378 protein-coding genes, 17 tRNA genes, 7 rRNA genes, 2 other RNA genes, 4 pseudogenes, 1 riboswitch and 1 other annotated feature (2 of these 410 only partly in view) are annotated in these 461373 nt (G+C 51.5%); of the genes and pseudogenes, 154 read left to right on the plus strand and 254 right to left on the minus strand.

Going from position 1 to position 461373, the window contains the following annotated elements:
• From AACH44_RS14150 to yegS, 7 genes are all read left to right on the plus strand, one after another.
• Window positions 1-749, plus strand: the 3' portion of a protein-coding gene (locus AACH44_RS14150; RefSeq protein ID WP_261850096.1) for an MFS transporter. 652 nt of this gene lie to the left of the window's left edge; only the last 749 of its 1401 coding nucleotides appear in the window; its start codon lies beyond the left edge, outside the window; the stop codon is at window positions 747-749.
• A 7-nt stretch (window positions 750-756) separates the two neighbouring features.
• Complete coding sequence (gene baeS / locus AACH44_RS14155) at window positions 757-2124, plus strand: two-component system sensor histidine kinase BaeS (protein WP_261850097.1); 1368 nt, start codon at window positions 757-759, stop codon at window positions 2122-2124.
• Between the two features lie 41 nt (window positions 2125-2165).
• Complete coding sequence (baeR, locus tag AACH44_RS14160) at window positions 2166-2894, plus strand: two-component system response regulator BaeR (protein WP_261850098.1); 729 nt, start codon at window positions 2166-2168, stop codon at window positions 2892-2894.
• A gap of 203 nt (window positions 2895-3097) precedes the next feature.
• The gene (locus tag AACH44_RS14165) at window positions 3098-4057 is read left to right on the plus strand and encodes a glutathione S-transferase family protein (protein WP_261850099.1); all 960 of its coding nucleotides are present in this window, start codon (window positions 3098-3100) and stop codon (window positions 4055-4057) included.
• A 213-nt stretch (window positions 4058-4270) separates the two neighbouring features.
• On the plus strand, window positions 4271-5632 hold the full coding sequence (gene yegQ, locus AACH44_RS14170) for a tRNA 5-hydroxyuridine modification protein YegQ (RefSeq protein ID WP_261850100.1): 1362 nt from the start codon (window positions 4271-4273) through the stop codon (window positions 5630-5632).
• A 759-nt stretch (window positions 5633-6391) separates the two neighbouring features.
• Complete coding sequence (gene ltrA / locus AACH44_RS14175; protein ID WP_338659228.1) at window positions 6392-7780, plus strand: group II intron reverse transcriptase/maturase; 1389 nt, start codon at window positions 6392-6394, stop codon at window positions 7778-7780.
• A 206-nt stretch (window positions 7781-7986) separates the two neighbouring features.
• Complete coding sequence (gene yegS, locus AACH44_RS14180; RefSeq protein WP_261847648.1) at window positions 7987-8886, plus strand: lipid kinase YegS; 900 nt, start codon at window positions 7987-7989, stop codon at window positions 8884-8886.
• Between the two features lie 12 nt (window positions 8887-8898).
• Here yegS and psiE read toward each other — a convergent pair whose 3' ends face one another.
• The 3 genes from psiE to thiM form a co-directional block, all read right to left on the minus strand.
• The gene (gene psiE, locus AACH44_RS14185) at window positions 8899-9306 is read right to left on the minus strand and encodes a phosphate-starvation-inducible protein PsiE (RefSeq protein WP_261847649.1); all 408 of its coding nucleotides are present in this window, start codon (window positions 9304-9306) and stop codon (window positions 8899-8901) included.
• Window positions 9307-9481: 175 nt separating this feature from the next.
• Window positions 9482-10285 carry a bifunctional hydroxymethylpyrimidine kinase/phosphomethylpyrimidine kinase gene (thiD, locus tag AACH44_RS14190; protein WP_261847650.1) on the minus strand — a complete coding sequence of 268 codons (804 nt, stop codon included), beginning with the start codon at window positions 10283-10285 and terminating at the stop codon, window positions 9482-9484.
• Window positions 10282-11076, minus strand: coding sequence for a hydroxyethylthiazole kinase (thiM, locus tag AACH44_RS14195; RefSeq protein ID WP_261847651.1), 795 nt, complete (start codon window positions 11074-11076; stop codon window positions 10282-10284). Before thiM ends, thiD begins: the two co-directional genes overlap by 4 nt.
• A 36-nt stretch (window positions 11077-11112) precedes the next feature.
• Window positions 11113-11209: riboswitch (TPP riboswitch) on the minus strand.
• A gap of 595 nt (window positions 11210-11804) precedes the next feature.
• Between thiM and AACH44_RS14200 the strand changes: the two genes are divergently transcribed.
• From AACH44_RS14200 to AACH44_RS14215, 4 genes are all read left to right on the plus strand, one after another.
• On the plus strand, window positions 11805-12077 hold the full coding sequence (locus AACH44_RS14200; protein ID WP_261847652.1) for a hypothetical protein: 273 nt from the start codon (window positions 11805-11807) through the stop codon (window positions 12075-12077).
• A 47-nt stretch (window positions 12078-12124) separates the two neighbouring features.
• A complete protein-coding gene (locus tag AACH44_RS14205) occupies window positions 12125-13147 on the plus strand; it encodes a DUF4062 domain-containing protein (RefSeq protein ID WP_261847653.1) in 1023 nt (340 codons plus the stop codon).
• 310 nt (window positions 13148-13457) lie between these two features.
• Window positions 13458-14477, plus strand: coding sequence for an NADPH-dependent aldehyde reductase Ahr (gene ahr / locus AACH44_RS14210; RefSeq protein ID WP_338659301.1), 1020 nt, complete (start codon window positions 13458-13460; stop codon window positions 14475-14477).
• Between the two features lie 153 nt (window positions 14478-14630).
• Window positions 14631-15554, plus strand: a complete 924-nt coding sequence (locus AACH44_RS14215) for a GGDEF domain-containing protein (protein ID WP_261847655.1) — start codon at window positions 14631-14633, stop codon at window positions 15552-15554.
• A gap of 189 nt (window positions 15555-15743) precedes the next feature.
• On the opposite strand, the gene AACH44_RS14220 is transcribed toward AACH44_RS14215, so the two are convergent.
• The 3 genes from AACH44_RS14220 to AACH44_RS14230 all read right to left on the minus strand — a co-directional run bounded on the left by AACH44_RS14220 (window position 15744) and on the right by AACH44_RS14230 (window position 18632).
• Window positions 15744-16562: a hypothetical protein gene (locus tag AACH44_RS14220; protein WP_261847656.1), complete on the minus strand. Its 819-nt coding sequence runs from the start codon at window positions 16560-16562 to the stop codon at window positions 15744-15746.
• 205 nt (window positions 16563-16767) lie between these two features.
• Complete coding sequence (locus AACH44_RS14225) at window positions 16768-17826, minus strand: alpha/beta hydrolase family protein (protein WP_261847657.1); 1059 nt, start codon at window positions 17824-17826, stop codon at window positions 16768-16770.
• 38 nt (window positions 17827-17864) lie between these two features.
• Window positions 17865-18632, minus strand: a complete 768-nt coding sequence (locus tag AACH44_RS14230) for a sulfite exporter TauE/SafE family protein (RefSeq protein ID WP_261847658.1) — start codon at window positions 18630-18632, stop codon at window positions 17865-17867.
• 229 nt (window positions 18633-18861) lie between these two features.
• On the opposite strand from AACH44_RS14230, the gene AACH44_RS14235 reads away from it, so the two are divergent.
• Window positions 18862-19764, plus strand: coding sequence for a LysR family transcriptional regulator (locus tag AACH44_RS14235; RefSeq protein ID WP_261847659.1), 903 nt, complete (start codon window positions 18862-18864; stop codon window positions 19762-19764).
• A 14-nt stretch (window positions 19765-19778) separates the two neighbouring features.
• Here AACH44_RS14235 and AACH44_RS14240 read toward each other — a convergent pair whose 3' ends face one another.
• Entirely contained in the window at window positions 19779-20552 is a 774-nt protein-coding gene (locus tag AACH44_RS14240; RefSeq protein ID WP_261847660.1) for a DUF3750 domain-containing protein, read from the minus strand.
• Window positions 20553-20920: 368 nt separating this feature from the next.
• Here AACH44_RS14240 and AACH44_RS14245 point away from each other — a divergent pair, with 368 nt between their 5' ends.
• On the plus strand, window positions 20921-22378 hold the full coding sequence (locus tag AACH44_RS14245; protein WP_338659302.1) for a hypothetical protein: 1458 nt from the start codon (window positions 20921-20923) through the stop codon (window positions 22376-22378).
• A gap of 251 nt (window positions 22379-22629) precedes the next feature.
• On the opposite strand, the gene AACH44_RS14250 is transcribed toward AACH44_RS14245, so the two are convergent.
• Entirely contained in the window at window positions 22630-23484 is an 855-nt protein-coding gene (locus tag AACH44_RS14250; protein WP_261847662.1) for a PA4780 family RIO1-like protein kinase, read from the minus strand.
• A gap of 234 nt (window positions 23485-23718) precedes the next feature.
• On the opposite strand from AACH44_RS14250, the gene AACH44_RS14255 reads away from it, so the two are divergent.
• On the plus strand, window positions 23719-23844 hold the full coding sequence (locus tag AACH44_RS14255; protein WP_261847663.1) for a hypothetical protein: 126 nt from the start codon (window positions 23719-23721) through the stop codon (window positions 23842-23844).
• 67 nt (window positions 23845-23911) lie between these two features.
• Here the strand turns inward: AACH44_RS14255 and AACH44_RS14260 are convergent, their stop codons facing one another.
• Complete coding sequence (locus AACH44_RS14260; protein WP_261847664.1) at window positions 23912-24499, minus strand: TetR/AcrR family transcriptional regulator; 588 nt, start codon at window positions 24497-24499, stop codon at window positions 23912-23914.
• 101 nt (window positions 24500-24600) lie between these two features.
• Between AACH44_RS14260 and AACH44_RS14265 the strand changes: the two genes are divergently transcribed.
• The gene (locus AACH44_RS14265; protein ID WP_261847665.1) at window positions 24601-25002 is read left to right on the plus strand and encodes a nuclear transport factor 2 family protein; all 402 of its coding nucleotides are present in this window, start codon (window positions 24601-24603) and stop codon (window positions 25000-25002) included.
• A 249-nt stretch (window positions 25003-25251) separates the two neighbouring features.
• Here AACH44_RS14265 and guaA read toward each other — a convergent pair whose 3' ends face one another.
• On the minus strand, window positions 25252-26829 hold the full coding sequence (gene guaA / locus AACH44_RS14270; RefSeq protein WP_261847666.1) for a glutamine-hydrolyzing GMP synthase: 1578 nt from the start codon (window positions 26827-26829) through the stop codon (window positions 25252-25254).
• A gap of 107 nt (window positions 26830-26936) precedes the next feature.
• Window positions 26937-28403 carry an IMP dehydrogenase gene (guaB, locus tag AACH44_RS14275; protein ID WP_261847667.1) on the minus strand — a complete coding sequence of 489 codons (1467 nt, stop codon included), beginning with the start codon at window positions 28401-28403 and terminating at the stop codon, window positions 26937-26939.
• Window positions 28404-28574: 171 nt separating this feature from the next.
• Between guaB and xseA the strand changes: the two genes are divergently transcribed.
• The 3 genes from xseA to AACH44_RS14290 all read left to right on the plus strand — a co-directional run bounded on the left by xseA (window position 28575) and on the right by AACH44_RS14290 (window position 31582).
• Window positions 28575-29963 carry an exodeoxyribonuclease VII large subunit gene (gene xseA, locus AACH44_RS14280; RefSeq protein ID WP_261847668.1) on the plus strand — a complete coding sequence of 463 codons (1389 nt, stop codon included), beginning with the start codon at window positions 28575-28577 and terminating at the stop codon, window positions 29961-29963.
• 234 nt (window positions 29964-30197) lie between these two features.
• A complete protein-coding gene (locus tag AACH44_RS14285) occupies window positions 30198-31241 on the plus strand; it encodes a M4 family metallopeptidase (RefSeq protein WP_261847669.1) in 1044 nt (347 codons plus the stop codon).
• Window positions 31238-31582 carry a protealysin inhibitor emfourin gene (locus AACH44_RS14290; RefSeq protein ID WP_261847670.1) on the plus strand — a complete coding sequence of 115 codons (345 nt, stop codon included), beginning with the start codon at window positions 31238-31240 and terminating at the stop codon, window positions 31580-31582. The genes AACH44_RS14285 and AACH44_RS14290 overlap by 4 nt, the downstream gene beginning before the upstream one ends.
• 22 nt (window positions 31583-31604) lie before the next feature.
• Here the strand turns inward: AACH44_RS14290 and AACH44_RS14295 are convergent, their stop codons facing one another.
• The 11 genes from AACH44_RS14295 to ndk form a co-directional block, all read right to left on the minus strand.
• Window positions 31605-31829 carry a zinc ribbon domain-containing protein gene (locus AACH44_RS14295; RefSeq protein ID WP_261847671.1) on the minus strand — a complete coding sequence of 75 codons (225 nt, stop codon included), beginning with the start codon at window positions 31827-31829 and terminating at the stop codon, window positions 31605-31607.
• Window positions 31830-31869: 40 nt separating this feature from the next.
• Window positions 31870-32829 carry an AEC family transporter gene (locus AACH44_RS14300; RefSeq protein ID WP_261847672.1) on the minus strand — a complete coding sequence of 320 codons (960 nt, stop codon included), beginning with the start codon at window positions 32827-32829 and terminating at the stop codon, window positions 31870-31872.
• A gap of 73 nt (window positions 32830-32902) precedes the next feature.
• Entirely contained in the window at window positions 32903-34390 is a 1488-nt protein-coding gene (gene der, locus AACH44_RS14305; protein ID WP_261847673.1) for a ribosome biogenesis GTPase Der, read from the minus strand.
• 144 nt (window positions 34391-34534) lie between these two features.
• The gene (gene bamB / locus AACH44_RS14310) at window positions 34535-35716 is read right to left on the minus strand and encodes an outer membrane protein assembly factor BamB (protein ID WP_261847674.1); all 1182 of its coding nucleotides are present in this window, start codon (window positions 35714-35716) and stop codon (window positions 34535-34537) included.
• Window positions 35717-35726: 10 nt separating this feature from the next.
• Window positions 35727-36347 carry a YfgM family protein gene (locus tag AACH44_RS14315; RefSeq protein WP_261847675.1) on the minus strand — a complete coding sequence of 207 codons (621 nt, stop codon included), beginning with the start codon at window positions 36345-36347 and terminating at the stop codon, window positions 35727-35729.
• Between the two features lie 13 nt (window positions 36348-36360).
• On the minus strand, window positions 36361-37635 hold the full coding sequence (gene hisS, locus AACH44_RS14320) for a histidine--tRNA ligase (RefSeq protein WP_261847676.1): 1275 nt from the start codon (window positions 37633-37635) through the stop codon (window positions 36361-36363).
• Between the two features lie 139 nt (window positions 37636-37774).
• Window positions 37775-38896 carry a flavodoxin-dependent (E)-4-hydroxy-3-methylbut-2-enyl-diphosphate synthase gene (ispG, locus tag AACH44_RS14325; RefSeq protein WP_014698959.1) on the minus strand — a complete coding sequence of 374 codons (1122 nt, stop codon included), beginning with the start codon at window positions 38894-38896 and terminating at the stop codon, window positions 37775-37777.
• Window positions 38897-38936: 40 nt separating this feature from the next.
• Entirely contained in the window at window positions 38937-39935 is a 999-nt protein-coding gene (gene rodZ / locus AACH44_RS14330; RefSeq protein ID WP_261847677.1) for a cytoskeleton protein RodZ, read from the minus strand.
• Window positions 39925-40710 (minus strand): type IV pilus biogenesis/stability protein PilW, encoded by a 786-nt coding sequence (gene pilW / locus AACH44_RS14335; protein ID WP_338659303.1) that lies wholly within the window; start codon window positions 40708-40710, stop codon window positions 39925-39927. Before pilW ends, rodZ begins: the two co-directional genes overlap by 11 nt.
• 196 nt (window positions 40711-40906) lie before the next feature.
• Window positions 40907-42109, minus strand: coding sequence for a bifunctional tRNA (adenosine(37)-C2)-methyltransferase TrmG/ribosomal RNA large subunit methyltransferase RlmN (locus AACH44_RS14340; RefSeq protein WP_261847679.1), 1203 nt, complete (start codon window positions 42107-42109; stop codon window positions 40907-40909).
• 267 nt (window positions 42110-42376) lie between these two features.
• A complete protein-coding gene (gene ndk, locus AACH44_RS14345) occupies window positions 42377-42805 on the minus strand; it encodes a nucleoside-diphosphate kinase (RefSeq protein WP_014698955.1) in 429 nt (142 codons plus the stop codon).
• A gap of 359 nt (window positions 42806-43164) precedes the next feature.
• On the opposite strand from ndk, the gene AACH44_RS14350 reads away from it, so the two are divergent.
• From AACH44_RS14350 to AACH44_RS14365, 4 genes are all read left to right on the plus strand, one after another.
• Complete coding sequence (locus AACH44_RS14350) at window positions 43165-44745, plus strand: PTS transporter subunit EIIC (RefSeq protein WP_261847680.1); 1581 nt, start codon at window positions 43165-43167, stop codon at window positions 44743-44745.
• 13 nt (window positions 44746-44758) lie between these two features.
• Window positions 44759-46120, plus strand: a complete 1362-nt coding sequence (locus tag AACH44_RS14355; RefSeq protein ID WP_261847681.1) for a 6-phospho-alpha-glucosidase — start codon at window positions 44759-44761, stop codon at window positions 46118-46120.
• 103 nt (window positions 46121-46223) lie between these two features.
• Window positions 46224-47093, plus strand: a complete 870-nt coding sequence (gene sseA, locus AACH44_RS14360; RefSeq protein WP_261847682.1) for a 3-mercaptopyruvate sulfurtransferase — start codon at window positions 46224-46226, stop codon at window positions 47091-47093.
• Window positions 47094-47145: 52 nt separating this feature from the next.
• On the plus strand, window positions 47146-47934 hold the full coding sequence (locus AACH44_RS14365; protein ID WP_261847683.1) for a MurR/RpiR family transcriptional regulator: 789 nt from the start codon (window positions 47146-47148) through the stop codon (window positions 47932-47934).
• A 34-nt stretch (window positions 47935-47968) separates the two neighbouring features.
• Here AACH44_RS14365 and sseB read toward each other — a convergent pair whose 3' ends face one another.
• The 11 genes from sseB to trmJ all read right to left on the minus strand — a co-directional run bounded on the left by sseB (window position 47969) and on the right by trmJ (window position 57066).
• Complete coding sequence (gene sseB, locus AACH44_RS14370; RefSeq protein WP_261847684.1) at window positions 47969-48763, minus strand: enhanced serine sensitivity protein SseB; 795 nt, start codon at window positions 48761-48763, stop codon at window positions 47969-47971.
• Window positions 48764-48857: 94 nt separating this feature from the next.
• Entirely contained in the window at window positions 48858-50168 is a 1311-nt protein-coding gene (gene pepB / locus AACH44_RS14375; RefSeq protein ID WP_261847685.1) for an aminopeptidase PepB, read from the minus strand.
• Between the two features lie 154 nt (window positions 50169-50322).
• On the minus strand, window positions 50323-50523 hold the full coding sequence (iscX, locus tag AACH44_RS14380) for a Fe-S cluster assembly protein IscX (protein WP_005970169.1): 201 nt from the start codon (window positions 50521-50523) through the stop codon (window positions 50323-50325).
• 21 nt (window positions 50524-50544) lie between these two features.
• The gene (gene fdx / locus AACH44_RS14385; protein ID WP_011094753.1) at window positions 50545-50880 is read right to left on the minus strand and encodes an ISC system 2Fe-2S type ferredoxin; all 336 of its coding nucleotides are present in this window, start codon (window positions 50878-50880) and stop codon (window positions 50545-50547) included.
• Window position 50881: 1 nt separating this feature from the next.
• A complete protein-coding gene (gene hscA / locus AACH44_RS14390; RefSeq protein WP_338659304.1) occupies window positions 50882-52732 on the minus strand; it encodes a Fe-S protein assembly chaperone HscA in 1851 nt (616 codons plus the stop codon).
• A gap of 74 nt (window positions 52733-52806) precedes the next feature.
• Window positions 52807-53325 (minus strand): co-chaperone HscB, encoded by a 519-nt coding sequence (gene hscB / locus AACH44_RS14395; RefSeq protein WP_338659305.1) that lies wholly within the window; start codon window positions 53323-53325, stop codon window positions 52807-52809.
• 71 nt (window positions 53326-53396) lie between these two features.
• The gene (gene iscA, locus AACH44_RS14400; protein WP_010307854.1) at window positions 53397-53720 is read right to left on the minus strand and encodes an iron-sulfur cluster assembly protein IscA; all 324 of its coding nucleotides are present in this window, start codon (window positions 53718-53720) and stop codon (window positions 53397-53399) included.
• 80 nt (window positions 53721-53800) lie between these two features.
• The gene (gene iscU, locus AACH44_RS14405) at window positions 53801-54187 is read right to left on the minus strand and encodes a Fe-S cluster assembly scaffold IscU (RefSeq protein WP_261847688.1); all 387 of its coding nucleotides are present in this window, start codon (window positions 54185-54187) and stop codon (window positions 53801-53803) included.
• Window positions 54188-54211: 24 nt separating this feature from the next.
• Entirely contained in the window at window positions 54212-55426 is a 1215-nt protein-coding gene (locus tag AACH44_RS14410; RefSeq protein WP_261847689.1) for an IscS subfamily cysteine desulfurase, read from the minus strand.
• A gap of 300 nt (window positions 55427-55726) precedes the next feature.
• On the minus strand, window positions 55727-56221 hold the full coding sequence (gene iscR / locus AACH44_RS14415; protein WP_107170447.1) for a Fe-S cluster assembly transcriptional regulator IscR: 495 nt from the start codon (window positions 56219-56221) through the stop codon (window positions 55727-55729).
• 119 nt (window positions 56222-56340) lie between these two features.
• A complete protein-coding gene (gene trmJ / locus AACH44_RS14420; RefSeq protein ID WP_261847690.1) occupies window positions 56341-57066 on the minus strand; it encodes a tRNA (cytosine(32)/uridine(32)-2'-O)-methyltransferase TrmJ in 726 nt (241 codons plus the stop codon).
• Window positions 57067-57201: 135 nt separating this feature from the next.
• Between trmJ and suhB the strand changes: the two genes are divergently transcribed.
• From suhB to AACH44_RS14440, 4 genes are all read left to right on the plus strand, one after another.
• Entirely contained in the window at window positions 57202-58005 is an 804-nt protein-coding gene (suhB, locus tag AACH44_RS14425; RefSeq protein ID WP_261847691.1) for an inositol-1-monophosphatase, read from the plus strand.
• A gap of 156 nt (window positions 58006-58161) precedes the next feature.
• The gene (locus tag AACH44_RS14430) at window positions 58162-59280 is read left to right on the plus strand and encodes an ABC transporter substrate-binding protein (protein ID WP_261847692.1); all 1119 of its coding nucleotides are present in this window, start codon (window positions 58162-58164) and stop codon (window positions 59278-59280) included.
• Window positions 59281-59385: 105 nt separating this feature from the next.
• The gene (locus AACH44_RS14435; RefSeq protein WP_374213753.1) at window positions 59386-60369 is read left to right on the plus strand and encodes a FecCD family ABC transporter permease; all 984 of its coding nucleotides are present in this window, start codon (window positions 59386-59388) and stop codon (window positions 60367-60369) included.
• Window positions 60366-61166, plus strand: a complete 801-nt coding sequence (locus AACH44_RS14440) for an ABC transporter ATP-binding protein (protein ID WP_261847694.1) — start codon at window positions 60366-60368, stop codon at window positions 61164-61166. Before AACH44_RS14435 ends, AACH44_RS14440 begins: the two co-directional genes overlap by 4 nt.
• A gap of 56 nt (window positions 61167-61222) precedes the next feature.
• On the opposite strand, the gene AACH44_RS14445 is transcribed toward AACH44_RS14440, so the two are convergent.
• The 7 genes from AACH44_RS14445 to glyA form a co-directional block, all read right to left on the minus strand.
• A complete protein-coding gene (locus AACH44_RS14445; RefSeq protein ID WP_261847695.1) occupies window positions 61223-61546 on the minus strand; it encodes a hypothetical protein in 324 nt (107 codons plus the stop codon).
• Window positions 61547-61633: 87 nt separating this feature from the next.
• Entirely contained in the window at window positions 61634-63301 is a 1668-nt protein-coding gene (locus AACH44_RS14450; RefSeq protein ID WP_338659306.1) for a methyl-accepting chemotaxis protein, read from the minus strand.
• A gap of 441 nt (window positions 63302-63742) precedes the next feature.
• Entirely contained in the window at window positions 63743-64870 is a 1128-nt protein-coding gene (locus AACH44_RS14455) for an ABC transporter substrate-binding protein (RefSeq protein ID WP_261847697.1), read from the minus strand.
• A gap of 118 nt (window positions 64871-64988) precedes the next feature.
• A complete protein-coding gene (locus AACH44_RS14460) occupies window positions 64989-66044 on the minus strand; it encodes a nickel/cobalt transporter (RefSeq protein WP_338659307.1) in 1056 nt (351 codons plus the stop codon).
• The gene (locus AACH44_RS14465; RefSeq protein ID WP_425606585.1) at window positions 66035-66694 is read right to left on the minus strand and encodes a DUF1007 family protein; all 660 of its coding nucleotides are present in this window, start codon (window positions 66692-66694) and stop codon (window positions 66035-66037) included. The genes AACH44_RS14460 and AACH44_RS14465 overlap by 10 nt, the downstream gene beginning before the upstream one ends.
• A gap of 33 nt (window positions 66695-66727) precedes the next feature.
• A complete protein-coding gene (locus tag AACH44_RS14470; protein WP_261847700.1) occupies window positions 66728-67885 on the minus strand; it encodes a 3-phenylpropionate MFS transporter in 1158 nt (385 codons plus the stop codon).
• A gap of 382 nt (window positions 67886-68267) precedes the next feature.
• Window positions 68268-69521, minus strand: coding sequence for a serine hydroxymethyltransferase (gene glyA / locus AACH44_RS14475; protein ID WP_261847701.1), 1254 nt, complete (start codon window positions 69519-69521; stop codon window positions 68268-68270).
• Window positions 69522-69882: 361 nt separating this feature from the next.
• Here glyA and hmpA point away from each other — a divergent pair, with 361 nt between their 5' ends.
• From hmpA to pemA, 3 genes are all read left to right on the plus strand, one after another.
• Entirely contained in the window at window positions 69883-71073 is a 1191-nt protein-coding gene (gene hmpA / locus AACH44_RS14480) for an NO-inducible flavohemoprotein (RefSeq protein ID WP_261847702.1), read from the plus strand.
• A 372-nt stretch (window positions 71074-71445) separates the two neighbouring features.
• On the plus strand, window positions 71446-73104 hold the full coding sequence (gene paeY, locus AACH44_RS14485; protein ID WP_261847703.1) for a pectin acetylesterase PaeY: 1659 nt from the start codon (window positions 71446-71448) through the stop codon (window positions 73102-73104).
• 101 nt (window positions 73105-73205) lie between these two features.
• Window positions 73206-74312: a pectinesterase PemA gene (pemA, locus tag AACH44_RS14490; RefSeq protein WP_425606586.1), complete on the plus strand. Its 1107-nt coding sequence runs from the start codon at window positions 73206-73208 to the stop codon at window positions 74310-74312.
• 128 nt (window positions 74313-74440) lie between these two features.
• On the opposite strand, the gene glnB is transcribed toward pemA, so the two are convergent.
• The 5 genes from glnB to purL all read right to left on the minus strand — a co-directional run bounded on the left by glnB (window position 74441) and on the right by purL (window position 83184).
• Window positions 74441-74779 carry a nitrogen regulatory protein P-II gene (glnB, locus tag AACH44_RS14495; protein WP_005970202.1) on the minus strand — a complete coding sequence of 113 codons (339 nt, stop codon included), beginning with the start codon at window positions 74777-74779 and terminating at the stop codon, window positions 74441-74443.
• Between the two features lie 171 nt (window positions 74780-74950).
• Window positions 74951-76288, minus strand: coding sequence for a two-component system response regulator GlrR (gene glrR / locus AACH44_RS14500; protein WP_261847704.1), 1338 nt, complete (start codon window positions 76286-76288; stop codon window positions 74951-74953).
• Entirely contained in the window at window positions 76285-77118 is an 834-nt protein-coding gene (gene qseG / locus AACH44_RS14505; RefSeq protein WP_261847705.1) for a two-component system QseEF-associated lipoprotein QseG, read from the minus strand. Before qseG ends, glrR begins: the two co-directional genes overlap by 4 nt.
• A 35-nt stretch (window positions 77119-77153) precedes the next feature.
• Window positions 77154-78590, minus strand: a complete 1437-nt coding sequence (locus AACH44_RS14510) for a sensor histidine kinase (RefSeq protein WP_261847706.1) — start codon at window positions 78588-78590, stop codon at window positions 77154-77156.
• Between the two features lie 706 nt (window positions 78591-79296).
• Complete coding sequence (gene purL, locus AACH44_RS14515; protein WP_261847707.1) at window positions 79297-83184, minus strand: phosphoribosylformylglycinamidine synthase; 3888 nt, start codon at window positions 83182-83184, stop codon at window positions 79297-79299.
• Between the two features lie 216 nt (window positions 83185-83400).
• Here purL and mltF point away from each other — a divergent pair, with 216 nt between their 5' ends.
• The gene (gene mltF / locus AACH44_RS14520; RefSeq protein ID WP_261847708.1) at window positions 83401-84909 is read left to right on the plus strand and encodes a membrane-bound lytic murein transglycosylase MltF; all 1509 of its coding nucleotides are present in this window, start codon (window positions 83401-83403) and stop codon (window positions 84907-84909) included.
• Between the two features lie 144 nt (window positions 84910-85053).
• Here the strand turns inward: mltF and tadA are convergent, their stop codons facing one another.
• The 3 genes from tadA to murQ form a co-directional block, all read right to left on the minus strand.
• Window positions 85054-85530 (minus strand): tRNA adenosine(34) deaminase TadA, encoded by a 477-nt coding sequence (gene tadA / locus AACH44_RS14525; RefSeq protein WP_338659617.1) that lies wholly within the window; start codon window positions 85528-85530, stop codon window positions 85054-85056.
• 119 nt (window positions 85531-85649) lie between these two features.
• Complete coding sequence (gene yfhb / locus AACH44_RS14530; protein WP_261847710.1) at window positions 85650-86288, minus strand: phosphatidylglycerophosphatase C; 639 nt, start codon at window positions 86286-86288, stop codon at window positions 85650-85652.
• 31 nt (window positions 86289-86319) lie between these two features.
• On the minus strand, window positions 86320-87246 hold the full coding sequence (murQ, locus tag AACH44_RS14535) for an N-acetylmuramic acid 6-phosphate etherase (RefSeq protein WP_261847711.1): 927 nt from the start codon (window positions 87244-87246) through the stop codon (window positions 86320-86322).
• Between the two features lie 174 nt (window positions 87247-87420).
• Between murQ and lapG the strand changes: the two genes are divergently transcribed.
• On the plus strand, window positions 87421-88110 hold the full coding sequence (gene lapG / locus AACH44_RS14540; protein ID WP_261847712.1) for a cysteine protease LapG: 690 nt from the start codon (window positions 87421-87423) through the stop codon (window positions 88108-88110).
• Window positions 88111-88119: 9 nt separating this feature from the next.
• Window positions 88120-90072 (plus strand): cyclic di-GMP receptor LapD, encoded by a 1953-nt coding sequence (lapD, locus tag AACH44_RS14545; RefSeq protein WP_261847713.1) that lies wholly within the window; start codon window positions 88120-88122, stop codon window positions 90070-90072.
• Between the two features lie 93 nt (window positions 90073-90165).
• Here lapD and AACH44_RS14550 read toward each other — a convergent pair whose 3' ends face one another.
• Together AACH44_RS14550 and AACH44_RS14555 are read right to left on the minus strand one after the other, a co-directional pair.
• The gene (locus AACH44_RS14550; RefSeq protein WP_010301178.1) at window positions 90166-90510 is read right to left on the minus strand and encodes a hypothetical protein; all 345 of its coding nucleotides are present in this window, start codon (window positions 90508-90510) and stop codon (window positions 90166-90168) included.
• A gap of 65 nt (window positions 90511-90575) precedes the next feature.
• Complete coding sequence (locus tag AACH44_RS14555; protein ID WP_425606587.1) at window positions 90576-101804, minus strand: Ig-like domain-containing protein; 11229 nt, start codon at window positions 101802-101804, stop codon at window positions 90576-90578.
• A gap of 376 nt (window positions 101805-102180) precedes the next feature.
• On the opposite strand from AACH44_RS14555, the gene AACH44_RS14560 reads away from it, so the two are divergent.
• The 3 genes from AACH44_RS14560 to AACH44_RS14570 all read left to right on the plus strand — a co-directional run bounded on the left by AACH44_RS14560 (window position 102181) and on the right by AACH44_RS14570 (window position 107162).
• Window positions 102181-103533: a TolC family outer membrane protein gene (locus AACH44_RS14560; RefSeq protein WP_261847714.1), complete on the plus strand. Its 1353-nt coding sequence runs from the start codon at window positions 102181-102183 to the stop codon at window positions 103531-103533.
• 79 nt (window positions 103534-103612) lie between these two features.
• Window positions 103613-105814, plus strand: a complete 2202-nt coding sequence (locus AACH44_RS14565) for a type I secretion system permease/ATPase (RefSeq protein WP_261847715.1) — start codon at window positions 103613-103615, stop codon at window positions 105812-105814.
• Window positions 105801-107162 carry an HlyD family type I secretion periplasmic adaptor subunit gene (locus tag AACH44_RS14570; protein ID WP_261847716.1) on the plus strand — a complete coding sequence of 454 codons (1362 nt, stop codon included), beginning with the start codon at window positions 105801-105803 and terminating at the stop codon, window positions 107160-107162. Before AACH44_RS14565 ends, AACH44_RS14570 begins: the two co-directional genes overlap by 14 nt.
• A 49-nt stretch (window positions 107163-107211) precedes the next feature.
• On the opposite strand, the gene AACH44_RS14575 is transcribed toward AACH44_RS14570, so the two are convergent.
• Both AACH44_RS14575 and pdeH read right to left on the minus strand, forming a co-directional pair.
• Window positions 107212-108726, minus strand: coding sequence for a sensor domain-containing protein (locus tag AACH44_RS14575; RefSeq protein WP_261847717.1), 1515 nt, complete (start codon window positions 108724-108726; stop codon window positions 107212-107214).
• Between the two features lie 786 nt (window positions 108727-109512).
• On the minus strand, window positions 109513-110304 hold the full coding sequence (gene pdeH, locus AACH44_RS14580; protein ID WP_261847718.1) for a cyclic-guanylate-specific phosphodiesterase: 792 nt from the start codon (window positions 110302-110304) through the stop codon (window positions 109513-109515).
• A gap of 469 nt (window positions 110305-110773) precedes the next feature.
• On the opposite strand from pdeH, the gene AACH44_RS14585 reads away from it, so the two are divergent.
• Window positions 110774-111034, plus strand: coding sequence for a YfhL family 4Fe-4S dicluster ferredoxin (locus AACH44_RS14585; RefSeq protein WP_005973589.1), 261 nt, complete (start codon window positions 110774-110776; stop codon window positions 111032-111034).
• An 18-nt stretch (window positions 111035-111052) separates the two neighbouring features.
• Here AACH44_RS14585 and acpS read toward each other — a convergent pair whose 3' ends face one another.
• The 7 genes from acpS to lepA all read right to left on the minus strand — a co-directional run bounded on the left by acpS (window position 111053) and on the right by lepA (window position 117664).
• Window positions 111053-111433: a holo-ACP synthase gene (gene acpS / locus AACH44_RS14590; RefSeq protein WP_261847719.1), complete on the minus strand. Its 381-nt coding sequence runs from the start codon at window positions 111431-111433 to the stop codon at window positions 111053-111055.
• On the minus strand, window positions 111433-112164 hold the full coding sequence (gene pdxJ / locus AACH44_RS14595; protein WP_261847720.1) for a pyridoxine 5'-phosphate synthase: 732 nt from the start codon (window positions 112162-112164) through the stop codon (window positions 111433-111435). Before pdxJ ends, acpS begins: the two co-directional genes overlap by 1 nt.
• An 80-nt stretch (window positions 112165-112244) precedes the next feature.
• Window positions 112245-112982, minus strand: a complete 738-nt coding sequence (recO, locus tag AACH44_RS14600) for a DNA repair protein RecO (protein WP_261847721.1) — start codon at window positions 112980-112982, stop codon at window positions 112245-112247.
• A gap of 11 nt (window positions 112983-112993) precedes the next feature.
• The gene (gene era, locus AACH44_RS14605) at window positions 112994-113899 is read right to left on the minus strand and encodes a GTPase Era (RefSeq protein WP_012822898.1); all 906 of its coding nucleotides are present in this window, start codon (window positions 113897-113899) and stop codon (window positions 112994-112996) included.
• Entirely contained in the window at window positions 113896-114576 is a 681-nt protein-coding gene (gene rnc, locus AACH44_RS14610) for a ribonuclease III (RefSeq protein ID WP_012822897.1), read from the minus strand. The genes era and rnc overlap by 4 nt, the downstream gene beginning before the upstream one ends.
• 306 nt (window positions 114577-114882) lie before the next feature.
• On the minus strand, window positions 114883-115848 hold the full coding sequence (gene lepB, locus AACH44_RS14615) for a signal peptidase I (protein WP_261847722.1): 966 nt from the start codon (window positions 115846-115848) through the stop codon (window positions 114883-114885).
• Between the two features lie 16 nt (window positions 115849-115864).
• Window positions 115865-117664 carry a translation elongation factor 4 gene (gene lepA, locus AACH44_RS14620; RefSeq protein WP_261847723.1) on the minus strand — a complete coding sequence of 600 codons (1800 nt, stop codon included), beginning with the start codon at window positions 117662-117664 and terminating at the stop codon, window positions 115865-115867.
• On the opposite strand from lepA, the gene AACH44_RS14625 reads away from it, so the two are divergent.
• Window positions 117656-117868 (plus strand): hypothetical protein, encoded by a 213-nt coding sequence (locus tag AACH44_RS14625; protein ID WP_133169879.1) that lies wholly within the window; start codon window positions 117656-117658, stop codon window positions 117866-117868. The genes lepA and AACH44_RS14625 overlap by 9 nt on opposite strands.
• 92 nt (window positions 117869-117960) lie before the next feature.
• On the opposite strand, the gene rseC is transcribed toward AACH44_RS14625, so the two are convergent.
• The 4 genes from rseC to rpoE are packed head-to-tail and all read right to left on the minus strand — an operon-like array spanning window position 117961 to window position 120654.
• Complete coding sequence (rseC, locus tag AACH44_RS14630; protein ID WP_261847724.1) at window positions 117961-118413, minus strand: SoxR-reducing system protein RseC; 453 nt, start codon at window positions 118411-118413, stop codon at window positions 117961-117963.
• Window positions 118410-119372, minus strand: a complete 963-nt coding sequence (gene rseB / locus AACH44_RS14635; RefSeq protein WP_261847725.1) for a sigma-E factor regulatory protein RseB — start codon at window positions 119370-119372, stop codon at window positions 118410-118412. Before rseB ends, rseC begins: the two co-directional genes overlap by 4 nt.
• Entirely contained in the window at window positions 119372-120019 is a 648-nt protein-coding gene (gene rseA / locus AACH44_RS14640; protein WP_261847726.1) for an anti-sigma-E factor RseA, read from the minus strand. The genes rseB and rseA overlap by 1 nt, the downstream gene beginning before the upstream one ends.
• Before the next feature lie 59 nt (window positions 120020-120078).
• The gene (gene rpoE / locus AACH44_RS14645) at window positions 120079-120654 is read right to left on the minus strand and encodes an RNA polymerase sigma factor RpoE (RefSeq protein WP_005973561.1); all 576 of its coding nucleotides are present in this window, start codon (window positions 120652-120654) and stop codon (window positions 120079-120081) included.
• A gap of 400 nt (window positions 120655-121054) precedes the next feature.
• Between rpoE and nadB the strand changes: the two genes are divergently transcribed.
• Window positions 121055-122656: an L-aspartate oxidase gene (gene nadB, locus AACH44_RS14650; RefSeq protein WP_261847727.1), complete on the plus strand. Its 1602-nt coding sequence runs from the start codon at window positions 121055-121057 to the stop codon at window positions 122654-122656.
• Between the two features lie 71 nt (window positions 122657-122727).
• Here the strand turns inward: nadB and trmN are convergent, their stop codons facing one another.
• Window positions 122728-123474, minus strand: coding sequence for a tRNA(1)(Val) (adenine(37)-N(6))-methyltransferase TrmN (gene trmN, locus AACH44_RS14655; RefSeq protein WP_261847728.1), 747 nt, complete (start codon window positions 123472-123474; stop codon window positions 122728-122730).
• A 134-nt stretch (window positions 123475-123608) separates the two neighbouring features.
• On the opposite strand from trmN, the gene srmB reads away from it, so the two are divergent.
• The gene (gene srmB, locus AACH44_RS14660; RefSeq protein ID WP_261847729.1) at window positions 123609-124934 is read left to right on the plus strand and encodes an ATP-dependent RNA helicase SrmB; all 1326 of its coding nucleotides are present in this window, start codon (window positions 123609-123611) and stop codon (window positions 124932-124934) included.
• A gap of 82 nt (window positions 124935-125016) precedes the next feature.
• Here srmB and grcA read toward each other — a convergent pair whose 3' ends face one another.
• A complete protein-coding gene (grcA, locus tag AACH44_RS14665) occupies window positions 125017-125400 on the minus strand; it encodes an autonomous glycyl radical cofactor GrcA (protein ID WP_011094805.1) in 384 nt (127 codons plus the stop codon).
• Window positions 125401-125775: 375 nt separating this feature from the next.
• Here grcA and ung point away from each other — a divergent pair, with 375 nt between their 5' ends.
• Complete coding sequence (ung, locus tag AACH44_RS14670; protein WP_012822888.1) at window positions 125776-126462, plus strand: uracil-DNA glycosylase; 687 nt, start codon at window positions 125776-125778, stop codon at window positions 126460-126462.
• 148 nt (window positions 126463-126610) lie between these two features.
• Here the strand turns inward: ung and AACH44_RS14675 are convergent.
• Window positions 126611-126686: transfer RNA gene (locus AACH44_RS14675), tRNA-Ala, on the minus strand.
• A 47-nt stretch (window positions 126687-126733) separates the two neighbouring features.
• A tRNA-Ala gene (locus AACH44_RS14680) sits at window positions 126734-126809 on the minus strand.
• Window positions 126810-127075: 266 nt separating this feature from the next.
• Here AACH44_RS14680 and AACH44_RS14685 point away from each other — a divergent pair.
• Entirely contained in the window at window positions 127076-127945 is an 870-nt protein-coding gene (locus AACH44_RS14685) for an alpha/beta hydrolase (protein ID WP_261847730.1), read from the plus strand.
• An 81-nt stretch (window positions 127946-128026) separates the two neighbouring features.
• Here AACH44_RS14685 and gltX read toward each other — a convergent pair whose 3' ends face one another.
• A complete protein-coding gene (gene gltX / locus AACH44_RS14690; RefSeq protein ID WP_261847731.1) occupies window positions 128027-129442 on the minus strand; it encodes a glutamate--tRNA ligase in 1416 nt (471 codons plus the stop codon).
• A gap of 290 nt (window positions 129443-129732) precedes the next feature.
• Here gltX and AACH44_RS14695 point away from each other — a divergent pair.
• From AACH44_RS14695 to AACH44_RS14720, 6 genes are all read left to right on the plus strand, one after another.
• A tRNA-Val gene (locus AACH44_RS14695) sits at window positions 129733-129808 on the plus strand.
• Between the two features lie 58 nt (window positions 129809-129866).
• Window positions 129867-129942, plus strand: a tRNA-Val gene (locus AACH44_RS14700).
• A 54-nt stretch (window positions 129943-129996) separates the two neighbouring features.
• A tRNA-Val gene (locus AACH44_RS14705) sits at window positions 129997-130072 on the plus strand.
• Between the two features lie 7 nt (window positions 130073-130079).
• Window positions 130080-130155 (plus strand) — tRNA-Lys (locus AACH44_RS14710).
• A 45-nt stretch (window positions 130156-130200) separates the two neighbouring features.
• Window positions 130201-130328: non-coding RNA, RtT sRNA (locus tag AACH44_RS14715), on the plus strand.
• 45 nt (window positions 130329-130373) lie between these two features.
• Window positions 130374-130501: non-coding RNA, RtT sRNA (locus AACH44_RS14720), on the plus strand.
• Between the two features lie 152 nt (window positions 130502-130653).
• Here the strand turns inward: AACH44_RS14720 and AACH44_RS14725 are convergent.
• A complete protein-coding gene (locus tag AACH44_RS14725; RefSeq protein WP_261847732.1) occupies window positions 130654-131760 on the minus strand; it encodes an NADH:flavin oxidoreductase in 1107 nt (368 codons plus the stop codon).
• A gap of 356 nt (window positions 131761-132116) precedes the next feature.
• On the opposite strand from AACH44_RS14725, the gene AACH44_RS14730 reads away from it, so the two are divergent.
• Window positions 132117-132551, plus strand: coding sequence for a DoxX family protein (locus AACH44_RS14730; RefSeq protein ID WP_261847733.1), 435 nt, complete (start codon window positions 132117-132119; stop codon window positions 132549-132551).
• A 73-nt stretch (window positions 132552-132624) separates the two neighbouring features.
• Here AACH44_RS14730 and AACH44_RS14735 read toward each other — a convergent pair whose 3' ends face one another.
• The 7 genes from AACH44_RS14735 to dgt all read right to left on the minus strand — a co-directional run bounded on the left by AACH44_RS14735 (window position 132625) and on the right by dgt (window position 141348).
• The gene (locus AACH44_RS14735) at window positions 132625-133617 is read right to left on the minus strand and encodes a sulfate/molybdate ABC transporter ATP-binding protein (protein ID WP_261847734.1); all 993 of its coding nucleotides are present in this window, start codon (window positions 133615-133617) and stop codon (window positions 132625-132627) included.
• Window positions 133607-134488 carry a sulfate ABC transporter permease subunit CysW gene (cysW, locus tag AACH44_RS14740; RefSeq protein ID WP_261847735.1) on the minus strand — a complete coding sequence of 294 codons (882 nt, stop codon included), beginning with the start codon at window positions 134486-134488 and terminating at the stop codon, window positions 133607-133609. The genes AACH44_RS14735 and cysW overlap by 11 nt, the downstream gene beginning before the upstream one ends.
• A 12-nt stretch (window positions 134489-134500) precedes the next feature.
• Window positions 134501-135313, minus strand: coding sequence for a sulfate ABC transporter permease subunit CysT (cysT, locus tag AACH44_RS14745; protein ID WP_107168728.1), 813 nt, complete (start codon window positions 135311-135313; stop codon window positions 134501-134503).
• A gap of 154 nt (window positions 135314-135467) precedes the next feature.
• On the minus strand, window positions 135468-136472 hold the full coding sequence (locus AACH44_RS14750; RefSeq protein WP_425606655.1) for a sulfate ABC transporter substrate-binding protein: 1005 nt from the start codon (window positions 136470-136472) through the stop codon (window positions 135468-135470).
• Window positions 136473-136793: 321 nt separating this feature from the next.
• The gene (locus AACH44_RS14755; RefSeq protein ID WP_015841264.1) at window positions 136794-137951 is read right to left on the minus strand and encodes a CdaR family transcriptional regulator; all 1158 of its coding nucleotides are present in this window, start codon (window positions 137949-137951) and stop codon (window positions 136794-136796) included.
• A gap of 232 nt (window positions 137952-138183) precedes the next feature.
• Window positions 138184-139647, minus strand: a complete 1464-nt coding sequence (gene degP, locus AACH44_RS14760) for a serine endoprotease DegP (protein ID WP_261847737.1) — start codon at window positions 139645-139647, stop codon at window positions 138184-138186.
• 189 nt (window positions 139648-139836) lie between these two features.
• On the minus strand, window positions 139837-141348 hold the full coding sequence (gene dgt, locus AACH44_RS14765; RefSeq protein ID WP_261847738.1) for a dGTPase: 1512 nt from the start codon (window positions 141346-141348) through the stop codon (window positions 139837-139839).
• A 123-nt stretch (window positions 141349-141471) separates the two neighbouring features.
• On the opposite strand from dgt, the gene mtnN reads away from it, so the two are divergent.
• The 3 genes from mtnN to AACH44_RS14780 all read left to right on the plus strand — a co-directional run bounded on the left by mtnN (window position 141472) and on the right by AACH44_RS14780 (window position 143508).
• Entirely contained in the window at window positions 141472-142170 is a 699-nt protein-coding gene (mtnN, locus tag AACH44_RS14770; RefSeq protein WP_261847739.1) for a 5'-methylthioadenosine/S-adenosylhomocysteine nucleosidase, read from the plus strand.
• Between the two features lie 3 nt (window positions 142171-142173).
• Window positions 142174-143013 (plus strand): vitamin B12 ABC transporter substrate-binding protein BtuF, encoded by an 840-nt coding sequence (btuF, locus tag AACH44_RS14775; protein WP_261847740.1) that lies wholly within the window; start codon window positions 142174-142176, stop codon window positions 143011-143013.
• 216 nt (window positions 143014-143229) lie between these two features.
• Window positions 143230-143508 carry a hypothetical protein gene (locus tag AACH44_RS14780; RefSeq protein WP_261847741.1) on the plus strand — a complete coding sequence of 93 codons (279 nt, stop codon included), beginning with the start codon at window positions 143230-143232 and terminating at the stop codon, window positions 143506-143508.
• A gap of 77 nt (window positions 143509-143585) precedes the next feature.
• Here AACH44_RS14780 and erpA read toward each other — a convergent pair whose 3' ends face one another.
• Window positions 143586-143933, minus strand: a complete 348-nt coding sequence (gene erpA, locus AACH44_RS14785) for an iron-sulfur cluster insertion protein ErpA (protein ID WP_005969047.1) — start codon at window positions 143931-143933, stop codon at window positions 143586-143588.
• Between the two features lie 267 nt (window positions 143934-144200).
• Here erpA and hemL point away from each other — a divergent pair, with 267 nt between their 5' ends.
• Window positions 144201-145481 carry a glutamate-1-semialdehyde 2,1-aminomutase gene (gene hemL / locus AACH44_RS14790; protein WP_261847742.1) on the plus strand — a complete coding sequence of 427 codons (1281 nt, stop codon included), beginning with the start codon at window positions 144201-144203 and terminating at the stop codon, window positions 145479-145481.
• 52 nt (window positions 145482-145533) lie between these two features.
• Here hemL and AACH44_RS14795 read toward each other — a convergent pair whose 3' ends face one another.
• Entirely contained in the window at window positions 145534-146994 is a 1461-nt protein-coding gene (locus AACH44_RS14795) for a PLP-dependent aminotransferase family protein (RefSeq protein WP_261847743.1), read from the minus strand.
• Window positions 146995-147130: 136 nt separating this feature from the next.
• On the opposite strand from AACH44_RS14795, the gene AACH44_RS14800 reads away from it, so the two are divergent.
• Window positions 147131-147721: a LysE family translocator gene (locus AACH44_RS14800; protein WP_261847744.1), complete on the plus strand. Its 591-nt coding sequence runs from the start codon at window positions 147131-147133 to the stop codon at window positions 147719-147721.
• 42 nt (window positions 147722-147763) lie between these two features.
• Here the strand turns inward: AACH44_RS14800 and fhuB are convergent, their stop codons facing one another.
• The 5 genes from fhuB to hrpB form a co-directional block, all read right to left on the minus strand.
• A complete protein-coding gene (gene fhuB, locus AACH44_RS14805; protein WP_261847745.1) occupies window positions 147764-149782 on the minus strand; it encodes a Fe(3+)-hydroxamate ABC transporter permease FhuB in 2019 nt (672 codons plus the stop codon).
• On the minus strand, window positions 149775-150701 hold the full coding sequence (gene fhuD, locus AACH44_RS14810) for a Fe(3+)-hydroxamate ABC transporter substrate-binding protein FhuD (protein ID WP_261847746.1): 927 nt from the start codon (window positions 150699-150701) through the stop codon (window positions 149775-149777). The genes fhuB and fhuD overlap by 8 nt, the downstream gene beginning before the upstream one ends.
• A gap of 16 nt (window positions 150702-150717) precedes the next feature.
• The gene (fhuC, locus tag AACH44_RS14815; RefSeq protein WP_261847747.1) at window positions 150718-151515 is read right to left on the minus strand and encodes a Fe3+-hydroxamate ABC transporter ATP-binding protein FhuC; all 798 of its coding nucleotides are present in this window, start codon (window positions 151513-151515) and stop codon (window positions 150718-150720) included.
• A gap of 474 nt (window positions 151516-151989) precedes the next feature.
• The gene (gene mrcB / locus AACH44_RS14820; RefSeq protein WP_261847748.1) at window positions 151990-154464 is read right to left on the minus strand and encodes a bifunctional glycosyl transferase/transpeptidase; all 2475 of its coding nucleotides are present in this window, start codon (window positions 154462-154464) and stop codon (window positions 151990-151992) included.
• 103 nt (window positions 154465-154567) lie between these two features.
• Entirely contained in the window at window positions 154568-157030 is a 2463-nt protein-coding gene (gene hrpB / locus AACH44_RS14825; RefSeq protein ID WP_261847749.1) for an ATP-dependent helicase HrpB, read from the minus strand.
• 93 nt (window positions 157031-157123) lie between these two features.
• Here hrpB and thpR point away from each other — a divergent pair, with 93 nt between their 5' ends.
• The 9 genes from thpR (at window position 157124) to panD (ending at window position 164423) form a co-directional block, all read left to right on the plus strand.
• On the plus strand, window positions 157124-157639 hold the full coding sequence (thpR, locus tag AACH44_RS14830; RefSeq protein WP_261847750.1) for an RNA 2',3'-cyclic phosphodiesterase: 516 nt from the start codon (window positions 157124-157126) through the stop codon (window positions 157637-157639).
• A 49-nt stretch (window positions 157640-157688) separates the two neighbouring features.
• On the plus strand, window positions 157689-158393 hold the full coding sequence (gene sfsA / locus AACH44_RS14835) for a DNA/RNA nuclease SfsA (RefSeq protein WP_261847751.1): 705 nt from the start codon (window positions 157689-157691) through the stop codon (window positions 158391-158393).
• A gap of 269 nt (window positions 158394-158662) precedes the next feature.
• The gene (gene dksA, locus AACH44_RS14840; RefSeq protein WP_005969032.1) at window positions 158663-159118 is read left to right on the plus strand and encodes an RNA polymerase-binding protein DksA; all 456 of its coding nucleotides are present in this window, start codon (window positions 158663-158665) and stop codon (window positions 159116-159118) included.
• A gap of 128 nt (window positions 159119-159246) precedes the next feature.
• Entirely contained in the window at window positions 159247-160179 is a 933-nt protein-coding gene (gene gluQRS, locus AACH44_RS14845; RefSeq protein ID WP_261847752.1) for a tRNA glutamyl-Q(34) synthetase GluQRS, read from the plus strand.
• A 106-nt stretch (window positions 160180-160285) separates the two neighbouring features.
• Window positions 160286-161698 carry a polynucleotide adenylyltransferase PcnB gene (gene pcnB / locus AACH44_RS14850; RefSeq protein ID WP_261847779.1) on the plus strand — a complete coding sequence of 471 codons (1413 nt, stop codon included), beginning with the start codon at window positions 160286-160288 and terminating at the stop codon, window positions 161696-161698.
• On the plus strand, window positions 161698-162195 hold the full coding sequence (folK, locus tag AACH44_RS14855) for a 2-amino-4-hydroxy-6-hydroxymethyldihydropteridine diphosphokinase (protein ID WP_261847753.1): 498 nt from the start codon (window positions 161698-161700) through the stop codon (window positions 162193-162195). The genes pcnB and folK overlap by 1 nt, the downstream gene beginning before the upstream one ends.
• Before the next feature lie 116 nt (window positions 162196-162311).
• Complete coding sequence (gene panB / locus AACH44_RS14860; protein ID WP_261847754.1) at window positions 162312-163106, plus strand: 3-methyl-2-oxobutanoate hydroxymethyltransferase; 795 nt, start codon at window positions 162312-162314, stop codon at window positions 163104-163106.
• A gap of 64 nt (window positions 163107-163170) precedes the next feature.
• The gene (gene panC / locus AACH44_RS14865; protein WP_261847755.1) at window positions 163171-164025 is read left to right on the plus strand and encodes a pantoate--beta-alanine ligase; all 855 of its coding nucleotides are present in this window, start codon (window positions 163171-163173) and stop codon (window positions 164023-164025) included.
• Between the two features lie 17 nt (window positions 164026-164042).
• Entirely contained in the window at window positions 164043-164423 is a 381-nt protein-coding gene (gene panD, locus AACH44_RS14870; RefSeq protein ID WP_014916285.1) for an aspartate 1-decarboxylase, read from the plus strand.
• 54 nt (window positions 164424-164477) lie between these two features.
• Here panD and AACH44_RS14875 read toward each other — a convergent pair whose 3' ends face one another.
• Both AACH44_RS14875 and AACH44_RS14880 read right to left on the minus strand, forming a co-directional pair.
• Window positions 164478-165248 carry an ABC transporter permease gene (locus tag AACH44_RS14875; protein WP_261847756.1) on the minus strand — a complete coding sequence of 257 codons (771 nt, stop codon included), beginning with the start codon at window positions 165246-165248 and terminating at the stop codon, window positions 164478-164480.
• Window positions 165245-166183, minus strand: coding sequence for an ABC transporter ATP-binding protein (locus AACH44_RS14880; RefSeq protein WP_261847757.1), 939 nt, complete (start codon window positions 166181-166183; stop codon window positions 165245-165247). Before AACH44_RS14880 ends, AACH44_RS14875 begins: the two co-directional genes overlap by 4 nt.
• A gap of 333 nt (window positions 166184-166516) precedes the next feature.
• On the opposite strand from AACH44_RS14880, the gene can reads away from it, so the two are divergent.
• Window positions 166517-167158, plus strand: coding sequence for a carbonate dehydratase (gene can / locus AACH44_RS14885; RefSeq protein ID WP_005969011.1), 642 nt, complete (start codon window positions 166517-166519; stop codon window positions 167156-167158).
• Window positions 167159-167217: 59 nt separating this feature from the next.
• On the opposite strand, the gene hpt is transcribed toward can, so the two are convergent.
• A complete protein-coding gene (hpt, locus tag AACH44_RS14890; protein ID WP_261847780.1) occupies window positions 167218-167751 on the minus strand; it encodes a hypoxanthine phosphoribosyltransferase in 534 nt (177 codons plus the stop codon).
• A 150-nt stretch (window positions 167752-167901) separates the two neighbouring features.
• Here hpt and AACH44_RS14895 point away from each other — a divergent pair, with 150 nt between their 5' ends.
• Window positions 167902-168030, plus strand: coding sequence for a hypothetical protein (locus AACH44_RS14895; RefSeq protein ID WP_261847758.1), 129 nt, complete (start codon window positions 167902-167904; stop codon window positions 168028-168030).
• Window positions 168031-168092: 62 nt separating this feature from the next.
• On the opposite strand, the gene AACH44_RS14900 is transcribed toward AACH44_RS14895, so the two are convergent.
• Both AACH44_RS14900 and AACH44_RS14905 read right to left on the minus strand, forming a co-directional pair.
• Window positions 168093-169178 carry an ABC transporter ATP-binding protein gene (locus tag AACH44_RS14900; RefSeq protein WP_261847759.1) on the minus strand — a complete coding sequence of 362 codons (1086 nt, stop codon included), beginning with the start codon at window positions 169176-169178 and terminating at the stop codon, window positions 168093-168095.
• Between the two features lie 4 nt (window positions 169179-169182).
• On the minus strand, window positions 169183-170805 hold the full coding sequence (locus AACH44_RS14905) for an ABC transporter permease (protein ID WP_261847760.1): 1623 nt from the start codon (window positions 170803-170805) through the stop codon (window positions 169183-169185).
• Between the two features lie 418 nt (window positions 170806-171223).
• Here AACH44_RS14905 and AACH44_RS14910 point away from each other — a divergent pair, with 418 nt between their 5' ends.
• The 6 genes from AACH44_RS14910 (at window position 171224) to fepB (ending at window position 176881) form a co-directional block, all read left to right on the plus strand.
• Window positions 171224-171571, plus strand: coding sequence for a YacC family pilotin-like protein (locus AACH44_RS14910; protein WP_005968999.1), 348 nt, complete (start codon window positions 171224-171226; stop codon window positions 171569-171571).
• A gap of 406 nt (window positions 171572-171977) precedes the next feature.
• Entirely contained in the window at window positions 171978-172214 is a 237-nt protein-coding gene (gene nrdH / locus AACH44_RS14915) for a glutaredoxin-like protein NrdH (protein WP_205552894.1), read from the plus strand.
• A gap of 12 nt (window positions 172215-172226) precedes the next feature.
• Entirely contained in the window at window positions 172227-172634 is a 408-nt protein-coding gene (nrdI, locus tag AACH44_RS14920; protein WP_010280810.1) for a class Ib ribonucleoside-diphosphate reductase assembly flavoprotein NrdI, read from the plus strand.
• Between the two features lie 62 nt (window positions 172635-172696).
• A complete protein-coding gene (nrdE, locus tag AACH44_RS14925; RefSeq protein ID WP_338659618.1) occupies window positions 172697-174778 on the plus strand; it encodes a class 1b ribonucleoside-diphosphate reductase subunit alpha in 2082 nt (693 codons plus the stop codon).
• 24 nt (window positions 174779-174802) lie between these two features.
• Window positions 174803-175765, plus strand: a complete 963-nt coding sequence (gene nrdF / locus AACH44_RS14930; protein ID WP_261847762.1) for a class 1b ribonucleoside-diphosphate reductase subunit beta — start codon at window positions 174803-174805, stop codon at window positions 175763-175765.
• 90 nt (window positions 175766-175855) lie between these two features.
• Window positions 175856-176881 carry a Fe2+-enterobactin ABC transporter substrate-binding protein gene (gene fepB / locus AACH44_RS14935; protein ID WP_261847763.1) on the plus strand — a complete coding sequence of 342 codons (1026 nt, stop codon included), beginning with the start codon at window positions 175856-175858 and terminating at the stop codon, window positions 176879-176881.
• 6 nt (window positions 176882-176887) lie between these two features.
• Here the strand turns inward: fepB and entS are convergent, their stop codons facing one another.
• Entirely contained in the window at window positions 176888-178162 is a 1275-nt protein-coding gene (gene entS / locus AACH44_RS14940) for an enterobactin transporter EntS (protein WP_261847764.1), read from the minus strand.
• 193 nt (window positions 178163-178355) lie between these two features.
• Between entS and fepD the strand changes: the two genes are divergently transcribed.
• Genes fepD through AACH44_RS14955 form a run of 3 tightly spaced genes read left to right on the plus strand, consistent with a single transcriptional unit; the run spans window position 178356 to window position 181224 of the window.
• Entirely contained in the window at window positions 178356-179354 is a 999-nt protein-coding gene (gene fepD / locus AACH44_RS14945) for a Fe(3+)-siderophore ABC transporter permease (RefSeq protein ID WP_425606656.1), read from the plus strand.
• Window positions 179351-180385 carry an iron-enterobactin ABC transporter permease gene (fepG, locus tag AACH44_RS14950; RefSeq protein ID WP_261847766.1) on the plus strand — a complete coding sequence of 345 codons (1035 nt, stop codon included), beginning with the start codon at window positions 179351-179353 and terminating at the stop codon, window positions 180383-180385. Before fepD ends, fepG begins: the two co-directional genes overlap by 4 nt.
• Before the next feature lie 41 nt (window positions 180386-180426).
• Window positions 180427-181224, plus strand: a complete 798-nt coding sequence (locus AACH44_RS14955) for an ABC transporter ATP-binding protein (protein WP_261847767.1) — start codon at window positions 180427-180429, stop codon at window positions 181222-181224.
• A 42-nt stretch (window positions 181225-181266) separates the two neighbouring features.
• On the opposite strand, the gene AACH44_RS14960 is transcribed toward AACH44_RS14955, so the two are convergent.
• From AACH44_RS14960 to fes, 3 genes are all read right to left on the minus strand, one after another.
• Entirely contained in the window at window positions 181267-189750 is an 8484-nt protein-coding gene (locus tag AACH44_RS14960; protein ID WP_338659308.1) for an amino acid adenylation domain-containing protein, read from the minus strand.
• Between the two features lie 72 nt (window positions 189751-189822).
• The gene (locus AACH44_RS14965; protein ID WP_338659309.1) at window positions 189823-190044 is read right to left on the minus strand and encodes an MbtH family protein; all 222 of its coding nucleotides are present in this window, start codon (window positions 190042-190044) and stop codon (window positions 189823-189825) included.
• Window positions 190016-191407 (minus strand): enterochelin esterase, encoded by a 1392-nt coding sequence (gene fes / locus AACH44_RS14970; RefSeq protein WP_338659310.1) that lies wholly within the window; start codon window positions 191405-191407, stop codon window positions 190016-190018. The genes AACH44_RS14965 and fes overlap by 29 nt, the downstream gene beginning before the upstream one ends.
• Window positions 191408-191710: 303 nt before the next feature.
• Between fes and AACH44_RS14975 the strand changes: the two genes are divergently transcribed.
• Window positions 191711-193933, plus strand: a complete 2223-nt coding sequence (locus tag AACH44_RS14975) for a TonB-dependent siderophore receptor (protein WP_425606588.1) — start codon at window positions 191711-191713, stop codon at window positions 193931-193933.
• A 171-nt stretch (window positions 193934-194104) separates the two neighbouring features.
• Here AACH44_RS14975 and AACH44_RS14980 read toward each other — a convergent pair.
• A tRNA-Asp gene (locus AACH44_RS14980) sits at window positions 194105-194181 on the minus strand.
• Window positions 194182-194352: 171 nt separating this feature from the next.
• Complete coding sequence (dnaQ, locus tag AACH44_RS14985; RefSeq protein WP_261847771.1) at window positions 194353-195090, minus strand: DNA polymerase III subunit epsilon; 738 nt, start codon at window positions 195088-195090, stop codon at window positions 194353-194355.
• Between dnaQ and rnhA the strand changes: the two genes are divergently transcribed.
• Window positions 195044-195610, plus strand: a complete 567-nt coding sequence (rnhA, locus tag AACH44_RS14990) for a ribonuclease HI (protein WP_261847772.1) — start codon at window positions 195044-195046, stop codon at window positions 195608-195610. The two genes, dnaQ and rnhA, sit on opposite strands and share 47 nt — an antisense overlap.
• 19 nt (window positions 195611-195629) lie before the next feature.
• Here rnhA and AACH44_RS14995 read toward each other — a convergent pair whose 3' ends face one another.
• Window positions 195630-196340: a class I SAM-dependent methyltransferase gene (locus AACH44_RS14995; protein ID WP_261847773.1), complete on the minus strand. Its 711-nt coding sequence runs from the start codon at window positions 196338-196340 to the stop codon at window positions 195630-195632.
• A gap of 43 nt (window positions 196341-196383) precedes the next feature.
• On the opposite strand from AACH44_RS14995, the gene gloB reads away from it, so the two are divergent.
• The gene (gene gloB / locus AACH44_RS15000) at window positions 196384-197139 is read left to right on the plus strand and encodes a hydroxyacylglutathione hydrolase (RefSeq protein WP_261847774.1); all 756 of its coding nucleotides are present in this window, start codon (window positions 196384-196386) and stop codon (window positions 197137-197139) included.
• 70 nt (window positions 197140-197209) lie between these two features.
• The gene (gene mltD, locus AACH44_RS15005) at window positions 197210-198583 is read left to right on the plus strand and encodes a murein transglycosylase D (RefSeq protein ID WP_261847775.1); all 1374 of its coding nucleotides are present in this window, start codon (window positions 197210-197212) and stop codon (window positions 198581-198583) included.
• A 71-nt stretch (window positions 198584-198654) separates the two neighbouring features.
• Here the strand turns inward: mltD and AACH44_RS15010 are convergent, their stop codons facing one another.
• From AACH44_RS15010 to rluD, 10 genes are all read right to left on the minus strand, one after another.
• Window positions 198655-199443: an endonuclease/exonuclease/phosphatase family protein gene (locus AACH44_RS15010; RefSeq protein ID WP_261847776.1), complete on the minus strand. Its 789-nt coding sequence runs from the start codon at window positions 199441-199443 to the stop codon at window positions 198655-198657.
• A 218-nt stretch (window positions 199444-199661) separates the two neighbouring features.
• Window positions 199662-199738: transfer RNA gene (locus AACH44_RS15015), tRNA-Asp, on the minus strand.
• 52 nt (window positions 199739-199790) lie between these two features.
• Window positions 199791-199906 (minus strand): 5S ribosomal RNA (gene rrf, locus AACH44_RS15020).
• A gap of 133 nt (window positions 199907-200039) precedes the next feature.
• Window positions 200040-202947: ribosomal RNA gene (locus AACH44_RS15025) — 23S ribosomal RNA — on the minus strand.
• 210 nt (window positions 202948-203157) lie between these two features.
• Window positions 203158-203233 (minus strand) — tRNA-Ala (locus AACH44_RS15030).
• 42 nt (window positions 203234-203275) lie between these two features.
• Window positions 203276-203352: transfer RNA gene (locus AACH44_RS15035), tRNA-Ile, on the minus strand.
• Between the two features lie 73 nt (window positions 203353-203425).
• Window positions 203426-204967: ribosomal RNA gene (locus tag AACH44_RS15040) — 16S ribosomal RNA — on the minus strand.
• The 16S, 23S and 5S rRNA genes sit together here with 3 tRNA genes alongside, the layout of an rRNA operon.
• Window positions 204968-205452: 485 nt before the next feature.
• Window positions 205453-208029, minus strand: a complete 2577-nt coding sequence (gene clpB / locus AACH44_RS15045; RefSeq protein WP_261850079.1) for an ATP-dependent chaperone ClpB — start codon at window positions 208027-208029, stop codon at window positions 205453-205455.
• 133 nt (window positions 208030-208162) lie between these two features.
• Window positions 208163-208888, minus strand: coding sequence for a purine nucleoside phosphorylase YfiH (yfiH, locus tag AACH44_RS15050; RefSeq protein WP_261850078.1), 726 nt, complete (start codon window positions 208886-208888; stop codon window positions 208163-208165).
• Window positions 208889-208934: 46 nt separating this feature from the next.
• A complete protein-coding gene (gene rluD / locus AACH44_RS15055; protein ID WP_261850077.1) occupies window positions 208935-209912 on the minus strand; it encodes a 23S rRNA pseudouridine(1911/1915/1917) synthase RluD in 978 nt (325 codons plus the stop codon).
• A 134-nt stretch (window positions 209913-210046) separates the two neighbouring features.
• Between rluD and bamD the strand changes: the two genes are divergently transcribed.
• From bamD to pheA, 3 genes are all read left to right on the plus strand, one after another.
• Window positions 210047-210781 (plus strand): outer membrane protein assembly factor BamD, encoded by a 735-nt coding sequence (gene bamD / locus AACH44_RS15060; protein WP_261850076.1) that lies wholly within the window; start codon window positions 210047-210049, stop codon window positions 210779-210781.
• 321 nt (window positions 210782-211102) lie between these two features.
• On the plus strand, window positions 211103-211441 hold the full coding sequence (raiA, locus tag AACH44_RS15065) for a ribosome-associated translation inhibitor RaiA (protein ID WP_005970349.1): 339 nt from the start codon (window positions 211103-211105) through the stop codon (window positions 211439-211441).
• Between the two features lie 198 nt (window positions 211442-211639).
• Window positions 211640-211765 (plus strand) — a sequence feature (Phe leader region).
• 29 nt (window positions 211766-211794) lie between these two features.
• Window positions 211795-212955 (plus strand): bifunctional chorismate mutase/prephenate dehydratase, encoded by a 1161-nt coding sequence (pheA, locus tag AACH44_RS15070; RefSeq protein WP_261850075.1) that lies wholly within the window; start codon window positions 211795-211797, stop codon window positions 212953-212955.
• A 75-nt stretch (window positions 212956-213030) separates the two neighbouring features.
• On the opposite strand, the gene tyrA is transcribed toward pheA, so the two are convergent.
• Both tyrA and AACH44_RS15080 read right to left on the minus strand, forming a co-directional pair.
• Window positions 213031-214152, minus strand: coding sequence for a bifunctional chorismate mutase/prephenate dehydrogenase (tyrA, locus tag AACH44_RS15075; protein ID WP_261850074.1), 1122 nt, complete (start codon window positions 214150-214152; stop codon window positions 213031-213033).
• Window positions 214153-214158: 6 nt separating this feature from the next.
• Window positions 214159-215232: a 3-deoxy-7-phosphoheptulonate synthase gene (locus AACH44_RS15080; RefSeq protein WP_261850073.1), complete on the minus strand. Its 1074-nt coding sequence runs from the start codon at window positions 215230-215232 to the stop codon at window positions 214159-214161.
• Window positions 215233-215461: 229 nt separating this feature from the next.
• On the opposite strand from AACH44_RS15080, the gene btsR reads away from it, so the two are divergent.
• The 3 genes from btsR to AACH44_RS15095 all read left to right on the plus strand — a co-directional run bounded on the left by btsR (window position 215462) and on the right by AACH44_RS15095 (window position 217773).
• The gene (gene btsR / locus AACH44_RS15085; RefSeq protein WP_261850072.1) at window positions 215462-216178 is read left to right on the plus strand and encodes a two-component system response regulator BtsR; all 717 of its coding nucleotides are present in this window, start codon (window positions 215462-215464) and stop codon (window positions 216176-216178) included.
• Between the two features lie 83 nt (window positions 216179-216261).
• Window positions 216262-216573, plus strand: coding sequence for a DUF2799 domain-containing protein (locus AACH44_RS15090; RefSeq protein ID WP_425606589.1), 312 nt, complete (start codon window positions 216262-216264; stop codon window positions 216571-216573).
• A 261-nt stretch (window positions 216574-216834) separates the two neighbouring features.
• A complete protein-coding gene (locus AACH44_RS15095; protein WP_261850071.1) occupies window positions 216835-217773 on the plus strand; it encodes a class I SAM-dependent methyltransferase in 939 nt (312 codons plus the stop codon).
• Window positions 217774-218125: 352 nt separating this feature from the next.
• On the opposite strand, the gene rplS is transcribed toward AACH44_RS15095, so the two are convergent.
• The 5 genes from rplS to ffh form a co-directional block, all read right to left on the minus strand.
• On the minus strand, window positions 218126-218473 hold the full coding sequence (gene rplS / locus AACH44_RS15100) for a 50S ribosomal protein L19 (RefSeq protein WP_010285987.1): 348 nt from the start codon (window positions 218471-218473) through the stop codon (window positions 218126-218128).
• A 63-nt stretch (window positions 218474-218536) separates the two neighbouring features.
• Window positions 218537-219292, minus strand: coding sequence for a tRNA (guanosine(37)-N1)-methyltransferase TrmD (gene trmD, locus AACH44_RS15105; RefSeq protein ID WP_261850070.1), 756 nt, complete (start codon window positions 219290-219292; stop codon window positions 218537-218539).
• Between the two features lie 38 nt (window positions 219293-219330).
• Window positions 219331-219879, minus strand: coding sequence for a ribosome maturation factor RimM (gene rimM, locus AACH44_RS15110; RefSeq protein WP_261850069.1), 549 nt, complete (start codon window positions 219877-219879; stop codon window positions 219331-219333).
• 18 nt (window positions 219880-219897) lie between these two features.
• Window positions 219898-220146, minus strand: coding sequence for a 30S ribosomal protein S16 (rpsP, locus tag AACH44_RS15115; protein WP_010285998.1), 249 nt, complete (start codon window positions 220144-220146; stop codon window positions 219898-219900).
• A gap of 157 nt (window positions 220147-220303) precedes the next feature.
• The gene (ffh, locus tag AACH44_RS15120) at window positions 220304-221665 is read right to left on the minus strand and encodes a signal recognition particle protein (RefSeq protein WP_261850068.1); all 1362 of its coding nucleotides are present in this window, start codon (window positions 221663-221665) and stop codon (window positions 220304-220306) included.
• 167 nt (window positions 221666-221832) lie between these two features.
• Here ffh and AACH44_RS15125 point away from each other — a divergent pair, with 167 nt between their 5' ends.
• Window positions 221833-222627 (plus strand): cytochrome C assembly family protein, encoded by a 795-nt coding sequence (locus tag AACH44_RS15125; RefSeq protein ID WP_261850067.1) that lies wholly within the window; start codon window positions 221833-221835, stop codon window positions 222625-222627.
• Window positions 222628-222696: 69 nt separating this feature from the next.
• Here AACH44_RS15125 and luxS read toward each other — a convergent pair whose 3' ends face one another.
• From luxS to AACH44_RS15200, 15 genes are all read right to left on the minus strand, one after another.
• Entirely contained in the window at window positions 222697-223212 is a 516-nt protein-coding gene (gene luxS, locus AACH44_RS15130) for an S-ribosylhomocysteine lyase (protein WP_129709879.1), read from the minus strand.
• Window positions 223213-223364: 152 nt separating this feature from the next.
• Window positions 223365-224918 carry a glutamate--cysteine ligase gene (gshA, locus tag AACH44_RS15135; RefSeq protein WP_338659311.1) on the minus strand — a complete coding sequence of 518 codons (1554 nt, stop codon included), beginning with the start codon at window positions 224916-224918 and terminating at the stop codon, window positions 223365-223367.
• Window positions 224919-225000: 82 nt separating this feature from the next.
• Window positions 225001-225429, minus strand: a complete 429-nt coding sequence (locus tag AACH44_RS15140; RefSeq protein WP_261850065.1) for a YqaA family protein — start codon at window positions 225427-225429, stop codon at window positions 225001-225003.
• Window positions 225426-225992: a fructose-1-phosphate/6-phosphogluconate phosphatase gene (gene yqaB, locus AACH44_RS15145; protein WP_261850080.1), complete on the minus strand. Its 567-nt coding sequence runs from the start codon at window positions 225990-225992 to the stop codon at window positions 225426-225428. Before yqaB ends, AACH44_RS15140 begins: the two co-directional genes overlap by 4 nt.
• A gap of 389 nt (window positions 225993-226381) precedes the next feature.
• A tRNA-Arg gene (locus AACH44_RS15150) sits at window positions 226382-226458 on the minus strand.
• Window positions 226459-226638: 180 nt separating this feature from the next.
• Window positions 226639-226715: transfer RNA gene (locus AACH44_RS15155), tRNA-Arg, on the minus strand.
• Window positions 226716-226786: 71 nt separating this feature from the next.
• A tRNA-Arg gene (locus AACH44_RS15160) sits at window positions 226787-226863 on the minus strand.
• Between the two features lie 8 nt (window positions 226864-226871).
• Window positions 226872-226964 (minus strand) — tRNA-Ser (locus AACH44_RS15165).
• A gap of 293 nt (window positions 226965-227257) precedes the next feature.
• The gene (gene csrA / locus AACH44_RS15170; protein WP_005972168.1) at window positions 227258-227443 is read right to left on the minus strand and encodes a carbon storage regulator CsrA; all 186 of its coding nucleotides are present in this window, start codon (window positions 227441-227443) and stop codon (window positions 227258-227260) included.
• Between the two features lie 322 nt (window positions 227444-227765).
• Window positions 227766-230393, minus strand: coding sequence for an alanine--tRNA ligase (alaS, locus tag AACH44_RS15175; protein ID WP_261850064.1), 2628 nt, complete (start codon window positions 230391-230393; stop codon window positions 227766-227768).
• Between the two features lie 138 nt (window positions 230394-230531).
• The gene (gene recX, locus AACH44_RS15180) at window positions 230532-231032 is read right to left on the minus strand and encodes a recombination regulator RecX (RefSeq protein WP_261850063.1); all 501 of its coding nucleotides are present in this window, start codon (window positions 231030-231032) and stop codon (window positions 230532-230534) included.
• A 45-nt stretch (window positions 231033-231077) separates the two neighbouring features.
• Entirely contained in the window at window positions 231078-232151 is a 1074-nt protein-coding gene (recA, locus tag AACH44_RS15185) for a recombinase RecA (protein WP_048257822.1), read from the minus strand.
• 107 nt (window positions 232152-232258) lie between these two features.
• The gene (gene pncC, locus AACH44_RS15190) at window positions 232259-232753 is read right to left on the minus strand and encodes a nicotinamide-nucleotide amidase (protein WP_261850062.1); all 495 of its coding nucleotides are present in this window, start codon (window positions 232751-232753) and stop codon (window positions 232259-232261) included.
• Between the two features lie 238 nt (window positions 232754-232991).
• Entirely contained in the window at window positions 232992-233327 is a 336-nt protein-coding gene (locus tag AACH44_RS15195; RefSeq protein ID WP_261850061.1) for a hypothetical protein, read from the minus strand.
• A 239-nt stretch (window positions 233328-233566) separates the two neighbouring features.
• On the minus strand, window positions 233567-234604 hold the full coding sequence (locus tag AACH44_RS15200; RefSeq protein WP_338659257.1) for an IS630 family transposase: 1038 nt from the start codon (window positions 234602-234604) through the stop codon (window positions 233567-233569).
• 153 nt (window positions 234605-234757) lie between these two features.
• On the opposite strand from AACH44_RS15200, the gene AACH44_RS15205 reads away from it, so the two are divergent.
• The 6 genes from AACH44_RS15205 (at window position 234758) to grxB (ending at window position 240485) form a co-directional block, all read left to right on the plus strand.
• Entirely contained in the window at window positions 234758-235792 is a 1035-nt protein-coding gene (locus AACH44_RS15205) for an IS110 family transposase (RefSeq protein WP_261850241.1), read from the plus strand.
• A 518-nt stretch (window positions 235793-236310) separates the two neighbouring features.
• A complete protein-coding gene (locus AACH44_RS15210) occupies window positions 236311-236799 on the plus strand; it encodes an SRPBCC family protein (RefSeq protein ID WP_261850182.1) in 489 nt (162 codons plus the stop codon).
• A 74-nt stretch (window positions 236800-236873) separates the two neighbouring features.
• Entirely contained in the window at window positions 236874-237548 is a 675-nt protein-coding gene (locus AACH44_RS15215; protein WP_261850183.1) for a MarC family NAAT transporter, read from the plus strand.
• A 182-nt stretch (window positions 237549-237730) separates the two neighbouring features.
• Window positions 237731-238165: a hypothetical protein gene (locus AACH44_RS15220; protein ID WP_261850184.1), complete on the plus strand. Its 435-nt coding sequence runs from the start codon at window positions 237731-237733 to the stop codon at window positions 238163-238165.
• Between the two features lie 38 nt (window positions 238166-238203).
• On the plus strand, window positions 238204-239328 hold the full coding sequence (locus AACH44_RS15225) for a sensor domain-containing diguanylate cyclase (protein ID WP_261850185.1): 1125 nt from the start codon (window positions 238204-238206) through the stop codon (window positions 239326-239328).
• Window positions 239329-239849: 521 nt separating this feature from the next.
• Complete coding sequence (gene grxB / locus AACH44_RS15230; protein ID WP_261850186.1) at window positions 239850-240485, plus strand: glutaredoxin 2; 636 nt, start codon at window positions 239850-239852, stop codon at window positions 240483-240485.
• A 134-nt stretch (window positions 240486-240619) separates the two neighbouring features.
• Here the strand turns inward: grxB and AACH44_RS15235 are convergent.
• The 3 genes and pseudogenes from AACH44_RS15235 to pvcA all read right to left on the minus strand — a co-directional run bounded on the left by AACH44_RS15235 (window position 240620) and on the right by pvcA (window position 243544).
• Window positions 240620-241647, minus strand: a pseudogene (locus tag AACH44_RS15235) (glycosyltransferase).
• 11 nt (window positions 241648-241658) lie between these two features.
• Window positions 241659-242510: a TauD/TfdA dioxygenase family protein gene (locus AACH44_RS15240; RefSeq protein ID WP_261850188.1), complete on the minus strand. Its 852-nt coding sequence runs from the start codon at window positions 242508-242510 to the stop codon at window positions 241659-241661.
• 68 nt (window positions 242511-242578) lie between these two features.
• Window positions 242579-243544: an L-tyrosine isonitrile synthase gene (gene pvcA / locus AACH44_RS15245; protein ID WP_261850187.1), complete on the minus strand. Its 966-nt coding sequence runs from the start codon at window positions 243542-243544 to the stop codon at window positions 242579-242581.
• Window positions 243545-243746: 202 nt separating this feature from the next.
• Here pvcA and AACH44_RS15250 point away from each other — a divergent pair, with 202 nt between their 5' ends.
• Entirely contained in the window at window positions 243747-243998 is a 252-nt protein-coding gene (locus AACH44_RS15250) for a type I toxin-antitoxin system SymE family toxin (RefSeq protein ID WP_261850230.1), read from the plus strand.
• A gap of 58 nt (window positions 243999-244056) precedes the next feature.
• Here AACH44_RS15250 and AACH44_RS15255 read toward each other — a convergent pair whose 3' ends face one another.
• The 5 genes from AACH44_RS15255 to AACH44_RS15275 form a co-directional block, all read right to left on the minus strand.
• Window positions 244057-244425, minus strand: a complete 369-nt coding sequence (locus AACH44_RS15255) for a barstar family protein (RefSeq protein WP_261850229.1) — start codon at window positions 244423-244425, stop codon at window positions 244057-244059.
• 12 nt (window positions 244426-244437) lie between these two features.
• Entirely contained in the window at window positions 244438-244740 is a 303-nt protein-coding gene (locus AACH44_RS15260) for a ribonuclease domain-containing protein (RefSeq protein ID WP_261850228.1), read from the minus strand.
• 415 nt (window positions 244741-245155) lie between these two features.
• Window positions 245156-245506, minus strand: a complete 351-nt coding sequence (locus tag AACH44_RS15265) for a hypothetical protein (RefSeq protein ID WP_261850227.1) — start codon at window positions 245504-245506, stop codon at window positions 245156-245158.
• A 368-nt stretch (window positions 245507-245874) separates the two neighbouring features.
• The gene (gene xerC / locus AACH44_RS15270; protein ID WP_338659312.1) at window positions 245875-246918 is read right to left on the minus strand and encodes a site-specific tyrosine recombinase XerC; all 1044 of its coding nucleotides are present in this window, start codon (window positions 246916-246918) and stop codon (window positions 245875-245877) included.
• A gap of 44 nt (window positions 246919-246962) precedes the next feature.
• Window positions 246963-249857: a DNA primase gene (locus AACH44_RS15275; protein WP_338659313.1), complete on the minus strand. Its 2895-nt coding sequence runs from the start codon at window positions 249855-249857 to the stop codon at window positions 246963-246965.
• 152 nt (window positions 249858-250009) lie between these two features.
• On the opposite strand from AACH44_RS15275, the gene AACH44_RS15280 reads away from it, so the two are divergent.
• Entirely contained in the window at window positions 250010-250381 is a 372-nt protein-coding gene (locus AACH44_RS15280) for a helix-turn-helix domain-containing protein (RefSeq protein WP_261850223.1), read from the plus strand.
• Between the two features lie 78 nt (window positions 250382-250459).
• Entirely contained in the window at window positions 250460-250684 is a 225-nt protein-coding gene (locus AACH44_RS15285) for a SymE family type I addiction module toxin (RefSeq protein ID WP_129709937.1), read from the plus strand.
• A gap of 60 nt (window positions 250685-250744) precedes the next feature.
• Here AACH44_RS15285 and AACH44_RS15290 read toward each other — a convergent pair whose 3' ends face one another.
• The 4 genes from AACH44_RS15290 to AACH44_RS15305 all read right to left on the minus strand — a co-directional run bounded on the left by AACH44_RS15290 (window position 250745) and on the right by AACH44_RS15305 (window position 256448).
• A complete protein-coding gene (locus tag AACH44_RS15290) occupies window positions 250745-251116 on the minus strand; it encodes a hypothetical protein (protein ID WP_338659314.1) in 372 nt (123 codons plus the stop codon).
• A 630-nt stretch (window positions 251117-251746) separates the two neighbouring features.
• Window positions 251747-252097 (minus strand): hypothetical protein, encoded by a 351-nt coding sequence (locus tag AACH44_RS15295; protein WP_261850227.1) that lies wholly within the window; start codon window positions 252095-252097, stop codon window positions 251747-251749.
• Between the two features lie 368 nt (window positions 252098-252465).
• Window positions 252466-253509 (minus strand): site-specific tyrosine recombinase XerC, encoded by a 1044-nt coding sequence (gene xerC, locus AACH44_RS15300; RefSeq protein WP_338659312.1) that lies wholly within the window; start codon window positions 253507-253509, stop codon window positions 252466-252468.
• A gap of 44 nt (window positions 253510-253553) precedes the next feature.
• Entirely contained in the window at window positions 253554-256448 is a 2895-nt protein-coding gene (locus tag AACH44_RS15305) for a DNA primase (protein WP_338659313.1), read from the minus strand.
• 152 nt (window positions 256449-256600) lie between these two features.
• On the opposite strand from AACH44_RS15305, the gene AACH44_RS15310 reads away from it, so the two are divergent.
• Entirely contained in the window at window positions 256601-256972 is a 372-nt protein-coding gene (locus AACH44_RS15310) for a helix-turn-helix domain-containing protein (protein WP_261850223.1), read from the plus strand.
• 78 nt (window positions 256973-257050) lie between these two features.
• Window positions 257051-257275: a SymE family type I addiction module toxin gene (locus tag AACH44_RS15315; protein ID WP_129709937.1), complete on the plus strand. Its 225-nt coding sequence runs from the start codon at window positions 257051-257053 to the stop codon at window positions 257273-257275.
• Window positions 257276-257335: 60 nt separating this feature from the next.
• Here AACH44_RS15315 and AACH44_RS15320 read toward each other — a convergent pair whose 3' ends face one another.
• The 26 genes and pseudogenes from AACH44_RS15320 to AACH44_RS15445 all read right to left on the minus strand — a co-directional run.
• Window positions 257336-257707 carry a hypothetical protein gene (locus AACH44_RS15320; RefSeq protein ID WP_338659314.1) on the minus strand — a complete coding sequence of 124 codons (372 nt, stop codon included), beginning with the start codon at window positions 257705-257707 and terminating at the stop codon, window positions 257336-257338.
• On the minus strand, window positions 257704-262773 hold the full coding sequence (locus AACH44_RS15325) for an RHS repeat-associated core domain-containing protein (protein WP_338659315.1): 5070 nt from the start codon (window positions 262771-262773) through the stop codon (window positions 257704-257706). Before AACH44_RS15325 ends, AACH44_RS15320 begins: the two co-directional genes overlap by 4 nt.
• Window positions 262774-262793: 20 nt before the next feature.
• Window positions 262794-263711, minus strand: a complete 918-nt coding sequence (locus AACH44_RS15330) for a DUF4123 domain-containing protein (protein WP_261848821.1) — start codon at window positions 263709-263711, stop codon at window positions 262794-262796.
• Window positions 263708-264664, minus strand: coding sequence for a DUF4123 domain-containing protein (locus AACH44_RS15335; protein WP_261848820.1), 957 nt, complete (start codon window positions 264662-264664; stop codon window positions 263708-263710). The genes AACH44_RS15330 and AACH44_RS15335 overlap by 4 nt, the downstream gene beginning before the upstream one ends.
• Window positions 264665-264820: 156 nt before the next feature.
• The gene (locus AACH44_RS15340) at window positions 264821-265519 is read right to left on the minus strand and encodes an ankyrin repeat domain-containing protein (RefSeq protein WP_261848828.1); all 699 of its coding nucleotides are present in this window, start codon (window positions 265517-265519) and stop codon (window positions 264821-264823) included.
• Window positions 265520-265599: 80 nt separating this feature from the next.
• Complete coding sequence (locus AACH44_RS15345) at window positions 265600-266973, minus strand: PAAR domain-containing protein (RefSeq protein WP_261848819.1); 1374 nt, start codon at window positions 266971-266973, stop codon at window positions 265600-265602.
• A 161-nt stretch (window positions 266974-267134) separates the two neighbouring features.
• Window positions 267135-267482: a hypothetical protein gene (locus AACH44_RS15350; protein ID WP_261848818.1), complete on the minus strand. Its 348-nt coding sequence runs from the start codon at window positions 267480-267482 to the stop codon at window positions 267135-267137.
• A gap of 169 nt (window positions 267483-267651) precedes the next feature.
• Complete coding sequence (locus AACH44_RS15355) at window positions 267652-269688, minus strand: type VI secretion system tip protein VgrG (protein WP_261848817.1); 2037 nt, start codon at window positions 269686-269688, stop codon at window positions 267652-267654.
• A gap of 228 nt (window positions 269689-269916) precedes the next feature.
• Window positions 269917-270435 (minus strand): Hcp family type VI secretion system effector, encoded by a 519-nt coding sequence (locus AACH44_RS15360; protein ID WP_338659316.1) that lies wholly within the window; start codon window positions 270433-270435, stop codon window positions 269917-269919.
• Window positions 270436-271039: 604 nt separating this feature from the next.
• Window positions 271040-272395: a tetratricopeptide repeat protein gene (locus AACH44_RS15365; protein ID WP_261848815.1), complete on the minus strand. Its 1356-nt coding sequence runs from the start codon at window positions 272393-272395 to the stop codon at window positions 271040-271042.
• 28 nt (window positions 272396-272423) lie between these two features.
• The gene (locus AACH44_RS15370) at window positions 272424-273860 is read right to left on the minus strand and encodes a VasL domain-containing protein (protein WP_261848814.1); all 1437 of its coding nucleotides are present in this window, start codon (window positions 273858-273860) and stop codon (window positions 272424-272426) included.
• Between the two features lie 48 nt (window positions 273861-273908).
• Window positions 273909-277406: a type VI secretion system membrane subunit TssM gene (gene tssM, locus AACH44_RS15375; RefSeq protein ID WP_261848813.1), complete on the minus strand. Its 3498-nt coding sequence runs from the start codon at window positions 277404-277406 to the stop codon at window positions 273909-273911.
• Window positions 277407-277430: 24 nt separating this feature from the next.
• Window positions 277431-278849 (minus strand): type VI secretion system protein TssA, encoded by a 1419-nt coding sequence (gene tssA, locus AACH44_RS15380; protein WP_261848812.1) that lies wholly within the window; start codon window positions 278847-278849, stop codon window positions 277431-277433.
• Between the two features lie 11 nt (window positions 278850-278860).
• Complete coding sequence (vasI, locus tag AACH44_RS15385) at window positions 278861-279421, minus strand: type VI secretion system-associated protein VasI (RefSeq protein ID WP_261848811.1); 561 nt, start codon at window positions 279419-279421, stop codon at window positions 278861-278863.
• Window positions 279421-280959, minus strand: coding sequence for a sigma-54 interaction domain-containing protein (locus AACH44_RS15390; protein ID WP_261848810.1), 1539 nt, complete (start codon window positions 280957-280959; stop codon window positions 279421-279423). The genes vasI and AACH44_RS15390 overlap by 1 nt, the downstream gene beginning before the upstream one ends.
• Window positions 280960-280961: 2 nt before the next feature.
• Window positions 280962-283559 (minus strand): type VI secretion system ATPase TssH, encoded by a 2598-nt coding sequence (gene tssH / locus AACH44_RS15395; RefSeq protein WP_261848809.1) that lies wholly within the window; start codon window positions 283557-283559, stop codon window positions 280962-280964.
• 13 nt (window positions 283560-283572) lie between these two features.
• Window positions 283573-284349, minus strand: coding sequence for a type IVB secretion system protein IcmH/DotU (icmH, locus tag AACH44_RS15400; protein WP_261848808.1), 777 nt, complete (start codon window positions 284347-284349; stop codon window positions 283573-283575).
• Window positions 284350-284364: 15 nt separating this feature from the next.
• Window positions 284365-285702, minus strand: coding sequence for a type VI secretion system baseplate subunit TssK (gene tssK / locus AACH44_RS15405; RefSeq protein WP_261848807.1), 1338 nt, complete (start codon window positions 285700-285702; stop codon window positions 284365-284367).
• Between the two features lie 2 nt (window positions 285703-285704).
• Complete coding sequence (gene tssJ, locus AACH44_RS15410; RefSeq protein WP_261848806.1) at window positions 285705-286226, minus strand: type VI secretion system lipoprotein TssJ; 522 nt, start codon at window positions 286224-286226, stop codon at window positions 285705-285707.
• Entirely contained in the window at window positions 286226-287446 is a 1221-nt protein-coding gene (gene tagH / locus AACH44_RS15415; protein ID WP_261848805.1) for a type VI secretion system-associated FHA domain protein TagH, read from the minus strand. Before tagH ends, tssJ begins: the two co-directional genes overlap by 1 nt.
• Before the next feature lie 2 nt (window positions 287447-287448).
• A complete protein-coding gene (gene tssG, locus AACH44_RS15420) occupies window positions 287449-288447 on the minus strand; it encodes a type VI secretion system baseplate subunit TssG (RefSeq protein WP_261848804.1) in 999 nt (332 codons plus the stop codon).
• The gene (tssF, locus tag AACH44_RS15425) at window positions 288411-290177 is read right to left on the minus strand and encodes a type VI secretion system baseplate subunit TssF (RefSeq protein WP_261848803.1); all 1767 of its coding nucleotides are present in this window, start codon (window positions 290175-290177) and stop codon (window positions 288411-288413) included. Before tssF ends, tssG begins: the two co-directional genes overlap by 37 nt.
• Before the next feature lie 2 nt (window positions 290178-290179).
• Complete coding sequence (tssE, locus tag AACH44_RS15430) at window positions 290180-290611, minus strand: type VI secretion system baseplate subunit TssE (protein WP_261848802.1); 432 nt, start codon at window positions 290609-290611, stop codon at window positions 290180-290182.
• Window positions 290612-290616: 5 nt separating this feature from the next.
• Complete coding sequence (gene tssC / locus AACH44_RS15435; RefSeq protein WP_039361061.1) at window positions 290617-292095, minus strand: type VI secretion system contractile sheath large subunit; 1479 nt, start codon at window positions 292093-292095, stop codon at window positions 290617-290619.
• Window positions 292096-292117: 22 nt separating this feature from the next.
• Window positions 292118-292621, minus strand: a complete 504-nt coding sequence (gene tssB, locus AACH44_RS15440; RefSeq protein WP_261848801.1) for a type VI secretion system contractile sheath small subunit — start codon at window positions 292619-292621, stop codon at window positions 292118-292120.
• Window positions 292622-293495: 874 nt separating this feature from the next.
• Window positions 293496-294545 (minus strand): annotated as a pseudogene (locus AACH44_RS15445) (tyrosine-type recombinase/integrase); the annotation flags it as partial.
• Here AACH44_RS15445 and AACH44_RS15450 point away from each other — a divergent pair.
• Window positions 294545-294982 (plus strand): annotated as a pseudogene (locus AACH44_RS15450) (site-specific integrase); the annotation flags it as partial. The pseudogenes AACH44_RS15445 and AACH44_RS15450 sit on opposite strands and share 1 nt — an antisense overlap.
• 112 nt (window positions 294983-295094) lie before the next feature.
• Here AACH44_RS15450 and AACH44_RS15455 read toward each other — a convergent pair.
• Both AACH44_RS15455 and yafN read right to left on the minus strand, forming a co-directional pair.
• Window positions 295095-295499, minus strand: coding sequence for a type II toxin-antitoxin system YafO family toxin (locus AACH44_RS15455; protein WP_338659317.1), 405 nt, complete (start codon window positions 295497-295499; stop codon window positions 295095-295097).
• A complete protein-coding gene (gene yafN, locus AACH44_RS15460) occupies window positions 295496-295789 on the minus strand; it encodes a type I toxin-antitoxin system antitoxin YafN (protein ID WP_201963827.1) in 294 nt (97 codons plus the stop codon). Before yafN ends, AACH44_RS15455 begins: the two co-directional genes overlap by 4 nt.
• Window positions 295790-296278: 489 nt before the next feature.
• Between yafN and AACH44_RS15465 the strand changes: the two genes are divergently transcribed.
• Window positions 296279-298045 (plus strand): AIPR family protein, encoded by a 1767-nt coding sequence (locus tag AACH44_RS15465; protein WP_201963826.1) that lies wholly within the window; start codon window positions 296279-296281, stop codon window positions 298043-298045.
• Window positions 298046-298442: 397 nt separating this feature from the next.
• Here AACH44_RS15465 and AACH44_RS15470 read toward each other — a convergent pair whose 3' ends face one another.
• Entirely contained in the window at window positions 298443-299003 is a 561-nt protein-coding gene (locus AACH44_RS15470; RefSeq protein ID WP_201963825.1) for a type 4 pilus major pilin, read from the minus strand.
• A 151-nt stretch (window positions 299004-299154) separates the two neighbouring features.
• Window positions 299155-300729, minus strand: a complete 1575-nt coding sequence (locus AACH44_RS15475) for a shufflon system plasmid conjugative transfer pilus tip adhesin PilV (RefSeq protein WP_228287774.1) — start codon at window positions 300727-300729, stop codon at window positions 299155-299157.
• Between the two features lie 205 nt (window positions 300730-300934).
• Between AACH44_RS15475 and AACH44_RS15480 the strand changes: the two genes are divergently transcribed.
• Complete coding sequence (locus AACH44_RS15480) at window positions 300935-301384, plus strand: acetyltransferase (RefSeq protein ID WP_338659318.1); 450 nt, start codon at window positions 300935-300937, stop codon at window positions 301382-301384.
• A gap of 88 nt (window positions 301385-301472) precedes the next feature.
• Here the strand turns inward: AACH44_RS15480 and AACH44_RS15485 are convergent, their stop codons facing one another.
• The 3 genes from AACH44_RS15485 to AACH44_RS15495 form a co-directional block, all read right to left on the minus strand.
• The gene (locus AACH44_RS15485; protein ID WP_201963823.1) at window positions 301473-301757 is read right to left on the minus strand and encodes a conjugal transfer protein TraD; all 285 of its coding nucleotides are present in this window, start codon (window positions 301755-301757) and stop codon (window positions 301473-301475) included.
• The gene (locus tag AACH44_RS15490; protein WP_201963822.1) at window positions 301754-302011 is read right to left on the minus strand and encodes a hypothetical protein; all 258 of its coding nucleotides are present in this window, start codon (window positions 302009-302011) and stop codon (window positions 301754-301756) included. Before AACH44_RS15490 ends, AACH44_RS15485 begins: the two co-directional genes overlap by 4 nt.
• 365 nt (window positions 302012-302376) lie before the next feature.
• Complete coding sequence (locus AACH44_RS15495) at window positions 302377-303102, minus strand: hypothetical protein (RefSeq protein WP_338659319.1); 726 nt, start codon at window positions 303100-303102, stop codon at window positions 302377-302379.
• Between the two features lie 611 nt (window positions 303103-303713).
• On the opposite strand from AACH44_RS15495, the gene mobQ reads away from it, so the two are divergent.
• Window positions 303714-305111, plus strand: a complete 1398-nt coding sequence (gene mobQ / locus AACH44_RS15500) for a MobQ family relaxase (RefSeq protein ID WP_201963820.1) — start codon at window positions 303714-303716, stop codon at window positions 305109-305111.
• Between the two features lie 89 nt (window positions 305112-305200).
• Window positions 305201-306079 carry a toll/interleukin-1 receptor domain-containing protein gene (locus AACH44_RS15505; RefSeq protein WP_201963819.1) on the plus strand — a complete coding sequence of 293 codons (879 nt, stop codon included), beginning with the start codon at window positions 305201-305203 and terminating at the stop codon, window positions 306077-306079.
• Between the two features lie 58 nt (window positions 306080-306137).
• On the opposite strand, the gene AACH44_RS15510 is transcribed toward AACH44_RS15505, so the two are convergent.
• Together AACH44_RS15510 and AACH44_RS15515 are read right to left on the minus strand one after the other, a co-directional pair.
• Window positions 306138-306785: a hypothetical protein gene (locus AACH44_RS15510; RefSeq protein WP_201963818.1), complete on the minus strand. Its 648-nt coding sequence runs from the start codon at window positions 306783-306785 to the stop codon at window positions 306138-306140.
• Between the two features lie 15 nt (window positions 306786-306800).
• A complete protein-coding gene (locus AACH44_RS15515; protein WP_338659320.1) occupies window positions 306801-307355 on the minus strand; it encodes a membrane lipoprotein lipid attachment site-containing protein in 555 nt (184 codons plus the stop codon).
• Window positions 307356-307988: 633 nt separating this feature from the next.
• Here AACH44_RS15515 and AACH44_RS15520 point away from each other — a divergent pair.
• Window positions 307989-308366 carry a hypothetical protein gene (locus AACH44_RS15520; RefSeq protein WP_073395568.1) on the plus strand — a complete coding sequence of 126 codons (378 nt, stop codon included), beginning with the start codon at window positions 307989-307991 and terminating at the stop codon, window positions 308364-308366.
• Window positions 308367-309347: 981 nt separating this feature from the next.
• Here AACH44_RS15520 and AACH44_RS15525 read toward each other — a convergent pair.
• From AACH44_RS15525 to AACH44_RS15550, 6 genes are all read right to left on the minus strand, one after another.
• The gene (locus AACH44_RS15525) at window positions 309348-309713 is read right to left on the minus strand and encodes a hypothetical protein (protein WP_338659321.1); all 366 of its coding nucleotides are present in this window, start codon (window positions 309711-309713) and stop codon (window positions 309348-309350) included.
• A 54-nt stretch (window positions 309714-309767) separates the two neighbouring features.
• Complete coding sequence (locus AACH44_RS15530; RefSeq protein WP_338659322.1) at window positions 309768-310058, minus strand: hypothetical protein; 291 nt, start codon at window positions 310056-310058, stop codon at window positions 309768-309770.
• A gap of 74 nt (window positions 310059-310132) precedes the next feature.
• On the minus strand, window positions 310133-310369 hold the full coding sequence (locus AACH44_RS15535) for a hypothetical protein (RefSeq protein ID WP_338659323.1): 237 nt from the start codon (window positions 310367-310369) through the stop codon (window positions 310133-310135).
• 139 nt (window positions 310370-310508) lie between these two features.
• Window positions 310509-310709: a helix-turn-helix transcriptional regulator gene (locus AACH44_RS15540; RefSeq protein ID WP_049594956.1), complete on the minus strand. Its 201-nt coding sequence runs from the start codon at window positions 310707-310709 to the stop codon at window positions 310509-310511.
• A 326-nt stretch (window positions 310710-311035) separates the two neighbouring features.
• Complete coding sequence (locus tag AACH44_RS15545; protein WP_338659324.1) at window positions 311036-312250, minus strand: tyrosine-type recombinase/integrase; 1215 nt, start codon at window positions 312248-312250, stop codon at window positions 311036-311038.
• Between the two features lie 175 nt (window positions 312251-312425).
• Window positions 312426-312501, minus strand: a tRNA-Thr gene (locus AACH44_RS15550).
• Between the two features lie 533 nt (window positions 312502-313034).
• Here AACH44_RS15550 and AACH44_RS15555 point away from each other — a divergent pair.
• Window positions 313035-313346, plus strand: coding sequence for a hypothetical protein (locus AACH44_RS15555; RefSeq protein WP_261848766.1), 312 nt, complete (start codon window positions 313035-313037; stop codon window positions 313344-313346).
• A 292-nt stretch (window positions 313347-313638) separates the two neighbouring features.
• On the opposite strand, the gene proA is transcribed toward AACH44_RS15555, so the two are convergent.
• The 5 genes from proA to gpt all read right to left on the minus strand — a co-directional run bounded on the left by proA (window position 313639) and on the right by gpt (window position 318703).
• Window positions 313639-314892, minus strand: coding sequence for a glutamate-5-semialdehyde dehydrogenase (gene proA, locus AACH44_RS15560; RefSeq protein WP_261848765.1), 1254 nt, complete (start codon window positions 314890-314892; stop codon window positions 313639-313641).
• Between the two features lie 10 nt (window positions 314893-314902).
• Window positions 314903-316006 (minus strand): glutamate 5-kinase, encoded by a 1104-nt coding sequence (gene proB, locus AACH44_RS15565; protein WP_261848764.1) that lies wholly within the window; start codon window positions 316004-316006, stop codon window positions 314903-314905.
• A gap of 123 nt (window positions 316007-316129) precedes the next feature.
• Window positions 316130-316504: a sigma factor-binding protein Crl gene (gene crl, locus AACH44_RS15570; RefSeq protein WP_261848763.1), complete on the minus strand. Its 375-nt coding sequence runs from the start codon at window positions 316502-316504 to the stop codon at window positions 316130-316132.
• Between the two features lie 229 nt (window positions 316505-316733).
• Window positions 316734-317984, minus strand: coding sequence for an esterase FrsA (gene frsA / locus AACH44_RS15575; RefSeq protein WP_261848762.1), 1251 nt, complete (start codon window positions 317982-317984; stop codon window positions 316734-316736).
• Window positions 317985-318244: 260 nt separating this feature from the next.
• The gene (gene gpt / locus AACH44_RS15580; protein WP_005975741.1) at window positions 318245-318703 is read right to left on the minus strand and encodes a xanthine phosphoribosyltransferase; all 459 of its coding nucleotides are present in this window, start codon (window positions 318701-318703) and stop codon (window positions 318245-318247) included.
• 333 nt (window positions 318704-319036) lie between these two features.
• On the opposite strand from gpt, the gene pepD reads away from it, so the two are divergent.
• On the plus strand, window positions 319037-320497 hold the full coding sequence (gene pepD / locus AACH44_RS15585; RefSeq protein WP_261848761.1) for a beta-Ala-His dipeptidase: 1461 nt from the start codon (window positions 319037-319039) through the stop codon (window positions 320495-320497).
• A gap of 81 nt (window positions 320498-320578) precedes the next feature.
• On the opposite strand, the gene dinB is transcribed toward pepD, so the two are convergent.
• Window positions 320579-321637, minus strand: coding sequence for a DNA polymerase IV (gene dinB / locus AACH44_RS15590; RefSeq protein ID WP_261848760.1), 1059 nt, complete (start codon window positions 321635-321637; stop codon window positions 320579-320581).
• A 75-nt stretch (window positions 321638-321712) separates the two neighbouring features.
• Complete coding sequence (locus AACH44_RS15595; protein ID WP_261848759.1) at window positions 321713-322513, minus strand: helix-turn-helix transcriptional regulator; 801 nt, start codon at window positions 322511-322513, stop codon at window positions 321713-321715.
• A 231-nt stretch (window positions 322514-322744) separates the two neighbouring features.
• Between AACH44_RS15595 and AACH44_RS15600 the strand changes: the two genes are divergently transcribed.
• Together AACH44_RS15600 and dpaA are read left to right on the plus strand one after the other, a co-directional pair.
• Window positions 322745-323515: a class I SAM-dependent methyltransferase gene (locus AACH44_RS15600; protein ID WP_338659620.1), complete on the plus strand. Its 771-nt coding sequence runs from the start codon at window positions 322745-322747 to the stop codon at window positions 323513-323515.
• 253 nt (window positions 323516-323768) lie between these two features.
• Window positions 323769-324503: a peptidoglycan meso-diaminopimelic acid protein amidase gene (gene dpaA / locus AACH44_RS15605; protein WP_261848758.1), complete on the plus strand. Its 735-nt coding sequence runs from the start codon at window positions 323769-323771 to the stop codon at window positions 324501-324503.
• Here the strand turns inward: dpaA and AACH44_RS15610 are convergent.
• Both AACH44_RS15610 and lpcA read right to left on the minus strand, forming a co-directional pair.
• Entirely contained in the window at window positions 324474-325241 is a 768-nt protein-coding gene (locus tag AACH44_RS15610) for a class II glutamine amidotransferase (RefSeq protein ID WP_261848757.1), read from the minus strand. The genes dpaA and AACH44_RS15610 overlap by 30 nt on opposite strands.
• Window positions 325242-325335: 94 nt before the next feature.
• Window positions 325336-325917, minus strand: coding sequence for a D-sedoheptulose 7-phosphate isomerase (lpcA, locus tag AACH44_RS15615; RefSeq protein WP_005975726.1), 582 nt, complete (start codon window positions 325915-325917; stop codon window positions 325336-325338).
• A 353-nt stretch (window positions 325918-326270) separates the two neighbouring features.
• Here lpcA and fadE point away from each other — a divergent pair, with 353 nt between their 5' ends.
• Both fadE and yajD read left to right on the plus strand, forming a co-directional pair.
• Entirely contained in the window at window positions 326271-328718 is a 2448-nt protein-coding gene (fadE, locus tag AACH44_RS15620; protein WP_261848756.1) for an acyl-CoA dehydrogenase FadE, read from the plus strand.
• A 281-nt stretch (window positions 328719-328999) separates the two neighbouring features.
• Window positions 329000-329350, plus strand: a complete 351-nt coding sequence (gene yajD / locus AACH44_RS15625; protein WP_010282592.1) for an HNH nuclease YajD — start codon at window positions 329000-329002, stop codon at window positions 329348-329350.
• 86 nt (window positions 329351-329436) lie between these two features.
• On the opposite strand, the gene mtnK is transcribed toward yajD, so the two are convergent.
• Window positions 329437-330639, minus strand: a complete 1203-nt coding sequence (gene mtnK / locus AACH44_RS15630) for an S-methyl-5-thioribose kinase (RefSeq protein WP_261848755.1) — start codon at window positions 330637-330639, stop codon at window positions 329437-329439.
• 135 nt (window positions 330640-330774) lie between these two features.
• Here mtnK and mtnA point away from each other — a divergent pair, with 135 nt between their 5' ends.
• Complete coding sequence (mtnA, locus tag AACH44_RS15635) at window positions 330775-331803, plus strand: S-methyl-5-thioribose-1-phosphate isomerase (RefSeq protein ID WP_261848754.1); 1029 nt, start codon at window positions 330775-330777, stop codon at window positions 331801-331803.
• 57 nt (window positions 331804-331860) lie between these two features.
• Here the strand turns inward: mtnA and AACH44_RS15640 are convergent, their stop codons facing one another.
• From AACH44_RS15640 to AACH44_RS15680, 9 genes are all read right to left on the minus strand, one after another.
• The gene (locus AACH44_RS15640; protein ID WP_039536023.1) at window positions 331861-332127 is read right to left on the minus strand and encodes a type VI secretion system PAAR protein; all 267 of its coding nucleotides are present in this window, start codon (window positions 332125-332127) and stop codon (window positions 331861-331863) included.
• A 59-nt stretch (window positions 332128-332186) separates the two neighbouring features.
• Entirely contained in the window at window positions 332187-333902 is a 1716-nt protein-coding gene (locus AACH44_RS15645) for a DUF2235 domain-containing protein (RefSeq protein ID WP_261848753.1), read from the minus strand.
• Window positions 333902-334420 carry a hypothetical protein gene (locus tag AACH44_RS15650; protein WP_261848752.1) on the minus strand — a complete coding sequence of 173 codons (519 nt, stop codon included), beginning with the start codon at window positions 334418-334420 and terminating at the stop codon, window positions 333902-333904. Before AACH44_RS15650 ends, AACH44_RS15645 begins: the two co-directional genes overlap by 1 nt.
• Before the next feature lie 124 nt (window positions 334421-334544).
• The gene (locus tag AACH44_RS15655; RefSeq protein ID WP_261848751.1) at window positions 334545-335060 is read right to left on the minus strand and encodes a hypothetical protein; all 516 of its coding nucleotides are present in this window, start codon (window positions 335058-335060) and stop codon (window positions 334545-334547) included.
• A complete protein-coding gene (locus AACH44_RS15660; protein WP_261848750.1) occupies window positions 335057-335782 on the minus strand; it encodes a DUF4123 domain-containing protein in 726 nt (241 codons plus the stop codon). The genes AACH44_RS15655 and AACH44_RS15660 overlap by 4 nt, the downstream gene beginning before the upstream one ends.
• 1 nt (window position 335783) lies before the next feature.
• The gene (locus AACH44_RS15665) at window positions 335784-337811 is read right to left on the minus strand and encodes a type VI secretion system tip protein VgrG (protein WP_261848749.1); all 2028 of its coding nucleotides are present in this window, start codon (window positions 337809-337811) and stop codon (window positions 335784-335786) included.
• Between the two features lie 422 nt (window positions 337812-338233).
• Window positions 338234-338779, minus strand: coding sequence for a 1,2-dihydroxy-3-keto-5-methylthiopentene dioxygenase (locus tag AACH44_RS15670; RefSeq protein ID WP_261848748.1), 546 nt, complete (start codon window positions 338777-338779; stop codon window positions 338234-338236).
• The gene (gene mtnC / locus AACH44_RS15675) at window positions 338776-339465 is read right to left on the minus strand and encodes an acireductone synthase (protein WP_261848747.1); all 690 of its coding nucleotides are present in this window, start codon (window positions 339463-339465) and stop codon (window positions 338776-338778) included. Before mtnC ends, AACH44_RS15670 begins: the two co-directional genes overlap by 4 nt.
• Window positions 339462-340079: a methylthioribulose 1-phosphate dehydratase gene (locus AACH44_RS15680; protein ID WP_261848746.1), complete on the minus strand. Its 618-nt coding sequence runs from the start codon at window positions 340077-340079 to the stop codon at window positions 339462-339464. The genes mtnC and AACH44_RS15680 overlap by 4 nt, the downstream gene beginning before the upstream one ends.
• Before the next feature lie 190 nt (window positions 340080-340269).
• Between AACH44_RS15680 and AACH44_RS15685 the strand changes: the two genes are divergently transcribed.
• On the plus strand, window positions 340270-341427 hold the full coding sequence (locus AACH44_RS15685) for a pyridoxal phosphate-dependent aminotransferase (RefSeq protein WP_261848745.1): 1158 nt from the start codon (window positions 340270-340272) through the stop codon (window positions 341425-341427).
• The gene (locus AACH44_RS15690; protein ID WP_261848744.1) at window positions 341415-342182 is read left to right on the plus strand and encodes an amidohydrolase; all 768 of its coding nucleotides are present in this window, start codon (window positions 341415-341417) and stop codon (window positions 342180-342182) included. Before AACH44_RS15685 ends, AACH44_RS15690 begins: the two co-directional genes overlap by 13 nt.
• Window positions 342183-342234: 52 nt before the next feature.
• Here AACH44_RS15690 and AACH44_RS15695 read toward each other — a convergent pair whose 3' ends face one another.
• From AACH44_RS15695 to AACH44_RS15705, 3 genes are all read right to left on the minus strand, one after another.
• On the minus strand, window positions 342235-343188 hold the full coding sequence (locus tag AACH44_RS15695) for a glycyl-radical enzyme activating protein (RefSeq protein ID WP_261848743.1): 954 nt from the start codon (window positions 343186-343188) through the stop codon (window positions 342235-342237).
• 39 nt (window positions 343189-343227) lie between these two features.
• Window positions 343228-345708 (minus strand): (2S)-3-sulfopropanediol dehydratase, encoded by a 2481-nt coding sequence (hpsG, locus tag AACH44_RS15700; RefSeq protein ID WP_261848742.1) that lies wholly within the window; start codon window positions 345706-345708, stop codon window positions 343228-343230.
• 106 nt (window positions 345709-345814) lie between these two features.
• Complete coding sequence (locus AACH44_RS15705; RefSeq protein WP_261848741.1) at window positions 345815-346756, minus strand: sulfonate ABC transporter substrate-binding protein; 942 nt, start codon at window positions 346754-346756, stop codon at window positions 345815-345817.
• Window positions 346757-347438: 682 nt separating this feature from the next.
• Here AACH44_RS15705 and AACH44_RS15710 point away from each other — a divergent pair.
• Window positions 347439-348767, plus strand: coding sequence for an aminotransferase class III-fold pyridoxal phosphate-dependent enzyme (locus tag AACH44_RS15710; protein WP_261848740.1), 1329 nt, complete (start codon window positions 347439-347441; stop codon window positions 348765-348767).
• 190 nt (window positions 348768-348957) lie between these two features.
• Here the strand turns inward: AACH44_RS15710 and hpxK are convergent, their stop codons facing one another.
• The 7 genes from hpxK to AACH44_RS15745 all read right to left on the minus strand — a co-directional run bounded on the left by hpxK (window position 348958) and on the right by AACH44_RS15745 (window position 355785).
• Window positions 348958-350217 carry an allantoate amidohydrolase gene (hpxK, locus tag AACH44_RS15715; protein WP_261848739.1) on the minus strand — a complete coding sequence of 420 codons (1260 nt, stop codon included), beginning with the start codon at window positions 350215-350217 and terminating at the stop codon, window positions 348958-348960.
• Window positions 350214-351461 carry a pyridoxal-phosphate-dependent aminotransferase family protein gene (locus AACH44_RS15720; protein WP_261848738.1) on the minus strand — a complete coding sequence of 416 codons (1248 nt, stop codon included), beginning with the start codon at window positions 351459-351461 and terminating at the stop codon, window positions 350214-350216. Before AACH44_RS15720 ends, hpxK begins: the two co-directional genes overlap by 4 nt.
• A gap of 50 nt (window positions 351462-351511) precedes the next feature.
• On the minus strand, window positions 351512-352255 hold the full coding sequence (locus AACH44_RS15725) for an amino acid ABC transporter ATP-binding protein (RefSeq protein ID WP_258882929.1): 744 nt from the start codon (window positions 352253-352255) through the stop codon (window positions 351512-351514).
• Entirely contained in the window at window positions 352236-352889 is a 654-nt protein-coding gene (locus AACH44_RS15730) for an amino acid ABC transporter permease (RefSeq protein WP_011094998.1), read from the minus strand. The genes AACH44_RS15725 and AACH44_RS15730 overlap by 20 nt, the downstream gene beginning before the upstream one ends.
• Window positions 352889-353554, minus strand: coding sequence for an amino acid ABC transporter permease (locus AACH44_RS15735; RefSeq protein ID WP_261848737.1), 666 nt, complete (start codon window positions 353552-353554; stop codon window positions 352889-352891). The genes AACH44_RS15730 and AACH44_RS15735 overlap by 1 nt, the downstream gene beginning before the upstream one ends.
• A gap of 12 nt (window positions 353555-353566) precedes the next feature.
• Entirely contained in the window at window positions 353567-354352 is a 786-nt protein-coding gene (locus AACH44_RS15740; protein WP_131535224.1) for a transporter substrate-binding domain-containing protein, read from the minus strand.
• 593 nt (window positions 354353-354945) lie between these two features.
• Window positions 354946-355785, minus strand: coding sequence for a MurR/RpiR family transcriptional regulator (locus tag AACH44_RS15745; RefSeq protein WP_261848736.1), 840 nt, complete (start codon window positions 355783-355785; stop codon window positions 354946-354948).
• A 185-nt stretch (window positions 355786-355970) separates the two neighbouring features.
• On the opposite strand from AACH44_RS15745, the gene AACH44_RS15750 reads away from it, so the two are divergent.
• The 7 genes from AACH44_RS15750 to proX all read left to right on the plus strand — a co-directional run bounded on the left by AACH44_RS15750 (window position 355971) and on the right by proX (window position 364058).
• Window positions 355971-357557, plus strand: a complete 1587-nt coding sequence (locus AACH44_RS15750; protein ID WP_261848735.1) for a gamma-glutamyltransferase family protein — start codon at window positions 355971-355973, stop codon at window positions 357555-357557.
• 25 nt (window positions 357558-357582) lie between these two features.
• On the plus strand, window positions 357583-357774 hold the full coding sequence (gene hpxX / locus AACH44_RS15755; protein ID WP_261848734.1) for an oxalurate catabolism protein HpxX: 192 nt from the start codon (window positions 357583-357585) through the stop codon (window positions 357772-357774).
• A complete protein-coding gene (locus AACH44_RS15760) occupies window positions 357771-359189 on the plus strand; it encodes an AtzE family amidohydrolase (RefSeq protein WP_261848733.1) in 1419 nt (472 codons plus the stop codon). Before hpxX ends, AACH44_RS15760 begins: the two co-directional genes overlap by 4 nt.
• On the plus strand, window positions 359179-359565 hold the full coding sequence (hpxZ, locus tag AACH44_RS15765; protein ID WP_261848732.1) for an oxalurate catabolism protein HpxZ: 387 nt from the start codon (window positions 359179-359181) through the stop codon (window positions 359563-359565). The genes AACH44_RS15760 and hpxZ overlap by 11 nt, the downstream gene beginning before the upstream one ends.
• 901 nt (window positions 359566-360466) lie before the next feature.
• Complete coding sequence (gene proV / locus AACH44_RS15770; RefSeq protein ID WP_102119444.1) at window positions 360467-361669, plus strand: glycine betaine/L-proline ABC transporter ATP-binding protein ProV; 1203 nt, start codon at window positions 360467-360469, stop codon at window positions 361667-361669.
• Entirely contained in the window at window positions 361662-362945 is a 1284-nt protein-coding gene (gene proW, locus AACH44_RS15775; protein WP_261848730.1) for a glycine betaine/L-proline ABC transporter permease ProW, read from the plus strand. The genes proV and proW overlap by 8 nt, the downstream gene beginning before the upstream one ends.
• 108 nt (window positions 362946-363053) lie before the next feature.
• Entirely contained in the window at window positions 363054-364058 is a 1005-nt protein-coding gene (proX, locus tag AACH44_RS15780; RefSeq protein WP_261848824.1) for a glycine betaine/L-proline ABC transporter substrate-binding protein ProX, read from the plus strand.
• Window positions 364059-364163: 105 nt separating this feature from the next.
• Here the strand turns inward: proX and AACH44_RS15785 are convergent, their stop codons facing one another.
• Window positions 364164-365054 carry an alpha/beta fold hydrolase gene (locus AACH44_RS15785; RefSeq protein ID WP_261848729.1) on the minus strand — a complete coding sequence of 297 codons (891 nt, stop codon included), beginning with the start codon at window positions 365052-365054 and terminating at the stop codon, window positions 364164-364166.
• A gap of 91 nt (window positions 365055-365145) precedes the next feature.
• Here AACH44_RS15785 and AACH44_RS15790 point away from each other — a divergent pair, with 91 nt between their 5' ends.
• Window positions 365146-365727, plus strand: coding sequence for a CGNR zinc finger domain-containing protein (locus tag AACH44_RS15790; protein WP_261848728.1), 582 nt, complete (start codon window positions 365146-365148; stop codon window positions 365725-365727).
• A 134-nt stretch (window positions 365728-365861) separates the two neighbouring features.
• Here AACH44_RS15790 and AACH44_RS15795 read toward each other — a convergent pair whose 3' ends face one another.
• The gene (locus AACH44_RS15795; RefSeq protein ID WP_261848727.1) at window positions 365862-367022 is read right to left on the minus strand and encodes a lactonase family protein; all 1161 of its coding nucleotides are present in this window, start codon (window positions 367020-367022) and stop codon (window positions 365862-365864) included.
• Between the two features lie 167 nt (window positions 367023-367189).
• Between AACH44_RS15795 and AACH44_RS15800 the strand changes: the two genes are divergently transcribed.
• The 7 genes from AACH44_RS15800 to AACH44_RS15830 all read left to right on the plus strand — a co-directional run bounded on the left by AACH44_RS15800 (window position 367190) and on the right by AACH44_RS15830 (window position 374726).
• The gene (locus AACH44_RS15800) at window positions 367190-368404 is read left to right on the plus strand and encodes an MFS transporter (RefSeq protein WP_261848726.1); all 1215 of its coding nucleotides are present in this window, start codon (window positions 367190-367192) and stop codon (window positions 368402-368404) included.
• Between the two features lie 168 nt (window positions 368405-368572).
• Entirely contained in the window at window positions 368573-369304 is a 732-nt protein-coding gene (locus AACH44_RS15805) for an AzlC family ABC transporter permease (protein ID WP_261848725.1), read from the plus strand.
• Window positions 369301-369630: an L-valine transporter subunit YgaH gene (ygaH, locus tag AACH44_RS15810; RefSeq protein WP_225085582.1), complete on the plus strand. Its 330-nt coding sequence runs from the start codon at window positions 369301-369303 to the stop codon at window positions 369628-369630. The genes AACH44_RS15805 and ygaH overlap by 4 nt, the downstream gene beginning before the upstream one ends.
• A 189-nt stretch (window positions 369631-369819) precedes the next feature.
• Window positions 369820-370335 (plus strand): transcriptional repressor MprA, encoded by a 516-nt coding sequence (gene mprA, locus AACH44_RS15815; RefSeq protein ID WP_261848724.1) that lies wholly within the window; start codon window positions 369820-369822, stop codon window positions 370333-370335.
• Between the two features lie 273 nt (window positions 370336-370608).
• Entirely contained in the window at window positions 370609-371784 is a 1176-nt protein-coding gene (gene emrA, locus AACH44_RS15820) for a multidrug efflux MFS transporter periplasmic adaptor subunit EmrA (protein ID WP_261848723.1), read from the plus strand.
• A gap of 17 nt (window positions 371785-371801) precedes the next feature.
• Window positions 371802-373337, plus strand: coding sequence for a multidrug efflux MFS transporter permease subunit EmrB (emrB, locus tag AACH44_RS15825; protein ID WP_261848722.1), 1536 nt, complete (start codon window positions 371802-371804; stop codon window positions 373335-373337).
• Window positions 373338-373541: 204 nt separating this feature from the next.
• Window positions 373542-374726: a NupC/NupG family nucleoside CNT transporter gene (locus AACH44_RS15830; RefSeq protein ID WP_261848721.1), complete on the plus strand. Its 1185-nt coding sequence runs from the start codon at window positions 373542-373544 to the stop codon at window positions 374724-374726.
• Between the two features lie 161 nt (window positions 374727-374887).
• Here AACH44_RS15830 and AACH44_RS15835 read toward each other — a convergent pair whose 3' ends face one another.
• On the minus strand, window positions 374888-375337 hold the full coding sequence (locus tag AACH44_RS15835) for a DUF3574 domain-containing protein (protein ID WP_261848720.1): 450 nt from the start codon (window positions 375335-375337) through the stop codon (window positions 374888-374890).
• A 69-nt stretch (window positions 375338-375406) separates the two neighbouring features.
• Window positions 375407-376558 carry a tRNA/rRNA methyltransferase gene (locus tag AACH44_RS15840; protein ID WP_261848719.1) on the minus strand — a complete coding sequence of 384 codons (1152 nt, stop codon included), beginning with the start codon at window positions 376556-376558 and terminating at the stop codon, window positions 375407-375409.
• Window positions 376559-376807: 249 nt separating this feature from the next.
• Between AACH44_RS15840 and trxC the strand changes: the two genes are divergently transcribed.
• From trxC to pssA, 4 genes are all read left to right on the plus strand, one after another.
• A complete protein-coding gene (trxC, locus tag AACH44_RS15845) occupies window positions 376808-377227 on the plus strand; it encodes a thioredoxin TrxC (protein WP_261848718.1) in 420 nt (139 codons plus the stop codon).
• A gap of 172 nt (window positions 377228-377399) precedes the next feature.
• The gene (locus tag AACH44_RS15850) at window positions 377400-378116 is read left to right on the plus strand and encodes a tRNA-uridine aminocarboxypropyltransferase (RefSeq protein WP_261848717.1); all 717 of its coding nucleotides are present in this window, start codon (window positions 377400-377402) and stop codon (window positions 378114-378116) included.
• Between the two features lie 32 nt (window positions 378117-378148).
• Window positions 378149-380797, plus strand: a complete 2649-nt coding sequence (locus AACH44_RS15855; protein WP_261848716.1) for a bifunctional acetate--CoA ligase family protein/GNAT family N-acetyltransferase — start codon at window positions 378149-378151, stop codon at window positions 380795-380797.
• 198 nt (window positions 380798-380995) lie between these two features.
• Window positions 380996-382351, plus strand: coding sequence for a CDP-diacylglycerol--serine O-phosphatidyltransferase (gene pssA, locus AACH44_RS15860; RefSeq protein WP_261848823.1), 1356 nt, complete (start codon window positions 380996-380998; stop codon window positions 382349-382351).
• Window positions 382352-382458: 107 nt separating this feature from the next.
• On the opposite strand, the gene AACH44_RS15865 is transcribed toward pssA, so the two are convergent.
• The 8 genes from AACH44_RS15865 to gmhB all read right to left on the minus strand — a co-directional run bounded on the left by AACH44_RS15865 (window position 382459) and on the right by gmhB (window position 390563).
• Entirely contained in the window at window positions 382459-383739 is a 1281-nt protein-coding gene (locus AACH44_RS15865; protein ID WP_261848715.1) for an MFS transporter, read from the minus strand.
• 485 nt (window positions 383740-384224) lie between these two features.
• Window positions 384225-384340: ribosomal RNA gene (gene rrf, locus AACH44_RS15870) — 5S ribosomal RNA — on the minus strand.
• A 37-nt stretch (window positions 384341-384377) separates the two neighbouring features.
• Window positions 384378-384453: transfer RNA gene (locus tag AACH44_RS15875), tRNA-Thr, on the minus strand.
• Window positions 384454-384471: 18 nt separating this feature from the next.
• Window positions 384472-384587, minus strand: a 5S ribosomal RNA gene (gene rrf / locus AACH44_RS15880).
• Between the two features lie 133 nt (window positions 384588-384720).
• Window positions 384721-387628, minus strand: a 23S ribosomal RNA gene (locus AACH44_RS15885).
• Between the two features lie 233 nt (window positions 387629-387861).
• Window positions 387862-387937, minus strand: a tRNA-Glu gene (locus AACH44_RS15890).
• A gap of 140 nt (window positions 387938-388077) precedes the next feature.
• Window positions 388078-389619 (minus strand): 16S ribosomal RNA (locus AACH44_RS15895).
• 380 nt (window positions 389620-389999) lie between these two features.
• Window positions 390000-390563 carry a D-glycero-beta-D-manno-heptose 1,7-bisphosphate 7-phosphatase gene (gmhB, locus tag AACH44_RS15900; RefSeq protein ID WP_261846888.1) on the minus strand — a complete coding sequence of 188 codons (564 nt, stop codon included), beginning with the start codon at window positions 390561-390563 and terminating at the stop codon, window positions 390000-390002.
• 179 nt (window positions 390564-390742) lie between these two features.
• Between gmhB and metN the strand changes: the two genes are divergently transcribed.
• The 6 genes from metN to proS all read left to right on the plus strand — a co-directional run bounded on the left by metN (window position 390743) and on the right by proS (window position 396405).
• Window positions 390743-391774, plus strand: a complete 1032-nt coding sequence (gene metN, locus AACH44_RS15905; RefSeq protein WP_261846889.1) for a methionine ABC transporter ATP-binding protein MetN — start codon at window positions 390743-390745, stop codon at window positions 391772-391774.
• Window positions 391767-392420: a methionine ABC transporter permease MetI gene (locus AACH44_RS15910; protein ID WP_261846890.1), complete on the plus strand. Its 654-nt coding sequence runs from the start codon at window positions 391767-391769 to the stop codon at window positions 392418-392420. The genes metN and AACH44_RS15910 overlap by 8 nt, the downstream gene beginning before the upstream one ends.
• Before the next feature lie 63 nt (window positions 392421-392483).
• Window positions 392484-393299, plus strand: a complete 816-nt coding sequence (locus AACH44_RS15915; RefSeq protein ID WP_261846891.1) for a MetQ/NlpA family lipoprotein — start codon at window positions 392484-392486, stop codon at window positions 393297-393299.
• A gap of 119 nt (window positions 393300-393418) precedes the next feature.
• Window positions 393419-393829, plus strand: coding sequence for an Rcs stress response system protein RcsF (gene rcsF / locus AACH44_RS15920; RefSeq protein WP_261846892.1), 411 nt, complete (start codon window positions 393419-393421; stop codon window positions 393827-393829).
• Entirely contained in the window at window positions 393826-394542 is a 717-nt protein-coding gene (gene tsaA, locus AACH44_RS15925) for a tRNA (N6-threonylcarbamoyladenosine(37)-N6)-methyltransferase TrmO (RefSeq protein WP_261846893.1), read from the plus strand. The genes rcsF and tsaA overlap by 4 nt, the downstream gene beginning before the upstream one ends.
• A 144-nt stretch (window positions 394543-394686) precedes the next feature.
• Window positions 394687-396405: a proline--tRNA ligase gene (gene proS / locus AACH44_RS15930; protein WP_261846894.1), complete on the plus strand. Its 1719-nt coding sequence runs from the start codon at window positions 394687-394689 to the stop codon at window positions 396403-396405.
• A 103-nt stretch (window positions 396406-396508) separates the two neighbouring features.
• Here the strand turns inward: proS and rpoS are convergent, their stop codons facing one another.
• The 16 genes from rpoS to AACH44_RS16010 form a co-directional block, all read right to left on the minus strand.
• Window positions 396509-397501 carry an RNA polymerase sigma factor RpoS gene (gene rpoS / locus AACH44_RS15935; RefSeq protein WP_261846895.1) on the minus strand — a complete coding sequence of 331 codons (993 nt, stop codon included), beginning with the start codon at window positions 397499-397501 and terminating at the stop codon, window positions 396509-396511.
• A 53-nt stretch (window positions 397502-397554) separates the two neighbouring features.
• Window positions 397555-398580: a murein hydrolase activator NlpD gene (gene nlpD, locus AACH44_RS15940; protein ID WP_338659325.1), complete on the minus strand. Its 1026-nt coding sequence runs from the start codon at window positions 398578-398580 to the stop codon at window positions 397555-397557.
• Window positions 398581-398917: 337 nt separating this feature from the next.
• Window positions 398918-399544, minus strand: a complete 627-nt coding sequence (locus AACH44_RS15945; protein ID WP_261846897.1) for a protein-L-isoaspartate(D-aspartate) O-methyltransferase — start codon at window positions 399542-399544, stop codon at window positions 398918-398920.
• A gap of 139 nt (window positions 399545-399683) precedes the next feature.
• Entirely contained in the window at window positions 399684-400730 is a 1047-nt protein-coding gene (gene truD / locus AACH44_RS15950; protein ID WP_261846898.1) for a tRNA pseudouridine(13) synthase TruD, read from the minus strand.
• A gap of 131 nt (window positions 400731-400861) precedes the next feature.
• Window positions 400862-401359: a 2-C-methyl-D-erythritol 2,4-cyclodiphosphate synthase gene (gene ispF / locus AACH44_RS15955; protein WP_137741310.1), complete on the minus strand. Its 498-nt coding sequence runs from the start codon at window positions 401357-401359 to the stop codon at window positions 400862-400864.
• Between the two features lie 52 nt (window positions 401360-401411).
• Window positions 401412-402125, minus strand: a complete 714-nt coding sequence (ispD, locus tag AACH44_RS15960) for a 2-C-methyl-D-erythritol 4-phosphate cytidylyltransferase (RefSeq protein ID WP_261846899.1) — start codon at window positions 402123-402125, stop codon at window positions 401412-401414.
• Window positions 402126-402128: 3 nt separating this feature from the next.
• Window positions 402129-402449: a cell division protein FtsB gene (gene ftsB, locus AACH44_RS15965; RefSeq protein ID WP_261846900.1), complete on the minus strand. Its 321-nt coding sequence runs from the start codon at window positions 402447-402449 to the stop codon at window positions 402129-402131.
• 143 nt (window positions 402450-402592) lie between these two features.
• Entirely contained in the window at window positions 402593-402925 is a 333-nt protein-coding gene (locus tag AACH44_RS15970) for a DUF3561 family protein (protein ID WP_261847104.1), read from the minus strand.
• Between the two features lie 57 nt (window positions 402926-402982).
• On the minus strand, window positions 402983-403600 hold the full coding sequence (gene cysC / locus AACH44_RS15975; RefSeq protein ID WP_425606591.1) for an adenylyl-sulfate kinase: 618 nt from the start codon (window positions 403598-403600) through the stop codon (window positions 402983-402985).
• Window position 403601: 1 nt separating this feature from the next.
• Window positions 403602-405029, minus strand: coding sequence for a sulfate adenylyltransferase subunit CysN (cysN, locus tag AACH44_RS15980; RefSeq protein WP_425606657.1), 1428 nt, complete (start codon window positions 405027-405029; stop codon window positions 403602-403604).
• A 74-nt stretch (window positions 405030-405103) separates the two neighbouring features.
• Window positions 405104-406012: a sulfate adenylyltransferase subunit CysD gene (cysD, locus tag AACH44_RS15985; protein WP_010299862.1), complete on the minus strand. Its 909-nt coding sequence runs from the start codon at window positions 406010-406012 to the stop codon at window positions 405104-405106.
• A gap of 9 nt (window positions 406013-406021) precedes the next feature.
• Window positions 406022-407464 (minus strand): siroheme synthase CysG, encoded by a 1443-nt coding sequence (cysG, locus tag AACH44_RS15990; protein WP_261846903.1) that lies wholly within the window; start codon window positions 407462-407464, stop codon window positions 406022-406024.
• A gap of 161 nt (window positions 407465-407625) precedes the next feature.
• A complete protein-coding gene (locus AACH44_RS15995; RefSeq protein ID WP_261846904.1) occupies window positions 407626-408360 on the minus strand; it encodes a phosphoadenylyl-sulfate reductase in 735 nt (244 codons plus the stop codon).
• A 12-nt stretch (window positions 408361-408372) separates the two neighbouring features.
• Window positions 408373-410106: an assimilatory sulfite reductase (NADPH) hemoprotein subunit gene (gene cysI, locus AACH44_RS16000; protein WP_261846905.1), complete on the minus strand. Its 1734-nt coding sequence runs from the start codon at window positions 410104-410106 to the stop codon at window positions 408373-408375.
• Window positions 410106-411935, minus strand: coding sequence for an NADPH-dependent assimilatory sulfite reductase flavoprotein subunit (gene cysJ, locus AACH44_RS16005; protein WP_261846906.1), 1830 nt, complete (start codon window positions 411933-411935; stop codon window positions 410106-410108). The genes cysI and cysJ overlap by 1 nt, the downstream gene beginning before the upstream one ends.
• A gap of 278 nt (window positions 411936-412213) precedes the next feature.
• Window positions 412214-413938 carry a PilZ domain-containing protein gene (locus tag AACH44_RS16010; protein WP_261846907.1) on the minus strand — a complete coding sequence of 575 codons (1725 nt, stop codon included), beginning with the start codon at window positions 413936-413938 and terminating at the stop codon, window positions 412214-412216.
• Between the two features lie 526 nt (window positions 413939-414464).
• Between AACH44_RS16010 and AACH44_RS16015 the strand changes: the two genes are divergently transcribed.
• Both AACH44_RS16015 and AACH44_RS16020 read left to right on the plus strand, forming a co-directional pair.
• Window positions 414465-415205 carry an EAL domain-containing protein gene (locus AACH44_RS16015; protein WP_261846908.1) on the plus strand — a complete coding sequence of 247 codons (741 nt, stop codon included), beginning with the start codon at window positions 414465-414467 and terminating at the stop codon, window positions 415203-415205.
• Between the two features lie 204 nt (window positions 415206-415409).
• A complete protein-coding gene (locus tag AACH44_RS16020) occupies window positions 415410-417089 on the plus strand; it encodes a hypothetical protein (RefSeq protein ID WP_261847105.1) in 1680 nt (559 codons plus the stop codon).
• Between the two features lie 21 nt (window positions 417090-417110).
• On the opposite strand, the gene AACH44_RS16025 is transcribed toward AACH44_RS16020, so the two are convergent.
• Entirely contained in the window at window positions 417111-418403 is a 1293-nt protein-coding gene (locus AACH44_RS16025) for an ABC transporter substrate-binding protein (RefSeq protein ID WP_261846909.1), read from the minus strand.
• A gap of 547 nt (window positions 418404-418950) precedes the next feature.
• Between AACH44_RS16025 and AACH44_RS16030 the strand changes: the two genes are divergently transcribed.
• Together AACH44_RS16030 and queD are read left to right on the plus strand one after the other, a co-directional pair.
• A complete protein-coding gene (locus tag AACH44_RS16030; protein WP_261846910.1) occupies window positions 418951-420285 on the plus strand; it encodes a glycoside hydrolase family 28 protein in 1335 nt (444 codons plus the stop codon).
• Between the two features lie 82 nt (window positions 420286-420367).
• Window positions 420368-420730, plus strand: coding sequence for a 6-carboxytetrahydropterin synthase QueD (gene queD / locus AACH44_RS16035; protein ID WP_261846911.1), 363 nt, complete (start codon window positions 420368-420370; stop codon window positions 420728-420730).
• 70 nt (window positions 420731-420800) lie between these two features.
• Here the strand turns inward: queD and queE are convergent, their stop codons facing one another.
• Entirely contained in the window at window positions 420801-421472 is a 672-nt protein-coding gene (gene queE / locus AACH44_RS16040; RefSeq protein ID WP_261846912.1) for a 7-carboxy-7-deazaguanine synthase QueE, read from the minus strand.
• Window positions 421473-421655: 183 nt separating this feature from the next.
• On the opposite strand from queE, the gene AACH44_RS16045 reads away from it, so the two are divergent.
• A complete protein-coding gene (locus AACH44_RS16045; protein WP_261846913.1) occupies window positions 421656-422639 on the plus strand; it encodes an MBL fold metallo-hydrolase in 984 nt (327 codons plus the stop codon).
• Between the two features lie 15 nt (window positions 422640-422654).
• Here the strand turns inward: AACH44_RS16045 and AACH44_RS16050 are convergent, their stop codons facing one another.
• Window positions 422655-423587 carry a LysR substrate-binding domain-containing protein gene (locus AACH44_RS16050; RefSeq protein WP_261846914.1) on the minus strand — a complete coding sequence of 311 codons (933 nt, stop codon included), beginning with the start codon at window positions 423585-423587 and terminating at the stop codon, window positions 422655-422657.
• Window positions 423588-423685: 98 nt separating this feature from the next.
• Between AACH44_RS16050 and AACH44_RS16055 the strand changes: the two genes are divergently transcribed.
• From AACH44_RS16055 to AACH44_RS16110, 12 genes and pseudogenes are all read left to right on the plus strand, one after another.
• Complete coding sequence (locus tag AACH44_RS16055; protein WP_261846915.1) at window positions 423686-424675, plus strand: MBL fold metallo-hydrolase; 990 nt, start codon at window positions 423686-423688, stop codon at window positions 424673-424675.
• 8 nt (window positions 424676-424683) lie between these two features.
• A pseudogene (locus tag AACH44_RS16060) lies at window positions 424684-424764 on the plus strand (NAD(P)-dependent oxidoreductase); the annotation flags it as partial.
• A 321-nt stretch (window positions 424765-425085) separates the two neighbouring features.
• Entirely contained in the window at window positions 425086-427251 is a 2166-nt protein-coding gene (locus AACH44_RS16065; protein WP_261846916.1) for a type VI secretion system Vgr family protein, read from the plus strand.
• Window positions 427252-427255: 4 nt separating this feature from the next.
• On the plus strand, window positions 427256-428602 hold the full coding sequence (locus AACH44_RS16070) for a VRR-NUC domain-containing protein (protein WP_261846917.1): 1347 nt from the start codon (window positions 427256-427258) through the stop codon (window positions 428600-428602).
• A gap of 27 nt (window positions 428603-428629) precedes the next feature.
• A complete protein-coding gene (locus tag AACH44_RS16075; RefSeq protein WP_261846918.1) occupies window positions 428630-429781 on the plus strand; it encodes a DUF3396 domain-containing protein in 1152 nt (383 codons plus the stop codon).
• A gap of 100 nt (window positions 429782-429881) precedes the next feature.
• Window positions 429882-431228 (plus strand): VRR-NUC domain-containing protein, encoded by a 1347-nt coding sequence (locus AACH44_RS16080; protein ID WP_261846919.1) that lies wholly within the window; start codon window positions 429882-429884, stop codon window positions 431226-431228.
• A gap of 27 nt (window positions 431229-431255) precedes the next feature.
• A complete protein-coding gene (locus AACH44_RS16085; protein ID WP_261846920.1) occupies window positions 431256-432413 on the plus strand; it encodes a DUF3396 domain-containing protein in 1158 nt (385 codons plus the stop codon).
• Between the two features lie 8 nt (window positions 432414-432421).
• Window positions 432422-433579 (plus strand): DUF3396 domain-containing protein, encoded by a 1158-nt coding sequence (locus tag AACH44_RS16090; RefSeq protein ID WP_261847106.1) that lies wholly within the window; start codon window positions 432422-432424, stop codon window positions 433577-433579.
• Window positions 433580-433676: 97 nt separating this feature from the next.
• Window positions 433677-435023: a VRR-NUC domain-containing protein gene (locus AACH44_RS16095; protein WP_261846921.1), complete on the plus strand. Its 1347-nt coding sequence runs from the start codon at window positions 433677-433679 to the stop codon at window positions 435021-435023.
• A 27-nt stretch (window positions 435024-435050) separates the two neighbouring features.
• Entirely contained in the window at window positions 435051-436208 is a 1158-nt protein-coding gene (locus tag AACH44_RS16100) for a DUF3396 domain-containing protein (protein WP_261846922.1), read from the plus strand.
• A gap of 8 nt (window positions 436209-436216) precedes the next feature.
• Window positions 436217-437374: a DUF3396 domain-containing protein gene (locus tag AACH44_RS16105; RefSeq protein ID WP_261847107.1), complete on the plus strand. Its 1158-nt coding sequence runs from the start codon at window positions 436217-436219 to the stop codon at window positions 437372-437374.
• A complete protein-coding gene (locus tag AACH44_RS16110; RefSeq protein ID WP_261846923.1) occupies window positions 437371-437640 on the plus strand; it encodes a PAAR domain-containing protein in 270 nt (89 codons plus the stop codon). Before AACH44_RS16105 ends, AACH44_RS16110 begins: the two co-directional genes overlap by 4 nt.
• A gap of 66 nt (window positions 437641-437706) precedes the next feature.
• Here the strand turns inward: AACH44_RS16110 and AACH44_RS16115 are convergent, their stop codons facing one another.
• From AACH44_RS16115 to rlmD, 9 genes are all read right to left on the minus strand, one after another.
• Window positions 437707-438846: a glycoside hydrolase family 88/105 protein gene (locus AACH44_RS16115; protein WP_261846924.1), complete on the minus strand. Its 1140-nt coding sequence runs from the start codon at window positions 438844-438846 to the stop codon at window positions 437707-437709.
• A 43-nt stretch (window positions 438847-438889) separates the two neighbouring features.
• Window positions 438890-440449 carry an MFS transporter gene (locus AACH44_RS16120; protein WP_261846925.1) on the minus strand — a complete coding sequence of 520 codons (1560 nt, stop codon included), beginning with the start codon at window positions 440447-440449 and terminating at the stop codon, window positions 438890-438892.
• 409 nt (window positions 440450-440858) lie between these two features.
• The gene (locus AACH44_RS16125; RefSeq protein ID WP_261846926.1) at window positions 440859-441938 is read right to left on the minus strand and encodes an ABC transporter substrate-binding protein; all 1080 of its coding nucleotides are present in this window, start codon (window positions 441936-441938) and stop codon (window positions 440859-440861) included.
• A 5-nt stretch (window positions 441939-441943) separates the two neighbouring features.
• The gene (locus AACH44_RS16130; RefSeq protein ID WP_338659326.1) at window positions 441944-444079 is read right to left on the minus strand and encodes a TonB-dependent siderophore receptor; all 2136 of its coding nucleotides are present in this window, start codon (window positions 444077-444079) and stop codon (window positions 441944-441946) included.
• Between the two features lie 418 nt (window positions 444080-444497).
• Complete coding sequence (eno, locus tag AACH44_RS16135; protein ID WP_261846928.1) at window positions 444498-445793, minus strand: phosphopyruvate hydratase; 1296 nt, start codon at window positions 445791-445793, stop codon at window positions 444498-444500.
• 98 nt (window positions 445794-445891) lie between these two features.
• Entirely contained in the window at window positions 445892-447529 is a 1638-nt protein-coding gene (gene pyrG, locus AACH44_RS16140; protein ID WP_205551570.1) for a glutamine hydrolyzing CTP synthase, read from the minus strand.
• Window positions 447530-447755: 226 nt separating this feature from the next.
• Window positions 447756-448553 (minus strand): nucleoside triphosphate pyrophosphohydrolase, encoded by a 798-nt coding sequence (mazG, locus tag AACH44_RS16145; protein WP_261846929.1) that lies wholly within the window; start codon window positions 448551-448553, stop codon window positions 447756-447758.
• Between the two features lie 425 nt (window positions 448554-448978).
• Complete coding sequence (gene relA, locus AACH44_RS16150; RefSeq protein WP_261846930.1) at window positions 448979-451216, minus strand: GTP diphosphokinase; 2238 nt, start codon at window positions 451214-451216, stop codon at window positions 448979-448981.
• Window positions 451217-451269: 53 nt separating this feature from the next.
• Complete coding sequence (gene rlmD, locus AACH44_RS16155; RefSeq protein ID WP_261846931.1) at window positions 451270-452619, minus strand: 23S rRNA (uracil(1939)-C(5))-methyltransferase RlmD; 1350 nt, start codon at window positions 452617-452619, stop codon at window positions 451270-451272.
• 102 nt (window positions 452620-452721) lie between these two features.
• Here rlmD and barA point away from each other — a divergent pair, with 102 nt between their 5' ends.
• Window positions 452722-455517 carry a two-component sensor histidine kinase BarA gene (gene barA, locus AACH44_RS16160; protein WP_261846932.1) on the plus strand — a complete coding sequence of 932 codons (2796 nt, stop codon included), beginning with the start codon at window positions 452722-452724 and terminating at the stop codon, window positions 455515-455517.
• A gap of 65 nt (window positions 455518-455582) precedes the next feature.
• On the opposite strand, the gene AACH44_RS16165 is transcribed toward barA, so the two are convergent.
• The 5 genes from AACH44_RS16165 to AACH44_RS16185 all read right to left on the minus strand — a co-directional run.
• Window positions 455583-456728 (minus strand): glycerate kinase, encoded by a 1146-nt coding sequence (locus AACH44_RS16165; RefSeq protein ID WP_261846933.1) that lies wholly within the window; start codon window positions 456726-456728, stop codon window positions 455583-455585.
• A 176-nt stretch (window positions 456729-456904) separates the two neighbouring features.
• Window positions 456905-457789, minus strand: a complete 885-nt coding sequence (garR, locus tag AACH44_RS16170) for a 2-hydroxy-3-oxopropionate reductase (RefSeq protein WP_338659327.1) — start codon at window positions 457787-457789, stop codon at window positions 456905-456907.
• A gap of 90 nt (window positions 457790-457879) precedes the next feature.
• Window positions 457880-458650: a 2-dehydro-3-deoxyglucarate aldolase gene (gene garL, locus AACH44_RS16175; RefSeq protein WP_261846934.1), complete on the minus strand. Its 771-nt coding sequence runs from the start codon at window positions 458648-458650 to the stop codon at window positions 457880-457882.
• A 70-nt stretch (window positions 458651-458720) separates the two neighbouring features.
• Window positions 458721-460061, minus strand: coding sequence for a glucarate dehydratase (gudD, locus tag AACH44_RS16180; protein WP_261846935.1), 1341 nt, complete (start codon window positions 460059-460061; stop codon window positions 458721-458723).
• A 36-nt stretch (window positions 460062-460097) separates the two neighbouring features.
• Window positions 460098-461373, minus strand: the 3' portion of a protein-coding gene (locus tag AACH44_RS16185) for a glucarate dehydratase family protein (protein WP_261846936.1). It continues 77 nt past the right edge of the window; the window shows 1276 of its 1353 coding nt (coding positions 78-1353); its start codon lies beyond the right edge, outside the window; the stop codon is at window positions 460098-460100.

Below are 461373 nucleotides of genomic sequence, written 5' to 3' on the forward strand. Positions count from 1 at the left end.
GTCTCGGTATTCCACCGATTGCCATTTTCGCGTTGATTGCCATCGGACTCATCGCGCTATTGAGCTACTGGCTGCACGCTCGTCATAACGAACAGGCGCTGTTCAATCTGCGTCTGTTCGACACCCATACCTTTTCTATCGGCCTGACAGGCGGACTTCTGGCGCGCATCGGCAGCGGCATGTTACCGTTTATGACACCGCTATTTTTACAATTAGGAATGGGGTTTTCCCCGTTTCATGCCGGGCTGATGATGGTGCCGATGGTGCTAGGTAGCATGGGAATGAAACGGATCGTGGTACAGATCGTCAACCGACTCGGTTATCGCCGTGTGCTGATTATCTCCACGCTGCTGCTGGCAGTGATCACGGCGCTGTTTGCGCTGGTCGCCCTGATGCAATGGATCTGGATGATCCCGATTGTGCTGTTCTTTCTCGGCACGGTGAATGCCATTCGCTTCTCCACCATGAACACGCTGACGCTGAAAGATCTGCCAGACTCCCTCGCCAGCGGCGGTAATAGCCTGCTGTCGATGACCATGCAGTTATCCACCAGCCTGGGAGTGAGCATCGCGGGTATTCTCTTGGGCATGTTTTCTCAACCGCATATCGCAGCAGAAAGTGGGGCAACCCACACGGTATTTCTCTACACCTATCTCAGCATGGTCGTCATCATCGCTCTGCCAGCGTTGATTTTTAATCGTGTCCCACCTGACACCGTAAAACAGTCAACGCTACCGCGTAAATCGTGAGGTCATTATGAAATTCGGAATCACCGCCAAACTGTTTCTCGCGATTTTCGCCACCTGCATGCTGGTGCTGGTAACCATGCACTGGGGGGTACGCGTCAGCTTCGAACGCGGTTTTATCGACTACATTAAGCGCGGCAATGAACAGCGGGTTATACAGCTACGCGATGCGCTGGCAGAGCAATATCAGTTGCATGGCGATTGGTCATTCCTACGCAATAATGACCGGCTGGTGTTCAAGATGCTGCATGCTGTGGATCAGAACAGCGACACCGACAACAACATGCAGGGATGGCGAGTGCGTCTTTGGGTACTGGATACCGGTAAACGCAAACTGTTTGGCTCTCCCGCCCCCATCCCCAATGAAGGCACCTGGCAGCCCATTCAGGTACAGAACCAAACCGTCGGCTGGATTGTCGCCTCGCCCGTTGCACGCCTGACTCGCAACGCCGATATCAGTTTCGATCAACAGCAGCAGCGCACCAGTTGGCTGATTGTGGCGCTATCAATGTTGCTGGCTATCATCGCCGCCTGGCTGACTGCACGTGGCCTTCTCTCCCCCGTCAAGCGGCTGGTCAACGGCATGCACAGCCTAGCGTCAGGAGATTTCAGCACCCGAGTAACGGCAAGCTCGCACGATGAACTGGGCAGGCTGGCGCAGGATTTCAATCAGCTTGCCAACACGCTGGAAAAAAATGAACAGTCTCGCCGCGCGTTTATGGCCGATGTGTCCCACGAGTTGCGCACACCGCTGGCAGTGCTACGCGGTGAGTTGGAAGCCTTACAAGATGGTGTGCGCAAGCCCGACGCGCATTCTCTGCATTCACTTCAGTCTGAAGTCGCGACGCTGACCAAACTGGTGGACGATCTGCATCAGCTTACGCTGTCCGATCGCGGGGCACTGGCCTACCGCAAAACGGCAGTGGACGTGGTGCAAATTCTGAATATTGCTATCGCCGCGTTTCATGAGCGTTTCCAGAAAAAACAGATTACGCTCACCACCGATTTACCGGCTCAGGCTGGTGTTTTTGGTGACCCGGACCGGCTGAGTCAACTATTTAATAACCTGCTGGAAAACAGCCTGCGCTACACGGATGAGCAGGGTCAGTTGACCATTACGGTGGTTCAGCAGCATAAACGCTGGGCGATTATCTGGCAGGACAGCGCCCCTGGCGTAACCGATGAGCAGCTCACACTGATTTTCGAGCGCTTCTATCGTGCGGAAAGCTCGCGCAACCGCGCCAGCGGTGGAGCAGGACTGGGGCTGGCTATCTGCAATAATATCGTTGAGGCGCATAGCGGACGGCTGTATGCTGAACATTCGCCATTAGGGGGAGTGATGATTACCATCGAGTTTCCATCGCACCTCCCTGATTAAACACCACGCCACGCCAAGCGAAACTGAAGATAAACAGAGCTATGACAACCGCACCCGATTTCGCGATGACGTCACCCATTTTGATCGTCGAAGATGAACCCAAGCTGGGGCAACTGCTGGTGGATTACCTTCAGGCTGCAGACTATGCCACGCACTGGCTGACAAATGGTAATGACGTCGTTGAGTGGGTGCGACAGCATTCTCCTTCACTCATTCTGCTGGATTTAATGCTGCCGGGCTGTGACGGCCTGACCCTCTGTCGCACCATCCGCCAGTTTTCCAACGTGCCGATTATCATGGTCACCGCCCGTAGCGAAGAAATCGATCGCTTGCTGGGGCTGGAAATTGGTGCCGATGACTATATTTGTAAGCCTTTCAGCCCGCGTGAAGTGGTTGTACGCGTCAGAACGCTGCTGCGCCGTTGCGGCTGGCAGAACGACGGTCTGAAAGCCACAGAGAAAAGCGAAACAGCGCTGTTGATTGATAAAAGCGGCTTTCAGGCCAGCTATCTGGGGCAGAATCTCGATCTCACGCCTGCGGAGTTTCGTCTGCTCAAGACGCTCTCCACTGAACCGGGCAAAGTGTTTTCACGCGAGGCGCTGTTGGATAAGCTTTACGACGATTATCGTGTCGTGACCGATCGCACCATCGATAGCCACATCAAAAACCTGCGTCGCAAGCTGGAACAGCTGGATGAAGAGACCTCATTTATCCGCACGGTGTACGGCATCGGCTATCGCTGGGAAGCCGCGCCCTGCAATGAGATATAACACGCCGTGCTATCGTTCGGCGGCTGAAGGCTAACCCCCCCTTCCCGTGCTGGTCAAAAATACTGTCCGACTTAATGAAAATTTTGTCATTTTTTCTTTTCCCACGGCTGCTACCATTTCAAGCCTACAATAATGACAGGTATCCGCCCGCACTCGATGCGGAACATCGGTCACCTGCAACAGTACGGATAAGGGGAAAATGTATGTCAGGCTTAGTGAATGGCAAATGGGTTAACGGCGATGTCGCGGCTGAAGAGATCAAAAACGGGGCGTTCCACCGCGAAGAGACCAAATTTCGGCAAACCAAGCTAGTGCCAGAAGCCGGGCGTTACCAGCTTTTTGTTTCTTACCTCTGCCCGTGGGCATCACGCACGCTGATTTTCCGTAAGCTGAAAGGGCTGGAGAACGTCATTTCGCTCTCAATTGCCAACCCACGCATCGCCGATAACGGCTGGGAATTTGCCACGCCGCAGGATGCTGGCGAGCACGCAGGTGAGATTCACTACCTGCACCAGTTGTACACCGCCAGCGTACCCGACTATACCGGAAAGGTCTCCGTGCCTGTGCTGTGGGATCGAGTAGAAGGCCGTATCGTTAACAACGAATCGGCGGATATCATCCGTATGCTGAACAGCGAATTTAACGACCTGACTGGCAACCACCTTGATTTCTACCCGTCTGAACTGCACGGCGAGATCGACCGTTGGAACGAAACCGTGTACCACAACGTCAATAACGGCGTGTATAAAACCGGATTTGCTAAAACGCAGGAACACTATAATGATGCTGTCACCACGCTTTTCACCACGCTGGACGAGCTGGACGCTCATTTGGGCAGCCATCGTTACATATTGGGTGATACGCTGACCGAAGCCGACTGGCGTCTGTTTGTAACGCTGATACGTTTTGACGTGGCCTACCACGGTGCATTCAAATGTAACCTGAAACGCATTGCCGACTACCCGAACCTGTCGAACTACCTGCGCGAACTGTATCAGTGGCCGGGCATCGCGGAGACGGTCAATATCGACCACATCAAAGCGGGCTATTACGGTATTGCCTGGCTGAACCCGACGCAGATTGTGCCGGTTGGCCCACAGGTTGATTTATACCAGCCTCACAACCGCGACACCCTCGGCACATCCCGTATCGCCACGCGCTAAGACGGCGCGATCTGGCCTGCTCTAGTAATAGCAGGCCATTCTTTATTTAGGTCAAAAAAATTGATTTACGTCAAACGATTGATTTACGTCAAACAAGAGCCCCATGTTTCGTGTGTCGTCTACTGCAATTTCCCCCTATTAGCGCTAGAATCCTCCGCCTTTACTGTTCCCACCGTGGAGCAGCCTGACTTGTGATCAGAATCGAGAGATACCATGTTTAAACCGGAACTGCTTTCTCCGGCCGGTACGCTGAAAAATATGCGCTACGCCTTTGCCTATGGCGCGGACGCGATTTACGCCGGTCAACCCCGCTACAGCCTGCGCGTGCGCAACAACGAATTCAACCATCAGACGCTGGCGCAAGCCATTAACGAAGCGCATGAACTAGGCAAGAAATTCTACGTCGTCGTTAACATCGCGCCGCACAATGCCAAACTGAAAACCTTCCTGCGCGATCTGCAACCCGTGATCGAAATGGGGCCGGATGCGCTGATCATGTCCGATCCGGGGTTGATCATGCTGGTGCGGGAAAACTTCCCACAGATGGATGTTCACCTTTCCGTTCAGGCCAATGCGGTCAACTGGGCGACGGTGAAATTCTGGCAGCAGATGGGGCTGACGCGCGTGATTCTGTCCCGCGAACTATCGTTGGAAGAGATTGCGGAAATTCGCCAAAACGTGCCGGATATGGAACTGGAGATTTTCGTTCACGGTGCACTGTGCATGGCCTACTCCGGCCGCTGCCTGCTGTCTGGCTACATTAACAAACGCGACCCGAATCAAGGCACCTGTACCAACGCCTGCCGCTGGGAATATAAGGTTCAGGAAGGCAAAGAGGACGACATCGGCAATATCGTCCATCAGCATGAACCTATTGCGGTGAAAAACGTTGAACCTGCGCTGGGCATCGGCGCACCGACCGACAAAGTCTTTATGCTGGAAGAAAACCTGCGCCCCGGCGAGTACATGAGCGCCTTTGAAGACGAGCACGGTACCTACATCATGAACTCCCGCGATCTGCGTGCCATTCAGCACGTTGAACGCCTGACGCAAATGCAGGTTCATTCGCTGAAAATCGAAGGCCGTACCAAGTCATTCTATTACTGTGCCCGTACCGCACAGGTGTATCGCCGCGCCATCGACGATGCTGTCGCGGGGAAACCGTTCGACCCGACGCTGCTGGAAACGCTGGAAGGCTTGGCGCACCGTGGCTACACAGAAGGCTTCCTGCGTCGCCACGTGCATGAAGATTACCAGAACTACGAATACGGCTACTCCGTTTCCGATCGTCAGCAGTTTGTCGGTGAATTCACCGGCGTGCGCCGCGATGGGCTGGCGGAAGTCAATGTGAAGAACAAATTTTCCTGCGGCGACAGCGTAGAGATGATGACGCCAAGCGGCAATATTCAATTCACCATCGAATCTATGCAGAATACCAAAGGACAGCCGACCGATGTGGCACCGGGTAACGGCCATATCGTCTATCTGCCCGTGCCGGACGATGTCTCGCTGGATTACGCGCTACTGCTGCGCAATCTGCCGGGCACCACCACGCGTAATCCTAACGCGGAATAAACCGGTAATACCGCCGGATGTCACGTACATCCGGCAATGCCTCCCACAAGGCAATCCTTCCTTGTAGTATGCTCCCCCCTTATCGACCTTTCCCAACCGCGAATCAGTACGTCAGCCGCCCGAAGGTATCGTTACAAAGCTCAGGGTTTTTTAACGAATATTAGAAACAGATCACATCAATTCGCTGGTCTTGTGGTTAGTATTGCATCGCTGAGAAAACATAGAACGAAAAATAAGCGTAGTGATACTACTAGGAACCACCTCCTTGGCCAGCTCAATCTCCCTTGAGCTGGCTTTTCTTTTGTGCGCCGGGCATGGCGCGTAGCGCCTTGACGGGCGCTGTCCGTTGACTGTAGTGGTCAAGGGGCGACTTGGCGGTGAAAGTCCTCTACACACCCGGCAAGGGGAAGTGTTAGCCGAACGGCAAGGGTGCCCACCGCGAGGTGGGATCTGAAGGAAGCTGAAGGCAAAATGCTGGCCTGACGAACAGGAAGCAGTTTAGGCGGCACAGCGGGGTAAGGTGGCAAATATCATCAAAGCCCAATACTTGCACAGAACGCTGTGACGTAAAGCTGACAGGCATAAGCAGGAAGGTCGCGCGAATTACCCCGGGAGGGCTGCACGTTTGCTTCAGGGCTACCGAGCGTCGAGAGGCGACGGGATGAACGTGCAGCAGTCAGCCGAAGCCGTAGTAGTGCTGCATAACTGGCAGCATGAAGGGCTGAACATGATTAACCGTGATTAGGACACCGATACTCGATGGGAATTAATGAGGCACAAGCGCAGAGCACTGCGGCCAGCGGCAGAGGAGACGGACAGTATCCGTCAGTGCTGCATGAGGGTGCTGAAATCCCCACGGCGGTCGGTGGGCAAACGAAAGCGGAAATGCCGTTGACGATGGAAACGGTGATAACGAGAGAGAACCTGATGCTGGCCTATCAGCGCGTGGTGGAAAACAACGGCGCGGCAGGGGTAGATAACCTGAAAGTGACGGAGTTGAAGCCGTGGCTGAAACAGAACTGGGCGAGTATCAGGCAGGCATTGATTACGGGCGCCTACCAGCCGCAGGCGATACGCAGAGTGGATATCCCAAAGCCGGACGGCGGCGTGAGAACCCTGGGTATCCCGACGGTAGTGGACAGGCTTATCCAGCAGGCGATAGCACAACAACTCAGTCCGGTCGTGGAGCCGCACTTCTGCGAATCGAGTTACGGGTTCAGAAGTAACCGCAATGCGTGGCAGGCAGTGCAACAGGCACAGCGCTACATACAAAGCGGGAAACGCTGGGTGGTCGATCTGGATCTGGAAAAGTTCTTTGACCGGGTGGATCATGACATTTTGATGTCACGTCTGGCGAGGCATGTCAGGGATAAACGGCTGTTGAAACTGATACGTCGCTACCTTGAAGCGGAAATGACGAACGGGTGCGAGACAGAGAAGCGAGGTAAGGGAATGCCGCAGGGCGGACCGTTGTCGCCGCTACTGTCGAACATTCTGCTGGATGAACTGGATAAAGAACTGGAGCGTCGAGGTCACAGCTTCTGTCGCTATGCGGATGACTGCAACATTTACGTGAGCAGTCGCAAAGCAGGCGAGCATATCTTTAGGGCAATCAGGGTGTACCTGAGAGACATACTGAAGCTAAAGGTCAATGAGCAGAAGAGTGCGGTGGCGCGACCGTGGGAGCGTAAGTTCCTGGGATACAGCGTGACACGGCACAAACAGACCCGACTGAAGATCGCAGGGAGCAGTGTCGAGAGGCTGAAGGAGAAGATCCGTAGCCTGACGACAGGGCACGCGACGAAATCAGTGAAAGGCGTAATCAATGAACTCACACCGATACTGCGAGGCTGGATGAGCTACTTCAGATACACGGAAGTAAAAGGAGTTCTGGAGAAGATTGACGGCTGGGTCAGGCGTAAACTGCGCAGTCTACTGTGGCGGCAATGGAAACGAACGTATACGCGAGCCCGAATGCTAATGCGAGCGGGCTTGTGTGAAAAGCGAGCGTGGAGGTCGGCGAGTAACCAGCGAGGAGCGTGGTGGAACGCGGGGTCGAGTCACATGAATGATGCGATAAAGACGGCGCAGTTCAGACGACTCGGCTTGATATCACTAGTGGAGCAGCAACGGCAGTTCCAGAGTTAACATGAACCGCCGTATGCGGAACCGCACGTACGGTGGTGTGAGAGGACGGCGGGAGTAATCTCGCCTCCTACTCGATCCTCCCGTTTACCCATTTCCCTACCGCAAACATTCACCGATTCTTCTGATGTCTACCTGCTAATTTAGTGTCTATGATTAACTGCAACGTTTCTGTCTTAACGACAACATCGCAGCCAGAGAAAGATGACATGGAAAAAAATCCAATCACGCTACTGATTTTGAATGGAAAAAGCGCGGGTAATGAAGAACTGCGCGAGGCCATCGATAAGCTACGCAAGGACGGCTATACGCTGCATGTCCGCGTGACCTGGGAATACGGTGATGCCAAACGCTATGTGGAAGAGGCGATTCAGCTCAACGCGGATAACGTGATCGCTGCCGGAGGCGACGGCACTGTCAATGAAGTCGCTGCGGCATTGGCGGTACAGCCGGAAGCGGTGCGTCCGTGTCTCGGAATTGTACCGTTAGGCACGGCTAATGATTTTGCCACCAGCTGTCAGATTCCAATGGAGATGTACAATGCGCTGACGCTGGCGATAAAAGGCCGCGCGACTGCGATTGATATCGCCAAGGTCAACGACAGCCATTATTTCATCAACATGGCGACGGGCGGATTCGCCACGCGTATTACCACCGAGACGCCAGCCAAGATGAAGGCCGCGCTGGGGAGTGCCTCTTACGTGCTGCACGCGCTTTTTCGCATGGACATGCTGCAAGCCGAACGCTGTGAAATTCGCGGGCCAGGTTTTCACTGGTCGGGGGATACGCTGGTTGTCGCGGCGGGAAATGGCCGTCAGGCAGGCGGCGGACAGCAGCTTTGCCCTGAAGCGCTGGTTAACGATGGGCTGCTGGAACTGAGCGTGCTGTCAGCAACCGAGCTGTTGCCCAATATGCTTCAGGCCTGGTTTACTGGCAGCGAAAACCAGAACATGATTTCCGCTACCTTGCCCTGGCTGGAGATCACCGCACCAGACGATATGACGTTTAATCTGGACGGCGAGCCACTTACCGCCAAACGCTTCCACATTGAGGTACTTCCCGCAGCGATCTCCTGTCGACTGCCGCCTCAGTGTTCGCTGTTGGAATAACGACGTGTTTGCTTATTCCCGCTTCAGGCGATTACTGTTTGCCAGATACAACGTCACCAGCAGCAGCAGGATCGCCGCGGAATAAATCAGCGTATCCGCTGGGCTTTTGTGATCGACAATAATCAGGCGAATAATGGCCGTAATGCCGATGTAGATAAAATAGCGCAGCGGGAAGTGATAGCCGGACTGAAAATACTTCACGATCAGCGCAATAAATTCAAAATAAAGGAAATAGATCACGATGCCTTCTATCAACTGATAGGAGGAATCTTTCTCGTTGGAGATCAGCAGCACTTTCGCCAGATGAAACGTTTCCTTGACCAAAAAAATAACCAGAATGGTCGCCAGCGCCAGCAGGCCGATATTGAGTATCGTCTGAAGCGCCTTGGCAGCCATCGCACTGCGAGCAGAACCTGCCATATGTTATCCATCCTATTTCACATTAACGCCAAGAATTCACTGCAAAATAACCGGCCAACCCGCGTACTGTCTATGACAAACACGCTTAATTTAGTTTGAAATTACTGACAAAGATGTCACGCAAAGTACAAGTCAATTTACTTATACCCGTCATACTTCAAGCTGAATGTGCGTTTTACCACCAGCGGTAGAAATGATGAACGGGGCCGATTCCGTGCCCGACCTCCAGCGTGTCGGCATGCTGTAACGCCTGCTGTAAATACGCCTTCGCGGCCTTAACCGTCTCGCCCCAGCTAGCGTGACGCGGTCGCAGTGCCGCTAACGCGGCAGACAGCGTGCAGCCGGTGCCGTGCGTATTGCGTGTATTCACACGCGGTGAGCTAAAGCGCTGCGGATCGGCCTGTCGACTGAACAGCCAGTCTGGGCTTTCCGCTTCGCTAAGGTGTCCGCCTTTCATCAGCACCGCCTGACAGCCCATCGCCAGCAGCGCTTCCCCCTGCTCACGCATTTCCCGCTCGTTGGTGGCCGATGACGTATTCAGCAGCGCAGCGGCCTCCGGCAGGTTCGGCGTAATCAGGGAAACCAGCGGCAGCAGCTCACGACGGATCGATTCCACCGCCTCGGGAGCCAGTAGCGGATCGCCACTTTTCGCCAGCATCACGGTGTCCAATACCACGAAAGGCACGGCGTAATGGCGCAGGCGCTCGGCAACGGCTTCGACAATATCGGTCTGCGCCAGCATACCAATCTTGGCGCTGTCGATACGCACATCGCTCAGCACGGAATCCAGTTGTGCCGCGACAAAATCCGGTTCAATTCGGTAGACGGACTGCACGCCACGCGTATTTTGCGCCACCAGCGCGGTAATGACCGACGTGCCGTAAGCACCCAGCGCGGAAAACGCTTTTAAATCCGCCTGAATCCCCGCACCGCCGCTCGGATCGGTGCCCGCAATCGTCAACGCATTGATACGTTTCATGCCAGTTCCTCCGCGCGCAGGGTATACAACCTATCGAGGAAATGGGGGATAAAACTGCCTGTACCTTGTGATGCTGAAGCTGCCTGCTGCCCCGCTAACGCCATGACATAACACGCCGCCGCCACGTGGGATAAGCGATCGCCGTCCAGAGAAGAAAAACCTGCGACCACCGCCGACAGCGCACAGCCCGTGCCGACTACCCGCGTCATCATGCTATCGCCGCCGGTTACCGCGATATCTCGCTCACCGTCCGTGACATAATCCACCACGCCGGTCACCGCAACAATCGTCCCCACTTGTCGAGCCAGCTCGCGTGCGGCAGGGAGCGCCGCCAGCGAATCATCAGCGCTATCGACACCCCGCCCCTGTGCGGCTAACCCCGCCAGCGCCATGATTTCAGACGCGTTGCCGCGGATCGCCGTCGGTTTCCATGTCAGCAGCTCTCGGCAAAATTCGGTACGAAAGGTTAAACCGCCTACGGCAACCGGATCGAGCACCCACGGCGTATCCACCTGATGTGCACTCTTTACCGCCGCTCGCATCGCATCGGCACGCGAGCGCTCCAGCGTCCCGACATTAATCAGCAGCGCATCGGCCACCGCGCTGAACTGCGCGGCTTCATCGGGATCGACCACCATCGCAGGCGACGCATTCAGCGCCAGCAGCACATTAGCAGTAAAAGATTGCACCACGTCGTTGGTCAAACAGTGCACCAGCGGTGAAGCAGAATGAAATTGGGTGAGCGATATTGCTGCCTGAGCGGCAGAAAAGTCGGCGGGTCGCGTGTTCATAAATCTCCCAACCGGCGTGGAAGAAGGCGGCAACCGGTGGGCATACCGTGACTTCCCTACGCTGGCATTATCCAGTTCAGGTGGTACGGGTATTTCTCAGCCTTCACAAAGAAGGGCACCCCGAGTCATTTAAAATCAAAATGTTGCGATTAATGTTTTATTAATCTTCGATCAGGATAATGCCAGTGGGCAGTATTGTAAATGGACATCCAATCCTACTAGTGTCCAGCGGATATTGACCTTATCCACAAGCAGTGGACTAAACAAGGTTCTGGTTCCCAAACAGTTCCTGACTGATATCACCACAGGTACTCTGAAGAATCAGCGAGTTATCTCCTTTCGCCAAAGAAGTCTGTATTCGATCAAATTTTTATTTTTTTGCGCATTATTGACATTGTCGCAAGCCTTGTCAGACAAGGCTTGCGCATTTATTAACCTTTCGCAATCTAAATTTAACCTCAAAATCAAGCCTTGTACTCAAAAGAATCTCAACTAAAATACACAGCATGTAGTGCATTAATGAAATTAATGCACTACATATAGATATCGCATTAATAACAGGCATAAAAAAACCGGATTCACAAATTGTGAATCCGGCTTATGAAGCATGACCACCATGAGTTTGCAGACTCATAACGTTTGTTAGCCTCACTTTCATTTCTACGGTTTGATTGTGCCGAGCTTGGATGGTCATGTAAATACCAATTAGTGCTCATAAGGAGCTACACATGACAATCTGTAATAAGTCTCATCGATACAATACGGCTTTCATTAACCTGCCAGATGACCAAGGTGGTGAGGGGCGGCATAAATGTTGTGGTTGTGGCTGCGCCTACGATCAAGGATACCAATCAGGTTTATCTCGAACGGAACAAGTCTGGGTAAATTTGCATGTTTTGCCTGATAGCCAAGCGGGCACTGTACGCCATAAAAGCCCGCAAGCAGCATTTGCTGAAGGCTATCGTGATGGTATGCGTGATTCCTATAGCTACGCTGGTTAATGTTGAATGAAGGGGCTTCATGCCCCTTCCGCTTTTAAGGGATAGAAATGGATAAACGTTACCAGGTTTTCGTAAGTTCAACTTTTACGGATTTGGAAGAGGAACGGAAACACGTTATACAGACGCTGATGGAAATGGATTGCATCCCAGCAGGAATGGAGTTATTCCCAGCAATCGATGAAGAGCAATGGGAATTCATAAAAAAAGTAATTGATGATTGTGATTATTATCTGCTGATCATTGGTGGACGATATGGCTCTGTCGCAGAGGACGGTTTAAGTTACACCGAAAAGGAATTCGATTATGCGGTCTCAAAAGGTTTACGTGTTGTTGTTTTAGTACATGAGAATCCGGAAAGTCTACCTTTAGCCAAATCTGAAAAAGACTCTGAGCTCAGAGAGAAGCTCACAGCATTCATAGAGAAGGCCTCAACCAATCGTCTCAGGAAAACATGGGCAACAGCTAAAGATTTACCTGGATTGGTCGCCTTAAGTATGAGTAAAACGATGAAAACTTATCCAGCAATCGGATGGGTGAGAGCCAATCTAACGTCTTCTGAAAATGACTTAAGAGCAATAGTTGATTTACAAAAAGAAAACGAACGGTTAAAAAACGAACTGAAAATGGCAACTTCGAGTCGCAACCAAACGCTTGACTTAAATCTAGCGGATTTCGATGATGTTTTCGATTTTAATTGCCAATCTACTTTTCCTAGAGGGCCACACACAACTGGTGGGATTAAAGTTTGGTCTGTGAGCATGGAATGGAAGGACATATTTCATACAATATCGCCCTACCTCACTAGACATTATCCCGAATCAAGTGTCTCAGCCACAATTGCCGAAACAGCGAAAAAAATCGCAGACAAAGGAGGCACATCCGCTAAAGTTTCCTCTCAGGATCTCAAGACGATAGGCATACAATTGCGCGCATATGATTTCATTAAAATTGAATATTTAAAAACGACTGATGGCAGCATGAATACATTCTGGTCATTAACAGAATCAGGACAGGTTGAGATGCTGAAAACCAGAACGATCAAAAAGCAAAATCAAATTACAACAGAATAAACTATCTCCATTTCGCCCCAAAGATCTGGGGCGAACTTTGTACCTCAAATGGATATTTACAATATTTTTTGTCCCCTCAGATTAAGTAAACACCAACTATCTCCAACCCAGGCCATCAATTACATAGCAAATCGTGGATAACGGAAACGTATGCAGCTAACGCCGAGCTATTCCTGATCCACTTCAGCCAACCGTCAGGCTGATTGCCCCCACCTGACACAAAATGAAAAACCACAGGCACGTTGTGACATAGAGAAAAACGCCATAACCCTTTAGACTGGTTAATCAAACCCATACTGAGGAAATTGTGATGACGATGATAAAGAGTTATGCCGCACCGGAAGCAGGCGCAGCGCTGGAGTTGTATGAGTTTGATGCGGGTGAACTGCAAGCGGAAGACGTCGAAGTCGTAGTCGATTACTGCGGCGTGTGCCATTCCGATCTCTCGATGATCGATAACGAATGGGGTATGTCGAGCTATCCGCTGGTTGCCGGGCATGAAGTGATTGGCCGCGTGCACGCCTTGGGTGACGCGGCGAAAAACAAAGGATTAAAGATTGGTCAGCGCGTCGGCATCGGCTGGACGGCACGCAGTTGTGGGCATTGCGATGCCTGTATCAGCGGCAGCCAAACCAACTGTCAGCAAGGCAGCGTGCCAACCATCCTGAATAAAGGCGGTTTCGCCAATAAGATTCGCGCGAACTGGCAGTGGGCTATCCCGCTTCCTGATTCCATTGATATCGAATCAGCTGGCCCGCTACTGTGCGGCGGCATCACCGTCTTCAAACCGCTGTTAATGCACCATGTCACGGCAACCAGCCGCGTCGGTGTGATCGGTATCGGTGGTCTGGGACATATCGCGATTAAGCTCCTGCACGCGATGGGATGCGAAGTCACGGCGTTCAGCTCTAATCCGGCCAAAGAGCAAGAAGTGTTGGCGATGGGTGCCGATAAGGTCGTCAACAGCCGCGATCCACAGGCGCTGACGGCGCTGGCAGGCCAGTTCGATCTTATCATCAACACCGTAAGTGTCGATCTGGAATGGCAGCCCTACTTCAACGCGCTCGCCTATAACGGGAAGTTCCATACCGTCGGTGCGGTGATGAAGCCATTTAGCGTTCCAGCTTTTACACTTATCGCAGGTGACCGCAGCGTTTCCGGTTCTTCTACCGGTTCTCCGCATGAGCTGCGTTCTCTAATGAAACTCGCCGCGCGTGCCGGCGTGAAGCCACAGACAGAACTGTTCCCAATGTCGAAAATCAACGATGCCATCCAGCACTTGCGTGACGGCAAAGCCCGCTACCGCGTGGTACTAAAAGCCGATTTTTAATTGGTAAAGACGCCTGAGCGATCGGGCGTCTGCTTTTTACACCGTTGTCAGATTACCGTCATTCTCTGAACCACACCGCCCCGCACCACGCGACTGAATGTATTCAATGGGTTTCATGGTAGGATTGAAAGGTGATGCAAGAGGAGATCCGCAATGCCTTTTAAAGAGTATGACCACGACTTCATTGATAGAAATAAGAAGGCTTCCTCGTCAATCAGGTTCGCCCTTTTATTGTCTGCGTTAATCATTATACTTAATCTCCTGTTCTTTAAGCACCGCGATTTTCAGGAGCAGTTGCACGATAATCCAGGGGTTTATACCGATTCGATTGCACTGGTTTTTCTTTTTTTTATCTTATCGTGTACCAGTAAAATATCACTTAACCATACTTCGGCTTTATCCATTCGCCTCGGACTCCATGTCTGGATAGGCTCAGCCACATTTGACTTCATGGATGAGTTTATCTATCAACCCAAGCTAGTGGGGTACTATGTTGAGGATATGCTGAGAATGATTGGTATGTCTGGCGTCGGATTCGGTGTCTATACCCTGATACAGCAAATCAACAATAAGTATGTCGAAGCCAGAATACAGTCATTCAGCGATGAACTGACACAGTTACCTAATCGCCGATTTTTTATTAACGAATTAAAAAAACTCGAAGCGAAAACACCCTATTTATTTATTATCGACATCGATAATTTCAAAGTCATCAATGACAAATATGGGCATACGAAAGGCGATGAAATATTAAGTAAGTTCGGCCATATTCTTTCCCGTTTCGATAACAGTGAAGTCGTCGCAACCCGAATAGGTGGCGAAGAATTCGCGATTATTCTGTATGCCGGGACACAGGATCGGGCAGAGAAGCTGGCAAGAGAAGTATTAAAAAACGCCAACAAAATCATCATTAAAAATAGGCATCATCTTTCTGTCAGCATTGGGGCAGGTAAAAAACAGCCGCAGGAACCCACAGAACACTTTATGAAACGCGTGGATGTTGCACTTTACCAAGCCAAAAACACCGGCAAAGGCAAAGTGGAATGGGCTCTGGAGCCGAAAGAAAAAAACTTGTAATACAACGACTCAGCCCCATCCGATAACATGGCCGCGCCGTCCGCCGCTGAAAGACATCAACGCCATTTTCGCTGAAATGAAAGACGGGAAAATCACAGGCCGTAGGGTAATCGAACTGCCACTGTAAGCCGCGATTTATTAATATAAAACGAGAGTGCACAGCGCTATCCCGTCTGTTTTCTCCATCTCTTAGCTAAGCGCTTGTGTATTACCGGGGCACACGAGCTGCTTACTTTTAATATGGTAAACCTCAACATCAGGACGCGTGAAAAAGGCGATTTCCCACGGGTTTTTGGTGACAAATTCATGGCGCACTTTTTCATAGAGCGGATTGTCGCGCGCAATAATAAACGCGTCCCCTTCAATAATGGTGTAGTTCCATTCAATGGCTCGTTCGAAGGTATAATGGCTGCGCTCATCCATCGCAAAAAAGCAGTGCGGATTGCGTTTGAGTAACTGAGATTTAAAAGTTTCGGGGAACGTAATCAGGAAAATATCGTTATCCACGGACGACAGGAACGCCAGCACCGTGGTATGCGGCTGTTCGGCGGCCATGGTAATCAATACGCCAACTTTATTGGAGAAATCCTGCTTTTCCGTCAGCGGAAAATCCACCATTGGCGTCAGAGGTACAGGCATTGACGGGCGATCATCTTGCGGAAACTGATAACCCGGTTCGCGGATATCCAGCACGGGTGTGAAACCATGCAGGAGCTGACATTCCCTTGGTTCCAGTACCACCCAATCACCGTCGCTTGCTATTACGCGTCCTTTGTAAGAGGCGCGATAGACCTGAATATTGGCATCAAACTCATCGACCCCAGAGCGGTTATCAAGGTGAATGGTTGCCAGATCGCCAACGACAAACTCATGTCCGTGCGGGAAAAAAACGCGCAGGCTGTTATCCGCATTGGGATAGACGCCGCAAATATGGATGACCATGCCATCCTGCTTATAACCCGCCAGTACACCGAGAGTTTGCTTTCCGAGATAGCTCACGAGACTCATACATCACGCCTTATTCAGATTGGGCTTCAGAGAGGGATATCGCCCGGCTTCGTTCGGGCCGTTCCAGCAACGGTCAGGGATTATTTGAGAAATCACTCCGTTTGACCGCATGACTTCCTACCTATCAACGGAGAAAGCGCTGAAAACTTTAGGCTTAATGCCTATCTATTTAAGGAATAAGTGCACATCGGGACATTTATCCCCCTCACTCAGGCAAGTGAGGGACTCGTAATGTGTTATTGCTAACCTCAGTAGTTATCCACTCGGTCATCTGCTTAATGGCGCCGGGTGCATAAGCCTTCCGGCCTAGAATCATGAAGGCTCCCCTTTTCCACTGCGGCCATTCCGGCGTGAGTTGGTAATTGAACAACCGTGCGCGCAGTAATCCATGCGTCGCTTCCGGCACAACGACGACTTGCTGATGAAGGCGGGCAGTCAGGAGTTGCTGATATCTCGCCGCATTCTTCTGCGGATCGACATTGAGATCGTCGCTCCCCCATAGCGCCAACACTGGGCCAGACATTGTGCTAACGCTTTTCGTGGCATCAGCCAGATAGCTACGAGCAATGAAGGCAAACCGGCGAGGCTCGATATCCGGCCGCTGAGTGGGATAGGCAAGTTCAGGCTGGCCGAAAACAGCATCATTGGCTTTTAACTCGGCGCTGACCTGACGTTCAATCTCCGCTCCCGACAATCCAGCATGCGCCAGCTTCTGGCGAGTATAATAGACACCCTGTTCTCTCCAGTTGAGCGCCCCGCCAACAATCACGGAGAACGCGGGCTGAAACTTACCAGCGGCGGATGGAATGACCCAGCCAGCCTGAGAAAACCCAAGAAATCCGATCTTGCGCCGATCCATTTCAGGAAGCGATCTGACTGCATTCAGCGCAGCACCCGCTTCATCAATACGATCTTGCATAGATTGATTCAGCCAATCACCTGAGCTTTCCCCAACGCCGGGTTTATCCCAGGTAAAAACGCCAATCCCGGCGTCAATAAACTGGTTAATTAAAGGGAGATAGCCAGACTCGGAGAATCGATCTTGCGCCCCATCGCCATGAACAATCAGCACAATGGGCGGAGATGTAATGCCTTTCGGCACAATCAAAGAACCAACCAGAACATTCTGCCCCGACGGAAAATGGTGCGTCGACACAGTGGCGTTATCCAACTCAAAGTCAGATAGCCCTGAAAGCGTAAACAGCGTGGCCATAACGACAATCGACAACACACCAATCCACACTTTCCCTTTTTTCATCTGCATGGTTCTCATTTCGCTGCAAAAACGCATTAATTTAGCGGTTATTTCAGCGCCAGCATAGCGATTCCCACACCGACCAGCATCAGACAAAATGCACCGCGCAGGTAAACGATTGGCAGCTTGTGCGCTAAAGCCACGCCCCAGGACACACTAAATATTCCCCCCAGCGCCAGTGGTAAACCGATACTCCAGTCAACGTTACCCGCCTGCGAATAAGATAGCAGTGCCGCCAATGCACCCGGTACAACAAGTATCAGTGCCATACCCTGCGCCTGCGTTTGCGCAAAGGCAAACAGTGTAACCAGCACTGGCACCACCACCAGACCGCCGCCGACAGTAAAAATACCGGACATAAACCCGCTAGCTACACCGAGCAGCGGTAGGTATTTGGTCGACAGCACAATTTCCGACGTTTGGCTGCGCTTCTTGTTATACCACTGCCAGATATAAAACGCCGCCAACACCAGCAGGAAAGTGGCAAAGGCGCGCTGGAGATTGTGAACATCAATCGATGACGCGATGTGAGCAGCAAGGTAGGCAGACCCCGTTGCGAAAGCGCACATGGTCAAAGCCACCCGTGTATCAATACGGTTACGCTGGCGATAGCGTAGAAAACCAATCAGTACGTTAGGCGTAATCATCACCAACGCAGTTCCCTGTGCCATATGTTGATCCATCCCGAAGAGCACGCCCAGAATCGGAATCGCGATAAGCCCACCGCCAATTCCCAGCATTCCTCCGCAAAGTCCCAGTCCGATCCCCAAAAGCAAACACAACAAAATATCGCTGAACATCATTAAGCTAAACATAACCTAACCAGATAACCCATAAGGTAAAAATAAAGAGAGAACAACACCATCCTAGGTGCAGAGCCGCGTTTTGATAATTCCTGAATCGTCAATGACCCTTTCCTGTTAGGAAAACCTCCGACTGTGCTAACGTACAGCGTGACATAAGACATATGACGGCATGCTGCGCGGAATCAAATTGCCAGCTATTGTGCGGTTTTCCAGCTCGGCTGAGGACTTTCGATAAACCATGATTAATCCAGCGCATTTTGACCTTCAGTCGCTCCGCATCTTTTTGCAGGTTGCTCAGACGGGCAGCCTGACCAAAGCCGCAGAAAAATTTCACATCACGCTTTCGGCCTTGAGCAAACGCATCGCCGAGCTGGAACGTACCGTGGACTGCACGCTATTTACCCGCATGCCGCGCGGCCTGACGCTCACTCCGGCAGGCAAGGAATTGGTGAATCTTGCAGGTAATGTGTTAAGCAACGTGGAGCGCATGGCGAGCGAAATGAACGACTACGCCGTTGGCGTGCGCGGCCACGTACACATGTGGGCGAATACCTCAGCGATTATTCAGTTTCTTCCACAGGATCTAGCATCGTTCCTGCTGGCGCGACCGCTCATTCGTATTAACCTGGAGGAAAAGCTCAGCAAAACCGTGGTGACGGCGCTGGCGATGGGCGAAGCCGATATCGGCATCTTCGTGGACAACGTCGGTTCACAGGGGGTCGAGAAAATCCCTTACCGTAAAGACAAGCTGGTTGTACTCGTTCCTCCTCAACACCCGCTTTCTTCCCTGCCAGAAGTGAGTTTTAACGACACATTGGGCTACGATTACGTCGGCCTCAATAGTGGTAGCTCGTTGCTGAAACAGCTGAAAGATGCCTCGGACGAACTGGGGAGAGTGCTGCGCCTGCGGGTACAGGTCAGCAGTTTTGACGGTATTTGTCGCATGATAGAAGCGGGGCTGGGGATCAGCGTCTTACCGGAGGGCGCGATTCGCCCGGAAGTGCTCGGTACTGGGTTACGCGCCATCAACCTCACCGACAAGTGGGCTTCACGCCAGCTCTGGCTGGGCGTGAAATCCGGCGCGATTCTGCAACCCGAAGTCGCTAATCTGCTGACACACCTGCGGCAATGCGGAGCATAAAGGTGAAGCGAGCCTTAGCCTTCTTCACTGCCCGTTTTCTCATAGCCGAGACGGCCAACAAAGGGTAAACGCAGCGCGGGCGGATTCATATCCACGCCCATGTTCAGCCCCAGAATATTGGCTTCGATGCCCTCTTCAACACCCATCGTGATACCCAGTATGCCCAGCAGAGAGATCTGCATCCCGCTCCCCGACGGCGACCGCCCAACGGGACGTGTAATTGGGCGGTAATCTTTACCAATCGCATTGGCAGGCATATCCAGCTTGAGCGCAGGCACCTCACGGCCAATATGCGCGAGAAACGTATTGCTATTCGGCCCCGGCCACGCATGATAGGTACTCGGCCACGGATAGCTTTTGATGGCGGCTTCAATTTGCGGGATCATAGCCTCCGCCTTGTCACCACGGTGTTCGACTAATAGTCTCGGTTTCGCGCCATACCAATACGCATCCGCCGCTGAACGGTTCAAACGAACGACGTTATCGCTCCCCCAGCTCACCACCTCATAGCGGCGATATTGGGTTTCCCCTGCATTCTTGAAAATGATCCACGGGTGCACCGCCACCAGCCCACGCCAGCCGTAAGTCGGCGCAGCATACACCTGCACGACGGCTATTTGGCGGAATTGCACAGGGTTCGGCGCTAACCCGGAAGAATCGCGTTTAGCAGACCACCAACTTTGCCCACTAAATGTTTCGCCGTTACGTGTTGATTGCGCCCAACTTTGCCAAAAAGACAACAACAGCATACAAATAAACCCAATCCCCAAGAATTTGAGGTACGTCATAGGCCAGATAACTCGCAGAAAAGGAGTGGAACAGAATCGATACGCCTGCGGGCGAACACCCACAGTGAAAATCGGTCAAAAAATCACAGCGACCAGTTTACTGCCAGTTGGTTGTAAGATAAAAGCATGGGGTGAAACCTTGACCTATTTTTACGCTGTGTGGGGTTTTCACAACAGTCAGAAATGACACCAACCCTATTCCGAAAATCGGTGACATTAAGGAATAGCAAACAGACAGCCCTATATAATATATTGATAATTAAGTTAATAGTTCTAAAATATTCAACCTGCGATAAGCGACAATCTTAACCAATATATTTGCCACACATTGCTATTCACTCAGGGAATGAATTAAGGAAATAAAATCGATGATAAGAAAAACAATGATTGCCGCGCTGCTCAGCCTGTCGACAGTATCTATCAGTCAGGCCAATGACAAGATAGAAGCACTCTACGAACGCCTGACGCAGCAGGATGCTCATGCATTAACCGCGTTGACGGCATTGGCGAAAGACAACGACCCGCAGGCATTGAACACACTGGGGTTCATCTATGAATACGGTATCGATGTCCCGCAAAATACCCCACAAGCGATTCAGTATTATCAGCAGGCCTGCGAAATAGGCGGTAATATCGGTTGCTACAACGTCTGGTATTTTTATCAATACGGCAAAGGTGTGGCGCAGGATAAAGAACGCGCCAGACAGTTTGCAGAAAAAATGAATCGTGTCGATCTCAAAATACCGCCTGATGTCATAGCGGAAATCATCGATTATCTGTATAGCGTAAAAGCCAATGCCGATAGTGATATATCACAGCGTTCTACGTTAATTTATGCCGCTAAAAGATACCTCACCAATGGTGATGAAGAGACACAACGTTTCTTTACCCGTATCGGCTTTAGCAAACGGGATGTGCTACGGCTAGCAACATTCTGGGCAAAAGATGGCGATCCAGAACTGAATTTCCTGGTCGGTTATTTCTATAACTTTGGCTATGCCGCTATTAAAAATGAAAATATTGAAGCGCTTAAATGGTTCCGTGTCGCTGCCGAAGGGGGTTATCCAGAAGCACAAAACATTCTGGGGTCGGTATATGAAAAAGGACGCTGGGGTATTCATGTAGACGGAGCAGAAGCTGAAAAATGGTATGAACGGGCAGCAAAACAAGGCAATGACAATGCGCTGATGAATCTAGGGAAAATGTATTACGATGGCGTACTCATCAAGGCAGATTACCGTAAGGCGCATGCATTATTTGAACAGGCCTATAAAAATGACGTGACTGGCGCCAGCAGATATTTATCTCAGATGTATTACAGTGGGCAGTACGTTGGCGTTGATTGTCATCAAGCTCAAAAGTACCAAGGGAGCACAGATAACCCTTATTTTCGCCAATGTGAGAAAGACAAACGCGAGAGAATAGCGACCCGCGACGTATTACCGCTTTTAACGTTAAAGCATGAATCTAGCCCATACGGTGGAGATAATAATCCCTATAAATGCGAGCTTAATTTCTCTATCACTACGAATAAATTAGGCGAAGTCGCCAATTTTCGCGCTACGCTGCGACTCAAAAATAGTGAAGGTGCTTCGGCCGAACAAACACTCGCTTTCCCACCTTTTGGGTTGAGTAGTCTTGATGCCGGAATGATTGGAGAAAAATTCATTTTTTCTCAGGCATCTGCTCTACTCCCGCAGTACAAACCCGATTTTTGCCCATTCAGCGATCTGGAATATCAGGTCACCTCCGCTACCGCCACAATTAACGGCGAGGAGGTGGATGTGCTTAAAGCAGGGATATTGAAACAACAAGAAAAGCGTTAACACTCACGATTAATGCACTGCTTCTGATAGCCCTGCGTTCTGGGCTATTTAACGTTACTCAACACATTTGCCAACGTGGCTATAGCGCGAACTCATGCACTGGGCAGCAATTAAGTAGCCCAAAAGCGACCTCTTAGTGGTGCCCTCGGCATGATTCTGCCATACAGCAAACTGGCGTCATGTGGCTATCACGAATTCAGTTCCCACTGTATCCCTGAAAACTCCATCGACGACTTATATCATTCTGACAATTATTCATCATCGCGTTCTTTTCTTGCCCGCTGACGCTCGTAGAACTCATCTTCAGCAGCAATGATTTCATCGATCAGTGAATCCATATCCACTTCATGTGCCGCTTCCACGAAAAGACCGGTTAGCACTGTTTCTGGTGTTAATTTTCCGTCTTCATATAACATCCAGATTTCTTGCGCATACCGTGTTTGCAATAATTGTGGCGCGAACTGACCGTAATAAGCAGTGATGTTATTCACATCGCGTGCAAACATGGATTCAGCAAGGTTGTTTCCCGCAGCATCCACAGCTTGTGGCAAGTCAATAATTACCGGTCCTTGCGCATCGAGCAGTACGTTAAACTCCGATAAATCACCATGCACAATACCTGCGCACAACATGCGCACAATATTGCGGATCATCGTATTGAAATCAGCAATGGCGCTTTCTTCCGTCAGAATCACATCGCTAAGGCGTGGAGCAACAGCGCCTTCAGCATCAGTGACCAACTCCATCAGTAACACACCGTCAATGCAAATATAGGGTTGTGGTACGCGAACACCGGCATTAGCAAGACGAAACAATGCTTCGACTTCCGCGGTTTGCCAGGACTCTTCTTGTTGCTTACGCCCGAATTTTGAGTTTTTTTGCATTGCACGGGCGTTACGCGTATTACGGACTTTGCGCCCTTCTTGGTACTGCACTGCCTGCTTAAAGCTACGCTGCATTGCTTCTTTGTAAACTTTGGCACACTGGATTTTGTCACCACATAAAACAGTGTAAACGTCCGCTTCCTTACCACTTTTCAAGCGTTGGAGCACATTGTCTATCAGGCCATCATCGAACAGAGGTTGGAGCCTGTTTGGGATTTTCATGCGGCTTTATACCTTATTTCAGCCGCTTTTCGTATCAACAACAAAGACGGCGATACTGGAAAAAATGGCAGAGTCTGAAGAAAGATTTTAATTCTACCAATAATCACCAGATTTTGCTGACCTGCTGCAATCATCTTCTTGCTTCATTCATCCGTTCACCTACCGCTATAAGAGTGATCCCACCGATACCTATCGACCAAAGGTAATGATTTCTTGTTTGCCGTGGATCGGGTAATGGTAGCGAAATGGCTGCGCTGGCTGCAAAAACTGGCACGGGTCATTCACCTTGTCGCGTTTTTCCCTCTGTTTGAGGTTACGTCGTTTGGTATTGGTCAGCATGAAGCAGTGCACATACTGTGAGTATAATCAGCACTTTTGCATTTCAGTAAGTCGGCGCTAAACGGAACTCTGTCCATCCCTCATGTCACTAATCAAGCACGCCAAGCGCGAGAGCAACCAGGGCTTCAAGTTCATTGCGGGCTGCGCCGTCCCTCGCCTGAAATGAAATCATCTGCATGACGCCATGAATGAACGCTGAGCGTTGCTGAATATCACATTCAGGAGGAAGTTCGCCAGTATCGCGAGCATATTCAAGGCGCGTATGTATGAGTTCACGCGTCTTATTTCGTGCAGCTTTGAGATGTGCCCGTGCCGCCTCATTCTCCGGCAGACAGTTCACAACACCAAGAATCAATAGACAACCGCCAGGACCCGTCGATAAAGCAACGTCTACACTAGCGAGAAGCATCCGCTGCAATCCTTCATGCAGGGTTGCAGCGTTGTTTAATTCTTGCATCGGCCTAGCACCAACCGTTTCAATATAGTGATCCACAGCTTCACAAAAGGCTTCTTCTTTGGAGCCGAAGGCGGCATAAAAGCTGGGAGGGGCAATGCCCGCCGCCGCTGTGAGATCAACCAGTTGCGCACCTTCGTAGCCTCGCTCCCAGAACACCTCCATCATCGCCTGAAGAGCGGTATCTCGGTCAAAACCGCGCGGGCGACCACGTTGAGCCATTACATCCTCCTTTTTTTAATTTTCACTACAATATTCTATTGACCTGCGACTTTGTAGACAATAGCATTTATTTAAATCTCACTACAAAAAAGGATCGCACTATGAATATCTCCCCCAGCGCTGTTGTCGAAGAGTTCTTTCGTCGCACCGGATCAGGCGCCCCAGTCGAAAAGATCGCGGAACTCGTCAGTGAGCAGGTCGATTGGTTTGTGGCGGGCGACACAAGCATCGTGCCTTGGATCGGTCGCAAGATCGGAAAAGCCGGAGCTGCGGAATTTTACGCGCAGATCAGGGAACAGATCGAGTCGGAAGCTTTTGAGGTATGCGAAATGCTGGCGCAAGGCAATCGGGTCGTCGTTATCGGGGAGCTTGCTTCTCGCGTTTTGCGAACGGGCAAGCTGATCGAATCAGAATTTTGCTTCGACTTCACTGTCGAAAATGGCGAAATCATCCGGTTTCGTCTTTTTGAGGATAGTTTCGCCGTGGCAAAAGCCGCCGTATAATTACGTCGGCACACACGAGCCAAGGGAATCCGTAAGTCCTTTGGGCTCGTAAGGTTCTTTGGATAACCGTTCCTATAGCCTGCTTGGTCACACAGACGGTCGGTGTTGCGGTTTAGCGATGCCGTAAATCAGACGCTGGGTGATGAGAAAATTTGCCAGAAAGTGCCAGACACAAAAATAAAAAACCCGCAGTTACGCGGGCTTAGGTATGTTTTTACGGTTTAACACAACGCTATTGCAGAAGCAGGTTTATTCCCACTCAATCGTTGCCGGTGGCTTGCCTGATACGTCGTAAACAACACGGGAGATACCGTCGACTTCGTTGATGATGCGGTTGGAAACGCGGCCGAGGAAATCGTATGGCAAATGTGCCCAATGCGCAGTCATAAAGTCGATGGTTTCGACCGCACGCAGTGAGACAACCCAATCGTATTTACGACCATCGCCCATCACACCCACGGAACGAACTGGCAGGAAGACGGTGAATGCCTGACTGACTTTGTTGTACAGATCGGCTTTGTGCAGCTCTTCAATGAAGATTGCATCCGCACGACGCAGCAGGTCACAGTATTCTTTCTTCACTTCACCCAGTACACGCACGCCCAGACCTGGGCCTGGGAACGGATGACGGTACAGCATGTTGTACGGCAAACCCAGTTCCAGACCAATCTTGCGCACTTCGTCTTTGAACAGCTCTTTCAGCGGTTCAACCAGACCCAGCTTCATCTCTTTCGGCAGACCACCCACGTTGTGGTGTGATTTGATCACGTGCGCTTTGCCGGTGGCAGACGCCGCAGATTCGATCACATCTGGGTAGATGGTGCCTTGCGCCAGCCATTTCACATCAGCTTGCTTGCTGGCTTCTTCATCGAACACTTCAACGAACACGCGGCCGATGATTTTACGCTTGGCTTCAGGATCGTTTTCGCCAGCCAGCTCGCTCAGGAAGCGTTCTTCTGCCGCTACATGCACAATGTTCAGTCCGAAATGGTCGCCGAACATTTCCAGAACTTGATCGGCTTCATTCAGGCGCAGCAGGCCGTTGTCGACAAACACGCAGGTCAGACGGTCACCAATCGCACGGTGCAACAGCATCGCGGTAACGGAAGAATCCACGCCGCCAGACAGACCTAAAATCACGTGGTCGTTACCCACCTGCTCACGAATACGGTTCACCGCATCGTCGATAATCTTGGCTGGCGTCCACAACGCTTCACACTGGCAGATATCGCGTACAAAACGCTCTAGCAGACGCTGCCCCTGACGGGTGTGCGTCACTTCTGGGTGAAACTGCACACCATAAAAACGCTTCTCTTCATTCGCCATGATGGCGAACGGACAGGTATCGGTACTGGCAACGGTCTCAAACCCTTCAGGGATCGCCGTTACTTTATCGCCGTGGCTCATCCAGACATCCAGCAGCGGCGCACCCGTGGCGCTCAACGCATCCTGAATATCACGCACCAAGGCGCTATCCGTCTTAACTTCTACCTGCGCATAACCAAACTCACGCTCGTTGGAACCTTCAACGTGGCCACCCAACTGCATCGCCATCGTCTGCATGCCATAGCACACGCCTAATACCGGTACGCCAGCATTGAAAACGTATTCTGGCGCGCGTGGGCTGCCAAATTCGGTGGTGCTTTCCGGGCCACCGGACAGGATGATCCCGTTCGGATTAAAGCCGCGAATCTGCGCTTCCGTGACATCCCATGCCCACAGCTCACAGTAAACGCCCAGTTCACGCACGCGACGTGCGACCAGTTGCGTGTACTGCGAGCCGAAATCCAGAATAAGAATGCGGTGTTGATGAATGTTTTCAGTCATGAGGAGCGTGTTCCAAAAAGCTAAAAAATAAGTAAACCCGGCGAATAGCCCTAAAAAGGTAGGCAATAGTACCGGGTTTATCGGGTTAAATCAGCCCGCAAATTACCTTATGAACCCATACGGTAGTTTGGTGACTCTTTAGTAATGGTAACGTCGTGAACGTGGCTTTCCTGAATGCCTGCCCCGCTGATACGCACGAACTCAGCCTGCGTACGCAGCGCGTCGATAGTCGCACAACCGGTCAGTCCCATACAGGAGCGCAAGCCGCCCATCTGCTGGTGAACGATCTCTTTCAGGCGGCCTTTATAGGCTACGCGGCCTTCAATACCTTCCGGCACCAGTTTATCGGCAGCGTTATCGGTCTGGAAGTAACGATCTGATGAGCCTTTAGACATCGCGCCCAGTGAACCCATGCCGCGATAAGATTTGAATGAACGGCCCTGATACAGTTCAATTTCGCCCGGGGATTCTTCTGTACCTGCCAGCATGGAACCGACCATGACACAGGCCGCACCTGCTGCGATGGCCTTAGCGATGTCGCCGGAGAAGCGGATACCGCCATCGGCGATAACCGGAATGCCCGTGCCTTCCAGCGCTTCAACCGCATCAGAGATAGCCGTAATCTGCGGTACGCCCACGCCAGTCACGATACGAGTGGTACAGATAGAGCCAGGGCCGATACCGACTTTCACCGCGCTCACGCCAGCTTCAACCAGCGCTTTCGCGCCAGAACCCGTTGCAACGTTGCCACCGATGATTTCGAGGTTCGGATATTTAGCGCGCGTTTCACGAATACGCTGCAATACGCCTTCGGAATGGCCGTGTGAGGAGTCGATCAACAGGACGTCTACGCCTGCGGCAACCAGCGCATCAACACGCTCTTCGTTACCCGCACCCGCGCCAACCGCCGCACCGACGCGCAGACGGCCGTGTTCGTCTTTACAGGCGTTCGGTTTGCGTTCTGCTTTCTGGAAATCTTTTACCGTGATCATGCCGATCAGGTGGAATTGCTCGTCAATGACCAGCGCTTTTTCAACGCGTTTTTCGTGCATTTTTTGCAGCACGACATCACGCGCTTCACCTTCTTTAACCGTAACCAGACGCTCTTTCGGCGTCATGAACGCGCTAACTGGTTTTTCCAGATCGGTAACAAAACGCACGTCACGACCGGTGATGATACCAACCAGTTCGTTGTCTTTTGCGACAACCGGGTAGCCCGCGAAGCCGTTACGCTCGGTCAGCTCCTTCATTTCACGCAACGTCGTTTCCGGCGTTACTGTCTGTGGATCAACCACCACGCCGCTTTCATGTTTCTTCACGCGGCTAACTTCTTCAGCCTGACGCTCAATCGACATATTTTTGTGAATAAAGCCCAAGCCGCCTTCCTGCGCCAGCGCAATGGCCAAGCCGGATTCGGTAACGGTATCCATCGCTGCGGACAGCATAGGAATATTCAGGCGAATGTTTTTCGTCAACTGCGTGGACAGATCGGCAGTATTAGGCAAAACGGTAGAATGAGCAGGAACCAGGAGGACGTCGTCAAACGTCAGTGCTTCTTTAGCGATACGTAGCATGGGCAATATCTCACCAAGGTGGATGTAAGAATAGATAAAATATTGCCGTGGCATTATACAGAGCGTAATCGGTTGCCTCCAGCATTATTTTACTAAAATGCTTGATTACCTGTTTCAGGTAGGTAGTATCGATCAATTAAGTGACTGTTTTAAAATTTGATCTGGCTCACAATGTCTCAATTTCCCTCCTCTGCAATTTTTACCGTTAGCCGACTGAATCAGACGGTTAGACAACTGTTGGAAATGGAAATGGGCCAGATTTGGCTCTCCGGCGAAATCTCCAACCTTTCTCAGCCCTCATCGGGCCATTGGTATTTCACGCTGAAAGACGAGCGGGCACAGGTGCGCTGCGCGATGTTCCGCACCAGCAACCGTAGAGTGACGTTCCGCCCGCAAAATGGTCAGCAGGTGCTGATTCGGGCAAGCATTACGCTATACGAACCCCGTGGCGATTATCAACTGCTGGCGGAAAGCATGCAGCCCGCTGGCGACGGCCTGTTACAGCAGCAGTTTGAACAGCTCAAACAGCGTCTCGCCGCCGAAGGGCTGTTCGACCAGCAGTTTAAGCAAGTGCTCCCCTCTCCCGCCAAACAGGTCGGTGTGATTACGTCAACCAGCGGTGCCGCCCTGCACGATATCTTGCAGGTGTTACAGCGCCGCGATCCGTCACTGCCAGTGATCGTTTACCCCACGTCAGTACAAGGCGCTGAAGCGCCGCTACAGATTGTTCGCGCTATTGAACTGGCTAACCAGAGAGATGAGTGTGACGTGCTAATTGTTGGGCGCGGCGGGGGCTCGCTGGAAGATCTCTGGAGCTTTAATGACGAACGGGTAGCCCGTGCGATTTTCGCCAGCCGCATTCCTATCGTCAGCGCTGTCGGCCATGAAACCGATGTTACCATCGCCGATTTCGTCGGTGACTTGCGCGCGCCTACGCCGTCCGCCGCTGCCGAGTTAGTGAGCCGTAACCAACTGGAATTGTTGCGTCAGATACAGTCCCAGCGCCAGCGCCTGGAAATGGCGATGGACTACTACCTTGCTCAGCGCAACCGGGAATTTACCCGACTGCACCATCGCTTACAGCAGCAGCATCCACAACTGCGGTTGGCACGTCAGCAGGCGCAGTTGGTTAAACTACGCCAGCGACTCGATGACGCGATGCAGAAACAACTTCGGCAGACCTCGCGTCGAAGTGAACGCTTACAACAGCGCCTGATGCAGCAACAGCCGCAAACCCGGATTCATCGTGCGCAACAGCGTTTACAGCAGCTTAGCTATCAGATGCAGAGCGCGGTGGATCGTCAGTTGAATCAGAATAAGCAGAAGCTGGGCGTCGTCTGTTCGCGACTGGAAGGGGTTAGCCCACTAGCGACGCTGGCGCGTGGCTATAACGTCACCACCGCACCGGACGGTAAGGTGCTGAAAAATATCGCGCAAATCACCCCCGGCGAAACACTAAAAACCCGTTTGCAGGACGGCTGGGTGGAAAGTCAGGTCATGACGCTGGTTTCAAACTCAAGTTCCGTGAAAAAGCGGCGAAAAAACCCATCTCAGCGATAAAAATCGCTCGAACATCATAAAATGCACGGAGTGGGGATTTATCCTAAAACGACGGCGATCCCCCACTCTTGCCACCAGCATCTGAACTATACTCATTTCCAGCTCACTAATTCATATTCACCGTTTTCACTGCACGGGTTACCAGCTTCAATGCGGCGAAATGAGGTGAATAAAGACAGTGAGCTTAATTGATCGTCTGTGTTACCCCAATGGTGCCTTTCAAGGAGATGAGGTATGAAGTCCAGACCGATTTGTAGCGTAATTCCCCCTTATATCTTGCACCGCATTATTGCAAACGGCACTGACGAGCAGCGACACTGTGCGCAACAAACACTGATGCACGTTCAGTCATTAATGGTCAGCCACAACCCGCGCCCAGAACCCCATGAGAAATTGCCCGCCGGGCAGGCTAATCGCCGCATCCTCGATGCCGAACAGCAGCAACAGTTGCCTGGCAAATTGGTGCGCGCTGAAGGTCAGGCCGGCAACGGTGATATCGCAGTGGACGAGGCCTATGACTATCTAGGCGTAACCTATGATTTTTTCTGGAAGGTTTTCCAACGCAATTCGCTGGACGCTGAAGGACTGCCACTGGCTGGCACCGTGCATTACGGCCAGGAGTACCAGAATGCCTTCTGGAATGGGCAGCAGATGGTGTTTGGAGATGGCGACGGCAAAATATTCAATCGCTTCACGATTGCGCTTGATGTGGTTGCGCATGAACTCGCTCACGGCATCACCGAACATGAAGCGGGGTTGATTTATTTCCGCCAGTCCGGCGCGCTCAATGAATCGCTGTCCGACGTCTTTGGTTCGATGGTCAAACAGTATCATTTAGGGCAAACCGCTGAGCAAGCCGATTGGTTTATCGGTGCCGAACTTCTGGCTGATGGTATCCATGGTATGGGGCTGCGTTCTATGTCTCACCCAGGCACCGCGTATGATGATGAGCTGTTGGGTGTTGATCCCCAGCCTTCCCACATGAACGAATATGTCAACACCCGTGAAGATAACGGCGGTGTACACCTGAACTCAGGTATTCCCAACCGGGCGTTCTATCTGACTGCCATCACACTAGGCAGTCATTCCTGGGAAAAAGCGGGTCGCATCTGGTACGACACGCTGTGCGACAAAGCACTGCCACAAAATGCAGATTTCGAGATTTTCGCACGTCACACCATTCAACATGCTGCTAAGCGTTTTAACCACAGCGTTGCCGACATCGTTCAGCAGTCATGGGAAACCGTGGGCGTGGAGGTACGGCAGGAGTTCTTATGAAGACACTGCCTGATCTCAACGACGACACCATCATTGAGCTAGCGCGTGAAGGGGGATTTGCCTTTATCCCCAAGCTGGCAGGGTCGCGACGCTTCGCGCTCGCCAGCGTACCGCCATCCGAACGGGAGCGTATTTGTAACGCGATCCGCAATGCCTTTCCTCAGGCTCGCGAACCCGGCCAACCAGACGGCCCCGGGCGCGGCGACCAGTTCTATTATCGTATCCACATCAGCTACTGCCAACCGCAGCAGAATCACTATACCGATGTCATCCTACTGATCCCCGAAAACCGTGCGCCACCGGAGCTGACTGAGTTGTGGCGAAACGGCGTGCACGAGTAACCATTGATTAGTAATAATGGATTTAATCGGCAGGTGCGTAGCTGAAAACGACTCGTCGTTTGGAAATCATCCCGTGCTGCTGGCAGAAATAATCCACCGCACCGCAGGCTTTCAGTTCCTGAAGCGAGTGCTTACATTCAGGACAACGCGCTTCTCGTTGGTAGTGTTGCAGACAGTGTTCACACAGGAATGAACCATCAGGCTGCCATACCAGCGAATGTTGGCAATCAGGACAAAGCACATCCATCTTTTCCCCGCTTCTGTAATCAATAGCTAATTAACGGACATTAAATAACACTGAGCGAACGCAGCACATACAGCCCAATGGCAATCATGAAAAATGCCCCCACCGTCGTTATCCCAATAATATTCGCCGCCAGCGTCGCATTTCCGCCCATTGCCCGCGTCATCGCATAGCTACCTGCTGCGGTTGGCGTCGCGGAAAACAGAAAAATAATGCCCAGTTCAACACCGCGAAAACCCACAAGCCATCCACCCAACGTGAGTAATCCTGGCACAACGACTATTTTCGCAATAGAAGACAGCACCGCAACATTGGATGAACGAAACATACTACGCCATTCCAGACTCGCACCTGCACATAACAGCGCCAAAGGCAGCGCCATTGAGGAAATAAAACCGCCAGTTTGCTTAATCACACTTGGCATCGGCAATTGGCTCTGTCCATATGCTGCCCCCAGAAGCAAACCAATGATCAGTGGGTTCGTCACAATCCCCCGCAGCAATTGGCTTACTGGGATCTTCTGTTCAGGAGACTGCCGCTGCAAGCTGCGCGTCAACGTAATGACAGACAGCGCGTTGAACATAATTACCGTTACCATCAGATACAGAGAACCGATAGCGACACCTTCATCGCCATAAGCACTCATGGCAAAAGCCAACCCCATCACCCCCGTATTAGAACGGAACCCACCTTGTACAAAAATGCCACGTTCCTTTGGATCTTTAACTAAGCGCCCCGCCGCAATTTCCAGTAGCAGAAATGTCGCTAAGGTTCCTATCGTCCCATAAACCACCAGCGGCCACTGGCTTGCGAAAGATTGATGGTTGCCTGCAACGCTAAAAAACAGCAGACAGGGAAGAGAAAGGTTGAATACAACCCGCATGGCGGTGTCACAAAACGCATCATTAAGCAGATTGAGTTTACGTAACGCGATACCGAGCAACAACATCAGTACATTAGGCATCGTGACGTTAAACGCAAAACTCCAGGTTTCCCAGGACATGACTTTCCTTGGTTATTATTGGTTTCTTCTCTGATAAAACGGGGCGAATATCGCTATTCGCCCCGTTAATACATCACTTACTCTTTTTAAGATGCGACATCAACCGCTTACGCTTGCGTAGCTGGTTTGGCGTCAGCGTATTGCGCTTGTCTGCAAAAGGGTTTTCCCCTTCTTTAAACTGAATACGAATCGGCGTTCCCATCACTTCCAGCGAACGACGATAGTAGTTCATCAGGTAGCGTTTGTAGGAATCCGGCAGGTCTTTCACCTGATTACCGTGGATCACCACAATCGGTGGGTTATAACCCCCGGCGTGCGCATATTTCAGCTTCACACGACGACCGCGCACCAGCGGCGGCTGGTGGTCATCTGCCGCCATTTGCATAACACGCGTCAACATCGCGGTACTCACGCGTCGCGTCGCGCAAGAATAGGCTTCGGTAACCGACTCAAATAGGTTACCTACGCCGCTGCCATGTAGTGCGGAAATGAAGTGAATGCGGGCAAAATCGATAAAGCCGAGGCGCAGATCAAGCATATCTTTCACCTGATCGCGCACTTCCTGCGACAGGCCATCCCACTTGTTCACCACGATCACCAGTGAGCGCCCACTATTGAGGATAAAGCCCAGCAGTGAGAGATCTTGATCGGAGATACCTTCACGCGCATCGATAACCAGCAGCACGACGTTGGCATCTTCAATCGCCTGTAACGTTTTGATGACGGAGAATTTTTCTACCGTTTCCGTGACTTTACCGCGCTTACGCACCCCGGCGGTATCAATCAGAATATATTCACGTTCATCGCGCACCATTGGGATGTAGATACTGTCACGCGTTGTGCCTGGCATGTCGAACACCACCACACGCTCTTCACCCAGAATACGGTTAGTCAGCGTGGACTTACCCACATTCGGACGCCCGACAATCGCCAACTTGATCGGCAAATCTTCCGGATTGAAATCGTCTTCTACTTCTTCTTCGCTGGCCTGCTCTTTCGCTTCTAACGCCGCCCAATAAGCCGCGTTCTCTTCTTCTTCGGTTAACTCGACCGGCTCTTCTATTTCATCCTGCACGAACGGTAGCAACACCGTTTCCAGTAGTGACGTCACGCCACGGCCATGAGACGCCGCGATCGCGTAGACTTCACCCATACCGAGCGAGTAAAAATCCGCCGTGACCATATCTGGGTCAAGGCCATCGGTTTTGTTAGCGACCAATACCGTCGTCTTTTCGCGGCTGCGCAAATGCTTGGCAATGCCTTCATCCGCAGGCATCAACCCTGCGCGAGCATCTACCATGAACAGCACGATATCGGCTTCTTCAATCGCAACCAGCGATTGACCCGCCATGCGCGTTTCCACACCGTCTTCTGTGCCGTCGATGCCACCGGTATCGACGATAATAAATTCATGCCCTTCCACTTCAGCACGACCATACTTGCGGTCACGAGTCAGCCCAGGAAAATCCGCCACTAATGCATCACGAGTGCGCGTTAAGCGGTTAAATAGCGTGGATTTCCCCACATTCGGGCGCCCGACCAGCGCGACGACAGGTATCATTGTTACAACCTCATTACTTATATTTCAATACGTTACAGCGAAACATTCGCTGACGATAAAAAGACGAAACGGCCCCTGATAGTGTCAGGAGCCGTTATGGGAACGCATCCAAAAGCGCTGCGCTCCAAATCGATACGGTATTACTTAGCGAGTGAACGCGTAGACATCACCGTTTTTCGCCTGAATCAACAGCTTGTCGCTGGCAATGACAGGCTTGCTCAGGAAGCCTGAGCTATCCACTTTTTGCTGCGCCACGAAGCGACCATCTGCCGTATTCAGCCAGTGCAGATACCCTTCAGCATCGCCCACAACCAGATAACCGTTATACAGCGCTGGTGCCGTTAAGTTACGGTGCAGCAGATCGCTTTGACGCCACAGGCTCACGCCACCGTTGGTATTCAACGCAACAACGCGATCGTCCTGATCGACCAAATAGATGCGGTCGCCGTCAATGATGAAATCATGCACGGAACCCAGTTCACGCTTCCACAGAACCTGACCAGAGCGCAGATCCAGCGCGGTCATATTGCCATTGTAACCCAGTGCGTATACCACTTCGCCCGCAACAACGGGTGTTGTATCGACATCGTTCAGACGATCAATTTCGGTAGCGCCACTCGGCTGTGAAATACGCTGTTGCCAGATGAGCTGACCCTGATTGATCATTACGGCATTCACACGACCATTGTCGCCGCCGACAATCGCTGCACCAAATGCGGTTGTCGGAGCAGATTCACCGCGCAGAGACAGCGTCGGCATATCCAGATTGACGCTCCACTTGATTGCGCCATCCGCTTCATTCAAGGCCTGTAACATACCGTTGCTGGTGTGAATCAGCACCACACCATCACTGACAACAGGACGGGACAGCGCTTCACCTGCCACTTTCGCCTGCCATACCGGCGTACCATCTTCAGTATTCAGCGCATAGACCTGCGCCTTTTCGCTGCCGACATAGACATGATTGCCCGAAACCGTTACGCCGCCAGACAGCAGTGCAGGGTTATTGCGAGAGAAGAAGTTAGTCTTCTCGGAGAGATCGGCACGCCAAATCTCTTTACCGTCACTCAGATCCATCGCTTTGACAGTACCACGACGATCGGCAGCGAAAACGCGGTTATCCTGCCAGGCTGGGTGAAGATTGGAATAAAACTCACCAATACCACTCCCAACCGAGCTGTTCCACACCTTGGTTGGCGTGAATTGGTTTTCCACCTGCGGCAGTGGAGACATAGTGACAACATCTTCTTCGCTGTTAAACAGCGAGCATCCGCTCAGCAGGGCAACAGAAACCAGTCCTACCAACAGTGTTTTACGCAATTGCATGGAATTCCTCTTAGCTGGACAGGTTATTCAGTTTCATGCGCAGTAACGCTTGCTGTGCCTGCGATGGATTGGAAGACAACCCTTTGTTGTAGGCATCACGCGCAGCCTGATTGTCCCCTTTGATCACCAGAATATCGCCACGAACTTCCGCTGCCTGTGACGCCCAGCCTTCCTGTTTGATGGCATCCAATGTTTTCAGCGCGTCATCCGCTTTGTTTTCCTGTAGCTGAATCCGCGCCAGACGCAGATTCACTACCGCCAGCAGATCGGCATCTTTAGTCTGTGACTGTGCCTGTACCAGTTGCTGTGCTGCTTTAGCAAAATCTTTCTGATCAATATAATGACGCGCCAGTTCCAGAGAAGCCAGCGTGCCATAGGCATTCTTATTCTCAGCCGTAAATTTCTCTGTTGCAGCAACCGCTTCAGCTTTGCCTTCGGCCAATTGCTCCGTCACCTGCTGATAAGACGCCGATGCTGCCTGCACGCTGTCATTCTGATGACTTTGCCAGAAACGCCAGCCAACCAGAGCACCCACGCCCAATACAACACCGACAACGAGCGCCTTTCCGTTCTCCGCGAGGAAACGACGAAGTGCATCAACCTGTTCATTCTCTGTGGTATAGACTTCCACGGTGTCTCTCTCCTCAATCCAGTAACGTTGCCAGCCGCGACGCGACGTCGGCCTGTGCCAATGTATCCTGTTCCCCATTGTTCAGGTTTTTAACCACAACCTGACCAGCCGCCACTTCATTTTCGCCTAATACCAATGCGACGCGTGCGCCCCATTTATCAGCACGGGCGAATTGTTTCTTAAAGTTGCCACCACCGTAGTTGGTCATCAGTTTCAACTGCGGCAGCGCATCACGTAATTTCTCCGCCAGTTGCATTGCAGCAACCTGCGTTCCCGCACCGGAAGAAATCAGGTAAGCATCTACGCTTGGCTGTGGTTTGAAATCTGGGTTTACAGACTGCACCAGCAGAACCAGACGCTCTAAACCCATCGCAAAACCGACCGCTGGCGTCGCATGTCCGCCCAGTTGCTCCACCATACCATCATAACGCCCACCGGCACAGACCGTGCCCTGCGCGCCCAGACTGGTTGTCACCCACTCAAATACGGTGCGGTTGTAGTAATCCAAACCACGAACCAGACGCGGATTAACGGTATATGGGATACCAGACTGCGTTAAAAGTTCACCCAGCGCCTCAAAGTGTACTCGCGATTCGTCATCCAGATAGTCCGTCAGTACTGGCGCATCATTCAGCAACGCTTGAATCTGTGGATTTTTGGTATCCAGAACGCGCAACGGATTGGTGTACATCCGGCGCAAACAGTCTTCATCGAGCTGATCTTTATGCTGTTCGAGGAATGCCACCAGCGCTTCACGATAGCGAGCACGTGCGTCTAACGAACCAATCGAGTTCAGTTCCAGCTTCACGTGGTCGGCAATGCCTAGCACTCGCCACCAGCGGGCTGTCATCAGAATCAGTTCGGCATCAATATCCGGCCCTTGCAGACCAAAAACCTCACAGCCCAACTGATGAAACTGGCGATAGCGCCCTTTCTGCGGACGTTCATGGCGGAACATCGGCCCGATATACCACAACCGCTGTTCCTGATTATAGAGAATACCGTGTTCGATCCCCGCGCGAACGCAAGATGCAGTATTTTCAGGACGCAATGTCAGGCTGTCGCCGTTACGATCGTCAAAGGTATACATCTCTTTTTCGACGACATCGGTCACTTCACCGATAGCACGTTTAAACAGCGATGTCTGCTCAACAATCGGTGTGCGAATTTCACTATAACCATAGCTACTGAGCACCTGTTTCAGGCTGTTTTCAATACGCTGCCACAATGCCGTTTCGGCTGGCAGGTAATCGTTCATGCCGCGAATGGCTTGAATATTTTTTGCCACGTCAGTTCTCTATGCGTTTTTCAAAAAATAAACCCGATTATAGAAGGATTGTCGTCGCATCTTCAATGCGGGACATCCCCCATCGGGTTCAGGAGTCGTGAATTATACAGGCGACGGCATACCGCCATGCCTTGCAAAATTATTTATCCACCAGATTGACGGTAATACGCTGATTTTCGTCCATCATGGAGGCTTTCGCGCGAATCTTGGCTTCTAACTGATCGATCATCTGTTCGTTATCGAAGCGCTCTCTCTGCCGCACGCCGTCTTCATAGAAGCCGCTCTTATTGTGCCCGCCCGTAACACCAATGGTAGACACCAGCGCTTCACCGGGGCCATTCACCACGCAACCGATAATTGAGACATCCATTGGCGTGATGAGATCTTCCAGTCGTTGTTCCAGTGCGTTCACCGTACCGATCACGTCAAATTCCTGGCGAGAGCAGGTCGGGCAAGCAATGAAGTTGATTCCGCGAGCACGAATGCGTAGTGACTTCAGAATATCGAAGCCCACTTTCACTTCTTCAACCGGATCGGCCGCCAGCGAGATGCGCAGCGTGTCGCCAATGCCTTCAGACAGCAGCAGACCAAGTCCGATAGCTGATTTCACCGCACCGCTACGTGCACCACCGGCCTCAGTGATACCAAGGTGCAACGGCTGATCGATACGCGCCGCCAGCAGGCGATAAGATTGCACCGCGAGGAAAACATCCGAGGCTTTGACGCTGACTTTAAACTGATCGAAATTCAGACGGTCGAGGATATCGACATGGCGCATTGCCGATTCGAGCAACGCTTCCGGTGTTGGCTCACCGTATTTTTCCTGTAAATCTTTTTCCAACGAGCCGCCGTTAACACCAATGCGGATCGGGATATTGTTGTAACGCGCACAGTCGACAACCGAGCGAATACGCTCTTCGTTACCAATATTACCGGGGTTGATACGCAGACAATCGACACCGTATTCTGCGACTTTCAGCGCAATACGGTAGTCAAAATGAATGTCGGCAACGAGCGGGACATTTACCTGCTGTTTGATCAGCTTAAAGGCTTCCGCCGCGTCCATTGTGGGTACAGAGACGCGGACAATATCGACACCAACACGCTCTAGCGCTTTAATTTGGTTGACGGTGGCTTCAACGTCGGTGGTTCGAGTGTTGGTCATGGATTGCACCGCAATCGGCGCGCCATCACCAACAGGCACCTTGCCGACGTAAATCCGTGTTGATTTTCGACGGGTTATGGGTGCAGCGTTATGCATTACTTCATCTCCAACATTGCAGTCTTACTTGAACAACATATTATTCGGCCGTCAGCGTCAGGCGTGCAACCTGACTACTGCGCACAAATTGGCTTAAATCGACCGGCTTGCCTTGAAATTGGATCTGTAGCGCAGCTGGCGCACCAATTTTAAGTTTATAAGGTGACTGACCATCCAGATTCAGCGTGCTGCCATTACGCTGCATGCCGCTGAACAGCTTCTTACCGCTCGCATCCGTGACTTCCAACCAGCAATCCGCCGTAAAGGTCATGACCAATGCATGGGTGGCAGACACTGGGTTGCTCTCCGCGACCGTAGCAGCAGGTGCGATTGCCCCAGCGCCCAGCAAGGTATTACCCGCAGCTTGCGGCTGTACCGCATCTGCCGGTGAAGATGATTGGCTGGACGGTGCAGCAGAAGGGGCAGTTGTAGAAGAAGGCATCGCTGAGGGTGTCGCCGCGAGGGTGGCAGAAAGATCGACTGGCGTTGAAGAAGGTGCCGTTGAGGAGCCCGGCGTAGCGGTTTCCTGCGGAGCATTGTTGTCCATCAACGCAACGGACTGCCCTTCCGTTTGCGTTTGCATCGAACTGGCGTGATCAACCATGCTGTTGATCTCTGCTTGTTGAGCCTGATGATTTTGCCACCACCATGCTCCCGTCAGCCCCAGAACAACCAGCACAACCAGCCAAGTGATGGTCATCAGCCAGCCATCACGCTTTTTGCGGTTTTTTTTCAGTGAAAAACTCTGCATCGGCGAAACCGAGATCGTTTTAGGCACAGCCTGTTTATCCACGATGGGAAGCAGGTCATCTTCGGGTAAATGAACCAGCTTGGCATAAGAACGGATATAGCCGCGCAGAAAGGTCGGCGCTAAATCGGCAGGGGCCGTACCATCTTCGATATCACGAACGGTGGTGATTTTAAGGCACAAACGCTCGGCAATAGTTTGCTGAGTCAGCCCAAGGCGTTCGCGCGCCTCACGCAGACGTTCACCGGGTAGTTTTGCTTCTGTTGTATTTTGGGTGGCTTCAGTATTCATTAGCTAAGAAATGCTGGTACTGTTTAGATTGTGGAAAACTTCGCGCCAGCACGTTGCCATAACGTTCTTTATCGCCATCATGGCCTGCTAACGCGGCGAAACGAATCTGTAACCATAAACTTTCGGCACTGGCCGGAAGGCTATGCTGATAAATATCAATCAGCAGTCGCCTTTGCTCACTTTTTCCGGCAGAAAATTGTTGATTTGCTTCCGCCAGCAATGCGATGCCTTTCTTCGGGTCATATTTCAGCGCCCGACGTAATAAATGACGTGCGTCCTCAATCTGCCCAGCATTGAAAAAGCAGTATCCCGCATTTTCCAACGCATCAGCAACCTGACTGTAATCAGGAAGTTGTGCAGCCGCACTAAACTGTCGCTGCGCCGCTACATACTGCCCTAAACTACACAGAAACGCACCGTAATTATTCATGACGCTGCCATTTTCCGGCGCCATGTTCAACACCTGCTGATAACGCTGTTCGGCCAGACGGTTTTCACCGATCCGCTGCTCGTAAAGCGCCATCCCCAACTGTGTTCGATAATCCTGCGGAGCAATCGCTACCGCCTTCTCAAGATTCTGCCGCGCTGAATCCAGATCGTTGTGCGCCAGATACGCCAACCCCAGTTGTAAGCGGGTTTGGGCGAGCGCTGGATTTGTCACCTCCTGAGGCGATTTCACACACCCCACTAGCAGCAGCAACGCAAACACGCTACTCAGCGGTGCTAACGCTATTCCCTGTAACAAACACAGCCCCTGCAATAAAAATTTCGCCATCCCCGTTCCCTCGCCTTGTCATTCCTGACGGAGAGGTTACCTGAATATGAACAGAGTGGCTGTCAGACCTCACAACAACGCGGCACGCCTCGCAATTTGTTCACCGTTGCCCTGAAAATAACCTCAGTGAAACGACATCGGCGGCAAGACGTTGGGTTAACACTTACACATTAACATTAACTCGCGCCATTCGTTATCAGACCGCTTTCACCGCGATAGGTTCACCGGCCATTTTCTTCTTCAACGTACGCTTGGTTCTGTCTACAACCTCACCGGCCAACTGACCGCAAGCAGCATCAATGTCATCCCCACGCGTTTTACGTACGATCGTCGTGAAACCATACTCCATCAGCACCTTGGAGAAGCGGTCAACGCGGCTGTTTGAACTGCGGCCATACGGCGCACCAGGGAACGGATTCCACGGAATCAGGTTGATCTTGCACGGCGTATCTTTCAAGCATTCGGCCAGTTGATGCGCATGCTCGGTACCGTCATTGATATGATCCAGCATCACATATTCAACCGTCACACGGCCTTGATTCGCATTGGATTTCTCCAGATAACGACGCACCGCGCTCAGGAACATCTCGATATTGTACTTTTTGTTGATCGGCATGATTTCGTTACGGATATCGTCGGTCGGCGCATGCAGAGAAATCGCCAGCGCAACATCAATCATATCGCCCAATTTATCCAACGCAGGCACCACACCAGACGTGGACAGCGTCACACGACGCTTAGACAAACCAAAGCCAAAGTCATCCAGCATAATTTCCATCGCTGGTACCACGTTAGTCAGGTTCAGCAATGGCTCGCCCATTCCCATCATCACTACATTGGTGATCGGACGCTGACCGGTGACTTTAAAAGCGCCGATGATCTTCGCTGCGCGCCACACCTGGCCGATAATTTCCGATACGCGCAGGTTACGGTTAAATCCCTGCTGTGCCGTTGAACAGAATTTACACTCCAGTGCACAGCCGACCTGAGAGGACACGCACAGCGTGGCACGATCTTCTTCTGGGATATAAACCGTTTCAACCCGTTGACCACCTACCAAAATCGCCCACTTAATCGTGCCGTCGGAAGAGCGTTGTTCATCCACCACTTCGGGCGCACGAATCTCAGCGATTTCCTGCAATTTGGAACGGAAGACTTTATTGATATCCGTCATCTGGTTGAAGTCATCACAGCAGTAGTGATACATCCATTTCATAACCTGATCGGCACGGAACGGCTTCTCTCCCATCGATACGAAAAGATCGCGCATTTGCTGGCGGTTAAGATCAAGCAGGTTAATTTTTTCCGCACTGGCTTTAACGGATTGAGAAGCATCAGCAGATGCTGGGGAGAATTCAGACACGATAGTTTCAGACTCAGACACGATTTGCTTAGACATTGATAGATCCTGGCCTCGTTGTTACACGTTATGGCGCTAAAAAGAGGGTTGAATTCGATGGTAATGACCAAAGAAATGCCCCGGGCAAGTGCAGGCTCGTCCGGGGCGCAGCATTGTACAAAGTTTAAAACAGGTAAGCTACCATCACCGCTTTTTTTCTGTGTCATTGCATCAATGTCGCGCACTGACTCGGTGAAAAAAGGGCAATATGACAGAGGCTAACCAGTGATTACACACAAAAATTTATCGTGCGTAACCTTATTTCATTTACGCGCGCGGGCAGATTTCATCATCGCTGAAGAAATAAGCAATTTCACGCTGAGCAGATTCGATAGAATCAGAACCGTGTACCGCGTTCGCCGTGAAGCTGTCCGCGTAATCAGCACGCAGCGTTCCCGCCAACGCGTTCGCTGGGTTGGTGGCCCCCATGATGTCACGGTTACGTTGGACGGCATTTTCACCTTCCAGCGCCTGCACCATGATCGGACCAGACATCATGAATTCAACCAGACCGTCAAAGAATGGCTTACCTTTATGCTCTGCGTAGAAACCTTCCGCCTGTTCACGGCTCAGGCGCAGCATTTTAGCCGCAACGATGGTAAAACCAGCGCTTTCAAAACGTGCGTAAATCGCACCAATGGCATTCTTGGCAACCGCATTAGGTTTTACGATGGAGAAGGTACGTTCTATCGTCATATTGGCCTCATTAACTAAACTATCAGATTGCAGCCGGATTATAAGAATTGTATACCCGGCCAGTGAAAGTGGCGGAAATTATAGGGGTACTGGCCTTTATTGCCTACCAAGGAGATAACATTTTATTAAAAAAACATTACCTCTTTTTTTCTCTCCATTAACGATTACCCATCGCACTTTTTCGCCCCCCGCCGCCCCTGTGCAGAATGTAACAAATCATCGGCGATCACAGTTCTGAAGGTTACTTGTAACGTTATAGGTTATTTGTTTTTAAAACAATAAGATAACTGGAATCTCTTTGTCATTCACTGCTAGCCTTGCTGCTGTACCCACCATAATGGCCAGTTAGAGGGCTGATAATGAAAAGAGCGGTCAATGCATTGCAAAATTTCGGCAAGTCCCTGTATGGGCCAGTGCTGATACTCCCGATTGTCGGGTTATTCATCGCATTTGGGAATGTGTTCGGTAACGGTAATTTAGCGGGCTATGTCCCTTTACTTAATCACCCCTTGATTCAAGATTTTGGTCAACTGGTTTCCAAATCTGCCGTGGCGATTCTGGCTAACCTCGCGTTAGTGTTCGCCGTCGGGATTCCTATCGGATTGGCGAAGCGCGACAAAGGCTATGCCGCGCTGATCGGTCTGGTGATGTTCATCATCTTCATCAATGCTATGAATATCACGCTGCAATTACAGGGAAAACTTGTACCAGCCGCAGACATGCGCGCCGCTGGGCAAGGTATGGTGCTGGGCGTTCAGGTGCTGGAAATGGGCGTTTTCGCCGGTATTTTGATCGGTGGATTCGCAGGCTATCTGTATAACCGCTATTCCAGTAAACAGTTTAACGGCGTCATGGCGATCTATTCCGGTCACTGCTTCGTCGCCATTCTGGTTATTCCGTTAGCGATTGCGCTGGGCTTTGCAATGAGCACCCTGTGGCCATTTGCTCAGCATGGTATCACCTGGATGGCCTTTGCCATCAAAGGTGCAGGCCCTGTTGGCATTGCGATTTACGGCTTTCTGGAACGCATCCTGATCCCCACCGGGCTGCATCATTTGGTCTATACCCCGTTCCTGTATACCGAGCTGGGTGGAGCCACAGAGGTGTGTGGCAAACTGTATCAGGGCGCACGCAACATCTACTTTGCTGAAATGGCCTGTCAGGATGTCAAACAGTTGAGTTCAACCGTGGTCTGGGATGCTCGCGGCATCAGTAAAATGTTTGGTCTGACGGCTGCTGCGCTGGCGATGTACGTGACAGCGAAGCCAGAAAAACGGCTGGCCGCCAAAGCCATTCTGATTCCTGCCGCCTTTACCTCTTTCTTACTGGGCGTCACCGAGCCGCTGGAGTTCTCCTTCTTGTTCGTCGCCCCCATGTTGTTTGCCGTCCACGCCGTACTGACCGGCATAGGGATGATGCTGTTCTCCATCATGGGCGTACACGCGATTGGTGCCAACGGCGTGATCGACTTCCTGCTTTATAACCTGCCGCTGGGCATCGAGAAATCCAACTGGCCGATGTACATCGCGGTCGGGCTGACTATGTCGGTGATTTACTTTTTCGTCTTCCGTTTCCTCATTCTGTATTTCGACATGCCAACACCAGGGCGTGAAACCGATGAGGAAGAGACGCGTCTCTATTCTAAAACTGAATATCAGTCAAAGACTGAGGGGCAGGTAAAAACGCAGGACACAGTGAAAGGTGATGCCCAACTTGTCGGAGCCACCATCATCGCAGGGCTGGGTGGTAAGCCCAATATCGAGGTGGTGGATAACTGCTACACACGCCTGCGGGTCACGCTCATCGACCCAACGTTGGTAGACGAACAACAGCTTAAGAACACCGGTGCGAAAGCCGTTATCCAACAGGGTAACAACGTACAGGTGGTTTACGGACTTCACGTCAAAACTATACGCGAAGCAGTTGAAAACGCGCTTTAACAGGAGACTGACCATGACGAAACCCCCATTTATTCTGACGATTGCCGGTGGCGGCAGCACCTATACCCCGGGCATCGTAAAAAGTCTGATGGTACGTCTTGCGGATTTCCCGCTGGCAGAGATTCGTTTGTATGATATCGACGGCCAGCGGCAGGACATCATCGCGCCGGTGGTGGAAAAGGTGATTCGCGACCACAGTGACAGCATCATCTTTACCGTCACAACCGACGCGGAAACCGCATTTACCGGCGCTCACTTTGTCTTTGCCCAGATGCGCGTCGGCCAGTACAAAATGCGCGAGCAGGATGAAAAAATCCCGCTACGCCACGGCGTCGTCGGGCAGGAAACCTGTGGCCCCGGCGGGCTGGCCTACGGCCTGCGTACCATTCTACCGATGGCTGAACTGATCGATCTGGTTGAGCGCTATGCACATAAAGAAGCGTGGATCGTCAATTACTCCAACCCTGCGGCCATTGTCGCCGAAGGCGTGCGTCGTCTGCGTCCTAACGCCCGCGTGTTGAATATCTGCGACATGCCGGTTGCCGCGATGCGTAACATCGCTGCTGTGCTGGGCGTCGATCGACACGACATTACGGTGGATTATTTCGGGTTGAATCACTTTGGCTGGTTTACCCGCGTACTGGTCGACGGCGTCGATCGTATGCCGGAACTGCGCCAGCACATCGCCCGCTACGGCCTGCTGACCGCAGATGCCGCGGACACTGATCCACAACACGCCGATCCGTCGTGGGTAAAAACCTGGCGCAACATCAAACCGATCATGGATCATTTCCCGGAATTCGTGCCGAATCCGTATTTGCAGTACTACCTGATGCCGAACCAGATCGTTGAGCATCAGGATCCTGACTACACGCGCGCTAATGAAGTAATGGACGGGCGTGAGAAGAAGCTGTTTGCGGCAGCGGCCAGCTACAAGGAAACCGGTATTCTGTCGGATGCGTTCCACGTTGGCGTGCACGGCTCGTTCATCGTTGATGTCGCCTGCTCGCTGGCGTTCGATCTGCGTCAGCGCCATCTGGTGATCGTCGAAAACCAAGGTGCCATCGCTAATCTACCCTATGACGCGATGGTGGAAGTCCCGGCTTATATCACCGCTCAGGGGCCAGAGCCCGTGCGCATGGGGAATGCCCCGCAGTTCCATCGTGCCTTGCTGGAACAGCAGTTAGCGTCTGAACAATTACTGGTTGAAGCCACGCTGGAAGGCAGCTACGAGAAGGCGTTGCAGGCATTTACCCTGAACCGTACTGTGCCGACCATGCAGCACGCCAAAGCGATTCTGGACGAAATGATTGAAGCCAATCAGGATTACTGGCCGCAATTAAAACAAGCATATAGAGACGGTATCGCCCAATAATCTGAGACTTGTCGGATAAGGGAAAATCGCTGACAATGAATCTATCATTGCACACCAATGATAGATTCGGGGTCGAATTCGTCGGCCCCAATGTGGAGGATCTATGTCAGCATCGTCTTCTGATTTGCCCGTTTCTCATGAGCGGTTTGTTTCCGCAGACTGGCTTGCCAGCCACCTGAATGACAGCAGCATCACGCTTATTGACGCCCGCATGTTGCCTCCGGGTAACGCCACCCGTGATATTCATGCCGAATACCGCGCCGGTCACCTGCCTGGCGCGGTTTTTTTTGATATTGAAACGCTGTCCGATCACAGCACCGATCTGCCGCATATGATGCCGACACGCGAAGATTTCGCCCGCGCGATGGGCGAATTGGGGATCGATAATCAGCAGCATCTGGTGATTTACGATGAAGGCAACCTCTTTTCCGCGCCGCGTGCGTGGTGGATGCTACATACCTTCGGCGCGACATCCATTTCGATCCTGAGCGGCGGTCTGGCAGGCTGGAAAGCGCAGAACCTGCCGCTGGAACAAGGCGACGTGACGCGTGAGCCCGTCACGTTTCATGCTACGCTGGATGAAAACGCGATTCGATCACGCGATGAAGTGCTTTCCATCTGCCGAGATAAATCAGAACAGATTGTCGATGCCCGCCCCGCTCCACGCTTTCATGCTGAAGTGGATGAGCCGCGAGCCGGCCTGCATCGCGGCCATATTCCCAGTAGCCTGAACGTACCGTGGACCGATTTGGTGAATAACGGTGCGCTAAAGCCCAATGCCGAACTGGCAACCATTCTGCATAAGCACGGTGTGGATTTCACTCGTCCCATCGTCGCCAGCTGTGGCTCCGGTGTGACAGCGTCCGTCGTCGTGCTGGCACTGACGCAGTTAAATGTCCCGAATGTGACACTGTATGATGGTTCGTGGAGCGACTGGGGTAGCCGCGGTGATGTGCCGATTGCGCGTGATTAGTTTCGTTCGACATATCAGGGTCTGTCTGGCAAGAATCGGTCAGGAGTAACAGGTGGATAATCGGCTGGCATCCTTAATGCAGCACGGTCAGGCACTGACGCGTGCGGAATACCGCGTGCTGGCTTTTATCGCCGAACATTCATCGCTGATAGGCAAAATCACGGTGCGGGAACTGGCGCAGAAAACCTATGTGTCGACGGCGACGATCATGCGGCTATGCCAGAAAATCGGCTTTAGCGGCTACAGTGAATTCATTTATCACTGCAAAACGCTGCTCACGGATAATCCGCGTCTGGCTCCCTCGCCTATCGTCACGCCCGATGATGCCTCGCTTCCTGGTGCTTTCCAGCATTTTATCGACAACTATCAGCGCACGTTTGCCTACATTAGCCATCAGGATAGAGCCGCTTTCAGCGCTATCCTGAGGCAGGAAAGCCACTTTTTCCTGTATGGCGCAGGGTTTTCCCATTTATTTGCCGAATATTTGGCGAAGAAACTTCAGGTGCTGGGGAAAGACGCGTTCTCTTCCGGGCTAGGAGACAGCCGAGGTATTTTTCTCAATAACGCACCAAAGTATCAGGTGTTTATCGCTATTTCCCGCAGTGGGGAAACGGAACAGGTGCTGGATAAAGCGCGTATTGCCAAAAACATTGGCATGAAGGTGATCGCCTTTACTCGCGCGTCGTTGAATTCGTTAGGCGAGTTAGCCGATTTGCACTTCCGGCTCTACGATGATGCGGTTCACTATGCGGCGGAAGCCGGTGAGATTAGCTCATTTGAATCGAATCTGGTGATGCTGATTGATTTACTGCTGTTGCAGGCAACAGCGGAAAAAGCGTAATCCGCCGTTGCCTGTATCAAATTGACACCCATTATCAGGCGTTGCCGGTGGCCTTAAACTCCCGCAGGAAACTGCCCCATTTACGCTCGTAAAACGGCGTGGTGTGCTTAATCATGTAGTGGCTGATGCCCGATTCGCCTTCTTTCACCAGACACAGATCGACAGGGCGTTCGTCCGGTAACGTATCGCTGGCGACGCTGCCTGCTTCACGGATGATGGTTTCTTCATCCTGATCGGCATCAATCCCAATCAGTAGATGCGGCTGTTCTTCGCCCGGCTCCTGAATCTGTGCCAGAAACGCCCGTTTTACCTGGCGATGCTTGGCAAACAACTGTGTCAGGGAGTCAATCATTTGTGCTGGCATCTCGGCTGGCTGACTCAGCATCACCTCCATATTTTCTTCAACAACGCGCTGCTGAACAAAACCATTGCCTTCGCCGGACAGAATATGTTCAATTTCCTGCGGCAAAAATTCTTTGCCATACGGCAGCTTAGGATTAAGGAACAACGTGACGCCCTGCGTCATTTCAAACAACGACCGCACTGGCAGAGCCAGAAAAGGCGCTTCTTCCGTAATCACGCTCTGTAACGCTTCCAGAGAAGAAAAGAAGGGAATGGCGGATGAACCATCGTCTTTTTCCCAGTGCTGGATGTTCACATTACTGCCCGCATGCAATACCACTTCACCGGATTGATCGCCGTCATCGGTACTGCCCAGCACAAACACCGTCGCTTCCATCAGTTCACTGAAAAACTCAGGGCGATGTGCTGGCTCCGTTGCGGCCAGAATCAGCACTTCTTCCAGTTTGTTACGTGGCGAAAACTCCATACTTTCCTCAACATGATTACGTTAAAAACCGACGCGTTGAGGCTCGGCTTTATTTCTCAACACATTCTGTAAATAGCAGATAAACCGGAATCGACTATTTGGCGTTGCTCAGCAGAAGATTCGCCAATGTGCGAACACCAAGCCCCGTCGCGCCTGTCGCCCACTGATCTACCGCGCCTTTACGGTACGTCGCGGAACAGTCGATGTGCAGCCAGCCCTGCTGGTAATTTTTCACAAAGTGCGACAGGAAAGCCGCTGCCGTGCTGGCACCTGCGGTGTGTGCACCGCTGGCAATGTTGTTCAGATCCGCAAAGCTGGACGGCAGATGGCTGCGATGGAACTCTTCCAACGGCAGACGCCAGAACGGTTCGTTTTCTTCTTTCGCACTTTCCTGCAATGCTGCCACCAGCGCGTCATCGAAGCTGAACAGCGCGTGGTAATCGTTACCCAGCGCCATTTTCGCTGCACCAGTCAACGTCGCACAGTCGATAATCCACTGCGGATTCTGCTCGGAAGCATCGATCAGGCCGTCCGCCAGCACCAGACGCCCTTCCGCGTCGGTGTTCATTACCTCAACCGTTTTACCGTTGCGGTAGCGAATGATGTCGCCCAAACGGAACGCATTGCCGCTCACCATGTTGTCTGCGCAGCACAGATATAGTTTCACACGTTGTTGCAAGCCGCGTGACGCCGCCAGCGCCAATGCGCCAGTCAGGGTGGCCGCTCCGCCCATATCCGATTTCATGGAATCCATGGACCCGCTGGGCTTCAGGCTGTAGCCGCCGGTATCAAACGTAATGCCTTTACCCACCAGGCAGGCGAACACGGGTGCATCCGGGTTACCCGTCGGGTTATAGTCCAACGCCAGTAGCACTGGCTGACGTTCAGAACCGCGACCGACCGTGTACAGCCCGGCATAATTCTGTTCGCGCAGATCTTCACCCTTGGTGATACGGTAGCTGATCGCATCACAGGCTACGTCACACAGCAAGTCGACCGCTCGGGTTGCCAACTGCTCTGGCCCCAGATCTTCAGCAGGCAGGTTGATGGTGTCACGTACCCAGTCCACAATCTTCAGTCGGTCATTAAATTCTTTCTGGTCAGCGTCGTTCAGTTCCGCCCATTCAACCGTTCTTTGCCCTTTCGGCCCGCGATATCCCTGCCAGAATGCCCAGCTGTTTGCCAGATCCCAGCCTTCCCCCGCCAACGTAACGTGTTTAATCCCCTGCCCATCAATTTTGCGGGCGGCACGCTGGATCGTTGCCAAGGCAGCTTTGTCATTCAGCGACGTCGCCCCAACATGAATGGTAAAGCCCTGCTCATTCACACTCAGCGTCGCTTTTTCTCCCCAGCGCGCGTCAGCAGGTTGAGTGGAGAGTGAAACCAGCATGGTATTGTTCGTCATAGTGCTTCTCCAATAATGGGTATTCCTGCCACTTTTCATGTTTGCAGGTGATGTTCATATTTGCAGATAAATAAACGGTGCATGATGACATGCAAATGTTACGAATTTTGTCACGAAATAAAATGAGCCACCCAAGGTAACTCCGTCATATTGCTTAGTCGGCTTCATCTAACCAGACCAGCAGGATCGCTTCCAGAATTTTTTCATTGGAGGCGTCGGGTCGATCGTCAAATTCATCCAATTCGCAGATCCACTGGTGCATATCTGTGAAACGCACCGTTTTCGGATCGAGATCGGGAAACTGATCGTAAAGCGCTTCACCGATAGCCCGGCTGTCTGTCCATTTTAATCCCATCGCGGTTTCTCCCTATTCAGATTAATGCTCACGTGCGTGGTTGATGGTATAGCGCGGGATCTCAACGATCAGATCATCCCCGGCAACACGCGCCTGACAGCCCAAACGACTTTCAGGCTCCAGTCCCCAGGCCTTATCCAGCATGTCGTCTTCTTCTTCTGTACTTTCTGCCAGCGAGTCAAAACCTTCGCGGACAATGCAATGGCACGTCGTGCAGGCACAGGATTTCTCGCAGGCATGTTCAACGTCAATTCCGTTACGCAAGGCGACTTCCAGAATACTTTCGCCGCGTTCCGCTTCCAAAACCGCCCCTTCAGGACACAGATCCTGATGCGGTAAAAAAACTATTTTAGGCATGTTACACCTCATCCACAGAATGGCCTGCCAGCGTGCGACGGATAGAGGCGTCCATGCGGCGGGCGGCGAATTCCTGGGTTTGTTGATCGACTGTTTTAATCGCGGCTTCAATTGCCACGGGATCGCTGCCCTGCATCATCGTATGCAGATGTTCGGATGCCGCGACAATCAGACCTTGTTCGTCATGACTCAATAATTCTGCGTCGGCCACCAGCGCAGTTTGTAAACTTTCCAACACGCGTGCCGCTTCCACTTTTTGCTCTGCCAAACGACGCGTGCCGACATCTTCCTTCGCATTCAGCATCGAGTCGGTGATCATCGTGGCAATTTCCGTGTCGCTCAAACCGTATGACGGTTTAACCTGAATCGATGCCTCAACGCCCGTCGACTTCTCCATCGCCGTCACACTCAGCAAGCCATCCGCATCCACCTGAAAGGTCACGCGAATGTGAGCCCCACCGGCAGGCAGTGGTGGCAGACCGCGCAGCGAGAAGCGCGCCAGCGAGCGGCAATCCGCCACCATTTCGCGCTCGCCCTGCAAGACGTGGATCATCATGCCGCTCTGACCATCTTTGAAGGTGGTGAATTCCTGTGCGCGGGCAACCGGGATCGTGGTATTACGCGGAATGATTTTCTCCACCAGTTCCCCCATCGTCTCCAGCCCCAGTGACAAAGGGATCACGTCCAGCAGCAGCATTTCACTGTCCGGCTTGTTACCTACCAGAATATCCGCCTGAATCGCGGCACCGATCGCCACAACTTTGTCTGGATCGATCGAGGTCAGCGGTGTGCGACTAAAAAACGTTCCCACCTGCTCGCGTACCAGTGGAACACGCGTCGAACCGCCCACCATCACCACTTCCAGCACGTCTTCTGCCATCAGCCCTGCGTCTTTCAGCGTACGACGGCAGGACAGCAGTGTGCGTTTCACCAGCGGAGCAATCAGCGCATCAAGCTGATCGCGGGTGATATCGCCCTGCCAGCCTGCGACATCTACACGCACTGCCTCATCGCTGCTAAGTGCAATCTTGGCTTTCACCGCCGCATCACGAAAGGCATGATCCAACTGGCGATCGTCACGATCGTGAATACCCGCCTGCTCACGCAGCCACTCCGCCAGCAGATGATCGAAATCATCACCGCCCAGCGCAGAATCACCGCCCGTCGCCAACACTTCAAAAACGCCACGGCTCAGGCGCAGAATGGAAATATCAAAAGTGCCACCGCCCAGATCGTAAATGGCGATCACGCCTTCTTTACCGGAATCCAGCCCGTAGGCAATTGCCGCCGCGGTCGGTTCATTGAGCAGGCGCAAGACGTGCAGCCCAGCCAGACGCGCCGCGTCTTTGGTGCCCTGACGCTGTGCGTCATCGAAATAAGCGGGAACGGTAATCACCACGCCATCCGGTACGCCGCCTAACGCCGCTTCCGCCCGCGCAGCCAGCGCGGACAAAATATCTGCCGACACCTGTACAGGATTGAGGTTGCCAGCCGACGTCTGAATCAACGGCAGGCCGTTATCGCTGGCATGAAATCGATAGGGTAAATGAGGGTAACGCTGCTGAATATCGTCCAGAGAACGCCCCATCAGGCGTTTAACTGAACTGACGGTATTTTCCAGATCGTGGGCAGCATTGTCGCGCGCATGCCAGCCGACGCTGTGACCCTCGTGGTGATAGTGGACAACCGACGGCAGCAGGTCGCGTCCATCACTATCCGCCAGCGTCTGCGCTTCGCCGCTGCGCACAGTGGCAACAAGAGAATGGGTGGTGCCTAAATCAATACCGACAGCCAGGCGACGCTGGTGCGGCGCGGCGCTAAGGCCAGGCTCACTAATTTGTAATAAGGCCATATTGAGCTTCCATCAATTGGCTGGTAAAAATCCTGTATGGCAATCGCCATTGGGGTTTTCACCGGATTAACCCGTTATCTGTCCAGCAATTGTTCTTCGAGTTCTTCAACCTGTTGCTGGAGCTTGTCTAAAAAGCGCAGTTTGCGCACGGTGTCGACGGCATCTGCCCACGTTTCACTATCGAGTTCAGCACGCATCTGTGAACAGCGCTTGGCGATCGTTGCCAGCAACCGCTCAGCAAAGGCCGCCAGCGCCTCATCCGCATCGGATCGCTGTGAGATCGCTTCCAACTCTTCGCGCAGTTCCAGCTGTTCCATCAGGAATGCCGTGTCCTTCATCGTATGCTGTTCGTTGTTCACATCAAAACCGTGCAGCGACAGCATATACTCCGCACGCTTCAGCGGATGCTTGAGCGCCTGATAGGCGTTATTGATCGTCGCCGCCTGCTGCACCGCCAGCATGCGCTCGCGATCGGGGCTGGCAGCATAACGGTCAGGATGGAACTGCCGCTGTAAATCCTGAAAACGGGAGGCAAGTAGACCGCCATCCACATCATAGCGAATCGGCAGCCCGAATAACGTAAAGTAATCCATAGTGGTACTCTGGGAGTTCTGGGTAGTCGCGCTTGCCATTCATTGATAGCACACTCACTACCCAAGAGGGGTCAGACGTTGAAACTTTCGCCGCAACCGCATTCGCCGGAAATGTTAGGATTATTGAACTTAAAGCCTTCGTTCAGCCCTTCTTTGACGAAATCCAACTCGGTTCCATCAAGATAGACCAGACTTTTACCGTCCACGATGACCTTTACACCTTTGTCTTCAAAGACCGTATCACCGTCATTCAAATCATCCACAAATTCCAACACATACGCCATACCGGAACAGCCGGATGTCCGTACGCCAAGACGCAGCCCAAGGCCTTTGCCCCGGTTTGCGATGAAAGCGCTCACGCGTTGTGCCGCGCTTTCGCTCAGAGAAATCGACATACTGTTACCTCGATCGTTCGCCAGCTCGACGGGATCAGGCACCGAGAGAGACGGTGCCCCGACGAGTTCAGCCGCAGAGATTACTGCGCGTCGCGTTTACTTTTGTAATCCGCAATCGCTGCCTTGATAGCGTCTTCCGCCAAAATGGAGCAGTGAATCTTCACTGGCGGTAGCTCAAGCTCTTCGGCAATCTGCGTATTTTTAATCGCTTCAGCCTCATTGAGAGACTTACCCTTTACCCACTCGGTAACCAGCGAACTGGAAGCAATAGCAGAGCCACAGCCGTAAGTCTTGAAGCGAGCGTCTTCAATGATACCGTCATTGTTGACTTTGATTTGTAGCTTCATGACATCGCCACAGGCCGGCGCACCCACCATACCGCTGCCAATATTCGGATCGGCATTATCAAATGAACCCACATTGCGTGGATTTTCGTAGTGATCAATTACTTTTTCGCTGTAAGCCATGATAGTCGTCCCCGCTCTGGTGAATTAATGATGCGCCCACTCGATGCTGCTGATGTCTACGCCCTGCTTGAACATTTCCCACAGCGGAGAAAGATCGCGCAGACGACCGATAGACTTACGCACCAGCTCGATGGTGTAGTCGATCTCTTCTTCGGTGGTAAAACGCCCCAGCGAGAAACGGATCGAGCTATGCGCTAGCTCATCGTTCATACCCAATGCACGCAGTACATAGGAGGGTTCAAGACTCGCCGACGTACAGGCAGAACCGGAAGATACCGCCAGATCCTTTAGCGCCATAATCAGCGATTCACCTTCAACATAGTTGAAGCTGACGTTCAGGATAGTGGGCACGCCCTGTTCGATATCACCATTCAGGTAGACTTCTTCAATATCATTAATACCGTTCCACAGACGATCGCGCAGCGCACGCAGGCGATCCATTTCTGCGGTCATCCCTTCTTTCGCAATACGGTAGGCTTCGCCCATACCGACAATCTGGTGCACAGGCAAGGTGCCAGAACGCATACCGCGCTCGTGGCCGCCGCCGTGCATCTGCGCTTCGAGACGAATACGGGGTTTACGACGAACATACAGTGCTCCGATCCCTTTCGGACCATAGATCTTATGGCCGGAGAAAGACATCAGATCCACTTTTAACTGGTTGAGATCGATAGGCAGTTTGCCTACGCTCTGTGTGGCATCGACATGGAATACGATACCGCGGCTACGACACATCTCACCAATAGCAGCAATATCCTGCACAACGCCAATTTCATTATTAACGTGCATGATAGAAACCAGAATGGTGTCTTCACGCATTGCGGCTTCGAGTTCAGCCAGGTCGATAATACCGTTGCGCTGCGGTGCCAGATAAGTGACATCAAACCCTTCACGTTCGAGTTGACGGCAGGTATCCAGCACGGCTTTGTGCTCGGTCTTGCTGGTGATGATGTGCTTGCCCTTCTTCTGATAGAAGTTGGCAGCACCTTTAATCGCGAGGTTATCGGCTTCGGTCGCGCCTGACGTGAAGACAATCTCACGCGGGTCGGCACCGACCAGTTCAGCAATTTGGTTACGGGCGACATCAACCGCCTCTTCCGCCTGCCAGCCAAAACGGTGTGAACGGGAAGCCGGATTACCGAACGTACCGTCCAATGTTAAACACTGCATCATTTTCTCAGCGACGCGCGGGTCAACCGGCGTGGTGGCTGAATAATCGAGATAGATAGGTAACTTCATTGCTCATAAACTCCGTACATCACTTCAAAACGTACAATGCGTTTTGTTTTATTGACAGGCTGTTTATACCCGCAACCTCTCGGGCCAATACAAAAATCTGACAATGTTATTATCGTCAAAACAATCTATCTTCAAAACAATCTATCTTCAAAATAATCCATCGTCAGAACACGCCGTGATAGTCGAACTAACGCCAACGCCACATTGAGTCATGTGGTCAGGATTATGCGGCTATCAGAAAGGCGAAACGTGGCAGGTAAAGACTATTCGTCGCAAAGTACCGGCCACGTTTAAGATATATCAGGCGCGCAGGTTAACGTTGATCGTTTCCTGGATACGTCCATTGGCGGTGCGGCGAATGTCTGCATCCTGACGATCGGCGACATTCAACACTTCCTTATTGTTCACCAGCTCATCCAGCGTGATGTTGTTCAAGAAGTCGGTGATACGGTCGCTCAGATCGCGCCACAGCGTGTGCGTCAAGCAACGATCGCCACCCTGACAGCCTTCACGACCCTGACAGCGCGTTGCATCAACAGACTCATCGACCGCAGAAATAACCATACCAACGGCAATTTCATTCGCATTTTTACCCAGCAGATAACCACCGCCTGGGCCACGAACGCTGGCAACCAACCCATTCTTACGCAGGCGCGAAAATAGCTGCTCCAGATAAGACAGTGAAATGCCTTGGCGCTCAGAAATATCCGCTAAGGGAACCGGACCTTCCTGGGAGTGCAGAGCCACATCGAGCATGGCGGTAACGGCGTAACGGCCTTTGGATGTCAGTCTCATGATAGTGATACCTGTAGGTAAAACATGTATTATGAAAACATGTATTGGCAGAACATATCGCGAGTCTGACATTCCCGAGTGTTTTAGTCAACTATTTAACCGAGTAAAATACTCAAGTATTATTCATCGTGTGTTTTCTGTACCGAACTCAGTATCCCACGCAGGATGTTAAGTTCTTGCGCTTCAGGTCTGGCACGGGTAAATAGGCGACGCAGCTTGTTCATCACCTGCCCTTGATGTGCGGGCCGGATAAATCCGGTTTGCAGCAATGTGTCTTCAAGATGCTGATAAAAGCGCTCCAGATCGTCGACCAGCGGATACGGCGACTCTTCATGTTCCGGCTTACCGGCCTGTAACCGATCCAAATGCGCGATGCGCACTTCATAAGCAATGATCTGTACCGCCATCGCCAGATTCAACGAACTGTATTGAGGATTCGCGGGGATGGCCACGTGATAATGGCATTTTTGCAGTTCATCATTCGTCAGCCCGACACGCTCACGCCCAAACACCAACGCCACTGGCGCGTGCTCCGCTTCCTGCGCGCTGCGAACGCCGCACTCGCGCGGATCCAGCATCGGCCAGGGCAACGTGCGAGAACGCGCACTGGTGCCAACGACCAGGCTACACCCTTCAAGCGCCTGATCGAGCGAATCAACAATCGTCGCATTACCAATGACATCGCTGGCACCCGCCGCCAGCGCAATCGCCTGCGAATCAGGTTTAACCAGCGGATTGACCAAATAAAGTTTGCTTAACCCCATGGTTTTCATCGCTCTGGCCACCGACCCCATATTGCCAGTGTGCGACGTTTCAACCAGAACAATGCGAATATTGTCTAACATATGTACTCTATTGTGCGAAAGGAAGTCGTGCGAAAAGGAAACCGACGTACTTTAACACAAACTTCGCTATTTGACTTTTCTACTGCTATACTCTGCGCCGCTTTCCGTTCTTTAACATTCCAGTGGACCGATACCATGCATCCGATGCTCAACATCGCTATACGCGCTGCGCGTAAAGCCGGTAATTTGATTGCCAAAAATTATGAAACGCCAGACGCCGTCGAGGCTAGCCAAAAAGGCAGCAACGATTTTGTGACTAACGTCGATCGGGATGCAGAACGTCTGATCGTTGAAGTCATCCGCAAGTCTTACCCACAACACACCATTATTGGTGAAGAATGTGGCGAGCTGGTTGGCGAAGATCCGGCAGTACAATGGGTTATCGATCCTCTGGATGGCACCACCAACTTCATCAAACGTTTACCCCACTTCGCCGTTTCTATCGCCGTTCGTATTAAAGGCCGCACCGAAGTTGCCGTTGTTTATGACCCTATGCGTAATGAACTGTTTAGCGCAACCCGTGGTCAAGGCGCACAGCTGAACGGCTACCGTCTGCGTAGCAGCACTGCCCGCGATCTGGAAGGCACCGTACTGGCAACAGGTTTCCCTTTCAAATTAAAACAACACAGCAAAAGTTATATCAACGTCATCGGCGCGCTGTTCACCCAGTGTGCGGACTTCCGCCGCACGGGTTCTGCTGCACTGGATCTCGCTTATGTAGCCGCAGGCCGCGTTGATGGTTTCTTTGAAATCGGCTTGAAGCCATGGGATTTTGCTGGTGGCGAACTGCTGGTGCGCGAAGCTGGCGGGATCGTGACAGACTTCGTTGGTGCTCATAACTATCTGACCTCCGGCAATCTGGTTGCAGGTAACCCGCGTGTGGTGAAAGCCATTCTGGGCACTATTCGTGAAGAATTAAGCGACGCGCTGAAACGCTAATCTCGACCCACTCCGGCTCGGCTACATAAAAATGAAATCGGGTCGGAGTTGTTATTTTTCTTTACATATGAATCCTGTATACGCATTGCTTATCCTTATACGATAATAATTATCAACCGCATTACACTGATAAAATTGTGAATTAGGATCGCTATTATGTTAAGAAAATCAGTAAATTCGCTCTTTCTGACCGCATTACTCTCCGCTCCACTCTTCAGCTATGCCACCCAATATCCTCTTACCGTTACTGACTTTGATGGCAGAAGTGTCACCATTCAACAAGAGCCACAGCGCATCATTCTGCAAGACGGGCGCGATATTATGGCGATGGCACTGCTCGACCGCGATAATCCCTTTCAGCGTCTGGTTGCCTGGAACAATTTGGCAAAAAAACAGGACACCGCAACCTGGGACAGACTGAAAGGAAAATGGCCTCAGTCCGTCGGCATTCTGGATATGGGTTTCAGTGACAAAGGCAACGTCGATCTAGAAAGCGTACTGTCAAAACAACCGGATCTGATGATTGCCCAACTGCGTGCCAAGGCGGCACTGAAGGAAAGCGGCGTGATCGACAAGCTCAGCGCGCTGAATATTCCCGTCCTGTTTGTCGATTATGAAGTGAATCCGGCAAAAGATACCGCCCCCAGCATCGATCTATTGGGGAAAGTGCTGAACCGCGAAGCCAATGCCAAAGCGTATACCGATTTCTACCGTCAGCACTTCGATGCCATTCAGCAGAAAACCGCCGCAATAACCCCGAAACCCAGCGTCTTTATCGAAGCCATCGCCGGCAACTCCGACTCCTGCTGCTTCACCCACGGTCACAATGGCTGGGGTGGACTGATTGAAGCCGTCGGCGCGAAAAATATCGGTTCTGATTTACTGCCGGGCGCATCAGGCTTTGTCTCGTTGGAAAAAATCATCAGCATGAAACCTGATGCCTACATCATGACGGGCTCTAAACGCGGCAACAGCCAAGTATTGCCGTTAGGCTATGGTGCCAGAGTAGAAGACGTTAGCAATCAGGCAACAGTATTGCTAAACCGCACCGGTATTAGCCAGATCCCTGCGGTTCAGGCGAAACACGTGTATGGCATTTACCACCATTTCTACAACCATCCCTACAACATTGTCGGTATGGAATATCTGGCAAAAGATATTTATCCTCAGGCGTTTACCAGCTTGAATCCTGATGACACGTACCGCCATATCATCAAAAGTTTTACCTCGCTGCCTGACAGTGACTTTATCTTTGCCTGGAAACAAGGTGAGTAATTTTTCATGAGTACAACCACTGAACCGGGTATCCGCAATACTGCTGTGGATGCCAACACCATTATGGACAACTATCGCGGCATCATTCGACGTCGCGTAGGTGTTATGGCGATACTGCTGTTGATCATCATCGGCTCATTGTTGCTGGATTTCACGATGGGGCCTTCAGGGCTAACGCTTGATGTGCTCTGGAACACGCTGACCGATCCAGCCAGTGCCGATGCGGGTACGCGCGTGATCGTCTGGGATATTCGCCTGCCCTACGCACTGATGGCCATCATTGTCGGGCTAGCGCTTGGTCTGGCTGGTGCAGAGATGCAAACCATCTTGAACAATCCGTTGGCCAGCCCGTTTACGCTCGGCGTTTCTTCCGCCGCCGCATTCGGCGCCGCATTGGCGATCGTGCTCGGCATCGGTATCCCCGGCATTCCGGCTCAGTGGTTTATTTCTGCTAACGCTTTTATTTTCGCCCTATTGGCAGCATTGCTGCTGGATGGAATTACGCGCTGGACGCAGGTCGCTACCTCCGGCGTCGTGCTGTTCGGTATCGCGCTGGTGTTCACCTTCAATGCGCTGGTTTCCATGCTCCAGTTCATCGCTAACGAAGACACGCTGCAAGGGTTGGTGTTCTGGACCATGGGCAGTCTGGCCCGTGCATCGTGGGAAAAATTGGGCATCCTGTTACTGGTGCTTGCCGTTGTTATGCCCATTTCGTTGATGAGCTCATGGAAACTCACCGCACTGCGGTTGGGTGAGGATCGTGCCGTCAGCTTCGGTATTAACGTGCGCCGCTTGCGGCTGGCGACGCTGCTGCGCATCAGTATTTTGTCCGCTATTTCGGTCGCATTCGTTGGCCCTATCGGCTTTATCGGCTTGGTTGCTCCGCATATCGCCCGCATGATTTTTGGTGAAGATCACCGCTTCTATCTGCCTGCCAGTGCGTTAACTGGCGCGCTGGTGCTGTCGATGGCCTCCGTCGCCTCGAAAAACCTGATTCCCGGCGTCATTATTCCGGTCGGGATCGTCACCTCACTGGTTGGCGTGCCCTTCTTCCTGAGTATTATCCTGCGCCATAGAGGAAACGTATGACCCAGCAAACCTCTTCTGGATTACGCCTTTCCCACTTTCGTGCGGGTTACCCCAAGCGTCAGGTGATTCGCGATCTGTCCGTACCACAGCTGCCGCGTGGGAAAATTACCGTGCTGCTCGGCCCCAACGGCAGCGGAAAATCCACCCTACTGCGTGCCATGGCAGGTCTGAATGCTTCCGAAGGCGAACTGTGGTTGGATGACACCAACCTGATGGCGCTGCCCTTCGCTCAGCGAGCGGAAAAAGTCGTTTATCTGCCGCAATCCCTGCCCGCGGGCGTTCACCTGCACGTTCTGGAATCGATTATCGTCGCACAGCGCGCGTCAGGCGGCATGCACAATGCCGAAAAGCAGGATGAAGTCATGACTCTGCTGCGTCAGTTGGGCATTGAACATCTGGCGTTGAGCTACCTCGATCAGCTTTCCGGCGGGCAGAAACAGCTGGTTGGATTGGCGCAATCGCTGATCCGTCAGCCCTCGCTGCTTTTGCTGGATGAACCGCTCAGCGCGCTGGATCTGAATTATCAATTCCACGTAATGGATTTGGTACGCAAGGAGACGCGCAAGCGCAACATCATCACCGTCGTGGTGGTGCACGACATCAATATCGCGCTGCGCCACGGCGATCATGTGTTGATGCTACAAAACGGCAACCTGATTGCCGATGGCGCGCCTGCGGAAGTGATTAGCCCCGAAAGTTTGTCAGCGGTCTATGGCGTACGCGGACGTATTGAGCGCTGTTCACAGGGCGTACCGCAGGTGATTATCGACGGATTGGTCAGCGAACCGACCATCTAAATAGTGAGCCATCCGAACAACCTCCGGTAAGCGACTGCCCCGGAGGCATAATACTGCTAGTGTAAACGTCCATTTCCCAACATATCGCGCATGTTCGTCAGCATGTTCTCAAACAAACGTAATGCCAAACCAACGCTGTTTACGTTGTAGTACAACGCCGCGTCGTGATGCTTTAAATAATTCTCAAACTCCGGTTTACCGATCAATTTATAAATAGCCGTAAATCGCAGGATCAGATGGCTGCAATTATTGAGATACAAATCGAGCGTGCGGTAATCGCTTTTCATCAATTGAGTCAGTAGCACAGTCATATGCTCGAATTCCGCCAACAAGGACGCATAATCTCCCAAATTTTCAGCGCTGTGATCGGTCGATTTCATACTGCCGTCTCCCTTTATCCTTTCGCCATCCGGCATAGGATTCTATGGCCGCGTACAGCCTCACAGCACAACACGCGGCTTGATAGATCAGAAACGCTGCCACTCTTCTTCATCCTGGGCAGCTGCGCTTTTTTTCTTCGCGGGGTCGAGGCGAGGCACAGATAGGCCAGACGGCATAGAGGCGAGTGCGGGAGTCAGCGCCGATGGCGTCATCTTCCCCACAATAAATTGCCCCACCAGTTGGCTCAATGTACTTGCCTGTTCCTGCAACGACTGCGAGGCAGAGGAGGCTTCTTCGACCAATGAGGCGTTTTGCTGGGTCACATCATCCATCTGGTTAACGGCCTGATGTACCTGACTGATACCCTGACTTTGCTCTTCCGTCGCCGCAGCGATTTCGTTCACCAAATCCGTCACCTGCTGGATCGCGTCTTTCATCGCCGTCATGTTTTTCCCCACATCGCTGGCTTGTTCAACCCCTGCCGATACCAGCGAGTTTGAGGCATCAATCAAATCTTTGATCTCACGGGCTGCCGTAGACGAACGTTGTGCCAGCGTGCGCACTTCTCCCGCCACCACCGCAAAACCGCGACCTTGTTCACCCGCACGCGCAGCTTCTACCGCCGCATTCAGGGCAAGGATGTTGGTCTGAAACGCAATACCTTCGATGAGCGCAATGATATCGGTAATCTTGCCTGAGCTAGTACGAATATGTTCCATCGTACTCAGCATCGTACTGACTGAATCGGCACTATTGATAGAAATTCGGCTGGCATTGCCCGCCAACAGGCTGGCCTGCTGCGTGTTATCCGCATTCTGGCGTACCGTTTCGCTGATTTCCGTCATACTGGCAGCAGTTTGTTCCAGCGAAGCCGCCTGTTCCTCAGTACGCGCTGACAGATCCTCATTACCTGCTGCAATCTGCGTCACCGCACTGCTTACCGACTGCGATGAAGCATTCACCGAAGCCAACGCAGCGGAAACGCGATGCATCAGACGATTAAAGGCGCGCGCGGTATTCCCAACTTCATCCTTGCGCCGATCGTCAGCCTGAATGGTCAGGTCAAGATGCGTGCTGACGTTTTCCATCGTTTGATTCATATTGTTCAAACTCTTTCTAATGCCCAAAATGGTTCTCACAGCAAAAAAGCCTATCAGCAACACAATCAGTAACGTACCTGACAACAGGCCAAACCACGTTTGTTCATAGATCCGTTGATTCACCTGGCGCAGGTCATCGCCAATCTTGATATTAAGATCAAACTGTTTGCGATAGTTGGCGATCAAATTACGTACGGCCTCACCTGGCCCTCCCATGCCCTGGAGAAGGCCAAGCGCAATGTCATTTTGATTTGCACGTGATGCGTTCAAAAAAACAGGCAATGAAACCTGCAATTTTCCGATGAGATCGATTGCCTTATTTGTCAGTTGAAGATCTTCTTCGCTCGATATGTCATTTTTCAGGTAATACTCATTGAGCGCCTTCAACTCTTCGATGGTTTTAGTAATGTCCTGCTCGATCACCGGCAGCTTACGATCGTCATCCGTGGTCTGATGACGATACAAAAAAAGCACCAGCGAATTGCTTTTATCGACTAAGTTGTTCAAATCTTTGATGCTAGGAATGGCATTATCCTGAACGTATTCAAAGCGAGACTGGAACCCTGATAACAATGATAAAGTGACGATAACTAATGAGATAAGTGCTAGCGACATTAACGAGAACGTCAACAGCAGGCGTTGCGTGATATTCATAACCGCTCCATTTTTGAATTTTTATACCGCATCTTTTTTCCTGATTCTGGTGTGTCGAAGAAACGATATCCCCCTCAATATGTGGCATTTTGAGTAAAAATCCGACACGCCTTTATCACGCTTAATTATCGACACAGAAGTGAGCAGCTTGATAGCATAGATCGCCAAAACCACTTAATAATATTAAATCAATAAGATATAACTATTAAAAAAAGATAATCGATCGTCAAAAACATCTGATTATCCGGTAGTGCAGTACATAGAAAGGGAAACGTTTGCTTTTTATTTTAAATGAACAAAAAACCTGAACAAAAATCTGGTAGCACTGACATCGGCGATGTCATGTTATCGGTGGGCGGCAGAATGAGTGGAAAAGGCAAAAAAAAGCACTGACCAGTGAGGTTCAGTGCTTTTTTATCGCTGGTTTACTGTCTGATAGCGTTATTTCTTCGCTGGCAACGTAACCCAATAGCCTGGCTGATACGGCAGCGGCAGGAACTTTTCATGGAAGGTACGGAATGTTGCATCAGGATCGAGGTCTTTAAATAGTTCGGGGTGCATCCATTTCGCTAATACCTGAATCGCCACAAACTGATACGGGCTGTCATAGAACTGATGCCAGATCGCATGAGCGTTACCATCGGTTGCTACTGGCAACGTTTTAAATGCTGAGCGTTCCATCAGCTTTTGCAGGCGTTGCAGCGCTTCCTTTTGATCGGCTCCCGGTCCTATACCAACCCAGCCGTTCGCCGTGTTGTAGTTTTTCCAGTTAGCGCCGGTTACCACCACCACATCCGGGCGAGAGCTGATAATCTGCTCAGGATTCAGCGTACCAAACGTGCCGGGAATGATGTTCTTGGCAATGTTGTCACCGCCAGCAGCGTCAACCATGCGGCCAAAGTTTTCATCACCGAATGACATGCAGCATTCTTCATCATAACCACCCGCGCGGTCGATCATCACTTTTGGACGTGGGCCTTGATAATTTTTCAACCGATCGGTAACGATTTCAATCTGCTCACGACGGAATTTAATAATCTCTTCCGCACGCTGGGGTTTGCCCACCAGTTGCCCCATGATGTGAATGCTTTTCTCTGCGTTCTCAAACGGCTTTTCGCGGAAATCAATAAACACCACAGGAATACCCAGCGAACTGAGTTTTTCAATCAGTTTACCTTCATCCGTCGCCGCTTTTGACTCCAGATTCATCAACACCAAATCCGGTTTTAGCGTCAGCGCCTGTTCGACGTTGAAGGTGCCATCTTTCGCGCCGCCGAAAGTCGGCAGCTTTGTGATTTCCGGGTATTTCTTTTCATAAGCCAGATAGCCGTCGTAATCCGCTTTTGGCAGATCGTCACGCCAGCCAACCACGCGCTGGAACGGCGCTTCGGTATCAAAGGCAGCCAGCAGATAAATTTGTCGACCTTCCCCTAAAATTATCCGCTTCACTTCGGATTTAATTTCTACCTTCCTGCCACTAACGTCTTCAATAACAATCGGGTTAGGGCTAGCAGCAACGCTCGCACTCAGCCCCAACAGAGCAACGACTGAAAACAGCCATTTCTTCATTATTATTCCCTTCTGCGATTATGGTTATAAATGATAATAGTTATCATTATTGAAATAATATCCTGCCGTGATTAACAGAAGCAATGGGTTTTTAACGCAGCGTTAATAAAAGGTAAAATTAACCGGAGAATGGCCGAATACCGCCCATCATCGCGGGCTGTGCACTGAGGTAAAGCAGGACGCCGGAGCCAACTAAAATCAGCCCGCCAGCAAACGCCAGAAGAGAAAAAGCCGCACGTTGCCACACGGGCGATGTGCGGTTTGCGCCTAAGCGCTCAACAACACGACGGCAGTAAAAAACCAACACGGCCAGCGCCGAGATCGTAATCGCCGTTCCGGCAGCCATCACCAACGCAGAGGCGATGCCCCACAGATAGACGCCAATCACTTTAGAGAAAAGCAGCACCAGAATAGCGCCTGAGCACGGGCGCATCCCCATCGCCAGCACAATCATCAGACGCGTACGCCAACTGCTATCACGCTCAAGCTCCTCATTGCTCGGGAGATGGCGATGCCCACAGCCACAATCGGCATCGTGCTGATGAAGAGAATGAGACGGTGCAAGACGTCGATGAGTGGGTTCATTAAGTGGCGTCATGCGCAAAATCGTCGCCGGTTTAGGCTGCCGCGCTAGCACGATATATAGCTGTTTCAGCGCACGGAAACAGAGCAATAGCCCCAACCCCGCCACCAACACGAAGCTCCCCTTTTCCATCCAGAAACTGCTGTTATGCAGCGTTCGGCTCGATAGCTGCAAGATCCCCAATACTAAGGTCACCAGCGCGACTGCCATCCCCCCCTGAACCAGTGAGGCAGCACATGTTAACTTCAGGCTGCTTTTCAGCTTCGACGGGTGTGTCGCCAAATAGGTCATGATGACAACTTTACCGTGCCCCGGTCCGACAGCATGGAGCACGCCATACACCAAACTGAACATCATCAAACTCAGCCCTGCCTGATGTGGCTGCTGTTCCACCATCTGCAACAGATGTGACATCTGCTGGTGCAGCGATTTCTGCCAGATCGCACTTTGCAGCACAATTTGCGGCCAATATCCCACAATGTAATGTAGCGCCGCCGCCAGCAGCGCCAAAAATAGCCACAGCGGCCATAGATCGCGCAATCGGCTTAACAACGGGCGCTGACGTGGCAACGATCCGAGGTTCACTGACATTCCAACGTCACCCGCTGTGCAAATTGTTTCCCCAGCTCCATATCTTCATCCGGCGCATCGTTCTTATCCAGCGACAGCGCATAGGATTGCAGTTCAGCGTTAGGTTCCGGCGTGACGAGCGAGGTTTTGCAACGTGAAGCCAGCGCAGGTGCGAGCGTAACGGCCTTGTCATTCTGGTAGGACATATCGACAAAGTAGGTAGGATCGTAAGTAGAAATCAGCAAAGGCTTGCCCGCCAGCGGCTGTGGATGCGCCAGCGGCAGCACAAACTCCAGTACTGCCTGATTGCCTTTGCGGGAAAGATGATACTCCGTTGGCATCGGTGCATATTTCACGGGCTGACCATCACGATAAATATCGGTGAAATAGTGCTGCCCTAACACATTCGCCATCACTTCCGCCGCCAGCTTTTTCCAGACTTCAGAATCCTTTTTCGCCTTTCCTGCGTCATACAGCAAGTCGGCAGACGTGATAGGGTCCATCGTCCACTGCATACGTAAACCGGTGATGTTGTCGTTCTGGCTTTCAACTGTCGTTTGCATATCAATAAAACTGTGTGGGTGAGCGAAAACGGGTTGGCAGAGTGCCAAGCCTATCATTAGCAACGGTATCTGACCGCAACCACGTTTTAAAGCGTTATAATGTAACATTACTTTCACCACGATGTGTTACGCCACACTCTCTTATACTTTTGCGACAGTGTGATAGCTTACAGACGGTCGGATAAACAGGGCCGGAACGGCCAACAGCGCCATTACCCAAAACGTACCGCCCTGCACATGATCAAACAAGAAGCCGGACACCATGGTCATCACTGCAATACTCCCCCCCATCGCCAACGCGGAATATACCGCCTGCAATCGCAATACGTCACCTCCGCTGCGTGCCGCAATAAAGCGCATGGCGGCCAGGTGGCAGACGGTAAACGTACCGCAGTGCAATATCTGTATCACAATCAGCCACGGCAGAGCTACCGTCGCCCCCATCAAACCCCAGCGCACCACGCCGCATACCGCGGAAAGCAGCAGGAGCTGTCTGGCGCTCCAGCGTCGGAACAGGCGCTGGCTAAAGGTAAAGATGACGATCTCCGCGACAACCCCCAGCGACCAGAGATAACCAATAATCGAGGCGGAATAGCCTGAATCCTGCCAATAAATCACGCTGAAACCGTAGTAAGCCGCATGCGCCCCCTGTAACAGAGACACACAAAGCAGAAAACGCCATACCGCCGATTCACTCAGCAATTTTTTCCACGGCGTGACACTGGCAGATTGCGCCGTAGACGCGGTGGCCTGTGGCATCACACTCGGCCGGAACAGCATACCAAGCAGCATGGCGACAAGACCCGCACTCAGGATCGCCAAAATGGCGGGATGCCCCCAAATCGCCACCAGTTCCCCCGTCACAGCAGAGGCGATAACAAAGGCAATCGATCCCCACACGCGAACCTTACCGTAATCCATCACCACCTGCTTTTGCCACGTGGCAGCCAACGCATCAGTCAGCGGCACCAGCGGCGCAAAAAACAGATTAAACCCGATCATGACGACCATCAGCCACAGCCAGGCATTACCCAGCCAAAAGCCGACGACCAGCGCCAATGACAGCAGCGCCAGACCACGTAATACCGTAATTAATTTGGACGGATCTTTCACGCTGGGCGTAATGACCAAGCTGCCGATGAAGCGCGCCACCAGCCCCGCCCCCAACAGCATACCTATCGACTCTGCGGACAGTCCCTCACCTTTCAACCACCCGCCCCAAAACGGTAGGAAAACACCATAACAAAAAAAGTAGGTGAAATAGCTCAGCGCCAGCCAGCGCGTCGATTGCAAAACCATGATGTCTCCCTTTCGATGATGAACACTTCCGCTCACCATCCTACAAACAGTCACAAACACAACGTGTATAATTTCCCGCTGAAAGTGCGCCAGCATTTTTTTGCTAGCACTTCTTTTTGCCAGTGACTTTTTTTGCTGGTTACTGTGTCAGAGTGCATGCGGCGGCGCAACGCGTTATTCGTCATTACACGTGAACAGGTATATCGGCCTGTAAGGATGGCGGCCAGGGATGGCACGCCATAAAAAAACGTAGGGAACGTTTTTCAACGTCGCTTGCGACGGCCCGCAGGGTGGTGGCCAGGGATGGCCACCATAAAAAACGCCAGCACACAGGCTGGCGTTTAGGACATGTTCCGACAGTGATGTCAGAGACTATGTTGGATTATGCGTAAACCGGGAAGCGGGCGCAGATATCCAGAACTTTTTGCTTCACACGTTCAATGGTCGCTTCGTCGTTGATGTTGTCCAACACATCAGCGATCCAACCAGCCAGTTCACGCACTTCTGCTTCTTTAAAGCCGCGACGCGTTGCCGCTGGCGTACCGATACGGATACCGGAAGTCACGAACGGGCTCTTCGGATCGTTAGGCACGCTGTTTTTGTTCACGGTGATATTTGCACGACCCAGCGCAGCATCCGCTTCTTTACCGGTCAGGTTTTTGCTAACCAGATCCAGCAGGAACAGATGGTTGCTGGTCGCGCCGGAAACCACGTTGAAGCCACGTGACAGGAAGACCTCTACCATTGCTTTGGCATTCTTCGCGACCTGCTGCTGATAAACCTTGAATTCAGGCTCCATCGCTTCTTTCAGTGCAACCGCTTTACCCGCGATAACGTGCATCAACGGGCCGCCCTGACCGCCAGGGAAAACAGCGGAGTTCAGCTTTTTATACAACTCTTCGTCGCCGCCTTTCGCCAGAATCAGGCCACCGCGTGGGCCAGCCAGCGTTTTGTGCGTGGTGGTGGTCACGATGTGCGCATGAGGAACCGGGTTAGGGTAAACATCTGCGGCAATCAGACCAGCAACGTGTGCCATATCAACAAACAGGTAAGCACCGATGCTGTCAGCAATTTCGCGCATCTTCGCCCAGTCAACCACGCCAGAGTAAGCAGAGAAACCGCCGACGATCATTTTTGGCTTGTGCGTACGCGCCAGCTCAGCCATTTCGTCGTAGTCGATCTTGCCGCTTTCGTCGATGCCGTAAGGAATGACTTTATACAGTTTACCGGACAGGTTAACCGGAGAACCGTGCGTCAGGTGGCCACCGTGCGCCAGGTTCATACCCAGAATGGTGTCGCCCGGTTGCAGCAGCGCGGTGTAAACAGCAAAGTTAGCCTGAGAGCCGGAGTGCGGCTGCACATTGGCATAATCGGCACCGAACAGCGCTTTCGCACGGTCGATCGCCAATTGCTCAACGATGTCCACATACTCACAGCCGCCGTAGTAACGTTTGCCCGGATAACCTTCAGCATACTTGTTCGTCAGCTGAGACCCTTGAGCCTGCATAACGCGTGGGCTGGTGTAGTTTTCTGACGCAATCAGTTCAATGTGCTCTTCCTGACGCACCACTTCTTGCTCCATTGCTTGCCACAGGTCGGCATCATAATCGGCAATGTTCATTTCACGCTTTAACATCCGGATCTCCTGACTCAGCTAACATAAATATACTGGAAATTGATGGCCCATTTGGGAATTGGCCTACCCTCTTGGGGAATGACGTATAGTGTAAACCGTTTTTCCCTCATGAAGATAGGTCTTGACAGAGGTTTTTACGCAAACGATTAGCTACAGGCAGCGCAAGGCTTCAGCAAATATAAGTTGTGTCGCGACAAACGGATTTTTCTTCATTCTCATCCTGCTATTTCTTCATGTTATTCCCTCTTACCCACGCTAAAAACCCCTACCTCCAAAAAGGTAATTTACAGCGACAGACAAACCCAATAAGATGCATTAAAAATACAACTTATAAATTAAAACCAATAAATAAGGAGTCACCATGCTGGATAACCAGACTATCGCCATCGTTAAATCGACCATTCCTCTGCTGGCGGAAACCGGCCCAAAACTGACCGCGCATTTTTACGATCGCATGTTTACGCATAATCCAGAGCTTAAAGATATTTTCAACATGAGCAACCAACGCAATGGCGATCAGCGGGAGGCGCTGTTCAACGCGATTTGTGCTTATGCAACGAATATTGAAAACCTGGCCGCGCTGCTGCCTGCGGTTGAGCGCATCGCCCAGAAGCATGCCAGTTTTAACATTCAGGCCGATCAGTATCAGATTGTGGGTAATCACTTATTGGCAACGCTGGATGAATTGTTTAGCCCCGGTAAGGACGTGCTGGATGCCTGGGGTAAAGCCTATGGCGTACTGGCTAGTGTCTTCATCCAATGCGAAGGCGATATCTACCGCAGCACCGCAGCAAAAAACGGCGGCTGGAGCGGTGTGCGACCTTTCCGTATTGTGAAAAAGCAGCCGCAAAGTTCAGTGATTACCAGCTTCACACTGGAACCCACCGACGACCAGCCTATTGCTGATTTTCAGCCGGGCCAATATCTGGCGGTTTACATCAAGCATGACAGTTTTGCCAATCAGGAAATTCGCCAATATTCTCTGACCCATGCACCGAATGGAAAGTCTTATCGGATTGCAGTTAAACGTGAATCACAAGGCGCTGTTTCCGGCTATCTGCATGATACCGCTCGTGAAGGCGATATCATCCATCTGGCCGCTCCGCATGGCGACTTCTTCCTTGATATTCCCACTACCACACCGGTTGCTCTGATTTCAGGTGGCGTAGGGCAAACACCGATGCTGGGCATGCTACATACGCTAAAACAGCAAGGCCACCAGGCTAAAGTATTATGGCTGCACGCGGCAGAAAACGGCGCAACGCATGCGTTTGCTGATGAGATAGAACAGACGGGGCAAGCGCTGCCGCAGTTTCAGCACCACATCTGGTATCGGGTGCCACAGCAGACCGATCGCCCAGGCGAAGATTATCATCACAACGGGCTGATGCAGTTGGCTTTGCTAAAAGAGGAATTGACCACACCAGATATGCACTATTACCTGTGCGGTCCTGTAGTTTTCATGCAGTTCATCGCACAGCAGTTGCTGGCAATCGGCACCCCGGCTGAGCAACTGCATTATGAATGTTTTGGTCCGCATAAAGTTGTCTAACCCTCATTGATAACGGATCAAACCCAAAGGTCGCTTTTTGCGGCCTTTTTTTCGTCTACCAAAACACCGCCGTCCCAGAAACACTTTAGCGATCACAATTTTATATGCCGATACACGGGTACTCCGCTAAAAAAGAGGTGGGTCACAAAAAAACAGACATTATTAAAATAACATTTCATTTTTAATGAATGATTATTTCATCAAAAGAACCTGCGTTTAGGCATCGCCCTTGAATCAGCTTGGGTGCACAATAAAAGCGCCGATGTTCTCTCTAAAGGCCGTGACAAGAACGCTAAAAAACAACGTTCTTTCTTTGATAACACTTGGGTTCATTAACCGTTTTCGATTAACCAACAAGGGATATGTTTGACCATGGCAAAACGTTTTTCAGAAAGTATGGCTTTAGCGTTGATACTTTCCGCCCCTTTCACATTCGTACACGCTAAAGCTCCCGCCGCTGCACACCAGACCGCCGCACCAGAGAGCGCTAAATTGCTGTCAGGTTCAACGCTAGGTGAAAAAACGGGGTTATCCGGTAGTGTCACTGCACGGGATATTCATCTCCCCGCCACCATCATTATCAGAGACCAACAGGGCCAGAAGCGGCAAACGCAGACCGATGAGCAAGGGACATATCACCTTGATGTTTCAGGTCTCACGCCCCCGTTACGAGTTTTAGCCATTGAATCCGGTGGTAATAACTGCCTGCTAAATAATATTTCCCGTGCAATCTGCCTGTCTGCCGTCGCACCTTCACTGCATGACGGTAAAGAAAATATCGCCAATATCAACCCACTGACCGACCGCATTACCTCAGATATCGCGGTAGCAGCGGGTTACATCGGCCCACAGCAGCTCACCGACGACACGGCCTCACCAACGCTGGATGCCGCGGCATGGAAAACCGCCTACACCGATTTTCATGCTGGTTTTAATGGTGCGCTAAAACAGGTTGGTATCAGCGCCCCCGCGCGTTTCGATCCCCTAACCTATCCCGCAGGCCAGCAGGACGCCGTCACCAAAATCGTCAACGTCATTAACCATAACCGCAATTATCACAACAATACGGGCTACTCCGGCCATACCGTGCTGACCGACAGCGCATTTCACCCGATTGTCGGCCTGAATGATAAAGGCGACTATGAACCGTTAGATTATCGCTCTGCCCGCCAAAGCCTGGATGACATCCAGAAAGCACAAACCCGTATTTTCCTCGTTGGCGATTCAACCGCAGCCACTTATGAAAAAATACGCTTCCCACGTATGGGATGGGGCCAGGTTTTTGAACAACAGTTCAGTAAAAACAGCAGCGTGAAAGTCGTCAATGGTACGCGTGCAGGACGCAGCTCACGCGACTATTTTTACGAGGGCTGGTTCCGCCAGATGCAGCCATTGATGAAGGAAGGTGACTTTCTATTTATACAAATGGGACACAACGATCAAAATTGCAACGGTGCAAAAGAAATACGCGGCCCTGCTGATGTTGCGAATCTGTGTACTTATCCGAATGATGCTGCTGGGAAAAAACAGGCACCGCAGGGGAAAGCCGATATGTCATTCCAGACATCACTGGAACGCTACATCACTTTCGCTCGTCAACACAAACTCACGCCGGTTCTGCTAACCCCGACCACTCGAGTGAAAACGGCTGAGGGGAAAAACGGCACACCTGCCGTACATAGCCACTTCACCAAACAAAATGCGGACAACGGCTATGCCTTCGTCGGCGATTACAGCCAGACCATCAAGGACACCGCAGAGGATAACAAGGTCATTTTGCTGGATGTTGAGCCCGCCACCATTGCATTGGCAAATCAGGGCAACAGCAACCATTGGAAACAATACTGGCTGGTGATCGACCCCAAAAAATATCCTTACTATCGCGATCAGGCAGGTAGCTTGAGCAAACCAGACACCACCCATTTCCAGCAAAAAGGCGCTATTGCCGTGGCAGGGATTGTCGCTAACGCCATTCGACAGGAACCGGCTTTAGCAGCTCTGGCGGAGAAAACCGTCAGCAAGCATAAGTAGTTATCAGTCAGACAAAACGATAAGACAGAACCGCGCGCGGCGTTATTTAGCCGCGCGTTATAGACCTTCCTCTTTCCCTTACCGATTACAGGACTCTGGACATGATAAACGCCTCACACCTCTGCAAAACGCTGACCTTGGCCATGTTAATTTCCTCACCCTGGGCGTTAGCACAGGTTGCCGACTATAATGCGCTGGTTTCCGCCAATGCAACGGACGCCAAGGCCTACAAATCCATTACTGAAGCGATTGCCAGCGCCCCGGCAGACAGTTCCCCGTTTGTTATCTATGTGAAAAATGGCGTATACCACGAACGCCTCACCATTACGCGCCCCAATATCCATCTACAGGGCGAAAGCCGTGACGGCACCGTGATCACCGCAACCACCGCGGCGGGGATGCTCAAACCCGATGGCAGTAAATGGGGAACCTATGGCAGCAACACGGTAAAAGTTGATGCCCCCGATTTCAGCGCCCGTTCACTGACCATCAGCAACGATTTCGATTACCCTGCCAATCAGGCCAAAGCCAATGATGACGCGACCAAATTAAAAGATTCGCAGGCCGTAGCACTATTAGTTGCCGAAAACAGCGATCGGGCGTGGTTCCATGATGTCAGTCTGACTGGCTATCAGGACACGCTATATGTGAAAGGTGGTCGCAGCTTCTTCTCAAAATGCCGTATCAGCGGCACCGTTGATTTTATCTTTGGCAACGGCACTGCGCTGTTTGACGATTGTGACATCGTCGCCCGTAATCGTACCGACGTGAAAGATCAACCACTTGGCTACCTCACCGCCCCCAGCACTGACATTAAGCAAAAATATGGTTTGGTCATTATTAATAGTCGGGTGATTAAAGAGAAAGATGTGCCCGCCAAAAGCTATGGTCTGGGTCGTCCATGGCACCCAACAACCACCTTTGAAGATGGTCGTTATGCCGATCCTAACGCCATCGGCCAGACCGTTTTCCTGAACACCAGCATGGACGACCACATCTATGGCTGGGACAAAATGTCAGGCAAAGATAAACAAGGTGAAAAAATCTGGTTCCACCCGCAGGACTCGCGCTTTTTCGAGTATAAATCCAGCGGTTCAGGGGCAGAGAAAAACGATCAGCGCCGTCAGTTGAGCGAGGCGGAAGCGGCAGAATACACCGCTGATAAAGTATTAGCGGGCTGGGTTCCTACTGCACCTAAAGGGAAGTAAATATGACGAAGCCAGCCTTTATCAGGCTGGCTTCTATACTCGTCCTACTTCAAGTTGCATGTGCGTTGGCTGCATGAAACGAGAATTATGTAGAGCATAAACGGAGTTGGCAGGGTGAAGCGAAACGATTAAATCGCTTCCTCGTCCTCTTCACCGGTACGAATACGAACAACGCGCGCCACATCAAACACAAAGATTTTACCGTCGCCAATTTTACCCGTCTGCGCGGTCTGTGTGATGGTTTCAACACAGGTATCAACAATATCATCCGACACAACAATTTCGATTTTTACTTTCGGCAGAAAATCGACCATGTATTCTGCGCCGCGATACAGTTCGGTGTGGCCTTTCTGGCGACCAAAGCCTTTAACTTCTGTCACCGTCATCCCTGTGATGCCCACTTCAGCTAACGCTTCACGTACATCGTCCAGTTTGAACGGCTTAATAATCGCATCAATCTTCTTCATGGAGGAACCTTTGTGTTATCTATGTTGCGGCCAAAGCCGAGCATCAGCAAATAAACAGCATGTCAGAACTCAGGCGGACAATCTATATCTTCATACTTCAAGCTACTGGTGAATTGTGGGCATTTATCCACACCACACTGCATTACAGGCGTCCTACCTGCGCTCTCAGCGCTAATCTTTAAAATCGTTGGCATCTAGTTCGTGCCGACCCAACAGTTTATAAAATTCCGTTCGATTACGCCCGGCCATTCGCGCAGCCTGCGTCACGTTACCTTTTGCGATCTGTAGTAGTTTTCGCAAATAGTTAAGTTCAAACTGATGGCGCGCTTCAACAAACGTCGGCAGCGCGGTATTTTCACCTTCCAGTGCCTGTTCAACCAGGGCATCGCTGATTACCGGCGCGCTGGTTAACGCCACACACTGTTCGATGACATTCACCAACTGACGCACGTTACCCGGCCAACTTGCCGTCATCAAGCGCTTCATCGCATCCGTTGAAAAGGTGCGCACAAAAGGCTTGTGACGATTGGCGGATTCACGCAACAGATGGTTTGCCAACAGCGGAATATCCTCAGCACGCTCATGCAGCGCTGGCAGCTTCATATTCACCACGTTGAGCCGATAATACAGATCTTCACGGAATTCGTTTTTTTCCATCGCCTTCGGCAAATCACGGTGCGTGGCGGAAATAATCCTCACGTCGATGTCCAGATCGCGATTACTCCCCAGCGGGCGGACTTTTCGTTCCTGTAAAACACGTAGCAGCTTAACCTGTAAAGACAGCGGCATATCGCCAATTTCATCTAAAAACAGCGTACCGCCTTCTGCCGCCTGAAAAAGCCCTTCACGGCTGCTAACCGCCCCCGTAAAGGCCCCTTTCGCATGGCCAAACAACTCCGACTCCAGCAGCGGTTCCGGCAACGCGCCGCAGTTAATCGCGATAAATGCTTTCTTCGCACGCGGGCTTGCCGCATGAATCGCCTGAGCCAGCACCTCCTTCCCGGTTCCGCTCTGACCGTTAATCAGCACGCTAACATCCGACTGCGCGACCATTCTGGCCTGTTCCAGTAGACGTAACATAATAAGACTGCGCGTCACGATGGTTTCACGCCAGCTTTCATCGCCCGCCGGAGCGGACAATGCCAGCGCTTCGTCTATCGCTTTGTAGAGCGCATCACGGTCGACGGGCTTCGTCAGAAAGCTAAATACGCCCTGTTGCGTCGCCGCTACCGCATCGGGAATGGAACCGTGAGCGGTTAAAATAATCACCGGCATCCCCGGCTGATAGCGCTGGATTTCGGAAAACAGCGCCATGCCATCCATTTCATCCATACGAAGGTCGCTGATCACCAGATCGAACGTCTCGCGCGTTAACAGCCGCAGCGCCTCCTGGCCGCTCTCCGCCGTCATCACGCTAAACCCTTCGCTGGTCAGGCGCATTCCCAACAGCTTCAGCAGGCTGGGGTCATCATCCACGAGCAACAAACTCGCCGTTTTTCGGGCTGTCATTGTCTTGTTGATTCCTTCGTCGTCGATTTGTCCGTATGTGATTCAATTGGCGGCGTATAGGTGTCATCCGCATCAACGGGCTCATTTCTGGGTTTCGTGGCCGAATTGCGTGGACTATCTCTATTTGCCCCCGCACTACCACGGTGATCGGCATCGTTATCCGGCATTTCCCCTGACAACTGCTTACGGGATGATAGTTGACGCTCAATATCCGTCAGGTTTTCCAGTTTCTGCGTGGTTGTCTCTAACTGGTATTGCAGGTGATTTTGCTGCACGCGTAGGGTGTCTAGCTGCTTGTCGCTGGATTCCTGTAAACGTTTATAGCGTAGGCGTTCATCCGATAGCGCCAGAAATAGCGTTTGCCTATCACGCCAGGTTTGCATCAGCGGACGCAGCGCCGCAGGGAAAGCCAGACGATATAAATTGATTTGTTCCAGCACCTGACGGCGTTCAACCTGAGTAATACCGGCATTATCCAGTAAAATACCCTGCTTAAACGCATTTTCCCAGCTATCGCCCGCGACTTGCTCAGCTTCTTCACGAGCCTGAAACTGCGTCAGACGTCCTGCACAATCCATCGCCCGCAACCAATAAAGCGCGTTGTTCATGGACTCGCGATCGTCTATCTGCCACAAATGCTCACATTGCGCGATACGGAAATCGGCAACCTGCTCTTTCGGCGGTGTACCTTCTGTTTCCAGCAATGTAGTACCGCTGTTCACATAACTATTGCACGCCGCCAAAACAAGCGACGACGACAGTAGCACCGCCTTCAACAGACAGGAGAATCGTCTCTTCACCAACCATCCCTTCATAAACCCTGCATTCATTATCTATTCATTCTCGGACTTTATTCATTATCGGACTATTCGTTATCGGACAATAAGGGCAGTTCGATGCGGAAACACACGTCAGCATAGTCCACGGTAATTAAACTAAGCTCACCACGCATACGACGGATGCAATCGCGCGCAATACTCAGACCAAGCCCGCTGCCCTTTACCGCGCCACGACGCTGATGGCTTCCCTGATAAAAGGGCTCAAAAATCATGCTCCGCTCGGCATCAGGAATGGGCGTACCACTGTTGGCAACATCAATCTGAACGCGATTGCCAACCTGACGGCTATAAATCCAAATGTTACCGGATTCCTTACCGTAGTGCACCGCATTGGAATAGAGATTATCAATCACTCGCATCAACAGCGTCGTCTCCGCCCAGCAGTGCCCAACGGCCAGCGCTACATCGGTATGAATCAACTTGGCGCGAGCGGGGAGACTGTGCGATGACACAACAATATCGACGATCTCTTCGAGTTCAACCCGCTCCAACTCGGTCGGTGTATCTGCCAGTTTGCGGTTATAGTCCAGCAGTTGGTCGATCAACTGTAACAGGTGGCGACTGCTGCTATCGAGAATAGCGACCACCTCCTTCTGGTCGGCAGTCAGTGGGCCAACGACTTCATCGGCCAGCAGTTCGGTGCCTTCTCGCAGGCTGGCCAGCGGCGTCTTGAGCTCATGGGAAATGTGACGTAAGAACTCATGTCGTTGTGACTCCAGCCAGGACAGACGCTCACTCAGCCAGATAATGCGCTGCGCCAGCGTCCGAATCTCACGCGGGCCTTTGAACGTGCTGGTGTTCCCCAGCGAACGGCCTTCACCAAGGCGGTTAATCATCCGCTCTACGCCATTAACTGGGCCAATAATCATCCGCGTAAAGAGAGCGACCAGCAGTACGCTGACCAGAAACAAGAGCAACGCCTGCCAACCAAAGAACTGGCCGCGTTCGGAAATAGCCTGTTGAAGCTGTTGCCCGCGAGAGAAAACGACGTCACGCGTCACCTGCACCATCTGTCCGTTAGCGCGAGAGAACCCTTCCAGCAGGCTGGACGCCGTTTGTTCCGGGCCACTGTTATGACAGCGAATGTCGCCGAGCTGAGTCAGGAGTTGACGTAACGTCTGGTAATAACGGGGATCGGGAAGCACCCGTGCATGGGAGTCAAGCATTTGCGAATACTGTTTACGCTGGTTCTGGTAGAGCGTCGCCAGCGTCTGATCGTCTAATACGCAGTATTGCCGGTAGCTACGCTCCATCGCCAGCGCGACGCTGGTCATCGCTTCACTGCGGCGGGCATCCGCCAGCGTCGTTCGGTTAATCTCCGCAGCCTGTTCGCTCAGCATGTTCAGGCTTTGATAAGCCTGATAGGCCAGGACCAATAGCGGCAGCAAAACCAGCAAGAACGCCATAATCACTAATTGCCGCAGGGAACGCGGGAATAAACGCCATCGTTTCAAAGAAATCATCTCGTTACCTATCGAATCCGATCTGATGCTAACTGAGTCTGATAAAAGTTCAACGTTTTCCCTTACGGCATGCGCAACGCTTCGCAATACGGCATGAATACCCATGTAACGTCGTAAAACGTAACGCTGTAAAAAGCAACCAGGGGAGATTCTTTGGGGGAGGTGGCGGGTATGAAACGTCACGCGGCCAGAAGAATCGCTCCCTCTGGCCGCGTAACTGAATAGGCGGTGCCTCACTCAACGTGTCGTCCGATGCTTGATAACGTTTGTTTTCACGTACGGTTATCGGTCTGGTGGACGATAGGCACCCTTTCTTTTGGCATCATTCCAGATGTTATGAGCGAAAATGTTTGCCAGTTAGCAACGCAATCATAACCAGTTGAATGAGCAACATTGATTAAAATGCACATATCATGCCAACCTAAAAAAACAAAACATAACCACATGATTAATAATAATTTTTATCATTAACTTTATCGAAAAACAGATTATCTGAAATTAAAAGCGCGAAAATATGCGTAAAAGAGACGATTTATGTCGCTAAAAGCAGACAGCTTTATCACGCTGCCATAGAACCAATATAAATCAATCAGTTAAATGTCACCAATTAGAGACAGCAAAAAATCAATCCGTCGCAAAAAAACGACAAACCGAGACAACAGAGGTAAAAAAGGGGCCGAAGCCCCTTTCTCTGACTGACCTTAGCTTAGCCTAACTGTCTACGTGCGTTGCGGAACATACGCATCCACGGGCCATCCTCGCCCCATTCTTCCGGATGCCAAGAGTTGCTAACGGTACGGAACACGCGTTCAGGATGTGGCATCATGACCGTTGCCCGACCGCTGGTGCTGGTGACCGCCGTAATACCGTTCGGCGACCCATTCGGGTTAGCTGGATAGTTCTCGGTTACCTGCCCGTAGTGGTTGATATAACGCAGTGCGACCAGACCGTGTTCTTCAATCGCCGCTAAATGTGCATCGTCGCGGACTTCAACCTGCCCTTCACCGTGTGAAACAGCAATTGGCAGGTGCGATCCCGCCATGTCATTCATAAATAGCGACGGGCTTTTCTCCACTTCGACCAGACTGAAACGGGCTTCAAAGCGATCGGATTTATTACGAACAAAGCGCGGCCAGAGATCGGCACCTGGAATTAATTCACGCAGGTTAGACATCATCTGGCAGCCGTTACATACGCCCAGCGCCAGCGTCTGCGGACGCAAGAAGAATTCAGCGAATTCATCACGCACGCGAGAGTTGAAAAGAATAGATTTAGCCCAGCCTTCACCCGCGCCCAGCACGTCACCATAAGAGAAGCCGCCACACGCCACCAGCGCTTGGAAATCCTTCAAGTTACGGCGATTCGCCAGCAGGTCACTCATATGGATATCGATGGCATCAAAGCCAGCACGGTGGAACGCCGCCGCCATTTCTACGTGGGAATTCACCCCCTGCTCACGCAGGACTGCCACTTTAGGCCGAACATGCTTAGCAATATAAGGTGCGGCGATATCTTCCTGCGGGTTGAAGGTCAGCGATACATTCAGGCCAGGGTCGTTATCATCCTGTCTGGCGATGTGTTCCTGATCGGCACACTGCGGGTTATCACGCAGGCGCTGCATCTGCCAGCTGGTTTCAGCCCACCAGCGGCGCAGCGTCGAACGGCTTTCCTGATAGACCGCTTCAGCCCCCTGATTGATGGTGAAACGCGTTCCTTCTTCGGCATAACCAAGATAATGCACGCAATCAGCCAAACCGTGCAGCGCCAGAACGGCGTTGACTTCGGCACGACGCGCGGCAGGAATCTGGATCACGGCACCCAATTCTTCGTTAAACAGCGTCGCCAGCGTATCTTCACCCTGAGACGCGATATCAACAGTCACACCGCAATGGCCAGCAAACGCCATCTCTGCCAGCGTAACCAGCAGGCCGCCGTCAGAACGGTCGTGGTAGGCCAGAAGCGCTTTGTCCGCGACCAGTTGCTGTATGGCGTTAAAGAAGCCAGCCAATTGCTCTGGGCTATGAACATCGGCGGTCTTGCGACCCAGTTGACGATAAACCTGCGCCAGCGCTGTCGCGCCCAGTGCTTTATTACCAGCACCCAGATCGATCAGCAGCAGCGCATTATCCTGTCCGGTACGCAGCTGTGGCGTTACCGTGTTACGCACGTCTTCCACGCGGGCAAATGCAGAGATCACCAGCGACATCGGCGAGGTGACCGCGCGATCTTCACCGTCTTCCTGCCAGCGAGTTTTCATCGACATGGAGTCTTTACCCACTGGGATCGTCAGACCCAGCGCCGGACACAGTTCTTCGCCCACGGCTTTTACCGCATCGTACAGGCCAGCGTCTTCACCTGGATGCCCTGCTGCCGCCATCCAGTTTGCAGACAGCTTCACGCGAGTCAGCGGACCGATATGCGTAGCAGCAATGTTCGTCAGCGCCTCACCGACGGCTAAACGCGCGGAGGCCGCAAAGTTGCGCAGCGCGACAGGCGCACGTTCGCCGATAGACATCGCCTCGCCGTAATAGCTATCAAGGCTAGCGGTAGTCACCGCACAGTCAGCCACTGGCACCTGCCACGGCCCAACCATCTGATCGCGTGCCACCATACCGGTAACAGAGCGGTCGCCAATGGTGATCAGGAAGGTTTTTTCCGCGACGACCGGTAAGTGCAGCACGCGCTCGACCGCTTCGGCCAGATAAATTTCGTCACGCTGTAACGGTGTGCCTTCTACCTGTTTGCGTTCTACATCACGCAGCATCTTCGGCGTTTTGCCCAGCAGCACATCCAGCGGTAAGTCGATAGGTTGGTTGTTGAAGTGACGATCGTTCATCGTCAGATGCAGTTCTTCCGTCGCTTCACCAATCACCGCATAAGGCGCGCGCTCACGGCGGCAAATGTCATCAAACTGTGCCAGTTGCTCTGGCGCAACCGCCAGAACGTAGCGTTCCTGCGACTCGTTACACCAGACTTCTAGCGGGCTCATGCCTGGCTCATCGTTCAAAATATCACGCAGTTCAAAGCGACCACCGCGACCACCGTCGCTCACCAGTTCAGGCATTGCGTTAGACAAGCCGCCCGCGCCAACATCGTGAATGAATAGGATCGGGTTGGCTTCACCCAATTGCCAGCAGCGGTCGATCACTTCCTGACAGCGACGCTCCATTTCTGGGTTATCGCGCTGAACAGAAGCAAAATCCAGATCCGCATCAGACTGACCCGATGCCATGGAAGACGCTGCACCACCGCCCAGACCGATATTCATCGACGGCCCACCCAGTACAATCAGTTTAGCGCCAACACTAATTTCGCCTTTTTGGACGTGATCGGCGCGAATGTTACCAATGCCGCCCGCCAGCATGATCGGTTTATGGTAGCCGCGCGGCTCTGTGCCATTGTGGCTATCAACACGTTCTTCATAGGTACGGAAATAGCCGGTCAGTGCAGGACGGCCGAATTCGTTGTTAAATGCCGCGCCGCCTAATGGGCCTTCGGTCATGATATCCAGCGCGCTGACAATGCGTTCTGGCTTGCCAAATTCTTCTTCTTCCCACGGTTGGATAAAGCCAGGAATACGCAGGTTCGATACCGAGAAGCCAACCAAGCCGGCTTTCGGCTTAGAGCCACGACCCGTTGCGCCTTCATCACGGATTTCGCCGCCAGAGCCAGTCGCCGCGCCCGGCCACGGAGAAATCGCGGTTGGGTGGTTATGCGTTTCCACCTTCATCAGGATATGTGCGTCTTCCTGATGGTAAGCATATTGCCCGTTGGCATCGGTGTAGAAACGGCCAACGGCGGAACCCTCCATTACAGCGGCGTTGTCTTTATAGGCAGAGAGAACGTGATCGGGCGTGTGTTCAAAGGTGTTTTTGATCATTTTGAACAGTGATTTCGGCTGAGTGACGCCGTCGATTACCCAATCTGCGTTAAAAATCTTGTGGCGGCAGTGCTCAGAGTTCGCCTGTGCGAACATGTACAGTTCAATATCGGTCGGGTTGCGGCCAAGATGGGTGAAGGCGTCCAGCAGATAATCAATTTCATCTTCTGCCAATGCCAGCCCCAGACGGACATTCGCCTCCTCCAACGCCTGACGCCCTTGCAGCAGAATTTCGATACGCTTGAAAGGGGCGGGTTGATGATGAGAGAACAGCGCTTCAGCCTGTTTCAGGTCGCTAAACACGCTTTCCATCATCCGGTCATGCAGCAATGCCCCCAGTTGCTGCCACTGTTCATCACTCAGCGTCGGCGCATGAATATAGAAAGCCAGACCGCGCTCCAGGCGCAGTACTTTGCTTAATCCACAGTTATGGGCAATGTCCGTGGCTTTGGAAGACCACGGTGAAATGGTGCCAGGACGCGGTGTGACCAGTAACAGACGACCTTGCGGCTCGTGCTCCGCGAGAGAAGGACCATACTTCAGCAAACGTGTCAGTTTGGCCTGTTCATCGTTGTTCAGCGGGGCGCTGACATCGGCGAAATGTACGTATTCAGCATAGATATCGCTAACCGGCAAAATGTGCTCTTTGCAGCGGACCAGCAATTTATTAATACGAAAAGCCGATAAAGCAGGTGAACCACGCAGTATTTCCATAATCTAAAGTTCTCTCGTCTTCGATGCACTGGCTGCGATACAGCCACTGGGCACAACAGGGGGGAAACGCGCACATTATAGAGAATCCTTCCCTCGGACGAAACCGTTTGCGTGGCGATAATTTCACTTCACATCCGTCGAATGATTAATCGGTGACCAAATCAATAAAAGTTGCACACTGGCGGTTTGTTAAGCAAAATGCCCCCACTCTGGGAAATGACGTATAAAAAAACTGCCGTTACAGACAGCCTGGCCATCCGGCCGCCGAGAGATAACTATTTGAAGCCGTTAAAATTAAATTATTTTTTCATCGGGATTATCACGTTACTACTGGCGTTAGCGCTATGGCCTAGCATTCCCTGGCGCAGCAGTCAGGATGTACAGCTCAGGCAGATCCTCTCACGCGGCGAGTTACGTATCAGTACCGTTAACTCACCGCTGACTTATGCTATGAGCAACGGTTCCCCGACAGGTCTGGACTATGAACTGGCAAAACGGTTTGCCGATTACCTCGGCGTCAAGCTGGTGGTTTCGCCACGCAAGAATCTTGACGAACTGTTCGACGATCTGGACGGTGACGATGCAGATCTGCTGGCTGCCGGGTTGATTTACAATCATGAGCGTCTGGAGCGTTTCCGTGCTGGCCCGACCTACTACTCCATCTCACAGCAGATGGTCTACCGCCTCGGTTCACCTCGCCCAAAAACGCTGGATAAACTGCAAGGCCGTCTCGTTGTCACATCAGGCTCCGCCCATGCGGCGACCCTGCGCGATTTAAAAGCAGAGAAGTACCCACAGTTGAGCTGGGAATCCGCCTCCGATCAGAGCACACAGGAATTACTGAAACAGGTTGCTGACGGCAAACTGGACTATGCACTAGGCGACTCAGTGACCATCGGCCTGATGCAGCGTATCCATCCGCAGCTCGCCGTTGCCTTCGATCTTAGCGACGAAGAGCCGGTCACCTGGTATATGCGTCGATCGCACGATGACAGTCTGTCTGCTGCCCTGTTGGATTTTTTCAGCAAGATTGTCGAAGATGGCACGCTCGCGCGTCTGGAAGAAAAATATCTTGGTCACGTTGGTGAATTTGATTATGTCGATACCACCACGTTTCTGAGCGCCATTGATGAAACGTTGCCGGATCTGCGCCCGCTGTTTGAAAAACACGCCACCGATATCGACTGGAAGTTGCTAGCCGCCATCTCCTATCAGGAGTCACACTGGAACCCGCTGGCAACCTCCCCTACCGGCGTGCGCGGGTTGATGATGCTAACGCGTAACACAGCAGAAAGCCTGAACGTGACCGATCGCGTCGACCCAGAGCAGAGTATTCGCGGCGGCGCACAATATATGTCAAATATGATGCAGAAAATGCCAGACACCATTCCCGAAGATGAAAAAATCTGGTTTGCGCTGGCATCCTACAATATGGGGTACGCCCATCTGCTTGATGCACGTAAATTGACCGAGAAACAAAAAGGCAATCCTGACAGTTGGGTAGACGTAAAAATGCGCCTGCCAATGCTAAGTCAGAAGCGCTATTACACGCAAACCACCTACGGCTACGCACGCGGGCAAGAAGCCTATAACTATGTGGAAAATATTCGGCGCTATATGGTGAGTCTGGAAGGTTATCTGATAGAAAAAGAAGCCAAGGCTCAGCAACAAACCCAGATTGCGCAAGGCTATCCGGCCGTCCCTCTGAACAAGGTACAGGAATAAGACTACATAAAGAAAAAAACGCTGCGACTCCAGCCCCCGTGCTGGTCACGTCAGCCTCATTTTAGGAGAAACGCGGGGATGAGGTAGGGACACCTCGCCCCGTGGTCGCTCCGTGTATCTCGGTTCTAAAAGATCGGCGTTGCGCTATCTCTGCGCGGCGTTTTTGACTGCCGCACGGCGGGCTTTATGCTGTTCACGACGTAGACGAAAAAATGCGCTGAGCATTGCAGAGCATTCATCGGCCAGCACACCCGATTCAACAACAATCTGATGATTCATGCCGGGGTGGCGCAGAATGTCCAACAGCGATCCCGCCGCCCCCGTTTTCTCATCTGATGCGCCATAAACCAGACGACCAATGCGGCCATGTATCATCGCGCCCGCACACATGATGCACGGCTCCAACGTGACATACAGCGTGGTCTCCAGCAGGCGGTAGTTCTGCAACACGACGCCCCCCTGCCGCAGTGCCATAATTTCAGCGTGCGCAGTCGGATCGTGATGCCCTATCGGCCGATTCCACCCTTCGCCAATCGCTTCATTATCCAACACCAGCACCGCACCAACCGGGACTTCACCTTCATCTTGAGCACGCTGAGCCAGCGTCAATGCATAGCGCATCCAATATTCATCATTACGCGGGCTAACCACGTTTCCTCACTTAGAACCTATCCCATTAGGCTCTTATCATTCCTATTTTGGCGGCGCATTATACCTATATGGCTGGCGTATTGAAGACGTTACTCCAGTTGTTGCAGACTCCCTTCGGGCGTCACCCGCCAGCGATGCTCGCAAAAATAGAGCAATGGGTTGTCCTGCTTGCTATCGCTATAACCGCTGTAGAGCTTGAGCGGTGCGCCTAAACGCTGTTCCATCTGCGTGACTTTTTCATGCCCGAGACAGCGCAGCGTGAGTACCCAGCCACCGTAGCGACGGGTAATCTGACTCCCCATCAGGCGCACGCCAGATAGAAAAGGGGAATCGTGATAGACCTGCTCCACCAGTCGCTGTGGCGATCCCGTCACCAGCCAAACCTGTGCATCACTGTCTTCAAGATAGCTTTTCAACCGCTGTTGAACCTGCGGAAACGGGATGACATCGCGACGAAACGCACCGACGAACTGCTTTTCAAGCAGGACAAGGTCATCTTCGTCACGCCCAAACGTAATCGCCCACAGCAACCCACTCATCGGCCAGCGCGCCGCGCGACCCCGAATCAATAATCCAAGCCCGATAATCGGTAATAGCGGAATAACCAGAATGAGATTTAACGGCAATCGACGAAGCAAGAAACGTAAAAAACTGCCAAACATATCCTGCTGATGCAACGTGCCATCCAGATCAAAAAAAACAATACGTTGCTCTCGCTTATCACTCAAAACATATCCCCCGACTTATACCAAGATAGTCTTATCCGCTAATCAGCGCCTCACGCAGATAACCGTTGTGCTGCTTCAGGCGTTCACGCGCCGTCTCTACGTCAATATTAGCCAGAAGCATCAGAATCGCAGGCTTAACGTTATTATCTGCCTGTACCAGCGCCTGCCGCGCCGTATCCTGTTCTGCCCCCGTCGCTTCCACCACAATACGGCAAGCCCGATCCAACAGCTTCACATTGGTTGCCTTCACATCGACCATCAAATTCTGATACACCTTCCCCAGCTTAACCATTACGCCAGTAGAAATCATATTCAGGACTAATTTTTGCGCGGTTCCTGACTTCAGCCGTGTTGAGCCCGTTAACGCTTCTGGGCCGACCACGGGAGATATCGCTACCTGCGCGTCCTGTGCGATCGGGGAGTCTGGGTTACAAGAGATGGCCGCCGTCCGGCAACCGACATGACGCGCATAGCACAATGCACCCATCACATACGGTGTCCTGCCCGATGCTGCAAGGCCGATCACCATATCAGCGTCGGTTAAATTCAGCGCTTTTAAATCAGCCTCACCCAATGCTGGATCGTCTTCCGCACCTTCTACCGCCTTAAGCAATGCCCCCGGTCCGCCAGCAATCAGACCGATAACCAGCCCGTGCGGCACACCAAACGTCGGTGGGCATTCCGATGCATCCAACACGCCCAAACGACCACTGGTCCCCGCTCCCAGATAGATCAGCCGCCCTCCCGCCTGTAACGATGCCGTAGCCAAATCGACAGCTTCAGCGATCGCGGGTAAAACCTGCGCAATCGCTTCAGGCACTTTCCGATCTTCCTGATTAAAGGCGTACATCATCTCCAGCGTAGAGAACTGATCCAGCGACATGGTTGCTGGATTTCGGGTTTCAGAAACCAATTTCCCTAAATTAAGACGCTCTCTATCCACCCTGCCTGAACTCATTTTGCTACCTCATGCCTTATGCCAGCGTTCTTTCAACGATTTCCACACTCGTATGACAAACAACGATTTTCACCACTATAATCGCTTTGGAGCCCTGAAAAAGTAAGCTATTCTGCATCGTAGCATCGAATTCACTCTCCACATTCATCTCGCAAGGCAAACAGAGAAACCTCAGTGCGACTCTCCGGGTTCAGGATCTCCAGTTACAAGGCCTTCTTTATTAGCTGTCTGCTGTTTCTGCTGGCGGGTTCTCTACGTGCAGACTGGGATTTTATTACCATTAATCAGCGAACCGAGCCGCTTTATGGCCCGGCAACGCCCGATGCTCGCCGTCGGATTGAGGAATGGCAAACGCTGTTGGTCAATTCCCGCAATAAAGATGAAAAGGCGCTGCTCAGCAGCGTGAACCAGTTTTTCAACGACCGTATGCTGTTTCGCGATGATATTGTCGTCTGGAATCAGGAAGATTACTGGGCAACACCGATTGAAGCGCTGCGTAAAGGCGCCGGAGACTGCGAGGATTATGCGCTTGCCAAGTATTTTACGCTGCGTCATTTAGGCGTATCAGCGGACAAATTACGCATTACCTATGTTAAAGCCCTGCGTCTGAATAAAGCGCACATGGTCGTAACCTATTATCCCACGCCAACCTCGATTCCACTGGTGTTGGACAATCTGACCGATAAGATTCAACCTGCGACAGAGCGCAACGATTTAGTTCCGGTGTACGCCTTTAATGGCGAAGGTCTCTGGCTGCCGGGTGCAAGCGGCAGCAACAAACGCGTCGGTGACAGTAAACGACTTTCACGCTGGCAGGATGTATTAACCAAAATGCGTGCCGAAGGGTTTTCAATTGAGGAGTAAAGGTAGGCTATGTCTCTATACAAACAACTACTGATAGCCATCTGCCTGTTTGTGCTAATCATTTTCAGCGGGAGCTTTTTCGTCAGTCTGGAAAATTCGCGCGAACAATACAATAACCAGCTTCACTCTCATGCGCAGGATGCCGCGACGGCGCTCGGGCTTTCCCTGACGCCGAATATTGATGACCCGGCGATGGTGGAGCTGATGGTCAGCTCGATTTTCGACAGCGGCTATTTTTCCAGCATTCGCGTGCGAGATTTAAAAACTGGCAGCGTCACGCTGGAACGCACCGCCTCGCCGGATATCCCTGATGTCCCGATCTGGTTTGTCCGAGTAGTGAACCTGCAACCCGGCGCGGGCGAAGCCATCGTAATGCGAGGTTGGGAACAGGCAGCAAAAGTGGAAGTGGTCAGCCATCCGATGTTCGCAGTCACCCGTTTGTGGCGCAGCAGCACGGCCACCTTCCTGTGGCTGCTCGGCTGTGGCACGCTGGGCGTGTTCCTCGGTGCGCTGTTCCTGCGCCGCCAGCTACGCCCACTCGATTATATCGTCGACCAGTCGCTGGCGATCACCCGCCGTGAATTCCTCAGCCAGCCGAACCTGCCCAATACGCCCGAATTCCGCCGCGTCGCGCAGGCGATGAACCTGATGGTCAGCAAGCTCAAAACGCTGTTTGAAGAAGAAGCAGAGCGAAGCGAGCGCTTACGTCAGGACGCCTATCAAGATCCACAAACCGGACTGAATAACCGTCGTGCATTTGATATGCAATTCAACGACAAACTAGCCGATGAAGAGACTGCCCCCGGCTTTCTTATTATGATTCGCATGCAAGATCTGGCGGGTATGAACCAGCGGTTGGGTGGCCAGCGTACCGATGCACTATTAGCCTCTGTCGGGCATATTCTGCGTAAAACGCAAAAACAGCACACGAATACGGAGAGTCTCTTGGCACGCATCCGCGGTGGTGAGTTTGCGCTGTTCTGCCCCGGTTTAGTCGACAAAGAGGCCTATGCGCTGATTGGCGAATTGACACGCAACATCGAAACTCTGCATCTGACAGGCGAAACCGATGTCTCCCCTGTCGCCCAATTCGGTATGGTGCCCTTCCGCCCCGGTGACACCGCACAATCTCTGTTTATTCAGGGCGATCAGGCGCTCACACGAGCCGAAAGCGATACCGATACTACCGCCACTCACGACATTCCGTCCGCCAGTGCCGAACAGGTCGAAACCGATCGTCATATGTGGTTTAACCTGCTCGATCCGATCCTTGAACAGGAGCGTTTGCAGCTTTTCCTGCAACCCGTTGTCGCATGTGACGATCCTAACCAAGTATTACATCACAAAGTACTGGCCCGCATTCAGGATGAGCAAGGAAACAGCATCGCAGCAGGTCGTTTCTTGCCGTGGATTCAACGCTTTGGCTGGGATACGCGTCTGGATCAGGCCATGCTGCACGAAGTGCTGGACTACCTCCGCCAGCACGACGGCAATCTCGCACTCAGTCTGTCTGGTACCACCGTATTGAATCTTCATCTACTCGCCGATCTGCTTGCTCCGCTAAAGCATCAGCCAGACATCGCCAGACGACTGATTCTGGAGCTGGATGAGAACCAATTGCCAGACAGCGCCCAACTGGAAGCCTTAATCAAGCTGCTGAATGAGCACGGCTGTGCGCTGGGGCTACAACATTTTGGTGGGCGCTTTAATATGATCGGCAACTTGTCTCAATGGGGACTGGCTTACCTGAAAGTCGATGGCAGCTACATCCGCAACATCGATCAGGAAAGCGATAAGCAAATGTTTATCGAAGCGCTGTACCGTGCAACCAACAGTATTGCCCTACCGCTTATCGCCGAACGCGTTGAAACCGCAGGTGAGCTCAAAGTGCTTCAGGAAATGGGATTACAGGGAGCGATGGGACGACTACTGGGTGAACCGATGCCAGCGCTCAAGGCCTGACGCCATTTTGGCAGTTCGCTACCCCGGCTTCTCCCATTACGGAGAGAAGCTGGGAACGGCGTTAAAACCTCGTCGACTTAAAATATTATCTCTTTAAAACATCGTTTCTTCATCATCGCCAATCAGCTTGTTCAGTCCGCCATTCAGCGCTTCACGCGCCTGCGCGCGGTTGATCAACTTCAACTGCGCTGCCTGAGGGAAATCGGTAATACTGACCACGCCTTTCTGGATCAAAACCTGAATTAAATCTTCCAACACGCGCACCATTTCCAGATCGCTTTGCCGCAGTTGCTGCAAGCTGGACATCGCCGCTTGATGGCTGCGGAACCAGGCCTGTGCCTCGCGCGAATCATCGGGTAACTCGCCATTCATTTCAGGAAAAGGACTCTTTTCAACCTTCATCAGGTGGCCATCACTGTCGCGCTGGATATAAAACATTTTCGGAGCCCCTTTAATTTTTTGATAAAGAAAGGAGCCAGATCGGCTCCTTTTCCCCTTTCCTATCAGCTAGACGCTTCAGGCTTACTGACCAGACTCTCTAGCGACGGTAATGCGCCATTATAATGTTCCAACGTAATCGACACCGCAACCGTTCCACCCTTATCCGCCGTAAAGTTACCCGCGGTACTGACCTCAATCATCGGCGAACCATGGCTATCCGTGATGCGAATGTAGCGACTGATATCGGTTCCTTCCTCCAGTTCACCAACCAGATCGCTTAAATCAATCCGGTCGCCCTCTTTGGCGTTAAAGTCTTTGATCACATCATTTCCGATATCACCCGCTTGCCACTTGAAGGTATCTGCGCCAGCGCCGCCGATGAGCGTATCGCCCCCTGCGCCACCAATCAGAATGTCATCCCCCGCACCGCCATAGAGCAGGTCATTACCTTCCCCGCCAATCAGTGTGTCATGTCCACCCTGACCGAAAAGAATATCATTCCCCGCTCCACCGTTGAGTGTGTCGTTGCCATCTTTCGCCGACGACAGATCAAACTCCGCGCTGTGCGTTGCAATATAGCCATGCATCTCTTTCGCCGTCGGTACGCCGGTTTGCATACCTAACTGCTTGCCGATGTAGTTCTGCAAGGCGGTGATACCGTTGCTGTCGATATTAGGAAACGACACCACATCGCCGAACAGAATGTCATTCCCCAATCCGCCATTCAGTTGGTCATTACCTGCATGTATTGACTCACTGCTGCCCAGAATCGCTTTATTAAGGTTAGCAGGATCAATATGATCCTGAACCACACCGTCGGTGTCATAGCGCTTCAGCGTATCGCCATTTAAATCAGCACCAATACCGATCGCTTCAATCGCTGACTGCTTCTTCAGTAAACTGAAAGCCTGAGCCGCGTTTGTGTTGCTGACATCGCGGTTGCCTGAATTATCAACCCAGTACCAGTTACCGCGGTAGTCCTGCGCCCAGTAGCTGCTGTTATTACCCACGCCGCCCAAAGAGGAGATCTCATACGTTCCATCCCCCTGTGCGTGTACCTGACCAATCACCGTACCCGCGACTTGATTGCTCTTATCACTCCACGCATATTGATAGACGTTCCCTTTGCTATCAATCACTTCACGCATAGCACCGCGAACATCCATAGAGTAGGACTGCCCTGGCTTGTAGGCGAAGCTATCGATATTCAGCGTTTGGTTCCAGTCACTCACTTTCACGACATCGGCTTCATTCTTCTGATAGAACGTTGGCTCACCGTCAGTAATGAAATACGTCAGGTTATTACCCACATTCTTTTTCACCACATCGCTTTGGAACCAGTTAGCCGTCGTCTTGAATACATCTTCATAGTTGGTTCCACCGCCTTTCTCCGATCCGCCAACCATTGAATTCAATACGGCAGTCAGCTTATTCAGGGCGCTGTCGTCGTTCAGATTCACAGAAATGGTTTTACCCACCTGCGTATCAAAGTCAGCCAAAAAAACGTTTACCGTACCGGAATTCACGCCGCTAGCGCTATTAATCAGACTTTTGAACACGTTGCTCAACGATGTACGCGTATTCTCAATATCCGTTGACGACATACTGCCGGAGGAATCGACCATAAAGGCAATGTTGTAATTCTTGCCTTCAATGATCTGCAAGCCGGAGACATCCGAGACCATCACATCGTGGCTATGCGTGCCGGACATGTTGTCATCGCCTATCGTACCGACGCTCATCCCATACTGGTCAACGCCTCCGGCAGAGTAGCTGGTCGCCGTATCATGGTTGGTGATTTCTGTCGATGTCGCCTGCGCAACTACGTTGAATTTACCCGCATCGACTGGCACTTCGAGCGTAATCTTGCCAGCCAGCGTCTGGGTATTGTTGGCGTTCTTGATGAGATACGCTCCATCATCATCAACGGTATACTTCACATTGTTAATGTGGTCGGTCAGCACCGTTCCTTTCGGGATCCCCGTGAGCGTAATCCCTGACAGGGTTTCACTGCCGTCGCGATCGGTCAGGGCTGCCGAGACATCAAGCGTGTGCGTCTGCGTGCCTGCCTGACCGGCCACTTTTTCCACCGTCGCACTATTGGTGCCCGGTGTGTATGTCGTGCCGTCGCTATAGATCACGCCTTCAATATTGTTGCTGACCTGCGAGGTAAACGAGCCTGACTTACCGCTGCCATCGGTATAGTTAACTTTCAGCCCGTCCAGCGTGTTAACCGACGTATCCTGATTGTTGTTCGTACTATAGGTTGCGTTGTAGGTGTAACCCGTCTCTTTCATAACGAACACGTAGTCAGAATGCGCGCTGCTGCCGTTATTCGTCCGGTTACCGTTAAACGAATCCAGATCGCGATGATCATTACGATCGGCCGGCCAGTCACTCTGTCGATAGAAATACCCACTGTTGGAATGCACAACGAAGATATCGCTGTAGCTGCCATCACCGCTGGTATTGCCCTGACTGTAGTACGCTACCTTGCCATTACCGACCACTGTAGGTACCGGATCCCCTTCGGTCAGCCAAACGCGGACACCGTTGCCCACGGCAACAATTTTCCCATTTTGTACGTCGAAGCCACCGTTGGCGCTACCGCCATTGACCTTAATAATTTCCGAAGAGGTCGGCGTTGTCGCGCCACTGGTGATGCTCAGGCTCACTACCGGCGCATCTACTACGGGTGTTATGCCAATGTGCAGCGCGGCTTTATCGCCCGTATTCCCTGCGCTATCGACAGGTCGGTAAGCAATGTCTCCCAGCGATGCGCCAGAGAGATTACTCGCTGGCGTAAAGCGCAGATCGGTGTTGCCAGCCGTAAAAGTTTGCCCTGCGGTGACTGCTTTCCAGCCCCCGTTATCATTAAAATAGAGCGTACCAACGCTGGTGGGCGGCAGAGACGAAATCACGATACTGGCGGTATCGCTTGATACACCCAGATCGCTCCAGCCAATGTGCAACGGTGTATCTTCTGTACCCTCCACCGTGTTGTTGTGTGCGGCTGGTGGCGTAATATCCATGATCGCCTGGCTGTTATCATGCGCCTGATTACCTGCCGCATCGGTCGCCGTCGCGCCAGCGGTAATCTTGCCCTCGGCCAACGTGCTCAGATCGACATTCGTCTGCCATTTACCATTCGTCACCAATACGTCATGCAGCGTCACCGACTTACCATTCACATCAGTAAAGACCAGATCGATCGTCTTCTCGTTACTGGTGCCGCTGATTACGGTATTTTTCGATTCACTCTGGCTAACATACCCATCATTACCGGCAAAATTCGTAATATCAATTTCGGGGGCAGTCGTATCTACAGCATAGGCATGATGGGTATTCGCCGTGGTGACATTACCAGCGGTATCACGCGATGTGACTGTAGCACTCACATCGCCATTCGCGGCAAGAACAGCACCGGGAACATTGACACTCCAGGTTTTACCATCCGCATTGACGGTGGTCTGGTAGGTTTCGGTCCCGACTTTAACGGTTACCGCATCGCCGGCTTTCACCTCGTTATCGACTTTACCGGTCACGGCAATGGTCTGGCCTGACTCGGCCGCATTAATCACGTTATCTGACGTGACGTTGTCGATGCTGATAGAGGCCGTTGGCGCAGTCGTATCGACACCGTAAGCGTGACTGGTGTTGGCGGTAGTGACGTTGCCTGCCGCATCGCGGGTGGTGACCGTGGCACTCACATCGCCATTCGCGGCAAGAACAGCACCGGGAACATTGACGCTCCAGGTTTTGCCATCGGTATTCACCGTAGTCTGGTAGGTCTCGGTCCCGACTTTTACCGTGATCGCATCGCCCGCTTTAACCTCGTTATCGACTTTACCGGTCACCGCAATCGTCTGGCCGGATTCGCTGGCATTAATCACGTTATCGGACGTGACATTATCGATAGAGATCGACGCGACTGGCGCAGCCGTATCGACACCGTAAGCATGAGAAGTATTGGCCGTGGTGACATTACCAGCGGTATCGCGGGTGGTCACCGTGGCACTCACATCACCATTCGCCGCCAGTACAGCACCGGGAACATTGACGCTCCAGGTTTTGCCATCGGCATTGACGGTGGTCTGGTAGGTCTCGGTCCCGACTTTTACCGTGATCGCATCGCCCGCTTTAACGTCGTTACCGACTTTACCGGTCACCGCAATGGTCTGGCCGGACTCGCTGGCATTGATGACGTTATCCGACGTGACGTTGTCGATAGAGATAGACGCCACTGGCGCAGCCGTATCAACGCTATAAGTGTGGCTGGTGTTTGCGGTGGTGACATTGCCTGCCGGATCGCGGGTGGTGACGGTGGCACTCACATCGCCATTGGCGGCCAGCACGGAACCCGGAACATTCACACTCCAGGTTTTACCATCCGCATTGACGGTGGTCTGGTAGGTCTCGGTGCCCACTTTAACGGTTACCGCATCGCCCGCTTTGACGTCGTTATCGACTTTACCCGTCACGGCAATGGTCTGGCCTGACTCGCTGGCGTTGATGACGTTATCTGACGTCACATCATCAATAGTAATAGAAGCGGTTGGTGCAACCGTATCGACACCGTAGGCATGATGGGTATTCGCCGTGGTGACATTACCAGCGCTATCACGCGTGGTCACCGTGGCACTCACATCACCATTGGCGGCCAGCACGGAACCCGGAACATTCACACTCCAGGTTTTACCATCCGCATTGACGGTGGTCTGGTAGGTCTCGGTGCCGACTTTAACCGTCACCGCATCGCCGGCCTTAACTTCATTGCCAACCTGACCGGTCACCGCAATCGTCTGGCCCGATTCGCTGGCATTAATCACGTTGTCTGACGTCACATCATCGATAGAGATAGACGCCACTGGCGCAGCCGTATCAACGCTATAAGTGTGGCTGGTGTTTGCCGTGGTGACGTTGCCTGCCGTATCGCGCGTGGTCACGGTGGCGGAGATATCGCCGTTGGTGGCAAGAACAGCACCTGGAACATTGACGCTCCAGGTTTTACCATCCGCATTCACGGTGGTCTGGTAGGTCTCAGTGCCGACTTTAACGGTTACCGCATCGCCAGCTTTCACCTCGTTATCGACTTTACCGGTCACCGCAATGGTCTGCCCGGACTCGCTGGCGTTGATGACGTTATCCGACGTCACATCGTCGATAGTAATAGAGGCGGTTGGCGCAACCGTATCGACACCGTAAGCGTGACTGGTGTTGGCGGTAGTGACGTTGCCTGCCGCATCGCGGGTGGTGACCGTGGCACTCACATCACCATTCGCCGCAAGAACAGCACCGGGAACGTTGACGCTCCAGGTTTTGCCATCCGCATTGACGGTGGTCTGGTAGGTCTCGGTCCCGACTTTTACCGTCACCGCATCGCCGGCCTTAACTTCATTGCCAACCTGACCGGTCACCGCAATCGTCTGGCCCGATTCGCTGGCATTAATCACGTTGTCTGACGTGACATCATCGATAGAGATAGACGCCACTGGCGCAGCCGTATCAACGCTATAAGTGTGGCTGGTGTTTGCCGTGGTGACGTTGCCCGCCGTATCGCGCGTGGTCACGGTGGCGGAGATATCGCCGTTGGTGGCAAGAACAGCACCGGGAACATTCACACTCCAGGTTTTACCATCCGCATTGACGGTGGTCTGGTAGGTCTCGGTGCCGACTTTAACGGTTACCGCATCGCCGGCTTTCACCTCGTTATCGACTTTGCCGGTCACCGCAATGGTTTGGCCGGATTCGCTGGCGTTAATCACGTTATCGCTGGTGACGTTGTCGATGCTGATAGAGGCCGTTGGCGCAATGGTGTCGGCACCGTAAGCGTGACTGGTGTTGGCGGTAGTGACGTTGCCTGCCGCATCGCGGGTGGTGACCGTGGCACTCACATCGCCATTCGCGGCAAGAACAGCACCGGGAACATTGACGCTCCAGGTTTTACCATCCGCATTGACGGTGGTCTGGTAGGTCTCGGTGCCCACTTTTACCGTCACCGCGTCACCGGCTTTGACGTCGTTACCGACTTTGCCGGTCACCGCGATAGTCTGGCCGGACTCAGCCGCGTTAATCACGTTATCGCTGGTGACGTTGTCGATGCTGATAGAGGCCGTTGGCGCAATGGTGTCGACACCGTAAGCATGACTGGTGTTGACGGTGGTGACATTACCAGCGGTATCACGCGTGGTCACCGTGGCACTCACATCACCATTCGCCGCCAGTACAGCACCGGGAACATTCACGCTCCAGGTTTTGCCGTCGGTATTCACCGTGGTCTGGTAGGTCTCAGTGCCGACTTTAACGGTAACCGCATCGCCGGCTTTCACCTCGTTATCGACTTTACCGGTGACCGCAATGGTCTGCCCGGATTCGCTGGCGTTAATCACGTTATCGCTGGTGACATTATCGATAGTAATCGACGCGACAGGCGCAACCGTATCCACACCGTAAGAATGGGAAGTATTCGCCGTGGTGACATTGCCTGCCGGATCGCGGGTGGTGACCGTGGCACTCACATCACCATTCGCCGCCAGTACCGATCCCGGAACATTGACGCTCCAGGTTTTACCATCCGCATTGACGGTGGTCTGGTAGGTTTCGGTCCCGACTTTCACGGTAACCGCATCGCCGGCTTTCACCTCGTTATCGACTTTACCGGTCACCGCAATGGTCTGGCCGGACTCGCTGGCGTTAATCACGTTATCGCTGGTGACGTTGTCGATAGAGATCGACGCGACTGGCGCAACCGTATCGACACCGTAAGCGTGACTGGTGTTGGCGGTAGTGACGTTGCCTGCCGCATCGCGGGTGGTGACCGTGGCACTCACATCACCATTCGCCGCCAGTACAGTGCCGGGGACATTGACGCTCCAGGTTTTACCATCCGCGTTCACCGTGGTCTGGTAGGTCTCGGTGCCCACTTTTACCGTGATCGCATCGCCGGCTTTCACCTCGTTATCGACTTTACCGGTCACGGCAATGGTTTGCCCGGACTCGCTGGCGTTGATGACGTTATCCGACGTGACGTTGTCGATGCTGATAGAGGCCGTTGGCGCAATGGTGTCGACACCGTAAGCGTGACTGGTGTTGGCGGTGGTGACATTACCAGCGGTATCGCGGGTGGTGACCGTGGCACTCACATCACCATTCGCGGCAAGAACAGCACCGGGAACGTTGACGCTCCAGGTTTTGCCGTCGGTACTGACCGTCGTCTGGTAGGTTTCGGTGCCGACTTTAACGGTTACCGCATCGCCCGCTTTCACCTCGTTATCGACTTTACCGGTGACCGCAATGGTTTGCCAGGACTCGCTGGCATTGATGATGTTATCTGACGTGACGTTGTCGATGCTGATAGAGGCCGTTGGCGCAATGGTGTCGACACCGTAAGCATGAGAAGTATTGGCGGTGGTGACATTACCAGCGGTATCACGCGTGGTGACGGTGGCACTCACATCGCCATTCGCCGCCAGTACAGCACCGGGAACATTCACGCTCCAGGTTTTGCCGTCGGTACTGACCGTCGTCTGGTAGGTCTCGGTACCGATTTTCACCGTCACCGCATCGCCGGCTTTCACCTCGTTATCGACTTTGCCGGTCACCGCGATAGTCTGGCCTGACTCGCTGGCGTTGATGACGTTATCTGACGTCACATCATCAATAGTAATAGAAGCGGTTGGTGCAACCGTATCGACACCGTAGGCATGATGGGTATTCGCCGTGGTGACATTACCAGCGCTATCACGCGTGGTGACCGTGGCACTCACATCACCATTCGCCGCCAGTACCGATCCCGGAACATTCACACTCCAGGTTTTACCATCCGCATTGACGGTGGTCTGGTAGGTCTCGGTGCCGACTTTAACGGTTACCGCATCGCCGGCTTTCACCTCGTTATCGACTTTGCCGGTCACCGCAATGGTTTGGCCGGATTCGCTGGCGTTAATCACGTTATCTGACGTGACGTTGTCGATGCTGATAGAGGCCGTTGGCGCAATGGTGTCGGCACCGTAAGCGTGACTGGTGTTGGCGGTAGTGACGTTGCCTGCCGCATCGCGGGTGGTGACCGTGGCACTCACATCGCCATTCGCGGCAAGAACAGCACCGGGAACATTGACGCTCCAGGTTTTACCATCCGCATTGACGGTGGTCTGGTAGGTCTCGGTGCCCACTTTTACCGTCACCGCGTCACCGGCTTTGACGTCGTTACCGACTTTGCCGGTCACCGCGATAGTCTGGCCGGACTCAGCCGCGTTAATCACGTTATCGCTGGCGACGTTGTCGATGCTGATAGAGGCCGTTGGCGCAATGGTGTCGACACCGTAAGCATGAGAAGTATTGGCGGTGGTGACATTGCCTGCCGGATCGCGGGTGGTCACCGTGGCACTCACATCGACATTGGCGGCCAGTACAGCGCCGGGAACGTTGACGCTCCAGGTTTTGCCATCGGCATTGACGGTGGTCTGGTAGGTCTCGGTGCCGACTTTAACGGTTACCGCATCGCCCGCTTTCACGTCGTTATCGACTTTACCGGTCACCGCAATGGCCTGCCCGGACTCGCTGGCGTTGATGACGTTATCTGACGTCACATCATCAATAGTAATAGAGGCGGTTGGCGCAATGGTATCCACACCGTAAGCATGAGAAGTATTGGCGGTGGTGACATTACCAGCGGTATCACGCGTGGTGACCGTGGCACTCACATCACCATTTGCCGCCAGTACAGTGCCGGGGACATTGACGCTCCAGGTTTTGCCATCGGCATTCACCGTGGTCTGGTAGGTTTCGGTGCCGACTTTTACCGTGATCGCGTCACCGGCTTTGACCTCGTTATCGACTTTACCGGTGACCGCAATGGTCTGCCCGGATTCGCTGGCGTTAATCACGTTATCGCTGGTGACATTATCGATAGTAATCGACGCGACAGGCGCAACCGTATCCACACCGTAAGCATGGGAAGTATTGGCGGTGGTGACATTACCAGCGGTATCACGCGTGGTGACGGTGGCACTCACATCACCATTCGCCGCCAGTACAGCGCCGGGAACATTGACGCTCCAGGTTTTACCATCCGCGTTCACCGTGGTCTGGTAGGTCTCGGTGCCCACTTTAACGGTTACCGCATCGCCGGCTTTCACCTCGTTATCGACTTTACCCGTCACGGCAATGGTCTGGCCTGACTCGGCCGCATTAATCACGTTATCGCTGGTGACATTGTCGATGCTGATAGAGGCCGTTGGCGCAGTCGTATCTACAGCATAGGCATGATGGGTATTCGCCGTGGTGACATTACCAGCGGTATCACGCGTGGTCACCGTGGCACTCACATCACCATTCGCGGCAAGAACAGCACCGGGAACATTGACGCTCCAGGTTTTACCATCCGCATTCACGGTGGTCTGGTAGGTCTCGGTGCCCACTTTTACCGTCACCGCGTCACCGGCGTTGACGTCGTTATCGACTTTGCCCGTCACCGCAATGGTCTGCCCGGACTCGCTGGCATTGATGATGTTATCTGACGTCACATCATCAATAGTAATAGAGGCGGTTGGCGCAATGCTATCAACACCGTAAGCATGAGTCGTGTTCGCAGTCGTGATATTGCCTGCCGCATCGCGGGTGGTCACCGTGGCACTCACATCACCATTCGCCGCCAGTACAGCACCGGGAACATTCACGCTCCAGGTTTTGCCGTCGGTACTGACCGTCGTCTGGTAGGTTTCCGTGCCGACTTTAACGGTTACCGCATCGCCTGCTTTGACGTCGTTATCGACTTTGCCCGTCACCGCAAGGGTCTGCCCGGACTCGCTGGCGTTGATGACGTTATCTGACGTCACATCATCAATAGTAATAGAGGCGGTTGGCGCAATGCTATCAACACCGTAAGCATGAGAAGTATTGGCGGTGGTGACATTACCAGCGCTATCACGCGTGGTGACTGTAGCACTCACATCGCCATTCGCGGTAAGAACAGCGCCGGGAACATTGACGCTCCAGGTTTTACCATCCGCATTGACGGTGGTCTGGTAGGTCTCGGTGCCGACTTTAACGGTTACCGCATCGCCGGCTTTCACCTCGTTATCGACTTTGCCGGTCACCGCGATCGTCTGGCCCGATTCGCTGGCATTAATCACGTTGTCTGACGTGACATCATCGATAGAGATAGACGCCACTGGCGCAGCCGTATCAACGCTATAAGTGTGGCTGGTGTTTGCCGTGGTGACGTTGCCTGCCGTATCGCGCGTGGTCACCGTGGCACTCACATCGACATTGGCGGCCAGTACAGCGCCGGGAACATTGACGCTCCAGGTTTTACCATCCGCGTTCACCGTGGTCTGGTAGGTCTCGGTGCCGACTTTTACCGTCACCGCATCGCCCGCTTTAACGTCGTTACCGACTTTACCGGTCACCGCAATGGTCTGACCGGACTCGCTGGCATTGATGACGTTATCCGACGTCACATCATCAATTGAAATTGATGCAATAGGAGGCAGAGTATCAACCGTTACCGCTTCGCTGCCGCCTGTTCCAGGAATGCCTGCGGCATCGGTGTAGCTGCCGTCTGGGATGCTGACCCGAACTTCCCCCTCAAAATTGGCAGCAGGCGTTAATGTCGCCGTCCAGCGAGCGGGATCGTTAGGATCCTGCACCAGATTCGTTACTGAGCCGTTTGTTACGGTGATATCTGTGAGGTCAAAACCAACGGGCGGTTTTGTAAAAACGAAACTTATTGTGCCGTCACTATTTATGACAAGTGTGACAGAGGGAGGTGTAGTATCGGTGGTATCCGCAGTAACAGTCAGCAACGTAGACGAATCTACACCACCTAAAACAGATGAGGCTCTATCGGTAAACGATATGCCCGCAGTATCATAACCAATCGGGGCAGTCACGACATCAGCCGTTAAATCCAGTACCACCGTTGAATTGAAGTGCCCGCCACCACCGTCACCCGCTTCGCCAGAGTCATCATTACCGGCAGCCGTTGCCTCTAGCACTTGCGTTGGGTCAGCGCCCTGAGCAATAGCATCTTGTATAGCTGCAACATCATTAGCGACATCTATATTTTTCTGAGCAGATGCACTGCTTACATCGCTCCAGCGGCTATCGCGCCCCAGATCCAGTGTCTTACCATCAGGTAATGTGATTGAAACCGCGCCGTTAGCACCGGTCATCACTTCTTCACCACTGTAAACGCGATCGCCAGCAACGAGCAGCCTCTGACTCCCATCAAGCGCGACAACAAAAACTTGTCCAATAACGAATTTAATAATACCAATCACACCACTCAAGATGATTTCTCCTTGATATCTATAATTATTTTCATGATATTGCGATGTTGCAGCTATAGATTTTGACTATCATCCTGATAAGGTTGATTTGCTGTGTGTCGTCCTGACATTTAAAAAAACGCTACGATAATGCTGCCGTTATGCGTCAAACGCTTGACTCGATGAACGATATAATAAAAAATTCAGAATATTCTTTCCAGAACTTTACTCATTTAGGGTAATTCTTATTTCCTTATCTCAGCATGTATTGAGAAGAGATATTAACGTACTGATATTAAAGAAATAAAAAGAATAGATCCGTTAAAGATTTATATAACACTCAAACACTTTAATAGGAATAATCACAAATAAAGTTTTTTGTGAAGGAAAACTGCTGATGATGCGTAGATACCATTTTGTTTTATTACCCCTTATTCCCTTTTTTTCCACAGCGACGTATGCCGAGACGCTCCAAGAAGCAATAAAAAGCACGCTCTACACACACCCCGAAGTGAGCGCATCCATTAATAGCCGCTTTTCTGCCGAACACGACTTACGTGCGGCAAAAGGCGGATACCTTCCCTCCATTACACTGAATGCTGGCGTTGGCCGTGAGGAAACCGATAGCCCCTCAACACGCGCCAGCGCGAATAAACGCACTGAGCTCAGTCGCCAGGAGTCAAGTATCGCTCTGAATCAGACGGTATTTGATGGCTTTGCCACCTCAAGTGAAGTTGGCAGACAGCGTGCCACCGTCAATTCACGTGCCTATAAAGTGTTGAATACCAGTGAAGCGACAGCATTAGATGCCGTTCAGGTGTACCTCAGTGTACTGCAACGCCAAGAATTTGTGCGCCTGGCAGAAGCCAACCTTGCAAGCCATGAGCGCATTTACGATCAAATCAGGCTGCGCAGTGAGCAAGGCGTTGGGCGATTGGCCGACTTGGATCAGGCTGAAGCGCGTTTAGCACAAGCACGCAATAACTCGCTGACAGAAAAAACCAATCTGGATGATGCCAAAATCAACTACATGAGTATTGTGGGGAAAGTACCTGAAAATTTGGTCATGCCCGATGCGTCCGCGATAAAACTCCCCTCCTCGTTGGAGGAAGCCCAACGCCTCATGCTGGAAAATAGCCCGGCACTAAAATCCGCAGAATCGGATATTGAAGCCACTCAGCAGCAATATGAAACATCAAAATCAACCTTTTATCCGCGTCTCAACGTTGAACTCTCTCGCACAATGAATAATAACGTTGATGGGACTCGCGGCCAAAATAATGAGTGGCAAGCGATGCTGCGGATGCGCTACAACCTGTATGAGGGCGGAAGTACCAAGGCCAGCATGGAATCTAAAGCCTATCAGGTAAAGGAAGCACAGGATGTTCGAAATAATGCCCTACGTTTGTTGAATGAAGAGCTTAAGCTAGCCTGGTCAGCGCTAAACAACTCACGTCAACAGGTTCCGATTGCCGCCGAATACGCCGACCGCAGTATGAAAGTACGCACCGCCTATCAGAAGCAATTTGGTCTGGGAGAAAGGACGTTATTGGATTTGCTAGATAGTGAAAACGAGTTGTTCACCGCACAGAGACGACTGGTCGAAGTTCGCTTCATCGCCCTCTATACCGAATATCGGATCACATCGCGTATGGGAGAGTTATTGGATCGTTTAGCGATCCCTACGCCTGATGCAGGTATCAGTTTGACAAACGTGACAACCCAAGCAGAGTTGCCGAGCCTTAATTAATATATTTCATTAGTCAGCCAGCAATAAATTATGGTTTATATGCGAGGGAATTACGTTGTGTAAGGGAACGTTCAGTTAAATGAAGTTGCATTCAGTACAAGAGACGAAGGGTTCTGATGAATCGGTCGTTCATGAACCCATCGTCCATGAAAATAGTGACCCTCGCAGCCGTCATGACGACCCATTATTGGATAGTTTGCTGACCCTCTGTGCCTTACAGGGGAAATCCGTCAGCCGAACCACACTCACCGCTGGCTTGCCTTTAGCTAACCAGCGATTATCCGTAAAATTGCTCCCAAGAGCCGCAGCACGAGCAGGATTGCAAGGGCGCGTTCTCAAACGCTCCCTGAATAAGATTTCTGAGATGTCGCTTCCTGCGATGTTGCTGTTACGGGAAGGTGGAGCAGCCATTCTGTTAGGCTGGAACGCCGACGGCAGCGCACGTCTGATGCCAAGTGAAACAGAAGGCGGGGAAATTTCCGTTGAGCATAATATGCTACAACAGAATTACCTTGGCTTAGTGATGTTTGCCCAGCCCCGCCATCAGTTCGATCTGCAAAACCAATCACTCATCCCCCATACCAAATCCTGGTTTAGGGATACTCTCAAGCTTTCACGTTCGCTCTATCTCGATGCCATTCTTGCCAGTTTACTCGTAAACATTATCGCACTTGCCACACCGCTATTCGTGATGAATGTCTATGACAGGGTTGTGCCTAATCAGGCGACAGCGACATTGTGGGTGCTGGCAGTCGGTGTTACTGGTGCTTTTGTTTTCGATTTGGTACTCAAAACGCTACGCGGCATTTGCCTCGATATAGCGGGCAAAAAAACCGATCTGATTATTTCAGCCACGTTATTTGAGCGTATTACTGGAATGTCAATGAAGGCTCGGCCACCACGAGTCGGTAGCTTTGCACAAAATATTCATGAATTTCAGTCGCTCAGAGATTTCTTGTCCTCATTGACGCTGACGACGCTGATCGATTTTCCCTTTACGCTGCTTCTGCTGTTGGTTATCGGCATCATCGGCGGCCCGCTGGTCTGGGTGTCCATGCTAGCCTACCCTATCGCCCTGCTAGCGAGCTGGGCGATGCAAAAACCGCTGTCTGCCACGATTGAAAAAACGATGTATCTTGCCAGTGAACGGCAGGCAACACTGATCGAAACGCTGAGCTGCCTGGATGCGATCAAGGTCAACAATGCAGAAAGCGAACGGCAGCACCAATGGGAACAGACGATTGGCAGTCTGAGCAAGCTGGAAATGCGAGCAAAAGCGTTGTCTTCACTGGCGGTGAACCTGACGCAGTGGTTCCAGCAATTTGCTGGCGTGGCCATGATTGTGGTCGGCGTCTATATGATAATTAACGGTAAACTCAGCATGGGTGGGCTGATTGCCTGTTATATGCTGAACGGCAGAGCACTTATGCCGTTGGGCCAACTGTCTGGGCTGGTCAGCCGTTATCAGCAGGCGCGTTTGACGATGCAAACCACCGAACAGATGATGCAACTACCGCAAGAACGTAGCGATAACGAACATCCTCTGAAGCGCGAGAGTATTCGAGGTGGGATCGAATTTCGCGATGTGACGTTCAACTATCCAGAACAAAAAACCAGTTCATTGCAAAGCATCAGTCTGACCATCGCTCCCGGTGAGAAAGTGGGGGTAATTGGCCGCAGCGGCTCAGGCAAAAGCTCATTGCAAAAGCTGATCGTTAACCTCTACCAGCCCAACACGGGTAATATTCTGATCGACGGTGTTGATGCCCGTCAGTTGGACGTCAGCGATTTACGCCACAATATCGGCTATGTCCCGCAGGATATTCAATTGTTCAGTGGATCGCTGCGTAATAACCTCATTAGCGGTGCGCGTTATGTCGAAGATGAAGCCATGCTAAGAGCCGCTGAAATTTCAGGGGTAAACGAGTTTGCACGCCTGCACCCCGATGGTTACAACCTTCAGGTTGGAGAACGAGGTCAACAACTTTCCGGCGGGCAGCGTCAGGCTGTTGCGATAGCCAGAGCGCTATTGCTTGACCCTCCGATTCTGGTACTTGATGAGCCCACCAGTTCGATGGATAACACCAGCGAAGATAGGTTAAAGCAAGCTCTCGCTCCCGTCATCGCGGAAAAAACGCTGTTGCTGGTTACTCATCGCGTTTCCATGCTGGCGCTGGTCGATCGTTTAGTGATTGTTGATAAAGGCAAAATTATTGCAGATGGGCCGAAAGCGATCGTGATGGATGCATTGAAGAAGGGGCAGATCAATGCGTCTCGGTAAATATATCAAACGAATCAAACGGTATTTTGTTGGTGGAGATGAAGAAAACCTGCAAACAATGCCAGAAGTTAGCCGAGCAATGGCTGAGGATTCACCACGTTCTATTCGCTTCACCCTGTGGGCTATCGGGGCTTTTTTCCTGTTCTTTATTCTGTGGGCTGGGCTGGCGAATATTGATGAAGTCACCCGAGGTGAAGGTAAAGCAATCCCTTCTTCTCGCTTGCAAAAAATTCAGAATCTGGAAGGTGGAATCGTCACGGAAGTATTCATTCGTGAAGGCCAGGTCGTCAATGCTGGCGATCCTTTGCTCCGTCTCGATGATACCCGCTTTGCTTCCAATGTAGGAGAAACCGAAGCTGACCGGCTTGCACTGCTGTCGCGCGTTGAGCGCCTGAACGCCGAAACCAGCGATAGGGAACTCATGCTTTCCGAAGAAATAACGACACAAGCACCTAAAATTGCAGCAGGAGAACAAGAGCTTTATAACAGCCGTCGCCAGCAACTCCATAACGAAGTATCCGGTCTGGAAGAACAGTTGATCCAACGTCGCCAAGAACTGCGGGATTTTTCTGCCAAGGAGATTCAATTCCGTAATAGTTTGGGTCTGCTTCAGCAAGAAATTAAAATGTCGGAACCGTTAATTGCAGAAGGCGCTATTTCTAAAGTAGAAGTTTTGCGCCTACGCCGTGCTGAAGTTGAAACCCGTGGTCAGCTCGACTCAGTCAAACTCTCAATTCCCCGAGCGGAATCTGCAATTAAAGAGATCGAGAATAAAATAGAGGAAACCCGCAATCGTTATAAAAGCGAGGCGTTATCTCAACTCAGTGAAGCACAAACCAATCTGAATAAAATTGAAGCTACGGGTAAGGCACTGGAAGACAGAGTAAACCGAACGCTGGTTGTCTCCCCTGTTCGCGGTATTGTTCAACAGGTTCTGGTGAATACTATCGGGGGGGTAATTCAGCCAGGTAGCGATCTAGTGGAAATTGTTCCACTCGATGACAAGCTACTGGTGGAAGCTAAAGTTCGCCCTCAGGATATTGCCTTTTTACACCCAGGTCAGGATGCCATAATAAAGTTGACGGCCTATGACTACACCATCTATGGCGGTTTAAAAGGTCAGTTAGAACAAATCAGCCCAGACACGGTAACGGATAAAGAAGGGAACAGCTTTTATATTATTCGTTTGCGGACGGATAAAAATTATTTAGGTTCAGCCGATAAGCCTCTTCTTATCATTCCCGGTATGGTGGCCTCCGTAGATATAATAACGGGAAAGAAAACGATCCTTAGTTATTTGTTAAAGCCAATCATTCGGGCAAAAGCAGAAGCACTGCGAGAAAGATAAATAAAAAGGCGCGCAACATGCGCCTTTTATCTATATCTATTCTACGATATTAGTGCTCATTCATACTGTGATAAATCTGTGTTTGGCTCCGCCCCATCACTTTAGCCTGATACATGGCAGAGTCGGCATTAATTGCCAACGTCAGAGAGTCGGAACCGTGCTCTGGGTACAGCGCAATCCCAATGCTGCATGATATGTCCAGCGTTTTCCCATTGATCTCAAAAGGTTTGTTCAACGCGTTATGGATTTTATCAGCAACATAAAGCGTATTATCAATCTCTTTAATACCCTGAAGCAGAATAATAAACTCATCGCCACTACGGCGATACACCGTATCCGAATCACGAACCGCCCCACGCATACGCGCCGCGGCTTCTTTTAATAGTAAATCACCAACAGCATGTCCGAATGAGTCGTTTATCTGTTTAAATTTATCGAGATCGAGGAACATCAGCGCGATTTTTCTGCCTGTTTGTTTAGATAACAGAATCGCCTGTTCCATTTGTTCGGCGAACGTCAGGCCGTTAGCCAATGACGTTAATGAGTCATAATGCGCCAGTTGTCGATAGTGTTCCTCACTCCGCCGCAGCATATCGATGGCATGGTATCGCTCTATAGCGATCGCGATCAGCTGTGCAGATTTCTCTATAGAGAAAATTTCTTCCTCGGTAGGTGCGTAGACTTTACGATGGTAAACGCTTAAAACACCTAATATTTCTTTGTTCTGGCCAATGATAGGTTCAGACCAGCAGGAGCGCAGTCCGGCATATAGTGCAAGCCCTTTATATAAGGACCAATGTGGATGGACTGAAATATCGTCAGCAATTACACGTTTTCCGGTATAAGCCGCCGTACCAAAAGAAGCTACACCATCAGCAATTTTTACATTGTGAATAGCATTTTTATAGAAACCCGGCAAACTTGGTGCAGATCCAAGCGTCAAACATTTTTTGTCTTTATCAACTAACAGTACAGAGCAAACAATACGGCCAGGATTTTTTTCCTCAACGCTGAAAATGATCGCATCCAGAATATCTTTCAGCGGTGCACCGCTTGATAACAGTTCCAGTGCACGGTTGTATGAATTATCGTGATGTTCTTGGGATTTCCGTTCAGTGATATCTAACTTAATGCCGACATATTGAGTCGTGTTACTCGCTTTATTATATATTTTAACGATATTGGCCTTTTCCCAATACAGTTGCCCATCTTTGCGTCGGTTAACAAACTCACCACTCCAAACATTACCTTTATTTATGGTAGCCCACAGCTCTTCATAGACGCTGGCGTTGGTCATGCCAGAGTTTAATATATTCGTTTTTTTGCCAATAACTTCATCCGGCATATAGCCAGACATGGTAATAAACTGACGATTTACGTAAATAATTTCACAATTTTCATCTGCGATCATAATTGAAGCAGGGCTATATTCCATTGCAAAAAAAATCATGTTGAGAAAATTTTGTTTTTTCTGTTCAGTTTTAAACTTTTGTTTAATTTTTCTATTTTTCACAGAAGAAAACAATAGCAGCATTAACAGCAAGGTTATTATAACTTCATACACAATAACACTCTCCTCAGGCCCGAGTGGTCCTGATCGTACACATCACAAAGCAGATGGCGAAAAATCCCGGCAACAAACCCCTAGCCCGCCGATTTTCGGGATCGGTGAATTTCCAGAGAGCAGAAAGGATGAAAGAAAAAACGCTCCATGAAACAGGAGTATTTATAAACATAGCAACGTCAGCATAAAGCCCTCGCATATGACTGTGCGCAGATAAAAACAGCAAATTCAAAAGAGTATCTTAATTTAATAGTAGTAATTGTTCGGGTTATAAGCTTTTCTAATGGAATAAAAGAATATTCCTAAAGGTATATGGAGATATATTTTGAACGTCAATTTTTCGTAAGCAAATCAATTATACCAATAAGTATCATTGATTTAATCAATAAAATCTATCACAAAATGATTTTTGATCGTTAACAGTAAACATTATATTTTTTTACCATTAAAAATCAAATAATTAAAATAAAAAAATAAAATCATTAACGCAAATGCCTGATCATATATGTCATAATTTGATGCAAAATTTGTAACACTTCTTCCCTTTCATTTTTTGAAACTAAACACGGCAATAACAAATAAAATAAGAATTAAATAACAAAAATAAAACAAATATAGCATTTTGTTTCATGAGGCAGGATGGCAGGTGGATTTATTGAAATGGCAGTTTTTTATACGACCGTAAAACATTAGAAAACATAATGAGTTGATACGGAAGAAGAAAAGCGACGAGATATATAGCAGTACTCTACTGATAAAAGTGATCTCCCAACAACAGGTTATCACCTAGAATTCGAGCTTCAACGTCTCAAAATTCTCAAATGGCTGGGGACGTGAAAGATAGTAACCTTGGGCTGCATAGGCTTGCGATGCCTGAACAATGGCCCACTCCTCTCGTGTTTCGATCCCTTCAATCACCACGTAATTGCAAAAGCGTGATAGCAGCGCGATCAACGCAGGAAAAACAGTGCGCCCTTCACCACTTTGTTGCAGGAGAATAAAGAGCTCACGCGCAACCTTGATGCAATCATACTGAGCCAGCATCAATGATGAGAAATTCGCCATACCACAGCCAAAATCATCCAACCATAACGTTTGTGCCTCAGGGAGTTTGGTTAATACCTCTTTCGGTAATCCCCCCTGGTTTTCAACCATTTCAAAACGAATCCAAGGCATTTCCGCGATCAGGCGTTTGGCTTCCAGATTATTTTGCAACGCCAATAATGTCATACCATCGATGTTGACAGAGGCAAAAAGATCGTCGCGAGTAAATCGAAAACTCCATTGAGACAAAAATTGCAGTTGTTCTACAATAATTAACAGGCGGGTATCAACATCAATATTTGCGAAGTATTTTTCAGGAGAAATGAACTTTTGCGGCAGGGTAGGAGAAAAAACGGAAGTCAGTAACTCAATAGCCATTAATTTACCAGATGTTCGATAAATGGGCTGAAAAGTATACCGCCGTTGACATTGGTGCCAGTAATCAGCGTCCAACGACTCCACGCTTCCCTGTTGGAAAAATCCAGTTCCAAACTGATTAAGATGACCGTCCTGCTGCACGATGAGTTCCGCCATTAAACTGACACTATTAGTTATAAAATTATATCATATGGGCATGCACCGGCATCGACTCTCAAGATGCAAGCTTAAACGGCAACGCCGATTAAATCGATGTCCATGATATTACAAAAATAAGTGGTTCAATATCACAACTAAATTTATTTAAATTGTAAATCAATAAATTAAAACCCAATAAACACAGTCGCACTGGCTGATTTATGCAGTCTAATGCATACACATAAAACCAATTTAACGAACAGATGGTAATTTTACCCTGTAACCTCACTATTTATGTAGCCAATAGGTCGCATGCTGAAGGCTTGCGAAAACACATGAAAGCCGTAGAAAATAGCATCGGGGGAAAGCAGGTAAAAGACAACAGAGGCCGATTCAGCAGTATATTATCCATCAACCACAGTTACGCGTGTCTAAACGGGCTTCAACAGGTATAATCTGCGCCCTGTTTGTTAGGTAGAAGAACATCATGGCGTTACTCATCACCCATAAATGCATTAACTGTGACATGTGTGAGCCCGAGTGTCCTAATCAGGCCATCTCCATGGGCATGGACATTTATGAAATTGATACCACGCTCTGCACGGAATGCGTTGGTCACTACGACACGCCTACGTGTCAGAAAGTCTGTCCGATCGACAATACGATAGTCAAAGATCCAAACCACATTGAAGGCAATGAGCAGCTGTGGGAAAAATATGTGCTCATGCACCATGCCGACAGGATTTAAGCATCCGTTTACGAACGATCAGCTTTCGATAATCACCGTCGCACAGGCATAGCGTCTTTCATCAGCCAACGTCACATGTACGTGTCTTGCGCCTATCTGCTCCGCCAGCTCTGCCGCCTTAGCAAAAAACCGCAGACAAGGTTTGCCCAGCTCGTCATTAAAAACTTCAAACTGGTTGAACGCGAGCCCGTTGCGAATTCCCGTACCGAAAGCTTTTGCCGCTGCTTCTTTCACGGCAAAACGCTTGGCAAGGAAACGGACTGGCTGCTGATGCTGCTGATAATGTGCCCATTCAGCCTCCGTCAGAACACGGCGAGCCAATCGCTCGCCTGAACGTTCAATCACCGCTTCAATACGGCTGATTTCGACAATATCGGTTCCGAGTCCAAGAATCGCCATCAGCGGCGTGCTTCCCGCATCAGACTCTTCATTTCGGTAACCGCATCCTTCAGACCGCTCATTACTCCACGTCCGATAATGGCATGCCCGATATTTAATTCGTGCATTTCCGGCAACGCAGCAATAGGCAGAACGTTATGGTAGGTCAAACCATGACCTGCATTGACTTTAAGTCCTTGCGCAGCCGCGTAAGTCGCCGCATCGCGAATCCGCTCAAATTCATGCTGACGCGTTTCATCATCGGGTGCATCGGCATAGGCACCCGTATGAATTTCGATATAAGGTGCACCGCTGGCAACAGCGGCATCAATTTGTCGTTTATCCGCATCAATAAATAGCGAAACCAATATGTTAGCCTGGCTAAGCCTGGCTACCGCGTTATCGATTTTTTCCTGCTGCCCCGCGACGTCCAGCCCGCCTTCGGTTGTCACCTCCTGGCGTTTCTCCGGTACCAGACAGCAAAAATGCGGCTTCACGTCACAGGCGATATTCAGCATTTCTTCCGTGACAGCCATTTCCAGATTCATGCGGGTTTGGAGCGTTTCTCTCAAAATCCGTACATCACGATCCGTGATATGACGACGATCTTCACGCAAATGTACCGTAATGCCATCCGCTCCAGCCTGTTCAGCAACAAAAGCTGCTTGAACAGGGTCGGGATACGCCGTTCCACGTGCATTACGCAGTGTCGCGATGTGGTCAATGTTAACGCCAAGCAACAGTTCAGCCATGATAAATCCTCGATAAAGTCATGCACGATACGCTGGAGTTTACACCGATGTCACCGCGTTGGGGTACTGACGAGAGGGGATTATTTATCAGAAGAAGTGGTTTTGGACAAATTAGCAGCAGGAACGAATTGTCGAAACAGTTCACGACTTTTCAACGGCTTTCCCCCCAGATACGGCTTTAATGCGATGCGGGTGAAACGTTTTGCTGCCTTTAGTGTTCCAGCATCAGGAAATTCACGCGAGGCCAGCGAGCGTAACTCATGTCCAGTAAAGCTTTTATTATCGACAACCAGGCTGGCAATAAATCCCCTTTCCTCTCGATACTGGTAGGTCATGGTATTTGCCACGGGTTCACCGCTGCCAGCACAATGCAGGAAATCGACGCCGTATCCCAGATAGCCCAATAACGCTAATTCAAAGCGTCTTAATGCCGGTTCAGGAGAGGCATCATGTGCAGCAAGATGTTGTAAACAATGGAGATAATCAAAGAAAAGCGCGGAATAATTGGTTTCATGCTCCAGCACACGAGACAGCAACTCATTAACATATAAGCCGCTATACAGCATCGAACCAGTCAGTGGCAGTGCCAACGAGACAGGCTCCGCACTACGTAAGGTTTTCACCTCTCCCCGCCCGCTCCAGCGTACCAGTAGCGGAGTGAACGGCTGCAAGCAACCTTTCAGGTTAGAGCGGCGGGCTCGCGCGCCTTTGGCAAGCACGCGAACTCGGCCATCGCTTTCGCTGAACAGATCCAGCAACAAACTAGTTTCACTATAAGGTCGCCCATGCAAGACAAATGCGCGCTGCCAGCCTTCCATCGGCGTGAACCTTACAAGTCTTCGCTATAACCCAAGCTGCGCAGGGCACGTTCGTCATCTGCCCAACCGGATTTCACTTTAACCCACAGCTCAAGGTGCACTTTGGCTTCGAACATCTCTTCCATATCCTGACGAGACTCGATACCAATGGTTTTAATTTTGGCACCTTTGTTGCCAATGACCATCTTCTTCTGGCCTTCACGCTCAACCAGAATAAGACCGTTAATGTCGTAGCCACCGCGCTCATTCGTCACGAAACGCTCAATTTCGACCGTCACAGAATACGGCAACTCTTCACCGAGGAAGCGCATCAACTTCTCACGGATAATTTCCGATGCCATAAAACGCTGTGAGCGGTCGGTGATGTAGTCTTCTGGGAAGTGGTGCGTTGCCTGCGGCAAGTGTTTGCGCACAATGCTGGCAATCGTATCAACATTCGTGCCCTTCTCAGCCGAGATCGGAACGACGTCAAGGAAGTCCATCTGTTGGCTGAGGAACTGGATATGCGGCAGTAGCTTAGTTTTATCCGTGACGTTATCAACTTTATTGATCGCCAACAGCACAGGAAGTTTCTGATCGCGCAGCTTATTTAATACCATGTCATCGTCGTCGTTCCAGTGTGTCCCTTCCACAACGAAAATGATCAGCTCAACGTCACCAATTGAACTGCTGGCGGCACGGTTCATCAGGCGGTTAATCGCCCGTTTTTCTTCAATATGCAGCCCCGGAGTATCCACATAAATCGCCTGATAAGGCCCTTCAGTATGGATGCCCATGATGCGGTGCCGCGTCGTCTGAGGCTTACGTGACGTAATGGAGATCTTCTGCCCCAGTAATTGATTCAATAACGTCGATTTCCCGACGTTTGGTCGACCAACAATCGCGACAAAACCGCAGTGTGTCTGTACTTCGCTCATTCAAGCTCCAGTTTTTTCAACGCTTGTTCAGCCGCAGCCTGTTCGGCTTTACGACGGCTCGATCCTGTTCCAATGACCGACTCGCTAAAGCCGCTCACCTGACAGTGGATAGTAAACTCCTGATCATGTGCTTCCCCACGAACCTGTACCACCAGATAGGTTGGTAGAGGTAGGTGACGCCCTTGCAGAAACTCCTGCAACCGCGTTTTCGGATCTTTTTGCTTATCGCCGGGGCTGATTTCATCCAGGCGCGTTTGATACCAATTCAAGATCAAACGTTCGATATTCAGGATGTCACTGTCGAGGAAAATGCCACCAATCAGGGCTTCGACCGTATCAGCCAATATCGATTCACGACGGAAGCCACCGCTTTTTAACTCACCGGGGCCGAGGCGTAAACACTCTCCCAGTTCAAATTCACGCGCGATTTCCGCCAAGGTATTACCTCGCACCAGCGTGGCTCGCATCCGGCTCATGTCTCCCTCGTCAACCTTGGGAAAACGATGATACAGCGCATTAGCGATCACAAAACTCAGGATGGAGTCACCCAGAAACTCGAGTCTTTCATTATGTTTGCTGCTGGCACTGCGATGTGTCAACGCCTGTAACAAAAGCTCGTACTGCTGAAAAGTATAGCCCAGCTTTCTTTGTAAACGATTTATCAGGATGGGATTCATGTGTTACCAATAGATCAACGATGCGTCAAAAACAGCAGCATACGGAACAGCCCTGCTTACCAATTCGGTCAAAACTGTTTCGTTTGCATTGGCTCCCATAAGGGAGCCTGCCTTTCTGCCCGTCATACTTCGCATTGCATGTACGTTAGCGGTGTTCAAACGATAACGTGTTGTCCTGCAAGCCGCATTATTTAGGGCACGTTCTTTCAAAAAATATTTCAGAAAATATTCTACAACGGACAGCATTATAATGCTGCCTGTATCTTATTTTGAGTAATGTTTACTTTTGATTAATGCTTACTTTGGTTAATGGATACCACCGATGCGACTCAAACGTACACCAGTAGGCCATTCACCTTCCTGCTTATCAAAGCTCATCCAGATAGCCGTCGCTTTACCGACTAGATTTCTCTCCGGTACAAAGCCCCAATAGCGACTATCCAGACTGTTGTCGCGGTTATCACCCATCATGAAGTAGTGCCCTGTCGGAACAACCCATGTCGCAAGCTGCTGCTGCGATTGCTGATAATAACCACCGAGCTGATCCTGCTGACCTGGCACTAGCAAAATATTATGCGTGACATTGCCTAATGACTCTTTACGCGTGCCCATGCGAACGCCATCTACGCTGTTGTCATTGGCAGGCACCTGATAGAAACCGCCACGCGATTCCCCACCAGGCTGGTTAAAAGTCTGAACAAAATCACTCGGCTGCACATTACTGTATGTGACCGCCAGTGCGGTATCACACGCCTGCTGCCCCTGACAGGATGGACGAATCGTTACCTGCTTGGTTATCGGGTTATAGCTGACGCGATCGCCCGGCACACCAACCACGCGTTTAATGAAGTCCACTTTAGGATCGGACGGATATTTAAACACCACCACGTCACCACGCTTCGGGTGTCCCGTTTCGATCAGCGTTTTTTGCGTGAAGGGTTCTTTAATGCCATAGGCAAATTTCTCCACCAGAATAAAATCACCGATCAACAGTGTCGGCATCATCGAACCCGATGGAATTTGAAACGGCTCATAAATAAAGGAGCGCACCACCAATACCAAAGCCACTACTGGGAATACGGACGCGATGGTTTCGATCCAGCCAGGTTGTTGAATGGCTTTCGACGAAACCGCACCATCAGCCAGCTCGGCACCGCTCATGGCGGCAAATTTTTTCCGGCGAGCCGGTGCCCAAATGAAGCGATCTAAACACCAGACAATCCCCGTGACCAGCGTCACCAATGCCAGAATTACGGCAAACATATTGGCCATGCCAACTCCTCAGAATTTATTTACTGTCTTTGCCGACGTGCAGGATTGCCAGAAACGCCTCTTGCGGCAGTTCGACATTACCGACCTGCTTCATACGTTTCTTACCGTCTTTCTGTTTCTGCAACAGTTTCTTCTTACGGCTGACGTCGCCACCATAACACTTGGCCAGTACGTTTTTACGCAATTGCTTAACCGTAGAACGCGCAATAATGTGGTTACCAATGGCGGCCTGAATCGCGATATCAAACTGTTGACGCGGAATCAGTTCTTTCATCTTTTCGACAAATTCACGGCCACGGTATTGTGAATTATCACGGTGAGTAATGAGGGCCAATGCATCGACACGCTCGTTGTTGATTAATACATCAACGCGCACCATGTCTGATGTCTGGAAACGTTTGAAACCATAATCCAGTGATGCATAACCACGAGACGTTGATTTCAGGCGATCAAAGAAATCGAGCACCACTTCGGCCATCGGGATCTCATACGTCAACGCAACCTGATTGCCGTGGTACACCATGTTCGTCTGCACACCGCGCTTCTCAATACAAAGCGTAATCACGTTGCCCAAATATTCCTGAGGCATCAGCATGTGACACTCGGCAATCGGTTCGCGCAATTCCTGGATATTATTCAACGGCGGCAGTTTAGACGGGCTATCGACATAAATAGTTTCTTTCGCCGTCGTTTCTACTTCATACACCACCGTCGGCGCAGTGGTGATCAATTCCAGATCGTACTCACGCTCCAGACGTTCCTGAATGATCTCCATGTGCAACAGACCCAGAAAGCCACAGCGGAAACCAAAGCCCAGCGCGGTAGAGCTTTCTGGCTCATAGAACAAAGAGGCATCATTGAGGCTCAGCTTGCCTAACGCATCACGGAATGCTTCATAGTCGTCGGAACTGATCGGGAACAGACCGGCATAAACCTGCGGTTTGACTTTCTTAAAACCCGGCAACGCTGTTTCAGCTGGCTGACGCGCCAGCGTCAGGGTATCCCCGACTGGCGCACCTAAAATATCTTTGATGGCGCACACTAACCAGCCGACTTCACCGCAGTTCAATACATCGCGATCGATCTGCTTCGGTGTAAAAATGCCGAGACGGTCGGCGTTATACACCTGCCCCGTACTCATTACCTTAATTTTGTCACCTTTACGCATCGTGCCGTTTTTAATACGAACCAGTGACACAACGCCGAGGTAGTTATCGAACCAAGAGTCAATAATCAGCGCCTGCAACGGCGCATCGGCGCTACCTTCCGGCGGAGGAATATCACGCACCAGACGCTCCAGAACATCCGGCACGCCTATCCCTGTTTTTGCAGAGCAGCGCACAGCATCAGTGGCATCAATGCCAACAATGTCCTCAATCTCTTGAGCAACACGATCGGGGTCAGCGGCAGGTAGGTCGATCTTGTTAAGAACCGGCACCACTTCCAGATTCATATCCAACGCGGTATAGCAGTTAGCCAGCGTTTGAGCTTCTACACCTTGCCCGGCATCAACAACAAGCAGCGCGCCTTCACAGGCAGCGAGCGAGCGAGAAACTTCATAAGAGAAGTCAACGTGCCCAGGCGTATCAATGAAGTTTAACTGGTAGGTTTGACCGTCCTGCGCTTTATAATCCAACGTTACGCTTTGCGCTTTAATCGTGATTCCGCGTTCACGCTCCAGATCCATCGAATCCAGAACCTGCGCAGCCATTTCACGCTCAGTTAAACCGCCGCAGATCTGGATAATACGGTCAGATAACGTCGATTTACCGTGGTCGATATGGGCAATAATGGAGAAATTTCGTATATGCTTCATTATAAAAATTTTTCTACCTTGATATTCCTGAAATTCTTGCCGATGGGCATGCGCATAGGTGAAAACAGCAGCGATGTTATTCCACCTGAATCGCAGCATTCTACATGCGGGAAGCGTGAAAACCTAGTCATGTCCGGTGCATTCCCCTTGATTATGACGGTTTTATTTGGAATAGCAGAACAACAAGAGGAAAGCAGGAAGTAAAGTATCATTACGTGGTAAACATCGTGTCGAAAGATAGCAAGAGAGTGAACGCGGTTTCCGCACCACACGCCCTTTGCGCTTGGACGTACGAATCAATTTTGCAACAGCGTTCCAGGTAGCGCGATTTGCAGGATAACAGGCTCATAACGCTTATTTTTACCTAACCGTTTTGCCCACCGTTTAACCCCGATAAACGCTAACCCGCCCCCCAATAATGCCCCCATAACGGCAGCCAAATCGGTACTAAATAGCGTTTGGAATATCGCCGCCCCGAACAACAACCCAACCAGCGGAACAAAGTAAACCAGAGCGGCAGAAAGCAACAACCGCCCTTCGGAAATACCCAACTCCACTTTTTGTCCCACTTCCAAAGGCCGATCGTAGGGGACATGCAGCGTATTTTCAGCAGAAAGCCCAAGCTGACTTAATAAGCCAGTTCCACACGACGAGCGAGATTTACAACTGCCACACCCTGCACTGGGTTCACACCGCAGCTCCGCAATACCATCCTGCCATGACACAACCGTTGCCCATTCTTTAATCATGGTTGCGCCTTCAAAAGGATGCTGTCAGCCACGCGCTTAGCTGTAGAAGCTGGGATATCACCAACAACGGTAATCTCGCGATTTCCCCGCATGACGGTGTGAATAGAACGTCGTCCCGTGAGCAGTGACTGCTCCTCACTCACGTCAGAAGACGGGCTAATATTAATCGAGAAACTAAACAAACCATCGCTGTACAGGCGGGTTTCAATCGGAATAGACGAGCCAGGCAAGATTTTCTTACTGTGCGAAAGCGCTTTCATTCCTGTAGGCAACCATTCGGGCTCCCAGGTGAAATCCCCCTTTTCTACAGCAGACGTGGGTAAAACGGGGGGAAGCTTGATCCCTTCCAGCGGGCGCATCACGCTAACCACATCATCATCAACAATCAGCGATGTCGTTAAGAATTGTTCTAACCTCTTGTCACCATTCCGATCTTGTAAATCGATACGCAGTGGAAGTTTCGATTCCGCATCAATCCACACCGTATAACTGTAGCGTGTGCCATCACGTGATATGACCCGAATACCAGATGCAAGACGATCGGCAATGCGCACCCGCCCATCAGCGGGAACAAAATCATAATAAGGCGATAACTTCTGGAAATCAGCAAAGACGAGGGAAGGGAGAGAATCGACAATATGATCGCTGGCGAGCGTAAATGGCTCAAAACCGGGATCGAAATAGCTGATCTCATTACCACGCTGCACAATCTCGCGTCGCGGCCCATCCATAAACAACAATTGCGCCAGGGAATGATTGTTGACCACGGCATGACGATACCGTACCGACTCAAATCCTTGCAGGGTGATGTTGATAAATGAAATTTCGTAATTCAAAGAACGAACAGCGCTATTCATCTGCTGTAACAACGCGCCCGGCTCAGCATTCTGAGCCGGGGCGAACGTAGAATAAAACAGGCTGCCAATCAGAAAACAGGCGGCGGACCAAACTCGCTTCATTACCGGGGCTGTGTTCCTAATGATTGAGTGCCAGGAACCTGAATTGCCGCTTGCTGATCATCCTGCGGCAGAGCATGTTCGGCATGCAATCGGCGCTGTAATTCATAGTCCTGCAAAATGGCGTTAAGGCGGTTACGCTGCATATCAGATTTCTGTTGGCCACTGTGAGGGGCAATATTTTCTGACGGTACGCCCAAGCTCACCGGGGAAGCGGTCCCCATAGCAGGTAAAGTACTGAACACGCCGGATTCCACAGCATGTTCAGTCGCATTGCCCTGTTGGTAATTTTGTACGCCGACAATTACGGCTAAAGATACGCAGGCAGCGACACCGACTTGCGTCAGTTGGCTACCCCACGGGCGAATTTTGTGCCAGAACGGCATCTTCGCCCACTCGACAGGTTGTGGCTGAGATTCAGGCTGCGCTTGTGGAACCAGACGAACAGGTTCTTTTTCGATTGCAGCGGCAACACGAGAAGCGATGTCCAGGTGAATCACGTTTTCACTGACATCACCACGTAACGCATCACGAATTAGATGATAACTTTGCCAACTTTGCTGCAATGCGTCATCCCGTGACAATGCGCCTAACAGCTCGGAATCTACTGCTTCGCCATCCATTAAAGCGGAAAGTTTCTCTTTCTGCATACCGACACCCTTACCTTGTCAAATCCATCATTAATCATGCGGATAGCTGGAAACGCTCGCTAGCGCTGAATAAGCGGTTGTACTTTATTATCAATCGCTTCCCGCGCCCGAAAGATACGAGAACGAACCGTGCCGACGGGACAATCCATAATCACGGCAATCTCTTCATAGCTTAAACCGTCCAACTCACGCAGCGTAATCGCTAAACGTAAATCCTCCGGTAAAGACTCGATAGTTCGGAAAACGATACTTCGTAGTTCCTCTGACAACATTAAATTCTCAGGGTTCGATATTTCTTTCAGTGCACCCGCATTTTCATAGTTTTCTGCGTCATTGGCATCAATGTCGCTGGAAGGCGGGCGGCGCCCCTGAGCTACCAGGTAATTCTTGGCTGTATTCACGGCGATACGATACAACCACGTATAGAACGCACTATCACCGCGGAATGATTCTAACGCGCGATACGCTTTAATAAACGATTCCTGTACCACGTCAGGCACGTCCCCTTGTGGAACATACCGTGATACCAGGCTCGCTACCTTATGCTGATAACGAACGACCAACAAGTTAAACGATTTTTGATCGCCCTTTTGGACTCGCTCGACCAGAACCTGATCTGCCAGTTGCTCGCTCATCCGAGGTAATCTCTACTCAAACCGTTCTCCACACATAAAATAGTACTGCCAGCTAGATAAGTCATATTTAGAGCAAGCTCCTCATTAGAACCAAGACATCCAATAAAGTTCCAGGTCATCGTTTTTCTTTTGTTTAGTGCCGTTACTCATCTTTGCGATGCGTACCTATGACGCATTCTCGTCATCACACACTTTCTTCATCACACATTGTCTTCATCTGAGGCTCTACGCTCTTCTTCCGGGGGATGATACGATAAATCCGAGGTATTCGCACGATTCACCATATTGCATCATTCGCTTATCCTTTATAGCGTAGAGAAGAGGCCAAAAACCAATACAGCAATTGACTATTGGGTGCTACCATCGGATTTCCTCTTCTTTTTGCATCCACGACACAACCATGCAAACGACCACTGAATACGTCTGTGATGTTTTAATCATTGGCAGCGGTGCTGCCGGGCTTTCACTGGCATTGCGTCTGGCTTCGCAGGCCAACGTGACGGTATTAAGCAAAGGTCCGCTCAACGAAGGCGCGACATTTTATGCTCAGGGCGGCATCGCAGCTGTTTTCGATGAAGCCGACACCATTGATTCTCATATCGAAGATACCCTGATCGCCGGTGATGGCCTGTGTGAGCGGGAAGCCGTTGAATTCATCGCCAGTAATGCTAAACACTGCGTGCAGTGGCTGATCGAACAAGGCGTATTATTTGATACCGAAACCAGCACCAGCGGCGAAGAACGTTATCATCTCACGCGCGAAGGTGGCCATAGCCACCGCCGGATTCTGCACGCCGCGGATGCGACAGGAAAAGAAGTGGAAAACACGCTGGTGCAGAAAGCGTTATCTCATCCAAATATTCGGATTATGGAACGCTGTAACGCCGTCGATTTGATTACCTCGAATAAGCTGGGTTTGCCCGGTACACGCCGCATTGTCGGTGCTTATATATGGAACCGTGAACGGGAGCGCGTAGAATCCTGCCGGGCGAAAACGGTGGTTCTGGCGACCGGAGGCGCATCCAAAGTTTATCAATACACCACAAATCCCGATATTTCCTCTGGTGATGGCATAGCCATGGCATGGCGCGCGGGTTGCCGCGTGGCAAATCTGGAGTTCAATCAGTTTCACCCGACCTGCCTGTTCCACCCACAGGCGCGAAATTTCCTGTTAACAGAAGCGTTACGCGGTGAAGGGGCGTACCTTAAACGCCCCGACGGCACACGCTTTATGCCCGATTTCGATACCAGAGGCGAACTGGCACCGCGTGATGTTGTCGCCAGAGCCATTGACCATGAGATGAAACGGCTTGGTGCAGACTGCATGTATCTGGACATCAGCCACAAACCCGAAGCGTTCATCAAACAGCACTTCCCCACTATCGATGAAAAATTACAGTCTCTCGGCATCGATCTGACGCGAGAAGCGATACCGATCGTACCGGCAGCGCACTATACCTGCGGTGGCGTGATGGTTGACCAGCATGGGCGTACCGACCTTGACGGTCTGTATGCGATTGGCGAAGTCAGCTATACCGGATTGCATGGCGCAAACCGCATGGCGTCCAATTCTTTGCTGGAATGTCTGGTTTATGGCTGGTCAGCCGCCGAGGATATTTTGCAACGCTTACCGCAGATCAAAGCGGTGAAAAAATTGCCGGATTGGGATGAAAGTCAGGTAGACAATTCCGACGAACAGGTGGTGATCCAGCATAATTGGCACGAACTGCGTTTGTTTATGTGGGATTACGTTGGGATCGTGCGCACCACGAAGAGATTAGAACGAGCACAACGCCGCATCCATCTGCTTCAACAAGAAATCAATGAGTACTACGCCCACTTCCGTATTTCCAACAATTTGCTGGAACTTCGTAACCTAGTACAAGTCGCCGAACTCATTGTCCGCTGTGCATTGGAAAGGAAAGAAAGCCGTGGACTGCATTACACTCTGGACTACCCAGAACAGTTTGAAGCCCCGACGCCAACTATTCTGGTGCCGTAACTCACAAAAATAATAATCCGCAAACAATAGCTAAGACAGAAAAGGCAGACGCAGCTAAACGCGTCTGCCTTCTACATAAAAAGATAGAAATCTTTTGTCAGTTGCTGAAAATCGCTCGAATAACACTTTGCTGCATCACGGATGACCAGTGAGGAATTCACACATTCTCTTTCCTGACGAGACAGCGCCAGCAAAATGCGGTGCACAGGTTTATCTTCCCGTTCCGATACACGAAGCTGTTGGTGAACGTACCAATGATGTTGCTGCGCCAGGGGAATAAAATGCTCCACAACCTGAACGGGCAGCACCACGCAAAAAAGCCCTTCGGGCATCAGCAGTTGATGCGCACAGTGCAACAGCGCGTCATGGGTTAACGAGGTGGTATAACGCGCCTGCTCACGCTCAACCGACCCACATGCGATCCCAGGTTGGAAATAAGGCGGATTACTGACAATCAACGAATAATGGGGACTTCGCGTCGCGGCGAAACCCACGATATCCTCAGCATAAACCGTTATTCTGTCAGCCCACGGTGAAGCAACGATGTTTTCTTTCGCCTGCTGACTAGCCGCGCTATCCAGTTCGACGGCATCAATCTGAACATGCGGCTCGGAGCGTTGTGCTAGCATCAGCGCAAGGAGGCCGGAACCGCTGCCGATATCCAGAATTCGCGTGGCAGAGGAAACCGGAGCCCAGGCTCCCAGCAAAATACCATCGGTTCCCACTTTCATGGCACAGCGATCGTGCGCCACAAAGAATTGCTTGAAGGTAAATCCATCCTGACGCAATGTCAGTTTATTATCAGCCTGATGACTCATGAAAATAAGATTCCAAACACAAACCGCAGTAGCATAGGTGAAACATCAGGGCAGGGAAAGTGCCGATGTCTGCTTAAACAGGTGAAGAAATCGGCCAATCCGTCTATAATCGGCGCCCCAAATAGAGGTAGACCATGACTGTAACCAATTTTTCCGAGCTCGATCTTGATGAAAGCCTGTTAGACGCCCTGCGTGATATGGGTTATGAACGTCCGACTGCGATTCAAGCCGAGGCAATCCCTCCGGCGATGGAAGGCCGTGACGTACTGGGCTCCGCGCCAACAGGAACAGGTAAAACCGCCGCCTATTTGCTGCCGGTTTTGCAGCATCTTATCGATTTTCCTCGTAAAAAATCAGGTCCACCTCGTATTCTGATCCTCACACCAACCCGTGAACTTGCCATGCAGGTAGCCGATCAGGCACGTGCATTCGCGGCACATACGCATCTGGATATCGCCACGATCACTGGCGGCGTGGCCTATATGAACCACGCAGAAGTGTTCAGCGAAAATCAGGATATCGTCGTCGCGACGACCGGCCGCTTGTTGCAATACATCAAAGAAGAAAACTTCGATTGCCGCGCGGTAGAAACACTGATTCTGGATGAAGCGGACAGAATGCTAGATATGGGCTTCGCCCAAGATATTGAACACATCGCCGGGGAAACCCGCTGGCGCAAGCAAACGCTGCTGTTTTCTGCGACGTTGGAAGGGGACGCGATCAAAGATTTCGCCGAGCGTCTGCTCAATGAGCCGGTTGAAATCGAATCCGACCCATCTCGTCGGGAACGTAAAAAAATTCTGCAATGGTATTACCGCGCCGACGATCTCAAACACAAAACGGCTCTGCTTTGCCATCAGTTAAAGCAGCCAGATGTTACGCGCTCTATCATCTTTGTACGCAAGCGTGAGCGAGTTCATGAGCTGGTAGCCTGGCTGCGTGAAGCGGGCATTAACTCATGCTATCTTGAAGGCGAAATGGTGCAAGCCAAGCGCAACGAGGCGATCAAACGCATGAGCGACGGCCGGGTTAACGTGCTGGTGGCAACAGATATCGCTGCGCGTGGTATTGATATTAACGATGTCAGCCATGTATTTAACTTCGACTTGCCGCGCACAGCAGATACTTATCTTCACCGCATCGGCCGCACCGGCCGCGCGGGTCGCAAAGGCTGTGCCATCTCTTTCGTTGAAGCGCACGATCATCTGCTGCTGGGAAAAATCAGCCGCTACCTGAATGAACCGTTAAAACCGCGCGTCATTGATGAACTCCGCCCAGAGACGAAAGCACCAAGCGCCAAAACGACGGGAAAACCGTCGAAAAAAGTGCTGGCTAAGCGGCAAGAGAAAAAAGAGAAGGAAAAAGAAAAAGTTAAAGTGAAGGTTCGCGATCGCGACAGTAAAAATGTGGGTAAGCGTCGTCAACCAACGCAGAAAACCAGTGAACCGACCGGCGAATAAACCCGTTGGTGTGAACACGATAAAAACACAGATGTAAAAAAGGGAGCTTCGGCTCCCTTCTTGTTAAGGCTTAAGTAACAACTTACAGGCTTGCGGTAAAAGTACGAGCGATAACGTCGCGCTGTTGTTCCGGTGTCAATGAGTTGAAACGAACCGCGTAGCCAGACACGCGAATGGTCAGCTGCGGATAGTTTTCTGGGTGCTTAACCGCATCTTCCAGCGTCTCACGGCGCAGAACGTTTACGTTCAGGTGTTGACCACCTTCTACACGCACTTCAGGTTTGATTTCCAGCGGAATTTCACGATACTCGATCTGACCCAGATCGCTCATTGGAACGATTTGATCTTCGCTATAACCCGATTTCGCACACACGCAACGCGCCTGTGATTTTTCTTCATCCAGCAACCAGAAGGAATTGATCAGAGCGCTGTCGTTAGCCTTGGTGATTTGAATACCAGTAACCATAATTGCCTCCGTAAAACGGCGTGTTATTGTCTTAGTTAAAAACTGACTTAGTTAAAATCGCTATCGGTAAAAAACGGCCAGATTTCATAGCGATCGTATAAAACCGTTTGTATCTGCCTCCTATATACCAGTCTGATAACCAGATATCCTTGACTTAAATCAACTTTAAGACCTTGCAACTTAGCCATGCGAGGGCAATATATTGTTTTATATCAATTTTACCACCACATCGAATTGCAAATATTTTTGTAAATTTTCAATTTTTTTTCAAAAAAATCATTTTAATCCTGGCAACAGCGGTTACGGTTTTACCTCGCCACGATAGATCGGTAAGCTACCCCTAACACCATTCAACCTGTAAAAAAAGAGTGCATGATGGCGACCTCTCTCACCTGGCATGACGTGCTGGCACAAGAAAAGCAGCAGCCTTACTTCATTAATACCCTTGAATTCGTTGGAAAAGAACGTGCAGCGGGTAAAACTATCTATCCCCCGCAGAAGGATGTTTTCAATGCGTTCCGCTTTACTGAACTACATCAGGTCAAAGTCGTCATTCTCGGGCAAGATCCCTATCACGGGCCGAATCAGGCGCACGGGCTGTCATTTTCCGTTCGCCCAGGCGTGCCCGCTCCGCCTTCTTTGGGTAATATTTATAAAGAACTGGCGAGCGACATCCCTGGATTTGAAATTCCACGGCACGGTTTTCTGCAAAGCTGGGCAGAGCAAGGTGTTCTACTGCTAAACACCGTACTAACGGTTGAGGCCGGGCAAGCGCACTCGCATGCTAATTTGGGCTGGGAAACGTTTACTGACCGCGTCATCGCGGCATTGAATGAACAACGGGAAGGTCTGGTTTTTCTACTGTGGGGCTCTCATGCACAGAAAAAAGGCAACATCATTGACCAACAGCGCCATCATATTCTGAAATCGCCGCACCCTTCCCCACTGTCTGCACACCGTGGTTTCTTGGGCTGTAAGCATTTTTCTCAAGCTAATCAGCTTCTGGAACAGCAAGGGCTGTCACCAATAGACTGGACGCCAAGGCTCCCAGAAGAGGCTTAAACGATAACGGTTTGGTTGTCTTCAAAAAACGAAGGCGGCCAACTGTCATTTACGAGAAATCGCTGACTACAGTATTGAGCAAATGAGAAACGTTGATTGAATACAAATATATCGAGAAAAGGAATAAATAAGAATTCATTCGATGATTTGGTGGAGCTAAGCGGGATCGAACCGCTGACCTCTTGCATGCCATGCAAGCGCTCTCCCAGCTGAGCTATAGCCCCACAACGTGTGGAATATTCGTGATAATCAACCAAACAGAGGGAGTGTTTGGTGGAGCTAAGCGGGATCGAACCGCTGACCTCTTGCATGCCATGCAAGCGCTCTCCCAGCTGAGCTATAGCCCCATATCTTACAGTATTACCGTAAAGGCAAGTACCGTGCGAACGCGTCGCATAATATGAAACCCGATTAGCAGTGTCAACGGCTAAATCCGCTTATCCGATCAACCGCTGAAAAAGACGCCAAAGGTGAGAGAAAACAGGCGGCAATTTCGGTGTCATCTCATCATAAGCACAATAAAAAAGCTGCTAACGATAACGCGATTTATTATCATTATTTCACGTTACGCTTCTGCCTCCTATATAAACCTCATCACATGCGCTATTTTCCTATGATTGTATTTTCTCTGATGGTATCGGCCTCTGGCATGTTGCCTGCTCGGGCACAGCCAACTATCCCTGATATGACCGAACAAGCAAAAGCTCAATTTGAGATCAAACACGTTGAAATGAAAAGCGATGCACAGCATGTCTATCGGCTTTTCATCGCGATCCCCCGCCAACCCGAACCTAAAGGCGGTTATCCGGTTCTGTACATGCTGGATGGCAACGCTCAGTTCCCCGTTGCCGTAAACAGCTATAATGCAAAAAATGGCGCAGCACCACTGATTGTCGCTGTCGGTTATCCGATCGATAAACCTTACGATATTCCCGCCCGTACGCGAGACTACACGCTGCCAACGACACTCACCGATCCAGATTTTGCCGCAGGCGGCGAAGCGGAAGCATTTTACCAATTCCTGCAATCCACGGTAAAGCCTTGGGTTGAAGTGAACTACGCCGTCAATAAGCAGAAACAAACACTGGCCGGGCACTCTTTCGGCGGTCTGTTTACGCTCTATACGCTGTTTAACCACACCGAATCTTTCCAGCGTTATGTTGCCGCAAGCCCGTCTATCTGGTGGGGAAATGGCGTCGTGATTCCGGCAAGAACGCCGCTGCTCGCTACACCACCGCAGTCAATAACCGTCACGGCAGGAGCAAATGAAGATGAGCCAGCTAAAACACAGGCGGGTAAACCTGTTGATGAAAAACGGGCAGAACGGCTCAGCCAAAGAAAAATGGTGGAAAGAGCAACAGCACTGGTCGCACAGCTCAACGAACAAGGCACAAAAGCCGACTTTATTCTGTTCCCCGGTAAAGGGCACGGCGACGTGATCCCCGATGCCATCGGTAAAGCGGTTGCCATTGCTGGTCAATAATTCCCATACCACGCCATAAAAAAATGAACCCCGGCCAGAAGCTGGGGTTCATTTTATATAACGCTATTCACGCGATAACGATTACTGTTGCGCTTCACGCTCGGCGATGAACGTCAGTGCTTTATCGATACGCGCCAGCGAACGCTGTTGACCAATCGCGTGTACCGTAACGTCAACACCTGGAGACTGGCCCGCCCCCGTTACCGCAACGCGCAGCGGCATACCGACTTTACCCATGCCCTGACTCAGCTCATCCGCCGAGCTCTGAATAGCATGATGGATGTTCTCCGGCGTCCAACTCGTAATCGCGGCCAGTTTCTCACGAACCAGTTCAAGCGGTTGACGGGCAACCGGACGCAGATGTTTCTTCGCGGCATCAGCGTCAAATTCCGCAAAATCTTCATAGAAATAACGGCAAGAATCTGCCATTTCTTTCAGCGTCTTACAACGCTCGCCCAGCAAACCAACCAGTTCGCTCAACTGCGGCCCGGTGCGCGTATCAATTCCTGCTTGCTCGATATGCCATGACAGATGCGTCGCCACGTATTCTGCTGGCAAATGGTTAATATAGTGATGATTCAGCCATTGCAGCTTCTCAGTATTGAAAGCGCTCGCGGACTTGCTGACCGCATCCAGCGAGAACAGAGACTTCATCTCATCAATAGAGAAGATTTCCTGATCGCCAGATGACCAGCCTAAACGCACCAGATAGTTCAACAGCGCCTCCGGCAAATAGCCGTCATCGCGGTATTGCATCACACCGACAGCACCGTGCCTTTTGGACAATTTCTTACCGTCGTCGCCCAGAATCATCGACACATGCGCATATTCTGGCACTGGTGCGCCCAGCGCTTTCAGGATGTTGATCTGACGCGGTGTGTTGTTGATATGGTCTTCACCGCGGATAACGTGCGTGATTTCCATATCCCAATCATCGATAACGACACAGAAATTGTAGGTCGGTGAACCGTCAGTACGGCGAATAATCAGGTCATCGAGTTCCTGATTGCTGAATTCGATCGGCCCACGAATACGGTCATTGAAGATCACCGAACCTTCTTGTGGGTTGAGGAAACGCACAACGTGCGGCTCATTATCAGCATGATGTTCGTGAGAACCACGGCAACAGCCGTCGTAACGTGGCTTATCACCCTTTTCCATCTGCTGCTCGCGCAGGGCTTCCAGACGCTCTTTAGAACAGTAGCACTTATAGGCCGTACCGTTTTCTAACATCTGATCAATAACAGCGTTGTAGCGGTCAAAACGCTTAGTCTGGTAGTACGGGCCTTCATCCCAGTTCAGGCTCAGCCAGTTCATACCATCCATAATGGCATCAATCGCGTCCTGAGTTGAACGCTCCAGATCGGTATCTTCAATACGCAGCACGAACTCACCGTCCTGATGACGGGCAAACAGCCAAGAGTAAAGTGCGGTACGAGCGCCACCGACGTGAAGATAGCCAGTAGGACTAGGGGCGAAACGGGTTTTGATTTTCATTTGGGATTACAGCCTTATTACGCAACGACTGTCGGCAAGACCGACATAAGCTCAGAGAACAAAAGTGGGCAACATTCTATCACTCTGCCTCGATTCCTCAACGCCGTAACATGCCACACGCGTGTTTATTCTGGGAGAAATGGCAAGATAGCTCGCCGAATCGCGCAAGGATGCAGCGTCAATGACGATAAATACGACGCCTTGTCTAATTTTGCAACGAACAATCATTTTAGTTTTAAAAAGCGTTGACTCATATTCAAGGATCCCTATAATGCGACTCCACACAGCGGGGGTGATTAGCTCAGCTGGGAGAGCACCTCCCTTACAAGGAGGGGGTCGGCGGTTCGATCCCGTCATCACCCACCACACTTTACGAACTTTAAGTAAAAGTGTCTCGCTGTGTAAAGTAAGAAGATTTGAGATTGGGTGATTAGCTCAGCTGGGAGAGCACCTCCCTTACAAGGAGGGGGTCGGCGGTTCGATCCCGTCATCACCCACCAATCTCTACCAGCTGGTCTTCTTATTAGAAATTGAAGTAAACGTAGTACAGAAGTGGGTGATTAGCTCAGCTGGGAGAGCACCTCCCTTACAAGGAGGGGGTCGGCGGTTCGATCCCGTCATCACCCACCACTTCTGCGGGTCGTTAGCTCAGTTGGTAGAGCAGTTGACTTTTAATCAATTGGTCGCAGGTTCGAATCCTGCACGACCCACCACTTCCGCAAAGTGATTCCTCTCTGAAGCAAATCCACCAACATTATCTATTGCACGTGTCGTGTAGGTGAGAACCTGCGTTCAGGTTCGAGCCGAGCGAAGCGAGACAGCAACGCGTCAGCGTTGACCCCGAAGGGGCGAGGCCAAAGGCCGAGTCATCCTGCACGACCCACCACTTCCGCAAAGTGATTCCTCTCTGAAGCAAATCCACCAACATTATCTATTGCACGTGTCGTGTAGGTGAGAACCTGCGTTCAGGTTCGAGCCGAGCGAAGCGAGACAGCAACGCGTCAGCGTTGACCCCGAAGGGGCGAGGCCAAAGGCCGAGTCATCCTGCACGACCCACCACTTCCGCAAAGTGATTCCTCTCTGAAGTAAATCCACCAACATTATCTATTGCACGTGTCGTGTAGGCGAGAACCTGCGTTAACTGATTCGTATTGATTTTACAGAAAAATCAATGAGGCACCGCAGCCTTACTCGACTGCAGCACCTGAATCTCACGCCAATACGGCCAAGTCCGCTGCATCAAAACCGCGTAATTTATTAGTCTGTCCAGAACGTACTTTTTGCACCCATTGCGCATCAGAGAGCAATACCCGGCCGACAGCGATCAAATCAAACTCCTCTCGCTCCATCCGCGTATACAGATTATCCAGCGCTGCTGTACCAGAACCTTCACCACCAAACGCAGCAAAGAAATCTGAGGTCAACCCCACCGATCCAACGCTGATTGTCGCCGCCCCTGTCAGCTTTTTCGCCCAACCGGCGAAGTTCAGCCCTTCTGCCCCATCAACTTCGGGGAACTCAGGCTCCCAGAAACGGCGCTGGGAACAGTGGAGAATATCTACACCAGCCTCAACCAGCGGTGCCAACCAGTCCGTCATCTCATTTGGAGAGGTAGCAAGTCGCGCGCTGTAATCCTGCTGTTTCCACTGGCTAACACGCAGGATCAACGGGAAATCCTGACCAACAGCCGCTCGGACAGCGCGGATAACCTCTGCGGCAAAGTGGGAACGCTCACGGATCGTTGCTCCGCCGAAAGCATCTGTACGCTTATTCGTACCCGACCAGAAGAATTGATCGATCAGGTAGCCATGTGCGCCATGCAGTTCCAGCGTATCAAATCCCAGTCGTTTAGCATCGGCTGCCGCATGGGCAAAAGCCGCCACGGTATCGGCTATGTCTTCTTCCGTCATCACCACACCACGGGGTTCATTCGGTCCAACCAGTCCAGAGGGGCTTTCAACAGGCGCATCCGGTTCCCAGCCGCGACCATGTGTTGAGCCAGTATGCCAAATTTGTGGACCAATGCGACCACCTGCGGCATGGACCGCTTGAGCCACGGCATCCCAACCCGCCAGCGCCGCTTCACCATGAAAAAACGGGATCCCCGGCATATTACGCGAAGCGGGACGATCGACCACCGTCCCCTCCGTCAGAATAAGTCCTACGCCCCCTTCTGCACGACGGCGATAATATTCCGCATTCGCCAGACCGGGAATGCCGTTTTCAGCCATACCTCTCGTCATCGGTGCCATAACAATACGGTTAGGAAGGGTTAACCCTTTCAGCGTGAAGGGACTAAACAGAACATCATCAGACATAAATATTTCCTTTTATGGTTTAATGCGTAATGCGCTAGCAACGTCAAATATCAATTAGATACCCAACCTATATGCTTGTACGACACTTGCAACATAGCGTATCGTACCATCCTCCACTATCTGGATTTTGATTATTCAAGTCAGCGTTCCTTCTCATAACATCTTGTTATTGCGTTATACCTATCCATCATTAGACTGCCATCATCGTAGTGCTATGCTTATCGGCGTTCATACGCTTCACCTAATTTTTTGACAAAAAATATCAAATTTATTTGTTTTCTATTCAGGCGCTAAATCAACGACACTGCCGCCTTATATCAAATAGCACTTTTCGCTTACTCATGAGGTTGTCTAGTATGATTTCTCAGTTGAATCAGTGGTTCACGCGTTTAACCGATCACCCTGACGCAGGTAAACTTTTACTGCGTTTAACCGTGGGTATTCTGCTGCTGTTTCACGGCGTAGCAAAAGTAGAGCACGGCGTAGGCTGGATCGTACAGATGCTACAAGGCGCAGGTCTGCCTGGTTTTATCGCTTATGGCGTTTATGTGGGCGAAGTCGTTGCGCCAATTCTGATTATTCTGGGCGTGTTTACCCGTATTTCCGGCTTGATCGCCGCGCTGACACTGGTTGTGGCGACGCTGATGGTGGGCACGGCTAAATTCTTTACCCTGACTAACGTGGGTGCATGGGCGCTGGAAGTCGAAGCGCTCTATTTCTTTGCTGGAATCATTATTATGCTGGTGGGCAGCGGCCGTTACTCTGTAGCGTCTAACTCCGCTTATCGTTAATTCTTGTCATACAAGCATTAACCGTTAAAAAAACCCGCGAATCCGCGGGTTTTTTGTTGCCATAACATGCCAATCAGATTTCCCAATCGTGGCTATAACGCTTGGGCTTAAACTGAATCACGTCACCTTTCTGCAACCCTTCCAGGCTCACATCGTCTTTTGCTACTTCTGCTTCAATCAGTTCCGACTGCTCACCCAGTTTCAACGACAGACGCGTTAAAGCACCGAGCGGGCGAATATCACGCACGGTCACCGCCTGATAGCCATCCTGTGCCTGAACGGATAGCGATACTTCATGCGGACGGAACAGAATGGTTTCTTCCGTTTGCGCCACTTTCAGCCGGTTACTGTCGCCAAGGAAATGGTAAACAAATTCGCTGGCTGGGTTGTTATACACTTCCGCAGGCGTACCAATTTGTTCAATGACTCCTTTGTTCATCAGCACGATACGGTCGGCGACTTCCATCGCCTCTTCCTGATCGTGTGTCACAAATACCGATGTCAGATCGATATCTTCATGCAGTTGAGACAACCAGCGACGCAGCTCTTTACGCACCTTGGCATCCAACGCACCAAAAGGTTCATCCAGCAGCAGAATGCTCGGCTCAACGATCAATGCACGTGCCAGTGCAATACGCTGACGCTGGCCACCGGAAAGCTGTTCAGGATAGCGATCCCCCAGCCAGTCCAACTGCACCAGATTCAGCAATTCATGCACTTTCTTTTCGATCTCACTTTTCGATGGGCGGATATTCTTCGGCTTCATTCGCAGCCCAAACGCGACGTTATCGAACACCGTCATATGGCGAAACAGCGCATAGTGCTGGAATACAAACCCGACGTTACGTTTACGCACATCGTGAACGGACACATCCTGACCGTGGAAAATAATACTGCCGCTATCTGGCTGCTCCAGCCCGGCGATAATACGCAGCAGCGTGGTCTTACCGCAGCCCGATGGCCCCAGCAGCGCCACCAGTTCACCGCTGTGGATCGACAAATTAATCTCGTTCAGCGCCCGAAACTGGCCAAATTGTTTATTAATATTGCGAATCTCAATGCTCATTTTTGGCCAACTCCTGTTGTTTCTGTATTTGCTTCGTCAATCGGCTCTCACTCCACTGGCGCAGCAGCAGTACGACCAGTGACATAATTAGCAGCAGGATCGCCACGCTGAAAGCCGCAACGATATTGTACTCGTTATAAAGAATTTCGATATGCAGCGGCAATGTGTTAGTCAGGCCGCGAATATGGCCGGAAATGACGGAAACAGCACCAAATTCCCCCATCGCACGCGCGGTGCACAGCACCACGCCGTAGATCAACGCCCATTTCACATTCGGCAGCGTAATGTGCCAGAACATTTGCCAGCCGTTCGCCCCCAGCAGTCGCGCCGCTTCTTCTTCCTGCGACCCTTGTTCTTCCATCAGCGGAATCAGCTCACGGGCAACATAAGGCAACGTGACAAAAATCGTCGCCAGTACGATGCCCGGCACGGCGTAAACAATTTGCAGATCGTGTTCCAGCAGGAAAGGATAGATCTTACTTTGTGCCCCAAACAGCAGCACATACACCAGTCCGGCAACCACAGGGGAAACAGAAAAGGGCAAATCGATCAGCGCCAGCAGGAAACTTTTGCCACGAAATTCGAACTTCGTCACACACCACGCCGTCGCCAGCCCGAATACCACGTTTAGCGGTACAGAAATGACGGTTGCAAGCAGCGTCAGCTTAAGCGCAGAGATCGCATCCGGTTCGCTAATCGCGTCCCAAAATGCCCCAACGCCTTTATCCAGTCCCTGAGTCACCACCATCATCAGCGGCAGTACCAAAATCAGGAAAAAGACGACCCACGCCAGTGAAACCAGAATGTAATAGGCTGCGGGCTGTTTTTTTCTTTTAGCTGCGCTGGCCTGAGAGGAAATAACCTGTTCCATGACGACCAGCCCTTACAATTTCGGTTGAATGCGACGCTGCAACACATTAATCAGCAGCAGCATAATGAAAGAAACCAGCAGCATGAATACGCCGATCCCAGTTGCCCCTTTGTAGTCATACTGATCGAGCTTAGAAACGATCAGCAACGGCAGGATCTCGGTTTTAAACGGGATGTTTCCCGCAATAAACACCACCGAACCGTATTCCCCCACGCCACGCGCAAAGGCTAGAGCAAAGCCCGTCAGCCATGCCGGTAACAACGCAGGAAGTAACACATGGCGGAAAACCTGAAGCGGTCGCGCACCAAGACAGGCGGCGGCTTCTTCCACTTCTTTGGGAATATCGGCCAACACCGGCTGTAGCGTTCTGACGACGAAAGGCAGCGTGACAAAAATGAGCGCCAGCGTGATACCAATGCCGGTGTAGGCAATTTTGAATGGAAATAGCGAACCAATCAGGCCATTCGGTGCATACAACGCCGTCAGCGCGATCCCCGCGACTGCGGTTGGCAGGGCGAAGGGCATGTCGATCATAGCATCGATCACTTTACGTCCGGGGAAGGTGTAACGTACAAGCACCCACGCCAGCAGCGTCCCAAGAATACCGTTGATAAAGGCAGCAGCCAGTGCAGTGCCAAACGAAAGCCGCAGGGAAAACAATACCTGACGGCTAGTGATCAAATCCCAAAACTGGCCAAACGTTAGTTGGCTGGCATACAAAAACATCGCAGCCAATGGGATAAGGACAATTAATCCTAAATAGCTCAGGCTGAACCCTAACGTTAGCCCGAAACCGGGAATCACTGAGGAAGAACGCTGTGACATACCGTGCCTTTAATTTTCATACTCACTACTCAGCCAACAACTGCTTGCCGACACGCGCTACCTGACGGAAGGTTCTGAACAGCTGTCACCAGCCTTTTTAACCTGAAAAAAGCCGCTACGGTAATAGCGGCCTTAATCCGTCAGACGTTAAAACTTACTTATTGATCTCTTTAAAGATTACGTCGAACACCCCACCATCGTTAAAGAATTTATCTTGTGCCGCTTTCCAGCCGCCGAAATCCTTATCGATTGTCACCAGATTCACTGGGGCAAACTGATCTTTAAACTCTTCGGCAATCTTGGCATTACGTGGGCGGTAGAAGTTTTTACCGATGATGCGTTGCGCGTCATCGCTGTAGAGGTATTGCAGATAAGCTTCAGCCTGTTTCTGCGTCCCTTTACGCTCAACGACTTTATCGACAACGGCAACGGGTGGTTCGGCCAGAATCGACAGCGACGGTGTGACGATTTCAAGCTGATCGCCGCCCTGCTCTTTCAGAGAAAGATAGGCTTCGTTTTCCCATGCCAGCAATACATCGCCTAACTGACGTTGTACAAAACTGATGGTTGCACCACGTGCACCAGTATCCAGTACAGGAGCATGGCGATACAATTCGGTGACAAATTTCAGTGCGGTTTCATCGTTACCACCCGGTAGAGCTTTGGCATAGGCCCAAGCCGCTAGGAAGTTCCAACGTGCGCCACCAGAGGTTTTCGGGTTTGGCGTGATCACTTCAACGCCCGGTTTCACCAAATCGTTCCAGTCTTTGATTTGCTTCGGATTACCTTTGCGCACCAGGAAAACGATAGTGGAAGTATAAGGGGTACTGTTGTCAGGCAAACGCGCCTGCCATTTAGGATCGATCAGCGGTTGATTCAGGTTTAATGCATCAATGTCACCCGCCAGCGCCAGCGTCACTACGTCAGCCTGCAAGCCATCAATGACTGAACGCGCCTGTTTTCCAGACCCACCGTGCGAATTTTTGATCGTGATATCTTCGCCCGTGGTCGCTTTCCAATGCTTAATAAACGCCGCATTGTATTGTTGATACAGTTCACGCGTCGGATCGTAAGACACGTTTAGTAATTCGGTAGCCGCCGAGGCCACACCAGAAAATAACAGCGCTGCCGTAGCAACAGATAACCCCAGACGACGTATTGACATTCTTATCACTCCCTAACCTTAATGCTGGAAAGTATTTAGATGAAATAATGATGAATGTGGCTGGTTAGGCCGTTTATGCGGTTATCGAACTGACAACGACAATATGGAAGTGACAATAGTGGATATAGGGAAGGGGCAAAAATATTGTTTCGCGATAATTTATGCTATCGCGTTATATTGTTAATGGTTATGTCATAGTTTCCAGTCTAAGCAATTTTGTGATGGCTGAAGACCGAAATAGATAGCCTGATGCCGTGCGGCATCAGGGTTATACGGCGGAAGGTCGATTTAAGTAAAGGCGGGTATCTTTCTGTCCTACTCTTCTTCATCCAACTGTAAAGCCACGTACAGCAGCAAACGGTCGTCGAAATTCCCCAGATCTAATCCCGTGAGTTCAGAGATACGATTAAGACGATACTCCAGCGTATTACGGTGGATAAACAACGCTTTCGCCGTCGCACCAGGTTGAACGTTATTACGGAACCAGGCCCCCAACGTTCGGCGCAGCAGACCATTGCCGTCCATTGCCTTAAGCTTTGAGAGCGGGCGCACCAGCTCGTTTGCCTGCCAGCCGCCACGCAGGCTATCTAGCAGTACGGGCAACATCAGATCCTGATAGTAATAACAGCGTTGGGCGGGCATACGCTGCTTGCCTACGCTCATGGTCGTTCGCGCGGTACGGTAAGAACGAGCAATACTGCCGGGGCCAGCAAAGTAGTTCCCTAGCGCCAGCCGTACGCGTAGCCGACTGCTTTCTGCCATACGCGACATCAACGTGTCCACGCGCCTGCGATGATCTTCTGCATCCCAGCGCCCATGGCTGTTCAGCGCCGGTTTTAGCACCACCATTTCCGTCAGAGAAACAATCGCGATCAGATTGTCACGCTCCGGCGTGGTCAGCAGCGTTTGTAGCTGCTGTAGCTCAGCCATTGCCGAGTCTACGCCGAGCTGGCCGCTGTCCACTTCGATCACCGCAGCGACGCGAGGTTTATTCAGATCGATACCTAAACGTTGTGCCCACTCCATAAGAGCAGGCGACAAATCGTCGGTACGGATCAGGTTCAGCACCAGCTCTTCACGCAGACGACTATCCTGCGCCAGCATATGCAGCAGCCTCGCCTGTTCCAGCATCATTTCTGCCGTCATGCAGACGAGTTCGCCATATTGTCGCAGCTGGCTAGGATTCCCCGTCAAGCCGATAACGCCAACAATCTCACCATCAATGCGCAAGGGTAAATTAATACCCGGACGCACGCCGTGCAGGTGGCGCGCCACGGCGTCATCAATATCAACAACCCGCCCCTGCGAGAGCGCCAACAGCGCCCCTTCGTGTAATTCCCCCAATCGTTCCTGATCGCCACTGCCGATAATCTTGCCGCGAGCATCCATCACATTAATATTGCTATCAATGATCTGCATGGTTCGCGCGACAATATCCTGTGCCATCTTGGCATTGAGATGATACGACGCCATTTTTACCTCTGAGAGGAACATTGACAATTGCACCAGCATACCGCCACGCGGTGCCCCACACATTGTGCAAATTAACAAAGAAACAGGAATTAGGTTAAATCTGTGGGAGAACTCACAAAAGCGCTTTCAGAGAGAAGCGAGAGACAGCCGGGCACCCGCGTGCCCGGCCAGAAAACTAACGTAACAGATTGTCTTAAAAGGTAATTATTAACTTATGCGCTAAACAACCCGATTACTGAGCCAACAGATAAATTGAACTGTCACCGCGGCGTACATTCAAGGCTAATACCGCTGGTTTACTGTCCAGAATTTTACGCAGTTCACCAATATTCTGTATTGCCTGCTGGTTAACACCGAGAATGATGTCATCCTTCTTCAGGCCAATTTTAGCCGCAGCAGAACCGGGTTTGACGTTATCCACTTTAACGCCTTTTTCGCCATCCACCTGCGTATTGCTCAGCTCCGCCCCTTCAATACCGGAATAGAGATTACCGGAAGCCACCTGAGCCTGATTACTTTGTTGCAGCGCCACCTCGACGGTCAGCGGTTTACCTTCACGCAGCAGCCCCAGCGCCACTTTGCTGCCCACCGGCAACGAACCGACCTGTGCACGCAATGCGGAGAAGCTGCTAACCGCCTTACCATTCAGCGTGACGATCACATCACCTGCCTTGATACCCGCCACATCCGCCGCCGATTTCGGCCGCACTTGACTCACAAACGCACCGCGCTGTGCATCAACCTTCATCGCCTGTGCCAACTCGGAATTCAGTTCCGTTCCGGTAATGCCCAGCTCACCACGTTTCACTTCACCAAATTCGACAATCTGTGCGACAACGCTTTTCACCATGTTGCTGGGAATGGCGAAACCAATCCCGATATTGCCGCCACCAGGGGCAAGAATCGCGGTATTCAACCCAATCAACTCACCATTCAGGTTCACCAGCGCACCGCCAGAATTCCCGCGATTGATCGCTGCATCGGTCTGAATAAAGTCCTCGTAATTTTCAATATTCAACCCGCTACGCCCCAGCGCGGACACAATGCCCGATGTCGCGGTTTCTCCCAAACCATACGGGTTACCAATCGCGACCGTATAATCACCTACCCGTAACTGATCGGAATCCGCAACCTTAATCGCCGTCAGGTTTTTAAAGTCTTTCAACTGTATCAGCGCGATATCTGAACGCGGGTCTTTGCCTAACACTTTACCGTCATACTTGCGGCCATCGCTGAGTCGAATCTGAATCTTATCGGCGTTATCCACCACGTGGCTGTTGGTCACCACGTAGCCTTTTTCCGCATTAATCACGACGCCTGCGCCCAACGCCTGGAAGTTTTCCTGTTTTGGTTGTGGTTGACCGTCGTCATCGTCACCGTCTCCCTGACACATCGGCGATGACTGGAACGGCGATCCTTCCTGACAGAAAGGCGAGTTTTCGCCAAAAAATGGCTGAAGCTGTGGCGGAATATTTTCTTTGCCTAAATTATTCTCTCTATCCTGATTGGTGGTATGTCCTTCCACGTAGATACTCACGACGGAAGGCATAATTTTTTCCAGCATAGGAGCCAGGCTGGGTAATTGACCCGATGATGCAGCAGATGCCGCTGACTCAGCCGCATTCGCCGTAGTTGAACCCATCGCCATCGCCAGACTTAACGCCAGCGCACTCAGGAGCAGTGATTTTTTTTTCATAGGAGTCTATCTCATAGTAATCAACACGCGAGTCTTACGGCCCGTGTACCCGACACCGGGTACACTCAGTGCTCGTGCTGTATGAGATAAATATGAACCAACAAGGTTCCCAAGGGGAAGATCGTGAAGCGTAAGGAAATATTGAACGGCTTTACAAAACTCGCGATTTCCGTTGCAGCCTGTTCATCGCTAATCCGCCGCCATCAGTTTGCGGTACTCGTCGTAGGCATACAGATCCGTCATACCGCTGATGTAATCCTGAATCAGGCGGGCTCGATAATAATATTCACGGACGATTTGCTCGGTTTCTGGTAGCCCTTCCAACTCACTGACAGCTTCACGATAGGCCAAACAATGCTTGCTAGATAGCTTGTGATAAAGCCGCGTTTCGATCGGATAACGCCGATGGGTATCCTCGCGGACGAGCTGGCCGAAATCCAGATAGGGCATCTCAAGCAGCGGACTATAAATATCCAGCAGGCCGCGAATCACACGGTCGCCCTGTAGCTCCAGTTGCTCAACCTCATGATGGTTAAAAACATGCTTTAAGGCGACACGTTTAAAGATACCTAACAGACGGTTCTGCGGACTGTCGTCCTCAAGCAAGGCCTGATTGAACGATCCGGCATAGACCTCCGGCAGGTTGTCGATAAAACGCAGCGCGGCATGTGGCACCATCTGACCCACAGTGTAAACGCGGAGATTCATAAAGAACTGATCATCGTGACTGCGCCACTGAAAGCGCTCGCGCTCTTTGTAAGCACGTTCAATGGTTTTAGCAAAGATGTCTTTCTCTGCGCCTGCCCCCCAATTCTCACGCAGACGATCGTAAAGTTCTTCGATCGTGAGGATATCTTTCTCGACAGCATCTTCTAAATCCGCGATACAGTAGGAAACATCATCGGCCGCTTCCATAATATAGCTCAGCGGGTGGCGATGAAATTCGCCCATATCCAGCTCTTCACGCAACCTGACAACAAAGGCTTCCTCTGACAGATAGTAGCCCGGTTTCTTCATCAAATAATCGTAATCGGTAGGAAGCTCACCGCGCCAATACGCAGGGCGGGTATATTTCAGAATACAAGCCACTTGCCCGTAAGTCAGATTAAGCTTGAGCAACGTATGTACCAGACGGATCGCCTGCGCATTACCTTCAAAATGGCTCAGATCTTGCCGGATCTGTGCGCGTAGATCGTCCAGCCCATCTTGCCGCATCCGCAGCGTAGGGACTCGACAGTCATCGACGCGTTCCGGGGATTCGCTGTCCAGATAATGGCTATCCAGTAATGTCCTGAACCATTGATTAATCGCGGACTCACCAAAATGGCCAAACGGCGGATTGCCGATATCGTGCATCAGGCATGCCATTTCAACCAAACTTTCAAACGGCGTTTGCCTGTCGTCCAGACCCAATACCACCAGTCGATCATCGGCTTGCAGGCGGTGCAAAATCTCTTTGGCGATGTAGCGGCCAACCTGCTGTACTTCCATCGAATGGGTCAGACGGGAGCGGACGGCCGCATTACGTTCTAGTGGAAAGACTTGGGTTTTTTGCTGTAAACGGCGGATGGCAGCGGAATTGATAATACGACCACGGTCGCTCTCAAACTGGCGCACAATCGCATAGCCATTATCAGCCGTTTTAGGTCGACTGTAATGCCGCTGAAAGCTCATTTTTTTGGCGAAATCGATAGTAGCCATACGGTTTTCCTTGTCATTACGCTACAGCACAATGATGGACACGCCATCTCCCCTTGCTAGCCATGATAGACTAACGTCCGCGATATACACCTTCCATTTATAACAGAATTTACGAGGAACCTTATGAAAGTCGGTATTATCGGCGCGATGGAACAAGAAGTAACATTACTGCGCGATCGGATTGAAAACCGCCAGACCTTTCAACGTGCGGGTTGCGAAATCTACACCGGACAAATCAACGGTGTGGACGTCGCACTGCTGAAATCCGGTATCGGTAAAGTCTCCGCCGCACTGGGCACCACGCTGCTGCTGGAACACAGCAAGCCAGATGTGGTGATTAATACCGGTTCCGCTGGCGGACTGGCGCCGACACTGAATGTCGGCGATATCGTCGTTTCTGATGAAGTACGTTACCACGATGCCGACGTCACGGCCTTTGGCTATGAACCCGGCCAGATGGCGGGCTGCCCTGCCGCTTTCCCTGCCGATGAAAAACTCATCGCACTGGCGCAGGAAGCAATTACCGATTTACAACTCAATGCTGTGCGCGGTCTGGTTGTTAGCGGCGACGCCTTCATTAACGGCGCAGAGCCGTTAGCGCGCATCCGCACCACCTTCCCGCAGGCCATTGCCGTGGAAATGGAAGCTACCGCGATCGCCCATGTTTGCCATCAATTCGCCGTACCGTTTGTGGTGGTTCGCGCCATTTCTGATGTAGCCGATAAAGCTTCACACCTGAGTTTTGATGAGTTCCTGAGCGTCGCCGCACAGCAATCAACGCGGATGGTAGAAGCGATTTTGGCTAAATTAGCTGCACGCTAATCGATGACTTTCAGGCTCCTCTGCTGGCTGACCGGGCTACTACTCTGCACCGCCGCTTATGCTATGCCGCAACGTGTTATCAGTCTCGCACCGCACGCGACGGAAATGGCCTATGCGGCTGGCATGGGCGAACAGCTAGTTGCGGTCAGCGCCTGGTCAGATTACCCGCCGGAAGCGCAAAAATTGGAACAGGTTGCCTCCTGGCAAGGCATTAATCTGGAGCGAATCCTCGCCCTCAAGCCCGATCTGATTCTGGCCTGGCGCGAGGGCAACCCGCAGCGCCCGCTGGAACAGCTCGCCAACTTCTCGATTCCCATCGTTTATCTGGATGCAAAAACACTGGACGATATCCCCGCATCATTACGACAGTTGGCAACCTATAGCCGTCATCCTGAACAAGCCGAACAGGCCGCGATAAATTTTCAGCAGCAAATAGGCGAGCTACAGCACGCGGGTGAGAAGCATAAGGCAGCGCACGCCGTTCCGTTGCGGGTATTCATTCAATTTGGCACTCAACCGCTGTTTACCTCTTCGAAAGCCACGCTGCAAAGTCAGATCGTTTCACTATGCGGCGCAGAAAATATTTTTGACGACAGCCCAGTGCCTTGGCCACAGGTCAGTCGTGAACAGGTGTTAAGGCGGCAACCACAGGCCATTATTCTCGGCGGTGCTTCAGATAGAATTTCCAGCGTGCAGGCATTTTGGCAACCACAGCTCGCGGTTCCGGTAATTACCGTTAACGAAGACTGGTTTAGCCGCAGCGGCCCACGTTTACTATTAGCGGCACAGCAAATTTGCTCTCAATTAGCTGAATTAAGACCGGCATCCCCGTCAGTAAAATGAGCATTAATTAACACAATGAAATCATCTCGATAACAATAGCTTCATTAGTATACAAGCTGTAACACTAGCAGGCTTTTATTTCGCCAACATTTGCCGATAATCTGAGCGTAAGAGTGGAATCATAGACATCTACTAAGGTGCTGATTACTGCTCGTCATAACGAAATCAGAAAAATTTGAACCGATATCGGTTCCTTTACACCAGGTAGCTTAGAACATGAAAAATGCGTTGCTTTGCGCAAGCTTGCTGATCGCGGCTTGTGGAACTGCCTATGCAGGAAGTAGCGGCGGGCAAATTAATGCTCAACTGACGATATTACCGTCTTGTGGCGTAGCGCCGCAGTCCGGTCAATATCAAATGGCATGTAATGTCGCCTCTGTACCTCAACCTAAAATTACTGAGTCACGTATTCAGATCGATCAGGCAAAATTTTCAGCATCTGCGGCAAAAACCACGCAGGGTACGGAAACACGTTTGATTACGGTCGAATGGTAATCACAGTAAAAAAAGCCGTGTCTTGCAGCCAAGACACGGCTTTTTATTTTTAATCGGTGAATAACCGCAATGCAGGATCAGACGCTGAAAGAAGAACCACAGCCACAGGTGGATTTCGCATTCGGATTCGTCACGATGAAACGAGAGCCTTCCAGCCCTTCGGTATAATCCACCGCACCGCCAACCAGATATTGCAGGCTCATCGGATCAACCACCAGCGCCACACCTTGTTTCTCAATGGTCATATCGCCGTCGTTGATTTGATCATCAAAGGTAAAACCATACTGGAAACCGCTACAGCCGCCGCCCGTGATATATACACGCAGTTTCAGCTCTGGGTTTTCTTCATCAGCAATCAGGTTTTTCACCTTGCTTGCCGCCGCATCGGTAAATTGCAGGGGCAGTGCTGCTATATCATCGCTCATATTTTTACTCCCAACTCAGGGCTTATCAGGTGATAGACCCATATTCATACGCTTATTATCCGGCAGTAAGCGAAAACGTTCAAGATTTGACAGCCAGTGTTTAAATAAACGCCACATTATGCCGTCTTATACACCACACAGCCAGTACTCTCAGTGGGTATGATGCGGTGCGTTTTCAAGTGAAAGCCCGCACAGCGATTTCATAACGGCGGTCAGTTCATTAGAATACCCCTACATTTTACGATCAAGACCAGTCAGGACCGCGTAATGAACAAATCTGAAAGCCTGTATGCTGCGGCACAGCAACTTATTCCCGGCGGTGTGAACTCACCCGTTCGTGCTTTTAACGGCGTAGGCGGCACGCCGCTGTTCATCGAGCGAGCAGACGGTGCCTACCTCTACGACGCCGACGAACAAGCGTACATTGATTACGTGGGTTCATGGGGTCCGATGGTGCTGGGTCACAATCATCCGGCAATCCGTGATGCGGTAATCGCGGCAGCGGAACGCGGTCTGAGTTTTGGCGCGCCGACAGAAATGGAAGTGCAGATGGCACGGCTGGTCACCTCTCTGGTGCCAAGCATGGATATGGTGCGGATGGTCAATTCCGGTACGGAAGCCACCATGAGCGCAATCCGTCTGGCGCGTGGTTACACGGGCCGCGATAAAATTATCAAATTTGAAGGCTGCTACCATGGTCACGCCGACTGCCTGCTGGTGAAAGCCGGTTCCGGCGCCCTGACGCTGGGTCAACCGAACTCTCCCGGTGTGCCAGCCGATTTCGCCCGCCACACGCTGACCTGCGTCTATAACGATCTGTCATCCGTTCGCGCTGCGTTTGAACAATACCCTGATGAGATCGCCGCGATCATCGTGGAACCCGTCGCGGGCAACATGAACTGCGTCCCACCACTGCCAGATTTCCTTCCCGGCCTGCGCGCCCTGTGCGACGAGTTTGGTGCTCTGTTCATCATCGATGAGGTGATGACCGGTTTTCGTGTCGCGCTGGCAGGTGCACAGTCACACTACGGCGTGATTCCCGATCTGACCTGTTTGGGGAAAATCATCGGCGGCGGTATGCCTGTCGGCGCATTCGGCGGTAAGCGTGAGGTTATGCAGGCGCTGGCACCGACTGGCCCGGTTTATCAGGCGGGAACGCTGTCTGGCAACCCTATCGCCATGGCGGCAGGCTTTGCCTGTTTGACAGAAGTGGCGAAACCCGGCGTACATGAAAAGCTCACCGCGTTAACCAATCAGTTAGCCGATGGCCTGCTGGCTGCCGCGCAAGCCGAAAATATCCCGCTGGTGGTGAATCAGGCGGGCGGCATGTTTGGTCTGTTCTTCACGGATGCCGAGAGCGTCACCTGCTATCAGGATGTGATGAAGTGCGACGTCGAGCGCTTTAAGCTGTTCTTCCACATGATGCTGGAAGAAAGAATTTACCTTGCGCCGTCCGCGTTTGAAGCGGGCTTTATGTCGCTGGCACATACGCCACAAGATATCGAACGCACCATCGAAGCGGCACAGTTCTGCTTCTCACGTCTGTAAAAACTTCCTCCGGCGGCGTCATTCGCTGACGCCGTCATATTCGACCTAAAAATTAACCCTCATTACCTGGCCCGATACCGCTCATTTCACAGGCCAGCGCCCCCGCTCGCTTAAGCGCATAGGTATAGCGTTCATCAAACGGGTAGCAGCAAGACAATCTAAGTGCGTGCTTACAGCGGCCGCTCAGCGTGTAAAGCTCACCGGGCGTGACGCAAATTCGCTCCTGTAGCAGACGGTGAAATAGCTCAACCCCATCCACACCGCCCGGTAATTCCAGCCAGAAGACAAAGCCACCCTGCGGCTGCGTTGCCCGTGTACCCTGCGGGAAATGTCGAGCGATCAGCCCACGCGCCTCATCCATCTGCGCGGCATAGCACCGACGCAGCGTGCGCAGATGGTGATCGTAACCACCCGACTCCAGAAACTGCGCCAGCGTTTCCGATAGCAGCGCCGATTCCGCCATTGACGATACCGCTTTCAGCCGCGCCACGTTGGCGCGGAAACGGCCTGACGCCATCCAGCCGATGCGAAAATCGGGTGCCAGCGTTTTCGTGAAGCTGGAGCAGTAAATCACCCAGCCTTCGCGGTCGAAGGCTTTCACCGTCGGCGACAGCGGCCAGGTAAACTGAAGTTCGCTGTATAACCCGTCCTCGATCAGCGGCACCTGATAATCGTTCACCAGCTTTGCCAGCCGCTTTTTATCCGCCAGCGTCATGCTGCACCCTAACGGATTCTGCGCGTTCGGCATGGCAATAATCGCCTGTAATCGCTGTTCTGACAGCAGCAGTTCCAGCGCATCCAGCGCGAGACCGCGTTGCGGATCGGTGGGAATCTCCACCGTTTTAAGTCCCAGACTGGCGAGCAGAGGAAAGAGATAAAAATAGGTTGGCGTTTCCAAGCCCACACAGTCGCCCGGCTGCGTGACCGTGCGTAGCGCCAGTTGTAGCGCTTCCATACAGCCGTGGGTGATCGTGATGTCCTCGCGGGTCAATGACATGCCTAAGTCCATCGCTCGCCGCGCCACTTCACGCCGCAATCGTTCACTGCCCGGCGGCAGCGCATAGCGACCAATCAGTTCAGGCTGCCGCCGTAGCAAAGAAGCGGCAATACGGCTGATCTTTTCGGTAGGGTAGAAATCCGCATGCTGCGGACATGCCAGAGAAATGTTGATGTAATCAGGGTGCGTCTGAGCAGCAAACACGGTATCAATCAAATCCAATTTCTCACTGCCGGGCACAATCACCTGCGCACGGTGAGGCTTGCTCTCCGTCAGCGACGGCAGACGCCCTCGCACAAAATAGCCGGACTGCGGCCGTGCTTCGATCAACCCGCGATCTTCGAGAATACGCCAGGCATTTAATACCGTGTTAACACTCACTTGATGCGATCCAGCGACGCGACGAATAGAAGGCAGGCGACTTCCCGGCGCTAGCGTCCCTTGATGAATGGCCGTAGCGAAGGTTTCCGCGAGCTGTTGATAGAGCGTACTTTCTTGTGAGTCGATGATGGACACAGTTCCCCCGCCAGCCAATGAGTACAGTTAACGATTAATGCAATTTGTACCCATTACAATAATCATTTTTTGTATCTGTAACCATTTATTTTTTCTGCCTACCATAGTGTTCTCACCCCATCATCAGGATAACACCATGCTCGACCCTTCTTTTTTCAGCTACGTCACCGTCATGTCGATCACGCCGGGGCCCAATAATCTGCTGCTGGCGACGTCAGGCGTCAATTTTGGTCTGCGTCGAACGTTGCCGATGCTGATGGGGATTTTAATTGGCTGTGCGCTACAAACGGCGCTGATGGGCGTGGCATTGGAGCTGTTGCTGAGCTGGCTGAGCATGATCCGCCTGCCCCTCACTGTGCTGGGGTGCGTCTATCTGCTGTGGCTATCGTGGAAAATCGCGCGTTCATCAGCACCTGAATTACAAGGGCGAGTACAGCCGATGACCGTACTGCAAGGGACGTTATTTCAGGCGGTAAACCCAAAAGCCTGGCTGATGTCCAGCAACATCGCGCTGCTGTATACCGCCAGCAACGGTATCCTCCCCACGATGGTCGCCTTTATGGCGCTCAATCTGCCCTGCATTCTAGTTTGGGCCGTGCTCGGCGATCGTATCGGCAAACATCTTCAGGAACCGTGGAAACTGAAAGCCTTCAACGGCATCATGGCGCTTTCTCTGGTGCTTACTACATTCTGGATGCTGGCTGAAGCCATCAGCGTAACGGGTTAATCACACGACTTCGGCGGGCTACTCTACCCGCCGAAATTCGCGTTATCTCACCTGCTTGCGTAGCAGATAAACAAAGTAAGGCGCGCCGATAAACGTCGCGAGCAGCCCTGCCGGGATCTGCGCCGGAAAGAGGATCATCCGGCCAAACCAGTCAGCAATCACCATCAGAGCCCCACCAATCAATGCCGAGCTGGCGATTTGCGGCAACACGCGGCTAAAGCCCAGCATCCGTGCCATATGCGGTGCCATTAAGCCCACAAAGCTCATCGGCCCAACCATCAGGGTTGCCATCGCGGTCAGTACCGATGCTAGGAGTAACACCAGCAGACGAACCGGTGTGACAGCTACGCCAAGCGATCTGGCCGTTGTCGTACCCAGTGGCAAAATACGTAGCCAGCGCTGACAGAGCGGGACGATCAACAACAGCAGAACCGCAATTACCGCCGTGCGTATAGCGTCAGTCGGTTCGACCGCATAGGTTGAGCCCGACAGCCAGGTCAGCACCGTTCCCATACGCGGATCGCCACTGGCTAACAGCAACGCTATGACGGTGGAGAACGCCATACTGAGCGCAATCCCCGCCAGCAGCATACGCTGCGTGGAGAACCCACCGCGACCGGCGATAATCACCATGACCAGCAGCGTCAATGCCGCCCCCGCACTTCCAGCGGGAAGCAGCCACACGAACGCGTTTCCAGGGATGAAGAACAACAAAATAATGACGCCAAACGAGGCACCGGAGCTAATCCCCAACACTTCTGGGCTGCCCATCGGGTTGCCTGTCAACTTCTGGATTAGCGTTCCCGCCACCGCTAGCATCACTCCGGCGGTCAGCGCCGCCAGAACCCGAGGCCAGCGCCATGAAAGCAACTGCGCTAACACATCGCCACCGCCCCACTGCCAACCTTCTGCATCTTTCCCCAACATCAGCGCCGTGATAACCACCATCCCCAGTAGCACGATGCCAAGCACCAGCCACGTTCCCCACAGACGGCGTTCAACCGTCGGTATGCTGTTATTGTCGATCATCGCAGGTTGACTGCTATTACGCAGGCGCGGCAGCAGCCACAGTAGCAGCGGCGCACCAATCAGTGCCGTCGCCGCCCCCGTGGGGACGTCAAGCCACACGCGGCTCAGCCAGATAACCCCCTGATCGGTGACACCAAGTAGCAGCGCCCCTAGCAGTGGGGCAAATAAGAGGCGGTGAAGCAAGCGTCGTGCACCCAGCATCTTCGCCAACAGCGGCGCAAACAGGCCGATGAAACCGATAATCCCCGCCGCATTCACTAATTGGGCACACAGGAAAATTCCAAGCCCCAACGCGCTCAGACGTGCCAGCGACAGTCCAAGCCCCAAATTACGTGCAACGCCGTCATCCAGCCCCAACAACGTTAGTGGGCGAATCAACAATAGCGCCAGACAGAAACACACCAGAAGACGCGGGAGAACAAACTGCACATTGCTCCAGTCCTGTTGGTTCAGCACGCCGCTGCTCCATAGGAACAAGCCCTGAAGCTGCTCATGATGGAAAAGCACCAGCAGCTGATTGACCGCGCTACAGTAGAAACTCAGCACCAGCCCCGCCAGTATCAGCGTCACCGGCGATAACCGTTTGCCCCAAGCAACGCCAAAGACCAACGAGCCAACCACCAGCGCACCCATCATCGCAGCAGCCTGTTGAATCCATGCTCCACCGGGCAGCGCCCAGAGCGTTACCACCGTGATGCCTAGCTGTGCCCCCGTAGCAATCCCCAACGTTGACGGCTCGGCCAGCGGATTGCGCAAGACCTGCTGGAACAGTACGCCACACAACCCTAATCCTGCGCCAATCAGCGGTGCCAACACCATGCGCGGTAACAGGCTGTAGTGAAACAAAAGCTGCGGCATATTGTTCAAGGCGGGTTGGGTCAGCCCCTGAAACCATTGTGATATCGGCAATTGCTGCTGCAAGTTGTAGCTGCCCATCCCCAGCATCACGGACAGCAGAAAACCAATTAAAACAATGGGAAGCACCAGCGGGTGCACAGCACGCTTGTGCGCGGCAGACAGAGAATTAGGCATGCTTTCTTGCCTCCAATGCCTGATTCAATACGCGACAGAAGCGCATCGCCGAGAGCGTTCCACCATACAACCAGACGGCTGGCACACGTTGCAAACGCTGTTGACGCACAAACGGCATGGCCTGCCAAAGCGGATTATTTTCAAGCTGATCAAGCGTGGCGCTATCGCCGTGCTCGAAGCAAAGCACATTGGCATCCCCGATATCCGCCAGACGTTCAATGCCCACAATCGTACTGCCCCAGAAACTGGTTTCACCACGCCAGGCATTTTCTATCCCGATGTGATCCATCACTTCCTGAAACAGGCTGTTATTGCCAATCACCAGTACATGGCGGCTGTCTATCAGCGTGATGAGTAGCAGAGGCCGTTCGGTATACGGTTGAAGCGTGATTCTCTCCTGACGGAGAAACTGCTCCAGCTCCGTCAGGTGCCGTTCCCCAGCCTCTTTCAAATTTAACGCATCAGCCAGTTTCACGACCGAAGCCTGTGCCGACGTCAACGGTTTCCCCTGATCGCTGCTGAAGCCAAAACCCAGCATCGGCGAAATTTGGGACATTTTCGCAACCGACGGGCCGTAGCCTTCAGAGTAAAGAATCAGGGACGGGCGGATCTGCGTCAGCAATTCAAGGTTAGGCTCGGTACGCAGCCCCACATCAATCACCAATTCAGGCAATGCGGGCTCTTTCACCCACAGGTTGTAGTTATGTTTATCCGCAATCGCGAAGGGCGTGATGCCCAACGCCAGAAGCAGTTCAACAGGCAACCACTCCAGCGCCACAATGCGGTTTACATCGGGAAATGTGGTAGTGGCTCCCCGGCTCGCCGCTGAATAAACCAGCGGCGATAGCAGCAGCGCCGTCAGTAAACGACGGCGTAGCGGGTCAGGAGAACGCGGGGAAGAAAAAAGTTCAGGCATCATGAGCAGGTAAACCGAGTTAACAAACGAAGCTGACCGGCGCACCACCCGCCGGATGAGGCAGAATGCCCATGGGAATGCCGTAGATATTTTCCAGCACGTCCCCTTGCATCAGCGCAACAGGTTCACCCTGCGCAATCATTTTGCCACCGCGCAGCGCCACCAGATGATCGCAGTAGCGGGCAGCCATATTGATATCATGCAGTACCGCAATCACGGTAATGCCGCGCTCGTGGCTCATGCGCTGAATCAACGCCAGCACCTCAACCTGATGCGCAATATCCAGCGCGGAAGTCGGTTCATCCAGTAGCAGACAGCGGCTATCCTGCGCGACCGTCATCGCTAGCCAGGCTCGCTGCCGTTCACCGCCGGACAAACTATCCACCAGACGGTTAGCAAACGGCTTTAATCCCACCAGCGTGATGGCTTCTTCGACCTTTTCCCGATCGGCGCTGCCGAAACGGCCTAACGCGCCATGCCACGGGTAGCGCCCCACGGCAACCAACTCACGCACGGTCATCCCTTCAGCGGCAGGAAGCTGCTGCGGTAAATAGGCAACTTGACGGGCGAACAATTTGCTGTCCCAACTTCTGGTCGCCTGTTCACCCAGCAATGCGGTGCCGCTGCTGGCGGACTGATGGCGACCCAGAATTTTCAGCAATGTCGATTTGCCTGAGCCATTGTGCCCAATCAGACCACATACTTTCCCCACGGGGAACGTGATCGATAGCGGATGTAGCAGCGTGCGCCCGGCGACGGAAAAGCTGACGTCGTCCAGTCTGAAGGTGGTGTCAGGCAGTACAGTTTGATTTTGCATAGCGCTTTTGGTTTTTTAATGTCACCGAAGGAAAGGGATGAGCAGAATTCACTATTTCCGTCATCGTCGCTCTAAAAGCGAACGATAATGATTACGATAAAGGCAGCATGATAGGCGCAACGGAATACCAACCGCAAGACTTTTACCTGTCAGCGCCAGAGTGCCCCGGCAGGAAAAGTGGTATCTAACAGGGCGTGGTGATCGTCCCAAAATAGCAGGGGCAACAAAATGCCCCCAGATTAACTCAGCCTCTTAGTCACATTTTTATGCCACTGTTGAGGCGGTTTCGTGCGCGATAATACCGTCATTTTCATGCAACCTCGTAGCACGCGCCCGACACGGGACGGCTCAAACGCCGCTCGCCCCGTGACCCCAAGGCTTTTGGCGGAAATTATGCCGGATAACGACAAAACCCGTGATATCTCTATCTTTGTCTATAAGAGACAATAGATTAACCGAGGTAGTGATAAGCATTTATTGCCCAAACATTTCTTTTATCCAGTCTGCGACGCCTTCTCCGTTTTGCTGGTCCTGCTGCGCTGAAGGCTGCGGCTGGCTAGCCTGACACAACGCCTGCGGATTATCCGTCCAGATTGGCAATACACGCCCGGCGCTGCTGCCGTTGCAGATAAAGTTACCGCTGGCATCCACCGTCATGGTCGTAATGCCTTCCGGCGGCGTCAGCATCAACGGCAGCGGCGTTTGGTTCTCCAGATAGCGACGATAAATGGTCAGCGCACCGTTCGCTCCGGTCAGCTTGGCCGGGCCGTTGTTATCACGCCCTACCCAGCTAATCGCCACTTCTTTACCGTCGATCCCGGCAAACCAGCTGTCACGCAGGTCGTTCGTCGTACCCGTTTTTGCTGCCAGATGATAATTCGGGAATTTCACCGCCAGCGAACGCGACGTACCACGTTCAACAACCTGCTGCATGCCATACAGCGTCAGATAGGCTGCCTGCGCCGGAACCGCCCGTTCCGCCTGCGGGAAACTCTGATACAGCACCGTACCATCTTCCGCAATTACCGAACGCAGTGAGGAAAGTGGCGCGCGGTTGCCGCCGCTGGCGATCGTCTGGTATTCCTGCGCCACTTCCATCGGCGTTAAACTGATCGCCCCCAGCAGCATCGCTGGCACAGGTTGAATCACGTTTTCAGGAATACCTAAACGCTTCAACGTTGCCGTAACCTGATCCAGCCCTACAGCCATCCCCAGATTGACGGTCGGGACGTTCAGCGAATTCGCCAGCGCATCAACCAGCATGACGCGGCCACGGAATTCACGATCGTAGTTCTTCGGCTGCCATAACTGTCCGTTAGGCTGTTTGAGCGACAGCGGCTCATCCGCCAACAGGGTATTCAAACGATAGGTATCTGGCTGGCTCAGTGCCGTCAGGTACGTCGGTGGCTTCGCCAACGATCCGACAGGACGACGCGCCTGTAGCGCACGGTTAAACCCGGCATACTGCGTTTGAGCACCACCAACCATCGCGCGGACTTCGCCACTGAAACGATCGACAATCACCATCGCCGCTTCCAGATCGCTGACGTTACGGCCTGCACGCAGTGCTGGAACCCCGACTTCTACCGCTTTTTCCGCCGCATCCTGCGAGACCGGATCGAGCGTGGTAAAGACCTTCACGCCAGAGAGATCGTTAACCTTGTCGCCAAGCCGCTGTTGCAGTTCCTGACGCACCATCTGCATAAACGCTGGCTGAGGGCTGATTACGCCGCCTTTCGGCTGCACGCCCAGCGGACGCGCGCTCAGCATGTTGTACAGATCGGCATCAATCACCTGCTGATTCTGCAACAGGCGCAGCACCAGATTGCGGCGCTCTAACGTAATATCAGGGTTACGCCACGGGTTATACAGCGACGCCCCTTTCACCATCCCCACCAGCAGCGCTTGCTGATCGAGGCTCAGTTCATTTACCGGACGACCAAAGTAATACAGGCTGGCGAGCGGGAAGCCGCGAATCTGATCGTTACCGCTCTGACCGAGGTACACCTCGTTCAGATACAGCTCAAGGATACGATCCTTGCTGTAGCGATAATCCATGATCAGCGCCATATAAGCTTCGTTAGCTTTACGCCACAGCGAACGCTCGTTAGTCAGGAACAGGTTCTTCACCAACTGCTGCGTCAGCGTACTCCCGCCCTGTACCGCGCGTCCTGCTGTGATGTTGGCTAAAAACGCACGACCAATCGAGTACAGACTGATGCCATCGTGTTCATAAAAATGGCGGTCTTCGGTCGCAACCAGCGTATCAACCAGCAGATCGGGGAAACCGGCACGCGGCACAAACAAGCGCTGTTCACCGTTCGGCGACTGCATCATGGTGATCAGTTTCGGATCAAGACGGAAGAAGCCGAAATTACGCTGGTTGTCCAGATTCTGGATCTGCGACAAACGATCGTTGGCAAACGTCAGGCGCGCTTGAATCTGCCCTTCTTTCCCATCAGGAAAATCAAACGGGCGGCGTAGCATATCGATGCTGTTACCACGCACGCTGAATTCGCCCGGTCGGGTAATGCGGCTCACCTGACGGTATTGCATCCCTTCCAGCAGGCTAATCATCTCTTTCTGGCTATAGGCCATGCCAGGCTCAAGGTTGACCATGCGGCCATAGACGGCAGCAGGTAATTGCCAGACTTTGCCTTCAATACGGCTGCGGATCTGGCTGTCGAGGTACACGCCATAAATCGCCATCGCCACGGCAAAGATCAGAAACAGCTTGATCGCCAGCCCCAGCCAGCGCCGTCTTCTCTGTGGTTTCCGCGTCATCGCGTCATCGCCGTCGTCGTCATCATCGTCATAGTCGTCCTGATAATCGTCATAGTCATCATCGTAGTCGTCATCCCTGCGACGTCGTATGGTCTGCTTGCGTTCAGGCTTACGTTTTGGCGCTTTCCCTTTGCGTCCGATAGGTTCGCGGTCATCCCGAGACATTACAATAACTTCTCCATCAGGTTGTTCACGGCTATCCGCTTTACGCTCAAGCCGCCTACTCTGTTTCCAGCGCCCCTTTTTGGGAAAGCGGAAACGTCTGAAATTAGTGATTCTGATATTTCTTGGTACGCCTCGTCGGCACCGTATTCGCCGGATCGTCCGGCCAGACATGCTTGGGGTAACGCCCCTTCATCTCTTTTTGCACATCGCGGTATGTGCCTTGCCAGAATGCCGCTAAATCACGCGTAATCTGTAGTGGACGCTGTGCTGGCGATAAAAGTTCCAATACCAGCGCCACACGTCCCTCCGCCAGCAGCGGGCTGTGCTGCTCGCCGAACATTTCCTGCATCCGCACCGACAGCACCGGAGGCTTATCATCATAATAGGCGATGGGCAAACGGCTACCGCCGGGAGCCGTATAGTGCGTGGGCAACGCGCTATCCAACCGCTGGCGCAGCGACCAATCCAGCAATCTCAGCAGCGCGTCGCTCAAATTAATCTGGTGCAACGCACGTAAATCGCGCACGCCAGACAGCGACGGCTGTAACCAGATTTCCAACGTTGCCAGCAGCGTATCATCATCCACTCGCGGCCAGTGAACCTCAGGCAGCCACTGACACGCGCACTGTAGACGAGCACGTAGCTGCAACGCCGCGGCATCCCAGTTTAATGCACGTATTCCCTGATCCCGAATCCAGGATAGCATCGCCTGCTGTAATGCCTCATCGGAAGGCTTATTCAACGGGCGCGTTCGCAGAGTCAGGCAACCTATCTGGTCGCGCTGGCTGGCGCGCAGAGTACCCTTTTCTTCGTCCCAGTGCACCACGTTACGCTCATTTATTAATCCAGGTAACCGCCGCTCCAGCCGTTCAATATCCAGCGGCAACGCCAGCAGGATCCGCGCATCTGCGCTTTGCTTGTTTTGCACTAATCGATCGTTCTGTAGCAACGCTGGGGTCAGCAGCCACTCCGTACCTGACAGCGCTTCATCGGCCGACATCATCGCGCCGCTGCCGTTAGCAAGCTGGTAGCGCCCATCCTGACTACGCCGCCGGGCGATACGGTCAGGGAAAGCCTGTGCCAACAGCCAGTCGGCTTCGCCGCCGTCAATATGTCCCGACGTCGTCGATAAACGGCGCGTCAGCTGTTTTGCCCGCCGCAACCAATGAGAGAGTGGACGATGCAGCCAGTCAGCCAGATTAATCGATCCGCTACGCGGTGGCTCTTCAAGTATCGCCGCCAGACATCCGGCGGTAGTCAACGCGTCTGAACTTTGCTGTGACGCGGCATACAGCATCGTCGCCAGGCGGGCATCGCAGCCTAACGCGGCTATCTTCCGACCCTCGGCGGTTAACCGATCCTGTTCATCGGTAATACCGAGCTGGCGCAGCAGCTGGCGTGCGGCATAAAGTGCAGGGGCTGGCAGCGTATCCAGCCAGGTTAATTGCGCCACATCGGTACAACCCCACTGTAATAAATCCAGCCAGATGCTGCTTAAATCGCTATTCAGTATCTCGGCTTCGCTTTGTGCCGCTGCACGTTCGGCCTGTTCGCGAGAGCATAAATGCCAGCATATACCGGGAGTTAAGCGCCCGGCACGTCCGGCGCGCTGTACCATCGACGCCTGACTGATTCGCTGTGTCACCAGCCGAGTGACACCGCTTTTCACATCAAAGCTGGCTACGCGCTCAAGGCCGCTGTCCACCACCAGCCGGATACCTTCAATTGTCAGACTGGTTTCAGCGATATTGGTGGCTAACACCACCTTACGACGACCCGGCTCCGCAGGCAGAATGGCCTTTTGCTGTTCCGCCAGCGTCAATGCGCCATATAAAGGACAGAGATCTGTCTCGCCCGACACGCTATTTTCCAGCAGCGACTGTACGCGGCGAATCTCCGCGACGCCGGGTAAAAACAGCAGCAGAGAGCCGTCTTCTTCACTGAGCAGACGCCTCACCTGTCGCGCAACGCCCTCTTCCAATCGTTCCTGACTATTTAGTGGGGCATAGCACCGCGCTACCGGATAGCTGCGACCTTCGGAAACCACGCAGACGGCGTCCGGCAGCAGCGCGGCCAGCCGCGCATTGTCGAGTGTCGCGGACATAATCAGCAGTTTTAAATCGTCACGTAGCCCTTGCTGCACATCAAGCAGCAGCGCCAGTGCCAAATCAGCCTGCACGCTACGCTCATGGAATTCATCAAGGATGATCAGCGCCACGCCTTGCAGTTCCGCATCCTGTTGCAGCACACGGGTTAGCATGCCTTCGGTGACCACTTCCAGCTTCGTTGCACGACTCACGCAGGTTTCCGAGCGCATCCGATAACCTATCGTTTGCCCCGGTTCTTCACCTAGCTGCTGTGCCAACCGCCAGGCCACACTCTTCGCTGCCAGTCGGCGCGGCTCCAGCATGATGATGCGCCCGTTCAAATTGCCTTGTTGCAGTAATTGCAACGGCAGCCAGGTTGATTTCCCCGCCCCCGTTGGGGCATTGAGCAGCACCTGAGGCGCAGTATGTAGCGCCGTTATCACATCATCCAGCACGGCGCTGACGGGCGGTAAAATCACAGACATCTCCGTATAAGGTTAACTTTCAGCGGCGAGCATTGTAGCATCTGGATGAATGTCGCATCGGATGGAATCAGAACAAGAGAGTGCACCATGCCAGCCCCCCGCCGCCTGTTTTTTGCTTTATCACTGCCGGAAGCCATACAGCAAGCGATTATTCGCTGGCGTGCCGAACACTTCCCTCTGGACGCCGGCCGTCCAATCGCTGCCGCTAATCTTCATCTGACGCTGGCGTTTTTGGGCGATGTCAGCGAGCAAAAAGCGCAGGTCTTACAGACATTGGCGGGCCGCATCCGTCAGCCCGCGTTTTCCCTTACGCTGAATGACGCTGGACACTGGCCGCGTCCCGGCGTGGTCTGGTTGGGCTGCCGTCGTGCACCGCGCGGGCTGCTACAGCTGGCGGAACTGCTGCGTTCTCAGGCCGCGCGCAACGGCTGCTATCAAACGGCATTGCCGTTTCATCCGCACATTACGCTATTGCGTGGCGCGATCCGCCCCGTTGCGATTCCCCCCGCCATCTTTAGCTGGCAGGTCGACATGACGCACTTTTCACTTTACGAGTCACTTTTCAATAATGGCAAAACCCGCTATCAGCAGTTGGAAAGCTGATCATTTATTAAATAAGTAATCGAGTGGATAAACAAAAAACAGGATTCTCATGGACTATACCCCACGCTTACAACCCGCCCGATTGATTAAACGTTACAAACGCTTTTTAGCTGATGTCGTGACCCCAGAAGGCGAGGAACTCACGCTGCACTGCGCCAATACGGGGGCAATGACGGGTTGTGCGACACCCGGCGATACCGTCTGGTATTCAACGTCCGATAATCCTAAGCGTAAGTATCCGCAAAGTTGGGAACTCACTGAAACGCAACAAAATCACTGGATTTGTGTCAATACTCTGCGTGCCAACACATTATTGTACGAAGCCTTATTAGAGAATCGCATAGAAGAGTTGGCGGGCTACTCAGACGTAAAAACAGAAGTGAGATACGGTACGGAAAACAGCCGAATCGACCTGCTTTTACAGGCGCCGGACAAGATTGACTGCTATATTGAGGTGAAATCCGTCACATTATTGCAACATGAATGTGGTTACTTTCCCGATGCGGTTACACTCAGAGGGCAAAAGCATCTGCGTGAACTGCAACAGATGGTTTCCAATGGAAAACGCGCTGTCCTTTTTTTCGCCGTGCTCCATTCAGGAATCCAGCAGGTTTCTCCTGCCCGGCATATTGATTCACGCTATGCGGAATTATTTATCGAAGCACAGCAGGCTGGGGTTGAAATTTTATGTTACGGCTCCACATTATGCCCTGATGGTATTAAATTGACGCACAAACTACCGTTGTTGGGATGAAACGCAAGCATTGCATAACACGCCGAACGTACCACCAAAGGCGTAACACATTGTTTATTATTTAATGTATACAAGTTGTTCCTCACACTTTATCAGGCCGGTGTCAGGAAGCATTGCCAACCCCATCTTCATCTGCTATTTATAGCGGCCTGTTTTTTCCCCCCCTTTGGGGGCCGATATACCCAGATAGCTGAAGTTCTGGCCAACAACGCCGCAACTTCACTGCATAAAAGGGTATTATGCGTGTCGTGTTATGTAGGAGAAGCAACATGCAAGAAGGGCAAAATCGTAAGACATCTTCTCTGAGCATTCTCGCAATTGCCGGAGTAGAGCCGTACCAAGAGAAGCCGGGCGAAGAGTATATGAACGACGCTCAGCTGGCTCATTTCAAGCGTATTCTTGAAGCATGGCGCAACCAACTCATGGATGAAGTGGATCGGACTGTATCGCACATGCGCGATGAAGCCGCTAATTTTCCCGATCCCGTGGATCGCGCGGCGCAGGAAGAAGAGTTCAGTCTCGAACTGCGTAACCGTGACCGTGAGCGTAAGCTGATTAAGAAAATCGCCAAAACGCTGGTGAAAATCGAAGATGAGGACTTCGGATTCTGCGAATCCTGTGGCGTCGAGATTGGCATCCGCCGTCTGGAAGCTCGTCCGACTGCCGATCTGTGTATCGACTGCAAAACGCTGGCAGAGATACGCGAAAAACAAATGGCAGGATAATTATCCTATCCCAAATCGGCTCCTGCCACTCGCAGGAGCCGTCTTCGGATAATTTACCGCTGATGAATGGTATTCATCACTCTATCTTCTGTCTGGATAAAACGCTGACGAGATAGCACCAACCTCTTATGTCTGGAACAAACGGCTTCATCGAAACGCATCGTTACGTCGGGCGTTTTGCGCCTTCTCCCTCTGGTGACCTGCATTTTGGCTCACTGATCGCCGCACTGGGTAGTTATCTTCAAGCTCGTTCTCAACAAGGGCGCTGGCTGGTACGCATTGAAGACATCGATCCACCACGGGAAATTCCCGGTGCCGCCTCCCGCATACTCGCACAATTAGAACACTACGGACTGCACTGGGACGGCGAAGTGGTTTACCAGTCACAGCGGCATACGCGTTACCGTGAGATTCTTCGGCAGCTTCAACAGCAGGGAATGAGTTATTACTGCACCTGTACGCGTCGCCGCATTCAGCAGTTAGGTGGGCACTATGATGGCTATTGCCGAACGCGCAACCTGCCCGCCCACAACGCCGCGCTACGTCTGCACCAGACAACGCCAGTGTTTCATTTTCACGATAGATTACGTGGCGATCTGTATGCCGACCATGCTCTCGCTCAGGAAGATTTTATTATCCACCGCCGCGACGGGCTGTTTGCCTATAATCTGGCTGTGGTGATCGATGATAACGATCAGGGTATTACCGAGATCGTGCGCGGTGCCGATCTTATCGAGCCAACCGTGCGGCAAATCTCGCTCTATCGCCAGCTAGGCTACACGATCCCCACCTACGTTCATCTACCGTTGGTGTTGAATAACGAGGGAAATAAGCTTTCCAAACAAAATCACGCCCCTTCACTACCGAACAGCGATCCGCGTCCTGTGTTGCTCGCTGCACTGCAATTTTTGCATCAACCGCTGCCAGAAAACGGCCAGGATATGACGCTTTCCGCGCTTCTGGCATGGTCTGTGGCGCACTGGTCTCTGGATATCGTACCGTTACAGGCGGCAATAAACGCGTCTGCGATCACATCAGCATTCTCAAAGGGGCATTGGTGAGCTATGATTAGCCGCTATTTTTCGTGGCGCGCCATCCTTAGCCGCCCCTTTGGGGAGCGACGCCAATGCTGTGCTGTTGATTTATCCATCACTATCGAGGTGTATTATCTTTTCCCGAGTTGCTAATTTTTGTCGTAAAGTACTGAATCGTGAGAACGAAATGGTCGAATCAGAGGAACCGCGTCAACATTTGACGGTGATCCCGCGTGACCAACATACGATTTCACGCAGCGACATCAGCGATAACGCGCTGAAAGTACTTTATCGCCTGAACAAAGCGGGCTACGAAGCTTATCTGGTTGGTGGTGGCGTACGTGACCTGCTGCTGGGCAAAAAGCCGAAGGATTTTGATATCACCACTAACGCCACGCCCGATCAGGTGCGCAAGCTATTCCGCAACTGTCGTTTAGTTGGGCGTCGTTTCCGTCTCGCCCATATCATGTTCGGGCCAGAGGTGATTGAAGTTGCCACGTTCCGTGGTCACCACGAGCAGCATCAGGAACAGCAGGAAACCAAGAATTCCTCTCAGCAAGCTCAAAGCGGCATGCTGTTGCGCGACAATATTTTTGGTTCGGTAGAAGAAGACGCCCAACGCCGCGATTTCTCTATCAATAGTCTCTACTACAGCATTTCTGATTTCAGCGTACGTGATTATACCAATGGCCTGAACGATCTGCGTCAGGGCGTCATCCGTATGATCGGCGATCCTGAAACACGCTACCGTGAAGATCCGGTGCGGATGCTGCGTGCCGTTCGTTTCGCCGCCAAGCTAAACATGACCGTTAGCCCGGAAACCGCCGAACCGATTCCTCGTCTGGCCTCATTGTTGCACGATATTCCCGCAGCACGTATGTTTGAAGAATCGCTGAAGCTACTTCAGTCGGGCTATGGCTACCCGACTTATAAAATGCTGTGTGAATATCAGCTGTTCCAGCCGCTATTCCCACTGCTGAGCCGTTATTTCACACCAAACGGCGATTCCACTCTGGAGCGCATGGTTGCACAGGTGCTGAAAAATACCGACCAGCGTCTGCAAAACGACATGCGGGTAAATCCGGCATTTTTGTTCTCTGCCATGCTGTGGTATCCGCTGATTGAACATGTACAAAAATTGGCTCAGGAAAGTGGACTAGCCTACCTCGATGCGTTCGCGCTGGCGATGAACGATGTACTGGATGAGCAATGCCGTTCTCTGGCGATCCCTAAGCGTATTACCTCTTTAGTCCGCGACATCTGGCAGTTGCAAACGCGCCTGTCTCGTCGTCAGGGCAAACGCGCTTATAAGCTGATGGAACATCCTAAATTCCGTGCCGCATACGACCTGCTTTGTCTGCGTGCCGAAATTGAAAACCATCAGGAGCTGCTGCGTTTGGCTCAATGGTGGGGAGAATTCCAGGTTGCCGCACCGCCACGCCAACAAACCATGCTGAGATCGCTGGATGACGGCCCAACGCCGCATCGTCGCTCCCGCCCTCGTCGTCCACGTAAACCGACGACGGCACGCAGGGATCAAGCCTGATGGCTCGCGTGTATCTGGCGCTGGGCAGCAATCTTGCCCAGCCTTTGCAACAGGTACGCGCCGCACTGGCTGCGCTGGATGCGATTCCACAGACTCGCATCGTTTGCTGTTCCTCGTTTTATCGCAGTCGCCCACTCGGCCCACAGGATCAGCCAGATTATCTTAATGCCGTCGTTGAGCTGGAAACCGCATTAGCCGCCGAGTCATTGCTCGATTGCACACAGGCTATTGAGCGGGAACAAGGCCGAGAACGCAAGGAACATCGCTGGGGCCCGCGCACGTTGGATCTGGACATTCTGCTGTTCGGTGATGCCACGATCCAGACGGAGCGCCTGACCGTGCCGCATTACGATATGAAGAATCGTGAGTTCATGCTCTACCCGCTCGCGGAAATCGCGCCTGAACTGGCGTTCCCCGACGGCGAAACACTCGTGCAGCGGCTAGCCCATGTCGATCGCAATGGTCTGACATTGTGGGACGACAGCCATCCCATCTGAACCACAATAAAGCCAACATACAAGCAGATTGGAGCATGGCGGGTATATCGCTACACGTCAGCTTACATTAGAATGTTTCCCTCAATTCTTCGCCCTATTGACATAGGAAGACCGTCATGAAACCGACGACTATCTCCCACTTGCGCCAATGGAAACAAGAGCAGCGAAAATTCGCTACGATAACGGCTTACGACGCCAGCTTCTCTCGTTTGTTTTTTGAACAAGGCATTCGCGTGATGTTGGTGGGTGACTCTCTGGGAATGACCGTGCAAGGTCATGATTCCACCTTGCCTGTGACCACACACGACATCGTCTACCACACGCAGTGTGTCCGCCGTGGCGCACCGCTGGCGCTGGTTCTCTCCGATATGCCGTTTATGACCTATGCCACCCCAGAACAAACATTCAGCCAGGCAGCAGAACTGATGCGCGCTGGTGCGAATATGGTGAAACTGGAAGGTGGAAGCTGGCTTGCCCCGACGGTAAAAATGCTGACCGAACGCGCCGTACCGGTTTGCGGTCATCTGGGCCTGACGCCGCAGTCCGTTAATATCTTCGGTGGCTATAAAATTCAGGGTCGCAGCGAAAGCGATGCCAATCAGCTGTTGGCTGATGCCCTCGCGCTTGAAGAAGCAGGCGCACAGTTGCTCGTGCTGGAATGTGTCCCTGTCGCGCTGGCTAAACGCGTCACGGACGCGCTGTCGATTCCTGTAATCGGGATTGGCGCAGGTAATGTTACCGATGGGCAGATTCTGGTCATGCATGATGCTTTTGGCATTACCGGCGACAATACGCCTAAGTTTGCCAAGAACTTTCTGGCGCAAAGCGGTGATATTCGCGCGGCAGTACGCCTGTACGCAGAGGAAGTCGAACAGGGTTTCTACCCGGCCGAAGCGCATTCATTTCATTAAAGAACAATCGTTTCATTAAAAAACGAGCATTCCGCTAATCGGGCTATTTTTTAGGAGTACCAGTGTGTTAATAATCGAAACCCCTCTGCTGCTGCGCCGCGAAGTTCGTCGCTGGCGTCAGGAAGGGAAACGTATTGCTTTGGTTCCCACTATGGGCAATTTGCACGACGGGCACATGACGCTGGTCGATGAAGCCAAGGCACACGCCGATATCGTTATTGTCAGCGTTTTTGTCAATCCCATGCAGTTTGAGCGGCCAGATGATCTAGCCCGCTACCCCCGGACATTGCAGGAAGACTGCGAGAAATTGAACCGCCGTGGTGCCGATCTGGTTTTCGCACCAAGCCCAGATGTGATATATCCAAATGGGTTGGAATCGCAAACGTTTGTCGATGTACCCGGCCTGTCTTCTATGTTGGAAGGGGCTAGCCGTCCCGGCCATTTCCGGGGCGTAGCCACCATCGTTAGCAAGCTGTTCAATCTGGTACAGCCGGATTTGGCCTGCTTCGGCGAAAAGGATTACCAGCAGTTAGCGCTGATTCGGCAGCTGGTCCGCGATATGGGCTATGACATTGATATCATCGGCGTCCCTATCGTCCGCGCAAAAGACGGTTTGGCATTGAGTTCGCGTAATGGTTACCTTAGTGCTGAAGAACGCCAACTGGCACCGACGCTGTATCAGTTGATGATGGATCTGTCGGCGCAATTGGACAACGGCGATCGCCAGATCGATACATTACTGGAACAAACGGCAGACAAGCTGCGCGATGCAGGTTTTACGCCTGATGAGCTGTTTATCCGCGATGCGGATACGTTGCAACCGCTGAGCGCGGCCAGCACACGAGCAGTGATTTTGATGGCTGCCTGGTTAGGCAAGGCCAGATTGATTGATAACCACCAGGTCGATTTGACTGTATGAACCGAGGTAACAAAGCGATGATACGTACCATGCTGCAAGGCAAGCTGCACCGGGTCAAAGTGACTCAGGCCGACTTGCATTATGAAGGCTCTTGCGCCATCGATCAGGATTTTATGGATGCTGCGGGCATTCTGGAATACGAAGCGATTGATATCTACAACGTTGATAACGGTCAGCGTTTCTCTACTTACGCCATTGCGGGCGAAAGAGGCTCACGCATTATCTCCGTAAACGGTGCCGCCGCTCGCCTTGCCTGCGTAGGCGACAAATTGATTATCTGCTCCTACGTGCAGATGTCGGACGAGCAGGCCAGAAGCCACAGCCCAAAAGTTGCCTATTTCTCTGGCGATAACGAGCTGCAACGTCAGGCCAAAGCAATTCCGGTTCAGGTCGCCTGATCGCCAAGCAAAAGGCGGTGTTACCACCGCCTTTTCATTTACAGAGTTTACACACTACGTCCGTAACCCGCGACCGCGTTCAATCAGCCACCAGACCAGCAGATAAAACACCACGATAAAGGCAATCAGCACCGACATGGTGAACAGCAGCGGCACGTCCTGAATCCCGAGGAAGCCGTAGCGAAAACCGCTGATCATGTACACCACCGGGTTCAGTTTGGAAACAGCCTGCCAGACGGGCGGCAAGAGCGTCAGCGAGTAAAACACCCCGCCCAGATAGGTCAACGGCGTTAACACAAAGGTCGGAATCAGGCTGATATCATCAAAGGTTTTCGCAAATACCGCATTCAATAAGCCCGCCAGCGAGAACAGCGTCGCCGTCAGTAACAGCGTCAGAACGATGATCCACCAGGCATGGACATGCAACGGGACGAAGAACAGCGACACTGCGGTTACCAGAACGCCAACGCACAGGCCACGCGCGATGCCGCCACCAATATAACCCGCAATAATCACATGGGTTGGCACCGGCGCGACCAGCAGTTCTTCAATATTGCGCTGAAATTTAGCGCTGAAAAAGGAGGAAGCGACGTTGGCATAGGCGTTGGTAATCACCGCCATCATGATCAGACCCGGCACGATAAACTGCATGTAGGTAAAACCGTGCATTTCCCCAATACGTGAACCGATCAAGTTACCGAAAATAATAAAATACAGCGTCATGGTGATCACTGGCGGCACCAGCGTCTGGATCCAGATTCGTCCAAATCGGGTCACTTCTTTAACCCAGATACTCTGTAGCGCCACCCAATACAAACGCATCATGCCTTTTCTCCCTTACCGTTCACGCCGTCCCCATTAACCAACGTGACAAACAGCTCTTCCAACCGGTTAGCCTTATTACGCATACTTAATATTGTTATCCCCTGCGCGCTTAGCTGGCTGAACAACGCGTTCAGACCTTGCTCGCGCATCACATCTACTTCCAGCGTTGACGTATCCATCAGGCGGAATGCATAACCTTCAAGCTGTGGTAGCGGGCTTTTTGCCGCCAGATCGAAAATAAACGTTTCGGACTTCAGTTGGGCAAGTAGCTGCTTCATCGAGGTATTTTCCACCAGCTCACCCCGCTGAATAATCCCAATGTTGCGGCACAGCATTTCCGCTTCTTCCAGATAGTGCGTCGTCAGGATAATCGTGGTGCCCTGTGCGTTCAGCTCCTTCAAAAAGCCCCACATGGAACGACGTAACTCGATATCCACACCCGCAGTCGGTTCATCAAGAATCAGCAGCTTAGGCTCATGCATTAACGCACGCGCAATCATCAGGCGACGCTTCATCCCACCCGACAACATCATCGCTTTTTCGCTGCGCTTCTCCCACAGATCCAGCTGTTTCAGGTATTTTTCCGCACGCTGCAATGCATCCTGACGTTTCACGCCATAGTAGCCAGCCTGGTTAACCACAATCTGCAATACCGTTTCGAACGGATTGAAGTTAAATTCCTGCGGAACCAGTCCCAACTGGCGTTTCGCATTTACTTTATCCCGCTCAAGGTCGTAACCAAAGACGCGAACTTTACCGGCAGTTTTGTTCACCAACGAGCTGATAATCCCAATCGTAGTGGATTTTCCTGCGCCATTTGGCCCCAGCAGCGCATAGAAATCGCCCGCTTCCACGTTCAGGTCGATTCCCCGTAACGCCTTGACGCCTCCCGAATAAGTTTTGGTTAATTGCGCCAGTTCCAGTGCATATGTCATAAGAAATGGATTGCCTTATTATCAGTGAGTTCTACAGATTTGAAGTGTGACAAATATATACTCTAAATAATTCAAGTTTCAGGAAGGCGGCAAGAGAAGGACAAATTCGTCGGGAACGAATTTGACCAGCCAACGGCTGGCCTTCGGTGAGAGACAGGATGTCTCTCATTTCATCCCGATGAGCTTACTCAAGTAAGTGATTCGGGTGAGTGAACGCAGCCAACGCACATGCAACTTGAAGTATGACGAGTATAAACTATCGTTTTTCAAACGACGTATGTTGCCTTATATTACTCTTCACTGCCCCTTGTTTGTTACAGGTCATTTACTTTCATGAAAGAAATTGAAACGCTCATCGCGAACAACCAGCTTTGGTCTAAAACGATGGTGGAAGAGGACCCTGGCTATTTTGAACGCCTGGCGCAGGCGCAACGTCCCCGTTTTCTATGGATTGGATGCTCGGACAGTCGCGTACCTGCGGAAAGTCTGACCAGCCTTGAGCCTGGTGAACTGTTTGTTCACCGCAACGTCGCAAATCTGGTTATTCACACCGACCTCAATTGCCTGTCTGTCGTGCAATATGCCGTCGAAGTTCTCGAAGTCGAACACATCATCATCTGCGGCCACTACGGCTGTGGCGGTGTTCAGGCGGCGGTGGAAAACCCGGAACTGGGTTTGATTAACAACTGGCTGCTGCATATCCGTGATTTGTGGTACAAGCATAGTTCGCTGCTGGGGGAATTGCCTCCCGAACAGCGCCTGAATACGCTCTGTGAAATCAACGTTGTCGAGCAGGTTTATAACCTCGGCCACTCCACCATCATGCAGTCCGCCTGGAAACGTGGGCAGAAAGTCACCATCCACGGCTGGGTGTACGGTATTCAGGATGGCCGACTGCGCGATCTGGAAGTGACTGCAACCAACCGGGAGACGCTGGAACAGCGTTATCGCCGCGCGATTTCCACCCTGTCTTGATTCGCAGCCTGACGCCCACTCGCTGGGCGTCGCTCACGGCATCGGCCTTACCTTGACCGTTATTCTTGCGGAACAACCTTGCCGACATAAGGTAAATGGCGATAGTGCTGAGCATAGTCGATGCCGTATCCCACAACGAATTCATCAGGGATCGAGAACCCAACCCACTCGACTTTCACCGCCACTTCACGGCGCTCTGGCTTGTCCAATAGCGTACAGATAGCCAGCGATTTCGGCGCACGCAGTTGCAGAATTTCCCGCACTCTGCTCAGGGTATTGCCCGAATCGATAATATCTTCCACGATCAATACGTCTTTGCCGCGAATATCTTCATCCAAATCTTTCAGGATTTTAACATCGCGTGTACTGTTCATACCGCTGCCATAGCTGGATGCCGTCATGAAATCCACTTCGTGAGGGACATCGATCGCTCGGCATAAATCGGCCATAAAGATAAACGAGCCGCGCAATAGCCCCACCAGTACCATATCGCTGCCGCTATCACGGTAGTGTTCGCTGATCTGTTGCCCCAGTTCGGTAACCCGCGCCATCACTTCCTGCTCAGAAATCATGACTTCCACGGTATGTTTCATCATACTGATAACTCTTTGAAATAAGGTATTCAGCATCATCGGAAAAATGACAGATTCATTATTGATGATGCACCAATGCTGATGTCAATCAACCCAGGCCATGCCCGGGCGCGCGAAGTATAGCAGAAACCACACCGTGAAGGAGACACCATGAGCACACCATCCGTGGATGTTTGCTACAAAGTGAATGCCCCGCTTTCCAGCCAACAGTTCATTGAGCTGTTGGCGAAAACCTCGCTGGGGCCACGCCGCTGGCGGTGGATTACTACCCGAAATTAGGGTTTGAAAAACACAACAGCGCCTGGATCAGGCCGGCGTCAGATTTACACGCAGACGCGTAATCATTTCGTTTCAGAGCCGTCAGCGGTATTGCTGGCGACCGACAAAGCAGGATACAGAACCGGAGGGTCCGTCTTAATGCTTAAACGCACCTGCTGCCCCGGTTCAAACCAGTTACCGGTCTGCACCAACAGCATCAGTTCCCCCAGCTTCACTCGATACAGGTTTGATGTCCCCATAAACAGCCGATCTTCGATAAATGCCGGACCATCAGGATCGAGCGCCAATGCCACATCAGCAGGACGCACCATCCAATCGCACGGCGAATCGATCGGCTGATTAAGTGGATGTGTCGCCTGATGATCGCCCAATGGGCTTTGCCATTGATGGTCGCTCATAATTTTCACAGGCAAATAGTTAGTATTTCCCATAAAATCAGCGACAAAGCGGCTATTCGGCCGATGGTACAGCTCGGAGGGATAGCCCTGCTGCATAATCTTCCCTTCATCCAGCAGAATCAGGTGGTCGGCGCAGGCAAAGGCTTTTTCTCGGCTGTGCGTGGCGAACACCGCCGCAACATGACGCTGTTTGAGCACCTGCCGTAACTCAGTAATCAGGCGATAGCGGGTCTGGCTGTCCAGACCTGGAAACGGTTCGTCCAGCAACAGCAGTTTCGGCTCACAGGCCAGTGCGCGGGCGATGGCCAAACGCTGTTGCTGTTCATTTGATAGCTCGAGTGGATAGCGCGCGGCAACCTCGTCCAGTTGCAAAAGTGCCAGCATCTCCGCACAAATTGGCTTCACCTCGCTTTCCGGACGACCATATAACCCAAACGCAATATTGCCTGTGACGGTCAGATGCGGGAAAAGTGCATAATCCTGAAAAATCAGCCCAACCTGACGCCGTTCAGGCAAGACGTACTCCTGCGGTGAACTGACGGGCTCTCCTTCCAACAAAATTTTGCCCTGAGTTATGGGCAGCAGGCCCGCAATCACCTGTAATAACACCGTTTTACCGCAACCGTTCTTACCCAGTAGACAAATCGTCTCATCATCGCGCACGGCAAAGGAAATGTTCTCCAACACGGGAGACTGCGGCAACGAACAACTTACCGACTGAACGCTCAGAATATCTATCGACGCAGCCATGTGATTATCCTTTTATATTCAATGCGCGATTCAGTCCAAAAACCGGTATCAGCCCTACCGCCACCAGCACCAACGCAGGAAAGGCAAATGATGCAATCTGCCCACTCACCGTAAAACGAAAAACATAGGTTGCCAGCGTATCGATCCCAAAAGGACGCAGCAGCAGCGAAACATTCAACTCTTTCATGCTTTCCGTGAAAATCAACAACGCCCCGATGAACAGGCTTTGGCGCAGCAGCGGGATATGCACACGTGACCAGAGGCTGAGGGGGGAAGCCCCCAGTACAAGGCTCGCGCTGTCCAGCGAACGCGGGATAGCGTCCATACTGCGCTCAAGGCTGTCCAGCATCAAACGCCCAAATTTAACGCTATAGGCGAGGATAAGAGTAAACAGCGAGCCCGCCAGCCAAGCATCTGCTGTGGGTAGCCCGGCAGCGCTAGCAAAAAGAGTAATCCCACTATCCACCAGCGACAGCAAGGTAAACAGCCCGACAGCCAGTACCGTGCCAGGCAAAGCAAAACTCAGGCTCACCAGCCGAACCGGCGTCTGGTTGGCAAACACGCCAACCGTGCGGGTGTAGAAGATAAACGACAGTGCCATTAGTGTAATGATGACGGTCGCCGTGGAAGACGCCAGCAGACTATTCGTCACCGCGTGAAGAAACGCCATGTCCCATACCGACATCATGTGCTGGAGGGCTAAAAAGAGGAGATACAACAGTGGAAACAGAAATGACAGACAGACAATTCCCCAGCAGTAACCGCGAGCGACCCTACTGCGCCACCCACTCAACATAGGCGGAACTACCAGAGAAGCGTTCAACTGAGCTTGATAAATTTTCTGCTTCCGACGCCAAAGATTAACCAGAAACATCAAGAGAAAGATCGCGGGTAGAATTAACGCACCAAGCCGCGCCGCCGCGCCGAGATCGCCCTGCTGTTGCCAGATATCGAGCACCTGCGTTGTCATGGTTGGAATACCAAGATAAGACGCTGCACCATAATCGCCCAGTGTCTCAACCACCACCAACGCCCCACCGCAGGCAATCGCGGGTAGTGCAATAGGCAAACATAAGTGACGGAATACCTGTGAACGCGTCTGATTCAGTAAACGAGCCGAATGGATAAGGCTGGCAGGCTGTTTCACCAGCGCTTCACGCACTAACAGATAAATATAGGGATATAAGACTAGCGCCAACACCAGACTCACGCAGCCCAGAGAAACAGATAGTCCAACAGTGTGGGATTCTTCCCACGGCGATGCTATCTGTAGCCCCCCCTCTCGCAACAGCAAGGAAAGATGCCGTAACGCATCGGTATAAAGGTAAGCAAGCAGGAATGCAGGCATCGCGAGCGGCAGGCAAAGCGCCCATTGCAATACTCGATGACTGGGAAAGCGGTACATGGCGATAAACCAGGCGGAAGGCAACCCAAACAGCAGACTGAAAAAAAGCGTGCCAATCACGATAACCGCAGAGTGCATCAGGTAGGTGGGTAGCCCGATTTGCCACAGTTGGGTAAATCCCATCCCGTCGGCAAAAAAAACCTGATAAAAAACCGTCGCTAAAGGAAGCAGCAACAGTCCCGCCAACAACCAACTACTGACGCGCCAGACACCGGAGATCATAGAATAAAAGCTGTATTAGATAAGATCGTTGTTATTAATAACAGAGCCTGACAGCGGCGTCATCGTATCAAACAACGATAAATAGGCTCTAATCCTGCGATTAACCTGATACGGCTTTTATTATCGAAATAAAATCAAATAAATAACTTATATTTCAGCTAATTATTAAAATTATTTTCCCCTCGCCCAGGCTCTGCTTTTTTATCACCATTCTCGAAATAATTCGCGTTGCAAGACAGGATGCCATCGTTTTGAACAACACGACGTGTACACCCACGAAAGTGAGTTCTTAAGAAACACCAGCATACGTGCGGTTTGAAGGATGATGGGGATATCAGATGTTTCCCGTAAGAAAGCTTGGAAAACCCTGCGATATCTGTGATAACGTCACCTGACGATATTTGGAACAGGTTCAACCATGAAAAACTCTGCGCTGGCTCTGCTCCTGCTAAGCCTGATGAGCTTCTCTTCCGCCAGCAAGGCGCTGAATGAATTTGAAGCGGAAGATCTGGCCGATCTGACCGCGATCTTTGTTTATCTGAAAAATCACTGTGGCTACCAAGACCTGCCAAATGAGCAGGTTCGTCGGACATTGGTCGCATTTGCGCAGCAAAATCGCTGGGATCTCAGTAATTATAGCGCTTACGACATGACAGCGATGGGGGAAGACAGCTATCGCGATCTGAGTAAAATCGCAATCCCAACGCCGAAGAAATGTCAGTCTCTGGCACGTAATTCGCTCGGTTTGCTCTCCTACGCGCAGTAACTCCCCTCCTCCTCCGCACTAACTGAAATTTGACCGTGCAAGCGGCAAAAGCGCCAGTGATGATGACTACCTCAGGCAGCAGTGCTGCCTTTTCCATTGCTCCAGTGACTCATACATTTCCCCGCACACTATTTCGTCAAAAACGATGCGCATCACATTTATTTCTTTCTGCATTTTTTACTTGCATTCTCTAACGGCCTTGCCACATCTGGGTTCGCGTGATTTTGTATAAGGTCAACTAAAAATCATATATCTTGTGTGGTTGAAATTTCAAATGTCCACATCTAGTATTCCTTGTGTAGCCGTCACGTAACAGATCGCTACCCAGTGGATCGGTTCGGGTGCATATGCCCTGAAGATAGCCGCTCCGACATACTTCTTTCACGCCAAAGGGTAAATACGAATCATGCGTATTACTATTTTCACTAAGCCAGATTGTGTTCAATGCAACGCCACATGCCGTGCGCTGGATAAGCAAGGAATTAACTATCAACTGGTGGACTTAACTGAAGATGAACAGGCGTTACAGCAGGTAAGAGCGTTGGGCTATCAGCAGGTACCCGTCGTGATGACGGCCGACGATCATTGGAGCGGCTTCCGCCCGGATAAGATCAGTACTCTAAACGCCGCCCTGCAATTGTAGTAAGGAGGCATGATGAACCCGCTGGTCTATTTCTCCAGCCAGTCGGAAAACACGCATCGCTTCATTTCCAGGGTTGGCTTACCAGCCCTGAGAATTCCGATAGCGACAGAACAGCCTGCTTTGAAAGTTGATCGCCCCTATATTCTGGTTGTCCCCAGCTACGGCGGAGGCAGCACGAAAGGGGCTGTGCCGCGTCAGGTCATCATCTTTCTCAACGATCCGCACAATCGCGCTTATCTGCGCGGCGTGATTGCCGCAGGCAATACCAATTTCGGTGCAGCGTACTGCATCGCCGGTGACATCATCGCGCAGAAATGTCAGGTGCCCTACCTGTACCGCTTTGAATTGCTCGGCACGGCAGAAGACGTAGCAAATGTGCGTAAGGGAGTAACTGAATTTTGGCAACAACAGACCACGTGAGTGCAAAGGCAACCAAGACCGACACGGATGCCCACGCGCTCGATTACCACGCGCTCAATGCGATGCTGAACCTCTACGACGCAGAGGGGAATATCCAGTTTGAGATGGATAAGCTCGCAGCTCGCCGTTATTTTCTACAACACGTCAACCAGAACACTGTGTTCTTCCATAATCTGGAAGAGAAACTGCGTTATCTGGTGGAAGAAGGCTATTACGAAGCAGACGTGCTGGACCAGTATCAATTTGATTTCATCAAAAGCCTTTTCCAGCAGGCTTATGCCCACAAATTCCGTTTTCAGACTTTTTTAGGGGCGTTCAAATACTATACCGGCTATACGCTCAAAACCTTTGATGGCAAACGCTATCTGGAACGTTACGAAGATCGCGTTTGTCTTGTTGCGCTGGCTCTCGCCAAAGGGGACACCGCGGTGGCGAGCGCATTAGTCGACGAGATCATCAGCGGACGTTTCCAGCCAGCCACTCCGACCTTCCTCAACTGCGGTAAAAAACAGCGCGGTGAATTGGTCTCCTGCTTCCTATTGCGAATTGAAGATAATATGGAGTCGATTGGTCGAGCGATTAACTCAGCGCTTCAGCTCTCAAAACGCGGCGGTGGTGTGGCCTTCATGCTCAGTAACATCCGCGAGACTGGTGCGCCGATCAAGCGTATCGAAAATCAGTCATCCGGCATTATTCCTATCATGAAAATGCTGGAAGATGCGTTTTCCTACGCCAACCAGTTGGGTGCGCGTCAGGGCGCGGGGGCGGTGTACCTCAATGCACATCACCCGGATATTCTGCGTTTTCTGGATACCAAGCGAGAAAATGCCGATGAGAAAATCCGCATCAAGACGCTGTCTTTAGGTGTGGTCATCCCCGATATCACGTTCCAGCTCGCGAAAAATAATCAGGTGATGTACCTGTTCTCACCCTATGATGTCGAACAGGTTTACGGCGTGCCGCTGTCGGAAATTAGCGTGACCGAAAAATACCACGAGATGGTAAACGATAAACGCATTCGTAAATCCCAAATCAAAGCGCGCGAATTTTTCCAGATTCTCGCTGAAATCCAGTTCGAGTCCGGTTACCCCTACATGATGTTTGAGGATACGGTGAACCGTGCGAACCCGATTCACGGCCGCATCAATATGAGTAACCTGTGCTCTGAGATTTTGCAGGTCAACGAGGCCAGCCTGTACGACGACGATCTTGGCTATCGCCATATTGGTAAAGACATCTCCTGTAACCTCGGTTCGATGAATATCGCCAACGCGATGGCCTCGCCCGATTTCGGTCAGACAGTTGAAATGGCGATCCGTGCGCTGACTGCCGTTTCCGATATGAGCCACATCAGCTCCGTGCCATCCATCGAAAAAGGCAACGACCAATCGCATGCGATTGGTTTAGGCCAGATGAACCTGCACGGCTACCTGGCGAAAGAGCGTATTTTTTACGGTACAGAAGAAGCCATCGATTTCACCAATATCTATTTCTACACCGTCGCTTTCCACGCGATTCGGGCATCGAATGCGTTAGCGATAGAGCGGAACCAACGCTTCTCAGGCTTCGAGCACTCCAAATACGCCACGGGCGAGTATTTTGATAAGTACGTTGAACAGCGTTGGGAACCGACAACGGCACGTGCACGCGAGCTGTTTGAGCAGGCTGGCATCCACATTCCTACTCAGCAGGATTGGGCGGCGCTACGTGAGTCCGTGATGGCGCACGGCATTTATAATCAGAATTTGCAGGCGGTTCCGCCGACCGGTTCGATTTCGTATATCAACCACTCGACGTCCAGCATCCACCCGATTGTGTCACGTATCGAAATTCGTAAAGAGGGCAAGATCGGTCGCGTCTACTACCCTGCCCCTTACATGAACAATGACAATCTGGAGTACTACCAGGATGCCTATGAAATCGGGCCGCAGAAGATTATCGACACCTATGCCGCCGCCACACAGCACGTCGATCAAGGGCTGTCGCTGACGCTGTTTTTCCGCGATACCGCCACCACGCGTGACATCAATAAAGCGCAGATCTACGCCTGGACCAAAGGTATTAAGACTATTTACTACATTCGCATACGGCAGATGGCGCTGGAAGGCACCGAAGTTCAGGGTTGTGTGTCCTGTGCGCTATAAGCCATCGCGGAAGGAAATCGAAGCATGACCGCACTCACTCGCGTCCAGGCGATTAACTGGAACAAAATTGAAGACGACAAAGATTTGGAAGTCTGGAACCGCCTGACGTCTAACTTCTGGCTACCGGAAAAAGTGCCGCTGTCGAACGATATTCCGTCATGGAGTACGTTGAATGCCCACGAACGTCAGTTGACGATCCGCGTTTTCACTGGCCTGACGCTGCTGGACACCATCCAAAATACGCTGGGTGCGCCAACACTCATGCCAGACGCGGTGACGCCGCATGAAGAAGCGGTGCTCTCTAACATCAGCTTTATGGAAGCGGTACATGCCCGTTCATACAGCTCAATTTTTTCGACGCTGTGTCTAACCAGCGAAGTGGATGATGCTTATCGCTGGAGTGAAGAAAATCCCGCCTTACAGAAAAAGTCGGACATTATTCTGTCACACTACCGCAGTGACGATCCGCTGATGAAGAAAGTCGCCAGCGTGTTTCTGGAATCGTTCCTGTTTTACTCTGGCTTCTATCTGCCGATGTACTGGTCGAGCCGCGCCAAGCTCACTAACACGGCGGATTTGATTCGACTCATCATCCGTGACGAAGCGGTACACGGTTACTATATTGGCTACAAATTTCAGCGTGGGTTGGCGAAGGCGGATCCCGCTCGCCAGCAGCAGGTGAAAAATTTCGCCTACGATCTGCTACAGGATTTGTACGACAATGAAGTGCTATATACTCAGGAACTCTATGACGGCGTCGGCTGGACGGAAGATGTGAAGAAATTCCTCCACTACAATGCGAACAAGGCGCTGATGAATCTCGGCTATGAAGCGCTGTTCCCCGCCAGTATGACGGATGTGAATCCGGCGATCCTCTCGGCACTCTCGCCAAACGCAGATGAGAACCATGACTTCTTCTCTGGTTCCGGTTCATCTTATGTGATCGGGAAAGCCGTCAACACTGAAGACGAAGATTGGGACTTCTAAATGATAGGTCACCGCTTCGCGCGGTGACCAAAATCATGGACAATCACGCATACCGTTCTGACGACATTCTTTCAAAAGGCTTTTATTGTTATGCCTACTTGCCATCGTTCCATCACGTCCGGCATCGGCACCGTGTTTTTCGGTACCATGTTGATGCTACTTGTGGGTTGTGATAACGCCTCTACGGCCCCCACATCCCCCTCTGATGCACCTCATACCGACAGTTCCGGCAGTTGGCCTCGCACATTACAAACACGGAAAGGCCCACTTACCCTCAACCATCAGCCGCAACGTATTGTGTCCACCAGCATCACGATCAGCGGCACCCTGCTGGCAATCAATGCGCCGCTCGTCGCATCCGGAGCCACCGCCCCCAATAGCACGGTGGCCGATGAACAGGGCTTCTTCACACAATGGTCTCAGGTAGCAAAACAGCGAGGTGTCAAACCCCTTTACATCACAGAACCCAACGCTGAAGCCATCGCGGAAGCCAATCCCGATTTGATCGTGCTCGCGGCCACAGGAGGAGATTCAGCGCTCAAATTGTATGAGCAACTCTCTGTTATTGCGCCGACATTGGTGATCGATTATGGCGATAAAAGCTGGCAACAGTTGGCAGAGCAACTGGGGAACGCCACAGGCCATAGTGAAGATGCCGAGCAAATTATCACCCAGTTCGAGCAACGGGTTAAAGACGTGAAACAGGCGATTCAGTTGCCTCCCCAGCCGGTATCCGCCCTAGTCTATTATGAAGATGGACGCGGCGTAAACCTATGGACGGCCGCCTCAGCACAGGGGAAATTGCTGACAGCGTTGGGCTTTCAGTTAGCGGCGCTACCGGCCGGCATTCAGACCGAAACCCGACAAGGAAAGCGTCAAGATATCGTGCAAATCTCTGGGGAAAACATGGCAGCCAGCCTGAACGGTCAATCATTACTGCTATTTTCAACCCGTGAAAGCACGGTAAGTAACGTAATGAACAACCCGTTTCTCAGCCACCTGATGCCGATCCAACAGAAACAGGTATGGGACATGGGACCGGATACGTTCCGGTTGGATTACTACAGCGCCAGTAACATGCTGAACAAAATAGAAACGTCCTTCCGAAAACCGTAACCGACCTCAAGACGAGCGTGCTGGCGACTCATCTGGCACGCTTTCCGCTTCCGGTGTACCGAACCGGCACTGGCGGAGCGATCGCCCCATACAGGCCATGAGCATCACCAGTAACGCCGCGACCGCCCCAAATGTCAATATGCTCATCGCCGGCGTCATCAATCGCGCCATCATCCCTAGCCCCAGCGCTCCGAACGAATCGCCAGTCACATCCTGTGCTGTGCCGAAACTGTTCACCCGCCCCAGTAGCCGATCGGGGGTATAGCTTTGGATTAACGTGAATTGTAACAGCGACACCATCGCGTTGAGGTAGCCATAGCACACCAGTGCCACTAGCGCTGGCACGATATGCGTATACATCCCTAGCGAAGCAACAGCCCAAAATGCCGCGCAGGCGCATCCCAGCATCAGAAGCCCAGGCCGGGTAACACCGGCTACCCACCCACTGGTAAATGCGCCCAGCATTGCGCCCAGAGGAACCGCCGCAAACATCAACCCGACGGCAGAGGGGCCAGCATGCCAGGTGTTTTCCGCCAGTGCAGGAAACAGCACTCGCATGGCGCCGATCATGCTAACCAGCAGGCCAATCAGCACCACCGCCCCCACAACGCGATGGGAACACACAAACGCGATCCCACCAGCCAGCGATCGCAATGGGTGTTCCGGCTCTCCCTGCTCCGGTTTCATCGCGGGCAACCGCGTCAGTGGGATTAATGTCGCCAGCGTCCCCACTGCCGCAATCGCAAAATTCCACCCAACGCTACTCGTGGCAATAATGATCCCTCCCAGCGCAGGTGACAAAATAGCCCCCAGACGCACAGTCAGCATACTCAACGCCCCTGCGGCAGGAAGATTCTCTCGCCCTACCAGCAGCGGGATGACCGCCATCAACGCGGTCATCCCCAGCGCGCCAAAAAAACCGTCCCAAAATGCCAGTACATAGAGAGCAAGCAGTGACGGTGCACTTAAAAATGCATTGATGCTCAGCGCCACAAATCCCAAACCACAAATCGCACGAGAAAACAGAATAAGCCGCCGCCTATCATAACGATCTGCCAGAACGCCGCCCAATATCAGCCCAGCAAACATGCCGATACCGTCTAACGTCACCGCAACCCCGACTTGCAGCGTTGAACCGGTCATCGCCTGTATCTGTATCGGCACACCGACGGTCAACATTCCCAACGCAAATACAGACAGCATTCGGGCAAAGAAAATGGCACGGAACGACGCGTTGTTTTTGAGCAAGCTGAAATCCAGCAGAATTGATGATTTAGCCATAATGTCCACAGAGCAATAAGGTCGTACACCGTCAGACGCTGGTGCTACGTCAATGTATTTGATGGGAAACTCATGTTACCATGGAATCCAACAAACACTAATGATAACCATTCTCAGTAATTATGTTAATCAAAAGACATCGGTAAGGATGCTACTGTTGCAAAAATCGCCAACTCAGCCTCATCCCCATGTCATCAGCGTGACAGATCGCGATTTAAGACGCAGATATGGCCTGATACTCCTGTCTCTGCTGTTAGCAGCGACAGCGATAGCAAGCCTGATGCTGGGAGCAAAACCTATCGCTCCGCAAATCGTCTGGCACAGCCTGATAGGGACGCTACAGGGTGCTGATAGCACCATCATTACGCAGGCCCGTCTGCCACGTACGTTGGCCGGGATCGTGGCCGGCATGGCGTTGGGAAGTGCCAGTGCCGTGATTCAAGCGTTAACACGCAACCCGCTAGCCGACCCCGGTATTCTTGGCATTAATGCGGGCGCCAGCTTCGCGATTGTCGTCAGTATCAGCCTATTCGGTATTAACAGTATGGAGGCTTGGCTCGGTAGCGCCTGGATTGGCGTACTATTCGCCAGCCTGATGGTGTGGATTATCGGCACATTAAGCGGTGGCCGAGTCAATCCGCTCCGGTTAACACTCGCAGGGGTGGCGCTGCATGCGGTGCTGTCCGGAATGACATCCTCCATTTCTTTGCTCGACCCACAGGCGTTTGATCAGTTGCGGATGTGGGAAGCTGGCACGCTGGATATTCGCTCGTTGCACAATGTCGCGCTGGCTACGCCCGCTATCGTGCTAGGTATCGGATTGGCGCTACTCATCGGCAGAATGCTAAATACGCTCAGTATGGGTGAAGACCTCGCGACGGCTCTCGGCTCCAGAGTGGTGTTGACTCGTACCATCGCCATTATCGCCGTGATGCTGTTATGCGGTTCCGCTACCGCGCTAGTCGGCCCGATTGGTTTTATCGGTCTGATGACACCTCATATTGTTCGCTGGTGGACAGGACCTGATCAACGTTGGATTGTGCTCTATTCACTGCTATTTGCCCCTATTCTCCTTTTAAGTGCCGACATCGTCGGACGCCTGCTGGTTACTGGCGAGCTTCGCGTTTCAATCGTAACCGCATTTATCGGCGCACCGATGTTGATTTGGCTGGTTCGGAGACGTCAGTCATGACACCCACCCACTATCTGAGTAGCCCATTCGGCCGCCTGCCGCTACGAGTTATTATCACCAACCTGGCACTGCTTCTGACCATGCTAACGCTACTGACGCTGGCCATACGTCTCGGCTCCTTAGCCCTCACATCACGTGACGTGTGGCTGGCGTTTGCTCACTTTTTTACGCACAACAACCACGATACCAATATAGTAACGATCGTCACTCAATGGCGGGCTCCCCGAGCGATCATGGCGCTGCTGCTAGGGGCTGGACTGGGCGTTAGCGGTGCGATTTTTCAGTCTATTACCCGCAACCCGTTAGGAAGCCCTGATATCGTGGGTTTCAATACTGGAGCCTATACTGGCGCGTTAGTCACGATTATCCTCTTCGATAGCGGTTATTATCGTGTCGCCAGCGGCGCGATGCTGGGGGGGATCGCGACGGCGGCAGTGATCTACCTACTCGCCTGGCGCCAGGGAATCAGCGGTTTTCGTTTGATCATCATCGGTATTGCCATCAGCGCCATACTGGCGGCATTCAATACCTGGTTAAAGATCACCGGGTCGCTGGATAGCGTGATGACCGCCGCACTGTGGGCCGCCGGCACGCTCAACGGTATGACGTGGGCAAAAGCGCAACCAGCGTTGTCATTAATCCCTGTGACCATTCTGGCAACATTGCTGCTGGGGCGACGTTTGCATTTGTTGGAAATGGGGGACGACAGCGCCCGTGCGTTAGGCGTGAATGCGGAAGCCAGTCGGCTATGGTTGATGCTATGTGGTATTTTGCTCACCGCCGTCGCCACCGCGTGTGCAGGCCCGATATCCTTTATCGCACTCGCGGCTCCGCAAATCGCCCGTCGCTTGATCAAGGCCAGTGCAACCCCATTGTTATGTTCCGCGTTAGTCGGCGCGGTGTTACTGATCATGGCAGATATCATTGCACAACATAGTTTTTCCGCAATTCAACTGCCAGTCGGTGCGGTGACGGTCAGTCTGGGAGGCCTGTATCTGATTGGCCTACTGATTCAAGAAGCGCGTCGTTAATCGATTCACAAATGGCTACTTATTCAATACAGAGAACTAGCATGAAGCCGCAATTGCACGCCAACAACCTTACGCTGGGATATGATCGTCACATCATCACCGAGAACCTGAATATCACCCTTCCCGAGCATCAGTTCAGCGTCATTATCGGCCCGAATGCCTGCGGTAAGTCCACACTACTACGGGCATTGTGCCGTCTGCTCAAACCCCATACGGGGGAAGTGCTACTGGACGGCAAGAACATTCACCATCTCCCCACGAAAATGCTGGCTCGCCAGTTAGGACTATTGCCACAACACGCCATTGTGCCGGACAACATCACCGTGTTCGATTTGGTGGCACGTGGGCGCTATCCGCACCAGAGCCTATTGCGGCAATGGAGTCATCAGGATCAGGAGATAGTGGAACGATCAATGGCGGCCACCCATGTAGCACAACTGGCCGATCGCAGCGTAGATGCCTTATCTGGCGGTCAGCGTCAGCGCGTATGGATTGCAATGGTGTTAGCACAACAAACACCACTACTGCTTCTGGACGAACCGACCACCTGGTTGGACATCGCCCATCAGATTGAATTATTGGATCTGTTCCGTGAGCTGAACCAACAACACGGCCATACGCTGGTTGCGGTATTACACGATCTCAATCAGGCTTGCCGTTACGCCGATCATTTGATCGTCATGCACAATGGTCAGGTTGTTGCGGCAGGCAAACCCGCCGCGATCGTCAACGCGGAATTGCTCAAACAGGTATTTGGTCTGTCTTGCCTCATCATCGACGACCCGGTGTCCCACACGCCACTGATTGTGCCATACGGTAAGGGTTATCAAGCTCCCTGACCCCTCTTCCCACGTTATTGTGGGAAAAGGAAAACAGAGCTATCAAACCGTCGCGGAAAGCGCTTTCGTCAGCAGCTTATCCAACAACGGCCCCAACTCGACCAATGTGTGCGGCGAGAGAATATCCGCATGTTCGCTCGATTGGGGATAGAGGGTCACCCCGTCGATATAGGGCGCCCAACTGGCCTTCACATCCATGTCTGCCGGTAACGTTCGGGTAGCAACGAATAAGGTGGCATCGCCGTGGTAGCACGGTGATGTTGCAGTCGAGAGGAGCCGAACGGCATCACGGTAATTTGCCACGATATCCTTAAACATCGCCGCCTTATCCGCCCGTAACTGCGCATCACGTTCCTCTTCGGCTGCATTCATAAACTCAGCCTGTTCCCGCTCTACTTCCTGCCGCGCTTCATCCTCACTTGGGCCGCTCCAATCCTGCCCTTCCGCTGGGTAGGTATCCAGCAGACCTAAAAACGCCACCTCTTCACCAGACTGTTGCAGACGAGCCGCAATGCCGTGCGCCAACGTGCCGCCGAGCGAGTACCCCAACAAGAAATAGGGGCCGTGTGGCTGCAAACGACGTAAGGCCGCCAGATGACGCTCACACATCTCATCCACTGACGCGCAGTGGGCAATGCCGCCCTGCGGGCGTGGCGATTGCAAACCGATAATCGGATAATTACCGCCTAAATAGCGTAACAGTCCCGAATACTGCCAGGCGAACCCCGAGGCTGGATGGATGCAAAATAAGGCAGGCCCGTTTCCAGCACGCAATGGCAATATTTCACCACTGCCATGACTCTCAGCCGAGTCAGGTTCATCAGCCCCCTCCAACAGCTTCGCCAGTTTCTCTACGCTACGCTGTGCCATGATCTGCCCCACACTCATCGCGTACTGGCTATACCGCCGAATGTCCGCAGCCAGTTGCATCGCCAGTAGCGAATGCCCCCCAAGCGCGAAGAAATCATCATCAGCGAAGACACGATCACACTGAAGAATCTCAGCAAAGCGCCCTGCGATGAAACGTTCGCTTTCGGTCACTGGGACGCGGCCTTCAGTTCGCATCATCTCTGGCATTGGCAAGGCTTTACGGTTCAGTTTGCCATTGGCGCTTAGCGGAAAGTCGGTCATCGGCACGTAACTCACAGGCAGCATATGTGCTGGCAAACGCCGCGCTAACGCCTGCTGTAACGCAGGAATATCCAGTTCCCTTCCATCCTGTGGGATCAACCATGCCACCAGTTGACGTCCATCTGCGCCGTGCGTTGTACTTGTATGCCCACTGAGTTCTCGAGCGCACACCACAGCCTGAGCCACTTGCGGCTGTGCCAGCAATGCCTGCTCAATCTCGCCCAGTTCAATACGCTGACCACGAATTTTCAATTGATCATCGCTGCGTCCCAGATATTCCACCGTGCCATCATCCAACCATCGAGCGATATCGCCAGTACGATACATACGCTCCCCCGCGGCAAATGGGTCGGCGACAAATCGGCTGGCCGTCAGGTCAGGTCGACGCAGGTAACCTTGCGCCAGTTGTCTCCCACACAAATAGAGATCGCCAGCCACGCCGGGCGGAACCGGGCGCAAACAGGCATCCAGAATTCTCAGTTGGGTATTCCACACCGGTAGACCAATAGGAATACCAGGAGCGGTACAATCCGCCAGAGCCATACCGAACGCGGGTTGATAGGTCACATCGACGGCCGCTTCCGTCGGGCCATACAGATTGTGTAACGGAGCACCGACGAGCGCCTGCCAGTTCATCGCCAATTCACGGGATAATGCCTCACCGCTACAAAATACGCGTAGTAACGAATCACAGCCATTATCCTCACCCGCTCCCTGTTCCAACGCGTTAACAAACGCCGCCAACATGGATGGGACAAAGTGCAGTGTAGTCACAGCGTGCTCGTGAATAAGCTGCTTCAGCATAGAAGGATCGCGATGCGAATCCGGTGGTGCCATCACCAACGTTGCGCCGGTCATCAGCGGCCAGAAAAACTCCCATACCGATACGTCAAAACTGCATGGTGTTTTCTGTAGTACCACGTCCTCGTGGGTAAGAGGATATTGATCCTGCATCCACCACAGTCGATTCACGATCGCCCGATGGCTGACTACCACGCCTTTTGGCCGCCCGGTGGAACCAGAGGTATAGAGTACATAAGCCGCTGCATCGGACTTCACATCGACACGGTGATACGCCGGCAGAGCAGACTCTGCGATCAATGCATCCAGAATCAGCACCTGCCCCTGCTGCGCGAAACGTGGCAGCAAGGCACTCTCTGTCAGAATCAAGCGGGGTTGCGCATCCTCCACCATCATCGCCAGCCGCTCATCCGGGTAGCCGGTGTCCAACGGTAGCCAGGCAGCGCCACACGCCAATACCGCCGACAGCGCCAGACTGAGACGCACCGAACGCGGTAACGCTATCGCAACAATATCACCCGGTTGAACGCCAGCATCACGTAACCGCTGCGCCACTCCCTGAATGTGGTGCATCATCTGACGGTAAGTCAGTCGGTGCTGGCAATCCACCAGCGCCACCCCATCCGGCGTGCGCAGCGCCTGCTCCGCCACCGCTTGATGTAAGGTTCCTGACGGCACAACATGCTGTGTGCGGTTTACCTCGTCAATAAACTGCGTTTCTTCAGGTAACAGTAGATTCCAGGCACTCAGGGGCAATTCTGGCTGCGCAACGAGCTGCGCCAAAAGATGCTGCAATCGCTGCAACAGTCGCTCTGGCTGAGGCACACTGTCTCGATATTCCATTAATAGCCGCAGGTGTTCTCCCGGCAGCACCAGTAACGTCAACGGATAGTGTGTATAGCCACGGTTACTGACTTCCGTACAACGTGAATCTAGCGCATCACCTTCTGGATAATTTTCCACCACTAACAAGGTATCAAATAGTGTACCGACGCCGGCCAATTTCTGGATATCTCCCAGTCCCAGCCCATCGTGTTCAATCAGTTGGATTTGTTGATGTTGTAACGCCGCCAGTTGTGATAGCAGCGGCAGTGTCGGATCGACACGGACCCGAACCGGCAGCGTGTTGCTGAATAACCCAACCTGCGTTTCGGCGCCGTCAAACGCGCCAAAACGACCTGATACCGGAGAGCCAAACAGGATATCCTGACTCCCGCTGTATGTGCTCAACAACACTCCCCATATGCCTTGTATCAAGGTGTTAAGCGTCAATCCTTGTTGACGGCAGAGCCGTAGCATAGCCTGCTCTAATGCACTGTCGAGCAACAGTTCCAGTTCACGAACCGCTTCGGTATCCGATTGTTTATCAAACAAAATCGTCGGACGGGCATTGACTAGTGCCTCACGCCACACTTGACGGGAAACCTCCAGATCGCGACCCGTCAATTGAAGAACGACCTGCGCATAGTCCGTCACTGGCGGTAGCGTGTCACCACGCAGCAGCGCAAAGAAATCCCGCAACAGCACCGGGGTTGACCAGCCATCAACCACCAAATGGTGCGCATTAAGAAATAGCGTCTGACTCTGACCGTGTGACACTAATAAGGCATGTAGCATGGCATGCGGCTGACGAAACAGATCTCGCGTAAGTTCTTGATGCTCCAATTCCCACAATGCCGCGCTTTCCGCCGTCGGCAACGTGTGTTCTGTCAATGGCCAATATGAAATGTCATCACGCAGCAATGGCACAACCTGCAACGGCTGAGCGGCCAGTTCAGTATCAAACCGCGCCGCCAGTTGCGGATAACGACGTACCAGCGCGTCCAACGCCTTACGTATCTGCTCCGCCCCCAGTGGTTCGTGCAACGATAGACGGACCAGGGAATTATAGCTGCCCCGGTTTTCGGCAAGCTGAGCATGAAACAGCAACCCTTGCTGTAACGGCATTAGCGGTAACACCGCTGACAATGGGCCATGTTGCTGACGTAACTGTGCCAACGTTTCCGCTGTCATTCCCGGCATCCCAATCTCCGAGAGTGTCAATGTATCCGCCGTTCGTTGTGGCTGCTGACGGCTAAAGTCAGTGAGCTCCCCAACAGCGGCAACCAATGCATCATGCAGTTCGCTGATAGCCTGTGCGGTAAAAATGCCATCAGCCCAGCCCCACAGGATTGCCAGTTGCGGTAGTGAACCCTGCTCATCAACAAAGAGGTTAATTTCCAGCGCATGGCTGAGCGGTGATTGTTCCGCCTGCGTGGCCACGAAAACATCACGGAAACTGTCAGCCGTGCCACACGGTGACCATGGCCCTACCTGACGACCAAAACGGCCTAGATAATTGAACAGAATCTCTGGCGTATTTTGCTCTTCCAATACCGTCAGCGCTGACGCACCGATTTCATCCAGCCAGCGCAACTGACCATAGCCAACGCCATTATCTGGCACTGCGCGTAAGACGTTTTTCACTGCGGTCAGCATATATGCCGGGGTAGTGGCATCCGTGTTATCCCAATTGAAACACACCGGATATTCTGCCGTTAGCCACCCTACAGTCCGCCCCAGATCGAACCCTGCCTCATCGCTACGCCCATGAGACTCCATCATGACTCGCAGCGCACGTGTCTGATAACAGCGTGAACACGCCATCCCCAGTGCAGTTAATAGCACTTCATCTACCGTGGCGCGATACTGTTGCGGCAAATCCACCAGCAGCGCGGTCGTCTGTTCCGCGCTCAGCAAACGCCGTTCCACTTGCTGCGTGCTCTGCCGATCGCGTGCGGGATCCAACCGACGGGCGCCCAACATACGCACCTCGTCGCGCCACATCGCCTGCCAAAATGCCAGCTCACCGCGTCGGTGTGATGCCGTCGCTAAAAGATGTGTCGACCATCCCATCAGTGAGTACTCTTCCTCAGCCAACGTGATGGGGCGCTCAGCCATAATCGCCTCCGCCACGAGCCGCAATTCATGCAACAGTACCCGCCACGAAATGCCATCGACCACGAGATGGTGGATCACCAACACCAGTCCACACGCCTGCTCACCATGCCGTAGACGCGCAGCTTGCATCATGACGCCAGCCTCTGGTTTGATCTGGTGAGAGAGCGCCGCTAACGCCGCTCCGGCACTGGCGTCTTTATCTTCTTCTATCGACCAATCACGGCAATACCGCCCATCTGGCGCAGGTTCACTGATCGTCAACGCGCCATCACAAACCCGTGCCGCTAACGCGGGGTGGGTGTTAACCAACACCCGCAACGCCTGTTCTATCTGTTCGAGTTGTAATGCTGGAGGAACCTGAAGATAGACCCCATGTGAGAACTGCCGCTCAATACCGTGTTGAGCAAACCAGCGCACAATAGGTAATCCGTTTATCACGCCCTGTCGTGGAACACTCGGTTGAGATGGCGCACACTCAAGCGGCAACATCGTTTGCGCCATTCGTTCTGGGATGCGCTGAGCAAAAATATCTTTTGCTCGTAGCTGCCAGCCAGCCCGACGCAGCCGAGAACCAAGCGCCATGGCCGAAATGCTATCGCCCCCCAGCGAGAAAAAGTCGTCATCCACGCCGATATTCTCCAGCCCCAGGATGGCTGCCACGGCCTGACAAATTAACGCTTCCTGCTCATTGCCTGGCTGACGTCCGCTGTTTGGCAGCGCACTGAATTGCGGTTTAGGCAACGCCTGACGATCAATTTTTCCATTCACCGTCAGTGGCAACGCCTCCAACACAACCAACAGCGACGGCACCATGTAATCCGGTAAACGAGCAGCCAATTGTGCCTGCAAGCTAGTGACAATATCTGGCTGTGAGCGAACCGCCGCATCCGGCACCGAACAGTACCCAACCAGCCGATAGGTGACACCATTCGGTTCGGCAATTACGACCGCCGTACTGACCTCTGGTAATGCCACTAATGCGCTTTCAACTTCACCCAACTCAATGCGGAATCCCCGCACTTTAATCTGATGATCCACGCGGCCGATAAATACCAACTGCCCATCCGTTCGCCAGCGCATCACATCACCCGTGCGGTACATCACGTCACCAGCCTGAAACGGGTTGGCGACAAAACGTGCTGCGGTAAGATCCGGACGTCGCAAATAGCCGCGCGCAATACCCGTACCAGAGATGTATAACTCCCCTGCCACCCCAACGGGTACGGGTTGCAAACGATCATCCAACAACCAGGCGCTCGTATTGGCAACTGGGCGACCAATTACAGGTTGATCGGCAACCTGAACATTCGCTCCCAGCGTGTCAATGGTGTACTCAGAAGGCCCGTAATAATTATGGAACTCAATTTCCGGGTGTTGTCGTATCCGCTGCCATAAAGACGGCGTAGCGGCTTCTCCCCCAAGCATGATGAATGCGGGTTTAGGCTGCTCGTCATCCAACAATCCACTATCAACCAACTGTGAAAAGAACGAGGGGGTGATATCCAACAGGTCAACCGGCAGTTGACGCAATTTCTGCACCAGTGCCCAGGAATCGCGCCGTTGATCCTCATCAAAGACGTACAGCTCCGCGCCTAGAATCAGGCAAAACAGCGGTTCCCAAGAAGAGTCGAATGAAAATGAGACGGTGTGTCCCGCCCGCAGGCGGCGACCATGAGAGTGGAAAAAGCGAGTGATTGCCGGACCAAACAGCTGCTCCCCATGCGATATCAACAGGTTGAGCAGGCCACGGTGCGTACTCATCACCCCTTTTGGCTTGCCGGTAGAACCTGAGGTGTAGATCATATAAGCGAGATTTTCACCGCACAGCGGTTCCCGTCGCTCGGTATCCGTTACGGGATGTTCCGGCAGCATGGCACAAAGACGGCGCGTCTCCTCATCGTCCAGACAAACAGTTACCGTCTGCGGCGGCATATGAGAAGCGACCGCCTGATGGGTCAGCAACAAAGCCGGACGAGCATCTTCCAGCATCAATGCCATACGTTCCGGTGGATAATCCAGATCCAAAGGTAGATAAGCCGCGCCGCTGGTCAGCACCCCAAAAATAGCAACTATCGCGTCCACAGAACGAGGGACGCCGATCGCCACCACATCCTCCGTACCGATACCGCGCGCGATGAGCAACCTGGCAAGCTGCGTCACTCGCGTAGACAATTCGCGATACGTCAATCGCTCATCACCGCAGGCCACAGCGATCGCATCCGGTTGCCGTGTGGCTTGTTGCAAAAACAGATCCACTACCGTGGTGATCCCTTTAGGTAGTGGCAGCGTTGCTCCTTGTCCCCATGCCGCAATACGCTCTTTTTCCTCTGATGGCAGCAAGGACACGTCTGCAATCTCTGTTTCCGGCAGAGCCACCAACTGTTGTAACAAGTATGCGATGCGTTCCGCATGCCATTGCAGTGTCTGTTCGCTATAGCGCTTCGGGTTCGCCACCAGCGTCAGATGCAGTTGCTCGCCCAATCTGCCGAGTTCAAATTCCATATCCTCGACGGGTCCCATCGCCAACGCATGTGTAATGGCCGGAGTCCCCTCCAGCATCAAAGCATCCTGATATATCTTGAAGTTGATCACAGGATCATACAGTCCTTCGCCGCCAACCCGTCCTAAATCACGCCGCAGTTGCTCCGCTTCATAGCGTTGATGACGCCTCACGGTCTTTATCTCAGTAGCAAACATCTTATCGACTTCGGCCAGTGTCATCGTCGGGCGCAGAGTCAGTTGCAACGGCAATACATTCACCACAGGACCAGTCACGCACAGCGCTGCCGAACCGATACGACGCATAAAGGGGAAACCGATAGACAACGTCGGCTCACCACTCATGCGATAGAGATATATCGCCAACGCTGCCATCACGACCTCTGCCGATGGCGCGACACTGATATCCACTTGCTGCTGCAACGAGCGTAAGTCAGGTTCGGCGGGTTCACACATTTCCGTCGCCAGCGATACCGGAGCCGGCAAGTCCGCCGCGTGTTGCTGCCAGAACTCAGCGGATCGCTGATATTCAGGTGATGCCAGCCAGTCCTGATACTCCGCAACGACGGGAGCGAATGGCGTGAATGGGCTAGCCGCAGGCGCTCGCCCTGAGCGTAGCGCGTTGTAGATATCGACGATGCGTCGGGTCAATGCATCGAAGCTGAAACCGTCCAACAGCAGATGATGGAAACGCTGATACCACAACCAACGTTCTGGCGCATTGCCGACTTTCATCACGACCTGACGGTACAGGGGCTGCTCGCCATCCGCCGGTAAATCGGCGACTAAATCTTGATGAATCAGTGCCCATGCCTCTGCTTCGGCCTCAGCCTTCGCGCTTAAATCCCGCCATTCCGGCGCATGGATCAGGGGATGGCGCGGCAAGTGCTGTACAGGCTCACCATCATCGTTAACGACAAAACGGGCATGAACCGTATCTGCTTCCGACAGCCCTTGCCGAATAGCGCGATCCAGACAATCTCGATCGAGTGGACCGTTCAATTCAATGGCATGTGCCACTGTAAAGTCATGACGAACTTGGGCTAATTGCTCGGCAAACCAGATTCCTGGCTGTGCCGCAACCAACGGTAATTGCAGAAAATCAGCTGACAGATCAGAAGAGGCAGAATCAAACACTACGGATGTCTCAGACACGGTACAGTTCCCTCAACGGTGCTTTCCCGAGTGGTCCGAAACCGAACACTCGGGGAAAAAAGCATAGGCGCATTAGCGCGCGTCGGCGTCTTGCAGGCTGGCCGGACGCATGTCCTGCCAGTGTTGTTCGATGTAGTCGATACAGACCGCACGAGACTGCGGACCGAACACCTGTTGCCACCCAGCGGGCGCCGCGACAAACTGTGGCCATAGGCTGTACTGGCGCTGAGCGTTGATAAGAACCAAAAACGTAAGCGTCTCGTCATCAAACGGATTTTGTTGTTCCTGACTCATCGCTATCTCCTGTTATTTTGTTGTCAGTAGAAATTGTTATGTTGTCAGTAGAGGCCGAGTTGTCTGCCAGGTCGGCTAACAGCCAGCGCAGACCATCGATCAGACCACCACGCCAACACAGGGCATCATGCCCACCGGAATAAATGCGAAAAAACACCTGGTGCCCCGCCGCCATCAGTGCCTGATTCATCTGCTGATTAACGAAACAGATATCAGCCTCGCGATCGCCAGCCTCCTGAAAAATCACCAAGGGTTTAGCCGCGGGACCTTGCTGCTGGACCTCTTGCACCAGCCAGCCGGGCTCCAGAACCTCACGCTCGTCAAAACGGGTCATCAATTGAAAATTTGGCCACCAAAAAGAACCGGACTGCGTCAACACTCGTCCAAAGCGCTGCGGCCAATGCAATCCCGCATAAAGTGCAGACAGGCCACCATAGCTCTGCCCAACGATCAGGGTACGGTCAGGGTCATCACTAAACGTGGCAAGGCTGGCCGCTAACGGTAACAACTCCTGCTGCAAGGCCAGCCAGAAATCGGCATTGCAGGGGAGTTCCTGCGCACGGTAGTTGCCATCGATCGCATCAATAAAGAGCCAGACGGCAGTGGGTAGATTTCCCTGCGCCGTTTCTACTTCAAGCGCCATGGGAAGCGGTAGTTCATCAACCCACCGTTGCCCATCCAACACAATAACCAACGGACGGGATCCCGGCTGAACACGTTCTCCGTTGGTATAAAGCCAGACTCGTCTCTCATTGCCGAGTCGCTCGCTACGCCAGTGAAAAAGCGTCATGCATGGAAGTCTCTCCCGTTCGCCTTTCCCTTCATCCCAAGCACACCATGCACTCTGTTCAGGGGCATTGGGCATATGTGCCACAGAGTGGTCTCCTCCCACACACGTGATAAGAGGCTGATAAGGGTTAAGCGGATCGGAAATCGCGCATGCAAACAATGAACACCACCACTGGCACTGCTGTTGGCTACGCTGTTCCTCATCACCCTGAAATTCAGGGGGGAGTTGTTCGTGAGTGATGGGGATCAGGCTATAGCCGCCACGCCATGTTGCCGGAATCACCACGGACCAGAACCAGACATCTGTACCGCTCAGTCGTTGCAGGCTTTGTGGGGCTTCACTGTGGTGGTTGGTCACACCATTGATATCGACGTACACCTGTTTAATCGGAGAATGCTGTTCATCACCGTGCGGGTCACGCCAGAAAAATGCCATTTCCACTTGCTGAGGTGTTGTCGACGGAGCGACAACGGGTGTGCCGACAGCCGCCAACCGTTTCCACCAGCACACCGTTCCTACCTCAGATGAAGACAATAGCTCGGCGATAAAATTGGGGCACTGCATGACTGGCATAACTCTCCCTGAACGTGCGTTTATTTAAACAAAATCATTACAAATACTAATCAATATAAAAACAAATCCGCTTTGAATAATGACAATTACGAATTGTATTGAGAATTATTTGCATTTACAATAATATGCTTTGGTCATTTATTGCAATGTACAAATCAACACCAATGCGCTCCCCCTCACAATGGAAGTTAAAAAAACAAATAAATTCAGGAAATTAAAACAATAAATTCAAATTAAAAATCGTTAAAAGGTAATTCCATCAACCACAAGCTAAAAATATCTTTCTGATTAAGGGATGAATGTATGTTGACCATGAAAAATAAAACATTAGATAAACCAATCAATGAGTGTATAAAAACTTACCGCCTTCCTCTCGTGTTAACCTCTTCGATATTCCTCATCTCTGTTGCTCAGGCTGAAGAGAAAACGACACCGCATAACGACGTGATCCTCGTGACAGCCAACGGGACAGAAAGCGTCACCGCTCCGCTAAAAGGGTTCGTTGCGAAAGAAAGCGCCTCCGGCACCAAAGTCGCCACACCGCTGGTTAAAACACCTCAGGCGATTTCGGTTATCACGCGAGATCAAATGGATGCACAACACGTCGATTCCGTCGCCGATGCGCTAAACTACAACAGCGGCACGGTGACAAGTTATCGTGGTTCCTCTAACCGCAATGATGAAGTGATTGTTCGCGGCTTTCGCTACGCAGCAAAGTATCTGGATGGGTTGAGTTTCGGATTAAGCGGACAAGATGGTGGTTTGGGGAAAATTGATCCCTGGTTTCTGGAACGTGTCGAGGTAGTACGCGGTCCGGCCTCAGTACTCTATGGTCAGGTCAACCCCGGCGGGCTTATCAGTATGACCAGTAAACGCCCCACCGCTGAGACCATCCGTAAAGTGCAATTGAGTACAGGGAATCAACATCTGGGTGAAGCTGCATTCGATTTCGGCAGTGCGCTCAATGATGACCAAAGTCTGCTATACCGGCTGAATGGTATCGGCAGCACTAAACATGAATTTATCAAGAATTCAAAACAAGAACGTATCGCTATCGCGCCATCACTGACTTGGCTACCAAATACTGATACCAGTTTCACGCTCATGACACTGTATCAGAATGATCCCGAAGCAGGTTTCCGCAACTTCCTGCCCGCTTACGGCACAGCAATCGGTACCACCTCTGGCTACATCCCTTACCACATGAACATTAGCGACCCTAACTATCATCGGTCAAAACGTGAGTTAGCCTCCATCGGCTATATTTTCGAGCATGCATTTAATGATGTTGTGTCATTCCAGCAAAATGTCCGCTATTCACAGTTGAAAGAAAAATATAAATATTTGGTGTATACCATCGGCGGCAGCGCGACCAGCAGCCATATCAACCTGCGCCAGCAAAAGGAGGAAGCCAAGACCGATGAAATGGGGATCGACAACCAGTTAAAAGCGCAATTCAACATCGGCAATGTCGATCACACGTTGATTGGTGGATTGGATTACAAAGCTCAGAAACGGAATACCACCATGCAGGTTAACCGTAGAGATCAGTACGACTACGACTGGGCCAATCCAAGCCACAACGTCGGTTACCTGCTACCCGATAGCCAACTCACCTTGATAACCGATGACCTGAAAAAAATAGATCAAGTCGGGATCTACTTGCAAGACCAGATCGAGTGGAACAACTGGAATCTGCTGCTATCTGGACGCCATGACTGGAGCGAAATCCGTAGCACCGACCGCACCAGTAGCTCATTCAAGCAACAAAACAATAACAAGTTTACTGGTCGAGCCGGTCTGCTATATGCATTCGATAACGGGATCTCACCCTATATTAGCTACAGTACGTCGTTCGAACCGAATGTGGATTCTGGCGCACCAGGCACCGACCCGTTTAAACCGACAACCGGTGAACAAAAAGAAGTGGGTGTAAAATTTCAACCGAAGGGCAGTGACACAATGTTGACCTTGTCACTGTTCGACATCACCCAGAAAAACTTATCCTCTTCGCGTTATTTCCCTGAGTACGACCGCAACTACAGTGAACAGATTGGCAAGGTGAAATCAAAAGGGGTAGAAACTGAGCTGCGTTCCCAGCTTACACCAGAGTTCAGCCTGCTGGCTGCATACACCTACCTCGACACGTTAACTAAAGAGAGCCACACCGCAGGTGAGGTGAACAAAGCCATGCCAGCGATTCCACGCCATTCCGCCTCTGCATGGGGGGAATACCAATTTATGAATGGAGTGTTGCAAGGCTTAAAACTGGGTACGGGCGTACGCTACATGGGCACCACTTATGGCGATAGAAAGGAAGGTTATAAAGTTCCGCATTACACGCTCTATGATGCTATGGCGAGCTACGATTTAGGCACCGCATCACCCAGCCTGAAAGGTGCTGAAGTGAAATTGAATCTCAACAACCTCACCGACAAACACTATGTTGCATCATGCAGCAATACAGAAGCCTGTTTTTACGGTAGTGGTCGCAGCATCATAGCAACCGTCAGCTACAGTTGGTAATGTCCACATTGTCACCCTGAAATCGGGGTGGCAAGTTAATGCGACAACAGCGGGGACATCCCCTCCAACTCAGCAAGATGCACTGCATCGAGACGAAAAAAAACCGCACATCCATAAGGATATGCGGTTTTTTCATCCATACGTGGATAAATACACGATGGAATAAATAAGTGGCGGAACGGACGGGGCTCGAACCCGCGACCCCCTGCGTGACAGGCAGGTATTCTAACCAACTGAACTACCGCTCCACTCATGCTCACTGAGCGGGATGAATACTAAGATGATGGCACTATTACGTCAACGCTTTTTATAACTAACCGCTTCTGTTTGCTTATAATTTCAGCTTAGTGATGGTTCTCTCACCCACTCTGTGACCGTCCTCTCCATTTCTCAACACCAAGAACGGAACGCTGCCGATATTACTCAGCCCGCCACAGGCAACTACCGCCTTTTTTCACAATCAAATCCAGACGCTGTTCATGTGCTAACAGTTCAGCATCATCTGCGTAAAGCACCTTCAATGCCGACTGAGGGCGAACAATTCTCTGGATCGTTTCGGTATTCTCACTCTTTTGCTGCGTTTCACCTTCCATCGAAAAAGTTAGCGACGTTTGGCCACCGGTCATCGCCAGATAAACTTCAGCCAGAATCTCGGCATCGAGCAATGCGCCGTGCAGCGTACGCTTGCTGTTATCTATTAAATAACGATCGCAAAGCGCATCCAAACTGTTCCGCTTACCAGGAAAGATTTTCCGCGCCATAAACAGGCTATCGGTGATCTTACAGAATGTTTCCGTCTTAGGAAGATCCCGATTCAGCAATCGAAATTCATAATCCATAAAGCCGATATCAAACATCGCGTTATGAATGACCAACTCCGCGCCACGGATAAAATCAAGGAAATCATCCGCAATATCCGCATACGTCGGTTTGTCAGCAAGAAACTCATCGCTGATACCATGTATGTTATAGGCCTCTGGGTCCACTAAACGGTCGGGTTTGATGTAGACGTGAAAATGACGGCCAGTCAGGCGGCGGTTAATCACCTCGACCGCACCGATCTCGATAATTTTATGCCCTTCGTAGTGAACCCCCAGTTTATTCATACCGGTGGTTTCTGTATCGAGGACGATTTGTCGCGTAATTTCAGTGCTCATCGTTTTCGTTTATGTCAGACTTGCCGTTTTTACCATGAGGGAGAGTCTACCAGAGATGCGCAAACAGGTAGAAATTTTCACCGACGGATCTTGCCTCGGTAATCCCGGCCCCGGCGGTTATGGCGCCCTGCTGCGCTACAAGCAGCACGAAAAAGCGTTAAGTGAAGGCTATCGTCTTACGACGAATAACAGAATGGAGCTGATGGCCGCAATTGCAGCGCTTGAAACACTGACCACCGACTGTGACGTCGTACTCAGCACAGATAGCCAATATGTTCGTCAGGGGATCACCAGTTGGATTCATAACTGGAAAAAACGTGGCTGGAAAACCGCCGACAAAAAGCCCGTCAAGAATGTCGATCTCTGGAAAAGGTTGGATACCGCGATTCAACGCCATTCCGTGCGCTGGGAATGGGTAAAAGGACACGCCGGACACCCGGAAAACGAGCGCTGCGATGAGCTTGCTCGCGCCGCCGCCAGTGCGCCAATGCTTGATGACACTGGCTATCAGGCTGAGTAAATCACCGTAGGCATCGATCTCATCTCCGATATATCTTTGTTGCGCCCACCGTGCGGCGCACAGACGCTTTCTGCAACCGCGCTCTCATCGGCGTGAACGTCAGCGGAATAGTTCTCTTTCGGGCAATAATTAACGTCAGGCACCCCAGCATCGGAATATGTTTATTCAACTTCCCCTTATTCCTTCGCCATGGTGTAACGTGAAAGTGAGTCCGATGAATAACCTCATAGTTCAGTAGTCCCAGCCAGTCCGTGATGCGCATTAGAGTAAACATACGACTGCAATAGGGATGCTTTTTATTCAGCCGAGGGATCAGTTTGCCAACGCCAACCAAACTGATCGGATTAAATGTACTCAGAATTAACCAACCATCGTCGATCAAGACGCGATCAACCTCACGCAAAACACGATGCGGATCCGACGAATAAGACAGCGTTTGGGCAAGTAAGCAGGCATCAATCGATTTTTCAGAGAAAGGCAGTTGATGGGCATCAGCCACGACCTGAAGATTATCACCATGCGGAGCAACGTTAACCTGATGCGCGATTGCGCACTCTGTCACATCGATTTCTGCACTCAGCGCCCCTATCTTGATAAGGTGAAAACCAAAGAGTTTTGGCCACCATGGCAACAAAGCCAGCTCAAGCGACTCGCGATAAAACTGCCCGCAGGTGATATCATCCCATGAATCAGGAGCCACAATGGTCTGAGGAATTTGTGCCGATTTCATCTTCTGTTCTCGTCCTCAGGCAACTAGAAAAAAGAGGTGATGAATGAATCTTATCAGTATCCCCGCACTTCAGGACAACTACATTTGGTTATTGAGTAATAAAGACAAGCGTTGTGTGATTGTCGATCCGGGTGAGGCGTCCCCCGTGCTTAATTCTCTCGAACAATACTCACTTTTTCCCGAAGCAATCTTACTCACTCACCACCATAACGACCATGTCGGGGGCGTTAACGAACTCCTCAAACATTACCCTAACCTGCCTGTTTTTGGGCCAAAAGAAACCGCTAAATACGGCGCAACCTATCTCGTCGAGGAGGGAAATACTGTTTCTTTGTTAAATTCGGAATTTTCTGTAATTGAGGTTCCAGGACATACATCAGGTCATATTGCCTACTATAATGCGCCATTTTTGTTCTGCGGTGATACGCTATTTTCAGCAGGATGCGGCCGAATACTTGAAGGAACACCGCTGCAAATGTATGAATCAATTAATAAAATAGCCGCCCTCCCTGATGATACCGTGGTGTGCTGTGCTCATGAATACACGTTATCAAACTTAAGGTTTTCTAATGCCATATGGCCAGAAGACCCAAGTATTGAAGCTTACCTCCATAAAATCAGCCAGATACGCGAAAAATCGCAGTCTAGTTTACCAACAACATTAGGGTTGGAAAGAAGAATTAATCTTTTTCTCCGTTGCCATGAATTTGATTTAAAAAGAAAACTAGCAAAAGAACCTGAAAATATAGAGAATTGGCAAGTTTTTGAGCTGCTACGCAGCCAGAAAGACTGCTTCTGAAGGTTTAGGTTGTGCTATTCCTCTAATCAAAGTATCCTTGCTCGTCTTTTAAGCAACTATTGACCAACATATGAAGGCTAAAGCGATAATCATCGCCTCAGTCTTGCTAGTTGGTTGCCAGGTATCACCACATGACACCTCGCAACCCAAACAGCATGCACAGAGTTTGTCTTCGGCAAGTCAAAGTGAAGCAGGAAAGTACACAGATGGCCGAGAGGCCTCCGCGCGATGGTTAGATGACGATAGCCTCGCGCAACGAGATCTGTGGAACTTCATTGGCGACGAGCTGAAGATGGAGGTTCCGGATAACGCCCGGGTCCGCGAGCAAAAAACGCGTTATTTAAAAAATAAGAGCTATCTCCACGATGTAACATTGCGGGCAGAGCCGTACATGTACTGGATAGTCGAGCAGATTAAGCAACGTAAAATGCCGATGGAACTGGTACTGCTACCCATAGTGGAGAGCGCTTTTGATCCAAGTGCCACATCATCCGCCAATGCCGCTGGGCTATGGCAGATTATCCCTGGTACAGGACGTAATTATGGTTTGAAACAAAACCAGTGGTATGACGGGCGTCGCGACGTAATAGCGTCTACGACAGCTGCGCTGGATATGATGCAACGGCTCAACACGATGTTTGATGGTGACTGGTTATTGACGGTTGCTGCGTACAACAGTGGTGAAGGTCGCATCATGCAGGCGATGAAAGTAAATAAAGCAAAAGGGAAATCAACCAACTTTTGGGCATTGGTGTTACCGCGAGAAACGTCCATTTATGTTCCTAAGATGTTAGCCTTGAGCGATATTCTTAAAAACAGCAAAAAGTATGGCGTGAGCCTGCCACAACCTAATGAAAGCCGAGCATTAGCCAAGGTTGAACTGGGGCAGCAGATTGAATTGACTCAAGCCGCTGAGATGGCTGGTCTATCGTTGAATAAGCTGAAGAGCTATAACTCGGGCTATAAGCGTAATGTCACCGCACCAAATGGGCCACATTACATTATGGTTCCTAAAGCTCACGTTGAGCAGTTGAAAGATTCACTGGCTGATGGTGACATCGCAGCGATTCAACCAACACGCTTAGCGCAAACGCAGTCAACTCCAGAGTCACAGCAGTATAAGGTTCGTTCCGGTGATACCTTATCGGCAATTGCAGCGCGGCTTAATGTCAGCACGAAAGATTTGCAGAGTTGGAACAATCTACGTAGCGCTGGCGCGCTTAAGATTGGGCAGACATTGCAAGTTGCTAAAGCTTCAAGCAATAGCAGTTCTATCACCTATCAAGTACGCAAGGGTGATTCGCTGGCAAGCATTGCTAAGCGTCATGGTGTAAATATCGCTGATGTGATGCGCTGGAATACGGTTATTAATAAGAATGCCAATATCCAGCCAGGCGATCGTCTGACGCTTTATGTTAGCAGTAATATAAAACCTGATTCTTAAACGTCATATCAGGATCAGCAACGAGACACAGCCCTCCAACAGAAATGTAGAGGGCTGCTTTTTTATAGCGATTAAGTCAGGCTAAATTCAACGAGCAGTGGGTTATGATCTGAGGCCTGAGTCACCAATACAGAAGACTGGTTAACAGTCAGCTCACGGTAAAAGACGAAATCGAGCGGTCGCCCAAACGCTTTACGCCGCTGGTCATCAACAAAATAGACCTCCTGTAGCCCCATTCCTGTCGCAAACCGGTTAAGCGCGTTGATACGCGGCTGACTCCATGCATTGAAATCTCCAGCCATAATTACTGGCCCCTGATGATGTATCAGCTGCTCCCCAATTGCGGCCAGTTGTTTGGTATAAACCTCAACACCAAAACTAAAGTTAACCGCATGGATATTGATAACCATCAGCCTCTGCCCGTTCTGAAGAGCATAGACCGTTACTAAAGAAGACTTAGCCAAACGTAGCAAAGGTTCCCGTTCACGTAAAGGACAGCAATATACCGGCTGGGCTGCTGATAGCGTCATCACACCGGATGGATGCTGTGGGAGGATAACGGCTGGCACTTGATCGGCAGAGAGGTAGTTCGTGGTCGCAAAGCGGATAAGATCTGGTGTACTTTGTGCTTCCTGCAACAGGACTAACTGGGTGCCTTTACCGAAATTTTGCAACACGGAAAGCCAGTTCAGCCTTTGTTGCTTAAAAATATTCCACACCATTACGCGTAAAACATCCCCCTCCAGCAACAATGAGCCTGTCGGTAGCGCTTGCCCCGGATAATGCATTTCCCCGGGAGGAAAGATACGTTCAACTGGTTGACCGGCAACATATCTCATTGCATAGGTTCTTTTCCGCACGCCTAATCCACTATCAGTTTCAATACTCTAAATACCCTATCAAAAAATAGCCCACTTCCGTTATAAGAATTTTATCGCAGACTGGTTATGTACGCTCACCGATAGGAAAAGAATAAACGGTTGACAAAAAACGTAAGGGGAAGAGAAAAGAGAGAATGATCTAATTTCCATATATGCAAAAAGCCCTAAGCGTTAACTTAGGGCTTTTTGTGAATAAGTGGCGGAACGGACGGGGCTCGAACCCGCGACCCCCTGCGTGACAGGCAGGTATTCTAACCAACTGAACTACCGCTCCACCGAATTTCTCTACAACCACCAGATTGCTCCGGCTTACTGCTTAATTTGATGCCTGGCAGTTCCCTACTCTCACATGGGGAGACCCCACACTACCATCGGCGCTACGGCGTTTCACTGCTGAGTTCGGCATGGGGTCAGGTGGGACCACCGCGCTATCGCCGCCAGGCAAATTCTGTTTCATTCCAACCGTTATGCTTCGCTCTCGCTCTCGCACAACCATCAGAACCAATCCTAAAACAAGCTAAATATCAAAACATGTCTCTATGAGTCATCATCACTCAAAACACCTTCGGTGTTGTAAGGTTAAGCCTCTCGGGTCATTAGTACTGGTTAGCTCAACGTATCGCTACGCTTACACACCCAGCCTATCTACGTCGTCGTCTTCAACGGCCCTTCAGGGGCATCGAGTGCCCAGGGAAGACTCATCTCGAGGCAAGTTTCCCGCTTAGATGCTTTCAGCGGTTATCTCTTCCGCACTTAGCTACCGGGCAATGCAATTGGCATCACAACCCGTACACCAGTGGTGCGTTCACTCCGGTCCTCTCGTACTAGGAGCAACCCCTCTCAATCTTCCAACGCCCACGGCAGATAGGGACCGAACTGTCTCACGACGTTCTAAACCCAGCTCGCGTACCACTTTAAATGGCGAACAGCCATACCCTTGGGACCTACTTCAGCCCCAGGATGTGATGAGCCGACATCGAGGTGCCAAACACCGCCGTCGATATGAACTCTTGGGCGGTATCAGCCTGTTATCCCCGGAGTACCTTTTATCCGTTGAGCGATGGCCCTTCCATTCAGAACCACCGGATCACTAAGACCTGCTTTCGCACCTGCTCGAGCTGTCACTCTCGCAGTCAAGCTAGCTTATGCCTTTGCACTAACCTCCTGATGTCCGACCAGGATTAGCTAACCTTCGTGCTCCTCCGTTACGCTTTGGGAGGAGACCGCCCCAGTCAAACTACCCACCAGACACTGTCCGCAACCCCGATTAGGGGCCCACGTTAGAACATCAAACATTAAAGGGTGGTATTTCAAGGTCGGCTCCATGCAGACTGGCGTCCACACTTCAAAGCCTCCCACCTATCCTACACATCAAGGCTCAAGGTTCAGTGTCAAGCTATAGTAAAGGTTCACGGGGTCTTTCCGTCTTGCCGCGGGTACACTGCATCTTCACAGCGAGTTCAATTTCACTGAGTCTCGGGTGGAGACAGCCTGGCCATCATTACGCCATTCGTGCAGGTCGGAACTTACCCGACAAGGAATTTCGCTACCTTAGGACCGTTATAGTTACGGCCGCCGTTTACCGGGGCTTCGATCAAGAGCTTCGCCTTGCGGCTGACCCCATCAATTAACCTTCCGGCACCGGGCAGGCGTCACACCGTATACGTCCACTTTCGTGTTTGCACAGTGCTGTGTTTTTATTAAACAGTTGCAGCCAGCTGGTATCTGCGACTGGCTTCAGCTCCGTCCGCAAGGGACTTCACCTACGCGCCAGCGTGCCTTCTCCCGAAGTTACGGCACCATTTTGCCTAGTTCCTTCACCCGAGTTCTCTCAAGCGCCTGAGTATTCTCTACCTGACCACCTGTGTCGGTTTGGGGTACGATTTGATGTTACCTGGAGCTTAGAGGCTTTTCCTGGAAGCGTAGCATTGGTTACTTCATCACCGTAGTGACTCGTCATCACGCCTCAGTGTTAACGATGACCCGGATTTACCTAAGTCACCCACCTTCACGCTTAAACCGGGACAACCGTCGCCTGGATAACCTAGCTTTCTCCGTCCCCCCTTCGCAGTAACACCCAGTACAGGAATATTAACCTGTTTCCCATCGACTACGCTTTTCAGCCTCGCCTTAGGGGTCGACTCACCCTGCCCCGATTAACGTTGGACAGGAACCCTTGGTCTTCCGGCGTGCGGGTTTTTCACCCGCATTATCGTTACTTATGTCAGCATTCGCACTTCTGATACCTCCAGCAGCCCTCACAGGCCACCTTCGACGGCTTACAGAACGCTCCCCTACCCAACAACGCCTAAGCGTCGCTGCCGCAGCTTCGGTGCATGGTTTAGCCCCGTTACATCTTCCGCGCAGGCCGACTCGACCAGTGAGCTATTACGCTTTCTTTAAATGATGGCTGCTTCTAAGCCAACATCCTGGCTGTCTGTGCCTTCCCACATCGTTTCCCACTTAACCATGACTTTGGGACCTTAGCTGGCGGTCTGGGTTGTTTCCCTCTTCACGACGAACGTTAGCACCCGCCGTGTGTCTCCCGTGATAACATTCTTCGGTATTCGTAGTTTGCATCGGGTTGGTAAGTCGGGATGACCCCCTAGCCGAAACAGTGCTCTACCCCCGAAGATGAGTTCACGAGGCGCTACCTAAATAGCTTTCGGGGAGAACCAGCTATCTCCCGGTTTGATTGGCCTTTCACCCCCAGCCACAAGTCATCCGCTAATTTTTCAACATTAGTCGGTTCGGTCCTCCAGTTAGTGTTACCCAACCTTCAACCTGCCCATGGCTAGATCACCGGGTTTCGGGTCTATACCCTGCAACTTAACGCCCAGTTAAGACTCGGTTTCCCTGCGGCTCCCCTATTCGGTTAACCTTGCTACAGAATATAAGTCGCTGACCCATTATACAAAAGGTACGCAGTCACCTAACAAGTAGGCTCCCACTGCTTGTACGTACACGGTTTCAGGTTCTATTTCACTCCCCTCGCCGGGGTTCTTTTCGCCTTTCCCTCACGGTACTGGTTCACTATCGGTCAGTCAGGAGTATTTAGCCTTGGAGGATGGTCCCCCCATATTCAGACAGGATGTCACGTGTCCCGCCCTACTCATCGAACTCACAACTTGTGCATTTTTGTGTACGGGACTATCACCCTTTACTGTGCGACTTTCCAGACGCTTCCACTAACACACAAACTGATTCTGGTTCTGGGCTCCTCCCCGTTCGCTCGCCGCTACTGAGGGAATCTCGGTTGATTTCTTTTCCTCGGGGTACTGAGATGTTTCAGTTCCCCCGGTTCGCCTCATTAACCTATGTATTCAGTTAATGATAGTGTGTCGAAACACACTGGGTTTCCCCATTCGGGTATCGTCGGGTATTACGCTTCATATCAGCTTACCGACGCTTATCGCAGATTAGCACGCCCTTCATCGCCTCTGACTGCCTAGGCATCCACCGTGTACGCTTAGTCGCTTAACCTCACAACCCGAAGGTGTCTTTGAGTAATCAAAGTCACGTATCGCGCTGCGATTATTTGAGAGACTCATTGACAGACTGATTCACCATTGACACCCGCAGGTATCAATGTTCATTCAGCTGTCATGTTTCAATTTTCAGCTTGTTCCAGATTGTTAAAGAGCAAAATACTTCGCAGCATACTGTTTCCAATACGCTCTGAAGTCTTTTTAATGGTGGAGCTATGCGGGATCGAACCGCAGACCTCCTGCGTGCAAGGCAGGCGCTCTCCCAGCTGAGCTATAACCCCATCTCTACTTACAGTTACCTTAGATACCACTCATGGAAGAGTTGGTAGGCCTGAGTGGACTTGAACCACCGACCTCACCCTTATCAGGGGTGCGCTCTAACCACCTGAGCTACAAGCCTATTAAGGTATTTCTGCTCGTTATTTTCATCAGACAATCTGTGTGAGCACTTCACTTAACACACATCTTCTTGGTAAGGAGGTGATCCAACCGCAGGTTCCCCTACGGTTACCTTGTTACGACTTCACCCCAGTCATGAATCACAAAGTGGTAAGCGCCCTCCCGAAGGTTAAGCTACCTACTTCTTTTGCAACCCACTCCCATGGTGTGACGGGCGGTGTGTACAAGGCCCGGGAACGTATTCACCGTAGCATTCTGATCTACGATTACTAGCGATTCCGACTTCATGGAGTCGAGTTGCAGACTCCAATCCGGACTACGACGTACTTTATGAGGTCCGCTTGCTCTCGCGAGGTCGCTTCTCTTTGTATACGCCATTGTAGCACGTGTGTAGCCCTACTCGTAAGGGCCATGATGACTTGACGTCATCCCCACCTTCCTCCGGTTTATCACCGGCAGTCTCCTTTGAGTTCCCGACCGAATCGCTGGCAACAAAGGATAAGGGTTGCGCTCGTTGCGGGACTTAACCCAACATTTCACAACACGAGCTGACGACAGCCATGCAGCACCTGTCTCACAGTTCCCTAAGGCACCAAAGCATCTCTGCTAAGTTCTGTGGATGTCAAGAGTAGGTAAGGTTCTTCGCGTTGCATCGAATTAAACCACATGCTCCACCGCTTGTGCGGGCCCCCGTCAATTCATTTGAGTTTTAACCTTGCGGCCGTACTCCCCAGGCGGTCGATTTAACGCGTTAGCTCCGGAAGCCACGCCTCAAGGGCACAACCTCCAAATCGACATCGTTTACAGCGTGGACTACCAGGGTATCTAATCCTGTTTGCTCCCCACGCTTTCGCACCTGAGCGTCAGTCTTTGTCCAGGGGGCCGCCTTCGCCACCGGTATTCCTCCAGATCTCTACGCATTTCACCGCTACACCTGGAATTCTACCCCCCTCTACAAGACTCTAGCCTGTCAGTTTTGAATGCAGTTCCCAGGTTAAGCCCGGGGATTTCACATCCAACTTAACAGACCGCCTGCGTGCGCTTTACGCCCAGTCATTCCGATTAACGCTTGCACCCTCCGTATTACCGCGGCTGCTGGCACGGAGTTAGCCGGTGCTTCTTCTGCGAGTAACGTCAATCGATAAGGTTATTAACCTTACCGCCTTCCTCCTCGCTGAAAGTGCTTTACAACCCGAAGGCCTTCTTCACACACGCGGCATGGCTGCATCAGGCTTGCGCCCATTGTGCAATATTCCCCACTGCTGCCTCCCGTAGGAGTCTGGACCGTGTCTCAGTTCCAGTGTGGCTGGTCATCCTCTCAGACCAGCTAGGGATCGTCGCCTAGGTGAGCCATTACCTCACCTACCAGCTAATCCCATCTGGGCACATCCGATGGCAAGAGGCCCTAAGGTCCCCCTCTTTGGTCCGAAGACGTTATGCGGTATTAGCTACCGTTTCCAGTAGTTATCCCCCTCCATCAGGCAGTTTCCCAGACATTACTCACCCGTCCGCCGCTCGTCACCGAGAGAGCAAGCTCTCCTGTGCTACCGCTCGACTTGCATGTGTTAGGCCTGCCGCCAGCGTTCAATCTGAGCCATGATCAAACTCTTCAATTTAAGATTTGTTTGATTTGCTGAACTCGTCAGCGATGCTCAAAGAATTAAAACTGTTTATTCGTAATGAATTTACTGTTGTTCACTCTTCAAGACTTTTTATATCGTTAAGATACGGTCTTGTGAGTGCCCACACAGATTGTCTGATTATATTGTTAAAGAGCAGTGCCACTTCATCGGTGGCGCGGGCTGCATATACTATGCTTTTCCGCTGTGAAGTCAAGTCATTACTAACTGCCTTCGTTGAATCTTTTTTCCTGACACCGCAATCGCGTGTCGCTGTTGCCGTGTCAGTGGAGGCGCATTATAGGGACTTCTCGGCGGCTGACAAGTGCTAAATACAAAATAATTTCCAAGCGTTCAAAAACACACCAAAAAATAGCATTTGGCGCGTTTCCCATACAAAATTTGAATGTAATGTGAGCTTAAGACCTAAAAAAAGGGACATTCATTAGCAAATGCCCCCGTAGATGACTTACCAGCTCACATTATTCTTGCCGTGCGGCTATCTGTTCGCCTTCAATATCTAATGTGATCGGTTTACCGGGTATCAATTTCCCTCCCAGTATCTGCTGAGCGAGTGGGTTCTCTATCAGTTGCTGTATTGCTCTTTTAAGCGGACGTGCGCCGTAAACAGGATCAAACCCGACTTCTCCTAACATATCTAAAGCAGCGTTCGTTATCGTGACGCTATATCCCCGCTCTTCAAGGCGTTTGTACAGTCTTTGGAGCTGAATTTGTGCGATAGACGTAATATGTGCCCTTCCCAATGGATGGAACACCACGACCTCATCGATACGGTTGATAAACTCGGGGCGGAAGCTGTGGCTAACAACTTCAAGCACCATGTCTCTCATTTCGGTATAGCTGCGCTCACCAAAGCGTTCCTGAATAAGATCAGATCCCAAGTTTGACGTCATGATGACGACAGTATTACGGAAATCAACTGTTCTCCCCTGCCCATCAGTAAGACGGCCATCATCCAATACTTGAAGCAAGATATTGAAGACATCCGGGTGTGCTTTTTCGATCTCATCCAGCAAGATGACCGAATAAGGGCGACGACGGACCGCTTCCGTCAGATATCCCCCTTCTTCATAACCGACATATCCAGGAGGCGCCCCGACCAAACGTGAAACCGAATGTTTCTCCATAAACTCGGACATATCGATGCGCACCATGGCGTCATCACTGTCAAATAGGAACGTCGCCAGCGTTTTGCACAACTCTGTTTTCCCAACGCCTGTTGGCCCTAGGAATAGGAACGAACCAATAGGACGATTCGGGTCGGATAGTCCTGCCCGACTACGACGGATAGAATTCGCAACGGCTTCTACGGCTTCGTTCTGCCCGATCACCCGCTGGTGCAGTTCATCTTCCATTCGCAATAATTTTTCTTTCTCGCTTTCCAACATGCGGGAAACAGGAATTCCAGTCCAACGAGCCAGCACGTCAGCAATTTCAGCGTCAGTAACTCGATTACGCAGCAAATGAACCGTTTTACCTTCTTGCTGCGTTGCTGCCGCCAGCTGTTTTTCTAGCTCAGGGATTTTGCCGTATTGCAGCTCAGACATTCTCCCCAAGTCTCCCTGACGTCGAGCCTGCTCTAGCGCAATTTTCGCCTGTTCTAAAGACGCTTTAATGTTCTGCGTCCCCGTGAGCGATGCTTTTTCTGCTTTCCACTCTTCATCTTGTTGGGAATATTCACGCTCTTTTTGGTCAAGCTCCGCACTCAGCAATTCAAGTCGTTTCAGGCTAGCTTCATCGGATTCTTTTTTCAGCGCCTGTTGCTCCAGCTTTAACTGAATGATTCGGCGCTCAAGCCGATCGAGAGGCTCTGGTTTCGAATCAATTTGAATACGAATACTGGATGCCGCCTCATCAATCAGATCAATCGCTTTATCCGGCAATTGACGATCCGCGATATAGCGATGGGATAACATTGCCGCCGCAACAATTGCCGGGTCAGTGATTTGTACATGATGGTGCAATTCATAGCGTTCTTTCAGCCCGCGCAGAATCGCAATGGTGTCTTCAACGGTCGGTTCCGCGACAAACACCTTCTGAAAACGACGCTCAAGAGCGGCGTCCTTTTCAATATATTGCCGATACTCATCCAGCGTCGTCGCGCCGACACAATGCAGCTCACCACGAGCCAGCGCGGGTTTTAGCATATTGCCGGCATCCATCGCGCCATCGGCTTTGCCTGCCCCCACCATCGTATGGAGTTCATCAATAAACAGAATGACATTACCTTCCTGTTTAGACAGATCGTTGAGCACACCTTTCAGACGTTCTTCAAACTCACCGCGATATTTCGCACCAGCCACCAGCGCGCCCATATCCAGAGAAAGTACGCGCTTGTTTTTCAGGCCTTCGGGCACTTCACCATTAACGATACGTTGAGCTAACCCTTCCACTATCGCGGTTTTACCCACGCCAGGCTCGCCGATTAATACCGGATTATTTTTGGTGCGACGCTGTAGAACCTGAATAGTACGGCGAATCTCTTCATCACGTCCGATAACCGGGTCGAGCTTGCCTTGTTCTGCACGTTCAGTGAGATCAATCGTGAATTTTTTTAATGCCTGGCGCTGATCTTCAGCCCCCTGATCGTTCACTTGATCCCCTCCTCTCACTTGATCGATGGCGTTTGTTATACCTTGCTGCGTGACGCCCGCCTTTTTCAATATATCCCCCAGCGTGCCACGAGACTCCAAAGCAGCAAGCACGAAAAGTTCTGAGGAAATAAAGGTATCACCGCGCTTTTGCGCAAGTTTGTCGCACATATTCAATACGCGGACTAACTCGTTCGAAGGTTGGACATCACCATCAGTGCCTTCAACCTGAGGCAAACGCGTGATTGCCTGATCGATTTCGGTTTTCAGGTGATTAAGATTGGCTCCGGCAACAGTCAGAAGTGGACCAACCGTTCCACCATCCTGGTGAAGCAAAGCACTCATCAAATGGAGTGGTTCAATAAATTGGTGGTCGCGCCCAAGGGCAAGAGACTGGGCATCAGCAAGAGCAAGTTGGAATTTGTTGGTAAGACGATCCAGACGCATAACACCTCCCGTACACTGGTCAAAATTGCTACTGGAGATTAAATGAGGTCATCCCTCAAAAATTTCAAGGTTATTTTGCCAGTCGTGACGGGATTTAAACGTTACTTATCCTGGATCGTCTTAATTCAATAGGTTATATCAGCCAGATTAAACTTGCCATACGGCCAGTCACGTCATCACGCCGATAAGAGAAAAATTTGCGAGGCTCGCTCACAGTACAGGTATTTCCGCCAAAAATTTGCGTTACCCCTGCCGCGCGTAAACGCAAACTTGCCAGTTGGTAAATATCGGCAAAAAATTTGTTTCCTTCAGGCCTAAATGCAGAGGCCGCCGACACATCATGCTGAATAAATGCGTCCCTAACATCAGGGCCGACTTCAAAGGCATCAGGCCCGATAGCAGGCCCCAGCCATGCCATAATTTGCGCAGGTTTCGTTCGGAAACAGGCTAACGTTTCTTCCAGTACACCCGCGTGCAATCCCCGCCAGCCAGCATGTGCAGCAGCGACTTCGTCGCCGTTTACTGCACAAAAAAGCACGGGCAAACAGTCAGCCGTCATCACCGCACAAACCTGGCCTTTCTTATCCGTATAAGCCGCATCACCGCAAACGGCCGATGGCAAAGCCTCACCAATACGAATCACATCGGTGCCATGAACCTGTTCCAACCAGTGAGGCATAGCAGGAAGACCCGCTATTTCCACCAGCGCTTGCCGATTTGTAGTAACGTGTTCGGGGTCATCCCCCACATGATTCCCTAGATTCAGCGAATCATAAGGTGCCACACTACGCCCGCCAATACGCGTTGTGCTGCAAGATTTCACACTTTCTGGCACAGGCCAGTCAGGGTATATCAGCATAGTCTGTCACCTCTATAATCAGTCAGCACTTATCGTATTGAATGCATTACCAGTAGAGTTGGTCCTGAAACGCCGCAGTATCGGCTTTCAGCGCATCAATCAAATCGACCATATCCTGTGGCAGCGCCGCATGCCATTCCATTTGGATTCCGGTAATAGGATGGTAGAAGCGCAACATGGTGGCGTGCAGTGCCTGACGATCAAACCCGCGCAGCACCTCAATGAAATCATCCGATGCGCCTTTTGGCGGACGCGGACGGCCACCGTATAGCTGATCGCCAACCAATGGATGATCAATGTGCGACATATGCACACGAATCTGATGGGTGCGCCCCGTTTCCAGACGCAACCGCAAACGGGTATGCGCACGGAAATGTTCCATGATGCGATAGTGTGTCACGGCAGGCTTGCCCATCGGGTGCACCGCCATGTGAGTACGTTTAGTTGCATGGCGGGCGATAGGTTGATCGACCATACCACCAGCCGTCATCGAACCAATCGCAACGGCTTCATATTCGCGAGTAATTTCACGCGCCTGTAGCGCCTCAACTAAACGCGTCTGTGCTGGTACGGTTTTCGCAACCACCATGAGTCCAGTCGTATCTTTATCAAGCCGATGCACAATCCCTGCGCGCGGCACATCGACAATCTCAGGATAATGATGTAACAAGGCATTCAATACCGTGCCATCTGGGTTACCCGCACCAGGGTGAACCACCAGATCTCTGGGTTTGTTAATAACCAGAATATCCTGATCTTCGTACACGATATCTAACTTGATATCCTGCGCTTCCCAGCGCGCTTCTTCTTCAATCAATGCATCAATGGCTACCGATTCGCCGCCAAGTACTTTCTCTTTTGGCTTATTGATGACATTGCCGTTAATCTGTACCCGGTTCTCAAGAATCCACTCTTTTATGCGGGATCGTGAATAATCAGGGAACAATTCGGCCAAAGCCTGATCTAAACGTTGTCCGAGTTGAGACTCGGCCACCGTTGCGGTGAGTTGTACTTGTTGTGCCATATTATGCAGCTTCTTCGTTAACGTTGGGTTTTGACGGCGACGCCGTTTAAAATAATGTACTATTGTAGCTGGTCTAAATCGGGAGCTTCACGGACAGCCTCCCGGAATAACATTCTGAGGATAATCAAAACGTCATGACGCGTATGAAATATCTGGTGGCTGCCGCCACGTTGAGCCTGGCGCTGGCTGGTTGCTCCAGCAATTCCAAAGATGCGGTTCCTGATAGTCCGCCATCTGAAATCTATGCCAATGCCCAACAAAAATTGCAGGACGGCAACTTTAAAGCAGCCATCACGCAGTTGGAAGCACTGGATAACCGGTATCCCTTTGGCCCCTATTCGCAGCAAGTACAGTTGGATTTGATCTACGCCTACTACAAATCCGCAGAGTTGCCATTGGCACAAGCTTCTATTGACCGCTTCCTGCGGCTCAACCCGACTCATCCAAACGTGGATTATGTCCTATACATGCGCGGCCTGACCGACATGGCATTGGATGATAGTGCGTTACAAGGCTTCTTCGGGGTCGATCGTTCTGATCGCGACCCGCAGTATGCCCACACCGCATTCCGGGATTTCAGCAAGCTCATTCAGGGATATCCGAACAGCCAATACGCCACCGACGCAAACAAACGGCTGGTGTACCTCAAAGAGCGTTTGGCCAAGTATGAACTTTCTGTCGCGCAATACTACACGAAACGCGGTGCTTATGTGGCAGTAGTTAATCGCGTTGAGCAAATGCTGCGTGATTACCCGGATACCCAAGCAACAAAAAATGCGCTACCGTTGATGGAAAACGCCTACCGTGAACTGCAACTGGCCGCACAGGCAGATAAAGTTGCAAAAGTCATCTCGGCTAATCCGGCATAAACGATAAGTGGCATCCCATAATAAGACGGCGACTTCGGTTGCCGTTTTTTATGGTTCAATAAGTCCGTTATACTTCAATGAGCAGAAAAAACAGGGTTGGAGGGAATCAAAAATAGCGCGGTAACCTCAATACATCCTATCAATAATGGCATAGGCCAGATGTCCCCTCAAGTACTTCCCTTCTATTCCCAATGGTGCTTCACAAATCGCGTTTTCTTGACAAAAAGTGACGAAAAAAAGCGATCAATATCACGCTTTTTGCCACAACTCACTGTATGCTGAAATTATCCAAGACGGACATAGGCAGAGAGGTAAGTTTATATGACTATTAATATTACCAGTAAGCAAATGGATATCACCCCCGCAATTCGTCAACATGTCGAAGACCGTCTTTCTAAGCTGGACAAGTGGCAAACCCAGTTGATCAACCCGCATATCATTCTGTCAAAAGAACCACAGGGTTTTGTGGCCGATGCCACTATCAGTACGCCAAATGGCCCGCTGGTTGCCAGCGCCAAACATGATGATATGTATGCCGCTATTAATGAGCTGATCACCAAGCTTGAACGCCAGTTGGACAAACTCCAACATAAAGGTGAAGCCAGGCGTGCGGTAGCAGGCGTCAAAGAAGCCAATTTACAGCCAACTCAAGAAGAGTAAATTTTGTTTCTCTTTATCTCAATATAACGCGCCTAAGGGCGCGTTTTCGCATACTACATAGCATTATATTGCGTCCTAAAGCACCAATGTCATACCTGGTTTAACGTTGCGCTCGGCGATTTTGTATTGACAGGATGAAAAGCCAACAGTTACCTTACCTGTTCAGAAACTGAATATCTTCCTGACTAACCGAGTAAACATGATCAACAAACTGTTCTTCTTCGTATTCTTTTTCACCTTCCCCTGATTTGGGAGGCGATTCGTCGTAAGAGCAATAATACGAAGACGAACAAAAAAGCCTCCTGACCAGGAGGCTTTTTTTATATAAGAACATAAGACAGGTAACCAGCATCATGACAGACAACCCATTACTGGCACTGCGAGAACGCATCAGCGCATTGGATCTGCAATTAATTGATTTGTTGGCACAAAGACGGGAACTAGCACTAGACGTTGCCCGCAGCAAGTTACATTCGCATCGCCCAATTCGTGATAAGGAGCGTGAACGTGATTTGCTGGACAAGCTGACAGCCGTTGGGAAAAAGCACCATCTTGATGGTCACTACATTACCCGCTTATTTCAGCTCATCATTGAAGATTCGGTACTGACGCAGCAGGCGCTCTTACAGCATCACCTCAATCAAACAACGGCACACTCTGCACGCATTGCGTTCCTTGGCCCGAAAGGTTCATACTCCCATCTCGCCGCACGCCAATACGCCGCACGACACTTCGAGCAACTGGTTGAGTGTGGTTGCCAGAAATTTCAAGACATCTTTAACATGGTGGAAACAGGGCAAGCCGACTATGCCGTCCTACCGATTGAAAACACCAGCTCCGGTTCGATCAACGACGTTTACGACCTGCTGCAACACACCGGGTTATCCATCGTCGGCGAATTAACCAACCCGATAAATCACTGCGTCTTGGTCTCCACTAAGACGTCTCTGGAACAAATTGAAACGGTTTATAGCCATTCTCAGCCGTTCCAGCAGTGCAGCCACTTCATCAATCGTTTTCCGCATTGGAAGATTGAATATTGTGAGAGTACTGCAGCGGCGATGGAGAAAGTCGCGGCGCTTAACTCACCAAAAGCAGCAGCACTCGGCAGCGAAGCTGGTGGCCAGCTTTATCAGCTACAGGTACTGGAACATAATCTTGCAAACCAATCGCAAAATATCACGCGCTTCATTGTATTAGCACGTAAACCCATTGATGTAACGGAGCAAGTGCCTGCAAAAACCACGCTGATTATGGCGACGGGTCAACAATCCGGTGCACTGGTAGAAGCCCTATTGGTATTGCGCGATAACGGTATTGTGATGACCAAATTGGAGTCCAGACCAATCAACGGCAACCCGTGGGAAGAGATGTTCTATCTTGATGTGCAGGCTAATTTGCGCGGCGATGCTATGCAGAAAGCACTAAAAGGATTAGCCCTCATTACCCGCTCGCTAAAAGTATTGGGCTGCTACCCTAGTGAAAACGTCGTACCGGTCGATGTGAACGAATAATTGAAAAAGCCATCCTGGTTACTCGCCCGGATGGCTTCTCGAACACCATTTAACTATCACACAGCTCAAGCGTACTTATTGGCGCATATCGTTTGCCTGGCGTAAAAGCACCCGGCTTTCTGCCTGAAAACGTTTGGCATAGTCGCCAAACCAGTGTTCGACCTTCTTGAAGCTACTGATAAATTCCGCTTTATCTGCCTGCTCCAGTAACTCAATCGCTTCGCCAAAACGTTTGTAGTAGCGCTTAATCAGCGCCAGATTATCCTCTGAAGACATGATAATGTCGGCATACAGCTGTGGGTCCTGTGCAAACAACCGCCCGACCATAATCAATTCCAGACGATAGATCGGGGATGACAGCGCTAATAACTGTTCAAGCTGCACATTTTCTTCCGCTAAATGCAGGCCATAGGCGAATGTTGCAAAGTGACGCAGCGCCTGAATAAACATCATGTTCTGATCGTGTTCGATCGCACTAATGCGATGCAGACGTGCACCCCATACCTGAATCTGTTCCAGCAACCACTGGTAAGCTTCTGGCTGGCGGCCATCGCAATAAACAACAACCTGCTTGGCAAGGCTACCGCTATCTGGCCCGAACATGGGGTGCAGGCCGAGTACCGGACCACTATGCGCCGCCAGCATCGCCTGAAGCGGGCCATTTTTTACCGATGCCAGATCAACCAAAATACAGTCATCCGGCAAGGCAGGCAGACGCGCAATAACCTGTTCAGTAACGTGAATCGGCACGCTGACAATCACCATACCGGCATCAGACAACAGCTCATCAGCACGCGGCCAGTCATCTTGCTCCAGAATCCTCACTTGATATCCTGAAAGCACCAGCATTTTCTCGAACAGATTGCCCATTTGGCCACGGCCGCCAATGATGACGACTGGGCGCAACTGCGGACACAGCGTTTTAAAGCCTTTGTCGTTCTCGCTGGAATAGGATTCACGCATGGTGCGCCGCAAGATATCTTCAATGAGATCCGGCGGAACCCCCATCGACGCTGCCTCTTTGCGACGTGAGCTGAGCATGGCCGCTTCACGATCGGGCGCATAAATGGGTAAACCATAGCGACTTTTAACTTCCCCCACTTCCGCCACCAAACGCAACCGACGTGATAACAGCGCGACAAGCTCCTTATCTACTTCATCAATCTGATCACGTAATGCGGTCAGTTCAGCTACCATATCTTGTTACTCTCCTGAATGTTTCACACGCGCGGCACTCAGATCTTGATGAACGGAACGCAGCAACGTTTCTGTACTTTCCCAACTGATACAGGCATCCGTGACCGATACACCGTAGCGCATATCTGAACGCGGTTGTTCTGAAGACTGGCTCCCCTCGTTAAGGTGGCTTTCCAGCATCAGTCCTATAATGGAATGATTTCCCGCCTTGATTTGTTCAATTGCAGATTCAACAACAAGTGGCTGACGGCGGTAGTCTTTATTCGAATTGCCATGGCTACAATCTATCATCAGCGCGGGTCTCAGTCCCGCTTCCTGCATCTGTTTTTCACATTCGGCGACATCCTGCGCACTGTAGTTTGGCTTTTTACCACCACGCAGAATCACATGACCATCAACGTTCCCCTGCGTTTGTAGCAAACAAACCTGCCCTGTTTGATTAATACCGACGAAACGATGTGGCATTGCAGCGGCTCTCATCGCATTGATCGCCGTTCCCAGACTACCATCCGTTCCGTTTTTGAACCCGACAGGCATTGACAGGCCAGAAGCCATCTCGCGGTGTGTTTGAGATTCCGTCGTACGTGCACCGATAGCTGACCAGCTAAATAGATCGCCCAGATACTGCGGGCTGTTCGGGTCAAGCGCTTCTGTCGCCAGCGGCAGTCCCATATTCACCAGCTCTAGCAGCAACCCGCGAGCAATGTGCAGTCCCGCTTCAACATCAAATGAGCCATCCATGAACGGATCGTTGATAAGCCCTTTCCAACCCACGGTTGTGCGGGGTTTTTCAAAATAAACACGCATCACGATGTAGAGGCGATCGCTTAACTCCGCAGCAAGCGACTGTAAGCGGCGTGCATATTCCAACGCAGCATCCGTGTCATGAATCGAGCAAGGACCGCAGACAACCAGCAACCGATCATCGCGACAATGAATGATATCCGCAATGGTTGATCTCGCCTGCGCAATGTCGCGCTGTTCCGCATCGTTCAGTGGAAACTTGGCTTTCAATTCATCGGGAGTAATCAAAATCTGTTCTGCACTGATGTTAATGTTGTTGAGTGAATCTTTCTGCATGATCCCATTCCTGAAAAGTTTGGTCTGTTCGCGATTGCCTGGACAACCTGCGTATGATGTTTACACCATAACACGAACCGTAAAGATTTCAATCCACTCAGTGTAAATAAAAAATTACCACTCTAAATATTGCCAGAAAAATGATATCTGCATGCTCTCTCACTTCCCGACGTAACCATACCTATCTTCAGCGTGAATAATGATAGAATCACGCCAACAAGGGGGAAGGATGCTGAAAGCCATAATCATCGATGACGAACAACTGGCACGTGAAGAGCTCAGCCTGCTACTGGAAAACGAGTCTGATATCACCATCATTGCACAATGTAGCAATGCACTGGAGGCCATACCAGTCATTCACCGACTGCAGCCGGATGTGATTTTTCTGGATATACAGATGCCAAAAATCAGCGGGTTAGAGCTGGTTGCCATGCTAGACCCAGAAAATATGCCTTACGTCGTCTTTGTGACAGCCTATGACGAGTATGCGGTGAGGGCATTTGAAGAACATGCTTTTGACTATTTACTTAAACCGCTGGATGCACAGCGATTAAGCAAAACACTAAACCGCTTACGTCGCGGTACAAGTGTAAACAAAAACGTACAATTAATTTCAGAACCCTTGCTTCGCCATATTCCTTGTCACGGACATAATCGTATTTTTTTGCTCAAAATTGAGGAAGTCGAGTATCTTTGTTCGGAGCTCAGCGGCGTACACGTAGTGGGCGTTAGCCAATCGGGCTATACCCAACTTTCCCTGAAGACACTAGAAGAAAAAACGCCTTTCGTCCGCTGCCATCGTCAATATATGGTTAACACAGAGCAACTGAAAGAAATCCAGTTAATGGAGAATGGCGCAGCAGAAGTGCTGACACATACGGGAAAGCACATCCCCGTAAGCCGACGCTATCTCAAGTTGCTGAAAGAAAAGCTCGGTATCCTCTGACACCGTGTTCATTCCGGCCGATGGCCACAAATATTGAAGGTTTGATGATGAAATACAGTTATGTCTTGGCTGTAATTCTTTTAATGACAGCATGCCAAAGCAATATACCGTCGCTACCGGCTAAAAGTGAGTCAGGGTTTTGGTACGAAGCAGGTTATCAGGATGCCATCTCTGGCGTGGTCGTAAAGGACGATAGTACCTTACAAGAATGGTTTGGCGATCCACAAATCGATCGTGAAACCTATCTGCACGGTTATCAGGCCGGGCAATCGGCTTTTTGCCGAGCAGACGCTATGGAAGAATGGGGGAAAGCTGGAAAAAATTTTCCCGCTAGCTGTGATGGCGTAGAGTCTGCGGAAACACTGCGAGCTCGCTGGCAACAGCACACACACTAACTTTCCTTATGAAAACAATATGATGGCACATGCTCATCAGTGAGTTAGCTGGAAAAAGCTATGGTTCATCGTATCTGGTAACAATTCCACTCACTTTTGTACTCGCACAGAAATACGTCAGACACACCTCCCCCCTATTATCACCGCATAAAATAATCACATCAAGTTATCAAAAATCTGATGCCAGGATAACGAAAGATCATAGCGTATTGATGGTTAATCGATTGTTTCTGATAGCGACTGATATTATGGAGTGCTCACATGTCCGGTCCAAGCAAGCCTCATAACCCGTCTCTGAATAACAGCCCAAGACTTTTATCACACGATGCCTCAGCAAGGGAAAGCCATGATGAACGAGTCGCGGTGGTAAAGAAAAAAATCCTCGAGTCCGGCGATCACCCAGAAATTACCGTAGAGGAGCAACTGGTGCTTCTGGATGCCTTTTCCCATCTTGAGTTAGGCCAATTCTTACTGAAACACCATGGGTTAAATGCATACTGGACACATAATGTGATAGCACATCGGCCAGCTCGCTATGTTAATCCACTCGAAGAAATTATCTACACGCAGTTACCCAGCATTTTGGCAACACGTGAACGATTCGGTATTTTTCAACGTCTACTTCAAGAGCTCTTGCGCCCCAACGCCGTCATGGTCTCCGTCCCCTGTGGGGTCATGGCTGATTTATTGCTGCTGGACTATACGCAGCACCGAGATGTGAAATTAATCGGGATCGATCTGGATAAACACGCCCTGGAAGAAGCTTATAAACTTGCCAGCCAGCAAGGATTAGAAAACCAAATGTCACTGGTTCTTGCTGATGCTTGGACAATTGATTTAGCAGCACAAGCCGATGTGATCACCAGCAATGGGCTTAATGTTTATGAACAAGATGATGATAAAGTCACCGAACTTTACCGTGTGTTCTACTCTGGGCTGAAGCCAGGCGGAACACTGATAACCAGCTTTATGACGCCGCCCCCCACGCAGTCACAAGACTCCCCATGGATAAACACCGCTCCAAAATTGCTAGCGCTTCAATATATCCTTTTCTCACGCATCATTGGCGCAACTTGGACAGCATTTCGCACCCATAAACAAACACAGTCGCAATTAGAGCAGGCCGGATTTACAGATATTCAGTTTATTAACGATCACATGCATATGTACCCAACAACCATCGCTAAAAAACCGTTGTGAGCAGAGTAGAAAATTGGTGTCAACGCGATATTTTGATCGTCATTGCCGATCAATATTAGAAAATTGATCTGTATAAACGTTTATAAAATAGCCATATCTGATGTCATCATGGTACTGAAATTCAAACAATAATGATGGCACCAGGGAAAACTACGCCCACCGCTTTGGTGGGCTTTTTACGACTAAAATTGTCTTCACCTTAGCGCTGGCTTTAAATAAAACACTATTATCAAAAAGAGATGGTAACTACACGGCTGTCCTCAGTCGCCGCCGCCAAGCACAAAAAAAGGGGTTTAGCCTTTGGCTAACCCCCTCATTCATAACAACTTTCGGATGTTGCGAAAGCGCTATCTTAGTTAAGACGCTCTTTGATACGAGCAGACTTACCAGTACGCTCACGCAGGTAGTACAGTTTGGCTTTACGCACGGCACCACGACGTTTAACAGCAATGCTGTCAACAACCGGAGAGTGAGTCTGGAATACACGCTCCACGCCTTCGCCGTTAGAAATTTTGCGAACAGTGAATGCAGAATGCAGACCGCGGTTACGAATAGCGATAACCACGCCCTCGAATGCCTGCAGACGTTTTTTGCTGCCTTCAACAACCCATACCTTCACTTCTACGGTATCACCCGGACGAAATGCAGGTACGTCCTGCTTCATTTGTTCGTCTTCGATTTGCTTAATAATGTTGCTCATAATATGTCTCTTACCCTAGGTAAACTGATAGTTGGGTTCGCCAGGTCAAACCGGCGTAACCACCTAATACTCTCGTTGCTCAGACTGATACTCACGTTGGAATTCAGCCAGCAACCTTGTTTGCTCGTCAGTCAGAGCTAGGCTTTTCAGAAGTTCAGGTCTTCTAAGCCAGGTTCGGCCCAGCGACTGCTTCAATCGCCAGCGACGTATTTCTGCATGGTTGCCAGACAGTAACACTGCCGGAACGTCCATGCTTTCCAGTATTTCAGGGCGAGTGAAATGAGGACAATCCAACAATCCATCAGCAAAAGAATCTTCTTCTGCTGAAGCCTGATGCCCCAGAACGCCCGGTATAAAGCGGGCAACGGAGTCAATCAGGGTCATCGCTGGCAGTTCCCCACCGCTGAGCACGTAATCCCCTATCGACCATTCTTCATCGATCTCGGTTTTAATTACGCGTTCATCAATCCCTTCGTACCGTCCACAGACCAGAATCATCTTCTGGTTCGTAGCGAGTTGACGTACGCCTTGCTGATCTAATTTACGGCCCTGAGGTGATAAATAAATCACTCTCGCGCCTTCGCCTGCCGCTGCTTTTGCTGCGTGGATCGCATCCCGTAAAGGTTGCACCATCATCAGCATTCCGGGGCCACCGCCATAAGGTCGGTCATCCACGGTGCGATGCCGATCGTAAGTGAAATCACGAGGACTCCAATACTGTACGTTCAGCAGGCCATTTTTAACTGCCCGGCCAGTGACTCCGTAATCAGTAATTGCCCGGAACATCTCTGGAAACAGGCTAATCACCCCAATCCACATAGTCTCGTTCCGCTGGGTACTACTGGTCGATTCAGAGTTCAAAAACCCGGGTCCCAATCTACTTCAATAGTTTGAGCAGAAAGGTCGACGCGCTTAACAACCTGTTCAGTGAGGAACGGAACCAGCCGCTCCTTAACCCCGAAGGCATCTTTCAGGTTTGCCTTTATCACCATCACATCGTTCGAGCCAGTTTCCATCATATCGATGATTTTACCCAACTCATAACCGGTTATGGTCACGACCTGACAGCCAATAAGATCCTTCCAGTAATAATCACCTTCGCCCAGCTCGGGCAGTTGTGACGAATCTACGACAATTTCACAATTAGTCAGTAAATTAGCCGCATCACGGTCATCAGCACCTTTCACTTTGATGATCAGATCCTGATTGTGATACTTCCAGCCTTCAATTTCGATAAGCTGCCAACCGCTTTTACTCTGGGTGAACCAAGGTTGATAATCAAAAATGCTCTCGGCATCTTCGGTGGATGAAAACACTCTGAGCCAACCTCGGATGCCATAAGCCGACCCAATTTTCCCCATCACAATCGGGTTAACGGGAGGTTTTGGACTGAGTTGATTGCTCATTATCACCACCGCAACAGATTATGCTGCTTTTTTAGCATCTTTGATCAGCGAAGATACGCGATCAGACACAGTTGCACCCAGACCAAGCCAATGCTCGATACGGTCCAGATCCAGGCGCAGGGCTTCTGCTTGACCAGATGCGATTGGGTTGAAGAAACCTACGCGCTCGATGAAACGACCATCACGCGCATTGCGGCTATCGGTCACGACTACTTGATAGAAGGGGCGTTTTTTCGCGCCGCCACGTGCCAAACGAATTGTTACCATAACATCCTCTTTAGTGAATAAAACAACTGGGCCCCATCGAGGAACGGAGCCCAGTATGTCATATAAAAAGCTCGAAAATTTTACTCATTTTGGCGCAAAAAGCAATCTAAAGCGTGTAATCTCGCCAAGAGTTTCTCTACACCAACGATTTTGGTGATCAACGCCCCGGGAATCCAGGTGGCATCATCCCTTTCATACCGCGCATCATTTTCGCCAGACCGCCGTTTTTCATCTTCTTCATCATGCGTTGCATATCATCGAATTGTTTCAGAAGGCGGTTCACATCCTGCACCTGCATGCCTGAACCCTGTGCGATACGACGTTTGCGCGATCCTTTGATAATCTCAGGTTTAGCACGCTCCTGACGCGTCATCGAATTAATGATCGCCTCCATACGCACCAGCACCTTGTCATCCATTTGTGACTTAACATTATCAGGCAGTTGACCCATGCCAGGCATTTTACTCATCATGCTCGCCATGCCGCCCATATTGCGCATTTGCTTAAGCTGATCCAGGAAATCGGTCAAATCGAAACCGTCGCCCTTCTTCAACTTATTGGCAAGCTTCTCTGCTTGTGTACGGTCAACCTTGCTTTCAATATCTTCAATCAGCGAAAGCACATCGCCCATACCAAGAATGCGCGATGCGACACGATCCGGGTAGAATGGTTCCAACGCTTCGGTTTTTTCACCAACGCCAAGAAATTTAATCGGCTTGCCAGTAATATGGCGGATAGACAACGCCGCGCCACCACGGGCATCACCATCAATTTTGGTGAGGATAACCCCAGTCAGCGGCAGTGCTTCATTAAAGGCTTTCGCCGTATTCGCCGCATCCTGACCCGTCATGGCATCGACGACAAACAGCGTTTCAACTGGCTTAATCGCCGCATGAACCTGCTTGATTTCGTCCATCATCGCGTCATCGACGTGGAGACGACCGGCGGTATCGACCAACAGGACATCGTAGAACTTCAGCTTAGCGTGTTGTAACGCACGTTCTACGATAGCAAGCGGCTTCTCTTGCGCATCTGATGGGAAGAAATCGACACCCACCTGCTGTGCCAGCGTTTCCAACTGTTTAATCGCCGCAGGGCGATACACGTCAGCAGACACCACCAGCACTTTTTTCTTTTGTTTTTCGCGCAGGAATTTACCCAGCTTGCCCACGCTGGTCGTTTTACCCGCACCTTGCAGACCCGCCATCAAAACCACTGCCGGCGGCTGAGCAACAAGATTCAGCTCGGCGTTGATTTCGCCCATTGCACTGACAAGTTCGTTTTTAACAATCTTGACGAACTCTTGGCCCGGCGTCAGGCTTTTGTTGACCTCATGCCCAACAGCACGTTCTTTTACACGATTGATAAAATCACGCACCACGGGTAATGCGACGTCGGCTTCCAGCAGTGCCATACGTACTTCACGCAGCGTTTCTTTAATGTTTTCTTCAGTCAACCGCCCGCGGCCGCTGATATTGCGCAATGTGCGCGAGAGTCGATCGGTTAAATTTTCAAACATATCTCATGCTCAACGTAAGACAGGCCGCAGCGCGACACGAATGGAAGGATTATACACAAAAGCGGCAACGATCTCAGCGCTGCTGACGGAGAACTGTTGGTGACCACGGCGACTAACGCTATACTAATTCTCTATTTTACCTAGTTGATATTTAATAACCTATTTGCATGTCTGTTTTCGCTATTGTGGCGCTTGTCGCCTACACACTCAGCCTCGGACTGATTATCCCCAGTCTGCTGCGCAAGAACAGTGCATATCGTCGGCTGGCAATACTCTCGGCCAGCGCTGCGCTACTCTGTCATGCGGTGGCGCTCTATCAACGCATTTTTGATGTTCAGGTGGGGCAAAATCTTAGCCTGCTGAATATCGGTTCGCTGGTCAGCCTCATCATCTGTACCGTTATGACGATTGTCGCAGCACGCGATCGCGGCTGGTTTATCCTCCCTATTGTCTACACCTTTGCGCTGATCAATCTGGCCTTCGCCAGCTTCATGCCGAGTGAATTTATTACACATCTCGAAGCGTCTCCGGGTTTGATGATCCATATCGGCCTGGCGCTTTTTTCTTATGCAACTTTGCTGATTGCAGCACTTTATGCGCTCCAGCTTGCCTGGCTTGATTATCTGCTTAAGAACAAGAAGCTAGGGTTTGCCGCTGATATGCCACCGCTGATGGGCATTGAGCGTAAGATGTTTCACATCACGCAGATTGGCGTCATCCTGCTCACGCTAACGCTTTGTACTGGCTTGTTCTATATGGATGACCTGATCGATAACAAAGAGAACCTGCACAAGGCCGTATTCTCCCTGTTTGCCTGGTTCATCTATATTCTGCTGCTCTGGGGGCATTACCATGAGGGATGGCGAGGTCGGCGCGTCGTCTGGTTCAGCCTGCTCGGTGCGCTGATGCTAACGCTTTCCTACTTTGGCAGCCGGGTTATACAGCACTTTCTCGCGGTCTGACACATTCACGAGCACAAAAAAAGAGAGCCAACATTCGGCTCTCTTTTTTATCTGCACATATCCAACAAGCTAGATATGTAGCTCAGCCAGTTTATCTTTTGGCAGCGCCAGATCGTCATTTTGGTTGATACCAATATCGTGATCCACGATGTGCTGAGCAATCTCCTGCGCTTCCTTCAGTGAGTGCATCTCATAGGTACCACACTGAAATTCGTTCAGCTCAGGAATTTTACGCTGGTCAGTCACTTTCAGAACGTCCGACATCGCCGCTTTCCAGGAATCAGCAACGCGTTGCTCGTCCGGCGTACCAATCAGGCTCATGTAGAAACCCGTACGGCATCCCATCGGAGAAATATCGATAATTTCAACACCATCACCGTTTAAATGATCGCGCATAAAGCCAGCAAACAGGTGCTCTAGCGTATGGATACCGCGCTCTGGCATGACTTCGATGTTCGGACGACAGAAGCGCAGGTCAAATACCGTGATATTGTCGCCATGAGGGGTTTTCATGGTTTTAGCGACCCGAACTGCGGGTGCGGCCATACGGGTATGGTCAACGGTAAAGCTGTCTAGTAACGGCATAATGCCACCTCCTCATAGAAAAAATTCATTTTTTCTCGTTTCCGAGAACTTTTCCTTTTTATGCGAGTCTGACTTACTGAAAGACGCGCATTTATTATCATCATCCCTATTAGAGATGTTTATTTGGCCACAGTATCTGTGGCCTTTTCTTTTTAATGCGTCGCCAGATAGTCGTCAAAACTCATCGTATCTTCAGACTCAATCTGACGTTGACGCTGCCAGGAGTTCTCGCTCGCAGCAGCCAATTGTTCTTCCGTCAACACTTGCAGCGGCTCGCAGCTGAGCATTTTGCGGTATTCTTCCGCTAAATTCAGTCCCACGCTACCATTGCCTTCTTGCTTCATCAACGCTAATAGTCGACCAGAGAACGTCGTTTCCGGATCGTCAAAACCAACAAGCAGTTCATCGCATACCTGCTGATAGTGCGGTTGATTGTTTTCCGCATCCAGCACTTCCGCAACGCGACGTAAATCCGCAAACAGAGATTTTCCCACCTCAGCAATTGGCTGCTGGATGGTTTCACACCGCATACCCACCGTTTGCCCTGGTTTACGCCCTTCCAGAATCACTCGGTTCCAGTTTTTACGCGTACACAGTAGCTCATCCGCACTCATTTCCGGCGCATCCGCCAACGCACACCAGATCAGGAATAAATCCAGGAAACGCACCTGACTTTCACTCACTCCGGTCGGAGAGAACGGGTTGATATCCAGCGAGCGGACTTCGATATATTCAATTCCGCCACGCAGCAGAGCATCTGATGGCGTTTCCCCCGCACGCGTCACACGCTTCGGACGAATCGGTGCATAGAGCTCGTTTTCAATCTGCAAGACGTTCGTATTCAATTGTAGATAACGACCATCCTTCATCATACCAACCTGAGCATATTCGTCAGATGGCATTTTTATCGCACGTTTTAATGCCGCGACATAGGTATCCAGATCGTTAAACGTAATCCCCAGATTGCTCTGTGATTTATTGGTATAGCCTAAATCACTGAGCCGTAGAGAAGTGGCATAAGGCAGATAAAGCATGCCTTTTTCCGTTCGCTCAAACGGCAGTGCGGTTTCTCTCCCTTTCAAGAAAGAAGAACAGATCGCCGGAGAAGCCCCGAACAGATAAGGGATCACCCAACCAAAGCGATAATAATTGCGAATCAGTCTGAAGTATCCCGCGGATATGGCTTTTTTACCGTTTTCTGCATCAGCCACACCCTCTCGCGCCTGCCAGAATGACAGCGGGAGGGAGAAGTTATAATGCACGCCGGAAATAGTCTGCATCAACTCGCCATAGCGGTTTTTCAGCCCTTCACGATAAAGCGTTTTGAAGCGCCCAACATTTGATGAGCCATACTGCGCCAGCTCGATATTTTGCTCGCTGTCGATAAAGCACGGCATACTCAATGGCCACATCCGCTCATCAGCCAGATTGCGGGAAACATGACGATGAATATCGCGTAGAAACGTCAGCAGGTGATCGACATCGCCATCAACTGGCGTAATAAACTCCAACAGCGCTTCTGCAAAGTCTGTCGTAATCCACGGGTGCGCCAACGCCGAACCCAATATTTCAGGGTGCCCTGTCGTAGCAAGATGTCCATTTGCTGTTACGCGCAATGTTTCGCGTTCAATTCCACGCTGAATACCCTTCACTGCCAGTGGGTGCTCTTCCAGCCAAGAAAGTGCTTCTGAAATGTCCGGGATCAAATCGACCTCCCGTTGTTAAAATGTAATGGTTGTAAGCATAATTGAAACCCAGCAGCACTCACCAGTTCGCATTACGTTCTGGTTAAGACCACCACGCCATACCCTGTAACGTTATACCTGCCAATACGGTATACCGCAGCGCTTTTCCAATACCGATGAAAACCGCCGATTGCATCCAGGGCATCCGTAGCCAACCCGCTAACACGCACAATAAATCGCCTACTACCGGCACCCAGCTAAATAACAGCGCAGCACAGCCATAACGCTGTAACCAGCGCATAGCCACCGTATACCCAGCTTGTTGTTTTGGCTGAGGGAGTAAGCGCCCTATAAAAATATTTGTTAACCCGCCCAGCGTATTGCCTACCGTTGCCACAACGATCAACAGGTAGGGTTTTGCACTATCAGCAAGCAATAATGCCACTAGCAGTACTTCCGAACTACTGGGCAACAGTGTTGCACTGAGCAGGCTGCTCCAGAAAAGAGAAAAAACGGCCCAGAACTCACTCACAATGTACGAACGTCAACCACGGCCATGTTAGCGCGCTTAGCCGCTTCAATACCGTAGTCTGCATCTTCAAACACAATACATTGTTCCGGTGCGACAGAAATCAATGCTGCACAACGCAAAAAGGTATCGGGAAAAGGCTTATGCTGAATAACATCATCTGCCCCGACGATCGCATCAAAATAATCATACAACCCCAAATGCGTTAGCAATTTATCCGCCATACCATGCGTGCTACCCGTGCCGACCGCCATAGGACGACGCCCGCGATAATGCTTAACCACATCAATCAGCGGCAGGGGTTTTACTGTATCCAGTAGCATTTCCTCAACAACAGCCGTTTTTTCCGCCGCCAGTTGGTGAGGATCAATATCAGCCTGATGGCTGTCGATAATACGCTGTGCAATACGCCAGGTGGGCGAGCCGTTCAATGCAGTCATGGCACTGGCATCATATCTCATACCATATCGGGCAAGCACTTGATCCCACGCTTTATGATGCGTTGGTTCGGTATCAAGCAGGGTGCCATCCATATCAAAGATCAGCCCTTGATAGCGATCGTACATCATGACTCCATGATCACTGAAAAGAGAGCTTACTTTATCGTAAAGTGAAAACGTTGTCGCTTACTCAATAAACTTATAAAAAACAAGTTATTACACCATAGTAATAAGACAACCTTCATTTACGCTTCAGCTTAATTTCAATATATAGACAGGGGAGAGGTAAGAATTAACACACGGGAGTGATGAGAAAAATATCATTCTGATATCAGTAGAACTGAAAGCTATGTCGCTGTCGCGCTAAAAGTATAGTAGGGAGAGGTTGCTAAAACAGAAATGGAGCATCGGAGAAAATCATCTGGCTTGCTTAGTACTTCGAATCGTTGCTAAAGGAAGATTACTTTACGCTTATCGATTAACACTAAGACTAGAACTTTATTTACATTAGAATATGGTGCATCCGGGAGGATTCGAACCTCCGACCGCTCGGTTCGTAGCCGAGTACTCTATCCAGCTGAGCTACGGATGCAGAGTGTGGTACAGAAATAGGGAATTGAACGAGATACTTAAGAATGGTGCATCCGGGAGGATTACTCGGCTTCGCCTTGCCCTACGGGCCGTTGTTAAAGCAACGTTTCCCTCCCTTGTACTTATAGGCCACATGGGCCGATTATAAGAACAAGATAACAACCTTACCCATATCAAAATATGGTGCATCCGGGAGGATTCGAACCTCCGACCGCTCGGTTCGTAGCCGAGTACTCTATCCAGCTGAGCTACGGATGCATTAATAATTCTTTATCTACGACAAAACTTGCTTTTATTAATATTACTTGCCTTGCAAAGGCAGTATTTAATGGTGCATCCGGGAGGATTCGAACCTCCGACCGCTCGGTTCGTAGCCGAGTACTCTATCCAGCTGAGCTACGGATGCAGATTAAATGGCGGTGAGGGAGGGATTCGAACCCTCGATGCAGCTTTTGACCGCATACTCCCTTAGCAGGGGAGCGCCTTCAGCCTCTCGGCCACCTCACCTTACATTACCTGTTTGCGACTAAGAACTTCTTATTAGTGCTCACCGGTACTGCGTGGCGCACATATTACTTTCCCAGACTTATAAGTCAAACAATTTTTCCCACCTTACGTTCGTTTGAACAATTCGCATCCAAGGCGCGCATTTTCACAACAAAAAGCCTGTTTTATCGACAGAAAAACAGGCGGTTACCTTGCAAAAGGAAACACACAATAAAAATAGACGCATCGATAAATGTGTGGAAGAAAAGCGGAAAGTGGCAATTGCGTCCCGCAAACACGAGACGCATTGTCAATCAATATGACGTCGGTTGAGATTTTTCGGCCTGAATACGCTGATAGATCTCTTCACGGTGGACAGAAACCTCTTTAGGTGCATTAACACCAATACGTACCTGGTTGCCTTTCACTCCTAAAACGGTAACCGTTACCTCATCGCCAATCATGAGGGTTTCGCCAACTCGACGAGTCAAAATAAGCATTCTTTGCTCCTTGAAAGATTATAAAGAGTCGGGTCTCTCTGTCTCCCCGCCATTATCCATCATGTGCTGTGAAAACGTAAACCTAGCCGATGGTATAACCACCCCATCACACTTCGGCTCGTTACTACTTGTTAGTTTAGTCGATATCAGTAGCTTGTGCTTTTGTTATCACAACAAGAGGGCTAGCATATAACGCCTCAGAATATCTGAAGGTAACATACTTTCCCCCCTGTTTAACGAATCCTTTTCCGCAGACAAAAACGCCACAACCAGAAAGTTATGGCGTTTTTGTGGGATAACGCAAATAAACGTTATCTATCGCTTATAACTTAGCAACAACCCAAGACTCAACGCTGGCTAGCGCGCCAGGCAATGCCGACACATCTGAACCACCAGCCTGAGCCATATCAGGTCGACCACCGCCTTTGCCACCAACCTGTTGGGCAACAAACCCTATCAGTTCGCCAGCTTTTACGCGGTCAGTTAGATCTTTCGTTACACCAGAAATCAAGCTAACCCGGCCTTCTGCCGCCGTTCCGAGAACGATAACAGCAGACCCGAGTTGATTTTTCAGGTCGTCAACCATCGTGCGCAACAGTTTAGGATCGACGTTATCCAGTTGCGTAACCAGCAACTTCACACCGTTAATCTCTTTTGCTTTACCAGACAGGGACGAGCTTTCCTGCGCGGCCTGCTGAGCTTTCAACTGCTGAAGCTCTTTCTCCAATGCGCGAGCACGATCCAGAACAGAGCGTACCTTATCCGTCAGGTTGTGACTATCCCCTTTCAACAGTTGCGCGATGTCTTGCAGAACGTCACTCTGGCGATGCAATGCGGACAAGGCATTTTCACCCGTGGTCGCTTCAATACGACGCACACCAGCAGCAGTACCTGACTCAGAAATGATTTGGAACAGGCCAATATCACCCGTACGACTGGCGTGCGTACCGCCACAAAGTTCAATCGAGAAATCACCCATCGTCAGAACACGGACATGGTCATCATACTTCTCACCGAACAGCGCCATCGCGCCCTTCGCTCTCGCATCATCCAGCGCCATAATATCCGTTTGCACTGCAAGGTTACGGCGGATTTGTGCATTGACGATATCTTCAACCTGACGAATCTGTTCAGGTTTCATCGCTTCCGTATGCGAGAAGTCAAAGCGCAGATAGCTATCGTTAACCAAAGAACCTTTCTGCGCGACATGATCGCCTAAAACCTGACGCAGCGCAGCATGCAACAAGTGTGTTGCAGAGTGGTTCAGACGAATGCGAGCGCGACGTTGGCTATCAACGTTTGCATCAACACTGTCGTTAATACGCAGCGTACCTTGGGTCAGTTTACCAACATGGCCGATTGCCTGACCATATTTCTGCGTATCCTGCACGGCGAAGTTAACACTCGCATTTTTCAGTTCGCCCTGATCGCCAACCTGACCGCCAGATTCACCATAGAACGGCGTTTCGTTCAGAATCACGACGGCTTCATCACCAGCCGCAATGTGCTCAACCGCGTTTCCATTATGATAAAGCGCAATCACCTTCGCTTGCTGCTGCGTTTTTTCATAACCACAGAATGGCGTGTTTGCCTCCACTCGGATGAGGCTATTGTAGTCCACACCAAATCCGCTGGCCTCGCGAGCACGCTGACGCTGAGCCGTCATCGCAGCTTCAAAACCTTCCTCGTCAACTTTTAAGCCACGCTCGCGGCAAACATCCGCAGTGAGATCGACAGGGAAACCATAAGTATCATATAGACGGAAAACAGTTTCACCGTCCAGGGTATCCCCTTTCAGATTTTTAATTTCCTCATCTAACAGAGATAACCCGCGTTCTAACGTGCGGGCAAACTGCTCTTCTTCCATCTTCAGCGCTTGCTCAACCACCGATTGCTGCTTTTTCAATTCGGTAGCCGCAGGCCCCATGACTTCAATCAGTGGTGCAACCAATTTGTAAAAGAAGGCATCCGTCGCGCCCAGCATATTACCGTGACGTGCGGCACGGCGAATAATACGGCGCAGGACATAGCCACGGTTTTCATTAGACGGCATCACGCCATCGGCAATCAGGAACGCACAAGAGCGGATATGGTCGGCGATGACACGCAACGATTTATTGGTTAAATCAGTTGTACCAACAGCTTTCGCTACCGCATCAATCAGCGTCTTGAACAGATCAATGTCATAGTTTGAATTGACATGTTGCAATACCGCAGAAACACGCTCTAAGCCCATCCCCGTATCGACGGAAGGCTTCGGCAGTGGCAGCATTGTGCCGTCAACCTGACGGTTGAACTGCATGAATACCAGATTCCAGATTTCGATATAGCGATCGCCGTCCTCATCAGGGCTTCCCGGCGGACCACCAGCGATATGCTCGCCGTGATCGAAGAAAATTTCGGTGCATGGACCACACGGCCCTGTTTCGCCCATCTGCCAGAAGTTATCAGAGGCGTAAGGTCCACCTTTGTTATCACCAATACGAATAATTCTTTCGCGCGGCACGCCAACTTCATCAGCCCAAATGTCGTAGGCTTCATCATCCGTTGCGTATACCGTTACCCACAATTTTTCTTTCGGCAGATTGAACCACTGGGGAGACGTCAGTAATTCCCATGCATAGCGAATCGCATCATGCTTGAAGTAATCACCGAAGCTGAAGTTACCCAGCATTTCAAAAAAGGTGTGGTGGCGTGCGGTATAACCTACGTTTTCCAGGTCATTATGTTTACCACCGGCACGTACGCAACGCTGCGAGGTCGTCGCTCGGGCATAGTTACGTTTATCCAGCCCGAGGAACACATCTTTAAACTGGTTCATCCCCGCATTGGTGAATAACAATGTCGGATCGTTGTTCGGCACCAGAGAGCTGCTATCAACAACCTGGTGTCCCTTACTGTGGAAAAAATCGAGAAACGCTTGACGGATCTCAGCGGTGCTCTTGCTCATAATTGTCCTGGAATCAAGCTAGAAGAACAGATCGCGGGCAAGGTTAGTCCAGCATGCTGACATTACCGAGCAACTCACGAACAAAAAAGTGGGAATAAGATAAATTTTCTTCGATGGGAAGTAAAATCCCGTGTGCGTTCAATCTGAAAAATTCGTATAGATTGACTGGATTTCTTCATGAAAAAAGCCACGATAGAGCAGATATCGCTGATGTTTGACTTTATCTTTCCATTCATCGGACAGAGGATGTCCGAATTTACGCTCCACAACCGATTTAGCCAGCGCACACCAGTCGATATCACTCTCGTTCAATGCTGTGGCTAATGTTGTCTTATCGATTCCTTTCTGGTTCAGCTCCATTTTAATGCGCTGAACGCCATAACCTTTGCGACTCCGGCTGCTGATATAACGGCGGGCATAGCGCGCATCATCCAACCAACCGTGCTCCTTACAATAAGCAATGGCCGCTTCCACATCTTCTGCCGCAGCTTTGGCTGTAGCTTTGGCTGTAGCTTCGTCTACTTCATCTTCTGCGCTTTCTGATTTATATAAATACGCCGCACATTTGCGGCGTATTTCGACTTCACTATAATCGCGAACAGAAAGCACATTCATCGCGTAGCGTAATGGTTTATTCATCCATCGATCCGCTGACGTGCTCTATCACGGGTAATTCGGCCACCATTAAAATTCTTCGTTGCCTTCACCTGCGAATTCATCTTCATCATGGCTATTACCTGCTGCGGCAGGCGTTAGCTCATTGCCTTTATGCAGCAGCATTTCACGCAATTTTTTATCCAGCTCAGCAGCAATCGTTGGATTCTCTTTCAGGAAATTACAGGCGTTTGCTTTACCCTGACCGATCTTATCGCCGTTATAGCTATACCAGGCACCGGCTTTTTCGATCAGTTTGTGTTTCACACCCAGATCAACCAGCTCACCGTGGATATTGATGCCTTCACCGTACAAAATTTGGAACTCAGCCTGCTTGAACGGCGCCGCGACTTTATTCTTCACGACTTTAACGCGGGTTTCACTGCCGACAACTTCTTCGCCTTCCTTGATAGCGCCAGTACGACGAATATCTAAACGAACAGAAGCGTAAAATTTCAGGGCATTACCGCCAGTGGTGGTTTCAGGGTTACCAAACATCACGCCAATTTTCATACGGATCTGGTTGATGAAGATCAGCAGCGTATTGGCTTGCTTCAGGTTACCCGCCAGCTTACGCATAGCTTGGCTCATCATACGTGCCGCAAGGCCCATATGAGAGTCACCGATTTCACCTTCAATTTCAGCTTTCGGCGTCAAGGCAGCGACAGAGTCGACAATGATAACGTCAACAGCGCCAGAACGCGTAAGCGCATCACAAATCTCCAACGCCTGCTCGCCGGTATCCGGCTGAGAACACAGCAGGTTATCAATATCTACACCCAACTTTTTCGCATAAATTGGGTCCAATGCATGTTCAGCATCGATGAATGCACAGGTTTTACCTTCGCGCTGAGCGGCAGCGATCACCTGTAGGGTCAGCGTGGTTTTACCGGAAGATTCTGGGCCATAGATCTCAACGATACGCCCCATCGGTAAACCGCCGGCGCCCAGGGCGATATCAAGGGACAAAGAGCCTGTAGAAATGGTTTCAACATCCATTGAGCGATCCTCGCCCAACCGCATGATAGAACCTTTACCAAATTGCTTTTCGATTTGGCCCAGTGCTGCCGCAAGTGCCTTTTGTTTGTTCTCATCAATAGCCATTTCTGCTCCTGTCATGCGGCGTAGCGCTGCTGCCTCTACGCGGCTGCTTAATCATGAATTGCCGAATAATTACTGACATTATACTGTATGCGCATACAGCATCAAGGTTATTTTTTCAGAAATGCGTCGAGCAGCGTTTGCAGCGCAAAATGCACTGATTGCAGACGTACCGTATTTCGGTCTCCGCTAAATCGCATTTTTTGAGCAAATCCCCCGCCCTGCTTGTCAGTGAAGCCAAACCATACCGTGCCGACAGGTTTCTCTTCCGTCCCCCCATCTGGTCCAGCGACGCCACTTACCGATATGGCAAAATCTGCACTGGCGGCCTGCAACGCTCCTGCGGCCATCTCATTGACCACATCTTCACTCACAGCACCATGCCGCTCCAATGTCTCTGCGCTCACATTTATCAGGCGCTGTTTAGATAGATTGCTATATGTCACAAAGCCGTAGTCAAACCAGCCGGAACTGCCTGCGACATCGGTAATAGATTTAGCCAGCCAGCCCCCAGTGCAGGATTCTGCACACGTCAACGTGGCACCACGTGCTTTCAGTCTTTCTCCCACCAACGCACTTAACCGCAGAATGTCTGCTTCTGTCATTGTCGCCTCATAGTAATCAAGGATGGTTTGGTCAGGGTAACACTTTTCCCCAAAAAAGACGCCTCGCTGCACAGTATGCGACGCGCCTAGCAAAGGGAATGAAACGGGGATGAAAAATGAGAGAAGCCGATAATTGAATAGAAAGAAACCGGATAATGATGCAGAAAACAGTGTGGCCTGAATCGTTCATTAGTCGGCTGGGTAAAATGGATGGAGTAATTAATAAGGATAGCGTAATTTACATACAACCCGCACAACTGGTGCATCGCCAGTCTTGCTTATTTATGGCCTGAAAAAAATATCTAAAATAGCATTCTTCGATAGGCACATTATTCTCTTCAAAGCTATCGGCAAGCCAGTCGATATTTCCCACAATCCAATCATCCTCATCTAATCCGTCCCGGTACATTTCATCATCAGGATCGATGATAGAGTAAACCCCCATCGTTCCCATATGATTTTCTTTATATTTTTCCGGTAAAGTGAACTCTTTTTCTTTATAAGATATTAACCAGTGGCCGTGGCAAAGCAGGTTGCCATTACGACTCCACTTAGCAACAAATGGATTACTCATCTTTATTCCTACCAGCATAAAAGCTGGTTATAAACGTATCACGACATATTTACAAAGTAAATCACCTCACAATCAATGTGTCATTTACAAGCCAGAATATAGAGATAAATACCCATTACACCTTAATAGGTACGAGGCCATTAACAATAAATTGATAAATATCAACTCGCACACAAATAAAATATATAAACAGGTAAAATCAAATAAAAAAACCCACTAAAACTAAATAGCTTTGCATATTACCGCTCCACTTTGGTCAGTCCGTGCTGATTACCCGGAAACGGTGAGGCGGCCTTCATAAACTGAGTAACACGGTTGAGTAATTGCCACATATACCGACATTGATGATTACGCGTTACCGTTTCATGTAACGACAACCATAGCCGCTCTATCGGGTTTAGCCACGGAGAATAGATTGGCAAAAACAGTATCCTGAACTTTTTATTACCTGCTAACCATCGTTCGACCTTGCGGCTTTTGTGAATGATATAATTGTCAACCACCAACGTTATCGTTCTGGCCCGCCGATATGTTCGTTTCAATATTACTAACAGATTGATAAATAAGTCAGAGTTCTTACTGCTGCCGCTGACATAATGGACTTGTCCTGTCCCTGCATGCAGCGCGCCCGCCAGGTAATGTTTTTGATTTATCCCCGGCGTGGCGATGCGTTTTTGCTGTCCTTTTAGACACCAGTCCGAGCCAATTTTCGGGTTTAAATCGATATCGACTTCATCTTGATAAAACACCGGATTATCAACCGAGTTTTGCACCAGAGCTTGCTCGATGGCTGTCCGTTTTTCCTCATATTGAGGGTCTTTTATCTTCAGTGTCGGCGCGGCTCTGCGCCAGACAAGGCCAGCCTGTCGCAGGTAGCGGTGCAATGTGACGGGATGAAGCGAGATATCAAAAAGCCGATTAACGACAAGCGCCAAAAGTTCGGTACTCCAGCGGGAGCGCAGCCAGCCGAAATCCTGTGGTGAACGCTGCACAAGAAGCGGCAGAATGCGCAAGATATCATCAACCGGCCACTGTGGCTCACGACCGGGCTTGAGACTTTTTAATCCATTAACACCATATAAAGTAAACAAATTAATCCACCGACCTACCGAGGAACGAGCCGCACACAATATTCTGGCGACCTCAGTAACGGTCATTCCTTGATGCAACATGAGCATCGCCATCAGTCGGCGAGCGTGGTTTTTATCATGAGTTTGTTGAGCTTCTCTTTTCATAAGACGTCGTTCTTCATCAGGGATAAATGCTATGATCGGCATAACTCAGTCCGGTTAGTGATGTGGGATATTTGGCGATTGATCAGATCGCTTAAATCGGACTGAGTTCCCTTCGAGTGATGTGATGGACGTCCCTCCTCAACATAATCCTGCCACACTTATGTTGAGCCGTCCCATTTATAGAGGAACAACATCATGAACACGATAAAAGTCGTCGGTATCGATCTGGCTAAATCCGTTTTTCAGCTTTGTGTCTGGATGAATGATGGGACCGTTGCCTGGAATCGAAAAGTTTCTCGCAGCAAGCTGTTAGATACTGTTCGTCAATTCCCGCCGGATACACTTATCGCAATGGAAGCTTGTGCAACCTCGCATTACTGGGGGCGGACTTTCCAATCCATGGGATACGCCATCCGGCTCATTCCAACCCAACATGTAAAGGCGTTAACTCGTCATCAGAAAAATGATGCCAATGATGCTCTAGCAATATGTGAGACGGCATTTCGTCCGGGGATTCACTTTGTTGCTGTAAAAACTCTTGAGCAGCAAGATATCAAAGCGCTGCGTTGTGCCCGTCAGTTGATGGTCGAACAGCGCACCGCCGCCGCCAATCAAATTCGTGCTCTGGCCGCTGAGCAGGGCTTCGAGTTCCCGGTTGGGATACACACTTTGCAACAGCGATTACCCGATTTGATTGAAGATGCGGAAAAGCCTGTGTCTCCGGTATTACGCCATTTGCTTTCCACTTTATTGGAAAACATCCACACACTGAATGAATATATTCGTTCAACAGAATATGAAATCGCAGCATTGTGTCAACAGCAACCCCGGTATCGAGCACTGATGACTATACCGGGTGTTGGCCCGCTCATCGCCGCCGCTTTTTTAAGTGAGGTTGATGCAGAACAATTTGCTAACGGAAGACAACTTTCCGCCTGGTGTGGTCTGGTTCCCCGGCAACATAGTTCCGGCGGGAAACACATCCTCACTTCGATGACTAAAAATGGTAACTGCGACCTTCGGACACTCATCATTCATGGAGCCAGAGCGGTCATGCGCTGTGCCCAAAAGCGGGATGACCGTCTTGGAAGATGGCTTAATCATGTCACTGAGCGACGGGGAAAAATGAAAGCCACCGTGGCGCTGGCAAATAAGTTAACACGTATTGTCTGGCGGTTGCTGTCTGAACCGGTTGATTTCAATATGGATAAGGCATTTGCGATGAAGTAATGATTTAGTTCGGCACAAAGTAAAAGATTTCCTGAGTTTGCAGGCACTGATGAGAAAACGGTAAACCAACCCTGTAATAACCTGAAGTAGATCCAGGTAGAAAATACCGGTCAAGTGATAAGGAAACAGGGTGCGGATGACATCATGGCGCGGGAAAATTTTCCCAAAAAGACGCCGGATATATGACAGCAAACCGTATCACGTCAGTACTTGTACGCCACGGGACGTCCATATATGATCTACTATTTTGCAAAGCTATTTAGTGGGCGGGGTACTGCTATTATCGTTATGTAAAAACCCTGGTGTTTTGCGGCACGTCATTCGGCTTCTGTCTGATACTTACAGTACCGAATGAACATTAACGTAACATTAGGCGCGTAAAAATTTAGGCTATTGCTGTGATAGCCTGTACTGACACTACCGCCAACCTTCTCCAACTTTGCTTCGCTGGTCGATATCAGTCAGAATGACGTTCACATGCCCATAAAGGGGTAACAATCCATTAGGGAGGATGACGGGTGTTTCCCTCTTTCTTAAGACGAATGACAGTGAAAAACGGCACCTATGCCAATGAAATCAGCGGTAGTATCACAATCAATCGCCCGGAAGAATGCTTGTTTGATCTTTGGCGAAAACCGGAAACGTTGCCGCTCCTGATGGGCCACTTTGCGAGTATTGAGATACTGAACCATACCGACTCTAACTGGCGAATTAACACACCGATTGGTGCGCTCATTGAGTGGCAGGCTCGTATTATTGACGAAAAACCGGGGGAATATATCCACTGGCGTTCACTGGAAGGCGCGCGTGTTCCTAATGAAGGTCGGCTTTCCTTTCGGCCAGCCTCGTCAGAAGCGGGGACAACAGTAACGCTAACCATTCGCTACAATCCACCAGGAGGCTTGATCGGAAAAAAGATCGGCCAAATGTTTGATATGTTTTCTCGCGATATGCTGACTAAAACGCTCTATCGTTTTAAAAAATTAGCGGAAGGTGAGTTGGTATAAGGCACCATCGCAACAGGTCATCATTGACCATATTTCTGAACTGACAAAAGCGCCCCAAAAAAGAGGAACGTAGAATGCTGGAATTGATTCAAGCCATTGGTCTTGGTCTGATGTTAATCCTGCCACTCGCGAACCCACTGACGACGGTAGCGGTATTTTTGGCGATGTCTGGCAATATGAGCCAAGGAGAACGCAATCGTCAGATCTTTCAGGCCTCGCTTTATGTCTTCATCATCATGACTGTCGCGTACTATGCAGGCCAGGTCGTGATGAATACCTTCGGTATTTCCATCCCCGGATTACGCATTGCTGGCGGGCTCATCGTGGTATTTATCGGGTTTCGCATGCTTTTCCCTCAGCAAAAACCAGAACATGCACCCGAAGTCAAAAGCAAAAAAGAAGAAATTAACAACAGTTTCTCCGCCAATGACGTCAGTATCGCCTTCGTTCCACTGGCGATGCCTAGCACGGTTGGGCCAGGCACCATTGCCCTCATCATTAGCTCTGCATCACAAATCAAGAGCGGCGTCGATATTACGCCATGGGTGATTACCGTCGCCCCCGTCCTTACTTTTATGTTGATCAGCCTGATCGTCTGGCTAAGTCTGAAAAGCTCTGGTCTGATTATGCGGCTGATCGGGAAAAGTGGTATTGAAGCCATTTCACGGCTGATGGGATTTCTGCTGGTTTGCATGGGGGTACAGTTCATCATTAATGGCACACTGGAGATCGTGCATTCTCTCCATTAGGCGGAATGATAATGGAGGTATCAGCATATTGCCAAATAGCCCAGTTAGCGTCTATAACTTTGAATAGCGGGGTTTATTCAACGGCCGTAAGAGATGTTCAGCCCGTGTTACATAACAAATTTTATATAACAATAAGAAAGATTAATTTTTGCTTACTTAGCGGAAAGTAGGGGCGGCCAATCATGAAAATAAGAAAGCGGTTCCCAGTCAATTTACGTTCACTCATTTTGTCTCTCGCCATTATCAGTATGATCGTTACGCTGACGAATGCTTATATCGCCGTTTATAACGTACAAAAAAAGCTCATTACCGATCAGATACTTAACTCGAACCTTAATTACTCCACCAAATTAGCTGCCACTACAGAAAGTTTTTTATCTTCCGCACAGCAGGAGTTAGCCTACAGTGCGACATCGATGGCGGGTAGTTTTAGCGACGATGATGCGCTGTTAGAGAAAAGCGAACAAACATTCCGCATGAGCCAAAGTTTTAATTCTGTTTTCGTTGCCGACCACCAGAACCACATACACGCGGTTTACCCAACATCGCTCAACCTGAAAGGAAGCACGCTGACCTCAGATGCCAGCAAGCTAGCGCTAGAGGAAAAAAACCGTTAATTAGCCAACCTTATATTTCCCTTACAGGCAATCTCATCGTGTTGGTTTCCTCCCCCATCAAAGATAAACAAGGCAATTACCTGGGCTACATCGGCGGAACCATTTATTTAAAAAGCAAAAGCGTGTTAAACGAGTTCATGAATACCCATTTCTATAACGATTACTCCAGCGTTTATGTCATCGATAAAAATGGAATTGTTCTCTACCATCAGGATAAACAGTGGGTCGGCAAGCCCGTCAACGACAAGAAAATTAAGGAAGCCTTTCAGAACAAAAAGAATGGGACGCTTGCCATACCCGATATGCGAGGCACGCCTTCTCTGGCTGGGTTTGATACAGTGGAGTCATCCGGCTGGGTTATCATTACCTTATATCCCTATCAAAATGTGCTCGATTCACTTAATAGCGTCATGCGTTCCGTTTTATACGAAGGGGCGCCAGTGATGGCATTAACGCTGATTGCACTTACCCTGCTTGCCTTCTCTATTGCCAACCCTTTGCGCTTGCTGGCCGTTTCTGCCAGTAAAATGGAGGAGCCCGATGTCATTGAAAAAATCAAGAAAGTTCCCTCTTGGTATTTTGAGGTCGACCAGCTAAAACGCGTCATTCTTTTCGGTACAGTGCTGTTACACAAGCGGATCGGCAAACTGAGTTTGCAAGCCCACACCGATCCACTCACCGGGCTACTCAATCGCCGTGGTATCTATGAAAATGTTGAACTCATTCTGTCAAAGAGTCATCAGGTTGCCGCTATCGTGATTGATATCGATCATTTCAAACGCGTCAATGACACTTATGGGCACAATATCGGCGATGACGTCATCAGGCTGTTGGCTAACAACATAAATCAAAGTTCACGAGAATCCGATCTGATTTGTCGCACGGGTGGGGAGGAATTCCTGGCGCTCCTACCCGATACAGACATGAAGCAAGCCGCCGAGATTGCCGAACGGCTGCGTAGAAAAGTTGAAAAAATGCCGCTGCCGATTCCTGAAAACATCACGATTTCATTAGGCGTCACCTGTTTTACTCCAGGAACGGAACAGCTCGATAGCATATTGAAAATTGCGGATGACGCCCTCTATCAAGCCAAGCATGAAGGTAGGAATCGGGTCGTTACCAAAATAGTCCCCCATCATTCGATCAAAAACGACATGCAATAGACACACGCAAAGTTAATCCAACAGCTTGAAGTATGGGCAAAAAAAACCCGCACGAGGCGGGTAAGGTCATTCTCATGACAGGGATGGTTAACTACACAACACTCACAGAGATGTGAGGTACTGACAAGGCATGGAAGGACTATAGCAAGCCAAATGTATAGTATTGTCATCAGCAAGTAAGGTTAATTTACTGGTTGTAAAACAACATTGATGAGGCTTTCTCTTCCCGTAATATCTCGCTATTTCAACCCACGACTCTGATGGCCATTACGCATTTTTCGCCTTCATCAACGCGATCAGCAGTGCCATCATTGCCAAATACGCGAGTCATCCCGCCGATAACCAGGCCAATAAGGGAATCGAAATTGATGAATATCCCCATGAGAGCAGCGTCAACAGCGTACCGGCGAATCACATTCACTTTACCACCGCCCCTATGAGACATTACTCTGATGACATGACTTGTCATGACCGGGCGCGCACATTTTCGCGGCCTTTTTCAAAATATTACGAGGCGATGAATGAAACTTTTCATTTACGAACACTGCCCATTCTGTGTCAGAGCCAGAATGATTTTTGGTCTGAAAAATCTGCCAGTTGAGCAATCCATCATTATGGAAGGCGACGTTGACACGCCAACGCGTATGGTCGGTCGCAAAGTGGTGCCGATTCTTCAGAAAGAAGATGGCAGCTTCATGCCGGAAAGCATGGATATCGTCCACTATGTCGACAGCAAGCAAGCGCCGTTAATCGCCAACCGACCCGTTGATGCCGATATTGAAGCCTGGTGTAAATCCGTTTCCAACGCGGTATTTAACCTTGCGGTTCCTCGCTTCACGAAAGCCGATTTCAAAGAGATTTCCACGCCAGAGGCACGTCATGCCTACACCCAGCGTGAAGAAAAAGCCTTCGGCGATCTGGACGCGTTGATAGCAAAAACGCCAGAGCTGATTGCAGAAGTGGAGCAGAAACTCGACGCGTTGGAGCCGCGTTTGGCAAGCGTCAACGCTATTTCCACCACCGATTTCATTCTGTTCCCGATCTTACTGTCGCTCACGATCGTGAAAGGCGTACAGTTTGGCCCTAACGTTCACGCCTACCTTAAGCGCGTATCAACAGCCAGTAAAGTCGCCCTATTGACCGATAAAGCGCTGTAAGCATAATACGATTCGCAATCACGTTATGGGTATAGCGTTACCCCATAACGTGTGGCCGATTTCAGTACGTGTTATATGAAATCATGACTATATGAAGTCATGACGACATAGAGTAGGCCTTACCCTACCTAGCGCTAGGCCGTCCTCCTTTGATTGACTAGCGCATTAACTTCAGCGTTAATCAGAGCAAATGCATCATAGCTTGCATAATCTGCCTTAACCCATCTTGTGCGCTGTAAATAGCCTGGGTCCTCTAATATTTCGATGACAGACTGCCTAATCTGCTGTTCACTCGACGTACTGGGTTGTAAGTTAATCCCGCATTTAGCAAACACCACGCGCGCGGCACTTTCCTGTTTATCTTCACCGACGCCAGCCACAATTAATAGAACGCCATCTTTCAGCGCGGAATTAATCGAACCATATCCACCATTGGTGATAAATATCGATAATTTTGGCAGCCAGTCATCATAAGAAAGGAAACTGACCACTCTGGCATTTTCAGGCAATGAGGCTTGTAGCGCATCAACCGAACGTCCCCCAGTCGTCGCCAGCACCCTGACGGGTAAATCCGCGAGGGCGCACAGCGTTGGCTCGATGAGCTGTTGGAGATCGACATTCGCCAGTGTTCCTTGTGACACGATAATAAGCGGTCGGCTGTCATCTGGTGCCCACCATTGCGGAACACGCTCTGCTGCGATGTGATGGGATAATGGCCCAATAAATCGCACACTCTCTGGCAAGTCACACCTACCGCAATGACCGGCGACCGCGGACCAGACAACAACAGCGGTAAAACACCATAAAAACAGTTTTCAACGATGAGCAGGTCGGCATGCGTCTTTGCCAACGCGTCACGCAATTGGCGATCCAGCAATGGAATGGGTGCAGCGAAGAAATTCTTCAGTGCCAGAGCCATCTGCGCGTTGCCCGGTGGCAGCGTAGCTCGCAGAGGGAAGTGCTGCTCAAGGTGCCCGTAGTCGAAATCAATCTCATCGCTAAAAGGGATAAAACCAACCCCAGCCGCCTCTGCCTGCTCACGGAACAACGCGCCGCTAAACAACGTGACGTCGTTTCCCTACTCAACCAAATAGCGAGCGATAGTCAGTAAAGGATAAACATGTCCCGGCGTTGCCATCGCCGCCATGAGAATATGTGCCATGGCGCTTTCCCTTATGCCGCGTTATCAATGCAAGTATTCACGCAAACCGGGGTGCCCTGAATATGCACACGTTGCAAATGACGAGCCGAATGGGCCGTAAAGGCTTCACGTCCATGCAGCAGTGAGAAGTTATCGGCTATCACCACATCACCCTGTAGCCATTTATGTGCATAATAATAACGGGGATCGTACAAATGGTGCCGTAGCGTCTGGCTAAATGCGCTTTGCGCTTCCGGTGTGACATTATGGTATTCCAGCGCATGCTGATTAAGGAAACGCTCCCCTTCGGTCGGCGGTTCGTTATAGCGCATAATCTCCCCAACGCCGTTAGGATGAGGAATGACCAATGGAGAAGTCACTTCACCACCATAGTGCACAACGGCTTTAATACGGTAAGTAATTGAAACACGACGCCACTCCTCGACTAACTGTGTGTCAGCCTCTGCCAACAAGCGCGTGGTATCAACGAAGGTGGTACGTCCCCCCTGATTCTGTCCCGGCGCAGAAACACAGTGGAACAGTTGAAATTCGGGGATAGTGGGCTTGTACATTCCATCCCAATGTAGAGGTACATAACTGTTATCAAAGATATGATCTTTGGTATCCGCATGCTCCTTCACATCCAGTATTGCCCCGAAAGGCCACATCATGATTTCTCCCCAGTGGCCAGCATACTCGGTCAACGTTTCAGGATCGGAAAACCCAGATGAAAAACCGCGTAACACCAGAAGATGATGCTCGCGAGCAAGTTCACGCAGTGTCTCGATCGGTAGAGTGGCAATGCTCTGCCCTACTTCAGCAGGCGTCAGCAACGCCCCAAAAGGGGAAAGCATTTCAATGTGGCAGTTCATACTATTCTCCATCATGTATATTCCTTTATAAGATGACAATTATCGATGTTTCGACGAATGATAAGGCGAGAACAGTACGCTTACGCCACATCATGCTGCTTAACGATGTAATAGCTAGGCGTACCACGGATCTCCACGACTTCACCAGCTAACTGCTGCGCATCGGCATTCTTCATGAGCACAAACTGGCCATTAACATTGGCGGCAACACCATGCCAAGGCGTCAACCAATCGTCCTTCGTGGGCATCATATGAATACCCAGTTTCAGGCTGTCCGAAGGCTGAGGATGAATAGATAGACGAATAGCATCTGGGAAATTTTCAGCAAGCAGGTTGCCCCATGCCCAGCTGCGCTGAATAACGCCACACGCACGCTTTTTGGCATCCTTCTGCAACGCCGCATTAGAACCGGTATAGTCTGGTCGCAGGCTATCTTCATAAAGAAAACGGGTGATTGAACGGTAAAGCTGCAAGCCTTCTTCACTCAGCATGAGTTGCGATTTAATCTCTTCTTCTGATTCAGCATAATCCTCAACCAGTCGCTGGCGAAGATGATCGTAGTCAGCAGTAAGCGCAGCCATGTTCTCTACATCCTTGAGATTAAAAACACTGAGATGAATAGCCCCCAATTCATGCAATAAGTTTTCAATTTCATGCTGGTAGGCATTAATGGTTTCGTCGCTAGTTCCAATCAGATCGCCAAATACATGCCCATCAGAGCAAATACGGATATGGGCTCCGGGCGGGTAATAAAGCTGAATGCGCTGGCATAATGAATTTAGAAATATCAGAGACAAGCGTTCCGCCATATCCGGTACTCTACCCAGCACTTTATAAGGGTTCGGAGATTTTACCGGGAACGCAGGCAGAATAAGTTCAATACGGCTATTTTTATCAACAAAAGCCCGAATTCTGGGTAATTGAACCAGAATCACCTGAGATTCTTCTTCACTAATTGATTTCGTCGAGTGAGTGAATCTACGCCGATATTGAATTAACTCACTTAATATTAGCGATGAAACTAATTCATTATTTATTATATCCAAAATAACCTCATTAATTTACATTAATTTTAAAAACGAAATTAACTGCATAGCTATGTCTCAGAAACAATAAAACAAAACCCCTTGTCGAGTACAAAAAAATACTGAATAACATATTCAGTATTTTTATTTACACTGCTAATAATTAACTTTGGATATAAAAAATACAATGAGGATTAATTATTAAAACCGAGGATAAGTGGCAATGCAGATTGATCTCTTCTCCTGTTCAGTACCGTACATTGCATCCCTGATTATTTGTCACCCCAGTAAATTCCGCTCCCGCATTGTAGAAGTGGAGTCCCGTTGCACCCAGCACAACGGCAAGCCCAACCCGCCCTCCGCCATCAACCTTAAAGGCCGCTGGTTCGAAGAGTGTGGCTTTATCACCGGGATACCCGTTACCGTCACGGTGGAAAGAGGGAGGATTATTATTGAGACGCAGATTAATTTATAGCGGCTGAACGCTAACAAAATAGCCGGAAGGATCGTTAGATCACTTCCGGATTTTTTAATTAGCTAATAAATAAAACAACCTCTTTCCCTTCAGTTTCAAGATAAGACAAGTTATCAGAAAATATATCCAGTAAAATATTATAACTTTTACTGTCATCTCTAAGAGCTTTCTTAACATCCACTAAAAAGACACACACTTTATCATTTTCAAGTGAGTCCAAACCACTAAACATAGAATCAGAAAAAGCATCAAAATTGCATCTACTATATAATGGCGAATCTAGAGGTAGAGATATTTTTATTTCATCAAAGACGTCATATATATCATTCGCTTGGCTGAAACAGGATTTAATTATCACATATCCATTTTTCTCATACTCACTAGATAGAGCATCCAATTCATTTGCTTGGAAAAAATTAAAAGACATATCATCTAATCCTCACAAAGATGGGTTTCCTGAATCACCGTAATGCGTCCATGTATAATATGTTTCACCTGTATTATTGTTGACAACAACTCGTCTAGCTCCTGCTCCACTTACACCGTGGCCGGGATCTACTCGATACTCGCTATAAGGAGAATTTGCACCACTTCCACCAGGCAATTCACCTTGATGATTTTTAAATGTAGTTCCCCATTTTTTCCCAAGAGCTCCAGCAGGTTTATCTCCGTTATCAATATGTCCTAGCGTTCTATTTACTGCTGCTTCTTCCGCAGCAGGAAGAGAGCCAGGGGTAATCATTGCAGGGTTAGCTCCTTTGGATAATTTCGCAGCCTCTTCAGCCGAATATCCTTGTGAGCGATAGTCTTTATACCTTTCATAGCGAGCCTGAAAAACAGACCGTGCCAACCCCAACGGGTCACAGAATTCTAAAGGATTTGTGACATACCCCTGCGGCCGGATACCACCATGTAAACCTATCGGATCATAGGGACGATCCCGACACGGTCGTACTTTTTAGCGCACTTAACCTATTGAAGCAACGGCCTTTTCAGACGGCGTTTTCAGCCTGTTTAACACCACATTAACCCGAACACCCCGACGCGCACTTTTAGCCCCGGACACGCTACCGCCACGCTGTGACTTCCCTGTCTGCATAAGCCACATCATAGCAGCGGCGGCAGCCGCTGCCATTAGTCGTTTTGTCTTTCGGGGTTTACCACGGCAACCCGCACGGCTTCCGCAACTCGTTTGGGGAAGCCGGGCGGGTTCTGCGGGTGCGGGCGGCAAAGAGTCCGCAAGCGTCGGCCTGCGACGCTCTGTTGCACGGTGCCGGAGGGAACGGCGGGTTTGCATGACCACGCCACACCGGGGCGGGTAGCGGAAGCTGGCGAGCGGGGAAGGAGCAAGGAGCCTGCCGACTGCGACCCCGCGCAGCCAGACGCAGCCGGGCGGGCATAAAGCCGTTAAGCGCCGTGACGAAGGAGCGGCTTCTGCTTTGGGGTTGATGTTGACGTTGGCCGAGGATTGACGCCGGAGCCTGCGCCGCCAGGGAAGGCGGCCACACCGTCGGAGCCAGGGAAGCACGCTGATGTTCGCAGCAGAGGGCGAAGCCCTGTGCGCCACACCTTACCCAAGCGCCGAACCCCGGCGGCCAGCCGCACGCCTTTGCCGAAGCAGCCCGCAGCGCGCCCATTGGCTGCCCGGCGCCGACATAATGTGTGTTACGCGTGGGATGCGTCCAGCATCTTGCGCGTAATGCCACATTATGTTGAATGACGTTCGGCCAGCAACGTAACAGGAAGAGAGTGATGAAGGTTGGCGCTGGCCGGGCGACATTTACCGCCGGAGCACCTTAGCTGACCAAGGCAAGAGGTGCGCCACGGACGGCGCGCCTTTTGCCCGGCACCGTACCACGGCCTTGAAGAGAGTGAGCTACTTTTTCGGGCTGTCCGGCGATGGTGTGGTATCGGTTTTAGCTTTCTTCCGGCGTCGGGCTTTCGGTTTCCGCTCTGCCGGATGCGTCTTCTCATGCACCTGTTTCAGATGACCGATAGCCACGCGGGTGTATATCTGCGTGGTTTCCAGTTTCTCATGGCCGAGTATCGCCTGGATGTGTCGTGTGTCCGCGCCCCGCTCCAGCATCTGTGTTGCCATACTGTGCCGGAACACATGACACGCCCCGGCTTTTTTCAGGTGCGCGTCATCCCGTATCGCACGGCCTGCCAGTATTGTCAGCGTTGACCGTGCCAGCCGCTTGCCCCATATCGTCACGAACAGGTAGCCGCTGTCGTGTTTGGTCGTCAGCCGCGGCCTTACCGCATCCAGATAGCGCTGTACCCAGACCAGCGCCCGCAGGCCAACCGGCACCACTCTGTCTTTATTCCCCTTGCCTTGTCTGACGACAAGCACCCCGCGCCCCACGTCCACATCGGCCAGCATCAGCCCGGACAGCTCTGAACGTCTTAGCCCCGTGCTCCACAGCATTTCCAGCACCGCACGGTTACGCAGTCCGGTTAATGTCTCGGTGTCCTGCGCATCCATCACCGCCTCGGTTTCTTCCTCGCTCAGTATCTGCGCCGGCAGCCGTTTCTCCGCTTTCGGCAGCGTCATCTGTTCTGCGGGGTTGTACAGGATGTGATGCCGTTGCAGCAGCCAGCGGAACAGCATACGGATAGCCGTCAGGCGGTTAAGCTGCCCACCCTGTGCCAGCGGTTTACCGTCCGTCTTGCGGTAGCCATGAAGATGCCGCTGATAGCCTTCCAGCACCGACAGGCTCACCTGTGCCGCCTGCGTCAGTCCCCGCTCTTCGCACCACGTCACGAACGGGCGCAGCCGTTCACTGTAGGATTCGATTGTGCGCAGGCTGTGGTTCGTCGCGGTCAGGTGTTCAAGATACGCCGTGGTGTACTGGCGTAACGTCTGTGACAGGCCGCTAAGATAAAGGGCTTCTGGGCTGGGTGGTTTGGGTCGGGTCATGGCGGCGCGTCCTGCGGAGTGAGGGGAAGAAGCAGATAAGGGAACTACGGTACGATGGGTTTATCCTGTGTCGCCGGAACAGGGCTTTTGCCGTTAACCCGACCGGATGGCGCAGACCCCTTGCCAGCACTGGCTTTAACAGCGATTGCCTTGTCCGACCGACCACCGACTGCACCCCGACCAGAGGCCGACCGTTTTTCACTTACCCCCGACCGGACGGCGTCGTAGTTACCTTTCTCTGACGTTTTTACTGTTTTCGCTGGCGTTTCCGGCACGTCGATAAGCCCGCACAGGTGCGCGTTATCCGCCTGTGCATCACCGTCAAACAGCAGTTCATAACAGAACGTCAGCCCCCGCTTGTACAGCATCAGGTATTCCAGTTCAACCAGTCGGGCAAGATGGATTTTCAGTTGCGTATCGCCCCACTGCACGGCGTCCCGTAGCTGTTTGCGGGTGAAGTGGTATTCCGCTTTCGGCTGACAACTGTCTTTTACCCATTGCTGTATCAGCAGCAACAGCTTCCGCGTCTGTGGCGGCATCTCGTCCAGTGTGCGACCAAGGATTTCATGCGCCAGTTTATTGGCCAGCACGATATCTGACCGCTCAACCTCGATATACTCGATAACCTGTCCACGATGCTCTACCGTCTTCACTTCCCGCTGGTACTGGTGCAACAGCGCGATAGACTGGATTAACGTCAGGTATTTCATATGGTCACGGCGAGTACGGGTTTTATCACTCAGGAACGTCAACTGGCTGGCGAACGGATTGACCACTTTAAGCGGACGTAACAGCCGCTGCGCGTTCTGGTGCAGTTCCGTCAGATAGCCTTTCTCGTTCTCCATCAGCAGCCCTTCCAGCGTCTGCTTGTGCCGCTGCAACGCATGGATTGCTTCCGTCTGTTCGCGGGATTCGTTCACGGTAAGCACAAGGCAACGGTTTAACAGCTCTTCATCCACATCGATGGCCGTGGTCGTTAACATCAGCATCACCGGGCCTTTTACCGTGTACTGCTTGGTCACCAGATTGCCTGTAGCATCATCCTTACCCGTACTGGCGATGGTCAGTTCGCCGTCGCTCTGCAACAGCTTCAGCGCATACGCCGCCTGCCGTACCCCCTCCTCTTCCGCGATGGCGAGGATTTTATGCTGGAGATTGGTTTCACCCAGATAGAACAGGCTCTGGCCTGTCATCGCGCTGTACTGTAAGCGCTCTTCCGGCGGGATAAGGTTCAGCACTGCATCCATCAACGAGGATTTGCCCGCCGCCGAACTGCTCTGGATTAACACCGCTAACGGCCTGTCCAGCTTGCGCGACACCGCCGCCAGATAACCCGCCACCAAGTTGGTTGATTCGCCGACCACGCCACACGCCGCAAGGTCATCCGTCAGCCTGCCGATAAGATTCGGGTCACGCAGCAACGCCAGCGCCGCATCCCGCTGTTCATCGGTAATATCCTGTGTGATTTCACCGCTCGTTTCCGGCTGGCTCAGATGCGTTTCCAGTGCCAGCAGCACACGGCCTAAGCGCTGTTTGATGTCACTTTCAGCCAGCCCCAGCTCTGACGCAGCCAGCCGCGCATACCCCGCCCGTGAACGGGCGCTCATCATATCCACGCTGTCCGCGAACACCACGCCGCTTTCCGTGTCCAGCACCTGCGCGTTCACCTTCATCACGCCGCTGCCCGCTTTCACTGACGTCATGCCCCGGATGCGCCATTGCTGACCGGACAGCGCTATCTCAACCTCACTATTCGGCAACGCTTCAACCACAACCCCGGCGGCTAAAGAGGTGGCGGGTTGAGACGGGTTTTCAGGCTGTGGCTCAGCGTCTTTTTCAGGCTCTGCACTGACTGTTTCCCCCATCGGTAACGCCCCGTCAACCAGTAACCCGAACGCCGCTTCCGGTTCAGCCACACTGCACAGATAGCCGTTCGCATCCATCCCCGACGGGAACACCACGCGGAACGGCGCGATGCCCTCAGCGACCAAGGACGCAGCCAGCTTTACCGCCCCTTCATCCCCTGCCGCGTCGTTATCGAACGCGATAAGCACCTGTTTCACACCGTGGCGGATAACCGCTTGGCGCATCTCCTCCGTGAACCCGTTCACCCCATACGCCGCCGTCACGTTGCGGTAGCCTGACACCCAGAACGACATCGCATCGATAAATGATTCACACAGGATGACCGTTTTACTCGCCACTAACGCCTGCTCGTTCCACACCCCGCCATGAGCGCCCGGCAGATACAGATGATTCGGCGTTCCGGCACGCAGACGGTCACCCACTTTGCGCCCGTACAGTTCCCGCACCTGACCGTGCATATCGATAACCGGAACGACTAACGACCCCGCCAGATGTTCATGCCCGGATGAGCGCAGCACCCCGATGACCTGCAACTGGCTGCGAACGGTGGCCCCGTCTTTCAGTTTGCTCGACGGCAGACGATAGCCCAACGTCCGGTTAGCGAACCCCAGTTTAAAGGCAGCGACTAACTCAGGATGATTCAGGCGACGCTTTTCCAGATAGGCGATGGCCTCCGGCGCATTGAGCAACGTATGGTGATAGAACTCAACCACGCGGCTAAGCAGCTCCTGCCTTTCCTGTTCATTAGCGATATCCGACACAGGCGGCAACGGGGCGGCGACTGGCACGCTACCCAGTTCCCCCCGCAGCCTATCGACCGCATGAGGCAGGCTCAGTCCTTCCGTCTTCATCACCCAGTCCAGCACCGAGCCGCCTGCATCACAGCCGAAGCAGTGATACAGGTTCTTCTCCGGTGAGATAACACACGATGGCGTGTTTTCCTGATGGAACGGACACAGCACCGCATAGTCCTTACCGCGCTTCACCACCTTTCTTCCCTGACCACGCACCACCTCAACCAGTGACACGGCGGCTTTCAGGTGCTGCAACTCAGATTCGGGGATGCGTGCCATATCGGGAACTCCTGTAAATACCTGTCAATAGGGTCTGGGTAAAAATAACTCGACAAGTATATACATCAGCTAGTAGTATTTACAACAGTATAATGTAAAACATGGAGTAGATTATGGTCATCAGGTCACAAAGGATTTCAGGTAAAACGACTATGGCCGCACCGATAAGCAATGAAGAACAGGTATTTATCACTGAGCTGGGTAAGCGGATAACCTCGCTAAGGAAAGACGCAGGGATGACACAGACGCAGGTTGCACAGGCGCTGAACGTCTCCCAGCAGGCCGTACAGGCATGGGAAGCAGGAAGGCGACGCATACAGATTTCCATACTCCCAGCCGTGGCGAGAGTGTTATCAGTTTCTCTTGAGGATTTACTCGGCGAGGAAGCGGAGAAGGCCGCCCGTAAACGTGGCCCGATGCCAAAATGGCAACAGCTTATTGAAGAGATAGACAGTTTGCCCAAGGCAAAACAGAAGATGATTTCGGAGATGTTAAGCGCCCTGATTGCTCAGGCGCGTAACTGACGGATAAATAACGCGGCGAAGATGAGTTCGCACCTCACCCACGCCGCTCACCACAAGCAACTAACAGGAGTAGTTACTATGGCTAAGGCACATTCTAAGTCAGACGTCACACTTAATAAACCCGCCAGAACAGAGCGTTACTACACCGTGGGATACGCATCGCACAACGGCAAGCCCAACCCGCCCTCCGCCATCAACCTGAAAGGCCGCTGGCTGGAAGAGTCCGGCTTTATCACCGGGATGCCCGTTACCGTCACGGTGGAAAGAGGCAGGATTATTATTGAGACGCAGATTAATTTATAGCGGCTGACCGCTAATAAAATAAAAAGCCGGAAGGATCGTGAGATCGCCTCCGGCTTTTATTTATTTTATTTTAACTTCCCAAGATGAACTATCGAAGACATTAATTATCGCAAAACAATTAGTTAAATTATCAACATCAACATCAACATATGATAATAGATCAGGACTAGCCACTATAAAAAATGTCTTTATATCATCTAGATGATTAGCTAATAGTTTCACTTCATCCCACGTCATTTCTAGTCCGTATTCTTTCGATAAAACCAACTCTTCAAAGTCAGGCATAGACAAGCCATAGAATGCACAACCTATCGCATCGATTTCATACAGATACCAATTCCAATTGTTATCAGGGATTTTTTTTATTAGATCATTTAGCTGCAACTTAATATTTTCGTGAGAAAACATTTTACCCATTTCAACTCTCATCATGGATACTCCAGTGGCTTAGCTGGCCCATGTTGAAGTGTTCCTCCAGTCGGGTTAGGGATAAAATCATGCTGGTGAGGATTAGGGTGATTACCTGGGCGACCATGATCTGTAAAATCTATATCTCTCTTAGGTACAAGTTTTCCATTGTCATCGTATCCCCATTCCCTACCTTGAAGATAATCACCTTTCCTACCCTTCTTCATTCCCAACTGAGTATGAGGAGCATCAACATCAGGGACAGGATTCCCATGTTTGTCTCTGGGTAAGGATCTATTTTTATAAGACTCGTCAGTTTTATCTTTCCCGCCTTCTTTCGGCGTCAACCCCAACGGGTCAACCCATTCTAATGGGTTATGAACATAACCTTGAGGCCGGATTCCCCCAAGTAAACCTATCGGGTCATAGGGACGATCCCGACACGGTCGTACTTTTTAGCGCACTTAACCTATTGAAGCAACGGCCTTTTCAGACGGCGTTTTCAGCCTGTTTAACACCACATTAACCCGAACACCCCGACGCGCACTTTTAGCCCCGGACACGCTACCGCCACGCTGTGACTTCCCTGTCTGCATAAGCCACATCATAGCAGCGGCGGCAGCCGCTGCCATTAGTCGTTTTGTCTTTCGGGGTTTACCACGGCAACCCGCACGGCTTCCGCAACTCGTTTGGGGAAGCCGGGCGGGTTCTGCGGGTGCGGGCGGCAAAGAGTCCGCAAGCGTCGGCCTGCGACGCTCTGTTGCACGGTGCCGGAGGGAACGGCGGGTTTGCATGACCACGCCACACCGGGGCGGGTAGCGGAAGCTGGCGAGCGGGGAAGGAGCAAGGAGCCTGCCGACTGCGACCCCGCGCAGCCAGACGCAGCCGGGCGGGCATAAAGCCGTTAAGCGCCGTGACGAAGGAGCGGCTTCTGCTTTGGGGTTGATGTTGACGTTGGCCGAGGATTGACGCCGGAGCCTGCGCCGCCAGGGAAGGCGGCCACACCGTCGGAGCCAGGGAAGCACGCTGATGTTCGCAGCAGAGGGCGAAGCCCTGTGCGCCACACCTTACCCAAGCGCCGAACCCCGGCGGCCAGCCGCACGCCTTTGCCGAAGCAGCCCGCAGCGCGCCCATTGGCTGCCCGGCGCCGACATAATGTGTGTTACGCGTGGGATGCGTCCAGCATCTTGCGCGTAATGCCACATTATGTTGAATGACGTTCGGCCAGCAACGTAACAGGAAGAGAGTGATGAAGGTTGGCGCTGGCCGGGCGACATTTACCGCCGGAGCACCTTAGCTGACCAAGGCAAGAGGTGCGCCACGGACGGCGCGCCTTTTGCCCGGCACCGTACCACGGCCTTGAAGAGAGTGAGCTACTTTTTCGGGCTGTCCGGCGATGGTGTGGTATCGGTTTTAGCTTTCTTCCGGCGTCGGGCTTTCGGTTTCCGCTCTGCCGGATGCGTCTTCTCATGCACCTGTTTCAGATGACCGATAGCCACGCGGGTGTATATCTGCGTGGTTTCCAGTTTCTCATGGCCGAGTATCGCCTGGATGTGTCGTGTGTCCGCGCCCCGCTCCAGCATCTGTGTTGCCATACTGTGCCGGAACACATGACACGCCCCGGCTTTTTTCAGGTGCGCGTCATCCCGTATCGCACGGCCTGCCAGTATTGTCAGCGTTGACCGTGCCAGCCGCTTGCCCCATATCGTCACGAACAGGTAGCCGCTGTCGTGTTTGGTCGTCAGCCGCGGCCTTACCGCATCCAGATAGCGCTGTACCCAGACCAGCGCCCGCAGGCCAACCGGCACCACTCTGTCTTTATTCCCCTTGCCTTGTCTGACGACAAGCACCCCGCGCCCCACGTCCACATCGGCCAGCATCAGCCCGGACAGCTCTGAACGTCTTAGCCCCGTGCTCCACAGCATTTCCAGCACCGCACGGTTACGCAGTCCGGTTAATGTCTCGGTGTCCTGCGCATCCATCACCGCCTCGGTTTCTTCCTCGCTCAGTATCTGCGCCGGCAGCCGTTTCTCCGCTTTCGGCAGCGTCATCTGTTCTGCGGGGTTGTACAGGATGTGATGCCGTTGCAGCAGCCAGCGGAACAGCATACGGATAGCCGTCAGGCGGTTAAGCTGCCCACCCTGTGCCAGCGGTTTACCGTCCGTCTTGCGGTAGCCATGAAGATGCCGCTGATAGCCTTCCAGCACCGACAGGCTCACCTGTGCCGCCTGCGTCAGTCCCCGCTCTTCGCACCACGTCACGAACGGGCGCAGCCGTTCACTGTAGGATTCGATTGTGCGCAGGCTGTGGTTCGTCGCGGTCAGGTGTTCAAGATACGCCGTGGTGTACTGGCGTAACGTCTGTGACAGGCCGCTAAGATAAAGGGCTTCTGGGCTGGGTGGTTTGGGTCGGGTCATGGCGGCGCGTCCTGCGGAGTGAGGGGAAGAAGCAGATAAGGGAACTACGGTACGATGGGTTTATCCTGTGTCGCCGGAACAGGGCTTTTGCCGTTAACCCGACCGGATGGCGCAGACCCCTTGCCAGCACTGGCTTTAACAGCGATTGCCTTGTCCGACCGACCACCGACTGCACCCCGACCAGAGGCCGACCGTTTTTCACTTACCCCCGACCGGACGGCGTCGTAGTTACCTTTCTCTGACGTTTTTACTGTTTTCGCTGGCGTTTCCGGCACGTCGATAAGCCCGCACAGGTGCGCGTTATCCGCCTGTGCATCACCGTCAAACAGCAGTTCATAACAGAACGTCAGCCCCCGCTTGTACAGCATCAGGTATTCCAGTTCAACCAGTCGGGCAAGATGGATTTTCAGTTGCGTATCGCCCCACTGCACGGCGTCCCGTAGCTGTTTGCGGGTGAAGTGGTATTCCGCTTTCGGCTGACAACTGTCTTTTACCCATTGCTGTATCAGCAGCAACAGCTTCCGCGTCTGTGGCGGCATCTCGTCCAGTGTGCGACCAAGGATTTCATGCGCCAGTTTATTGGCCAGCACGATATCTGACCGCTCAACCTCGATATACTCGATAACCTGTCCACGATGCTCTACCGTCTTCACTTCCCGCTGGTACTGGTGCAACAGCGCGATAGACTGGATTAACGTCAGGTATTTCATATGGTCACGGCGAGTACGGGTTTTATCACTCAGGAACGTCAACTGGCTGGCGAACGGATTGACCACTTTAAGCGGACGTAACAGCCGCTGCGCGTTCTGGTGCAGTTCCGTCAGATAGCCTTTCTCGTTCTCCATCAGCAGCCCTTCCAGCGTCTGCTTGTGCCGCTGCAACGCATGGATTGCTTCCGTCTGTTCGCGGGATTCGTTCACGGTAAGCACAAGGCAACGGTTTAACAGCTCTTCATCCACATCGATGGCCGTGGTCGTTAACATCAGCATCACCGGGCCTTTTACCGTGTACTGCTTGGTCACCAGATTGCCTGTAGCATCATCCTTACCCGTACTGGCGATGGTCAGTTCGCCGTCGCTCTGCAACAGCTTCAGCGCATACGCCGCCTGCCGTACCCCCTCCTCTTCCGCGATGGCGAGGATTTTATGCTGGAGATTGGTTTCACCCAGATAGAACAGGCTCTGGCCTGTCATCGCGCTGTACTGTAAGCGCTCTTCCGGCGGGATAAGGTTCAGCACTGCATCCATCAACGAGGATTTGCCCGCCGCCGAACTGCTCTGGATTAACACCGCTAACGGCCTGTCCAGCTTGCGCGACACCGCCGCCAGATAACCCGCCACCAAGTTGGTTGATTCGCCGACCACGCCACACGCCGCAAGGTCATCCGTCAGCCTGCCGATAAGATTCGGGTCACGCAGCAACGCCAGCGCCGCATCCCGCTGTTCATCGGTAATATCCTGTGTGATTTCACCGCTCGTTTCCGGCTGGCTCAGATGCGTTTCCAGTGCCAGCAGCACACGGCCTAAGCGCTGTTTGATGTCACTTTCAGCCAGCCCCAGCTCTGACGCAGCCAGCCGCGCATACCCCGCCCGTGAACGGGCGCTCATCATATCCACGCTGTCCGCGAACACCACGCCGCTTTCCGTGTCCAGCACCTGCGCGTTCACCTTCATCACGCCGCTGCCCGCTTTCACTGACGTCATGCCCCGGATGCGCCATTGCTGACCGGACAGCGCTATCTCAACCTCACTATTCGGCAACGCTTCAACCACAACCCCGGCGGCTAAAGAGGTGGCGGGTTGAGACGGGTTTTCAGGCTGTGGCTCAGCGTCTTTTTCAGGCTCTGCACTGACTGTTTCCCCCATCGGTAACGCCCCGTCAACCAGTAACCCGAACGCCGCTTCCGGTTCAGCCACACTGCACAGATAGCCGTTCGCATCCATCCCCGACGGGAACACCACGCGGAACGGCGCGATGCCCTCAGCGACCAAGGACGCAGCCAGCTTTACCGCCCCTTCATCCCCTGCCGCGTCGTTATCGAACGCGATAAGCACCTGTTTCACACCGTGGCGGATAACCGCTTGGCGCATCTCCTCCGTGAACCCGTTCACCCCATACGCCGCCGTCACGTTGCGGTAGCCTGACACCCAGAACGACATCGCATCGATAAATGATTCACACAGGATGACCGTTTTACTCGCCACTAACGCCTGCTCGTTCCACACCCCGCCATGAGCGCCCGGCAGATACAGATGATTCGGCGTTCCGGCACGCAGACGGTCACCCACTTTGCGCCCGTACAGTTCCCGCACCTGACCGTGCATATCGATAACCGGAACGACTAACGACCCCGCCAGATGTTCATGCCCGGATGAGCGCAGCACCCCGATGACCTGCAACTGGCTGCGAACGGTGGCCCCGTCTTTCAGTTTGCTCGACGGCAGACGATAGCCCAACGTCCGGTTAGCGAACCCCAGTTTAAAGGCAGCGACTAACTCAGGATGATTCAGGCGACGCTTTTCCAGATAGGCGATGGCCTCCGGCGCATTGAGCAACGTATGGTGATAGAACTCAACCACGCGGCTAAGCAGCTCCTGCCTTTCCTGTTCATTAGCGATATCCGACACAGGCGGCAACGGGGCGGCGACTGGCACGCTACCCAGTTCCCCCCGCAGCCTATCGACCGCATGAGGCAGGCTCAGTCCTTCCGTCTTCATCACCCAGTCCAGCACCGAGCCGCCTGCATCACAGCCGAAGCAGTGATACAGGTTCTTCTCCGGTGAGATAACACACGATGGCGTGTTTTCCTGATGGAACGGACACAGCACCGCATAGTCCTTACCGCGCTTCACCACCTTTCTTCCCTGACCACGCACCACCTCAACCAGTGACACGGCGGCTTTCAGGTGCTGCAACTCAGATTCGGGGATGCGTGCCATATCGGGAACTCCTGTAAATACCTGTCAATAGGGTCTGGGTAAAAATAACTCGACAAGTATATACATCAGCTAGTAGTATTTACAACAGTATAATGTAAAACATGGAGTAGATTATGGTCATCAGGTCACAAAGGATTTCAGGTAAAACGACTATGGCCGCACCGATAAGCAATGAAGAACAGGTATTTATCACTGAGCTGGGTAAGCGGATAACCTCGCTAAGGAAAGACGCAGGGATGACACAGACGCAGGTTGCACAGGCGCTGAACGTCTCCCAGCAGGCCGTACAGGCATGGGAAGCAGGAAGGCGACGCATACAGATTTCCATACTCCCAGCCGTGGCGAGAGTGTTATCAGTTTCTCTTGAGGATTTACTCGGCGAGGAAGCGGAGAAGGCCGCCCGTAAACGTGGCCCGATGCCAAAATGGCAACAGCTTATTGAAGAGATAGACAGTTTGCCCAAGGCAAAACAGAAGATGATTTCGGAGATGTTAAGCGCCCTGATTGCTCAGGCGCGTAACTGACGGATAAATAACGCGGCGAAGATGAGTTCGCACCTCACCCACGCCGCTCACCACAAGCAACTAACAGGAGTAGTTACTATGGCTAAGGCACATTCTAAGTCAGACGTCACACTTAATAAACCCGCCAGAACAGAGCGTTACTACACCGTGGGATACGCATCGCACAACGGCAAGCCCAACCCGCCCTCCGCCATCAACCTGAAAGGCCGCTGGCTGGAAGAGTCCGGCTTTATCACCGGGATGCCCGTTACCGTCACGGTGGAAAGAGGCAGGATTATTATTGAGACGCAGATTAATTTATAGCGGCTGACCGCTAATAAAATAAAAAGCCGGAAGGATCGTGAGATCGCCTCCGGCTTTTATTTATTTTATTTTAACTTCCCAAGATGAACTATCGAAGACATTAATTATCGCAAAACAATTAGTTAAATTATCAACATCAACATCAACATATGATAATAGATCAGGACTAGCCACTATAAAAAATGTCTTTATATCATCTAGATGATTAGCTAATAGTTTCACTTCATCCCACGTCATTTCTAGTCCGTATTCTTTCGATAAAACCAACTCTTCAAAGTCAGGCATAGACAAGCCATAGAATGCACAACCTATCGCATCGATTTCATACAGATACCAATTCCAATTGTTATCAGGGATTTTTTTTATTAGATCATTTAGCTGCAACTTAATATTTTCGTGAGAAAACATTTTACCCATTTCAACTCTCATCATGGATACTCCAGTGGCTTAGCTGGCCCATGTTGAAGTGTTCCTCCAGTCGGGTTAGGGATAAAATCATGCTGGTGAGGATTAGGGTGATTACCTGGGCGACCATGATCTGTAAAATCTATATCTCTCTTAGGTACAAGTTTTCCATTGTCATCGTATCCCCATTCCCTACCTTGAAGATAATCACCTTTCCTACCCTTCTTCATTCCCAACTGAGTATGAGGAGCATCAACATCAGGGACAGGATTCCCATGTTTGTCTCTGGGTAAGGATCTATTTTTATAAGACTCGTCAGTTTTATCTTTCCCGCCTTCTTTCGGCGTCAACCCCAACGGGTCAACCCATTCTAATGGGTTATGAACATAACCTTGAGGCCGGATTCCCCCAAGTAAACCTATCGGGTCCTGCGACAGGTACTGCCCGCTCTGTGCATCATAGTAACGATGCCGGTTGTAGTAAAGCCCCGTTTCCGTATCGTACAACTGCCCCTGATAGCGCAGCTCACAGTACACTTCCTCATTCGCCGCATCGCCCAGGTAGCGCCGCAGCGGGATGGGGCGTCGCTCTTCACGATGTGCGCCCCACAGCCCCTGCTCCCCGCGCCAGCGAACTTCCCCTTCCTCACTGCACAGCTCTCTTGCCGTCCCCGTCAGGTCGGTCACGATGTAATGCAGTTGTGTTCTGTCCCCCTGCGCTTCCACCTGTGCCAGCGGCCGAAAGCTACCCGGCTCGTACACCCACTGTACTTCCCTTGCCGCACTGCCATCTGCATAGTATTGCTGCTGACCGATAAGCTGGTCACCGTCCCAGCGATACGCCACCCGCGCTACCGCCTGCGCCGACGGGAGTTGTCCCTCGCGCACCTTGCTTACCCGGCGACCAAACGCATCGTAACGATACCGCCATCGTGCCCCGTCCGGCAAACTCACCCGCACCAGACGGTCCTGTACATCCCAGTCAAAGTGCGTGTCCTTCGGCCTGAACCCCGCCCGCGTTTCCCGCTTCATCACCAGACGTCCACAGTCATCGTACCGGTACTGCGTATGGCCACGCTCCACCACCCGACCCGCCGCATCGTACCGTGCCGACGACTGCACCACCGCATCCTGCACCTTCAGCGTCTCACCCAGTCCCGGCGCTATCTGCGACACCTCGCACAGGTTCTGTTCGCTGTCGTAACCAAACAGCCGCGCCTGACGCCGCCGTCCTTCATCACGACGCTCCGCCGTTACCTGACCCGCCCCGTTCAGCCGGAATGCCTGCTCACCCCAGTGACTGTCGCTGATGCCCGTCAGGCGGTCCAGCACATCGTACTGATAACGACGCTCCAGCACGTCATTCACCCGACCATCCGCCCCTTCCAGCGCCTGACGCTGTAGCAGCCCCGTCGGACTCCATTCGTGGCGTAGTGAAAACCCGCTGCCGTTACTCCGGCGTTGCTCTTCTCCCGCCGCCGTATGGCTGAACTGCAACGGCTGGTGTGAACCAATCCCCAGCGACGACAGCCGCCCCGACTGCCACGCCAGTTGCAGTGGCGCCAGAATCCCTTCGACCACGGCACGCTGACCGCCCGCATCGTAACCGCTCTGCACCGCCTCGCCGTTCACCGTTTCCGATGTCACCTGCCCTGCACGGTTATAGGCGTATTCCACCACCGCATCCGGGCTGGCGGCTTTGATTAACCGTCCCGCTACGTCATACGCCAGTTCCGTGATGCCGTCCGTTTCCCCGTCCGCTTTCCGCGCCGTGATACGCGTTATCCGCCCTGCCGCATCATGCTCGTAGTGCAGCGTACTGCCATCCGGTGCGGTGCGCTGCACCAGCCGGTCTGCCACATCGTAGTCATAACGGTACACCCGACCGTCGTAATGCCGCTCCTCGCTCAACCGACCGCTGGAGTCAAAGCTGTACGTCCAGTCCCGTCCCTGACTGTTCGTTACCCCGGCGAACTCCGCTTCCGCATTGTAGTGGTAGCGCACCGTTGCACCCAGCGGGTCAGTCGCTTCCAGCAGGTTATCGAACGCCCCATAGCGGAACTGATAACGCTGCCCCAGCGCATCCGTCACCGCCGTCAGGTTACCTTCCACATCGTAGCCAAACCGCGTCTCGCTGCCATCTTCATACACCACTTTCGACGGTGATTCGCGTACGCCGTCATACTCCCAGCGCCGCACCTGTACGCCCGCTTCATGCCCGATATGTCGCTCGGTCAGGCGGTCAAGGTCGTCATAGCGGAACATCACCGCTGGCGTATTATCCCGCTCAAGGCGGCTCAGCAAGCCACGGCGGTTATAGTGATAACGCTGCAACACACCGTCCGGGCCTATCACCGTCGACAGTTGCCCTGTTTCACCATAACGGTACAGCCACTCGCGTCCTTCCGGGTCATTAACCTCGACAACCTGCCCGACGGCATTACGCTGATAGCGCCATTCACTGCTCAGTGGGTCGGTATAGCTCAGCAGTTGTCCATTGTCGTCATAGGCATACTGATGCGTTGCGCCGTCAGGCAGCGTCACTTCTGTCACCAGCCCCCAGTCATTGCGCTGATACACCGTACGGCCACCCAGCGGGTCAGTCTCCGCCACCAGTTGGTTATCTACCCACTCGTATCGGGTCTCACCGCCGTCCGGCGTGCGCTGGAGCAGAATATTATTGCGCTCGTCACGCACGTAGCTGAATACCCCGCCAAATCCGCTGTGGTAATGGCTGGTTAGGGTGTCATCGTCATATTCAAAGTGCCCCGGCCAGTAGCCTTCCGAGGTTCTGTCCCGGATCGCCCGGCCTTTTTTATCGTAGTCATGCTCAACCCAGGTTGAGCCTAAATCCGACCAGCGTAGTAGCCAGCCTTCTTGTGAGTAGCGATAGTCAAAGTTACGCCCCTCATCTGCCCGTACGCTCAGTAGATGCCCATGGTCATCATAGGTATAGCTTGCCAGCGTTTTTAATGGCTGACGCTGCGGGGTACATAGCGTGAGTACTGTGACCCTGCGACGCTCCGTTGTTACGTGGATCAAGCGCCCGTCCGACAGCACCACCCAGCACAGTTCGCCCAGCATCCATTCGAAAGTCACTCGATTACCGGCTGCATCGTCAATCGACGTCAGACAAAGCTGGAGACCGAGCGCATGCTCAAACCGATAGCGCAGGCCATCAACATGATGAAGGACGAGTTCACCTTGTTGGCGGATCAGCCGCCATTGCAGGTTGGACGGTGAACGGCTGACCTCTCCCTCATTGGGCAAGGTGAAGAACGCCTGATTGAACTCACCATCTGTTAGCGTTGCCACCCCGTTGTTGAGCGTCAGGCTGATATCCCAGTTGGTGCGCCACAGCCTCCCCAGCAAACCGGAGTACCGTTCTCCTGTAGAGCGATAGTAGCGTTGCAGTGAAAGTGGCAACGACCCCGCCAGTTGAATATCGGTACGTTTCTCCACCACGGCACCGGTTGCCATGTCGACCGGGTCACCTTTTTGCTTGCTATCTTTGCTATCTGCCTTGTTAGTACCATTCCGATTATTCGCATCCTCCTGCCCCCCCTCTTTTCCCGACGGCTTTTCAGTATTTCTGCCCGCATTAATGCTGTTCGCCTCTTCCGGAGGGGCTTCGCTTTTTTTCTTTACGGGCTCTTTCGGTTTGGGATTTTCTGCAACGGCATCAGCGGGTTTGGAAGGTTCTGATTTGTGTGGCGCCTTGCCTTCTGGAGCGGGTTTTTCAGGATGAGGGGGTTTCACCTCGTCACCACTAGGCTTGACATCGCTTTGTGTCGTTGCGGTTGGCGCATCAGTAGACTCAGACTTTGAACCAGAGGATGGACTGGCCGCCCTGCTTTCCGCCGTTGTATGGCTTGGCGGGGCATCGGCCTTTTTCGTGAAGGAACCTTTAGGCCTCGGGCTACCAGAAACCCGTGTCAGAATCAGAGGAATAAACTTATCGAATTCTGTCTCAAGGGTCGCAATGGCCTCATCGTAACGTTTCACTAACTGATCCAAATAGTCGAGCATCTTGCTGAACCGATCTTTCATCAGCGCAACAATCCAGCCATCCTTCTCCGAGGCCTTCATTGCCGTAACCAAAGCCTGCTGCATGGTCAACAGCATCGCTTTGCCTTTCTGTCCATACTCTTTCAGCAACCCACGCAGTTCGGTGACACCTTTCACCAGATTACCGTTGGACAGGCTGCGGATCGTTTTGATAGCAAACTGCACAGCCGCAGGTGAGGAGGCATTTCTCAGCGCTTTAATAATCGCTCGTCCGCTCACCTTAATGGCGTCACCCAACCCAGGAATAACCCCAATCACACACAGAACACCACCGGCCACATGCAGCGGATCTTTCATCTGCTTAGGATCTTCATGGGTTTGCCAACACCACTCACCAATGGAGTACACGTCCAGCGCTTGCCCCACCACAGGAATACAACCCAGAATAATCTCGCAGAACATCATGAGCGCGGCGTTATCATCCCCACCCGCATCCGCCGTTTCTGCCGCGAGGCTATGGTGGATCTTGTTGATAGCCTGCTTCAGTTGGCGATTACCGCGGTTAATCTTTTTGTCCAGTTCCCAGAAGCGACGATAGGCCTTTGTGTACTCATCTGGGATGGAGGTGAATATTCCCGCACCATCAATATCAATATGTCGATCACTGCTGTCATCGGCGTCATACGTTACCAACCCCTGTTTACGCAGGAGAAGGAACAGCGTGAAATACTCACCTGCTAGTGCGGCATAACCCGGAGTTGACTGTAATACAGGGTTGTTCTGGATGGTTTCCTGCGGTGTAAACTCATCTTCACCTTCCTCCAGCATCAATTCAAACGTGCCCCCCCCCATGTCATAAATAAAACAGAGTCCATTGGCATCCGTCTGCCCGTGGATTTCCGTTTTATTGCTGTCGATGAGGACAAATGGCGCATTGGGAACCGGCTCACCAGAGTCGTAATGGTAATAAATCAGAACTTCATAACCACACTTGGCACAGCCTCCTGATATTTTTTTATCCGTGCTAAAACCCCGACCCGCTGCATCCTCACTGGAAAGCAGCGTTGCCTGTTTGTTTTGACTCATGAAATGGCGTCCTTTTTATTTTATGCTTCGTCCAGGTGGTCAATGGCTGCCTGATACAGGCGATCCATACGGCTTTGTGTGCCAATATATTCCGGCTGGACCAGAATGTTTTTTGCCCAGGGCTGATGCATGAATTCCGACGAAAGTTCTGTCGCCAATGCCAGCCAGCGCACGATATCGCGGTCGTTGTTAAAGCCGTTGTTTTTCGCCTGTTCCGCCTGCTGATGGATAAACACCAGTAGCTCATCGTCAGCCGCGTTCTGCCAGCTAGCATGGTAGGTGCGTAGATGTTCCCTATAGCGCGCCAGATTGTGATGCTCGTAGGGCACCATAATGGCTTGCCATTGTTCGTCACTCAGTTGGCGCGGCAGGATGTTTGGGATGGTGTGGGGTTCGCGGGCGGTGAGGTTTAAAGCACGTACCGCGCCGTCAGGAGAAATGTCGCAGAAGCTGGCTATCGGGCCATAGAGTGCGCAGGCTTCTTGTGCGGAACTGGCGGATAACAGCTGATTCACCACTTGCCAGTCACCCACGCGCAGGATGGCATTCTCCCCGGAAGGTGAAGTCACCAGGCTCCACTGCCGCAGATGTTTTGTGACCTCAAGCAGTTGATCGAGCGGTGAATACGCCTGCATAAACCATTCCAGCTGTAGCCCCATTCCCCAGCCCGGCTGGGTGACAATATGTTCTTTCACCTGCGACCAGTTAGCGGCGTGAAGCGGGATGCAATAAGGCGATACTGATGCATGAACGCGCCCCGTGTCTCCCCAGTACAAACGCGTCTGCTCCAAACTGCCTCCCCAGCGTTCGGCCAGCCACGGCACAGCATCGTTCATCGACGCTTCAGCAATAACAAAACAGCCGCCCTGAGCGATGCGCGCTTGCCAGACAGCGTCATCTTCTGGCATCAGTTCAAGGAAAGGTTGCGATACACTCACAGCGTGACCTCCGTTATGTCTGGTAACTCTCCCCGCATCCAACCGGGGCGATGGTAATTAAGCTGCACATTTTCAATTCGTTCAGGCTCAGATTTGAAAATCCGAATACTGTCCGCCATCGAATAACGTTCAGTCAGATGAATAAAGATCGGGTGTAAATAGAATTCACTGCCGAGTACCCAGCGATGAGCAGACCAGGCTTCACACTCCGCTTCACTGGCTTTGGGATAAGCGTTTCTGGCGAATTCAATACCACTAATAAAGCGTTTTTTTACTATTTCGATATCCAGTGGAAAAACACATTGCGCGCTAACAAAAAGAAAGAGTTCATTCGCTAATCGGTGTAGGCGATTGTCATTAGCGAGAAGATAATATTGATAACGCGTTAAATTAATCTGGTATGCACTATTAATATCGTTCTTATCTTCTTTATTAATATCTTGTTGTGCGAATAGCTGATATTCCCCACGTTCGCTATTCACTATGGGTAAGTACAGGTTATTCAGTGGGCCGAGAAAATCCGTTTGAGCAGTAAGTTCCAAGGTGGACCACCAAGCCGATAAAACGTCTGGTGCGTAGCTACGAAATAGCGCTCGTGTGCCATCAGGCCAGAGACAGAAAATGCGTTGCTGCCAAAAATCAACCATTTGCTGCAATGTCAGCTCGCCATGCATGAGGAGCACGCCACCATGTTGCTCCGGCTGTGTCTCAGTCAGCCAGTGCAGCAGTGTTTCGCCGGGTTTGCCTTCTTCTATTTTCACCACAATAGGCGCCCACATCTGCCAGTTTTCGGCATCCTTACCCAAATGCAACTGTTGCCATATCTCTGCCGCGGCAGGTTGAAAAGCCTGCCAATATTCAGGTAATGCGGGATAACGTAGCGGTGAAATGATCGCATACAAAGGCGCGTCAAACTGGCTGATTTCAAACAGGGTATAACCGTTTGCCATCATCGTTATTTGCCTGTAAATAAATAAGATAGATTTTGATATAACAAGAACATGAATAATCACATTTCATGCCCCAACAATCATGTAAATTATCGGGATATGAAATGTAATTTTTTTATGAAAAGAAATGAATAATAAAAACCACGAATCAAAAATAAATTACAGCGGTAATCCTTTTTCCCAGCGCCCTCTCACTTCAGCGGGCGACAGTGGTGGGAATTTAACGCCGCGCTCCAGCAACCGCTGTTTCACCTTCAGCGCCCAAGGGTATTGAGGAGATTTAGGAGACATAATGGATAAGCTGTCGTGTACACGCCACGCTAGGCTACTGCCGGTTGAAGAATAGGTATCGAAACTTGCGCCCTGTTCAATCAACCAATAAACAATTTCGTATTCATTTACATAGGCGGCATAAAGCGCACTATTTCTTTTATTTTGATCTTCTAAATTCAGATCAGCCCCTTTCTCAACGAGTAGCTTAATATCAGCCCATCGTTGCTCATTAATGGCACTAAATATTGCAGGCTGACCACGACGACCAATTGCATTCGGATCTCCACCGGCATCCAGAATAATGCGAAGCCAGTCTGGATCTTTAGCGCCCGCCACTGAATTGACTGCGCTGTCGCCAAAGCCGTCTTTATAGTTTGGATCGACACCCAGTTTAAGCGCCAGCGTGATGGCCTTTTTATCCTTCGTCTCATAAATCAGCCATAGCAGCGGCGTGATGCCTTCTTTTCCCTGAATATTCAGGTTAACGCCCTGCGACAGCTGATGACGAGCTGCCGTTTCGTCACCTTTTTGAATACTTTCCAGTACCGCCACCACGGGCAGTTCAAAAAGTTCACTCGCCCGCATACTGCGTCCTCCTGCCTGACAAGCGGTTAATAACCCCAAAATAACGACGCCCAACCATTTTATACGTGCCAGCCATTGCATTATATTCCCCTGAATGTATTGGTTATCTTCCCGATATCTTCCTTTTTCTGGCTTTCAATGCCCGCAATCACCTGATCCATACCGTGGCGTGCAATCGGTGAACCGCCAACAGCGGGAAGAGCCATCATATCACCGCTTGCTTTCGGCAGGCCCCCTTCCAGTAATTTTGCAACACCGATGACTCCCCCAAGCACTGCACCGGCGGTTCCACCAATCAATGCGCCCGCGCCAGACAATAAACCTGGAATCAAAGCCTTACCGTAGGTTTGTGCCATGGTCAATATCTCGCCATCGACCGCTTGTGTTTTAATCAATGACGCTGTTTCTGCCAATGTCGCACCACCACCTCGCAAGGCAGTATTCTCATGTAATCCTGCGGCATTGAACGTATAGCCGGGAAGTTTTGTCACACTGACCGCAGCAGAGGCTAACCCGCCTCCCAGAGAATGGCCAACAATAACAGGTGGAGGATTTGGCATCAGATCTTTGACTTGAGTCGCGAGATCCATTGCTTGTTTGTACTGCGCTGATTCAAATCCCATACCCTGAGTGGCGTTAGTCAACCAATCTTTAACGCCTGTCACCGCATTATTGGTGCCCCGGTAGGTTAACATCGTTTCGCCATTAATTGCTGATTTGAACAGAGCAGAACCAAACCCTGTTTTCTTATCCATAAAATCATTGTCTGTCAGGCCAGGAAGCTTACTCGTGTCCAGAATATCCAGCCCAACCGGTGCTTTCGGCAATTTATCCAACACACCGCGCCGAAATTCATCGACCGAATACACATACTGGGCGGCCTCAGCGCGTAGGATGCTGTCGTTATTAAATGCCAGCCGCTTCGCCGCATCGGCTAACCCCGGCAACGATGCCGCTTCGGTTGCCAACTTGGCACGCGCCAGATAGCGATCTTTACGCTGTGCAACGGAGAGCAGATCGTCAAGAATGGGTAGCTCAGCGACCGAAGCCCAGTCCATCAACGTCGGCAATAGCATCGGTGCCAATGCCAGCAGAGGCGCGCGGCTTTTTGCCGATTGCTCAGCGCAGGGTTTCACCGGGGACTGATAGGGCGAATCGCCAATGATGACGTTCCCACTACCCGCTGCAACCGAGCCGCCACAGCCGATCGCATCACCGATACGCGCCGCCAGCTTTCCATTGATGATGACCGTACCAGAGCCCGCAGATATCGCACGATTGTGCACACCGTGAGGCATATTCGGGCAGGGGCAAGCGTGGAGTAAGACCCCGTCGCTTTTACGGGCGGCCGGTTTGCCATTGATGATGACATCACCGCTGCCTTCAATAATCGGGGTGGCAGGAAAGCAACCGTGACCCGCACAACTGTCCCCTAAACGTGCAGCACCTGGCATAGTTCCTCCTTAACGTCTGTCCGGCGCATCCGGCAGCGTGGGCTTCGTGGGATCTTCTGGCGTAACCGATACCGGTGCCGTCCCCACGCCAGCCGCTCCGCCATCGTTGATTTTCACAATCGTCTAAGTAGATAATAAACTAGCATTTTTCATTCATTACCTTACTTATCAGGCCCGATACCCACACCAATTGGCCTAACTGAACTGGAATGAACCCATCCCATCACAGGTTCACCATTTTTCTTTAAATACATCATAGAAAAGAACCCCGCGTATTTTGCATAAACATCAATCTTATCCCCACCGATCAGGAAAGTATTTTTCAACTTGCAGTTCTCATTTGGTGCACTGTATAAATAGGTCCTCTCAATGACGATATACCCAGAATCAGAGGTTTTGAATAAATCCTGTTCAACTTCCGCAGAAGAATTAATTTCCCCACACGCAGCAAAAACCTCCTCTGAAAAAAGAGAAAAAACAAAAAATAAAAAGTAAAAAATCTTACTCATATAATTCCTTCCCTCTTCTTAATTTATTAGCATAATCTGGATCGGTCTCATATCCTGCACGTTGTAGCCCCAAAGCCCATTCACATAGGTCGGTATAATAAAAACTCTTGTAGCAGCCGTGACCCGCACAACTGTCCCCTAAACGTGCAGCACCTGGCATAGTTCCTCCTTAACGTCTGTCCGGCGCATCCGGCAGCGCGGGCTTCGTGGGATCTTCTGGCGTAACCGATACCGGTGCCGTCCCCACGCCAGCCGCTCCGCCATCGTTGATTTTCACAATCGTCCCGGAAATTGTGACGCCCGCGCTATCAATCTTGATAAAGCCGCCAGGCGCTTTAATGGTTAGAGCCTGCCCCGCTTCCAGCACGATATCTGCGGCTTTCAGGTAGCTATCCGTATTGACCAGAACACGCTGGTGCGCGCCGATCAGCGTCTCTTCAGAACCGGACATCGTGGTCTGACGGCTCCCTTCTATACGGGTAATCTCGCCCCCGCCGATGAACCGCTTGAACGAAGCACCAATTTTCTGAATAAAACTCCGGCCAATTTCCTGATGATGATCCTGACCGATGTTTTCAAAATCATCTTTACCTACCGTCCGGTGACGGTGACGCGTGACCCGCTGGAACTGATCCTGATCCACGCTGAGGTGCTGATCACGCCCCACGCTCTGTCGGTGGATGTTGTTGATAACACCATCCATATCTTTCTGCGCGTGATAATAAATTTGTTCACGCGTCGCCTCATCCTCAAAGCGCAGCTCGTTGAAGCCACTGCCTTTATGCGTATCGGTACGAAGCGTGGTACGCGTTTTATGTGCCGGTAAAACGTATGGCGTAGGGTTAGTAGCGTGAAAAGTACGCCCGGTGATAATCGGCTGATCCGGATCCCCCTCAAGGAAACTGACAATCACTTCATGATTGATACGCGGGATGGCAATCATGCCGTATTGACCGCCTGCCCAGCCCTGACTGACCCGCACCCAGCACGAACTCTGGTCGTTGCTCGTGCCGTAGCGATCCCACGGAAATTGCAGTTTTACCCGACCATACTGGTCGCAGTAAATCTCTTCCCCTGCCGGACCCACCACCGTCGCAATTTGCGGGCCATCCACCATCGGCTTGTAGGGCATGGCCGCGCGCCACGTTGTCGTGCCTTTCACCACTGCAAAGCTGTTGCTCATCGTCGTCGGTTCACCGCCGCTTTCTTCTTCCAGCGCCTGCGGCTGCTGCCCGACGTGCGTCACGCTCACCGTCTGCCATACTGCGTTCAGCGCCGCATTCGGATGATCCGTCAGCGTGAAGGTGTTGCCCGGCATCAGCCCCGCACAGTTGGATTCCCCTTCGCTCGTCACCGCCCCTGAACGCAGTGCATCCAGCCGGTATCCGCTGAACGCCTTGCCGCTCGGATCGTGCTTATAACGCCCCGGATAGTCGTAATGCTGATAACTTTCGCGCTGGTGCGCCAGCTCGCTGCTCATTTTCTTGTGCGACAACCCGTAAGCCGGCGTCTTGAAGCTGTAGTCTTTCAGCTCGACTTCGGCCGTGCTTACCCGCTCCGCGTAGTGGAAACGCCGGACATATTCGCCTTCGCTCAGCCCCTGTGTCGCCAGATTGAAGAACAGCTCCGGGCCTTTACTGAGCGCCCCCGCATCGTCGGCAAACACCACCCGGTGTTTCCCCTCTTCGTATTCGTGGAAGAAGTACAGCCCTTCTTCCGCTGCTAAACGGGTGATAAACGCTAAATCGCTTTCCCGATACTGCACGCAGTATTCCCGTACCGCGTGTTCATGGCGCAGCGCAAAGGCATAGTCGGTAATCCCCGCTTCTTCGAGTAACACACCGATAATCGCTTCCGGCTTTTGTGCCTGAAAGATGCGGGCGTTGGTGCGCAGCCCCAGCCGCCACAGCGCCGGGCGGACGTCTATCTGATAGCGCGTGCGCCGGAATCCGGTATCGCCCTGCGTGAAGCCGCTGACAATCCCGCTGACCCGGCGCTTCAGTTCGCCTTCATACCAAATCATCAGCTCGCACGGCTGATCCAGCACCGCGCCGAAATCGATATCCGGCAACGCGCTCGCCAGACTCAGCGACAGGCTGAAGGGCCGGTTCAGCCCCTCATCCAGTCTGAAATCCACCACCGCAAAGGTGCCTGCTTCTAAGGCACCGACCTTTACGGTGAACTGTAATCCTGTACTGTTTGCCACCCGTCCTCTCCTTCTTCCTTCGCCGTTGCCATGGCTACCGCACACCCTGGGTTCTCCCGGAGCGGCACATCACAATCCTGATTAAAATGAAAACCCGAGCTGTGGTCTGAGTCTGCGCACACCACAGTTCATGTTGATAAAAACATCACGCCAGCAAAAAACACCGCACGGGGAAAAATCCCCGGAAAAAAACACAGAAAACCCGGGCAAGCCCGGGTTAGAGAGGAATTACGCCTCGACCGGCGCACGCCAGTCGTCGGAACCAGATGTCCCTGCAACGGTGTGCTCCCAGTCGATTTTGCGGTAAGCCAGCGACACTTCAATTAACTGGGTGTAGTCCAGTTTTGACGGATCCTGACAGTGTGGCATCTGGAAGTCGACGTCCACGATGGTGGCATCGGTCAGGATGGTAGAGAAGAAGTGCTCTTGCTTACCTTCAACAGAAGTGCGGTACCACTTCAGGGTCACGGTCGGCAGCATTTCGCCAGACGCCAGGGCGTTGTACATCAGCGGAACGGCTTTGTTCAGCGCGACAGTGAATTTGAACGGTTTGTGCACACGCTGACCGGATGGCTGACCAGACTGCGGGTCAGTTGGTACGGTGACGATGTGTTTGAATTCCTGTACCAGCATTTCATCTTCGTGGCCCTGCACGTAGATGTTGCCGACGGAATCAGAGGTGAACGCCCCTGCGGTGATGTTGCCCTGGGTTTTCCCTTCGATGCTGATATAGCATGGAGTTGGCATAGTCTTGCTCCTTGTTGTTGAACGGACTGTGTTGTTAAACGGATTGAATAACTTCACGCTTTGTATAGCAATTCCCATGCCAATTATTATCCTGTTGTTTTTAATGAACAATTACTTAACTCAAATTTTCCCTAAGTAAAATTTGAGCAAGAAGTTGCGCAGACCTCGCGAATCGTTTGCAAACATTGCGCAAAAAGTGATTTACACCAGAAAGTGAGCAAGAAGTTGCGCATAATGCGCAGTTATTCTGAAATTTTTCGTTAGTGATGAATTAATGCAACATATAACCAATAAAAACCACGCTTATTAATAGACAATAACTATAATTGGCGATAAAACGCTCACCTTTTACAAAAATAAGCGTAAGTGGTCACTTACTTTTTTTATAAGAAATAGGAATGGAAAAGTCAGGACATTGCGTAACAAAAAAGAGTAATAAAAAACAAAAAAGCGGGTGTTGCCATCACGCAACACCCGCCTGTTTACTGCCACGATTTATGCCACTACGATCCAACTTGAACGCAACAATCTGCCCGTCCTGCTTTAGCGATTTCTCACCCGCGATTGACTCTCAGCGAGTTACCCGGCGAGCCATCACCTCGGATTACTCTGTTTTTCCGGATGACCAGTGCATCGCCAGTCGCTGTCCGGCCTTGATTTCATCCGGCTGCATCGTCGCTTCCAGATCGTTACGCGCATGAATGGCTTCGGGCATCCCCTCCGTCGCTGCCATCGCATACCAGGCGTAAGCATGAATACGATTGCGAGAGGCTCCCAGCCCATCCTGGCGCATCATGCCCATACGATATTGCGCCATACGGTTACCGCCATTCGCCGCCAGACGGTACTGCTTCATCGCCTCAACATACTCCTCTTTGCCGCCTTGCCCCAGCCGCAGCATCTCGCCATAGGCCAGTTGGGATTCCGTGTCTCCTGCTGATGCCGCTTTGGCATATTCTTCACGCGCACGCGCGAATTCGCTCGCTTTAAATAACCGATCACCCAGTTCGCGTTGCGCCCGGATATAGCCCGCAGAAGAAGCCTGAACCAGATACTGTTCGCGCTTTTCATTCGTTGTCTGGCTCTGACTGAGCAAATAATCGGCCTCGCCCGATCCGCCAGATGCGGCACGCTCCAGCCAATAACGCGCCTTTTGCTCATCCCAAGGTAAGCGCTTACCTTCGCGGTATGCTTTGCCCAGCCAAAGTTGTGCTTCGGCATCACCTGATGACGCGGATTTTTGATACCAGTTCAATGCATTCTCGCCGTCTTCATGTCGCGCCATCCACAGTTGCGCCTGTGCCTGACCCAGCGTCGCCGCGCGGAAATACCAGCGTTCGGCCAGATCGCGACGGATCACCACGCCTTTACCCTGCTCATAGCGCTGCGCCAGTTGATATTGTGCATCCCGATTACCGAGTTCAGAGGCCTTCAGCAACCATGACACGGCCTCTTTTTCACCGCCCGCATGCGTCGCGTGCCACTGAGCGACAATCAACTGCGCGGGGGGATAACCATTTGCCGCTGCGGATTCAAATGCGCTCAGGCAGGCTGCCACCAGCTTTCCCTGATGCTGAACCTGACAGTCCATGCCGAGGCGATGCCCCGCTTCGCCATTCCCCAGACGCGAGGATGTAGTCCACCACTGTCGAGCAAACGGGCTATTCTTTGGCGCACCCAGCCCAGCCTGATACCAATCCCCCACCTGAAGCGAGGCAGCAGCGCGCATTTCCTGATTACCGAGCATTTCAGACAGTCCAGATGCTTTCTGCATCCACTGCATCGCCTCGGTATACTGAGAACGTTTGGCTAACGTCTTCGCCAGTTGATATTGCGCCTCACCATTTCCCCGGTTCGCTGATGCCACTAGTTCTGCTTCAGGCAGTGACGTGACGGGTGCCTGACATGACGCCAGCCAGCAGGCCGATAAGACTATCACTAATTTTTTGTATTTCATCATGTGCTCAGCGTTTTTCCCTTCACGATAATCAGCTGGAAGAACTACTCTGCTGCAAACGGTATAAGCGAATATTGAAGGAGCGAAGCTCATCTTCCATAGCACGCAGCTCCGCTGGCGTCAGCGACTGGCTTTTGATTTTACGCGCCTCAAGCTCCCGCAGCCGTATCCCGAAAGGGACGTCTGATATCAGGTCTTTTTGCATGTCGTAAAGCTTTGATTTCAGGTAGGAGATCGTCACCGTCCGGCGCTGCCGTTCCAGTTCCAACAGCTGCTGCAAGGTATCGTTGACGCGAGCACGAGCCTGTTCGTAGCCCAGCGTTTTCGGTTCATCACCCTGCTGACGTTCAAGCGCAATCTGCCATTGGCGTTCCATCTCCTTCACTGCCAGCGAATCGGGATAGAGCTGCTGCATCACGTTTTTCAAACCGTTGCCATATTGATACAGATAAAACGGCGAGGCATTTTTCACCTGTTCCAGCTGTGCCTGATAGCGGTTGATCAGTTCACCTTCCATGCCCTGCAATTTCTGCTCGCCCAGAACAATGCGCACCCGACGAATGTCATTATGATCGGGAGCGGCGGGCAACGCGTAGGCTGGCTGTTGCAGTAACGCCAGCGCATCGGCTTTTTGTTCCTGCCAATACTGCCAGCCTGTAATGGCCGCGACAGGCAGCGCGCAGGTCAACAGCCCGGAGACAAACCAGAACCACGCTGGCTTCTGCTTTTTATGCGCCTCAATTTTCAATACCGTCGGTTTCATTTGCCCTTTTTCCCGTCCGATGAGAATGCTGCCCGCAGGCAGAGCAGCCTGGCCCGAGCCTGATGAACCACTGCTTTGCACCGTCGTGCTGGGCTCCATGTCTGAATGAAAGAACACCATGGGCGGGATCTGCATATCCTGTTTTTTCAGTTCCTGATCGTCCGATACAATGACAATCTCGGTTTCATCAAACAGATGGGTGTAGCCTTCGACAAAGTGCAGCAGATTCTCGACGCGAGGAATGCGGCTCAAACCTGAGTTGTGCAGCTTTTCGCTCATCAGTTGCAGTGCGCGTTCACAACGGTAAACCAACCTCTTGTGTTCATGGCTGATGGCGTACTGGCGCACCACTTCACTGATACGGGCGATAAACCAGTCCAGCATCTCGATACGCGCCCGTTCCTGATGAACGGGCGGCCAGAAGTTATCCCACTGCGTCACAATCAGGTTTGCTAAAAATTCACAGCTTTCCGTGAATCCCGTCAATCCCGCCAGCCGTGAACGCGCCAGTGTAAAGTAGATCGCAGTCTGGAGATCCACGCCCTGCTTTTCAAAGATAGTGGTAGCCATATCGTGCACCAGCATCCAATCCACATCGGGGCGAGACGCGTGACTCAATTTGTTAATTTCCGCCCGAAGTGCGTCAAATTCCGGCAGCATCCGTGGATCCCGGCCCACTTTCAGAGCCTGTTGTGCATCTTGCATATCACATCATCCAGCAATAGGGAGCCTGAGCAGGCTCCCGAGAGTTAATTAATAAAGCGAGTCTGGCAGCGTGAATTGGCTGAACAGACCACCAGCAAACGGGTTATGGCTGGCATCGGTGTACACGCGATACGTCATCGCCCCGTTCTCCAGCGAGAAGCGCACGTCAAAGGTGTTCTCATTAACCTGCGTCAACTGGTCGCTATTGATTAACCGGAACATCGCCCACGGCCCGCTAAAGCTCAGGCTGCGCGGTGAGCGCTCACGGTCGTCCGGTACCAGCGTCAGCTTGCTCTCGGCACCGTCGCGCATACTGTTTGGCCACACCAGCGGCGTTTTCTGGCGGCGGCCGTGGCTGTATTCCAGCAGTTGTCCGTCCAGATTCAGCACACTGCGGCGTTTATTCGCCGTCAGTTCCAGCGGTTCCAGCACAAAGTGCACTTCCAGGCTGCCCTGCGCATTAAACAGCGTTTGGCGGATACGGTTAGCACGCTCAAGCTGCTTCACCAGTTCAGCCTGCAAAGGTGACGCCATGCCTTCTTCCAGCATACCGCTTTCCATCATCGCCTTGAGGTTGGTTTGATAGAAGCTATCCAGCGTCCCGCCAGTCATGAAGAACATTTCCATTTCCGATAGCGGCACATCCTTGCTCGATGATGGGTCGAAGGGGTAACGATCCGCCAGCTTCTCATTGAATGGTGTCACGACTTTATCCAGCCATTCCTGATTCAGCGACGACATCGCCAATCCGGTCACCAGACTCGCGCTTTCTCCGGCTAATTGCCCTACCCAGCGATCCAGCGGCGCGGGAAGACTGCGGGCGTATTGCTGTAAGGCAAACACCGGATCAGCAAATTTATTGCCCTGCCGCGCCTGCACCGCTTTCAATGCGGCCTGCCCCGGATCGGTCGCGTTGACGATCTGATCGAGATAGTGATAGAGATCGGTCAGCTTCTGATTGACCTCTTGCACTAGTGGCCCTTGTTCGCCACGCCCACTCAGCGCCGCATTGATGGTCATAAATGGACGACCGATACGTGTATTGATGTTCTGCGCCGTGTCGTTATCATCATCAGCCAGCTTACGAATACGGGTGTTATCGCTAACCGTGGTCAGCACACGCTGGAAGGGCTGATCGTTGCCAGTAATATCCGTGAGGATATCGAGCGCCTGCTCCGGCGTATCGAGTGCCTGTACATCAATGTTCGCCAGCACTTTCTGCCACTGGTTGATGTAATCCGTAATGTAACGGTCATTCACCTGACGCAGGATCTCCCGTCGATCGGCCTCGCTGAATTGCGCACGTTCACGTTGCCCCAGCACCCAGGCATCCAGCGCCGTCAACTCAAGCAACGCCTTATCCTGCTTGAGGTAATAATCACTAAAACCAGGATACGTTAACAGTCGCGGCACGCTTCCCGCTTTGTCATTACGCAGAGAAAATACCGGATCAAATGTTGGTCCCACTTCATCACGGATCGCTAAATCTGGCGGCAACACCTGCGTCGCCTTCATGACCAGACTCTGATAAACGCGCTGATACATCGGCAGCTTGCTCAGTTCCTGCTGAGCCAGCGTAATCGGCTGATTAAAGGGTGCAAAGGTGCTGATCGCCACCGCATCTTTCTGCTCACGGGATTGATGCCAGTTAGTGTGTTCAAGGGCGTAATCCAGATGCTGCATCAGTTGTTCCTGCACGTTGCCCTGTGCGGGAAAAGCCTTTTGCCAGCGCTGCGTCATAAACTGTTCGACCAGCGCTTTATTGCGTCCTGACGCATCATCCAGCATCCGCATCACGCGCAGAATCGTCAGCTTTTGCTCGCTATTGGCAGGAGCCTGATTCAGATCTTCCAGTAGCCCCTGCATCACCGCAGGGAGAAAACGCTGATTCAGCATTTGCAGGTAGGTGCCTTCAACATAAGGCCCAATCTTATCGCCCTGATACAAGCCAAGATCGGCTAGCAGCGGCGTACGTTCGTGGTAATTACCAAAGGATAAGGTCGCATCACGAATCAAATTCAGACGCGGCAACTGCTGATAGCCGTAGCCCGGCTGCCCTTCCAGCTCATTGGTGCCGATAAACGCCTGCGCTTTCGTCAGTACGTTGCGCCCCGCTTCTTCATTAACCCGAAAGAAATGGTGCCAACTGCCGATCAGCGCCAAACTGGCAAGTAGCATGCAACCCACGCCAATACTCAGCCGACGGCGACGATACAGGCTATGCAGCCGGTTTTCCCCCGCCAGACTGGCCTCAGGGAAAATGACGTCAGGGAAGAGACGCTGCACAAAGAACGTATTGGACTCACCGCGCAACGCTGGATTAATCGGCTCTGGCAGTTGATAACGGCGGGAAGCCGACTGCGCAAAGGCATCGAACGGCACCCCTTGTTGATAAACAGAGCTGACATAAACGCCGCGGATCAGGAACGCGCGATCCTCGCCCGTCGCTAATGTTTCCGTCAGCACCTCCATCACGTAATCTTTCACGCCAGCCAGTTGGCGAACGAACGAGAACAGCGAATTGCGCACGCTTCTGTCCGATTGCGTCAGCAGCATGTCGGGCAGGTTATCATTCAGGTGCGTGACCCACTCGTCCCAGAAGCGCTCCAGCTCTTCCAGCCAGCCTTTGCTGTTGCTGGCCTGCGGAGTAAACGTGACCCCTAATACCGCCTGACGCGCGTCGCGGTTCAACTGGCGATAAACCTTGTCGAAGCCGCTCAGCATATCCAACCGGGTCAGCGCGATATACACCGGTAAGCGCGTATTGATGTTGACGGAAATTTCCTGCAAACGCGCACGCATGACCTGCGCGTAGGCTTTGCGATCTGCTACGCCAGCCTGTGCCAGCCAGGAAATATCCAGCGTAAGCACCAGACCGTTGAGCGGCTGGCGGCGGCGGTTTTCACTGAGCCACTGTAGCAAGTGCTGCCACAGACGAGCATGACGCTGCCCGAGCGAATCGCCCTCCAGTGCAGGCTGTGCAAGTAGCTGTCCGCTGGGATCCCAAATTACGGCGGATTCCCCGACCCAACTGCTCACCTGCTGGCCTGCCGCCACATCCCGCAGCTCGGCATCCAGCTTTGGATTCATCTTGTTTGCCGGATTAGCGCGATGGATCAGGCTACTTTTTCCGCTGCCTGCCAGACCAATCGTCAGATACCAGGGCATCGCATACAGCGCTCTTTTACCCAGTTGCGTCTGAAACGCTTCCAGCCAGCGATCGAGGAACGTCTGTTGACCGTCGACATACACCTGTAAAGGGTCTTGTTCAATGACCTGCTGATCCTTACGCTCCGCACGCATCTGTTGCACGCGACGCCAGACCAGCCAGGCACTGTAGGAAAACGCCAGCCACAGCCAGACCAGCGTGAACACCACGCGGCCCCAGATTCCCTGCAACGGGCGCGACTCACCCACCGTCAAACGCGGCCCCAGCCACCAGGCCAGAACCAATACGACGACCCACAGCAGCACGCCCAAAAGCAGCCAGGAGGGTTTCAGTTTAGGCAACTGCTTGCGTAGAAAGGTTATGATTGTTTTAAACATAAGTGACCATTCACTCCGAATGTCTTATTTTTTGCGGGATGCCGCCAACCGCTCGACGCGGCTGACCATTCCCGGTTCCCATTGCATCAGGCCCAATTGCTGGCTTTCCTGCCACATGTGCTGATAGTGCTGTGCTGCCAGTGACTTCATCCCTTCTTCGGCGAGTAAATCCGCCAGTACCAATTCGGCATAAAAGCGGTCACGCGGCTCTTTCAGGCGACGCATCCGTTCATCTAATAACTGCATCGCTGCACCAATACCTTTCTCATCCCGACAGGCCGCCGCCTCCGTCGCCAAATCGTCCTGTCGTGCGCCGCCACCACCGCGCACCGGCTGGCTGGACTGCAACCACTGGTTGCATTTCCCGGTCAGAAAAGGTGCCCCATCGCTGAACGCCAGTTCACGTAGCTCCGGCACACGCTGAATAAACGCAGAAAGCTCTTCAGCAATCGCTGTCGCAACAGGGGTATGCCCCAGCCGCGAAGCTACCGAGGCAGACAACATGTGCCCATCAAACCAGTAAGGTGCCAGCACCAGACTTTGTTCTATACGTTCCCACAGCGCTAAATCAGCCTGAGCCAGCGCACTTTGGTATTCATCCACGCGATCTGACGAGACGGGTGCCAACTGAGTTTTATTTCCCCTGGACGACATCGGCGGTGTGGCAATGCCGGACCAGATGGCGTGGCGGCGCAGACGGTAACCCATCGGTGAATCGGGATGGCGTTCAACCAGCAGCGCCGCGACGTTCAGTTGGGTTTGCCGCCAGCCGCGCTCATCGGATGAATTAATCTCCATCGAACTGACTGGCGTTGAAGCCGCGCTGGCGCTGGTTTCACTTCCGCCTGAGCTACCGCTGGCTGCCGGAGCCGGTTTTGCCGTCTGATTCGCCTGTTCCTGCGCTTGCTGTCGCTGTCTGACACGCTTAACCCCCTGTACCAGTTCATCCGTCAGCGCCGCTTTGTCGCTTGCCAGTTCACCCCAGCGTGTCGCCACCTGCTCCGCGAGTTTTTGTAATTGTTCTAACTCTGCGCTGGAGGCACTCTCCGCAATACGGGGAAGCACACTCTCAAAACGCCGAACAATCTGGATCATCAGCTTCTGTTTCTGAACCGGACTGGCAGGCCAGGCGATAATCCAGTAGCTCTCCAGCCAACTGTCCAACAGCATCAGCGCCGTGGAAAACGGTGTCGCTTTGGCCGGGTGCTGTAAGCAGCGCAATAGCTGCACCAGTACCCGCATGTCTTTGGTTTTGCTTTCCAGCAAGGTCAGGCAATACCCCGCCACCACGTTAAGATCGACCTGGTTATGCGCCAGCGATCCCAGCTTGACCAGCTCTGTTTCGACCTTTTCCCAGAGCGGATCGTCAGCCAATACCGCCGCGCGCAACTTCTCATCCGGCAACGAGGTTTGCAGGCGTTTACACCAGGGATGTGCATGCATAAACGCCTCCTTTACCAGTGGCACTGCTGACGCAGCGGTGCAAGTGCTTCGCCCAGTCCGGCGAGTTCGATACGCAGTGAATGCCCGTCCGTACCGTTAAGCACCAGTTCGCGATGCCCAATCCAGCGCTTTAACGCATCAATCGCTGGCAGACCACGACCTGATTCCAGCAGGAGCCCACGATTGCGGATAAACCAGCTGTCGGAGACGGTCACACCATCGAGTTGCGACGTGACGGACTCTCCAGCCCAGGGTTCGCTGAGCGTTAAGCGCAGGTGCGTAATATTGCTGGCACAGCTAATCACTAGCGTATTGCCATCGGCCAGCACGCGGGTGAGCGTCATATCGCCGCTGTCCACTTCACGTCCCAGTTGAAAGGTTCCGCTCGTTACGGCGTTATCACGTTGTGGGGACAACGTACCGCCGCGTTCCGCTTCCCGCCCCAGCGCGTCATAACAGGCCAGCCGGAGCTCTGAAGCCGTTTCATTGCGGCACTGTTCCCATAACGACTGCCAGGCGGGATCGGGTGTCGCAGCCGTTGCCAACAGTAGGGGTGCCATCGTCAGAAACATCAATTTACCTCCAGCTTCTGGCATTTGTGGTCAAGAGTACGTTTAGGAATATTGAGGCTATCGGCCACCAGCAGGCGGTTGCCCTGAAACTGGCGCAAACGAGCTTCAATCACAGCCGCTTCATACCGCTGTGTGGCAATACGCAAATCGTGAATGTGTTGATAGCGATCCTGTTCTTCCGACGTGCTGTTCGTCAGCCGCTCGCGCAGTTCAGGCGGTAGCGATGCCAGAGACAGCGCCTCATCGTCCGGCGTATGCGCGCAGGCGACTTCCAGCAGATTACGCAGTTCCCGCACATTGCCGGGAAAGTCATACGCCACCAATTGGCGAAGGAAAGCTCGGTTCAATGGCCCAACGTGTTTTTGCTGTTTATTTGAAAATTGACCGATGAAGTGCTCGCACAGCAGGCGGATATCATCCGGCCGCTCGCGCAGCGGGGCGACCTGCAACAGGCACTGGCAAAGGCGATGATAGAGATCCTGCCGAAATACACCGCCAGACACCTGCTGTTCCAGCGGCTGGTGAGTCGCGGCAATCAGACGAAAATCGGAATGCACCTCTTTCTCCGCTCCAAGGGGACGGAAGCTATGCGTTTCCAATACCCTTAACAGTTTGGCCTGCATGGACTGCGGCATATCGCCGACTTCATCCAAAAACAGGGTTCCGCCGTTGGCCTGTTCTACCAGACCAATCTTGTTGCTTTGTGCGCCGGAGAACGCCCCTTTCTGGTAGCCAAACAGTTCGCTTTCAATCAGATTTTCCGGGATCGCAGCACAGTTGATGGCAATAAAGGGCTTGTCGGCACGTTCGGAACACTGATGCAGCAAACGCGCCACCACCTCTTTCCCTGAACCGGTTTCGCCCTGAATCAGCACCGAAAGCCGGTGTTTTGCCGCCTGATAGATCTGCTGATGCAGCTCTTTAATCACGACAGATCGGCCAATCAGGGTGGCTTCCACCCGCTTTTCCTGCTCGCGACGGCTCTGCCCTTCATCCTTAATCTGGCGGAGCGAATCTCTCAGCGCGACCTGCTCTCGCCGGGTATGCGCCAGCTCGCGCAGCAGCATAAGCTGGCGGCAAAATACTTGCGCCAGCCGTTCGCATTCGCCCCGTTGGTGCAGCGTTTGCAGACGCGTCGGCGTATCCAGCAGCGCCAACACCGCCAGCGGTTTGCCGCTATCCGACAACAGCGGTAGCGCGTGCAGCCCACAGTTCGTTCCGACAGAGACCAACATCTGCCGGAATTCACGGTGCTCAATGCGGGCACCGCCATAGAGAGAATCCCAGGTGCGCGCCTGATTTTTATGCAGCGCATAGGCTAACGGGTGACTAAAATCATCCACCCCCAGACTCAGCGCCACTGGTGTTTCATGCACTCGTCCCTGACAGGTCAGCAGCCTGCCGCTGACATCCACCATCCCCAGCAGCATCCCTTGAGGCTGCCAGGCAACCTTCATCGTCTCCAGCAGCCAGTCACACAGACTGGCTTCATCATGCTGTCGGGTGAGTGCAAGCGCCAGTTCGAGGGCATGTTGCATACTCAGCCCTCAACCTCAGTTTGGAACTGGCCGGCTTCGACGCGGAAATGAATACGGCTGACAGGCTCACCCGTAGACAGACGTTGCAGTAGCTGTAGCGAAACCGGTGGCAACAAGGCGCCATCAATCACCGATTCGAGCATACGCGCGCCGTTTTCGCTGCGATTTGCCAACCGCAAAATCTCTTCCGGCACCTCGTCCTCAATAATGACTTCCGCACCAAAGCGCTGTTGCAGCAGAGAGACCAGACGCGACAGTTTGCCCTGTACGATTTCGACCATGGTGTCATGTGCCAGCGGCAGATAAGGGATAACTTCCATACGCGCCAACAGTGCAGGTTTGAAGAAGGCCGCCAATTCGGGATAAAGCACATCCAGCAACACATCCTGCTGCTCGGCATAGTTCACGATTGTCTGGAATCCGAGGTTGGACGTCAGGAAGAACACCACGTTGCGGCAGTCGATCACGCGACCTTCACCATCGGCGAGCTCGCCCTTATCAAACGCCTGATAGAACAGGTTCAGGACATCCGGGTGCGCTTTCTCCACCTCATCCAACAACACTACGGAATACGGTTTCTGGCGGATGGCTTCGGTCAATACCCCGCCTTCGCCAAACCCGACGTAGCCCGGCGGTGAACCGATCAGGCGTGAAACCGTATGTTTTTCCTGATACTCGGACATATTGATGGTGGTCAGATAGTTACGTCCGCCAAACATCAGGTCGGCAATCTGGAGCACGGTTTCCGTTTTACCCACGCCGCTCGGCCCCACCAACAGGAAAGCCCCCAGCGGACGCCCCGGGCGACGAAGATCTGCACGCGCGGTCAGCAGGTGCTTATGCAATTGAGCAATCGCCAACTGCTGCCCTTTAATTGAATCCCCCAGGAATTCAGGCAGGCGCGTGACGACATCCATTTCACTCTGTGAGATGCGGTTCAGCGGCACGCCCGTCCACTCGGCGATGACCGCTGCAATTTGCGTTTTATCAACGTGAGGGGAAACCAGTATCGAGGCGTGTTGCAGCGCTTCCAGTGCCTGTTCACAGGCAGCTAGTTCTGCCGCTGCCGACACCGCATCAAAATCGGCAGGCTGTTCTTCATCCAGCAGCGCCGTACGCAGTTCAATCACACGCTGAACCTGCGTTTTCTGCTGCTGCCAATCGGCTTCCAACTGTGCCAACTGCGCCGCGCCGGCTTCACGGGCGTCACGCAGTTCGGCTAAGCGCTCTTCGGTATTGCCCAGACCAATACGCGCTTGACGCTCAAGCTGGGTAATTTCCATCTCCTGCTGATGCAGACGGGTCTGTAGCTGGCTGACCGCACGCGGTGGCGTCGTCAGGTTAATGGCGACGCGCGCGCTGGCGGTATCCAGCACGTCAATCGCCTTATCGGGCAGTTGACGACCGGAGATATAGCGCGCCGACAGCTGTGCTGCCGCCTGAAGCGCATCTTCATCAATCAGGACGCCGTGCGCTTTTTCATAGATGCCGCGCAGCCCACGCAGAATAACCGTGGCTTCTTCCGCGTTCGGTTCACCGACTTTGACGAGCTGGAAACGGCGGGAAAGCGCGGCGTCTTTCTCGACGTATTTTTTGTACTCACTCCAGGTCGTGGCCGCGATGGTGCGTAGTTCGCCGCGTGCCAACGCAGGCTTAAGCAGGTTGGAAACATCCAGCCCGCCTGCCTGATTACCGGCACCGATGAGCGTATGCGCTTCATCGATAAACAGAATGATCGGGCGCGGCGCATCTTTCACTTCCTGCATCACACCTTTGAAGCGTTTCTCAAATTCACCTTTAACCGAGGCACCAGCCTGCATCGCCCCCAGATCGAGCGTAAGCAGTTCCACATCCCGTAATCTTTCCGGCACGGCACCGGCCACGATACGCAGCGCCAATCCTTCGATCAGCGCACTTTTACCGACGCCCGCTTCCCCGACCACAATTGGGTTGTTTTTACGACGGCGGGAGAGAATGTCGATCATTAGATCGATTTCATGGTCGCGGCACAGCACCGGATCCAGTTGCGCCTGTCGGGCAGACTCTGTCACGTTTTGGGTATAGCGAGAAAGTTGTGTGTTCGCGGCAGCAGCCTGTTCGGCCGTGGCGGATTGTACCGCGACGTCCGTTTCAACCGAGTCCTTCACCCACTCATCAAACTGCTGGCGTAAAAGCTCACGGTTAATCTGCGCCAACGGGCGGGATACCGCGCCTGCCACATAGCGATTGGGCGTCAGCAGCAGGACCAGCAGCAAGATGCCGCTACGCAGGCGTACGTGTTGAAATTCAGCCGAGGCCAGCAGCCAGCTATCCTGTAACCACTCCACCAGCAGAGGAGAGAATGAGGGATAGCCCGCGTCAAATTCTTTATCCATGGAAGAAGGCAACAGCAGCGAAGACAGCTCGTCCACATCGACGCCCGCGCGTTTGAGGATCTGGCGCACATCGCACAGCGGCGTTTCCAGCATTTTCATCAACAGGTGCTCAATACGGATTTCCGCACCCTGATGTTGAATACAGAGTGCCGCCGCTTCTTCCAGCATATGACGGCACACGGGGTTGAGTCGTTCAACCAGTGTCGGCAGTTCAATTCGAATCACGGTGTAGCTCCTGTTATTGTAATAATTCTCCCAGTTGACGCAGCACGTCCTGGGTTTGATGAGTTAGCTGATAACGGTACAGGCCGAAAGCGGCCACCAGAACCACACACACACCGATAAACAGCGTGCGCAGTGACACCTGCTTGCGTAAGTGGTAGCGCGACGCCTGCTGCCCTAGATTCAGGTGGAAGACCGTCGGCGAATCCGTGGGCTCTGGGCGCAGGGTGTCATGTAGCTTGCTCACAATGCGATTGAGTTCCTCGCGTCCCTGCGTCATCACTCGATAGCGCCCTTCAAACCCCAAACAGAGACAGAGGTAGATAAACTCCAGAATGTCGCGATAGCGGGTTGGGTCGTCCAGCAGTTTCTCCAGCAGGACAAACACCTTTTCGCCTCCCCAGGTTTCATTGTGAAAACGGGTCAGCAGGGAATGTGCCGACCACATGCTTTGCCCGCCCCACTCCCGCCCCATCACGGCTTCATCAATGAAAGTGCAGAGGATGTAGCGGAACGACAGAATCACGCCGTTTTCATAGCCATGAGAATGCAATTCCTGTTCGATAGCCTGAATTTCAGACACCACGCGCTGATAGAGATCTTCTACGCCCTCATAGGCCGAGAGCTGACGTACCCGCTCCACCATGCCCAGCAGCGGCGTGACTGCATCAATCATCGGATTAATGCTTTGCCCACGCAGTCGGAACCAGTAGTCGGAGTCCATATCCATCTGTCGGGCGTGGTCAAAAAGCAGATCGCCCAGTTGATCGTTTTTAATAACCTCGATGCTCATATCTTCCTCTCCTTACTACTGGCCGCGGATGGCCCAAAGCTGCATATCCAGCTCTGGGAATTCGCCAGCAATGTGGAACGCCAGCGTGTTGCCAGACACCAGCATCTGCCAGGCAGGGCTTTGTCTATCCAGTTGGAAATAGCTGTAACCCGCGTGATAAGGCAGTTGGCGCGGCGCGACTGGCAACGGCAATAGCGGGATGCCCGGCAATTGCAGGCTGATCAATTCGCGGATCTTCTCGCTGGAGGCGATCTTCGTTTGTTGCAGCAGCTGTTTACGCAGATGCTCCTGCGGCATACGCGCGCGCACCGCCAGCACAAACTCGGCACCCACCATCAATTCCGCATCGCCGACCATTGCCACCATCACGCCATACGGCTGTTTCTTCAGTTGGATGGAGACGGCACGCGGCGACAGCACGGTGCTCAGCGCCTGACGCAGCGCCATCATCAGCGGCTCAAAGCTGGCCTGCTGGTGTTCGTGACGATAGGCGGGGAATTCCGGCGGCAGGCGTGATTCATCGGTAAACGTCATCAGTTCACCGCACAGTTCAACCAGCGTTTCGTGCAGGCGTTCAGGGTGCAACGTGCCAAGACGCGCCAGATGCGACAGTTTAGGCTGAGCGCGGTTAAGCAATTGCAGCATCATGAACTCAGCCACGTCCGCTACGCCCTGCTGCCCTGGGGCGGCAATACGCTGTGCCAGACTGCGCGCACGTTCCGCCACCAAACCGGCAGATTCGCCCAGAAAGCGTTTTAAGGTGGGGATTGCGGTAACACTAATGCTGCACGGCATAAAGTTCGGATCGAGAATCAAGCCGCCGTCAGGGCGCTTATCCAGAATGTTGGCAATCGCCAGCGAGGCATAGGCGCTGCGATCGTCACGATCGAGCATCAGGCGCAGGCTGACCTTGCCGACCTCCAGAGACACAATATCGCCGCCATCGCTGTGCAGATCGCGCACGTCATGCCGATGCGATTGCAGGCGGCTGGCGATCCCCTGTCCCGGCTGACCGACTTCACTGACGCCATTCACCGCCAGCGGCAGCGCCAGATACACTTTCTGGTTTGCCAGCGCAACGTCGGTAATCTCCAGCGGCAGCGGCAGGGCGTCATCACCCGGAATATTGAACACGGTGCCGTCAGGCATCACACCGCTGGCGTTAACCAGCGCGATGCGGCCAAAATTGAGGTATTCCTCATTAATCGCCAGCGACTGCAAACCATAGAAATAATCACTGAGGGCGCTGAGACGCGCGTGCAGTGCGTAATCGGTGTGTCGTTGCTGTTGTTGAAAATGCTGCGGTTTAATGAACAGACCTTCCCGCCAGATAATGCGATTGCGACTCGACATAATTATTCTTCTTCTTGGTCTTTTTTGATTTCGACTTCATCCCTGCGCAGATGCACGAGGATCTGATACGTCTGCCCGGTATTTTTTAGCTTGATGACTTTGCGCCACTCGGCGCTTTCCGAATCCGCATAACGCGCCACCACGCCGAGGTAGTGCACCTTTTCATCCAACGCTTCGGGCGGCAGATATTTGAACTGCCCCGGCAATAGCGTGTAGTCCTGATGGCTGAGGTAATTCTTGGCGAGCGCCTTTTCGATATCCGTCGTGATTTGGTCGTAATCGGTGGCTAACAGACGCGAATCTTCCGCCAACAAAATCAGTTGGAATTCGATAGGGGCGGCTTCACCGCTGTCGTTAGGGTTAACGTCCGGTTCCGCCAGCAGGCTAAAACCCACGGTAGAAGGCTGATGATTGTTGCTGCCCACCTGAATATCCGGATTCGCCGCGACCTGTGCCATCTTGCCCAGCGTGGTACACCCTGACAGCAGGAACATCAGGGAACATAAGCACAGCGCCCGTAGCATTATTTTTGCTCCTGCTGTTGACGCACGGCACGGTCATACGCCTGCGCATACACCTGATGGAACAGCTTCTGGAAGCCCTGCTGGCGCGGCGACGTTAATTCGCGGTAGTAGTGCTGATACATCTGCCATGCCCAGCCGTCATCCGCCGCCAGCGGTTCACCACTGCGGCGATAGTGCTCAAAGCGGTTAAGCAACGCAGCAGGCGAAAAGGCCTGAAGAATGTTTTCCAACGCCACGACGATCGCCTGCTGGTTCGCGATGTGATGCACTCGCAGATTGTGCAGTGCTTCTTCCACGGCGGCGGGCGCAGACAGGTGCACCGGGCTTTTCCCTTCGGCAAACAGCACCGACAGCGTATCCGCATAGCCCAACCCCAGACGCAGCGGGTTATCTTCAATCGGGCGTAAATGCGTGTCCGCCATCGCGGCCTGTTCCGTCTGTAATGCCAGCAGGCCTTCAACCATCGCGCGCAGGCTTTTCCCCATCTCTTCCAGCATTTCGCGCAATCGTGCATCATCACCCGGCTGAAGTGACAGCCCCAGCCCACGCATCAGCGGAGCCAGAGAAGTGTCATCGCTGTATCCTTCCAGCCCTTCTCCCGCGAACGGTGTGTTGATAGTCGGTAATTCCACAAATTTCTGATCCATGGTGTCCTCAGCAGAAGAAAAAGAAGAAAGAGAGGTCGTGAGCGATTCTCCGACCGTCTCACTGTCTGATGGCAAGAGTGGCTGGCTCTGTTCTTTCTGGAGCGCCCACAGCGGGTCATTCAGCACAACCGTGGGATCGGCCAGATCCGTTGAGCGCCTTTTTTTATCTTCACTTAGCCAGCCGCCCAGCACATCGACCGTGCCCTGTCCTAAAACCTGATCGATATCCTGTTCCGTGGTGGGATCACCGATATAAACGCCCAATCGGAAAGGCCCAATCACCAGCTCATCGCCGTGCGACAGAATGACTTTGCGATCTCGCCCAATCGGCGACAGCGAACCGTTAATAAAAGACTGTCCGCTCAGATCGCACAGGCTGAAATAACCATCGGTCATTTCGATACGTGCGTGCCCCGGCACCACGGATCCCAATCGATCCCGCAACTGCCACTGGTCTTTTTCCGACGCACCCAGCGTGCCACCACGATGATCGAACTGGTGCTGCACCTGAGAATTGATATCGAGCTGCTCACTGTTGAGCACAACCAACGTGAGTGGATGGGTTACGTTCACATTTACTCCTGCACACAAATCGTCACATAGGGATCCGCGGGCGGCTGCCCAAGAAAACTGCTCCATCCCAATCGGCTGCTTTGCTCACTACCTAGGCTTAAGCCTTTAGCTTCGCCTTCCGCAAAACCCAGACGCAGATCCCAGGCCAACTGATCGCGAAGAATGAAAGAGACAAAACGCACCAGCGGCTGAAAATGCTCGCCGTTGGGCAAAAAGCTGAGAAAGCGGCTAAAGCTGAGGTTGCCGACTTTGAGCAAAAACTTGCCAGCGCAGTCGTTCACTTTGTCGCCGATAACAAAATCACCGCCCAGCATCATGTTTGCTTTTCCCAGACGGTTCTGCTGCCCTTTGTGAATCGGCACGCGGCGGTGCTGCCAAGCCAGAACGGCAACGTCATCCAGGTCAAAACAGTGAATAACCAAACCCGCGACCACTTCCGGTGAGCGGCTGGGACTTGCCAGCACGCCGGCATAGGAAAGCATCTTGGCGCGGTTAACCGGCAGGCTGTCGCGCACGGCGTCATTTCCTAGCCCTACCAGCGCAAACATCAGGCGGGAGAATCCATCCTCCCCCTCATTCTGAAAGCGGACGTGATAGCGGTATTTGCGCCATGCGCGGTGCAATAGCGTGAGTAAGCGGTGGTGAAAGAAGTCGAGAAACACGCCCAGCTTCTGCTCGCCCTGCGCGTATTCCCAGGCCAGCTCTTCGAGGTAATAACCGGGCATCGGTGACTGACTGCCGTGCAGACCCAGAAACGCGACTTCCAGCTCCTGACGGCCATCTTCATCGCGTCCCACCTGCAAGATATCGCTAGGGTGAAAACCGATGGAGGCCGTAGAGCGAAAGCGCAGGCGTTCTTGTTCAGGGCGGAAATCCAACGCTTGTTCCAGATCCACGCCCTCCAGTTGGTTAAGTAACTCCACCAATTGGAAAAAATTAAAGCGTGAAACATCCTGGCGGAACGTCACATCATTGAGTGTTGACCTATCTGTACCGGCCATCGGTAGCGCTCCTTGTTATCGATGTTGACGACTTCCAACAGGTGGAAGGCGTTGACGCTGGCGTATAACGAGAAGAAGTGCGCCAGCACCGTGCTAAACAGATAGAGTTCTCCTTCACTGGAGAACGCGGATTGCCGTACTGACAGAATGGATTTCAAGCCGCGAACCGGCATCCCCTGAACCAGACGGTCGATAGGGGTGGTTTCGATAGATTCGATACCCGCCAGACGCTTACGCGAGGCTTGTTCTGCCTGCTTGTCGTGCAGCGCCGGAAAATCGTAGGTACGCAGGATCTGCACCAGCGCATCGCGCCGCAGCAGCGACACATAGTTCAGGGACAGGTTGGAGATCAGCGTCCAATGCAGGCTACCATCCATTGCAGGCCGCAATGGTCGCGTCGGCCGCACCAGATTGCGAAACGTCGCGAAAGACGGCGAATTCCCCGTCGGCACGCAGATCGATCCAACGGGCAGCTGTGCCGCACGCGATCGGTTGGTACAGGTCAGGGTCACCGAGATCGATTCATCCAAATCAATCACTTCCTGCTCATCGCCACGGACAAAAGAGAGCATGTGATCAAAACCATTGCCGTTCACCGCCTCTCTTACCCGGATGCGGTAGTAGAGCGCCAGCCGTCCTTTGGCGCGTTCGATTTGGTGCTGAAAGCTCTCAAAAGGCTGATAGGTGCGTGGAATTCCCCGGGCACGGCCTGAATTCCCTTCAACCCAGCCTTCAACCTTGTCCACGGAGAAGATTTCAAAGCTATCCGCGTTACGGTAGCTGGCTTTCAGCGGGTAATCCGTCTGGCGTCCGCTGAGGTTGATCGGTTCGCTATCATGCTGGAAGAGATTGATTGCAGGCACGCAGTTGAGCATGAACGAATCAGGACGGATCTTCAGCTCCGCGGGCAGCGGGCGGTCAAAGCAAAAATGCAGACGGAATTCCGTTACCGTCAGCGGGAGATCCGGCCATACCGCGCCCGCGAGTTGGAAAAAGAGAAAACTTTCAGGAAAACAAAAGTATTCCTGCAGGATGCGATAGCCCGAATAAACGTTACCGGGATACGGCAATAGCGCATCTTCGCGCTCAAAGCCGACCGTCTTCAGCACGCTAGCTTCCTGACGGAAGCGCTGGCCATCGACCTCCAGCTCAATGTGCGACAGCTGGCTCGCAATCCAGAAATAGAGCTCGTAGGCCGTATAGGTATCACCGCCCAGATAAAAACGCAGTTTGTCGAGTTGCAGGTCGCTTAGCGATAGCGGGCCATGCAGCCCAACGTCCAGCGTAATGGTGGACAGATCGTTGCCGCTCTGTACTTTGATCTCACGGATATCAGCCGGATAAATCCAGGCATCGTGACAGGTCTGAAAATGGCAAACCACATCATCAATCGGCAGGCTATCAAGCTCACAGCCACGCTCAACAAACGCGGGTTGGGCAATTGCGCCGGGGAGTACCGAAAACTGCATAATCGTCATGCTCGGTACGGGGCGCAGGTAATTAGGCCACAGCATGCCCAGCAGACCGTGCGTCAATTCCGGAAATTCATCCTCGATCTTCGCCCGCAGGCTCCCTGTCAAAAAGGCGAACCCTTCCAGCAGACGCTCAACGTCTGGATCCGTGGTTTGTTCTGACAAAAATCGGGTAAGCTCAGGGTGCGCCTTGGCGAATTCACGCCCTTGCAGGCGCAAGTAGGTCAGCTCATCCCTGAAAAAATGTTCCAGTGACATAATCAGATCATTCTGTAGTGGCGGTGGCTATCCATATGGATATTGAAAGAGGCAACCTGCTCCAGATCTTCCAATCTGACCCGAGCGGTAACCTGAAACGACATCTCCATCGGATTCGATAAATAGTCCGATGTGTTAACATCCACATGAACAATTCGAGGTTCAAAGCGACAGATACACTGTCGGATCGCCTCCCGGATTTTCCCCCGAATATCCGCACCACCCTGCGTCGCGTCATTAAAATCAATCACGCCAAGCTCAGGTGCGCTGCGGCAATTTCCGGGTCGGGTGTTGAGCACATTGTCCAGTTGATGCTTAACGGACTCGATCAGTGCTTCAACTTCCGTTTCAGGGGAGGAGCGATGCTCCTCCCCACGGATACGATCAAACAGACTTGCCGCGCTTCCCCTTTCCCAGGCAGAAAGAGACGCCATCAGTCTTATTCCTTATCCAAACGCCCTACCAGCGACAGCTCAAAGTTCGCCCCCATGTACTTGAAGTGCGGGCGCACAGACATGGTGACTTGATACCAACCTGGTTCCCCTTCTACATCCAGCACTTTGATTTGTGCGGCACGCAGAGGACGACGGCTACGAACATCTGCCGGCGGGTTTTCCTGATCGGCAATGTACTGTTTAATCCAGGTATTCAACTCACGCTCAAGATCCTGACGCTCTTTCCATGAGCCAATCTGTTCACGCTGCAGCACTTTGATGTAATGCGCCAGACGGTTGATGATGAACATGTACGGCAGTTGCGTACCCAGCTTGTAGTTGGTTTCCGCTTCTTTGCCTTCTTTGGTGTTCGGGAACACCTTTGGCTTCTGCACCGAGTTAGCGGAGAAGAAGGCGGCGTTGTCGCTGTCTTTACGCATCGTCAGCGTGATAAAGCCTTCTTCGGCCATTTCATATTCGCGACGATCGGTGATCAGGACTTCAGTCGGGATCTTGGCCTGAAGCTGACCCATGGCTTCATAAACATGCACGGGCAGGTCGGTAATCGCACCGCCACTCTGCGGACCGATGATGTTCGGACACCAGCGGTATTTCGCGAAGCTGTCCGTCAGCGCCGTTCCCATCAGGTAAGCGGTATTGCCCCACAGATAGTGTTCGTGATCGGTGCTGATATCTTCCTTGTAGTTGAAGCCCTTAATCGGGTTCTCTACAGGATCATAAGGCAAGCGAGCCAGGAAGCGCGGTGCCGTCAGCCCCAGATAGCGACCATCTTCGGACTCACGCAACGAACGCCATTTCGTATAAGCCGGGCCTTCGAAAACGGATTTCAGATCTTTGATGGAGGGCAAATCGGTGAAGCGATCCACGCCAAAGAAGGTCGGTGCAACGGAAGAGATGAACGGCGCATGCGCCATTGCGCCAACGGCGCTGACATACTGCATCAGTTTGATGTCTGGTGAGCTTTGCGTCAGCGCATAATCACCAATCACGCCACCGATAGGCTGGCCGCCAAACTGGCCGTAACCGCTGGAATAGACGTGCTTGTAGAAGCCAGACTGTGAGATTTCAGGAGCGAATTCGAAATCGTCCAACAGCTCTTCTTTCGTCGCATGCAACACCAACAGTTTGATGTTTTCACGGAAATCAGTGCGATCAACCAGCAGTTTCATCGAACGCCAGGAAGATTCCAGTTCCTGTAGTTCTTTAGCATGCAGAATAACGTCAATCTGCTTGCTGAGCTTTTTGTCCAGTTCGACGATCATGCTATCGACCAGCGCTTTGTTCACAGGCTCTGCTGCATTACCGCTATCAAGAATGTTAGCGACCAACGCGGCAATGCCTTGTTTAGCCACGCTGTAGCCTTCATCAACTGGGCTGATACGCGCTTGAGCCATGATGTCATCAAGCAGCGATCCAGAAGCGCTGGCAGCGCCTGCCTGAACCTGTTCTTCAATTATTGACATATTTATTTCCCTATTTCGTCAATTATTCGGCGGGTTTTACCAGATCGAGCTCTTTCAAAAGCTGCTCTCTGGCTTCTTCGCTGGACAACAGATCCTGCAAACGATTACGGAATGAGGGAATATTGCCGAGGGGGCCTTTCAGCGCGACGAGGGCTTCACGTAAATCAAGCAACTTACGTAATTCAGGCACCTGCTGGGCAATGCGGTCAGGGGAGAAATCATTCAGACCGCCGATGCTCAGTTTCACTGGCAGGTCGTCCTGACTTTCTTCTTCAAGGCGGTTTGGCACACTGAAATTCAATTCCAGATTTGCTTCTTTCATCACCGAGGTAAAGTTGTTCTTATCGATCGATACGGTCTGACGTTCTTCGATCGGCGTTTCCTCTGTGCAGCCCTTCATATTTCCCACGATCATCAGCGTCAACGGCAATTCTATTTCCGCCTGCTGACCACCAGTGGCCGGAACATATTTGATATTAATACGTTCCTTTGGTGCGACAGATGCACCATCAGTTCCTTTTGCCATGTGTCTATACCAACGTAAGGGCTCTCGGCCCGGAGAAGTAAAGTCGATTCCTACCAAAAGCCCGCCGTCATCCATAAGAACGGCAGCGACTCGGCAAACAAATAACGCATTTGTTTTTCGACCAGCGAGATGAAATAAATCAAAACCGAATTAAAAACACAACAAAACCACAACATTACGGCTTATATCGGTGTAAAAAGAGCCACACCAAGAAGGATGTAAATACATTTATATTTTGAGTTTGGATCATACACACAACACAAACGCACGGTCAATGCTTATATAGCAGACCAACTAAATGGAACCACTAAAACAAAAAAATAAACTAAAACAACTAATTAAATCGACCTTAAGTAAAAAAAACAAAATAAAAAAGAATATCCTGCTAATTTTCAATTAACGAAAAAGGAATATATTTCGTGCCTTTTAATTTCGTTAAAAACGAAATACTTAACACGCTAATAAATATCAGGCATTACAATCAATACATTAACTTTAATTTAAAAAAAACAATTTCCACTTTATTTTTTACTTTTGGCAGAACAAATATCTACATCACATCCATAAACTATTTCTTGGCTAAAATATAAATATTAGATAATTTAGCAACTATTTAGTTTAAAATGTAAATTATTAGTTTTTTATACTATCAAAAAACCAAAGGTAAGTATTAATAGCTTATCATGGTGTATTGGCATTATTTCATAACAAAAATCACAGTAAGATACAGTGAAATGATCTTTTTCATGTCACTTTTAGGTTAAAAATGACGGTTATCCGGCAGAAGACTGCGAGGTTCTCTTTGGTTAATTCATCGAAAAAGTAGAATTCCGCCCTGACCGAGACATAGCCCTTCTTTCATCAGCAGTTATCCCTACCCACGCCGATTAAATGTTCCCTGCTTCACATTGAAGCCTTTCTCAAGGCTATCCATATAATCGGCATACCATTGCAGCATCTCACGTCTGCCATCGAGATATTGCGCATGGTTGTAGGTGCCACGAATAGCATTCTTATCCACATGCGCCAGTTGGGTTTCAATCCATGCAGTGTTGTAGCCCTGTTCATGAAGAACGGTGCTCATGGTATGACGGAAGCCATGACCCGTAACCCGGCCTGTATAGCCAATTCGCTTAAATACCTGATTGATACTGGCTTCGCTCATGGTCTTACTGGGATCATTGCGTCCCGGAAACAGTAAAGGAAATTGCCCCGTCATTGCTCTGATCTGTTCGATGATGGCTAAGGCTTGGGTAGAGAGCGGAATGATATGGGGACGGCGCATTTTCATGCGTTCAGCAGAAATTTCCCATAGCGCTTTCTTGGTATCGATTTCTGACCATAACGCACCGCGCAATTCACCTGTTCTCAGGCCAGTAATGATCAACAATCTCGCTGCCAGCACCATCAATTCACTGCCAGAGTAGCCAGCAAGGGCTTTAAAGAAAGCAGGAAGCTCTTCAGTGGTGAGGAACGGGTAATGTGTAGACTCATGCCCTTGCATGGCACTGGTGAGATCTGGCGCGGGATTATACTCGGCTCTGCCTGTCACGATGGCGTAGCGAAACACTTCGCCGCAGCGTTGACGCACTTTCTTGGCTTTTTCGGTTGCTCCTCTGTCTTCCATCTTTTTAAGCACGTTTAGCAGTTCCAACGGCTTGATGTCTGCAACAGGGCGTTGACCAATGAACGGGAAGACATCTTTGTTGAACGCTTCAAGAATGTCAGAGGCATATCCCGCAGACCATTTCTTCACTTTCATGCTGTGCCATTCGAGTACAATTTGCTGAAAGGTGTTTTTGACTTCTTCGATGTGGGCTTGTTTGCTTTCTTGCTTAAACGCACTCGGATCAACGCCATTAACCAGCAGCTTTTTAGCATCATCTCTTTTGCTTCTGGCATCGGCTAAGGTAATGGTCGGGTAATCCCGAGGATAGCAAGTCCGGACGGGCAATAGGGATAGCGCTAAACGATACTGCATGCCGAGTATTGAAAAAACAGATTGGCCATCATCACCGCTGGGTTTTCGTATATAGGGAAAGTTGCACGAAGCCAGACGGAACCAAATCTCCGGTAGTGCGGAAAATGCGCTACGACGCTAACACAGCATGGCGGGCAGCCCTAAAACGTGCTGGGATAGATGATTTCCGATTCCATGATCTGCGACACACGTGGGCAAGTTGGTTAGTGCAAGCCGGAGTCCCTATATCTGTATTGCAGGAAATGGGTGGGTGGGAGTCAATAGAAATGGTTAGGCGGTATGCGCATCTCGCCCCCAATCATCTCACTGAGCACGCGCGCCAAATTGATGCCATTTTTGGTGTTTGTGTCCCAAACTTCGATAATAGGAACAATACCTGACGTATATCACATTGATAATATTATCTAATAATCTGTTTTATCTACCTACATGCCCCCAATGATGCCCCCATATGTTTTTGTGCCCTGAATGGCTGGGTGTTTTTTGACCAGATTAATACTTCATCCTGAACGCTTCGGCTATCATTCCGATCTTATGCATATGGTTATTGTTGCGTGCCATTTTATGCGCTTCGGGTTTCAGGATGATAATCAGCAGGTAGGCATCAGGATCCATCGCACCTTGGCAGTATACCAAATGCGCCTGATCGCTGGTTCGTTTGAACTGACGTAAAAACTTCGGGAAAGGGGCATCCGCATCGGCAAGATGAATGTGGGCCACCTGCTCTTCTTTTACCAAGGGATAAGTGCGGTCATCATCATAGGGTGCGTCACGACCAAAGGTATCTGGCAACACGCCATCTTTTTTATAGGACAGAAAATCTGCCGCCAAATCATCAAGCTCTTGCTGGCTTAATTGTTGGCGAATCAGTGCTGACTTGAAAATCCTGATGCTCATTCCGTGAACTCGGTCAGATCCTTGTCAGAGGCGTTTTGCAGCAGTTTCTGCCCGCTATCCGCAATACCGCTTAAACGTTCAGCCGTTGGCCTAAATCGCGCAGCGGTGTGAACCCTGCCCTGCTTTTCTTCCAACAGATCGATCAGCTCTTCAAACACCTTAGCACTGACCATGTAGCCAGCGGGACGGTTGTTGGAAAGAACGGCAACCGGTTCATCAATGAAATATTTCGCCGGGTTCTTTCTTAACTCGGTGATATTGATAGATTTTTCTGCGAGAATGCGTTCCATAGATCACCTAAAAGCATATTTAATTACATACAGAATAATGCACATCAAAGCGTACATCAACTTTTGTGTTTATAAAATATACGGAGGCGATTAAAATCTGCTAAAGAGCACAAGATGAGCTACAAGAGCGTGGTAGTGTTTGTACTGCCAAGATCTGTAAGGCTAAGCATCCCGGATAGCCGTAACAGATACAGCAATAGTGGACTGATTTTCAGAATACTAAGCAGGATGGGATGGTTATGCAGTTTGACGTTGGGCTGAAAGGATAAAGCACGAGAAGGTCAAGGATAGCTTATAGGATAAATGCTACTTCATAATGAATTCAGCATTATCACTGCTCTGAATACAACCTAATATGATATCGGCTATGTGCTAGAGGCGGATATTATGACCACCACAGTGCAAAAATAGAGCACGAGGGTCTGATCTCGTAGAAAGTACAATATTTATCTGCGTTATCACTGTCAAATATTCTAAAAGGAAAAAGAAATGGCATTCGTTATAGATATTCGGGTTGAAGATAACGCAGTAGCAGCCGCTGCAACTGCACAAGTTATAGCCCAAAGGTTAGGTAGTGGTTTAAGGGAAAGGTTTGAGAGCTATATTCATAAGCGAGAATGCCAACCGGACCAACAAGACTATAACACTAAGATGGCAAGCAGAGCTTTGGCTGCCTTTACCATGTATCAGCTCGGTGGAGTTGATGAAAAGCATGCTGGAGAGTCGGTATGCGATAGTAGTAATGATGGTGGCATTGACGGTATAGTAATAAATCATAATGAAAAAATTGTTGTCGTTGTGCAATCGAAATTTAATCAAGCTGGCAATGGTACATGGACTAAGCCTGATTTTATTTGTTTCAAAGATGCTTGTGAAAAGCTGCAAAATGAGCGATACGAGTTATTTGACCAGATACTCCAAGATAAAAGCTCAGATATAAGCACAGCACTTAACTCCTTTGATTATAAATTTATTTTTGCAATGACTCACACTGGCAAAAAAGGTGCTTCAGAAGAAATCTTACGCGACATGCAAGAATGGCAGAGTCAACTGAACGCAGCTTCTTTTACATCTGACGAATTACCTAAAGAAGAATGGGCTTTTCAGGTTCATTTAATTTCATCTGAAGACTTAGTTCATTGGCTACAGACGGGCTCAAGAGGACAAATAGATTTGTCGGGCGTTGAGGTTGAACGCTATGGCTATCTGAATGAACCTTATAAAGCATTCTACGGAACACTATCTGGTGATCAGATAGGAAGTTGGTGGAAACAATATGGAACTCGTCTTTTCACAAAAAACATTCGAAACATGTTAGGCAAGACTGACGTAAATGAAGAAATAAAAAAATCAGCCACCGAAGCACCAGAGATGTTTTGGTTTTATAATAATGGGATTACAGTTTTAGTTAACGAAGTCATTCCTCATAGAAGAAACGCTGCTGCTGGAGCAGAGAGAGGCGTCTTTGATTTCAAAGATGTAAGTATTATCAATGGAGCCCAAACTGTGAGTAGCATAGGTGCTGTTATGGACGCACTTGGTGATAACATATTTAGAGTTAAAGTTCCTGCTCGCTTCATTGAAATTAATAATGATGTGAATGACCTTCATGCTAACGCAATAACTAGGGCTAATAACTTTCAAAATAGAGTGCTAGGGAGAGATTTTGCTTCACAGCAACCTGACCAGCATCGTTTGGCAAGAGAGCTTGTGTTAGAGGGGTATCAGTATCAACTTTTACGAACCGATGAGGATTACTCACAAACTAACATCAAGGTTATTGACTTGGATGAGGCTTTGAATGCTTTAGCTTGCTTAAGTAAAAATAACACTATCGTTGCTACTCTGAAATCTAATCGAGGAAGATTTTTTGAAAATTTCGACGGTTCACTTTACAAAACAATTTTCAACCCAAGATTGAGTGGTGCTAAGCTTATCAATGCTGTTAATCATTTTAGAGTAATTGAAAGAGCCATTAGCTCAACTTTATCCACTACAGATAAATCAACGCATAGTAGGCGCCATTTAATAATAACTCACGGTAACAGATACTATGCATCAGTGCTATTAAACACTGTGAGCAATTTGAATACTAGCACGGATCAATTGTCTCCAAATGTAACAAAACTTACTACAGACTTGGCAGATTTAATAGCCAAAACAGAGAGCTATATAGAGACACACTACCCAAATGCTTATCCGGCTAGATTTTTTGCCAATCCTGCAAAAATACAGGAATTATATGCTAACAATTAGTTTATAAAGGGGCTATATATAAGAAACCCTCACAAAACGATACAGGCATAGAGGTTTGTAATTTTATCGATTATATTACTAATTCGATGAGATATCTCTATGCCGTTTCGTTTATTATGCCAGAATTTTTTTCGTGATGGGTTGCCAAATCTACAACTGTGCCAGCCCTATTCTCACTGGCATCGATCATGCCGTACTGGGTCTGCTTCTCGCTCATAGCTGCCAATCAGATCTTGCTGCGTTCTGTTCTTAAAATCAATTAGGTTGTAGTGGAGGTAAAGCAATAAACAACTACAAAGCCCAAACTAATGCGACTTTCCATCATGGTAAACCTTGTTTTCTCTCATTTGTGAGCCTCACCGATACTCACTAGAAAATACGTTAAACACTTTTGAATTTATAAAGATGTCAGGACAAGCGCGTTGCTGTTTCCACCATTACTACAGGCTTCAGTCATTGCCTCAACATCAAGACTACTTCCTACATCCTTAACCATTGTTGTCCCAATTTGTGCCAGATAGAAATTACCCGCTACCGCTGAGATAATTTTTGTGCACTCAGCAGCAGGAACACCCGTATAAGTGATGGTAAATGCGCTTCCCGCAGTTCCCGATGGGCCAGAGGCAGCAGGAGCAAGCGTAACATATCCCTTCCACGTATTGACTATATTGGTCCCTGCTCCTGCAATTTTAATCATATTGGCAGGGAATACCCCGGCTTTGTTTGCGGCACTATTGGTTAACCCCGTATAGGTAGCAGAAGCGACATATAGTGATTTTATCCCTGCTTGAATAGTCGCAATGTTTTTGGATTCGGCCTCCGCTCGTTGTGCCGCCTGAACCTTGGGATACACGATAAATGTGCCAACAATTAAAGCAGCAATGGTGCCAAGCACAAGAAGCAATTCCAACAAAGAGAACCCTTGCTGGATTTTCTGGTTACCGTTATTTATTTTCATTGATTATCTCCATATTTGTTATTGATAAATACAGAGATAAGGCATTGAGAAAATTAATCAACACGCAAAGGATATTGTTGGTTATTTTCGTGATGAATGGATTACCATAAAGAGCCATTCAGATATAACGAGGATATCACATTAAAAAAATTTACACGCCCACACAGGAATAACTCACCTTAACAAGGTTATCGCTTGTAGCCACAACTGAAAAGGTATAATCACTGCCCGATGGCGTCTCTACGGTGTGGAACAGCGTCACACTTGAACCTGATGCCCTGCCATGATCATATTCAAAGGCAGCGGTTTTATCAGATTCAACAAGCAGACCATTGGCATAAAGGGATGCATTCATCCAATATACACCCCAACCTACAAGCCAATTAGCATATGCATGGACCAATATTTTACCGGAAGCACCGCTACTACAAGTAAACGCCGTATTATTACCAATAGAGCCTGATGACACTATCGTGTTCCCTTCATTACCCTTCCATTTGCCATCGATACACCATACTGGCGATCCATCGGTTGCCTTACTAATAAGTCCGTTAGGTGAGCATATCTCCCCAGTAGTGGCTATTGATGTGGGTTGAATGTATCTACCAGCAATATTGCCTGATGCACTGAGCCCACCTTCGGCTTTACCATCATTTGACGCTGACAAAGCAAGATCACCACGTAGCTTTTGACTTCCCCATACATCCAGCTTAATCGATGAGTTGTTATCGCCATTAAGGGAGATATAACCATCACCCGCCCCGCCTGCCACGTTGATCAGCACCGCATTCTGATTACTAGAGCCACCGCCGCCAATTTGCAGACGGCTGCTATTGGTTTTAGCCGCTACATAGTTATCCGAATCCACGCCATTTTTAACGGTCAGATAGCTGTTCATTGCTACGTTTTTGCCAAAAGTAGAGAAACCCGTCACCGTCAAATCTTCTGAAACGCTGACATTCTTGGCAAAGCGCCCATAGGAACCATTGAATGAAACCGCGTTGACATCACCTGACGCGTTAATGTCTTTGGCGTTGTAGATGCTTTGGCCTCCCATGTTGAGATCGCCCGTCATTGGCAATGTGCCATCACGACGTAGATAAACCGAATACATAGAACTATCGTATCCTACACGGTAGGCCAACAGCCCCGCAGCATTGATCGCGGCGTAGTTGCTTTGGTTCTCCGTCCATTGACCAGCAGTGCCAGATGCAACAGAAGCTGATTGCGTCATACCGCTATCGATACCCGCTGCTTGCATGGCTCGGCCCAGCAAGTCATAACGAACACGGTTTCCTTCGGTCCAAGGCAAGGTTGTGATTATTAACCCGTTGATGACATAGTTAGGCGCAATGCCAGCGCGTTTTAACAAAATCTTGTAAGAAGACTTCTGCACATTGATGCCGGTATAGCTGGCAGGTAGCAAACCTTCATTAACCAATGTCTGGTAAGTAATTTCACATCCATTAGCCGAACAGATTCTTGGACCCGGATCACTGCTCTGGCTGCTACTCGATGAGAGGGTTGAAAGTTTGTCAAAGCGAATACTGATATAGCGGTTAGTCGCCTCACCTATCTGCTTTATTTGTGATCCTACGGTATTCGCCGTAATGATTTCCTGATCGTTCTTCATGTCCTGAAACTTTATAAATGCCATTGCAGTGCCAATACCTAAAACCAATGTTATTTCCAATAAAGAAAACCCTTTTTTATTTGTTGTTTTCATTTCATCGTCCTTTTTTATTTTCACGTATTTATTAATTAGCAAAAATAAAAAAGAGGTCAAGGGCTTGGTAAACTTTTTAAAAAAATCCACAGCATTTATGAACAGATTTATAATGAGCCAACAAAAGATTATTCATTGACATTGCTGTTGTGATATAACCTATCATCGAACATAATAAACAACAATCCAAATGGAATATTAAGCTATGATTGAATTTCGTTCTTCTACCCCAAAAGATATTTCACATATAATGAAAATATGGAATAAAGCCATTGATGCTACTCATCATTTTTTAGTATTGGAAGATCGGTTGGCTATAGAAAAGGAACTTCTAGCCTTTTTCCCGACAGTAGAACTCACACTTGCCTGCGGATCTTCAGGACGTATTATTGGCTTCATGTATTTGCATAACGGGCATATGGAAGCGCTCTTTGTAGATCCGGATTACCATGGAAAAGGGGTAGGCAAAGCGATGGTATACGCAGCTCTAGCCAAATACCAAAAATTGACCACAGATGTAAATGAACAAAATAAGCAGGCAGTAGGCTTCTATACGCGCATTGGTTTTGACCAGATTGGACACTCAAAATTTGACAGTCAGGGCCGTCCTTATCCATTGCTTCATCTCAAGTATAGAAAGTACGCCGAAAATTGACTACCGCGCCCTCTGGGGCTTGCTCAACAGTTCACCGACCTAAAAGCGAGTTTTAGGCCGGTTCACCGTTCGGACGTGAAAAACATGATTAGGACTTAGTTCTGTTTATAACAGTATCGATATAGGTTTGGCCCTGTGCTCGGTAGGATTTGATATCACTCTCATGAAGATTATGGATATTAAGCAGAACCCCAAAGACCAATTCCTTATCTACATAACTAATATCACATCCTAAGACTTTGGCAACCTCTGCACCGAAAATAATTTTCTGACGTGTGTTATCTTTTTTCGTTTGTTGTTTCTTTTTTGCTTCCAAGAAGTATAAGCGTTCTTGTGCTGAAGCAATTTGTTGTTTGATCGATTTTGTTGTCATTTATGTTCTCCCCAATGTTTTTTCTTGTTTGAATAGGGGACATCCGCATAATCATAACCATTACCAATTTGTTTCTTGATTGATTTTATTTTCATCTTGAACTGTTGCTTTATCTGGCGTTGTTTTGCATGTTCCCTTATATTAATTACTATTTTTTCTGCTTCTAAATAGGCTTGTTGTGTATCGGTATAAATGCCATCATCAAGAAGTCGCTTGGCTTCCCAATCTATGGCTTCATCATTGTTTTTATACATTGAACCTCCTTGCATGTGTTGTTCATTATCCTTTACCACATTTTAGATAATTATCAATATCACAAGGTGTTTTTATTTAATAATGTATAAGCTCATAAGGACAATATTGATACCCAAATCATCACATTATAACCTATTAAAATTAATGCTATTTCAACCAACTAACCGAATTTCATGTTATTCTTCTGCTTCATGTTTCATTTATTAAACCCATAGCGGCTTAAGTGCTATTAATTTTATATAATAAGAATCAACCGATCATATATGTGCGTTAAACTTAGTTAAGCGCTTACATATGAACGCTTAGCTAAATAGATTAGCTAAATGACATCAACTATAAAAGAGCGGCATTGCCTTACCTAGATTTATGGAAATGATATTTTTATTTCAGCAGAGCTACAATTGGTCATTTTGAAAATTTTGTTGTAAAGCTTTACAAGCTGTTCTTTATCAACAGGCTTATCATTTATCCATTCAGTCTCTCCGCGCTTGTAAAAGTCATCAATGGCTCTTTCAACAGCTTCTTGATCCAAGGTTCTTTCACTAACAACAATTGTCAATCCCACTCCATACACATAGCCCTTGTATATTTTATATCGTTCATGAATGTCAAAGATATTTTTTTGAATGTTTTGTTCTTTTTGAAAGTCTATTTCCTCGTAATAGGTTCTTCCTGAAAAAACTTCTTTTTTATTCTGCTCTTTGAACACCATTTCATGGGCAATTGTTTTTCCATTTGCACCTAATACAGGAACTGCTTCTGGGTTTATGATATCTTCGAACTCTTTTCCTGTTAAACCTTTCCTCGCGTCTTCAAACGCTTGATCTTTTGCCTTATCATCTAAATCTTGCAAACAAGTAATTATGGTTGCATTCCATAATATCGATGGATCTTTTTTACTTGGGAAGTAAACATCTACCCAATGACGGGTGCTTTTATTTCCCTCATTTTTATCTATAGTATTAAAGTAGACATCACTTAAAAACTTCCCACCATACTCTTTTTTTTCATTACAAATTTTATTTTTTAAATCAATAACAAGGCTTCTTCTTTTTCTTCTAGATAACTTACAAAACACCATTTTTTTCATGTAATCCCCCAAAGATAGTTATAACTCTTTATAATATTATCTCCATTCTTCAATGTCAATATATATTTGATACGGATTATACAAAGAAAGAAATGAATTTTACAAACAGAGTAACCAAAATCACTCCATCGTTAAACCCTCGACCTCTCCACGTTACTTAATTTTCATTGTTAGCGTTTTCTTTTTTACCTGTTGTCCTTTTCACTGAAAATCTCATATTGACCTGTGAATTGTGCAACAGGAAAAAGTTATTTTTACGCCTGCTATTTTTGGTTTTATTGCTTTCCCGCCTTACGGCGGGATAAATTAACACTCTTCTTGTCCTTCGGACGCTATCTAAAACCCATCTCGATAATATCGCGGAGTACTTCGCCCTTTCATCTAGATTGCGTCGCTTAATTCGGCGTTTTGTTTTACAGGCATTCATATATTTCGTATTAATTAAGTAAGCGGTTTTTACATTGTTAGAAAAACAATGCCCACTTATACACTCACTTCGTGAGCGTGTGGGGTCTACCGACGGTTGCCTGCCGCAGGCTAAAAGCAAAACCAAGATCAACACAAAATTTTTTCTTACGAAAAACTAACAGCAGCAGAGGTGCATTTATTATATGGCTATTTTTCATCTGGAGTTTAAAATTGTGAAACGTTCGGAGGGCATGTCTTCCTGTAGGAAGGCTGCCTACCATGCGCGTTGCAAAATAACAGATGATCGCACAGGCAATACCTATGATTTCAGCCATCGTTCCGATTTATTCCATCATCAGATATTAGCACCTGTTTACGCACCCGCTCATATTATTGAAAGCTCTACCGCACTATGGAATGAAGTTGAAAAGGTTGAGCGTCAGAAAGACGGTCAAACAGCCCGTTATTTTGATGTTGCTATTCCCTGTGAGCTTAACAATGAAGATAAGATAAAATTGGTCGTTGAATACTGCCAGAAAAATTTCGTTGATAAAGGAATGATTGCCGATATTGCTTTTCATGATCTCGACAGTAATAATCCTCATGCGCATGTGATGTTGACATTAAAACCGATCACCGCTGATGGCTTCGGCAAAAAAGAAAGAAGCTGGAACGATAAGAAAAATGTAATCCTTTGGCGTGAATCGTGGTCTGTGATTGCCAATCGCTATCTTGCCACTACTGGCAGTAATGAACGTATTGATCATCGCTCTATTGATGCTCAACACACTGAAGCACTCGAAAACGCCGCTATTACCCTGAATGTCGAAGAAAAAGCGTTATGGCTCGCCAAGGCAACAGCAACCAGCCGTCCAGCAATGCAACGTGTTCATCGCGCCAAGTGGAACAGTAAACACGTTCAGGAAAAACGTGCTGCTGAACAGGCTGTTCGTGATGAGATGAAACAAGAAGCTCAGGCCACATACAACACCTTCAAAGACTTAGATCTGCAGATCGTTGTCGACCTCAGAAGTTTCACCGTATCCGAAATGCCTGAGTCTGTTGAAATTGTCTTACCAGAAACAGGTTCGCAGTCGTCGTCATCAGAAGATCAACATCCTGTTCTGGTTGCCCCTACACCTCATACACGCACTAAATTGAAAACCCCATCCTCTTCAACTGCCAGAGCGGTTAAACGCGCTCCCGTTAAAAGTAATAGGAAGCAGGTTAAACCTCGTCAGGATGGTTTGTTCAAGCGTTTCACCCTACTGGTGGTTGAATATATAAGGGAGAAATTTGTCTGGGCCAAGAAGAAGCCTGTTGCCCCTGATGTTGAGCACGATAAACGTATTGCTGAAAATTACGTCTTTGATGAGGTGCAGGGGATCTATGTTCCACGCGCTGAACATGAGAGACGCACAAGGTTCAACAGTGATGATTACAAGCCTACCAAAGAAGAGATCGCACGTTTTCCAAGTCGTGCTCGACAAGAACAGTCAGAAAGCTCTCAGAACTACACACCAACTTCGCCTACAGCACGGGATGCATATAAACCGAAGTTGAAGCCAGCAGCTTTTTATAACGAAAATAAATATAAATAACCCATTGAACTCTAACAATTGTCACACATTTAGTTCAGTATATATGTTAAGATTGCTTGCAAAAGGAGAGTTAACAGATCAGGTAGCTAATGAATAAAGATATTTATAACATAATTTACTGGTGCGTATTCTTCACCTTAATTATAGTTATGACTTTCTTGTCGTGGAAACAATATATAAAATCAAAAGAAACAACATCCATTCTTATTAGCGATGGCTTTAAGCACATATTCAAGGGAAAGGGTAATAACTATATTGCATTTAATATGAATCGAGCCCTCTTTAGGGCTGGCAACCTAACAAAAAATAATTACTTTCAAGCTCCTATATATTTAATACATAATTATGAGTGGAAGTGGAAGGAGACCAATGCTAAAAAAAGTGAAAATACTTTTTTCATATACATATCTGATATCAACTTCCCAGTTCACAAAATATATTACCGCAATAATGAATACTTATCTGAAGCTGACTGGGCAAGATTGCATGCGGTTTTTCATCAAGCCAATGAGACCAAGAATATTATGAATGTTGAGCGCGAGCAATCTCAATACGATTTTTTTATCTCTCATGCCAGTGAAGATAAGGATAATTTTGTTAGGCCATTAGTCAAGCAACTTAATGAGTTTGGCATTAATGTATGGTTCGATGAGCAAACATTAGAAATTGGGGACAGTCTGCGCCGCAAGATAGATAATGGATTAAAAAAGGCTAATTATGGTGTAGTTGTTCTTTCACATAGTTTCTTTGAAAAAAAATGGACCCAATACGAATTGGATGCATTGGTGACTCGTTCAATGAACAGTGAGGAGAAAGTAATACTGCCTATATGGCATAATATTAACGCTTCGGATGTAGCAACATATAGCCTTTATCTTGCGGATAAACTTGCCTTACAAACATCAAACCAAAGCATCCCTGAAATTGCAAAGCAGTTATCTGAGATAGCTCTGCGACTAAGAAAGTAATGAGCAGTTTTCTATCTGCTCATTTTATTTCGTAATTTAAACAATCATTTTATAGCTATCATTGTTTTTTCTCAAGAGAATCCCTATAGCGCTGCTGTTCAACAATGCTCAGGTTTGGTTCAAACAAAATATTTGCCCCCTTCACAGCAACATCATAATCGATTTGAGATTGCATTTCATATTCTTTGGTCGGCTTAAAATAATCTGGCTGCATATCGGATGAAGGCACATAAGAACCAGAATATGTTTTACTCCCAGCACAACCGAGATAAGCCAGTAGACAGGCAAATAGGAAGCACAACGTCCACACCGTATTGTATCCATTAAGTGTGTATCCACTGGCATTCCCAACTGAAAACACGCTGTGAAATCTAACTGCATAAACAATCAGGAATGATGAGAGGATAACAGCCCGACTTTTCCCAACAGTTAAATGCTTGCGTACGAATTTCACCGTTGGTACCAGCATAATCACAAACAGCCCAATAGCGGCAAAGACCAGCCATACAGGGAACAGCCCGTATTTTTGCGTGGTGTTTTGAGACAGCGTCACCAGCAACAGCACCAAGAAAGTGTTAAGCAGGTAAAGTCTGACCGCCATCGAAACCTTCACCTGTTTTTGTGTATTCCCGATAAACAGCACCGGTGCCAATGATGGTATGTTTATCAGCAGCCCCATGAAAATCACCCAATAGATAGAGTTCATTGCATTTTCCTGTAATTACCGCGCGGCCCAGCCATTGTTGGTTTTCACCAGAACAATTTTGGCTTCTTCTGGTTCAGCCATCCCTTTCACGCCGGAGAAAGCATTTTTATCAACCCAGCCCGGCACACCATCGAGTTTCCATGTATAGGTCACTTGCGTAATTTTAGCGCCATTACCATCACTCGGTTCAGTCCAGCTTGTGATCTCAGCTACAACATGATGACCTATACAGGCACCTTCCTTACGGTCCCAAAACTCAACCTCTTGTCCTTTGTCTGTAACCTCCAGAACATCAACGCTGCTAAAGCCATTTGCCTGTTGTGAAACAGTGAGAAGCCCCTGTTCAACAAGCCCGTTCAGGATTTCATCGCTGGCATTGTATCCAGCAGAACGGTAGCCATGATTAACCTTTACTGGAAAACCTTTGTTGAACGCAAAGTCATTATTCTGCAGTGAGTAGCACACCTTTGATTTTGAAATTTTCGCGTTGATAGCCTTTTCAAAGTCGCCTTTCTCACCACATCCCGCCAGAACAAGAGCGGCACCAGCAACGAGCAAAATCTTCTTCATCTTCCTATCCATCCTGATAATCAACAATGCTGTTATGTAGAGGTAATCTGCTGCGCACCTGTAGTCGCTAGAGCTTGTTGTTACTGGCATAACGCAGCAAAACCACTTGATTAACCAATTGATAGAATTCAATTATTTTTGAGGGCCGTCATATCGTTTGTAACGATCAAAATCAAAATAACGATAGTTATTACCTATCATTAAATATATATCGATCGATTAAATCAATTAACTTGCCGATCGAAAAAACGTTATTCATCGTTATAAACTATCAATATCAATTTATCGATCTGAGTTACCGATCATTTTCTTGCTAGATGAATCGTTACTGGATAAAGTGAACAGAAGGCTCACTGGACCGTTTATTCGCTGGTTTGTAGGGATAGAACGTCAAACCCTACGACCAACAGCCAGTACTGCCCTATGGCCCTTTCTTGGCCTTAATTAATGCAGCATCAGGGAAAACAACCATGAGGGATGCCGTTAGCTGATTAGATAGAAAAACTCATAGGCTTCTGATAAGCGGCTTTCTTCACTATTGATTTACATGAGTATTAATAGCCAGATGCGGCACAACGCTGGCCCCGGATTCTTTGCGCCTATTTTTACGTTTACTGTTTATATGGAGTTAACATGAGAAAACTGTTTATTGCTGCGTTGGTGATCCTGCCTCTTACCGCCTGCACCACCTATGGCAACAAATCCCTTAAAGACGAATCGCAACAAACCGTAAAAACCAAGATCGTTAAAGGGAAAACTACCCAGCAAGATGTTATTAACGCATTCGGGGAACCACAAACACGAGCCACCAATGATGGACAGGAAATGTGGTCCTACTCCAGCATGTCAGGCGAGAGCCAGATCTCGAACTACATTCCCGGTCTGGCCCTACTGAAGAACAGCAGCACAGCGCATATGAATTCGTTAGAGATTTGGTTCAAGGGGAATGTTGTTGATCGATATAATTTCAGTCAGACGGCGAGTAAGGTTTCGAAAGGATTGTTGGATTAACGAATACCAACCAAATATATTTTTCCCTAGTTTTACTTTTAATTTATTGGTGCCTTTAAAATGGCACCTATTTATTTTATTATCTCATGGCATAACTTATTATAAATGAGTTTACCTTGCGCGTGCCCCCCGAAAGGGGACTTCACCCAAGGTTTCACCTCCTGAAATTTCTGACGATAAAGTCAAAAATCGATCAGGATTGGCGAGAACCAAGATGAAAATAGTTGACTTCACCCAAGTTGATCTGGCTTAGAGTTCTGGATCGTTTCCAACACAGGACACCCTACGACACTCCCAGATTCGCCCATGCAGATAAAATGTATTGCTATCCCCTATTTATGCGATTAAGCAAAGGTAGGGCTTTCTCATAGCCATTCCATTACAATTTCATTTATCTGTTTAGAGCTTCGCTTCGAGTTGGTATTTCGTCGCTCCCCCTTCTATACCTACAATCAACAAACATACGGACAACTCTTGTAAGCGACTCGCGCTCAATGACTCCACATATGCAGACCTGATACAAAGGCGATTAATTTGATTGCTTTCGAGGACTCTGAAGCTTTTAGAAATGGTATTTGAAGTTTGTAAAAAGTTGCGATTTAGATTTGACAAATATAAGTTGATTGGGTAATACTTTATTTATATTTGTAATCAGTTCTTGCTTAACTCGATTACAAGGCTTCAAAAGTCGGCAAAACTTTTTTAGTCCTTAAAAAGTCAGACATCATAGTCTGACTTTTTTGTATCTTTATTCTATTTAACCGATATATATTATTCGTCAAGAGAAAGTCAAAAATATTTAGCGTTATTTTAAAATAGCAGATGTAGCGTGACAATATTATCATTTTTTAATCTCTTTAATAAAATATCAGCTTGGATTTTTCTATACATAAACATAACATGGAATTCATCAATCATTTTTAACCTCTCAGTTATCTTATCTAGACTATTTCCCTCTCATCGAGGGAATATATTCATTACTCAATGCCGGTTTACTGTCATTTTAAGTTTCCAATAGATAGGATCTTCATTTTTATCCTGTTTTATATTTTTCAATACAAGCGCAATGATATGCTCTTGGTGCCAATACAAAATCTCTTGTTTTAAATCATCAAGGTCAATGTCAGATACGTCTTTACATTCCCCATCCTCTCCACACTTATCAACTTCGTGCGCAATCAGAACGTCATAAAGTATCTCTGAATGCATCTGCCCTAATAAAATATTGATTGCTGTTTCAGGTTTTTTTTCAAATATGTTATAAATCGTTTCACAATATCCCTGCAATACATTTTCGATAAGATATATTACCGTTTCATTCTTTTCATTTAATACAATCTCTCTCATATAGAATCCTTTTGTTAGGTTGATTGTTAGCCCCTTGCGGGGCAATATTAAAACTTACCTTCTAAAACTATCCGAATACCTCACCAACATTTCCGCAACTTGCTCAACGTTAACTTCATCAATATCACCACTATTCCCTTCTTGGGTTGTGAATCTCTCAAAGTTATTCTGGATATGATCAATAATATACATAATGAATAGACTCATAAAATCAGGATCATCAAGCAGCTCGATACTCTCTCCATTCACTTCCTGAAAATACTCCCAGCTTGCTTCAAACGATCTCATAGCAAGATCAAGGAACAACTCTGTAGATTTATTTTCAACACCATTTTTTTTAGACATAATTAACCCTCACTTTTATATGATTATTTGGAATTCTTTTATTTTAACCCCCGAACAGGGGGTAAATAAGGAAACTACTTTTTATAAACTAGATTTATGATTACAGATCCATACTCTAACTCCATCTCGTCAACTAAATCATTATTCACATGCCTGTTTAAAGCGTCTAGCAAGCTTTTATCCTTCATAATCTCCTCGATGGAATAACCACTCAGCGCAACAAATACATTGAAGCTTTCTTGGATAACCCTAAGGGTTTTAGGCGTTTTTTCACATACCATGCTTACTAATATTGATATATCATTATTCATTTTGTTTATCCTTTTTTTGGTAATAAGATTCCCTGCATAAAAGTGCTTTATGCTTTTCAATGTAGGGATGTGATTAATAAAGTGTGTTATTTAACGTTTTACATAAAACCTCCTTATCGCATTAATAGTGTATTGTTCATTAATCAGCGTGTTTACGTGAAAACTGAATAATATTTTCAATCCATTCATCGATTTCACTTTCAACAAAAGCTCTGGCTCTTATGCCAATCTTTATCGGTTCTGGGAATACGCCCCTGCTAATAAGTCGATAAATCCATGCTTTGCTATATCCTGTTTTGTTCATCACTTCCGGTAGGCGAATAAGTCTTCTTGTTGTCATATATTTCTCCGTTGTTGTTTTGATGAATGTAGTATCTTCAGATCGCTTATGACGTTCAACCCTCGGAAAATCAGAATTGAACTCGAATTGAGTGTTTTTTATACAAAAACAGATGAAATGGCGGGAAAGCTGTCACTGGGCGGGGTGTAGAGCGATTTAGCAATAAGTGCTATTTATTTTGCTGTTTTAAGGTATTTTATAATTTGCATATTAATCAATTGGTTAATCAATATCAGTTTAAATTCTGACTTAATTCTTATCTGCTTTAGCCAAGAAAAAGGGCTATGTCCGTTAAGACATAGCCCCTCTTTCATCAGCAGTTATCCTTACCCACGCCGATTAAACGCTCCCTGCACCACATTGCTTCCGTTCTCAAGGCTTACCATATAGTCGGCATACCATTGCAGCATCTCACGTCTGCCATCGAGATATTGCGCGTGGTTGTAGGTGCCACGGATAGCATTCTTATCAACATGCGCCAGTTGGGTTTCAATCCATGCGGTGTTGTAGCCCTGTTCATGAAGAACGGTGCTCATGGTATGGCGGAAGCCGTGACCCGTAACCCGGCCTGTATAGCCAATTCGCTTAAATACCTGATTGATACTGGCTTCGCTCATGGTCTTACTGGGATCATTGCGTCCCGGAAACAGTAAAGGAAATTGCCCCGTCATTGCTCTGATCTGTTCGATAATGGCTAACGCTTGGGTAGAGAGCGGGATGATATGGGGACGGCGCATTTTCATGCGTTCAGCAGAAATTTCCCATAGCGCTTTCTTGGTATCGATTTCTGACCATAACGCACCGCGCAATTCACCTGTTCTCAGGCCAGTAATGATCAGCAATCTCGCTGCCAGCACCATCAGTTCACTACCAGAGTAGCCAGCAAGGGCTTTAAAGAAAGCAGGAAGCTCTTCAGTGGTCAGGAACGGGTAATGTGTAGACTCATGCCCTTGCATGGCACTGGTGAGATCAGGCGCGGGATTATACTCGGCTCTGCCTGTCACGATGGCGTAGCGAAACACTTCGCCGCAGCGTTGGCGCACTTTCTTGGCTTTTTCGGTTGCTCCCCTGTCTTCCATCTTTTTCAACACATTCAGCAATTCCAGCGGCTTAATGTCTGCAACAGGACGTTGACCAATGAACGGGAAGACGTCTTTGTTGAACGCTTCAAGAATGTCAGAGGCATACCCCGCTGACCATTTCTTCACTTTCATGTTGTGCCATTCGAGCGCAATTTGCTGAAAGGTGTTTTTTACTTCTTCGATGTGGGCTTGTTTGCTTTCTTGCTTAAACGCACTCGGATCAACGCCATTAACCAGCAGCTTTTTAGCATCATCTCTTTTGCTTCTGGCATCGGCTAAGGTAATGGTCGGGTAAACACCAAACACCACACGTTTTTCTTTACCTGCGATACGGTATTTCATGCGCCAGCTTTTGGTGCCGTTAGGGAACACCTCCAGATACATGCCCCCACCATCTGCTAACTTGTAGGGTTTATCTTTGGGCTTGGCAGTCTCGACCTGTCTGGCATTGAGCTTCATTTGGGGGCATCTCCTCTAGACCGAACACGATATGCCCCCACCGATGCCCCCAACTCACCGTAGATTTCTGTGAACGTGAGTAGACGAGCAGAGACAATAAGGGCCGTTAAACCGCGTATTATAAGGGTTTAAAGGGTGTTTGAGTAGACTTAGGGAGACGTTAAAATAGGTAGGATGGTGCCGATAATAGGAGTCGAACCTACGACCTTCGCATTACGAATGCGCTGCTCTACCAACTGAGCTATATCGGCTTTGGGATCGTCATGGCGAGAGCCAGACGTGAACTACGGGGTGACAAATTAGTGATAATGACACATCAAGTCAAGCGTTTGGCGATCGTCTGCTGATTTTATCATCACTCTTACGTTAATACGGCAATTCTGATAATTTTCCGTACTAATAACGTCATATGCTATAGCTTTTCGGCTTAACGGATGCGCATGTAGACACATCATCTATGCCGTTCCCTTTTTCGAAAAAAGTGTTTGCAGAATAATACCTCATAAGGTGAAAACGCCGCCTTCCTTTAAGGTAAAGATTCTATTTTATAGAAAGTGATATTTACAATAAAAATATCTTTTTACCTTTCTGGTATAAATGCAATACATAACAGAACCAATGTGTACCGTTTAGGATAATTCCCTGTTTTTTATTTTCTATTTTTCTCTATTTAAACGACCAAGGCAGCAAGGAGGTTGTCTTAATGTTAGACTTTCAATAATGCATCGCCAATAGCAAAGTTATTGTTAGCATAGTCATTATACGCTGTAAGAGTAAATAGATCATGAATATGAAAGCACTGTTTTTAGGCTTAATTCTGGGAACCAGTTACATTGGCATGGTGGCAGAAAATGATCTGGATTCTGCTCGGGATTCAGCAGAATCAGCCTTCAGTCACGATCGCGCTGAAGCGAGAGAAAAGGCAGATAAAGTCAAAACTGATGTGAAATCCAGAGAATCCGAAGCCAGAAAAGACGCAGAAAAAGGCTGGGCCGACGTCAAATCTAAAGCGGATAATGTTAACAATGTTGCGGAGAAAAATACGCGCGAAACCGCCGACTCAATCCACAATGCCGCAGAGAAACATCAGCATTAATATGAAATAACGTGTGGCTAAGCCAAGGATAAATAACTATCCTCCGATAGGAGGATAGACTATGTATTTGTGAAATACCACACAAAGCATAGCCTGTTACTATTGGAGGGTGTTTTTCCGATGCATTATTTTATTTCGTTTTTATTACTGTATTAAATTTTAAATTAAATAAATGCAACACAGAAAGGAATTACAGTTGGAATGATATATATTATTTAGAAAAAAATGAAGTAAAAAACGGAGTAAACATAATACTGCGCATATCACTTTGATATACGCAGCCATTAAGCGATTAGACGCGAATCAGATCGTCGCCATAACCAATCCACTTATAGGTGGTCAGCGCTTCCAGTCCCATCGGGCCACGTGCGTGCAGTTTCTGGGTACTGACGGCCACTTCCGCCCCCAGGCCAAACTGGCCGCCGTCGGTGAAGCGCGTACTCGCGTTGACATACACCGCAGAGGAATCCACTTCACGCACGAAGCGTTCCGCATTGCTCAAGGAGTGCGTCAGAATCGCATCAGAGTGCTGTGTACCATGCTCGCGGATATGGGCAACCGCCGCATCCAGATCGTCCACCAGCGTGATGTTTAGGTCGTTAGAGAGCCATTCATCGTTATAGTTGGCCTCTTCCACTGCAACGACGCTTGCCGGGCCACCCGTCAGATAAGGCATCGCTGAAGGGCTGGCGTGGAGCGTAACGCCCGCCGCCGCCATTTTTTTGCTCAGTTCTGGCAGGAAACGATCGGCGATATGTTGATTGACCAGCAGCGTCTCCAGGCTGTTACAGGCGCTAGGGCGCTGCACTTTGGCGCTTTCAATGACCGTCAACGCTTTGTCGAAATCAATGCTGTCGTCAGCATAGATGTGACAAACGCCGATACCACCAGTGATGACCGGAATCGTCGATTGTTCACGACACAGCTTATGCAAACCAGCACCGCCACGCGGAATCAGCATATCCACGTAGCGATCGAGCTTCAGCAATTGATTGACCAGTTCACGATTCGGGCTTTCAATCGCCTGCACCGCAGCGGCAGGCAGGCCGCACTGCGACAGTGCCTGCTGAATCACTTTTACCGTCGCCGCATTGGTACGGTACGTCTCTTTGCCACCGCGCAGAATCACCGCGTTACCGGTTTTCAGGCACAGGGACGCGACATCAATGGTGACATTCGGGCGTGCTTCATAAATCACGCCAACTACGCCCAGCGGCACGCGGCGACGTTCCAGCTTAAGTCCGTTATCCAACATATTGCCGTCAATCACCTGCCCGACCGGATCGGTCAGACGGCATACCTGACGCACATCGCTGGCGATCGCACTCAGTCTGTCCTGCGTTAAGAGCAGACGATCCAGTAATGCCCCACTCATGCCATTTTGGCGTGCATCGGCTAAATCCAGCGCGTTAGCCGCGAGAATTGTCGCGCTCTCGGCTTCCAGCAAATCCGCAATCGTCAGCAGCGCGTGATCTTTCTGCGCCGTGCTCAAGACCGCTAGCTGATAAGAGGCCGCTTTTGCCGCTTTACCCATTTGTTCAAGCATCGCGAACTCCTTAATTGATAATCATATCGTCACGGTGAATAGCGACCGGACCGTATTCGTAACCAAGAATATCGGCAATCTGTTGAGAGTGGTGTCCAGCAATCATACGCAGCGCATCGCTGTTATAGCGCGTCACAGCATGCGCCACATCGCGCCCTGCCAGACTACGCACGCGGATCACTTCACCACGAGAGAAGTTCCCTTCCACCGTGCGGATACCTTTAGGCAGCAGCGAACTGCCGCGTTCAAGGATCGCCGAGAGTGCGCCGTCGTCGACGGTAATTTCTCCCGCTGGGGGCGCACCAAAAATCCAATGTTTACGACTTTCCAGCGGCGCATCAAGTGCATGAAAACGCGTTCCAACCGAGATATTGGCAATCACATCGCCGATCACGCCCGGCTTGCTGCCTGCGGCAATCACCACATCGATACCAGCGCGACAGGCCACATCAGCAGCCTGCAATTTGGTCGACATCCCGCCCGTTCCGAGGCCAGACACGCTGTCACCTGCGATGCTGCGCAGTGCATCGTTGATGCCGGCCACTTCACGGATCAGCTCAGCATCAGGATTATTACGCGGATCGGCGGTAAACAGCCCAGCCTGATCGGTCAGCAGCAGCAGCTTATCCGCATCGGCCAGAATCGCCGCTAGCGCAGACAGGTTGTCGTTGTCACCGACCTTGATCTCAGCGGTCGCAACCGCGTCGTTTTCATTAATCACTGGAACAATGTTGTTATCCAGCAGCGCCCGCATGGTATCGCGCGCATTGAGAAAACGTTCACGATCTTCCATATCCGCACGCGTCAGCAGCATCTGCCCGACGTGGATACCATAGATGGAGAACAGCTGTTCCCACAGTTGAATCAGGCGGCTTTGACCCACGGCGGCCAGCAGTTGTTTGGTCGCAATGGTGGCCGGGAGTTCAGGGTAACCCAAGTGTTCGCGTCCGGCGGCAATCGCCCCCGAAGTAACAATAACAATTCGGTGCCCTGCCGCATGTTGCTGCGCACACTGGCGCACCAGTTCAACGATATGGGCACGATTAAGACGACGCGAACCGCCGGTTAGCACGCTGGTGCCCAGTTTCACAACCAAAGTCTGGCTGCCGCTCATAATTTCTCTGCCGTTAGATGTCAAAAAATAAGAATAAGGAAAACGTTGTAGCAGGACAGACGCGTTATGCCAACAGGCACAACGCGAAAACCTGTGAATAAATCGGGGAGCGTCAAGGAAGCATCACGGTCGTACGGCAAGTGTACAGGCGGGTTCCAGCGAGTGCAGCAGTTTCTCCAGTCGGACATGAAAAGCCTGTTTGGCATTTTCCACCTGTTCCATCACGGCTTTGTCCTTGATTTTCTCTTCACGCCAGTTGCCCTGTTTATCAAACAGACCGTAGTGATATTTATAGGCAAAAGCTTTACCGGTATCTTCCAGGTTCAGCCACCAGCCCCAGAACTCACGCGCTTCCGGCGCAGGTTTGACGTTGACGCAGACCGCCAGACAATCAAAGAAGAACGCGCTATCCTCGCACTGCGCTTCACGTATATAAGGCCCCAGCGCTGTAAAATTTTTCATGAGTCGGCTTTTGGAGTGTCCACTCGGTAACATCATCTGCGATCTCCTTTGGTTGAGCTTTCTTTTTAGCAGAGAATGGCAATTTATCAACCACCTGAGATCAGGTTACCGTTCAGTGTCAGGCTTTTTATACCCGTTATACTTCAAGTTGCCTGTGCGTTGGCTGCGCTCACTCACCCGAATCACTTACTTGAGTAAGCTCATCGGGACTTCCTCACTTGCCGCCTTCCTGAAACTCGAATTATTTAAGGTATATGCGCCATACTCAACACACTTTATCCTGCAACCATCTGCTGATTTGCTGTAGTGCGCGGTCGAAGTTCTGGTACACCGGAGAAAAATTAACTGGCAGCAATTTCCCTTGTGCGGATGAGTTCACAATCAGGCTGGCTTCTTCTTTCGGGCATAGCAGATCGTTATCCCAGTAGCCTGCCAGCATCGGCGTCGGGCAACGGCGTCCTAGCAACCCCTGTGTTTTTAGCGAATAGCGTCCCAGCTCGGTTTTCAGCGACGCATCCGTCGAGAACGGCATGCCCAACCGACTTGCCAGCACATCCATAAACATATCCGGCGCCTGCTGCTGGCGATTCGGATCGTTTAACAGATGGTGGACTACCGGGCCGAGACAGGCCACACCACGCAAGCGCTGCGATTCCAGATACGCCAGTCGAACGGCAATATTGGCACCAAAGCGGAAGCCAAATGCAGCAACACGGGTGTGATCGACCCACGGGACATCCGGCAAAGCACGCAAGACCTGCTGGTGCAGGAAACTGGAATCCTGAGTCAACTTCCAGCGGGACGAAAATCCGACAGACGGGACATCAACCGTCAACATCGCCATGCCCGCTGGCGCAAAATAATCCTGAAACAGACGATGATAATCACTCTGCAACATTTCCAGACTGCCGCACATCAGGACGGTGGGGAAAGGCGCCTTTCCTTGCGATGGCATATGCAAAAAGCCAGTTAGCGTACCGCCACCCGCAATCGGGAATGTCAGTTCCCTGAGTTCATAAGGCAGGTATTTTGCCGCTTCTTCATAAGCGCGATTTGCCAGCATTTGCGCCTGTTCCGCCAGCTCATCGCCTTTAATATGCGGATAGGCGGCAATGCTGTAGAGATTGGCGGCATTCAACCAAAACTGTCCGGTTTGTGCGTCATCTTCACTTTCCGTGGCTCGCTGCTGCCAGTCTGCGCCCTGCTTCGCCCATTCATAAATCCAGTTACCGCCTCGGTAGCCGATCACCGTATCAAGCAGTTGCTCGTTGCTTCTATCGGCCTTACTGGCAGCAATACGCGACAGCACGTCTTCGATTTCCCACGGATCGACACCACGCCAAATCCACATCAGCCGGTTAATCATCCGATACCAACTGCGGGTCTTCTCCCCTTCCAGCGTAGAATGCAGCCCCTGTACGTCCTGACTATTCCGCGTGCGTCTGACCAACGTCGAGGTTTCTGGATGTTTAAAGGATGGTTTGAATAGCGTTTCAGACAGGTTAGCTTGCGCCACAGCAGCCTCCGTTAATGTAAACCGCTGTTAGCGGACATCAGACGACGTCTTCGTCACCCGCTAAAGTGTAACGAACTCAGGCTAGGGAAGACAAATGCCAACGGCAGAAACACACGATCGGATCAAATCCTGTGGCAGAAATGCTGACCGTTCAGAAACAACAGCCGTCGGAAATTACCATCGTCAGAAACATCAATCGTCAAAAACATCAATGCCCGGCTAAACCGGGCATTGATGGAAACGAATATTCGCTCAGGCGATTAGCGGCCAGACAAAGGCGGAACAAACACCACGCCCATATCCCACGGCTGTTCAATCCAGGTATCCTGCGGGATATCAATCACGTAGTCATCGACCAGCGGTTGACCAGCAGGTTTGGCGAAAATAGTCACAAAGTGCGCCTTCGGGTACATATCACGAATCGCCTTTGCCGTACCGCCAGTATCAACCAGATCGTCAACCACGATGAATCCTTCACCATCTCCCTCGGCACGCTTGATGACTTTCATTTCGCGTTGGTTGTCATGGTCATAGCTGGAGATGCAAACGGTATCAACGTGACGAATGCCCAGTTCACGCGCCAGCAGTGCGCCAGGAACCAGACCACCGCGACTGACGGCAATGATGCCTTTCCATTGATCGGCAGGCAGTAAACGCTGTGCCAGTTTGCGGGCATGAATTTGCAACATATCCCAGGTTACGACGTACTTTTCGCTCATAAAATATATCCCAGCCGAATAAAAACCGGCTTAAGTTGAGTCTGAGGGGGGGGAAAAAGGTTGCGCGAGATTATAGATAGCCAACAACATAAAAACCAGTTTTTCTCAACGAGAGAACCGAGTTTTTCCTGATAACCTGCGCCCTGCCAAGCCTGCGGATTCATATTACAGCGGGAAAAATAAGCGAGGATGACGGCAATTTCCCCTGCTTTGATGGAAAATGATATTCTGTTGCGACATGCCATGTGACGTGGCTAACCGCGATTAACTTTTAACCTGTCGCCCCTGCACGCCAGAATGCGAAAACAGGGCGCTAAAAAGGAGACTGAAATAGTGTCTGAATTGTCTCAACTTTCCCCCCAGCCTCTGTGGGATATTTTCGCTAAAATCTGTTCTATCCCGCATCCTTCTTATCATGAAGAGGCGCTGGCCGCACACATTCTGGAATGGGCTAAAGAGAAAGGCATCAATGCCGAGCGCGATCAAGTCGGCAATATTCTGCTGCGCAAAGCGGCAACGGCAGGTATGGAAAATCGCAAACCTGTTGTATTGCAGGCGCATCTGGATATGGTGCCGCAGAAAAACAACGACACCGTACACGATTTCACCACCGATCCGATCCAACCTTACGTTGACGGTGAGTGGCTGAAAGCACGCGGCACCACGCTGGGCGCGGATAACGGTATTGGTATGGCTTCTGCACTGGCGGTGCTGGCCGATCCCAACGTCGAGCACGGTCCGCTGGAAGTGCTGCTGACCATGACGGAAGAAGCCGGTATGGATGGTGCGTTTGGCCTGCAACCTAACTGGCTTCAGGGCGAAATCCTGATCAACACCGATTCGGAAGAAGAAGGCGAAATCTACATGGGTTGCGCCGGTGGTATTGATTTTATTACCCGTCTGCCGCTGGTGCGCGAAGTACCACCAGCCGATTACCACACGCTGAAGTTGACGATTAAAGGACTGAAAGGCGGCCATTCCGGCTGCGACATCCATCTGGGGCTAGGCAACGCCAACAAACTACTGGCACGCTTCTTGTTCGAACAGGCGAAAGCGCTGGATATTCGCATTCTCGATCTGAACGGTGGGACGCTGCGTAACGCGATTCCGCGTGAAGCCTTCGCCACGCTGTCACTGCCTGCCGCTAACGTCGAGCAGTTGAAAGCGCTGAGCCAGGACTATCTGGCTGTGCTGAAAAATGAACTGTCCGCCGTTGAGAAAAACGTGACCGTACTGGTGGAAGCCAGCGACAGCAACAAGCACCCGCTGACGCAGGACAGCCGCGATCGCCTGCTGGCACTGCTCAACGCCACGCCGAACGGCGTGATCCGCATGAGCGACGAAGTCAAAGGTGTGGTAGAAACGTCACTGAACCTCGGCGTTGTCACCATGGAAGACGACCATGCAGAAATTATCTGCCTGATTCGTTCACTGATCGACAGCGGTAAAGACGCGGTAGTTGGTACGCTGACGGCGCTGGGTCAGTTGGCTGACGCGAAAACATCACCGAAAGGTGGCTACCCTGGCTGGCAGCCGGATGCCCACTCGCCGGTCATGGCGCTGGTGCGTGAAACGTATCAGAAGCTGTTCAACAAAACGCCGAACATCATGGTGATCCACGCAGGGCTGGAATGTGGTCTGTTCAAAAAACCGTATCCAGACATGGATATGGTTTCCATTGGGCCGACCATCACCGGGCCACACTCCCCGGATGAGCAAGTGCATATCGGCAGCGTCGATCTGTACTGGAAATTGCTGACAGCACTGCTGAAAGCGATTCCGCCACGCGCTTAATCGCTCACGAATAAAACGCACGCGAGCAAAACACAGGGCGACAGAGAGATGTCGCCCTTTTTTATCCTCAACGAAATATCCTTATCCCCAATCGAATACCAGCTGTCGCTCAATTTGCGGGTCGAGCAGCGTCACATGTAGCCCAACCAACCGGACGCCCCTGGATTTACGCCGCTCGTGCCAGGTTTGCTGCGCAATTTTCAACAGATCCTGTTTATTCAACATCGGCCACACATGTTCCTGCGTGGTTTGCTGAAAATCATCAAACTTGAGTTTGACGCCCTGACGCGCAATATGCAGGTCGGGCTTCACCCGTTTCAGGCGGACTTCCAGCTCCTCATAAAGCTGTTCGATCAGGTTTTCACACTGTTCCCAGTCGTGGATATCCTGTGCTAGCGTCTTCTCCACACCGACCGACTTCCTCAGCCGATCGGGTGAAATCCGTCGTTCATCAATCCCCTGACAGCGTTCCCACAGCACACGACCAAACTTACCGAATTCTTTAAGCAGGTCTGCCAGCGCATACTCCCGAACATCGGCACAGGTATGCAGGCCACGTTCTTCCAGCCGCTTCGCCGTCACCTTCCCAACGCCGGGTATCTTCTCTAGCGGTAGCGTCAGCAGGAAATCATCCACCTGCTCCGGTGTAATCACATATTGTCCATTCGGCTTATTTAACTCAGACGCGATCTTCGCCAGAAACTTGATCGGTGCAATGCCCGCCGAAGCGGTGAGATTCAGTTCATTCGCAATCGTTCGACGGATTTCTTCAGCAATACGTGTTGCCGAACCGTTGCAGTGCGGGCTATCGGTAACATCCAGATAGGCTTCATCCAGAGAGAGGGGTTCGATCAGCGACGTATAGCGGGAGAAGATCTCGCGGATTTGGCGCGAGGTGGATTTATACACCTCCATGCGACCTGGCAGCAACGTGAGGTGTGGACACAGACGCAAGGCGGTTGCCGTTGCCATCGCGCTGCGGACGCCGTAGCGTCGGGCAGGATAGTTAGCGGTGCTGATGACGCCACGACGATCGGCGCTCCCACCAATCGCCAAAGGAATATCGCGCAGGCGCGGGTTATCACGCATCTCAATTGCTGCGTAGAAGCAGTCCATATCAACATGAATGATTTTGCGCATACTAGCCCTCCGACAACACTGTATAAATATACAGATCAAAGTCAGTATAGACAAGCTGCGCGATGCCTGCGGCGTTTACTGCACGATGAGCATAACCAGCTTAAATTCGCCCTGCATGGCAGGATGGAAAGTCTGTTGATGATAGGCTACATCACCACGCAAAGGATGGTGGAAACGTCGCTCGCCGCCTTCACGCGCGGTTACCGCCTGCTGCGACCACCAGAGATTGAACTCACGGCTTTCTTCACACAGCGACATCACGATGTGCCGAACGGATTCAGTAGGCGCGTAATGGCTGGATTCCGCGCGGAACTCCGCCACTACCCGCTTCGCTCGTTCCGGCCAATTGACCACCAGCGATCGTGCAAGCGGATTCAGAAACATGAAACGCAGCAGGTTTGGTTCGGGATCGTGTCCCAGCCACCCGGCAAACAACTGTTCCGACGGCGCATTCCACGCCAGCATATTCCAGCTACCATCCAGAAGATACGCAGGACAAGTAATGTGATGCAGGCTGGCGGCAACCTGCGCATCCGGCGATATTGCCCTATTCTGCTTCTGAGGATCCTTCACGCCAGCAAGGCTAAAAAGATAATCGTGCTCGGCGGGTTCCAGTTTTAACGCCTGCGACACGCGGAGCAGCGCCGATGCCGAAGCGGACACATCACGCCCCTGCTCAAGCCAGGTATACCAGGTGGTGCTGATTCGGGCGATTTGCGCCAATTCTTCGCGACGTAATCCGCTGGTGCGCCGCCGCCCAGACGCTGGCAGGCCGACCATTTCCGGCGTGGTTCGCTCACGCAACGCCCGTAAGAAGGCCCCCAGTGCTTTTGGACCACTCAGAGAATTGGCAGGCATAAATGTATTTGCAGACATCAGTCCAGGCGTCCTTTTCATGCCATTCGTATAGGCAATTGTAGTGACAATAACATCAGTGAAAATCGTGTTAATCAAACAGGGAGTATTTTATACCCGTATAAATGCTCATATTGTACCCGTATTTTCCCCTCATTATAGTGTGCTCAGACCAAGGTCTTGTTTATTGGCAGGCGCGCCGCCTTTAACCCATGATGAAACGAAAGCACTTCAGATAAAGCGAGAGCAATGATGGAAGAAAAGCAGAACCATAATCGCCGCGTCGAACACCAGTTCGGCTCACAGGCGCAAAACTACCTGACCAGTGCAGTACATGCACAGGGTAAAGATTTAACCCGACTGGCGGCTTTATTAGCGCCTTTCCCACTGGCGCGCGTGATCGACGTCGGCTGCGGTGCTGGCCATGCCAGCTTCGTCGCCGCACAGGCCGTCGCCGAAGTTGTCGCCTACGACCTGTCCTCCCAAATGCTGGACGTGGTCAGTCAGGCCGCAGAGCAAAAAGGGCTGCATAATATCCGTGTTCAGCAAGGTGTAGCCGAGTCTTTGCCGTTCGACGATAGCAGCGCAGACATCATCATCAGCCGTTACTCTGCGCATCACTGGCATGATGTTGGGCAGGCGTTACGGGAAATGCGACGCGTCCTGAAACCGGGTGGGCGCGTCATCATGATGGATGTTGTTTCACCCGGCCACCCGCTGCTGGACAGCTATTTGCAGACGGTAGAGAAGCTGCGCGATACCTCACACGTGCGTAATTACGCACCGGGCGAATGGCTGAGTCTATTTACCGATGCTGGGTTTGTTGTGCGTCACGTCACCAGCGACAGGTTGACGCTGGAATTCAGCAGTTGGATCGCACGTATGCGCACACCAGAACATTTCGCTATCGCCATTCGTGAACTGCAAAAAACGCTGGCGGACGAGGTGGTACAGCATTTTGAGGTGCAGGCCGACGGTTCATTTGTCACCGACATTATGATGATAGAAGCCACCCGCGCCTGATGCGCTTTTCCCTGCCATTAACAACCTCACATTGAGCAGCCCACCTTCGGGCTGTTTTTTGTAAATGTTATTTTTTAGCGCTTTTCAACGCTTGATTAATATGAAACCAATGATAATGTAATTTCGTTTTCGTCGTTACCTATACGACGACGAAATAGATACCAATCACGGCTGTCCCAACGCTTTCGCTAAAACACCAGTAGCGCGACGCGGATGCCGCGTGTAGCAGGCAATTTTATTATCAGGAACCATAATGCAAAAAATCGCGCTGTCGTTTGCGATGTTGTTTTTTTTGCCTTCTCTTGTTGTTACCAGCGCCGCCAGCGAGACTTCGCCACCGCTTGCGCCGATAGCAAAAGAATTAAAACAGCAATTATTAGGCTCTCCGATCTATATTCAGATCTTTAAAGAAGAGCGAATATTCGAACTTTATGCAAAAGTCGGCAACGAATATCGTTTATTAGAGCAATACCCCATCTGTAAATATTCGGGTGGATTAGGACCAAAACGCGTTGAGGGTGATTTAAAAAGCCCAGAAGGCTTCTATCAGGTTGACCTGCGTCAGCTTAAGCCAGACAGCCAATATTACCGCGCGATCAATATCGGTTTCCCTAACGACTATGATAAATCACAGGGATATTCTGGCCGCTATTTAATGATCCACGGTGAGTGTGTGTCGGTCGGCTGTTATGCCATGACCAACAACTATATGGACGAGATTTATCGCTACGCCGAAACGGCGCTACGCCACGGGCAGGCAAAAATTGATATCGCCATCTATCCGTTCCGCATGACAGAACAGAACATGCAGCGCCACCGTAATTCCACTTACGCCAGCTTCTGGAAACAGCTTCAGCCGGGGTACGCTTACTTTAATCAGCACAATCAGCCACCGGCCATCACGGTGTTTAACGGGCAATACGTCGTTAACCCACCATTGATGACCAGCCAGCCGACCTTAAAGTATGCGCTCGCCGAAACAAAATAGAACGAATTCGCCTGGCATGATCTGATGCCAGGTTTCGTTGCCTGTTAGCGGTTGTGTCGCCAGCACGGTGACGACATCATTCGGTGTCGTCTGTTGCTGGAAATCAATCTCCACATCCTGATCCAACAGCGTCGCTTTACCAAACGGCGCGCGGCGGGTAATCCAGTAGAGTTTAGTTGAGCAGTACCCCATCACAAAACGCCCATCCGACAGCAGCATGTTAAACACGCCTTTCTCCCGCAAGACATCCGCTTGTTTAGCGATATAGCGGAACACCGCAGGCCAATTACCCGGCGTGCGCGGATAGCGCTCGGCCAGTTGGGACAACAGCCAGCAGAAAGCAAATTCGCTGTCCGTCTGGCCGACAGGGCGAAACATACCCGTTTGCAGGGTGTTGTAGCCTTTCAGTTGCCCGTTGTGGGCATACGTCCAGTTTCGTCCCCATAACTCGCGGGTAAAGGGGTGGGTATTTTCCAGCGCAACCGCGCCGCGATTGGCTTGCCGGATGTGTGAAACCACCGCACACGATTTGATAGGGTAATCCTGCACCAATCGCGCAATCGGCGAATTATAGCTTGGCAGCGGATCTTTGAACGTACGACAGCCGTTCCCTTCATAAAAGGTAATTCCCCAGCCATCCCGATGCGGTCCGGTTTTCCCACCGCGCTGTATCAGCCCGGTAAAGCTAAAGCAGATATCCGTCGGCACATTCGCGCTCATCCCCAGCAATTCACACATCTGACTTCCTACCCTTCCCTTCTCATCATATTTCAAGTTGCCTGTGCACTAACTGCCCAAAACTCGAACTATGTAGAGTCTATTATTAAGCGGCTTACTGATCTGCCATCTCTTTTTCAATCAGCTGAATCAGGATGTGAATCGCTTTGATATGGATTTCCTGAATACGGTCGGCATAGCCAAAGTGTGGAACACGAATTTCCACATCAGCCGAGCCCGCCATTTTACCGCCGTCTTTCCCGGTTAGCGTAATGACCTTCATGCCTTTCGCTTTTGCCGCTGCAATCGCTTTAATGATATTGCCAGAATTACCCGAAGTGGAAATCCCCAGCAACACATCACCTTCACGCCCCAACGATTCAACATAGCGAGAGAAGACAAAATCATAGCCAAAATCGTTGCTGACGCAGGACAGATGGCTTGGATCGGAAATCGCAATAGCCGGATAGCCTGGGCGGTTTTCACGGTAGCGCCCCGTCAGTTCTTCGGCAAAGTGCATGGCATCACAATGCGAGCCACCGTTACCGCAGGAGATCACTTTACCGCCCGCTTTAAACGCGTTAGCCAGCAGTACCGCAGCATTTTGAATCGACTGAATGTTCGCGTCATCACTCAAGAAATTATTCAGTGTTTCTGCTGCTTCTTTCAGTTCACTACGGATTAAATCCTGATACATGGAATCCTCTCATTTTGTCGGGTGACAACATTCTATTCTGTATTGTTCAGCAGTGTAGCGGATAGTACCAACAGCGAGAAGCGTGTAATCACGGGATCGAGAGGATCGCTGATGCCTGTCAGAAAACTCGCAACAGTCGTTTGGTTTGTGAAGTGAGTTGTAATTATGATGTAAACGAATTGATAAAAATAATCAAATAAACTACAACAAACATAAGCAACAGGTCAGACCTCTTAGAATATTGACCTATTACGCCTTATTTCACTGATGAAAATGGTTCTCGCTTTCCACTGTTGCAAACCACGCGGTGGAGGGGGAAATCCTTAATTCCATCACTATGCTGGAGACACGTTATGATTGCTGTCAGTATCCTCCTCCTACTGATTATCATCGGCGCGATGTTTTACCATCGGCTCAGCCTGCTGCTCAGCAGCGCCATCCTACTGGCCTACTTCGCGGCCATGTCCGCCATATTGCTGTGGCCCGTCTGGCTGATGGTTCCGCTCGTGATTCTGCTGATTCCGATCACCGTCCCCGCTCTGCGCCAAAAACTGGTTTCCGCTTCCGCGTTGCGCATGTTCCAGAAGGTGATGCCACCGATGTCGAACACGGAGAAAGAAGCGATTGATGCCGGGACAACCTGGTGGGAAGGTGACCTGTTTCGCGGCGCGCCGGACTGGAAAAAGCTGCATAACTACCCGCGCCCGCAGTTGACCGCCGAAGAGCAGGCGTTTATCGACGGGCCGGTTGCTGAAGCCTGCCGAATGGCAAACGACTTTGAAATCACCCATGAACGTGCGGATATTCCACCGGAACTGTGGGCGTATTTAAAAGAACATCGCTTCTTCGCCATGATCATCAAGAAGCAATACGGCGGGCTGGAATTCTCTGCCTATGCGCAGGCGCAGGTGCTGCAAAAGCTGTCGGGCGTCTCCAGTATTGTGGCAATCACCGTCGGCGTGCCCAACTCACTCGGCCCCGGCGAACTGCTGCAACACTACGGTACAGAAGCGCAAAAAGATCACTACCTACCACGTCTGGCACGCGGTCAGGAAGTCCCCTGCTTTGCGTTGACCAGCCCGGAAGCGGGATCGGATGCGGGCTCAATTCCCGATACCGGCATAGTCTGCTACGGCAACTGGCATGGCGAACAGGTCGTGGGCATGCGCCTAACCTGGAATAAACGCTACATCACGCTCGCGCCCGTCGCCACCGTGCTGGGGTTGGCCTTTAAGCTGTACGATCCCGACCATCTGTTAGGCGATGAAGACGACATTGGCATTACCTGTGCGTTAATTCCGACGGATACCGACGGCGTTAAAATCGGCCGTCGCCATTTCCCGCTGAACGTTCCGTTCCAGAACGGGCCAACGCAGGGTGAGAATATTTTTGTTCCACTGGATTACATCATCGGCGGCGCGAAGATGGCCGGTCAGGGCTGGCGTATGTTGATGGAATGCCTGTCAGTCGGGCGCGGCATTACGCTGCCGTCCAACTCTACTGGTGGGCTGAAGTCGATTGCCCTCGGTATCGGCGCTTATGCGCATATCCGCCGCCAGTTCAAAATCTCTATCGGCAAAATGGAAGGCATCGAAGAGCCGCTGGCACGCATTGCGGGTAACGCTTACGTGATGGACGCCGCCGCGACGCTGATTACCAGCGGCATTATGCAGGGGGAAAAACCGGCTGTGCTTTCCGCTATCGTCAAATATCACTGTACCCACCGCGGTCAGCGCAGCGTACTGGATGCGATGGATATCGCCGGTGGTAAAGGCATCTGTCTTGGCCCATCCAACTTCCTGGCGCGCAGCTATCAGGGCGCACCGATTGCCATCACCGTGGAAGGGGCGAATATTCTGACGCGCAGTATGATCATCTTCGGGCAAGGTGCTATCCGCTGTCACCCTTATGTACTGGAAGAGATGGCTGCCGCGCAGGCCAACGACGTATCACGCTTTGACCGTTCGCTGGTGGGTCACATCGGCCACGTCGGCAGCAACACAGTGCGCAGCTTCTGGCTTGGGTTGACCAACGGCCACCTGAGCCGTGCACCAGTGAACGACAAAACGCGTCATTACTATCAGCAGCTCAACCGACTCAGTGCGAATCTGGCGCTGCTGGCGGATGTGTCGATGGCCGTGCTGGGCGGTAGTCTTAAACGTCGCGAGCGTATCTCGGCGCGTCTGGGGGATATTCTCAGCCAGCTTTATCTGGCTTCCGCTACGCTGAAGCGCTATGAAGATGAAGGGCGTCAGAAAGCGGATCTCCCGCTGGTGCACTGGGGCGTACAGGATAGTCTGCATCAGGCGGAGCAAGCGCTGGACGATCTGCTGCGTAACTTCCCGAATCGTGCCGTAGCGGGTCTGCTGACCTTCATTATCTTCCCGCTAGGTCTGCGCTGCGCCGCGCCGTCTGACCGCCTCGACCATGAGGTCGCGAAGATTCTGCAAACACCATCGGAAACGCGCAGCCGTCTGGGGCGCGGGCAATATCTGGTTGCCAGCGAACATAACCCTGTCGGGCTGTTAGAAGAGGCCTTGCAGGATATCATCGCCGCCGAGCCGATTTACCAACGTCTGTCGAAGGCTAGCGATAAACCGCTGTCGTTCATGCGATTGGATCAGTTGGCAGAACAGGCGCTGGTAGAAGGTCAGATCACCGCGGAAGAAGCGACTATTCTGACCAAAGCCGAAGCCAGCCGCTTGCGTTCAATCAACGTCGATGATTTTGCATTCGATGCACTGGCCGCCAACAAGCCTGCATCTGTGCCGCAGCCGGAAAGAAAAACCGAAGCAGCATAAACAGAAACAGGCCGCCAACATGGCGGCCTGAGATCGTTGACAAACTTATTTGCGAAATGGGAACGGTGATAATGGAATAGAAGAGTAAAGCGTCCGCGCCAGGGATGGCGCGGCTCGAGCTTACAGGGATGTACTCGCAGCGTCTTTACGATCTATCCATTATCACCGCTCAACAAGCTTTGTCAGTAAACTCAGTTCGGTTATACCGGCCTGTTCTTTCCTTTAAAGGCACATCAGTTGTAAAATCTACGCCATCTTTCCTTCTGAATGAAACCTGACACATGGCTTACATCCCCAAGAACTATGCCAGACTTGAAAGCGGCTACCGCGAAAAAGCGCTCAAACTTTTCCCGTGGGTATGTGGTCGCTGTTCACGCGAATTCGTCTATTCCAACCTGCGTGAATTAACCGTTCACCACATCGATCACGATCACAGCAATAACCCAGAAGATGGCAGTAATTGGGAAATGCTGTGCCTCTACTGCCACGACCATGAGCATTCGAAATATACCGATGCGGATATGTACGGTTCGACCGTCGTTGCAGGCGAAGATGCACAGAAGGATGTCGGGGTTGCCACCCATAATCCTTTCGCGAATTTGCAGGCTATGATGAATAAAGGGAAGAAATAGAGGCAATAAATCATCGGATTGCCGCTCCCATCGGATTCATTGACGGGAGCGGATCTTGAAATATGTGGCTCATATTGTGTGGCTAATTAAGCACCGCTCTGCCGTACACGCGCCAGCAGCGCATCCACATCAGCAATATGCGGAGCCGCCAGCACTAACGTTCTGCCCAGCGAAATAGCATGCCGTTGGCACGCTAAACGCGCTTCCGTCTCCTGAATGCTGTCCAGATCGGCAACGTGCGCCAGCCCTATCGTGCGGCGAATCAATTCGGTGCCACAGTAACCAACAGCATCCCGCCACACCTGCTGTAAAAACAGCGCGGCATAGCCCGATTCCGCCAGCGCCGGATCGTGGCTTTCGCTTTCGCTCAATGCCAGAAAACGGGCGGAAAAGGTCTGCCACAGTGTATGAATTTCTTCCAGACGCCGTTCACGCCCAGCCGCCGCCTCACGCGGAGCCAACAGCCCCGGCAGGCCGCAATAATTCAACAGCAGGTTGCCAATTGCCGTGCCGACATCAAAGCCAATCGGCCCGTAGAAACCGAATTCAGCATCAATCGCTTTTAAGCGCCCTTCTGCCACAAAAATCGATCCACTGTGGATATCGCCGTGCAACAGCGCCTCCGCTTTACTCAAAAAGCGGTGTTTCAGCCCGGCAACCGCCAACTTCAATGCTTTATCGTCGCGCAATGCCTGTACATCTGGCGTCAGCGCAGCGTCGAATTGGTTTCTTTCGTGGTCGATATAGGGATCGGTAAAAAACAGATCTTCGGTAATCTGACACAGTTCAGGGTTAGTGAACTGGCTTACCGCCGCTTTCTTCTCATGCGGGTGCTGATAGAAATCAGAGGTATGGAATAACGTCTGCGCCAGATATTCCCCCAGTTGTGCCGCCGCCTGAGGATAATCCGTGCCGTTAACCAACTCGCTACGCCAGATACGATGATCGGAGAGATCTTCCTGCACCATCACCGCCAGTTCGGGATCGTGATATAACACGGTCACAGTATGCTGCGGACAAAAACGCGCGTGCGTCAGCAGCGTTTCGGCTTCAATGCGGGCGCGATCAAGCGTCAGCGGCCAGGATTCCCCGACACAGCGCACATAGGGCAGTGCCTGTTTAACAATCACCCGGCTAACGCCCGTTTCATCTTTAATTTTAAACACCAGATTCAGATTGCCATCGCCGATCTCTTCTGCGGCTACCAGCGTTTGCGGCTGACTGACACCGCCGTACTGGCGGGCATATGCAACAGCGTCATCCGCCGTAAAAGTGCGGTAAAGTGACATTCCAACTCCTCGCTATTCTGAAATCAAAACTAGTCTAAAATCAAAGATACGGACATAAAAACGTTCGGACGTCTATACATCCATCTGGCATCTTGGCAGAATACGAATATCGATGCAACATGGATTTAACGACCTATGCAGACACTTAACACAACCAGCCTGAAGATCGTGGATAACCAGTTGTGGATCCTCGACCAGCAGGCGCTACCGCAAGAAAAACGCTGGAGCCCGTGTCCAGATGTCGCGTCACTGGTTGAGCATATCCAGACGCTGCGAGTACGCGGCGCACCGCTCATTGGCCTGTCCGCCAGCCTGCTGCTCGCGCTGCTGGCCGAGAAAGGGTTATCACAGGCCGAACTGGCGCAGGCGCTGGAGACGCTGCGAGCATCGCGCCCTACCGCGGTAAACCTGATGAACAATCTGGATCGCATGAAGCTGGCGTTGGCACAGCCGCAGTTTGTTGATGCGCTAGTGCAGGAAGCATTGCGATTGGTAGAAGAAGACCGCGCCTTGTGCGAACGCATCGCCGATCGTGGCGCGGCGCTGGTGAAGCCAAATAGCCGCTTGCTGACCCACTGCAACACCGGCGGGCTGGCAACGGCAGGTATCGGCACCGCTATCGGCGTACTGCTGCGCGCATATCAGCAGGGGAATGTCGCGCAGGTGTGGGTCGATGAAACCCGTCCGCTTTTGCAGGGCGGACGCCTCACGGCCTGGGAGCTGGGCGAGCTGAGCATCCCTTATCAACTGATTTGTGATTCGATGGCCGCCAGCCTGATGGCACAGGGTCAGGTCGATGCAATTTGGGTCGGTGCAGACCGCATTGCGGCTAATGGCGACGTCGCCAATAAGATCGGCACTTACAGCCTCGCGGTACTGGCGCACCATCATCAGATTCCGTTTTACGTCGCGGCACCGCACACCACGCACGATCCGGCGTGCCCAGATGGTCGAGCCATCCCTATCGAACAGCGTGCCGCCGCCGAAGTCACTGGCGTTTCTGGCAGCTTCGGTCACTGCCAGTGGGCACCGCAGAACGCCGCCGTCTACAACCCAGCGTTTGACGTCACCCCCGCCGCCTTAATCAGCGGCTGGGTACTCGACACCGGCGTGGTCACGCCACAGGATGTCAAAGAAGGGATATTTCGGACAGCGTTGAAGTGACGATAAACAAATAGTTCCAGGAAATTCAGGATACGCCGCACGGATGCGGCAAAGCCATCACCCAATGGTGACCGTTCCCCCGCCAATCAACACGCCACCGCAGCTCACTGCATCACCCGAGCGTGCCGCGGGTTTACCGTCAACGAGTACGCTGGATGAACCGCTGCTAATGCTCCGGTCATGGCCGTGAGGAGCCAGCGGATCGCCTTGTCGGGCCAACGGCAGGCCGTCAACCTTAACCGTTGATGAACCCGCCGCGACAGGCGTCGGCGGATGGCTACCGTGCCCGGTATCGCTATCACCTAATTTAACGGCATTACCCATTTTTTAGTCCTTTTAGCTGATGAGTCCTTTTAACTAAATAGTCAGTCTTGTTGCAACGATCATGCGGCAGCTTCATCATCGGCAGCGACGACCTCTATTCCACGTGGGACGAAGAAATTATTGTTCCTCAACATCGTACCCGCCTGATCGTTCAGCGTAGCGAACTTGAGTTCCTCTGACGCAAAGTCGTGCATAAAATAATTGAAGAAAATATCCGCCTCATGAGGCACCCGCTTAGTTTCATTAAAGAACTTTACCAAATCAGCCCCCTGATACATCTGCCGGCGTAGTCCTCGGCTTCTCCGCACATTATCCGCATCGTACTCGACCTGCTTCAGCCAGCCCCACTGCGCGTTCAGTTCCTCCCGATCACTGCCTGTCGCGTTTTGGCGAAGTATCTTGTAATCATGCAGTTTTTCCCCCAGCCAAACGCAATAGTGGATCATGTGCAGCTCGAACGCTTCCGGTGTCGGGTTCATTTTCCCCACCCATTCGCTGTAGAACTCACTGTATGCCTTCGCCGAGTAGCCCTGCCGACTATCCTGCATGATGAAGTAGCTTGCCACGTAAGGGTCTTTCTGATTAAGCGTTTTAAAGTTGGGAAAAGGCACCTGCGCCCTGCGCGCCGTTTCGAACATCTGTCGCAACGGCACCCGACACAGCTCGGCGCTGGGGCGCTGTTCGTTAGGTAACAGTCCTCCTGTCACGTCTTCACTGATACCGGGACAGAGCACTTCACGCCAGCCTGATTTGAGCGGTCCTAAGGGCAACAGAGGGCGGGATTCGCGCCGCTCGTGCGCCGCTATCAGGTGCAGGGCGTTTTTGACCGCGGTGTGGAGAGGCTTGTCGAACTCAATCACTTTCGCGCCAAAAGCCGTGGTGATCATACCAACAACAGGGTGCCGGGCAACCAGTCCGGCCCCGTCAGAGACGGTTGCCACGGTATCCCCCATGTCCAGCGAGCTGCGGCGCGTGCAGTCGAACAAGCCAGCAAAAATGACCTCAACTTTACTGTCCTCATAACGGTATTCGTTTTCCACTTTGGTACAGACCGACTCCAGCAGTTCGTCGATAAAGCGCCGAGCCAACGCAGCCCCTAGATCGGCACCGAACACCGAAATCTGGATCAGTTTGATGGGCAGTTGGTTGATTTTTTTTACATCCGCCACGTTCAGCTTGAATTGGTTCTTTGCTGAATCCACCCGCGCATCGACGCCAGTCATTAGCAACTCGGCCACTATCGGGTTATCACGAATAGGCTCGGCAGCTTCGAGCAAAGCGCGGGTTGCCGCCGTTTTGGCTGCGGACGCGGCAGCATCGAGGCCACTCTTCATGGTGCGCAGGTCGTCCAGCTTATTGGAGAGCACCTGACTCCAGTCGCCTTTGAAAACGCCTTTAACGGTATCTACCGCCGTTTCTTTTCCCTGTTCAACCAGCGCATCGGTATAATCCTCGGGCAGTGCCTTCTGTCTGGCATCCATAATGCTATGTAAGCGCTCAGTGGCTGTATCATCAAGCGTGGTACCTAATCCTGGAACGTAGACCGCAGAATAAACATATGACGAACCAATCTCCGACGTTCTTCTTTCTTGATGAGCACGAAACAAGCGCCCTACATTAGTCAGACGCTGGCTCTCTTCATCCACATTGATATTTCGTTTCAGACCATCGAAGAAGAAGCCTATCTGTAACGCTAGTGAGCAGGTACCTAACCCTGCCTGATGACGACTCTCTTCACGCACAACACGACATTCCATATCATCCCAATCAACCATCACAATTTCCTCGTCCGATAAGTGTTTATTACATCCTGCATATCAAGGTGACAGCGATAGGCCCAACGTATCATCGGCTTGTTATCTGGCAAGAACAGTACACAAAAATCATCTTGCCCCTTCTCACGCTTCGGCATCGGCAGGATGATGCTATTTTTCTCTGGACGAAATCCCTGTTCTTCTTGTTGCTTTAGGGTTGTACTCAGTAGCCATTTAATATTGGCCGTATCCCCATCTATACGGTAGGGGCCTGCGGTTTTCCCTCCCGCATTCCGTCCGTCAAATGCATCTGTGTTTCCCCCCATATTCCCATTGACATAGGCATAACCAATGGGTCGATCCATTACTGACATCACAACCAATGACGCACCGCCATGCCGCTCCTGTATCAGGAACGTCCAGCCTAGCCAGAGCACCAGCAAAATGCTTGCTACCCACCGCCCCCAGCGCGGCAATATCTGCCATATCGCCGTGATCAGCCCCGAGATCGCTCTCGTCAAACCACTTGCCGCGCTCATGTTCGTCCCTTTTGTTCTTGCTGGTTCAATGCCCTTATTACTGGCTGAGTAGTCGTCATGCCCGCCTGATGACGGCTCTCTTCACGCGCAACGAGACATTCCATATCATCCCAATCCACTTTATTTATCTCCTTGTTCTATAGGTATCGACGATACTATCCATTTCAACGACACAGCTTTCAGCCCACCTTACCATCGGTTTATTATCAGGTAACATCAGCACACAGAAACCATTCTGGCCTTTCTCTCGTTTAGGCATAGGTAAGGTGATAGTATGCTTTTCAAATTGGAGTCCAGCTTTTTCCTGCTCTTCGGTCATATCCAGTTCCCAATCTATTTTGACCGTATCTCCATCTATCCGATAGGGGCCAGCACTTCCCCCTCCCCCAGCATGAAATCCATCAAACGCAAAGGTATTACTACCCATATTACCGTTGACATAAACGTAACTGATGGGACGGTCGATCACCGAATGAACAACGATTGATGCCCCGCCATGCCGCTCCTGTATCAGGAACGTCCAGCCTAGCCAGAGCACCAGCAAAATGCTTGCTACCCACCGCCCCCAGCGCGGTAATATCTGCCATATCGCCGTGATCAGCCCCGAGATCGCTCTCGTCAAACCACTTGCCGCGCTCATGTTCGTCCCTTTTGTTCTTCCAAAGCCTGACGTCCACCTTCCAGATAGGCTAATGCCCACAACCGTCTTTGAGCCTCTATCGCGCCGGCCTGATCGGCTTTTCTCAGCGCCTTGCGAACCATACTCATCCTTTCACAGGCCGGGAAATGCCCACAGCGCTCTCCCTCTTGCCAAAGGGCCAGTACGCGATGTTCATCAGGTGAACCTTGCAACGCCCGGTATAACTCAGGTGTCAGTTTCACCGGAACGGGTTCAACTGGAGGGATAGATAAGTTTAATTCTTGCCAACTGCCGTCGCATTCTCGCAACCACCAGCGCTCGACTCCCCCAAAAAGCCCACCGAACCACGGGGCATCGTGTTGTTCGACAAGCAGAGGCAGCGCGTGGGGGGTATAGAATCGCAGCAGTTGGCTAAATTGCCCTTCAGGCTCAATCACCCTCACTCCCAAAGCCAACTGCTTTTGCAAGTCGCTAAGAGGTTGGCCGCTATCAAGTAGGCCAACCACATGCCCCTGCTGAACAAGCGTAGTCAGTAATCTTTCTTCCTGTTGCGGACACTGCCAGAGCCAGGAGCCGAGATTAATCAGTTCAAACAAATCATCATGAAAATAGAGCGGCAAAAACGGCCTTTCACTCAGCCGTTCACGCTGTTCGGCGGTGAGATAAGCCCCTTCCAGTAGTACGATACAGGCACCCTGGTGCCAGATTGATTCGGGTAGCATCTTATTCTCCCTGTATCAACGCATCGCCCTGCGCCATGGCACGCAGCAGACAGGGAATACAGACCGGTTTTTCAAGAGGCGGCATTTTGGGCAATTTGGGTGGAGCAATCACCTCAACCGCCCCCGGCAAGGTGGGCATGTGGCCCGCCCAGCCAGAGCCAAAGCCCGGGCTGCCGCCTGAATTCATCTTGATGCTGGGGCCGACCAGCGTCACGCCACTAGGGTCAATCTTCACGAAGCTGCCCCCCACCTTGAGCGTCAGTTCAGCCCCGGCTTCCAGCACTATCTTGTTGTCGGATTTCAGATGAATCTCTTGCCCGGCTTCAACCAGCAAGGCCTGACCCAATTTCTGGTGCATTGAGGCATCAACGGTCAGCGAGTGCTCCCCTTTAATATGGTCACGCTTCTCGTTCTCGACCGTCAGGTGATCGTTGGCTTTGATGCGGGTGACTCGCTCATTATCAATATCGGTGTGCGCGTCGTGTTTGATGTGCCAGACGACGTCATTTTCAATCAGCGCGTTGAGATCCTTCTGACCGTGAAGGTAAATCTCCTCCTGTCCGGCCTGATCTTCAAAGCGCAGCTCGTTGAAGCCTTCTCCCTGATGTGTCTCCGTGCGCAGTACGGTTCGCGTCTTGTGGGCTGGCAGGTCGTAAGGAGGACGGTTGGTCGCGTGGAAAGTACGCCCGGTCACAATCGGCTGATCCGGATCGCCTTCAAGGAAGCTGACGATCACTTCATGACCGATACGCGGGATGGCAATCATGCCGTACTGGCCGCCTGCCCAACCCTGACTGACGCGCACCCAGCACGAGCTCTGGTCATTGCTCGCACCATAGCGATCCCACGGGAATTGCAGTTTTACCCGACCATACTGGTCGCAGTAAATTTCTTCCCCCGCCGGGCCAACCACCGTCGCGATTTGCGGGCCGTCCACCATCGGCTTGTAGAGCATGGCCGCGCGCCACGTCGTCGTGCCTTTCACCACTGCAAAGCTGTTGCTCATCGTCGTCGGTTCACCGCCGCTTTCTTCTTCCAGCGCCTGCGGCTGCTGCCCGACGTGCGTCACACTCACCGTCTGCCACACCGCATTCAGCGTCGTATTCGGGTGCTCCGTCAGGGTAAAGGTGTTGCCGGGCATCAGCCCTGCGCAGTTGGATTCCCCTTCGCTCGTCACCGCCCCTGAGCGCAGTGCATCCAGCCGGTAGCCACTGAACGCCTTGCCGCTCGGGTCGTGCTTATAACGCCCCGGATAGTCGTAGTGCTGGTAACTTTCGCGCTGGTGCGCCAGCTCGCCGCTCATCTTCTTGTGCGACAGCCCGTAAGCCGGCGTCTTAAAGCTGTAGTCCTTCAACTCGACGTCCGATGTGCTCACCCGCTCCGCGTAGTGGAAACGGCGAACATATTCGCCTTCACTCAGCCCCTGTGTCGCCAGATTGAAGAACAGCTCGGGGCCTTTGGTCAGCGCCCCCGCATCGTCGGCAAACACTACCCGGTGTTTGCCCTCTTCGTATTCGTGGAAGAAATACATCCCTTCCTCCGCGGCCAGCCGGGTGATAAACGCCAAATCGCCTTCCCGATACTGCACACAGTATTCGCGCACCGCGTGCTCGTTACGCAGCGCAAAGGCGTAGTCGGTAATGCCCGCTTCTTCCAGCAGCGCACCGATAATCGCTTCCGGCTTCTGCGCCTGAAAGATACGGGCGTTGGTGCGCAGCCCCAGCCGCCACAGGGCTGGGCGGACTTCCATCTGATAGCGCGTGCGCCGGAATCCAGTGTCACCCTGCGTGAAGCCACTGACAATCCCGCTGACCCGGCGCTTCAGTTCACCTTCATACCAAATCATCAGCTCGCACGGCTGATCCAGCACCGCGCCAAAATCCACATCCGGCAACGCGCTCGCCAGACTTAGCGCCAGGCTGAAAGGCCGGTTTAGTCCCTCATCCAGCCTGAAATCCACCACCGCAAAGGTGCCTGCCTCTAACGCACCGACCTTTACGGTGAACTGTAATCCTGTACTGTTTGCCACCTGCTTTCTCCTTATTATTCTTGTTCGGTTATCATGGCGACCGCACGCCACGCGTCTCTGAAAAGCGCAAAACATTTAAGTTGAGCAAAGATTCGGGGTGTTCACGTCGTGGGAGACAAAGGAATCGCAGGGGTGAAGCGGTGTGAGTAATGAAAACGTTCCATGTGGCATCCTTGACGCTATTCCTTTTAAAAAAATACGCGTAAAGAATAACAAAATGTTCGCAGAACCAATAGAACAAAAAAAGAACTAAAACGAAGCAAGCCCATTGATTGACATTGAAATAATTTCACTGAAATTAAATTAGATAGTGAATTAAAAAATTCAATCATCATCTAAGATAAGAACAGGGCATCTACCCTGTTCTTAGACTATTGATAAACCATTTTCTTCCGTGGAATAAGGGCATAACGCCCTACGAACTAGCGCTCCAATTTCGGATATGCATCCGCGATTTTATCGCCAGTGAAATGCGCGATCCACCCTTCTGGGTTATCGAACAGGCGGATAGCAGTGAAGTGTGGTTCCGGTCCCATATCAAACCAGTGCGCCGTGCCTGCGGGTACGGACAGCAGATCATTTTTCTCACACAGAATCTGGTAAATCTTACCGTTCAGGTGCAGGCAGAACAGTCCCGCGCCTTCGACGAAAAAGCGCACTTCATCTTCATGGTGGACATGCTCGGATAAAAACTTGGTGCGGAGTTCCGCACGCTGTGGGTTATCCGACCGCATGCTGATCACGTCCCAGCTCTGATAGCCTTTTTCTACCACCAGCTTATCGATTTCATGCTGGTAAGCCGCCAGCACTTCTTCAGACGATGGCGCGTCGCTCAGTTTCTGGCTGGCTTCCCAGCGCTCAAAACGCACGCCGATCTCGTTCAGCTGTTTCTGAATCGCCTCAGCATCCTGACTTTGCCAAATCGGCTGGCTTGCATCGCTGTCGCTAAAAATGGTTAATCCACTCATTGGGCGTACTCCGGTAAGTCGATCTGGTCAAAACGTGCCACCTGACGGTGACGGCTTACGCTATCCGCATCATCACGGATAAGCTGGCGGGTGTGCCAACCGGCTTCCTGCGCGGCATCCAGCTCCTGACGAATGTCCGACAGGAACAACAGTTGCTCAGCAGGTAGCCCGATGGCTTGCGCAATCGTGCGATAAGAGCCGATCTCCCGCTTCGCACCGACGCGAGTATCAAAATAGTCGCTGAACAGCGGACGCAGGTCACCCGCGTTGCTATAGCCGAACAGCAACTGCTGCGCTTCTACCGACCCTGACGAGTACACATACAGGCGCAAACCCAGTTGCTGCCATGCGGCGAGTTGCGCGGCCACGTCAGGGTACAGATGCCCCTGAAAATCGCCGTTACGGTAGCCCGCACGCCAGATAATGCCTTGCAGCTGTTTCAGCGCGGTGGATTTACGATCTTCATCCATAAACTGATTCAGCGCGGCGATCAACGCTTCGCTATCTGCATCTGGCTGACCTAATTCCTGACGCAGCGCGTCCAACGCCTGCGCGATCTCTGGATCGCTACCATGCTGCCGCACCGTATCGGCCAGTCGTTCACGCGCATAAGGGAACAATACGCTGTGAACAAAACGGATGTCGCTGGTGGTGCCTTCAATGTCGGTCACGATCGCGTTAATCATGCTTTCGCCTCCAATAGTCGACGCTGCAATTCACATTGGAACAAGAACTCTAGTCCTTCCAGATGACGACGTGCTTCTTTCACCGTCGCGCCCCAGCAGTAAAGGCCGTGGCCGCGCACCAGAAAACCGTAACGAAGAGGCGTGCAACTGGCGAATTCGGCTACCCGCTGCGCCAGCGCCGGAATATCCTGATCGTTATCGAAAATCGGGATCGCCACACGATCCAAATGGGTAGTTTGCCCCGCCAGCGACTTTTGCATCTCATAACCGTGCAACACCAGTTCAGCGCTCTTCTCTACCCGAGACAGCACCGTGGCGTTCACCGAATGCGTGTGCAGCACCGCACCAATCGTCGGTTCACTGCGGTACAGCAGCGTATGCAGCCCGGTTTCCGCCGACGGCGTGCGGCCGCTCGGCACATGGTTAGTCGCAATGTCCACCAACAGGAAATCCTCTGCCTGAAGGCTGCCCTTGTCTTTACCCGATTCGGTAATCAGGCACTGCGATTCGTCAAGGCGCACGGACATATTGCCGCCCGTTGCCGGACACCAGCCCTTCTCGCCTATCCAGTGGCAAGCCGCAAGCAGCGCCGTCAATTGTTGATTTTCAGTCATGAGGCTTCCCGTTTTTGGTCCATTTTTCTAACAACTTTTTCTGGATACCTTTTGGAGATTTAGACGCTTTCGTTATGTCTTAGTACATAAAAGCATTTAGCCGTTTAAACGTCCAAGCGTCTTGATTGCCAAATACTAACAGCATGTTATATTACCAAGCAATACAGGCTTGCAGGAGTTCCCCCCCGCTATGAGCGCCGCTCTGATCCCCGACAGTAAACTGCCTTCGCTGGGTACCACCATCTTTACCCAGATGAGCGCACTGGCCCAACAGCATCAGGCCATCAATCTATCACAAGGTTTCCCTGATTTTGACGGCCCAGATTATTTACAACAGCGGCTGGCGTATCACGTCAGTCAGGGCGCAAACCAATATGCGCCGATGACCGGTGTTGCACCTCTGCGTCAGGTGATTGCCGAAAAAACCGAAGAGCTGTACGGCTGGCGACCGGATGCCGATAGCGAAGTGACGGTTACCGCAGGGGCAACCGAAGCGCTGTTTGCCGCCATTGCGGCGCTGGTGCGCCCCGGCGACGAAGTGATTTGTTTCGATCCCAGCTATGACAGCTACGCACCTGCCGTCACACTGGCTGGCGGCGAACTCAAACGCATCGCCTTACAACCACCAGCGTTTCGCGTGGATTGGTCACATTTTGCCGATGTGCTGAGCGACCGTACTCGTTTGGTCATCCTGAATACACCGCACAACCCGTCCGCTATCGTCTGGCAGAAGGCCGATTTTGAGCAACTGTGGCAGGCAATTGCCGCACGTAATATCTTTGTGCTGAGTGATGAAGTCTACGAACACATCTGTTTCGACAGTGAAGGACACGCCAGCGTGCTGGCACACCCGTCACTGCGTCAACGCGCTATCGCCGTTTCATCGTTTGGCAAAACGTTCCACATGACTGGCTGGAAAGTCGGTTACTGCGTCGCGCCAGCCGCATTGAGTGCGGAAGTCCGTAAGGTTCACCAGTATCTGACGTTCTCCGTGAACACGCCTGCGCAGTTCGCCATCGCCGATATGTTGCGTGAACAGCCGCAACACTGGCGCGAACTACCCGATTTTTACCGTGCCAAGCGCGATCGCTTTATCAAGGCGCTGGCAGGCAGCCGTTTCGAGATTCTACCCTGCGAAGGCACCTACTTCCTGCTAGCAGACTATCGGGCGGTTTCCGCACTGGACGATGTCAGCTTCTGCCGCTGGCTGACCGAACACGTTGGTGTAGCCGCCATTCCGTTGTCCGTCTTTTGCGCCGATCCGTTCCCACATACGCTGATTCGACTATGCTTTGCTAAACAGGAAGCGACGTTGGATGCCGCTGCGGAGCGTTTATGTCGACTTTAAAGATTTCATTGCTGCAACAGCCATTAGTCTGGCGCGATGGGGAAGCCAATCTGCGCCACTTCGATACCTTACTGGCGGAGATGGTAGGGCTTGATGTGATTGTCCTACCGGAGATGTTCACCACCGGCTTTGCGATGGAAGCCGCCAGAGGCAGTCTGGATCAATCAGTCGTCGAGGCGTGGCTGCACCAGTGGGCGCGGAAGACCAATGCGCTGATCGGCGGCAGCGTCGCCATGAACACGCCCAAAGGCGCGGTGAATCGGTTCCTGCTGGTCGATCCACACGGCGAGGTATATCACTACGATAAACGTCACCTGTTCCGCATGGCGGATGAACATCACCACTATCAGGCAGGAACAGAGCGAGTCACCCTTGAATGGCGCGGCTGGCGCATCTGCCCGATGATCTGCTACGACCTGCGTTTCCCCGTATGGTCACGCAATCGACAGGATTACGATCTGGCGCTGTATGTCGCCAACTGGCCTGCGCCTCGTGCGGCACACTGGCAGACGCTGCTGGCAGCACGCGCCATTGAGAATCAAGCCTACGTTGCGGGCTGCAACCGCGTCGGCACTGACGGCAACGGCCACAGCTACCGTGGCGATAGCCTGATTATTAACGCGCAAGGGGAAGTTCTGGCCTCTGCCGCCCCCAATCAGCCTGCCCGTCTGGACGCCGAACTGTCGCTGGAAGCGTTGCAAAGCTACCGGGAATCCTTCCCCGCCTGGCGCGATGCCGATCGCTTTACGCTGTAGGCGTTTTCTCTGCGTCTCTCATCAGGGATGTTGAAATATTGGGTAGCCCTCGCTACCCAATCGGCACGCCATAGCGTTCGCCACAGCGGGCTTTCGCTCGCTGAATGATATCAGCGCTAACGTCATGGTTAAGGCTGGATTCTGTGGGGAGATACGCCCGCCCTAGCAAACGATATTTGTCCCGCCCTAAACGGTGGTATGGCAAGATTTCATAGCTAACCTGCGGTAGTGGCAGGATAAAATCAATAATCGCGCGGATCGCTTCCCAACTTGCGTTAAATTCGGGAATCAGTGGCGTGCGAACATGAATGGGCAGATGCGGAAATGTTCGTCGTAACTGTACTAAATTATTCAGAATGCGGCGGTTTCCACGCTGGGTAAACTGACGATGGCGCCCTTCATCCAAGCTCTTAACATCAAAATAAATGGCGTCGGTGTAGTCTGCAATCTGACATAAATCTGACCAATTCCCATCGCCGCAGGTTTCCAACAGCGTATTGATATGTCTTCTTCTGGCCTCTCGCAACAGTGCTAACGCAAAGGCCCCTTGCATCAACGGCTCGCCGCCACTGAGTGTTAATCCACCTCCCGACCGTCGATAAAAAATCCCATCAGACTCAACAATATCCAGTACCTGATTGACCGTCATCCTTTCACCAAAGCCTTTTAACGCGTGCGTTGGGCAATGACTAACGCACGTCAGACAGTTTGAGCAGCGAGAACGATTGAGACTGACGACTCCCGTTGAGGTATAACTCAGTGCTGCTTCCTGACAAGTCTGTTCACACAGGCCACAAACCGTCTTCCCCAAACATTTTTGCACATCAGCAGCAATTTCCGGCTTTCGGTACTGGGATTCAGGATTACTGCACCATTCACAGCGTAATGGACAGCCTTTCAGAAATACCACCGTACGGATCCCCACCCCATCATGTAGAGAGTAACGCTGGGTATTAAATACCCAGCCCGCGATCGGCTCTACGTGATACGGCATCGAATTTGTCATCACCTTAAGCCCTGGCATTCTCCAACAACCCTCGTCGTTTTAAAACATCTCATGTCCGGTTCGAGCTATCAGATCATCCTGCAAATCGGGTGAGAGATCGGTGAAATAGGCACTGTAACCCGCAATACGCACAATCAATCCACGGTAGCGTTCAGGGTCGGCCTTGGCTGCCAGTAATGTTTCCCGATTAATGACGTTAAACTGCACGTGCCATAATTTCAGGTCACACCAGGAACGAATGAGGTCACACAGTTTGCGGGTTCCTTCCTCCCCCGCCACGATGGAAGGCGTAAATTTTATATTCAGCAAACGAGCCGCACGCTCGCTAAACTGATAATTCTTGGTTTGATAATTGGACAGCAATACCGCCGTTGGCCCTTGCTCATCGCACCCTTGCGATGCCGAAGAACCATCCGACAGAGGCATCCAGGCTTTACGCCCGTTCGGCGTAGCATGTACCACTTTGCCAAACGGTACGTGAGAAGTGAAAGGCACCAGACGAAGATCGAGGTGTACGCCGAGTATTTTTGAGTACTTACGGGTAAACTCCAGACAAATTTTATCCAGCGTTTTACCAATACTATCAGCATAAGGGTCGTTGTTACCGTACTTGGGCGCACTGTTCATCAAAGCTCGCAGCACCTGATGATTCACAAAATCATCCTCTAACGCTTCCAGCAATTGAGACATGGAGATGCGCCGTTCTTCATAGACCCATTTTTTTATCGCCGCAAGCGAATCAATGACGGTTCCATAACCCATAAATTCGAAATAGCCTAAATCAATTCCGCCTTCAATATCCGGCTGATGAATATCTTTACAGGCCGCCATAGACAGATCGTGTAAGGCCGAGCCTAACGGCCAGGCAAAATGTTTAGCGCGTAAATCGATAATGATTTTTTGCTGAATAAAAGCATGGCGCAGAAAATTATGATGCTGTTGAACATACGCCTGCCAAAAATCCCCCCATGAGGTGAAATCGCGCGGATCACCCGTCTCCAATCCCAGTAACTCAGTGCCGTAGCGTTTCATCCGCCCGTTATAGAGCGTCATTTCCAATGCCGCAGGAAAATTGATGTATGCACAGGGACTGGTGTAGGTATCTCGATTGGGCATTCGACATTCAGCGCAGCCGGAAACGGCATAATCATAGGCTTGAGAAAACTCAGCCCCTTTGGACAGCAGTAAGGGAACGACTTCCTCATCATTAATCAATTTAGGAAAGCCCGTGCCCTCTTTAATGGTCTCGGCGATGTCGTGAAGAAAACGTGTCGGCGTTCGATTATGGATACGCGCGGCCAAATCAGGATAATGCAAGGGGAACTCACGCTTGGAACGTAAAAACAGATGGGATAAGGCGTTCGTCGCATCCATCCCTTCTGGCGTCTGTCCACCGATCGTCACCGCCTCCCAGTGTGCATAACCTTCATTAAACGCACCGCCTGTCGGGGAGATATACAGGTCAACAAACTGCGCCATCGCCACCCACATGCACGACAGCCACTCCAACGCTTGCTCATCGTTCAACACGCCCCGTTCAATATCCCGTTGATAGTAGGGAAAGAGGTATTGATCCATGCGTCCATTAGAAATAATGGTGCCCGTTTTCTGTTCCAGACGGGAAAAGAGCTGGGTAAACCACTGTGCCTGTAACGCATCACGAAAATCACGCGCCGGATTTTCCGGCACCCATTCACAGCGTTCGGCAATCTCGTACAATTCCTGCCGCCGTCGGGGACGTGTCTCCTGCTCCGCCAACGCTCTGGCATGCTTAGCATGGCGCTTAGCCCATAGGACAATCGCGTCCGATGCAATAACGATCGCCTGAAGGAACGGTGCTTTCTCCGTGCTATCCAACGGATTAAACGGGTCAAGTTGTGCCAGACGCTGCTCTGCCTCCTGCCGAATCCCCTTAATTCCCCGCTTAAGAACCTTTTCGTAATCGTGCACCCACTGAATTGATGAACGAAAAGAGGAGGTTTCATTCACGATAAAACGCGAAGTGAGACGGTCTTCAGGATCGTAAGTCAGCCGCAGTGTCTCTTCCGGTAGAGCCTGTGATAAATGCTCATGGTAGGTTTTATTTAGCCAATAGGGAGAAATCTCTTTCCGAACAACCTCGCTATCCTTTTCATCAATGATAAAAGGCGACGCCTGTCGTAAGGGAAGTTGGCTGATAGCGACATCAAGAAAATCACCATCGAGCTCCGGATACAGAATGCCGTAGCGTCCGGGTTTTCCAGCACGCCCAGCGATCAACTGCTCATCATCAATATAGACCGTGATATTCTGCGCAATATGATACATCGCCTTAGCCCAGCGTAAGATCAACACTTGCCCTTCCGTCGTTCGCATCGATTCCGTGAAATAGCGAGCGCGTTCGACATCAATGACAGGCTTTCCCTGCTGAATGGTCTCCAATATGGCATCGGTTCTACTCCGCGTTTCAGCCTGAGCTACAGTGTCAGTCTGTAACAGGCGCGACTCTTGCGGACTCAATACCGTCGTCATCTGGCTCATTAGTCTTCCTCTCGTGATAAGTAGGCTCAACGCCTTTCGTGCCGATTAACAAGATGTTCCCGTGCTTTCTTCATCTAACCTTAATCCATTCGCGACAACGTCTAGATCATGGCTGAGGAGGGCTCCACACCGCTTGCCCAACATCCAATTTTTTCGGAATCAGCTTCAAATCAAAGAAGGTATCAGCAATGCCCTGCTGGCCAGAAAGCACCTCTGGCACAATGAATTGCGCACCGTAGCCCTGCCGTTTAATGGTCAATAGCGTGATGTCTTCAGAAAGCCCTAAGCGGGGGGCGATCTGCCGGGAAACCGCTTGCGGGTCACTCTCCGCGTGCTTGCCGATTAAGCGAATCTCTTCGATTAGCGCAGTGATCACTGTTGGGTGTGTAGTTGCGAAATCACGGGTCGCCAGATAATACTGATAATTATCCACAATCCCTTTTCCATCACGCAGCACTCGTGCCTCGATTTGCTTTTCCGCTGCGGCACTGAAAGGATCCCAAATAACCCAAGCATCAACGCTGCCATTTTCAAAGGCCGCACGCGCATCTGCAGGGGGTAAATAAACCGGGGTAATATCGCTATATTGCAACCCTGCGTCATACAATGCTCTTATGAGTAAATAATGAACGTTAGATCCTTTATTTAACGCGACTTTCTTTCCTTTTAACTGCGATACCGATTTTAGTGGCGAATCTTTAGGAACTAAAATCGCCTCCGCCGCTGGGGAAGCAGGCTCATTGGCAACATAGACTAAATTCGCGCCTGCGGCCTGCGCAAATACCGGGGGCGTCTCCCCGGTAAAACCAAAATCAATCGCCCCAATATTGAGTCCTTCAAGCAATTGAGGCCCACCGGGAAATTCCGTCCACTTAACCGAAATGCCTTGTGAACGTAGTCTATTTTCCAGTGAACCTTCGTCTTTTAATAATACCAGTGTCGTTGCCGACTTTTGATAACCGATCCGTAATACATCTGCGGAATAGACCGAAGCAGAAAATGCCAGCGATGCCATGAATATAATGCTATAGCGGAGAAAGCCGATCATAATGCCACCATTGAGTTAAGAATATATAATGCATCCTAACCATTGTCTGACACTGTATTTAAATGCCATTTATCGATAAACATATCTATTATTTATCTAGACAACCACACGAACGCGATAATTTAAATAATTGTTAAAACACGAAGTAAAATACTCAATCAAGACACAAAAATCAATAATAAAAAATTAACAAAAACACAGCATTCACTGCAAGACACATATAAATTAAATATAAAAAACACACATCAACAAAAACAAAACGTCCACAAAATACCATCTACATATAGAAAATAACGTAAAAAACAGAAGGAGAAAAAATTAATTAATAAATAAAAACAATGAATTAACAACAAGCACCACCATAACAACGATAAGTTTCACAGAAAAAGATCTTCAAGTTATTTTAAATAATCAATAAGAAATCACGATATTGACTTTGACAACATCATCTACTTTACAAACCCTATTTTTTATTTTGTACTTATCAAAAATAGCTCACCATACTCAGATAATTACACAGGCTACATGATTCATATTTTTCGCAATTCGCCTCAATATAAAAAAGATTCACCTGATATTCACGCATACCGAAACCAGGGTGAACAATAACATTAAGCGACATGAACGGTTCATTATTCATCTGATAAACAATAAAAAACCCATTACCTCAAGGCGACGTATCATGATCCAAAAATCACAAAGCAGTAGTCGTATCGTGAATGAAAATTTCTGGCTTCCCTTTACGCCAAATAACGATTTTCGTCACGATCCCAAATTATTTACACAGGCGTATGGCTTTTACTACCAGGATGATAAAGGTAACCGCATATTAGATGGCGTTTCCGGCCTGTTTACTTCTGCATTAGGCCACCGACGCCGTGAAATAGCCGAAGCGGTTTATCAGCAATTGTTAACGCTAGACTACAGTTCCAGTTTTTATCGCACGCACCCTCTGGCGTTTGAAACAGCCAAAGAGCTGACGAAGATGCTTCCTCCGCAGATTAATCGTGTATTTTTTGTCAACTCAGGTTCCGAGGCAATTGACAGCGCACTAAAAATCGCGCTTGCCTACCAACGAGCCCGTAAGCAGAGTTCCCGCACGCTGTTTATTTCCCGTGAACGTGCCTATCATGGCGTGAATTTTGGCGGAGTCGCGCTGAGCGGGCTAACCAACAATCGCAGACAGTTTGCTGGGAGTTGGCCGCAGGTTGTTCACCTGCGTCATACCTGGCTGGAGGAAAACCGTTATCAGCGTGGTCAACCCGAGCAAGGCGACTACCTGGCGGACGATCTGCAACGCCTGGTTGAGTTACATGGTGCTGAAAATATCGCGGCCTGCGTGATCGAACCCATCGCGGGTTCTACAGGCGTGTTAATTCCACCTAAAGGCTATCTGGAACGTATCCGGCTTCTGTGCGATCGCTATGATATTCTGCTGATTATGGATGAAGTCATTTGTGGATTCGGCCGGACTGGCAACGCCTTTGCCAGCCAAACATTTTCGATTAGACCAGACATCATCACGCTCGCCAAAGCGCTCACCAATGGCACGCAGCCTATGGCCGCCGTCGCCGTCGATTCCCGTATTTACGAACAGATTATTAATGCGGCGGACGAGCAAGAGATTGAATTTTTTCACGGCTATACCTGGAGCGCTCATCCCGCGGCGTGTGCGGCGGCACTCACGACGCTGCGGCTGTATCAGGAAGAGAATGTTTTCGCTAAAGGTGAAGCGCTCAGTCCCTATTTTCTGGATAAGCTATTTGAATTACAGGGAATTCCCGTCATTAGCGATATTCGCGGATTCGGCCTATTCGGTGCGATCGAACTACGTCCCGCAGAGAAAGCGGGACAACGCGGTTATCGATTACAAAAAAAACTTTTTGAACACGGGCTGCACCTTAAATCCACGGGGGATACCTTACTGATCGCCCCCATTCTGGTGGGTACACACGCTTACATTGACGAACTCTTCGAAATTCTTCGTCCGTTACTCTGCGATGAGCACTAATCTCAACAACGCACATTAACCGTTACGGTAAACCCTGCGCGCTGCGTTATCTCATTCGCATGGAGATAAACAACGATCTCAACGTGATAGCGATACCGCAGCGCTCACCGAGGAGGGCGAAATCGTATGATAGCCCACGCACCACGCATTAAACCAAGTAGGAGAGGAGGAGCCCTGCCAGGCTCGTCTTTTATTTACCCCCATACGCCACAACCATATTTCCCAACGCGCTTAACGCCAGCGCCACATCCGCCGTGATAACCGATTCGTCTGGATGGTGGCTGATCCCACCGCGACAACGAACAAATAACATCGCTACCGGCCAACATTCGGCGATGGCGATGGCATCATGCCCTGCACCGCTTGGCAGCATCAGCGTTTTCCCCTGCACCTGCATCACCGCCTCGTTTAATGCCGACTGTAACGCAGGATCGCAGCGGGTTGCCGCAATACGATAATACTCTTCCGCGCTGAACTGGCAGCCGCGCTGGTGCGCGATAGCCTGTGCCAGCGTCAGGAGTTTTTGTAACAACGCATCCAGCGGCGCATCCTCTGGCCCGCGAATATCCAGCGTCATCTTCACTTCACCGGGGATCACGTTCGCCGCGCCCGGTAAACACTGCAACGTGCCAAACGTCGCGACCAAATGAGGATCGCTTTCCCGCGTTGCCCGCTCGGCCTGCGCCATCCAGTCGGCTGCCGCCGCCAGCGCATCCTGCCGTTGCGTCATCGGCACCGTACCCGCATGCCCCGCCAGACCAAGGAACGTGCAATTGAGCCGTCGCGCCCCGTTAATCGCAGTGACCACGCCCAGCGCCAGATCCTGCTGTTCCAGACACGGCCCTTGTTCGATGTGCAATTCCAGATAGGCGACGATGTCGCTGACCGGACGCGCCGCCAGCGCCACCTCAAGCGGATCCAGCCCCGCAATGGTCAACGCCTGCGCCACGCTGGTGCCTTCTGCATCCTGACAATCCAGCCAGTTCTCCGGCCAGGTGCCCGTCAAACCGCGACTGCCCAACAAGGTAATACCAAAACGCGTACCTTCCTCATCGCCGAAACCGATGATTTCCAGCGCCACGGGCAAACGCGTCCCCTGCCGATGGAAGGCACGCACGACTTCAATCGCCGTCAATACGCCCAGCATGCCGTCATACCGTCCGGCATTGCGCACCGTATCCAGATGCGAACCGAGCAGCAGCGCTGGCGCATCCGGTGTTAATCCTTCATAGCGGCCACAAATGTTGCCAACGCTATCCTGCCAGACATTCATGCCCGCTTCGCGCATCCATTCTCCCACCTGCGCATTGGCACGCAGGTGTTCCAGCGACAGATAGACACGGGTCAACTGGCCGGGTGTTTCGCTAATTTCAGCCAGCGCATCGCAGCGCGACATAATCTGTTCAGCGGCAACTTGTGCAGCAGCGTGGGACAGTAGAGGTTCACTCATGCATGTTCCTCATTCGCCGCGTAGCTGTTCCACGCAGCCTGTAATGCCTCGCCCTGCACGGTGTGGAAACCAAGTCGATTCAGCACCGCCTCCAGCGCCGTCAGCGTTTGCATCACACAGTCTTTACGGGCGTTGTAGCCCATTGTGCCGATGCGCCAGATCTTGCCCTGAAGCGGGCCAAACGAGGTGCCGATCTCAATGGCAAAATCTTCCAGCAGCAGCTTACGCACCTGCTCGCCGTGAATGCCGTCAGGAATCACCACACCCAGCACGTTATTCATTTTGTGGTTAAGATCGCCAAAGGTTTCCAGCCCCATTCCCTGAATACCCGCTACCAGCGCATTACCATGCAGCGCATGGCGGGTAATGCTACGATCCAACCCTTCTTCGAGGATCACGCGCGCGCACTCACGCGCAGCAAACAGCATGCTCGTTGCCTCCGTATGATGATTCAGGCGCTCCGGCCCCCAGTAGTCCATCACCATGCCCAGATCGAAATAGTTGGAATAGATCATCTCGTCGTCGCCGTCCTGATGCGCGTCGGTTCTGATCCCTTGTTCGACGCATTTACGGCGACGGATCACCGCCTCCATCTGCGGGCTGAGCGTGATTGGTGAACTGCCAGATGGTCCGCCGAGGCATTTCTGCAACCCGGCGGAAACCGCATCCAGTCCCCATTTATCCGTTTCCAGCGGATTACCGCCGAAAGATGCCGTGGCATCGGTATAGAACAACACGCCGTGGCGACGACAAATCTCGCCCAGATCTTCCAGCGGTTGCAGCATGGTGGTGGAGGTATCACCCTGCACCGTCAGCAACAGACGTGGGCGTACTGCCTTAATCGCCTCTTCAATCTGCTCAGGCAAGAACACCTCACCCCACGGCACGTCGATGGTATGAACCTCAGCGCGGCAGCGGCGAGCAATCTCACACAGCAGATGACCAAAACGACCAAACACCGGCACCAGCACTTTATCGCCGGGGCGGATCGCCGACAGCAAAATCGCCTCGATCCCCGCACGCGAGGTGCCGTCCACCAGCATCGTCCAGCGGTTTTCCGTGCGAAAAAGCTGACGATAGAGTGCCATGACCTGATTCATGTAATTGGTCATCGCGGGGTCATACTGCCCAACCAGTTGGCTAGCCATTGCCCGTAATACGCGCGGATCGGCGTTGATCGGCCCCGGCCCCATCAGTAAGCGATGAGGGGGATTAATTTGCGCGTACAGTTCGCTGCTGCTCATGGTTATATGCTCCAAACTTTTGTTTCGACTTACACATTCGACAAGCGTCATTACGCTTCCGATAGTCCCCGAACCGAGGCGATAAACTGTTTCAATTCCGGTGTTTGAGGGTTAGCAAACAGCGTTTTGCTGTCGCCCTGCTCCCAGACGGTGCCCTGATGCATAAACACCACGCGGTCACCCACTTCACGGGCAAAATTCATTTCATGCGTGACCAGAATCAGGGTCATGCCTTCTGCGGCAAGCTGTTCCAGCACCTTCAGCACTTCGCCGACTAATTCAGGATCGAGTGCCGAGGTAATTTCATCGCACAGCAGGACTTTGGGGTTCATCGCCAATGCACGCGCAATCGCGACACGCTGCTGCTGACCGCCCGACAGATTGGCGGGATAATAATGAAGGCGTTCGCCCAGCCCGACCTTGTTGAGCATCTGTTCGCCCAACGCCTGACACTCTGCCGCACTTTTACCCAGCACGCGGCGCGGTGCCAGCATCACGTTTTCCAGCGCCGTCATGTGCGGGAACAGATTGAAGTTCTGGAATACCATGCCGACCGAGCGGCTGATTTCCCGCGCCTGCGAATCCCTGTCGGTGACCGTCATTCCGCCCAGTTTGATGCTGCCATCCTGATAGCCTTCCAGACCGTTCATGCAGCGCAGGAGCGTACTCTTACCCGAACCGCTACGCCCGATGATCGAAATAACCTCGCCCATTTCGATATCCAGATCCACCCCTTTCAGGACATGGTTCTGGCCGTAATATTTTTGAACCTGATTAATGGTGATGAGCGGCATTGAATTTCTTCTCCAGATAGCGGCTGTAGTAAGAGAGCGGATAGCACATCAAGAAGTAGCCCAGCGCCACCAATCCAAACACTTTAAACGGCTGATAGGTCACGTTATTCAACATCGTTCCCGCTTTGGTCAACTCGATAAATCCGATGATCGACGCCAGCGCGGTGCCTTTAATCACCTGTACGGAAAACCCTACCGTGGGGGCGATAGCGATGCGCATCGCCTGTGGCGCAATCACCCGATAGAGCGTCTGACCGAAATCCAGCCCGAGGCAACGTGAGGCTTCCCACTGCCCTTTCGGCAAGGCTTCCACGCTACCGCACCAGATATCCACCAGAAAAGCGCTGGTGAATAGCGTCAGCGCCAGTGCCGCCGCCGTCCACGGGCTGACATCAATACCGAACAGCGCCAGTCCGAAAAACGCGAGAAACAGCTGCATCAGCAACGGTGTGCCTTGAAATAGCTCAGAATACAGATGGACAAAGCGCGTTGCCCATTTGCGTTTAGTCAGCCGCAGCAGCATGAGCGGAAACGTCACCAGCGCACCGCCGATGAAGGCCGTCAGCGACAATAGCAGCGTCCAACGCGCCGCCAGCAACAGGTTGCGCACAATATCCCAGTCGGTAAATGTCATCATTGCTGAATCCCTAAGAAACGCCGCCCCGCCAGCAGTAAGAGCTGCCGCATCAGAACAGACAGCACGAGATAACACAGCGTGGTCGCCAGATACACTTCAAAGCTCAGAAACGTGCGGGACTGAATCAGGTTCGCGGCGAACGTCAGTTCCTCGTAGGACACCTGAGATACCACCGACGATCCCAGCATGACGATGATGCACTGGCTGACCAGCGCCGGATAAATCCGCTGGAGCGCAGGCGGCAGAATCACGCGCAGAAACGTCTGCACACGCATCAGCCCCAGCACACGAGCGGCTTCCCACTGGCCTTTTGGCGTCACCTGAATCCCCGCACGGATAATCTCGGTGCTGTACGCACCAAGATTAATCAACATTGCTAACAGCGCAGCCTGCCCAGCCGTCAGCTTCCAGCCCAAACTCGGCAAGCCGAAGACGATAAAGAACAGCTGAACCACAAACGGCGTATTGCGGATCAGCTCGACGTAGATCCCCCACAGCCGACTCAGCACGGTGGGCTTGCCGCTACGCAAGGCCGCACCGCAGATACCGATGGCGATGCCGCCGAGAGTTGCCATTACTGTCAGCTCAATGGTGACCCACAGCCCCGCCAGCAGCTCAGGCCAGAACGGCAACAGTGCGGAAAAATTAAGCTGATAAGTCATAGCGCGCTCCTATTACGCTTTGATGCTGGCTGGCAGCGGCGCTTTCAGCCATTTTTCCGACAAGCTATTAAGCGTGTCGTCTTTCAGCGCCTGTTCGATCAATGCATCGACTTTCGCTTTCAGCGCTGGCTCATCTTTCTTCAGCCCAATATAGCATGGCGAATCTTTCAGCATAAACTTCGCGACAGGGGCTTTCGTTGGGTTTTGCTCGGCGATAGCGGCAACAACCAAATTGCCCGTGGCGACAAACTCCACCTGCCCTGACAGATACGCCGACAGCGTGGTGTTGTTGTCTTCGTAGCGCTTAATCTGTGCGGCCTTCGGTGCTGTTTCCGTCAGAACCATATCTTCGACCGCACCGCGAGTGACGCCAATGCTCTTGCCTTCCAGCGCCTCTGATGAGGCTAATGCGCTGTCTTTCGGTCCGAAGACACCCAGAAAGAACGGAGCATAAGCGCGGCTAAAATCGATCACTTTTTCACGCTCGGCATTTTTGCCCAAACTGGAGATCACCAGATCGACCTTGTTGGTTTGCAGATACGGCACGCGGTTGGCGCTGGTTACCGGAACCAGTTGCAACTTTAGTTTCATCTCTTTCGCCAGATAGCGGGCGATATCGATGTCATAGCCCTGCGGTTGCAGATCGGTGCCTACCGATCCAAACGGTGGGAAATCCTGCGGCACCGCGACACGCAGCACACCACGCTTCTCGATATCCTGCAACTGATCGGCCATCGCGCTACCGGCCTGAACCAGTAACATGGCCGCGCCCATCACCGCCAGTAACCCTTTTTTGATGCTCAGTTTATTGATCAACATCGTCTCTGCCCCCGGTTAGTGTAATTGAAACGAAAGATTCTTTAAAAACAAACACTGAAACTATCGTTACAAAAAATAAGCAAGGACTGTGCCAGATTACCTTTACGTTTTTTGTGCTGTTGGTTATGAGGAAACAACATGAGAAGTCAGAGAGTTTTTCTAAATCACGGGATAGCGCTATGGATATGTAATATCGGTGAAAAATGTCGTGCGTGGTACTCAGAAGTTAACCTTGTGGTTTTCATGCTTTATTCGCGTCAAGAATTACGCTGAGGTGAGCATGACCGCCGGATGAGCGGCATGGACGCCGCGAAAGTCAGCGCCGCGTCGGGAACGCGTCGCTGACGGTCCGGGTTGCGGGCATGAACGCCGAAGGTACCGCGAAGCGGCGTGATTCCTCGCAAAAAGCCTGGGTTCATAGGGCAAGCGGCGTTTGAGCTGCCCTATGTCGGGCGTGGCGCTGCGTCACAAAAATAATCCAGTGCTATCACGCCCGAAACGAGCTGCCTGGCTATATGGTAATCAGTCAAAAACGCACCACAAAAGTGCATTAGCACCAAACTAACGCACCATTAGCGTTGCTCAAGCTCCTCCAGCTCACTATAAAGATCCGCGATCTGATGGATGCGCTGGCGTCCGTCACGCAGCATTTCATGCAATAACGCATTGCTGATCACGTTCACCAGACTCATGGATGATGAATAGCTGTCAAACGCCGATACACTGTCCAGCGGGACGCACAGCGACCAGGTTGCCAGTGACATCAAGGCACTAACCTGCGGTTCACACAGTAGCAGCACTGGCACACCGCGCTTTTGCAACTGCGCCAGCAGCGGTTGAATCAGCCGTGGACGGCGGCGAAAGGCCACAACAATCACGACATCCTGCGCAGTAAGATCCACCAGCTCTTCGGATAGCGTCTGCCCCGGCTGCGTCAATAGCGTGACCTGTTGGCGAATCTGAAGCAGCTGTTGTCGCAGGTGCAGCGCCACCGGGTAGCTGTTGCGTAGCCCGATCAAACACAGGCGCTGCGCCTGCATCAACGCCTGAATTACGGCACCAAACTGTACGGGATCAATCTGGTTTATCCACTGCGTTAGGTTCGCCATTTCCTGCTTGTAATGCCGCGCCAGCAGCGTATTCCCCTGCACCGCATCACGATTATCCGCCAGCGGCATCCCGCTCTGGCGCAGCGTTCTCAGTTCATCGCGCATATCACGATAGCTGGGATAGCCTAGCCGTTTGAACAAGCGGCTGACGGTCGCTTTAGAAACACCGCTCAGCCGCGCCAGTTCGGCGCTGTTGTAGCTAATTAAATCGTCAAAGTGATCGAAAATAAAATCCGCGACGCGCTGTTCCTGCGGTGAAAGCTCGCCGTAGCGATCCCGTAATCGTTCATCTATTTGCATCATCGTCTCTCACCCGTTGCGCTTGCTGTAACGTTTGTTTCATGTCGCAGAACATAGCACAGGATTGTCAGAATGATACAGACACACATCCCGACTTCCCACCGCACCGAAAAACTGGAACGCTGTTTGCTTATAGCTAGGGTTAATAGAGCAACTCACATTTACCCTACATAAAAAGGAATCCTGAAATGATGCAAAGTAATACCGCCCCGCTGGGCATGGCGGTGGCACCTCATCATTTAGCCAGTGCCAGCGCATTGGCTGTTCTGCGTGAAGGCGGAAACGCGATTGAGGCCATGGTCGCAGCGGCAGCAACCATTGCCGTGGTGTACCCACATATGAACGGGATCGGCGGCGACGGCTTCTGGCTGATTGTGCCCCCACACGGCGAGCCCGTTGCTATTGATGCCAGCGGGGCAGCGGGGTCGCTAGCCTGCCGTGAATGGTATCAAGGTGAAAGTCGCATTCCACACCGTGGCTCCAAAGCAGCGCTGACGGTCGCGGGCACCGTCGGCGGCTGGCAAGAGGCGTTGGCGTACTCTCAGGAACTGGGAGGAGAACCGCTACCACTCGCTCGTTTACTGTCTGACGCGATCCGCTATGCGGCTGACGGCATTCCCGTTACACAATCACAGGAAGATGCACTCACCCTGCACTATCACGAACTGAGCGATTGCCCGGCCTTTAGCCAACTCTTTATGCCGCAGGGGAGTGTCCCGCGTGCGGGCAGTCGTTTCACACAACCCGACTTAGCCGAGACCTTAACGACGCTGAGCATTGAAGGGTTAGACAGCTTTTATCGCGGCTCCGTCGCCGCCCGACTCGCGGCGCAGATGACGCAACTCGGGATGCCACTGACGGCTGACGATCTGGCGAACTACCGCGCCAAGCGAACAACGCCGCTGGTGTTGAAACACAGTAAAGGCGATATTTATAACCTCGCGCCGCCGACGCAGGGTCTGGTGTCGCTCGCCATTCTCGGGCTGACCGATCATTTAGACATGGAAGATCTGAACGATAGCCAGACCATCCATCGTATTGTCGAATCCACCAAGCTGGCATTTGGCCTGCGTGACCGCTTTATTACCGACCCCAAACTGATGACGCAAAATGTTCAGGCGCTGCTGGAAAACGATACACTTGGTGCACTGGCGCGGCAGGTCGATACCCGCAAAGCCGCAGCGTGGGGAGAAGGCAAAGGCCCCGGCGACACCGTCTGGATGGGTGTATGCGACAGCAGTGGCCTGTGCGTCTCTTTCATTCAGAGTATTTATCACGAATTCGGCAGCGGCGTGGTATTGCCGGGAACCGGCGTGCTTTGGCAGAACCGCGGTGCCTCTTTTAGTCTCGATCCGGCGCACCTGCTGGCGCTAGAACCGGGCAAACAGCCGTTTCATACCTTAAACCCTGCCGCTGCACGTTTATCCGACGGACGGACGATGGTCTACGGTTCGATGGGCGGAGACGGACAACCGCAGACGCAGGCGGCTCTCTTTATCCGTCACGTCCAGCAAGGGCTGCCGCTGCAACAGGCGATTACCGCTCCACGCTGGCTGCTCGGTCGCACGTGGGGACAGTCCTCCGACACACTCAAGATCGAAGATCGCTTTAAACCCGCCACCGTGGATGTCCTGCGCCAACTCGGTCACGACGTCGAGCTATTGGGCAGTTTTAGTGAAACGGTCGGTCACGCGGGTGCCATCGTGCGCCACACCAACGGCATGCTGGAAGGCGCTTTCGATCCACGCAGCAACGGCAGCGCGGCTGGCTTCTAGTCCTACTTAACTCGGAGAAAACAACATGGCGATGATCGAACAAGACGCGCTGGCAGACTATCTACAACAGATGGAAACGCTGCTATCCCTGCAACTCAGCCAGGAACGGCGTCAGGAACTGTTAATTCAGTTCAGCCGCATCCACGCGATGGCGCAGCCGTTGATGGCATTCCCTCTCGATGAGCATCAGGACATTGCCGGGGTGTATACGCTATGAGTTTATACGCCAGAAATGCGTCCTCATCGTTATCCATCCGGCAGATTCAGCAAGGTTTGCAGGCTGGCACGTTCTCCGCCAAAGAGCTTGCACAACAGGCTCTGGGGGCGATTGAGCAAACCAACCCCACCATTAATGCCTACACCCATGTCACTGGCGAACGTATGTTGGCAGAAGCAGAGCGTATCGATACATGCCGTCAACGCGGAGAAAGCTTGCCAGCGCTGGCTGGCGTGCCTTATGCCGTCAAGAACCTGTTTGATGTCAGCGGCGAAACCACGCTGGCAGGTGCCGAACTTTTCAGCCAACGCGCCCCCGCAGTACAGGATGCCTTTGCCATCCGTCAGCTTGCCAGTCAGGGCGCGCTGCTGTCCGGTATGTTGAACATGGACGCCTATGCCTACGGCTTTACTACTGAAAATAGCCATTACGGCGCGACGCGTAACCCGCTCGACACGCGGCGAATTGCCGGAGGGTCGTCTGGTGGATCGGCGGCAGCCGTCGCCGCAGGGTTGGTTAACTTTACACTGGGCAGCGACACAAATGGTTCGATCCGCGTGCCATCGTCGCTCTGCGGTATTTTCGGGCTGAAGCCGACATTTGGCCGTTTATCACGCCACGGTAGCCACCCGTTTGTCGCCAGCCTCGACCACGTCGGCCCACTGGCGCGTAGCGCAGACGATCTGGCATTGGTGTTCGACACACTACAAGGCCGCGATGAGAAAGATCGCTTTCAAGCCGAACGGGAAAAGCGTCATACCGCCGAACAGTTGGAAGCAGGCAGCGACGGATTACGCTACGCGGTGTTGGATGGCTATTTTTCTACATGGAGCAGTGAGGAAGCCAACACCGCCGTCAGTCAGGTCGCACAAGCGCTAGGCGCACAGGACAGCCTGACACTAACCGATGCCGCACTGGCGCGCAGCGCTGCCTTTATTTTGTCGGCCAGCGAAGGCGGGAACCAGTATTTGCCTGACTTACGTACTCAACCTGAACGCTTTGAGCCCCTGTCACGCGAGCGGTTGCTGGCTGGCGCGATGATTCCCGCCGCCTGGTATGTGCAGGCTCAGCGCTTCCGCAACTATTTTCGTCAACAGACGCTGGCGCTGTTTGAGCACACTGACCTGCTGATCACTCCCGCGACGCCCTGTTCCGCCACGCTCATCGGGCAGGAAACCATGCGTATAAATGATACCGACCTGCCCGTCCGCGCCAGCATGGGGATGCTGACACAGCCGATCTCTTTCGTCGGCCTGCCCGTCGTGACGGTGCCAGTTGTAACCGCGAGTGGCCTGCCGATAGGTATTCAGGTTATTGCCGCACCGTGGCGTGAGGATCTGTGCCTGCGGACGGCATGGGCGTTGGAGCAGCAGGGACTAACTTATACCGTAGAGGAAAGAAAATATGTTGCCTGACGATATCAATCAGCCGGATGTGCTGGCCGATGTGACCGCCGCGTTCTATCGCTATGAGAAAGCCTTAACGGGTAATGACGTTGCGGTGCTGGATGAACTGTTCTGGCACGATGAAAAAACGGTGCGCTATGGTGCGGGAGAAAATTTGTACGGGATAGAGGAAATCCGCGCCTTTCGCCTCGCTCGTCCTTCTGCCGGTCTGGACAGAACCCAGCGTAATACCGTGATCACCGCTTATGGTCATGATATGGCCGTCGCCAGCACCGAATTCACCCGCGCTGGCAGCACGAAGATCGGCCGCCAAATGCAAACCTGGGTAAAAATGCCCGAAGGCTGGCGCATTGTCGCCGCCCACGTCAGCCTGATGAGTGAATAACAATAAAAGACACAAGCGAAGCCGTATGCGCTTGTGTCAGCTATCGATTTATCCGCAAGGTTAGGGGCATTTGGAAACCAGGTATGTTATGTTTCTCATCAATCCCCTTATTGAGCAATTCGTCCACAGATTGGAGCTTCTGGAAGCCGATGGCATAGACCATTCCACCAACGATAAACTGATGCATAAGCAACTCACCGTTCCCTGTATAGTCGTCGAAATCATGGTATTCCCAAATGACCACTGTTAGCTTTTCCTTAGCAAAAGTCAGGTAAGCAGATAACCAAAATATCTTTCGGCTCACAATGCTCTTATTTCTCTTTCTGAAGTTGCCTCGCAATTATCAAAACAACTCAACGCACCAACTTACAGATGGCATCATCCATGCAAAAATGACGAATATATTATCCGGAACACTCTCATTTATTAACAAGAAATAATACAATCATTTCCCCCATAATATCTTTGCTATACTGTATAAAATACCGACAGATATCATAAGTAAAAAATGTACTTACGTCGGCCTATTTGAGTGTCTGTAAGACAAAAATCGTGATTTATTTACCCTATTATTCGATTAGAGGAATTCACTATAAATAGTGATGTACTCACAATCAAAAAAGGTTATATCAGCCACTAATCCAATACGTAAAAACCAACAGGTAACGCACTGTTATAAAAAGAGTTCCCCTTCAAACCAAAAATCATAAAGATCACATAAATCATGAAGATAACGTAGCGACAATCGCGTTGTCACTCTCGCTAATATTGACCTAATGAGAGACATCGCTGAGGCAATAAAGGGTTGTCTCAGAATCTGAGTATGGTAGGGTAGATTATGTTTATTCATTATCAGGGTTACGTTATAGAATTATAAACGACACAGGAAAACAATAATTTCATGGCAATTAAACTTGAAGTAAAGAATCTTTATAAGATATTTGGCGAGCACCCAGACAGAGCATTTAAACTGATTGATAAAGGCCTGAGCAAAGATCAGGTATTTGAAAAAACAGGGCTTACTGTCGGGGTAAAAGATGCCAGTCTGGCCATTGAAGAAGGCGAGATATTTGTCATCATGGGATTATCCGGTTCCGGCAAATCAACCATGGTACGCCTTCTCAATCGTCTGATAGAACCCACTCGGGGTCAGGTGCTGATCGACGGTGAAGATATCTCTAAAATATCCGATACCGCGCTACGCGATGTGCGCCGCAAGAAGATCAGTATGGTGTTCCAATCCTTTGCACTCATGCCGCATCTGAATATCCTCAACAATACCGCGTTTGGTATGGAACTGGCTGGCGTACCGAAAGCGGAACGTGAGCAAAAAGCGCTGGATGCGTTGCAGCAGGTGGGGCTTGAAGCCTACGCGGCGTCTTACCCGGATGAGCTGTCCGGCGGGATGCGGCAGCGTGTGGGTCTGGCTCGTGCGTTAGCAAACGACCCCGATATTCTGCTGATGGATGAGGCGTTCTCTGCGCTCGACCCGTTGATCCGTACTGAAATGCAGGATGAGTTGATTAAACTCCAGTCCCGTCATCAACGCACTATCGTCTTTATCTCGCACGATCTGGATGAAGCGATGCGCATCGGTGACCGGATTGCCATCATGCACGGCGGCGAAGTGATTCAGGTCGGTACACCCGATGAGATCCTGAATAACCCCGCCAATGACTATGTGCGCACCTTTTTCCGCGGTGTCGATATCAGCCACGTGTTTAGCGCCAAAGATATCGCCCGTCGTCGCCCGGTCACCTTGATTCGTAAAACCCCCGGCGTGGGGCCACGTTCCGCGCTGAAAATCCTTCAGGATGAAGACCGTGATTACGGCTACGTGCTGGAAGGGGGGAAACGTTTCATTGGCATCGTGTCTATTGATTCACTGAAGCAGGCGCTGAAAGAACAGCAGCCGCTGGAACAGGCGTTACTGCCCGAACCTGTTCCCGTGCCCGCAGATATGTCACTCAACGAGCTGATTTCTCAGGTCGCACAGGCTCCCTGTGCCGTCCCTGTCGTCGGCGAGAACAATGAGTACATTGGCATCATTTCCAAAGGAATGCTGCTACAGGCACTGGATAAGGAAGGAGTGACCAATGAGTAAATCAACATCGAATCCGTGGGATGCGAGCACGGCACAAAACCAGCCTGCCGATCAAGGCACAACCCCTGAGCAGGCTAATGGCGCACAGCAAAACGATCCGTGGGCGGCCAGCTCGCAAAATGCCCCAGCCGATTCTGCACCAGCCAGTTCTACACCGGCAAATGATGGTGCTACACCTGACAATGCAGCACAGAGCGATCCTTGGTCCACCGGCGCGCCCGCTCAGGATGCACCGGCTAACGGCAGCGATGCATGGAGCAGTGCTCCGACACCCGATGGTTCTGTTGACGCCGCGCATCAGGCTACGCAATCCGGCAGTGACTGGTTAAACAGCGCTGCCCCGGCAACGCCCGAGCATTTCAACCTGCTCGATCCGTTTAAAGACACGCTGATCCCGCTGGACAGCTGGGTCACCCACGGCATCGACTGGGTTGTACTGCACTTCAGACCGATCTTCCAGGGCGTTCGCGTCCCGGTTGATTTTATTCTGGGCGGCTTTCAACAATTCCTGCTGGGTATGCCAGCGCCTATCGCCATTCTGGTGTTTTCGCTGATTGCCTGGCAGATGTCCAGCCTCGGCATGGGCGTGGCTACCCTGCTGTCTCTGATCGCCATTGGTGCGATTGGCGCCTGGTCACAGGCTATGATCACGTTAGCGCTGGTGCTGACCGCGCTGTTCTTCTGCGTGCTCATCGGGCTCCCCGTCGGGATCTGGCTGGCACGTAGCGAACGAGCCGCAAAGTTCATCCGGCCACTGTTGGATGCCATGCAGACGACACCCGCGTTCGTTTATTTGGTGCCTATCGTCATGCTGTTCGGTATCGGTAATGTGCCGGGTGTCGTGGTGACCATTATCTTTGCCCTGCCGCCGATTATTCGCTTAACGATTCTGGGTATTCGTCAGGTGCCGGCCGATCTGATTGAAGCCGCCGAGTCATTCGGTGCCAGCCCGCGCCAGATGTTGTTTAAGGTTCAGCTCCCGCTGGCCATGCCAACCATCATGGCAGGCGTTAACCAGACGCTGATGCTGGCGCTGTCGATGGTGGTTATCGCCTCGATGATCGCCGTAGGCGGTCTGGGTCAGATGGTACTGCGCGGCATTGGCCGTCTGGATATGGGTCTGGCTGCCGTCGGTGGTGTCGGGATCGTTATTCTGGCCATTATTCTTGACCGCCTTACCCAATCTCTGGGACGCGATCGCCGCAGCAAAGGCAACAAAAGTTGGTACGCCAGCGGTCCGATTGGCCTGCTGACCCGTCCTTTCATCAAGCAATAACGCTCGTCCCGCTTGCCTGGCACACGCCAGACAAGCGGCGACATTCACTATTCGTTTTATCAGCAATATTTACGATCTCAACGCACGATAAAAACAGAGGGAATCATGATGCGTAACACCACACTTTGGGCTGCCGCCCTGACTACCGCCCTGTTGAGTACGCAGGTTTACGCCGCCGACACCGCACAACCCGGTAAAGGCATTTCCGTTATTCCAGTGCAAAGCACCATCTCCGAGGAAACGTTCCAGACGCTGTTGATCAGCCGCGCGTTGGAAAAACTCGGCTATGACGTGCAATCCCCCCGTGAAGTGGACTACAACGTCGCCTACACCTCGATTGCCTCCGGCGATGCGACGTTTATCGCGGTAAACTGGGATCCGCTGCACGCCGATCAATATAAAGCCGCAGGCGGGGACGCAAAATTCTACCGTCAGGGTGAATATGTCTCCGGTGCCGCTCAGGGTTACCTGATCGATAAAAAAACTGCTGAGAAATACAACATTACCAATATTGCACAGCTAAAAGATCCGAAAATCGCCAAGCTGTTTGATACCAATGGCGATGGCAAAGCCGATTTGACGGGCTGTACGCCGGGCTGGGGATGTGAAGCCGCCATCAACCACCACCTTCCTGCCTATGGCTTAACCAACACGGTAGAGCATAATCAGGGGAACTATGCGGCGATGATCGCCGATACCATCACCCGCTATAAAGAAGGCAAGCCGGTTCTGTACTACACCTGGACGCCTTATTGGGTGAGTGATGTACTGGTTCCGGGGCGTGACGTGGTGTGGTTGCAGGTGCCTTTCTCTTCTCAACCGGGAGAAATGAAAGACGTCAGCACCAAGCTGCCAAACGGTGCCGACTATGGCTTCCCTGTTAACACCATGAAGATTGCTGCGAATAAAGCCTGGGCCGAGAAAAACCCCGCTGCGGCAAAGCTGTTCGCCATCATGAAGCTGCCGATTGCCGATGTGAATGCGCAAAACCTGCGTATGCATGAAGGCGAGGGGTCACAGAAAGATATCGAACGTCATGTTGATGGCTGGATCAAAGCCCACCAGCAACTGTTTGACGGCTGGGTGAAAACTGCTGCCGATGCCGCGAAATAATCCACTGTAAGCAAGCGCCCCTTTCCAACGAAAGGGGCGTTCGTTTTCTCATTTCTCGCTACAACAGTTCACAACCCTAACGCCTCACCAAGCCCAATCAGAAAATCATTTTATATTTTCGTCCAAGAATGCGTGGATGACGGGGATAATTTCACTTCCATGCGTTTCTAAAGCAAAGTGTCCGGTATCGTAGAAACGGATATCGGCATGGGGAATATCTCTCTTCCACGCTTCAGCCCCGGCTGGCAAAAAGTAAGGATCATGGCGACCCCAGACAGCAAGCAGTGGTGGTTGCTTCTCACGGAAGTAAGTCTGGAATTCAGGATAACGCTGAACATTGGAGGCGTAATCCAGCACCAGATCCAATTGAATATCAGCATTACCTGGGCGGGACACATGCAGCCCTTCAAGGGTATATCCATCAGGGGAGACAAGGCTGGCATCACTCACGCCTTCCAAGTACTGCCATTTAACGGAAGCCGCTGTCGGAAAATCATGAAGAGCAGCACGATTCTCTGCCGTCGGTGATTGCCAATATCGTCTTATTCCATCCCATCCTTGCGCCAAACCTTCTTCATAAGCATTACCGTTCTGCGAAATAATTGCCGTGATGCGATCAGGATGAGCCGTAGCGAGTCGCCATCCAACCGGTGCGCCATAGTCATGAACCATGATCGCATAACGCTCAAGCTTCAGGTGTTCAGTGAACCGTTCGATCGTCTTCGCCAGATTGTCAAACGTATAGTCATACTCATCGCTTCCCGGCGATTCAGTGAAGCCGAAGGACGGCAGATCGGGAGCAATCACGTGATAATTCTCAGCAAGCGCGGGGATCAGTTCTCGAAACATGTACGAGGATGCAGCGAATCCATGCAGTAACAAAATGCTGGGTGATGATGGTTTTCCTGCTTCGCGATAGAAAATGTTTACGTTACCCACCTGCTCATAGCGGTAATGGATTTGGGTCTCGGATGTCGTTGTTATATCAATATTCACAATCTTTTTTCCTTTGTAACCTTTAAAGTGTTCATTTGAAGGTTACTTAAATCTAGTGTAACCTGTCAATATCATTTTAAGGGTTACAACAATGAACACATCACCGACAACTCAGCCTCACTTTCTCGCGAACAATCTAGCTTTGGATTTCATCAACAGTGCATTTGGAACAGGAAACGAATACCACGACTGTTTGACCGATGACGAAAGTGTCATCACTTGGCTTAAAGCGGCTAATCAACTACCTGAAAATTTTACAGACACGCCGACAGGCCTGATTAATGAAGCTCTGGCATTGCGTCAGGCAATGGTTCAGACAATAGATGCCATCCGATCGGGTAAGGAATATAACCCTGAACGAATAAACCAAATCCTTGATAGTGGGCGGCCAATAAGAATGCTGGAGTGGAATAGTCAGCAGGCTGGTTTTAGCGTAGCTGAATGCAGGAGGGATAATAGCAGTGCCAGCTTACTTGAACCGGTAGCAATGGCTCTCACAGCACTGGTCTCCGGGCCTGAGATAAAATATCTTCGCCAGTGTGAGGCGCACGACTGTACTCTGTTCTTTCTGGATACCACTAAATCACATCGTCGGCGATGGTGCAGCATGGCACTCTGTGGCAACAGGATGAAAGTCGCAGCATTCCGCTCGCGTAAGCAGGAAGCAGACTGACAGCGGGAACAATGAACGTTAATGTTGACCATGAGAAAACGTCAAAAGTACGCCGTTATACATCAGTTAAAAGCATCCCCTTATTGTACTACGCCCCTTTTTCAGAAAGGGGCGTTCTTTATTGCTAACGGATATTAAGGCAGTTTGACGATTTCGACCCAGTTAGCACCTTTTCCAGTCGGGTAGCGCCCTACTCGCACTAAATCCCCGTTATCCTGATTGATGCGATATACCGACAGCGACGTCGATTTTTCACCACTGGCGATCAGGAATTTCCCGCTTGGATCGATCTGAATACCACGCGGCTGTGTTTCCGTCGGGTAGCGCGTAATGTATTTCAACTGACCCGTTTTCGGCTCAACCCGCAGCAGCGTAATCGTGCTTTTGGTGCGTTCCGATACGTACAGGAATTTCCCATTTGGCGTCAAACGCAAATCAGCGCTCCATATCTGCGGCCGACTGTCGGCGTTCTTTTTATCCGGCGCAATCGTTCCCGCTCTCATCCCTGCATCTGCCGGAATGGTGTCCGTGTAATCCAGTAAAGTCAGTTGCCCCGTCTTTTCATTGACTGACAGACGTGCGACTTTACCGGACAGCTCATTACTCATATAGAGCGTTTTATTATCTGGAGACAACACCAGATGACGCGGCCCATTCCCTTCAGGTAGCTTAATTTCCGCCGGTTCATTCGGCGTCAACGTTCCCGTTTTCGCATCAAAACGGAACTGCACAATCTGATCGCTCCCCAGATTGCTGGCAAAGACAAACTTATTTTTGCGATCGGCAATAATACTGTGTGCTTTCTCCCCTGTCGGCACTACCGTGACGGCGCTCGCATTCACCTTGCCGTCTGTATCGATACCATTAACGGCAATTTTATTACCGCCATACGAGGCGCTGAACAGCCACTTTCCGGTGAGATCCGTCGAGAGGTAAGCCATGCTGTCTGGTAATTCCGCTTTACCTAACGGGCTCAATGCACCGCTCTTGGCGTCGATTTTATAGCTGACCGCGGAGTAAGGGATACCGCGTGTAGCCGCATAGAGGTGCGATTTATCCGGGCTAATGGCCATCGGCATCACTTTTGCACCAGCAGCCACTTTCCCGATAGCCGTTAATTCACCGCTTTGCGCATTGAGTGTGTAGGCATCGATCGCACCGTCAGTGGCAGCAGAAACGTAGACGGCTGTGACCGCCTGCGCGCCCATCGACCACAGCACCGTTGCTGGCAGAAATGCACATCCCATTAGCACCGCAATGCTTTTTTTCTTAAACACTTGATAATCCTTAAACATAATGTCCCCTGTTGATCGTGTGATGACGCTGGCAATAAGCTAAATCAATCCCAGCAAAAACGAAATATCTCCGTCATTATCCAGAAGTGTAAAGATATTCTGGCATCTTATTAGGCTCTGCCGGATACTATCGATTCTGCCTTTAACATCATATTAACGCTCACACTATGTCTCTTCAGCAACAATCTGTATCACCCCAACCAGGGCTTAGCCTGTCTTTGACCCTGATTATGTCTGTCGCGACCGGCCTTGCCGTCGCCAGTAACTATTATGCCCAGCCGCTGCTGGAGACCATTGCCAGAGTCTTTGCGCTTTCCGTTAATCAGGCAGGGTTCATTGTCACCGCCGCACAGCTGGGTTATGCCGTCGGCCTGCTATTTTTGGTTCCACTGGGAGACATGTTTGAACGCAGGACGCTGATTGTCGGCATGACGTTACTCGCCGCAGGGGGGATGCTGATCACTGCGTCTGCGCCTACGCTCTGGATAATGATTGCCGGTACGGCATTAACCGGGCTGTTCTCCGTTGTCGCACAGCTCTTGGTGCCTCTCGCCGCGACGCTGGCGACCCCGGAAACACGCGGTAAAGTTGTCGGCACGATTATGAGTGGCCTGCTGCTGGGGATTCTGCTGGCGCGTACCGTCGCAGGGGCGCTCGCCTCACTCGGTGACTGGCGTACCGTTTACTGGGTTGCCAGCACGCTGATGGTCATCATGGCGTTGATTCTGTGGAGAGCATTGCCGCGCATTTCTCAGCAAAACACGTTGAACTACCCGCAGTTGCTGAGCTCAATATTCCGACTGTTCTTTACTACTCCGTTGCTGCGCACGCGTGCCATCCTCGGTTGTTTGTCCTTTGCCAATTTCAGTATTTTGTGGACGTCGATGGCCTTCCTACTGGCTTCACCACCATACGGCTACTCCGAAGGCGTTATCGGTCTGTTCGGCCTGGTCGGTGCCGCTGGGGCATTGGCGGCATCGCGCGCCGGGCGTTTAGTCGATCAAGGCAAGGCCAAGCCGACCACCAGCGTCGGGATTATCCTGCTTTTGCTGTCGTGGGGCTTTATTGCTCTCGGTATTCATTCCGTGGCGGCTCTGCTCATTGGCATCATCGTGCTGGATCTGGCGGTTCAGGGCGTACACGTCACCAACCAGAGCGTGATCTACCGTATGATGCCCGAAGCACGTAACAGACTGACAGCAGGCTATATGACCAGCTATTTCATCGGCGGCGCGCTGGGATCGCTCCTCTCCGCCTCGGCTTACCAGCAGTGGGGTTGGCTGGGCGTATGCGTCGCAGGCGGTACTATCAGCCTGTTGAATATGTTGGTATGGTGGTTAAGCCATCACCATGAAACGCAGGAAGCGATGGCAGCGCTGTAGCCTTCTCATTTGTGACTCTCCCGGTTGATACCGTTTTCTCCGGGAAAGTGACGTCCGATACCCTTTCACTAAAAACCATCACGCCCGTTCAGCAATAGCGTGAAATTCCGATAACGCTTTGCTAGTGTTATCGGTGAATCCCCTTTAAGTACAAAAAACATCAAGCCAGTGAATACATTAACCACCGCAACACCGAAAAAATCGGCGTCTTTTAGCGAAGGCGTATTTGATAGTGTGCCAATTGTTATCGGCTACATGCCGGTAGCATTCGCGTTTGGCATGAATGCCGTCAAATTAGGGTTTACGCCTCTGGAAGGCATTTTCCTTTCGTGCATCATTTACGCGGGTGCCAGCCAGTTCGTCATCACCGCGTTGCTCAGCGCGGGTATGTCCATCTGGGTAGCTGCGTTGACCGTCATGGCGATGGATGTTCGCCATGTGCTATATGGGCCTGCACTGCGGCATCGCATTACACAACGACTGCCGACTAGGAAAACGGCACTGTGGGCGTTCGGCTTGACGGACGAAGTGTTTGCGGCAGCCGCCACCCGATTGGCAAAAGATAACCGACGCTGGTCAGAAGAGTGGATGATGGGCGTATCGCTTTTAGCCTGGCTCTCCTGGGTGCTCGGCACGGTGATTGGTGCCATGTTCGGTAACGGCCCACTGGATGACTACCCTGCCATCGAAGCAGCGCTGTCCTTCATGCTGCCCGCGCTTTTCCTGAGTTTTTTGCTCGCTTCCTTCAAACGGAAACAGAGTCTGGTTGTGGCCTGCGCACTCGGCGGCGCGCTGCTTGGACTGCTGCTCTCCTCCATTCCGGCCGCAATACTGCTCGGTATCCTCAGCGGCTGTCTGGCATCGTTGGTTAACACCTCCACACCGCAGGTGAACACATGAGTACAGAAGTCATTCTTATCGGACTGATTGTGGGGCTAGTGAACTATCTCTTTCGTTATTTACCTCTGAGACTCAGCGCATCACGCGCTTCCGGTTCGCTGCAACGCGGCAAAAAAGCCCTGTTGCTTGATAGCATCGGCATTGCTTCCATCTGTGCACTACTGATCGTTTCCAGCGTGCCAGATATTCTCGCGCATCACGAAAAGTTGCTGCCAACGCTGGTAGGTTTTATGACGCTGACAGCCTGTTTTTATAAAACCCGTAGTATCGTTTTATCGACGCTCCTGGGGGCGCTCTGCTACGGCATTGCTTTTAAACTGCTCTGAATACGCAGCGTGAATTATCAAATAAGATTTTGATTTTAATAAAGTAAGTGGTAAATAATCCTTACCTCCGGTTATTCCCCACTTACTTTCTGTCACATAAATAAGCACAATTTCCCCCCCGAATGCCGTTTACCCATTTAGTAACATTAGTTACTATACATACCGTGATTAATGAGGTTTATATAAAAAATGGACAGTTCATTCACTCCTATAGAACAAATGCTCGATCTGCGTGCTTCACGCAAACCCGGTTTCCCACGTCAGGAAGTTTTGTTACTGCGTCTATTCATGCATGTTCAAGGCAAAATCCTGGAACACAGAAACAAAATGCTGAAAGATCAGGGTATTAATGAAACCCTTTTTATGGCATTGCTGACGCTGGAATCGCAAGAGTCTTACAGTATTCAGCCGTCCGCGCTCAGTGCCGCGCTGGGATCGTCACGCACCAATGCGACACGTATCGCCGACGATCTGGAAAAAAGAGGCTGGATAGAGCGACGCGAAAGCAATAGTGACAGGCGCTGCCTGCACCTCCATCTAACAGAAGAAGGCAAAGCCTTTCTTGGCCAACTGATTCCGCCACAACATGACAGTCTCCATGTACTTTTTTCAACACTTGAATCCGGCGAGCAAAAACAGCTTGAAACACTGATGAGAAAGCTTCTGGTTCGGCTGGATGAAATGGACGAGCTCGGCAACGCATAAACGCATAGTAGAAAAACAACAACAAAAATCATAACCAGCACTTTTTTCTTTCACCCGGAACGACCCGATGCTTAGGTATCGGGCAGGTGAATTTTGCTGCGAAAATACCCATGTTCTTTCCGCAGCAGCAGCGTGCAATTTAGCACAACGGTAATCTCCCGCTCCAGTGGAGCCTCCCTCGGGCTGCGCAGCAATATGAATTCTCGACTATCGCCAGACGAGGCTGTCTGGCGCAATGGCCGATACAAAGAAAATAAGAAGAGAGAGAACAGCATGAGTGAAAGTGTGGAAAATCAGGTGTCGCAGACGCCTCAAAGAAACAAGAAACAGCAGCGGAAGCGTGTGTTATCGCTGCTGACATTTATTTTCGTCGTGCTGGGCTGCGCCTGGCTAGTTTACTGGTTCCTGGTGCTCAGACATCACCAAAGCACTGACGATGCCTACGTCGCAGGCAACCAGATTCAGATCATGGCGCAGGTTACGGGTAGCGTCACTCATGTGAACGTCGACAATACTGATTTTGTTAAGCAGGGGCAGGTATTAGTGGAGCTAGACCCCACCGATGCCCAGCAGGCATTCGAGCGCGCAAAAACCGCACTGGCCAACGGCGTGCGCCAAACGCATCAGTTGATCATCAACAGCAAGCAATATCAGGCCAACATCGAACTACGTCAGACTGAATTGAATAAAGCGCAAAGCGACTTGAACCGCCGTGAAGCACTGGGCAGCGCGAATGCTATCGGGCGTGAAGAAGTACAGCATGCACGTGATGCCGTCGCGACCGCCAAGGCCGCGCTGGAAGTCGCCAGACAACAATATCAGGCGAATCAGGCGATGATTCTGGATACGCCGCTTGAGAAGCAGCCAGCCATACAGCAAGCCTCTGTAGAAATGCGTGATGCCTGGCTAGCGCTACAGCGCACCAAAATCGTCAGCCCGATTGATGGCTACATTTCACGTCGTAGCGTACAGATTGGTGCCCGTATTTCCTCGACCTCAGCACTGATGGCCGTGGTTCCCGCCAATCACCTGTGGGTCGATGCGAACTTCAAAGAGACACAGTTAGCCAACATGCGCATTGGCCAACCCGCTACCGTGATCGCGGATATCTACGGTGACGATGTTGTGTATCAGGGAAAAGTGGTCGGCCTCGATATGGGAACCGGTAGCGCGTTTTCTCTACTTCCTGCCCAGAATGCGACTGGCAACTGGATTAAGGTCGTTCAGCGCTTACCTGTCCGTATTGAGATCGATCCGAAGCAGGTCGCCGAGCATCCGTTGCGTATCGGCCTGTCTGCTTTGGTGAATGTCGATACCGCCAATACCGAAGGCAGCGCGTTAGCAGAAACCTCGCGCACCACACCAGCCTACCAAAGTGATGCGCTGACGCTGGATCTCACTCCCGTTAACCAAGACATTAGCGCCATTATTCAGGCGAATGCCGGTTAATCGACCAGGAGAGAAACGTGCAGAGAAAGCCGCTTAAAGGCGCGAGTCTGGCCTGGATGACCGTTGCGCTGTCGCTGGCAACGTTCATGCAGGTGCTGGATTCCACCATCGCCAACGTCGCGATTCCGACCATCGCCGGTAATCTGGGTGCGTCCAACTCACAGGGAACGTGGGTTATCACCTCGTTCGGGGTCGCTAACGCCATCTCTATTCCTATCACTGGCTGGCTAGCCAAGCGGTTCGGTGAAGTCCGCCTTTTTCTGTGGTCAACCGCGCTCTTCGCCCTGACCTCCTGGCTGTGTGGTATGTCCACCAGCCTGGAAATGCTGATTTTCGCCCGTGTATTGCAGGGGATCGTCGCCGGGCCGCTGATCCCGCTGTCACAGAGTTTGTTGTTAAGCAATTATCCCCCCGCTAAACGCAGCATCGCTCTGGCACTGTGGTCAATGACCGTCGTCGTCGCCCCGATCTGTGGCCCGATTCTGGGCGGCTGGATTAGCGATAACTATCACTGGGGCTGGATATTCTTCATCAACGTCCCACTCGGTGCCGCGGTGGTGTTTATTGCGCTGCAAACGCTGCGCGGGCGGGAAACTAAAACCGAGATCAAGCCTATCGATACTATCGGGCTAGCGTTGTTAGTCGTCGGTATCGGCAGCCTGCAAATGATGCTCGACCGGGGCAAAGAGCTGGACTGGTTTAACTCGACGGAAATCATCACCCTCACCGTGGTGGCAGTGATTGCCATCGCATTCCTGATTGTTTGGGAGCTAACGGACGATCATCCGGTCGTGGATTTGTCGCTGTTTAAGTCGCGTAACTTCACCATTGGCTGCCTGTGTATCAGCCTTGCCTATATGTTTTACTTCGGGGCGATCGTACTCTTGCCGCAGCTATTGCAGGAAGTGTATGGCTATACCGCCACCTGGGCTGGGCTGGCATCCGCTCCGGTTGGGTTGATGCCAGTAATGCTGTCGCCGATTATCGGTCGGTTCGCACCGCGTCTGGATATGCGCAAGCTGGTGACGTTCAGCTTTATTATGTATGCCGTCTGCTTTTACTGGCGTGCATATACCTTCGAGCCGGGCATGGATTTCGGCGCATCGGCCTGGCCGCAGTTCGTGCAAGGGTTTGCCGTTGCCTGCTTCTTCATGCCGCTGACCACCATCACGCTGTCGGGTCTTCCGCCTGAACGTTTGGCGGCCGCATCGAGTCTGTCGAACTTTACCCGAACGCTGGCGGGATCGATCGGGACGTCGATTACCACCACGCTCTGGACACAGCGGGAATCGCTGCACCATGCGCACCTGACGGAATCTATCACGCCATATAATCCAATCGCACAGGAAACGTACCAACAGCTTCAAGCCATGGGAATGAGCCAAACGCAGGCCTCAGCTTACATCGCAGAACAGATAACGGCACAGGGGCTGATTATTTCCGCCAACGAGATCTTCTGGGCCGCTGCGGGCGTATTTTTGGTGCTGTTGGTACTGGTCTGGTTCGCGAAACCGCCCTTTACCACCGGTGGTGGAGGCGGTGGCGCGCATTAATCAATCAGAAACATCCTTTCCCTTTCGGCCAGCCATTGGCCGAAAGAAGCTCCTTTTGTCACATCCCACCTTTCCTTGATTAATCGAATACCTCCCCAATTTTTATAGCGCAATAGCGAATAAGGATTTACAGATTCGGGATAAACATATTTTCACATTCCGATTACAATGCGCCTCTTTATTCGGGGATTGAGTGGTTCTTCTATGTCACAAGTTTTACATTTCATTTTGGCAACGACTGCTATTCTTTTACTGGCTTTACTTGTCAGTCACGACAGAAAACGCATCCGTCTGCGCTTTATTGTACAACTGCTGGTGATTGAAATTTTACTCGCCTATTTCCTTTTGCATTCCAGTATCGGGCTTAACGCGATTAGTTCCTTTGCCAGTTTGTTTGAAAAACTCTTGTCTTTCGCCAATCAGGGAACCGACTTTGTCTTTGGCGGCATGAACGCACAGGGGCTTGCCTTTATTTTCCTCAATGTGCTCTGCCCTATCGTCTTTATTTCCGCGCTGATTGGGATTTTGCAGCACTGGCGAATTTTACCATTGATCATCAAAGGCATCGGCACGCTGCTGTCCAAAGTGAACGGAATGGGGAAACTGGAGTCGTTTAATGCCGTAAGTACGCTGATGCTTGGGCAATCAGAAAACTTTATCGTCTATAAAGGCATTATCGCCGACATGTCGCCACGGCGGATGTACACGATGGCAGCGACAGCGATGTCGACGGTTTCCATGTCGATCATCAGCGCCTACATGACCATGTTGGATGCTAAATATGTCGTTGCGGCGCTGATTCTGAATATGTTCAGCACCTTTATCATTCTGTCGATCGTCAACCCTTACCAGCCTGATGACGAACCGGAACTGAAACTGGAAAAGCTGCATGAAGACCAGAGCTTCTTTGAAATGCTGGGGGAATATATTCTGGCTGGTTTTAAAGTCGCGATGATTATTATGGCAATGCTGATCGGTTTTGTGGCCTTGATTGCCGCCGTCAATGCGTTGTTCAGCACCATTTTCGGCATTAGCTTCCAGGCAATTATGGGCTATGTCTTTTCACCGTTGGCGTGGCTTATCGGCATTCCGTCTTCCGATATTCTGAACGCGGGCAGCATTATGGCAACCAAGCTGGTGGCCAATGAATTCGTTGCCATGATCGAACTGAAGAAGATCGCAGCAGAGATGTCTCCACGCGGTCTGGGAGTTCTGTCCGTGTTCCTGATTTCTTTCGCCAACTTCGCATCAATCGGCATTATCGCAGGCGCAATCAAAGGGCTGAATGAAGCACAGGGCAACGTGGTATCGCGCTTCGGCCTGAAGCTGGTTTACGGTTCTACGCTGGTGAGTCTGCTGTCTGCGGCAGTAGCGGGACTGGTGCTTTAATTTTTAATTACAAATCAAAAAATTAATAACCAGATAATGACGAAATCACATATTAGGGGAAACGCAGGGATGCCTTACCCCGTGGTAGCCCCGAGTATCTCGATCTCATCGCCATGATTTTCAACAACATCATCAGCCCCTGAAAAGGGGCTGATAAAGGATCAGAACGCGACGCAGACGGGCGCGTCAATCCGCATGACGGATTCCTGCGCGAACCGTGATTTATAGGTGGTGCGCAGCGCTTCAATATCACGCTCTTTATCAGAACCGTGAATCAACATCAACGCCTTGCTGTTCTCACGAGCAACCACGCCATCGTTCCCCAGCCATTGCCCTTTGGCATCAAAGACTGTCAGCCCTTCTTTAAAGCGTGGCGTAACCTCACCGTCCAAAAACGCTTTCCACTCGGCATCAGAAATCACCGGGCCCGCAGGACGATTCAAACCAAAATACAGCGTGGTTTGTACCTGTTTATCACCAATCTGGCACACATCAGCGGTTGGTACAGCGGCAACAGCAGTGGATGAGCGCGGCAGTGAACTGCAACCGCTTGCCAGCAATGCGCCCAACAGTAACGATACCGCGATAACTTTCTGCTTTTTCTGATTCATCGATCGTTCTCTCATCCGTGGTGACGTTTTCTCAGGGAGACAATCCCCCCTGAGAAGCGACGCATGATATCAGGCCTGGTTCTGTCGCCACCACTCGGACAGCAAAATGCCCGTAGCGACCGAAATGTTCAGACTTTCGACCTTACCGGTGCCGCCGATAGACACTTTCACGTCCCCCTGTTGCCAGGCGCTATCGGACAGACCATCACCTTCCTGACCCAGCACGATCACGGTTTTCGCCGGAAGCGTCGCTTGCGACAATGCCGTTCCTTTATGGCTGGATGTGGTCACGATGGTGTAGCCCGCATTACGGAACTCCGTCAGCACGGACAGGAAATCGTCAGCGTTGATCGCTTTAACGTGTTCAGCACCACCTTCTGCCGTACGCACGGCCGCACCGGACTCCAGCAGCGCCGCATCCTGCACCAATACGCCTTTCACGCCGAAATGCGCACAGCTGCGCATAATACCGCCGAGGTTGTGCGGGTTACCCACATCTTCCAGCGCCAATACACAATCATTCTCGCCAGCCGTTTTCAGGTACTCCCGCACATCCAGTCCCTGACGCTTTTTAATCAGGAAACAGACGCCACCGTGGTGCTCGGTGCCGGAAGCCTTAATCAGCTCTTCCTCTTCCACAACGTGGTAAGCCTTGCGGTTTGCCGCCATCCAGCGCAGTGCGTCGCGGAAACGCGGCGTCACCTCTTGCAGGAACCAGGCACGAACAATCACCTCAGAACGGTTTTTAAACAGCGCCTGACAGGCATTTTCACCGTAAACTCGCGTTTCTTCCTGACGCTGGCGACGCAGTTGCTCAGGATCGATCTGGCTCTTGCCAGTGATGCCACCATGGTCTGGCGTTTCGCTGTCGCTTGGCGCACGAGACACGGTTTTCCACGGCGATTCATAGCCCCCGGTCTCTTCACCACGTGGCCGACGAGGCTTATCACTGCTGCGTTCGTTACGATCTTTATTGCCCCAAGGCGATTTGGTATTGCTATCGCCGTCGCGGGACGGATTTTCACGGGCATAACGCGGGTTAACATCACGCGGATGCTTCGGTTTCTCACGTGGATCGCGAGAGCTACCACCATCACGCCGATCGCCACGGCGATCTTTATCAGCAGGACGCTTGTTTTTATTCTCTTTCTCGCCCTCATCATCACTGCGGACGTACATCACACGGACTTTGCCACTTTTACTATTGAATGAATCGCTCATTGTTTTCTCCACCTACGCGCTGGGCGCGAAGATTACCTTATGTACACCCGCTTAGCCACACGCTTGTGGTAAAAGAGCGCTAACAGTCAGAAGCTATTGTAGCTATTGGGCAAACCACGTTGTTGCCATAATGTCTCCCCACCATAATTTATTCACGCTTAAGCAACATGCCGTTGACGTCCCAATGCCGTATTACGCGCATTTTATCAGCGACATCTTTATTTTAGCCCTTTTATCTGAGGCCCTGTTATGAATACGGTATGTGGATCTTGCCAAACAACCAATCGCCTGCCTGAAGCGCGTATTGATGACCATGCAAAATGTGGTCGTTGCGGAGAAACCTTATTCAGCGGTGACGTCATCAATGCGACAGAAGCAACGCTCGATAAGCTGTTACAGGACGATCTTCCTATCGTGGTCGATTTCTGGGCACCCTGGTGTGGCCCCTGCGTCAACTTTGCCCCAGTGTTTGAAAACGTCGCACAGGAGCAAAGCGGGAAAATCCGCTTTATTAAGGTCAATACTGAAGCCGAACCATCGCTCAGTGCACGTTTCCGTATCCGCAGTATCCCAACCCTCATGATCTTCAAACAGGGCCAGATGGTCGATATTCTCAACGGTGCGCTGCCGAAAGCGCAGTTTGAGGAATGGTTGGGTGAATCACTGTAGAAAACGGTGAGGCATTATTGCCTCGCCTCTTTTGGTCAACCCGCCTGTCGATTAGAATGTCGTCTTTCTGAACCTGCTTCCCAAGAATTAAAATGAAGCGGGTTCGTTGCAACATCTCATGGCGCCATCTATTTCATGCTCAACCGCCCTTTCGTGAACAACGATCACTTTAGTGAACAACAATGCCGTACTCCGCCTGCGTCAGCAACGTCTTGAGCAGTCAACCAAACCGTTTCGCGCCCGTGGGTGCCGTGTAGTACGCTGCCAACAGTGTTTATTACCCGCAACCAACTGCCTGTGCCACACCATTCAGACACAGCAATCCCGCAGCCGCGTCTGTCTGGTGATGTTTGATACCGAGCCGTTAAAGCCAAGCAATACCGGACGCCTTATCGCCGATATTTTGCCCGATACGCAGGCATTTCGCTGGTCACGCACCGAGCCAGACCCCGAATTGCTGGCTACTCTGCAAAACCCAGATGTTCAGCCCTATCTGGTCTTCCTTGCTGATGCAGCGGAAGAAGGACGTCAGGTGTTTCAACAGCTTCCCGCAACGGAAAAACCCGCCCTGTTTGTTTTGCTTGATGGCACCTGGCCGGAAGCGCGTAAAATGTTCCGTAAAAGTCCTTATCTGGACAATCTGCCGATCCTGTCGCTGAATGTCGAAGCGCTGTCCCGCTATCAACTGCGTGAAGCCAGCAGCGCCGGGCAACACTGCACCGCCGAAATTGCCATCGCCCTGCTCGCACAGGCGGGGGATATCGTCGCGGCCGACGCGCTATCCCAGCATTTTGATCGTTTCCGGCGACACTATCTGGCGGGGAAATCACACCACAGCTTGCGAGAAAATTTACCCACCGTCACAGCACAACCGGCAGAAAGCGTTTAGTATCAAAGGGGATTGATGTGAAGGAGTGACGCATGAGCCAGCGCGGATTGGAAGCACTGTTACGCCCTAAGTCTATCGCCGTTCTCGGCGCGTCCGAAAAACCGGGACGAGCCGGTTTTCTGATGATGAAAAACCTGCTCGACGGCCATTTCAGCGGCCCCGTGTTGCCTGTTACACCGAAATATCGTGCCGTCTGCGGCGTGCTGGCCTATCCGACTGTTGCCAGCCTGCCCATGACGCCCGACCTTGCCGTGATTTGCACCAACGCCAGCCGTAATCTCACGCTGTTAGAAGATCTGGGACAGAAAGGCTGCAAAACGGTCATCATCCTCTCCGCCCCGCCGACCCAGTTCAGCGAATTAAAGGCCTGCGCCGTGCGCTACCACATGCGCTTACTTGGACCCAACAGCCTCGGGCTACTCGCCCCCTGGCAAGGTCTGAATGCCAGTTTCTCCCCTGTGCCGATTATGAAAGGCAAGCTGGCATTTATTTCTCAGTCAGCCGCCGTGTCCAACACGATACTGGACTGGGCGCAGCAGCGCGGTATTGGCTTTTCCTACTTTATCGCGCTGGGCGACAGTCTGGATATCGATGTCGATGACCTGCTAGATTTTCTGGCACGTGATGGCAAAACCAGTGCGATCTTGCTGCATCTGGAACATGTCAGCGATGCACGCCGCTTTCTTTCCGCTTCTCGTAGCGCCTCCCGAAATAAACCGATACTGGTGATAAAAAGCGGTCGTAGCCAGCAGGCACAGCAGTTGCTGAATGACCAACGCCACGGCCTGGATGCAGCCTATGACGCCGCCATTCAACGTGCTGGTTTACTGCGGGTACGGGATACGCATGAGCTTTTTTCCGCCGTAGAAACCTTAAGCCATCTGCGTCCGCTACGTGGTGAACGCTTGATGCTAGTAAGCAATGGCGCATCACCCGCCGCACAGGCGCTGGATCAACTCCTCAGTCGGCAAGGCAAGCTCGCACAGCTCAGTGATGCGACACGACAAGCGCTACAGGAAGCCTTGCCGCACTCCATCGCTATCGGTAACCCGCTCGATCTGCGTGATGACGCGACAGCCGCTCGCTATCTGGCAGCGGTATCGGTATTACTGGACAGCGACGAGATCGATGCCCTCTTGATCATCCACGCGCCCAGCGCTGCAGCTCCCAGCACCGAGTGCGCGGCACAGCTGATTACCCTCTTCCAACAGCATCCGCGTGGAAAAAGAATGACGCTGCTGACCAACTGGTGCGGTGAATTCTCCTCGCAGGAAGCGCGGCGCTTGTTTAACGATGCAGGCATTCCGACCTATCGCACGCCGGAAGGCGCGGTCACGGCATTTATGCATATCGTCGAATATCGACGTAATCAGAAACAGCTAAAGGAAACGCCAGCACTGCCGCTGAATTTAGGCATCAACGCCAATCAGGCACATGCGCTGATTCATCAGGCGCTGTCAGATGGCGTGACGCAGCTCGACACGCATGAAGTTCAGCCGATCCTGCAAGCCTATGGTTTGGATACGTTACCGACCTGGATTGCTGGCGACAGCGCCGAGGCCGTTCATATCGCCGAGCAAATTGGCTATCCGGTCGCGATTAAGCTGAGATCGCCAGATATCCCGCATAAATCGGAAGTGCAGGGCGTCATGCTCTACCTGCAAACTGCCAGAGAAGTCCAGCAGGCGGCAGACGCCATTCTTGACCGGGTGAAGCGAACCTACCCACAGGCGCGCATTTACGGTCTTCTGGTGCAGAGCATGGCAAATCGCGCCGGAGCACAGGAACTCAGGATTGCCGTTGAACAAGATCCCGTTTTTGGTCCATTGATTATGTTGGGGGAAGGCGGCGTTGAATGGCGAGAAAAGCAGGCTGCCGTTGCCCTGCCTCCGCTAAATATGACGCTGGCTCGTTATCTGGTACTCCAGGCAGTGAAAGGCGGCAAGATTCGGGAGTACAGCGCACTACGCCCGCTCGATATTCCCGCGCTCAGCCGCTTGCTGGTTCAGGTTTCCAACCTGATTCTCGACTGCCCTGAAATTTCCCGGCTAGATATTCATCCGCTGCTGGCGTCAGGAGATACCTTTACGCTACTGGATGTCACACTGCATCTGATGCCGTTCAGTGGCGATCCGCAGTCGAGGCTAGCAATCCGCCCCTATCCACATGAGCTAGAAGAAACGGTCATCCTTAAAAATAGTGATATTTGCCTGTTCCGACCCATCTTGCCGGAAGATGAACCGCTGCTCAGCGCGTTTATTGCCAGGGTGACGAAGGAAGATCTGTATTACCGTTATTTCAGCGAAATTAATGAATTTACTCACGAAGACTTAGCCAATATGACACAAATTGACTACGATCGTGAGATGGCATTCGTTGCTGTGCGCCAGATCGGAAAAGAGAGTGAGATTATTGGCGTAACGCGCGCCATTTCCGATCCAGATAATACGGATGCGGAATTTGCCGTGTTGGTACGCTCCGATCTAAAAGGACTTGGCCTTGGCAGGCGGTTGTTGGAAAAGCTGATTGATTACGCCAAAGCACATGGTCTCTCTTGCTTGACAGGCATTACCATGCCGCATAATCAAGGTATGATTCAGCTTTCCAAAAAGCTCGGTTTTCACATCGACGTACAATTAGAAGAAGGTATTGTGACGCTGGAATTGCCGCTGAAGGCATGAACGGAAGACGTGACATGGCTCTTGCAATGGGAATGGGATATCGGCCAACGGCAAAACAGACTCACAACAGCCGAAAAGTAATGGTATTATCGCCTATTCGGCTACTCCTTAACTTTTGATAATGACCAGAAGGTCATATACCCTAGCACAGCTCAAAGTATGATGGGTATAAACTGATGAGAGAAGAAACGCACTGTGATGCTGTCAAATTTTAAACGCAATAAATACCAACAGCACCTTGCACAACTGCCCAGAATTCCTCAGAACGCAGATGATATTCAGACATTGCATTCGCCTGAGCTTTTCTGCACAACACTGATTAACGCCATTTTGAGTGCGAAGAAACGCGTCTATATCGTGGCGTTGTATCTTGAGCATGATGATGGCGGCATGGGAATTCTATCCGCAATTTATGAAGCCAAACGGCAGTGCCCAGAACTGGATGTCCGCGTTCTGGTAGACTGGCACCGTGCTCAGCGCGGCAGGATCGGCGCAGCGGCAGAAAATACCAATGCCGATTGGTATTGCGATATGGCGAAAAAACATCCAGACACGCATTTCCCTATCTATGGCATTCCTGTCAACACACGTGAAGCGTTGGGCGTGCTGCACCTGAAAGGGTTCATTGTCGATGACACCGTCATCTACAGCGGCGCCAGCCTGAATGATGTTTACCTACATCAGCACCAGAAATACCGTTATGACCGCTATCAGCTCATTCATAACCCAGTATTAGCTGAGACGATGGTGCAATATATCCAGACCATGCTGTCGGCTCCGGCAGTGCAACGGTTAGATCATACTGATCGTCCAAAGAGTCTGGAGATCAAAAACGATATCAAACAATTCCGTCTGGCGTTACGTACCGCCAATTATATTGCCCCTGAACACAACGCAAATGCGAACGAATTAACCGTCACGCCATTGGTCGGGTTAGGAAAACAGAGCCCGCTGAATAAGACCATACATCACCTGATGTACTGCGCTAATGAACATTTGGTCATATGTACCCCGTATTTTAACCTGCCCGCGCTGCTGGTCAGAAATATCATTCGACTATTGCGGGACGGTAAAAAAGTAGAAATTATTATCGGCGATAAGACCGCTAACGATTTCTACATTCCAGAAGACCAGCCTTTCAAAATCATCGGCGCGTTGCCGTATCTCTACGAGATCAATCTCCGCCGTTTTCTGAGTCGTCTGGAGCGCTACATTGAGAACGAGCAACTTGTTGTGCGGCTATGGAAAGACGGTGATAACAGCTTCCATCTGAAAGGCATGTGGGTGGATGATAAGTGGCAGTTGCTGACGGGAAACAACCTTAACCCACGCGCGTGGCGCTTGGATCTGGAAAACGCCATACTGATCCACGATCCTCAGCAAGTGCTGTTACAGCAACGTCTGGATGAGCTGGACACGATAAGAACGCACACCCAGGTTGTAAAAAGCTATATGGAGCTGGAAAGCATCGCGCAATATCCAGTGAAAGTTCGCAAGCTCATACGACGCCTGCGACGTATTCGTATCGATCGGCTCATCAGTCGTATTCTCTAAAATCCGCGTGATATTTTAAAAACCCTCGGCTTCCGAGGGTTTTTATTATCATGTTGGAACCTAGCCAGTGCAACCATCGGCCAAGCGTTACCACAGTGATCTGAAAGTTAAAGCTTCATACCCTTGCCTCTGCGATGCAGCGTCAATGATACAATAAACGCAACCGCCCCCATCACTGATACGTACCAGAAGAAAGCCGTTTCCATACCAAACGATTTCAGCGAAAGTGCGACATATTCAGCTGAACCACCAAACAGCGCATTAGCCACCGCATAAGATAAGCCGACACCTAACGCACGCACTTCTGGCGGAAACATTTCTGCTTTTAAAATGCCGCTGATCGACGTGTAGAAGCTGACAATAATCAATGAAAGCAGCACCAGTGAAAAAGCGAGGACAGGGCTAGTTACATTTTGTAAAACCGTCAAAATGGGGACTGTCAGTAATGCCGCGAGTCCACCGAAGCAAAGCATTGAACTACGGCGACCAATTTTATCCGACATCGCACCAAAGAAAGGTTGCAGCAACATAAAGATAAACAGTGCAAGCGTCATTAGCCCGCTAGCTGTTTTGGCATGCATCCCTGCCGTATTCACCAGATATTTTTGCATGTAAGTAGTGAACGTATAAAAGGCTAAAGACCCCCCAGCCGTAAAACCTAGTACGGTAATAAAAGCGCGGCGATGTTTCCACAATCCCACAAGCGAGCCAGCATCTTTATGTCCACGAGTCGTTTTATCAGATGTTTCATTCAAAGAGCGGCGTAAATAAAGCGCAACAATCGCCAAAATAGCACCGAGAGCAAAAGGAATACGCCATCCCCATGCTCGTAAATCTTCATCACTCAGAATCTGTTGTAATATGACAACAACTAACAGCGCCAATAATTGACCGCCAATCAGCGTGACATATTGAAAAGAAGCATAGAATCCCTTTCTTCCCTCAACGGCCACTTCACTCATATACGTTGCGCTAGTGCCGTATTCCCCACCGACAGAAAGCCCCTGAAATAAACGGGCTAATAACAGCAAAAAGGGAGCCCAGGTGCCAATGGCTTCATATCCCGGTAGGCAGGCAATAACCAGAGATCCAATACACATCATGCAAACCGAAATTAGCATTGAATTTTTACGACCATGCTTGTCAGCAATATAACCGAAAAGCCAACCGCCTATCGGTCTCATTAAAAAGCCTGCTGCAAAAACCCCTGCGGTTTGTAGTAGTTGAGTCGTGGTATTTCCCGAAGGGAAAAAGATGTGGGCAAAATAGATTGAGCAAAAGGAATAAACATAAAAATCAAACCACTCAACTAAATTACCCGATGAAGCGCCAACTATAGCTCGGATACGCTGGCGCGTATCTTTCGCATTTTCTGTTAGTTCAGTCATCTTATTTTATTCTCCTAGTTTTCCGAGCATAAAACGATGCCCACTATAGTAAAACAGTACTTAAACCCTGAGGCAAAAAGTTCCTGATTGTAATAATTTATTAATGCAGTAACGTAACTCAGCGGCTTTATGGAGTTTAGCCGGAATATAGATAAATGAATCTTTAATAAACAATATGTTAATTATTAATTGGGCAACGAAGAAGATGAATAGAGGTTTTATACTCTAAATAATTCGAGTTTCAGGCAGACGGCAGAGAAAGAGTCCCGATGAGCTTACTCAAGTAAGTGATTCGAGTGAGTGACAAATCTGCCTTTGGCAGATTTGAACGCTGCTTGCAGAGACTCCTGCAGGGCGAGTAACGCAGCCAATGCACATGAAACTTGAAGTATGACGAATATATTTAGGTAAAAAGAAGAATCTAATATACTGAAACAGAAACAAAAAATGCCATCCTTGATAGGATGGCATTTTTCTTAATTGAAACCTGGCAGTTCCCTACTCTCACATGGGGAGACCCCACACTACCATCGGCGCTACGGCGTTTCACTGCTGAGTTCGGCATGGGGTCAGGTGGGACCACCGCGCTATCGCCGCCAGGTAAATTCTTTTTTAAGCCGAACATTAACCAAAATCACTGGTGCTGATACCCAGAGTCGAACTGGGGACCTCACCCTTACCAAGGGTGCGCTCTACCAACTGAGCCATATCAGCGCACCTGTATAATTTGATGCCTGGCAGTTCCCTACTCTCACATGGGGAGACCCCACACTACCATCGGCGCTACGGCGTTTCACTGCTGAGTTCGGCATGGGGTCAGGTGGGACCACCGCGCTATCGCCGCCAGGCAAATTCTGTTTCATTCCAACCGTTATGCTTCGCTCTCGCTCTCGCACAACCATCAGAACCAATACTAAAACAAGCTAAATATCAAAACATGTCTCTATGAGTCATCATCACTCAAAACACCTTCGGTGTTGTAAGGTTAAGCCTCTCGGGTCATTAGTACTGGTTAGCTCAACGTATCGCTACGCTTACACACCCAGCCTATCTACGTCGTCGTCTTCAACGGCCCTTCAGGGGCATCGAGTGCCCAGGGAAGACTCATCTCGAGGCAAGTTTCCCGCTTAGATGCTTTCAGCGGTTATCTCTTCCGCACTTAGCTACCGGGCAATGCAATTGGCATCACAACCCGTACACCAGTGGTGCGTTCACTCCGGTCCTCTCGTACTAGGAGCAACCCCTCTCAATCTTCCAACGCCCACGGCAGATAGGGACCGAACTGTCTCACGACGTTCTAAACCCAGCTCGCGTACCACTTTAAATGGCGAACAGCCATACCCTTGGGACCTACTTCAGCCCCAGGATGTGATGAGCCGACATCGAGGTGCCAAACACCGCCGTCGATATGAACTCTTGGGCGGTATCAGCCTGTTATCCCCGGAGTACCTTTTATCCGTTGAGCGATGGCCCTTCCATTCAGAACCACCGGATCACTAAGACCTGCTTTCGCACCTGCTCGAGCTGTCACTCTCGCAGTCAAGCTAGCTTATGCCTTTGCACTAACCTCCTGATGTCCGACCAGGATTAGCTAACCTTCGTGCTCCTCCGTTACGCTTTGGGAGGAGACCGCCCCAGTCAAACTACCCACCAGACACTGTCCGCAACCCCGATTAGGGGCCCACGTTAGAACATCAAACATTAAAGGGTGGTATTTCAAGGTCGGCTCCATGCAGACTGGCGTCCACACTTCAAAGCCTCCCACCTATCCTACACATCAAGGCTCAAGGTTCAGTGTCAAGCTATAGTAAAGGTTCACGGGGTCTTTCCGTCTTGCCGCGGGTACACTGCATCTTCACAGCGAGTTCAATTTCACTGAGTCTCGGGTGGAGACAGCCTGGCCATCATTACGCCATTCGTGCAGGTCGGAACTTACCCGACAAGGAATTTCGCTACCTTAGGACCGTTATAGTTACGGCCGCCGTTTACCGGGGCTTCGATCAAGAGCTTCGCCTTGCGGCTGACCCCATCAATTAACCTTCCGGCACCGGGCAGGCGTCACACCGTATACGTCCACTTTCGTGTTTGCACAGTGCTGTGTTTTTATTAAACAGTTGCAGCCAGCTGGTATCTGCGACTGGCTTCAGCTCCGTCCGCAAGGGACTTCACCTACGCGCCAGCGTGCCTTCTCCCGAAGTTACGGCACCATTTTGCCTAGTTCCTTCACCCGAGTTCTCTCAAGCGCCTGAGTATTCTCTACCTGACCACCTGTGTCGGTTTGGGGTACGATTTGATGTTACCTGGAGCTTAGAGGCTTTTCCTGGAAGCGTAGCATTGGTTACTTCATCACCGTAGTGACTCGTCATCACGCCTCAGTGTTAACGATGACCCGGATTTACCTAAGTCACCCACCTTCACGCTTAAACCGGGACAACCGTCGCCTGGATAACCTAGCTTTCTCCGTCCCCCCTTCGCAGTAACACCCAGTACAGGAATATTAACCTGTTTCCCATCGACTACGCTTTTCAGCCTCGCCTTAGGGGTCGACTCACCCTGCCCCGATTAACGTTGGACAGGAACCCTTGGTCTTCCGGCGTGCGGGTTTTTCACCCGCATTATCGTTACTTATGTCAGCATTCGCACTTCTGATACCTCCAGCAGCCCTCACAGGCCACCTTCGACGGCTTACAGAACGCTCCCCTACCCAACAACGCCTAAGCGTCGCTGCCGCAGCTTCGGTGCATGGTTTAGCCCCGTTACATCTTCCGCGCAGGCCGACTCGACCAGTGAGCTATTACGCTTTCTTTAAATGATGGCTGCTTCTAAGCCAACATCCTGGCTGTCTGTGCCTTCCCACATCGTTTCCCACTTAACCATGACTTTGGGACCTTAGCTGGCGGTCTGGGTTGTTTCCCTCTTCACGACGAACGTTAGCACCCGCCGTGTGTCTCCCGTGATAACATTCTTCGGTATTCGTAGTTTGCATCGGGTTGGTAAGTCGGGATGACCCCCTAGCCGAAACAGTGCTCTACCCCCGAAGATGAGTTCACGAGGCGCTACCTAAATAGCTTTCGGGGAGAACCAGCTATCTCCCGGTTTGATTGGCCTTTCACCCCCAGCCACAAGTCATCCGCTAATTTTTCAACATTAGTCGGTTCGGTCCTCCAGTTAGTGTTACCCAACCTTCAACCTGCCCATGGCTAGATCACCGGGTTTCGGGTCTATACCCTGCAACTTAACGCCCAGTTAAGACTCGGTTTCCCTGCGGCTCCCCTATTCGGTTAACCTTGCTACAGAATATAAGTCGCTGACCCATTATACAAAAGGTACGCAGTCACCTAACGAGTAGGCTCCCACTGCTTGTACGTACACGGTTTCAGGTTCTATTTCACTCCCCTCGCCGGGGTTCTTTTCGCCTTTCCCTCACGGTACTGGTTCACTATCGGTCAGTCAGGAGTATTTAGCCTTGGAGGATGGTCCCCCCATATTCAGACAGGATGTCACGTGTCCCGCCCTACTCATCGAACTCACAACTTGTGCATTTTTGTGTACGGGACTATCACCCTTTACTGTGCGACTTTCCAGACGCTTCCACTAACACACAAACTGATTCTGGTTCTGGGCTCCTCCCCGTTCGCTCGCCGCTACTGGGGGAATCTCGGTTGATTTCTTTTCCTCGGGGTACTGAGATGTTTCAGTTCCCCCGGTTCGCCTCATTAACCTATGTATTCAGTTAATGATAGTGTGTCGAAACACACTGGGTTTCCCCATTCGGGTATCGTCGGGTATTACGCTTCATATCAGCTTACCGACGCTTATCGCAGATTAGCACGCCCTTCATCGCCTCTGACTGCCTAGGCATCCACCGTGTACGCTTAGTCGCTTAACCTCACAACCCGAAGGTGTCTTTGAGTAATCAAAGTCACATATCGCGCTGCGATTATTTGAGAGACTCATTGACAGACTGATTCATCATTGACACCCGCAGGTATCAATGTTCATTCAGCTGTCATGTTTCAATTTTCAGCTTGTTCCAGATTGTTAAAGAGCAATATCGTAAACATGACTCCGAAGAATCATCTTTAAGATATTCATGATAATGTCTTTCACTCATTATCGGATTGGCGTCCCCAAGGGGATTCGAACCCCTGTTACAGCCGTGAAAGGGCAGTGTCCTAGGCCTCTAGACGATGGGGACACGAAAAATCCGTACCGGATCATAAACCCGGCACTCTCGCGTCAGCATGAGTTTGCACTCATCGCATCAACAGGTGCGCTTGCTCAGTATTTTCATCAGACAATCTGTGTGAGCACTTCACTCAACGCACATCTTCTTGGTAAGGAGGTGATCCAACCGCAGGTTCCCCTACGGTTACCTTGTTACGACTTCACCCCAGTCATGAATCACAAAGTGGTAAGCGCCCTCCCGAAGGTTAAGCTACCTACTTCTTTTGCAACCCACTCCCATGGTGTGACGGGCGGTGTGTACAAGGCCCGGGAACGTATTCACCGTAGCATTCTGATCTACGATTACTAGCGATTCCGACTTCATGGAGTCGAGTTGCAGACTCCAATCCGGACTACGACGTACTTTATGAGGTCCGCTTGCTCTCGCGAGGTCGCTTCTCTTTGTATACGCCATTGTAGCACGTGTGTAGCCCTACTCGTAAGGGCCATGATGACTTGACGTCATCCCCACCTTCCTCCGGTTTATCACCGGCAGTCTCCTTTGAGTTCCCGACCGAATCGCTGGCAACAAAGGATAAGGGTTGCGCTCGTTGCGGGACTTAACCCAACATTTCACAACACGAGCTGACGACAGCCATGCAGCACCTGTCTCACAGTTCCCTAAGGCACCAAAGCATCTCTGCTAAGTTCTGTGGATGTCAAGAGTAGGTAAGGTTCTTCGCGTTGCATCGAATTAAACCACATGCTCCACCGCTTGTGCGGGCCCCCGTCAATTCATTTGAGTTTTAACCTTGCGGCCGTACTCCCCAGGCGGTCGATTTAACGCGTTAGCTCCGGAAGCCACGCCTCAAGGGCACAACCTCCAAATCGACATCGTTTACAGCGTGGACTACCAGGGTATCTAATCCTGTTTGCTCCCCACGCTTTCGCACCTGAGCGTCAGTCTTTGTCCAGGGGGCCGCCTTCGCCACCGGTATTCCTCCAGATCTCTACGCATTTCACCGCTACACCTGGAATTCTACCCCCCTCTACAAGACTCTAGCCTGTCAGTTTTGAATGCAGTTCCCAGGTTAAGCCCGGGGATTTCACATCCAACTTAACAGACCGCCTGCGTGCGCTTTACGCCCAGTCATTCCGATTAACGCTTGCACCCTCCGTATTACCGCGGCTGCTGGCACGGAGTTAGCCGGTGCTTCTTCTGCGAGTAACGTCAATCGATAAGGTTATTAACCTTACCGCCTTCCTCCTCGCTGAAAGTGCTTTACAACCCGAAGGCCTTCTTCACACACGCGGCATGGCTGCATCAGGCTTGCGCCCATTGTGCAATATTCCCCACTGCTGCCTCCCGTAGGAGTCTGGACCGTGTCTCAGTTCCAGTGTGGCTGGTCATCCTCTCAGACCAGCTAGGGATCGTCGCCTAGGTGAGCCATTACCTCACCTACCAGCTAATCCCATCTGGGCACATCCGATGGCAAGAGGCCCTAAGGTCCCCCTCTTTGGTCCGAAGACGTTATGCGGTATTAGCTACCGTTTCCAGTAGTTATCCCCCTCCATCAGGCAGTTTCCCAGACATTACTCACCCGTCCGCCGCTCGTCACCCAGAGAGCAAGCTCTCCTGTGCTACCGCTCGACTTGCATGTGTTAGGCCTGCCGCCAGCGTTCAATCTGAGCCATGATCAAACTCTTCAATTTAAGATTTGTTTGATTTGCTGAACTCGTCAGCGATGCTCAAAGAATTAAAACTGTTTATTCGTAATGAATTTACTGTTGTTCACTCTTCAAGACTTTTTATATCGTTAAGATACGGTCTTGTGAGTGCCCACACAGATTGTCTGATTATATTGTTAAAGAGCAGTGCGTTGCAGCCTTAACCGCTTCGCGAGGTGGCGTATGCTACGCTTTCCACCTTCAGAGTCAACGTTTATTTTAAAGCGTTTCCTCTTTCTTTATCGACCCGGTTGTGTGTTCACAGCGCCGTGTCGATGGAGGCGCATTATAGGGAGCCGATTCAGAAGCGCAAGCAAATCTCGTAAACTTTTTTCCGTTTGCGCATCTTTCATTCGTTCCGCTGGTTAACTGCGCGTTTTTATCCATTTTGGCAGCTCTGCGAGGCTTTCCAGCACACCATCAGCCAGTGCTTCGCCCTGCTCGGTAACCGGTTTACCGGTGCGAACCAGTAATTTATTTCCCACACCTGCGCCAATTGCAGCCTGCATATCCTCTAACTTGTCTCCCACCATATAAGACGCCGCCATATTAATGTGCAGTTCGCTCTGTGCGGAAAGCAACATACCAGGTTCAGGCTTGCGACAATCACAGACCTGCCGATATTCACCTTCGCCAGCTTCAGGATGATGCGGGCAAAAGTAGATGCCATCCAGATCAACACCGCGGTCTGCCAGCGACCAATCCATCCATTCTGTCAGTTGCATAAACTGATCTTCTGTAAATTTGCCACGCGCGATACCGGACTGATTCGTCACAACAACCAGCGCGAACCCCATGCTCTTCAATTCGCGCATGGCATCGATGACACCATCTATAAATTGAAAATGGTCAATCTCATGGACATAACCGTGATCGACATTGATCGTGCCATCACGATCAAGAAAAATTGCTGGAACGTTTTGTGCCACTGACTTTGCTCCTGAATGGCGTAAATTGCGCGGTAGTATCGCATGTTTTCACTTATAGGGAGAATCTAGAGCCATGACAATCCCGATTGACTTAGCCATCTAGACACCCTAACATCCATTTCATATTCTGTTAATACAGAAACGAATTTATCCAGCCATAGGCCCTTACGATAAAATATATGATTGAGCTTTCTAATATTACTAAGATTTTCCAGCAGAATGGACGGGCTATTACCGCACTTTCTGATGTCAGCTTTCACGTTCCCACCGGGCAAATCTATGGCGTTATCGGTGCATCGGGAGCAGGTAAAAGTACACTGATTCGCTGCGTCAATTTATTGGAACGTCCGACAGAAGGGAAAGTGCTGGTAGATGGGCAAGAGCTGACTCAACTGTCAGATAGCCAATTGACGCGCGCACGCCGTCAAATCGGCATGATTTTTCAACATTTCAACCTGCTCGCTTCGCGCACCGTTTTTGGCAACATTGCGCTACCGTTGGAATTGGATAACACGCCAAAAGCCGACATCACCAAACGAGTCAATGAATTGTTAGAGTTGGTTGGTCTAGCAGATAAACACGACGTGTACCCCGCGAACTTGTCCGGCGGACAAAAACAGCGTGTCGCCATTGCCCGTGCGCTGGCGAGCAATCCGAAAGTCCTGCTGTGTGATGAAGCAACCAGCGCATTGGATCCTGCAACGACTCGCTCGATTCTTGAATTACTGAAGGACATCAATCGCCGCCTTGGCCTAACCATTCTTCTTATTACACATGAAATGGATGTGGTGAAACGCATTTGCGATCAGGTTGCGGTTATCAGTGACGGGCGGCTCATCGAGCAGGACACCGTAAGTGAAGTCTTCTCGCATCCGAAAACGCCGCTGGCGCAGAAGTTCATTCAGTCAACGTTACATCTGGATATCCCTGACGATTACCTCACTCGTTTGTCACCAGACCATCATCCAGAGGCTACACCGTTATTACGGATGGAGTTTACGGGTAAGTCGGTGGATGCCCCACTACTGTCCGAGGTCGCTCGGCGCTTTACTATTAATAACAACATTATTAGTGCTCAGATGGATTATGCCAGTGGCGTCAAGTTCGGCATCATGCTGACAGAAATGCACGGCAACGATGCGGATATCAAAGCCGCAATCCAATTCCTGCAGGAAAGTCACGTTACCGTTGAGGTTTTGGGTTATGTCTGAAGCAATGATGTGGTTAATGGCTAAGGGAGTATGGGAAACCGTCGCGATGACGTTCGTTTCTGGTTTCTTTGGTTTTGTGCTTGGCTTACCCGTGGGCGTTTTATTGTATACCACGCGTCCGGGGCAAATCATTGCCAATCCAAAACTCTATCGGACCGTTTCTGCACTGGTAAACATTTTCCGCTCAATTCCGTTCATTATTTTACTGGTCTGGATGATTCCTTTTACCCGCATCGTTGTCGGAACGTCTATTGGGCTACAAGCGGCAATCGTTCCTCTCACCGTAGGTGCAGCACCGTTTATTGCCCGTATGGTGGAAAATGCACTGCTTGAAATTCCAAATGGTCTGATCGAAGCTGCCCGTGCAATGGGTGCGACGCCGATGCAAATCATCAGAAAGATATTGCTGCCGGAAGCGTTACCGGGACTAATTAATGCCGCAACCATCACACTCATTACGCTCGTAGGCTATTCTGCTATGGGTGGCGCCGTCGGCGCAGGTGGCTTAGGTCAAATTGGTTATCAGTATGGTTATATTGGTTATAACGCGACGGTAATGAATACAGTATTAATATTACTGGTTGTTTTGGTTTACCTGATTCAATTTTTCGGCGACAGGGCAGTAAAAGCTGTCACACACAAGTGATCACCACAATACGCATTTGCCTAAAAGCATCTGCCAAGAAAATAGTTAATTAGGGGTAAGGATATGGCGATTAAACTGAAATCTATTGCGACCATTGGCGCACTTATTGGTGCTCTGGCGCTAGCGGGATGTGGACAGGAAGAAAAAAATCCTAATCATATTAAAGTCGGCGTTATTGTTGGCGCAGAACAGCAGGTTGCGGAAATCGCGCAAAAAGTGGCGAAAGACAAATACGGCCTGGACGTTGAGTTAGTCACATTTAACGACTACGTGTTGCCAAATGAAGCCCTAAGCAAAGGTGACATCGATCTGAATGCCTTCCAGCACAAACCTTATCTGGATCAGCAGATCAAAGATCGTGGTTATAAACTGGTTTCTGTCGGCAACAGCTTTGTCTACCCGATTGCTGGTTACTCCAAAAAAATCAAATCGCTGAATGAGCTGCAAGAGGGTGCGCAAATTGCGCTGCCAAACGACCCGACCAATCTGGGTCGCTCTCTGCTGCTGCTGCAAAAAGTCGGCTTGATTAAACTGAAAGACAACGTTGGCCTGCTTCCAACGGTACTGGATGTCACTGAAAATCTGAAAAATATCAAACTGGTTGAGCTGGAAGCGCCACAGTTGCCACGCTCTTTAGATGATGCGCAAATCGCGCTGGCTGTCATCAACACCACTTATGCTAGCCAGATTAACCTGACGCCAACGAAAGATGGTCTGTTTGTTGAAGAAAAAGATTCACCGTATGTAAACCTGCTGGTTTCACGCGAAGACAACAAAGATGCTGAAAACGTGAAGAAATTCGTTCAGGCTTATCAGTCTGACGAAGTAAACGACGCAGCAAATAAAATCTTTAATGGCGGCGCAGTGAAAGGCTGGTAATCCAGCACTAATGCGTTTAATTAAAAGATATTGCTAAGACGGGCTACGGCCCGTCTTGTTATTTGTGCAATTGCTTGCTTCAATACTTGCTCTTTGAGAAAAAGCAGAGGAATCCTTTAATGCGTGCTGTTCCCTTTATATTGTTAGCCATGTCGCTGACAGGCTGTTCTTTATTTCAGAAGCTACAGGCACCCGTTCCTCAACCTGTTGTTGAAACCAAAACTGTAGAACCCGCACCGAAACAAAAGCCACCCGCTCGCCCTGCTCCAGCCGTGCTATATAAAAGTGCTGAAGAATTAGTCGGTAAACCTTTCCGTGATATGGGTGAAGTTTCAGGCTCTTCATGTCAAGTCAGCGCTCAGGACTCTCCTCCCAACACGGCAAATGCGCGTAAAAGAATGCAAAATCGCGCAACAGCAATGAAGGCCAATGCAGTTTTACTGCATGAATGCCAAACCGTCAGTGGCATAGCGGGTTGCTATAGCCAGGTCGTTTGCCAGGGCACCGCGCTGAAAGTCTCTGCACAATGAGTCAATTTGTTTTCAATCAGATCGGGATTATCCGTTCACCGTATAAAGAAAAGTTTGCTATTCCGCGACAGCCGGGTCTGATTGAAGACGGAGGCGGAGAACTTCAGCTATTACCGCCATATAACCAAGCCGAGTGTGTGCGGGGACTAGAAAATTTCAGCCATATTTGGATACTGTTCATCTTTCATCAAACGATGGAAGGCGGCTGGCGTCCAACGGTTCGCCCACCGCGTTTGGGAGGAAATGTGCGTACAGGCGTTTTCGCTACGCGTTCCACTTTTCGCCCTAACCCTGTCGGCATGTCGCTGGTTGAATTAAAAGCAATCCGAGCAAAAGGCGATGCGATTACGCTCGAATTAGGCAGCCTTGATCTGGTCGATGGCACACCGATCGTCGATATCAAACCTTACCTACCTTTTGCAGAAAGCCATACTCAGGCGCGAGCGGGTTTTGCCCAAATGGCACCCGATGCCACAATGCCGGTATTGTTTTCGCCGCATGCAGAAAAGCAGCTCGCCGAGCACCACAAAAAATATCCTCAGTTAAAACGCTTTATCTCGCAGGTATTGGCACAAGATCCGCGCCCCGCCTACCGCAAAGGGGAAAACGCCACGCGGGAATACGCCGTTTTACTGTTGGAATTCAATGTGCGCTGGCGCGTCAGTGGAGAACAAACCGAAGTATTAAGCCTCGACCTGTCTCACACGTGTTAATACACGAGTCCAGTAATATATTCTAAAATTGTTCCTGCTCTCTTTTGACACGCCGCCCACGCTGGTAAACTAAACCACTTTTTATGTGCCTTCGGCTGCGCGGCAGCCCAATGCTATTTGTTGTTCTAACGGAACTAAAACCCCATGCGTACTAGCCAATACATGCTCTCCACTCTCAAGGAGACACCAGCCGATGCGGAAGTCATCAGCCATCAGTTGATGCTCCGTGCAGGAATGATTCGTAAACTGGCCTCCGGCCTTTACACCTGGTTGCCGACCGGTTTACGTGTTTTGAGAAAAGTTGAAAACATCGTGCGCGAAGAGATGAACAACGCGGGTGCAATTGAAGTGTCGATGCCCGTTGTTCAACCTGCCGATTTATGGGTGGAAAGTGGACGTTGGGATCAGTATGGCCCAGAACTACTACGCTTTGTCGATCGTGGCGAACGCCCGTTCATACTTGGCCCAACACACGAAGAAGTGATTACTGACCTGATTCGTAATGAAATCAGCTCTTATAAGCAGTTGCCGCTGAATTTTTTCCAGATTCAGACCAAATTCCGCGATGAAGTGCGCCCGCGTTTTGGCGTCATGCGCTCACGTGAATTCCTGATGAAAGATGCCTACTCTTTCCACACCTCACAGGAATCGTTGCAGGTCACCTACGACGCCATGTATGCCGCTTACAGCAAGGTTTTCAGCCGTATGGATCTGGATTTCAGAGCCGTTCAGGCAGATACTGGTTCTATCGGTGGTAATGCGTCCCATGAGTTCCAGGTACTGGCAACCAGCGGTGAAGACGATATTGTTTTCTCAACGGAATCCGATTACGCGGCAAACATTGAACTGGCAGAAGCTGTCGCGCCGAAATTAGGCCGCGCCGAAGCGACAGAAGAACTGCGGGTGGTGGATACGCCAAACGCCAAGACCATCGCCGAGCTGGTTGAGCAATTTAAGCTGTCAGTCGAAAAAACTGTGAAAACCCTGCTGGTGAAAGCAACGGAAGAAAGTGGCCATAAACTGGTTGCGCTGCTGGTGCGTGGCGATCACGAACTGAACGAAATCAAGGCTGAGAAAATTGCTCAGGTAGCCAGCCCGCTGACTTTTGCAACGGAAGAAGAGATTCGTGCAATCATCGGCGCAGGCCCTGGCTCACTTGGCCCGGTCAAACTGTCTATTCCCGTCGTTGTCGATCGTACCGTTGCGGCCATGAGCGATTTCAGCGCTGGCGCGAACATTGATGGCAAACACTATTTTGGCATTAACTGGGAGCGTGATGTTGCACTGCCACAGGTTGCGGATATCCGTAACGTGGTTGAAGGCGACATCAGTCCAGACGGTAAAGGCACGCTGCAAATTAAACGCGGTATCGAAGTGGGCCATATCTTCCAACTGGGCAGCAAGTATTCTGAAGCGTTGAAAGCGACAGTTCAAGGCGAAGACGGGCGCAACCAGACGCTGACGATGGGCTGCTACGGTATTGGTGTAACGCGCGTTGTCGCAGCAGCGATTGAGCAAAACCATGACGAACGCGGCATCATCTGGCCAGACGCGATTGCCCCTTTCCACGTTGCCATTCTGCCAATGAATATGCACAAATCTTTCCGCGTGAAGGAAGTCGCTGAGGATATCTATCAGCAGTTGCGCGCTAAAGGCATTGAAGTTCTGCTTGATGACCGTAAAGAACGTCCGGGCGTGATGTTCGCCGATATGGAACTGATTGGCGTACCGCACACCATCGTTATTGGCGATCGCAATCTGGATAGCGAAGAGATTGAATATAAGAATCGCCGGATTGGTGAAAAGCAAATGATTAAAACCAGCGACATTATCGATTTCCTGCTGGCAAATATCGTACGCTAATCGCCATCGAACCGCCCTTTCGTGTGAAAGGGCGAATGACCGACGTAAAAAATGGTGGGTTTCCCACCATTTTTATTTCAAGACATCAGTAACCCGTCACGAGTTATTCACGAAACAGTTCTTCAATGCTCAAGCCCTGAACCTGCAAAATTTCCCGCAGGCGGCGTAAACCTTCAACCTGAATCTGACGAACACGTTCACGCGTTAAGCCGATTTCACGACCCACATCTTCCAGCGTAGCCGCTTCATACCCTAATAGGCCGAAACGACGCGCCAACACCTCACGCTGTTTGGCATTAAGCTCAAACAACCATTTAACGATATTCTGCTTCATATCGTTATCCTGTGTGGTGTCTTCAGGTCCGTTATCTTTTTCGTCTGCCAGAATATCCAGCAGCGCTTTTTCCGAATCACCCCCTAACGGGGTATCGACGGAAGTAATACGCTCATTCAAGCGCAGCATGCGGTTGACGTCATCAACGGGCTTATCAAGCTGTTCGGCAATTTCTTCCGCACTCGGCTCGTGATCCAGTTTATGAGACAATTCGCGCGCGGTGCGCAGATAAACGTTGAGTTCTTTGACAATGTGAATAGGCAAGCGGATGGTGCGGGTTTGATTCATAATCGCCCGCTCTATCGTCTGTCGAATCCACCACGTCGCGTAGGTTGAAAAACGGAACCCTCTTTCTGGATCGAATTTTTCAACCGCACGGATCAGACCAAGATTTCCCTCTTCAATCAAATCCAGCAGCGCCAGACCACGATTGTTGTAACGGCGGGCAATTTTCACTACCAGCCGCAGGTTACTCTCGATCATTCGGCGACGCGATGGGATATCACCACGCAGCGCGCGTCGTGCAAAATAAACTTCTTCTTCTGCGGTTAAAAGCGGCGAATAGCCGATCTCTCCCAAATAGAGTTGCGTTGCGTCGAGAACACGCTGTGGGACCCCTTGCGATAACAGCTCGTCTTCCGCCGAGTCACTATCATTGGTATCTTCCTCTGCCAGCGCTTTATCGTCAAAAACGTCAAGTCCATTTTCTTCGAAATCGGTATCTTCATGTAACTCGTTAACTTTCAGCGTACTTTGGCTCATAAGTGGCTCCTACCCGTGATCCCTTGGCAGAATACCGAAATACTCTGCCCGATTTATCGCTGCGGCAGAAAACGCAGCGGGTTTACGGATTTCCCCTTGTAACGAATTTCAAAGTGCAAGCGAACTGAGCTGGTGCCGGTACTGCCCATCGTAGCGATTTTTTGTCCTGCCGTGACATCCTGTTGCTCACAGACTAGCATCGTATCGTTATGGGCATAGGCACTGAGGTAGTCATCATTATGCTTGATGATTATCAGATTTCCGTAACCACGTAGCGCATTGCCCGCATACACCACACGCCCACTGGCGGTTGCGGTGATCGGTTGCCCACGTGAGCCGGCGATATCAATCCCTTTATTTCCCCCTTCAGAATCGGAGAAACTATCTATGACTTTCCCATCGGTAGGCCAACGCCAACTGGCGACAGCAGCAGTATTGCTGCTGGCAACAGCCGCTGGTGCGGAAACAGGAGCGGTAGTCGTTGCCCCTGCCGTAGGTAACATCTTACCTACATTCTGTTTACCCTGGTTACCAGAATACGCATTAGTTGACTGAGAATCAACCGATGTAGTTTGTATTTGAGCACTTGATGGCGGCGTCGGTACTCCACCTCGGGTGGCATCGGTTGTTGCCAACATTCCGCTGCCGCTCGTCAGTCCACCGCCCGACGTATTGTTGCCAGGTGACCCGTTGCCTAAACTCAGCGATTGCCCCACATTCAGGCTGTATGGTTCAGGAATATTGTTGCGCTGCGCCAGATCCCGGTAGTCATTACCAGTAATCCACGCGATATAAAACAGGGTATCGCCCCGTTTAACAGTGTAGGCATTGCCGCCGCTGTAGCTGCCTTTCGGAATATTACCGTAGCTGCGGTTATAAACGATCCGGCCATCGGACGTTGTTGCTACATTTTCACCCGCCGTTGAAATCCGCGGTGATGGCGCAGATAACATTCCCCCTCGGCTGCCCGTATTTCCGTCAACGCTGCTGATCGGTGCGGATTTGGAATTATTGTTGGAGCATCCAGCCACCCCAAAGACAACGACTATACACGCAGCAACGTGACGCAAATTCATCATTCGGCTTCCCATGCGCCTTACTCCCCTATAACTATAGCGTTCGAAAAAGTAACTATAACGTTCAAAAAAACAGTAGTATCCAGAACTCAATTCAGACATGTGTGCCTCGTACCCGCTGTAGCTTAACTGACCGTCGCGTAAATGATTGTAGCGTAACCGATATTTTATTCGTTAAGTTGGAACGAGAAAGATCGCTACTTCACCATCGCTGGCGCATAAGCAAAACAGGAGAGGCACCACGATGATTGGATGCTAACAATACCAACAAGTTCGCACCATAAAACCGTTGTATTGACATTTTAAAGACTTAGCAACACTGCACATCATCGCCACGGTATCAGGCTAATTCGCCTTTGACTAGCGGAACAAACCGAACTGCTTCAACCGTTTGAATAATAAATTCGCCAGCATGGCGCTGAACAACTTGCAGTAATTGCGACTGTTCTCCAACGGGCAACACCATTACGCCACCTTCATCAAGCTGTCCCAACAGTGCCTGAGGAATTTCCGGCGGTGCCGCCGTAACGATGATGGCATCAAATGGCCCACGCGATGCCCACCCCTGCCATCCATCGCCATGACGAGTAGAAATGTTGTGCAAATCAAGCTGCTTTAAACGACGTTTAGCCTGCCACTGCAGCCCTTTGATGCGTTCAACAGAGCAAACGTGCCGAACTAAATGCGCTAAAATCGCCGTTTGGTAACCTGAACCGGTGCCAATCTCAAGCACGCGGGATACGGGCGTCAGGTTAAGCAGTTCCGTCATCTTCGCGACCATATAGGGCTGCGAGATAGTCTGGCCGGAGCCGATAGGCAGAGCCGTATTCTCATACGCTTTATGCTCGAACGCCTCGTCAACAAAGCGTTCTCTGGGTACGGCTTCTATTGCTTTCAGCAGACGTTCGTCCTGAATGCCTTGCTGGCGCAGTTGTGCCAGCAACGTTTCTATACGCTTGTTTACCATTCCCCGCCGACCTCAGCTCTGGTTAACCTCGCCACCAATACAGCAATCTTCCCGCATAGGGGTAAACCAGCCGCCGCTATCACGCCGTGGCCAGCATTGATTCTCTTCAACGATTTTCTGCAAAAAGCTTCACTGCGCATCAGGCTCCGAGATCAGTATCCTGCTGAGCATGCAGTAATTCACGTACCACACTGGTCGCAAAGCTGCCCGCCGGTAGCCAGAATTTCACTTCTACGGTTGCGTCATCCTGCCATTCCCACTGCATTTGCTGTGGATAGAGCAACACAGCGCGCCGGGCAGGTTCAACCCGTTCACGTTTGACCAAAGACCATAGCGTTTCTTGTCCGCTCAAGGCCTGTTCTTCAAATACTCGTGCATCATCCTGAGTCCCCAGCTCACCATCACCGGGCAGTGGTGCAGTAATTTGGAGCTCGCCAGCATCAAGACGCGCCTGCAAGGTTGCCAATTCATCAGATTTGGCAACAAACCAACTACCGCGACCCGTTAGCTGCAATGCGTCACCACACAAAACGGTTTTCGCTTGCTGTTGTGCCAGTCTCGCACTGGCAACCTGGTTAAACATCGCACTGCGGCTGGCAGAAAGATAAAAGCTACGCTTACTACGTTCTTTTACCCGAATATCATTATTTGCCCAAAGACGTGCCTGCTCAAGATTATTCCCGTTCCGTCCAAAACGCTGACTACCGAAATAATTAGGGACGCCGTTAGCGGCTATCCGCGCCAAACGTGCTTCCACCTCGTGTCGATCGCTCACCTGACGCAGCACCAGGATAAAATGGTTACCCCGTAGCGCACCAATGCGCAATTTGCGGCGGTGACGGGTCACCTCAAGTACGTCACAACCGTCAAGCGTCAGCAAGGAAAAATCTGGCGTCTCTTTTCCCGGCATATGCAGACAAAACCACTGTTCGGTGACAGCATGGCGATCTTTCAGGCCTGCATAGCTGACAGCACGCAGCGGAAGACGGGCAAATTTTGCCAGCATCTCGGCCACAAATTGCGTATTGCAGCCACGCTTGCGTACTCGCACCAATACCTGTTCGCCGTCACCATCAGGCTGAAACCCCAGATCTTCCACCACCAGAAAATCTTCCGCGGCGGATTTCAATGAGCCTGTAGCCTGTGGTTCACCGTGCAGCCAGACGAGTTGTTCGCTATTTTCCATCGTTATCCCACAAGGTGCATAACTGGATGAGACACAGTCATGACATTGTTTCTTATACTGTTAACTTTCTATTATTGACAAGGTATTGTTGATAAAACCATTACTTATAAAAACAGCTTATAAAAAACGGCTTACCAGGCAACAATTTCGCCCGTTCCTTTTTTCACGAGTAAAGCAACCGCTTCGCAAGCAATGCCTTCGCCGCGACCAGTAAAACCCAGCTGTTCTGTCGTGGTGGCTTTCACATTGACGTCATCCATGTGGCACTGCAAATCTTCCGCCAGATTCACGCGCATTTGCGGGATATGCGGGGCCATTTTCGGCGCCTGCGCAATAATCGTAACGTCCAGATTACCTAGCTGATAGCCCTTTTCATTGATGCGACGCCAGGCTTCACGCAGCAGGCCACGGCTGTCCGCACCTTTAAAAGCCGGATCGGTATCAGGAAACAGCTTGCCAATATCGCCCAACGCAGCCGCACCTAATAGGGCATCGGTTACCGCGTGTAACACCACATCCCCATCGGAATGCGCCAGCAGGCCTTGAGAATAAGGAATTCGCACGCCACCGATCACCAGCGGACCTTCTCCACCAAACTTATGGACATCAAAACCGTGACCGATACGCATCGCGCGTTCTCCTTATATGTATTAACGAATAAATTTAGCGAATAAAATGAGGTTACTGCAAACGGGTTAAATAGAATTCGGCTAATGCCAAATCCTCTGGACGCGTGACTTTGATATTATCCGACCGCCCGCTGACAATTTGCGGGCGATAGCCACAATATTCCAGCGCTGAGGCTTCATCTGTGACGGCAATGCCATCCTGAAGCGCCCGTTGCAGACACTGTTTCAGCAATGCAGCAGGAAAAAGCTGCGGCGTCAGCGCATGCCATAAATCGTTACGTTCTACCGTGCGATCAATAAACCCGTCCGTGCTGCGCTTCATGGTATCACGAACCGGCGCGGCTAGAATTCCACCGACGTCACTCTGCTCGACAATCGCCAGCAAGCGCGTCAGATCGTCCTGATGCAGACACGGACGCGCCGCGTCGTGCACCAACGCCCACGCGCTATCGGCAACGGCGGCCAGCCCAGCCAGTACAGAATCCGCACGCTGCTGTCCGCCCGTCACGACACAAATACGAGGATCGTTGGCAATCGCCAGGGTATGAAAGAATACGTCATTCGAACTAATGGCAACGACGACACGCTGTACTCGCGGATGGCGCAAAAGCGCATCGATGGTATGTTCAAGAATGGTTTTATGGCCGATCACATCATTGCCAATCGTCAGGTACTGTTTAGGACGATCGTTCTGCATCCGGCTGCCGTTACCCGCAGCGGGTAAAACAGCAACAATGTCAGGCGGGGAAAGGCGTGATGTCTGCATGCGTCAACGTTGTGTATTATTAGGCGAGGTCGTATTCGCGCTACGATGCCCCGATTCTGGCACCAGACGATAAAAGCTTTCACCAGGCTTGATCATACCCAGTTCATTACGAGCACGCTCTTCTATCGCCTCTTGTCCACCATTGAGGTCGTCAATTTCAGCAAACAGTTGTTCGTTGCGGTCTTTTAATTTGGCATTGTTACCCAATTGGATGACAACATCATCGTTCACCCGAACATAATCGTGAATGCCATTTTTGCCCAGCCACAGTGAGTACTGAAGCCAGCCAAGCAATATCAATAATAACAGCGTAAGCTTTCCCATCCCGCCCCCTGAAAAACCGCCTAATCATCCCATAACTTTTGTTTCGACTCCACTGTGTCCGGTCGTGGAAGGCAAGATTCACATCAGGCGAGGAGAAGGAAACCGGAAAACGGGGCGAAAAAGCACAAATTTTGCGCGATGTGTTACCACCCCGTCAGAAAAGAAAAAACCAGCCAGAACAGGCAGACCACCGTCAGCCCTGTCGCAAAAAGCGTATAAAAAAGATAGCCTCTCAGTAGAAAACTAACCCCGACGCCAACCAGCACGGAAAACGGCATCAGCGCCAAAAAGAACGGCCACGTGTAAAGCATGAAGAAAAACGTAGCATTAGAGCCATACACCAGAAAGGGGATGCTAAAAGCCAGCCAATAAAAGGAGAACCCCGTCACCGCCCCCATAAACAGGTAGGAAACGCCGTCATCCTCTTCTTGCGCTGGCCGAGTCTTGCTAATCGTTAACTGCGTGGCATTTTGCATAATCTTTCCCATTCTTCCCCTGCATCACCCAACAGCTCGGTGAAAAAAGCGGGGACATCAGAGCTTGATAATAGCTCGCTTGCCAAGCAGATCTAACAATTGGCCGGTCAAAGTTGTTACGAATTGTTCACCATCCAGATGACTATCCGGTGCTTCCGGTGCTTCATACACCGAGTCGATCCCCGTGAAATTACGCAGTTCCCCCGCACGGGCTTTTTTGTACAGTCCTTTAGGGTCGCGTGCTTCACAAGTCGCTAAAGGCGTATCCACGAAAACTTCAATAAACTGACCGTCACCGAGCAGATCCTGCACCATTTTACGCTCGGCGCGATGTGGCGAAATAAACGCGGTCAGTACCACCAGACCCGCATCCACCATCAGTTTAGCAACTTCCCCCACGCGGCGGATATTCTCACGCCGATCGTCGTCAGTGAAACCCAGATCCCGGCATAGACCGTGCCGAACATTGTCGCCATCCAGCAGGTAGGTACTGACGCCACGCTGGTGCAATACTTGCTCCAGCGCGCCTGCTAGCGTGGATTTACCGGACCCAGACAGCCCGGTAAACCAGATAACGACGCCCTGATGACCATGTAGCTTCTCGCGCGACTCACGGGTGACATCATGCGCATGCCAAACCACGTTATCGTCAGTCGGTTCATCGCGTAAAGACACGTTATTTGCCTCCCAACAAATCGCGCGCACCCCAATGCGGGAAATGGCGACGTACCAGTGCATTCAGTTCCAGTTCAAACGCACTGTACGCACCCGACTCCTGATACACCTGTTCGATAGGTTCACGTACCAGGCCAGCGCCTACCGTGACATTACTCAGACGATCGATAAAGATCATCCCACCTGTCACGGCATTATGCTGATAATTGTCCAGCACCAGCGGCTCATCAAAGACCAGCTCAACAGAACCAATACCGTTGAGCGGCAGGTTTTCCGCTACGCGCTGCGTCAGCGTATTGATCTCAACCTGATATTGAATATTTTCAACCCGAGCGCGCGTTTTCTTACCACCAATCTTGATGTCGTAACTTTGTCCCGGCACCAGCGGCTGTTCCGCCATCCAGACAACATCCACCAGCGCATGCTGCACGGCTTTCAGCGATTCGCCGCTGTCGACCAGCAGATCGCCACGGCTGATATCCACTTCATCCGCCAGCACCAGCGTAATCGCTTCGCCAGCCTGCGCCTGCGGTAAATCACCGTCAAAGGTCACAATACGGCTAACGGTGGATTCTACGCCGGACGGCAAGACTTTGACCCGCTGCCCGACACGGATAATGCCGGATGCCAGCGTTCCTGCGTAGCCACGGAAATCCAGATTCGGGCGGTTGACATACTGCACCGGGAAGCGCATTGGCTGTTCCAGCGTGCGCTGTGCCACATTGACCGTTTCCAGCACGTCCAGCAACGTCGGCCCGGTATACCAGCCCATCGTCGTACTCGGCGTCGCAACGTTGTCGCCATCCAGTGCGGAAATCGGCACGAAGGTAATATTCAGGTCAGCAGGCAGTTGTTGAGCAAAATCCAGATAATCCTGTTTAAACTGTTCAAATACCGTTTGTTGGTAGTCAACCAAGTCCATTTTATTCACCGCCACCACCAGATCGCGAATCCCCAGCAGGGTCGCAATAAAGCTATGACGACGGGTTTGATCCAATACGCCTTTACGGGCGTCAATCAGCAGGATCGCCAGCTCACAGGTTGATGCACCGGTTGCCATATTGCGGGTGTACTGCTCGTGTCCCGGCGTATCGGCAATGATGAACTTGCGTTTTTCCGTCGAGAAATAGCGATAAGCCACGTCAATCGTGATGCCCTGTTCGCGCTCGGCCTGAAGCCCATCGACCAACAGCGCCAAATCCAATTTCTCGCCCTGCGTGCCCAGACGCTTGCTGTCATTGTGCAGCGTGCTGAGCTGATCTTCATAAATCTGGCGCGTATCGTGCAGCAACCGGCCAATCAGCGTACTTTTTCCATCGTCAACGCTACCGCAGGTCAGGAAACGCAGCAGCGTTTTATCCTGCTGTGCATGTAAATACGCTTCCACCCCGCCCTGCTCGGCGATCTGCTGTGCAATCGCATTGTTGATGACGACCGCATCTTTCTCAGCCGCATTTTCTGCCGCTGCATCTTTTAACGAAATTTGGCTCATTCGACGATTCCTCAGAAATACCCTTGACGCTTTTTCAGCTCCATTGAACCGGCCTGATCGCGGTCAATTACCCTTCCCTGACGTTCACTGGTTGTGGAAACCAGCATCTCTTCGATGATTTCCGGCAGCGTCTGCGCTTCAGATGCCACCGCGCCCGTCAGCGGCCAGCAGCCCAGCGTGCGGAAGCGCACCATGCGTTGTTCGATCACTTCACCCGGTTGCAGATCGATACGATCGTCATCCACCATCAGCAGCATGCCATCGCGTTCTACCACCGGACGCGGAGCAGCCAGATACAGCGGAACAATATCGATATTTTCCAGATAGATATATTGCCAGATATCCAGTTCGGTCCAGTTAGAGAGTGGAAAAACGCGGATGCTCTCGCCTTTGTTAATTTGACCGTTGTAGTTGTGCCACAGCTCTGGGCGCTGGTTTTTTGGGTCCCAACGATGGAAACGGTCGCGGAAGGAGTAAATACGCTCTTTGGCACGCGACTTCTCTTCATCGCGACGCGCCCCGCCAAATGCGGCATCAAAACCGTATTTATCCAACGCCTGCTTCAGTCCTTCGGTTTTCATGATGTCGGTGTGTTTGGCGCTGCCATGTACAAAAGGGTTAATCCCCAGCGCTTCACCCTGCGGGTTGCGATGCACCAGCAGTTCACAACCGTAGGCCTTCGCCGTGCGGTCACGGAATTCGTACATTTCACGAAATTTCCAGCCGGTATCAACGTGCAGCAGCGGGAAAGGCAGCGATCCTGGATAGAACGCTTTGCGCGCCAAATGCAGCATCACCGAAGAGTCTTTACCGATGGAATACATCATCACCGGGTTACTGAACTCGGCCGCTACTTCGCGGATGATGTGAATGCTTTCGGCTTCAAGCTGCCGTAAATGCGTGAGTCGTTTCTCGTCCATACCCTTTCCTTAAGCCAAGTTTACTACCGCTGGGCGGCTGTCTTGCGGCACCGTCGGCGTTGTCTGACCAAACCAGGCAATCTGGTGATGCAAATCCACCACCTCGCCAATCACCAGCAGCGCCGGTGTCGGCGCTTGCCGTGCCAAATGTTCTAACTCTTGCAGCGTGCCAATTTGCACCTGCTGATCGTGTCGGGTGCCGCGGCTAATCACAGCAACGGGCGTCTGCGATGAACGACCATGCGCGATCAGCTGCTGCGCAATCTCGGCAGCCTTCATCGTTCCCATGTAAATCGCCAGCGTCTGGCGTCCACGCGCCAGCGTCGACCAGTCCAGCGCGTCGCCATCCGGGCGACAGTGCCCGGTGATAAAAAGTACGCTCTGCGCGTAGTCACGGTGCGTTAACGGAATCCCCGCATACGCCGTGACGCCCGCTGCGGCCGTCACACCTGGCACCACCTGAAACGTGATCCCCGCCTGCGCGACCGCTTGCAGCTCTTCGCCGCCGCGGCCAAAAATGAAGGGATCGCCGCCTTTCAGGCGAACTACCCGCTTCCCTTCCTGCGCCAGCTTCACCAGTAGCTGATTAATTTCATCCTGCGGCAACGAATGCGCACTGGCGCGTTTTCCGACGCAAATGCGTTCAGCGTCGCGGCGCACCAGATCCAATACCTCGGCGCTAACCAGATGGTCATATAGCACTACATCCGCCTGCTGCATCACCTGCAATCCGCGTAGCGTAAGCAAGCCAGCATCACCGGGGCCAGCGCCAACCAGTGCCACTTCACCGCGTGATGCCGCTGGCCGTTGCTGTTCGTCTTGCTGATTAACCAGTTGTTGTTGCAGTTCGTCTTCGGCCTGTGCCAACTGTCCGGCAGAAACCAACGACGCAAAACGTCCGACAAACAGCCGTTCCCAAAAGCGACGACGGGCTGACATCGAATGTAATCGGGTTTTAATCCTGTTGCGCCAGCTTCCGGCGATGTCCGCCATCGTCCCCAAACTGGCAGGCAGTAAGGATTCCAGTTTTTCACGCAGTAACCGCGCCAGCACCGGTGCCTGTCCCCCTGAAGAAATCGCCACCACCAGCGGAGAGCGGTCGACAATCGAGGGGAAAATAAACGAGCACTTTGGCTGATCGTCCACCACGTTCACCAGCAAATGACGCTGGTTCGCCGCCTCAAATACCGCGGCATTCAGCTCGGCGTCATCCGTTGCGGCAATCACCAGAAACACGCCGGATAACAGCTCTGGCGTAAAAACCTGCGCCAGCCATTCAACCTGCCCGGCCTGATGCTGCGCCGCCAACGGTTCCGCCAGCGCTTGTGCGACGATTTTTATCTCCGCACCCGCGCGTTGCAGCAGATCGATTTTGCGCGTAGCAACCTCACCGCCGCCAACAACCAGTACCGGACGCTGACGAAGATCGGCAAATAAAGGGAGATAGTTCACAATCGCCTTAACTAAGCAAAAAAGTAGATAATGTGACTATACGGTGCGGACAGAACACTTATGAAATGCCGAATTGGAATGACAAGTTCCGTAATGGAATAACAATACGTTCACAAGCGTTATTCAGGCGATAAAAAACCGGGCAGTGCCCGGTTTCAGCTTTATCCTTCGTGCAGCCCGCACTCACGTTTCAGACCGAAGAAGCGGGTTTCTTCTTCGCTCATCCCCGGTTCCCATTTGCGAGTGGTGTGGGTATCACCGACGGACAAATAGCCCTGATCCCACAGCGGATGGTAGCTCAGACCATTTTCTTTCAGATACTGATACACCATCCGATTATCCCAATCGATAATCGGTAGGAATTTGAAGACGCCGCATTGAATCGCCAGCACCGGCAATTCCCCCCGACTACCGGACTGCTCACGACGCAGGCCAGCAAACCAAGTGCCCGCTTTTAGCTCGCTCAGCGCCCGATTCATCGGCTCAACTTTGTTCAGCAGGTTATAGCGCTCAATGCCTTCCACGCCCTGCTCCCACAGCTTGCCATACCGAGCCTCTTGCCAGGCAGGAGACTCTGCGGCGCGATACACTTGCAGGTTCAGCTTAAGCTGTTCCGTCAGCGCATCAATAAACTGATAGGTTTCAGGAAACAGATAACCGGTGTCCGTGAGAATAACCGGAATATCCGGCTGCTGCTGCGTCACCAAATGCAGCGATATCGCAGCCTGAATGCCGAAGCTGGACGACAACACAAAATTGCCCGGCAGATTCGCCAGCGCCCAGCTCACCCTTTCCTGCGCAGACAGTGGCTCAAGCTGACCATTCACAGCAGCCAACACGGCCACTTGCTCCGCTTTCGGTAATGCGTTGAGTACCTCAAGGTTAAATTCGGCCATCAGGATCTCCTGTCAGTCATAAAAATCGCGGGCGGGATCCAGCACCGGTTTAACGATGTTGGTACGAATCACGAAATCCCCGAAGCCTTCATTCGGCTGGCGATCTTGCGCCCACAGCCCGATAAGCCTGTCGATTTCCGCGAGGATCTCGGTTTCATTAATGTTTTCGCGATACATACGCGGAATGCGTGTTCCCTCACGATTCCCGCCAAGGTGTACGTTATAACGCCCCATCGCTTTGCCTACCAGACCGATTTCTGCCAGCATCGCACGGCCACAGCCGTTCGGGCAGCCCGTCACGCGCAGAACGATGTGTTCATCGCCCACGCCATGCTGCTGCATAATCCCTTCCACTTTCGTGACGAACTCCGGCAGGAAACGCTCGGCTTCCGCCATCGCCAACGGACACGTCGGGAACGACACACAGGCCATCGAATTCTTACGCTGCTCGCTGACGCTGTCATCAATCAGTCCGTGCTCACGCGCCAGCGCATCAATCTTCGCTTTGCTACGCGCAGGAACGCCCGCGATAATCAAATTCTGGTTCGCCGTTAACCGGAAATCCCCTTTGTGGATCTTGGCAATTTCCGCCAAACCAGTTTTCAGCGGACGACCCGGATAATCCAGAACTCGCCCGTTTTCGATAAACAGCGTCAGATGCCATTTATTGTCGATGCCTTTTACCCAGCCAATGCGATCGCCACGTCCGGTGAATTCATAAGGGCGCACTGCTTCAAACTTCACACCGGCACGCGCTTCCACTTCCTGCTTGAAGTTGTCTACGCCTACACGCTCCAGCGTGTATTTGGTTTTCGCGTTTTTACGGTTAGTCCGGTTACCCCAATCGCGCTGCGTGGTCACTACCGCTTCCGCGATGGTCAGCGTATGCTCAATGGAAATGTAGCCGAGCTCACTGGCGGTACGTGGATAGGTTTCTTTATCACCGTGCGCGATAGAGAGCCCACCGCCCACCAGCACGTTGAAACCCACCAGACGACCGTTATCAGCAATCGCAACGAAGTTAAGATCGTTCGCATGCAGATCGATATCATTCTGCGGCGGGATCACCACCGTGGTTTTGAACTTACGTGGCAGATACGTCGAGCCCAGAATTGGCTCCTCGTCCGTCGTTGCCACTTTTTCCTGATCCATCCAGATCTCAGCATAAGCGCGCGTTCGCGGCAGCAGATGTTCAGAAATCTTTTTCGCCCACTCATATGCCTGCTGATGCAGTTCAGATTCTATCGGGTTAGACGTACACAGCACGTTACGGTTCATGTCATTCGCCGTCGCCAGCGCATCCAGCCCGATGCTATTCAGCATTTGGTGTACCGGTTTCACGTCCGATTTGAGAATACCGTGATATTGGAACGTCTGGCGGTTGGTGATGCGAATGCTGCCATAGATCGTATTTTCAGTCGCAAATTTGTCGATCCGTAACCACTGTTCTGGTGTCATCACGCCACCAGGCAGACGGCAGCGCAACAGCATCGCATGGCGCGGCTCCAGCTTCTGCTCGGCACGTTCGGCGCGGATATCGCGATCATCCTGCTGATACATACCGTGGAAGCGGATCAGCAGAAAGTTATCGCCCTTAAAGCCGCCGGTCAGACCATCGTTCAGGTCTTCAGCAATCGTGCCACGCAGAAAATTACTTTCTGTCTTCATGCGCTCGGCATCAACGAGTTTCCCTTCTACCACCAAGGGACCGGGGTGTTTTTCACTGAAAACGTATTTTTCACTCATTAGTACACATCTCGCTGATAACGGCGCTCAAGGCGCAGATCGCTTAAAAACTCATCGGCTTGTTCACTGTCCATGCCGCCATGCTCAACTATCACATCCAGCAGCGCCTGCTCGACGTCTTTCGCCATGCGATTGGCATCACCACACACGTACAGGTGCGCCCCGTCCTGAATCCAGCGCCACACTTCCGCGCCTTTTTCGCGTAGTTTGTCCTGCACGTAGACCTTGTTCGCTTGATCGCGCGACCACGCCAGATCGATGTGGGTCAGCAGGCCATCTTTAACGTAGCGCTGCCACTCAACCTGATACAGGAAGTCTTCCGTGAAGTGTGGATTACCAAAGAATAGCCAGTTTTTCCCTTCTGCCCCTTCGGCATCGCGCTGTTGCATAAAGGCGCGGAACGGCGCAATCCCGGTTCCCGGCCCAATCATGATGACCGGCGCGTCGGAATTGGCAGGCAGACGGAAATTATCGTTATGTTCGATGAAGACACGGATCTCATCGTCTTCGCTAAGTCTGTCGGCCAGATAGCTGGAAGCACCACCGGCACGCGCGCGCCCTTCGTATTCGTAGCGCACCACGCCAACGGTGATATGCACTTCGCTTTCCACTTCCGCCTGCGAGGAGGCGATAGAGTAAAGGCGCGGTGTCAGCGGACGCAACAGGCCTAGCAGTTGTTCTGCCGTCAGTTCAGTCGGCGCTTGTCGCACCATATCCACCAGCGGCGTTCGCTGTGCGAACTGCTGAAGTGCAGGCTTATCGGCCAGCAGCGATAACAGCGTTTCATTACGTGATAGTGCCGCATATTTCTCGACAATCGGTGCCGTGTTCTGCGTCAGCTCAAAGTGGCTTTTCAGCGCCTGCGAGAGCGGCAGCGTCTTACCGTCAACGCTGACCGACTCATCCCCTTTTAGCCACAGCAATTCCAGCAGTTCCTGCACCAGCGTGGGATCGTTATCGAACCACACACCCAGCGCATCTCCGGGCTGGTAACGCAAACCAGAATCACCCAGATCGATCTCGATATGGCGAACATCTTTTTCGGAGTTACGCCCGGTCACTTTCTGATTGACGGCAAATGTGGCATGTAGCGGGGAAGCTTTGCTGTATGGGCTGCTGGTAATTTCATCCAGTGCGCCCTGAGAGGCAATCTGCGCGACGGCTTCACCCTGAACCGGCACCCGTGCCTGCAAAATATCCACCAGTTGGCGTCGCCATTGCTCAGCCAGCCCCTTGTAATCGACATCGGCATCGACGCGATCCAGCAGGCGTTCGGCGCCTAACTCGGCCAGACGGCTATCGAAATCCTTACCCGCCTTGCTGAAGAATTCATAAGAAGTATCACCCAAGCCAAACACGGCAAACGCGGTGTCTTTCATCTCAGGCGCTTTTTTGGACAACAGGAATTTATGCAGCGCGACCGCCTCTTCCGGCGGCTCCCCTTCCCCCTGCGTCGAGGCGACGATCAACAGCAGTTTTTCCTGCCCGATTTGCTTGAACTTGTAATCGCCCGCATTGACCAGATTGACGGACAGCTTGGCCGCTAGCAGATCGTCACGCAGTTGCTCCGCGACCCGACGCGCATTGCCAGTCTGTGAGGCAGAGAGCAACGTAATGGTTTGCACTGGCACCGTGACTGCGGACGCCGCCGTGGCAGTGGCGGTTATCGCACCTGGCTGCACGTTCCCAGGCTGCTGCACCAACCCCCAGAAATAGCCGGATAGCCAGGCCAGCTGCGTCGATGAGAAATCACCGGTTGCCGCCTGTAAACGCGTTAATTGCTCCACACTCAGCGGAAGCAATGAAGTGGGGGAAACCGGAGTAGTCATTGTGATTTCTGTTTCCTTGTGCCTGTGCTGTTAGCCAACGATGCTAATACAAAAACATGCAATAAAAAGATGGATGGAGGATAAGGGTAACGATCTGCATCTTAACAATTAAAGAAATGATGGAAATATTAAATAACCAAAATGACTAAATGGTTTTTCTGATAGTCCTTATTGCTTAAAGTGTTATAGCCGATGGCATGCGCGCTGCATGGCAATATCGGTAGAAATTCATGTGGAAGGCGGGGCTGCCACGCAGCCCCATATAAACAGGATGTGGGCTAAATTTTCAGGACTTTCATGCCGAAATCGTCAGGATGTACGATGTTTTCGAGCTGGCCGACCTGCAATAAATCCCCTTTAGAGACGACGCTGCTGATATTAGTATCAGGAAAGCGCAGATTCTTGACGAGACGCACCACGGTCGGTTTACCTTTTTTATCAATATCCATCACCCAGCCAAGAAAGCCGCCCGAGTATTTAGCCAGACTGCCTATTGGATAGAGACCGTAAATCTGCACGTAATTGACCAACACAGCCTTATCATAGGCACCGTTCGCCTCATAGATTTTACGGTAAGCTGCCAAGGGTGTACGGGGAGAAATACCATTACGCGTATGCCTTAACTTATTAATCACCTTAATCACAGAGACTAATCGAACTAGCTCCGATAGCCGATCGGCCTGTTTGCCCTGTGGATAGCCGCTGCCGTCCAAACGCTCATTAGCATTCTCAATCACATCGAGACACGTGGGGGTGATCACCCAATTTAGCTCACGTAATTTCGCGCACAGTACACCCACATGGCCGCTAAGGATCGCTTTCTGTGCCGGGTTCATATTCACTTTCAGCGACGGAAGGCGGGCGTTGACCAGCAGCGGCTTACCCATAGTGTGGAGTAACGCCCCTAACACGGCCTCGCGCGCATGAGGATTGTGTGGATCAGAAAGTAACAGCATATCGGCCAGTTTCCCCGCGACCTGCACGGCATGCCTAACCCAATCCGCCTCATCACGCAGGAACGACAGCGCATACAGAAAAGCCTTTCGATCTTTTTTGACCATATACAGCAAGGTATCAACACAGTCATAAAAGATCTCAACAGGCAGTTGATTGCGTGTTTTGATGTACATCAGCCCAATCTGAAGCCGATGGGCAACCTCCATGACGCCGCGTTCCATGGGAGTCTGGCGGGTACGTTTCTCTCGCTCCTGACTTTCTCGCAGCAATAAACTTTTCTCCTTGGTGCCCGGAATGAACAAGGGTGACGAATACACCATGCTGCCAGTCATGCCGGTTCGGTATGCAGCTTCTCTTTCCGACTCGTTCGTGTAGTGAAGCAAGGCTTCAGACTGTAATGAAGATAAATTGATAAATTGGATGCCAACAGCGGCATAACCATTATTCCCCAAAGGCCGTATATGGCGAATTTTGCCCTCGGCATAAAAGTTTTCTCCGTTAGGGAATTCAAGCGTGACGCCGGGGATATCTTGACCAACTTCAATCGCAATACTCTCAACCAGATCGATTTCGACCATACACCCACCAGTCGATAAATTACGCAGCGTTCCGGGTACATTAAGCGTGTGCATATACACTTCAATGCGAGCACGAGCCTGCATGCCAAGAATAAAAGGAATACGAATCGCCCCTCTGTTTTCGGTAACGAAAACAGACTCCGGCAAACGACATACCAGACGATAAAACATACTGTCCATCTTGAATAACTGTGTGGGAATATTACAAACGCTGTAAGTTTCTCGTTCGATGTTCTCCGTTCCTTTGAGTACCTCCAGATCAAAATTCAAACCACCATCTGCAAGATATCTGTCGATATCTGAGCCAGAATATTCTACATCCAACACAATCTGGCTTTTATCCAGATTCAGTTCCGCAACATCCGCCTTTAATGCATATAGCATATCTTTGGCATAGATAGACATCACATAGGTATGTTGCAGCAATGCGCTAATCACTTTAGCGGGAGGGGAAGAAAAATGTTCCACTATAAGATCCACCTATTAACGCGATGGTGATATATCCAAAAATCCTCAAAAGGATTTCTCTCTTTTTAATAAAAACGAATTCCATCGTAGGATTTAATGATTTAGAAAATGCCGACTTCTCTGGGTGAAACGTCAGCCAGGCTCAATTTCTTATTTTTTCTCATCCCAATATCATTACGAAACGACGATTTCATCCTTGCTGTTCATCCTAACAAGGATGCTCAGAAGTCACAACGGACATACACGCCCGTAAAAGTGACTAAAATTAAAACAAAAAGAATATTAAACCCAATAAAACAAAAACAACCAATATTAAACACCATTAAAATATACATAAAAAGAATAAAAAACCAATACGCACATAGATTTAAACGATCATTATTTTTTAATCAATAGCTAACAACTATCAAACGAGAATTATTGATCATTTAAAACAATTTCCAAACATTCCAAATTACTGTGTAGAATCCAGACAGGCAATGTTATGGAATTGCTATTTCTATGGAGAGGGTGAGTAATCAGTAAAATGAATACAACGACATTGAATATCGATGGGAAAATTTTTAGGCTGACAGCTGAGTTTCAGCCTATTATCCATCTCCATAAAAATAAAATATTCCGCTATGAAGCCCTTGCCAGGTTTTATAACGCAGAAGGTGTGTTAGCACCAACCCAGCAAATAATAGATAAAATTGAGAAGTGTGATGCGATTGATGAAGTAACAGATTTTATGTTTGATGTTGTCTGTCAGGTAATAAAAAACAAAACCAGCATGACAATATCATTCAATTTGTCACATTTGCTTTTTAATAACACCGCCTATTTGGAAAAGTTGTATCAAAAATGTGTAATGCATAAAGTCAGCCCCCAAAATATAGAAATAGAGATAAGTGAAAAAACGACCCGACAACAGTTAATTGATGGAATTCCCTTTTTAAACCAAGCGAAACAATATGGTTTTATGATTTCATTAGATGATTTCGGCGCAGGAAATCTACAGGTAGACAGCCTGAGCCTGTTTAACTTCGATACAATAAAAATCGATCGTTCCATTATAGATGGCATCGGTAAAGAAGAGATAAAATCACAAAAGCTAAAAGTCTTATTGAACAAACTCATTCCACTTGGGGTAAATATTATCTGTGAAGGCGTTGAAAAAGCCACCGATTTGCATCGGTTAAATAAATACCACACCATTGGTATTCAAGGATATATTTTCTATCGCCCATTAACATTCAGCCAATTAAGGCTACTGGAAGGGTTTTAGCTGATATCCTCGGCTTCAGCTGTTTCTTCCCCCTTGGTCAACGTATTTGTGGCATCAATGCCCACGACAAATCCCCCGCTACTCGCCTCTTAGGTAATCAACATTAGCGAACCGGCTCACATTTCTGGCGTTCGCCCCAGGAATTTATCCTTTGCGATAGCACATCAATGCGATACTCACGCCAGTGGCAGCGGGAGAAAGATGATGTGGCAACGACGTGCGCTGGAACTTAATACGCAAGATATTTGGCACTGGCAACAGGTCATCTCGGTTGTCGATTACGCCCGTGAACACGGTTTCAATACGTTGGTGTTGGGTGCGGCAGATTTACTGGATAAACTGGTGACGCCGGATGCCTACAACAACGCGCGTTTTGACGATCGCATTAGCAGCCAGCAGCGTTCCCGCTGTGTTTACCTGAATCAAGTCGCAGCGCACTGCCGTGAACAGGGTCTGGCGCTGTACCTGCAATGCAAAGAGCTGTCGTTTCCCACGGATCTCCTGCTTCACCACCCGGAATTACTGGACGACACACATAGCCTCCGCATGGATACCGACTTTTGGTGCGACTACCTTGCCGCCAAAGTCGAACTGCTGATGCAGCAAATCCCGCGATTGAGCGGCCTACTGCTGGCAATCTCCAACAGCGACAGCCTGCTGCGCTTTTCCGCCCCTTCCGGCGATGAGATTAACGGCACCGCTCCCGTCACCACTCACTGGCCGACCAACGCTGCCAGCGAGCAGATCTACCATAGATTGTTCTCCGCCGTCGCCCGTGTGATGCACTATCACCAGCGCCATCTGGTGTTGCGCGCCTTTCCCGCCAGCCATCAGGATATCAGTAATGTTCTGAACGCGATTCGTACACTGCCGGAATCCGTTTCCGTCGCCATCAAAGTCACGCCAGAACGCTTCTGGCCGGAGTTTCCCAATAATCCGACCCTGCTGGACGTCAGCGGGCGTGAAGTCTGGGTTGAATTGGATCTGGCAGGCGAAGAAGTCGGCTGGGGCAACCTGCCTTTTCTACGCTACACCGAGGTACAGGGGCGGCTGCTGTGGTGTCGGGAGAAAAATCCTTCGATTGTCAGCGCACTGTGCCGCATCAGTTGGGAAGGCGTAGATAATCACAGCGTGATCGGCACACTCAGCGAGTTCACCCTGTTCGCCTGCTCCCGATTACTCACGAACCAGACTGCATCGGCAAACGAAAGTACGCTGTTTTCACAGTGGCTACTGGCACGCTACCAGTGGCAGCCGGACGATAGCGTGCTGCACACCATGCAGACCTTGTTGGATCAGGCGCATCAGGCCATTTCACTGTCGCTCTATGCCCGCCACCACGTTTTTCATCGCCACAGCCTGCTGCCGACCAGCGTTGGTCAGGCAATCTGGAGCCTGTACGGGCAGCTCAACCGTAACCACTGGCTACCGGGCTCCGGTCAGGGTATTACGTTCGACCCGCAGCATGCGGAGCTGGCTTCACAAAACCTCTATCACATTGCGAAAGAGAAAGATGCGGCATGGCAGCTGGCAGAACAGTGCCAGCAGGCCGCCCTGCAATTTTCCCGCGAATACACAATGCCGGAAGCACTCAGGCAGCGCTGGCAGCAGGAATGGCGCGGTCTGGCGCTGTATTGCCGCGCCTTTGTCCACGCGCAGAAAGCCTTCTTTACGCTGCACTACGGCAAGCAGGTGGAGAACAACTGGACGTTGCGGGAAATTGCCAAAACCAATATTCAGGCGTTATATGGCATTGGGCATGAGATGGAGGATTTCTGCCTACAACACCGGGATTACCCGGTGAGTATGCATGTGATGTTTGATGCCGGGCGTCCACGCGCATTAGCCGATAGCCTGCAACAGCAGTTGGCTGAACTCACGTAGCGCCCCTTATCTGGTCAATGGTTAACGAATCACCCGCTTCAGAATTCGCTCCCCCGAACTGCTGAAATTTTTCGCTGACTCTTCGACGCTCTTCTTGCCATAATCAAGTTGTTCAATCGTTTGCAGGATCAGGCTAGCAAGCTGCGGATCTTCAAGATAAGAGGAAACAGACGTTTGCATCGGTTTTTGCAGCGCCAGCGATAATCCGGCAACCGACAGATCGTTGGTATCCAGCTTCTGCCTTTCTTCCAGCGCTTGTCTGGCGATACGGCTGAGCGGAATACCGCGCTCGGTGCCCATCAGCAGCGCGCCTTCAGGATCGTTCATCAGATAATTCAGCAACAGCGCTGCTTCTTTCGGGTGTTTGGTGTTTTTGCTGATGGCAAACAACATCGACGGTTTGAAGAACTGCCCGGAATTATCCGAACCCGGCGTCATGATGTACGGCCCTAATTCGAGCTTGCCGGATGCTGCCAGCGGATCGGCGTACTTCTTCACGACCGAAATCCACAGGTGTGCCCCACCGTATTCCCCGTTAATCCAGGGGCGTGTTTCATACATACCCACTTTGCCAAACGCGTTGTAATACTTCGACGACGGCATCACATGTTCGTCGATCAAACGCTTGTAGAAACGGAACGCCTCGATCCATTGCGCCTCACTGTAGCTAAAGCGCTTGTTCTTTTCGTCAATCATGCCGATCTGGTATTTCTGAGTCATGTAATAGTTGATCAACTCCAACACGCCTTCACCGCTGTCCTGTGCAGGCGAAGCGATAGGGAAATAGTTATCACCCAGTTTTTCTTTAAATACCTTGCCTGCATGGAACAGCTCATCCCAGGTGGTGGGATACGGTAGCCCAGCCTTCTTCCAGGTTTCCGTGTTGTAGTACATCACCAACGCATTCAGCGAGGTGGAAACCGCGTTCACCTTGCCGTCGATGGTCGCTGGCTTCAGCGCATCTTCTGGGAAATCCTGTAATTTCAGTGTATCGGTCAGCTTATTCAGATCATAAAATCCGGTGCCCGTCTTGGAAAAAATCGGCAGCCAGTTCCAGTTAACCTGAAGCACATCCGGCTCCTCGCCGCTGGCAATCTGCGTTGTCAGGCGAGATAAGTGCCCATCCCAGCCGGTATATTCGGGTTTTACGCTGATATGCGGATAGTGTTTCTGAAACGCTTCCAGCGCCGTCAACGTCGCCTGATGGCGGCTGTTTCCTCCCCACCAGGAGAGGCGTAATTCCACGGGATCAGCAGCCTGCGCGAACGAACAGAGCGCAGAGAAGGCGATGACAATCAGTCCAGGTAATCTCATTTTTCCCCCAACGACATTATTATTGTGGTGTGTCTGGTGTGGCGTATAGATGAGAACAGGTAGGGTACATGGCTACATTTCTCGACCCTGACAAGATAGGCAAAATCTTTTTTATCGCGCCAATCGCCACAGCGGGAAAACATGTGATTTGCGGGGCTGACGGAAGAAATGTTGATAACTGCGTCGTGTTAGCGGACGTTTCAACCACACAGAGTGATCCCAGTCTGACGCAGCAGGGAGGTGCCTCACATGATTAACCGACGCATCACACCAAAAAGAGATTTAATCCACAAATAAGACACATAAAAACAACAAAACCACGCCAGGCGTGCGGTAAAGGAGAAAAAGTCGCGTGAAAGTGTGATGAAACACACATTGCATAACGCACTGCATCATCCTCTTCGTTATGCCTTTCACATTCTCGTACACCACACGCCCTGCGCTGTGACCCCTGCTCCAACCTCCGTAGATTTCACCCTGACAGACACAGCTAAAGACCCACAAACGTGCTGCAATTGGAGCAGGCTCGATCAGATAGGATAAAGCGATGAAGCACTCTATTCAGTCATACTCCCCCGCTGCCGACGGCATCACGCCGGATACCGCCATCTTTCAGCAGGCTATCGATCGGATTGCGGCACAGGGCGGCGGCACCCTGACGGTGGAACCGGGGCACTACCTGTTAGGGGGATTGTTGCTACCTTCCAATTTTTGCCTGCAACTTGAGGCCGGAGCAGAACTCATCGTCAGCGGGGACTATGAACAGTTTACGCAGGCCACGACGATCAGCATGGCCGAGCTGTCGCACCGCGCGTTTCTTTATGCCTATCAACAGCACAATATTACGATCTGCGGTCAAGGTAAGATCATGGGAAATGCCGACGCCTATTTCTCTGCGGAACCGGACGATCAGGGCTATCGCCTGCCTGCACAGCATCGCCCACGTATTGTGGTGTTTGAAGATTGCGAACACGTTCGCCTGTGTGATTTTACCATTGAGCACGCGCCAATGTGGACCGTGCATCTGGTCAGTTGTCGCCACATCATCGTCGAACGTCTGACGATTGATAACGATCTGAGCATGGCAAATACCGATGCGCTGGATCTCGACAGCTGTCAGCAGGTGCAAATCAGCAACTGTTCGCTGAGTGCCGCCGACGATGCGCTATGCATCAAAACCACCCACAAACCGCCCCATTTGCAACGTAAGGTACAGCAGGTTGTCATCAGTAATTGTCTGCTGCGTTCCAAGAGTTGCGCGCTGAAGATCGGTACCGAAACCTTTGCCGATATTGAAGATATCTCCGTCAGCAACTGCGCTATTTACGACACTAACCGCGCCATCGGTCTGATCTCGCGCGATGGCGGCGCATTCCGACGCCTGCAATTCAGCAACATCACGTTCCAATGTATCGCCGCGCATCCGTGCCACTGGGGCAAGGCCGATCCGATCTTTATCTCCGTGCGTTATCGCGATCCGGCCATCGAACCCGGTCGGATCGAAGCAGTACAATTTTCACAGATCGCAGGGATCAGCGAAGGCGCGATTAACCTGCACAGCACGCCCGCAGGCTACATTCGTGACATCCATTTCCATGCCGTTCACCTCGAACAGCGGCAGAGCGACTCACCGGAACAGGATATGTACGATGTTCGCCCCCCTTGTAACCCAGAGCGCCCGACGGGAATGGGACTGGACAATGCCTATCGGGTCGATCCAGCGACAGGTCGCGCCTTCGGTGTCGACTATTATCCCGGCGGCATGCCCGCGCTATTTGCCCGTGGCGTTGTGAACCTGACCACCAGTCATATGACGATCCACCGCCCCGATCCGCTGCCCTCCGGCTGGCATCACGCCGCGATCGTGCAGTTGGAAGAATAAGGACTTTCGGGTAGTATGCGACGGTTTTTTGCATACTATGTTCTGTAAGCGCCTTTTTCAGAACGAAACCGGGAACCTCGCAATGGTCACGACACTCTTTAAAGATTTTCAGTTCGAAGCGGCACATCACTTGCCTCACGTGCCGGAAGGCCACAAATGCGGTCGACTGCATGGGCACTCTTTCATGGTGAGACTGGAAATTACTGGTGAAGTCGATCCGTATACTGGCTGGGTGATGGATTTCTCTGAGCTGAAAGCCGCGTTTAAACCGACGTGGGAGCGGCTGGATCATCACTATCTGAATGAGATCTCCGGTCTGGAGAACCCGACCAGCGAAGTGCTGGCGCATTGGATCTGGCAGCAGTTGAAACCGACGTTACCGCTGCTCAGCGCCGTGATGGTGAAAGAAACCTGCACCGCTGGCTGCGTCTATAAAGGCGAGTAGCGGGAAATTGCAGCGTGATGGTCTGGCGTGAGCGTCCTTCCCTCACGCCGCGACTATTCGTCGATAAATATCAGGCAATATTCAGGTATTTGTGCGTCTGCATGGACAGCCGCCAATTACGGGCAATGCAGGTCGCAATGCACAGTTTGGTCGCATCCTCTTTCTGACTGATCGGCTGTAGCGCCACAATACGCGGCTTATCATCATCAAGCCGCGCCAACAGCGCATCCAACGCTTCAATGTCACGTTCACGCGCCACCGGATGCTTGATCTCATCCGCCCGTTGCAGTGCCTGATCGAGTACCTTCATGCCGCCGCGCATGTTCACTTTCGGCGATACCGTTACCCAGGTTTTGGGCGAACAGCGCACGTCATGCGTACCGCTGGTTTCGATCTGGCAGCTAAAGCCCTGCTTTTCCAACTGTAGCGTCAGCGGTGCCAAATCATGGATACAAGGTTCTCCACCGGTGATGACGATGTGGCGTGCCGTGTAACCCTGCTGCGCCATCAGCACCAGAATATCGTCCGCACTTGCCGCGCCCCAGGCATCGCTTTCTTCCGTTTTTACCAGCACCTGATCCAATGAGGTTTCCCGTTCTGCCAGTTTGTCCCAGGTGTGTTTGGTATCGCACCAGCTACAACCTACCGGACAACCTTGCAGGCGTACAAACACCGCCGGTACTCCGGTAAAATAGCCTTCGCCCTGTAACGTCTGGAACATTTCATTAATCGGGTACTGCATGTTTTTCACTGTCTCGTTCACTTAAAAATGTATTATACCCTAAATCCTTCGTGTTGCAGGCTGGCAGCGATGCGGTAACAAATTCGGCGGGTCAGGGACTGTTGAGTTATTCGCCCCATGCGTCAATAATCAATCTGTTGTTACGATTTCGCCTGCTTTCATTACTAACAAGGACAAGAATAAATGACGTTATTGAAACCGCTAGCCTTATTACTCATTTCGTGTGCTTTTGTTCCTGCATTTGCTCAGGCACAGGATATCTCGCAGATTAAAACCCAACCGGGCTATTACCGCATCATGCTCGGCCAGTTTGAAATCACCGCGCTGTCTGACGGCACCAACACCATGCCAATGGATAAGCTGTTACAGCGAACCCCACCGGAAAAAATTACTGAACTGCTGGCGGAAAAAGCGCTGACTCCGCAGGTAGAAACCTCGATCAACGCTTATTTGGTCAATACCGGAAAACACCTGATTCTGATCGATACGGGCAATGGCAAGCAAAGTAATCCTACAGTAGGGAAAGTGCTGCCGAATCTGATTGCGGCGGGTTACAAACCTGAGCAAGTTGATACCGTGTTGATGACCCACCTGCACGGTGACCATTTTGGCGGTTTGGTGCAAGACAATAAGCTGAACTATCCGAATGCCACCGTGTATGTCAGCCAGCCAGAAACCGATTTCTGGCTCAGCGCAGAAAACCTGAAGAATGCGCCAGAGAACAGAAAAGCAGCATTCCAACGTGTGCAAAACACCTTTGATGCCATTAAAAAAGAGAACAAACTGAAAACCTTCCCGGCTCAGCAGACAACACTGCTGCCCGGCATCACTGCGATCCCAAGCCCGGGGCATACGCCGGGACATACCTCTTTTATGATCGAGAGCGAAGGGAAAAAACTGCTGGCATGGGGAGACATCGTTCATGCGGAAGCGGTGCAGATGAGCTTGCCAGCTACTACCATCAGCTTTGACTCGAATATGGATCAGGCGACGGAGTCGCGTAATAAAGCGCTGGCCGACGCCGCCAGTCAGGGTTACTGGGTCGCGGGTGCTCACCTGCCCTTCCCCGGCATCGGCCACGTAGGTACACGCCTGGAACGCAATGGCACCACTAACGGCTATCGCTGGCTCCCGGCGAATTACAGCGTGGCGGGATTATCGCAATAATCCCCTTGCCGCGACTCAAACAGGGGGCGAATCCGCCTCCTGCTCCGCAACCACCTCCGCAATTTGCTCATACAGCCACTTGATTGCCGGGTTACTGTCTTGCCGTGCATGCCAGAGTGCTGAGAGCGTATACGCCGGTAATTCAAGCGGCACTGGGCTGTCGATCAAACCATAATACTGACACCACTGAGTCGCCAGCTTTTCCGGTACGGTAGCGATTGACGGCGTTTGCTGCAATATTCCCGGCAAAGCAGAGAAATGTGGCGTGGTGTAATGAATCGCCCGCGTCATTTCCTGTTTTTCCAGCATGTCGTCCACAATGCCATGCGCACGTTCACGGTATGTCACCAGTAAATGGCGCTGCTGGCTGTATACGCCCAAAGGAAGAGGACGCGACAGATCAAGCTGCTGTGGATGCCAAAGCGCTCGGAATCCTGACGATAGCAGCGCATGCTGCTTCAGCCAGCTTGCCGGTGAACTAACGACAGAAACGACCAGATCGACACTGTCATTTTCCAACAGCTCCACATCCAAAAACGGATCAGTGGCCACAAGATTGATGCGCAAATTAGGCGCATTCGCGTTGAGCCGTTTCAGCAGCAGCGGCATTAGCCATATTTCCACCCAATCGGTCATTCCCAGCGTGATCACCCGTGAATCGGTTAACGGATCAAACTTCTCGGGTTCGCCCAGAACCGACTGCAAGTGTTCAAAAGCAGGAGACAGCTGGGTCGCCAGATAATCCGCACGCGCCGTCGAGCGCATCACCTGTCCCGTACGGATAAACAGCGGATCGTCAAACAGCGTACGTAAACGCGCCAGCGCCCCACTCACGGCAGGCTGCCCCAAATGCAGCTTATCCGCCGCCGCCGAGACACTGTTCTCGCGATACAACACCAGAAATGTCACCAGCAGGTTTAAATCCACACCGCGAAAATCATTTTCCATGATAGCCAACATCAAGTTAATCAATTTGAACAATAGTACTACCAGCAGAATAATCCTTCCAGTCCCTGACAAGCAGGATCACCTTCCAAGAGAGTGCAATGAAAATGAATCTTCTGAAACAAACGTTATTATTGGTCGCTTTACTGGCGGGAACGCCCGTTATAGCCAGTGCAGAAGCGGTGCCTCAACTGAAAACGCAAGCGCCGGGTTATTACCGGATGATGCTAGGACAGTTTGAAATTACCGCTCTTTCTGACGGTACGGTCACCATTCCGCTGGATAAGCTACTCACCCATATTCCCCACGAGGAAATGCTGCACCTGCTGGCGCAAAAGAATCTCCAGCCGCAGGCGGAAACCTCCATTAATGCGTATCTCATTAATACGGGTAAACAACTGATACTGGTGGATACAGGGGCTGGTCCCCTATTCGGTAAACTGGGAGGTAAATTACCCGACAACCTGCGCGCCGCTGGCTATCCGCCCGAGAAGATCGATACCGTTCTGCTGACCCATATTCATGCAGACCATTCTGGCGGTGTCTCGCGTGACGGCAAACTGGTTTTCCCTAATGCCACCGTTTATGTTAACCAGAAGGATGCGGATTTCTGGCTCAACCCAGTTAACAGCGACCATGTGCGGGATAGCGAGAAACACACGTTCGGGCAATCTGAGGATTCATTGCAACCCGTGCTTGCCGCCAACCGGCTGAAAACCTTCGCAGGTAAACAGCAGCTTTTCCCTGGTATTACCGCCGTGCCAGCACCGGGACATACGCCGGGGCACAGCCTTTATCAGATCGAAAGTGACGGCCAAAAGCTGACGCTCTGGGGCGATACGATCCATGCCGAAGCCGTACAGTTTCCTCGCCCCCTGACCACGATCGATTTCGATCGCAATATGGATGAAGCCGCAGAGGCACGTTTACAGATTCTGGCAGAGGCCGCACGTAATAATGAATGGATTGGTGCGGCACACATTTCCTTCCCCGGTTTAGGCCAGGTTAAAGCCGTGTATGATGCTAACGGTAAACCAAACGGCTATCGCTGGCTCCCGGCGAATTACAGCGTGGCAGGGCTAAAAAACTAAGGGGCAGAATGGAGTTTATTACGTTAATTACTGGCGGTTCGCGCGGCATCGGTCGCGCAACCGCGCTTTACCTAGCAGGAAAAGATCACACATCATAAGGTGGCTTATTATTTCACATATAATATATGTCATGGCATATTTATTTCCTCATCATAAACAAAAGCAACGCCTTTCATTTTAAAAACCAATAAAATTAAACCCTCTTTTAATCAAAATTAACCAACGCAATATAGTAATCTTATCCGATCACTACATTTAAATATTTATTGACCTATAAAGCGTAGCAATCAATATTGAATTCATATTTTGTCAATATTACCCTATATCCCCCAGTAAAAACCTGGCAATACGAATAACACATTCAGCTAATTCGCGTTTAACATTATCGCGCGTTAAATTAAGGAAAATAGATGTTGAATGCCAAGACGTCATCAGAAGGACTTCGGTTTACGCTACAGATAGGAAAATTGCCACCAGAAACCTTTATCGTTGTAGAGTTCACACTGGATGAGCAGTTTTCCATGCCTTTCGTGCTTAACCTGGAAGTCGTGAGCACCAATTCCAGCATCGCGTTTGGAACCGTGCTGGATAACACCGCCACACTGTCCATTTGGCAAGATGGCGAGGAACAACGCACGGTCAATGGCATTGTCAGTGAGATAGAACAAGGCGATGCTGGTTTGCACCAAACTCGCTACCGTATCACCGTACACCCGGCGCTCTGGCGAGCGGGGTTGGTCAGGCATTCGCACATCTTTCAGCAACAGAATGTTCAAGAAATTCTGGAAACATTGCTGAAAAAACATCACATCAGTGACTATGTTTTTGCATTACGTTACCCACGAGCCGTACGTGAGTTTTGCGTTCAATATCAGGAAAGCGATGCGGATTTTATCGATCGCCTGGCGGCTGAAGAAGGGCTGTTTTATTTCTTTGAACATAACAAGGATAAGCACACGCTCGTTTTTGCCGATGACTGCGCCGTACTGAATACCGGGCCGACACTTCCCTACCACCCGGCAACCCCCATCCGTTCAGATGAATGGTGCGTGACCACATTTCGCCGCCGGGAAAGCCTACGCCCTTCCGACGTGCTGCTAAAAGATTACACCTTTAAAAAACCACGCTGGCCTGCGGAATACCGTGAGTACGCCCGTGACGTCGAACACCAGTCAGGCCGCTATCTTCATTATGATTATCCCGGGCGCTATAAAGGAACAGGGCCTGGCGGGGAACATGTTGCACGCTGGCGCATTCAGGCTCTCCGTAACCGCGCGCATCAAGGGGAAGGGGCAACCAATTGCCCAGTACTTCAGCCAGGAATCCATTTTATTCTGGAAAACCACCCGTTGGAAACGCATAACACGCGGTGGCAAATTACCCGTTCCACCTACACAGGAAGGCAACCCCAAGCGCTGGAAGAAGAAACCGGAGAGCAAGGAACAACCCTGATGGGGCAATTCGCCTTTATCCCACAGGCTCAAACCTGGCGTCCCCTTTCACTGCCCAAGCCCCGGATTGATGGCGCACAAATTGCGATTGTTACAGGCCCAGACTCTGAGGAAATTTTTTGCGATGAATATGGCCGCGTCAGGGTGCGTTTTCTCTGGGATCTATCCGGCAAAATAGACGACAGCAGTTCCTGCTGGATACGGGTCTCTCACCCATGGGCGGGCCAAGGCTGGGGGATGTCGGCCATTCCACGCATTGGCCATGAAGTCATTGTGGAGTTTCTTAACGGCGACCCCGATCAACCGGTGATTATCGGGCGTACCTATCATGTCAGTAACCTGCCTCCAGGTAACTTGCCCGGCACGAAAACCCAGATGACGCTGCGTTCACAGACGCATAAAGGTGACGGATTCAATGAACTACGATTTGAGGATGAGCGCGACAGGGAAGAAATTTATATTCATGCTCAGCAGGACATGAACACCGATGTGCTGCGGGATCAAACAACGACGATCAACCGCGACATGAAACTGACGGTCGATAATAATCGAACATCGCTCATCAAAGTGGATGATGATGAGTCAGTGGGCGGATACCAGACGCTCACCGTGATGAAAGATCAAAACATTACTATCGAAGGGCAACATAGCACCGTCGTCAAAAAGAGCCGTTTTCTTACGGTGACGGACAATGATTCCCTGAACGTTGGTAAGCACATCTCCATCCACTCCGACAGCGGCCAGATTGTGATTGGCAATGCCGGAGGGAGAATTGTCATTGATCCCGTCGGCCATATCCGCATCGAAGGGGTGAGCATCACACTCGCAGAGCATGCGGCGGCTGGCATGCCACCGAGCCCATTATTTCATTATTCCGCTCGCTATACATTGCTCAATGAACGCACTGGCACCCCTCTGATCAATGCGCCTTACACCATTAAAGGGGCCAATGGTCAGGTTGTTTCCGGCAAAACGGATGCGCAGGGCAGAACCCTGATGGTACGAACGGAAAAAGCAGACAATCTGCAACTTGATATCCCGGAAGCCAAAAAACCGGTCAAAACACGCTATTACCAGGCCAGCAACAACACACAAGTGGAACGTGTGATGGAATTCAAGGAGTAACACCATGAGCAACCCTGGCACCCTGTGCCCCGCCGTCACCTCCATTACCTGCACCATGGAGCAAGGACGATTTCCTGCCGATGCTGACCCGTGCTATCTGGCGCAAAAAGCCGAGATTGCTTTGCGCCTGCCACAGCGCATCGTCACCAAAGTCGGCCTGCTGCGTTTTTTAAATCAGGTGGTAATGAGCGGGCTGATCCGTATTGAAGAGCGCAAAGCCGACTATCTGTGGGACTACAAGGCAGAAGTGGTCTTTGCCATGGCAAAACCCGTCCCCTTACCAATGCTAACCACCCGTGAAACCTCGAAAGAGGCCTACGGCGAAAACCTGCCACATTCCAGCAGTCCCTTTGCTAGGCCGTCGTCTGAAAACTGGATAAAACACAGGGTAAGCCGTATTCGTCGCCCGGATATTATTCTGGTCAACGACCCGAGCCGCCGCTGGCCAGGGCGTGGTGCCACCTATTTTGATGGTCAGACCCACCGCGATAACCTGAAAATGCTGATCGAGGTAAAGTTTCCTAATGACACCCTATCGGATGGGCAACGTATAGATTATGCCTTAATCGCAGCCGATGATCGGTTTGGCGTGATGCGTATCGAAGACAACCGCACCGAGAAACAAAAAGCGTATGACAAACAGTACAATGCCGCCACTCGACCGAGTGCCGCGCGCTATGTACTCCCGCCGATAGTGAGTAAACAGGAAACTGCCCAACCCGCTGCGCTTCCCCTGCCGCCCGCCGAAGGCATTCCTGGTTCCATACCGCAACCATTGTCCCAAAACCTGCCCCTGTTAAGCACCACACCCTGGGCGTACCTGCCCTCGGTAGAAGACTGGTTGCGGCTCGGTGATGAAGTGTCCAGTCTGGCAGAGCAAGGCTGGGAGTTCGTCCGCGACAGCACCCGGGAAGCCTTTCGTCCCTTTGGAGCCTGGGTAAATGAAAAAGGCAGTTGGCGGTGTCAGGAAATGATTGACTCTTTTACCCAACAGGCCAGCGATACCCTCAGTTGGCTCAGCGACAAGACCAGTGAAGTCATCATCTGGACATCAGCACAGCTTCAGACGTTATGGCAAACCACACTGGCAGGTATGGAAATCACGCTGGACTACCTACAACAAATCGACTGGGTACAGATACTGCATGATATCGGTGACGGCACGGTACAGTTACTCATTAAGGCTGGCGATATCCTGGTGACGGTTATCGTGGCATTGGCTGTGGCCGCTGCACTGCTGCTACTGGTCGTGGCTATCGCCGCCGCGATTGCCACTGGCGGGGCCGCCGTAGCCGCGTTGTTCGCTTCACTGGCCGCCGTTGGCGGCGGTACTCTGACCATTGCCCAGTAATCACACTATTCATCAATCGGAGCCGCTATGCCACACCCTGACTACCTCGCCCAACTGGAGCGACACGCCCCCGAGTTTACCTTTACCGATAACAATGACGTGGTCGTTACTCGCCTGGGGCTATCGATCACCCTGTTCTTTAAACAGGGCTATACCCTGGAAAAACGCCAGAAAATACTCGCCTGCTACCGGCGCTTTCGTGACGAGTTCGGCACCCATCTGCGCTTCCATGCCCACGAGTTCAAAGGCATGAAAAAATACAGCCCAGAAAATATCACCAAAGTCGAAGCGGCTATCCTGAACAAGGGCATCTACGACTACGGCGGCTGGTATGTCAGTGATGCCAAAAATATGAGTGAAGCTCCCAATTGCCTGATGCGCTATATCGATTCAGGTGATGACGATGATGATGAAAATACGTATCTCAGCCTGGTTCTGCCCTGGTTTTACCTCAAAGACCTACAGGGTATGGCACGCTTTACCGACTGGTTAACCTACCTGTGCCAGCAACTGGAGCCGGACAGCGGCGACTGCGGCCACTGCCTGAATCTACTGCAAGATTATGATGACGCCTGTCCTATCGAATATTCTCTGGCCAGACGCTACCCGCCGTTACAGGTCAACGCCAACGCCTTTGCTACCAAAAGACACTACAACAACAGTACCCGTGGCGTGAACTGGATCACCGTATTACACAACCGCTATATCACCCGGTTGGGCGGCGAAGACTGGGTGCGCAAAGAACTGGCCAAACCCCCGGACATAAGCGTTACCCCCTATCCCGGTGGCCTGTTGATCCGTGCCGGACAGTACCCAGACCTCACCCCGCTAACCGACGGCTTATCGCCCCAGTATCTGGCCGTTAACCAGTTGCTCCGCCCGATCCGCGTTCAACCGCAGGAAGGCCACTCCCTGCATTTTTATGGCGTCAACCAGTTTAATGGGGCATCGACCCGGGCCTGGTACGCCCGCTATGATCAGGGGCCGCTATCGATCACGCCCCTCAAATCCGGCACCCCGGCCTTGGTCAGCGGCTACTGGACGACCCCGTCACAGACCCGCACGCTGCGTTTTATCGCACAAGGCGAACTCGCTCCCTCGCTTTCACCCACGGAAGACACCCTATGGCATCTCGATCATGAAGCCGAATCGCCCGGCGATGTACCGGAGGCACAGTAATGAGAGCCCGTGATAGAGGAGAAAAAGGGATTCTTGTGGGCAATGCTCTTATACGATGACGTTACCGGAATAACGAGCGAAACATTCAAGGAGTAACACCATGAGCGACCTTGGCACCCTATGCCCCGCCGTCACCTCCATTACCTGCACCATGGAGCAAGGTCGCTTTCCTGCCGATGCTGACCCGTGCTATCTGGCGCAAAAAGCCGAGATTGCTTTGCGCCTGCCACAGCGCATCGTCACCAAAGTCGGCCTGCTGCGTTTTTTAAACCAGGTGGTGATGAGCGGGCTGATCCGTATTGAAGAGCGCAAAGCCGACTATCTGTGGGACTACAAGGCGGAAGTGGTCTTTGCCATCGCCTATCCAGTCCCCCTCCCAATGCTCGCCACCAGTAAAGCCTCGAAAGAAGCCTACGGCGATAACCTGCCACAATCCAGCAGTCCTTTTGCCAGACCATCCTCTGAATATTGGGTAAAACATAACATCGAAGGAATGCGCCGCCCGGATATTATTCTGGTCAACGACCCGAGCCGTCGCTGGCCGGGGCGCGGTGCCACCTATTTTGATGGTCAGGCCCACCGCGATAACCTGAAGATGCTGATCGAAGTTAAATTTCCAGGGGATACTCTATCAATTGGGCAGCGTACAGATTATATCCTGATCGCAACAAATGCTCGGTTTGGCGTGATGCGTATCGAAGACAACCGCACCGAGAAGCAAAAAGCGTATGACAAACAGTACAATGCCGCCACCCGGCCAAGTGCCGCACGCTATGTACTGCCGCCGATAGTGAGTGAACAGGAGACTGCCCACCCCGCAGTGCTTCCCCTGCCGCCCGCCGAAGGCACTCCTGGTTCCATACCTCAGCCGTTGTCCCAAAACCTGCCCTTGTTAAGTACCACGCCTTGGGCGTACAGGCCCTCGGTAGAGGACTGGCTCCGTTTCGGTGATGAAGTGTCCAGTCTGGCAGAGCAAGGCTGGGAGTTCGTTCGCGACAGCACCCGGGAAGCCTTTCGTCCCTTTGGAGCCTGGGTAAATGAAAAAGGCAGTTGGCGGTGTCAGGAAATGATTGACTCTTTTACCCAACAGGCCAGCTATACCCTTAGTTGGCTCAGCGACAAGACCAGCGAAGTCATCACCTGGACATCAGCACAGCTTCAGGCGTTATGGCAAACCACACTGGCAGATATGGATATCACGCTGGACTACCTACAACAAATCGACTGGGTGCAGATACTGCACGATATCGGCGACGGCACGGTACAGTTACTCATTAAGGCTGGCGATATCCTGGTGACGGTTATCGTGATGCTGGCCGTAGCCGCCGCACTGGTGCTACTGGTCGTGGCTATCGCCGCCGCAATTGCCGCTGGCGGGGCCGCCGTAGCCGCGCTGTTCGCTTCACTGGCCGCCGTTGGCGGCGGTTCTCTGGCCATTGCCCAGTAATCACACTATTCATCAATCGGAGTCGCTATGCCACACCCTGACTACCTCGCCCAACTGGAGCGACACGCCCCTGAGTTTACCTTTACCGATAACAATGACGTGGTCGTTACCCGTCTGGGACTGTCGATCACCCTGTTCTTTAAACAGGGCTATACCCTGGAAAAACGCCAGAAAATACTCGCCTGCTACCGACGCTTTCGTGACGAGTTCGGTTCCCACCTGCGCTTTCATGCCCACGAGTTCAAAGGCATGAAAAAATACAGCCCGGAGAATATCGCCAAAGTCGAAGCGGCTATCCTCAACAAGGGCATTTACGACTACGGCGGCTGGGATATCAGCGATGCCAAAAATAAGGATGAAGCCCCTAATTGTCTGATACGCTACCTGGATTCCCGCGAAGCGGGTGGTGATAAAAAGAACTCTTACTTCAACCTAGCTCTGCCCTGGTTTTACCTCAAAGAAGCACAGGGCATGGCACGCTTTACCGACTGGCTCACCTACCTGTGCCAGCAACTGGAGCCGGACAGCGGCGACTGCGGCCACTGCCTGAATCTGCCGCAAGATTTTGATGACGTCTGCCCTATTGAATATGCGCTGGCCAGGCGTTATCCCCCGCTCCAGGTCAATGCTAACGCCTTTGCTGACGCTATGCAGTACACCAACAGTACCCGCGGCGTGAACTGGATCACCGTGTTAAGTACCCGCTATATCACTCGGTTGGGCGGCGAAGACTGGGTGCGGCGCACGCTTTCCCAGACCCCGGACATCAGCATTACCCCCTATCCCGGCGGCCTGTTGATCCGTGCCGGACACTACCCGGATCTGACCCCGCTGACCGATGGCTTATCGCCCCAGTATCTGGCCGTTAACCAGTTGCTCCGCCCGATCCGCGTTCAACCACAGGAAGGCCATTCCCTGCATTCCTACGGCGTCAACCAGTTCGATGAACAATCAACCCGAGCCTGGTACGCCCGCTATGATCAGGGGCCGCTATCGATCACGCCCCTCAAATCCGGCACCCCGGCCTTGGTCAGCGGCTATTGGACGACCCCGTCACAGACCCGCACCCAGCGTTTTATCGCACAAGGCGAACTCGCTCCCTCGCTTTCACCCACGGAAGACACCCTGTGGCACCTCGATCATGAAGCCGAATCGCCCGACGATGTACCGGAAGCACAGCCATGAGCGTGACCATGCCACACCCTGACTACCTCGCCCAACTGGAGCGACACGCCCCCGAGTTTACCTTTACCGATAACAATGACGTGGTCGTTACTCGCCTGGGACTGTCGATCACCCTGTTCTTTAAACAGGGCTACACCCTGGAAAAACGCCAGAAAATACTCGCCTGCTTCCGGCGATTTCGTGAAGAGTTCGGTTCCCACCTGCGCTTCCATGCCCACGAGTTCAAAGGAATGAAGAAATACAGCCCGGAGAACATTGCCAAAGTCGAAGCCGCTATCCTCAACAAGGGCATTTACGACTACGGCGGCTGGTACGTCAGCGATGCCAAGAATATGAGCGAAGCCCCTAATTTCCTGATGCGTTATCTGGATTCCCGAGAAGCGGGCGGTGATAAAAAGAACTCTTATCTCAGCCTGGTGCTGCCCTGGTTTTACCTCAAAGACGCACAGGGCATGACACGCTTTACCGACTGGTTAACCTACCTGTGCCAGCAACTGGAGCCGGACAGCGGCGACTGCGGCCACTGCCTGAATTTGCCGAGGGACTATCACGACTATTTTTCCATTGAATATGAGTTAGCCAGACGCTATCCGGCTTTGCAGGTAAATTCTGCGGTACATACTACTTGCATACACTATAACGATAGCACCCGCGGCGTGAACTGGATCACCGTATTACACAACCGCTATATCACCCGGTTGGGCGGCGAAGACTGGGTGCGCAAAGAACTGGCCAAAACCCCGGACATCAGCGTTACCCCCTATCCCGGCGGCCTGTTGATCCGTGCCGGACACTACCCGGATCTGACCCCGCTGACCGATGGCTTATCGCCCCAGTATCTGACCGTTAACCAGTTGCTCCGCCCGATACGCGTTCAACCGCAGGAAGGCCATTCCCTGCATTCCTACGGCGTCAACCAGTTCGATGAACAATCAACCCGAGCCTGGTACGCCCGCTATGATCAGGGGCCGCTATCGATCACGCCCCTCAAATCCAGCACCCCGGCCTTGGTCAGCGGCTACTGGACGACCCCGTCACAGACCCGCACCCAGCGTTTTATCGCACAGGGCGAACTCGCCCCTTCACTTTCACCCACGGAAGACACCCTGTGGCACCTCGATCATGAAGCCGAATCGCCCGGCGATGTACCGGAGGCACAGCCATGAGATCCCGTTATAGAGGAGAAAAAGGGATTATTGTGAGCAATACCCTTACACGATGACGTTACCGGAATAACGCCTGAAACATTCAAGGAGTAACACCATGAGCAACCCTGGCACCCTATGCCCCGCCGTCACCTCCATTACCTGCACCATGGAGCAAGGTCGCTTTCCTGCCGATGCTGACCCGTGCTATCTGGCGCAAAAAGCCGAGCTTGCCCTGCGTTTACCGCAGCGTATCGTCACCAAAGTCGGCCTGCTGCGTTTTTTAAACCAGGTGGTGATGAGCGGGCTGATCCGTATTGAAGAGCGCAAAGCCGACTATCTGTGGGACTACAAGGCGGAAGTAGTCTTTGCCATCGCCTATCCCGTCCCCCTGCCGATGCTGACCAGCCGTGAAGCCTCGAAAGAAGCCTACGGTGATAACCTGCCACAATCCAGCAATCCCTTTGCCAGACCGTCGTCTGAAAACTGGATAAAACATAACATCGAAGGGATGCGCCGCCCGGATATTATTCTGGTCAACGACCCGAATCGCCGCTGGCCAGGGCGCGGTGCCACCTATTTTGATGGTCAGGCCCACCGCGATAACCTGAAGATGCTGATCGAAGTTAAATTTCCTAATGACTCACTATCGAAGGGACAGCGTAGAGACTATACCTTAATCGCAACCGATGATCGGTTTGGCGTGATGCGTATCGAAGACAACCGTACCGAGAAACAAAAAGCGTATGACAAACAGTACAATGCCGCCACCCGACCGAGTGCCGCGCGCTATGTGCTGCCACCGATAGTGAGCGAACAGGAGACTGCCCAACCCGCTGCGCTTCCCCTGCCGCCCGCCGAAGGCATTCCTGGTTCCATACCGCAACCATTGTCCCAAAACCTGCCCCTGTTAAGCACCACACCCTGGGCGTACCTGCCCTCGGTAGAAGACTGGTTGCGGCTCGGTGATGAAGTATCCAGTCTGGCAGAGCAAGGCTGGGAGTTCGTCCGCGACAGCACCCGGGAAGCCTTTCGTCCCTTTGGAGCCTGGGTAAAGGAAAAAGGCAGTTGGCGGTGTCAGGAAATGATTGACTCTTTTACCCAACAGGCCAGCTACACCCTTAGTTGGCTCAGCGACAAGACCAGTGAAGTCATCACCTGGACATCAGCACAGCTTCAGGCGCTCTGGCAAACCACACTGGCAGATATGGATATCACGCTGGACTACCTACAACAAATCGACTGGGTACAGATACTGCATGATATCGGCGACGGCACGGTACAGTTACTCATTAAGGCTGGCGATATCCTGGTGACGGTTATCGTGACGCTGGCCGTAGCCGCTGCACTGGTGCTACTGGTCGTGGCTATCGCCGCCGCAATTGCCGCTGGCGGGGCCGCCGTAGCCGCGCTGTTCGCTTCACTGGCCGCCGTTGGCGGCGGTACTCTGACCATTGCCCAGTAATCACACTATTCATCAATCGGAGTCGCTATGCCACACCCTGACTACCTCGCCCAACTGGAGCGACACGCCCCCGAGTTTACCTTTACCGATAACAATGACGTGGTGGTTACCCGTCTGGGGCTATCGATCACCCTGTTCTTTAAACAGGGCTACACCCTGGAAAAACGCCAGAAAATACTCGCCTGCTTCCGGCGCTTTCGTGACGAGTTCGGTTCCCACCTGCGCTTCCATGCCCACGAGTTCAAAAGCATGAAAAAATACAGCCCGGAGAATATCGCCAAAGTCGAAGCGGCTATCCTCAACAAGGGCATTTACGACTACGGCGGCTGGGATATCAGCGATGCCAAAAATAAGGATGAAGCCCCCAATGTCATGATGCACTACCTGGACTCTCGTGAAGCGGGAGGCAATCAACAAAACTCTTATCTCAGCCTGGTGCTGCCCTGGTTTTACCTCAAAGATACACATGGCATGGCGCGTTTTACCGACTGGTTAACCTACCTGTGCCAGCAACTGGAGCCGGACAGCGGCGACTGCGGCCACTGCCTGAATCTGCCGCAAGATTATGATGACGTCTGCCCTATCGAATATGCGCTAGCCAGACGTTATCCCCCGCTTCAGGTCAATGCCAACGTCTTCGCTGCGTCTATTCACTACAACAACAGTACCCGCGGCGTGAACTGGATCACCGTGTTACACAACCGCTATATCTCCCGATTAGGCGGGGAGGACTGGGTGCGCAAAGAACTGGCTAAAACCCCGGACATCAGCATTACTCCCTATCCTGGTGGCCTGTTGATCCGTGCCGGGCAGTACCCGGATCTGACTCCGCTGACCGATGGCTTATCGCCCCAGTATCTGGCCGTTAACCAGTTGCTCCGTCCGATACGCGTTCAACCGCAGGAAGGCCACTCCCTGCATTTTTATGGCGTCAACCAGTTTAATGGGGCATCGACCCGGGCCTGGTACGCCCGCTATGATCAGGGGCCGCTATCGATCACGCCCCTCAAATCCGGCACCCCGGCCTTGGTCAGCGGCTACTGGACGACCCCGTCACAGACCCGCACGCTGCGTTTTATCGCACAGGGCGAACTCGCCCCTTCACTTTCAACCACTGAAGACACCCTGTGGCACCTCGATCATGAAGCTGAATCGCCCGACGATGTACCGGAGGCACAGTCATGAGCGTGACCATGCCACACCCTGACTACCTCGCCCAACTGGAGCGACACGCCCCCGCCTTTACTTTTACCGACAACCATGACGTGGCCGTCACCCGTCTGGGGCTGTCTATTACCCTGTATTTTAAACAGGGCTACACCCTGGAAAAACGCCACAAGATACTCGCCTGCTACCGGCGCTTTCGTGAAGAGTTCGATACCCATCTGCGCTTCCATGCCCACGAGTTCAAAGGCATGAAAAAATACAGTCCGGAGAATATCGCCAAAGTCGAAGCGGCTATCCTGAACAAGGGCATCTACGACCAAAGCAGTTGGGATATCAGCGATGCCAAAAACATGGGCGAAGCCCCCAACTGCCTGATGCGCTATCTGGACTCCCGCGAAGCGGGCGGTGATCAACAGAACTCTTATCTCACGCTGGTTTTGCCCTGGTTTTACCTCAAAGACCTACAGGGTATGGCACGTTTTACCGACTGGCTCACCTACCTGTGCCAGCAACTGGAGCCGGACAGCGGCGACTGCGGTCACTGCCTGAACCTGCCGCAGGACTATGATGACTATTGCCCTCTCGAATACGATCTGGCCAGACGCTATCCTTCACTTCAGGTCAATGCCAACGCCTTTGCTGCCAAAAGGCATTACACCGATAGCACCCGCGGCGTGAACTGGATCACCGTGTTACACAACCGCTATATCTCCCGATTAGGCGGGGAGGACTGGGTGCGTAAAGAACTGGCTAAAACCCCGGACATCAGCATTACTCCCTATCCCGGTGGCCTGTTGATCCGTGCCGGGCAGTACCCGGATCTGACTCCGCTGACCGATGGCTTATCGCCCCAGTATCTGGCCGTTAACCAGTTGCTCCGTCCGATACGCGTTCAACCGCAGGAAGGCCACTCCCTGCATTTTTATGGCGTCAACCAGTTCGATGAGCAATCAACCCGAGCCTGGTACGCCCGCTATGATCAGGGGCCACTATCGATCACGCCCCTCAAATCCGGCACCCCGGCCTTGGTCAGCGGCTACTGGACGACCCCGTCACAGACCCGCACCCAGCGTTTTATCGCACAAGGCGAACTCGCCCCCTCGCTTTCACCCACGGAAGACACACTGTGGCACCTCGATCATGAAGCCGAATCGCCCGACGATGTACCGGAGGCACAACAATGAGGACGGTGATACAGGGAAAGAAAGTCATTCTGGTGGGTGATACGACAACAACCGGCGGTAAAGTGCTTAGTGGTTCTGCGTTAGCCAATCAAACACAGGCAATAGCACGTCAAGGAGACCCCGTATTTTGCCCAGTCTGCAAGGTAACAGGCATAATTAGCGAAGGCAGTACACTCGCCAACATTGCAGGCAACCCCATCGCACTCGAAGGGCACACCGTCACTTGCGGTTGCCCTGATGGCTGCACGTTAGTCGCCTTGGCATAACATTCTGTGTCATCGACTTGTCCGAGAAAATTGCCCCTGTCATAGACATGATAGGGGCAATAGCCGTTACAAATATACCCGCAAGTATTCCGCCAGACACAGAATCGCCATTGCCTGACCGTACGGCATGGAGGTCAACGCGATATTGCGGTAGAAATCCAGATCATTACCCATCGCGGTGCCGAATGATACCTGCGTCAGTTCACCGTCCTGATTAACGTGATTAATCACGCCGCGAATGGCTTTCTCCGCTACCTCTGCGTAGCTCGGGTCGACGTAGCGCTTGCGTACCGCTTTCAGGATCCCGTAGGCAAAACCAGCGGTTGCCGAGCTTTCAAGGTACGAATTCGGATCGTCGATCAGCGTGTGCCACAGGCCGCTGTCATCCTGATATTTCGCCAATGCTTCAATCTGGCTTTCCAGCACCTGCAACAGGAAGCGACGCGTCGCGTTGTTTTCCGGCAGATCCAGTAGTTCGATAAATTCAGGAATAACGATCGTCAGCCAGCTGTTTCCACGTGCCCAGCGCGCTTTGGCATAGTTGTGCTGCCCTTCGAACGTCCAGCCGTGGAACCACAGGCCGCTTTCGCGATCCATCAGATATTGCACGTGCAGCAGGAACTGATATGTGGCTTCTTCTACAAACTCCGGCCGGTTTAACAGCTTGCCGATTTTCGCCAGCGGCAACACGCTCATCATCAGCGTGTCGTCCCACAGCTGCTGGTGGTTTTCGTTGTTATAAACAATGTGCTGCAAGCCCTGCTTGTTCGTGCGCGGCATTTCATACATCACCCACTCCGCCCAGCGCTCCAGATACGGCAGCCAGCGGGCATCGCCCGTTTCTTCATAGCGATAAGCCAGCGTCAGGAACGGGCACACGGTGTTCACGTTCTTCGTCGGTGTGCCTTCCGCCAGACGTTCAGTAAACCAGTCGTCAATGATGGCGCGCATCTGCTCGTCACCTGTCTGCTGGTAATACTGATAAATCCCGTACAGCCCGATGCCGTGCGTCCACTCCCATCCCGCCCAGCCTTTGGTATCAATCACCCGACCATCGTCCAGCCGTAACAAGAACTCACCGGTTTTATCCTCGATATTCACCAGGTTGTCGGTGATACGGCAAATCAGCGCCTTCAGATCCTCACGGGAGATGAAGCGTTCCGGCTGACGTAAAAGCGGGCTATGTTTTACACTGAATACGGTCATAGTCATTCATCCAATTGAGTTATCAGTTAACAGTTCAATACAGTTACGACTGCGTGGCGTGCGTGACCGGCTTGTCACCTTTATGACGGTTCAGGTAGCCGATATTGTTGTTGCCCCACAGCGATTCATACGGCATACCCGCCAGCATTTCGACCGTGGCCCGCGCCTGCGGCGTAATATTCTCCGGCACAGGCCGCCCGGCTTCACGCATTTTCAGCGTCTCTTCACGCAGCACGCTGTGCGTTTGCAGGTTAAGTTTAAAGCGCAGAGAAACCAGGAAGCCCAGTGCCAGCACGCCCACGGTGCCGAAGCTCAAAATCATCAGAATGGTGTGGCTAACGCCCGGCGCCTGTACGCTCTGCCCGGATACGAAGCCGGAGAGTTGCAACACAATCCCCACCAGCATCACCGCACCCGCCTGAGAGGCTTTACGGGTCAGCGTCATAATCCCAGCGAAGATCCCTTCACGACGCTGCGCGGTGATCACTTCATCCACATCCGCGATGTAAGTGTAGGTGTTCCACGGTACGTAGTTGATCCCGCCGCGCCCGATACCCGCCAGTGCAGAGATCAACAGTAATAGAGAGAAGGTGTCATGCAGGCCGCTGTACCACAGGACAGCGTAGGAGAGTGCACTCAGGCCAAATAAGCACACAACCAGACGGTAAGACGGCGCAGGCCCAAAGCGAATACACAGCGGGATCATGCCGATAACCGCGATGAATTGCAGAATCGCCATGGTGCCCATCAGGTTCGACGCCATCGTCGGGCTTTGCATCAGCACAAAGACCACGTAGTAAGTGAACACGGCATTGAACACATCCTGCGCGATATACCCACCCAGATACATACCGAGATGCTGGCGGAAAATGCGAATACGCAGCGTGGAAACCAGCTCAACGTTCAGCCGTTTCAGGCTTTGGCCTAACGTCAGAGACTGACGCTCCTTCTCCGCCCGCAGCGACGCTTCCGACATCTGATCGCGTGGCCGTTCCCAGGTAAAGAAATAGACCAACGTCAGCACCAGCGCACAGATAACGGAGAACACCAGACTCGAATAGAAGAAGGACACCGCATTGTCTTTGCCAAAGTAGCCCAGCAGAATACCCGGTAGAAACGCGGCCAAAATGGCAGAAAGCTGCGCTAACGCGATACGTGCGCCGGAGAACTTGGTTTTCTGTTTGAAATCGTCGGTCATTTCCGGCACCAGCGTTTCATACGGCACCAGCACCATGGTGTACACGACATCAAACAGCAAGTAGGTCAACAAATAGTACCAGTAGCTCATATCCCCCACCCACATGAAGCTGTAGCTGAACACGAAGGGAATACCGAGCAAAATAAAGAATTTACGGCGGCCAAAGCGTTTGCCGAGCCAGGTTGAACCGAAGTTATCGGTCAGGAAGCCCATCAGCGGGCTAACGACGGCATCGAGCACGCGCGCCATCGCAAAAATGAAAGTGGCCTCAATCGGCGTTAAGCCACAGAACGTGGTATAAAAATAGAGTAACCAAGCGGCCGTCAGCGCGGTAGTACCCGCACCAAGAAAGTCCCCTGAACCGTAGGCTAAATAGTTAGCCAAACCGATCTTACGCGTTTTCATCGCTATCCTTCCCCGAACATTTTAGTTATGAAGGTGTCACGCTGATACGGTAGCGCCCGGCGATCGTGAAAACCTTTGCGCTTTTGCCACCACGCCGCCCACGCTGGCAGCACGGGGAAGATTAGTGCGATCCGCTTCAAAGATTTTATAAAAAGCCATTTTAACTGAACAAAACCAACAGTTCGTTTATAGCGATCACAGGATGAAAAGTGAGGAACGAGAAAGAAAAAAGGCGGAACAGGCTACGAGCTACGCCTCATTATGTCTTGAAAAACAGCATTTTTTGACAGAGAACGAGATTATCGCCGCACTCAAAGGGTAATCGGCGCTATCCCCTCATTCGTCTGTGTCTAAAAAAAACAGGGTCGCATCAGCCTAGTGATGCGGCCCTACTCTGAAGCAATCGATCTCATTCAGGGGGAGACAAAATAGTATTTACCTGCTGCGCGGTTAAATCGAAGCCATAAAAGCGCTGATAGAAGTCATGCGTCTCTTTTGCCATATCAATGTGCTGCATCTGCTGCGGGTACAGCGTTTTTGCCAACCAAAGAAATTGCAGCGCCTGCTCCGACGTTTCCCGACACCACCAGAACATGCCCAGCGGATTCGCATAGACGCGCCCCTGTTTTACCGCCCGTAGCTGCTGCCACTGCGCATCCTGACGAATCGCCTTCGCATCCCCAGCCCGCATCGTAATAATCACATCAGGTTCGGCCTGAAAAATTTGCTCAAGCGAAACGGGCGCGGTAGTGACACCAGAACGGCTAAACCACGGCTCAGCCACGTTGATCGCACCACCCAAATCCATCCAATCCTGATTCAGTGAAGGGCGTCCCGATGTGGTTAACGGATCGCCAACCGCATGGTAGACCTTTACACGCTGCTGTGACGGAATGTTCTGGATCACCTCCGTCACTCGCCTGACGTTATCCTGATAGTAGGCGGCAAAATCCTGTGCCCGACGCGATGCGTCCGGCCCCAGAATCTCACCGGTAATCAGCGTGCGTTCTACCATCGCAGCCAGTGAGTTATAGCGGAGCGGCACAATAGCGATCCCCGCCTTACTCAGCGCCTCGGCCTCAGCAACCGACACGCTGTCCGACACGAAAAAGACCTGAGCGCGGCGAGAAATCAACGCTTCCGTGTTAATTCCCATGTTTCCGCTATGAGCGACCAGCGAAGCCTGCGTAATGGACGGCACAAACTGGCGGAACAGTGGCATATCGCGCACGAGTTTGGTCGTCCCGACAATACGATCGCCATAGCCCAGCATAGCCAGTATCGAATTTTGCGCATTCCACGAGGTAGCAACGCGCTCAACCGTTTCGGGCACCGTTACAGTACGATCGCCGTAATAGTGAATCGTCCGCTGCGGTGGTTTAGGCGTTTCCGCCTGAACCAGATGCACACCGGATAAACTCACCGCCAACAGCACTAACGCATTGAGCAGAAACTCATGGTATCGCGTGGCAAGGTAACGTTTCCGCATCACACTCACCAGTCAACGGTCAGAGAAGCGCGGATTTCACGCGGTTCACCGACAAAAGCGTTGGCACCGCCGTTAATGCCATCCGTGCTGCCGGGGAAAACAGATGCCCAGTAGCGTTCATTGGTGACGTTATTAAGTGCCACACGAAATGCTGCTGGCTTATCGTACAGCTTGAAGCCGTAGCGCGTGCCCAAATCCAGCGTCACATAGCTATCCGCCCAGACAGTATTGGTATCATTGGCGGCACGTTTACCGGTGTAGTGGAGGTTCGCGATATAGACCAGATTAGGCGCTGATGGATGGCTATATTCCGTCAGCAGGTTGGCCTGAAACTTCGGCACTCCAACCACCCGTTTATCACGCGTTGCCGCTAATGCGGTATCTTTCAGCTTCGGATCCAGCAGCGTCATGCTGCCATAGAGGTGCAAACCGGAAAGCACTTCACCATCCGCCATCAACTCCAGACCGGTGTTAACCTGATTACCCTGCTCTTTGAATATGTTATCTGATGCGACATACGCGAAGGGGCGTTCCAAACGGAAAAGGGCCGCGTTCAGGTTCAGCCCATCCCACTGAGATTTCACCCCCGCTTCATACTGGGTACTGCGGTAAGGCTTGAGCGTCTGCCCTTTATTCACCACATAGTCATCTGTTGGCGCGGTACCGCCCTGCTCCAGCGAATCGGCATAAGCGACATAGGTCATCACGTTAGGTAAAGGTTTGTACATCAGCGACACCGTCGGGCTGGTACCCGTATCGCGAGTCACTTCACCATCAGCGCCAAAGCTGCGTGAGGTGATCCAACTTTGGCTCACCACCCCCATCGCCGACCAGCGATCGTTGAACGTGATGGTATCGCCAGCCGTGATAGCCTGCTGACTGGTGCGCGACGACTTATAGCGACCAGAACCCACATAAAAGCGTCCGTCGCTAGGGTCAGCATAAGGACGTGGAGCATCAAATGCACTGGAACCTAACGTATAGGGCTTCGGATTCCCCAGCGCCGCATAGTTCGTCCACTGATAACCCGTGGTGCTAAAGACGACGTCATGAGAAGGCCCGGCAGTATCAATATGGCCATTCAGTTGCAGCGTATTGCTCAATACCTTAAAGCGCCCCGCAGAGTATGGCTGGGTCAATTTAGAGGTAACCGTTCCGTCCTTTTGAATCGCATTGCTCAGCGAGCGCATACCGCGATCGGCGGTTTGATAGCCCACCCCACCCGAGGCATACCAGTTATTATTGAAGTAGTGTTTCAAACGGGTGCTGGCTGTTTTGGTGATGAGATCGAGACCGGCAAAACTCTGCCCGTATCCCTGTTTCGTCACATCCGGTGCGCTGGGTAACTGAATCGTCGGCCCATAGGAAAACCCACCGGCATAGCCCATTTTCCTGAAGCGATACTCGCTGGCGTTCACTTCCAACACCGTATCGGGAGAAATATTCCAGTCAAATGCCACGCTGGCTAGCTGTCGTCTCAGGGTGCTGTTGCTGATACTCCCTTCGCCTTCATCGTGCAGCAAGTTGATGCGGTAACCGAACTGGTTTTCGTCCCCCAGATGCCCACCAAGATCGGCATGCCCCATCGCGGCACCTTTACCGGAATAGCCCACGGTAAAGCGGTTCAACGTCTGCGCCGTGGGTCTTTTTTGTGTGAAGTTAAATTGGCCAGACGGGCTGGCGGGTCCGTACAATGCGCCAGTCAGGCTGTTAATGACATCCAGTCGCTCCAGCATTTCCACCGGAAAGGCAGTGGTGGAAATAATGTTTAGCCCATCCAACCGACTGTTCGCCAGCACGTCGCCTTGCATACCGCGACTTTGCGGACGACCTACATCAATGCCGCCCCGCGCTTGCATTTGGCTGGATGCGCTGTATTTCAGGAGGTCGTTAACGTTTTTCGCCTGCTGATTAGCAATCATGGCTTCCGTCACGGTCGTGGTCGAATACGGCGTGTCCAGTCTTGAACGTTTACCCAACGGCCCGATTTCCACATCATTGGTCGCCATACCTGCGCCAGCCAGATTCACATTCGCCTCACTATGTTCTGCCTTGACGATCATCACGTCAGCCGCTTTTGCCTTCTCGCTGACATTGCTCGTTGCAGGTTCAGCGCTCAGTACCGGTGGAACAACCACCATTAATGCTGGTAATAACCACGGTGCTTTTTTTCTATTATTTTTTTTGGGGCTTTCATCTGCTATGTCCCTGTTGGTCAATATCATGTCAATTATCGATATGTAATTTTTTATATATCGCTACATACTATACAGACATGACAGGAAGAAAATAAGGCGAGCGATAGAGAGATTTATTTTATAAAACGTTGAATTTAAAAAATTAAAATATAAAAACGAGGTGTATAGCTGATACCTCAAAGGGAGCATCCGCTATTCAACGAAAGGAAGAGATGAGCGATAAGCGCGTTGCGGCGCAACGGCAGGAAGGATGGCGATAAAAAAATCCAGAAACGCTTTCGCGCTTCTGGATTTTTATCGTTAATCACATTGATACGTATCAGGCTGCCTTCTCGGCTACCGGATTACGCTCAAGACGTAATTACTGACCTTTAACTTCTTTCAGGCCGTTGAACGGCGCAGAGTCACCCAGTGCTTCTTCGATACGGATCAGCTGGTTGTATTTAGCAACACGGTCAGAACGGCTCATAGAACCCGTTTTGATCTGGCCTGCTGCTGTACCGACTGCCAGGTCAGCGATGGTGGCATCTTCAGTCTCACCTGAACGGTGAGAGATAACCGCCGTGTAGCCTGCATCTTTCGCCATTTTAATTGCAGCCAGCGTTTCGGTCAGAGAACCGATCTGGTTGAATTTGATCAGGATAGAGTTAGCGATGCCTTTATCGATACCTTCTTTCAGGATCTTGGTGTTGGTTACGAACAGATCGTCACCAACCAGCTGGATTTTGTCGCCCAGAACTTTGGTCTGGTAAGCGAAGCCAGCCCAATCAGATTCGTCCAGACCGTCTTCGATAGAGACGATTGGGTACTGTTTGGTCAGATCTTCCAGGAAGTGGGTGAATTCTTCAGAGGTGAACGCTTTGTTGCCTTCGCCAGCCAGAACGTATTTACCGTCTTTGTAGAATTCAGATGCTGCGCAGTCCATCGCCAGCGTGATGTCTTTGCCCAGCTCGTAGCCTGCTGCTGTTACCGCTTCTGCGATAACAGCCAGCGCTTCGGCGTTGGAACCCAGGTTTGGCGCATAGCCACCTTCGTCACCAACAGCAGTCCCCATACCTTTGGATTTCAGAACTTTCGCCAGAGTGTGGAACACTTCAGAACCCATACGGATGGCTTCTTTCAGCGTTTTCGCGCCAACAGGCTGAATCATGAACTCTTGGATATCAACGTTGTTATCCGCGTGCTCGCCGCCGTTGATGATGTTCATCATTGGCAGTGGCATAGAGTATTTGCCTGGGGTGCCGTTCAGTTCAGCGATGTGGGCATACAGTGGCAGGCCTTTTGACGCTGCTGCTGCTTTAGCCGCAGCCAGAGAAACGGCCAGAATGGCGTTAGCACCAAACTTGGATTTGTTCTCAGTACCGTCCAGGTCGATCATGATCTTGTCGATGTTCGCCTGATCTTTCGCGTCTTTACCCAGTACAGCCTGAGCAATCGGGCCGTTAACCGCAGCAACAGCTTTCGTTACGCCTTTGCCCAGAAAACGGGATTTGTCACCGTCACGCAGTTCCAGCGCTTCGCGAGAGCCAGTAGAAGCTCCTGATGGCGCAGCAGCCAGACCTACAAAACCACCTTCCAGATGAACTTCAGCTTCAACAGTTGGGTTTCCGCGTGAGTCGATGATTTCACGGCCGATGACTTTAACAATTTTGGACATTAGATTTTCCTCAGTACAAGTTAAACTAAAACTTTAGATAGAACTAAAACCCTAGACGAACAACGCGCGATAGCGATCGCGCGTTGCTGATATAACTCTTACTTCACCTGACGCTTCTGGTATGCGCCAGCGGCTTTGACAAAGCCGGCAAACAGGGGATGTCCATCTCGCGGTGTCGATGTGAATTCCGGGTGGAATTGACAGGCAACGAACCAAGGATGATCGGGTAACTCGACAATCTCCACCAGTTTGCGGTCGGCGGAAAGACCAGCAACCCGTAATCCCGCCGCTTCAATCTGTTTCAACAGCATGTTGTTAACTTCATAACGGTGACGGTGACGTTCGATAATCGTCTGCTCACCGTACATCTGACGCACCAGACTGCCTTCGGTCAGATGGCATTGCTGCCCGCCAACGCGCATGGTGCCGCCCAGATCGCTGGCTTCATCACGGACTTCAACATTACCGTTCTCATCACGCCATTCCGTGATCAACGCAACCACAGGGTACTTACAGTCTGGCACAAACTCCGTTGAGTTTGCCCCTTCCATCCCAGCAACGTTACGGGCAAATTCCATTAATGCGACCTGCATCCCCAGGCAAATGCCCAGATAAGGGATATTATTCTCACGGGCGTAATTCGCCGACATGATTTTCCCTTCGACGCCGCGATAGCCAAAACCGCCCGGAATCAGAATCGCGTCTAAATCTTTCAATACTTCAACACCACGGGTTTCAACGTCCTGTGAGTCGATTAGCTTGATATTTACCGTCAGACGGTTCTTCAACCCGCCGTGTTTCAGGGCTTCAATAACGGATTTGTAGGCATCCGGCAGCGCAACATATTTGCCGACCATACCGATAGTCACTTCACCGCCCGGATTGGCTTCTTCATACACAACCTGTTCCCATTCTGACAGGTTGGCTTCGGGACAGTTCAAGCTGAATCGTTTACAAATATAATCGTCCAGCCCCTGTGATTTCAATAGCGACGGGATTTTATAAATCGAATCAATGTCTTTAAGGGATATTACTGCTTTTTCCGGCACATTACAGAATAAAGCAATTTTTGCACGCTCGTTGGCAGGCACGGTGCGGTCAGAACGGCAAATCAGCACGTCAGGCTGAATACCGATAGAAAGCAGTTCTTTAACGGAGTGCTGTGTTGGCTTAGTTTTCACTTCACCCGCCGCCGCCAGATACGGCACCAGCGTCAGGTGCATAAACAGCGTGTGTTCGCGACCCACTTGCACTGCCATCTGCCGAATCGCTTCAAGGAACGGTAAAGATTCGATATCGCCGACGGTACCGCCGATTTCGACCAGAACGACATCGTGGCCTTCGCCACCTTCAATGATGCGTTCTTTAATCGCGTTGGTGATATGCGGGATCACCTGAATGGTCGCACCCAGATAGTCGCCACGGCGCTCTTTGCGCAAGACATCAGAGTAAATACGGCCAGTGGTGAAGTTATTGCGGCGCGACATTTTGGTGCGGATGAACCGCTCGTAGTGACCCAAGTCCAGATCGGTTTCGGCACCGTCTTCGGTGACAAACACTTCACCGTGCTGCGTCGGGCTCATCGTGCCCGGATCCACGTTGATGTACGGGTCCAGTTTCATGATGGTAACGTTGAGGCCACGGGCTTCAAGAATAGCCGCCAGAGAGGCTGCGGCAATGCCTTTACCCAGAGAGGAAACGACCCCGCCGGTCACAAAAATATAATTAGTTGTCATGCTGAACCTGAGAGTTTAGGTTTAAAGACGATGGAGGTACCAAGACGGGAAAGTAGTATACCTGAACCTGATGAACGCCACAAATGTTCGTTTTACACAATGTGGCGATTCCAACACACTCGAAGGCGAAGTAAAACCGCTCTCACCACAACCAATAATCACCTTTAATAACAATATAATAAACTCATTAAAATAGATAAAAATATAGTTTGTGATTAAAAATGGATTAATGGCCTATTTCCTGTTTTTTAACCTGCTGCCATGCGGCTTCCATTTCATCCAGCATCGCCTGTTCCAGCGTTTTTCCCGATGCCGTAACGATTTGTTCTACCTCACGAAAACGACGCGTAAACTTGCGATTTGCCGCCTGTAACGCATTCTCAGCCTTGTGTCCCAGATGACGAGAGAGATTGACTGTAGCGAACAATAAATCACCAATCTCTTCACCTAATTTTTCTTCATCGACAACAGCTTGCCGCGCCTCGAACATCACCTCATCAATCTCTTCATACACTTTATCGAGCACCGGCCCCAGGCTGTCCCAATCGAAGCCAACAGAGGCACAACGCTGCTGAATTTTTTGCGCTTTCATCAAGGCAGGCAGCGCATCAGGAATATCATCCAACGGCGAGTGGCGATCTTTTTCCGCCCGTTCCTGCGCTTTGGTCTGCTCCCAGTTTGCCAGCACGGCATCGCTGTCCGTCAGCGTCAGATCGCCGAAAATATGCGGATGGCGGCGCTCCAGCTTATCGCTGATGGCGTTACACACGTCGGAGAAATCGAACAAGCCCTTTTCCTGCGCCATTTGCGCGTAAAACACCACCTGAAACAGCAAATCCCCTAACTCACCGCGCAAATCATCAAAATCCTGACGGCTGATGGCGTCCAGCACTTCATACGTTTCTTCCAGCGTATAAGGCGCAATGGTGTCAAAAGTCTGTTTTTTGTCCCACGGACAACCATTTTCAGGATCGCGCAGGGTTTTCATGATGGCGAGCAGGCGCTCGACGGAGGATAGATTCATTGAATTCTCGATTATAAAATAAACAGGAAATAAGGTGCGCAAAAGTCTGCACCAACATCTCCGCAGTGAACGGTGTCTCTTAGCCACGTTTTATGCAAATGTGGGAGGATTTCGTGCGCCACAATACCGCCATTTTAATGCTACGTCGTAGCACGCGCCCGACATAGGGGGCTGTGCCAGCCACCTATGAACCCAGGCTTTTGGCTAAATTATGTCGCTGCGCGATGCCTTCGTCGGTATCAGGCTTAACGGACCGCTTGCGACACGCTCCCTGCGTGGCGCAAGCTTTCGCCGCGTCCCTGCGGCTCATCCTAAGCCTGCTATCTCCTCAGCATAATTTTTTACGCCGGATAACAGCCAACAACGCTTACATCCCTACATCATTTTCGTCTAAAGACGGTCGATGATGGAAAGGCTGGCAAGAGTCATGCCCCCTGCTGTCGCCTTGCGTCGATCACATCCGGTAGTTGGTTGAGCTTCGCCAGAATGCGGCCCAGTACTTGCAGGTTGTAGATCTCAATATCCATATCAATCGTGGCCAGTTGCTGTTTGGTGTCGCTGCGGCTAGCGACGCCCAACACGTTGACCTTCTCATTCGCCAGAATCGTGGTGATATCCCGTAGCAGGCCGCTACGATCGTTGGCAATCACCCTCACCACCAGCGAGTAGCCGCTGGAGTAGCTTTCACCCCATACCGCGTCCACAATCCGCTCCGGCGAACTGGCTCGCAGTTCGTCCAGCTGTTCACAGTCAGCACGGTGAATCGAAATTCCCCGTCCGCGCGTGATAAACCCAGTGATCTCATCACCCGGAATCGGCTGACAGCAGCGGGCAATGTGATGCATCAGGTTACCAACCCCTTCAACAACCACCCGGCCATTGTCTTTGTTATTGCTACGTGCTGGCGGCTGATGCGTTTTTTGCGTCAGTTGGCGCAGGGCTTCGCGATCCAACTCTTCCGCACTCGGCTGTTTTAGCTGCGATTGCAGGAAATTCACCATCTGGTTCAAACGCACATCACCGCCGCCAATCGCAGCCAGCAATTCATCCAGCGAGTTCACGTTATAGCGCGGCAGCAGCAGTTTTTCTGCCGCTTTCAGGCTAATCCCCAAATGCGCCAGTTCGTCATCCAGAATCTGTCGACCCGCCAGAATGTTTTTGTCGCGATCTTGTTTACGGAACCAGTTCTGGATCTTGGATCGTCCGCGACTGGTGGTGATATACCCCAGATTCGGATTCAGCCAGTCACGGCTTGGGTTCGGCTGCTTCTGGGTGATAATTTCAATCTGATCGCCCATTTGCAGTTGGTAGGTAAACGGCACAATACGCCCACCGATTTTCGCCCCGATACAGCGGTGCCCGATATCGCTGTGGATGTGATACGCGAAGTCCAGCGGCGTGGAACCAGCAGGAAGATCGACCACATCACCTTTCGGCGTAAAGACATAGACGCGATCGTCGAATACCTGGCTACGGACTTCATCCAGCACGTCATTCGAGTCGGCCACTTCTTCCTGCCAGGCAAGCAGTTTACGCAGCCAGGCAATGCGCCCTTCATAGCCAGAACGCCCGCCCACCGAGGTGCCTTCTTTGTATTTCCAGTGTGCTGCGACGCCCAGTTCGGCATCTTCATGCATCTGACGCGTGCGAATCTGAATTTCGAGCGTCTTCCCGCCCGGTCCTAACACCACGGTGTGGATAGATTGATAGCCATTCGGTTTGGGGTTAGCGACGTAGTCGTCAAACTCGTCCGGCAGATGACGATAGTGCGTATGCACGATACCGAGCGCCCCGTAGCAGTCCTGCAAGCGCTCAACAACAATACGAACCGCACGCACATCGAACAATTCATCGAACGACAGCGCTTTTTTCTGCATCTTGCGCCAGATGCTGTAGATATGTTTGGGACGGCCGTAGATCTCTGCCTGCACGCCTTCTTCTTTCATCGCATCGCGCAGCGTTTTGACAAAATCGTCAATGTACTGCGCACGATCGATACGGCGCTCGTGCAGCAATTTGGCGATTTTTTTATATTCATCAGGATGCAGGTAGCGGAAACAGAAATCCTCAAGCTCCCACTTCAACTGGCCGATGCCCAGGCGGTTAGCCAGCGGCGCGTAGATATTGGTACACTCTTTGGCCGCCAATACCCGTTCTTCTTCCGGGGCATCTTTCACTTCTCGCAGGTGCGCAATCCGCTCGGCGAGCTTGATCACCACGCAGCGGAAATCTTCCACCATCGCCAGCAGCATGCGGCGGATGTTATCAACCTGCTCAGACGCGCCCGAATCATTCTGCGTCGCTTTGAGCTGGCGGATTGCATCCATATCGCGCACGCCATGCACCAAATCAACGATGTTTTTCCCAAACGCGGCTTCCAGCGTCGGTTCATCGACGACGTTCGCATCTGCGAGCGGAAAGAGCAGCGCCGCACGCATGCTGTCATTGTCCATGCTGAGCGTGGACAGGATTTCCACCATTTCGATGCCGCGCCACAGCAATAACGAGGCATCGGCGTGATCTTGCGTTTGCTGTTCACAGTAACGCCAGGTTTCGGCTAAACGTTCACACGATTGCTGACTGGCAATGCCCAGTGAAGCAATCCACGCGTCAGGGACAAATTCACCTGCCGTATTCAAATGCGCACTTCTTACCGCAACCATAATTTCTCCCTACGTTACCCTTCACCTTGCAAATGACGTTGTATTTCTGCTTATTACGCCTTCCGCGTGCCGGAGTCGTGCAAAAACAGTGCCATCGATTCAAGGTGTCCGGTATGTGGAAACATATCCAACATCGCGACATTTGCCAGTCGGTAACCGGCTGCGAGTAAGACTTTGCTGTCGCGTGCTAGCGTTGTGGCATTACAGGAAACATACACCACCCGTTTCGGTGCCAGTCTGGTTATCTGCTCCATCACGCCTGCTGCGCCTGCACGTGCCGGATCAAGTAATATCTTATCAAAACCCTGGGCCGCCCACGGCTGCTGCGTAACATCATCTTCAAGATTTTGGTGAAAAAATGTGACATTCGACAGCGCATTGCGCCGGGCATTCTCTCGCCCTTTCTCGACTAGCGCCGTCACGCCTTCCACACCGACAACGCTGGCAGCACGCTGTGCCAGCGGCAGCGTGAAATTGCCCATGCCGCAAAACAGATCCAATATTCTATCCTGCGGTTGCACATCCAGCCACGTTAGCGCCTGCGCGACCATCTGCTGGTTAACTGCGTCATTGACCTGAATAAAATCACGCGGGCTAAATGCCAGCGTCAGCCCGGCGACGTGATAGACCGGCTCTTCGCCGTGTAGACACGTCAGCGAGTCGGCATCCGGTGCCAGATAAACCGAGACACGCTGCTGCTGGGCAAAATCACGCAACGCCTGCTCATCCGATGGATGCAGCGGATCGAGATGCCGCAGCACCAGCAGCGGACCATTCTCCGCCTGCACCAATTCCGCATGCCCAAGACGCTTCACCGCTTTTAGTCGGCTCAAACAGTCGCGCAGCGGTTGCAGCAGCGCTTCAAGTTCGGGACGCAATACCGGACAGGCTTTGATATCCACCAGATCGTGAGAATTTGACTGCCGGTAGCCCATCAACAATCGTTGCTCTTTTGCCTGAAAGTATAACGCAAGCCGCGCACGCCGCCGATAGGCATAAGGTGTGCCCGCAATGAGCGAGGCTGCTGGCAGTTCAACGCCTGTTTCTCGCGTCATCATGCGTATCAATGCCGCTGTTTTGCTGCTCTGCTGCAACGCAATTTCTGCATGCTGCTGCTGACAACCGCCACAGCGGGTAAAATGAGGGCACGGCGGCTCAACGCGCTGCGGGCTCAGCGTCAGCAGGCGTTTAAGTTTGGCATGTGAAAACTGACGCTTCTCTTCCGTCAGTTGCACTTCGGCTTGCTCTCCCGGCAGCACACCTGTGACAAACACCGTCTTGCCTTCGTGACGCGCCACGCCCTGTCCAAACGGGTCAAGTGACGTGACCGTAACAGTGAGGTTCTTAGCAGGAACTGCTTTCCGGGTCGTCACACGCCGGTTTGGAGAGTAGAATTGCGCCATAATGTACTATCGATTTATCTCTTGAGTTGAACGGCAGTATCGTATAACTAAATTAAATAATAGGGTGCCAAGCATCCTCTAATTCTCCCACATTGGAACCTCATGACCAAATACAGTCTTCGTGCACGGATGTTGATACTGATTTTGGCGCCGACGCTGATGATCGGGCTGCTGCTCAGCTCGTTTTTCGTTATCCATCGTTACAATCAGTTGCAGTCGCAGTTAGCCGATTCGGGGACCAGTATCATTGAGCCACTGGCGACCATCAGCGCGTACGCCATTACCCATCACCAAATGGACACCATTCCGGCATTAATCAATACGCTCCATCGCCGCCACTCTGCGATTATTCGCACCATTAGCGTATTCGATGCCCGAAATCAGCTCCTGGCCACCACCAATGTACGCAATAACGTGACCTTACAGCCGCTCAGTAGCGATGCGCTTTCGTACAATAAACTGCACCTGCACCACACAAGTGATGCGCTAATTCTGCACATGCCGATCGTCAATGACAGCGAATTTATGCTGGGAAGCGCGATGCCCGTACTGCCCGGAATCACTACGCCTCTCGGCTATCTGGTGATTGAGCTGGATACCAGCACTATTCAGCTTCAGCAGTACCAGGAAATTTTCATCGCCGCACTCCTGCTGCTGCTGTCTTTAGGTGCCGCAGTCCTTTTTGCCTACCGTCTGATGCGAGATGTCACCACCCCGATCCGCAATATGTTGGATACCGTCGATCGCATTCGCCGTGGGCAATTAGATAGTCGGGTTGAAGGTTACATGCTCGGCGAGTTGGATATGCTGAAAAACGGCATCAACTCGATGGCGATGTCACTGACTGCCTACCATGAAGAAATGCAGCAAAACATCGATCAGGCGACCTACGATCTGCGAGAGACGCTGGAGCAAATGGAGATCCAAAACGTCGAGCTGGATCTCGCCAAAAAGCGCGCGCAGGAAGCCGCACGCATCAAGTCCGAGTTTCTGGCGAATATGTCACATGAGCTGAGAACGCCGCTGAATGGCGTGATCGGCTTCACCCGCCAGACGTTGAAAACCCCATTGAACACCACCCAGACTGACTACCTACTCACCATTGAGCGATCTGCCAATAACCTGCTAAATATTATTAACGATGTACTGGATTTCTCGAAGCTGGAGGCAGGAAAGCTGGTGCTGGAAGATATTCCATTCTCCCTGCACAGCACATTGGACGACGTTGTGATGTTGCTGGCGCATACAGCACATGAAAAAGGGTTAGAGCTGACGCTCAGTATTCAGAATGACGTTCCCGAACAGTATGTTGGCGATCCGCTACGGATACAGCAAATCATCACCAACCTGCTGGGCAATGCGATTAAATTTACCGAACAAGGCAACATTGACATTAGAGTAGAGAAACGGCGGCAGGAACACCACCAGATTCAGCTAGAGGTTCAAATACGCGATACTGGCATCGGCATCGCCGAGTTACAGCAATCGCAACTGTTTCAGGCCTTCCGTCAGGCTGACACCAGTATTTCACGCCGTCATGGCGGCACGGGGCTTGGGTTGGTCATCACTCAGCGTTTGGTCAAAGAGATGGGGGGTGACATCAGTTTCCAAAGCCAACTTAACAAAGGTTCGACCTTCTGGTTCCATATCACGCTGCCGCTCAATCCCCACGCCATGCCAACCGAACCGGCCTATACGATGCTGCGAGGTAAACATCTGGCCTACGTCGAGTACCATCCTATCGCTGCACAGGCCACACTGGACATCCTGAGCCAGACGCCGTTGATGGTGAGTTACAGCCCGACGTTTGAGCAATTGCCAGAAGGGGAGTTTGATATCCTGCTGCTCGGTATTCCGGTGCAATATCGCAATACGCTGCTCGACTATACCCCCAGATTGCGCGATATCTGCCGCCGTGCGCCTTGTGTGATTCTGGCGCTACCCAGTCTGGCGCAAATGGATGCCGAGCAGTTGAAAACCTTCGGCGTGCATGCCTGTCTGAGCAAACCGCTTGCCTCATCACGCCTGTTGCCACTACTACAGGACAGCACGCTGTTTCAGCTCTCTTTCCTGCCGAGCGACACCGCCGCGCAGCAGAATGCACTACACCATCCGGCTCGTCTGCCGCTGAGCGTGATGGCAGTAGATGACAACCCAGCCAATCTGAAACTGATCGGCACGCTGCTGGAAGAGCAGGTCGAGACGATTATCCTGTGCGAAAGCGGACAAGATGCGATTGCACAGGCAGAACTGAATCAGTGCGACATTATTCTCATGGATATTCAAATGCCGGGTATGGACGGTATTTGCGCCAGCGAGCTGATCCGCCAGATCCCTCATCATGCGACTACGCCGATTATCGCGGTGACCGCGCAGACCATGACGGGTGAACGTGATCATCTATTGCGTTCAGGTATGGATGACTATCTGGCGAAACCGATAGACGAGCAGATGCTAAAAAGCGTGCTGACACGTCATGCACGAAAAGATCCGCTGAAGCGTGATCGGGGCGACATGACAAGTCTGCTGAACGAGCACGATGATAGCCAACTGTCACTCGACTGGGCATTGGCACAGCAACAGGCCGCTAACAAGCCGGAACTGGCGCGTGACCTGCTACAAATGTTGTTGGATTTCCTACCGGAAGTGCGACGGAAGATAGAAAACGTGCTGAAGGGCCAGACGGATGATGACATCATCGAGCTGGTTCATAAACTGCACGGCAGTTGCAGCTACAGCGGTGTCCCGCGTCTGAAACGCATCTGTCGCTATCTGGAACAACAACTGCGTAAAGGTGTTCACGCCAGCGAGCTGGAACCCGAATGGCTAGAGCTGCTGGACGAAATCGACAACGTCAACAACGCCGCCCAGCCGCATATCAAACCGATGCTTCCATAAGTATGAACGCGCAGAAAGCAGGCGTACCATTGACGCCTGCCTTTTACTGACGATCGGTATGGATCTCAGGGCGACACAGACTGCGCCAGTCGGATCGTGGCGGCGATATTACGTGCCGTCATCCGTACATTCTCTGCCGCATTATCCAGCGCTTCTTCTAGTGAGCAGATGTTGTAAAGCACGCTGAATACGGCGTCCAGACCATGTTCATGCACCACGCCGACATCTGCAGTCAGGCTGCCTGCAATGCCAATCACCGGTTTATTGTACTGCTTGGCGACGCGCGCTACGCCAATCGGTACTTTGCCATGGATCGTCTGGCTGTCGATGCGCCCTTCGCCGGTAATCACCAGCGTGGCATCGCGTACCAGTTCATCCAGCCCCAACGCTTCCGTGACAATTTCTATTCCCTGACGAAGCTCCGCGCCGCAAAAAGCCTGTAGCGCCGCCCCCATACCACCAGCCGCCCCCGCGCCGGGGACCTGTTCCACGTCCATGTCCAGATCGTGACGGATTACTGCGGCATAATGCTTCAATGCATTATCCAACCGTTCGATCATCTCCGGCGTTGCACCTTTCTGAGGACCAAAAATCGCTGATGCCCCCTGTTTCCCCGTCAACGGGTTGGTCACATCACAGGCCACTTCAAAACGGCAGCCTTTGATACGCTCATCCAGCTCGCTGATATCAATGCGGGTAAGCTTGTCGAGTTCTCCACCACCAAAACCAATCTGTTGGTCTTGCTTATCCAACAATTTCGCACCCAGCGCTTGTACCATGCCCGACCCGCCGTCATTGGTTGCGCTCCCGCCAATCCCAATGATGCAGTGCTGAACACCGTGATCTAACGCGCAGCGAATTAACTCACCTGTACCATAGCTCGTGGTCTTTAACGGATTACGCAGTTGCGAAGGTACGCGTTCCAGGCCGCTTGCCGCCGCCATCTCAATGAACGCCGTTTTTTCATCGCCAGACAGGCCAAAGAACGCGTCAATATTATCGCCTAGCGGTCCTGTCACCTTAACATTCACAATCTTGCCATCGGTCGCAGCAACCATGGCTTCAACCGTGCCTTCTCCACCATCTGCAACGGGCAATTTGACATAGCAGGCATCGGGAAATATTTCACGAAATCCCTTTTCAATCTGCGTAGCAACCTCTTGTGCAGACAGGCTTTCTTTATAAGAATCCGGTGCGATCACTATTTTCATAAACGATCCGATTTCATCAACGTTCCGATTGCATCAATAATCCGCGCGCTCATGAAATAGCGCTTATACCCACTCGCTTTCAGGGCAGAGATCCTGAAATCTCTTGGGTAGATCAGAATGCTTATCTGCCAGTCGGCTGGCACCCTGTGCCAGCCTCGTGACTATCGCTTCACGGCTTATCGCGTAACTTCTACTTTAGCCAGTTTCTCGTAATAGCACGCCAGTGCACTGTGGTCAGCCGATCCCAGATCGTCCGCTTTCAGCGCCTGCATCATTTCCATCACAGCCGCCGTTAACGGCAGCTGTGCGCCGACGCCGTGTGAGGTATCCAGCGCGTTCGCCAGATCTTTGATATGCAGATCGATGCGAAATCCCGGCTTGAAGTTACGATCCATCACCATCGGCGCTTTCGCATCCAGCACCGTGCTGCCTGCTAACCCACCGCGAATCGCCTGATAAACCAGGTCGGGGTTAACGCCTGCCTTCGTCGCCAGCACCAGCGCTTCAGACATCGCGGCAATGTTCAATGCCACAATGACCTGGTTCGCCAGTTTGGTCACGTTGCCTGCCCCGATATCGCCGGTATGTACTACGGAGCCCGCCATGGATTTCAGAATTTCAAAGCAGCGGTCAAACTGCACTTTGTCACCACCCACCATCACGGACAGCGTGCCGTCGATCGCTTTGGGTTCACCGCCGCTAACCGGGGCGTCCAGCATGGCGATCTCTTTCACCGCCAGCGCGGTAGCAATTTCACGGCTGGCAAGCGGTGCGATGGAACTCATATCCACCACAATGCTTCCGGCACGCGCGCCGTCAATGACGCCATTTTCGCCCAGCACCACCTCTTTAACGTGTGGAGAGTTAGGCAGCATGGTGATGATAACGTCGCTCTGCTCCGCAACCTGCTTCGGCGTTTCAGCTGCCGTTGCGCCTGCCGCCACGACTTCCGCAACCGCGTCCAAATTTCTATCCATCACGACTAATGAGTAACCTGCTTTCAGCAGATTTTTACTCATCGGTTTTCCCATGATGCCCAATCCAATAAAACCAATTTTCATCGCCCTAACCTCATTGTCTGATGTTGATATCACTTCAATTCACGATAGCCCCGCCTCATGACGGGTCCAATTCGCGGCGGAATTAATGCATTACTTCTTGTACTTGTCGCTCAGCGCCTGTGTTGCGCTGCGGAACACGCCCAGGTCGCTACCAACCGCAACGAAGCTTGCGCCCCATTCCAGATAGCGACGCGCATCGGCTTCAACCGGTGCCAGAATGCCGCACGGTTTGTTATGCGCTGCTGCGCGATCGAAGATGTGGCGGATCGCCTTTTGCACGTCAGGGTGGTTAGGCTGACCGAGGTAACCCAGCGCCGCAGATAGATCGCTCGGGCCAACGAATACGCCGTCTACACCATCAACCGCAATGATCGCATCCAGATTGTCCAACCCGTCCTGACTTTCGATTTGCACCACGATGGTAATGTTGTCGTTAATCTTGGCGAAATAGTCCGGTTCGGTGCCGTAGCTATTGCTACGATGCGCCACGGAAACGCCGCGAATACCCGCTGGCGGATAACGGGTGGAGGCAACCGCACGCGCGGCTTCTTCCGCCGTTTCCACGAAAGGAATCAGGAAGTTATTGAACCCGATATCCAGCAGTCGTTTGATGATGATCGGCTCATTGCATGGCGGACGAACGACGGGCGCACTGTGGCTGCCTTTCAGCGCCATTAGCTGAGGAATAAACGTCACGATATCGTTAGGCGCATGTTCTCCATCCAGCACCAGCCAGTCGAATCCCGCCAGCCCCAGCACTTCAGTTGAAATCGGGTTGCCCAGCGCACACCAGCAGCCAATCAGCGTTTTCCCCTGCTGCAAATCTTGGCGAAAACGGTTAGGTAACAGCGGAGTCTTCATTTTTTATCCTCGATCATTCCAGCGCCGCTAACCTGAAGCGGCACGCTCAAAAAATGGAAAAGCAGAATGGTTAGCGAACCAGACACGGACGTTTATTATCAAACGTCCACTCAGGAATAAGGTACTGCATTCCCATTGCGTCGTTACGTGCGCCTAATCCCATGTTTTTATACAGTTCGTGTGCTTTCATTACCTGATCCAGGTCCAGTTCGACACCCAGCCCCGGTTTTTTCGGCACTTCCACCATACCGCCAACAATCTGCAACGGTTCTTTCGTCAGGCGTTGGTTGCCTTCCTGCCAAATCCAGTGCGTATCAATCGCCGTAATCTTGCCCGGAGCCGCTGCGGCGACCTGGGTAAACATGGCCAGTGAGATATCAAAGTGGTTGTTGGAGTGAGAGCCCCAGGTTAAGCCCCATTCGTGGCACATCTGCGCCACACGAACAGAGCCTTGCATCGTCCAGAAGTGCGGATCGGCTAACGGGATATCGACCGATTGCAGTGAAATGGTGTGACCCATCTGCCGCCAGTCGGTGGCGATCATGTTGGTCGCGGTAGGCAGCCCCGTCGCACGGCGGAACTCGGCCATCACTTCACGGCCGGAGAAACCCTGTTCCGCGCCGCACGGATCTTCTGCATACGCCAACACGCCACGCAGTTGTTTGCCCAGACCAATGGCTTCATCTAGCGACCAGGCACCGTTCGGGTCTAGCGTGATGCGCGCCTGCGGGAAGCGTTTCGCCAGCGCGGTCACCGCTTCTGCCTCTTCGCTACCAGCCAGGACGCCGCCTTTCAGTTTGAAATCATTGAAACCGTATTTTTCATATGCCGCCTCAGCCAGATGCACGATGGTTTCCGGCGTCAGGGCTTCTTCGTGGCGCAGACGATACCAGTCGCATTTTTCATTCGCCTGGCTCTGGTAAGGCAGATCGGTTTTATTACGATCGCCAATGTAGAACAGGTAACCCAGCATCTCGACGGCATCACGCTGCTGCCCATCACCCAGCAGCGAGGCCACACTGACGTTGAGGAATTGCCCCAGCAGATCGAGCATGGCGGCTTCGATCCCCGTGACGACATGGATGGTGGTACGCAGATCGAACGTCTGCAAACCGCGCCCGGAAGAATCGCGGTCGGCGAACTGCGCACGCACCGCCGTCATCACGTTTTTGTATTCGCCCAGCGTTTTGCCCACCACCAGTGCGGCAGCATCTTCCAGCGTCTGACGGATTTTCTCACCGCCGGGAATTTCTCCGACGCCAGTATTCCCGGCGTTATCTTTCAGAATCACAATGTTGCGAGTGAAATAAGGTGCATGTGCGCCACTCAGGTTGAGCAACATACTGTCGTGACCTGCAACCGGAATAACCTGCATGTGGGTAATCACCGGCGTTGAACTTTGCAATGTCATTTTCTTATCCTTTCTCTCTCATTTTTCTATGTAGGGTTAGCGGCCAAAAACCGGGCGTTTACGATCAAATTTCCAACCAGGAATCAGGTACTGCATGGCGACGGCATCATTACGCGCCCCGCTCGGTAATTTTTTGTACAGATTGTGAGCTTTCATGACCTGTTCCATATCCAGCTCAATCCCCAGACCGGGACGATCCGGCACGTTAATCTTGCCGTTGACGATTTGCAGTGGCTCTTTGGTCAGATGCTGCCCTTCCTGCCAGATCCAGTGCGTATCAATCGCTGTCGGGTTACCCGGTGCCGCCGCGCCCACGTGTGTGAACATCGCCAGGGAGATATCGAAATGGTTATTGGAATGGCAACCCCATGTCAGGCCCCATTCGTCGCACATCTGAGCAACGCGCACCGCGCCGTGCATCGTCCAGAAATGCGGATCGGCCAGCGGGATATCGACCGCCTGCAACATCACGGCATGGTTCATTTCGCGCCAGTTGGTCGCAATCATGTTGGTCGCGACTGGTAGCCCAGTAGCACGACGGAATTCCGCCATCACCTCACGACCGGAGAAACCTTGTTCAGCACCACACGGGTCTTCCGCGTAAGTCAGAATGCCCTTCATGTCTTTGCACAGACCAATCGCCTCATCCAGTAGCCAGGCACCGTTGGGATCGACGGTAATACGCGCATCCGGGAAACGCTTTTTCAGCGCTTTCACAGCATCGATTTCCTGCTCGCCGGGCAACACGCCGCCTTTGAGTTTAAAATCTTTAAATCCATAGCGGTCGGTCGTGGCTTCAGCCAAACGCACAATCGCGTCGCTGTCCATCGCCTGCTGGTGACGCAGGTGATACCACTCATGCTTGCCTTTCTCTCCCGCTACGTTCTCACCCGATAAATAAGGTAAATCCGTTTTTGTACGGTCGCCGATATAGAACAGATAACCGAGCACGGTGACTTCATCACGCTGTTTACCCGGTCCCAGCAGCTCGGCAACGGGGACCCCCATAAATTGTCCCAGCAGATCGAGCAGCGCCGCTTCGAGCGCTGCCACCGCATTCACACGCAGCTCAAACGTCCAGGCACCTTTGCCGAAGGAGTCAAAATCAGAAGATTGATTGCCGAGATGAATGTCATGAACCAGACGGTTCATACGGGCGATTTGTTCGCCTTTCACGCGGGGAATAGCCTCGACCAGCGTGTTATAAATAACGTCCCCACCGGGCGCTTCGCCGACACCAGTATGCCCGGCGCTATCGGTTAAAATGACGAGGTTACGCGTGAAGTAAGCGCCATGTGCACCACCGATGTTC

Origin of the sequence: Pectobacterium araliae, assembly GCF_037076465.1 — a bacterium.
In the GTDB taxonomy this organism is placed as follows: Bacteria; Pseudomonadota; Gammaproteobacteria; order Enterobacterales; family Enterobacteriaceae; genus Pectobacterium; species Pectobacterium araliae.

Excerpts from the sequence above, each read along its gene's own strand:
- baeS (WP_261850097.1), top strand. The coding sequence starts at position 757 with ATGAAATTCGGAATCACCGCCAAACTGTTTCTCGCGATTTTCGCCACC.
- baeR (WP_261850098.1), top strand. The coding sequence starts at position 2,166 with ATGACAACCGCACCCGATTTCGCGATGACGTCACCCATTTTGATCGTC.
- AACH44_RS14165 (WP_261850099.1), top strand. The coding sequence starts at position 3,098 with ATGTCAGGCTTAGTGAATGGCAAATGGGTTAACGGCGATGTCGCGGCT.
- yegQ (WP_261850100.1), top strand. The coding sequence starts at position 4,271 with ATGTTTAAACCGGAACTGCTTTCTCCGGCCGGTACGCTGAAAAATATG.
- ltrA (WP_338659228.1), top strand. The coding sequence starts at position 6,392 with ATGGGAATTAATGAGGCACAAGCGCAGAGCACTGCGGCCAGCGGCAGA.
- yegS (WP_261847648.1), top strand. The coding sequence starts at position 7,987 with ATGGAAAAAAATCCAATCACGCTACTGATTTTGAATGGAAAAAGCGCG.
- psiE (WP_261847649.1), bottom strand. The coding sequence starts at position 9,306 with ATGGCAGGTTCTGCTCGCAGTGCGATGGCTGCCAAGGCGCTTCAGACG.
- thiD (WP_261847650.1), bottom strand. The coding sequence starts at position 10,285 with ATGAAACGTATCAATGCGTTGACGATTGCGGGCACCGATCCGAGCGGC.
- thiM (WP_261847651.1), bottom strand. The coding sequence starts at position 11,076 with ATGAACACGCGACCCGCCGACTTTTCTGCCGCTCAGGCAGCAATATCG.
- AACH44_RS14200 (WP_261847652.1), top strand. The coding sequence starts at position 11,805 with ATGACAATCTGTAATAAGTCTCATCGATACAATACGGCTTTCATTAAC.
- AACH44_RS14205 (WP_261847653.1), top strand. The coding sequence starts at position 12,125 with ATGGATAAACGTTACCAGGTTTTCGTAAGTTCAACTTTTACGGATTTG.
- ahr (WP_338659301.1), top strand. The coding sequence starts at position 13,458 with ATGACGATGATAAAGAGTTATGCCGCACCGGAAGCAGGCGCAGCGCTG.
- AACH44_RS14215 (WP_261847655.1), top strand. The coding sequence starts at position 14,631 with ATGCCTTTTAAAGAGTATGACCACGACTTCATTGATAGAAATAAGAAG.
- AACH44_RS14220 (WP_261847656.1), bottom strand. The coding sequence starts at position 16,562 with ATGAGTCTCGTGAGCTATCTCGGAAAGCAAACTCTCGGTGTACTGGCG.
- AACH44_RS14225 (WP_261847657.1), bottom strand. The coding sequence starts at position 17,826 with ATGCAGATGAAAAAAGGGAAAGTGTGGATTGGTGTGTTGTCGATTGTC.
- AACH44_RS14230 (WP_261847658.1), bottom strand. The coding sequence starts at position 18,632 with ATGTTTAGCTTAATGATGTTCAGCGATATTTTGTTGTGTTTGCTTTTG.
- AACH44_RS14235 (WP_261847659.1), top strand. The coding sequence starts at position 18,862 with ATGATTAATCCAGCGCATTTTGACCTTCAGTCGCTCCGCATCTTTTTG.
- AACH44_RS14240 (WP_261847660.1), bottom strand. The coding sequence starts at position 20,552 with ATGACGTACCTCAAATTCTTGGGGATTGGGTTTATTTGTATGCTGTTG.
- AACH44_RS14245 (WP_338659302.1), top strand. The coding sequence starts at position 20,921 with ATGATAAGAAAAACAATGATTGCCGCGCTGCTCAGCCTGTCGACAGTA.
- AACH44_RS14250 (WP_261847662.1), bottom strand. The coding sequence starts at position 23,484 with ATGAAAATCCCAAACAGGCTCCAACCTCTGTTCGATGATGGCCTGATA.
- AACH44_RS14255 (WP_261847663.1), top strand. The coding sequence starts at position 23,719 with ATGGTAGCGAAATGGCTGCGCTGGCTGCAAAAACTGGCACGGGTCATT.
- AACH44_RS14260 (WP_261847664.1), bottom strand. The coding sequence starts at position 24,499 with ATGGCTCAACGTGGTCGCCCGCGCGGTTTTGACCGAGATACCGCTCTT.
- AACH44_RS14265 (WP_261847665.1), top strand. The coding sequence starts at position 24,601 with ATGAATATCTCCCCCAGCGCTGTTGTCGAAGAGTTCTTTCGTCGCACC.
- guaA (WP_261847666.1), bottom strand. The coding sequence starts at position 26,829 with ATGACTGAAAACATTCATCAACACCGCATTCTTATTCTGGATTTCGGC.
- guaB (WP_261847667.1), bottom strand. The coding sequence starts at position 28,403 with ATGCTACGTATCGCTAAAGAAGCACTGACGTTTGACGACGTCCTCCTG.
- xseA (WP_261847668.1), top strand. The coding sequence starts at position 28,575 with ATGTCTCAATTTCCCTCCTCTGCAATTTTTACCGTTAGCCGACTGAAT.
- AACH44_RS14285 (WP_261847669.1), top strand. The coding sequence starts at position 30,198 with ATGAAGTCCAGACCGATTTGTAGCGTAATTCCCCCTTATATCTTGCAC.
- AACH44_RS14290 (WP_261847670.1), top strand. The coding sequence starts at position 31,238 with ATGAAGACACTGCCTGATCTCAACGACGACACCATCATTGAGCTAGCG.
- AACH44_RS14295 (WP_261847671.1), bottom strand. The coding sequence starts at position 31,829 with ATGGATGTGCTTTGTCCTGATTGCCAACATTCGCTGGTATGGCAGCCT.
- AACH44_RS14300 (WP_261847672.1), bottom strand. The coding sequence starts at position 32,829 with ATGTCCTGGGAAACCTGGAGTTTTGCGTTTAACGTCACGATGCCTAAT.
- der (WP_261847673.1), bottom strand. The coding sequence starts at position 34,390 with ATGATACCTGTCGTCGCGCTGGTCGGGCGCCCGAATGTGGGGAAATCC.
- bamB (WP_261847674.1), bottom strand. The coding sequence starts at position 35,716 with ATGCAATTGCGTAAAACACTGTTGGTAGGACTGGTTTCTGTTGCCCTG.
- ispG (WP_014698959.1), bottom strand. The coding sequence starts at position 38,896 with ATGCATAACGCTGCACCCATAACCCGTCGAAAATCAACACGGATTTAC.
- rodZ (WP_261847677.1), bottom strand. The coding sequence starts at position 39,935 with ATGAATACTGAAGCCACCCAAAATACAACAGAAGCAAAACTACCCGGT.
- pilW (WP_338659303.1), bottom strand. The coding sequence starts at position 40,710 with ATGGCGAAATTTTTATTGCAGGGGCTGTGTTTGTTACAGGGAATAGCG.
- AACH44_RS14340 (WP_261847679.1), bottom strand. The coding sequence starts at position 42,109 with ATGTCTAAGCAAATCGTGTCTGAGTCTGAAACTATCGTGTCTGAATTC.
- ndk (WP_014698955.1), bottom strand. The coding sequence starts at position 42,805 with ATGACGATAGAACGTACCTTCTCCATCGTAAAACCTAATGCGGTTGCC.
- AACH44_RS14350 (WP_261847680.1), top strand. The coding sequence starts at position 43,165 with ATGAAAAGAGCGGTCAATGCATTGCAAAATTTCGGCAAGTCCCTGTAT.
- AACH44_RS14355 (WP_261847681.1), top strand. The coding sequence starts at position 44,759 with ATGACGAAACCCCCATTTATTCTGACGATTGCCGGTGGCGGCAGCACC.
- sseA (WP_261847682.1), top strand. The coding sequence starts at position 46,224 with ATGTCAGCATCGTCTTCTGATTTGCCCGTTTCTCATGAGCGGTTTGTT.
- sseB (WP_261847684.1), bottom strand. The coding sequence starts at position 48,763 with ATGGAGTTTTCGCCACGTAACAAACTGGAAGAAGTGCTGATTCTGGCC.
- pepB (WP_261847685.1), bottom strand. The coding sequence starts at position 50,168 with ATGACGAACAATACCATGCTGGTTTCACTCTCCACTCAACCTGCTGAC.
- iscX (WP_005970169.1), bottom strand. The coding sequence starts at position 50,523 with ATGGGATTAAAATGGACAGACAGCCGGGCTATCGGTGAAGCGCTTTAC.
- fdx (WP_011094753.1), bottom strand. The coding sequence starts at position 50,880 with ATGCCTAAAATAGTTTTTTTACCGCATCAGGATCTGTGTCCTGAAGGG.
- hscA (WP_338659304.1), bottom strand. The coding sequence starts at position 52,732 with ATGGCCTTATTACAAATTAGTGAGCCTGGCCTTAGCGCCGCGCCGCAC.
- hscB (WP_338659305.1), bottom strand. The coding sequence starts at position 53,325 with ATGGATTACTTTACGTTATTCGGGCTGCCGATTCGCTATGATGTGGAT.
- iscA (WP_010307854.1), bottom strand. The coding sequence starts at position 53,720 with ATGTCGATTTCTCTGAGCGAAAGCGCGGCACAACGCGTGAGCGCTTTC.
- iscU (WP_261847688.1), bottom strand. The coding sequence starts at position 54,187 with ATGGCTTACAGCGAAAAAGTAATTGATCACTACGAAAATCCACGCAAT.
- AACH44_RS14410 (WP_261847689.1), bottom strand. The coding sequence starts at position 55,426 with ATGAAGTTACCTATCTATCTCGATTATTCAGCCACCACGCCGGTTGAC.
- iscR (WP_107170447.1), bottom strand. The coding sequence starts at position 56,221 with ATGAGACTGACATCCAAAGGCCGTTACGCCGTTACCGCCATGCTCGAT.
- trmJ (WP_261847690.1), bottom strand. The coding sequence starts at position 57,066 with ATGTTAGACAATATTCGCATTGTTCTGGTTGAAACGTCGCACACTGGC.
- suhB (WP_261847691.1), top strand. The coding sequence starts at position 57,202 with ATGCATCCGATGCTCAACATCGCTATACGCGCTGCGCGTAAAGCCGGT.
- AACH44_RS14430 (WP_261847692.1), top strand. The coding sequence starts at position 58,162 with ATGTTAAGAAAATCAGTAAATTCGCTCTTTCTGACCGCATTACTCTCC.
- AACH44_RS14435 (WP_374213753.1), top strand. The coding sequence starts at position 59,386 with ATGGCGATACTGCTGTTGATCATCATCGGCTCATTGTTGCTGGATTTC.
- AACH44_RS14440 (WP_261847694.1), top strand. The coding sequence starts at position 60,366 with ATGACCCAGCAAACCTCTTCTGGATTACGCCTTTCCCACTTTCGTGCG.
- AACH44_RS14445 (WP_261847695.1), bottom strand. The coding sequence starts at position 61,546 with ATGAAATCGACCGATCACAGCGCTGAAAATTTGGGAGATTATGCGTCC.
- AACH44_RS14450 (WP_338659306.1), bottom strand. The coding sequence starts at position 63,301 with ATGAATATCACGCAACGCCTGCTGTTGACGTTCTCGTTAATGTCGCTA.
- AACH44_RS14455 (WP_261847697.1), bottom strand. The coding sequence starts at position 64,870 with ATGAAGAAATGGCTGTTTTCAGTCGTTGCTCTGTTGGGGCTGAGTGCG.
- AACH44_RS14460 (WP_338659307.1), bottom strand. The coding sequence starts at position 66,044 with ATGTCAGTGAACCTCGGATCGTTGCCACGTCAGCGCCCGTTGTTAAGC.
- AACH44_RS14465 (WP_425606585.1), bottom strand. The coding sequence starts at position 66,694 with ATGTTACATTATAACGCTTTAAAACGTGGTTGCGGTCAGATACCGTTG.
- AACH44_RS14470 (WP_261847700.1), bottom strand. The coding sequence starts at position 67,885 with ATGGTTTTGCAATCGACGCGCTGGCTGGCGCTGAGCTATTTCACCTAC.
- glyA (WP_261847701.1), bottom strand. The coding sequence starts at position 69,521 with ATGTTAAAGCGTGAAATGAACATTGCCGATTATGATGCCGACCTGTGG.
- hmpA (WP_261847702.1), top strand. The coding sequence starts at position 69,883 with ATGCTGGATAACCAGACTATCGCCATCGTTAAATCGACCATTCCTCTG.
- paeY (WP_261847703.1), top strand. The coding sequence starts at position 71,446 with ATGGCAAAACGTTTTTCAGAAAGTATGGCTTTAGCGTTGATACTTTCC.
- pemA (WP_425606586.1), top strand. The coding sequence starts at position 73,206 with ATGATAAACGCCTCACACCTCTGCAAAACGCTGACCTTGGCCATGTTA.
- glnB (WP_005970202.1), bottom strand. The coding sequence starts at position 74,779 with ATGAAGAAGATTGATGCGATTATTAAGCCGTTCAAACTGGACGATGTA.
- glrR (WP_261847704.1), bottom strand. The coding sequence starts at position 76,288 with ATGACAGCCCGAAAAACGGCGAGTTTGTTGCTCGTGGATGATGACCCC.
- qseG (WP_261847705.1), bottom strand. The coding sequence starts at position 77,118 with ATGAATGCAGGGTTTATGAAGGGATGGTTGGTGAAGAGACGATTCTCC.
- AACH44_RS14510 (WP_261847706.1), bottom strand. The coding sequence starts at position 78,590 with ATGATTTCTTTGAAACGATGGCGTTTATTCCCGCGTTCCCTGCGGCAA.
- purL (WP_261847707.1), bottom strand. The coding sequence starts at position 83,184 with ATGGAAATACTGCGTGGTTCACCTGCTTTATCGGCTTTTCGTATTAAT.
- mltF (WP_261847708.1), top strand. The coding sequence starts at position 83,401 with ATGACGTATAAAAAAACTGCCGTTACAGACAGCCTGGCCATCCGGCCG.
- tadA (WP_338659617.1), bottom strand. The coding sequence starts at position 85,530 with ATGCGCTATGCATTGACGCTGGCTCAGCGTGCTCAAGATGAAGGTGAA.
- murQ (WP_261847711.1), bottom strand. The coding sequence starts at position 87,246 with ATGAGTTCAGGCAGGGTGGATAGAGAGCGTCTTAATTTAGGGAAATTG.
- lapD (WP_261847713.1), top strand. The coding sequence starts at position 88,120 with ATGTCTCTATACAAACAACTACTGATAGCCATCTGCCTGTTTGTGCTA.
- AACH44_RS14550 (WP_010301178.1), bottom strand. The coding sequence starts at position 90,510 with ATGTTTTATATCCAGCGCGACAGTGATGGCCACCTGATGAAGGTTGAA.
- AACH44_RS14560 (WP_261847714.1), top strand. The coding sequence starts at position 102,181 with ATGATGCGTAGATACCATTTTGTTTTATTACCCCTTATTCCCTTTTTT.
- AACH44_RS14565 (WP_261847715.1), top strand. The coding sequence starts at position 103,613 with ATGAAGTTGCATTCAGTACAAGAGACGAAGGGTTCTGATGAATCGGTC.
- AACH44_RS14570 (WP_261847716.1), top strand. The coding sequence starts at position 105,801 with ATGCGTCTCGGTAAATATATCAAACGAATCAAACGGTATTTTGTTGGT.
- pdeH (WP_261847718.1), bottom strand. The coding sequence starts at position 110,304 with ATGGCGGAACTCATCGTGCAGCAGGACGGTCATCTTAATCAGTTTGGA.
- AACH44_RS14585 (WP_005973589.1), top strand. The coding sequence starts at position 110,774 with ATGGCGTTACTCATCACCCATAAATGCATTAACTGTGACATGTGTGAG.
- acpS (WP_261847719.1), bottom strand. The coding sequence starts at position 111,433 with ATGGCGATTCTTGGACTCGGAACCGATATTGTCGAAATCAGCCGTATT.
- pdxJ (WP_261847720.1), bottom strand. The coding sequence starts at position 112,164 with ATGGCTGAACTGTTGCTTGGCGTTAACATTGACCACATCGCGACACTG.
- recO (WP_261847721.1), bottom strand. The coding sequence starts at position 112,982 with ATGGAAGGCTGGCAGCGCGCATTTGTCTTGCATGGGCGACCTTATAGT.
- era (WP_012822898.1), bottom strand. The coding sequence starts at position 113,899 with ATGAGCGAAGTACAGACACACTGCGGTTTTGTCGCGATTGTTGGTCGA.
- rnc (WP_012822897.1), bottom strand. The coding sequence starts at position 114,576 with ATGAATCCCATCCTGATAAATCGTTTACAAAGAAAGCTGGGCTATACT.
- lepB (WP_261847722.1), bottom strand. The coding sequence starts at position 115,848 with ATGGCCAATATGTTTGCCGTAATTCTGGCATTGGTGACGCTGGTCACG.
- AACH44_RS14625 (WP_133169879.1), top strand. The coding sequence starts at position 117,656 with ATGCTTCATTATAAAAATTTTTCTACCTTGATATTCCTGAAATTCTTG.
- lepA (WP_261847723.1), bottom strand. The coding sequence starts at position 117,664 with ATGAAGCATATACGAAATTTCTCCATTATTGCCCATATCGACCACGGT.
- rseC (WP_261847724.1), bottom strand. The coding sequence starts at position 118,413 with ATGATTAAAGAATGGGCAACGGTTGTGTCATGGCAGGATGGTATTGCG.
- rseB (WP_261847725.1), bottom strand. The coding sequence starts at position 119,372 with ATGAAGCGAGTTTGGTCCGCCGCCTGTTTTCTGATTGGCAGCCTGTTT.
- rseA (WP_261847726.1), bottom strand. The coding sequence starts at position 120,019 with ATGCAGAAAGAGAAACTTTCCGCTTTAATGGATGGCGAAGCAGTAGAT.
- rpoE (WP_005973561.1), bottom strand. The coding sequence starts at position 120,654 with ATGAGCGAGCAACTGGCAGATCAGGTTCTGGTCGAGCGAGTCCAAAAG.
- nadB (WP_261847727.1), top strand. The coding sequence starts at position 121,055 with ATGCAAACGACCACTGAATACGTCTGTGATGTTTTAATCATTGGCAGC.
- trmN (WP_261847728.1), bottom strand. The coding sequence starts at position 123,474 with ATGAGTCATCAGGCTGATAATAAACTGACATTGCGTCAGGATGGATTT.
- srmB (WP_261847729.1), top strand. The coding sequence starts at position 123,609 with ATGACTGTAACCAATTTTTCCGAGCTCGATCTTGATGAAAGCCTGTTA.
- grcA (WP_011094805.1), bottom strand. The coding sequence starts at position 125,400 with ATGGTTACTGGTATTCAAATCACCAAGGCTAACGACAGCGCTCTGATC.
- ung (WP_012822888.1), top strand. The coding sequence starts at position 125,776 with ATGGCGACCTCTCTCACCTGGCATGACGTGCTGGCACAAGAAAAGCAG.
- AACH44_RS14685 (WP_261847730.1), top strand. The coding sequence starts at position 127,076 with ATGATTGTATTTTCTCTGATGGTATCGGCCTCTGGCATGTTGCCTGCT.
- gltX (WP_261847731.1), bottom strand. The coding sequence starts at position 129,442 with ATGAAAATCAAAACCCGTTTCGCCCCTAGTCCTACTGGCTATCTTCAC.
- AACH44_RS14725 (WP_261847732.1), bottom strand. The coding sequence starts at position 131,760 with ATGTCTGATGATGTTCTGTTTAGTCCCTTCACGCTGAAAGGGTTAACC.
- AACH44_RS14730 (WP_261847733.1), top strand. The coding sequence starts at position 132,117 with ATGATTTCTCAGTTGAATCAGTGGTTCACGCGTTTAACCGATCACCCT.
- AACH44_RS14735 (WP_261847734.1), bottom strand. The coding sequence starts at position 133,617 with ATGAGCATTGAGATTCGCAATATTAATAAACAATTTGGCCAGTTTCGG.
- cysW (WP_261847735.1), bottom strand. The coding sequence starts at position 134,488 with ATGGAACAGGTTATTTCCTCTCAGGCCAGCGCAGCTAAAAGAAAAAAA.
- cysT (WP_107168728.1), bottom strand. The coding sequence starts at position 135,313 with ATGTCACAGCGTTCTTCCTCAGTGATTCCCGGTTTCGGGCTAACGTTA.
- AACH44_RS14755 (WP_015841264.1), bottom strand. The coding sequence starts at position 137,951 with ATGGCGTCGTATCATCTCAATGCCAAGATGGCACAGGATATTGTCGCG.
- degP (WP_261847737.1), bottom strand. The coding sequence starts at position 139,647 with ATGAAAAAAAAATCACTGCTCCTGAGTGCGCTGGCGTTAAGTCTGGCG.
- dgt (WP_261847738.1), bottom strand. The coding sequence starts at position 141,348 with ATGGCTACTATCGATTTCGCCAAAAAAATGAGCTTTCAGCGGCATTAC.
- mtnN (WP_261847739.1), top strand. The coding sequence starts at position 141,472 with ATGAAAGTCGGTATTATCGGCGCGATGGAACAAGAAGTAACATTACTG.
- btuF (WP_261847740.1), top strand. The coding sequence starts at position 142,174 with ATGACTTTCAGGCTCCTCTGCTGGCTGACCGGGCTACTACTCTGCACC.
- AACH44_RS14780 (WP_261847741.1), top strand. The coding sequence starts at position 143,230 with ATGAAAAATGCGTTGCTTTGCGCAAGCTTGCTGATCGCGGCTTGTGGA.
- erpA (WP_005969047.1), bottom strand. The coding sequence starts at position 143,933 with ATGAGCGATGATATAGCAGCACTGCCCCTGCAATTTACCGATGCGGCG.
- hemL (WP_261847742.1), top strand. The coding sequence starts at position 144,201 with ATGAACAAATCTGAAAGCCTGTATGCTGCGGCACAGCAACTTATTCCC.
- AACH44_RS14800 (WP_261847744.1), top strand. The coding sequence starts at position 147,131 with ATGCTCGACCCTTCTTTTTTCAGCTACGTCACCGTCATGTCGATCACG.
- fhuB (WP_261847745.1), bottom strand. The coding sequence starts at position 149,782 with ATGCCTAATTCTCTGTCTGCCGCGCACAAGCGTGCTGTGCACCCGCTG.
- fhuD (WP_261847746.1), bottom strand. The coding sequence starts at position 150,701 with ATGATGCCTGAACTTTTTTCTTCCCCGCGTTCTCCTGACCCGCTACGC.
- fhuC (WP_261847747.1), bottom strand. The coding sequence starts at position 151,515 with ATGCAAAATCAAACTGTACTGCCTGACACCACCTTCAGACTGGACGAC.
- mrcB (WP_261847748.1), bottom strand. The coding sequence starts at position 154,464 with ATGTCTCGGGATGACCGCGAACCTATCGGACGCAAAGGGAAAGCGCCA.
- thpR (WP_261847750.1), top strand. The coding sequence starts at position 157,124 with ATGCCAGCCCCCCGCCGCCTGTTTTTTGCTTTATCACTGCCGGAAGCC.
- sfsA (WP_261847751.1), top strand. The coding sequence starts at position 157,689 with ATGGACTATACCCCACGCTTACAACCCGCCCGATTGATTAAACGTTAC.
- dksA (WP_005969032.1), top strand. The coding sequence starts at position 158,663 with ATGCAAGAAGGGCAAAATCGTAAGACATCTTCTCTGAGCATTCTCGCA.
- gluQRS (WP_261847752.1), top strand. The coding sequence starts at position 159,247 with ATGTCTGGAACAAACGGCTTCATCGAAACGCATCGTTACGTCGGGCGT.
- folK (WP_261847753.1), top strand. The coding sequence starts at position 161,698 with ATGGCTCGCGTGTATCTGGCGCTGGGCAGCAATCTTGCCCAGCCTTTG.
- panB (WP_261847754.1), top strand. The coding sequence starts at position 162,312 with ATGAAACCGACGACTATCTCCCACTTGCGCCAATGGAAACAAGAGCAG.
- panD (WP_014916285.1), top strand. The coding sequence starts at position 164,043 with ATGATACGTACCATGCTGCAAGGCAAGCTGCACCGGGTCAAAGTGACT.
- AACH44_RS14875 (WP_261847756.1), bottom strand. The coding sequence starts at position 165,248 with ATGATGCGTTTGTATTGGGTGGCGCTACAGAGTATCTGGGTTAAAGAA.
- AACH44_RS14880 (WP_261847757.1), bottom strand. The coding sequence starts at position 166,183 with ATGACATATGCACTGGAACTGGCGCAATTAACCAAAACTTATTCGGGA.
- can (WP_005969011.1), top strand. The coding sequence starts at position 166,517 with ATGAAAGAAATTGAAACGCTCATCGCGAACAACCAGCTTTGGTCTAAA.
- hpt (WP_261847780.1), bottom strand. The coding sequence starts at position 167,751 with ATGAAACATACCGTGGAAGTCATGATTTCTGAGCAGGAAGTGATGGCG.
- AACH44_RS14895 (WP_261847758.1), top strand. The coding sequence starts at position 167,902 with ATGAGCACACCATCCGTGGATGTTTGCTACAAAGTGAATGCCCCGCTT.
- AACH44_RS14900 (WP_261847759.1), bottom strand. The coding sequence starts at position 169,178 with ATGGCTGCGTCGATAGATATTCTGAGCGTTCAGTCGGTAAGTTGTTCG.
- AACH44_RS14905 (WP_261847760.1), bottom strand. The coding sequence starts at position 170,805 with ATGATCTCCGGTGTCTGGCGCGTCAGTAGTTGGTTGTTGGCGGGACTG.
- AACH44_RS14910 (WP_005968999.1), top strand. The coding sequence starts at position 171,224 with ATGAAAAACTCTGCGCTGGCTCTGCTCCTGCTAAGCCTGATGAGCTTC.
- nrdH (WP_205552894.1), top strand. The coding sequence starts at position 171,978 with ATGCGTATTACTATTTTCACTAAGCCAGATTGTGTTCAATGCAACGCC.
- nrdI (WP_010280810.1), top strand. The coding sequence starts at position 172,227 with ATGAACCCGCTGGTCTATTTCTCCAGCCAGTCGGAAAACACGCATCGC.
- nrdE (WP_338659618.1), top strand. The coding sequence starts at position 172,697 with ATGCTGAACCTCTACGACGCAGAGGGGAATATCCAGTTTGAGATGGAT.
- nrdF (WP_261847762.1), top strand. The coding sequence starts at position 174,803 with ATGACCGCACTCACTCGCGTCCAGGCGATTAACTGGAACAAAATTGAA.
- fepB (WP_261847763.1), top strand. The coding sequence starts at position 175,856 with ATGCCTACTTGCCATCGTTCCATCACGTCCGGCATCGGCACCGTGTTT.
- entS (WP_261847764.1), bottom strand. The coding sequence starts at position 178,162 with ATGGCTAAATCATCAATTCTGCTGGATTTCAGCTTGCTCAAAAACAAC.
- fepG (WP_261847766.1), top strand. The coding sequence starts at position 179,351 with ATGACACCCACCCACTATCTGAGTAGCCCATTCGGCCGCCTGCCGCTA.
- AACH44_RS14955 (WP_261847767.1), top strand. The coding sequence starts at position 180,427 with ATGAAGCCGCAATTGCACGCCAACAACCTTACGCTGGGATATGATCGT.
- AACH44_RS14965 (WP_338659309.1), bottom strand. The coding sequence starts at position 190,044 with ATGAGTCAGGAACAACAAAATCCGTTTGATGACGAGACGCTTACGTTT.
- fes (WP_338659310.1), bottom strand. The coding sequence starts at position 191,407 with ATGCCAGTCATGCAGTGCCCCAATTTTATCGCCGAGCTATTGTCTTCA.
- AACH44_RS14975 (WP_425606588.1), top strand. The coding sequence starts at position 191,711 with ATGTTGACCATGAAAAATAAAACATTAGATAAACCAATCAATGAGTGT.
- dnaQ (WP_261847771.1), bottom strand. The coding sequence starts at position 195,090 with ATGAGCACTGAAATTACGCGACAAATCGTCCTCGATACAGAAACCACC.
- AACH44_RS14995 (WP_261847773.1), bottom strand. The coding sequence starts at position 196,340 with ATGAAATCGGCACAAATTCCTCAGACCATTGTGGCTCCTGATTCATGG.
- gloB (WP_261847774.1), top strand. The coding sequence starts at position 196,384 with ATGAATCTTATCAGTATCCCCGCACTTCAGGACAACTACATTTGGTTA.
- mltD (WP_261847775.1), top strand. The coding sequence starts at position 197,210 with ATGAAGGCTAAAGCGATAATCATCGCCTCAGTCTTGCTAGTTGGTTGC.
- clpB (WP_261850079.1), bottom strand. The coding sequence starts at position 208,029 with ATGCGTCTGGATCGTCTTACCAACAAATTCCAACTTGCTCTTGCTGAT.
- yfiH (WP_261850078.1), bottom strand. The coding sequence starts at position 208,888 with ATGCTGATATACCCTGACTGGCCTGTGCCAGAAAGTGTGAAATCTTGC.
- rluD (WP_261850077.1), bottom strand. The coding sequence starts at position 209,912 with ATGGCACAACAAGTACAACTCACCGCAACGGTGGCCGAGTCTCAACTC.
- bamD (WP_261850076.1), top strand. The coding sequence starts at position 210,047 with ATGACGCGTATGAAATATCTGGTGGCTGCCGCCACGTTGAGCCTGGCG.
- raiA (WP_005970349.1), top strand. The coding sequence starts at position 211,103 with ATGACTATTAATATTACCAGTAAGCAAATGGATATCACCCCCGCAATT.
- pheA (WP_261850075.1), top strand. The coding sequence starts at position 211,795 with ATGACAGACAACCCATTACTGGCACTGCGAGAACGCATCAGCGCATTG.
- tyrA (WP_261850074.1), bottom strand. The coding sequence starts at position 214,152 with ATGGTAGCTGAACTGACCGCATTACGTGATCAGATTGATGAAGTAGAT.
- AACH44_RS15080 (WP_261850073.1), bottom strand. The coding sequence starts at position 215,232 with ATGCAGAAAGATTCACTCAACAACATTAACATCAGTGCAGAACAGATT.
- btsR (WP_261850072.1), top strand. The coding sequence starts at position 215,462 with ATGCTGAAAGCCATAATCATCGATGACGAACAACTGGCACGTGAAGAG.
- AACH44_RS15090 (WP_425606589.1), top strand. The coding sequence starts at position 216,262 with ATGACAGCATGCCAAAGCAATATACCGTCGCTACCGGCTAAAAGTGAG.
- AACH44_RS15095 (WP_261850071.1), top strand. The coding sequence starts at position 216,835 with ATGTCCGGTCCAAGCAAGCCTCATAACCCGTCTCTGAATAACAGCCCA.
- rplS (WP_010285987.1), bottom strand. The coding sequence starts at position 218,473 with ATGAGCAACATTATTAAGCAAATCGAAGACGAACAAATGAAGCAGGAC.
- trmD (WP_261850070.1), bottom strand. The coding sequence starts at position 219,292 with ATGTGGATTGGGGTGATTAGCCTGTTTCCAGAGATGTTCCGGGCAATT.
- rimM (WP_261850069.1), bottom strand. The coding sequence starts at position 219,879 with ATGAGCAATCAACTCAGTCCAAAACCTCCCGTTAACCCGATTGTGATG.
- rpsP (WP_010285998.1), bottom strand. The coding sequence starts at position 220,146 with ATGGTAACAATTCGTTTGGCACGTGGCGGCGCGAAAAAACGCCCCTTC.
- ffh (WP_261850068.1), bottom strand. The coding sequence starts at position 221,665 with ATGTTTGAAAATTTAACCGATCGACTCTCGCGCACATTGCGCAATATC.
- AACH44_RS15125 (WP_261850067.1), top strand. The coding sequence starts at position 221,833 with ATGTCTGTTTTCGCTATTGTGGCGCTTGTCGCCTACACACTCAGCCTC.
- luxS (WP_129709879.1), bottom strand. The coding sequence starts at position 223,212 with ATGCCGTTACTAGACAGCTTTACCGTTGACCATACCCGTATGGCCGCA.
- yqaB (WP_261850080.1), bottom strand. The coding sequence starts at position 225,992 with ATGTACGATCGCTATCAAGGGCTGATCTTTGATATGGATGGCACCCTG.
- csrA (WP_005972168.1), bottom strand. The coding sequence starts at position 227,443 with ATGCTTATTTTGACTCGTCGAGTTGGCGAAACCCTCATGATTGGCGAT.
- alaS (WP_261850064.1), bottom strand. The coding sequence starts at position 230,393 with ATGAGCAAGAGCACCGCTGAGATCCGTCAAGCGTTTCTCGATTTTTTC.
- recX (WP_261850063.1), bottom strand. The coding sequence starts at position 231,032 with ATGAATAAACCATTACGCTACGCGATGAATGTGCTTTCTGTTCGCGAT.
- recA (WP_048257822.1), bottom strand. The coding sequence starts at position 232,151 with ATGGCTATTGATGAGAACAAACAAAAGGCACTTGCGGCAGCACTGGGC.
- pncC (WP_261850062.1), bottom strand. The coding sequence starts at position 232,753 with ATGACAGAAGCAGACATTCTGCGGTTAAGTGCGTTGGTGGGAGAAAGA.
- AACH44_RS15195 (WP_261850061.1), bottom strand. The coding sequence starts at position 233,327 with ATGAGTAATCCATTTGTTGCTAAGTGGAGTCGTAATGGCAACCTGCTT.
- AACH44_RS15200 (WP_338659257.1), bottom strand. The coding sequence starts at position 234,604 with ATGCCGATCATAGCATTTATCCCTGATGAAGAACGACGTCTTATGAAA.
- AACH44_RS15205 (WP_261850241.1), top strand. The coding sequence starts at position 234,758 with ATGAACACGATAAAAGTCGTCGGTATCGATCTGGCTAAATCCGTTTTT.
- AACH44_RS15215 (WP_261850183.1), top strand. The coding sequence starts at position 236,874 with ATGCTGGAATTGATTCAAGCCATTGGTCTTGGTCTGATGTTAATCCTG.
- AACH44_RS15220 (WP_261850184.1), top strand. The coding sequence starts at position 237,731 with ATGAAAATAAGAAAGCGGTTCCCAGTCAATTTACGTTCACTCATTTTG.
- grxB (WP_261850186.1), top strand. The coding sequence starts at position 239,850 with ATGAAACTTTTCATTTACGAACACTGCCCATTCTGTGTCAGAGCCAGA.
- AACH44_RS15240 (WP_261850188.1), bottom strand. The coding sequence starts at position 242,510 with ATGGAGAATAGTATGAACTGCCACATTGAAATGCTTTCCCCTTTTGGG.
- AACH44_RS15250 (WP_261850230.1), top strand. The coding sequence starts at position 243,747 with ATGCAGATTGATCTCTTCTCCTGTTCAGTACCGTACATTGCATCCCTG.
- AACH44_RS15255 (WP_261850229.1), bottom strand. The coding sequence starts at position 244,425 with ATGTCTTTTAATTTTTTCCAAGCAAATGAATTGGATGCTCTATCTAGT.
- AACH44_RS15260 (WP_261850228.1), bottom strand. The coding sequence starts at position 244,740 with ATGATTACCCCTGGCTCTCTTCCTGCTGCGGAAGAAGCAGCAGTAAAT.
- xerC (WP_338659312.1), bottom strand. The coding sequence starts at position 246,918 with ATGACCCGACCCAAACCACCCAGCCCAGAAGCCCTTTATCTTAGCGGC.
- AACH44_RS15275 (WP_338659313.1), bottom strand. The coding sequence starts at position 249,857 with ATGGCACGCATCCCCGAATCTGAGTTGCAGCACCTGAAAGCCGCCGTG.
- AACH44_RS15280 (WP_261850223.1), top strand. The coding sequence starts at position 250,010 with ATGGCCGCACCGATAAGCAATGAAGAACAGGTATTTATCACTGAGCTG.
- AACH44_RS15285 (WP_129709937.1), top strand. The coding sequence starts at position 250,460 with ATGGCTAAGGCACATTCTAAGTCAGACGTCACACTTAATAAACCCGCC.
- AACH44_RS15290 (WP_338659314.1), bottom strand. The coding sequence starts at position 251,116 with ATGATGAGAGTTGAAATGGGTAAAATGTTTTCTCACGAAAATATTAAG.
- xerC (WP_338659312.1), bottom strand. The coding sequence starts at position 253,509 with ATGACCCGACCCAAACCACCCAGCCCAGAAGCCCTTTATCTTAGCGGC.
- AACH44_RS15305 (WP_338659313.1), bottom strand. The coding sequence starts at position 256,448 with ATGGCACGCATCCCCGAATCTGAGTTGCAGCACCTGAAAGCCGCCGTG.
- AACH44_RS15310 (WP_261850223.1), top strand. The coding sequence starts at position 256,601 with ATGGCCGCACCGATAAGCAATGAAGAACAGGTATTTATCACTGAGCTG.
- AACH44_RS15315 (WP_129709937.1), top strand. The coding sequence starts at position 257,051 with ATGGCTAAGGCACATTCTAAGTCAGACGTCACACTTAATAAACCCGCC.
- AACH44_RS15320 (WP_338659314.1), bottom strand. The coding sequence starts at position 257,707 with ATGATGAGAGTTGAAATGGGTAAAATGTTTTCTCACGAAAATATTAAG.
- AACH44_RS15325 (WP_338659315.1), bottom strand. The coding sequence starts at position 262,773 with ATGAGTCAAAACAAACAGGCAACGCTGCTTTCCAGTGAGGATGCAGCG.
- AACH44_RS15335 (WP_261848820.1), bottom strand. The coding sequence starts at position 264,664 with ATGATGGCAAACGGTTATACCCTGTTTGAAATCAGCCAGTTTGACGCG.
- AACH44_RS15340 (WP_261848828.1), bottom strand. The coding sequence starts at position 265,519 with ATGCGGGCGAGTGAACTTTTTGAACTGCCCGTGGTGGCGGTACTGGAA.
- AACH44_RS15345 (WP_261848819.1), bottom strand. The coding sequence starts at position 266,973 with ATGCCAGGTGCTGCACGTTTAGGGGACAGTTGTGCGGGTCACGGTTGC.
- AACH44_RS15350 (WP_261848818.1), bottom strand. The coding sequence starts at position 267,482 with ATGAGTAAGATTTTTTACTTTTTATTTTTTGTTTTTTCTCTTTTTTCA.
- AACH44_RS15360 (WP_338659316.1), bottom strand. The coding sequence starts at position 270,435 with ATGCCAACTCCATGCTATATCAGCATCGAAGGGAAAACCCAGGGCAAC.
- AACH44_RS15365 (WP_261848815.1), bottom strand. The coding sequence starts at position 272,395 with ATGATGAAATACAAAAAATTAGTGATAGTCTTATCGGCCTGCTGGCTG.
- AACH44_RS15370 (WP_261848814.1), bottom strand. The coding sequence starts at position 273,860 with ATGCAAGATGCACAACAGGCTCTGAAAGTGGGCCGGGATCCACGGATG.
- tssM (WP_261848813.1), bottom strand. The coding sequence starts at position 277,406 with ATGTTTAAAACAATCATAACCTTTCTACGCAAGCAGTTGCCTAAACTG.
- tssA (WP_261848812.1), bottom strand. The coding sequence starts at position 278,849 with ATGCATGCACATCCCTGGTGTAAACGCCTGCAAACCTCGTTGCCGGAT.
- vasI (WP_261848811.1), bottom strand. The coding sequence starts at position 279,421 with ATGTTTCTGACGATGGCACCCCTACTGTTGGCAACGGCTGCGACACCC.
- AACH44_RS15390 (WP_261848810.1), bottom strand. The coding sequence starts at position 280,959 with ATGCAACATGCCCTCGAACTGGCGCTTGCACTCACCCGACAGCATGAT.
- icmH (WP_261848808.1), bottom strand. The coding sequence starts at position 284,349 with ATGAGCATCGAGGTTATTAAAAACGATCAACTGGGCGATCTGCTTTTT.
- tssK (WP_261848807.1), bottom strand. The coding sequence starts at position 285,702 with ATGTCGAGTCGCAATCGCATTATCTGGCGGGAAGGTCTGTTCATTAAA.
- tssJ (WP_261848806.1), bottom strand. The coding sequence starts at position 286,226 with ATGCTACGGGCGCTGTGCTTATGTTCCCTGATGTTCCTGCTGTCAGGG.
- tssG (WP_261848804.1), bottom strand. The coding sequence starts at position 288,447 with ATGGCCGGTACAGATAGGTCAACACTCAATGATGTGACGTTCCGCCAG.
- tssF (WP_261848803.1), bottom strand. The coding sequence starts at position 290,177 with ATGTCACTGGAACATTTTTTCAGGGATGAGCTGACCTACTTGCGCCTG.
- tssE (WP_261848802.1), bottom strand. The coding sequence starts at position 290,611 with ATGGCGTCTCTTTCTGCCTGGGAAAGGGGAAGCGCGGCAAGTCTGTTT.
- tssC (WP_039361061.1), bottom strand. The coding sequence starts at position 292,095 with ATGTCAATAATTGAAGAACAGGTTCAGGCAGGCGCTGCCAGCGCTTCT.
- tssB (WP_261848801.1), bottom strand. The coding sequence starts at position 292,621 with ATGGCAAAAGGAACTGATGGTGCATCTGTCGCACCAAAGGAACGTATT.
- AACH44_RS15455 (WP_338659317.1), bottom strand. The coding sequence starts at position 295,499 with ATGAGCATCAGGATTTTCAAGTCAGCACTGATTCGCCAACAATTAAGC.
- yafN (WP_201963827.1), bottom strand. The coding sequence starts at position 295,789 with ATGGAACGCATTCTCGCAGAAAAATCTATCAATATCACCGAGTTAAGA.
- AACH44_RS15465 (WP_201963826.1), top strand. The coding sequence starts at position 296,279 with ATGGCATTCGTTATAGATATTCGGGTTGAAGATAACGCAGTAGCAGCC.
- AACH44_RS15470 (WP_201963825.1), bottom strand. The coding sequence starts at position 299,003 with ATGAAAATAAATAACGGTAACCAGAAAATCCAGCAAGGGTTCTCTTTG.
- AACH44_RS15475 (WP_228287774.1), bottom strand. The coding sequence starts at position 300,729 with ATGAAAACAACAAATAAAAAAGGGTTTTCTTTATTGGAAATAACATTG.
- AACH44_RS15480 (WP_338659318.1), top strand. The coding sequence starts at position 300,935 with ATGATTGAATTTCGTTCTTCTACCCCAAAAGATATTTCACATATAATG.
- AACH44_RS15485 (WP_201963823.1), bottom strand. The coding sequence starts at position 301,757 with ATGACAACAAAATCGATCAAACAACAAATTGCTTCAGCACAAGAACGC.
- AACH44_RS15490 (WP_201963822.1), bottom strand. The coding sequence starts at position 302,011 with ATGTATAAAAACAATGATGAAGCCATAGATTGGGAAGCCAAGCGACTT.
- AACH44_RS15495 (WP_338659319.1), bottom strand. The coding sequence starts at position 303,102 with ATGAAAAAAATGGTGTTTTGTAAGTTATCTAGAAGAAAAAGAAGAAGC.
- mobQ (WP_201963820.1), top strand. The coding sequence starts at position 303,714 with ATGGCTATTTTTCATCTGGAGTTTAAAATTGTGAAACGTTCGGAGGGC.
- AACH44_RS15505 (WP_201963819.1), top strand. The coding sequence starts at position 305,201 with ATGAATAAAGATATTTATAACATAATTTACTGGTGCGTATTCTTCACC.
- AACH44_RS15510 (WP_201963818.1), bottom strand. The coding sequence starts at position 306,785 with ATGAACTCTATCTATTGGGTGATTTTCATGGGGCTGCTGATAAACATA.
- AACH44_RS15515 (WP_338659320.1), bottom strand. The coding sequence starts at position 307,355 with ATGAAGAAGATTTTGCTCGTTGCTGGTGCCGCTCTTGTTCTGGCGGGA.
- AACH44_RS15520 (WP_073395568.1), top strand. The coding sequence starts at position 307,989 with ATGAGAAAACTGTTTATTGCTGCGTTGGTGATCCTGCCTCTTACCGCC.
- AACH44_RS15525 (WP_338659321.1), bottom strand. The coding sequence starts at position 309,713 with ATGAGAGAGATTGTATTAAATGAAAAGAATGAAACGGTAATATATCTT.
- AACH44_RS15530 (WP_338659322.1), bottom strand. The coding sequence starts at position 310,058 with ATGTCTAAAAAAAATGGTGTTGAAAATAAATCTACAGAGTTGTTCCTT.
- AACH44_RS15535 (WP_338659323.1), bottom strand. The coding sequence starts at position 310,369 with ATGAATAATGATATATCAATATTAGTAAGCATGGTATGTGAAAAAACG.
- AACH44_RS15540 (WP_049594956.1), bottom strand. The coding sequence starts at position 310,709 with ATGACAACAAGAAGACTTATTCGCCTACCGGAAGTGATGAACAAAACA.
- AACH44_RS15545 (WP_338659324.1), bottom strand. The coding sequence starts at position 312,250 with ATGAAGCTCAATGCCAGACAGGTCGAGACTGCCAAGCCCAAAGATAAA.
- AACH44_RS15555 (WP_261848766.1), top strand. The coding sequence starts at position 313,035 with ATGAATATGAAAGCACTGTTTTTAGGCTTAATTCTGGGAACCAGTTAC.
- proA (WP_261848765.1), bottom strand. The coding sequence starts at position 314,892 with ATGCTTGAACAAATGGGTAAAGCGGCAAAAGCGGCCTCTTATCAGCTA.
- proB (WP_261848764.1), bottom strand. The coding sequence starts at position 316,006 with ATGAGCGGCAGCCAGACTTTGGTTGTGAAACTGGGCACCAGCGTGCTA.
- crl (WP_261848763.1), bottom strand. The coding sequence starts at position 316,504 with ATGATGTTACCGAGTGGACACTCCAAAAGCCGACTCATGAAAAATTTT.
- gpt (WP_005975741.1), bottom strand. The coding sequence starts at position 318,703 with ATGAGCGAAAAGTACGTCGTAACCTGGGATATGTTGCAAATTCATGCC.
- dinB (WP_261848760.1), bottom strand. The coding sequence starts at position 321,637 with ATGCGCAAAATCATTCATGTTGATATGGACTGCTTCTACGCAGCAATT.
- AACH44_RS15595 (WP_261848759.1), bottom strand. The coding sequence starts at position 322,513 with ATGTCTGCAAATACATTTATGCCTGCCAATTCTCTGAGTGGTCCAAAA.
- AACH44_RS15600 (WP_338659620.1), top strand. The coding sequence starts at position 322,745 with ATGGAAGAAAAGCAGAACCATAATCGCCGCGTCGAACACCAGTTCGGC.
- dpaA (WP_261848758.1), top strand. The coding sequence starts at position 323,769 with ATGCAAAAAATCGCGCTGTCGTTTGCGATGTTGTTTTTTTTGCCTTCT.
- AACH44_RS15610 (WP_261848757.1), bottom strand. The coding sequence starts at position 325,241 with ATGTGTGAATTGCTGGGGATGAGCGCGAATGTGCCGACGGATATCTGC.
- lpcA (WP_005975726.1), bottom strand. The coding sequence starts at position 325,917 with ATGTATCAGGATTTAATCCGTAGTGAACTGAAAGAAGCAGCAGAAACA.
- fadE (WP_261848756.1), top strand. The coding sequence starts at position 326,271 with ATGATTGCTGTCAGTATCCTCCTCCTACTGATTATCATCGGCGCGATG.
- yajD (WP_010282592.1), top strand. The coding sequence starts at position 329,000 with ATGGCTTACATCCCCAAGAACTATGCCAGACTTGAAAGCGGCTACCGC.
- mtnK (WP_261848755.1), bottom strand. The coding sequence starts at position 330,639 with ATGTCACTTTACCGCACTTTTACGGCGGATGACGCTGTTGCATATGCC.
- mtnA (WP_261848754.1), top strand. The coding sequence starts at position 330,775 with ATGCAGACACTTAACACAACCAGCCTGAAGATCGTGGATAACCAGTTG.
- AACH44_RS15640 (WP_039536023.1), bottom strand. The coding sequence starts at position 332,127 with ATGGGTAATGCCGTTAAATTAGGTGATAGCGATACCGGGCACGGTAGC.
- AACH44_RS15645 (WP_261848753.1), bottom strand. The coding sequence starts at position 333,902 with ATGGTTGATTGGGATGATATGGAATGTCGTGTTGTGCGTGAAGAGAGT.
- AACH44_RS15650 (WP_261848752.1), bottom strand. The coding sequence starts at position 334,420 with ATGAGCGCGGCAAGTGGTTTGACGAGAGCGATCTCGGGGCTGATCACG.
- AACH44_RS15655 (WP_261848751.1), bottom strand. The coding sequence starts at position 335,060 with ATGAGCGCGGCAAGTGGTTTGACGAGAGCGATCTCGGGGCTGATCACG.
- AACH44_RS15660 (WP_261848750.1), bottom strand. The coding sequence starts at position 335,782 with ATGCTACCCGAATCAATCTGGCACCAGGGTGCCTGTATCGTACTACTG.
- AACH44_RS15670 (WP_261848748.1), bottom strand. The coding sequence starts at position 338,779 with ATGAGTGGATTAACCATTTTTAGCGACAGCGATGCAAGCCAGCCGATT.
- mtnC (WP_261848747.1), bottom strand. The coding sequence starts at position 339,465 with ATGATTAACGCGATCGTGACCGACATTGAAGGCACCACCAGCGACATC.
- AACH44_RS15680 (WP_261848746.1), bottom strand. The coding sequence starts at position 340,079 with ATGACTGAAAATCAACAATTGACGGCGCTGCTTGCGGCTTGCCACTGG.
- AACH44_RS15685 (WP_261848745.1), top strand. The coding sequence starts at position 340,270 with ATGAGCGCCGCTCTGATCCCCGACAGTAAACTGCCTTCGCTGGGTACC.
- AACH44_RS15690 (WP_261848744.1), top strand. The coding sequence starts at position 341,415 with ATGTCGACTTTAAAGATTTCATTGCTGCAACAGCCATTAGTCTGGCGC.
- AACH44_RS15695 (WP_261848743.1), bottom strand. The coding sequence starts at position 343,188 with ATGACAAATTCGATGCCGTATCACGTAGAGCCGATCGCGGGCTGGGTA.
- hpsG (WP_261848742.1), bottom strand. The coding sequence starts at position 345,708 with ATGAGCCAGATGACGACGGTATTGAGTCCGCAAGAGTCGCGCCTGTTA.
- AACH44_RS15705 (WP_261848741.1), bottom strand. The coding sequence starts at position 346,756 with ATGATCGGCTTTCTCCGCTATAGCATTATATTCATGGCATCGCTGGCA.
- AACH44_RS15710 (WP_261848740.1), top strand. The coding sequence starts at position 347,439 with ATGATCCAAAAATCACAAAGCAGTAGTCGTATCGTGAATGAAAATTTC.
- hpxK (WP_261848739.1), bottom strand. The coding sequence starts at position 350,217 with ATGAGTGAACCTCTACTGTCCCACGCTGCTGCACAAGTTGCCGCTGAA.
- AACH44_RS15720 (WP_261848738.1), bottom strand. The coding sequence starts at position 351,461 with ATGAGCAGCAGCGAACTGTACGCGCAAATTAATCCCCCTCATCGCTTA.
- AACH44_RS15725 (WP_258882929.1), bottom strand. The coding sequence starts at position 352,255 with ATGCCGCTCATCACCATTAATCAGGTTCAAAAATATTACGGCCAGAAC.
- AACH44_RS15730 (WP_011094998.1), bottom strand. The coding sequence starts at position 352,889 with ATGACATTTACCGACTGGGATATTGTGCGCAACCTGTTGCTGGCGGCG.
- AACH44_RS15735 (WP_261848737.1), bottom strand. The coding sequence starts at position 353,554 with ATGACTTATCAGCTTAATTTTTCCGCACTGTTGCCGTTCTGGCCTGAG.
- AACH44_RS15745 (WP_261848736.1), bottom strand. The coding sequence starts at position 355,785 with ATGATGCAAATAGATGAACGATTACGGGATCGCTACGGCGAGCTTTCA.
- AACH44_RS15750 (WP_261848735.1), top strand. The coding sequence starts at position 355,971 with ATGATGCAAAGTAATACCGCCCCGCTGGGCATGGCGGTGGCACCTCAT.
- hpxX (WP_261848734.1), top strand. The coding sequence starts at position 357,583 with ATGGCGATGATCGAACAAGACGCGCTGGCAGACTATCTACAACAGATG.
- AACH44_RS15760 (WP_261848733.1), top strand. The coding sequence starts at position 357,771 with ATGAGTTTATACGCCAGAAATGCGTCCTCATCGTTATCCATCCGGCAG.
- hpxZ (WP_261848732.1), top strand. The coding sequence starts at position 359,179 with ATGTTGCCTGACGATATCAATCAGCCGGATGTGCTGGCCGATGTGACC.
- proV (WP_102119444.1), top strand. The coding sequence starts at position 360,467 with ATGGCAATTAAACTTGAAGTAAAGAATCTTTATAAGATATTTGGCGAG.
- proW (WP_261848730.1), top strand. The coding sequence starts at position 361,662 with ATGAGTAAATCAACATCGAATCCGTGGGATGCGAGCACGGCACAAAAC.
- proX (WP_261848824.1), top strand. The coding sequence starts at position 363,054 with ATGCGTAACACCACACTTTGGGCTGCCGCCCTGACTACCGCCCTGTTG.
- AACH44_RS15790 (WP_261848728.1), top strand. The coding sequence starts at position 365,146 with ATGAACACATCACCGACAACTCAGCCTCACTTTCTCGCGAACAATCTA.
- AACH44_RS15795 (WP_261848727.1), bottom strand. The coding sequence starts at position 367,022 with ATGTTTAAGGATTATCAAGTGTTTAAGAAAAAAAGCATTGCGGTGCTA.
- AACH44_RS15800 (WP_261848726.1), top strand. The coding sequence starts at position 367,190 with ATGTCTCTTCAGCAACAATCTGTATCACCCCAACCAGGGCTTAGCCTG.
- ygaH (WP_225085582.1), top strand. The coding sequence starts at position 369,301 with ATGAGTACAGAAGTCATTCTTATCGGACTGATTGTGGGGCTAGTGAAC.
- mprA (WP_261848724.1), top strand. The coding sequence starts at position 369,820 with ATGGACAGTTCATTCACTCCTATAGAACAAATGCTCGATCTGCGTGCT.
- emrA (WP_261848723.1), top strand. The coding sequence starts at position 370,609 with ATGAGTGAAAGTGTGGAAAATCAGGTGTCGCAGACGCCTCAAAGAAAC.
- AACH44_RS15830 (WP_261848721.1), top strand. The coding sequence starts at position 373,542 with ATGTCACAAGTTTTACATTTCATTTTGGCAACGACTGCTATTCTTTTA.
- AACH44_RS15835 (WP_261848720.1), bottom strand. The coding sequence starts at position 375,337 with ATGAATCAGAAAAAGCAGAAAGTTATCGCGGTATCGTTACTGTTGGGC.
- AACH44_RS15840 (WP_261848719.1), bottom strand. The coding sequence starts at position 376,558 with ATGAGCGATTCATTCAATAGTAAAAGTGGCAAAGTCCGTGTGATGTAC.
- trxC (WP_261848718.1), top strand. The coding sequence starts at position 376,808 with ATGAATACGGTATGTGGATCTTGCCAAACAACCAATCGCCTGCCTGAA.
- AACH44_RS15855 (WP_261848716.1), top strand. The coding sequence starts at position 378,149 with ATGAGCCAGCGCGGATTGGAAGCACTGTTACGCCCTAAGTCTATCGCC.
- pssA (WP_261848823.1), top strand. The coding sequence starts at position 380,996 with ATGCTGTCAAATTTTAAACGCAATAAATACCAACAGCACCTTGCACAA.
- AACH44_RS15865 (WP_261848715.1), bottom strand. The coding sequence starts at position 383,739 with ATGACTGAACTAACAGAAAATGCGAAAGATACGCGCCAGCGTATCCGA.
- metN (WP_261846889.1), top strand. The coding sequence starts at position 390,743 with ATGATTGAGCTTTCTAATATTACTAAGATTTTCCAGCAGAATGGACGG.
- AACH44_RS15910 (WP_261846890.1), top strand. The coding sequence starts at position 391,767 with ATGTCTGAAGCAATGATGTGGTTAATGGCTAAGGGAGTATGGGAAACC.
- AACH44_RS15915 (WP_261846891.1), top strand. The coding sequence starts at position 392,484 with ATGGCGATTAAACTGAAATCTATTGCGACCATTGGCGCACTTATTGGT.
- rcsF (WP_261846892.1), top strand. The coding sequence starts at position 393,419 with ATGCGTGCTGTTCCCTTTATATTGTTAGCCATGTCGCTGACAGGCTGT.
- tsaA (WP_261846893.1), top strand. The coding sequence starts at position 393,826 with ATGAGTCAATTTGTTTTCAATCAGATCGGGATTATCCGTTCACCGTAT.
- proS (WP_261846894.1), top strand. The coding sequence starts at position 394,687 with ATGCGTACTAGCCAATACATGCTCTCCACTCTCAAGGAGACACCAGCC.
- rpoS (WP_261846895.1), bottom strand. The coding sequence starts at position 397,501 with ATGAGCCAAAGTACGCTGAAAGTTAACGAGTTACATGAAGATACCGAT.
- nlpD (WP_338659325.1), bottom strand. The coding sequence starts at position 398,580 with ATGATGAATTTGCGTCACGTTGCTGCGTGTATAGTCGTTGTCTTTGGG.
- AACH44_RS15945 (WP_261846897.1), bottom strand. The coding sequence starts at position 399,544 with ATGGTAAACAAGCGTATAGAAACGTTGCTGGCACAACTGCGCCAGCAA.
- truD (WP_261846898.1), bottom strand. The coding sequence starts at position 400,730 with ATGGAAAATAGCGAACAACTCGTCTGGCTGCACGGTGAACCACAGGCT.
- ispF (WP_137741310.1), bottom strand. The coding sequence starts at position 401,359 with ATGCGTATCGGTCACGGTTTTGATGTCCATAAGTTTGGTGGAGAAGGT.
- ispD (WP_261846899.1), bottom strand. The coding sequence starts at position 402,125 with ATGCAGACATCACGCCTTTCCCCGCCTGACATTGTTGCTGTTTTACCC.
- ftsB (WP_261846900.1), bottom strand. The coding sequence starts at position 402,449 with ATGGGAAAGCTTACGCTGTTATTATTGATATTGCTTGGCTGGCTTCAG.
- AACH44_RS15970 (WP_261847104.1), bottom strand. The coding sequence starts at position 402,925 with ATGCAAAATGCCACGCAGTTAACGATTAGCAAGACTCGGCCAGCGCAA.
- cysD (WP_010299862.1), bottom strand. The coding sequence starts at position 406,012 with ATGGACGAGAAACGACTCACGCATTTACGGCAGCTTGAAGCCGAAAGC.
- AACH44_RS15995 (WP_261846904.1), bottom strand. The coding sequence starts at position 408,360 with ATGGCCGAATTTAACCTTGAGGTACTCAACGCATTACCGAAAGCGGAG.
- cysI (WP_261846905.1), bottom strand. The coding sequence starts at position 410,106 with ATGAGTGAAAAATACGTTTTCAGTGAAAAACACCCCGGTCCCTTGGTG.
- cysJ (WP_261846906.1), bottom strand. The coding sequence starts at position 411,935 with ATGACTACTCCGGTTTCCCCCACTTCATTGCTTCCGCTGAGTGTGGAG.
- AACH44_RS16015 (WP_261846908.1), top strand. The coding sequence starts at position 414,465 with ATGAATACAACGACATTGAATATCGATGGGAAAATTTTTAGGCTGACA.
- AACH44_RS16020 (WP_261847105.1), top strand. The coding sequence starts at position 415,410 with ATGTGGCAACGACGTGCGCTGGAACTTAATACGCAAGATATTTGGCAC.
- AACH44_RS16025 (WP_261846909.1), bottom strand. The coding sequence starts at position 418,403 with ATGAGATTACCTGGACTGATTGTCATCGCCTTCTCTGCGCTCTGTTCG.
- AACH44_RS16030 (WP_261846910.1), top strand. The coding sequence starts at position 418,951 with ATGAAGCACTCTATTCAGTCATACTCCCCCGCTGCCGACGGCATCACG.
- queD (WP_261846911.1), top strand. The coding sequence starts at position 420,368 with ATGGTCACGACACTCTTTAAAGATTTTCAGTTCGAAGCGGCACATCAC.
- queE (WP_261846912.1), bottom strand. The coding sequence starts at position 421,472 with ATGCAGTACCCGATTAATGAAATGTTCCAGACGTTACAGGGCGAAGGC.
- AACH44_RS16045 (WP_261846913.1), top strand. The coding sequence starts at position 421,656 with ATGACGTTATTGAAACCGCTAGCCTTATTACTCATTTCGTGTGCTTTT.
- AACH44_RS16050 (WP_261846914.1), bottom strand. The coding sequence starts at position 423,587 with ATGGAAAATGATTTTCGCGGTGTGGATTTAAACCTGCTGGTGACATTT.
- AACH44_RS16055 (WP_261846915.1), top strand. The coding sequence starts at position 423,686 with ATGAAAATGAATCTTCTGAAACAAACGTTATTATTGGTCGCTTTACTG.
- AACH44_RS16065 (WP_261846916.1), top strand. The coding sequence starts at position 425,086 with ATGTTGAATGCCAAGACGTCATCAGAAGGACTTCGGTTTACGCTACAG.
- AACH44_RS16070 (WP_261846917.1), top strand. The coding sequence starts at position 427,256 with ATGAGCAACCCTGGCACCCTGTGCCCCGCCGTCACCTCCATTACCTGC.
- AACH44_RS16075 (WP_261846918.1), top strand. The coding sequence starts at position 428,630 with ATGCCACACCCTGACTACCTCGCCCAACTGGAGCGACACGCCCCCGAG.
- AACH44_RS16080 (WP_261846919.1), top strand. The coding sequence starts at position 429,882 with ATGAGCGACCTTGGCACCCTATGCCCCGCCGTCACCTCCATTACCTGC.
- AACH44_RS16085 (WP_261846920.1), top strand. The coding sequence starts at position 431,256 with ATGCCACACCCTGACTACCTCGCCCAACTGGAGCGACACGCCCCTGAG.
- AACH44_RS16090 (WP_261847106.1), top strand. The coding sequence starts at position 432,422 with ATGCCACACCCTGACTACCTCGCCCAACTGGAGCGACACGCCCCCGAG.
- AACH44_RS16095 (WP_261846921.1), top strand. The coding sequence starts at position 433,677 with ATGAGCAACCCTGGCACCCTATGCCCCGCCGTCACCTCCATTACCTGC.
- AACH44_RS16100 (WP_261846922.1), top strand. The coding sequence starts at position 435,051 with ATGCCACACCCTGACTACCTCGCCCAACTGGAGCGACACGCCCCCGAG.
- AACH44_RS16105 (WP_261847107.1), top strand. The coding sequence starts at position 436,217 with ATGCCACACCCTGACTACCTCGCCCAACTGGAGCGACACGCCCCCGCC.
- AACH44_RS16110 (WP_261846923.1), top strand. The coding sequence starts at position 437,371 with ATGAGGACGGTGATACAGGGAAAGAAAGTCATTCTGGTGGGTGATACG.
- AACH44_RS16115 (WP_261846924.1), bottom strand. The coding sequence starts at position 438,846 with ATGACCGTATTCAGTGTAAAACATAGCCCGCTTTTACGTCAGCCGGAA.
- AACH44_RS16120 (WP_261846925.1), bottom strand. The coding sequence starts at position 440,449 with ATGAAAACGCGTAAGATCGGTTTGGCTAACTATTTAGCCTACGGTTCA.
- AACH44_RS16125 (WP_261846926.1), bottom strand. The coding sequence starts at position 441,938 with ATGCGGAAACGTTACCTTGCCACGCGATACCATGAGTTTCTGCTCAAT.
- AACH44_RS16130 (WP_338659326.1), bottom strand. The coding sequence starts at position 444,079 with ATGGTGGTTGTTCCACCGGTACTGAGCGCTGAACCTGCAACGAGCAAT.
- eno (WP_261846928.1), bottom strand. The coding sequence starts at position 445,793 with ATGTCCAAAATTGTTAAAGTCATCGGCCGTGAAATCATCGACTCACGC.
- pyrG (WP_205551570.1), bottom strand. The coding sequence starts at position 447,529 with ATGACAACTAATTATATTTTTGTGACCGGCGGGGTCGTTTCCTCTCTG.
- mazG (WP_261846929.1), bottom strand. The coding sequence starts at position 448,553 with ATGAATCTATCCTCCGTCGAGCGCCTGCTCGCCATCATGAAAACCCTG.
- relA (WP_261846930.1), bottom strand. The coding sequence starts at position 451,216 with ATGGTTGCGGTAAGAAGTGCGCATTTGAATACGGCAGGTGAATTTGTC.
- rlmD (WP_261846931.1), bottom strand. The coding sequence starts at position 452,619 with ATGGCGCAATTCTACTCTCCAAACCGGCGTGTGACGACCCGGAAAGCA.
- barA (WP_261846932.1), top strand. The coding sequence starts at position 452,722 with ATGACCAAATACAGTCTTCGTGCACGGATGTTGATACTGATTTTGGCG.
- AACH44_RS16165 (WP_261846933.1), bottom strand. The coding sequence starts at position 456,728 with ATGAAAATAGTGATCGCACCGGATTCTTATAAAGAAAGCCTGTCTGCA.
- garR (WP_338659327.1), bottom strand. The coding sequence starts at position 457,789 with ATGAAAATTGGTTTTATTGGATTGGGCATCATGGGAAAACCGATGAGT.
- garL (WP_261846934.1), bottom strand. The coding sequence starts at position 458,650 with ATGAAGACTCCGCTGTTACCTAACCGTTTTCGCCAAGATTTGCAGCAG.
- gudD (WP_261846935.1), bottom strand. The coding sequence starts at position 460,061 with ATGACATTGCAAAGTTCAACGCCGGTGATTACCCACATGCAGGTTATT.